Below are 461,373 nucleotides of genomic sequence, written 5' to 3'. Positions count from 1 at the left end.
TTGAAGTCCGGCGGCCCGCTGAGCCCCAGCGGATGCCCGGGCACCGGCAGCGCCACCCGGAAACCGGTCGCCCCGAGCCCCCTCAGTCTGCCGAGCGCAAGCGTGAGCCCGACCGGCCCCGCCTCACCCGGCAGCCCCTCGACGCGGTGCACCGCGTCCTCACCGACAATCGCGAGCGCTGCGTCGTCCGGTGACACAAGTCCGGCCAAAAGCGCGTTTCCCCATGCGGCGAGCCGCCCTGAGCGTGGTTCCGAAAGCATGGGAACAGCCTAGGGAACGGACCTCGGAGTCGGAGCACTCCTGGGGTGGCGTAGGTTTTCCCTGGGAGCTGTGCCCACAGGCACGCGACGATCTCGACACTGCATGGGGAGACAACGCGCCATGAGCGATGTACTGGAGCTGGTGGACGTATCCGTGGTCCGCGACGGACGTGCTCTGGTGGACGACGTCTCCTGGTCGGTCAAGGAGGGGGAGCGCTGGGTCATCCTCGGCCCCAACGGCGCCGGCAAGACCACCCTGCTCAACATCGCGTCGAGCTACCTGTTCCCGAGCGCCGGCACGGCCAAGATCCTCGGCGAGCGGCTCGGCGGGGTCGGCACCGACGTCTTCGAGCTCCGCCCCCGGATCGGCATCGCCGGTGTGGCGATGGCCGACAAGCTGCCCAAGCGCCAGACCGTGCTCCAGACGGTGCTCACCGCCGCGTACGGCATGACCGCCACCTGGCACGAGGACTACGAGGCCGTCGACGAGGAGCGCGCCCGCGCCTTCCTCGACCGGCTCGGCATGACCGAGTTCCTCGACCGTAAATTCGGCACCCTCTCCGAGGGCGAGCGCAAGCGCACCCTGATCGCCCGCGCCATGATGACCGACCCCGAGCTCCTCCTCCTCGACGAGCCCGCCGCCGGCCTCGACCTCGGCGGCCGCGAGGACCTGGTGCGTCGGCTGGGCCGCCTGGCCCGCGACCCGTACGCCCCCTCCATGATCATGGTCACCCACCACGTCGAGGAGATCGCGCCCGGCTTCACCCACGTCCTGATGATCCGCCAGGGCAAGGTGCTCGCCGCAGGTCCCATGGAGACCGAACTCAGCTCCCGCAACCTCTCGCTCTGCTTCGGCCTCCCGCTCGTCGTCGAGCACACCGGCGACCGCTACACGGCCCACGGACTGCCGCTCTCCCAGTAGTTGACGCCACAGTCACCTCCACGGCGCCCTGTCGGTGAGGGTGCCCACGGTCCTACGATGAACCCGTGGACATCGAAGCGTGGGTGTGGTGGCTGATCGGCGCGGTGGGACTGGGTATTCCCCTCGTCCTGACCGCGATGCCCGAATTCGGCATGTTCGCCGTCGGAGCGGTGGCCGCGGCGGTCGTCGCGGCCCTCGGCGGTGGCATCGTCGCCCAGGTGCTGGTCTTCGTCCTGGTGTCGGTGGCGCTCATCGCGGTCGTACGCCCCATCGCCGCCAGACACCGCGCCGGCCAGACCGGGCACGCCAGCGGGATCGACGCGCTGAAAGGCCGTCAGGCCGTCGTCCTGGAACGGGTGGACGGCAGCGGCGGGCGCATCAAGCTCGCGGGCGAGGTCTGGTCCGCGCGCACGCTCGACAGTGATCAGAGTTTCGAACCCGGCCAGCAGGTCGATGTCGTGGACATCGACGGGGCGACGGCCGTCGTCATGTGAGAAGCGGTCACACGGCAGTCCGGAGTCTGCCAAACTCGAAGTCGATCATCATGAGACCGGAACCGTCATAAAAGATGCACCGTTCATGACCGTTCGACCTCGATCATCGCGATCCGTCGGCAACCGAAGGGCACGAGGCACACGATGCAACCGATCATCATCGTCCTGATCATTCTGGTGGTGCTCGTCTTCATCGCCCTGATCAAGACGATCCAGGTCATCCCGCAGGCCAGTGCCGCCATCGTGGAGCGCTTCGGCCGCTACACCCGCACCCTCAACGCCGGGCTGAACATCGTCGTCCCGTTCATCGACTCGATCCGCAACAGGATCGACCTCCGCGAACAGGTCGTCCCCTTCCCGCCCCAGCCGGTGATCACCCAGGACAACCTCGTAGTCAACATCGACACCGTCATCTACTACCAGGTGACCGACGCCCGGGCCGCGACCTACGAAGTCGCCAGCTACATCCAGGCGATCGAACAGCTCACCGTCACCACCCTCCGCAACATCATCGGCGGCATGGACCTCGAACGGACGCTGACCTCCCGCGAGGAGATCAACGCGGCGCTCCGCGGCGTCCTCGACGAGGCCACCGGCAAGTGGGGCATCCGCGTCAACCGTGTCGAGCTCAAGGCCATCGAACCGCCCACCTCCATCCAGGACTCGATGGAGAAGCAGATGCGCGCCGACCGTGACAAGCGCGCCGCGATCCTCACCGCCGAAGGCATCAGGCAGTCCGCGATCCTCACCGCGGAGGGCGAGAAGCAGTCCGCGATCCTGCGCGCCGAGGGCGAGGCCAAGGCATCCGCCCTGCGCGCCGAGGGCGAGTCCCAGGCCATCCGTACGGTCTTCGAGGCCATCCACGCCGGAGACCCGGACCAGAAGCTCCTCTCGTACCAGTACCTCCAGATGCTCCCGAAGATCGCCGAGGGCGACGCCAACAAGCTCTGGATCGTGCCCAGCGAGATCGGTGACGCGCTCAAGGGCCTCAGCGGCGCCTTCGGCAACCTCGGCGGCGGGGCACCCGGCTTCGACACCGGAAACAAGGAACGCCGGGAGCAGCCCCCGGTCAGCTGACCGGGACACACCTTCGTGCATGATCAGTGAGGCCCCTCGACCTTCATGGCGGGGAGGCATCACTGACCACCGAAGGAGATGGCCTTGTCCATCTGGGAAATTCTCGCGGTCTTCGCGGCCGGAGTCGGCGCAGGAACGATCAACACCATCGTCGGCTCCGGCACGTTGATCACCTTCCCCGTCCTGCTCGCCACCGGCCTGCCACCGGTCACCGCCACCGTCTCCAACGCCCTCGGTCTGATCCCGGGTTCGATCAGCGGAGCCATCGGATACCGCAAGGAACTGGCCGGCCAGCGCCGCCGCATCCTCAAGCTGAGTGCCGGCGCACTCATCGGCGGTCTCACCGGCGCCACACTCCTGCTGGCCCTGCCCTCCACGGCGTTCGAGACGATCGTCCCCGTCCTGGTTGCCCTCGCCCTCGTCCTGGTCATCCTGCAGCCCCGCATCAGCAAGGCAGTCCAGCGCCGCCGCGACCGCACCGGAGTCCCCGCCCGCCCCGACGGCGGGCCGCTGCTGTTCACCGGACTGATGCTCGCCAGCGTCTACGGCGGCTACTTCACGGCGGCCCAGGGCATCATCTACCTCTCCCTGATGGGCATGCTGCTCGACGACACGATGCAGCGCCTCAACGCCGTCAAGAACGTCCTCGCCGCCGTCGTCAACAGCGTCGCCGCGCTCTTCTTCCTCTTCGTGGCGGACTTCGACTGGACGGCCGTACTGCTCATCGCCGTGGGTTCCGCGATCGGCGGACAGATAGGCGCCAAGGTGGGACGGCGCCTCAGCACGGGCTTCCTGCGTGCCCTCATCGTGGTCGTCGGCACGGCGGCCATCGTCCAACTGGTGCTGCGCTGAGCACGGCAGGCCCGCCCCGGAGGGGGACGGGCCTCCCGTGCCGCACGGAGGCTACGCGGCGGACCGCGCCAGCCACTCCGGCAGCGCGGACCGGTCACCGGCGCCCAGGGCGAGCAGCATCGCGTCCGCGGGCGTTGGCACGAACGGCTGGCGCAGCAGCGGCATTTCCGCCTGCTCCGGAGTCCGGGCCGCCTTGCGGTGGTTGTCCTCGGCGCAGGAGGCCACGGTGTTCAGCCAGGTGTCCTGACCGCCCTGGGCGCGCGGCACCACGTGGTCGACGGTGCTCGCCCGCCGCCCGCAGTACGCGCACCGGTGCTGGTCCCGTATGAGGACGCCCTTCCTGGACCACGGGGCGTGTCTTCGGAACGGCACCCGTACGTAACGGCAGAGCCTGATGACCCGGGGCACCGGGATGTCGACGGCGGCACCACGCATACGGAGACCGGGGTGCGACTGCTCGACGACAGCCTTGTCCTGCAGGATCAGCACCACCGCACGGTTGAGCGTCACCGTCGACAGCGGCTCGAAGCTCGCGTTGAGTACCAGTGTGTCCCGCATCCTGCCCACCTCCCGTGTGCCGCCCGCCCGGTAGCGGGCCCGGATCAACTCTGGCCGGGCGAGCCGTGATGGACAACGCAATAAAAAAATGCCCTGCCCTGATCTCTCCAAGACCAGGGCAGGGCAAACAGCAGGCGAACTATCAGCTTTCGGGAGCCGCGTACTCACCGATCAGCCGGGCGCGGCCCAGGGTGTGGAACCGGAGATTGAAACCGACCGCCGCGGGTGACGTGTCACTGTCCGGCCCGAGCTTCTCGGCGTCCACCGCGTACACGGTGAACACATAGCGGTGGTTCTCACCGGCCGGCGGCGCGGCACCGCCGAAGTCCTTCGACCCGTAGTCGTTCCGGGCCTGGACGGCGCCCCGGGGCAGCCCCTCGAACGTGCCGCTCCCCGCACCGGCCGGGAGTTCCGTGACCGACGCCGGGATGTCGAACACCACCCAGTGCCAGAACCCGCTGCCCGTGGGGGCGTCCGGGTCGAAGCACGTCACGGCGAAGCTCTTCGTCTCCGCGGGGAAGCCCTCCCACCGCAGCTGCGGCGAGGTGTTCCCCGCGGAGAACACCTGCGCGTCCGCGAGAACGCCTCCCGGCGCGAGGTCCTCGCTCACCACGGTGAACGAGGGGACTTCGGGATGGAAGTCGTGCGGCAGCGGCGCCCTCTTCGGCTCAGTCACGTAGCACCTCTCCTGATCGGCTGTGAAGCGTCCTCCCACCGACCCTAGGCCGTGTCAGAGCCAGTTGCGCTGTCCGCCGACCTGGGAGAGCCACTGGTTGAGGTACGCGGCCCAGTCCGTGCCCTGGAAGTCGTTGTGGCCGACCTTGAACGCGCGGTAGGAGTCGCTGCCCTCGCTGAAGAGGCCCGGCTTCTTGTCCATCTCCAGCACGACGTCCATCTCGCGGTCGTCCGCGACGAACGTCAGCTCGACCTGGTTCAGCCCGCGGTACTGCTGCGGCGGGAAGAACTCGATCTCCTGGTAGAACGGCAGCCGCTGGCGTGTGCCGCGGATGTGGCCGCGCTCCATGTCCGCCGCGCGGAAGCCGAAGCCCAGCTGCCCGAAAGCGTCCAGGATGGCCTGCTGGGCGGGCAGCGGGTGCACGTTGATCGGGTCCAGGTCGCCCGAGTCCAGGGCGCGGGCGATCTCCAGCTCGGTGGTGACGCCGATGTTCATGCCGCGCAGCTGCTGCCCGGCGAACATCGTGACCGGGGTCTCCCACGGAATCTCGAGCCCGAACGGCACGACGTGCACGGCGCCGGCCTTCACCTCGAAGGCACCGCCCAGGCGCAGCTTGGTGAACTCGATGTCCTGCCTGGTCTCCTGGTCCCCACCCTCGACCTCGACCCGCGCCTGCAGTCCGACCGAGAGTCCCTCGATCTGCTGGTCGACGGAACCGCCCTGGATCCGCACCTCGCCCTGGACGACCCCGCCGGGGACGACGTTGAGTTCGGTCAGCTCGGTCTCGACCGAAGCCCCGCCGGCACCCATGCTCGCGAGCAGTCGCTTGAAGCCCATGATTTTCCTCCTTGGTCCTGCCCCTAGATACGCGCCATGACCGTAGCCGGTTCCCGTTCCGCCGGTCCCAGTACCCTCGGTCGCCATGAACAAGGGCACGGACCGTACGCCGCTCACGCGGGACTTCTTCGACCGCCCCGTCCTGGACGTGGCACCCGACCTGCTGGGCCGCGTCCTTGTCCGCACCACCGACGGCGGGCCCATCGAGCTGAGGCTGACGGAGGTGGAGGCCTACGCGGGCGAGATCGACCCGGGCTCCCACGCGTTCCGTGGCCGGACCCCCCGCAACAGCGTGATGTTCGGCCCGCCGGGCCACTCGTACGTCTACTTCACGTACGGGATGTGGCACTGCCTCAACCTGGTGTGCGGTCCGGAGGGCATGGCGAGCGGCGTCCTGCTGCGGGCCGGTGAGATCAGCATCGGGGCGGAGATGGCCCGCAAACGTCGGTTCTCGGCCCGACATGACAGAGAACTGGCCAAAGGGCCGGCCCGTCTGGCCACCGCCCTGGACGTGGACCGCGCACTGAACGGATGCGATGTGATCGCCGGCCCGTCTGCGCCCCTGTCCGTACTCCGAGGCACCCCACCACTCCGCGAACAGGTACGGAGCGGACCCCGCACCGGCGTCGGGGGTGACGGCTCCCACCAGCCGTGGCGCTTCTGGATCGACGGCGACCCCACGGTCAGCCCGTACCGCGCCCATGCGCCACGCCGCCGCTCAACTTGACTCGCCCCTGCCGTTTCCCTAATGTAGTCCGAGCCGCTTGAACGGATGCAGTTGTTGTTGGTACGGCCCATCGGACCGGACCAGAGCATCGTGAGAGGGCCAACCACTACCTACGATTCGCCCTTACGGGTGGAGTTTCGGCATGCCGAAATTGTCTTGACGACTCGATTATGAGTCACCGAGAGAATCGGTTAACGTAGTGAACACGCCGAAAGGCAAAGGCCGCTCCGCAGGCCGCTGGATTCAAATTCGGACCGGAAACGGAACGGAAAAGAGTCTGGTAAAGTCGGACTCGCCGGAAAGGGAAACGCGAAAGCGAAGAACTGGAAAGCGAAACCCGCTTCGACCGGGAATCGGACACGAAAGAGTCTGATAGAGTCGGAAACGCAAGAACGAAGGGAAGCGCCCGGAGGGCCCCGGTGAAACGGGACCGAAGGAAGCGTCCGTTCCTTGAGAACTCAACAGCGTGCCAAAAGTCAACGCCAGATATGTTGATACCCCGGCCTGCTTCGGCAGGTTGGTGGTTCCTTTGAAAAGTCCTGCCGGTCCTTCGGGTCTGGTAGGCAACAACAGCGAGGACGCTGTGAACGACCGGTCTTATTCCGACCTGGTCGTTCCGCTCTCGTGTTGTGATCCCGATTACGGGAAAACATTCACGGAGAGTTTGATCCTGGCTCAGGACGAACGCTGGCGGCGTGCTTAACACATGCAAGTCGAACGATGAAGCCTTTCGGGGTGGATTAGTGGCGAACGGGTGAGTAACACGTGGGCAATCTGCCCTTCACTCTGGGACAAGCCCTGGAAACGGGGTCTAATACCGGATAACACTCTGTCCCTCATGGGGCGGAGTTAAAAGCTCCGGCGGTGAAGGATGAGCCCGCGGCCTATCAGCTTGTTGGTGGGGTAATGGCCTACCAAGGCGACGACGGGTAGCCGGCCTGAGAGGGCGACCGGCCACACTGGGACTGAGACACGGCCCAGACTCCTACGGGAGGCAGCAGTGGGGAATATTGCACAATGGGCGAAAGCCTGATGCAGCGACGCCGCGTGAGGGATGACGGCCTTCGGGTTGTAAACCTCTTTCAGCAGGGAAGAAGCGAAAGTGACGGTACCTGCAGAAGAAGCGCCGGCTAACTACGTGCCAGCAGCCGCGGTAATACGTAGGGCGCAAGCGTTGTCCGGAATTATTGGGCGTAAAGAGCTCGTAGGCGGCTTGTCACGTCGGATGTGAAAGCTCGGGGCTTAACCCCGAGTCTGCATTCGATACGGGCTAGCTAGAGTGTGGTAGGGGAGATCGGAATTCCTGGTGTAGCGGTGAAATGCGCAGATATCAGGAGGAACACCGGTGGCGAAGGCGGATCTCTGGGCCATTACTGACGCTGAGGAGCGAAAGCGTGGGGAGCGAACAGGATTAGATACCCTGGTAGTCCACGCCGTAAACGTTGGGAACTAGGTGTTGGCGACATTCCACGTCGTCGGTGCCGCAGCTAACGCATTAAGTTCCCCGCCTGGGGAGTACGGCCGCAAGGCTAAAACTCAAAGGAATTGACGGGGGCCCGCACAAGCAGCGGAGCATGTGGCTTAATTCGACGCAACGCGAAGAACCTTACCAAGGCTTGACATATACCGGAAAGCATCAGAGATGGTGCCCCCCTTGTGGTCGGTATACAGGTGGTGCATGGCTGTCGTCAGCTCGTGTCGTGAGATGTTGGGTTAAGTCCCGCAACGAGCGCAACCCTTGTTCTGTGTTGCCAGCATGCCCTTCGGGGTGATGGGGACTCACAGGAGACTGCCGGGGTCAACTCGGAGGAAGGTGGGGACGACGTCAAGTCATCATGCCCCTTATGTCTTGGGCTGCACACGTGCTACAATGGCCGGTACAATGAGCTGCGATGCCGCGAGGCGGAGCGAATCTCAAAAAGCCGGTCTCAGTTCGGATTGGGGTCTGCAACTCGACCCCATGAAGTCGGAGTTGCTAGTAATCGCAGATCAGCATTGCTGCGGTGAATACGTTCCCGGGCCTTGTACACACCGCCCGTCACGTCACGAAAGTCGGTAACACCCGAAGCCGGTGGCCCAACCCCTTGTGGGAGGGAGCTGTCGAAGGTGGGACTGGCGATTGGGACGAAGTCGTAACAAGGTAGCCGTACCGGAAGGTGCGGCTGGATCACCTCCTTTCTAAGGAGCATCTAGATTCCGCAAGGAGTCCAGAGACCATTACGTCGGCAAATGTTCGACGGTGGTTGCTCATGGGTGGAACGTTGACTATTCGGCACGACAGGTTGTTTTCATGAGTACTGCTTCGGCGTGGAAAGTGAAGGGGATCGGTCGGGTCGGGCACGCTGTTGGGTATCTGAAGGTGCGGGCTTTTTTAGTCTGGATCTTCGGTTGCCGGCCCCAGTGCACTCACCTGTAAGGGTGGGGTGATGGGTGGCTGGTCGTTGTTTGAGAACTGCACAGTGGACGCGAGCATCTGTGGCCAAGTTTTTAAGGGCGCACGGTGGATGCCTTGGCACCAGGAACCGATGAAGGACGTGGGAGGCCACGATAGTCCCCGGGGAGCTGTCAACCAAGCTTTGATCCGGGGGTTTCCGAATGGGGAAACCCGGCAGTCGTCATGGGCTGTCACCCGCTGCTGAACACATAGGCAGTGTGGAGGGAACGCGGGGAAGTGAAACATCTCAGTACCCGCAGGAAGAGAAAACAACCGTGATTCCGGGAGTAGTGGCGAGCGAAACTGGATGAGGCCAAACCGTATGTGTGTGATACCCGGCAGGGGTTGCGCATACGGGGTTGTGGGATCTCTCTTTCATAGTCTGCCGGCTGTGAGACGAGTCAGAAACCGTTGGTGTAGGCGAAGGACATGCGAAAGGTCCGGCGTAGAGGGTAAGACCCCCGTAGCTGAAACATCAACGGCTCGTTTGAGAGACACCCAAGTAGCACGGGGCCCGAGAAATCCCGTGTGAATCTGGCGGGACCACCCGCTAAGCCTAAATATTCCCTGGTGACCGATAGCGGATAGTACCGTGAGGGAATGGTGAAAAGTACCGCGGGAGCGGAGTGAAATAGTACCTGAAACCGTGTGCCTACAAGCCGTGGGAGCGTCGCTGTATGTGCTTGCACATGCAGTCGTGACTGCGTGCCTTTTGAAGAATGAGCCTGCGAGTTAGCGGTGTGTAGCGAGGTTAACCCGTGTGGGGAAGCCGTAGCGAAAGCGAGTCCGAATAGGGCGATTGAGTTGCACGCTCTAGACCCGAAGCGGAGTGATCTAGCCATGGGCAGGTTGAAGCGGAGGTAAGACTTCGTGGAGGACCGAACCCACCAGGGTTGAAAACCTGGGGGATGACCTGTGGTTAGGGGTGAAAGGCCAATCAAACTCCGTGATAGCTGGTTCTCCCCGAAATGCATTTAGGTGCAGCGTCGTGTGTTTCTTGCCGGAGGTAGAGCACTGGATAGGCGATGGGCCCTACCGGGTTACTGACCTTAGCCAAACTCCGAATGCCGGTAAGTGAGAGCACGGCAGTGAGACTGTGGGGGATAAGCTCCATGGTCGAGAGGGAAACAGCCCAGAGCATCGACTAAGGCCCCTAAGCGTACGCTAAGTGGGAAAGGATGTGGAGTCGCAGAGACAACCAGGAGGTTGGCTTAGAAGCAGCCACCCTTGAAAGAGTGCGTAATAGCTCACTGGTCAAGTGATTCCGCGCCGACAATGTAGCGGGGCTCAAGCGTACCGCCGAAGTCGTGTCATTCATACACATATCCCCAACGGGAGTATGGATGGGTAGGGGAGCGTCGTGTGCCGGGTGAAGCAGCCGCGGAAGCGAGTTGTGGACGGTTCACGAGTGAGAATGCAGGCATGAGTAGCGATACACACGTGAGAAACGTGTGCGCCGATTGACTAAGGGTTCCTGGGTCAAGCTGATCTGCCCAGGGTAAGTCGGGACCTAAGGCGAGGCCGACAGGCGTAGTCGATGGACAACCGGTTGATATTCCGGTACCCGCTTTGAAACGCCCAATACTGAATCAGGCGATGCTAAGTCCGTGAAGCCGGCCCGATCTCTTCGGAGTTGAGGGTAGTGGTGGAGCCGATGAACCAGACTTGTATTAGGTAAGCGATGGGGTGACGCAGGAAGGTAGTCCAGCCCGGGCGGTGGTAGTTCCCGGGGTAAGGGTGTAGGCCGTGTGGTAGGTAAATCCGTCACACGTTAAGGCTGAGACCTGATGCCGAGCCGATTGTGGTGAAGTGGATGATCCTATGCTGTCGAGAAAAGCCTCTAGCGAGTTTCATGGCGGCCCGTACCCTAAACCGACTCAGGTAGTCAGGTAGAGAATACCGAGGCGTTCGGGTGAACTATGGTTAAGGAACTCGGCAAAATGCCCCCGTAACTTCGGGAGAAGGGGGGCCATCACTGGTGATTGGATTTACTCCATGAGCTGGGGGTGGCCGCAGAGACCAGCGAGAAGCGACTGTTTACTAAAAACACAGGTCCGTGCGAAGCCGTAAGGCGATGTATACGGACTGACGCCTGCCCGGTGCTGGAACGTTAAGGGGACCGGTTAGTGCACTTTCGGGTGTGCGAAGCTGAGAACTTAAGCGCCAGTAAACGGCGGTGGTAACTATAACCATCCTAAGGTAGCGAAATTCCTTGTCGGGTAAGTTCCGACCTGCACGAATGGCGTAACGACTTCTCGACTGTCTCAACCATAGGCCCGGTGAAATTGCACTACGAGTAAAGATGCTCGTTTCGCGCAGCAGGACGGAAAGACCCCGGGACCTTTACTATAGTTTGATATTGGTGTTCGGTTCGGCTTGTGTAGGATAGGTGGGAGACTTTGAAGCGGCCACGCCAGTGGTTGTGGAGTCGTCGTTGAAATACCACTCTGGTCGTGCTGGATGTCTAACCTGGGTCCGTGATCCGGATCAGGGACAGTGTCTGATGGGTAGTTTAACTGGGGCGGTTGCCTCCTAAAGAGTAACGGAGGCGCCCAAAGGTTCCCTCAGCCTGGTTGGCAATCAGGTGTTGAGTGTAAGTGCACAAGGGAGCTTGACTGTGAGACCGACGGGTCGAGCAGGGACGAAAGTCGGGACTAGTGATCCGGCAGTGGCTTGTGGAAGCGCTGTCGCTCAACGGATAAAAGGTACCCCGGGGATAACAGGCTGATCTTCCCCAAGAGTCCATATCGACGGGATGGTTTGGCACCTCGATGTCGGCTCGTCGCATCCTGGGGCTGGAGTCGGTCCCAAGGGTTGGGCTGTTCGCCCATTAAAGCGGTACGCGAGCTGGGTTTAGAACGTCGTGAGACAGTTCGGTCCCTATCCGCTGTGCGCGTAGGAATATTGAGAAGGGCTGTCCCTAGTACGAGAGGACCGGGACGGACGAACCTCTGGTGTGCCAGTTGTCCTGCCAAGGGCATGGCTGGTTGGCTACGTTCGGAAAGGATAACCGCTGAAAGCATCTAAGCGGGAAGCCTGCTTCGAGATGAGTATTCCCACCACCTTGAGTGGTTAAGGCTCCCAGTAGACGACTGGGTTGATAGGCCAGATGTGGAAGCCCGGTAACGGGTGGAGCTGACTGGTACTAATAGGCCGAGGGCTTGTCCTCAGTTGCTCGCGTCCACTGTGTTGTTCCCAGGCCACGAACGGTCGTGCTGGTTGAACAACTACTTAAACTGAAAAGTGTGCTTGTTCGCTAAGTGCCGATACTCCGCATTGCGGAGTGGCCGATAGTGTTTCGGTGGTCATTGCGTTAGGGAAACGCCCGGTTACATTCCGAACCCGGAAGCTAAGCCTTTCAGCGCCGATGGTACTGCAGGGGGGACCCTGTGGGAGAGTAGGACGCCGCCGAACAATCTTTCAAGGACCCCTGGTCCCAGCGTTCATGCTGGGACCAGGGGTCCTTTTGTTTTTTCCGAAGCGCGTCGGATGGTCGGCTGCGCGAGAATGTCTGTGGTACCCGATGACAGGAGTCACCCCCATGTCCACCAACTCTTCCGACGACCGTCCGGAGCGCGAGCCGCGTCGCCGGGACGGCGGTGACAGGGGCGGCTTCCGAGGCGCTCGTGACGACCGGTCCTCCGCGCCCCGACGTGACAACGACCGCGGTGGCAGCACCGGCGGTGGCTTCCGCCGTGACGACCGGGCTCCGCGCCGTGATGACAACCGTGGTGGCAGCACCGGCGGTGGCTTCCGCCGCGACGACAGCCGGGGTGGTGGCAGCACCGGTGGTGGCTTCCGCCGTGACGACCGTGCCCCGCGCCGCGACGATGACCGTGGTGGATACCGTGGCGGTCAGCAGCGTGACGACCGTGGCGGCCGGCCCACCGGTGGTGGTTTCGACCGCCGAGACGACCGCGCCCCCCGGCGTGACGACAACCGTGGTGGCAGCACCGGCGGGGGCTTCCGCCGCGACGACAACCGTGGCAGCAGGCCCACCGGCGGTGGCTTCGACCGCCGAGACGACCGCGCCCCCCGGCGTGACGACAACCGTGGTGGGGGTTCCGGCGGTGGTTTCCGTCGTGACGACAGCCGGGGTGGTGGCAGCACCGGTGGTGGCTTCCGCCGTGACGACAACCGTGGCAGCAGGCCCACCGGCGGTGGCTTCGAGCGCCGAGACGACCGTGCCCCGCGCCGCGACGATGACCGTGGTGGATACCGTGGCGGTCAGCAGCGTGACGACCGTGGCGGCCGGCCCACCGGTGGTGGTTTCGACCGCCGAGACGACCGCGCTCCGCGCCGCGACGACAACCGTGGTGGCAGCACCGGTGGTGGCTTCCGCCGTGACGACAACCGTGGCAGCAGGCCCACCGGCGGTGGCTTCGAGCGCCGAGACGACCGCGCTCCGCGCCGTGATGACGACCGTGGTGGATACCGTGGCGGTCAGCAGCGTGACGACCGTGGCGGCCGGCCCACCGGTGGTGGCTTCGAGCGCCGCGACGATCGCCCCCGCGGCCCCCGCCGCGACGACGACCGCCCCAGCAGCGGCGGCTTCCGCCGTGACGACAACCGTGGCAGCAGGCCCGCCGGCGGTGGCTTCGAGCGCCGAGACGACAACCGTGGTGGCGGCACGAGTGGTGGGTTCCGCCGCGACGACCGGGCGCCACGCCGGGACGACGACCGGCCGAGCAACTTCCGCCGTGACGACCGTGCCCCGCGCCGTGATGACGACCGTGGTGGATACCGTGGCGGTCAGCAGCGCGACGACCGTGGCGGCCGGCCCACCGGTGGTGGCTTCGAACGCCGCGACGACCGCCCCCGCGGCCCCCGCCGCGACGACGACCGCCCCAGCAGCGGCGGCGGCTTCCGTCGCGACGACCGGGACCGTGCACCGCGTCGCGACAACGACCGGGGCAACGACCGTGGCGGATTCCGCGGACGCGACGACCGGGGCGGCTACCAGGGTCGCGACGACCGCGGTGGCTACCAGGGCCGGGACGACCGTGACCGCGAGCCGATCAAGCGGCTTCCGATTCCGGACGACGTCACCGGCCAGGAGATCGACAAGGACGTCCGCCAGGAGCTGATGAGCCTGCCGAAGACCCTTGCCGAGGACGTCGCGCGGAACCTCGTCATGGTGGCCCGTCTGATCGACGAGGACCCCGACCAGGCATACGCGTACTCCCGGATCGCCCTGCGACTCGCGTCGCGGGTCGCCGCGGTGCGTGAGGCCGCCGGCTTCGCCGCGTACGCCACACAGAAGTACGCGGAGGCGCTGGCCGAGTTCCGGGCGTCCCGTCGGATGACCGGTTCCGTGGACCTGTGGCCCGTCATGGCCGACTGCGAGCGCGGACTCGGGCGTCCCGAGCGGGCCATGGCCATGGCGGGCGAGCCCGAGGTGCAGAAGCTGGACAAGGCCGGTCAGGTCGAGATGCGACTGGTCGCCGCCGGTGCACGCAGGGACATGGGGCAGATCGATGCCGCCATCGTCACGCTGCAGAGCCCCGAGCTCGCCTCCAGCGCCGTGCACTCCTGGACCCCGCGCCTGCGGTACGCCTACGCGGACGCGCTCCTGGAAGCAGGGCGTGAGGACGAGGCCCGCGAGTGGTTCGGCAAGGCCCTGGAGGCAGACAAGGACGGCGCGACCGACGCGTCCGACCGGCTTGCCGAGCTCGACGGTGTCGAGTTCGTCGACGTCCTCGGTGACGACGAGCAGCCGGCCGGAGCGCCCGTGACCGAAGCGGCCGAGGAGGCTGCGGACGACGAGGACGACGAGGACGACACGGCGACCGACGCCACCGAGATCGACATCGACGACGAAGATGACGACGACGAAGATGACGACGACGAAGATGACGATGGCGACGATGCGGACGGATCCGCGAAGGCGTAAGTACTGACGCACCGACAGGAAGAGGGCGGCACCCGCAACGGGTGCCGCCCTCTTCCTGTTTACGGGCCGTCAGCCCCTCGGTCCGTCAGTCGGTGTGGAGGCTGCGCAGGACCAGGCCCGTAGCCGGCTTGGGTCCGAACGACGTCGACTTGCGGGGCATGGTGACACCCTGCCTCGCCAGGTCCCGGACGACGTCCTCGCGCACCGGATGCATCAGGACCGCCGTGGCATCGTGCCGCTCCGCCTGCTCGACCGCCGCAGCCGTGTCGTGGATGTAGGCGATGTGCTCCGGGGCGTCGGGAATCCGCCAGACGGAGTCCAGGAGCGTTGAGTGCAGAACGGTCGCGTCGAGTGCGCGCCAGGCCGCCGGCCGGTCCGCGCGGATCGTGCGGGCCAGCAGCCGCTCGTCCGGCCGGTCGACGAGATGGAAGCGGCCGTCGCCCGCGAGGACGAAGGCGTTGCCCTCCGTAGCGGCCTCCGCGAGCGCGTCGAGCGCCCGGGGGAGCGGCCCCTCGACGGTCCGGACCCGGAATCCCTCGCCGAGCGCGGCGAGCGCGTCCGCGACCGGGAGTCGGCGCAGCAGCCGGTGGATGCCCCGGACCTGCAAGGGGTAGCGGGTCGTGTCCACGAGGAGCACCAGCCCGAAGTCCCAGGGGCCTGGCGTGGATTGCTCCTGCTGGAGCCTGAGATAGGTGGCCCAGCGGTGGTGGCCGTCCGCGATGAGCGCCTGGCGGCGGGCGAGGTCGGACGCGATCTCCGCCTGCTCGGCAGGATCCGTGACGGCCCAGAGGCGATGGCCGAAACCGTCGTCGGTCGTCGTGGTGAGAAGCGGCAGACGCTTTACCACCCGCTCGATGACGGCCGTCGCACCGGTCGGCCCGCCGTCACCGGCGTAGCTGAGCAGCAGAGGCTCGAAGTGAGCGGCCGCGGTGCGCATCAGGTCGGCGCGGTCCTCCACGACATCGGCCATGACGTCCTCGTGCGGCAGCACGATGCCCTCGGATGCCGGGGAGAGGCCCAGTGCGCCGATCACTCCGCGCTGCAGGAGGTCGCCCGTCGACTGCTCGTAGACATAGAGCGCCGGCACGGGGTCCGGGGCGAGTACGCCCTCCGCGAGCCAGCGCTTCAGCGTCTCTGCGGCCTGCTGGTGCCGCTCGGCGGCGGTGCCGGCCTGCGGCAGGATCAGCCGCACGATGTTGTACGGATCGGCGGACTCCAGGTGGTGCAGTCCGTCGGGCCGTACGACGACGTCGTAAGGGGGCGATGTCACCGCGGCCAGGCTGCCGACCCGTTCGGGGACGTACCGAAGGCCGCGGAAGGGGATCAGCCGCAGCCCCTGATCGGCGGCGGACCCGGATGTGTTCATCTGGGCATCGTATGTGCGCACCGGGCGATGCGGGATGATCGGGGGAGAAGCTTGGAAAGAGGAGCGCAGGTATATGAGTCAGCGGTACAGGTCCCGGCCGCTCGGGAACAGCGCGGCACTGAGCGAGGCGTACGACACGGCTCTGCTCGATCTCGACGGGGTGGTGTACGCGGGCGGGCATGCGATCCGGTACGCCGTCGACTCGCTCGGCACCGCGCGGGACGGCGGGATGCGGCTGGCGTACGTGACGAACAACGCCCTGCGGACACCGGACGCCGTGGCGGAGCATCTGACGGAGCTGGGAATCCCGGCCGAACCCTCCGATGTGATCACCTCGGCGCAGGCGGTGGCGCGGCTGATGGCCGATCAGCTGCCGCCCGGGGCACGGGTACTCGTGGTCGGCGGAGAAGGGCTGCTCGTCGCGCTGCGCGAGCGCGGCCTGGTGCCGGTGGAGTCGGCGGACGACGACCCGGTCGCGGTCGTGCAGGGATTCGGTGGGCCCGACCTCGCGTGGGGGCGGCTCGCCGAGGCGGCGTACGCGGTCGCGCGCGGGGCGGCGTGGTTCGCCTCCAACACGGACCTGACGATTCCGAGCGCCCGCGGCATCGCGCCGGGCAACGGTGCGGCGGTGGAGGTCGTACGGATCGCCACGGGCGCCGAGCCGCAGGTCGCGGGCAAGCCGTTGCCGCCGATGCACCGCGAGACGGTGCTGCGTACCGGGGCCGAGCGGCCGCTGGTCGTCGGGGACCGGCTGGACACGGACATCGAGGGCGCGTTCAACGGAGGTGTCGACTCGCTGCTGGTGCTCACCGGGGTGACCGACGCCGCGCAGCTGCTCGCCGCCGAGCCGAAGTACCGGCCGGCCTATGTGGACCGGGACCTTCGCGGCCTGCTCACCGGCCAGCCCGAGGTGACGGAGGACGGCGACGGGATCCGGTGCGGCGGCTGGACGGCCGCAGTGCGCGGGGAAGCCCTCGTGCTGGACGGCGACGGGGATGCCCTGGACGGTCTGCGGGCCCTGTGCGGGGCGGCGTGGACACACGCCGGGGAAGGTTCGTGCGGACTCGACGCGGGGAAGGCGTTGGCCAGGCTCGGTCTGTAGTCGAGGCGGCGTACGGAACCGGACAGTTGAGAGCACTGGAGGATAGGCTAACCTAACCTGGTGTTGGTCGAGAATCCCCCCGAATCGAGTGCCGGCCCCGTAGCCGCGCCGGCGAAGGCCCTGCCCGCCGGGCGCCACGCGGTACGCACCGCAGGGCTCCTGGTCGCTGTGGGAGTTCTGGTGCTGGTGTGCCTCGCGAGTGTCGCGATCGGCGCCAAGGCGCTGCCCATGTCCGAGGTCTGGCACGGCCTGTTCCACTACTCCGGGGGCAGCGGCGACGTCCTCGTACGCGATGTGCGCGTCCCGCGCACCGTGCTCGGGCTGATCGTCGGGGCCGCGCTGGGCCTCGCCGGGGCGGTGATGCAGGCGCTGACCCGCAACCCCCTCGCCGAGCCCGGCCTGCTGGGCGTCAACGCGGGGGCGTCGGCGGCCGTCGTCTCCGCCATCAGCTTCTTCGGCGTGACCTCGCTGACCGGCTACGTCTGGTTCGCGTTCGGCGGTGCGGCGATCGTGTCCGTGGCGGTGTACATCCTCGGCGGCAGCCGGTCCGCGAACCCCGTACGCCTCGCGCTCGCGGGGACTGCGGTCACCGCGGCGCTGTTCGGCTACGTCAACGCCGTCCAGCTGCTCGACGCGGCGGCCCTGGACCGGCTGCGGTTCTGGACCGTCGGATCACTGGCCTCCGCGAACATGGAGACCGTCGGCAAGGTGTGGCCGTTCATCGCGCTCGGCGTACTGATCGCGCTGCTCATCGCCCGGCCGCTGAACGCGCTGGAGATGGGTGACGACACCGCCAGGGCACTCGGCGCCCATCTGACCCGCACCCGGATCCTCGCCATGGTGGCCGTCACCCTGCTCTGCGGGGCCGCGACCGCCGCCTGCGGGCCGATCGTCTTCATCGGGCTGATGATCCCGCACCTCGTCCGCACCATCACCGGCCCCGACATGCGATGGATCCTGCCGTACGCGGCCGTCCTCGCGCCCGTGCTGCTGCTCGGCGCGGATGTGGCCGGCCGGGTCGTCGCCCGCCCCTCCGAACTGCAGGTCGGTATCGTCACCGCGCTGCTCGGCGGGCCGGTCTTCATCCATCTCGTACGACGCAGGAGGATGGCCCAGCTGTGAAGGCCGCACAGGACACCGAGGCCGAGCGGACCACCGGGGCCCCGCGGGACACCGGAACCGGGCCCGCGCCGGACACCACGAGGACCGTGCACGCGGTCCGTACCCCCGGCGGGCTCTCCTTCCGGGTGGACGCACGGGCGTTCACCGTGATCGTGCTGCTCACCGTGGCCGCCGCCGCGGCCGCCGTGGTGCTCATAGGCAGCGGTGACTTCTCCATGACGCCGGGCGAGGTCCTCACCACCCTGTTCGGCAACGGCACGTTCCAGCAGGAATTCATCGTCACGGACCTGCGCCTGCCGAGGGTCCTGGTCGGGCTCCTGGTCGGTGCCGCGCTCGGCGTGGGCGGTGCCGTCTTCCAGAGCGTCTCCCGCAACCCGCTGGGCAGCCCCGACGTGCTCGGCTTCGGCCAGGGCTCCGCGGTCGGCGCCCTCATCGTGATCGTGCTCTTCCACGGCGGGCCGACCGAGGTCGCCGCGGGTGCGGTGGGCGGAGGCGTGCTCACCGGTGTGGCCGTCCACCTGCTGGCCTGGAGACGGGGCGTCCACGGCTACCGGCTCGTCCTCGTCGGCATCGGTGCCGCCGCGATGCTCACCGCCGCGACCCATTACCTGATCACCAAGGCCAACCTCGTCGACGCCACCCGCGCCGTCGTCTGGATGACCGGCTCGCTCGACGGCCGGGACTGGGCACAGGTCTGGCCGCTGCTCGCGGTCTGCGCCGTTCTCGTACCCCTGGTCCTGGGCCACGGACGGGCCCTGCGCATGCTGGAGATGGGCGACGACGCCGCCCACGCGCTCGGCGTACGGGTGGAACGCACCCGGCTCGTCCTGCTGGGCTGCGCCGTGGTCCTCGTCGCCGTCGCCACGGCCGCCGCAGGCCCCATCGTCTTCGTCTCGCTGAGCGCCCCGCAGGTCGCCCGCAGACTCACCCGCTCACCCGGACCCAACCTGGCCGCCGCGGCCTGCACGGGCGCGGCCCTGCTGCTCGTCGCCGACTGGACCGCCATGAACGCCTTCGGGGACCGCCAGCTCCCGGTGGGTGTGGTCACCGGGGTACTCGGCGGCTGCTATCTGCTGTGGCTCCTGGTGTCCGAGCGCACGGCGGGACGCATATGAGACCCGGCCCGCCGGCGAAGGCGCCGGACACCCCGCAACCACGGCCCATCAACTCCGGGAGCAGGACCATGCAGCGCCTCACCGCAGATTCGGTGACCCTCGGTTACGACCAGCGGACCATCGCCGAGAACCTCTCGGTCGAGATACCCGACCGGTCCTTCACCGTGATCGTCGGCCCCAACGCCTGCGGCAAATCGACCCTGCTGCGCGCGCTCTCCCGGATGCTCAGGCCGAGCCGCGGAGAGGTCCTGCTGGACGGGCAGTCCATCCACCGGCTGCCCGCGAAGAAGGTCGCACGGACCCTGGGCCTGCTGCCCCAGTCCTCCATAGCCCCCGACGGCATCACGGTCGCCGACCTCGTCTCGCGCGGCCGGTACCCGCACCAGGGGCTGCTCCGCCAGTGGTCGCCCGAGGACGAGCGGATCGTCGTGGAGTCCATGGCCTCGACCGGCGTCGGCGAGCTCGCCGACCGCTACGTCGACGAGCTGTCCGGCGGCCAGCGCCAGCGGGTCTGGATCGCCATGGCGCTCGCCCAGCAGACCCCGCTGCTGCTGCTCGACGAGCCGACGACGTACCTCGACATCCAGCACCAGATCGACGTGCTCGACCTCTGCGCGGAACTGCACGAGACCCAGGGCCGCACGCTGGTCGCCGTGCTGCACGACCTGAACCACGCCGCCCGGTACGCCACCCACCTCATCGCCATGCGCAAGGGCGAGATCGTCTCCGAGGGCGCGCCCGGCGACATCGTCACGGCGGAGCTCGTCGAGGACGTCTTCGGGATGCGGTGCCAGGTCATCGACGACCCCGAGACGGGAACGCCGCTCGTCGTCCCGGCCGCCCGCAAGAAGCGTGCGTCGGCCGCCTGACCCGCCGTATCGGCTACAGGAGCGACCTGAGCTTCAGCAGATCGCGGAAGCCCGCCTCAAGCCGGACCCGGCCGGACGCCCAGGCCTTCGCGAAATTCAGCTCGCCGTCCACCAGGGCCACCAGATCGTCCCCGGTCATGGCGAGCCGGATCTCGGCCTTCTCGCGGGGCGGACCGTCGGCGGTGTCGAGCACCCGGATCCGGCCGTTCGTCAGCCGGCCTGTGAACGTCGCGTCGAGATCCTTGATGTGGCAGCTCAGCGAACGGTTGAGCGCGGCAGCGCCGCGTACGTCGCCGTCCGCCGAGGCAAGGTTGTCGGAAAGTGTGTCGAGTGCGCTGCGGCACTCCGCCATGGTCGCCATCGGCACCGACGGTACCCCAGCGCTTCGCGGTAGCGTTTCGGCATGAGTGACTGGATGCCGGAACCGGAGACGCCGCCCGAGGCCGTACCCGCGCCCCCCGCGCCCCCCGCGCCCCCCGCGCCCTCCTACGACACCGCTCCGCCCGCCCCGCTCGGTGTCACACGTACCCCCACCGGGCATGCCGCAGTGGACGCGCGGCTGGAGCGCCTGGCCGACGCCGACCACCTCCCGGCGGACGGGCACACCGAGGTGTACGAGGATGTACACCGTGGGCTGCGCGACGAGCTGACCGCGCTGGACGCCCGGCCCGCACCCGCACCGACGCCCAGTGACAACAACAGGAGCTGAACCGAACGTGGCAGGAGTGGCACGTCGCCGCCTCGACGCCGAGCTGGTACGCCGCAAGCTGGCCCGCTCGCGTGAGCACGCGAGCCAGCTGATCGCAGCGGGGCGGGTGACCGTCGGCGGCAACACCGCGACCAAACCCGCCACCCAGGTCGAGACCAGCGCGGCCGTCGTCGTGACCAAGGACGACAGCGATCCCGAGTACGTCTCGCGCGGCGGGCACAAACTCGCGGGCGCGCTCGCCGCCTTCGTACCGCTCGGACTGACCGTGGAGGGACGGCGGGCGCTGGACGCCGGGGCGTCGACCGGGGGCTTCACCGATGTGCTGCTGCGGGCCGGAGCCGGACATGTCGTCGCCGTCGACGTCGGCTACGGACAGCTCGCCTGGTCGCTGCAGTCCGATGAACGCGTCACCGTCAAGGACCGTACCAACGTACGGGAACTGACGTTGGAGCAGCTCGACGGGAAGGCGGCGGACCTGGTGGTGGGCGATCTGTCGTTCATTCCGCTCGGCCTCGTGCTGCCGGCCCTCGCGCGCTGCGCCGCCCCCGACGCGGACCTGGTCCTCATGGTCAAGCCGCAGTTCGAGGTGGGCAAGGAGCGCCTCGGCAGCGGTGGTGTGGTCCGCAGCCCCGAGCTGCGGGCCGAAGCGGTACGCGAAGTGGCGCGCCGTGCCGGTCTGCTGGGCCTCGGAGTCCGGGGCGTCACGGCGAGCCCATTGCCCGGGCCGTCGGGAAATGTCGAGTACTTTCTGTGGCTGCGGGCCGGAGCACCTGAACTGGATCCCGCGGATGTCGACCGTGCAGTGGCGGAGGGGCCTCGTTGACGACACATGCGGCACAACCCGAGAACGCGGCGCGAACCGTGTTCCTGCTGGCGCACACCGGCCGCCCGGCCGCGATCCGCAGCGCCGAGCTCGTCGTCCAGGGCCTGCTCCGGCACGGACTCGGCGTCCGGGTGCTCGCCGTGGAGGCGGCGGACCTGCCGCTGCCGCCGTCCGTGGTGACGGTCACGGACGCCACGCCCGCGGCGGTGGACGGCTGTGAACTGCTGATCGTGCTCGGCGGGGACGGCACACTGCTGCGCGGGGCCGAGATCTCCCGGGCCTCCGGCGTACCGATGCTCGGTGTGAACCTCGGACGGGTCGGCTTCCTCGCCGAGGCCGAGCGCGACGACCTGGACAAGGTCGTCGACCGGGTCGTCACCCGCGCCTACCAGGTCGAGGAACGGATGACGCTCGACGTCGTCGTGCACAGCAACGGCGAGGTGGTGCACACCGACTGGGCACTCAACGAGGCGGCCGTGCAGAAGGTTTCGCCCGAGCGGATGCTGGAGGTCGTGCTGGAGATCGACGGCCGGCCGGTGACCGGGTTCGGGTGCGACGGGATCGTCTGCGCCACCCCGACCGGGTCGACCGCGTACGCCTTCTCGGCGGGCGGCCCCGTCGTCTGGCCCGAGGTCGAGGCCCTCCTGATGGTGCCGATCAGCGCCCACGCGCTGTTCGCCAAACCGTTGGTGACCTCGCCCACGTCCGTCCTGGCCGTGGAGGTCCAGCCGCACACCCCGCACGGGGTCCTGTGGTGCGACGGGCGCAGGACCGTCGAGCTGCCCGCGGGAGCCAGGGTCGAGGTCCGGCGCGGAGCGGTGCCCGTACGGCTGGCACGGCTGCACCAGGCCTCGTTCACGGACCGGCTGGTCGCCAAGTTCGCGCTCCCCGTGCAGGGCTGGCGGGGCGCGCCGCACTGACACTCCGGGCCGCTGCTCACACCCGCATGAGTGAATCCGGCACCGGGGCCCGTCGCACACCGGCCCCCGGACCTCGTAAGGTCATGTCCGTGTTGGAGGAGATGCGGATACGGTCGCTCGGAGTCATCGACGACGCGGTGGTGGAGCTGTCACCCGGTTTCACCGCGGTGACGGGCGAGACCGGCGCGGGCAAGACCATGGTCGTCACCAGCCTCGGGCTGCTGCTCGGCGGGCGCGCCGACCCCGCCCTCGTGCGGGTCGGTGCCAAGGCCGCGGTCGTCGAGGGGCGGATCACGGTGTCCGAGGGCGACGCGGCCGCGCTGCGCGCCGTGGAGGCCGGGGGCGAGATCGAGGACGGTGCGCTGCTCATCAGCCGTACCGTTTCGGCGGAAGGACGCTCCCGGGCCCATCTCGGGGGCAGATCCGTGCCCGTGGGGGTCCTCGCCGAGCTCGCCGACGACCTCGTCGCCGTACACGGCCAGACCGACCAGCAGGGGCTCCTCAAGCCCGCGCGGCAGCGGGGGGCCCTCGACCGGTACGCGGGCGACGGTGTCGCGGTGCCGCACGCCACGTACACGGCGGCCTACCGCCGGCTGCGCGCGGTCGTCGTGGAGCTCGACGAGCTGACCACGCGGGCCAGGGAGCGGGCCCAGGAGGCGGACCTGCTGCGCTTCGGCCTCGACGAGGTGGCCGCGGTCGAACCGCTGGCCGGGGAGGACACCGAGCTCGCCGCCGAGGCCGAACGCCTCGGCCACGCCGAGGCGCTCGCCTCCGCCGCCACGCTCGCCCACGCGGCGCTCGCCGGTGATCCGGAGGACCAGGAGGGGGTGGACGCCACCACGGTCGTCGCCGCCGCCGGCCGGTCCCTGGACGCCGTACGGGCCCACGACCCGGCACTGGCCGCGCTCGCCGACCGGATCGGCGAGATCTCGATCCTGCTCGCCGACGTGGCCGGTGAACTCGCCGGGTACGCCGACCAGCTGGACGCCGACCCGCTGCGGCTCGCCGCCGTCGAGGAGCGGCGCGCGGCCCTCACCGCGCTCACCCGCAAGTACGGCCAGGACATCACCGCGGTGCTCGCCTGGGCCGAGGAGGGCGCCGCCCGGCTGACCGAGCTGGAGGGCGACGACGACCGGATCGGTGAGCTGACGGCCGAGCGCGACGCGCTGCGCGCCGAGCTCTCCGTGCTCGGGCAGACGCTGACCGACGCGCGTACCGAGGCGGCGGCGCGCTTCGCCGGTGCGGTGACCGAGGAACTGGCGTCGCTCGCGATGCCGCACGCCCGGGTCTCCTTCGCCATCCGGCAGGCCGAGGCGGTGGACGAGGCGTCCGGCATCGACATCGGCGGGCGGAGCGTGGTCTACGGACCTTCCGGCGCCGACGAGGTCGAGCTCCTGCTGGCACCGCACCCCGGGGCCCAGCCCCGGCCGATCGCCAAGGGGGCGTCGGGCGGTGAGCTGTCCCGGGTGATGCTCGCCGTCGAGGTGGTCTTCGCCGGCTCGGACCCCGTACCGACGTACCTCTTCGACGAGGTCGACGCGGGCGTCGGCGGCAAGGCGGCCGTCGAGGTCGGCCGGCGGCTCGCCAAGCTCGCCAGGTCCGCGCAGGTCGTGGTGGTCACGCATCTGCCCCAGGTGGCGGCCTTCGCCGACCGGCAGCTGCTCGTGGAGAAGACGGTGGACGGCTCCGTGACCAGGAGCGGTGTCACCGTCCTGGAGGGCGAGGACCGGGTGCGCGAACTCTCCCGGATGCTGGCCGGCCAGGAGGACTCGGAGACGGCCCGGGCACACGCGGAGGAACTGCTCGCGACGGCACGGACGGACGGGTAGCGGCTCCGGTCCCCGGGGGGCCACGGCCGGGGAGGAGCCCTTCCGGGGGCGGACCGGGCCGCGGAGCCCGGTCCGAGCCGGACCCGAACCAGTCCCGGTTCCGGCCCCGCAGCGGGCATCGGACGGGCGCCGGGCCGCCCCCGGGATCCTGCTCCGAACGAACCGGACGGGCGCCGGGCATCCCGGTCCCGGTCCCGGTCCCGGTCCAGACGCGAACCGTCCCCGGAACCCTGCCTCGGAACGGGGTCCGAGGCGCCCTCGGCCCCGGACCGGGCACCGGGCTCGACCCGGCCGCCCGGAATCCGGCCCGGGCCAGGCACGAACCTCCCCCGGAAGCCGCCCGAACCGGATGCATGGCAGCCCGTCCTGAACCGGACGCCGGACCGCGTCCGGAACCCGGACCTGACCGCCCTCGGACCCGGGACCGGACCGCGCACCGGCCGCCCGGAATCCGACCCGGAACCACGTACGGACCGACCTCGCAAACCGCCTGAACCGGACATCGGAGGCCGTGGGTCCCCGCCCGGGTGGCGCCGGGAAGGCGCCCGGCAACGGCCCCCAGGGGCGGGTTCCGGGCACATTCGGTGTCAATTTTGCGCCATTGAACTCACTCGTACGGGTGAGGCGCCCTGTCGACCGTCGCCGCGTGGACGGGAACAACGTTTCGTCAGTCCCGGAACGTGCGTACGGACTGGCATCCTTGGCGCTGTACCTTCCGCCGACTCGGGAACCCCGGGAGCCATTCCACGTGTCACAGCTGCGTACGGTCCAAGTCCTGGGCGGCGGTGCCGGAAGCAGCGCTCATGTCACCTCTCTCACCGCGGGTCTGGTCGCCAGAGGGGTCCAGGTCACCGTCTGCGCCCCGGCCGGCGTCGACCGCACCCACGACTTCCCCGCGCTCGGCGCCCGCTTCACCCCCGTGCCCCGGCGCAGCGACCCCGCGGCCGTCGCCGCCCTGCGCGCCGCCTGCGCGGACGCGGACGTCGTCCACGCGCACGGGCTGCACGCCGCCGTACGCACCGGGATCGCGCTCAGCGGCCGTACCACCCCGCTGGTCGTGACCTGGCGCACCCGCGCCCACGCCGAGGGCGCCCGCGGCGGACTGCTGCGCCTGCTGGAGCGAAGGGCCGCCCGCGCGGCGGCCGTTGTGCTGGGCTCCTCCTCCGAGCTGGTCGACCGGGCCCGCCGCCGGGGTGCCAGGGACGCGCGGCTCGCGCCGCTCGCGATCCCGGCGAGCCGCTTCGCCGGAACCGACGACGACGGCAAGGTGCGCGTCGAACTGGGCGCGATGGAACGGCCGTTGATCGTCTCCGCGGGCAGCTTCCAGCCGCACCACGGGTACGACACACTGCTGGACGCCGCCCGTGAGTGGCGTGGCCTGGACCCCGCACCCCTGCTGGTCGTCGTGGGGGAGGGGCGCCGGACGGCGGCCCTGCAGCGGCGGATCACGGACGAGGGGTTGCCCGTCGTCCTCACCGGCTGCCGCGACGACCTCGCCGGCACCCTCGCCGTCGCCGACCTGGCCGTGCTGCCCGGCCGCGGCGAGGCCCGGCCGGTGCTCGCGCAGGAGGCGCTGCGGCTCGGCGTCCCCCTGGTCGCCGCCGAGTCCGGCGGACTGCTCGAACTCGTCGGCGACGCGGCCGAGCTCGTGCCGTACGGCGACGCGGAGGCACTGGCCGCCGCCGTCACCCGGCTCCTCGCCGCCCCGGAGCGGCGGGACCGGCTGGCCGGGGCGGGCCGGATACAGGCGGCGGGCTGGCCGACCGAGGACGACACCATCGCCCATGTGCTCGCCGTCTACGACGAGTTGGCGCAGCCGTAGGCGGGCTGCGCGCCCCGGGCCTCAGCGCGTGTGGCGACGGGCCCGCAGGGCCAGACTCAGGGCCAGCACCGTCTGCGGGTCGTCCAGGTCGGCGCCCAGCAGCTCCCCGATACGGGCCAGCCGGTTGTACAGCGTCTGCCGGTTCAGATGCAGTTCGCGAGCGGCCTCCGCCTTGCGGCCCGCATGGGCGATGTACGCCTCCAGCGTGGGCAGCAGCGCGGGACGCGAGGTCCGGTCGTGCTCGCGCAGCGGCCCGATCGCCCGGTCCACGAACGACGCCAGATCCGGGTGGTCCCGCAACCGCCACAGCAGCAGATCGATGTCGAGCCGCTGCGCGTCGTACCAGAGGCGCTCCCCGAGCCCCTGCGCGGCCGTCGCCGCCTCCGCCGCGTGCCGCAGCCCCGCGCCCGCCGCCGCCCAGCCGCCCGCGGCCCCGACCACGACGACCGGGGCGCGGTCCCCGGCCCGCGCCTGGCCGGCCCGCTCCACACCCGCCCGCAGTGCCGCGGCCACCCGGTCCGCGAGCACCGTGCGCCCCGTCTCCGGACGCAGCGCCAGCAGCAGCGGAATCCTGCCCTCCACGGGCCGTACGCCCAGCAGCACCGGCACGCCCATCGCCGACAGCTCCTCCATCACGGTCCGCGCCAGCAGCGCCCAGCTGCCCGACGGGGCCGACTCGGGGGCGAGCCGCATCACCACCGGCAGCAGCGGATCCTCGCCCGGCCTGAACCCCAGCACCCTGGCCTGCGCGGGCGCGTCCTCGGGCGCGATCCGCCCTTCGGAGAGATCGGTGAGGAAGTCACCGCGCCCCCGTGCCGCCAGCTCGTCCTCCTGGCGGGCCTGCATCAGGACGACGGCCAGAATGCCCGCCGCCCGCTCGGCCGCCATCCGGTGCACCGTCACCAGTGGCCCCGACACGGCGAGCAGCACCAGCCGCGCCCGCAGCGCACCCGCTCCCTGACCGCCGCCCGGCACCTCCACCAGGACCGTTCCGGCCGGCGGGGACTCCCGGACCCCACGGCCGCCGCGCAGCCCCTCCCAGACCTGCAGCGGATCGGCTCCCACCGGCCCGGTCCCGGTGCCCGCCGCATAGAGCAGCCGGCCGTCCGGGGTCTCCAGGAAGACCGGGTTGGCGGTGAAGTCCGCCAGGATCCCCAGGACCTGGGGCACCCCGCCGCCGCCGAGCACGGCCTGCGTACAGCGCCGGTGCACCTCCTCGGCGCGCTGGAGCAGCGCGTAGTGCCCGTTGACGATCTCGGTGTGGATCTCCTCGGTGACCGCGACGAACGGCACCTCACGGTGCAGCTGCACGAGTGGCAGCCCCGCCGCCCGCGCGGCGTCCACGATCGCCGCGGGCAGCCGGCTGAAGCGCGGCCCCAGCTCCACCACCAGGGCGGCGATGCCCCGGTCGGCCAGCCTGCGGACGAAGGCCCGCTGCTCGGCGGGCCGCGAACCGAGGCCCAGGCCCGTCGTCAGCAGCAGCTCACCGCCCTTGAGCAGCGAGGCGATGTTCGGCACCTCACCGGCATGCACCCAGCGCACCGTGCGGTCCAGCCGCTCCTCGCAGGCCACCACCTCCGGGAGTCCGCCGCGCAGCCCCGGCAGCTCCAGCGCCCGCCGCACGGTGATCCCGCCCTCTGTCTCCACCGGCTCAGGCCTCGTGCTTCCACTCGCTACGACGGGGCGGAATGCCCCGGTCAGGAAGCTACCGGGCCGGGCGGGGCGCGTCACACCACGGCGACGGACGGCTTCACGTTGTGATTCAGGTGGAACACGTTCTCGGGGTCGTACCGGGCCTTGACCGCGGCCAGCCGCTCGTAGTTCTCCTCACCGAACCCGGCGACGACCCGTTCCTGCCCCTCACGCCCGATGAAGTTCAGATACACGGCGCCGTTCGCCCAGGGCCGGACGGCGGCCCGCACCTCGCGCACCCACGCCTTGCCCGGCCCGTCCTCCGCCTCGGTCCCCCAGATCCCGAACGGGTGCACGCCCCAGGGTGCAGAGCGCCACGGCAGCGGGAAGCCGCTCGGCTCCCTGGCCGCCTGACCGCCCAGCGGGAACAGCACATGCTGCGAACCGGACGGGACGGGCATCGACGAGGCGGTCGAACAGAAGGCGGCGACCGCCTCGTCGGGGAAGGAGTCCAGATACTCGGCGGACCAGTAGTTCCGCTGCCCCGGCGGATCGTCGAGCATGCACTGAAGGTCCGCGTACGGGATCTCCGTGACGAGCTCCGACTCGCGGTGCAGCGCGAGCAGCGGCGCGGCCACGTCCCGGGCCTCCGCCTCCGGCCCCGCGTAGGTGACCAGGACCGCGCAGGCGAGCCGGCCCACCAGGTGCTCGGGCACGAACTCCTCGGGCGGGCCGGTCAGATAGATGCAGGCACCGCCCGCCCCGTCCGGTGCCGAGTCCAACAGGTCCCGGTACGTGCGCACCGCGAGGGGACCGTCCTCGGGCCGGAAGATCAGCAGCATCATGGTCATGACGGGCAGTTCGTGCAGGCGCAGGGTGAGGGACGTGGCGACACCGAAATTGCCGCCGCCGCCGTGCAGCGCCCAGAAGAGGTCGGGGTTCTCGTCCGCCGTGGCGTGGACGCGCCCGCCGTCCGCGGTGACCAGGTCGGCGGCCAGCAGATTGTCGCAGGCCAGCCCGAACTTCCGCTCCAGCCAGCCCGATCCGCCGCCCAGGGTGAAACCGCCCACCCCGGTGGTGGAGACCCTGCCCCCGGTGGTCGCCAGGGCGTACGGCTGCGTCGCCCGGTCCAGATCGCTCATGACGGCCCCGCCCCCGACCCGGGCCGTTCTGTTGTCCCGGTCGACGGTGACGGCGTGCATGCGGCGCAGGTCGACCACCAGGCCGCCCTCGCTCAGCGACATCCCGGACACACTGTGCCCGCCGCCGCGCACCGCGACCTCCAGGCCGTGCTCACGGGCGAAGCCGAGCGCCCGCACCACGTCGGACTCGGCGGCGCACTGCACCACCACCGCGGGTCTGCGGTCGATCATGCTGTTGAAGACCGTGCGGGCCTCGTCGTAGCCCGGGTCGCCGGGTACATGGGCCTCACCGGCGAGGGAGTCGCGGAGACCAGCCGTACCGGTGTCCGCCAAAGGTTCGCGGGGCTTCATCGTGCCCCCTTCGCAGGGCGTGACAGAACCATTCCATCGTAGGCCGGGCCGAGGACATCGGCCGTCCCACAGGTCCTGTCACGCCCCCGGATCAGCCGACGTACGCGCCGCTCGCCGTGAGCCGCAGCGCCGTGTCGATCAGCGGCACATGGCTGAACGCCTGCGGGAAGTTGCCCACCTGGCGCTGCAGCCGCGCGTCCCACTCCTCGGCCAGCAGCCCCAGGTCGTTGCGCAGGGACAGCAGCTTCTCGAAGAGCTGGCGGGCCTCGTCGACCCGGCCGATCATTGCGAGGTCGTCGGCCAGCCAGAACGAGCAGGCCAGGAACGCGCCCTCGTCGCCCTCCAGCCCGTCCACGCCCGCGTCCTCCCCGGCCGTCGGATAGCGCAGGACGAAGCCGTCCTCCGTCGACAACTCCCGCTGGATCGCCTCGATCGTGCCGATGACCCGCTTGTCGTCGGGCGGCAGGAAACCCATCTGCGGAATCAGCAGCAGGGAGGCGTCCAGCTCCTTCGACCCGTAGGACTGGGTGAAGGTGTTGCGCTCCTTGTCGTAGCCCCGCTCGCAGACATCGCGGTGGATGTCCTCGCGCAGCTGCAGCCAGCGCTCCAGCGGCCCGTCGGTGTCACCGGACTCGATCAGCTTGATGGTGCGGTCGACCGCGACCCATGCCATCACCTTGGAGTGCACGAAGTGCCTGCGCGGCCCCCGTACCTCCCAGATGCCCTCGTCCGGTTCCTCCCAGTGCTTCTCCAGATAACTGATCAGCTTGAGCTGGAGTCCCATCGCGTAGTCGTTGCGGGTCAGACCCGTCATGTGCGCTAGATGGAGCGCCTCGGTGACCTCGCCGTACACGTCGAGCTGCAGCTGGTTCGCCGCTCCGTTGCCCACCCGGACCGGGCCGGAGTTCTCGTAACCGGGCAGCCAGTCCAGCTCCGCCTCGCCGAGCTCCCGCTCGCCCGCGATGCCGTACATGATCTGCAGGTTCTCCGGGTCGCCCGCGACGGCCCGCAGCAGCCACTCACGCCAGGCGCGGGCCTCCTCGCGGTAACCGGTGCGCAGCAGGGAGGACAGGGTGATCGCCGCGTCCCGCAGCCAGGTGTAGCGGTAGTCCCAGTTCCGCGAGCCGCCGATGTCCTCCGGCAGGGAGGTGGTCGGGGCCGCCACGATGCCGCCCGTCGGCGCGTACGTGAGCGCCTTCAGCGTGATCAGCGAACGGACCACCGCCTCCCGGTAGGGCCCGTGGTACGTGCACTGTTCGACCCACTCGCGCCAGAAGTTCTCCGTAGCCTCCAGCGAACCCTCGGGGTCCGGCAGGGCGGGCGGCTCGTGGTGCGAGGGCTGCCAGCTGATCGTGAACGCGATCCGGTCGCCGGGAGCCAGGGTGAAGTCCGAGTACGTCGTCAGATTCTGGCCGTACGTCTCGGCCTGGGTGTCCAGCCACACCGAGTCGGGGCCCGCGACGGCGACCGTACGGCCGTCCACCTTGTGGACCCAGGGGGTTACCCGCCCGTAGCTGAAACGCATCCGCAGTTCCGAGCGCATCTGCACCCGGCCGCTGACGCCTTCCACGATCCGGATCAGCTGCGGGGCGCCGTCACGCGGCGGCATGAAATCGGTCACGCGGACCGTGCCTCGCGGGGTGTCCCATTCCGATTCCAGGACGAGCGAGTCGCCCCGGTAGCGGCGCCGGTCCGCGGCGGCGGGCTGGGCCCCCTCCGGGCGGGCTGGGCCCAGGCGCCAGAATCCGTGTTCCTCCGTGCCGAGAAGCCCGGCGAAAACGGCATGGGAATCGAAGCGGGGCAGGCACAGCCAGTCTGCTGTGCCGTCCCGGCAGACCAGGGCTGCGGTCTGCATGTCTCCGATGAGTGCGTAATCCTCGATGCGCCCGGCCACGTGCGTCTCCAGTCGAACGGCCATGTCGCCCCGAAGGGCGCTTACTGCTGGTCAAGGGGTCGTTGTAGTGAAACCGACGAGCTCTTGCACGGGTGAGCGGGCTGGGGTGGTGCCGCTGGGCCGGCCAACTCGGCAGCGAGTGTCCGAGCAGGATACGACGCACCCGGGGGTTCCGCGCGACTGTCCGCGAGTTGGCCGCCGCCTGCCAGGGGCGAATGGGTAGGACCCGGGACGACTGCGGTGATCTTGTGCGAAGCGTGTACGAGGAGTGGCCGGAAGCGGTCTCTCCTCGGCGCTGATACCCTGGTAGCCCGTGGACCGGTGGTCGTCCCGACAGTGGACGAGGCCCCCGAACCGCAGCGACGGCGCCTCCGGAATTCTCCGGACGGCACGCCGGTACGCACCTCATGATCGCGACCACGGGAGCCCCCTTTGGCTATGCAGCCCACATCCACGACGACCAAGCACATCTTCGTCACCGGGGGTGTCGCCTCCTCCCTCGGCAAGGGTCTGACTGCGTCAAGCCTGGGTGCCCTGCTCAAGGCACGTGGCCTGCGGGTCACGATGCAGAAGCTCGACCCCTACCTCAACGTCGACCCCGGCACGATGAACCCCTTCCAGCACGGTGAGGTGTTCGTCACGAACGACGGCGCCGAGACCGACCTGGACATCGGCCACTACGAGCGCTTCCTCGACGTCGACCTCGACGGCTCGGCCAACGTCACCACCGGCCAGGTCTACTCGCAGGTCATCGCGAAGGAGCGGCGCGGCGAGTACCTCGGCGACACCGTCCAGGTCATCCCGCACATCACCAACGAGATCAAGCACCGCATCCGGCGCATGGCGACCGACGACGTCGACGTCGTCATCACCGAGGTCGGCGGCACGGTCGGCGACATCGAGTCGCTGCCGTTCCTGGAGACCGTCCGTCAGGTCCGCCACGAGGTCGGCCGCGACAACGTCTTCGTCGTGCACATCTCGCTGCTGCCCTACATCGGCCCGTCCGGCGAGCTGAAGACGAAGCCGACCCAGCACTCCGTCGCGGCCCTGCGCAACATCGGTATCCAGCCGGACGCCATCGTGCTGCGCGCCGACCGGGACGTACCGCTCTCCATCAAGCGCAAGATCTCGCTGATGTGCGACGTGGACGAGGCGGCCGTGGTGGCCTGCCCGGATGCCAAGTCGATCTACGACATCCCGAAGGTGCTGCACTCCGAGGGCCTGGACGCCTACGTCGTCCGCAAGCTCGACCTGCCGTTCCGCGACGTCGACTGGACCACCTGGGGGGATCTGCTGGACCGCGTCCACAACCCCGACCACGAGGTCACCGTCGCCCTGGTCGGCAAGTACATCGACCTGCCCGACGCCTACCTCTCGGTCACCGAGGCCATCCGGGCCGGCGGCTTCGCGAACAAGGCCCGCGTCAAGGTCAAGTGGGTCGCCTCCGACGACTGCAAGACCCCGGCCGGCGCGCACAAGCAGCTGAGTGACGTCGACGCCGTCTGCATCCCCGGCGGCTTCGGCGAGCGCGGCGTCATCGGCAAGGTCGGCGCCATCCAGTACGCCCGCGAGAACAAGGTGCCGCTGCTCGGCCTGTGCCTCGGCCTGCAGTGCATCGTGATCGAGGCCGCGCGCAACCTCGCGGGGATCCCCGACGCCAACTCCACCGAGTTCGACGCCGCCACGGGCCACCCCGTCATCTCGACGATGGAGGAGCAGCTCGCGTACGTCGAGGGCGCGGGCGACCTGGGCGGCACCATGCGGCTCGGCCTGTACCCGGCGAAGCTCGCCGAGGGCTCCGTCGTCCGTGAGGCCTACGCCGACCAGCCGTACGTGGAGGAGCGCCACCGCCACCGCTACGAGGTCAACAACTCCTACCGCGCGGAGCTGGAGAAGAAGGCCGGACTGGTCTTCTCCGGCACCTCCCCGGACAACAAGCTCGTCGAGTACGTCGAGTACCCGCGCGAGACGCACCCCTACCTGGTCGCCACCCAGGCGCACCCGGAGCTGCGCTCCCGCCCGACCCGCCCGCACCCGCTCTTCGCGGGTCTGGTGAAGGCCGCCGTCGCGCGCCAGGTCGCGGCACGCGGCACGGACGCCCCCGCATAAGGCGATACGGTTGACCGGGGTACGGATCCCTCACGGGATGCGTGCCCCGGTTTCTGTTTTTCGTGGGAGGACGTACATGGGAATCCAGGACACGCCCGAGGAGTGGCAGGTCACCGCGACGGTGACGCCCTTCGCCGGCAACAAGACCAGCGTCCGCACCGACGACGTGGTGATGCCCGACGGCACCGTCGCGCGCCGCGACTACCAGGTCCACCCGGGATCCGTCGCCGTCCTCGCCCTCGACGAGGCCGGCCGTGTCCTCGTCCTGCGGCAGTACCGCCACCCGGTGCGCCAGAAGCTCTGGGAGATCCCCGCGGGACTCCTCGACATCCCGGGCGAGAACCCGCTGCACGCCGCCCAGCGCGAGCTGTACGAGGAGGCTCACGTCAAGGCCGAGGACTGGCGGGTGCTGACCGACGTCTACACCACGCCCGGCGGCTGCGACGAAGCCGTACGGATCTTCCTCGCCCGCGACCTCTCCGAGGCGGACGGCGAGCGCTTCGAGGTCTCCGAGGAGGAGGCCGACATGGAGCAGGCCCGGGTGCCGCTGCCGGAGCTCGTCCGGGGCGTGCTCGCCGGGGAGCTCCACAACAACTGCCTGGTGGTGGGCGTCCTGTCGCTCACCGCGGTGCTCGCGGGCGACGGGGTGGACTCGCTGCGCCCGGCCGAGGCGCCGTGGCCCGCCCGGCCGTTCGAGGCCTGAGGACGGACCGTCGGCCGGCGGACAGGCGACGCCGACAGGGATCGGAGTTCCGCCGGCCGGGGATCTTTCATAAGAAACGCTGATCCGATCGGGGGATGTGTCCGCCGCGCTCGACCGTGATCGTCCGCACCACTGAACTACGCTCGAATGGTCCCGACCGGAGTTCCGGCGGGCAACCGCGTGGAGTGAAGTGGAGCGTGGCCCGTGACCGATCAGGCGGTGGACACCAGCGGCCCGGTTGGAGCGGCGGGGGCGTCGGGAGCCGAGCGGTCATCCGGTGCCACCCCAACCCAGTTCTTCGGCCGCGAACGCGAGTTGAAGGACCTTCAGGCGGACATCGAGAGAGCCGGACTGGACACGCTGGCCGGCCGCAAGGCCGCCCGTGCCCGGGTCCTGCTGATCGCCGGACGGCCCGGATCCGGGCGCACCGCACTGGCCGCCGAACTGGCGTGCAGGCTCGCGGAACCGGGCGACTACCCCGACGGGGTGTTCCGGGTCGCGCTCACCGATCACAGCGGCGAACGCGTACCCGCCGAGCACACCGCGCGCGAACTCCTGGACCTGCTCTCCGTTTCCGCCCCGCCCGGCGCGGACGAGGACGAACTCTCCGAGATGGTCCGCGAGGCGTTCGCCGTACGCCGGGCGCTGATCCTGCTCGACGATGCCGTGGACGCCGAACAGGTCGACCCGCTGCTGCCGGACAACCCGGACTGTCTGGTCGTCGCCACCTCCACCGGCCCGCTCACCGGAATCCCCGGCGTCCGTCCGTGCACCATCGGCGGCATGGACGCCGGATCGGCCGTCCAGCTGCTCGCCCGCACCATCGGGCAGGTCAGGATCACCGTCGATCCACGGACCGCCGAGGCGCTGACCGAGGAGTGCGCCGGACAGCCCGCCGCCCTGGTGCTGGTCGCCGGGTGGCTCGCCGCCCGCCCCGGCGCCTCGGTGGCCGACGTCACCAAGCAGCTGCGCGAGCTGCCGGACGACGCCGAACAGCCCACCGGGGCCCGCCCGCTGGCGCGCGCCTTCCGGCTGGTCCACGAGTCCCTGCCGCAGTCCGCCGCCCGGATACTGCGCCTGCTCGCGCTCGCCCCCGCCGGACTGGCCGACGCCCACACCGCCTCCGCGCTCGCCGGGTGCTCCGTCTCGGCGGCCCAGACGACCCTGGACGACTTCGTCCGGTTCGGACTGCTGCGGTCGAACGGCGCGGAGCTGCCCCAGTACGAAGTGCCCGGCTGTCTCGCCCCCCTGCTGCGGGCCCTGCTGGAGGAACGGGACCGGCCGGCCGAGATCCAGCTGGCCCGGGCCAGGATGCTGGAGCGGACCGTACGCCAGCTCCAGTCCTGCCGGGCGGTCACCGACCCGGAGGGCACCCCCGCCCGCCGCAAGCTCGCCGGACTGCCCCGCTCGCTGCGCTTCCCCAGTCCGGAGGCCGCCGCCGAGTGGCTGCGGATCCGGCAGCCCGCCCTGCTGGCCTCGGCCCGGCTCGCGGTCCAGGACGGAGGGCTGGACACCCTGGCCCGCCGGCTGGTCGCCGCTCTCGTCCGTGCCCTCGCCGTGCACCGGGGCACCGAGGACGCCGCCCCCGAGCTGTACGGGCTGCACGGCCTGGTCCTGGACGTGGCCGAGCGCCGCGACCTGCCCCGTGAGAAGGCCGCGGCCCTGCTCAACCTCGCCGATCTGGACGCCAGGACCGGCCGCACCCAGGAGGCGCTGACCCGCTACCGGGCCGCGCTGGACGCCGGACGCGCGGCGCACGATCTCTACGCGACCGGCCGCGCGATGGAATCCGTAGGCGGCGCCTACGCGGAGCTGGGTGACTTCAACAGGGCCTCCGACTGGTACGGCCGGGCCCTCGCGCAACGGCTCACGCAGGGGGAGCGGGCCGACGAGGCGCGGCTCTACGGGCGGCTCGGGGCCGTCCACAGCTACGCGGGACGCTACGGCGAGGCCCTGCGCAACTGGCGGGCGGCCGCGGCCGGGCACCGCAGGCTCGGCGACCTGCCCGCCCAGGCGCGGGCGCTCAGCGAGGCCGCACGGGTCCAGGAGTACGCGGGCCGGCCGCAGGAGTCGCTGCACACCTGCCGCGAGGCGGTCGACCTGGCCCGCCGGGCGGGGGACGTACGCCTGCAGGCGGCCCTCCAGCTCCGGCTCGCGGACACGCTGGACCGGCTCGGGGACCCGGCGGCGGCCGGGCTGCACAGGGCGGCAGCCGACAGATTACTGAGAGACCACGGTGCGGCCTGCGAAATCCGTAGTACTTCGATGAAAACTTAATGCTTTGTAAGGCTGGACAGGGAGAAGCCCTTCATTAATGATGGCTCTGCCGCGTATCCCTGCGGTGTCCCCTTTATGCTGGGTTCATGTGGGTACCTCCCGCCATGCCCGAGCTGCCCCTGCGAGCCAAGGACCGTGATCGACGTGAAGGTCGGCATCCCCCGCGAAGTCAAGAACAACGAGTTCCGAGTGGCGATCACCCCCGCCGGAGTGCACGAACTCGTCCGCCACGGTCACCAGGTGCTCGTCGAGCGGCACGCAGGTGAGGGCTCCTCCATCCCGGACGAGGAATACCTCGCCGCCGGTGCGCGGATCCTGCCCACCGCCGACGAGGTCTGGGCCGCCGCCGACCTGCTGCTCAAGGTCAAGGAGCCGGTTGCCGAGGAGTACCACCGCCTGCGCAAGGGCCAGACGCTCTTCACGTACCTCCACCTCGCCGCCTCCCGTGAGTGCACCGACGCGCTGCTGGCGTCCGGCACCACCGCGATCGCGTACGAGACCGTCGAGACCGCGAACCGCGCGCTGCCGCTGCTCGCCCCGATGTCCGAGGTCGCCGGCCGCCTCGCCCCGCAGGTCGGCGCGTACCACCTGATGCGCTCGGTCGGCGGGCGCGGGGTGCTCCCCGGCGGCGTCCCCGGTACGGGATCGGCCAGGGCCGTCGTCATCGGCGGCGGGGTCTCCGGCTGGAACGCCACGCAGATCGCCGTCGGGCTCGGCTTCCACGTGACGCTGCTCGACCGGGACATCAACAAGCTGCGCGAGGCCGACCGGATCTTCGGCACCCGGGTGCGGACGGTCGTCTCCAACGCGCTCGAACTCGAGAAGGCCGTCGTCGAGGCCGACCTCGTCGTGGGCGCGGTGCTGATCCCCGGCGCGAAGGCGCCGAAACTGGTCACCAACGAGCTGGTCGCCCGGATGAAGCCCGGAAGTGTTCTTGTCGACATCGCGATCGACCAGGGCGGCTGCTTCGAGGACTCGCACCCGACCACGCACGCCGAGCCGACCTTCATGGTCCACAACTCGGTCTTCTACTGCGTCGCGAACATGCCGGGCGCGGTGCCGAACACCTCCACGTACGCCCTCACGAACGCCACGCTGCCCTACATCCTGGAGCTCGCGAACCGCGGCTGGGTCGACGCCCTGCGCCGTGACGCCGCGCTCGCCAGGGGCCTCAACACCCATGACGGCCAGGTGGTTTACCGCGAGGTGGCCGAGGCGCACGGCCTCGATCACGTCGATCCGGCGACGCTCCTCGGCTGAGCGGACGACGCCCGCTGTCAACCCGTTCCGTCAACCTCGCACCTCCGGCCGGACCTTGCTCAGCGGGGTCCGGCCGGACGCGTGCCGGGCTCCCGTAGGTGCCCCGCTCAACTCGCCGGAGACATAACCCCTTACCCTTTTTGCACCCCCGCGAAAGGTGCGTCCAGGGCCTCCCGCACCCTTGACAGAGGGGTGTTCGATTGCCGACACATCGGGCCGGGTCCGGCGGATTGTGTTGCTGCGAACCGGTGACACGCCATAGAGTCGCCAATCGTCGGCATGGTGCCACGCTGACCTATCGATAAGTTTCCTGGTCACATCCAAGGAGGTAAGACGACTTGTGAATGAGTCGACAATTACTCCTGGGGGTGGTCAACCAGGGATGCCCGCACGGGGTCTGAGCCCGATCGGGCTCGAAGCTGTCGGCTCCGTCGCTGTCCGCACCTTCGCCACCCACCAGCACATGACGACAGCCCCCCAGATGATGGACGGCCAACACGTGAACGCCATGGCCGGCAACGAAAGTGGCCGAGACACAGCCCACTTCGCCGACTTCGCCGAGGTGCCCGAGGGGCACTTCTACGACCCCGACGCCGAATACGAGCCCGATCCGGAGTACGCGGCCACGCTCGCGCCCGATGCCGCTCGCCAGCGCCGCGAGCGGATCGGCCCCACCGGACGGCCGCTGCCGTACTTCCCGATTCCCGGTCCGCTGACCGATCACGGCCCCGCGAAGATCATCGCGATGTGCAACCAGAAGGGCGGCGTCGGCAAGACCACGTCGACCATCAACCTGGGTGCCGCGCTCGCCGAGTACGGGCGACGCGTCCTGCTCGTCGACTTCGACCCGCAGGGAGCCCTGTCGGTCGGCCTCGGGGTCAACCCGATGGAGCTCGACCTCACCGTCTACAACCTGCTCATGGAGCGGGGCATGGTGGCCGACGAGGTCCTGCTCAAGACCGCCGTGCCCAACATGGACCTGCTCCCGAGCAACATCGACCTCTCGGCTGCCGAGGTGCAGCTGGTGAGCGAGGTGGCGCGGGAGTCCACGCTGCAGCGTGCCCTCAAGCCGCTGATGGCCGACTACGACTACATCGTGATCGACTGTCAGCCCTCGCTGGGCCTGCTCACCGTGAACGCCCTGACGGCGGCTCACAAGGTGATAGTCCCGCTCGAGTGCGAGTTCTTCGCGCTGCGCGGTGTGGCACTGCTCACCGAGACCATCGAGAAGGTCCAGGAGCGGCTCAACCCGGAACTGGAGCTCGACGGCATCCTCGCGACCATGTACGACTCCCGCACGGTGCACAGCCGAGAGGTGCTCGCGCGCGTCGTCGAAGCCTTCGACGACCACGTCTACCACACCGTCATCGGGCGCACGGTGCGCTTCCCGGAGACCACGGTCGCCGGTGAGCCCATCACCACGTACGCCTCCAACTCGGTCGGTGCCGCCGCCTATCGCCAGCTCGCCAGGGAGGTGCTCGCCCGGTGTCACGCCGAGTGAGTCTGCCGGGGGCCGACGAACTGTTCCGCACCACCGGGGGCATGGGTCTCCAGGGCTCGTCCTCCGCCGACCGGCGACGCAAGGCGAACGGTGAGGCGCGGGTACCCGCGCCCGCCGCGGGGAACGACCCGTCGGCGGACACCGGCGGCCAGGGCGAGAACCCCGGGGGGAGCGGCGGAACGACGGCTGATCGGTCGCGGGAGGAGCATTCGGCGGCGGACTCCGACGGCGGAGGCTCCCGCAGCCGCGCCGACGGACCCCGCGCGCCCCAGCCGCGCAGTGCGCCGCAGGACGCCGCTCCCACCGTCCAGCAGCAGCGCGGACGCGGCGGCGGGCGGGGTGCGAACCGCCGGCCGAGCGGCCGGGAACGCCACGACGAGAAGATCACGGTCTATGTGTCGGCCGAGGAACTGATGGACCTGGAGCACGCCCGGCTCGTGCTGCGCGGTGAGCACGGCCTCGCCGTCGACCGCGGGCGCATCGTCCGGGAGGCGGTCGCCGTGGTGCTCGCCGACCTGGAGTCGCGGGGCGACGCGAGCATCCTCGTACGGAGGCTGCGCGGCCGCTGACCGGCGCGGCGCCGGTAGCCTGCGGGAGGGCCGCCCGGCCCGTCCTGGCGGGCGGCAGCGCCCGTACGTCACTCCGCCGCACCCCTGGACCGCGATGCCGACTGCCGACCACCCCGCCCGCCCGCCCCGCCGTGCGCTCGGCCGCGGACCGGGTGCCCGGACCGGGGCGGGCCCGGGGGAGGCCGCTCCTGGTGGTCCACCCTCCGGGGACCGCCTGCCGGATCCCGTGGACGTGCCCACCGGCGCGGCAGACGCGCCCCAGAGGACCGAGAGGGCCCTGGAAGTCCCGGAGGGTGACCGGGCGGCCCCCGTGCCCGCCGAGGGCGGCACAGGGCCCTCGGCGGCCGTGGGCGAGGACGGTACCGGCCTGGCGGAGCCTGCCGAGGGGGACACCGGTTCGCAGGCGGCAGCCGAGGGTGACACAGGCCCTCCGGCCCCTGCTGGAAATACCGGCTCCCCGGAGGCTGCCGAGGACGGCACCGGCTCCCCGGAGGCCGTCGACGTCAAGCGGTTCACCGTGCGGCTGGTCAACTTCGAGGGGCCGTTCGACCTGCTGCTCCAGCTGATCTCCAAGCACAAGCTCGATGTGACCGAGGTCGCGCTCTCCCGGGTCACCGACGAGTTCATGGCCCACATCCGCGCCATGGGACCCGACTGGGACCTCGACCAGACCACCGAGTTCCTCGTCGTCGCCGCGACCCTGCTCGACCTGAAGGCCGCCCGGCTGCTGCCCACCGCCGAGGTGGAGGACGAGGCGGACCTCGCACTCCTGGAGGCGCGGGACCTGCTCTTCGCACGGCTGCTCCAGTACCGCGCGTACAAGCGGATCGCGGAGATCCTCAGCGACCGGCTGGAGTCCGAGTCGCGCCGCTACCCCCGGACCGTGGGGCTCGAACCCCAGCACGCGGAGCTGCTGCCCGAGGTCGTCATCAGCATCGGCCCGGACGGCTTCGCCCGGCTCGCGGTGAAGGCGATGCAGCCGAGGGCCGAGCCGCAGGTCTACGTCGACCACATCCACGCACCGCTGGTCAGTGTGCGGGAACAGGCCGGGATCGTCGTCGGGCGGCTTCGCGCCGAGGGCGAGCTCAGCTTCCGGGTACTCACCGAGGACGCGGGGGACACCCTCACCGTCGTCGCCCGGTTCCTGGCGCTTCTGGAGCTCTACCGGGAGAAGGCGGTCACTCTCGACCAGGAGGAGGCCCTCGGCGAGCTCCTGGTGCGCTGGGCCGGCGCCGAGGGTGCCGATCCGGTCGTGACGGACGAGTTCGACCAGGAGGAACAGGAGGACGTACGGGAATGACTGCAGACGACGGCGGACGCGACGGCGCGGTCGCCGCGCTCGACCTCAAGCCCGCGCTGGAGGCGGTCCTCATGGTCGTCGACGAGCCCGCCACCGAGGAGCACCTCGCCAAGGTGCTCCAGCGGCCCCGCAGGGCCGTCGCCGACGCCCTGCGGGAGCTCGCCGACGAGTACACCGTTCAGCGCCGGGGCTTCGACCTGCGACTCGTCGCCGGAGGCTGGCGCTTCTACACACGCCCGGAGTACGCGGAGGCCGTCGAGGGCTTCGTCCTGGACGGCCAGCACGCCCGGCTCACCCAGGCCGCGCTGGAGACGCTCGCGGTGGTCGCGTACCGCCAGCCCGTGAGCCGTTCCAGGGTCTCCGCGGTGCGCGGAGTGAACTGCGACGGCGTCATGCGGACCCTCCTGCAGAGGGGTCTCGTCGAGGAGGCGGGCGCGGAACCCGAAACAGGTGCGATCCTGTACAGGACGACGAACTACTTTCTGGAGCGCATGGGCCTGCGAGGCCTGGACGAGCTCCCGGAGCTCGCGCCCTTCCTCCCGGAGGCGGACGCGATCGAGGCTGAGACGCTAGAGGGTGTGCCGTCGTTCGATCCGGACGCACCGGACACCCCGGAAACTCACGCAGACGACAAGACGGAATTTTGATGCGAAGCAGTGGCAGCAACAACGGAAGCGGCAGCGGCAAGAGCGGCGGCAACCGGAACCCCCGGGGCGGCTCGGGCAACCCCCGGGGCGGTTCGGGCGGCTCCGGCGGTTCGGGCGGCCGGCCCAAGGCCACGGGAGGGCGCGACGACCAGCAGGAGCAGCGCCCCCGCCGGCCCCGCCCCGAGGAGCGCCGCTACGACGTGGGCTCCGACAAGCCGGGCGGCGACGGCGGCCCCCGCAAGGGCCGCGGCGCGGCGGCACGCGGTGGGGCCAAGGGCGGCCCCAAGCCCGCACAGAACGTGAGCAAGGGCGGACGCCGGGTGGGTGCCCCGTCCCGCCCCCGTGAGCTCGACGCCAAGATCGAGCAGCGCAACCGCGACCGGTACGCGGACAAGCCCGAGATCCGGACGCCCAAGACGCACCCGGGCGCCGAGCAGGAGGGCGAGCGGCTGCAGAAGATCCTCGCCCGCGCCGGCATGGGCTCGCGCCGCGCGTGCGAGGAGCTCATCGAGCAGGCCAGGGTCGAGGTCAACGGCGAGATCGTTCTCGAACAGGGCAGGCGTGTCGACCCGCAGAAGGACGAGATCAAGGTCGACGGCCTGACCGTCGCGACCCAGTCGCACCTGTTCTTCGCACTGAACAAGCCCGCCGGTGTCGTCTCCACGATGGGCGACCCGGACGGCCGCCAGAACCTCGGCGACTACGTCAACAACCGCGAGACGCGGCTGTTCCACGTCGGCCGGCTCGACACCGAGACCGAGGGCATCATCCTGCTCACCAACCACGGTGAGCTGGCCCACCGCCTGACGCACCCCGGATACGGGGTGAAGAAGATCTACCTGGCAGCCATCCAGGGCCCGCTGCCGCGTGACCTCGGCAAGCGGCTCAAGGACGGCATCCAGCTGGAGGACGGGTACGCCCGTGCCGACCACTTCCGGGTCGTCGAGAACACCGGCAAGAACTACCTGGTCGAGGTGACCCTCCACGAGGGCCGCAAGCACATCGTCCGCCGGATGCTGGCCGAGGCCGGCTTCCCGGTCGAGCGGCTCGTGCGCACGTCCTTCGGACCGATCCCGCTCGGCGACCAGAAGTCGGGCTGGCTGCGCCGGCTGACCAACACCGAGGTCGGCATGCTGATGCGCGAGGTCGGTCTGTAACCCGCACCCCGCACCGAACGGCCCGCGGCCGGTTCCTGGTTCGTCTTTCGAACAGGAAACCGGCCGCGGGCCTTTCGCTGCCACCGTTTCTTCTTTATAGTCAGAGTGACCATTAAAGAGAGAAGGAACGGCGTGACGCTCGCGGACATACTCGACCCCCTGCAACAGCCCCTGTTCACGTTCCTGGACACCCCGGTCAGCTGGACCGAGGTGCTCGGATTCGGCAGCGGGGCGCTGTGCGTCTGGCTCGTGGCCCGCCAGCACCTCGCCAACTGGCCGATCGGCATCGCCAACAACCTGTTCTTCATCCTGCTGTTCGCCCAGTCCGGTCTGTACGCCGACGCCGGCCTGCAGATCGTCTTCATCACCCTCGCCGCGTACGGCTGGTGGACCTGGACCCACGGGGGTGGACCAGGTGCGTCCGTCCTGCCGGTGCGCAGAACCACGCGTACCGAATGGACCTGGCTGCTCGCGGCGGGGGTGGCGGGGACCCTCGGGCTCACTCTGCTGCTGTCCCGGGCCACGGACTCGACCGTGCCGTTCTGGGACGCCCTGACGACCTCGCTGTCCCTCATGGCGACGTACGGGCAGTGCCGCAAGCGGGTCGAGTCCTGGTGGCTGTGGATCGCCGCCGACGTCGTCTACATCCCGCTGTACGCGTACAAGGAGCTCTACCTCACCTCCCTGCTCTACGCCGGCTTCCTCACGCTCTGCCTCATCGGGCTGCGCAACTGGAGCCGCGACCTGGCCGCCGCCCCGGGCCGGGAGCGGGTGCCCGCGTGAAGCGCTACGGACACGGCCTGGTCCTCGGCAAGTTCTACCCGCCGCACGCCGGCCACCACCACCTCGTCCGCACCGCCCAGGACCGCTGCGAGCGGCTCACCGTCCTGGTCTGTGCCGCCTCCGTCGAATCCGTGCCCCTCGCCGACCGGGTCGCCTGGATGCGGGAGGTGCACCCGGCCGTCCGCGTGGTGGGCGCCGTCGACGACATCCCCATGGACCTGAACGACCCGGCGGTCTGGGACGCGCACATGGCCGTGTTCACCGGGGCCGTCCCCGAACAGGTCGACGCCGTCTTCACCTCGGAACCGTACGGCGACGAACTGGCCCGCCGCTTCGGCGCCCGGTCCGTCCTCGTCGATCCCGGCCGCACCGTCTTCCCCGTCTCCGGCACCGCGGTCCGGGCCGACCCGGCCGCCTGCTGGGACTACCTCGAACCGCCCGTACGGGCCGCGCTCACCCGCCGGATCGTCGTCCTCGGTGCCGAGTCCACCGGCACCACGACCCTGGCCCGGGCGCTGGCCGAGCACTACCGGCGGCGCGGCGGCGTCTGGGCACAGACCCGGTACGTCGCCGAATACGGGCGGGAGTTCAGCGAACAGAAACTCGCGGACCTGCGCGGCCGATGGCCCGGCGCACAGTGGGAGGACGTCTCCTTCGGCACGGACGACTTCCCCCTCATCGCCGAGACCCAGAACGCCCGGGAGGAGGCCGCCGCCCGGATCGGCTCCCCGGTGCTCTTCTGCGACACGGACTCCTTCGCCACCACCGTCTGGCACGAGCGGTACATCGGCGGACGCAACCCGCTGGTGGAGCGGACCGCCGACCTGGCCACGCACCACCTCTGGCTGCTCACCGACCACGAGGGCGTCGCCTTCGAGGACGACGGGCTCCGCGACGGCGAGGAGCTGCGGCCCTGGATGACGGACCGATTCCGCGCCGAACTCACCCGTACAGGACGGGAGTTCATCGAGGTCACCGGGCCGCACCCGACACGCCTGGACACGGCGGTCGCCGCGGTCGACGCACTCCTCGCCGCCGGCCCGCGCCTCAGCGACCCCCTCCCGGAGAAGCGATGAGCACCGTCCCCGAGGGGTACGACCCGCACGCCTTCGCCCCCTTCGCCGTCACCGTCGACCTCGCGGTCTTCACCGTCCGGGAAGGCAGGCTCCACGTCCTGCTGGTCGAACGCGGAGAGGACCCCTACAAGGGCCACTGGGCGCTGCCCGGCGGCTTCGTGCTGCCCCGTGAATCCGCGGAGAAGGCGGCACGCCGCGAGCTCGCCGAGGAGACCGGACTCACTCGGAGCACCGTGTGCGCCTTCCACCTCGAACAGCTGCGCACCTACAGCGATCCGGACCGCGACCCCAGGATGCGGGTCGTCTCCGTCGCGTACGCCGCACTCGTCCCGGACCTGCCCGAACCGCGGGGCGGCGGGGACGCGGCGCGCGCGCAGTGGTGGGACGCGGGCGGCACCGGGCCGCTCGCCTTCGACCACGACCGCATCCTGGCCGACGCGCACGACCGGATCGGCGCCAGGCTCGAGTACTCCTGCCTGGCGACGGCCTTCTGCCCCGCCGAGTTCACGCTCGGGGAGCTCCAGCAGGTCTACGAGACCGTCTGGGGCGTCGAGCTCGACCGGCCCAACTTCCGGCGCAAGGTCCTGACCACGCCCGGCTTCGTCCAGGCTGTCGACGGGCCGCCGCGCCGCACCGGCGGACGGGGGAAACCCGCCGCCCTGTACCGGGCGGGCGCCGCCACCTCCCTGCACCCTCCACTCCTGCGCCCGGAAGGACGCCCCGAAGGACGGACATCATGATCCCGACACGAATACTCACCAAGCAGGCCGCCACAGGCGCGCTCACCGGGCTCGCCCTCGGCGACGCACTGGGCTTCCCGACCGAGTTCAACAACGTGCCGTCCATCCTCGCGAAGTGCGGGCCCTGGCGGCAGATGGCCCTCCCGAAGCCGGCGATCGTCACCGACGACACCCAGATGACGCTCGCCCTGGGACGCGGCATACGCACCGCCATGGACCGCGGACTGCTCACCCCGCCGCGGCTGGTGCGCCCCGTCCGCGAGGAGTTCGTCGACTGGTACCACTCGCCGGACAACAACCGCGCGCCCGGCCGCACCTGCATGACGGCCTGCCGCCTGCTGGACGGCGAACGGCCCTGGCAGGAGGCCAGCCAGACCGGCTCCAAGGGCTGCGGCGCCAACATGCGGGTGGCGCCGGTCGGGCTCGTACCCGGCCTCAGCGAGGAGCAGCGCTCCGGCGCCGCACAGCTCCAGGCCGCCCTCACCCACGGCCACCCCACCGCCCTGGCGGCCTCGGACCTGATGGCCCGCGCGGTGTTCCTGCTGGCCCAGGGGGCCGAACCCCTCGGGCTGGTCGGACAGTTGCGCAGCTACGCCTACGAGAACAGCGGCCGCTACCTGGAGCGCTGGCTCGGCGACCTCTGGCGGTACGCGGGCGACGCCTCGCCCGAGGCGTACATCCGGCGTGGCTGGGACGAGTGCCTGGCCGCACTGGGCAGGCTGCAGGACGCCCTGCGCGACCCGTCCCCGGAGACCGACCCCTGCGAGACCACCGGCGACGGCTGGATCGCCGAGGAGGCCCTCGCCACGGCCCTGCACTGCTTCCTCCTCTTCCCGGAGGAACCGGTCACCGCGCTGCGCCGGGCCGCCTGCACCCGGGGCGACTCCGACTCGATCGGCTGCCTGACGGGGGCACTGGCCGGGGCACATCTCGGGGCGGGCGCCTGGCCCAAGGAGTGGTCGGAACGCATCGAGTACCGGAGCGACCTGCTGTCGCTCGGCGCGCTCTGGGACGCGTGACCCATGCGCCTCGACACGACGCCCCTCCTGCGGGCCGGGCTGCCGGTCACCGACCTCGCCCCGGTCCTCGCACAGGAGCCGGGCCCGCTCCTGTTCGCCACGGTCTCCGGCGCGCATCTGTACGGCTTTCCCTCGCGTGACTCGGACGTGGACCTGCGGGGGGTCCATGTCCTTCCCGCGGAGGATCTCGTCGGACTGCGCCACCCGGAGGAGACACGCACGCGCATGTGGGACCGCGACGGGGTCGAGAGGGACCTCGTCACCCACGACCTCCGCAAGTTCGGCCGCCTCATGCTGAATCCAACGGCTATGTACTGGAGTAACTGCTGTCCCCGCTGGTCGTGCACACGACCCCGCTCCACGCGGAACTGACCGCACCGGCGCCGGCCGTCCCGACCCGCAACCACGCCCACCACTACCGGGGGTTCGCAGGTACCCGGTGGCGGCTGTTCGAGAGGACGGGCGAACTGAAACCGCTCCTCTACACCTTCCGGGCCCTGCTCACCGGCATCCACCTGATGCGCGGAGGCGAGCTGGTGGCGCACCTGCCGACGCTGCTCGGAGAGGTGACGGCGCCGGCGTACCTGCCGTCCCTGATCGAGGCCAGGACGGAGGCCGAGCACGGCGGCGCCCACACCGTGGACGGTGCGGTGGCGGCGAGGGACGTCGTGGCGCCGCACACCGTCCTCGACGAGGCCCAGGCCGGATCGTCGCTGCCGGACGCCGCGTCGGGCTTCGACGCGCTGCACGATCTGGTGGTCCGCGCCCGGCTCGGCCAGTCGGTCATCGCGGACGCCCTTTGGGTCCGGACCAGGAACGCCTCCACGCGTTCCCGGTCCGGCTCCGGCGGGAGCGGTGAACGGCCGGCCGCCTCGTCGTTCTCCCCGGCCAGGCGCGTCATCCGCCGCTCCGCCTCGGACCACGGGATCTCGCCCCGCTGCACCGCGAGGAGTTCGTCCCGCGCGTCACCGACCTCGATGACCAGCTCGCCCGTCCGCAACAGGTCCCGGCAGCCCGCCAGCAGCCGCAGCAGGTGCATGGCGTGCTTCCAGCGCGGGGCGCCGTACCGCCGGATGTCCGTCTCCAGCTTCCTGCGCCGGCCCAGCGCGTAGCGGACGAACGTCTCGTGGGCCCGGCGCGACAGGAACACCCCGCGCAGACCGAGGAGTTCCCGGCCGGTGTCGTCGATGCGCTCCACGAGCGGCGAGTGCAGGCACTCCAGCACGTGGGGGTTGGCCCGGAGGGCCAGCTCGCAGGAGCGCTCCAGCTCCCAGGAGAACTGCTCCTCGGCGGGTCCGTCGATAGGGGTGGGGGGCTTGGTGAAGCGCCAGAACAGCGAAGCCGGCGCGAGGAAGACCCCGCGCCGGTCCGTGTCGCTGCCGTCGGTGGCCAGCCCGAACGCGCGGGAACCCATCACGCACGAGTAGACCGTGTGATCGCGCACGAGGGCCCCGGCCTCAGGGGTGATCATGCGTGCGAGGCTACGCGGGCCCGCCATGGCCCGAAGGAGAGGCCCTACCCGAGCCGGATGCTGTCGCCCTCGACGGTGATCCGCTCCACGGGCAGCGGACGCGGTGCGGGGCCCGCCTCCACCGCGGCGTCCGTGATGCTGAATCTACTGCCGTGGCAGGCGCAGTTGATCGTGCCGTCGCCGACCGACGAGACGATGCAGCCCGCGTGGGTGCAGACCGCGGAGAAGGCCTTGAAGTCGTCCGCCTCCGGCTGGGTCACCACGACTTTGCGGTCCTTGAAGATCGTGCCGCCGCCGACCGGGACGTCGGCGGTCCGGGTCAGCTCGCCGGCCGAGGTTTCCGGGGTCTCGGGAGCGGTGGCCGGGGCCGTGCTCCCGTCGCTGTCCCCGCCTCCGTCGCCGGACGAGCCGCAGCCGGCCGCCAGTGCGGCGGCGCCCGCGGTGAGGACCGTCCTTCGCCGTGCGTTCATGGTTCTCCTCGCGTGGTGGTCGATGAGAGGCATCGTGGCGCCGCGGGCCGCGCGGACGAAGCAACCGGGCGGCGGATGCGCCCGGGAGAGTGGCGGTACGGGGACTTCCTGTACAGTCATCCAGGAAATCACTTCCTGGGCAGGTGTCCAGGAAATCTGCCGCAGGAGGCCGAACGCCATGCATACCGCCGCCCAGGTGCTGGTCGCGCTCGTCGCGCTGATCCACGTCTACTTCCTCGTCCTGGAGATGTTCCTCTGGGACACCCAGCGAGGCCGCGAGGCCTTCGGCACCACCGAGGAGTTCTCCAGGGAGAGCGCCACCCTCGCCGCCAACCAGGGGCTCTACAACGGATTCATGGCCGCCGGACTTGTCTGGAGCCTGATCGCGGGTGATCCCGTCGCCCACCAGGCGCAGATCTTCTTCCTGAGCTGCCTGATCGTCGCAGGGGTGTACGGCGCGGCCACCGTCAGCCGCAAGATCCTCTACGTCCAGGCGGCACCCGCCGCCGTCGCACTCGCCCTCGTCCTTCTCGCAGGCTGAGACGCATGGCCCCGGCGGTGACGGACGGCAGCAACGACCCGCGTACCGCACGCACCCGCGGCAGGCTCCGCGCCGCGCTGCTGGAAGCCTGCGCGGACCGGCCGCTGGACCGGATCGGCGTGGCGGACGTGGTGCGCGGGGCCGGTGTCGGGCGCGCCACCTTCTACCTGCACTACGACGATCTGCGCGCCCTGGCCGTGGACGCCTGCGCCGACGTCGTACGGGAGGCTGTCGAGGCCCTGCACGCCTGGGACCGGACACCGCCCGGCCCGGACGCGCCGCCTCAGGAGCTCGTCGCCCTGCTCCGGGAGATCCGAGGCCGGGCCGCCGTACACCGCGCCCTGCTCGGTCCGGGCGGCGGCGGCCCCCTCGGGGAACTGCTGCACCAGGAGCTCCGGCAGTACAGCCTCGACGAGCTGCGCCGGCGCAGGCCCGAAGGAAGCGGCCACGACCTCACCGCGAGCGCCGTCGCCGGTCTGTTCACCGGGATGCTCACCGACTGGGTCCACGACCGCACCGACGCCACCCCGGAACAGCTCGCCGGGCGGATCTGGCGCACCCTCCTCGCCGTGCACGCCGCCGCGGTGTCTCAAGGACAGAGCAGGGCGGCCACGGGCCCCGCCGCACCTCTAGGCTGAAACAGCACACAGAACGAGGGAACGAGGGGTACGACGTGGCGGTACGAGCGGTCCGTGGAGCCGTCCAGCTGGAGCGGGACGAAGCCGGACACATGGACGAGCGGGTGGGTGCGCTCATCACCGCCATCCTGGAGCGCAACCAGATCGTCGCCGAGGATCTGATCAGCGTCTGGTTCACCGCAACCCCCGACCTGCACAGCGACTTCCCGGCCGCCGCCGCGCGGGGGCTGGGCATCGTCGACGTACCGCTGATCTGCGCCCAGGAGCTCGACATCGCCGGGGCCATGCCCCGAGTGGTCCGCATCCTCGCCCACGTCGAGACATATCTCTCCAAGGCAGAGATCAGTCACGTCTACCTCGGCGCCACCGGCGCCCTCCGCAAGGACATCGCCCAGTGAGAACAGCCGTCGTCATCGGAACCGGCCTGGTCGGCACCTCCGCAGCTCTCGCCCTCTCCGGGCGCGGCATCCACGTCCACCTCGTCGACCGGAACGCCTCGTCGGCCGGTACGGCCGCGGCGCTCGGAGCGGGGACGGAGGACGCCCCGGCCGGGCCCGTCGACCTGGCGATCATCGCCGTACCGCCCGCGCACACCGCCTCCGTGCTGGCCGCCGCCATGCGCGACGGGATCGCCCGCGGCTATCTCGACGTCGCCAGCGTCAAGGGCGGCCCCCGCCGTGAGCTGGAGGCGCTCGGCATCGACCTCACGCCGTACATCGGTACGCACCCGATGGCCGGCAAGGAGCGCTCCGGGCCCCTCGCGGCCACCGCCGACCTCTTCGAGGGCCGCCCCTGGGTCCTCACCCCGACCCGGGACACCGACACCGAGGTCCTCAACCTCGCCCTGGAACTGGTCGCGCTCTGCCGCGCGGTCCCCGTCGTCATGGACGCCGACGCCCACGACCGTGCCGTCGCCCTGGTCTCCCACACCCCGCAGCTGATCTCGTCGATGGTCGCCGCCCGCCTGGAGGAGGCCGACGAGACCGCCGTACGCCTGTGCGGCCAGGGAATCCGGGACGTCACCCGGATCGCCGCCTCCGACCCCCGGATGTGGGTGGAGATCCTCTCCGCCAACCCCGGCCCGGTCGCCGACGTCCTGGCCGGCGTCGCCACCGACCTCGACGAGACCGTACGGGCGCTGCGCGGCCTCCAGTCCGCCGACGAGGACAAGCGCCGCGCGGGCACCGAAGGCATCGAGGACGTCCTGCGCCGCGGCAACGCCGGCCGGGTCAGGGTGCCGGGCAAGCACGGCGCCGCCCCGGCCTCGTACGAGATCGTGGCCGTGCTCATCGGTGACCGGCCCGGCGAACTGGCCAGGATCTTCGCCGACGCCGGGAAGGCCGGGGTCAACATCGAGGACGTACGCATCGAGCACGCCACCGGACAGCAGGCCGGCCTGGTCCAGCTGATGGTCGAGCCGAGCGCGGCGCCCGCACTGGGCGCGGAGCTCAGCGAGCGGGGCTGGTCGATCCGCCCGTAGCGGGCCGCCCCAAGGGGGACGGGGCCGAGAGGGGTACAAGGGCCCTCCCCGCACTCGGTAACCTTGTGGGGAGGGCACCCCGGTCTGCCCTGCCCCGCTCCGCTCCGCCCACCCCGTGTACCAGGAAGGTGTCCACCACCGTGGAAACCGTAAGCGCCGCCGCCCGGACCGCCCCGGCCGCAGTGATCGTCGCCATCGACGGGCCCTCCGGCACCGGCAAGTCGAGCACCTCCAAGGCCGTCGCCGCCCAGCTCGGCCTGAGCTACCTGGACACCGGCGCCCAGTACCGGGCGATCACGTGGTGGATGCTGAACAACGGCATCGACGTGCGCAACCCTGCCGAGATCGCCACCGCCGCCGCCAAGCCGGTCATCGTCTCCGGCACCGACCCGGCCGCCCCGACGATCACCGTCGACGGCGAGGACGCCTCCGGCCCGATCCGTACCCAGGAGGTCACCTCCGAGGTCAGCGCCGTCAGCGCCGTCCCCGAGGTACGCACTCTGATCACCGACCTGCAGCGCTCCATCGCCGCGGAAGCCGAGCGGGGCATCGTCGTCGAGGGCCGGGACATCGGTACGACGGTGCTGCCCGACGCCGACATCAAGATCTTCCTGACCGCCTCCCCGGAGGCGCGCGCCGCCCGGCGCAGCGGTGAGGTCAAGGGCTCCGACCTCGCCGCCACGAAGGAGGCGCTGATCAAGCGGGACGCCGCCGACTCCGGCCGGAAGACCTCGCCACTGGCCAAGGCCGGGGACGCGGTCGAGGTGGACACCACCGAGCTGACCCTCCAGCAGGTCATCGAGTGCGTCGTCACCCTCGTCGGGGAGAAGCAGGCCGCGAAGTGACCGAAGCCACCACCGCGCCCACGCTGCGTGGAGCGGCCGTCGGGCGCGGGATCGGCATCGGACTCATGTACGGGCTCTTCAGGCCCCGTGTGCTCGGTGCGTGGCGGGTACCCTCCGCCGGACCCGTCATACTCGCGGTGAACCACGCACACAACATCGACGGTCCGATGCTGATGGGCACCGCGCCCCGGCCCGTCCACTTCCTGATCAAGAAGGAGGCGTTCGTCGGTCCCCTCGACCCGTTCCTGCGCGGAATCGGTCAGCTCAAGGTGGACCGCGCGACCGTCGACCGCACCGCCATCACCCACGCCCTCGGCGTGCTGGAGGACGGCGGGGTCCTCGGGATCTTCCCCGAGGGCACCAGGGGCGAGGGCGACTTCGCCTCCCTGCGGGCAGGGCTCGCGTACTTCGCGGTACGCGGCGGGGCGCCGATCGTCCCCGTGGCGGTCCTGGGAAGCACCGAGCGTCGCGGACGGTTGATATCGGCACTGCCTCCGCTGCGCAGCCGGGTCGACGTCGTCTTCGGCGACGCCTTCCAGGCCGGGGACGGCAGCGGGCGGCGCACCAGGAAGGCACTGGACGAGGCGACGCTCCGAATCCAGGGAAAGCTGACCGCGCACCTGGAGGACGCCAGGCGCCTCACCGGGCGCTAGGTCCTGCGAGACTTGAGTAGTGGGCCGCGCGATCGTGGCCCATCGATGATGATGCAAAGAGGGAACGGACTTCATGAACGACCAGATTCACTCCGACGGCTCGGACCACGAGCACGGAGCACTTGGCGATGCCGAGTACGCGGAGTTCATGGAGCTCGCCGCGCAGGAAGGGTTCGACCTCGAGGACGTCGAGGGTGCGATCGGTGAGGCCGGTCACGGACCCCTTCCCGTCCTCGCCGTCGTCGGCCGCCCCAACGTCGGCAAGTCGACCCTGGTGAACCGCATCCTCGGCCGCCGTGAGGCCGTCGTGCAGGACAAGCCGGGCGTCACCCGTGACCGGGTGAACTACGAGGCCGAATGGGCGGGCCGCCGCTTCAGGCTCGTCGACACCGGCGGCTGGGAGCAGGACGTACTGGGTCTCGACGCCTCCGTCGCCGCCCAGGCCGAGTACGCGATCTCGACGGCCGACGCGGTCGTCTTCGTCGTCGACGCGACGGTCGGCGCCACCGACACCGACGAGGCCGTCGTCAGGCTGCTGCGCAAGGCCAAGAAGCCCGTCGTCCTGTGCGCCAACAAGGTCGACGGACAGAGCGGCGAGGCGGACGCGACCGCGCTCTGGTCGCTCGGTCTCGGCCAGCCCCACCCGGTCTCCTCGCTGCATGGCCGTGGCACCGGCGACATGCTCGACGCCGTGCTGGAGGCGCTGCCCGAGGCCCCGGCCCAGACGTTCGGCACCGCCCTCGGCGGCCCCCGCCGCATCGCGCTCATCGGCCGTCCGAACGTCGGCAAGTCCTCGCTCCTGAACAAGGTCGCCAACGAGGACCGCGTCGTCGTCAACGAACTCGCCGGCACCACGCGCGACCCGGTCGACGAGCTGATCCAGCTCGGCGGCGTCACCTGGAAGTTCATCGACACAGCCGGCATCCGCCGCAAGGTCCACCTCCAGGAGGGCGCGGACTACTACGCCTCGCTCCGTACGGCCGCCGCCGTGGAGAAGGCCGAGGTCGCCGTCATCCTGATCGACTCCAGCGAGTCCATCAGCGTCCAGGACCAGCGGATCGTCACGATGGCCGTGGAAGCGGGCCGTGCGATCGTGCTCGCCTTCAACAAGTGGGACACCCTCGACGAGGAGCGTCGCTACTACCTGGAGCGCGAGATCGAGACGGAGCTCGCGCAGGTCGCCTGGGCTCCCCGCGTCAACGTCTCGGCCGTCACCGGCCGGCACATGGAGAAGCTGGTCCCGGCGATCGAGACCGCGATCGAGGGCTGGGAGACCCGCATCCCGACCGGTCGGCTGAACGCCTTCCTCGGCGAGATCGTCGCCTCCCACCCGCACCCGGTGCGCGGCGGCAAGCAGCCCCGCATCCTCTTCGGCACCCAGGCCGGCGTCAAGCCGCCGCGGTTCGTGCTCTTCGCCTCCGGCTTCCTGGAGCACGGCTACCGCCGCTTCGTCGAGCGCCGCCTGCGCGAGGAGTTCGGCTTCGAGGGCACGCCGCTGCACATCTCCGTCCGGGTGCGCGAGAAGCGCGGCCGCAAGAAGTAGGCACACGGCACGGCGAAGCCCCGGACCCCCCGCGTCGAGCGGGGGATCCGGGGCTTCGCCGTGCCGTCAGCCGTGCCGTCAGCCGTGCCGTCAGCCGTGCCGTCAGCCGTGCCGTCAGCCGTGCCGTCAGGCGTCGGTGGACCCGGGCGGCAGGGCCGCGGGCCTGGCTCGCCCGGCATGCCGCCCCACCCGCTGCCAGGAGCCGAGGTTCCCCGCGTGCCCGCTCTGGCTTCCCTGGCCGTTCGCCGCCGTACGGCCGCTCAGCGGCGCACGGCTGCCGAACATCCCGGTACCGAACGCTCTGAAGCCGAGATTCTCCTCACCGCTCCGGTCCCCCGGAAGTGCCCTGAACGACCGCCGGTACTCGGAGTACAGCGCGTCGTAGATCGGGGTGGGGGACTTGCCGCCCGAGGGGTCCTGCGACGGACGCATGGCCGGGATCGGGTTCTGCTGCTGGCGAGAAGGGTCGTATGAGTGCACGTAGGTGCCAACGACCTCACCGCCCGTCGGATGCGGGCCCGGCGGAGAAATCGCTGTTCGGCGGGTGCGGGAAGGCAGAACGGACACGATCAGGTCCCGGCCAGCGGCATCGACGCGGCGACCAGGAGACCGTTGACCGCGGCCTTGTCCAGCGCGTCACGCAGCAGGTCCTCGCGCGGCTGCTGGCCGATCGAGCCCGCCGGGGAGGCGAAGACGAGCACGGTCTGCGACTTGTTCGCCGCCGCCCGCCAGCCCTCGGTGACCTGGAGCGGCTGATGGGCCTGCCACCAGGCGACCGCGTTGCCACCGCCGGTGCCCGGCTGCAGTACGGCGTGCAGCTGGCCCATGGCGAGCAGCACCGACCAGCCGGGAAGCACGCCAGGCAGCCGGTTCAGATCGGGCGTGGGCAGGAAGCCCTGCTCCAGCAACAGCTGGAGGAACTGGTCGCCGTCCCGGCCGTCGGTGCCGGGCCGGGCGATCGGTCCGGTCGGTTCGACGACCAGGGCCGGGCGGAGGTCGTCCTCGATCAGGACGAGACCGCTGGTGATGCCGAGAACGGCCTGTTCGGGCATGACGCCCTCCGGATCCTTCTGCTCGCTGCCGGTGATGGACCGCACGGCACCCTGGAGCTGGTCCTCGGCGACCTGGACGACCTGTGAGGGGATGCAGGTCGCATGGGCGAAGGCGAGCACGGCGGACTCGTCGCCGACGAACAGCACCGTGCTGGTGCGTTCCTGGTCGGAGTCGCCGGGGGTGCGGCAGGAGGTGCAGTCGTAACTGCCTGGGGCGCTGTCGCCGACGAGCAGCCGGTCGGCTTCGGCATCGCCGATCTCGGCGCGTACGTCCTCGCTGACGTCGAGCATGCGCGGCACGGGTGGCTCCTCGAACTCGGTGCGTGGGCCGGGTGGTTCCCGGCTCATGAAGAGACAACGGACGACCGGGGGCCCGGGTCACGCGCGAAACGGGAGGAGAAAGCGGGAGAGTCGGCAGGCCGATACGTCGACAGATCACGACAGTGATCCGGAGTCGGACATTCCGCGAATACGCCCGCCATGTACGGCCATTCGTTTGAATTGTCACGGCTCCGTACGACTCCTGTGCGAAGCCTGTGTGCTCTCCTGACGGCGCGTAGGGTCCGTAACTGACCAGTCGAACAGGGGAAACGACTACGCAATGCACATTTCATTTCTGCTTCACAACGCGTACGGCATCGGGGGAACGATCCGTACCACCTTCACGCTCGCCGGGACGCTGGCCGAGCAGCACGACGTCGAGATCGTCTCCGTCTTCCGGCACCGCGACGTACCCGCGCTGGGCGCCCCCGACGGCGTACGGATGAGCCACCTCGTCGACCTGCGCCGCTCGAGCCCGGACTTCGACGGCGACGCGGCCGAACACGCCCGGCCCGCCACGGTGTTCCCGCGCGGCGACACCAGGCACCGGCAGTACAGCAGGCTCACCGACAGCCGGATCGCGGCCCGTCTGGGCGCACTCGAAGCCGACGTCGTCGTCGGCACCCGGCCGGGCCTCAACGTCCACATCAGCCGGCAGGCCCGACGCGGCCCGGTGCGCATCGGCCAGGAACACCTCACCCTGGACAGTCACAGTTACCGGCTCCGCAGGGAGATAGGGCACAGGTACGGGCTCCTCGACGCGGTCACGACGGTCACCGAGGCCGACGCCCGCGACTACCGGGCCAGGCTGCGGCTTCCCGGCGTACGGGTGGAGGTCATCCCGAACAGCGTGCCGGAGCCCGCGGGTGAGCCCGCCGGGGGAGACGCCAAGTGGATCGTGGCCGCGGGCCGGCTGCACCGGGTCAAGCGGTACGACGTACTGGTCCGGGCCTTCGCCGAGGTCGCGGCGGCCCGGCCCGAGTGGCGGCTGCGGATCTACGGCGGCGGCGACGCCACCGGCGACGAGCGGCAGACTCTGCGCGGGCTCGTCGACACGCTCGGCCTGCAGGACCGGGTCCACCTCATGGGGTCGGTCCACCCGATGGAGACGGAGTGGCCCAAGGGCTCGATCGCTGCGGTCACCTCCGAGCGGGAGTCGTTCGGCATGACCATCGTGGAGGCGATGCGCTGTGGGGTGCCCGTCGTCGCCACCGACTGCCCGCACGGTCCGGCCGAGATCATCGACGACGGCACGGACGGGCGGCTCGTGCCGCTGGGGGACACCCGGGCCTTCGCCGGAGCCCTGCTCGGACTGATCGACGACGACGAGCTGCGGCGCCGGATGGGGCGGGCCGCCCGGGCCGCCTCGGAGAGATTCGACCCGGCGCCGATCGCGGAACGGCACGAGGCGCTCTTCTCCGAGCTGGCCGCGCGGGGCGGCGGTGGCCGCCGCTCCCAGAGCGTCCTGCGCACCGCGTGGCACCGCTCCCGGGGCACCGTGCTGGACGGGGCGTACGCCCTGCGCTACCGGGCCGCCGACGCGATCCGGGGGAGGAGGACAGGCTGACCGCGCCGGCCCGCCCGGCCGCTCGCCGGTGCCTCCGTGACTGTCGGACCCTCCGTGACCCGAAGGGTCCCGGATCGTTTCATTCCGGATAGTCCGACAGGCCGGGGGTTCGCGGGCAAGGTGCCGGTGAAGGCGTCGGCGCATGCGGCAGGGGTGGGCCGGGGCTGAAATATAAGGCCCGCATAAGGGGGAGTGAATTCCGGATGAAGTGACCGTCCGTGCACCCTCCCGGGCGCCACGGAATACATGCGTCGCGCAATGCTCCTTCCCTGGCAATTCACTCCGGACGGACATCTCGCGGTATTCGCCCGGCGGCCCGCAATTCTCTTTCCGTACATCAGGACCGCGCATCCGGGTGACGATGTCCGACGTAAACGCGTGTGGGGATGCTGTGACACAAGCGTGACCGCCGGGGTACATGAGGATGCACCGAGGGGTACCGCCGCCCCGGCTTCCTTCGCGGAGCGGGGGCACCTACGGTGAGGGGTATGGCACCTATACCGAGTCCTCCCGCCCAGCCGGACGACACCCCGGAGTCGTACGTCGGCCTCGACGCCCGGGCCGCCGAGAGGCAGGCCAGAGCGCGTGGCTGGAGCACGGTCCGGGCGCTCGCCCCGGGCACGGTCATCACCATGGAGTTCCGTGGCGGACGGATCAACTTCGAGGTGGACGCGTCCACCGTGACCCGCTGCTGGGTCGGCTGAACCGCCCCTCGACGAAACGAAGGCCCCGACATCCGTCGGGGCCTTCGCCGTGCGCTGAGCGGTCGTGCGTACCGTCCCCGCAGGTCAGGGGGCGATCGAGCCGCCTGTCACCGGGCGGGACGGGGCCGTGCTGCTCCGGGCGGCACGGTCCGTGTGCGGCGGACGGCGTGAGCCCGCCGGGGTGAGCGGCGTCCGCTCCGAACGCACCGCGTGCGGGGGATGCGCCCGCGTCCGGCCGCCCGCGCCCGTGTGGGCGACGGTTCCCGACGGCTCGGGTACGGGACTCCTGCTCCCGGTGTCCGTGGCTCCGGCGCCGCTCAGCGCCTGCGGCAGCACCACCACCGGGGCAGGGCCGTCAGGAGCGTCCGAGGCGGGCCGGCGGAGCCTGCGACGGGTCCGCAAGCGCGCCCGCACCGACAGGATCCAGATCTCGGCGCGCGTGATCAGCGGCTCGAACCAGGGCAGCGCCAGCATGATCAGCAGACCGGCCGCCCAGCCCAGCAGTACGTCGCTGAGCCAGTGCGTCCCGATGTAGACGGTCGTCAGCCCCACGCCCAGCGAGACGAAGGCGGAGAGGGCCGACAGATAGCGCCTGGCCCGCGGCGTGGTGGCCAGGTAGGCCAGGATTCCCCAGGTCACCACGGCGTTGGCGGTGTGGCCCGACGGAAATATATCGCCGCCGGCGTAGAGCTCCGCCGAGCCGATCTGGGTGGCGTAGTGCGGACCGAGGCGCCCCAGGCCGAGCTTGACCGCGCCGACCGTCACATTGAGCAGCAGCAGCGCGGTGCCCAGCGTGAGCAGGGGGCGAAGCGTGTGCTGGCGCCAGGAGCGCCAGCCGAGCCAGGCGGAGACCATCACGGCCGTGGGGCCGCGCTGGCCGAGCACGACGTAGTAGTCGAGGAAGGCATGGATCCCTGGCCACTGCTGATAGGGCCGGAACAACATGATCTTCCAGTCGAGGGCCACCAGCCAGGAGGAGACGAGCACGGCGACGACGATGGCGAGATAGAACGCCAAAGTCCCGCCGAAGAGAGCGATGCGGTGAGGACTCATCCGCGGGATCTCTATCTTCGGCGGTTCCGGCTCCCGGTCCAGACGGGCAAAGATGTCGGTACGCACGCAATGGACGTTACAGCGAGTGAGTGTGGGATCCGGCCGATCCCGCATGTTTGTGATGACGATGTGATGTGGACTTTGTCTCAGACCGGTATCCATTCGATGCGTCGCGGAGAATCGGATCGGGTGCCGATGGCATTCACGGGGACGGTAATTCGCAGAAATGTTTGATCATCGATGGAATGGCCCAGTGCGGTGCGGGAATGCATTCGCCCGGCCATTCGGGGGATCTGCGGGCCGCCTGCGGGGGCGGGCTCCCGGGGGTGCGGGAGGGGTGGTCGGCGCTCTGTTCCCGCCCGGTCACGGCGGGTCGGGAGGGGCCCCCGCCGACGGTGCGGGAGTGGCGTACGACACACTCCAGGGCGGGCGACGGTATGAGATGGACCACGTGTGACCACGTGGAACTCGCGTACGCTGACGGCTCACTCGCCCGTCGATGCCGGGCCTGAGGGGCCGGAACCGGTGCCCCCGTAGGTCCGCCGAGCGCGAGGGACTCATTGTGGGAGGTACGTATATGACCGGGATGTCCACGGCCGTGACCCGGCTGCGCGCAGCAGCCGACGGTGCCAACCGATGGGCCGTCCTGGTCGTCCTCTGCCTCAGTCTTCTGCTGGTCGCGCTCGACGCGACCGTGCTGCACGTGGCCGTCCCCGCCGTCACCGAGGACCTGCGGCCGAGCGCCGTCGGCCTGTTGTGGATCGTGGACGCCTACCCGCTCGTGTGCGCCTCCCTGCTGATCCTCTTCGGCACGCTCGGTGACCGGATCGGCAGACGCCGCGTCCTGCTGTTCGGCTACGCGTTCTTCGGGGTGGCCTCGGCGGTCGCGGCGACCGCCGACAGCCCCGGTGTGCTGATCGCGGCCCGGGCCCTGCTCGGCGTCGGCGGCGCGATGATCATGCCGGCGACCCTCTCGATACTCCGCCAGGTCTTCCCGGACCGCCGCGAGCGCGCCCTGGCCATCGGGATATGGACGGCGGTCGCCGCCGTGGGGGCCGCCACCGGACCGGTCATCGGCGGATTCCTCGTCGAGCACTACTGGTGGGGTTCGGTCTTCCTGATCAACATCCCGCTCATGGCCTTGATCCTGCCGGTCGCGCGCTGGCTGCTGCCCGAGTCCCGCGGCTCGGACGACGGCCCCTGGGACGTGGTCGGCGCGCTGACGGCCGCGGCCGGTGTGCTCGGCGTCGTCCTGGGGATCAAGCGCGCGGGCGGCGGCGAGGGCGTGCTGGACCTCGCCACCCTCGGCCCGCTGCTGACCGGTGCCGCGCTGCTCGTCCTCTTCGCCCGCAGGCAGAGGCGCCGTAAGCATCCGCTGATCGACATCGCGATGTTCGCCCGGCCCGCCTTCACCACCGCGGTCGGCTGCATCGTCCTGGCCATGCTGGCCCTGGTCGGCCTGGAGCTGATCGCCGTCCAGTACCTCCAGCTGGTCCTGGACCTCAGTCCGCTGGAGACCGGCCTGCGCCTCCTGCCGCTGACCTTCGCGGCCATGGCCGCAGGCGCCACGGGCTCGTACACCCTGAGCCGCGTCGGGCCGCGCCGCATGGTCGGCTGGGGCTTCGTGCTCACGGCGGCCTCGGTGCTCCTGCTGACCCTCATGGGGCAGCACGACCGGCCCGCGCTGCTCACCGTCGGCTTCGTGCTGCTGGGCTTCGGGCTGCAGTCCACCCTCTTCGGCGCGTACGAGTCGATGCTGAGCGAGGCCCCCGCGGAACGGGCCGGCGGAGCGGCAGCCATAGGCGAGACCTCCTACCAGCTGGGTGCCGGCCTGGGCATCGCGCTGCTCGGCAGTGTCATGAACGCCGCCTACACCCCCGGCCTCTCCCGGCTCCACGAGGAGGGCGTGCCGGCCGCGGCGGGCACCGCCGCGTCGCATTCGCTCGGTGAGGCCTACCAGGTGGCGGGGCAGCTGGGCGGCCCCCTGGGCGACCTGCTGCGTAACACCGCGCGGCACGCCTTCGTCGACGGTCTGCACGTCACGCTGCTGGTGAGTGCGGGCCTGCTGCTGCTCGGCGCGCTCGCGGCGCTGCGGCTGCCCCGGGTCATGGACTGCTCCTCGGCCAGGGAGGTCTGCGGGGTGAAGACCGCAGAGACCGCAGAGGCGGCGGAGGCCGCGGAGGCCGTGGTTCCCGGGCCCGCGCTGCCGGAGCGGGCGGTCTCCGGACCGCGCCCCGAGCCCAGAGGGCTTCCCGCGCAGGACCGGCCGGGGCGGCGGTTCCCGCTGCCCGCGCGGCGCGAACCCGCCGAGGCCACCGGCTCTGGACGGGCGGCACACTGAGCCGTAACGTCAGCACGACGCCGTAACTACCACTGCTAGTTTTAGTCCGTGCGAGCCGCCGGAGGCATCCCCATGTCCGTGAAGCCGTCGAAACTCCCACCGTTCGACCCGGCCGATCCGCTCGGCATCGACGATCTCCTCGACCCGGAGGACCTCGCGATCCGCGACACCGTGCGGAGCTGGGCCAGTGACCGGATCCTGCCGCACATCGCCGAGTGGTACGAGAACGGCGAGCTCCCCGGCATCCGTGAGCTCGCCCGCGAACTGGGCTCCCTCGGCGCACTGGGCATGTCCCTGGAGGGATACGGCTGCGCGGGCGCGACCGCCGTGCAGTACGGCCTGGCCTGCCTGGAGCTGGAGGCCGCCGACTCCGGGATCCGCTCGCTGGTCTCGGTCCAGGGCTCCCTCGCCATGTACGCGATCCACCGCTTCGGCTCCGAGGAGCAGAAGCGGCGGTGGCTGCCGGGCATGGCGGCCGGCGAGACCATCGGCTGCTTCGGACTCACCGAGCCGGACCACGGCTCGGACCCGGCCGGGATGCGCACGTACGCCAAGCGGGACGGCGAGGACTGGATCCTCACCGGCCGCAAGATGTGGATCACCAACGGATCGGTCGCCGGGGTCGCCGTCGTCTGGGCGCAGACCGACGAGGGTGACGGCGGCTCCGGGATCCGCGGCTTCGTCGTGCCCACGGACAGCCCCGGTTTCTCCGCACCCGAGATCCGGCACAAGTGGTCCCTGCGCGCCTCGGTCACCAGCGAGCTGATCCTGGACGGCGTACGGCTGCCCGCCGACGCGGTCCTGCCGGACGTCACCGGGCTGCGCGGCCCGCTCAGCTGTCTGAGCCACGCCCGCTACGGAATCGTCTGGGGAGCCATGGGCGCGGCGCGCGCCAGCTTCGAGGCGGCCGTGGACTACGCGAAGAGCCGCGAACAGTTCGGCCGGCCGATCGGCGGCTTCCAGCTCACCCAGGCCAAGCTCGCGGACATGGCCCTGGAACTCCACAAGGGCATCCTGCTCGCCCACCATCTGGGCCGCCGGATGGACGCGGGCAGGCTCCGCCCGGAGCAGGTCAGTTTCGGAAAGCTCAACAACGTGCGGGAGGCGATCGAGATCTGCCGTACCTCGCGCACGATCCTCGGCGCCAACGGGATCTCGCTGGAGTACCCGGTGATGCGCCACGCGACGAATCTGGAGTCGGTGCTCACCTACGAGGGCACCGTGGAGATGCACCAGCTGGTGCTGGGCAAGGCGCTCACCGGTCTGGACGCCTTCCGGTAGACCGGAACCGCCGAAACCGGACCTGTCCGGCGAGCGCCTCGCTCAGCTCTGGTTGAAGAAGCCGTCGGCCTGCCGGCCGGCGGCTTCGCCCGTCACCACCTGGGTGTGGGCGGGGGTGAGCAGGAAGACTCTGGTGGCCACACGCTCGATCGAGCCGCGCAGGCCGAAGGTCAGGCCCGCGGCGAAGTCCACGACGCGCTTGGCGTCGGTGGGGTCCATGGCCGTGAGGTTGACGATCACCGGAACGCCGTCCCGGAAGAGCTCACCGATGCCGCGCGCGTCCCGGAAGCTGTCCGGGGTGACGGTGGCGATCCGGCGGCCCGTGTTCTCGGCCTTCTCGGAAACCACCTGTACGCGGGGATCCGTCACCCACGGCTGGTTCGTGCCGGTCTCAGCATCCTCGGAGTACTCGTCGTCGTAGTACCGCTCGTCGTTGTCCTCCACGAGGCCCAGCCAGGCACTTGCCTTGCGCACCGATCCCATGGACGCCTCCTCTCACCGCGGTTCGTTCGTGTCTTTCCTATCCCTATGGTCGTCCATGATGCGGATACTGCGCCAAGGGGATAGTCGGCGCGCAGGGGATTCGTGACGCTACTGGTGCAGAACATGTGGCGGTTCGTCAGGGTTCCTGCCGTACAGGGCGGCTTGCGGAAGGAAAATATGAGCTTCCATCCGTACGGGTGACACTGGGGACGTACGGGTGAACGGGTCACTCGATACGATGCACGCCGCGTATGTGCACGAGCGCGGCGCATCAGGTGAACGACTCCCGGGGGATCGTCGTGTTCGGAATCGTCAGGCCCTGTACCCATCGGCTGTCCGAAGGGCTCAAGGCCGAGTGGATGGCCCATCTCTGCGGGCTCTGTCTCGCTCTTCGCGCGGACCACGGGCAGTTCGCCCGGATCGTCACGAACTACGACGGCCTGATCGTCTCGGTCCTGACGGAGGCTCAGACGGAACGCGCCCCCGCGCAGCGGCGCACCGCGGGCCCCTGTCCGCTGCGCTCCATGCGGACCGCTCCGGTGGCCCGGGGCGAAGGTGCCAGGCTCGCCGCCGCCGTCTCCCTCGTGCTGGCGTCGGCCAAGGTGCGCGACCACGTGGCCGACCGGGACGGGCTGTTGAAACGCCGCCCGGTCGCCGCTGCGGCGCGCAGGGTCGCCGCGGGCTGGGACAGGGCCGGGGCACGGACCGGGGCGGAGCTCGGCTTCGACACGGCGGTCCTGGTCGACGCCGTCGACCGGCAGACCGGCATCGAGTCCCTCGCCGGGCCCGGCACCCCGCTGCTGGCGGTCACCGAACCCACCGAGACGGCGACGGCCGCGGCCTTCGCGCACACCGCCGTACTCGCGGGCCGGCCGGGGAACGCGGCGCCGCTCGCCGAGGCCGGACGCCTCTTCGGGCGGCTCGCGCATCTGCTGGATGCCGTGGAGGACAGGGAAGCTGACGCCGCATCGGGTGCCTGGAACCCGCTCACCGCGACCGGAACCCCGCTCGCCGAGGCCCGACGGCTCTGCGACGACGCGCTGCACGGGGTGCGCCTGGCGATGCGGGACGCGGAATTCACCGACGGGCGGCTGGCGCACGTGCTGCTCGTGCACGAGCTGCGGCGCTCGGTGGACCGGGCCTTCGGCTCCACCTCGTGCTCGCACCCGCAGGACGGGCAGCCCGCGGGCTCCTTCGGCCCGCCGCCCGGCAACCCGTACGCGCCGACGACACCCGGCGGCCCGCCCGGCCCGCCCCTCCCGCCCGAGCCGCCCCGCCGGCGCGGCCTCATAGCCGGCTGCCTGGTGTGGGCGGGCCTCGCCTGCACCTGCCAGATGTGCTGTGCCGGCACCTTCAACGACCCGTGGAGCGGTCAGGAGCGCGAAGGGCTCTGCCACAAGTGTGACTGCGGGGACTGCTGCGAAGCCTGCGACTGCTGCAGCAACTGCTGCGGCGGCGACGGCTGCTGCAACTGCGACTGCGGGTGCGACTGCTGATCCGGCGTCATGCATCCGCGCCCGGGGGGCTCACCTGATCCCGGGCGCGGGCGCCTCAGCTGATCTCCGGCGGTGAGATCTGCGACGTGGTGATCGCCGACTCGCCGGTGCCCCACTTCTTCAGGATGCGTTCGTAGGTCCCGTCCGCCTTGAGGCTGTTGACCGCCGCCTGGAAGGCGGGCGCCAGCGGGGTGCCCTTCCTGAAGGCGAAGCCGACGTCGAGCCGCTTGAACTCGTTGAGGAAGCGCAGCCCCTTCTGCTGGGTCACGGCGTAGCGCAGCCCGTTGATCGTCGACATGACGACATCGCTGCGCCCCTGCTGGAGGGAGATCCAGACGGCGGCCTGGTCGGCGTACGTCTTCACCTCGTACGCCTCCTCGCCCGCGTCGGCGCACAGGTGCTTGTTCTCCTCCAGCGTCGCCTCGAACGTGGTTCCGGCGCTGGTGCCCACGGTCAGGCCGCAGAGCTGGGTGAGGTCGGTGACGTCGTCGAGCTCGCTGTCGTCACGGACGGCGAAGCCCTGGCCGTCGTTGATGTACGTCACGAAGTCGATCGTCTTCCGGCGCTCGTCGGTCACCCCGAAGTTGCCGGTGCCCAGGTCGTACTTCCCGCTGCCGAGGGCCGGAAGGATCGCCTCGAAGGAGGCGACCTCACGCTTCAGCTTCAGCCCCAGCGCCCTGGCCACCGCGTCCGCGAAGTCGATGTCCGCGCCGGCCAGGGTCCTGCCGTCCTCCAGATAGAACGCCCCGGGCGGTGTGCCGACGCTGGAGGCGAGGGTGAGGGTGCCGGAATCGCGTACCTCCGCGGGCAGGAGCCCCGCCGCCGCCGGATCCTTCTTCACCGACGAGACCACATCGGCCGTGGGGATCCGCCCCTTGCCGGAGGTCCCCGCACCGGCCGGTGCGGCCGCCGGGTCACCCGACCCGCAGCCGGTGAGCGCGAGCGCGAGCGTGGTGATCAGGGCGAAGGCGGCGGTGTGCCTGGTTCGGGGCATGACGGAAACTCTCCGGATTCGTCGACGGCGCTCCGGTGCGTGGGCAGCACGGAGCGGCGGGCGGGAGATCAGCTGAACGAGGGGAGGGTGGAACGGTGTTGTGTACGTGAAGGCACGCGGGAAAGGTGCTCGGGCGCGGGAAGGGGCGCGAGCGGAAGGGCGCGGAGACGCAGCGGGGTCAGCTCAACAGGAACAGGACCACACGCGACCGAAGTCGATGTGGGAGCGGGTGACCAGCCACTGCTGCGCATACATGGCCTCAGTGGAACAGGCATCCGGGTGCACGTCAACCGCGTCCGGACCGGCGGCTCACAGTATGGACACGCTTGACAACATGCCCCTGACAGAGATTGTCTCGGAAGCGGATCGGCGCTGAGGGGCCCGGTCCACGTTGTGTTCGCGCTGAAGGCACGTCCCGTGTTCGATCTCTGCATCCACGGAGCCCCCTATGCCCGCGCAGACTGACACCCTTCACCAGGGACGGCTCACCTCCCCGCCCGCCAAGGGTGCCGGCGACACCGTCCCGCGCATCGTGCCCGTGCGCCGGACCGGCCGGTGGGCGGCGGCTGTCGCCGTCCTGGTGCTCCTCGCCGGTGCGCTGGTCTCGGTGATCCGGAACGATGCCTTCCAGTGGGGCGTCGTCGGCGACCACCTCACCACCGGTTCGGTGCTGCGCGGCCTCGGCCTCACCCTGTGGCTCACCGGTCTCGTGATGGTGCTCGGCTTCGCCCTCGGCACCCTGCTCGCCGTCATGAGGCTTTCCGGCAACCCGGTTCTCCAGGCCGTCAGTTGGGGCTACGTCTGGCTGTTCCGGTCCACGCCGATCCTGGTCCAGCTGCTCTTCTGGTTCAACATCGGCGCCCTCTACCCGCAGATCCTCGGCGTCGACACGGTCGACCTCCTCGGCCCGCTCGCCGTCGCCGTCATCGGCCTCACGCTCCACGAGGCCGCGTACGCCGCCGAGGTGGTGCGCGGCGGCATCCTCTCCGTCGAACCCGGACAGCTGGAGGCCGCCCAGTCGCTCGGGCTCGGACCCTGGCGCCGGCTGCGGCGGATCGTGCTGCCGCAGGCCATGCGCTCCATCGTCCCGCCCGCCGGGAACATGCTGATCGGCACCCTCAAGGGCACCTCGATCGTCAGCATCATCGCCGTGCAGGACCTGCTCCACTCGGTGCAGCTCGTCTACCACCGCACCTACCAGGTCATCCCGCTGCTGCTCGTCGCCACCCTCTGGTACGTCGTCGTCACCTCCCTGCTGTCCGTCGGGCAGCACTACGTCGAACGCCACTACGCACGCGGCACGGCAGGCGCACGATGAGCGGCGTACCGACGCTCGTCGTCATCGGCGGCGGCCCGCGCGGCACCGGCGTCATCGAGCGCATCGCCGCCAACTCCGCCGAGCTGTACGGGGACAGGCGCCTGGACATCCACCTCGTCGACCCGTACCCGCCGGGCGGCGGCCGCATCTGGCGGCAGGACCAGTCCCCGTTGCTCTGGATGAACTCCATGGCCGAGGACGTCACCATGTTCACCGATGACACGGTGAAGCAGGACGGTCCGATACGCCCCGGCCCGGCCGTGCACACCTGGGCCGCCGACGTCCGCGAAGGGCGGACCGTCCTCGACACCGACCCCGCGATCCTCGCGGAGATCCGGGAACTGGGCGCCCAGGACTTCCCCAGCCGGCGACTGCAGAGCGTCTATCTGCGCTGGGTGTACGAGCAGTCCCTCGCCGCCCTCCCGCCGGGCATCACCGTCCACGAGCACCAGGCGTACGCACACCGCGTATCGGGATCCCACGACGGCCGGCAGCAGGTCTGGCTCCAAGGGTGCGCCGAGCCGCTCCTCGCCGACCTCGTCGTTCTCACCGTCGGCCATCTCGACGCCGAACCCGAGCCCGAACAGCTGAAGTTGGCCGATTTCGCCGCACGGCACGGACTCGTCCACCTGCCGCCCGACTTCACCGCCGACAGCGACCTCTCCGCCCTGCCCGCGGGCGAGCCCGTCATCGTGCGCGGTTTCGGCCTCGCCTTCATCGACCTGATGGCGCTGCTCACCGAGGGGCGCGGCGGCCGGTACGAGGACGGGGTCTACCTCCCCTCCGGCCGGGAGCCCGTCCTGTACGTCGGATCGCGGCGCGGTGTGCCCTACCACGCCAAGATCGGCTACACCTGGCAGGGCGAACAGCCGCCCCTGCCGCGCTACCTGGGACCCGACCAGGTGGACGCGGTGCTCGACGGCACCGGCCCCGTGGACTTCCGGCGCGACCTGTGGCCGACGGTCGTCAAGGAGCTCGGACACGCGCACTACCACCGGCTCTTCACCGCCCACCCCGAGCGCACCGCGGTCGGCTGGGGCGACTTCGAGGAGAAGTACGCCGTCGCGGAGCCCGGCAGCCCCGAGCTGCGGGCCCTGGTCGCCTCGTCCGTACCCGACCCCGCCGACCACCTGGACCTGGACGCGCTCGACCGGCCGCTGGACGGGCTGCGCCACCCCTCGTACGACTCCCTGCAGGACGGGCTGCGCGCCTACATCGCCGCCGACCTCGAACGCCGCCACGACCCCCGGCACAGCCCCGACCTCGCCGTCTTCCTCGGCCTGCTGTCCGTCTACGGGCAGCTGGTCCGGGCCGGCGACATCGGCGACCGGTGGCACGGCTTCTTCAGCTACCTCGCCTCCGGCCCGCCCGGCCCCCGGCTCCGCCAGCTCCTCGCCCTCTCCCGGGCCGGAGTCGTCCGCTTCCTCGGCGCCGGGATCACCCTGGAGACGGACGAGGAGCAAGGGGTCTTCCGGGCCGGCAGCGCAACCGTGCCCGACGAGCACATAGAGGCCAGGGCACTGGTCGAGGCCAGACTGCCCGACCCCTCCCTGCGGCAGACCCGCAGCCCGCTGCTGCGCGGACTGCACGAGGACGGGGCCGCCGGCACCGACACGGGGCTACTCCGTGTCGACCCGGGCGACAGCCGGATCCTGGACCGTGACGGCAGCCCGCACCCGCGCCGCTTCGCCCTCGGCCCGTACACCACCGCGCGTTCGAGCGGTGCTTTCACCCGGCCGCGTACCGGCGGCCCGGCCTTCCGGCAGAACGACGCTGCCGCCCGCGCGGTGCTCGCGTTCCTCCGCGACCTCTCCTGTCGCGGCCGCCACACCGCGTGAGTGCGGCAACACCCCCCCTCTCTCTCGTCACCCCGCCGTTGAAGGAACACCACCATGTCGCTGACCAGCGATCCCCCCTTGGGCAAAGAGCCTCTCGATACAGCGCCGCCCGGTGAGGAAGCCCGGCGAACGGCCCCGTACGACGACGGGTCCGACTTCTCCGACCTGACCGTCGTCCCCGTGCGGCACCCCTGGCGCTGGGTCGCCGTCGCCGTCACCGCCGTGCTGCTCGCCCAGTTCCTGAACGGGCTGCTCACCAACCCCGGCTGGGAATGGGACGTCTTCGCCCGTTTCATCACCACCGAGACCATCCTGAAGGCCGTCTGGGTCACCCTGCAGCTGACCCTCTACGGAACGGTGCTCGGCTTCGCGCTCGGTATCGTCCTCGCCTTCATGCGGCTGTCCGCCAGCCCGTTCCTCAGGGCGGTCGCGTACGCGTACATCTGGGCGTTCCGCTCGATCCCGCTCATCGTCCAGCTGCTGTTCTGGTTCAACCTCGCCTACCTCTACCAGGAGCTGGAGTTCGGCATCCCGTTCGGGCCGGGCTTCTTCACCTTCGACACGATGAACCTCGTCGGAGCGATGAGCGCGGCCGTCCTCGGACTGGCACTGCACCAGGCGGCGTACGCCGCGGAGATCGTGCGCGGCGGCGTACTGGCCGTTGACAGCGGGCAGTTGGAGGCCGCCGCCGCGCTCGGGATACCCCGGCTGCGGCAGCTGCGGCGGATCGTACTGCCGCAGGCGATGCGCTCCATCCTGCCGAACGCCGCCAACGAGATCATCTCCCTCTTCAAGGGCACCTCGATCGTCTCCGTGATGGCGATCGGCGAACTCTTCTACCAGGTCCAGGTCGTCTACGGCCGCAACGGCCGGGTCGTGCCGCTGCTGATGGTCGCCACCGTCTGGTACATCCTCCTGACCACCGTGCTCTCCGTCCTCCAGCACTACGTCGAACGTCACTACGCCAAGGGGGCCGTGCGATGAGCGCACCCACCGATGTATCCAAGGACGCACCCGCGAACACCGCGGACGCCATGGTCGAGATCCGCGCCGTGCACAAGAGCTTCGGCTCCCTCGAAGTGCTCCGCGGCATCGACCTGTCCGTACGCGCCGGAGAGGTGACCGTCGTCCTCGGCCCGTCGGGCTCCGGGAAGTCCACCCTGCTGCGCACCATCAACCACCTGGAGAAGGTGGACCAGGGCTGGATCAGCGTCGACGGCACCCTGGTCGGCTACCGCCGGTCCGGGAACAAGCTGTACGAGCTCCGTGAACGCGAGGTCCTGCGCCAGCGCACCCGGATCGGCTTCGTCTTCCAGAACTTCAACCTCTTCCCGCACCTGACCGTCCTGGAGAACATCATCGAGGCCCCGGTCTCCGCCCTCGGCCGCCCCCGCAAGGAAGCCGTCGCCGCGGCCGAGGCACTCCTCGCCCGGGTCGGTCTCGCCGACAGGGCGGGGTCGTACCCCAAGCAGCTCTCCGGCGGCCAGCAGCAGCGCGTCGCCATCGCCCGGGCGCTCGCCCTCGAACCGAAGCTGCTGCTCTTCGACGAGCCGACCTCCGCGCTCGACCCCGAACTCGTCGGCGAGGTCCTCGACGTCATCAAGGACCTGGCGCACCAGGGCACCACCATGATCGTCGTCACGCACGAGATCGGCTTCGCCCGGGAGGTCGCCGACACCGTGGTCTTCATGGACCAGGGGCGGATCGTCGAGCAGGGCCCGCCCGCCGACGTACTCGACCGCCCGGTCCAGGAACGCACCCGCGCCTTCCTCTCCAAGGTCCTCTGAGCCGTGCCGTCGCCGCAGACCGCTCGTCATCGGCCCGACCTTCCGCCGTCCCCGCAAGCAAGGAGCAACCAGATGTCCGTCCGCCGCCGCACCCTCGTCGTCGCCCTCGCCACCCTCGCCGCCGCCGGGCTGCTCACCGCGTGCGGCAGCAGCGACGCCGCCACCGACGTGATCCGTCCCGAGGGACAGAAGGACACCGGGATCAACATCGGCCCCGACCAGAAACGGATCAGGGGCGAGAAGGTCGACGCCATCGCGGCCAAGGTGCCCGCCGCCATCCGTGAACGCGGCACGCTCCGGCTCGGCGCGAGCGCCGACGCCTCGCCCCCGCTCGGCTTCTACGCCACCGACGACAAGACCCGGATCGGCAGCGAGATCGACCTCGCGACCCTGATCGCCGACACGCTCGGGCTGAAGCCGGACTTCCAGGAGGTCTCCTGGGAGAACCTCTTCGTCGGCCTCGACAGCTCCAAGTTCGACGGTGTCCTGTCCAACGTCACGGTGACCGAGGAGCGCAAGGAGAAGTACGACTTCGCCACCTACCGGCTCGACAACATCGCGTTCGAGGCGAAGAAGGGCTCCGGCTGGAAGGTGAAGTCGCCCGAGGACGTCGCGGGGAGGACGATCGCCGTGGCCTCGGGCACCAACCAGGAGAAGATCCTCGTCGACTGGAGCGAGGAGAACGTCGAGGCCGGGCGGAAACCGGTGGAGATCAAGTACTTCCAGAAGGACACCGACTACTACCTGGCCCTCCAGTCGGGCCGGATCGACGCCTACCTCGGCCCGAGCCCCTCGGCCAACTACCACGTCGCGTCGGCCGGGCAGTCCGAGATCGTCGGCACGCTCTCCGGCGCCGGCGACGGTGTCCAGGGGAAGATCGCCGCCACCACGAAGAAGGACAGCGGCCTGGTCGAGGCGTACGGCGCCGCCATCGACCACATCATCCAGGACGGCTCCTACGCCCAGGTGCTCGACCGCTGGGGGCTGGCCAACGAGGCCGTCGAGAAGTCGGAGATCAACCCGCCCGGCCTCCCCAAGACCGAGAACTGACCCCGAGAGGTCCCGCATGTCTGCCACCAGGCCACTCCATCTGGCCGCCGAGATCGGCGGCCCGCCGCGCTACGACGCCGCCTCCCACATCGCCCTCGCCCGCCTCGCCGAACAGGGCGCGCTCGACTTCGTCACCCTCGGGGACTCCTTCGCCCGCCCCGGACCCGACGCGCTGGCCGTGCTCGCCCGTGTCGCCCCGGCCACCACCCGGATCGGCCTCGTGCCGACCGTCACCACCACCCACACCGAGCCCTTCCACATCTCGTCCGCCGTCGCCACCCTCGACTGGGTCAGCGGCGGCCGGGCCGGCTGGCACGCCGACGTGTCGACCACCGAGGCAGAGGCCCGGCTCTTCGGCCGGCGCGGTGCCGCGTCCGCCGCCGCCCTGTGGCAGGAGGCCGGCGAGGTGGCCGACGCCGGGGCCCGGCTGTGGGACAGCTGGGAGGACGACGCCGAGATCCGGGACGTCGCCACCGGCCGGTTCGTCGACCGCGACAAGCTGCACTACGTCGACTTCGAGGGCAGCACCTTCTCCGTGCGGGGCCCGGCCATCGTGCCCCGGCCGCCGCAGGGCAGGCCCGTCACCGTCATCGACGGCACGAGCGGCCCCGCCAGAGAACCCGCCGCGCGGTACGCCGACGTCGTGTACGTCCGGGCCACCTCGCCCGAGCAGGCGTCCGCGCTCCGTGACGACGTACGCCGCATCGCCGCCGCGCACGGCCGCGACCCCGACACCCTGCGGGTCCTGGTCGCGCTCACCGTCGACCTCGGGGACGCCGAGACGGCGACGGAACCGGGACTGGAGAGCGGCCCGCAGCTCGCGGGCCGGGGGACGTACTTCCGCGGCGGTCCGGTCGACCTCGCCGAGCTGATCACCCGGTGGCACCGGGGCGGCGCCGTCGACGGATTCCACCTCACACCCATCACCCCCGAACGCGACCTCGAAAGGATCGTCAACGGCACCGTGGCCCTGCTCCAGCACCGCAGCCTGTTCCGTACCTTCCACCCCGGCGGCACACTCCGCGAACACCTCGGCCTGATCCGCCCGGCCAACCGCTACGCGCTCGCCCCGACCTCGGGGGGCACGGCGTGAAGCAGATGCACCTCGCCGCGCACTTCCCGGGCGTCAACAGCACCACGGTGTGGGCCGATCCCCGCTCCGGGAGCCAGATCGACTTCGCCTCCTTCGAATACCTGGCGAGGACCGCCGAACGCGGGAAGTTCGACTTCTTCTTCCTCGCCGAAGGACTGCGGCTGCGCGAGCACAACGGCCGCATCCACGATCTGGACGTGGTCGGCCGGCCCGAGTCCCTCACCGTGCTGAACGCCCTGGCCGCCGTCACCGACCGCCTCGGGCTCGCCGCCACGGTCAACGCCACCTTCAACGAACCGTACGAACTCGCCCGGCGCCTCGCGACGCTCGACCACCTCAGCGCCGGGCGCGCCGCCTGGAACGTGGTGACCTCCTCCGACGCCTTCACCGGGGAGAACTTCCGCCGGGGCGGCTACCTCGAACGGGCCGACCGCTACACCCGTGCCTCCGAATTCGTCGCCACGGCACGCGAGTTGTGGGACTCCTGGGCACCGGACGGCACCTCGCGCCCGTTCGCGCACACCGGTCGGCACTTCGGGATCTCCGGGGAGTTCACCGTCCCCCGCTCGCCGCAGGGGCACCCCGTCGTCATCCAGGCGGGGGACTCCGCCGAGGGCAGGGAATTCGCCGCGTCCGCCGCCGATGTCATCTTCACCCGGCACGGCACCCTGGAGGCCGGCCGGATCTTCTACGCCGACGTCAAGGCGCGGCTCGCGAAGTACGGCAGACAGCCGGACGACCTGAAGATCATGCCCGGGGTGACCGTCGTCATCGGCGACACCGACGCGGAGGCCCAGCAGAACGCCGCCGAGATCCGTCGCCTCCAGGTCTCCCCGCAGAACGCCATCCTCGCCCTGGAACAGGTCTGGGGCCGCGACCTCTCCTCGTACGACCCCGACGGCCCCCTCCCCGCCATCGACCCGGACCCCGAATCGGGCCTGGTGCAGGGCAGGGTGAGGGTCGCGGACCCGCTCGCCGTCGCAGCCGAGTGGCGTGCCCTGTCGGCTGCCAAGGGGCTGTCCATCCGCCAGACGGTCATCGAGACCACGGCCCGGCAGTCCTTCATCGGCTCCCCGCGGACGGTCGCCGACGAACTGGAGACATTCGTCTCCACCGGCGCCGCCGACGGCTTCATCCTGATTCCGCACCTCACCCCGGGCGGCCTCGACCCCTTCGTGGACCGGGTCGTCCCGCTCCTCCAGGAACGTGGCGCCTTCCGATCCGAATACACCGGCTCCACCCTGCGGTCGCACCTCGGGCTGAAGGACCCGGTATGGAAGGGTTGATCGCATGAGCACGGACGCGCAGCAGGACAGCCAGGACAGCAGCGGCAGCGGAAGCGGGGAAATCGGCGGAGGCGGCGTGGGAAGCCAGGACTTCCAGGAGTGGCAGCGCTGGCACGAGGAGCGCATCGTCGCGGTGGCGGCCCCGCACGGCCCGCTCTCCCTCACCGGCACCCACTGGCTCTCCGACCACCCGGACGGTCGAATTCCGGCCGTGCCGGGACAGTGGCGTACGGACGGCGACGAGGTCGTGCTCACCGCCGCCTCCGACGACGGGCTCACCATCGACGGAGAACCGCTGGCCGGAGAGGTCCGGCTGAGCGCCGACCGCGGTCCGATCGACGCCTCCAGGGTGGCGCGGGGCGAGCGCCGGCTGGTCCTCCTGAGCCGCGAAGGACTGTGGGCGGTAAGGGACTTCGACCCCCTGTCACCCGCCCGGCACGACTTCCGCACCATCGACGCCACCCCGTACGACGCGCGCTGGTCGCTGGAGGGCACCTTCCGCCCGTACGGCACCGGCCGGACCGTCCGGGTGGAGAACGCCGACGGGCGTGAGCGCGGGCTGGGGCTCGGCGGCGAGATCACCTTCACGCTGGACGGCACCGAGCACACGCTCCAGGTCGCCGTCGAGCCCGACGGCTCGCTCTGGGCCGTCTTCGCCGACGCCACCAGCGGGAACGGCAGCTACCGCTTCCGCTTCCTGCGGCCCGGGGCACCCGACGAGGACGGCAGGGTGAAGGTCGACCTCAACCGAGCGCTGCTGCCGCCCTGCGCCTTCGCCGACCACTTCATCTGCCCCTTCCCGCCGCCCGGCAACACCCTCACGGTCCCGGTCGCGGCAGGGGAGCGGAACCGTATCGACGCCTGATCCGTCCCACCGCCGACGCAAGGCCCCGGCCCACCGGCCCCGGCAGCCCCAGAGCTGCCGGGGCGGTGCCGGTTGCCCGGCCTCCCATGGCCGAAAGGCGCCCTTGCGTGGCGAGTTGACGCCCCCGATACTCCCGAGCAGCGCTTGTCGGACGTACGGATCATCCGGAATTCGAACACCTCCGGAACACGTCCCGGAAGGCATTCCGGAACGTGCCCGTGCCCCGGCTGCGCCTCACGGGTCCGGCCACCCCACAGCGGACCCCCGATTCCCCTCGGGAGGAACAGAAGTGAGGATCAAGCGCACCACCCCACGCAGCGGCGCAGCGAGACGCAGCAGGATCGTCGCCGTCTCCGCCGGCCTCGTCGCCGTCGCTGCACTCGCCGTCCCCGCCGCCAACGCCCAACCGACCGGCACGTACAGCGCCGACCAGCTCCGTGCGGCGGGAGACGCCGTGCTCGGCGCCGACGTCGCCGGCACCGCCTGGAACACCGACCCCGCGACCGGGCGCCTCGTCGTCACGGTGGACAGCACCGTCTCGCAGGCGGAGATCAACAGGATCAAGGAATCCGCGGGAGCCGACGCGGGCGCCCTGCGCATCGAACGCACCCCCGGGAAGTTCAGCAAGCTGATCTCGGGCGGTGACGCGGTGTACGCCTCCAGCTGGCGCTGCTCCCTCGGCTTCAACGTCCGCAGCGGCAGCACCTACTACTTCCTGACGGCCGGCCACTGCACCGACGGCGCGGGCACCTGGTACTCGAACTCCGGGCGCACCACCGTCCTCGGCACCACGTCGGGTTCCAGCTTCCCGACCAACGACTACGGCATCGTCCGCTACACCAACACCTCCGTCACCAAGTCCGGCACCGTCGGCAGTCAGGACATCACCAGCGCGGCCAACGCCACGGTCGGCATGGCCGTCACCCGCCGCGGATCCACCACCGGCACCCACAGCGGCACCGTCACCGGTCTCAACGCCACGGTCAACTACGGCGGGGGCGACATCGTCTACGGCATGATCCGCACCAACGTGTGCGCCGAGCCCGGCGACTCCGGCGGCCCGCTCTACTCCGGCACCCGGGCGATCGGTCTCACCTCGGGCGGCAGCGGCGACTGCAGCTCCGGCGGGACGACCTTCTTCCAGCCGGTCACCGAAGCGCTGAGCGCGTACGGAGTCAGCGTGTTCTGACCCGGCCCGGACACCGCCGCACCTCTGTGAGCCCCCGCCGATTCCCGGCGGGGGCTCCCGTTCGACCCGCGGCTTTTGAGAGGATGTCAGGACGGTCGGTCGCAGAGGCACGGGGGCGGACGCCGCGTCTGTCCGGGGGGACCTCCCTCCTGGCCCCCCGCAGACACCCAGGGGGTTCCAGGTCCGTGAAACGCATCGGAGTGACCGGTCACCGATCCATCCCCCCGGAGGTCCACGCGCATGTGCTGGAAGGCATACGGGCGGCGCTGTGCGGCTTCGAAGGCTCGGTGGAGGCACTCTCCAGCCTGGCGGTCGGGGCCGACCAGCTCTTCGCCGACCTCGCCCTGGCCCACGGGGCGGAGCTGACCGCGGTGATCCCCAGCGGGGACTACGAGGCGGGCTTCGACGACGAGACCGACCTCGCGCGCTACCGGATGCTCAAGGCGAGGGCCGCCCGCGAGGTCCGGCTGGACTTCCCGCACTCCACCGACGAGGCCTACTACGCGGCGGGCGCCTACATCGCCGACCACTGCGACCGGCTGCTCGCCGTCTGGGACGGCCGGCCGGCCCGGGGCCTGGGCGGCACCGGCGACATCGTCACGTACGCCCGCACGCTGGGCCGGCCGGTCACGGTCATCTGGCGCGACGGCGTGGAGCGCGCCTGAGCGGGTGCGCGCCCGTGGCGCCTGGGCGGGACAGGTGCGCCCGTGACGCCTGAGCGGGTGCGGGCACGTCCGTCACGCCCGGTTCGTCCAGGATCCGCCCGGCGTCACATCCGGTGCCGGGCCAGCCAGTCGGTGTGCTCGGGGGAGACGATCCGCTCGGTCTCGAAGACGGCGGCCGGCCACTGCCGCTCGGTCAGGGTGGTCTCCATCGCGGCCTGCATGTTCTCCAGGTCCTCCTCCACCAGCGAGTGCGCGGAGACGAGCGGGTGATGGCGGCGCATCTCGTTCCAGGCGAGACAGGCGGCCGCGGCGGCGGAGAACGTCCCCGTCAGCGCGAAGGACCCCGCGGCGGAGAACATCTGCAGCACGGCGAGGACCAGGGCGGGCAGCGTCAGCGCGGCGATGGCACCGGCCCAGACGGACGCACCCCGCCGGGACACCTGCTGCCGCCTGCGGTACCAGCGCCGCTGCTCGATGAGACGGTCCCGGATGTACGTCTCCTTTCGCACGGTGAACGCCTTGTCCCGCAACTCCCGCATGGAGGCGGTGATGAGCCCCTCGCCCTCGCCGGTGGTCTCCTCACGAGGATCTTCCCAGCCCACCTTCCGTAACTCCTGGAGCCCGTCCTCGAGCCGGTTGGCGAACACGGCCTCCGGGTGATGGGTGCCGGTGTCGAAGGGCGCGCCGTGGACTGCGTAGCGCCAGCAGTTGGACTTGATGAACTCCGCTGCGGAGCGGTTGAGTTGCCAATGCGACTTTGCTTTGCGCCGGGACGCGAGGTACGTCGTGATCAGGACACCGAGATACGCCAACACCGCGACGACGTGCAGGAGTTGAACCTTCCCGCCGACCTCGACGTGCCAGGGCAGTGCGGCGGGGACGGTCCCCAGCACGAGCAGGGCCAACTGGCCACGGGTGGTGTTGACCGCCTCCCGCTGGCGTGCGACGGCGATGGCGTCCGTGTGGTGGAAGAGTGCGGGCAGGTCAGCGCTCCTGAAGACCATGCTCTGCAGTGGTCCTGGAATCGCTGTCATGATCACTCCTGTATTCGGTGTAGTGGTCACCCGTTCACTGGAATGGAAGGGTTCCCGTCCATTTGGAGCAGCCCTTGAAATCACTCGGGTTACAGCTGTACGCATTGAGTTGCACACCGGGTTCATGAGGGTAAAGTCGTGCCGCCGGACACTGCAATGGCGCAGGTGCCGGTGCTGTTTCCATGTCCGGAACGAGCCCATCAAGGACGGCCGTGAAGACCTACGAATCCACCTCCACCTTCGCTGTTGCGAAGAGTCGTGTGCCGCTCGCAAAGATCGAAATCTCCAGCAGCGCAGCCGCCGAGAAACTGGGGCGCGTTCTCTCGACGACAACCGGTCGCCCGAAGCAGGCGTCAACCTTCAACTCGGCACTCTGAAGAATCCGCGCCGTGTGCCGGCTCGACCGGCATAACCGCCTGACCTGTCCGGTCCACTGGCTAGACTGGTGGAATGACAGGGCCCGCGGTGCCATTCCGCGAAATCGTTCTGAAGGTACACAGCAGGTGCGATCTCGCTTGCGATCATTGCTATGTCTACGAACATGCTGATCAGAGCTGGCGAACCCGGCCCAAAACAGTCTCTGAGCATGTTATTTCCCGGACGGCTCGGCGCTTGGCCGAGCACGCCAAGACACATGCACTGCCCTCCGTGTCAGTGATCCTGCACGGAGGGGAGCCTCTGCTGGCAGGCCCTGCCCGTCTGCGGAAGGTCTGCGAAGAGTTCGGCTCCGCCTTGTCAGGAGTCGCCGAACTGGACCTGCGGATCCATACCAACGGGCTCCAGCTCAGCCCCCGTTATCTTGACCTCTTCGATGAGTTCGACGTCAAGGTGGGTATCTCCCTCGACGGCGACCGTGCGGCCAACGACCGGCACCGACGTTTCGCGGACGGACGCAGCAGCCACCCCCTCGTACTCAAGGCCGTCGAGCTGCTCCGGCAGGAGCGCTACCGCCATCTCGATCTCGGACTGCTGTGCACGATCGACATCGAGAACGACCCGCACGCGGTCCTGGACGCCCTGGTCGAGCTCGACCCACCCCTCGTCGACTTCCTCCTCCCGCATGCCACCTGGGACGACCCGCCGCCCCGTCCGAACGGGTCCGGGACGGCCTACGCCGAGTGGCTCCTCAAGATCTACGACCGCTGGGAGGAACGGGGCCGCCCGGTGCCGGTGCGCCTCTTCGCCTCGGTGCTCTCCACGCTGAGTGGCGGCCCCAGCCTCACCGAGTCGCTGGGTCTGGCCCCCACCGATCTGGTCGTGGTCGAGACGGACGGCACGCTGGAGCAGGTCGACTCCCTCAAGAGCGCCTACGACGGTGCGGCAGCCACCGGATTCGACGTGTTCTCGCACTCCTTCGACGACGTCGCCGCCCATCCGGGGGTCCGCGCGCGGCAGCTCGGGCTGGCCGGCGTCAGCGAGACCTGCCGCAGTTGCCCCGTCGTACGTTCGTGCGGTGGGGGGCTGTACACGCACCGGTACAGCTCGGCCGGGGAGTTCGACAACCCGTCCGTGTACTGCCGCGACCTGGAGGCGCTGGTGCGCGGCATCGAGGCGCGCACCGCGGCGCCACCGGAGGTGACGGACCGCGCCGAACTCGTCGAAGCCCAGCAGGACCTGACCCGCACCCTGCTCGCCAGGCTCCACGCGGACCTGGACGGCCGCGGCGGTGAGCGGTGGGACGAGGCCTGGCAGCTCGCCGGCGTACTCGAGTCGTCCGAGGAGGGTGCGGCAGGGCTCGACCACGTGCTGGCGCACCCGTACACGCGGACCTGGCTGCTGGAGTCGCTGGAAGGGCTGCGGGAGGGGCGGCCCGGCGCGGTGGACGAGGCGCTGCGCCTGCCGACTTACGTGGCCGCCGCAGCTGTGCGCTCGGGCCTCGGCCTGAGAGTGCGGGCCGACCACCGGGGCGGCCGACTGCACCTCCCCACGCTCGGCGAGCTCCGGGTCGGCGGGGAGGGCGAGCACGGCACGGTCCGGCTGAGTACGGCCGAGGACGGGTTCGTGGCCCGGCGTGACGACGGCGGTGGCGAATGGCGGATCCGGCACGGGGCCGACAGCCCCGCCTGGAGCCCCGTGCGTCACCTCGGACAGGCCGGCGCGCCCCGCTTCGCCCTCGACGACCTCGACCCGTACCGGAACTGTTTCGGCGCTCCGGCCGCGCCCCGGCTCGGGCGGGCGGAGGCTGACGAGTGGGAGGCCGGGCTCGCCGAGGCGTGGGAGCTGCTGGAGCGGGAGGCGCCGTCGCATGCCGCGGCGGCCGCGGGCAGCCTGACCACGCTGACCCCGCTCACCGCCGGGCGGCACGCCGAGCGGCCGCATGGATACGGGGCCGTCGGACTGAGGTCGACGGCAGACGCGAAACGGCTGGCGCTCGAACTTCTGGGCGGTTTCCGGCGGAGTACCTTGCGGGCACTGCTCGACGTCACGGATCTTTATGCTTCGGACGGCTCCTGGGAGTATCGACCGCTCTGGCAGGATGGATCCGTTCCGTTTTCCGGGCTGCTGGCCGAAACCTATGAACGAGTGGCGTTCGCCGCTCTTGATCCCTGTTTCATGGACGGCGTGAACGAGGCGCTCGACATGATGGGATCGGCAGCCGAGCCCACGGCCGGAGGAAGGCGGTTCATCGCAGCGCTCAAGGAAGAGGTGAAGCGAACTCAGGACAAGTGGGCCCATTAGCCTCAAGATTGCTACGGCTCGGGAACGTGCTGGTGAATCCTGGGTATGGATGACTGAAAAGCGGCGTTGTTTGACCGAACGCCATGGGGGTGGAGCAAGGTCCGCTCCGGAATGATGAATTCGCTCGCACCCCCTTCATAGTCCTGGGATGCGGGTGCTCACACAGGACGGGGGTCGTGTGCACGCATTTACGCAACAGCGAGCGGACCATCGGCCGTACTTCTTTCTGAGTTACGCTCACACACCGGGGTACGGCGGTGGATCGGACCCAGACATGTGGGTCGAACGGCTATTCCAAGATCTATGCGGCCATGTGATGGCCATGACCAACCTGCCTGCGGGTGCTCCGGCCGGCTTCATGGATCGGGAGATACGCTCCGGCGAGGGCTGGTCCGAACGTCTGGGCGGCGTGTTGGCCAACTGCCGGGTCTTCGTGCCGCTTTTCTCGCCGCGCTACTTCGCCAGCGAGATGTGCGGCAAGGAGTGGTACGCGTTCGAGCAGCGGGCCATCCACTACCGGGCGCGTTCGAATCAGCCCGCGGAGGCGATCGTCCCCGCACTCTGGGTACCCGTTCCTCCCAGCCAACTTCCCGGTCCGGCGGAGCGGTTACAGTTCAACCACCGTGACTTCGGAGATCGTTACGTCAGCGACGGGCTCTACGGACTGATCAAACTTCGATTGTTCGCCCAGGAATACGAACGGGCCGTCTACGAACTGGCCAAACGCATCGTCAGCGTCGCCGACACCGTGCAGCTCGAATCCGGCAGACCACTCGACTATCGCCTCGTCCCGAGCGCCTTCGGGCCACCGGACAGCGGTGTGGGCGTTCCCAGGCCCATGCGGATCACCATCGCCGCGCCCACACGCCACGACCTGCCCGAAGGGCGCAACCCGGCGTACTACGGCGACAATCCGCAGGAGTGGAATCCCTATCATCCTGCCGCCGCAAGGCCTCTGGCCTATGTTGCCGAAGAACTGGTGCGCTCGCTCAACTACCAGGCGGTCATCACTTCGTTCGACGAGGAATCCGGGCAGCCGGAAGGGAAACAGCCGCCCAGCACCCCGGAGATTCTCCTCGTCGACCGCTGGGCCCTGCAGGACGAGGACCGCAGGCGCAGGCTCGCCGCCTTCGACGCGGAGAACCGGCCCTGGGTGACCATGGTCGTCCCCTGGTGCCGTGAAGACCATCAGAGCAGGTCCGCCGAAGCCGAACTGACCGAGAAGCTCGAACGGACGATGCCGACGAAGATGCGGCAGGGACGGGCCTTCTGTCGCGCGGCGGCCAAGGGGGTACCCACCATGGAGGCGTTCGGGCAGGTCCTTCCCCAGGTGGTCGAGGTTGCCGCTCAGCAGTATCTGAGGCATGCGACGGTCTATCCACCGGCAGGTGGACGGCACAGTGAACGGACGCGACTGATGGGCCCCATGGGCAGCACGCAGTTCATACCCGACATGCACGACCCTGCGACGGATGCGGAGGACGTATGACAGCCGGTCGTGACGGGCGCATCGTCACTTTCTACTCGTACAAGGGCGGTACAGGCCGCACCATGGCCCTGGCGAACACCGCCTGGATCCTTGCCGCCAACGGCAAGCGGGTGCTGGCCGTCGACTGGGACCTGGAAGCCCCCGGGCTCCACCGGTTCTTCCACCCCTTCCTCGACCCGTCGACACTCGGCGCCACCACCGGGGTGATCGACCTGATCACCGAGTACGCCTGGGCCGCGACCAACCCGGCGCAGCGGTCCGACGACTGGCACCGCGACTACGCCCGTATCCAGCCGCACGCCGTATCGCTCAACCCGGAAGCACTCGGCTGGCAGTTCCCGCAGGGCGGCACCCTCGACTTCGTCTCCGCCGGACGCCAGAACCGGGAGTACTCCGCCACCGTCTCCACCTTCGACTGGGACAACTTCTACGACCGGCTCGGCGGCGGTCACTTCTTCGACGCCCTGCGCGACGACATGAAGGCCAACTACGACTACGTCCTCATCGACAGCCGTACAGGCCTCAGCGACATCGCCGACATCTGCACCGTCCACCTCCCGGACGTGCTCGTCGACTGCTTCACCCTCAGCGACCAGTCCATCGACGGCGCGGCCTCCGTCGCCCGGCAGATCGCCGAGCGCTACACGGGCCGCCCCATCTCCATCTTCCCCGTCCCGATGCGCATCGACGAGGGCGAGAAGGAGAAGGCCGACGCCGGCCGCGCCCTGGCCCGGCTGAAGTTCGACCGGCTGCCCCGCGACCTCTCCGGGGACGAACTCACCGCCTACTGGGGTGCGGTGGAGATTCCCTACCGCCCGTACTACGCGTACGAGGAGACCCTCGCCACCTTCGGCGACGAGGCAGGGCTCAGCAACTCGCTCCTGTCCGCCTTCGAACGCCTCACCGCGGTCGTCACACAGCGGGAGATCACTTCGATGCCACCGGTGGGTGAAGAGGTACGCCTGCGCATCCGGGACGCCTTCACCCGCCGCCGGCCGGCCCTGCCCGCCGATCTCTTCCTCAGCTATGTGGCGGAGAACCGCATGTGGGCCGACTGGATCGAATCGGTCCTCACCCGCGCCGGATTCCGCGTGGTCCCACGCGACGTCTCCGCCGAACCCGTCACCGTGGACGCCGCGCTCACCACGCCCGAGGCCGCGGCCCGTACCGTCGTGCTGCTCTCCAGCGCGTACCTCAAGTCCCAGCGGGCTGTGGACCTGTGGGACCGGGCGGTCGCGGACGACTCCGGCGGCGGACGGCGACAGCTGCTGCCACTCAGGGTCAGTGATGTGCGGCTCTCCGCCCCATACATCGACCGTAACCCGGTCGACCTGTTCCGGCTGGACGAAGTACATGCCACCGCCGCTCTGATGCGGGCGCTGGACAGGCCGGTGCAGCTCGGCGACGGGGTGTCGCCCGGGCCACGGTTCCCCGGCACCGTGCCGAGGATCTGGAACGCACCGCCCCGCAACCCTGGATTCACCGGCCGCTCCCTGGTCCTGGAGCGCATGCGCGACCAACTCGGTGGTGGCATGGCCGTCGTGCTGCCGCAGCCGCAGGCCCTCTACGGACTCGGGGGCGTCGGCAAGACCCAGGTGGCCCTGGAATATGTGCATCGCTTCATGGCGGACTACGACCTGGTGTGGTGGATATCGTCCGAGCAGACCGACGACGTGGTGGCCAGTCTCGCCGAACTCGCCGTGCGCCTCGGAGCACAGGGCGGGGACGACATGGCCAGCGCCTCGCAGGAAGCCGTGGACCTGCTGCGCCGGGGCGTGCCCTCGGACCGCTGGCTTCTGGTCTTCGACAACGCCGACGATCCCGAGCGGCTCAGGCGCTACTTCCCGCAGGGCGGCTCCGGCCACATCCTGGTCACGTCGAGGAACCAGGCGTGGTCCCAGCACGGAGACGCTCTTCCCGTCGACGTCTTCCTCCGGGAGGAGTCGATCGAGCACCTGCAGCGACGGGCCCCGGGGCTGAGCGACGAGGACGCCGCCCAGGTGGCCACCGCCGTCGGTGACCTGCCGCTGGCCGTCGAGCAGGCGGCGGCCTGGATCGCGGAGACCGCGACGCCCATCGACGCCTATCTTGAGCAGCTGGCTCGGCAGGCACCCCAGGTACTGGCCCTGAACCAGCCGGCCGGATACCCGCAACCGGTCGCGGCCACCTGGAACATCTCCATCGAACGCCTGAAGGAACGCTCGCCCGCCGCGGTGCGACTCCTCCAGCTCTGCGCGTTCTTCGCCCCGGAGCCGATCTCGGCGAATCTCCTCTACAGCAAGGAGATGATCGAGGCACTGAAGCCGTACGACTCCTCGCTTCAGGAGAAGCTGGTCCTGGGACGGGTCATCCGGGAGATCGGCAGGTTCGCCCTCGCCAAGGTTGACCAGGTCTCCAACTCGATCCAGGTCCACCGACTGGTGCAGGCGGTGATCAGAGCCCAGCTCAGCGAGGAGGAGCAGCGTGAGGCCCGGCATGTCGTCCACCGGGTTCTGGCGGGCGCGCGGCCCGACGACGACGAGCCGATCGACAACCCGACGACATGGCCGCGATTCGCCGCGATCTGGCCGCACCTCGGCCCGTCCGACGCGCGCAACTGCAAGGAACCGGAGACCCGCAGGCTTCTCATCGACCGGGTGCGTTACTTGTGGAAGCGTGGAGACGTCAGGACCGCGGCCAGGCTCGGGGACGAACTGCGAGAGACCTGGATGGTCATGCTGGGGGAGGAGGATCTTCAGTACCTGTACCTCTGCTTCCACATCTCCAACATCCTGCGCACGCGCGGTCGGTACGTGGAGGCGAAGGAGCTCGATGAGTTCACCCTCCGGCGGCAGCAGGAGGTCCTGGGTCCGGAGCACCCGCACACCTTCATGACCACCAGCAGCCTGGCCATCGACCTGGGCCTGCTCGGGGACTATGGCCAGGCGATCGAGCTGGCGACCAAGGCCCATGAGGGATTCGGCCAGATCTTCCACGAACGGCACCCCCGGACGCTTGCGGCGGCCAACAACCTGGCGCTAAACCTGCGGAGTGTGGGGCAGTACGCCAGGGCGCGGGAGATTGACCAGGACTGCTACGACCTGAGGTCCGAGGTCCTGGGGGCCGAGCACCCGTACAGTCTGTCCTCCGCGAACGCTCTGGCCCGTGACCTGCGGGAAGTCGGACGTTACGAGGACTCGGTCGGTCTGCTCAGCCGGACGTACGACAGCTACAAGGCCACCCTCGGCCGCACCTATCCCACCACCCTGAGCGCCGCCAAGAGCCTCGCGGTGTCCCTGCGCCGGGCGGGGCAGCTGGAGGACGCGCGCAGGCTGACGGTGGCCACGCGTGCCAGGTACCGGGCCAAATACACCTCGGCCAACCCGGAATCACTGGCCTGCGACCTCAACATGGCGGCCGACCTGTTCGCCGCGGGGGAGGCGGCCGAGGCCCGGGACTCCGCGCAGGAGGTCGTCGACCAGTACATGAAGGTGCCGGGGGAGCAGCACCCGTACACCCTGGCCGCGCAGAACAACCTCGGTGTCTACCTGTCCGGGAACGGTGCGGCGGGGGAGGCGGAGAGGCTGCTGACCAAGGTGGTCGCCTCGATGCGCGATGTGTTCGGGCGGGAACATCCGAACACGCTGTTCTCCGTCATGAACCTGGCCAATGCGACGGCTGAGGTGGGCGACCTCGACATGGTGCTGGAGACCGAGCGGCGGGTGTCCGGCCAGCTCAGGGAGGTTCTCGGGGCACACCACCCGGAGACCCTGGCCATGGCCTCCAACCTCGCGGTCACGCTCGACTCGATGGGGCGCAAGGACGAGGCGCTGCGGGTGCGGGCGGAGACGGGTGACGAGCTGGCGCGCCAGCTCGGGGACGATCATCCGCTGACCCGGATAGCGAGGGACGAGCGCAGGTTCTGGCGCGAGCTGGAACCGATGTCGGTGTGAGGTCGGGTGGGGGCTCCTGGCCGGAGCCCCCACCACCTGCCGCGCTACCCGCCCGCCGTCAGCAGACCGCGGCTTCCCGGTCGTCCAGCAGCCAGTCCAGAATGGACGGAAGCACCGACAGCGCGTCGAAGTGCGCCGCCGTCGGTTCCATCACGGCGGTGACGTCCGGGATCTGTCCGGCCAGCCAGCGGGAGTGGCCGACAGGCGAGAACACGTCCTTCTCGCCGTGCCACAGCATCACCGGGCCGGTGATGTCCGCCGGGTCGAACCCCCATGGCCGGCAGAACGCGATCGCGTCGTCGATCCAGCCGTACGCCGATGTGCGCAGCCCCTCACGGTAGTTGGCGAGCAGCATCGTGCGGATGCCGGCGTCGTTGACCACGATCCGGTCGGAGTCGGTCAGCTCCCGGCGGAGGTCGTCCAGGAGCCGGACCGGGTCCTGCCGGATCTCCGCCGAGCGGCTGATGAAGGACTCCGCGAGTCCGTCGGGGTCGGCCGCCGCGGTGGAGTACGCGAGTACGTTCGACGCGGCCATCCCGTCGAACCAGTCGAGACCCTCGGCGTCCCAGGGGGCCAGGCCGACGAGCGCGGCGGTACGGGTGACCCGGTCGGGCATCAGCGCGGCACAGGCCAGGGCGTGCGGCGCGCCGCCGGACCGGCCGACGACGGCGAAGCGTTCCAGGCCCAGCGAGTCGGCGATCGCCCGGACGTCCTCGACGACATCCACCACCCGGCGTCCCGGCAGGCGGTCGGAACCGCCGTACCCCGGACGGTCGTAGGCGATCAGCTGCATGTTGCGGTGGTAGAGGACCATGCCGCGTGGAGCGGGCCCGAGCCGGCTGCCGGGCATTCCGTGGAGGAGGAAGACCGGTCTGCCGTGCGGATCCCCCTGACGCTCGACCATCAGATGCCGTCCGTCCGCCACCCGCACCCGACTGCCCACCCCGACTCCTCCGTTCGGTGATTCCGCCCTTTCCGGGCATTACGTGCCCGGCGTGTGCTGTCAGTTCGATGATGGCGCATCAAAGGCATTACCGGCACTGCTTGTCGGAAGGAACCCGTGTTCGCCCAGAGAGCGCCCTGCACCGCATCCGGACCCGCAGCCCCAGCATCCGGACCCTGAAGGGCGAAATCAGGACAGGCGTAGACCTCACCCGCTGACCGTGTTCGATTGCACGCGGTGTTCGCGAACGGAATCGACGTGGCCGGGCGTCCTCTTGTGAACGGGAGGGGAGCGAAGCGTCGCCGTCGTGTGACCGTCCTGAAGTCGGCCTTGTGTGCTACCGGGCGCGTCGGAATAGTGGGCGGCTCCATCCTCCGTGTTCCGGGCACCCCACTTGTCCGAACGCGGCCCCACAGGAGGTCGAAGTTGAAGCACCGACGCATATCCAGGAAGCGTGCGGCCCTGGCCGGTTCGGCCGTCGTCGCCCTGGTTGCAGCAGGAGTCACCTTCCAGACTGCGAACGCCAGCGATGAAGTTCCGCAGTTCACGGCACGGACACTGACAGCGGACGCGGCCGGAAATCTCGCCACCACCCTGGACAAGACCCTGGGCGGCGACGCGGCCGGCGCGTACTACGACGCCGAGGCGAAGAACCTCGTCGTGAACGTCCTCGACGCGGCGGCCGCCGAGCGGGTGCGCCAGTCCGGCGGCAAGGCCAGGGTCGTGCAGAACTCGCTCGCCGAGCTGAAGTCGGCCCGGCAGACCCTCACCGACAAGGCGACCCTCCCCGGCACCTCCTGGGCGGTCGACCCGGTCAGCAACAAGGTGGTCGTCACGGCCGACCGTACGGTCGACGGCGCTGCCTGGGACAAGCTCAGCGCGGTGGTCGAGAGTCTCGGCTCCAAGGCCGAACTCAACAAGTCCGCAGGGGAGTTCAAGCCCCTCATCGCGGGCGGCGACGCGATCTGGGGCGGCGGCGGCCGGTGCTCGCTCGGCTTCAACGTGGTCAAGGACGGTGAACCGTACTTCCTGACCGCCGGACACTGCACCGAGTCCATCACCAGCTGGTCCGACTCGCAGGGCGGCGCGGAGATCGGCGCCAACGAGGGCTCCAGTTTCCCGGACAACGACTACGGCCTCGTCAAGTACACGGCCGACGTGGAACACCCCAGCGAGGTCGACCTCTACGACGGATCCACCCAGGCGATCACCCAGGCGGGCGACGCGACCGTCGGCATGTCGGTGACCCGCAGCGGCTCCACCACCCAGGTCCACGACGGTGAGGTCACCGCCCTGGACGCCACGGTCAACTACGGCAACGGCGACATCGTCAACGGCCTCATCCAGACCACCGTCTGCGCCGAGCCGGGCGACAGCGGCGGCTCGCTCTTCTCGGGCGACACCGCCCTCGGTCTGACCTCCGGCGGCAGCGGCGACTGCTCCTCGGGCGGCGAGACCTTCTTCCAGCCGGTGCCGGAGGCGCTGGCGGCGTACGGGGCCGAGATCGGCTGACCCCGGATCCACGCGTTCCGCGTACGGCGGGCTCGCTGCCTCACCCCCACGTGAGGCGGGCGGGCCCGCCGTTCGTCACCGGGCCCGGGCTTGAGCTCGGCCCGTCCCGCGTGACCCGGGCCAGGCGCGCCCCGCGTCACCGGCCGGGAGGTGTCAGCCCGCCCGCCGCGAGCCGGTCGCCGATGTCGCCCGCGAGCTGTCCGCCCAGGGCGTCGGCACGTGTCAGCAGCCGGGTGAAGGACGTCAGGTGCCGGAACGCCTCCGCGTAGGCCGCCTGCTCCTCCAGGGGCAGTTGCAGCACATGCAGGCGTCTGATGTCGACACGGGACGAGCTCGAAGCGTGCGTACCGGCCTGGCGGCCGTTGGACGGCGCGCGCAGACACCCGGCCAGGAAGTGCGTGTTCAGCTTCTCGGAGTCCACGCGCAGGACGTGGAGCTGGGGGCCCAGGGCGATCGGCGGCCCTTCGTGCACCCAGGCCCGGAAGGCGCGGACCACGCCGGCGACCACGACATCGCCCTCCTCGGCCACGGTCGGCGCCGTCTCGGGAACGACCTCGGTGCTCGGGGTCCCGTCCATCAGCAGGTCGGCGACGGTGAGAAGCGGCAGACCCGTGTCCCGGAGCGGCGGCTGCGCGGATTCCGCCGGCTGCTGCCCGGCGCGCAGGGTGAGAGCACCGGCCTTGACGAGGTCGCCCACCGTGGCCGTCGTACGGGACTCCCCGGCCGAGAGGCCGAGCTTCGACAGATGCCGCGCAAGCTCCGTCAGCCGGCCGAGAGAACCGGTCAGCTCCTCCCACGACGCCGCGAGTTCGACGCCCGACGGGTCGCCGCCCACGGAGGTGTAGCGCCCCGGGGTGAGGTCCACCTCGTCGTCCAGCAGATCGAGGAGAGGAATCCTCACGGCACCGTCCGGGAGCTCGCTCCCCGGCGTGTCGAGCTGCGACACGGCGGACAGCACGAAGTCCGTCAGCGGATCCCAGTCGGGGCCCTGCTCACGCGCACCCGGCTTCGCGAGCCTGGTCGCGTCGACCAGGAGTGCGTCCTGGGCGCCTGAGACGGGACCGTCGGGGGCGGTTCGCAGGACCCACAGCTGGAGCGAGACGCTGTGCGGCTGCGCGCAGCCCGGCGGCAGCGCCACGACCGCCCGCAGTATTCCCGTACGCAGCAGGGACCCCCGGATGCGGCGGCCCGCCCTGCGTGACGCGACAGCCGGGGGGAGGACCACCACGGCGGTGCCGCCGGGCCGCAGATGGGTCAGCAGGTGCTGGACCCACGCCAGCTCCGGTTCGGTGCGGGGCGGCAGCCCGTGGGTCCAGCGCTGGTCGGTGGCCAGTTCCTCGTAACCCCAGTCGCGTTCGTTGAACGGCGGGTTGCACAGCGCGACGTCGGCCCGCAGCCCCGGATACGGATCCGCGCGCAGGGCGTCTGCGGTGGCGATCTCCGCACGCACGTCGGCCCGGCCCTCGGTGGCGAAACCGAGCCGGGCCGCGGCGAGGGCGGCGAGCGCCGGATCGCGTTCGCACCCCAGCAGGGCCAGGCCCGGACCGGCGTACTCCTGCGCCGCCGCCTCCGCCAGATGCCCCGTGCCGCACGCGGGATCGAAGACCGTGAGGCCGCCGTTGCCCTCACCGAGCCGGGCGCCCAGCGCGATCCGGGCCATGAGCGAGGCCAGTCGGGTGGGCGTGGTGCTGAGCTGGCGGACGTGGGTGTCCAGCCACCGCTGCAACAGGAACTCGAACGTCTCGCGCGGCCCTTCGCTCCGCCCCAGCCGCGCCGCCTCACCCGCCAGGTCCCGAGCCTCCTCGGAGAGGTCCGAGGCATGGGAACGGGCCCGCGGGGAACGCATCCGGCGGGCGGCCTCGGCCACGGCAAGCCCGGATTCGTCCCTGCTGCCCAGCGCTTCGAACCGGGGCCACAGGAATTCGCGGCCGGCGACGTCGTGCAGTTTGCCGTTGTCACGCAGCCAGCGTTCGACTTCGGACAGCGAGAACTGGGGGCTCACATCCGTTCCGCCGATGCGGGACGGGAACGAGTCGTGGCGCCGGCGCCAGTTGCTGACCGCCGCACGCCCCACACCCGCGATCCGGGCGATCTCGGCGAGACTGACCGGCACGGCGTTGGCTGTACGCATTCGAGGGTCTCCGGGTCCTTGGCGGGCCGGGCGGGTCGGCGTCCCAGCGGCCTCAGTCAGGGCAGGCTACTACGAACGTTGACTTTGTTCACAGGGCGGATGGGTGGGTCCGGCGTGCGGAGAATGTGGATGCCGGGGAATATCGGCGCATTCGGTCCCGGGCTGGGCGCTGTCCACTGACGACGGGCCCTGCCACGATCACCTCACGTGATGCGGGCGAGTCCGTCGTCCCTGTTCGGGAAGTCCCGTTGTGCGCCCAGGTCACCCCACTGCGACCGGACACGGTTCAACAGCAGGGGCTGTCCCGCGTCACGGCCCCGGACCCCTACGGCACCTCCTCTGATCCCCGCCCGAGGTATCCGTCGGGCCACGGCGACGTCCCCACCGGCCGGTGATCAGGCGCCCGCCCTCCGTGCCGAGCCCCAGCACCAGCAGCACCACGAGCGGGGCCGCGAGCAGTGCCTGCGTCGCGCACGTCACCCGGAGTCCGGTGCGGAAGGCCAGGTAGCCGACCGATGCCAGAACGACGGGTGCGGCCGTCAGGACCAGGAGGACGCGCTTTGTCGAACCGGGGACGCGGCCCTCTCGGGCCGCCCAGGTCCTGAAGCTTTCGGCGTACCAGAACGCGGCGAGCGCGCCGCACTCCACCGCCGTGAGTGCGATTCCCAGAACGAGGTCTCCAGCGAGGAGGAACATGGATCCGATCCTCCACCCGTTCATCGGACCGGACCTGAGCACGGCTACTCATCCGGTCGCACCCGCCCACGCCTGTACAACGGCCGTACCGGGAACGGAGGTACGTCAGGACGACCTGGCCGGGGCGGCGGCGCGGTGGCCCGGGGGCGGGACCTGGGGCGGCGGAGTTCGTCATCCGCCTCAGCAGCACCCCGCGAGGAGCCCGCCTCGTGCGGCGGCTGGCCGAACAGCAGCTCTCCGCGTGGGGGATCGCGTACGGCTCCGGCACCGCCAGGAACGTCGCCCTGGTTGCGGCCGAACTGGCCGCCAACGCCATCACCCACGGCCGCCTGCCCGGCCGGGATTTCCGCCTGGCTCTGCGACTCCTGCCCCACGCCGTGCGCATCGAAGTGACGGACACCCGCCCCGAGCGCCTTCTGTCTGCCCTGTCACCCGCCCGCCCCGATGCCGTTGCAGGACGCGGGCTGCTCATCGTCGATGCGTACGTGGACCGTTGGGGCTGCACATTCCGGGACGCCTGCACCAAGACGGTTTGGGCGGAAGTGACCGTACGAACCATCTTGTGAACTCAGTCAACGACTGACATGCTGGTCGGGCCTTCTTGAGGGGAGGGGCACCTTGCTGGACTACCGGCTTGTTCAGACCGCCGTGATCGGTGACAGGAACTCCGATCTGCCGGTCATCCTGCCCATGGATCCGCACGAGCTGGACTTCTGGCGGAAGGCGCACCCCTCGTACAACTACTGGTGCGGGCTCCAGCTCGGCGGCTGCGGGGGTGAGCTGAGCGACCGTCGGTACACCACCAAGGTGTGCCACTTCGCCCACCATCCCGGCGCCCCCGTCTGTCGCCGCACCGCCAATGGCGAGTCCAGTGCCGACCACCTGTTCATCAAGCAGGGCGTGCGGCGCCTGCTGGGCGAGCGGAAGCTGCGCGGCACGGTGCAGACCCGCGATCTCGGGACCGGCCCCGGAGACGCGGTGGACGTACACCTCGCCGGCAGCCGCCGCAGGTTGCGCTTCCAGCTCAGCCCCTTCGAATACCGGGCCTGGCGCAGTGCCGCCGACGAACTCGCCGCCGACGGCTATGACGTCGACTGGATCCTCGCCTCCGACGGACCGGTCACCCAGCAGATCGTCAGCAGTCACGGCTACTGCCTGCGCGTCCGCTGCGAGACGGTCGGCGGTGAGCGGCGGGTCCACATCGGGGCCGAGGCGCGCGACCGCAGCCTCGCCTGGGCCCCGCTCGAAGACTGCGTGCTGACGCCGTCCGGGATCGTCACGCCGTACGTCGAGGAGATCCGGCTGAACCCGCCGCGGCCGAAACCGCTGGCCTTCCCCCTCCAGGGGGAATGGTGTTCGCGCCGGCCCCCGACGTCACCGCGCCGGCCGCACCGCTGTTCGCGGCGGGGGCCGGTATCTTCTGGTCGCGGACGTGAAGCCGATCGACGGCCCCATCGCCCGCACCTTGGTCTCGCTGCCGGGTGACACCGACGTACCGCCTCCGGAGTACGTCTACCGGGTGCTCGACGGTGCGCGCATCCTCCTGGACGCGGGAGGCGGGGGATGGGCCGTCGAAGCGGACCGCTATGTGCGGCTCAACGCGCACGAGGCCCGGCGCACGGGGTTGTGGACCCCTGATCCGGAAGTCCACGCCCTGCCGTCCGTCACCTCGGAGCCCAGCCGGGTGCCGAAGCGGCCGGCTCCGGCCGCCGCAGTCGTGCCGATGGACCGGACCCAGTTGGTGGCCGCTCTGCGTGATGCCCTGTCGGACTGTGCCGCCCGGTGTGCGACCGTGACGTGGGACCAGCTCGCCCGCACGGTCAACCCTGACATGGTCACGTACTCCCTTGCCGATCGGTGTTCCCTGCTGGTCGAGGTCGACCGGCCCCTCCGCGAGGACAGGCCGGTCCTGTCGGCTCTCATCCGGAGGGGAGGCGCGCCGCTGCCGTACCTGCCGCGCGTACTCACCCAGTTGGGGCTGCGAGGCTCGGAGACCTCGTCCGACCTCGCCCGCTGGGCCGCCGTCGAGACCGAACGGGCTTTCGCCGCTCACAGCACACCGCCGTCGGCCATGCCCGCCCGTCACCGGCCGGGGTCCGGTCACCGAGAGGGACCGCAGCACCTCGTACCTCATCACGCGGCGGCCGGGACCAGCGGCGGAAGTGCCACGCATGAGCACCCTCGCGTTCAGCGCCTCCGTGCGCTTGTGCGCGAACTGGAAGCTTCCGTACCGCGTCTGAGCAGGCCGGCGCGCACCCAGGTGGCCAAGTCGATCGAAGGGGCCCGGTCCTGGCTCGCCTATCACGACAGCGCGGTGACGCCTGAGCAGCGAAGGGTCCTGGCTACCCGCGTTCCCAAGCAACTCGTCCGGACCGTGGAGGCCACGCTGCAGGATGTCCGGCGCATCATCGAATCGCCGGGACGCGACAGGTGAGCCTGGCGGGGGGCGTTGCCCGGCTCGGACGCGGCGACCGGTCACGGAACCGGTGCGAAGACCATCCGCGCGATCGCCGTCAGGATCAGAACGGCGGGTATCGCGTACCACCAGCGACGAAGACCCACCAGCGAGACGAAGGCGGGTGTCAGCGCGGCGGCCGGCAGTTCGATCACCAGGGCGAGGAAGGCCATCGCCCGCGCCGTGTCGGTGACCGTGGAGTCCCACGGGCCCTCGGACTCGGTGAGAAGGGCGTTCAGTGTGAAGAAGCCGCCCAAAGTATGCAGCGCCAGGAGAACCACAGCGCACAGAGCGATGGCGACGACCCCCGCCCATGATCTTCGCGCGGCCCTCTTCGTCTCTGGACGAGTCATGAGGGCCTTGCACTCCGTGATTCGGTCATGGCCACAGGAGCCTAAGGGAGGGCGTCCTGCCGTCGCGCGAGCGGGCCGGTGGTGGGCTGCGGGTGTGTTGCTGCGAGCGGTATCGGCGCGCGTACGACAAGGCCTCCGGGCCCGGGGCGCCGTACGTGAACCACGGGCCCGGAGGGGATGGTGGCGGTCAGGCGGCCTGCGGCAGTCCGCCGGGGGCCGCCTTGGCCGGTGCCACGCCGAAGATGTCCACGGCGTGGTAGTACGTCCAGGCCGTGGCGTTGCACGACGTCAGTGTTCCGCCCGAATAGGCGGCGCACACGCGCTTGAGGTCCGAGTAGAAGGCGGAGTCGATGCGGGCCTTGTTGGCGGAGAACGTGCCGGCGGCCTTGTAGTTGCGGTAGCCGAAGTCGTGGCGGGCGCAGGCGGTCTGGAAGGGGAAGCCGAACGGATTGTCTGGTGAGGTGCTGCAGTAGTCCGTCGTCCAGTCGAATCCGTACGCGGCCCAGGCGCCCTGGTTGTTGCGGGCGGAGTTCCAGGCGTTGTAACTGGAGGCGCTTGTCTGGGTCCAGGAGCTGAGGACCTGGGGCTTGTCGGACGGGGCGGCCGAAGCGGATGCGGCGGGGATCAGCGTGAGCGGGAGTGACAGGCCTACTGCGGCGAGCAGTGTGGCGAGGCGACGGCGCATGAACAACCTCCGTGAGGTGTGGGGGAGCTGTGGTGCGTGCCGTGCTTCGCGGGGTCGCACGGAACCGTCCCAGGATGCCGCCATGCACCTGTCATGCCTAGGTGTTGCGTCAACTGGACGTCAGGAGTTGACGTGCGTGTCGGGTGACGGATATGAGGTCCGCCCGGTGGTGGAGGCGGGTGGCCTGAACCGTGCGAGTGGCGGCTGGATCTGACGCTCGCGAGCCATGTGCGGCTTGTGAACTGAGTCAATGACTGCAATGCTTGGGTGGCGTCGGTTCGTGAAGGGTTCTCCGCCCTGTCGGGCCGTGGCGGTGTCCTGGGCCGGTTCGGGTCGATGTCTGACATGCAGTCATGTGAGCTCCCCGGCCGCCCAACTGACGGTGCGGGTGCATGCCGTAGCGGCGTTCCGCTGGGCGTTGCCAGGGAGGACAGCAGATGAGGACCACCACACGCGACCAGGTCATCGCCGAAGAGCAGAAGGCCGTGGACCGCGCGTACGACTGCTACGCCGAGCGGCTCGCCGAGATGACCGGGACGTCGGCGGCCACGGCCGCCGCCAGCAACAAGGACGGCATCGCCAACCGCCTCGACACCGAGGCGAAGGCGGCGGCGTACGACGGACTCGGTGGCGAATCGCTCGTCACCGCCCGGGTCGACGCGCCGGACGACCCAGGAGGTGCGCCCCGGCCCTGGTACGTCGGGCGGCGGGCCGTCTCCGACATCCGTACCCGTGACACCGTCGTCGTGCTGTGGACCAGCAAGGTCGCGACAGCGTGGCTCGCGGCACAGCCGCACGCGCCCGGCGACATCGCCCTGCGGCGCCAACTGCGCTGTGTGCAGCACGTCGTCGAGGACTACTTCGACGACATCGCCCCGGCCGTCCCTGTCCTGGACCCCGTCCCGGACTCCGCCCTCCCCGTGCTCGGGGCCGTGCCGACGCCCCGGCCGGCCGGGGACGACGCCGATGCGCCGCCCGAGCCCGCCGGTACCGACGCCCCGGAGGCGGAGCCGTCGGACATCGCCGAGCACCCGGCGCGCACACCGGTCCGTACCCCCGCCGACGTCGCCCGGCTCCAGCGCCGCAAACCCCTCGAGCCGGACGACTTCCTGCTCCGCGAGCTCCAGCGCTCCCGCAGCGGCCGCATGCGGGACATCGTCGAGACCATCCGCCGCGACCAGATGGACCTGGTCACGGGCTCGCCCTCGGACATCCTCGTCGTGCAGGGCGGGCCGGGCACGGGCAAGTCCGCCGTCGGTCTGCACCGGGTGACCTGGCTCGTCAACAACGACCACTTCAAGGCCCAGGACATCCTCGTCATCGGCCCGCACCAGCGGTTCCTCGACTACGTCGGCCAGGTCCTGCCCACCCTCGGCACCCGTGACGTCAACGCCGTACAGCTCTCCCGGCTGTGGGACGGTGACGTACTCGGCGACGACACCCCGCAGGTGCGGCTGGTGAAGTCCGGCGAACGCATGTCGGCCGTCCTGCGCCGCCGCGTGGAACAGGAATGCCGTCCGGAAGCCGTCGACGGACTCCTCACCGCGCCTTCCTACGAGGGCGACGAGCCCGCCTTCACCGTCACCGCCGGCAGTACGACCCTGCGCATTCCGCGCACGGAGGTCCACGCGCTCTTCGACGAGGCGCGCGGCGGCGAGGGCGCCCACCGTGAACGCCGCGACCGCTTCCGCAGCCTGCTCGTCGACCGGCTCCTGCGGGAACTCGTCACCCTGGCCCCGCGCCGCGGGGCGGACGGGACGATCCGCCGCAGCCTGGAACGCAACCGCCAGGTGGAGCGCCTCCTCGACCGCGCCTGGCCCTCACCGGGTGAACGGGAGGCCCTGCGCAGCCTCTACGACTCACCCGAACTGCTGCGGTCCTGCGCCGACGGCATCCTCGACGAGGACGAGCAGGCCGCGCTGCACCGGCCTCGGGCCGACAGGGCCGAGGACGAGCCGTGGACCCTGGACGACCGGGTCTGCCTGGAGGAACTCCGCCACCTGGTCACGGGCGAGACGCCACGGCGGTACGGCCACATCGTCGTCGACGAGGCCCAGGACCTGACCCCCATGCAGGCCCGCGCCCTGCGCCGCCGCGTCGCCAGGGGCGGCTCGATGACCGTGCTGGGCGACCTCGCCCAGGCCACCGGCCCGTTTCCGTACCCCGGCTGGGACCGGCTGGGCACGCTCCTCTCCGACCACGGTGACTGGCGCGTCGAAGAACTGACCACCAGCTATCGCGTGCCCGCCGAGATCATGGAGTTCGTCGCCCCGCTGGCCCGCACGGTCGCGCCCTCGCTGCCCTACCCGCGTGCCGTGCGGGAAGCCGGTGCGGATGCCGTACGGACGATCGCGACCGAGCCGTGGAAGCTGCTCGGCGACACCGTCACCCAGGCGGTCCGCCTCGTCGGCAGCAGCGACGGACGCACGCTGCGTTCCGTGGCCGTCATCGTGCCCGACGACTCGGGCTGGCTCGACGAGATCGGCCGGCAGCTGGACGCCGCCGACGGCATCACGGAACAGGAACGGGACGCGGTGTCCGTCCTGTCCGCCGGCCAGGCCAAGGGCATGGAGTACGACCACGTCCTCGTCGTCGAGCCCGCCACCATCGCCGACCGCGGCCCGGCCGGGCTGCGCCAGCTCTACATCGCGCTGACCCGGAGCACCCAGAGCCTGACCGTCCTGCACACCGCGCCGCTCCCTGACGCTCTGACGGAAGCCGACGGTCCGGCCGAACAGCAGCACCGCGGCAGCGATGCCGATGCCGATCTTGCCGGTTCCGATGTCTCTGCCGTACCGGTGGCCGAAGGCAGCATCCCGGAGATCGGCACGGACATCAGGATCCGGGTGGTCGGACACACCACCGGCGGTAACTACAGGGTCGAGGCCATCTCGCCCCGCACGGACCGCTCCCTGCTCATGGCCGTGCGCCACGGCTCCACGCCTCCCGCCGCGGGTGCGGAACTGGACGCCTGGGTGCTCCGCCACGTCTCCGGCGTCAGCTTCGTCACCGTCGACGAGCGTGGCCGCAGGCCCATCTCGCCCTCCATGGCCCCGCGGTACGTGGCCGCGCTCGGCGTCGTCGGGGAACTGGCCGACGGGAGTGTCCCCGACGACTTCCGTGCCCGGCTCTCGGAGCTCAAGGGCATGGCCAACCGCTGCCTGCGCCTGGATCAGCACGACTGGCTGGACGTCTGGCGCGTACTCGGTGCCCCCGACCGGCCACGGCTGAACGCCCTGCGGGACCTCGCCACCGACGCCAACCGCGCCGTGGCCTCCGGCACGCCGGACCTGGACCGGTTCCGGGCCGAACTGGAGCGCAGCGGCTGGGCCGAGGACCTGGCCGAGGCCCGTCGGACCATCGAGGCCCGCATCCGCGCCACAGCCGTCCCCGCGACGGAGGACGAACAGGACCCCGCAGGCCCGGAGCATTGGTCCGCGGAGCCCGAGCTGTCCGAGCCGTCCGGAACACCCACGCCGTCCGAGCCCGAGGAAGCCGAACCCATGACCACCACGACAGCCGCCCCCGCAGCGGGGCTCCTCCAGAACCTGGAAGCCTCGGCGGCAGCGGACCGCGCCTCCAACACCCACGAGGCGCTGCGCTTCGAGCTGAAGGCGGCCCTCTTCCGGGCGGACCGGCAGCCGGAGCCCGAACACGCGGTCGTCGACGTCGCCTGCGTGACCGATGACGGGCACCTGCTCTACGAAGTGCTCGCCGCGGGCCTCACCACGTACGCCGACCTCCGGTCGGGAGCGGTCCGCCTCCGTGAGATCAACCATGCGCTGACCGTGGGGGCCGACCGGCTCTGCCTCGTCCTGGCCGGCCCTCCCGCGGAGGACTGGTCGGCCGCCACGGTCCACGAGGTCTTCGGCGTCCACGTCCTGTGGCGCACTCCGCAGCAGAGCTGGGCCGGCGAGGATGTCGGCGCCTTCCTGGGGGCCGGCCATCCGGGGTGACGGGGGGACCGCCGGCGGAGCCCCCGTCAGGAGGCGCCGTTCACTCGGCGTACGCGGATCGCACCTTCCATGTTCTCCGGGCCGGATCTGTGATCTGCGAGCGAACTGAACGTGGGCCCGCTCGCTCCACCGGGGGCGGGCGGGCTTCCTGCTGTCAAGCGGCGGGCGCGGGCGACGGCTTGACGACGGGTTTCTTCGCCAGTGGGTTGTTCTCGCAGTCGAGTGCCTCGGTGGCTCTGCGGGTCATGAGGTAGAGGAAGGTGACCTGCTGGTCGATCGTCTTCTGCTGGACGTCGGTCCCCATGAGCAGGGTGTTGGAAGCTTCTCCCTGGAGCAGGACCTTCTGCGACGCCGTCTCGAGGCCGCCCGGCATCCGGCACGGCACGGTGAGTTTCGAAATGATGTCGTTGGCTTGGACGGTCGCGTCGTTCATGGTGAAGTGGTGGACCTTCCCGGGAAGCGCTTCGGCTTTGGTTCCCGCCGCATCGCGAGGCAGCCACCCGAAATCAATGCTCACCGTACGTGCGCCGGTGATCTTCTCCGGGCGGTAGGAGCACATGCGTAGGGGGAGCGCCGACCTTTCCGGCCCGCCCGTTTTCAGCCAATCCTGCATCCTCTCGGTCATTGAACCTTTTCCATCTTGATCAGTTGGCGAGTTCGAGGGCGACGACGGCTCGGACGACGGCTGTGATGCGGGTGGTGCTACAGCGGAGCTTCCGCAGGAGCCGCCAGGACTTGAGGATCGCCATGGCGCGTTCACCGAGGCTGCGGATCTTCGTGTGGTCCCGGTTGTGACGTCGGCGCCAGCCGCGCAGGGGCTTGCCACGGATCGGGACACGGATCGCAGGGCCGGCGCCCTGGTAACCGCGGGTGACGAGCCGTCGCCTCAGGCGAGGTTCGAGCCGCCGTGGCCCTTCGCCGCTTCCGTGGCAGCGTCCGGCTTGCGCCGCATCGCGGACAGCAGGGTGACGGCGGTTCCGACGACCGCCCAGGCGGAGAGCACCAGCAGCGATCCGGTGACCGCGTTGCCCTTGAAGTACGCGATCGAGCGGGCCACCCAGGTACCCGCACCCGGTGGCAGGGCGGGGCCGATCGCCCGCCAGAAGTCCGGCAGCATCGGGGGGAAGGCGCCGCCGGCGCTCGGGTTGCCCGCGATCACGACGATCAGCACGGCCAGGCCGATACCGACGATGCCGGTGAGCGCCTCCAGGGCGAGCGTGATCATGCCGACCGCGAAGACGACCAGGGCGCCCAGTCCGGACAGTCCCCACACGCTGCCCGGCAGCGCGCCGAGGATCGGCCCGACGATGACCGAGCCACCGATCCCGCCCGCGATCGAGTACAGAGCCATGACACCGGTGCGGATCAGCGCGCGCTGCCGGTTGGCGGGCCTGGAACCCGCACTGATGGCCAGGATCGAGGCGCAGAGGTAGCCGCCGACGCACCAGCCCACGACCAGGTAGAACGACGAGAGGCCGTCGAAGTCCTGAGCCGACGCCGGGGCCACGTCCACGGTCCGTACCGTGCGCTGCTGGGACGCCTCCGTCTTCGTGATGATCTGGGACAGGGAGTTGACCAGCGCGGTGCCGCCGGAGGCGACGAGCAGGGTGCCGGCGGTTCCCTCGGGGCTGACGATCAGGGCGCCGTCGAGGTCACGGTTCAGGATCTGCTCGCGTGCCTCGGCCGCGCTGTCGACCGCGCGCGTGTCCAGCGGGCCGCCGGGAAGCTCTCCCAGCGGTCATCGCACCGACCGGAGGTAGATGCCGTGGTGCGCAGTGCGACAGGGAGGCCGCCGCGCCCGCCCGCCGATCGGTTGAACACCGGGCGAAAACGGGGGTGTCAGTCCCTTGTGGCAGGGTGTTCTGCGGGCGGGAGAGCCGCCCGTGACGGATCCCGCAGAGCCCAGGGAGCAGCACGTGAACAGCCTCGGCACCGCCCCGACCGGTCGCCGCGCGCAGCGGAGGGGTTCGGACCTCTCCGTGGTCACGCGATGGTGGCAGGGGCTCGGCGGGGACGGGTTCCTCGTGCTTCCGCCGCCGAACCGCAGCCGCTACACCCAGTCCGACGGCCACGAGGACGCCGCCGAGCTCATCGCGGCACGGGGGCTCACCGGCGCCGTCTCCTTCGCGTACTGGCACCGGCAGTCCCATCAGCGGTCCTTCGACCGCTCCGGTGCCCTGACGGGCGAGCTGCTGCTGCACTGGGGCGGCGACCATGCCGCCGTCGCCGCCGGGCTCGGCGAGGGGCCTGCCGGCTTCCGGATCGTCGACGGCGGACCGCAGGGCGCCTTCCGGCTGGACCGGATCACCCGTCGGGACGACGCGGGCCTGCCCGACCCCGCGGACCCCGACGGCGTACGCCAGTTCCTCGACGTGCTCGACGAACCGGTGGACCGCACGGGTCCGTTCCTCCGGTACCGGCCACTGTCCTCCGTAGAAGCCGCGTGGCTCCACGAGCGGCTGCAGGGCCCTCTGGGTCTCTCCGACGCGACCCGCTTCGCGCTCTCGTTGGAGCGGCGGGACGGGCTCACGTCCGACGAGACGGAGCGGTTGCTGCGCGCCTGGCGGGAGGAGTACGAAGGGCGGCTCGCGGAGTGGGGTGCCTGGCGGGAGCTGCTCCACGCGCTGCTGCGCCATGGCCTCGACGAGGCGTGGGAGATCGTCGCCGACCTCGGCCCCCCGACAGCAGCCGTCCTCTCCCGGGTGCCGTCCGAGCGGAGCCTGGCCGTCGTGCGGGACATCGCGCTCACCGGCGACCGCGGCACGGTCCACGCCTGGCTGACGCTCCACCGGTCGCTCCGCGAACCCGACGCGGTGCGGGCTGCTGCCGCCCTCGCGGCGGAAGTGGCCGCGCACGACCTGCCGGAGTCCTCACTGCGCGGGCTGTACCAGGCGCTGATCGGAGCCGTCACAGGCGATTGGCGCCGATGGACGGGGGCGGACCACCGTGCCGGTCAGTCCTACGCCGCCGTGGCGGCGGTCCGTCTCAGCACCGACGAACAGCTGCCGCGCTCCCTGCGCGTTCTCGCCGCGGACGCGGCCTGCGACCAGCTGGACCTCGTGCGGCAGGAGGCGCTCCGTCCCGGTCGCACCGTGCTCCCCGGTACCGGACCCGACGAGGTGCTGGCCGCCGTGGACCGTTACGAGGCGGCCCGGGGTGAACTCCTGGCCGGCACCGGACCCGATCTCACCGCCTACGAGGGCAGGCTGTGCGACGTGTGGCACCGGTACCGGACGCTCACCGACGCCGACGCGCACTGGCTGAGAGCCCGGGTGGCCGACCCGGAGACCGGTCTGCAAGGGCTCGGTTTCTGCCTCGAACTCCTCCTGGCCCACGGCCTGGCCACGGAGTCCGATGTCGATGCGCTGCTGCCGCGCAGGCTGAAGGACCTCACCAAGAAGTACCGGACCACGTACGCCGAATGGCGTCACCCGCTCGTCACCGTGACCTGCCTCGCCCTCGCCCTCGACCATCCGGCCGCGGGAAAGCTGACCTCCTGGTGGAACGGGGCCCGGCCCGTCTGGAAGAACGAGCTGCGGCTCCTCACCCACCTCGGCGCCCCCGACGAGGCCAAGGCCGCCGAGCTGTGGGACTTCGTCACCTCCCCGGCCCACGACGTGGGCCAGCTGATGACCTGGGTGCTGCTCCGGGCCCGCCTCGACGGGGAGCACCCGCTGCTCGTCGCCGACCGGCTGCTCGGAACCCCGGGCATCCGTGCCCATGTCCTGCACCGCGTGCTGATCGGCGTGGCCGACCCCGGACAGCCGCTGTGGCACTACTCCGTCGACCTCCGCAGCCGGAGCTGGTGGCAGCGCGCCCTGGAGGTCGCCGAGCACCCCGGCCTCTCCTGCGAAGCCCGCGCGATCGGCCTGCGGACCGCCCGCGAGCACTACCTCATACATCACCCGGACCAGCTGAAGCCCGCGCCGACCGACGCTGAACGCACGGCGGCCCTCGCCTGGATCGACCGGCACGCCGGCAGCTGAGACGTGTCCTCCGGGCCGGCGACGGATGAGCCGGACGGAGCCGGACGGAGCCGGACGGAGCCGGACGGGGTGACCCGCTGGTGCGCGTACGGCTTGCGCATCGGTGACGGTGCGGGACGCACGCCGTGGTCACGGAGACCTTCCCCGCGCGTGGCCGGGTCGCGGTGGTCACGGAGACCTTCCCCGCGCGTGGCCGGGCGCGGGAGCCCCGCCGAGCCCTGTCCTGTCCTGCCCTGTCAAGCCGGTCCTGCCCCGATCCGTCACGGTGAGTGCCGGATCTGCTGCAGACCGTTTCCGCTCCAGCCTCTCCAGCCGCTTCAGCCACTGCGATTCGCTGAACAACGGTGGCCGGGCGAGCGTCCTGATGGCGAATTCCCTCAACCGCCGTGCCCGCTTGGTGAGGTGACGGGAAGACACCTGTTCCGGCCACCGCTTCCTCCATCAAGGAATCGATTTCATGTTCGAATGCGGATCGCTGACCGGGGTGGATGGGGTTAGAGTAATCGAACGGACGTACGATGGACATATTGGGTGTATGGCCGAAAAAGGATGGGGCGATGGAGGTGTGGCATGGCGGGCTTCGCGCATCTGCATGTCGCGTCCGGCTACTCCGTCCGTTACGGCGCCGCCCATCCCGAGCAGCTCGTGCGGCGGGCGGCCGAGCGCGGCATGGCGTCGCTCGCGCTCACCGACCGGGACACGGTCACCGGTGCCGTGCGGTTCGCGCAGGCGTGTGCGGAATCCGGGGTGCAGCCGGTCTTCGGCGTGGACCTCGCGGTGGAAGCCCTCGCGCCCCCGCCGCCCGGCCGACGGCCCCGCACCCCGGCGCGCGGTGGCGCGCACGTTGTCGAGCCGCCGCTGCGGTTCGTGCTGCTGGCGCAGAGCCGGGCGGGATGGGCGCGACTGTGCCGCATCACGTCGGCCGCCCATGCCGGCGCCCTGTCCGGTACGTCGCCGGTGGTGCCGTGGGAGGCGTTGCGCGAGTACGGCGGCCCCGGCCTGACCGTACTGCTCGGACCGCTCTCGGAGCCGGTGCGGGCCCTGGCGGCGGGGCGCGAGGACGTCGCGATGAAGCTGTTGGCACCCTGGCTGGAGATCTTCGGGAGCGGAGTCCGGCTGGAAGCTGTTGCGCAGAAACGTTTCAGCATCGGGCCCGGGTCGCTACGGCTGGCCGCCCGGACGCTGGCGCTGGCCGACCGCACCCGTACCACCGCGGTGCTCTCCAACGCCGTCCGCTACGCCGACCCCGATCAGCACCGGCTCGCTGATGTCCTGGACGCCGCGAGACTGCTGCGGCCGATCGACCGGCGCCGCCTGGACACCGGAGAGCGCTGGCTCAAGGACCGGCGGGCGATGGAAGCCGTCGCGCGGATGATCTCCGACTGCGCCGGAACGGATGTCCGGCGGGCGCGCCGCCTGATGGCGGACACCGCCGCCACGGCGGCCGCGTGCGCCGTCGATCCACGGGCGGACCTCGGGCTGGGCACACCGCACTTCCCGGAACCCGCGCTCTTCGGCGCCGGCCCCGGGACCGGAGGAGCCGCGCACCTGCTGCGTGAGCAGTGCGAGGCCGGCATGGCCCGCAGGGGCCTCGAACGCGACCGCGCGGCGCTCGACCGGCTGGACGAAGAGCTCGCCGTGATCTCCGGGCTCGGCTACGACCCGTACTTCCTCGCGGTCGGACAGGTCGTGGCCGACATCCGGGCCAAGGGCATCCGTGTCGCGGCCCGGGGCTCGGGTGCCGGCTCGCTGGTCTGCCACGTCCTCGGCATCGCCATCGCCAACCCGCTCGACCACCACCTGCTGTTCGAACGCTTCCTCAGCGTGCGCCGCAGGTCGCTGCCCGACATCGACATCGACGTGGAGTCCGCCAGGCGGCTGGAGTGCTACGACACGATCTTCGAACGCTTCGGCAAGGAACGGGTAGCTGTCACCGCGATGCCCGAGACCTACCGGGCCCGCCGTGCCCTGCGCGACACCGGCCTCGCCCTCGGGATCGCGCCCGCCGACATCGACCGGATCGCCAAGAGCTTCCCGCACCTGCGGGCCTCGGACATCACCGGTGCACTCGGCGAGCTGCCGGAACTGCGGCAGCTGGCGGCGGAGGCACACCGGTACGGACCGTTGTGGGAGCTCGCCGAAGGCCTCGACTCGCTGGTCCACGGCATGGCCATGCACCCCTGCGGAGTGGTCATCAGTGACGCGACCCTTCTGGACCGGTTGCCGGTGCAGCCCACTCCGCAGGGCGACTACCCCATGGCGATGGCGGCGAAGGAGGAGATCGAGGCTCTGGGCAACATCAAGCTGGACGTCCTGGGTGTCCGGATGCTGTCCTCGATGGCTCATGCGGTCACCGAGATCGAACGGGCGACCGGCGACCGTATCGACCTGGACGACCCCCGGCAGGTGCCGCTCGACGACGTCTTCGCGTTCAAACTCATCCAGGAGAGTCAGACCCTGGGCCTGTTCCAGCTGGAGTCGCCCGGCCAGCAGGACCTCCTGTCCCGGCTGCAGCCGCGCGACCCGCAGGACGTCATCGCCGACATCAGCCTCTTCCGTCCCGGTCCGGTCGCCGGCGGCATGCCCGAGCGGTACATCGCCGCCCGCCACGGCGGCACACCGTCCTACGCCCACCCGGACCTGGAGCCGGTGCTCGCCGACACCTACGGGGTGACCATCTGGCACGAGCAGATCATCGAGACGCTGTCCGTACTGACCGGCTGCGACCGTGCACTGGCCGAGATCGCCCGGCGGGCGCTCGGCGACAGGAACCGGCTGCCGAGGATCAAGGACTGGTTCCACGAAAAGGCGCGCGCCAACGGCTACAGCGCACAGGTCCGGGACGAGGTGTGGACGACCGTCGAGGCCTTCGGCGCGTACGGATTCTGCCGGGCGCACGCGGTCGCCTTCGCCGTACCGGCCCTGCAGAGCGCCTGGCTCAAGGCGCATCACCCGGCGTTTCTGCTGGCAGGTCTGCTCGAACACGATCCCGGTATGTGGCCCAAGCGCGTCCTGGTCGCCGACGCCCGCCGCCGCGGTGTCCCCGTCCTGTCCGTCGACATCAACCGTTCGAAGGTGAAGCACACCGTGGAGAAGGCCGACGGGGAACAGTGGGGCGTGCGGCTCGCCCTGTCCGCGGTGCGCGGGATCAGCGAGGACGAGTGCGCCCGGATCGAGGCGGGCCAGCCCTACGGATCGCTGTCGGACTTCTGGCAGCGGGCGCACCCCAGCAGGCCGGTCGCCGAACGTCTGGCGGAGATCGGTGCCCTGGCCTCCCTCCACGACGGGCGTCTCACGCGACGCGACCTGCTCCTGCAGATCGCCGAACTCCACCGGGCCTCCCGCACCCGGTCCGCGGGCGTGGGTCAGCTGCCCCTCGACGCGGACGCCGTCGGCGGGGCGGAGCCGAGCGGTCTGCCGGAGATGACCGGACGTGAGGCCCTGAGTGCCGAGCTGGGCACCCTCGGCATCGACGTGTCCAAGCACCTGATGGAGCACCATCACCGGCTTCTGCGTGAGATCGGCGCGACCGACGCGGCCCACCTGGCCGGTGCGCGCGCCGGCCGGCAGGTCCTGGTCGCCGGAGTGCGGGCCTCCACCCAGACCCCGCCGATCGCCAGCGGCAGGCGCATCATCTTCGTCACCCTGGAGGACGGCTCGGGCCTGGTCGATCTGGCGTTCTTCGAGGACTCCCACCCCGCCTGCGCGCACACCGTCTTCCACAGCGGACTCCTACTGGTCCGCGGCACGGTGCAGGTGCGCGGCTCGCGCCGCACCGTCGTCGGCACCATGGCCTGGGACCTGGACGAGATCGCCGCCGCCCGCCGGGACGACGGCCCCGAGGCCGCACTCGCGCTTCTCGGTGCCGGCCGTCCGCACCCGACCCCCGCACAGCCGCGGCGGACCCTGGCCAACGGCACCACCGGCGCTCGACTGCACCCGTACGCGGACCTGCAGCCCGCCGGCACCCGTTCGGCCGACCTGAAGAAGTTCGGCCACACCAGCCCCGGGAGTGCGGGATGACCACGCGCCGGCGGCACACCTCCATCGCCCACCTCCATCTGCACGCCCTGCCGAGCGAGGCCCGGTACAACGACGTAATCGAACTGGTGTCCAGTGTGACGCCGTACGTCCAGGCCGTCCCGCCCGACGCGGTCCAGCTCGACCTGACCTCGGCGCTCCGGTACTTCGACCTGTCTCCCTACGACGTCGTCCAGTTGACGAAGCTCAGGCTGAAGGCCCTCTACGACATCGACAGCAGCGCCGGGCTCGCGAGCAACCGCATGCTGGCCGCCATGGCGGCCGACGCCTCCGCACCGGGTGACACCACCTGGGTCCGTGACGGGCAGGCCGCCACGTGGCTGTATCCGCGCCCGGTCACCGCGCTGCCGGGGGTCGGCCGCGCGACAGCGGAAACGCTCCACAGGTACGGACTGCACACCATCGGCCAGGTCGCCGACATACCCGCGGCAACCCTGCAGCGACTTCTCGGAGCCGGCTCGGCCCGGCTGCTGACCGAGCGCGCCCGCGGCCATGACCCCCGCCCGGTCACCCCGTCGGAGCCCGTCGCGCACATGACCGCCGACCTCGTCCTGGAGCGGGACTGCCTCGATCCGGAACGGCAGCACCGAGCGGTCCTGGGGCTCGCCGACCAGATCGGCCGGCGCCTGCGCGGTGAGAGCCGGACCGCCGGCAGGCTCACCCTCACCGTGCGGTACGCCGACCGCAGCTCCACGACACGTAACCGCGTGCTGCCGGAACCCACCGACCACTCACCCGTCCTCGTCGCGGCGGCTCTGGGGCTGCTGGCCTCGCTGGGGCTGCAGCGTGCGCGGGTCCGGGCCTTCACCGTCCGCGCCGACCAGCTGCTGCCGGCCGGGAGTGCCTACCGTCAGCTCTCCCTGGAACCCGGCGACGCCCGTGCCCGTGCGGCCGAAGCGGCCTCGGACCGTGCCCGCCGTCGCTTCGGGCCGAAGGCCGTGCGCCCGGCGGCCCTGGCGGACTGACGGCGGACCGGCGGCCCGTGTGAGGCCGTCCCAGTTTTTACCGACGCGTAACTTCCCGCGCTACCTTACTCGCGCGTAATTTGGCATGAGCGCACAGAAATTCAACTTGTGGTCCGGACCGCAGAGCGCACCGCCATCGCAACTCCCTTGAGCCGCAAGGAGATCACACGATGCTGCCCTGGACCCGTGCCTCGCGCACCCCACGCGCACGCCGAACACTCGCCGCACTGCTCCTCGCCGTCGCCGCACTCGTCGCCCCCACGGCGACGGCGACCGCAGCTACCCCCACCGTGGAAGCCACCGCGTCGTCCCGAGGCTGGAACGACTACTCCTGCAAGCCCTCCGCAGCCCACCCGCGCCCGGTCGTCCTGGTCCACGGAACCTTCGGGAACTCGATCGACAACTGGCTCGTCCTCGCGCCATACCTCGTCAACCAGGGTTACTGCGTCTTCTCCCTCGACTACGGCCAGCTCCCGGGCGTGCCCTTCTTCAACGGCCTGGGCCCGATCGACAAGTCGGCCGAACAGCTCGACGTGTTCGTCGACAAGGTGCTCGGCGCCACCGGAACCACGAAGGCAGACATCGTCGGCCACTCCCAGGGCGGCATGATGCCCCACTACTACCTGAAGTTCCTCGGCGGCGCCGACAAGGTGAACGCCCTGATCGGGATCGCCCCCGACAACCACGGCACGACGCTCCTGGGCCTCACCGAGCTGCTGCCGTACTTCCCCGGCATCGAGGACCTGCTCACGACGAACACCCCCGGCCTCGCCGACCAGATCGCCGGATCCCCTTTCATCACGAAGCTCAACGCGGGCGGCGACACCGTTCCCGGGGTCCGCTACACCGTCATCGCGACCAAGTACGACGAAGTCGTGACCCCGTACCGCACGCAGTACCTGGACGGGCCGAACGTACGCAACGTCCTGCTCCAGAACCTGTGCCCGCTCGACCTGTCCGAGCACGTCGCCATCGGGACCATCGACCGGATCGCCTTCCACGAGGTCGGGAACGCCCTCGACCCGGCGCACGCCACCCCGACCACCTGCGCCTCGGTGATCGGCTGAGACATGCCGGTACCCCTGCGCGGGCGCGCAGGGGTACCGGTGATCGTGTACGAACGACCGGCCGAGGTCAGCCGCGGCGGGAGCCGGTGACCGCCCGGCGGCGGACCGAGGCGAACAGCGCGCTCGCGCCGACGGCCAGCGCGGCGGCCCCGCCGACCGCGAGGTACGTGGTGCTTCCGTTGCCACCGGTCTCGGCGAGAGTCTCGTCCGCCGCTGCCGCCGGGGCCACGGCGGCACTGTTCGGCCCGGGGGCGTTCGCCGTGTCCTCACCGGCCGCGTCCCCGCCGGCCGGGGCCGCCTCGGTGACCTCCGCGCCGGTGGAGGCGTCGTCGTCACCATGGCCGCCGTGCTCGACCGACGACTTGTCGGAGCCCTTGCCGATGTCCTGCTCGGACGGGGCGGACGCGGACGGGGCGGGGACCGCGGCGACCGAACCACTGCCGCTTCCCTCACCCCCGAAGACCACGTCGGAGCAGGCGTAGAAGGCCTCGGGGGAGTCCGACCGCTGCCAGACGGTGTAGATCAACTGCCGCCCCGACGCCTGCGGGACGGTGCCGTCGAACACGTACGACCCGTCCACCAGCTTCGGGTCGGTGGCCTCGGCGAACGGCTTCTCCTGGAGGTCCGACCACTTCAGGGGCTGCGACGGGTCGTAACCGGCCTTGGTGAGGTACAGCTCGAACGAGCCCCTGTGCGGTGCGGTCGCCCGGAACCGGAAGGTGTGGCTGCCCGCCTCCATACGACTGGACGGCCAGTCGGCGCGCGGCAGGTCGAGCCCCTTGAACTTGTCGTTGCCCGCGCTGCACAGCTTCCCGTCCGGGATCAGCTCACGGTGCTTGCCGGCCGCGTTGGCGATGTTCACACCGTTCCAGTCGTACAGCGCCTGGGTGCCGCCCGCCGCCACCGCCGCCTGGCACGCGGCGGACTTCGGACTCTCCGGACCCTCGGCGAAACAGGCCGAGACCCGGCTCACCGGGTCGGTCAGCGAACCGTGCGCGGCGGCCGGGGCGGCGGACAGCCCGGTCAGGGCGAGCGGCGCGACGCCGAGCGCGACGATGCTGCCGGCGAGCCTGCGGCGAGCGGTCATGATGACGGCCATGGTGGCGGTTCTCCTTCGACGGACACGTCTGTGAGGGGGCACGGCACAGTGCCCGTACGGCGGTGCCGCCCCCCGTACGCCTGCGGCACCGGCGGATCGGACCCCGTCCCGGTGATCAGCAAACTAGCCGCCGGAGAGGGCCGGTTCGGCCGCGGAAGGCGCGGGTGGCGATCGTTATGGCGCGCTTAAGGGACGGTTAGGAGTGGGATCGGGAAACGCCGCCGGTGCGGCGGTCCGCGCGGGCCCACCAAGGTGGGTGCGGTGCGTGCGAGTGGTCCCGGAACGGACCGATGACGGAGGATGGCGGCGCGGATACAGCCGACCCGGGGAAGAAGTGACGATGCGCAAGGCCGTCGATGTGAGTGTGGACGCGATGATCGAGGACCTCAGGACACTCGTGGAGACCGAGTCCCCCTCACGCGATCCCGACGCCCTGGCGGCCTCGGCCGCGGCGGTCGCCGCTGTCGTCGAGCGCCGCCTGGGCGGGCGGGCCGTCCTCGTCGCGAGTGAGGCCGGGCCGCACGTCCACTGGTCCGGCGGCGGCGACCCCCGCGTACTGATCCTCGGTCACCACGACACCGTGTTCCCGCTCGGCACCCTTGAGCGCCGCCCGTTCAGGGTCCGGGACGGGCGGGCGACCGGACCCGGGGTGTTCGACATGCTCGGCGGTCTGGTCCAGGCCGTCCACGGCCTGGCGGCGCTCGACGACCTGTCGGGCGTCGAGATCCTGGTCACCGCCGACGAGGAGGTCGGCTCCCGCTCCTCCAGGGCCCTCATCGAGGAACGCGCCCTCGCGTGCGGCGCCGTCCTCGTGTTCGAGGGTGCCGCGGACGGTGGGGCGCTGAAGACCGGCCGCAAGGGCTGCGGCACCTTCCAGGTCTTCGTCACGGGCCGGGCCTCGCACGCGGGTCTCGAACCGGAGGCCGGGGTCAACGCCCTGATCGAGGCGTCGCACCAGGTGCTGGACATCGCGGCACTCGGCCGCCCCGGCATCGGCACGACCGTCACCCCGACCGTCGCGTCGGCGGGAACCCTGGACAACGTCGTTCCCGCGGAGGCGACCGTCGTCGTCGACGTCCGGGTCGAGTCGGCCGACGAGAAGGAACGCGTCGAAGCCGCCTTCGCCGCACTGGCTCCGCGTCTGGACGGTGCGGAGATCGAGGTCCGGGGATCCGTGGGCCGGCCCCCGATGCCCGGGTCTGCGTCCGCCGGTCTCTTCGCGCTGGCCGAGCGGCTGCTCCCCGGGATCGAGGGCCGGGCGGTCGGCGGCGGCAGCGACGGCAACTTCACGGCCGCCCTGGGGGTGCCGACACTCGACGGCCTCGGAGCGGTCGGGGGCGGCGCCCACGCCGACCACGAGTACCTGGTGATCGACGCCATGGAGGAGCGGGCGAACCTCGCGGCCGGACTGGTGAACGCGATCCGGAACGCCTGAGGGGGCGTTCCGTGAAAAGAGGTCGGGCCGTGCCCACGCCGGCGCGGGCCGCCTGTCGCTCCGCCCCGCCTCCGTCAGGACACCGCCCGGTAGCGGCGTTCGGGCCGGCCCGTCCCCCCGTACCGCAGTGAGACCTCGGCCCGTCCCGTCAGCAGTACGGGATCCAGCCGGGCCCGCTCCTGTTCGAGCGTGAACCCGAACTGGTCTGGGGCCTCATCGCCTCGCTCTTCGCCGGCATGGTCCTGCTGCTCGCGCTCAATCTGCCCCTGGCACCGCTGTGGGCGAAACTTCTGCGGATCCCGCGCCCCTACCTCTACGCGGGCATCCTGTTCTTCGCCGCGGTCGGCGCGTACGCGGTCGGCGGTGAGGCCGTCGACCTGGTGATCCTGCTGGTGATCGGCCTGATCGGCCTGATCGGCTACGGGATGCGGCGGTACGGCCTGCCCGTGCTCCCCGCGATCATCGCCGTCATCCTCGGCCCGGCCGCCGAACAGCAGCTGCGCCGCGCCCTGCAGATCAGCGACGGCAGCGTCACGGGCCTGGTCAACACCCCGTTCTCCGTGACGGTGTACGCGATCGTGCTGCTGATCCTGGCCTGGCCGCTCGTACGGAAGCTGGTGGTCCGGATCAGGTCCTGACGGATTGTCGGTGGCGGCTGAGAGGATCGTTCCCATGACCACGATCGACTGGGACGCCGCCGCCGACTCGTTCGACGAGGAGCCCGACCACGGGCTCCTCGACCCCGTCGTCCGCAGCGCCTGGGCCCGGCGGATGGAGACCTGGCTGCCCGTGGCGCGCTCGGAGGTCCTCGACCTCGGGTGCGGCACGGGCAGCCTCGCGCTGCTGGTCGCCGGTCAGGGGCACCGGGTCACCGCCGTCGACCGGTCGCCGCGCATGGCCGAGCAGGCACGGGCCAAGCTCGCCGGCACCGGCGCCGAGGTGCTGGTCGGCGACGCGGACCACCCGCCCGTCGGGACACAGCGGTTCGACGTGATCCTGGCCCGGCACGTGGTGTGGCTGCTCCCCGACCCGGTCGCCGCCCTGCGCCGATGGTTCGGCCTGCTGAGACCAGGCGGGCGGCTCGTGCTGATCGAAGGGGTGTGGGGCGGCGTCGGACTCTCCGCGGCCCGCCTCACCGGACTCCTCACCCCGCACACGGAGCGCATCCACCATGAGCTGCTCTCCGGCGACGCCCGGCTCTGGGGCAAGGAGGTCGACGACGAGCGGTACGCCCTGGTGGCCCGCGCCGAGCCCGCCCACCGGCACACGGAGGTGGTCGACGTCCACCTGCTGCTGCGCCGGGGCGCCGACGTGCTGCTCGGCCGACGGGCGGGCACGGGATACGCGGACGGCCTGCTCCACGCGCCCTCCGGCCACGTGGAGGACGGTGAGGACGTCCGGGAGGCGATGATCCGGGAGACCGCCGAGGAGACCGGCGTCGTGCTGGACCCGGACGAGCTCAGGGTGGCCCTGGTCATGCAGCACCGGGGCCCCGGCGGCAGCCCGCGGACGGGCTGGTTCTTCGAGGCGGCGTACGACCCGGAGCGGCCGCCCCGCAACGCCGAGCCGGACAAGTGTTCCGGGCTCGGCTGGTTCCCGCTGGACTCGCTGCCGGACGACATCGTGGCGTACTGCCGTGCGGGACTCGACGGCTACCGCGCTGGGGAGCGCTTCCTGCTCCACTGGCACGAGGACGGCGACCCGGTCGCGTACGCACCGGACGGGATCCGCCGTGCCGTCCCGCTGCCGGCGACGGCCGCCGCCACCGGCGGGGTGCACCACATCGAGCTGTGGGTGCCCGATCTCGCTGCGGCCGAGTCCGACTGGGGCTGGCTGCTGGGCGAGCTCGGCCATGTGCCGTACCAGCGCTGGTCACGGGGCCGCAGCTGGCGGCGCGGCGACAGCTATGTGGTGGTCGAGCGGTCACCCGACCTGACCGGTGACACGCACGACAGGCTGCGCCCCGGCCTCAACCACCTGGCGTTCCACGTCCGGGACCGCGACACGCTCGACGCGTTGGTGCGCCGCGCCCCCGAGCACGGCTGGCGGCTGCTCTTCCCCGGCCGTCACCCGCACGCCGGTGGCGGCGGGCACCACGCGGCATACCTGGAGAACGCGGCGGGATACGAGGTGGAGCTGGTGGCGCCCTAGCCGTCGGCCCTGAGCGCGGCCGGCGTGTCCCGGCGGAGGAGCTCCGCCAGCCCGTCGGTGCGGGCAAGGTGCTCCAGCTCGTCGAGCGCCCGTACGGCCGCCTCCGCCGCCGCCGGGTCCCGGCCGGCCAGACCGCTCTCCTCGAACTCGTCCTCGTCCAGCCGCAGCACGGAGACACCGTCCGCCGACACCCACAGGTCGAGATCCAGGTCCTCCACCAGGAGCTCGGCGTCCCGGAGGACCGCGGGCCTGGTGATGTCGCAGTACCAGCCCTTGAGCTCCCCGCCGCCGGTACGGACCTCCTTCACCGCGAACCACCGGTCGCGCCAGTAGTGCTCGGTGAAGACGTCGCCCGGCTCGAACCGTACGAAGCCGAAGTCCCGGGTGTGCGGCGCCGCCCAGGGGGCCCTGACCGTGACGTGGGTGCCGTCGTCATGGACGAGGTCCGCCGGATACCGGATCTTGGTGATGCCCGCCTTGACCAGGGTGACGGACAGGGCGTTCTCAGGTGAGACGGTGGACATGCCGTACCTCCGTGGCACAGACCTCGTAGCCGAACCAGGTGTTGATCGCCAGCATCGGGCCGTTCGCCGCGTCGTTGCCGGTGTAGGCGTCCGTGCAGCCGGCGGCCCGCGCCCGGTGCAGCGAGTCGTTCTTCGCGAGCTTCGCCAGACCCCTGCCCCGGAAGGCGCGCCGGGTGCCGGTCATGCCCGACCAGTAGCGGGTCAGGCCGTCGGTCTCCGCCACACTGAACGCCGCCACCTCCCCGTCCACCACCACGACGGAGGTGAGCCCGTGGTCGAATGCGGGCCTGGACCAGGTCGTCCTCAGCCAGTCCTCGTAGTCGGCCAGTTCGGTCGGGGTGTCGCTCGGCTCGTCCGAGGTCGTCTCGGCGTCCGCCTCGAACAGCGGGCGCGGGTCGCCCTCGAAGTCGGCGGCGCTGAGCAACTCAACGCCGGCCGGGACCTCCTGGAGCGGCGGCAGTGCGCTGTTCGCCAGATCGAGATGGAGGAAGTGTGCCGGCCGGCTCGCCACGTATCCCCGCTTCTCGGCGAACGCGCGATGGGACGGCCCGTCGAGCACCCAGGCGTGGACGGCGACCGCGCCGACACCGGCCAGATACTCCTCGGCGGTCCGCACGAGGAGCGAACCCGCCCCACGCCCCATCCTGTCCGGACGGATGTACGGATTGCAGAACGCCTGGCCCGGCTCCGGGGTCTCGTAGGCGATGCCGACCTGGGCGGTGCCGATCACCTCGCCGTCCTCCTCGGCGACCAGCAGCCGGAGGCGTTTGTCGGGATGCGCGTCGGCCACGTCGCGCCGGACCTGCTCCGGGGTCGTCACCATGAAGGGCAGCGCCGCGCGGCGCACCCCTACCCATGCCTCCGCGTCGGAGGGCCGGAAGTCTCGCACGATCACGGTCATGCGCCGGACGGTACGCGGGAGAGCCTCCCGGTCGCCTCCGAATTTCCGGCCGTGGGGGAGAATCGGGCCCGTGACCCTGAAGATCGCCATTGATCCGGACTCCGCCACCGCCCCGTACGAGCAGCTGCGCACCCAGCTCTCCGAACAGGCCCGCTCGGGTGCCCTGCCCGTCGGCCACCGGCTCCCGACCGTACGCGGCCTCGCCGAGGACCTGGGCCTCGCCGCCAACACCGTCGCCAAGGCCTACCGGGCGCTGGAGGCCGACGGGGTCGTCGAGACCCGCGGCCGCAACGGCACGTTCGTCGCCGCCGCGGGCGACGCGGCGGCACGCAAGGCGGCGACAGCCGCCCAGGACTACGCCGGGGAGGCCAGACGCCTCGGTCTGTCCAGGGCCGAGGCGCTCTCCCTGGCCGAGGACGCGGTGCGGGCGGCCTACGAGGAGTAGGCCCGGCCGAAGGGGACGGGTCCCCGGTGCCCGGCGAGGGCTCAGAGGTGGCGGGTCATCAGAGGTACAGCCCCGCGTCCGCCCCCGCGTCCTGCTTCGGTACGGACGCGGGACCACTGCCCCGCCGCAGCGCGTACAGCTCGGCGAGCGTCGCGCCTTCACGGCCGAGCCCTTCCTCCGTACCCAGCCAGGACACCGACTCCGAGCGGGTCAGCGAACCCACCTCGATCCGGGCCAGGCAACGCCCGGGTCGTACGACCGCGGGGTGCAGCCGCTCCAGGTCCTCGTTGGTCGTCACGCCCACCAGTACGTTGCGGCCCTGGCCGAGCAGACCGTCCGTCAGGTTCAGCAGCCGGGACAGTGCCTGGCCGGCCGTGTGCTTGGCCTCGCCGCGGATCAGCTCGTCGCAGTCCTCCAGGAGCAGCAGCCGCCACCGGCCCTTCGCCGACCCGTCGTCCTCACCGATGGCGATGTCCATCAGATAACCGACGTCGTTGAAGAGCCGCTCCGGGTCCAGCACGCAGTCGACCTGGCACCAGTCGCGCCACGACCGGGCGAGGGTGCGCAGCGCGGACGTCTTGCCCGTACCCGGAGGGCCGTGCAGCAGGAGCAGCCGGCCGGAGATGTCGTCCGGGGTGACCTTCATCAGCCGGTCCATGGCATCGGCCACCGGAGCCGTGTAGTTGGCGCGGACCTCGTCCCACGTACCCGCGGCGATCTGCCGGGTCGTGCGGTGCGGCCCCCGGCGCGGGGAGACGTACCAGAAACCCATCGTCACGTTGTCGGGCTGCGGCTCCGGTTCGTCCCGGGCGCCGTCCGTGGCCTCGGTCAGCACCTTCTCGGCCAGCTCGGATGTGGTGGCGGTGACCGTGACGTCGGCGCCCCTGTTCCACCGCGAGATCAGCAGCGTCCAGCCGTCGCCCTCGGCGAGCGTGGCACTGCGGTCGTCGTCACGGGCCGCCCGCAGCACCCTGGCCGCCGGTGGCAGCAGGGTCGCCCCCGAACGCACCCGGTCGAGGGAGGAACTGTGCGAGTACGGCTGCTCGCCCGTCGCGAAGCGGCCGAGGAACAGCGCGTCCACGACGTCGGACGGTGAATCGCTGTCGTCGACGTTGAGCCGGATCGGCAGAGCGGACTCGGGGGTGTCAGACATGGCGCCCATGATCCGGCACGGTGCCACCCCGCGCACCAGGTTTCATCAGCCCGCGCGTGCCGGTGGCGAGCGCGGGACCGGGCCGCACACCGGGACCGTGCCGAGGCCGGCCGGGCCCACCGGGCGGACGCCGCCGCCCGGCCGGTGGGTCCGGCCGACGGGCCGTCCTCGGGTCAGGCCGCACGCGGGGCCGGTGCGGTCCCGCCGATCGCCCGTCGCAACCGGCGTGCGCCGCGCACCACCGCGAACCCCTTGGTGAGCGCCCGGTCCGCGACGAACGCACGGGTGACCGCCCCCCTTCGACCAGCCGTGCGAACGCGGCGGTACCGGTGCCGCGCCGGACCGTCACCCGCTCCAGGGCGTACGGCCCCTGGCGGCGCCGCGCCATCGCGTTGCCCACGGCCGGCGACTGGGCGAAGCCCGCCGCGCGCACCACGCGCCGGACCCGGCGGCTGGCATAGCCGTACGGGTTGGCGAAGGACACCGGGACCTCGCCCAGTTCCGCCGTGACGGTCTCCCGGCAGCGCACGGTCTCGGCCCGCAGCGCCCTGTCGTCGAGCTGGTCCAGCCGGGGACGGGTGTGGCTGTGGCCGCCGATCCCGACACCCGTCGCCGCGAGTTCACGCACCTGGCCCCAGCCGAGCATGGTGTCCAGGGCGCCGCCCTCGTCGTACGCCCCGCGCAGCCAGCCGGTGGGGACGAAGACCGTGGCGGCGAAGCCGTGTTCGGCCGGCACCGGCAGAAGAATGATCAGGGCGGAAACGGAAATGATCAGCACCCATTCCGCGCAGAACTGCTGCCCAGGGCCGTAAGGGCCCGCGCCGTCCGGAGACTGACGGTGAGTGGCCCGGTGCCCGGCCGGGCGGCCGGCCCGGACACTCCATCCGCGGCTGCCGCACGGAGAGCGCGGCTACCGGAGTTGCGAAGAGGTGAAAGAGCGCGAAAGGCGGGCGCAGTGGTGAATCGGGACCGATGCGTGCAGGCGCCGCACCGTCCCCGGTCGTCGTCGAGCATCCGGGCCGGAAGCGGCAGCCCATCTGTCCGAACTGACCCTGTCTCATGGCTGATGATCCGCATGGGCGACTCCGCCCCCGGTGCACCGGATGCCGGATGCCGATGTGACGGATCGGCAGGGGTGCGGAGGAAGCCTTCGCGGCAGTCCTCGTGGAAGCTCATGGAATGTTCTTGGCATGGACACTTCCGGAATTGCCTTCTGGGCTGCTACCACGGAGTAGGCAGAGATCCTGCCCAAGGAGGTTCCATGAAAATGTCCAGACTCGTGGCGTTCTCGTCCTCTCTCCTGCTCGGCACCGTTCTCGCCCTGACGGGCGCGGGGGTCGCCAACGCCGAGGAATCCGTACAGGCGGTCGACTACGTGGCGCTCGGCGACTCGTACTCCTCCGGTGTCGGAGCCGGTAGTTACGACAGCGCGAGCGGCGACTGCAAGCGCAGCACCCGGGCCTACCCCCGCCTCTGGGCCGCGGCCAACGCGCCCGCCTCGTTCGCCTTCACCGCATGCTCGGGAGCCAGGACCGGTGATGTCACGGCCGGTCAGCTCGGCCCGCTCAACTCCTCGACCGACCTCGTCTCGATCTCCATCGGCGGCAACGACGCGGGCTTCGCCGATGTCATGACCACGTGTGTCCTGCAGTCCGAGGCCACCTGCCTGAGCCGGATCGCCACCGCCCGCGGCTACGTCGACTCGACCCTGCCGGGCAAGCTGGACTCGGTGTATTCGGCGATCAGCGCCAAGGCGCCCGCCGCCCGCGTCGTCGTCCTCGGATACCCCCGCTTCTACGAGCTCGGCGGCAGCTGCCTCGCCGGGCTGAGCGAGAAGGAACGCTCCGCCATCAACGGCGCGGCCGACTACCTCAACGCGGCCACCGCCAAGCGGGCCGCCGACCACGGCTTCACCTTCGGTGACGTCACCTCGACCTTCACCGGGCACGAGATCTGCTCGGGCAGCGCCTGGCTGCACAGCGTGAACTGGCTCAACATCGGCGAGTCCTACCACCCCACCGCCGCCGGACAGTCGGGCGGCTACCTGCCCGTCCTCAACGCGAAGGCCTGATTCCCCGACGCGAACCGCACGGCCGCACGTACCCGCTCCACAGCGCGTCCGTACCGCACGGCCCGGCGGATCAGGTGTCCGTGGGGGAGGAGGTCCCGTCCGCCGGGGTCTCCTCCCCGTGCGTTCCGGGGCGGCTCACGCCGTGCGGGGCCCCCGTGCTCCCGACGGTGGTGTCGCGGGGCGCGCCGGACGCGTCACCCGACAGTGCCCACACGACGGCTCCGACGGCGAGCAGCACCACCGCCACGACGGCCGCGACGAGCAACAGGGCCGCCCGCCCCGGTCGTTCCGGTGCTCCCGCGGGCCCGTCCGGTGCCCCCGCCGGTCCGCCGGGGAGGCCGGAGCCTTCCGGGCCGCCGGAGTCACCGGGGCCGGGATCGGGGGCGGGCGGAGGCGGCGGGCCCGCGGTCCCGCCACCGGCCGGGCCCGTCCCGCCCGCGGCCAGGATCCGCAGCCGGTGCTCGGCCTCCCCGGCGGTGAGCCGTCCGTCCGGGTCCTTGCGCAGCAGCCCCTCGATGACGAGGGCGAGCGCACCGGCCCGCCCGGCCACCGGCGTTTCCTCCTTGATCACCGCCCGGAGCGTGTCCGCCGGCGTGTCCCGGACGAACGGCGTACGTCCCTCGGTCGCGGCGAACAGAAGCACTCCGAGCGACCACAGATCGGATTCGGGCACCGGCGCGCGCCCCAGCGCGCGTTCGGGTGCGAGGAATTCGGGCGAGTCGACCGGTTCACCCGTCCCGGTGAGCGAGGACGGTTCCTCGGCGGCGGCGATCCCGAAGTCCGTCAGCATCACCCGCCCGTCGTTGGCCAGCAGCACGTTGCCCGGCCTCACGTCGCGGTGCAGCACCCCCGCCTCATGACCGGCCCGCAGCGCCGCGATGACCTCCGCGCCGATCCGGGCCGCACGCCGCGAGGGCAGTGGTCCGTCGGCGTCCAGCACGTCGGACAGGGCGAGTCCGCGGATCAGCTCCATCACGATCCAGGGCCGGGAATCGTGGAGGGCCACGTCGTGGACGGCGACGGCGTTGCGGTGCGAGACGCGGGCCGCCGCCCGTGCCTCCCGTTCCAGCCGGGTGTGGAGCCGCCGGACGTCGCCGGCCGGCATCCCGGCCGGCGCCCTGACCTCCCGTACGGCGACCTCGCGCCCCAGCACCTCGTCGCGGGCGCGCCACACGATGCCCGTACCGCCCTCCCCCAGCGGCCCGAGAAGGCGGTAGCGGTCCGCGACCACGCGGTCGTTGCCCGACACATCGCTCACGGTGATCCTCCATCAGCAGCGGGGTGCGGTACGGACGAATCCGCTCCAAGTCAGCTCAACCCGGCCCGGAATCGGTCGTGTTCGGTAACGGCCCGTCAACCTCCGTATACGTGTGGGCAATCCTGTGGGCGGGATACACGGGTGTCGTCGCGGGACGATAGGGTTAACCTGCCCGGGCCGGGTGCCCTCGTACGGGTGGGGAGTGACATGGAACAGATAACGGTGCGCAGCAGGCCGCGTGTGCCTGCCATCACGTGTGGGAGCAGTGCGACCAGTTCGCGCCTCGACCGCCATCTCGCGGTGCTGGGCGGTCCTGCCGTTCCGCAGCGTGAGTCCGCGGAAGCGACGCTGCTGATGCTTGAGCTGACCTCGCGCGACGTCGCGCACACCGGCAGGAGCAGGAGCGCGCGTGTCTCGCTCTTCGCGCCGCTGCGGCGACTGCGACGCTCGCTCTTCGGCAGCCGCCGCTGATCCCACGGCCCGTCACGACCGATCCGGCCCACCGCTCAGGGCCGTATCAGAGATCACTCCGTCCCGGCGCAGTGCTGCTGTTTCTCGTCCGTCATCCCCAGGGCCCGCAGTGTTGCGCCGGTGTGTTCACCCCGCGCCGGTACGGCACCCATCGGCGTCCCCGCCCCGCCCGGCAGCATGATCGGGGGCAGCGGCGCCCGCGGCGGGCCCACCGATGAGTCACCTCAGTCGTACCCCGCCGTCATGCCGGCCGTACGGCGCCCCGCCGTCACCGCCTGCCGTCGTGGGCGTACCGCCGCACCGTCAGCGGGACGAACACCGTGAGCAGAACCGCCGCCCACGCCAGCGTCCCGGCCACCGGGTGCGCGGACGGCCAGGCCGCGTCAGCCGTCGGCGCTGCGTTGCCGAAGAGGTCGCGGGTGGCCGCGGCCAGGGCGCTGATCGGATTCCACTCGGCCACCGTCCGCAGCCAGCCCGGCATGCCGGCCGTCGGGATGTACGCGCTGGACAGCAGCGGAAGGATGAACGTCGCGCTGCCGAGCTGGCCCGCAGCCTCCTCGTCGCGGATCAGCAGACCGAGCCAGTAGCCCGCCCAGGACGTGGCGAACCGGAAGAGCAGCAGCAGTCCGAACGCCCCCAGGGCATCGGCCACGCCGCCCTCGATCCGCCAGCCCACCGCGAGTCCGACGAGCATCAGGGGCACCAGGCCGACCGCGGTGGTCAGTACCTCGGCGGCGGTGGAGCCGAGCGGCACGGCGGCCCGGCTCATCGGCAGCGTACGGAAGCGGTCCATCACCCCGCGGTCGCAGTCCTGCGCCGCCTGGAACATGCCGGTCATCAGGCCGTTGGCGGCCGTCGCGGCGAGGAGTCCGGGCACCAGGAAGGCGCGGTACTCCTGCCCCGGCACCGCCAGCGCGCTGCCGAAGACGTAGCCGAAGAACAGCAGCATGGTGATCGGCATGGTCTGGGTCAGGATCAGGACCCCGGGCGCGGCCCTCAGCTTCTGCAGATGGCGGACGGTCATCGCCAGGCCGTCGGCGATCAGCGTGCCGCCCGTGGCGGGCGCCGGGTTCCGCTCGTGGACCAGGATCGTGGTGGTCATGCCGCGGGCTCCTTCACCGTGCTGATGTCTCCCCGGTCCGTCAGCCGGAGGAAGGCCTCGTCGAGGGTGGGCCGACGCAGGCTCGCGTCGATCAGGGGGACGCCCGCCGCGTCCAGTTCGCGGACGATGCGCGGCAGGGTCAGGGTGGGGTCGGCGACGACGACGCCGACGGTGCGGTGCTCGTGGTCGAGCACCGGCTCGGCCCCGGTCAGCTGGTCGAGCACCGCGGCCGCCGGCCCGAGCGCCGACGCGTCGGCGACGACGACCTCCGCGTGACTGCCGATGAGCGCCTTCAGTCCGGCCGGGGTGCCGCGGTGTGCGGCGCGGCCCCGGTCGATGAGCACGATGTCGTCGGCCAGCTGGTCGGCCTCCTCCAGGTACTGCGTGGTGAGCAGGACCGTGGTGCCCCGCCCCGCGAGTTCGCGCACGGCGGCCCAGATCTGGTTGCGGCTGTGCGGGTCGAGTCCGGTCGTCGGCTCGTCGAGGAAGAGCACCGACGGACGGGTGAGCAGGCCCGCGGCGAGGTCCAGGCGGCGGCGCATGCCGCCGGAGAAGGTGCGGGCGGGGCGGTCGGCGGCCTCGGTCAGCCCGAAGCGTTCCAGGAGTTCGTCGGCCCGTGCGTGGCCCGCCGCGCCCCGGAAGCGCAGCAGTCGCGCGAAGAGCCGCAGGTTCTGCCGTCCGGAGAGCTCCCCGTCGATCGAGGTGCTCTGCCCGGTGACACCGATCGCCGCGCGCACCGCCGCCGCCTCCCGCACCACGTCGTGTCCGGCGACCCGGGCGCTCCCGCCGTCGGGGGCCGTCAACGTGGTGAGCACCCGGACGGCGGTGCTCTTGCCCGCGCCGTTGGGCCCCAGCACTCCGCAGACGGTGCCCTCGGCGACGGCGAGATCGAGTCCGCGCAGGGCGTGGACGTCTCCGTACCGCTTCTCCAGGCCTTCACTAAGTACGGCGTACGTAGTTGTCATGGGTGCACCGTACCGCACTACGTACAGCGTACGTAACTACGATGGTGGGTGAGGTGATGACCGATGGTGGGGCGACCCGCTGTACCCGAAGTGATCTGGGCACGTCCCGAGCGTGCGGGGCGTGGGCCGAAGCCCGCGTTCAGCCGTGCCGACATCGCGGCGGCAGCCGTGCGCATCGCCGACGAGGAGGGCCTCGACGCGGTGTCGATGCGCAAGGTGGCCGCCGAACTGGGCTGCGGCACGATGTCGCTGTACAACTACGTTCCGCGCAAGGAGGATCTGTACGAGCTGATGTTCGACGCGGTCAGTGCCGGGTACGACCTGCCGGAGAAGCCCTCCGGGGACTGGCGGGCCGACATCCTGGCCCTCGCCCACCAGGCGCGCGCGATGATGCACCGCCACACCTGGGTGCCCCGGCTGATGTCACCGGTCTACGGATTCAGCCCGAACTCACTGGCCTACATCGAGTACGCGCTCAGCTGCCTCGACGGGTTCGACGCCCCGTTCGGCGAGAAGATGGAACTCGTCGCCATGGTCAACGGCGTGATCACCACCTATGTCTCCAACGAGATCGCCACGGCCGAACGCAGCCGCTCGCTCCCCTGGTCCGAGGAGCAGGAACAGCAGATCCGCACCCGCTATCTGATCAGCCAGATCGCGACCGGCAGGTATCCGCGCATGGCGGCCGGATTCGCCGAGGACCCCGGGCCGATCGACCTGGAAGGGGTCTTCGACCGGGCCCTGGGCAGGGTGCTGGACTCGTTCGACAGATAGCCGCACGACGGCCCCTGCCCAGGACGGCCCCTGTCCACGACGGCCCCTGCCCCGGACGGCCCCTGCCCCGGACGGACCCCCGCCCCGGACGGACCCTGGCCCCGAACGGCCCTCGCCCCCGGACGGACCCTCGCCCTCGGACGGTCACAGCAGGGCGAACTGCCCCTCGGGGCCCTCCTCGTGGTGATCCAGCACCGAGGCGGGCCGCCGCGCCGACGCGGGGACGGGCAGCACGCCGGCCCCGCGCAGCCCGTCCCGGGTCAGCCCCGGATCCTCGTCGAGCCGCTCCAGCAACGCCGCCTGCCGGGGCCCCAGTTCGTCGAGCAGGGCCAGGACCGTGATCAGTTCGAGCAGCTCCGAGGTCCACTCCTGCGGCCAGCCGCGCGGACGCAGCGCCGCCAGGCCCTCCGCCCCGGCCGGCGCGGTGCGGCGCTCGAACCACAGCTCCAGCATCCGTGCCCCGTTCACCCGGAACTCCCAGGCCCCGGCGGGAACGGGGGAGACGCGGCCGGTGCCGAGGGCCAGCGTCCCGGACGCCGGGTCGTAGTCCAGCCCCTCGGGCCGCGGAGGGATCGCCGCCCGCACATACGGGCGACGGCCGCCCGGCAGCCGGGGGCGCTCCCCGCCGTGTGCCCCGCGCAACTGCACCCGCAGCACCTCCCGGCCCAGCGCCACCCCCTCCGCCCACAGGGCACCGTCCGGAGGCAGCGGCACGACAGGCCCGGACGGGGAGGGACGGGCGGCGGCGAGGACCCAGGCCAGCACGGACTCCGCGCCGCCGGAATCCCCGTACCGGGAGCGCAGCAGCCCGAGCAGGCCCGGCGCGAGATTGGGTTCCCGCGCGCCAGGCCGCCGGTAGAGCGGCCGTATCCGGCCGGGGCGGCCCGCGGGTGAGTGCCCGTCGGGCAGCAGCGCCGTCACGGACAGGGCAGGCCCTGCGCCCTGCGGCGCGTACCCGTGCTCGACGGCGAACAGCTGGTGCGCGTCGGCGACCCGCCACAGCTCGGGGCGTGCCGCGTCGAGCAGCCGGTGGTCCGGGATCAGCCAGTGCTCGTCGAAGGGGCCGTGCAGGATCCGCACCGGATCCGGATACGGCCCGGGGTCCCGGGCGAAACCCCCCGTATTGGTGAACCGGCCCGGAAGCGCGGCGGCCGGGGTCAGCGGCGTACGGGCGCGGCTCGACCGGAACAGGCGCTCCTGCTCGGCCCCCTCCGCCCCCACCAGCATGTCCCAACGGGCCCGCAGGGAGGCCGTGTCCGGGGCGGTCACCCAGGTGCGGCCCGTTCTCAGCGGCCGTACCGACCACGGCATGAGGTCGTCCAGCAGCGGAGGCACCGCGCCCCCGCCGGCCCCGGCCGCCACCCGTGCTGCCACCGTGTCGTCCTCCCCGTCGCCACGTCCGCCCGCCCCCGGCATCGTAACGGCGGGCGGGCCGTCGTGGCGGGGGCGGTCAGTGCGCGTCCACCGTCACGGAGAAGGAGAAGCGGTCCCCGCGGTACCGGATCCGTGCCACGTCCACCACCCGGCCGTCCTCGTCGTACGCCACGCCCGTGCAGTACAGGATCGGGCTCAGCAGCGGGACCCGCAGCAGCTCGGCCGTGGCCGGGTCGGCGAGGCGGGCCTCGACGGTGTCCGTGATCCGGGAGATCCGTACGCCGACGGTGTCACGCAGTACCTTCGTCATCGGCCACCGCTCCAGATCGGCCACGTCGAGCCGGGCCGCGATCTCGGGATGCACCGCGTTCTCCGCCCAGTTGGTGGGCTCCCCGGTGTCGTCGTCGCGGCGCAGCCGCCGATAGCTGACCACCTCGGAACAGTCCGGGAAGTACTCGGCGAGGTCTCCGGGGACGGGTCCCGGACCGTGTCCGAGCAGAGTCGTCCGCTCGCCCGACTGCTGGGCCACGATCGCGTCGATCGACCCCAGCAGCCGGACCGGCGACACCCGCCGGGCGCGCGGCTCGATGAACGTGCCGCGCCGCCGGTGCCTGCTGATCAGGCCCTCCGTCTCCAGTTCCTTGAGGGCCTGGCGCATGGTGAGGACACTGACGCCGTAGTGCACGGCGAGCTGCTCCTCGGTCGGCAGCCGGGGCGAGGCGTCCTGGGGGCGGCCCAGTATGGACGCCCGCAGCGACTGCGAGACCTGGTACCACAGGGGCAGCTTCCGGTTCAGCACCAGGGAGTCCGGGGCGAAGGCGGGCGTGTGACGGACCTCGTTCACCTGATCCATCCGGTTCACCTGGACTTCCTCCGACGGCCGGCCGAGGGTCTCACGGCCGGAAGTTGCGGCTCAGACCCTGCCATACGTCGTCGTATCCACGCTGCAGATGGCCCGCACCCGCCGCCTGGGCGGTCGCCGTGACCGGCCAGCGGGTCTCGAACATGAATGCGAGTCCTTCGTCGATCTTCTGCGGCTTCAGCTCCGCCGCGCTCGCCCGGTCGAAGGTCTCACGGTCCGGGCCGTGCGCCGACATCATGTTGTGCAGCGAACCGCCGCCCGGGACGAACCCGCCCGCCTTGGCGTCGTACGCCCCCTCGATCAGGCCCATGTACTCGCTCATCACGTTGCGGTGGAAGTACGGCGGGCGGAAGGTGTCCTCACCGACCAGCCAGCGGGGGGCGAAGACGACGAAGTCGACGCCGGCCAGGCCCGGGGTGTCGGACGGCGAGGTCAGGACCGTGAAGATCGACGGGTCGGGATGGTCGTAGCTGATGCTGCCGAGGACGTTGAACCTGCGCAGGTCGTAGACGTACGGCGTGTGGTTCCCGTGCCAGGCGACGACGTCGAGCGGCGAGTGGTCGTACGTCGCCGACCAGAGGTTCCCGCAGAACTTGTCGACCACCTCGACGGGGCCCTCACGGTCCTCGAACGCCGCCACGGGCGCCAGGAAGTCCCGCGCGTTGGCCAGGCCGTTGGCGCCGATCGGACCCAGGTCGGGGAGGACGAACGGCTGCCCGTAGTTCTCGCAGACGTAGCCGCGGGCGGTGGTGTCCAGGAGCTCGACACGGAAGCGGACACCGCGCGGGATCAGCGCCACCTGGCCCGGTTCGGCGCGCAGCAGGCCCAGCTCGGTGCGGAGCAGGAGCCCTCCGTGCTCGGGGACGATCAGGAGTTCGCCGTCGGAGTCGCCGAACACCCGGTCCGTCATGGAGGAGTTCGCGCTGTAGAGGTGCACCGCCATGCCGGTGCGCTGCGTGGCGTCGCCGTTGCCGCCCAGCGTCCACAGGCCGGCCAGGAAGTCCGTGCCGGGTGCGGCATCGGGGAGCGGGTCCCAGCGCAGCCGGTTGGGGTCGGGGACCGTCTCGGTGAACGGGGCGGTGCGCAGCGTGCCGTTGTCGACGCGGACGAGGGCGGGGTGGGCCGCGGACGGGCGGATCCGGTAGAGCCAGGACCTGCGGTTGCCGGCCCTGGGTTCGGTGAAGGCCGAGCCGCTGAGCTGTTCCGCGTACAGCCCGAGGGGGGCGCGCTGCGGCGAGTTGCGGCCGTGCGGGAGGGCGCCGGGGACGGCCTCCGAGCTGTGCTCGTTGCCGAAACCGGCCCCGTAGCCGAGCCCTTCCGCGGTCTTCCTCGCCTGCTCGATGCCGCTCATCATGCGCTCCCGGTGAGAAAAGGAATCCTGTGGATCCCCTGACGAAGAATCCTATGGACAACCGTAGGAATCGAAACGCGGCCCGTCAACGGCATACATGGGGCACTCGGGTGTCATGGCCGGGTGCCGTGCGGGTGCGGCGGGGCTCCTGGGATTACGGAGGGTGCGGCAGAGGCTCCTGGCGGGAGTGCGCGAGGTGAACGGCCCATGGAGCATCGGACCCTTGTCGGAGCTCACGGCATCATGGTGCACGTGTCCCCTGTGAATGCGAACCTCCGGCGCGTCCCTGTACAGCAGCGAAGCGCCGACCGGCTGGCCCGGATCCTCGACGCCGGTGCCGATCTGCTCGACGAGACCGGCTACGAACTTCTCTCCACCCGGGCGGTGGCCGACCGCGCCGGGGTGCCCATCGGCTCCGTCTACCGCTTCTTCCCCAACAAACGGGCGCTGGTCGACGCCCTGGCCGAGCGGAATCTCGACCTCTACGCCGAGCGGATCGTCGGCCGTCTCGCGGCCGTCCCCGCGCAGGAGTGGAGCGCGGCCATCGACGCCGTACTCGACGAGTACCTGGCGATGAAACGCTCCGTCCCCGGCTTCGCCCTCGTCGACTTCGGCCCGCCCGCCCCGGTGGCCGATCCGCTCGGCGACGCGAACCAGCGGGTCGCGGACCGGCTGACCGCCCTGCTCTCCGGCCACCTCGGCCACCGGTCCGGCAGTGAGGAGGATCTGCTCCGGACCGTCCTGGTCTGTGTGGAGGCCGCCGACGCGCTGCTCCAGCTGGCCTTCCGGGCGGACCCCGCCGGCGACCCGGCGCTGATAGCCGAGACCCGGCTCCTGCTCCAGTCCTATCTGGCCAGGGTCCTGGGCTGAGCCGGGCCGACCTGGGCCGATCCCGCCCGGGGCGACCGCGCGGGGACGTGAGGCGTCCACGCGGGTGCGTCCACGCCCTCGCCAGCATCCGTACCGGTCGGTATGCTCGGTCACGCCGGGAGCCGAGCCCGCCGTGCGGGCCGCATCGGTCACCGCCGCACGCCCGCGCGCCACCGCTGTCGCCGCCCCGGGGAGGGCCCATGTCCCACGATTCCCGCACCGCTCTGCGTGTCTGCCCGCTCTGCGAGGCCACCTGCGGACTCACCCTCACCATCGAGGGGACCACGGTCACGGGAGCCCGGGGTGACCGCGACGACGTGTTCAGCCGGGGCTTCATCTGCCCCAAGGGCGCGTCCTTCGGCGGACTCGACGCCGACCCCGACCGGCTGCGCACCCCGCTCGTGCGCCAGGACGGTGTCCTGCGCGAAGCGACCTGGGACGAGGCCTTCGACGTGATCGCCGCGAAGATCCCGGCACTGGCCGAGGAGTACGGCAAGCAGTCGGTCGGCGTCTACCTGGGCAACCCCAACGTGCACACGATGGCCGGCGCCCTCTACCCGCCCCTGCTGCTCTCCGCGCTCGGCACCCGCAACGTCTTCAGCGCCGGCACCCTGGACCAGATGCCCAAGCACGTCTCCAGCGGACTGCTCTTCGGCGACGCCCACGCCATCCCCGTACCCGACCTGGACCGCACCGCCCACCTGCTGCTGATCGGTGCCAACCCGCTCGAGTCCAACGGAAGCCTCTGCACCGCCCCCGACTTCCCGGGCAAGCTCAAGTCGCTGCGCAGGCGCGGAGGCACCCTCACCGTCATCGACCCCCGCCGCACCCGCACCGCGCGCCTCGCCGACCGGCACGTCGCCATCCGGCCCGGCGCCGACGCCCTCCTGCTCGCCGCCCTCGCCCAGGTGCTCATCGACGAGAAGCTCGCCGACCCCGGCGCGCTCACCGACCACCTCGACGGCTACGACGAACTGGCCGACGCGATGGCCGACTTCACCCCCGAAGCCGTGGCCGCCGCCTGCGACATCGACGCCGACACCATCCGCGCGATCGCCCGCGAGCTCGCCGCCGCCCCCGCCGCGGCCGTGTACGGGCGCATCGGCAGCTGCACCGTCGAACACGGCACCCTCGCCAGCTGGCTCGTCGACGTACTCAACATCCTCACCGGCAACCTCGACCGCCCCGGCGGCGCCCTCTTCCCGCTCTCCGCCACCGCCCGCGCCCCCCGCGCCGCGGCCCCCGGCAAGGGCTTCGCCCTCGGCCGCTGGCGGAGCCGGGTCTCCGGCCACCCCGAGGCCAAGGGCGAACTGCCCACCGCCGCGCTCGCCGAGGAGATCGAGACCCCGGGGGAGGGGCGGATCCGCGCCCTGATCGTCGTCGCGGGCAACCCGGTGCTCTCGTCCCCCGACGGGGACCGCCTCGACCGGGCACTCGACGGCCTCGACTTCATGGTCAGCGTCGACCCGTACCTCAACGAGACCGCACGCCACGCGGACGTGGTGCTGCCCCCGCCGCCGCCCTCGCAGAGCGCCCACTTCGACTTCGCGTTCAACTCCTTCGCCGTCCACAACCAGGTCCGCTACAGCCGGCCCGCCGTGCCCCTGGAGGACGGCCGGATGGACGAGAGCGAGATACTCGCCCGCCTCGTCCTCGCCGTCGGCGGTACGCACGGCGCGCCGCCCGGGTCCGTCGACGACCTGGTCATCGCCGCCACGCTGGACAGGGCAGGGGCCCCCGGGACGCTCGCCGGCGAGCTGACCGGCCGCACCGGGGCCGAACGGCGCCTCGACCTGATGCTGCGCCTGGGCCCGTACGACCTCACCCTGGAGCGGCTCCTCGCCCATCCCCACGGGATCGACCTCGGCCCGCTGAAACCCCGGATCCCGCAGGTGCTCAAGACCCGCAGCGGCCGCATCGAGCTGTTCCCGGCCCCGATCGCCGCCGACCTGCCCCGGCTGCGGGCGGCGCTCGACGCGGAGCCCGCGGGGCTCGTCCTCGTCGGCCGCCGCCATCTGCGGTCCAACAACAGCTGGATGCACAACGTCGCCTCGCTCCGCGGCGGCTCGAACGTCTGCACGCTACAGATCCACCCCGACGACGCGGCCCGCCTCGGACTCGCCGACGGCGACATCGCCCGCATCACCGCGGCGGGCGGTCAGGTCGAGGCGCCGGCCGAGATCACCGACGCCGTCCGGGCCGGGGTCGTGAGTCTTCCGCACGGCTGGGGGCACAGCCGTCCCGGCACCCGTATGTCCGTCGCGGAGGCGGAGCCGGGAGTCAACGTGAACCAGCTGCTCGACGGCACCCTCATGGACCCGCTGTCCGGCACCTCGGTGCTCAACGCCGTGCCGGTCTCCGTAGCACCAGCTCGCTGACCTGGTGTTTTGCTCGTATTGCTCACGCGTCAACATCTTGTGAACGTTGCGAGGGGGCCCCTAACGTCATCCGAACCGCCGGCCTCGGTGCGAGTTCAAAGGTGAACGTTAGGTATCCCACATGTTGACAATCCTCGGATTTGCCATGATCGCGACCTTCCTGGTCCTGATCATGATGAAGAAGATGTCGCCGATCGCGGCGCTGGTCCTGATCCCCGCACTCTTCTGCGTCGCCGTCGGGCAGGGTGCGCAGCTCGGCGACTACGTCATCGAAGGTGTCGGCACCCTCGCGCCGACCGCGGCGATGCTGATGTTCGCCATCGTCTACTTCGGCGTGATGATCGACGTCGGTCTCTTCGACCCGATCGTCCGGGGCATCCTGCGCTTCTGCAAGGCCGACCCGATGCGGATCGTCATCGGTACGGCGCTGCTCGCCGCGATCGTCTCGCTCGACGGCGACGGCTCCACCACGTTCATGATCACCGTCTCGGCGATGTATCCGCTCTACAAGCGGCTGAAGATGAGCCTCGTCGTGATGACCGGTGTCGCCGCCACGGCCAACGGCGTCATGAACACCCTGCCCTGGGGCGGCCCCACCGCCCGCGCCGCCACCGCGCTCAAGCTGGACGCGGGCGACATCTTCGTCCCGATGATCCCGGCGCTGGCCGTCGGACTGCTCGCCGTCGTCCTGCTGGCGTGCGTCCTGGGCCGTCGCGAGCGCAAGCGGCTCGGCATGCTCACCCTCGACGAGGCGCTCGTGCCGGAGCCCGAGACCGTCCTGGTGGGCACGGGCGGCGGCGGGGCACCCGCGAAGGGTGTGTCGGCCGGTACGGGCGGCGGGACCCTGGTGAAGGGGACACAGCCGGGCGTGGACGGTCCGGACGGGCCGGAGACGTCCGACGAGCCGGACGAGGAGTTCAAGGGACTCGACCCCGACAGGTCCACGCTGCGGCCCAAGCTCTACTGGTTCAACGCCGGCCTCACCGTCGCCCTGCTGGCCGCGATGATCCTCGAACTCATGCCGATCCCGGTGCTCTTCCTGCTCGGCGCGGCCCTCGCCCTCACGGTCAACTTCCCCCACATGCCCGACCAGCGGGCCCGTATCGCCGCCCACGCCGACAACGTCCTCAACGTCTCCGGCATGGTCTTCGCCGCCGCCGTCTTCACCGGCGTCCTCACCGGCACCGGTATGGTCGAGCACATGGCCGACTGGCTCGTCGGCGCCATCCCCGACGCGATGGGCCCGCACATGGCCCTCGTCACCGGCCTCCTGAGCCTGCCCCTCACCTACTTCATGTCCAACGACGGCTTCTACTTCGGAGTCCTGCCCGTGCTCGCCGAAGCCGGCGCCGCCCACGGCGTCTCCCCGCTGGAGATCGCCCGCGCCTCCCTGGTGGGCCAGCCGCTGCACATGTCGTCCCCGCTGGTGCCCGCCGTCTACGTCCTGGTCGGTATGGCCAAGGTCGAATTCGGCGACCACACCCGCTTCACCGTCAAGTGGGCCGCGCTCACCTCCCTCGTGGTCCTCGGCGCCGGAATCCTCTTCGGCATCATCTGATGCCCACCCCGTCACGGCCCGGCCGGGGCTGGCTGCTGCGCCTCGTCATCGCCTTCTCCTTCGCGCAGGGGGCGGTGTCGATGGCGCGGCCCGCCGTCTCCTACCGGGCCCTCTCGCTGGGCGCCGACGAGCGGGCGATCGGCGTCATCGCCGGGGCGTACGCGCTCCTCCCGCTCTTCGCCGCCGTGCCGCTGGGCCGCAGGACCGACCACGGCCGCTGCGCACCCCTGCTGCCCCTCGGCGTCGTCCTGATCGCCGGAGGCTGCGCGCTCAGCGGACGCGCGCACTCCCTCGCGGCCCTGGCGGCCTGGAGCGGGGTCATGGGCCTGGGCCACCTCTGCTTCGTGATCGGCGCCCAGTCACTCGTCGCCCGGCAGTCGGCCCCCGCCGAACAGGACCGCAATTTCGGCCACTTCACCATCGGCGCCTCCCTGGGCCAGCTCGCCGGACCGATCGCCGCCGGCTACCTCGTCTCGGAGCGGGACGGCGCCATGGCCCGTACGAGCGCCCTCGCGCTGCTCGTCTCGGCGGCCGTCGCCGCCGTCTCCTTCACCGCCCTGTGGCGCGTCGAGCACCGGGCGTCCGCCGGCTCGGCGCGGCGGGCGTCCGGGCGGAAGGTCCGGGTCGGCCGGATCCTGCGGACGCGCGGCGTCCCGGCCGGCATCCTCATCAGCCTCGCCGTGCTCTCCGCCACCGACATCCTCACCGCCTACCTGCCGGTCGTGGGCGAACAGCGCGGCATCGCACCCGCCACGGTCGGACTGCTGCTCAGCCTGCGGGCGGCGGCCACCATCGCCTGCCGGCTCGTCATGACACCGATGCTGCGTCTCCTCGGCCGGACGGCCCTGCTCACCACGACCTGCCTGCTCGGCGGTCTGCTGTGCGCGGGCATCGCCCTGCCGGTGCCGGTCTGGGGGCTCGCCCTGATGCTCGCGGTGATGGGCTTCTGCCTGGGGGTCGGCCAGCCGCTCTCCATGACCACGGTCGTCCGGGCCGCCCCCGCGGCGGCCCGTTCCACCGCGCTCGCCCTCAGGCTCACCGGCAACCGCCTCGGCCAGGTCGCGACCCCCGCCTCGGCCGGGCTGGTCGCCGGTGTCGCGGGAAGCGCGGCGCCGTTCGTGATGCTGGGAGCCCTGCTGGTCGGGGCGGCCGGACTCGGCGTACGCAGCGGCCGGACCACCCCCGAGGACCCCGCCGCACCCGCTCCCGTACCCCGCGCAGGGGAGCCCAGGGCCGGGGAACCCCGAGCCGGGGCCGAGCAGCCCCACGCGAACCGGAACCCCGCCTGACACATCCCGGTACCGATGGTCCTGCACGAATCATTCCCACACCCCGCCCCGTGGGTTAACTTCAGGCCACGCAGCCGCTCCCCACGCGCAGCCCTCTTCCTTCCCGGGCGGAATCATGACTCGTGCCATCTCCCTGCGCAGTGTCAGCAAGACGTACGGACGGTCCCCGCGTGCCGTCGACCGGTTCTCGCTCTCCGTCGACCCCGGCGAATTCGTGGTGCTGCTGGGCCCCTCGGGCTGCGGCAAGTCGACCGTGCTGCGCATGATCGCGGGCCTGGAGGAGATCTCCGAGGGGGAGCTGCTGCTCGACGGCGAGCCCGCGAACGACCTGTCGCCGCGCGAACGCGGCATGGCCATGGTCTTCCAGAACTTCGCGCTCTACCCGAACATGACCAATCGGGCCAACATCGGCTTCCCGCTGAAGCTGGAGAACCCCCGCCGCGACAACACCGAGCGCGTCGAGTCCACCGCCAGGATGCTCGGCATCGAGAGCGTGCTGGACCGCTACCCCCGCCAGCTCTCCGGCGGCGAACGCCAGCGGGTCGCGATGGGCCGGGCCATCTCGCGGCGGCCCTCCGCCTTCCTGATGGACGAACCGCTCTCCAACCTCGACGCCAAGCTGCGCAACCACCTGCGGGCCGAGATCGCCCAGCTCACCGCCGAACTGGGCGTCACCACCGTGTACGTCACGCACGACCAGGCCGAGGCGATGTCGCTCGGCGACCGCGTGGCCGTGATGCGCGGCGGGGTGCTCCAGCAGGTCAGCTCGCCGCGCGAGGTCTACGCGCTGCCGGAGAACGTGTTCGTCGCCGCGTTCATCGGCACCCCGAGGATCAATCTGCTCCAGGCCGTCGTGCACGCCCCGCTGGAGGGGCGGATGTCGATCGAGCTCGGCCGGCAGCGCCTCCCGCTGCCCGAACCGCTCAGCCCCGACCACCAGTTGCTCCGCATCCAGCAGGGCCGCCCGATCATCGTCGGCCTGCGCTCGGAGGCCGTCCGGATCGCCCCGCCCAGCCACGCCCGCCCCGGCGAGGTGGCACTCGGCGGCATCGTCGAGCACGTCGAGTACCAGGGGCACGAGGCGCTGGTCCACCTCAACACCGGCTCGCGGCCCGCCGTGGTGCCCGACCTGGAGTCGGCCCGCCCGCAGGCGCCCCGGCGCCGTCGCGCGGCAGGTGGCGGAACCGGTGTGCTGGAACGCCTCAAGCAGCGCGCCACCGGCTCCGTCGCCGTACTCGACACGCCGGACCCGGAACCGTACGCCGTGCGCAGCCCCGACCGGCCGACCGCCACGGCGAGCGACCTCGTGGTCCGTACCGGCCCCGACATGCGGCTGCGCACCGGCGGCCAGGTACCGCTCCTCGTCGACCTCGCGCACCTGTACGTCTTCGACCACTCCGGGCGCCGGATCTGCCCCCTGCCGAAGGACATTCCCGGGCTCGACGTGTAACCGTTGCCCCGGCCGTGCGTGACCTGTGTCTCCAGCCGTTCCCTGGCGCCGAAAAACTAACAGCGCTAGTTTGGGGCCGGGACGGCATCCGTCCGTACGCACGGCTTCGGCGGCAGGCACAGCGAGCCCGGGAGGAACAGCCATGAAGGCGCATGACGGGATGTACATCGGCGGGGAGTGGCGGCCCGCCTCGGGCCAGGACACGATCGCGGTCGTGAACCCGGCGGACGAACAGGTCATCGGCCATGTCCCGGCGGGCACCGCCGAGGACGTCGACGCCGCGGTACGCGCCGCCCGCGCCGCGTTCCCCGGCTGGGCAGCCACCCCGCCCGCCGGGCGTGCCGCCCGGATCGGCGCCCTGCGCGACGTGCTGGCCGCCCGCCAGGACGAGATCGCCGAGACCGTCACGGCGGAGCTCGGCTCCCCGCTGCCGCTGTCCCGGGCGGTGCACGCGGGCGTACCGGTGCTGGTCGCGGGCTCGTACGCCGAACTGGCCGCCACGTACGCCTTCGAGGAGAAGCTGGGCAACTCCACCGTCCTGCTGGAGCCCGTCGGGGTCGTCGGCGCGATCACCCCCTGGAACTACCCGCTCCACCAGATCGTCGCCAAGGTGGCCCCCGCGCTCGCCGCGGGCTGCACCGTGGTCCTCAAGCCCGCCGAGGACACCCCGCTCACCGCCCAGCTCTTCGCCGAGGCCACCCAGGAGGCGGGCCTGCCGGCCGGCGTCTTCAACCTGGTCACCGGACTCGGCCCGGTCGCCGGACAGGCGCTCGCCGAGCACGAGGGCGTCGACCTGGTCTCCTTCACCGGGTCCACCGCGGTCGGCCGGCGGATCGGCGCCACGGCGGGCGCCGCGGTCAAACGGGTCGCGCTGGAGCTCGGCGGCAAGTCCGCCAACGTCATCCTGCCCGGCGCCGACCTCGCCAAGGCCGTCAACGTGGGCGTCGCCAACGTGATGTCCAACTCCGGCCAGACGTGCAGCGCCTGGACCCGCATGCTGGTCGACGCCGAGCGGTACGAGGAGGCCGTGACCCTCGCCGCGGCGGCCGTCGCCAGATACGTCCCGGGGGAGCGCGTCGGCCCCGTGGTCAACGCCGCGCAGCAGGCCCGGGTACGCGGCTACATCGAGAAGGGCATGGAGGAGGGCGCCCGTCTCGTCGCCGGAGGCCCCGAGGCTCCCAAGGAGCGGGGCTACTACGTCAGCCCCACCGTGTTCGCCGACGTCACCCCCGGCATGACCATCGCGCGGGAGGAGATCTTCGGCCCGGTGCTCTCCATCCTGCGGTACGAGGACGTGGACGACGCCCTGCGGATCGCCAACGACACCGTGTACGGGCTCGCCGGCGCCGTCTGGGGCGCCGACGACGCCGAGGCGGTCGCCTTCGCCCGCCGCATGGACACCGGACAGGTCGACATCAACGGCGGCCGTTTCAACCCGCTGGCCCCCTTCGGCGGTTACAAGCAGTCGGGCGTGGGGCGCGAGCTCGGCCCGCACGGCCTCTCCGAGTACCTCCAGACCAAGTCCCTCCAGTTCTGAACCCCCCTCCGACCCACCGAGGAGTCTGTTCGTGGTCCGCGCCGCTGTACTGCCCGCCGTCGGAGCTCCCCTGGAGATCACCGACATCGAACTCCCCGAGCCCGGCCCCGGCCAGGTGAGGATCAGCCTCGCCGCCGCAGGGGTCTGCCACTCCGACCTGTCCCTGTCCAACGGCACCATGCGGCTGCCCGTCCCCGCCGTCCTCGGCCACGAGGGGGCGGGCACCGTGCTCGCCGTCGGCGAGGGCGTCACCCGGGTCGGCCCCGGCGACCAGGTCGTCCTCAACTGGGCGCCGTCCTGCGGGGAGTGCTTCCACTGCGGGATCGGCGAGATCTGGCTCTGCGCCGACGCGCTCAAGGGCGCGGCGAACATCCACGCGCGTACGGCCGACGGCACCGAGCTCCACCCGGGCCTGAACGTCGCGGCCTTCGCGCAGGAGACCGTCGTCGCGGCGAACTGCGTCCTGCCCGCCCCGGCCGGCATCCCCCTCACCGACGCCGCCCTGCTCGGCTGCGCGGTCCTGACCGGATACGGGGCGGTGCACCACTCCGCCCGGGTCCGCGAGGGCGAGAGCGTCGTCGTGTTCGGGATCGGCGGGGTCGGTCTCGCGGTCCTCCAGGCCGCCCGCATCGCGGGAGCGTCGAAGATCATCGCCGTCGACGTGTCGCCGGAGAAGGAGGAGCTCGCCCGCCGGGCCGGGGCCACCGACTACGTCGTCGCCTCGGACACCACCCCGCGCGCGATCCGCAAGCTCACCGGCGGCCAGGGCGCCGACGCCGCCGTCGAGTGCGTGGGACGGGCCGCCACGATCCGCGCGGCCTGGGAGTCCACCCGGCGCGGCGGACGCACCACGGTCGTCGGCATCGGAGGCAAGGACCAGCCGGTGACCTTCAACGCCCTGGAGATCTTCCACTGGGGCCGTTCGCTCACCGGCTGCGTGTACGGCAACAGCGACCCGGCACGGGACCTGCCCGTGCTCGCCGAACACATCCGGGCCGGCCGCTTCGACCTCTCCATGATGGTGACGGAACGCATCGCGCTGGACGGCATTCCGGCGGCGTTCGAGAACATGATCGCGGGCAGGGGCGGCCGCGCACTGGTCGTCTTCTAGGCACCGGAGGCAGGACGCCGGCGGCGGCTCAGGAGGCCCGGGCCTCCGCCGGCTCCTCGCCGACCGCGTCCGTACGCGAGGCCGCCCGCGCCCGGGTGCGGGAGATCGCCACCCCGGCCAGGCACAGCAGCCCGCCCGCGACGGTGAGCAGCGCGGGCACCTCGCCGAGCAGCAGCCACGACATCAGCACCACCAGGGCGGGCACCGCGTACGTCGTCGCGCCCAGCCGGCCCGCTGTGGTCCGGGCCAGGGCGTAGGCCCAGGTGGTGAACGCCAGTGCCGTCGGGAAGACGCCGAGGTAGACCATGTTCAGCGTCGCGGAGAGCGGTGCGTCGGAGGCCTCGGAGACCAGTACCCCGGTGAACGGCAGGCAGGCGGCCGTACCGGCCAGGCAGCCGAACGTGGTGATCTGCAGCGGCGATCCGTGCCGCAGCGCGGGCTTCTGGATGACCACCCCGCCGGCGTACGACACCGCGGCCAGCAGGCACAGGAGCACACCGAGCACCGAGGAGCTCCCGTGTCCGGACATGGAGAGACCCACCACGACGGCACCGGCGAACGAGACCCCCATGCCCGTCAGGAGCCGGCGCGGCAGTCCCTCCCCGAGCAGGCGGGCCCCGAGCAGCGCCATCAGGATCGGCCCGATGTTCACGATCATGGCCGCCGTACCCGCGTCGACCTGCTGCTCGCCCCAGTTGAGCACCACCATGTACAGCCCGAACCACAGCAGTCCGGAGGCGATGACGCCCGGCCAGGCGGCCCTCGGCGGCAGCCCCTCCCGGCGTACGAGCAGGATCGCGCCGAGCGTCAGCGAACCGGCGAGCAGCCGGCCCAGGGCCAGTGCGCCCGGCGAGTACGCCTCGCCCGCGCTGCGGATCGAGACGAAGGCGGAGGCCCACAGGATCACCGTGGTGCACACGGCGGCCGGGGCACGCCAGTCCCGGATCGGTGAGGAAGCCGCAGATGGCGCAGGTGTCGTCGTCATGGCGACGACCGTAGGGCCGAAACGCTTCGGCCCCCAACGAATTGTCAGGACCCGTCAATCGTCGCGGGGTCGAGACCCAGGAGCTCCGACAGTGCCCGCAGCCCGCCGGGTGTCGCCCGGACCGCGCGGCCCGATCCGAAGCGTTCGCACCATCCGGCCTCCAGCGCGTGCCCGCACAGGGCGGCACCCGCGACACCCGCCAGGTGCGGCCTGCGCTCGGTCCAGTCAAGGCAGCCGCGCGCCAGGGGCCGCCGTGACGCGGTGTCCAGCGGTACACCGAGTGCGCCGAACCAGTCCAGCCCGTCCTCGGTGAGCGCGAATCCGTCGTCCTGCCGCAGCAGCCCCCGGGCGGTCATCGCGTCCGTGATCGCGATGCCGAGCCGCCCGGCGAGGTGGTCGTAGCAGGTGCGCCCCCTGGCAAGCGCGCTGCTCAGCCCCGCCGCGCCCAGGGTCCGCGGACCTGCCTCGTCCGGGCCTGGGGCGGTCTGCGCGGCGAGCTCCTCGACGAGCCGGGCGGCACGCGCGCCCGCGAGCCGCAGATAGCGGTGGCGGCCCTGGCGCTCCTCGGCCAGCAGCCCGCCGGCGACCAGCTTCCCCAGGTGCTCGCTCGCGGTCGACGGGGCCACCCCGGCGGACCGTGCCAGCTCGCCCGCCGTCCAGGCGCGGCCGTCGAGCAGGGCGAGACAGAAGGAGGCGCGGGTCTCGTCGGCGAGCAGCGAGGCCAGGGCTGCGAGACGGTGTGCGACCGGGTCGTGCGATGACGTACGTGCCATACGGTCCAGGATGCGTCAGGAACCGTTCGACGGGTGCCGAACGGTTCCTGACGCCGCCTTGCCGCTCGTCACCGTCCGGTCGTACTGGAGAACGAGACCGTCCAGCAGGGCCCGCAGTCCCGTCTCGAAGGCGCCCTCGTCGACCTGCTGGCGGCGGTCGGCCAGCAGGTGGGCCTGCCCGAGGTGGGGGTAGTCGGCGGGGTCGTAGGCGGTCTCGTCGTCGACGAAGCCGCGGGCGAAGGAGCCGAGCGCGGATCCGGTGATGAAGTAGCGCATCAGCGCGCCGATGTACGTCGCCTGGGCGGGCGGCCAGCCGGCCCGGACCATGGCGCCGAACACCGCGTCGGCCACCCGCAGACCGGCCGGGCGGCGCCCCGGCCCCTGGGCCAGCACCGGGACGATGTGCGGGTGCGCGGCGAGCGCCGCACGGTAGGAGACGGCCCAGTCGTGCAGGGCCGCGGGCCAGTCGCGGAGGTCGGACTCCTCGAACATCGACAGGTCGACCTGGGCGGACACGGTGTCCGCGACCGCGTCGAGGATCTCGTCCTTGTTCCGGAAGTGGTTGTAGAGCGAGGGCCCGCTGACTCCCAGCTCGGCCGCGAGCCGACGGGTCGAGACGGCGTCGAGTCCCTCGGCGTCCACGAGGGCGCCCGCCGCCTCGACGATGCGGTCTCTGCTGAGGAGGGGCTTGCGCGGTCGGGCCATGCGGCACATAGTAGGGCCTGCAAGCAGAAAACTAGCAGTGCTAATTAAAGTGCTGGACAAAAGTGGGGTGTCGCAGGATGAATCTGGAGCTGAGCGAGGAGCAGGAAGCCGTACGGCAGCTCGCCGAGGACTTCGTCGCACGGGAGATCACCCCGCATGTCGTCGAGTGGGACCGGGCCGAGAGTGTCGACAAGTCGATCGTCAAGAAGCTGGGAGCCCTCGGCTTCCTCGGCCTGACGATCCCCGAGGAGTACGGCGGCTCGGGCGGCGACCACCTCGCCTACTGCCTGGTCACCGAGGAGCTCGGGCGCGGCGACTCCTCGGTGCGCGGCATCGTGTCCGTCTCGCTCGGCCTGGTCGCCAAGACCATCGCCGCCTGGGGGACCGAGGAGCAGAAGCGGCAGTGGCTGCCCGGGCTCACGGCGGGCGAAGCGGTCGGCTGCTTCGGCCTCACCGAGCCGGGCACCGGCTCCGACGCGGGGAACCTGACCACGAAGGCCGTGCCCGACGGCGACAGCTATGTGATCAACGGCTCCAAGATGTTCATCACCAACGGCACCTGGGCCGATGTCGTCCTGCTCCTCGCGCGCACGAACGACACCCCCGGCCACCGGGGCGTCTCCGCCTTCCTGGTGCCCGCCGACAGCCCCGGCCTGACCCGGCGCACCGTCCACGGCAAGCTCGGCCTGCGCGGCCAGGCGACGGCCGAGATCGTGCTGGAGGACGTCCGCGTTCCCGCCACCACCCTCCTGGGGCCGGAGGGCAAGGGTTTCTCCATAGCCATGTCCGCCCTGGCGAAGGGCCGGATGTCGGTCGCTGCCGGCTGTGTCGGCATCGCCCAGGCCGCCCTCGACGCCGCCGTACGGTACGCGGGCGAGCGCGAGCAGTTCGGCAAGTCCATCGCGAGCTACCAGCTCGTCCAGGAGCTGATCAGCGACATCTCCGTGGACGTCGACGCGGCCCGCATGCTGACCTGGCGCGTCGCCGACCTCGTCGACCGCGGCCAGGACTTCGCGACCGCGGCCTCCACGGCGAAGCTCTTCGCCTCCGAGGCGGCCGTCCGCGCCGCCAACAACGCCCTCCAGGTGTTCGGCGGCTACGGCTACATCGACGAGTACCCGGTGGGCAAGCTGGTGAGGGACGCCCGCGTGATGACCCTCTACGAGGGCACCAGCCAGATCCAGAAGCTGATCATCGGCCGTGCGCTGACGGGCGTCTCCGCCTTCTGATCGCTGCCCGGCCGGCCCCGGGCCGCCGCGCGGCCTGAGTACCGACTGAGTACGCCGACGGATGTGGTGTACGCCACCGCGCCCGATGCTGTGCAGCATGAGTGAGACAACATCGGTCAAGCAGCAGAGCACCGCCGCCTTCTACGGCCAGGCCGTTCTCTCCTTCGGAGTGGCCATGGGCGCGGTGGCCCTCGGTATCTTCTTCCTCGACGCGGACGCCTGGGTGCGGGCCTTCCTCGCCATCGGCGTTCTCTACCTCGTCACTTCGTGCTTCACTCTGGCCAAGGTCATCAGGGACCGCCAGGAGGCCGGGCAGATCACCAGCCGTGTCGACCAGGCCCGGCTGGAGAAGATCCTCGCCGAGCACGACCCCTTCCAGAAGCTCTGACGATCCCAGCCACCGGCGTCCCCTAAGCGCTTGCTCAGGTTCGCGGTATGGTGTTCGTCCTGCGAGGGGAAAGGGGCACGTGACGATGAGCACGGCGGAGGAGACCGACGGCGAGAACACGCCGTGGAGCGAGGTCACGCCCGAGGCGGCCCGGCGACTGCTCGTCGCCGCCGTCGAGGCCTTCGCCGAGCGCGGCTATCACGCGACCACCACACGGGACATCGCCGGGCGGGCCGGGATGAGCCCGGCCGCGCTCTACATCCACTACAAGACGAAGGAAGAGCTGCTCCACCGGATCAGCAGGATCGGTCACGACCGCGCCCTGCTCCTCCTGGAGACGGCCGCCGACCGGGACGGCACGGCGGCCGAGCGGCTCGCCGGCGCCGTACAGGCCTTCGTCCGCTGGCACGCCGAGCGCCATACCACGGCCCGGGTCGTCCAGTACGAGCTCGAAGCCCTCGGCGACGAGCACCGTGCCGAGATCGTCGAACTGCGCAGGAAGAGCGATGCCGCGGTGCGCCGGATCATCAGCGAGGGCGTCCGGGCGGGCGAGTTCGACGTCCCCGACATCCCGGGCACCACGCTGGCCGTGCTCTCCCTCTGCATCGACGTGGCGCGCTGGTTCAACGCGCAGGGCAGCCGGACGCCCGACGAGGTCGGCGCGCTCTACGCCGACCTCGTCCTGCGCATGGTCGGCCCCCGGAAGTAGCACCGGCGCGGCCCCGGGGGCGCCTGTACGGCCCGACGCCCCGGGGGTGCCTGTGCGGCTCGGCGGCCCCAAGGTGTGCGCGGCTCAGAAGTAGTAGCGCGACACCGACTCCGCGACGCAGGCGGGCTTTTCGCCGCCCTCGCGCTCGACGGTGACGAGGGCGGTCACCTGCACCCCGCCGCCCGCCTCCTCGACGCTCTTGAGCACGGCGGTGGCGCGAAGCCGCGACCCCACCGGAACCGTCGAGGGGAAGCGGACCTTGTTGGTCCCGTAGTTGATGCCCATCTTCGCGCCCTCGACCTGAAGGATCTGCGGGACGAACACGGGCAGCAGCGACAACGTCAGGTAACCGTGGGCGATCGTCGCCCCGAAGGGGCCGGCCGCGGCGCGCTCGGGGTCCACGTGGATCCACTGGTGGTCGCCGGTGGCCTCGGCGAACTGGTCGATCCTCTTCTGCTCGATCTCCAGCCACTCGCTGTGACCGAGTTCCTGGCCCACCCCGTCACGCAGCTCCTGCGCGGACGTGAAGATCTTCGGCTCTGCCATGTTCCTGGTCCCTGCCTTCCGGCTGTCAGCCCTGAGGTGCGCGCCCCGAGCAGTGTCTAAGCGCTTGCTCAGCATGGTTGGGCAGTGCGTCCCTGTCAACGAGTGACCACCCGGGATTTCGAAGTGGGAGGCGGCGGCCGAGGCGCGACCAGTAGGGTTCGGGGAGTGCCACAGATGCCGCAGACACTTCATGAACTCACGGTCGGCCAGCTCTCCGTGCGCAGCGGCGCCGCCGTGTCGGCCCTGCACTTCTACGAGTCCAAGGGCCTGATCAGCAGCCGCCGCACCAGCGGCAACCAGCGCCGCTACACCAGGGACGCCCTGCGCAGGGTCGCGTTCGTGCGTGCCGCCCAGCGGGTGGGGATCCCGCTCGCCACCATCAGGGACGCGCTCGCCGAGCTGCCGGAGGAGCGCACGCCGAACCGCGAGGACTGGGCGCGGCTCTCGCGCGCCTGGCGCTCGGAGCTGGACGAGCGCATCAAGCAGCTGGGGCGGCTGCGCGACCACCTCACCGACTGCATCGGCTGCGGGTGCCTGTCGCTGGAGAACTGCGTGCTGTCCAACCCCGACGACATCTCCGGCGAGCGGATCACCGGGTCGCGTCTGATGCCCGAGCGCAAGGCGGCGGACCGCCCGTAGGCGCGTGCGGGCCGGGGTCCGGATCCCGCCGGTGCCCGTGTCGCCGGCTCACGTGGGGCGCACCCGTGTCCGGCGCCCCCGCCCGCACCCCTCAGGCGGCCGACGCCAGGTCCCTCGTCCGTACCCCCCGGGCCTTCGCCAGTGCTCCAGCGGTCAGTACGGGCCGGGGGACCACGATGCCGCATCCCGTGCAGACCGGCCCGGACCACGGTTCGCGGTCGAGGTCCTGCCGCCAGGCGATGCCCTTCCCCGCGCAGACCGGGCAGGCGGCGCCCGGCTCCGAGCCCAGGGCGGCGATCAGCCGGCCGAGCACCTCGGCGAGCGGCGCGGTCGGGTGGACCTCCGGGTCGTCGCAGGGGGCCACACCGTTGCCGCCCCAGGTCCGCCGGTGCCAGTCGTCGAACGTGCCCGGCCGGCGCAGCCCGTCGTGCTTCTCGCGGCGCCGCCGCTCGGCGAAGCCCGTCTCGTACGCGAGCCAGACGGCCCGCGCCTCCTCCAGCTCCTCCAGTGCGCGGATCAGACGCACCGGGTCGGGAGCCCGGTCCTCGGGCCCGATCCCGTGCCGGGCACACAGGTGATCCCAGGTCGCCCGATGACCGTAAGGGGCGAATCGTTCCAGGCATTTGCGCAGCGAGTAGCGCCGCAAAGCCAGATCGCCCCGCGGATCGCGGACCTGTCTCGCAAGACTCCGGAAACCGGCCATGGCACTGCCACCTCCGTCGCTCGTACTTCGGCGTCAAGGGATGGACGTACGACTGCCCGATTCGGCTCCATCGAAAGGTGAAAAGTGTCCACGGGTTGAGACGGTCCCCCGTGTGGCGCCGTGTCGCCGTGTGGTGATTCGGAAAAAGTGACTGATGTTCATCTTACCGGCGTGTCCTACCGACGGTAACCTCCGGCGCATCGGCCACCCGGAGGAGCACGCATGCCCCCTCGCACCCGCACGCTCAGAGCCGCAACAGTCGCGGCCGTTCTCGCCCTCGGTACGTCCCTTCTCGCCTCGGCGCCCCAGGCCGGGGCGGCGCAGCCGGAACCCGTCGCCGTCACCGACCACTGCCAGGGTCGGTGCGCGGACATCCTGCCGCCCGGCGAGAACGGCAACGCCACCCTCGTCGAGATCCTCGGCAACAAGGCGTTCGGCACGCACCCCGCGCACAGCGACGACCAGCTCGACCGCTACGACGGCCTGGTGGCCGGTCACACGGGCCTCACCGACCAGAAGCTGACCGACTTCTTCAACGACGCCTCCTTCGGGGTCGCCGCAGACCAGGTCGAGTCCGTCACCACGCCGCGCTCCGACGTCACCATCACCCGCGACAAGAAGAGCGGCGTCCCCCACATCAAGGGCACCACCCGCTACGGCACCGAGTTCGGCGCCGGGTACGCGGCCGGGCAGGACCGGCTCTGGCTGATGGACCTCTTCCGGCACATCGGACGCGGCCAGCTGACCTCGTTCGCCGGGGGCGCGCTCGCCAACCAGGGGCTGGAGCAGCAGTTCTGGCCGCAGGCCCCGTACACCGAGGCGGACCTCGAAGCCCAGGTCGAATGGATCAGAACGACCGAGGGCGCGCGCGGCGAGCAGGCGATGACCGACGCGCAGGCCTACGTCGACGGCATCAACGCCTACCGCGAGAAATCCAAGAACGGCCGCTACTTCCCCGGGGAGTACGTCCTCACCGGGAAGATCGACTCCATCACCAACGTCGGTGAGATCCAGCCGTTCGAGCTGACCGACCTGATCTCGATCGCCTCGGTCGTCGGCGGACAGTTCGGCGGCGGAGGCGGCGGCGAGGTGCAGGCCGCGCTCTCCCTGCTCGCCGCCCAGCAGAAGTACGGCGTCGAGGAGGGCACCAGGGTCTGGGAGTCCTTCCGCCAGCGCAACGACCCGGAAGCCGTCCTCACCGTCCACGACGGCACCTCGTTCCCCTACGCGGGCAAGCCCGACCAGGCCCGCGGCACGGCCCTTCCCGACGCGGGGTCCGTCACCCCGGAACCGCTGATACACGACCGCACCGGCTCGGCGGGCACCAATGCGAAGGCCCCGGTCGAGGCACCGGCCGCGCTCAAGCCGCTGCAGGGCATGTACGACGACGGCGTCATCCCGGAGGGATCGCTGCCCGGATCCGGTGACGGCGCCCGGAAGCGGGGCATGTCCAACGCCCTCCTGGTGTCGGGCGAGCACACGGCGAGCGGGAACCCCATCGCCGTCATGGGCCCCCAGACCGGCTACTTCGCCCCGCAGCTGATGATGCTCCAGGAGCTGCAGGGCCCCGGCATCAGCGCCCGCGGCGTCTCCTTCGCGGGCGTCGGCATGTACATCCAGATGGGCCGCGGCCAGGACTACGCCTGGAGCGCCACCTCGGCCGGCCAGGACATCACCGACACGTACGCCGTCGAACTCTGCGAACCGGACGGCTCCGCGCCCTCCAAGAACTCCACGCACTACCGCGACGACGGCGCCTGCACGGCCATGGAGAAGATGGAGCGCGCCAACTCCTGGAAGCCCACGGTCGCGGACTCCACCGCCAAGGGCTCCTACCGGATGCAGGTCTGGCGCACCGACTACGGCATCGTCACCCACCGCGCCACGGTCGCCGGCAAGCCCGTCGCGTACACCTCGCTGCGCACCACCTACCGGCACGAGGCCGACTCGATCATCGGCTTCCAGATGCTCAACGACCCGGCGTACGTCACCGGCGCGGCGTCCTTCCAGCAGGCGGCCAGTCACATCGACTACGCCTTCAACTGGTTCTACGCCGACTCTCGGACCGCGGCCTTCTACAACAGCGGCATGAACCCGGTGCGCGCCGCCGGAGTCGACCCTGCGCTGCCGGTGAAGGCCGAGAAGGCGTACGAGTGGCGGGACTACGACCCGGCCGCCAACACCGCCACGTACACGCCGTTCGCCGAGCATCCGCGATCCAGCGGCCAGGACTACTACATCTCCTGGAACAACCGGCAGGCCGAGGACTACGCCACCGCCGCCTTCGGCTTCGGCTCCGTCCACCGCGGCGACCTCCTCGACGACCGGGTGGCCGACCTCGTCGCCGACGGCGGTGTGACCCGCGCCTCCCTCACCCGTGCCATGGCGGAGGCGGCCGTGACCGACCTGCGCGGCGAGCAGCTGCTGCCCGAGCTCCTGAAGGTCCTGCGCTCCCAGCCGGTCACCGACCCGGCACTCAACACGGTGGTGCAGCAGCTGGACTCGTGGCGCGCGGCCGGGGCGCAGCGCAAGGAGACCAGCTCCGGATCGCACACGTACACGCATGCGGACGCGGTACGGATCATGGACGCGTGGTGGCCGAAACTCATCGATGCGGAGTTCCGTCCGGGACTGGGCGACGGTCTCTACACCGCCCTTACCGCGAACCTGGCCACCGACGAGTCCCCGGCCGCGAGCCACGGGCCGAGCGGGGCGCACAGCGGCTCCGCGTTCCAGTACGGCTGGTGGGGCTTCGCCGACAAGGACCTGCGCCAGGTCCTCGGACAGCCCGTCAAGGGGCCGCTGGCGAAGACGTACTGCGGCAACGGCGACCTGAGCGCGTGCCGCGAGGCGCTGCTCAGCACGCTGAAGCAGGCGGCGGCGACACCCGCCACGACGGTCTACCCGGGTGACGCCAGCTGCAAGGCGGGGGAGCAGTGGTGCGGCGACGCCATCATCCACCGCGCCCTGGGCGGGATCACGCACAGGACGATCCACTGGCAGAACCGTCCGACGTACCAGCAGGTAGTCGAATTCCCCTCCCACCGCTGACCCACCCCGGGTGCCGGCCGAACCCGCCCGGCACCCGGGCCCACATCTCCGGCACGCCCGGCGTCCGAGCACAAGGGCGACGCGCCGGGCAGCCCTCACCCACACCGTCCGGACGCGCCGGAGGGCCAGATCAGCCCGTCCGGCGCTCGAGGACGAACCGGGGCGCGCCCGCCCGGCGGCAGGCCCCACCCGTCCGGCAGGGACGAAGAACCGGCCGCCGGACGCCCCCGGCCCTCACCGGTACAGCAGATGCCCCTTCCGTACCGCCCGGAACGCCGCCAGATCCGCCCCCCAGGCCCCCACCACCTCATCCGTGTCCGCGCCCGCGTCGATCATCGTGCGGACCCGCGTGTTGCCCGTGAGCTTGTCGATCCAGTTGTCCGAACGCCAGGCGAACCCGCTCCAGGTCCGCTTCGCCGTCACCAGCAGCGCGATACCGGTGCGCACCGGGTCGAAGACCTCCCGGTCCTGGACGTGCACCTGCACCCCGCCCACCGTCTTCCCCTGGAACTTGGAGAACGTCGGCGCGAAGTACGCCTCCCGGAAGGCCACCCCCGGCAGCTCCAGCGCGTTCGCCGCAGCCGCCCACCGGTGGTCGATCCCCTCCGCTCCGAGCAGCTCGAACGGCCGCGTCGTGCCCCTGCCCTCCGAGAGGTTCGTGCCCTCGAACAGGCACGTCCCCGAGTAGACGAGCGCCGTCTCCGGCGTCGGCATGTTGGGGCTCGGCGGCACCCACGGCAGGCCCGTCGTGTCGAAGAAGTCCGAGCGCCGCCAGCCGGACATCTTCACGACGTCCAGCTCCACCGGCCGCGCCGCCAGGAACTCCGCGTTGAAGAGCAGCGCCAGCTCCGCGACCGTCATGCCGTGCGCCTGCGCGATCTCCCGGCGCCCCACGAACGTGGCGAAGGCCGGATCGAGCACCGGACCCAGCGCCGCACGCCCCGTCACCGGGTTCGGCCGGTCGAGGACCACGAGCCGCTTGCCCGCGAGTGCCGCCGCCTCCATACAGTCGTACAGCGTCCAGATGTACGTGTAGAAGCGGGCGCCCGCGTCCTGGATGTCGAAGACGACCGTGTCCACGCCGGACGTGGTGAAGATGTCGGCGAGCGGCTGCCCGCTCTTCAGATACGTGTCGTAGACGGGCAGCCCCGTCGCCGGGTCGTCGTAGCGCCCCTCCGAGCCGCCCGCCTGCGCGGTCCCGCGGAAGCCGTGCTCGGGGCCGAAGACGGCGGTGAGGTCCACCCGGTCGTCGGGGTGCATCACGTCGACGATGTGCCGCACATCGGCGGTGATCCCGGTGGGATTGGTGACGACACCGACCTTCTGACCCGCCAGCAGCCGGTACCCGTCGGCCGCCAGCCGTTCGAAGCCGGTACGTACGCCCGGGCGCCCGGAACCGTGGCCCCGGCCGGTCGCAGCGGCCGTCCCGGCGCCCGCAGCGGTGGCCGCGAAGGCCCCCACCGCTCCGCCGGCCGCCAGCAAACCACGTCTGGACAGGGTCATTCCGGTACCTCCATGATCGCGCCGACTGTCATGGTCACGCACGCTAGCGCGGGTGCGCGCCGCACGGAACGGCCTTGACTGGGCAGAATCCCAGTCCTGCCCGGGACCTCTTCCCGGATCACATACCGACTGGTTAGTCTGCCGGGGAAGACGGCTGAGAGAGGCGGGACCGATGAGTACGGTGCAAGGCGCTGGCGTAGTGGTAACCGGAGCCGGAGGGGGCATCGGCGCCGCCCTGGCGCGCCGATTCGCCGCGGAGGGCGCGAGGGTCGTCGTCAACGACCTCGACGGCGCCCGGGTCGAGGCACTCGCCGAGGAGATCGGCGGCTCGGTGGTCGCCGGCGACGCCTCGAAGATCGTGGAAGCCGCGCGCGACGCGCTCGGCGGCACCGTCGACGTGTACTGCGCCAACGCGGGCCTCGCCTCGGGCGGCGACGCCTTCGCCGACGAGGAGGTCTGGGCCAGGGCCTGGGACGTCAACGTGATGGCCCAGGTCCGCGCCGCCCGGGACCTGCTGCCCGACTGGCTGGAGCGCGGCAGCGGCCGTTTCGTCTCCACCGCGTCGGCGGCCGGCCTGCTCACGATGATCGGCGCCGCTCCGTACAGCGTGACCAAGCACGGCGCGGTCGCCTTCGCCGAGTGGCTCGCGCTGACCTACCGGCACCGTGGCATCAAGGTCCACTCGATCTGTCCCCAGGGCGTCCGTACGGACATGCTCACCGCCGCCGGTTCCGCGGGCGAACTCGTGCTCGCCCCCACCGCGATCGAGCCGGAGGCCGTCGCCGACGCCCTGTTCGACGCCATGGAGCAGGACCGCTTCCTGGTCCTGCCGCATCCCGAGGTGGCCGGCTACTACCGGGCCCGCGCCAAGGACCCCGACCACTGGATCGGCAGCATGAACCACCTGCAGCAGAAGTGGGAGGAGGCCGGCGCATGAACGGGTCGATCTACGCGTCGAAGCCCTGGACCGCCCTGCTCAGCGAGGCACAGCGGGCTCCCGTCCACCCGGCCGAGACCGTGGTGCACGCATTCCGGGCCGCCGTCGACCGGGCCCCCGGGCACCCGGCGCTCGCCTACTTCGACGGGCGCCTCACCTACCGCGAGACCGACGAGCTCTCCGACTCCGTGGCCGGGCACCTCGCCGCCGAGGGGCTGCGCCGCGGGGACCGGGTGGCGATCATGCTGCAGAACTCCCCGCACTTCGTCCTCGCGCTGCTCGGCGCCTGGAAGGCCGGCGCGACCGTCGTCCCGCTCAACCCGATGTACAAGTCCGGCGAGGTCGGCCACGTACTGAAGGACGCGGGCGTGACCGCGCTGATCTGCTCCGACCGGGCCTGGGAGTCCTATCTGCGGGACACCGCCGAGGCCGCGCCGGGCGTGCGCATCGCCGTCACCGCCTGCGAGCTCGACCTGCAGACGACGAACGACCCTCGGGTGCTCGGCTTCGAGCGGCTCCCCGCACCCGGCCCCGACGACCGGCAGGCCGACCTGGTGACCGTCGCCCGGCGCGGCCTCGCCGCCCCGGAGGACCGGGAGCTCACCGCGTCCGACGTGGCGCTGATCAGCTACACCTCCGGGACGAGCGGAACCCCCAAGGGCGCCCTGAACTCGCAGGGCAACATCATGGTCAACGCGGAGCGGCAGCGCACCGGCCACCCCATCGCCGAGGGATCGGCCTACTTCGCGCTCGCCCCGCTCTTCCACATCACCGGCATGGTGTGCCAGCTCGCCACCTGTATCGCCAACGCGGGCACCCTGGTCCTCGCGTACCGCTTCGAGGCGAGCGTGGTCCTGGAGGCCTTCGCCGAGCACCGCCCCGCCTACACCGTCGGCCCGTCGACCGCCTTCATGGCGCTCGCGGCCCACCCGGAGGTCACCCGCGAGCACTTCGCCTCCTTCCGGGTGATCTCCTCGGGAGGCGCACCGCTGCCGCCCGCCCTGGTCGAGAAGTTCCGCGAGGGCTTCGGCCCGTACATCCGCAACGGGTACGGCCTCACCGAGTGCACCGCGCCGTGCGCCGCCGTACCGCCGGAGCACGAGGCCCCCGTCGACCCGGTGTCCGGGACGCTCTCCGTCGGCCTCCCCGGCCCGGACTCGGTCGTCCGCATCATCGACGAGACGGGCGCCGACGTGCCCTTCGGTGAACAGGGCGAGATCGCCGTGCGCGGACCACAGGTCGTCTCCGGCTACTGGAACCTCCCGGAGGCCACCGAGGCCGCCTTCCCGGACGGGGAGCTGCGCACCGGCGACATCGGCTTCATGGACGCGGCGGGCTGGCTCTACGTCGTCGACCGCAAGAAGGACATGATCAACGCCTCCGGCTTCAAGGTCTGGCCCCGGGAGGTGGAGGACGTCCTCTACACCCACCCGGCGGTTCGCGAGGCGGCCGTCGTGGGCGTCCCCGACTCCTACCGCGGGGAGACCGTCCGGGCCTACGTCAGCCTGCGCCCCGGGGCGGACGCGGACCCCGGCGAGCTGAGCGCGTACTGCAAGGAACGGCTCGCCGCGTACAAGTACCCGCGCGAAGTGGAGATCCTGACGGAACTCCCGAAGACGGCAAGTGGGAAGATCCTCAGGCGGGAACTGCGTTCCCCCCGGTAGGACACTCAGGCACAGACGAAAGGGCAGGTGGCGGCAATGGCCAAGGCGACGGACGGGAACGGTACGCCCGTCCCTCAACGGCTGCTGGCCGCCGCCACCCGGCTCTTCGCCGAGCGCGGGTACGACCGCACCTCGGTCCAGGAGATCGTCGAGGCGGCGGGCGTCACCAAGGGGGCGCTCTACCACTACTTCGGCTCCAAGGAGGACCTCCTCCAGGAGGTCTACTCCCGGGTGCTGCGGCTCCAGCAGGAGCGGCTCGACGCGTACGCGAACGCCGACGCCCCGATCGAGGAGCGGCTGCGGGAAGCGGCGGCGGACGTCGTCGTCACGACCATCGAGAACCTCGACGACGCCTCGATCTTCTTCCGCTCCATGCACCACCTGAGCCCGGAGAAGAACAAGCAGGTGCGGGTGGAGCGGCGCCGCTACCACGAGCGCTTCCGGGCCCTGGTCGAGGAGGGGCAGCGCACCGGGGTGTTCTCCTCGGCGACCCCCGCCGACCTGGTCGTCGACTACCACTTCGGCTCGGTCCACCACCTGTCCACCTGGTACCGCCCGGACGGCCCGCTCAGCCAGCAGGAAGTCGCGGACCACCTGGCGGACCTGCTGCTGCGGGCGTTGCGCCCCTGAAGCGTCTTCCGGCAGTGCCGTCTCGCGCTGCGGGCCGGGACTGCCGTGACCAATGATGTCCGGTTATCGGACTACCCTGTCCGGATTCAGCTCTTGACGGTACGCGGTCACCTCGTTGAGCATCGGTCACGCACTCAGCACCGCCAGCTCCAGGCCCCGGCCGTGCACGACCGGGGATCCCCCGCACGTTCCGTCAGTCCCCGAACGGAATCCGGAGCCCTCCATGAGCCCCTCCCGCTACAGACCCCTGTCCGCGGCCGCAGTCCTCGCCGTCGCGGCCCTGCTCGCCACCGCCGCCCCCGCGGCGCAGGCGGAACCCGTCGCCCGTACGGCCGCTGCCGCCGCGCCCGACATACCTCTCGCCAACGTCAAGGCGCACCTCACCCAGCTCCAGTCGATCGCCACCGCGAACGGCGGCAACCGGGCCCACGGCCGGACCGGCTACAAGGCCTCCATCGACTACGTGAAGGCCAAGCTGGACGCGGCCGGATACACCACCGCACTCCAGCAGTTCACCTCCGGCGGGGCCACCGGGTACAACCTGGTCGCCGACTGGCCGGGCGGCGACCCGAACCAGGTCCTCATGGCCGGGTCCCACCTCGACTCGGTGACCTCCGGTGCCGGCATCAACGACAACGGCTCCGGATCCGCCGCCGTACTCGAGACGGCCCTCGCGGTCTCCCGGGCGCAGCTCACCCCGGACAAGCACCTGCGCTTCGCCTGGTGGGGCGCCGAGGAGCTGGGGCTCGTCGGCTCGAAGTACTACGTCAACAACCTCGCCTCCACCGAGCGCGCCAAGCTCGCCGGATACCTCAACTTCGACATGATCGGCTCGCCCAACGCCGGCTACTTCGTCTACGACGACGACCCGGTCATCGAGCAGACCTTCAAGGACTACTTCGCGGGCCTGTCGGTGCCCACCGAGATAGAGACCGAGGGTGACGGCCGGTCCGACCACGCCCCGTTCAAGAGCGCGGGCGTGCCGGTCGGCGGACTGTTCACCGGGGCGAGCAACACGAAGTCGAGTGCGCAGGCCCAGAAGTGGGGCGGCACCGCGGGGCAGTCCTTCGACCGCTGCTACCACTCGTCCTGCGACACGACCGCGAACATCGACGACACGGCCCTTAACCGCAACAGCGACGCCGTCGCCCACGCGATCTGGACCCTGTCCGCCGGCACGGTGACCCCGCCGACCGGCACGGTGTTCAGCAACGCCACCGACGTCGCCGTCCCGGACAACGGCGCCGCGGTGACCTCGCCCGTCGCCGTCACCGGCCGGACGGGCAACGCCCCGTCCACGCTCAAGGTGGCAGTCGACATCAAACACACCTACCGCGGTGACCTCGTCGTCGACCTGCTCGCCCCCGACGGCACCGCGTACCGGCTGAAGAACTCGAGCGGCAGCGACTCGGCCGACAACGTGACCGAGACCTACACGGTCAACGCGTCCGCCGAGACGGCCGACGGCACCTGGAAGCTCCAGGTGCGGGACGTCGCCGCGCAGGACACCGGCTACATCGACAGCTGGCAGCTCACCTTCTGACCCGCGCCGGGGAGGCGCCACCTGCGCGCCTCCCCGCACCGGGCTCAGAGATACTTCTTGATCTCGCGCCGTGCCAGCGAGCGCTGGTGCACCTCGTCCGGCCCGTCCGCCAGCCGCAGCGTCCGTGCCGAAGACCAGAGTTCGGCCAGCGGGGTGTCCTGGCTGACCCCGCCGGCGCCGTGCAGCTGCACCGCCCGGTCGAGGATGTCGCAGACCGCGCGCGGGGTGGCGATCTTGATCGCCTGGATCTCGGTGTGTGCCCCGCGGTTGCCCACGGTGTCCATCAGCCAGGCCGTCTTCAGGACCAGCAGCCGTAGCTGCTCCACCGTCACCCGGGCGTCCGCGATCCAGTTCTGGACGACGCCCTGCTGGGCGAGCGGCTTGCCGAAGGCGGTACGGGACACGGCCCGCCTGCACATCAGCTCGATCGCGCGCTCGGCCATCCCGATCAGCCGCATGCAGTGGTGGATACGGCCCGGGCCGAGCCGCGCCTGGGCGATGGCGAAGCCGCCGCCCTCCTCGCCGATCAGATGCGAGGCGGGCACCCGTACGTCGGTGAAGACCACCTCCGCGTGGCCGCCGTGGGAGTGGTCCTCGTAGCCGTACACCCGCATCGCGCGCCGGACCTCGAGACCCGGGGTGTCGCGCGGGACCAGGATCATGGACTGCTGGCGCCGGATGTCCTCGCCGTCCGGATCCGTCTTCCCCATCACGATGAAGACCGCACAGTCCGGGTTCATCGCCCCGGAGATGTACCACTTCCGCCCGTTGATGACGTAGTCCTCGCCGTCCCGCACGATCCGGGTCTCGATGTTCGTCGCGTCCGACGAGGCCACCTCGGGCTCCGTCATCGCGAACGCCGAGCGGATCTCGCCGGCCAGCAGCGGTTCCAGCCACTGCTTCTTCTGCTCCTCGGAGCCGAACTGGGAGAGCACCTCCATGTTCCCGGTGTCCGGGGCCGCGCAGTTCAGCGCGGTCGGCGCCAGATGCGGGCTGCGGCCGGTGATCTCGGCCAGCGGGGCGTACTGGAGGTTCGTCAGCCCGGCGCCGTACTCCGCGTCCGGGAGGAAGAGGTTCCACAGGCCCTGCCTGCGTGCTTCCGCCTTGAGGTCCTCGATGATCCGCGGGGTGTCCCACGGTGAGGCCAGCAGGGCGCGCTGCTCCTCGGCGACCTCCTCGGCCGGGTACACGTGCTCGTCCATGAACGTGAGCAGCCTGGTGCGCAGCTCCTCGGTACGGGCGTCGAATGCGAAGTCCATGGGTGATCAGCCTTCCTGGAGGGTGGTGAGGCCGTGCGCGATGAAGACCGGGACGAGGTCGCCGATGCGGTCGAAGCCGGCGCCGACGGTCTGGCCCAGGGTGTAGCGGTAGTGGATGCCCTCCAGGATCACGGCGAGCTTGAACCACGCGAAGGCCGTGTACCAGGCGATGGCGGAGGTGTCCCGCCCCGAACGGGCGGCGTAGCGCTCGATCAGCTCGGCGGGGGAGGGGTGGCCGGCCGCGCCGCTCGTGGTGGACACCGGGGACGTGGGCAGGTCCAGGTCGGAGCTGTACATCACGAGCAGCCCGAGGTCGGTCAGCGGGTCGCCGAGCGTGGACATCTCCCAGTCCAGGACGGCCTTGATGCGGTCGTCCGGGCCGATCAGCACGTTGTCCAGGCGGTAGTCGCCGTGTACGACGGTGGGCGCGGGGGAGACGGGGAGCTCCCGGCCCAGCGCGGCGTGCAACTCGTCGATGCCGGGCAGTTCACGGTTGCGGGAGGCGTCCAGCTGCTTGCCCCAGCGCCGCAGCTGCCGGTCCAGGAAGCCCTCCGGGCGCCCGAAGTCGCCGAGCCCGACGGCCGCGGGGTCCACCGCGTGCAGGTCGACCAGGGTGTCGACGAGCCCCAGCACGACGGCCCTGGTGCGCTCGGCGCCGAGCGGGGCGAGCTGCTCCGCCGTACGGTACGGGGTGCCCTCGACGTACTCCATGACGTAGAACGACGCGCCGACGACCGAGCCGTCCTCGCAGAGCAGGACGGGCTCGGGCACCGGCACCGCCGTCGGGTGCAGCGCGCTGATCACCCGGTGCTCGCGCTTCATGTCGTGCGCGGTGGCCAGCACATGACCCAGCGGCGGTCTGCGGACGACCCACTGCCCGCTGCCGTCGGTGACGACATAGGTGAGGTTCGAGCGTCCGCCCTCGATCAGCCGGGCTTCGAGCGGTCCGTTCACCAGCCCCGGCCGCTCGCGGTCGAGATGGCCGCGCAGCAGGTCGAGGTCGAGACCTGGCGGGTGGACTGGGCTCATGGTGCGCACCTCCGGGGCGGTTGGACGATCGGGACCATGATGCCGACCAGTCGGTATGTCGTCCAGTGCCGTTCCCGGAATCCGGCGGGTGATCTCGGTACGGAGTCTGGCGCTCAGTCGTGTCTCTGAATAGAGTTCACGTATGGATACAGCATTGTTGATCGGCGCCGTCCGGCTGATCCCGATCCTCATCGCCGATCCGCCGCTGCTGAACACCCAGGGCGTCCACCAGCCGTACACCCCGCGGCTCATCGTGGAAGTCGTCACCCGCGGCGGCGTGACCGGAATCGGGGAAACCTACGGCGACGGCACCTACCTCGAACTGGCCGAACCCCTGGCCCGCGCCCTGCCCGGCCGTCCGGTCAGCGATCTGAACGGCCTCTTCGCCCTCGCCGAAGAGGTGTGCGGCGACCCACGCGCCGCCGACGAGCGGGTCGACGCGGGCGGACTGCGCGGCGTGCGGACCGCCGACAAGCTGCGGCTCTCCGTCGTCTCCGGCTTCGAGGTCGCCTGTCTGGACGCGCTCGGCAAGACCCTCGGCCTGCCCGTGCACGCGCTGCTCGGCGGCAAGGTCCGCGACCGCGTCGAGTACAGCGCGTACCTCTTCTACCGCTGGGCGGCCCACCCCCACGGCGGCGAACGGGACGACTGGGGCGCGGCCCTCGACCCCGCCGGAGTCGTCGCCCAGGCGCGGCGCTTCGCCCGCGAGCACGGCTTCAGCTCCTTCAAGCTGAAGGGCGGCGTCTTCCCACCCGACGAGGAGATCGCCGCCGTCCGCGCCCTGGCCGAGGCCTTCCCGGGGCAGCCGCTGCGGCTGGACCCCAACGGCGCCTGGTCCGTGGAGACCTCGCTGTACGTCGCCGACCAGCTCAAGGGCGTACTCGAATACCTGGAGGACCCGACGAGCGGTACGGCCGCGATGGCGGAGGTCGCCGCCGGGACGGACCTCCCGCTCGCCACGAACATGTGCGTCACCACCCTCGCGGAACTCCCCGAGGCCTTCGCCCGCGACGCCGTCCAGGTGCTCCTCTCCGACCACCACTACTGGGGCGGGCTGCACCGCACCCGCGAACTGGCCGGGATCTGCCGCACCTTCGGCGTCGGACTCTCCATGCACTCCAACACCCACCTCGGCATCAGCCTCGCCGCGATGACCCACGTCGCCGCCACCGTGCCCAACCTCGACCACGCCTGCGACAGCCACTACCCGTGGCAGACCGAGGACGTCGTCACCACCCGCCACACCTTCACCGACGGACACCTGACCGTCTCCGACACTCCCGGACTCGGCGTCGAACTGGACCGCGTCCGGCTGGCCGCACTCCACCGGCGCTGGCTCGACGACGACGGCACGATGCGCTCTCGCGACGACGCGGCGGCGATGCGCGAGGCCGACCCGGAGTGGGTGACCCCGCCGATCCCGCGCTGGTGAGCCCCGCACACCCCGCTGCCGCCCTTCCACCTGGCCACGGCCTGAGTTGCGGGGACCCTGACCTGCGCCGATCGTCGGAGGATGAAGGCGATCAGCTACAGCAGGTACGGCTCGGCCGATGTCCTGGAATACGGTGAGCGGCCCGACCCCAAGGTCGGCCCCGACTCGGTCCTGGTGAAGGTACGGGCCGCGGCGGTGAACCCCGTCGACTGGAAGGCCCGCGAGGGATACCTCCAGACGGCGCTCGAAACCGTCTTCCCGGTCATCCCCGGCTGGGACGTCTCCGGGGTCGTCGTGCAACCCGGCGCCGCCGTCGACGAATTCGAGGTCGGCGACGAGGTCATCGGCTACGTGCGGGAGGACTTCCTCTCCCGCGGCACGTTCGCCGAATACGTCGCCGCACCCGTGCGCACCCTCGCCCGCAAGCCCTTGAGCCTGAGCTTCGAGGAGGCCGCAGGCCTGCCGCTGTGCGGCCTCACCGCCCACCAGGTGCTGCACCGCACCCTGAAGGTCCAGGAGGGCGAGACCGTCCTCGTCCACGCGGCCGCCGGCGGGGTCGGCTCGCTCGCCGTCCAGCTCGCCCGGCACGCCGGCTGCCGGGTCGTCGGCACGGCCGGCCCCCACAACCACGAATACGTGCGACAGCTCGGCGCCGAACCGGTGGAGTACGGCGACGGGCTCGCCGACCGGCTGCGTGCCCTGGCCCCCGAGGGCTTCGACGCCGCCTTCGACACCGTCGGCGGGGAAGCCCTGCGGGTCTCCGCGGAGACCCTCGCCCCCGACGGCCGGCTCGCCTCCATCGCCGACGCCGAGGTCTTCTCCTACGGCGGCCGCTACGCCTTCGTGCGCCCCGACGCCCAGGACCTCGCCCACCTCGCGGAACTGGCCGAGCAGGGCATCGTCTCCGTCCACGTCGACCGGGTCCTCCCGCTGGAACAGGCCGCGGACGCCTACCGGCTCAACGAGGAAGGGCGCACCCGCGGCAAGATCGTCGTCACCGTGGACTGGGAGAGCTGAGCGCCGTACGCGGGGCCCGCGGGACGGGAGAGCTGAGCGCCGTACGCGGGGCCCGCGGGACGGGAGAGCTGAGCGCCGTACGCGGGGCCCGCGGGACGGGAGAGCTGAGCGCCGTACGCGGGGCCCGCGTTCAGAACAGCATCGCGGCGGCGAACACCGCGAGCGCCACCGTGCACGCCGTCGCCGTCAGCGCGTGGCGCGGCGACAGCGGCGCGGGCTCCGCGGTGCTGACGCCCGTCATCCGCCGGTGCGCCACGCCGAGAAGCCCCAGCCAGGCCAGCAGGCTCAGCGCCCCGGCGATCACCCCGGCCGCACTCGCCCCGCCGTGCAGGGCCTGCCGGACCGCGAGCAGGGCCACCACCGTGCAGGACAGCGTGGTGCGCCGCCAGGCCAACCGCGTCCGCTCCGGCTGCAGCCCCGGATCGCGCCCGCCCGTCACCGGCCCTCCCAGCCGAACAGGACCACCACCACCATGGCCACCGCGACCACGGCGACGGCCAGGCTCAGCAGCGCCGGGAAGCGCGACACCGGCAGGTCCTCACCGCGCCGCATCGCCCGCTCGCAGCGCACCCAGTGGTTGACGGCCCGCAGCGCGCACAGCACACCGGCCCCCAGCAGCCCGAGAGCCAGACCGGCCCGGACCCCCCAGGGCAGGCCGGGCAGGAACTGGTCGACGGCGAAACCACCGCCGATCAGCGCGAGAGCCGTACGGATCCAGGCCAGGAAGGTGCGCTCGTTGGCCAGCGAGAAGCGGTAGTCCGGGGTGTCGCCCTCTTCGCGGATCCCCTGCGGCGAGACCCACAGCCGCAGGCCCCGCGCGAAGTCGCCGCGCCGGCTCATCCGGCGGACCCGGCCCGCATCGCCCGCAGCCGGTGGTACGTCTCCAGCCCGTCCGGCACCCACGTCCAGTCGCCGAGCCTGCGCTCCAGTTCCGCGTCCGTCAGGAAGGTGTGCCAGGCGACCTCCTCGGCCTGCGGACGCACCGGCAGCTCGCACCGCACCCGGTACACGTACGACCACCAGGTGTGCTCGGCGCTCGTGTAGAGGAACTTGAACAGGGGTTCGGGGCGGGGGAGCCCCGACACCCCGAGCTCCTCCTCGGCCTCCCGCAGCGCCGCGTCGTCGTAGGACTCGCCCGCGCCGACGACCCCGCCCACGAACATGTCGTAGTGCGAGGGGAAGACCAGCTTGGTGGCGGTCCTGCGGTGGACGAAGATCCTGCCCTCCGCGTCCCTGGCCTCGATGAAGGTGCAGCGGTGGCGCAGCCCGCGCGCGGTCGCCTCGCCGCGCGTCGCCTGCCCGACGACCTCGTCGTTCTCGTCGACGATGTCCAGGATCTCATCTGCGGGAGTCATGCCCCTCATCCAATCCCATGCCGCCGACAGCCGTGGATCCGTGCCGTTCCTTGCCCTCCGGCATCGCCGGGTGCAGCCCGAGCAGCACGATCCCGGCCACGATCGCCGCGAGCCCGGCCGCCTCCCAGGCCAGGGCGCCCGTGTCGGTGCGCACCTGGTCGCCGAGGAAGCCGATCCCGCAGACGATCCCGGCCAGCGGCTGCGCGGCGGTCAGCGCGGGCAGGGAGGCCCGCAGCGGCCCTGCCTCGAAGGCGCTCTGCACCAGGATCAGCCCGGCCACCCCCAGCACGAGCACCGCGTACGGCTGCCACGCCGTCAGCAGGGCCGCCCAGCCGCTCTCCGTCAGCTTCTCACCGCTGACCCTGGTCAGGGCGTCCTGCAGTCCGTACAGCAGCCCGGCCGCGAGTCCCAGCAGCACGGGGGTCCCCCGGGTCCGGGGATGCCGGGCGCAGGCGGTCAGGAGCAGCGCGAGCCCGGCCACCGTGCCGACCACCAGCCAGTGCCGCAGCGGGTCCGTGCCGGCCTGCCCGCCGTGCGGCTCGCCCGCCAGCAGGAACGCGGTGACACCGCCCGCCAGCAGCCACAGGCCGCCCCAGCCCTGCCGGCCCAGCCGCTGTCCGGTGAGATGGCGCGACAGGGCCAGCGCGAAGACCAGATTGGTCGCCAGCAGCGGCTCGACGACCGACAGTTCGCCGTTGCCGAGCGCGAGCGCCCCGAGCACCATGCCGCAGACCATCAGGCCGATTCCGGCCAGCCAGCTCGGCACCCGCATCAGGTCCAGCAGCAGCCGGGGCGAGAGGAAGTCACGCAGGGGCGCGCGGCGGGCCGCGTCCTGCTGGAGGACGAAGCCGAGGCCCAGACAGCACGCGGCACTCACGGCGAGCAGGACAACCAGCACCGACACCGTCCGACCATAGCCCCGCATCGGTACGGGGACCGTGAGGGCGCCACCGGCCGGGCGGTTGACGTGGGAGCGGCCCGTACCGAAGATCTGACGCACAAGTAACTTCGCAGCACCGCGCATGCCCCGCACCCGCCCCGCACCGCCCCGAAGGATGGAACCCATGGCGTACGACGCTGACGTGATCGTGATCGGGGCGGGGCTCGCGGGGCTGGTGGCCACCGCCGAGCTCGTCGACGCGGGCCGGACGGTGATCCTGCTCGACCAGGAACCCGAGCAGTCCATCGGCGGCCAGGCGCACTGGTCCTTCGGCGGCCTCTTCCTCGTCGACTCGCCCGAGCAGCGCCGGCTGCGGATCAAGGACAGCCACGAGCTGGCCCTCCAGGACTGGTACGGCACGGCCGGCTTCGACCGCAAGGAGGACCACTGGCCGCGGAAGTGGGCCGAGGCGTACGTCGACTTCGCGGCCGGAGAGAAGCGGTCCTGGCTGCACGCCCAGGGGCTGCGGCTCTTCCCCGTCGTCGGCTGGGCCGAGCGCGGCGGCTACGACGCCAACGGCCACGGCAACTCCGTACCCCGCTTCCACATCACCTGGGGCACCGGACCCGGGGTCGTCGCCCCCTTCGAACGCCGGGTGCGTGAGGGAGTCGCGAAGGGCCTCGTCCAGCTGCGCTTCCGCCACCGGGTGACCGGTCTCGGCCGCTCGGCCGGGACCGTCGACACGGTCACCGGCGAGGTCCTCGAAGCGAGCGGCACCGAGCGGGGCACCGCGAGCAGCCGCGAGGTCACCGGGGCCTTCGAGCTCAGGGCCCAGGCCGTGATCGTGACCTCCGGCGGCATCGGCGGCAACCACGACCTCGTACGGGCCCAGTGGCCACAACGGCTCGGTACCCCGCCGGAGAAGATGCTCTCCGGCGTACCGGCCCATGTCGACGGGCTGATGCTCGGCATCACCGAGGAGGCGGGCGCCCACCACATCAACCGCGACCGGATGTGGCACTACACCGAGGGCATCGAGAACTGGAACCCGATCTGGGCGAAGCACGGCATCCGGATCCTCCCCGGCCCGTCCTCCCTCTGGCTGGACGCGCGCGGCAAGCGGCTCCCGGTGCCGCTCTTCCCCGGCTTCGACACGCTCGGCACCCTCGAACACATCATGAGGTCCGGATACGGCTACACCTGGTTCGTGCTGGACCGGAAGATCATCGGCAAGGAGTTCGCGCTCTCCGGCTCCGAGCAGAACCCGGACCTCACCGGGAAGTCGGTGCGGGACGTGATCGGCAGGGCGCGCGCCGACGTGCCCGGCCCCGTGCGGGCGTTCATGGACAAGGGCGTGGACTTCGTCGTCGAGAAGGACCTGGGCGCGCTCGTCCGGGGGATGAACGCGCTGACCGACGAGCCGCTGATCGACGAGGACGACCTGCGCCGCGAGATCACCGCCCGAGACCGGGAGGTCGCCAACCCCTTCACCAAGGACCTCCAGATCACGGCGATCAACGGAGCCCGCGCCTACCTCGGCGACCGGCTGATCCGCACGGCCAAACCGCACCGCATCCTCGACCCGGAGGCGGGCCCGCTCATCGCCGTACGGCTCAGCATCCTCACCCGCAAGTCCCTCGGCGGACTGGAGACCGACCTGTCCTCCCGCGTCCTGACCGCGGACGGCACCCCGCTGACCGGGGTGTACGCGGCGGGGGAGGCGGCCGGTTTCGGCGGCGGCGGGGTCCACGGCTACCGCTCGCTGGAGGGCACGTTCCTGGGCGGCTGCATCTTCTCCGGTCGCGCGGCGGGCCGCGCGGCGGCGGAGGCCACGGGCTGACGGGACCCTGCCCCGCGACCGCGGACAGCCCGTGACGGGAGCTTCACGAGCCTGTCCCGATTGTGTGCCGTTCGGCGGTAGGCCGAAATTCGGCGGCTAGCCTGACGGCGCTCAGGGCGTCCCGGGGGGCGTCGGACCAGTTGGACGGAAGCGGGAACAGACGTGGGCAGCAGTCGTGACGGGAACGCGGTGTCGCGCAGGCAGATACTCAGGCTTGCCGGTACGGGGCTGGGGCTGGCCGTGCTCGGGGCCGGGGCCGTGGGGTGCGGGCCCGAGGAGGACCCGGCCGCACCGGCCGGCAGCGCCACACCCGGCGGGGGCAAGAACGGCGACGCCTTCACCACCCCGCCGCCCGGCACCGCGCCCGAGCCCCTGTGGCAGGCGGACACCGCGAACACCAGCCTCTCCGGCAGCGACGCGCTCGCCGTGATCGGCGGCCTGGCCCTGGTCTCGGGCGACCCCCTGGTGGGACGGGACACCGTCACCGGCAAGGAGAAGTGGAAGCGCGCCGGCGTCGCCACACCGGGCGCCAAGCTCATCGTCGGCGGCGGGACGCTCTACCTCGCCAGCGGTGAGTACGACGGCAACGTGGTGGGTCTGGATCCGGCCACCGGCAAGGAGACCTGGCGCAGCCGTCTCGGCGACGAGTACCAGCAGCCGCGCCCCATGGCGGCGGACGACGGCCATGTCTACGTCCTGGCCGGGATCCTGGAGAAGGACTTCACCACGCCGAACAACGTGGTCGCCGCGATCGACACGGCCTCCGGCAAGGTCACCTGGAGCGAGCAGCGCGACGCGGGCACGGAGGAGTACGGCATCAACGCCGCGGTCGTCGGAAAGCGCCTCGTCTACACGGACTACCGGGAGAACGTGACCGTCCGCGACACGGCGACGGGCCGGCAGATCTGGACGAAGAAGATCAGCCGGTCCAACTACCGCCACTTCGCCGTGCACGAGGAGCTCGTGATCGTGGCGGACGGGCAGCGGCTGCGGGCGTTCGAACTCGCCGGGGGCAAGGAGCGCTGGTCCCTCAAGACGGAGGAGTTCAGCCGGTTCAACGACCCGAACCTCCTGGACGGCGTGCTCTACGCCTCCGACAGCGCGCGCGGCCTGTGGGCCGTGGACCCCGCCACGGGCAAGGAGGTCTGGCACAACGAGGACCTGCGGGAGACGGCGACGCAGGCATGGCAGTTCGTCAAGGTGAACGGCACCCTCTACGGAGCCACCGAGTTCGACAAGGACGGCGGCGTGCACGCCTTCGACGCGGCGACCGGGAAGCTGCGCTGGACGTACAACGACAAGACCGGCGACATCCAGCAGTGGTACGTGGCCGCGGCGGGCGACCGGCTGGCCGTGATGCACGGGAAGCGGCTCTACGCGCTCCCCGCGGTCTGACCACCCCGCCCCCGGCCCGGCCCCCGCTGCGCGACGCACGGGGGCCGGGCGTTGTCGTTCCGGGGGCCTGTGACGGGCGGGGGCGATGCCGCTGGTTCGTACCGGGTGTGTCCGGACAGGCCGCTCCCGCGCGTCGTTGTTACGGAGGTCCGGACCGGGTAGCGCCGCTCCCGCCGGTCCGCCCGGGCAGGGCCGGGTAGCTCCCGCAGATACGCACCGGGCGGGCGGCGGGCCAGTCCGCCCCGCACCCGCCGGTCCGCCTCGCTCGGGCGTCCGCCCCCGCCCAGGTGTCCGCCCCCGCTCCGCGTCAGGGCGGCCGCCGTCAGAGCAGCCGCTCCACCACCCGGAACCTCTCCGCCACCACCATCGTGTCGTCGTCCACCGTGAACGACGGATCGCCCAGCGCGTCGCGCATCTCCTCGCTGTGCCAGAACGCCTCGTGCCCGGCCCGCCACTCCGCCACCGATGTGCAGCCCTCGCCCTCGTCGAGCGCGTGCTGCAGATCGATCGACCCCAGCGGCATTACGCGCACCTCCGTCACCTCGACCACCGCGGTCTCCCGCCCCTGCGAGTCGATGAGCGCGGACCGCTCGCCCACCGGCGGCAGTTCCTCCTTCTCGATCTCGTACTCCAGGAGCAGACCGGACGTCGACACCTTCTCGCCGGAGAGCACGGCCGCCACCAACTGATCGCGCAGCGGCCCGGGGAAGGCGAGGAGGAACGGTTTGAGCGGTTCGGGTGTGTCCATCCCGGCAGTGTGGCACGCGTCACCCCGGCCCCACCGGCCCCTTCCGTACCCCCGCGACGAGCTGCGCGAAAGGTGTGGACCAACCTCCCCCGGCGGTCAACTGCGTGAACGGAGCATGCAGTTACGGGCGGTTCGCCCTTCACCGGGGCCCCTTACCTGCCGCTTTGCTGTGTGCGATCGTCTGCTCGCACACGGCATCGAACTGCGCGCGCACCGCGTCGAAAAGGAAGCCCGCGGATGTCTCCGCCTCCGCCTCCGCCTCCGCCGGGCCGCGCCCAGGCACCCCGGCTCGTGGCCTCCGGCCTCGCCGGAATCGCGCTGCCGGCCATCGCCGTGTTCACCGTCCGGGACTTCGGCGTACTCGTCGGCTCGGGCCCCGGCTCGGGGCTCAACTGGCTGCTGCCCGGAGTCATCGGCGCCGCGCTCGTCGTCGGCCTCGTGTACGGCGCGGTGCTGCGCTCCACCAAGCCGGAGGTCCACGCCAGGATCCAGCTGGGCAACGAGGCCTTCCAGCTGGCGAGGGCCGCAGAGGACGCCCGGCCCCCGGTAGTCCTTACGGTGGTGTGACGTACACCCGCGGCCCCTGGTGACAGGACGGCCGCGGGTGTTCGATGGGCAGGTGAACAGTCGCCCTCCCGGTCACCGGGAACCACCCGGCCACGAAGGCCCACCCGGCCACGAGGACCCGGCCGGCAGCCGCGGCACCCCCGTGGGCCGCCGCCTGGTCCTGGCCATGCTGGGCCTCGGCGCCGCCGGAGTCGTGGCGGCCCCCGCACTCCAGCGGGCACTGGAGTCCGGGCTCGGCGCCGTCGCCGACAAGGACCCCACCGGCCTGACCGGGCTCCTGCCCAACGGCGGCGGCTTCCGCTACTACTCCGTCGCCACCTCCGTGCCGAAGAAGACCGCCGCCGACTACCGCCTCACCGTGGACGGCCTGGTCGACCGCCCGGCCACGTACACACTGGACACCCTGAAGGCGCTCCCGCAGACCCGCCTGGTCCGGGACGTCCAGTGCGTCACCGGCTGGCGGGTCCCCGAGACCCCGTTCGAGGGGGTCAGGCTCTCCGCGCTGCTGGACGCGGCAGGCGTACGGGCGGGCGCGAAGGCTATCCGCTTCACCTGCTTCGACGGCGCCTACAGCGAGAGCCTCACCCTGGAACAGGCGCGCCGCGCAGACGTCCTGGTCGCCCTGCGCATGCAGGACAAGCCGCTGGCCCACTCGCACGGCGGCCCGGTCCGGCTCTACGTGGCCCCGATGTACTTCTACAAGTCGGCGAAATGGCTCTCCGGGATCACCGTCACCGACTCCGTCCGCCCCGGCTACTGGGAGGAGCTCGGCTATGACGTCGATGCCTGGGTCGGCCGGTCCAACGGCCGCGACGACGCCCCCACCGTCTGAACTCCCGGTGAGGATCCGCCGCTTCACCCGCGCAGAGCGCTGGGTGCACCGCACCACCGCCTGGCTGACGCTGCTCTGCGTGGCCACGGCCGCCTGCCTGTACGTCCCCCAGCTCGCCGAACTCGTCGGCCGTCGCCACCTCGTGGTCACCGTCCACGAATGGTCCGGGCTGCTCGTTCCCGTACCGCTGCTCGCCGGGCTGGTCTCCCGGGCCCTGCGCGCCGACCTCTCCCGGCTCAACCGGTTCGGACCGCACGACCGGCAGTGGCTCAAGGCCGCTCTGCGCCGCGACCGCACGCCCGGAGCCCGGCCGGCCGGGAAGTTCAACGCGGGCCAGAAGCTCTACGCTGCCTGGATCGCGGGCGCCGTGCTCGTCATGCTCGGCACGGGCCTGCTCATGTGGTTCACGGACCTCGCACCACTGGTGTGGCGCACCGGCGCGACGTTCGTGCACGACTGGCTGGCGCTCGCCGTCGGCATCGTCCTTGCCGGACACATGGCGAAGGCGCTCGCCGACCCGGAGGCACGCCGTGGCATGCGCACCGGGTCGGTCGAGCGCCCTTGGGCCCGCTCCGAGCACCCGCTGTGGCGGGATCCCGAGGAGAAGTAGCTACAGAACCAGCGACAGCAGCAGGATGAAGCCCAGCGAGACGACGGAGATGATGGTCTCCATCACCGACCAGGTCTTGATCGTCTGACCGACGTCCATGCCGAAGTACTCCTTCACCAGCCAGAACCCCGCGTCGTTGACGTGGCTGAAGAAGAGCGAGCCCGCACCGACGGCGAGGACGAGCAGGGCCGCCTCCGGGGTGGACATGCCGGCCGCCAGCGGAGCGACCAGACCGGCCGCCGAGATGGTGGCCACGGTCGCCGAACCCGTTGCCAGGCGGATCGCGACGGCGATCAGCCAGCCGAGCAGCAGGGCGGGTATCGACCAGTTCTCGGAGAACTCGAGGATCATCCGGCCCACACCGGCGTCGATGAGGGTCGTCTTGAAGCCACCGCCGGCACCGACGATCATCAGCACGCCGGCGATCGGGGCGAGCGACTTCTCGACGGTCGTGGAGAGCCGCGCCCTGGTGAATCCGGCGGCCCGGCCCAGCGTGAACATACCGACGATCACCGCGGCGAGCAGGGCGATCAGCGGCGAACCGATCACATCGGTGACCCGCTGGACGTGGTTCTCCGGGTTGTCCACCACGATCTCGACGAGGGCCTTGGCCAGCATCAGGACGACGGGCAGCAGCACGGTGGCCAGGGTGGCACCGAAGCCGGGGCGGCGGTCCAGGTCCTCCGAGGGGCGCTCGGGGATCATCTTCTCCGGCGCCTGGATGTCCACCCAGCGGGCGGCGTACCGGGAGAAGACCGGGCCCGCGATGATCACCGTCGGGACGGCGACGAGGACACCCAGCGCCAGCGTGACGCCCAGGTTGGCGTCGAGTGCGTCGATGGCGACCAGCGGGCCGGGGTGCGGCGGGATCAGACCGTGCATCACCGAAAGTCCGGCGAGGGCGGGGATACCGATCCGCATCAGGGAGTAGTTGCCGCGCTTGGCGACCAGCAGCACCACCGGGATCAGCAGCACGATGCCGACCTCGAAGAACAGCGGCAGACCGATGATCGAGGCGATCAGCACCATCGCCCAGGGCATGGCGCGCCCGCTCGCCTTCGCGAGAATCGTGTCGACGATCTGGTCGGCGCCGCCCGAGTCGGCGAGCAGCTTGCCCAGGATCGCGCCGAGCGCGATCAGCACACCGACACTGGCGACGGTGGCGCCGAGGCCCGTGGAGAAGCTGGTGATCGTCTTGTCCGGCGGGGCACCCGCGAAGACGCCGAGCGCCAGCGAGCCGATGGTCAGCGCCAGGAAGGCGTGCACCTTGAACTTCGTGATGAGTACGACGATGACGGCGATGCCCGCCAGGACGGCGATGCCCAACTGCGCGTTGCCGGCCGAGGTGATCGGCTCGACGGCATCCGCTGCCAGCATCTCGACGCTGAGACTGCTCACGGTGATCCTCAGGAATCGAGCCGGCGCAACGCGGCGACGGCCCGGTCGGTTATTTCTTCGGGGGTTCCGGACACGTCCACTGCCACGCCCGCCTCGTCCTCCTGCAGTTCCTGCAGGGTCGCGAACTGGGAGTCGAGCAGTGCGGCCGGCATGAAGTGCCCCTTGCGGTCCGCCATCCGGCGCTCGATGAGAGCCCGGTCGCCGGTCAGATGCAGGAAGACGGCACCAGGGGCTTCGGCGCGCAGCCGGTCACGGTAGACCCGCTTGAGCGCCGAGCTGCTGACGACTCCGCCGAGCCCCGCCCGGCCGTGGGCCCACCGGCCGATCGCGTCCAGCCAGGGCCGGCGGTCGCTGTCGTCCAGCGGGGTACCCGCCGACATCTTGGCGATGTTGGCCGGCGGGTGGAAGTCGTCGCCCTCGGCGTAGGGAACGCCGAGTGCGGCGGCGAGCAGGGGGCCGATCGTGGTCTTTCCGGTCCCTGCTACGCCCATCACCACGACGACGTGGGGGGTGCTCATTGGTGCCTCGCTGTCTTCTTCGACATCGGTCCGTCGCGCTACTGAAACTCATTACGTACGACTTATTCAAGTAGCTGTGACATAAACGTCGTACTTTTTGTTCCTGCAGGCCGCCCCGTAGGCTTGTGGGCATGACCACACAGGGCCAGGGGCTGCATACACATGTGCTGGACACCCTGGGTCTGGAGATCGCCGCGGGCGGCTGCCCGCCGGGCCGGGTCCTGCGCACCGATGAACTCGCCCAGCGCTTCGACGTGTCCCGCACCGTCGTGCGCGAGGTCGTCCGCGTACTGGAATCCATGCACCTGGTCGAGTCCCGGCGCCGGGTCGGCGTGACCGTGCGGCCCACCGAGGAGTGGAACGTCTACGACCCCCAGGTCATCCGCTGGAGGCTGGCCGGAGCGGACCGCCCCCGGCAGCTGCGGTCGCTCACCGTGCTGAGGTCCGCCGTCGAACCCGTCGCCGCCGGACTCGCCGCCCGCCACGCCACCGCCGAGCAGTGCGCCGCCCTCACCGAATGCGCCCTCGGCATGGTCGCCACCTCGCGCGGCCAGCAGCTGGAGGGCTATCTGCGGCACGACATCGCCTTCCACCGGATCGTGCTCAACGCCTCCGGCAACGAGATGTTCGCGCGGCTCGGCGACGTCGTCGCCGAGGTCCTCGCGGGCCGCACCCACCACCAGGTGATGTTCGAGGACCCGGACCCGGCCGCCGTCACCCTGCACGTACGCCTGGCCGAGGCGGTCCGCGAGGGGGACGCGGCAGCCGCGGAACGCCTGACGAAGGAGATCGCGGTGGGCGCCCTCCACGAACTGGACGTACTCGCGCCCTGAGCTTCGCCCTCGGTCGCCGGGCGAGCACGGTCCTTCACGCACGTGCGCCAACCGCCCCACAGAGGCCGCGAACACCATCTCCGGCGCCGCCGGGAGGGCCGCCCTCCAGTACCCGTTCGGAGCCCTCCTGCGATCCGGCGCCACCGTCCGACGAGATCGGCCGGACACGTGTGCTGCCGACCTGCGACGGCGGCCGGAGGTCCACGACCCCGAGGTCTGACACCCAACCCTCCTCCGTGGAACGCAACGCCCCGGAGGGTGCCGGCGCGGCACCCTCCGGGGCGTACGGTTGTCCGTGATCAACCTTCGCAGGAGCCCCACTCGGAAACAGGGAGACCACGGTATGGCGCAGCAGGTGCAAGGGGTCATCGCACCGGGGAAGAACGAGCCGGTGCGGGTCGAGACCATCGTGATCCCGGACCCCGGGCCCGGCGAGGCAGTCGTGAAGATCCAGGCGTGCGGCGTCTGCCACACCGACCTGCACTACAGGCAGGGCGGCATCAACGACGACTTCCCGTTCCTGCTCGGCCACGAGGCCGCGGGCATCGTGGAGTCCGTGGGCGAGGGCGTCAGCGACGTCGCGCCCGGCGACTTCGTCGTCCTCAACTGGCGTGCGGTGTGCGGACAGTGCCGCGCCTGTCTGCGCGGCCGTCCCTGGTACTGCTTCAACACCCACAACGCCGCGCAGAAGATGACCCTGCTGGACGGCACCGAACTCTCCCCGGCCCTCGGGATCGGTGCCTTCGCCGAGAAGACCCTCGTCGCGGCCGGCCAGTGCACCAAGGTCGACCCCGAGGTCTCCCCGGCCGTCGCCGGACTGCTCGGCTGCGGTGTCATGGCGGGCATCGGCGCGGCCATCAACACCGGCCAGGTCGGCCGGGGCGACTCCGTCGCCGTCATCGGCTGCGGCGGCGTCGGCGACGCGGCCGTCGTAGGCGCCCGGCTCGCGGGCGCGGCGAAGATCATCGCGGTCGACATCGACGACCGCAAGCTGGAGACGGCGAAGAGGATGGGCGCCACCCACACCGTCAACTCACGCTCCGGCGACCCCGTCGAGGCGATCCGCGCGCTGACCGGCGGCAACGGCGCGGACGTCGTCATCGAGGCTGTCGGCCGCCCCGAGACGTACAAGCAGGCCTTCTACGCCCGTGACCTCGCCGGCACCGTCGTCCTCGTCGGCGTCCCCACCCCGGAGATGCAGCTCGAACTCCCGCTGCTCGACGTGTTCGGACGCGGCGGCTCGCTCAAGTCCTCCTGGTACGGCGACTGCCTGCCCTCGCGCGACTTCCCGATGCTCATCGACCTGCACCAGCAGGGCCGCATCGACCTCGGCGCGTTCGTCACCGAGACGATCGGACTCGGCGACATCGAACAGGCCTTCGCCCGCATGCACGACGGTGACGTCCTGCGTTCGGTGGTGGTGTTCTGATGACCGCCCGTATCGACCACCTGGTCACCTCCGGCACCTTCGCCCTCGACGGCGGTGAGTGGGACGTCGACAACAACGTCTGGATCATCGGCGACGAGACCGAGGCGGTCGTCATCGACTCCGCCCACGACGCCCTCGCGATCGAGGCCGCACTCGGCGGCCGTACGCTGCGCGCCATCATCTGCACCCACGCGCACAACGACCACATCGACGCGGCCCCCGCCCTCGCCGACGCGACCGGCGCACCGATCCTCCTGCACCCCGACGACCTGCCGCTGTGGAAGCAGACCCACCCGCACCGCACCCCCGACGCCGAACTGGCCGACGGGCAGGAGCTGGAGATCGCCGGAACACGCCTGTCGGTCCTGCACACCCCGGGCCACGCACCGGGCGCTGTCTGCCTCTACGCCCCGGACCTGGCCACCGTCTTTACCGGTGACACCCTGTTCCACGGCGGGCCCGGGGCCACCGGACGGTCCTTCTCCCACTTCCCGACGATCGTCGACTCGATCAGGGACCGGCTGCTCGGACTCCCGCCCGAGACGGTCGTGCGTACCGGACACGGGGACTCCACCACGATCGGCGACGAGGCCCCGCACCTGGACGAATGGATCGCCCGCGGCCACTGACCCGGCCCGCGTTCACCGGTCCGGCCACGCGGACAGCCGCAGGCCGCTCTCGAAGCGGTGCGGCACACCCGTGACCGGGTCGGTGAACTCCAGCACCCTGGCCAGCAGTTGCATGGGCCGCGTGTAGTCGTCGCGGTCCTGCTCCGGCTCCACCACCGGATAGACGGGATCGTGGACGAGCGGCAGACCCAGCGCGTTCATATGGACCCGGAGCTGATGGGTACGCCCGGTTGCGGGCAGCAGCCGGTAGCGGCCGAGCCCGCCCCGGTGCTCCAGCAGCTCGATCCGGCTCTCGCTGTTCACCTCGCCGGGCTCCTCGCGCGCGGCGATGACCCCGCGCTCCTTGACGATCCGGCTGCGCACGGTGCGGGGGAGCGCCACCCCCGGGTCGTACGAAGCCACCGCCTCGTACTCCTTGCGCACCAGCCGGTCCCGGAACAGCGTCTGGTAGGCACCCCGCTCCCCGGGCCGTACGACGAGGAGCACCAGCCCCGCCGTCAGCCGGTCGAGCCGGTGCGCGGGCTGCAGGTCCGGGAGATCCAGCTCCCTGCGCAGCCGGGCCACCACCGTCTCGGTGATGTGCCGGCCGCGCGGGGTGGTGGCCAGGAAGTGCGGCTTGTCCGCGATGACGAGGTGCGTGTCGCGGTACACCACGCCGACCGGGAACGGCACCGGTTCCTCCGGTGCGAAGTCGCGGTGGAACCAGAGGTACCGCCCCGCTGTGTACGGCTCGTCGCCCCCCACCGCAGCGCCGTCGGCCCCGACGAACCGCCCCCCGGCCAGCATGGCCTCCACCCGTTCCGCGCCGATCGCCCCCGCGAACCGGTCCAGCAGATGGTCCCGGACGCACCCCCAGACCCCGTCGGGGTCCTCCGGCAGCCGCACCCGCACCGGATCGACTCCCGCGTGCTGCGGCAACGGTGCGGCGGGGGGTTTCGCCCGTCCTCTCATCGCGTCGGTCCTTGTCATGGGTGGGGGCCTGGAGGAACTGCCCATCATGGCACCGCCCGGCGACCGGTTTCCCACACAGCTGCTTCCTGTTCTGGACGCCACCGCTCGGCCGGGTGTCGGCCGAGCGTTCTGTGCGGGCGGCGGTCATTTCTTGTCGCGCAGGTGGGCGATCTGTTGCCGGGAGAGTTCAACGGTGCGCTGCATGTGCCGGTACAGCAGGGCGCGCTCGTCCTCGGTGTAGTCGGCGAACATCGCCTGCCATCCCTGGCTGAGCTCGGACCACAGCTCCATGAGATCCCGCATGGCCTCCGGGACAGGCTCCACCCGGACCCGGCGGCGGTCGGTCTTGTCGCGGTGCCGGACAACGTAACCGGCCTTCTCGAGACGGTCGACCAGCCGGGTGGCCGATCCGCTGGTCAGGCCGGTGAGTTCGGCGATCCGGCCGGTGGTGAACGGGCCGGGCTCGGCGGTCAGCAGGTTGAGGCACTGGACGTCGGTGGGGTGCAGCTTGAGGTGATCCGCGACCGCCTGGTTGAACATGACGTAGGAGGCCAGGTAGCGGCGGGACTCCTGCTGGAGATCGTCAATCAGCATGCATACCCTCGCTAAATATCTGCGTAACGCAGTAACTGTGTCGTACGGTAACCGCATGACGAAGGAATTCTACCGGCCCGTGGTGGCCGTCGCCGGAGCGACCGGCGCCCAAGGCGGTGCGGCCGCCCGCTCGCTACTCGATCAGGGCTTCCAGGTCCGTGCCCTCACCCGCACTTCCGACTCGGCCGCCGCCCACGCGCTGAGGGGTCTCGGCGCCGACGTGTACGCGGCGGACTTCGACGACAGCAAGTCGCTGGCGGCGGCCCTGAAGGGCGCCGACGGACTGTTCGCGATGTCCACGCCGTTCGGCTCGGACCCGGAGACCGAGGTCAGGCAGGGCATCGACCTGCTGGAGGCCGCCCGTGGTGTCGGGCACATCGTGTTCACCTCGGCAGCGCACGCCGACCGCGGCACGGGCATTCCGCACTTCGAGAGCAAGTACCGCATCGAACGGCACCTGCGAGGGCTGGGTGTGCCGTGGACGATCCTCGGTCCGGCCGCGTTCATGGACAACTACACGGTCGAGTGGTCGCTCGAGGGCCTGCGCGAAGGCCGGTTCGTGCTGCCGATGCCGGCCGACCGGCCGCTGACGCTGATTCCCGCACGGGACATCGGGGCCTTCGCAGCCCATGTTCTTACGCGGCCGCAGGAGTTCGCGGGCCGGCGCATCGACATCGCTTCCGACAAGCTGACCTGCCTGGAGATCGCGGAAGCCCTGACCGGGGTATGCGGCCGGCCGATCGTCTTCGAGCGACTGCCGATCACCCACGTCGAGGCGTTCTCGGCCGATCTCGCCGCGATGTTCCGCTACTTCACAGACGTCGGCCTCGATGTGGACGTGGACGCACTGCGGCGCGACTTTCCGGAGATCGGCTGGCAGCGCTTCGATACGTGGGCAGCCGGGCGCACCTGGCCGGTCAGCTGATTCCACGCGTCAGCACGTGGCCGGACTCAGGCCGCGAGCAGTTCATACAGGCGCTCGGCCGGGGTTCGCCGGCCGGGCGTTCTGCGTGGGCGGCGGTTGAATGGCACCGCCCGGCCGTCAGGAGCCGAGCAGCCGCTCGTACTCCTCCTGCGTGACCGGAAGCACCGTGCCGTGCCGGGCGCCCGCCGGGAGTGCGTAGTCCGCGGACATCGTCCACCTGCCCGAGTCGAGGTCGTCCGTCTCGAACGGTACGTAGCCGCGCCCGCCGAACTCGTCGATGAGGAGGTACCACTTCTCCTCGGTGTTGGACCTGAAGACCGCGGGGCCCTCGCCCCGGTCGACCGAGCCCTTGCCGATGCAGTCGGCCACGAAGCCGTACGAACGGGACGTGAGGTCCTGAGACTTCTCCGCCGTGATGAACTTGGAGCACGGGGTGTCCGACGACGGGTTCCGCTCGTCCTTGGTGAAGCGGTAATAGCTGCCGTCGTGGCGGATGACCGTCGAGTCGATCACCGAGTACCCGGGGTCGTGCCACACCTCCGGCTCGGTGAAGGTGCGGAAGTCACGCGTGGTCGCGTACAGCATCTTGTTGTAGGTGCTGCCGGTGTGCTCCGGGTCGTCCGCCGCGTAGATCTTGGAGGCCCAGAAGACGACGTACGAGCCGAGCCTCTCGTCGTAGTACGCCTCCGGGGCCCAGGTGTTGCCGGCGGTGCCGGGCGCGACCTCCACCAGGCGCCGGTCGGTCCAGTTCACCAGGTCCGTGGACTCCCAGACCATGACCGACCTGCTGCCGGTGCGCTGGACCTGGTCCCAGCTGCCGCCCGCGCCGCCGTACATCCGCAGGTCGGTGGCGATCTGGTAGAACTTGTCGCCCTCCGGTGAGCGGATGACGAACGGGTCGCGGAGCCCCTCGGTGCCGAGGTCCGAAGTGAGCACCGGCTCACCGCCGTTCAGTTCCTGCCAGTGCAGCGGGTCGTCGCCACGGCTGAGCGACATCCGTATCTGCTCGCCGTCCTCGGTGCTCTCGCCCGTGAAGTAGCTCATGGCGTAGCCGGTGTACGTCCGCTCCTGCGGCAGTTCGGGCACGGCGGCGGTGAAGGTACGGCGCGTGGCCGCCCTGCCCCGGGTGACCACGGCGGTGAGCTCCACGCTCGTCGGTCCCGCACCGGGCTCCGGGCGGTGCACGATGCCTGTCGCGTCGATGACCCGGGGCCGTTGGGACCTCCACGTGACGGTGGTGCCGTGGGCCCCGGTGGCGGGCAGCGTCAGATGGCCGCGTACGTCGTCGAGGCCGTGGACCATGAGCCCGGCGGCGGCCCGTGCGGTGGCCGCCCTGTCGCCGACCGGGGCCGGCCCGGCGTGGGCGGAGCCTCCGCCGGGCAGCGTGAGCAGGCCGACGACCAGCGACAACAGGGGCAGCAGCGGGGTGAAGGCTCTTCTCGCGGAGTGTCCCGCAGGGTGCGGAGGCATGAGTCTCCCGACATCACGTTCGGTGTACCGGTCGCCGTTCGTCAAATCGGACCGACGTTAGGGCTGGTCCTGAGCCCTAGTCAAGGGGAACGGACGAAACTGCGCGCACCGTAGAAAGCGCTTGCCGATCCGCGTAGGGTCCTGCCCGCTGAATCCATTCAACCGGAATCCGTCCACCCCGGAATCCGATCCATCCCAACCGGAGGAGCCCCGCCATGCGCCGAGCCGGATCCGCACTGCTGGCCGCCTGCACCGCCGTCGCCGCCCTGACCGCCCTCGCGTCCACCCCCGCCAGGGCCCAGGACCGCCCCGCCGCCGGGCCGGACGCCCTGGACCACTGCACCGGCACCGCCCCCGTCCTCTGCCACTTCGATGTCGCTCCCGGCACCTACCGCGTCCGGGTCCTCCTCGGTGGAGGCGCCGGGGCCGGCTCGACCTCCGTCACCGCCGAGACCCGCAGAACCGTGCTCGCCGAGACCCCGAACGCCGCCGGGAAGACCGTCCGCCGCAGCTTCACCGTGGACGTCCGCGAACCGGAGGGCGAGCCCACCGGACCCACCGGCAGCCCCGGACTGGACCTCGCCTTCGGCGGTACGGCACCGCGGCTCGCTGCGCTCCGGGTCGAACGCGTCCGCACGCCCCAGATCCTCCTCGCCGGCGACTCCACCGTCTGCGACCAGCCCGGCGACCCCTACTCGGGCTGGGGGCAGCAGCTCCCGCAGTACCTCACCGACCGGATCGCCGTCGCCAACTACGCCGACTCCGGGGAGGGCTCGCAGTCCTTCCGGGACAACCCGGCACTCTTCCCCGCGCTCCGGGCCCGTATCCACCGCGGTGACCTCGTCCTCGTCCAGCTCGCCCACAACGACAAGCAGACCGACCGCGCCACCTACCGCACCAACCTCACCGCGATGATCGAGGACGTACGGGCCGAGGGCGGACGGCCCGTGCTCGTCACCCCGATCGTCCGCCGCTGGTTCAACACCGACGGCACCCTCGACAACGGCACCGCCCTCCTCGTCAACGGCCTGGGCGTCGACCTGCCCGCCGAGGTGCGCACCCTCGCCGCCGAGCAGGGCACCCCGCTCGTCGACCTCACCGCCCTTACCAAGGCGCGTGTCGAGGAGCTCGGCCCCGAGGCGTCCAAGGCCCTCTACCTCTACGACGAGAAGCGCGACAACACCCACACCTCCACGCGCGGCGCCACCGAGTATGCCGCGCTCGTCCTCGGCGAGCTGCGCGACCGGAAGCTCGTCCCGCCCCACGCGGTCCGATGACCCCCGCCCTCTTGAGCGCCCGTCCCCCACGAAGGACCGTCCCCCACGAAAGGCGATCCCCGTGAGCCGAGCCGAAGTGCCCGGCCGCAGGAGCATGCAGAGGGAAGCCCTGGTCGCAGGGGCCCTCACCGCCGTACCCGGCGTCGCCCACGCGGCGACGCCGCACGCCGCGTACCGCAATCCGCTCGTCGAGCGGCGCGCCGACCCGCACATCACCCGGCACACCGACGGCCGTTACTACCTCACCGCCAGCGTCCCCGAGTACGACCGGATCGTCCTGCGTTCGTCCCGCACGCTGGGCGGCCTGGGTACCGCCGAGGAATCGGTCGTCTGGACCCGGCACACCACCGGGGACATGGCCGCCCACATCTGGGCGCCGGAGCTCCACCGCATCGGCACCACCTGGTACATCTACTTCGCGGCCGCCCCCGCGGACGACATCTGGAAGATCCGCATCTGGGTGCTGGAGAACGCGAGCGCCAACCCCTTCCGGGGCACCTGGACCGAGAGGGGGCAACTCGCCACCGCCTGGGACACCTTCTCCCTCGACGCCCACACCTTCACCCACCGCGGCGACCGCTACCTCGCCTGGGCCCAGCACGAACCCGGAGCGGGCAGCAACACCGGGCTCTTCCTCTCGCGGATGGCCGGCCCCTGGACACTGACGGGGCCCCAGATCCGCCTCAGCACGCCCGAGTACGACTGGGAACGCGTCGGCTTCGCGGTCAACGAGGGGCCGGCGGTGATCAAGCGGAACGGCCGCGTCTTCATGACGTACTCCGCGAGCGCCACCGACGCCAGCTACTGCATGGGCCTCCTCACCGCCGACGCCCGCAGCGACCTGATGGACCCGGCCTCCTGGGCCAAGTCCCCGGAGCCCGTCTTCACCGGCAGCGAGGAGACGGGGCAGTACGGCCCCGGCCACAACTCCTTCACCGTCGCCGAGGACGGCCGCACCGACGTGCTCGTCTACCACGCACGCCCGTACCCGGAGATCACCGGCGACCCGCTGCACGATCCCAACCGGCACACCCGCATCCAGCGGCTGGCCTGGAAGACCGACGGCACACCGGACTTCGGCATCCCCGTCGCCGACACCGTCTGACAGTGGACCCGCGCCCCGGCCGGAACCGGCCCGGGGCGCGGGACACGGGCCGACCTCACCCACACGTTCCCGGCGCACCCCGAGCCCCCTCGCCCATGTCAAGGGGGCCAAAAAGCAAAAAACCCCAGGTTACCTGGGGTTTGTGCTGGTGTCCGAGGGGGGACTTGAACCCCCACGCCCGATAAAGGGCACTAGCACCTCAAGCTAGCGCGTCTGCCATTCCGCCACCCGGACCGGGTGTCTGTCGTCCGGGCCGTGCCCGTTCCGACGTGGAAAACCATAGCAAACATTCGGGGGTGCTCGATCACGCCCCCGGCATGTGAAAGGCACGTGACGAGGAGTGGGCGGTCTTGGGTGTGCGGGGCAGGCGCGCGAGGATGAGGGGAGCAGCACCGCGACAGTGGAAGGAAGCAGCGTGAGCGAGACCAACACGGCCACGGCCGGCATCGGCGGGTCCGCCGAGAATGAGGTCGTGGACCTCTGTCGTGACCTGATCCGGATCGACACCAGCAACTACGGCGACCACTCCGGCCCCGGGGAGCGGCTCGCCGCCGAGTACATCGCCGAGAAGCTCGCCGAGGTCGGGCTGGAGCCGCAGATCATCGAGTCCCACAAGGGCCGCGCCTCCACCGTGGCGCGGATCGAGGGCGAGGACCCGTCCCGGCCCGCACTGCTGATCCACGGGCACACCGACGTGGTGCCGGCCAACGCGGCGGACTGGACGCACGACCCGTTCTCCGGCGAGATCGCGGACGGATGCGTCTGGGGCCGGGGTGCGGTCGACATGAAGGACATGGACGCGATGACCCTCGCGGTCGTCCGCGACCGCATGCGCAGCGGCCGCAAGCCCCCGCGCGACATCGTGCTGGCCTTCCTCGCCGACGAGGAGGCGGGCGGCACCTACGGGGCCCGCCACCTCGTCGACAATCACCGCGACCTCTTCGACGGCGTCACCGAGGCGATCGGTGAGGTCGGCGGCTTCTCGTTCACCGTGAACGAGAACCTGCGGCTCTACCTGGTGGAGACCGCGCAGAAGGGCATGCACTGGATGCGTCTCACCGTGGACGGCACCGCCGGCCACGGCTCGATGACCAACAACGACAACGCCATCACCGAGCTCTGCGAGGCCGTCGGCCGGCTGGGGCGGCACAAGTGGCCGGTCAGGGTGACCAAGACCGTACGGTCCTTCCTCGACGAGCTGTCCGACGCACTGGGCACCCCGCTCGACCCGGAGGACATGGAGGCGACGCTCGCCAAGCTCGGCGGGATCGCCAAGATGGTCGGCGCCACCCTGCGTAATTCCGCCGCACCCACCATGCTCGGCGCCGGCTACAAGGTGAACGTGATCCCCGGACAGGCCACCGCGCACGTGGACGGGCGCTTCCTGCCCGGATACGAGGAGGAGTTCCTGGCCGACCTCGACCGGATCCTCGGGCCGCGGGTGAAGCGCGAGGACGTGCACGGCGACAAGGCGCTGGAGACCAGCTTCGACGGTTCCCTGGTGGACGCGATCCAGCTCGCGCTCAAGGCCGAGGACCCGATCGCCCGTGCGGTGCCCTACATGCTGTCCGGCGGCACCGACGCGAAGTCCTTCGACGACCTCGGCATCCGCTGCTTCGGCTTCGCCCCGCTGAAGCTGCCGCCGGAGCTGGACTTCGCCGGCATGTTCCACGGTGTGGACGAGCGGGTTCCGGTGGACGGCCTCAAGTTCGGCGCCCGGGTGCTCGACCGGTTCATCGACCATTCCTGAACGCATCGCGGCTGAATTCGCCAGCGTGTGCGTACATAACCAGAAAGGGTGAAAGGGGCCGTGCACTCGTAGCCCTCTCACCCCCTCCTCGTTACAGGTGATGCGGTCCGCGGCTGGGGCCGCACTTGTCAACCAGGAGGAATAATGATCAAGAAGGTCGTCGCAATCGCGGCTGCTACCGGTGGTCTCGTGCTCGCGGGTGCGGGTATGGCTTCCGCCGACGCCGGTGCCCAGGGTGCCGCCATCGGCAGCCCCGGCGTGCTCTCGGGCAACGTCGTCCAGGTGCCGGTCCACGTTCCGGTGAACGTGTGCGGCAACACGATCTCCGTGATCGGGCTGCTGAACCCCGCCTTCGGCAACACCTGCGTCAACGCCTGACGTTGAACACCAACCCGTAAGGGTGTGGTCCGGCGGCCCCGGAGTGCGCGCCATGCACTCCGGGGCCGCCGGGCATCGGGCCCCCGGACAGGCTGTGTCCAGGGGCGTTTCGGAAGGCAGAAGGCAGGAAAGCAACCTATGCGACAGGTCACACGTAAAGGCCTGATCACCATGGCAGCGGCGGGCGGAGTGCTCGCGCTCGGTGGCGGTTACGCACATGCCGATGCGGGAGCGTCCGGCGGTGCGTCGAACTCACCGGGAGTGCTGTCGGGGAATTCGATCCAGGTCCCGATCGACATTCCCGTCAACGTGTGCGGAAATTCCGTGAACGTCGGCGGTCTGCTCAATCCCACGAGCGGTAACGACTGCGGAAACGGATCGGCGGGTGCCGGGCACGGCCACGCGTCGGACCACGACGCCTCGTCCGGGCACGGCTCCGGCCCCTCCGGGTCGGGCTCCGGCCCCTCCGGGTCCGACGGACCGGGCTCCGGCAGCCACGCGTCCGGGCACGAGGCCCGGGACGGCGGGGCGGGGACCGGCAGGCATCGCGCTCCCGGCGCCACGGCACAGGGCGAGGCCAAGGGTTCGCCCGGCATCGGCTCCGGCAACCAGGTGCAGGTGCCGGTCGCGATCCCGGTGAACCTCTGCGGCAACAGCATCACCATCGGCGGACTGCTCAACCCGGTCTTCGGCAACAGCTGCGAGAACGACGCGGAGGTCACCCCGCCCGTCGTCCCGCCGACGCCGCACACCCCGGGGAAGCCGGTCCTGCCGCCCGAGCACGTCTCCGTGCCGCCGGCTCCAGAGACCCAGTTCGTGACCGAGCAGCTCGCCCACACCGGTGCGGGCGGCCTCGACCTGCTGATTCCGGCGAGCGCGGGTCTGCTGCTCGCGGGTGCGGGCACGGTCCTCTACCGGCGCTCCCGCAGCGCCGCGTAACAGCACCACGACAGCGCGTACAGCACGATCAGAGGAGCGGGTTCCGCGTGTGCGGAACCCGCTCCGTGCTACCAGGTGGCGCGGAGCTGGCGGATGATCCGGCGGCGCAACCGCACGCGGCGGCTGCCGTCAAGGCGCAGCGTCAGCCGGTCCAACTCCCAGTGCCCGTACTCGGCATGGTCGGTCAGCAGGCGGGCCGCTTCATTGCGGGACACCCCGCGCGGCACGTACACGTCGACAAATTCGTATTCCGGCATCGCATCTATTGTGCGGGCAGAGCCCCGGTACGGATAGCGTCTGCACTATGTCTGATGCTGCGCAGCCCACCGCTGCCGAGGTACGCGCCGCCGCCGATGCAGTCAAAACCGCGCTCGACCGCCACCTCGAGGCCGTCGAACGCCGTACCGGGGACGACGACCCCGCTGTCTACGACGCGTTCAACGCACTGGCCGCTGCGGCCGAGGTCTACGACGAACTGCTCTACGACCGCTACGACGAGGTCACCCCCTTCGAGATCCCGGGCGCGGACGACTCCCTGCCGCCGTACGCCGGACCGGAGGAGCCGCATGCCGTCAGCGTGCTGATCAGGCGCGACTACGCGGTGGTCGAACCCCCGCGGCTGCTCGCCCAGGCGCAGCGGATCGCCGACCTGGACCCGGAGGGGCACGACAGCGCCGCCGTGCCCGTCGTCGGTGCCAGCGTGCACGCCGCGCTGGGGGTGCTGTTCGGGGAGTACGAGGCGGACGAGATCGCCTCCCGGCACAAGGAGTTCGGCCTGGAGGAGGGGGACTCCACCCTCTGGGTCTCCGCGGTGGAGGAGCTTCCCGAACCGGGGGAGTGGCTCGGTGCGCCGTTCGACGAAGCGGATCCGTCCCTGGTGGTGTGCCGCTTCGACGCCAGCACGGTGTTCGACGAGGACGAGGACGACGCGGACAGGGATCCCGAGGCCTTTGTGGCGGAACGCGCCTGATCCGGACGGCCACGACGGCACGACCGCACGACGGCCCCGGTGCGCAGCGCACCGGGGCCGTCGGACGTGTCCGGTCCTTCCCGGCCTCCTACGGGGCCTGGGCGGCGTCCGGGGTCGGCAGCGCCTCCAGGAGGGTGCGCAGCCGGGTCGTCCGCTCCTGCGCGGGGATCTCGGCCACCGCGCGAGGCAGGGCCTGGTCCACGCCGTGCACCACGGACAGGTGCCGCTCGCCGCGGCTGAACGCGGTGTACACCCACGGCCGGCTCAGGCCCTGGGCCGCGTCACCCGGCAGGACGACCACCACGGCGGGCCAGCGCATCCCGGCCGCCTGATGGGCACTGAGCGCCCAGCCGTGCCGCACCGACGACCCCACCGCGTCCTGGGGTACGACGACGGGTGTACCCGCGCAGTCCAGGTGCAGTCCTTCGTCGTCGGCCGAGACGACCGCCCCGGGAACGGCCCTGCCGGGTGCGGGCACATGGACGACGCGGTCGCCGGGATCGAACCCGCCGAACCGGCCGGGTCCCGGGTTGAGCCGCTGCTTGAGCGCCGCGTTCAGCGCCGAGGTGCCCGCCGAACCACCGTGCCCGACCGTGATCACCTGGGTGTCGGAGGACGGTACGCCGATGGCACGCGGCACCGAGTCGGCGACCAGCTGCACCGTGCGGTGGACGGCCTCACCGGCATCCCGGACAGGGACGATCACGACCTCCTTGCCGGGGGCGTCGACCGGGCCGATCTCACCGATGCCGATGCCCGAGACCAGCTCGCCGATCGGCCCGGGGTCCGGGGTGCGTGACACCACCTGGGGGCAGGCACGCGCCGCGAGCACATCCGCGAACACCCGGCCCGCACCGGCGGATCCGAGCACACCCGGATCGCCGCTCAGGACGAGCCGCGTGCCGTCGGCCAGGCATTCCACCAGTATCGCGGCCGTCTCCACGTCGAGCTGCGGGGCATCCAGCACCACCAGAAGATCGAGGGCGAACGCACCGTCCGCGTCCCGGCCAGGACCGGCGGTGCCGGACAGCAGGCCGGACAACGTCACGACAGCCTGCGGGTCACCCACCGAGGCGGCCAGCCTGCGCACGCCGTCCACGCTGTGGGTGGTCGCGAGGGCCCGCAGCCCCAGGCCGCGCGCGGCGGCGATCAGGGCGGCGGGCTCGGCCCTGGCACTTTCGCCGCCGCTGTGGGCGACCAGGCCGGCGGTCGCGACGGTCCGGATCAGCTCGCCCGCCGAGGGGGACGGGGCGGCAGAGGCTGCGTCCGCCCAGTCGGTGCCCTTCTCGCAGGAGTTGACCAGGCGCCCCAGGCCGTCGGCGAGGCTCTCCTCGGCCAGTGCGTACCGGTCGAGGCCCAGCAGGACCGGCGCCGGTTCCTGGGCGTCGCCCGCCTCGTCCGTGGCCTCCTCGCCGTCCGTCTCCTCCGGCTCCGCGCCGTCCGGCGCCTCCGACAGGTCGGCGCCGTCCTGGAAGACGAGCACGACACCCTCGGCGATTGCGTGCCGCACGGCCGCCTCGGGGTCGGTCACCGAGTGCCCGGCGAGCGCCGCGCGCACCTCGGACGCGTCCAGCGCGGTGTGGCCCCGCAGCGCGGCCTGCTCCAGCTGCCGGCCCACGAGCGCCGCCGTGCGCCGCTCGTCGTCCGGCCCGCACTCCGCGCCCAGCAGGGCACGGGCGAAGCCGTCGGCCTGTTCAGGGCGTACACCGGGCACGGACAGCAGCTGCCACGGATCCTCGCGCAGGAGGCCGGCCGCCTGCTCGCCGAGCGTCGTCGCCGTCGGGCGGGCCAGGGCCTCGGGCGCTCCGCCCTCCGCGAGTACGGCCGCGACCGAGGCCACGGCCTCCGGGGACGCCCCGCGTACGGCGGTCCGCGCGGGGGCCGGGGACGGCCGGACGGGCGCCGGGCCCTCAGGGGCGGCCCGGCGGGCTGCGGGCGCCGTCGCGGGGGCGTCGAAGAAGGCCGTGCCCGGCTTCTCGCCGCTCTCCACGGCGCGTACGGCCGCGAGCAGGTCGGCGGCCGGGCCGCTCAGCTTCGTGCCCGCCGGGATGGGCCCTTCCTTCTTGGCCTTGCGCTTCTCGATCCGCTCACGCAGCTCGCGCTGGGCGGCCAGCTCCGCCTCGGCCTCGGAGAGCGCGGCAGGCCCGTCGGCCGCGGCGGCATCGGTCGCGTCGGTCGAGGGAGCCTCCCCGGCAGTCCCTTCCGCGCTCCCGGGAGCCCCCTCCGTACCCTCCGTACCCTCCGTACCCTCCGCACCTTCCTCGCCGGGCGCACGGTCCTCGCCGGGCGTGCCGGCGGCAACGGCGTCGGTGCCGCGGTCCTCGTCGTTCTCGGCCGCGGGGTCCGGGGTTTCCCCCCGGGGAAGCGCAGTCACAGCGTGCTCCAGTCCTGGTCCGGATATCGGTGCACGGGCGCCGACACATCGTCGAGCGCCTGGCAGATCTCGTCAGGAAGACTAAGCGCCTCCACCGACAACGCCTCGGTCAGCTGCCGCGCGTTGCGCGCGCCGACGACCGGGGCCACCACGCCGGGGCGGTCCCGCACCCAGGCGAGCGCCACATGGAGGGCCGTCGTAGCCAGGCCGTCCGCGGCCGTGGCCACCGCGTCCACGATCCGGCGCGCGGGGTCGTCCAGATACGGCTCGACGAACGGTGCCAGCTGCTCCGACGCACCCCGGGAGTCGGACGGCGTACCGGTGCGGTACTTGCCGGTGAGCACCCCGCGGCCGAGCGGGGACGAGGGCAGCAGCCCCACCCCGAGGTCCAGCGCGGCCGGAAGCACCTCACGCTCGACGCCCCGCTGCAGCAGCGAGTACTCCATCTGCGTACTGGCCAGCCGGGTGCGCAGCCCGGGCGAGGCGAGCTGCCAGGTGGCCGCCTTGGCCAGCTGCCAGCCGCTGAAGTTCGACACGCCCGCGTACCGCACGCGCCCCGACGAGACGGCCAGATCCAGTGCCTGAAGGGTCTCGTCCAGCGGAGTCACGGGGTCGAAGGCGTGGATCTGCCACAGGTCGACGTAGTCCGTACCGAGCCGTTCCAGGGACGCGTCGAGCGCGGCCAGCAGATGCCCGCGCGAACCGTCGAAGCGGCGGTACGGGTCGGGAACACTGCCCGCCTTCGTCGCGATGACCAGATCCTGCCGCGGCACCAGCGTGTCGATCAGCCGCCCGAGCAGGTACTCGGCCTCCCCACCGCCGTACACATCGGCCGTGTCGACGAGGGTGCCGCCCACGTCCCAGAAGGCCTTCAGCTGATCCGCGGCGTCGTGCTCGTCGGTGTCCCGGCCCCAGGTGAGGGTGCCGAGCCCGATCCGTGACACGCGAAGGCCGGTACGGCCGAGATGCCTCTGCTCCATGGGCGCTGAGATTACTGGCCACGGCACCGGGGGGCGGAAGCCTGTGGACAACCTGACAGTCGGCCGCCGGGCCTGCCGGATCCCGGGACCCCGCGCTAGAGTCCGGGACACAGGGACGTTACTGATCGGTAGAGGGAGCGTGGCCATGCGGCTCGGCATCAATCTCGGTTACTGGGGTGCGGGTATGGACGGCGACAACCTCGCCGTCGCCCAGGAGGCCGACCGGCTCGGCTACGACGTCTGCTGGGCCGCCGAGGCCTACGGATCCGACGTGCCGACGGTGCTCGCCTGGGTGGCGGCGCAGACCGAGTCCATCGACGTCGGCTCCGCCATCATGCAGATCCCGGCCCGCCAGCCCGCCATGACGGCGATGACCGCCGCCACCCTCGACTCGCTCTCCGGCGGCCGCTTCCGCCTCGGCCTCGGCGTGTCCGGACCCCAGGTCTCCGAAGGCTGGTACGGCGTCAGGTTCGACAAGCCGCTGGCCCGCACCCGGGAGTACGTCGAGATCGTGCGCAAGGCGATGTCCCGGGAGCGCCTGTCCTACGACGGCGACCACTGGACGCTGCCGCTCCCGGACGGTCCCGGCAAGCCCATCAAGCTGACCGTCCACCCGCAGCGCGAGCACATCCCGCTCTACATCGCCGCGATCGGCCCGAAGAACCTGGAGCAGACCGGCGAGATCGCCGACGGGGCCCTGCTGATCTTCCCGTCCGCCGAGCACCTGGAGGACACCGCGGTGAAGCACCTGCGGGCCGGGCGCGAGAAGGCCGGGAAGACGATGGAGGGCTTCGACGTCTGCCCGACCCTGCCGCTCGCGATCGGCGACGACGTCAACGGCCTCGCCGACATGTTCCGCCCCTACACCGCGCTGTACGTCGGTGGCATGGGCAGCCGCAAGCAGAACTTCTACAACCAGCTCGCCCAGCGCATGGGCTACGAGAAGGAAGCGGCCGAGATCCAGGACAAGTACCTGTCCGGGGACAAGAGCGGCGCCGCCGCCGCCGTACCGCACCGGCTCATCGACCAGACCACGCTGCTCGGTTCGGTGGAGCGGATCGCCGAGCGGATGCAGGCGTACGCGGCCGCCGGTGTCACCACCCTGACCCTCGCCCCGGCGGGCTTCACGCTCGACGAGCGGCTCGCCGCCCTGCGCGCCGGTACGGACGCCCTGGAGCGCTCCGGCCTGGCCGCGTAACAAGCACTACGGCCGTGGTGGGGGCTCGGGGGTCCACCCCGCCACGGCCGTCACACGGAACAACGCGCCGCGCGCCCGCCGGTTACGCCCGGTACCCCGCCCGGCCCCGTTCGTGTTGCCTACCGCCCCGTACCGAATTTGACTGTGCCTCTGCGGACACCGGTGCGAAAGGTGGCAGTGATGCTGTCGGCAAAGAGTTTGTTCCAGGAGATCCTCGACAACGACGAGTCCTTCCGGCTGTTCTGCTCCATCGCCGCGGGCGGGGAGTCCCAGGGCGGCTGGGAGAACGGCCGTATCGCCGCCCTCGTCCCCGCCGGCCTGCGCGACCTGGCCCCCAAGGCCGCCCGCCATGGAGCCGACGAGGACAAGCACGGGCGGATCTTCAACGCCCTGCTGAAGCAGCGCGGGCTGCGGCCGGTCGCGGTGCCCTACGAGACGGACTACACGCTGCTCCTGGAGCGCTACGGCATCGGCCTCGCCCACGACCGCCTCAACCGCGAGGAACCGCTCACCGAGCGGGACATCATCGTGTACCTGGCCCACAGCCGCGTCACCGAACAGCGGGCTTCCGAGCAGATGCGGCTCCTGCTCAGGTACTTCGCCGACGACCCCACCCTCGGCCGCGCGGTGAAGATGATCTCGCGCGACGAGGACAACCACCTCGCGTACTGCCACGAGGAACTGCTCCGCTTCGCCCGGGCCGGGCACGGCAGGACGATCCAGTCCGTCCTGCGCGAGTGCGCCCGTGCCGAGATCCGGGTCTACCGCGACGTCAGCCTCGCCGTGATGAGCCACATGGGCCGGGTGCTGGGCTGGCCCCGCCCCAAGGCGGCCGTGCTTGCGGCGGGCATCCACGCGATGTACGCCTACGAGCGGCTGGCCGGATGGCGGCGCATGGTGAGCCTCGCACCGCCCGCGCGGCGCAACGCCCTCGGCACCCCCGCCGAGGCCGAGGCGGAGTTCGCCTGACGCTCCTGGACCCCGGGCTCCTGGACCCCGGGCTCCCGGGGTCCGGGGCCGCCGGGGTCGGGTCACATCCAGCCGCGGCGTTTGAACAGGCGGTACAGGCCGAAGACCGCGCAGCCCATCAGCGCGACCACCACCGGATACGTCCACACCCAGTGCAGCTCGGGCATGTGCTCGAAGTTCATGCCGTAGACGCCGGCCACCATGGTCGGTACGGCGGCCATCGCGGCCCACGCCGAGATCTTCCGCATGTCGTCGTTCTGCCGCACCCCCATCTGCGCCAGATGTGCCGCCAGGATGTCCGAGAGGAGCCGGTCCAGGCCCTCCACATGCTCGTTGGCGCGGATCAGGTGATCGTTCACGTCCCGGAAGAACGGTTGCGAGTGCTTGTCGACGAACGGGACGCCCGCGCTCGCTAGCCGGGCCATCGGCGCGCTCAGCGGACCCGTCGCCCGGCGGAACTCCAGCACCTGCCGCTTGAACGTGTAGATGCGCGCGGCGGTGTTCTTGGAGTCGCCGGATCCACTGGGCGCGAACACCTGGGCCTCCAGCTCCTCCAGGTCGGCCTGGAGCTCGGCCGCGACCTCGATGTAGTGGTCCACCGCCGCGTCGCTGACCGCGTACAGCACCGACGTGGGGCCGTGCCTGAGCACCTCGGGCTCGGCCTCCAGACGGCGGCGTACCGCCGCGAGGGGCGCGCCCTCGCCGTGCCGGACCGTCACCACGAAGGAGTCGCCTATGAAGATCATCAGCTCGTCGGTGCTGACCCTGTCGCTCTCCTGCTCGTAGACCACCGGCTTGACGACCACGAACAGCGAGTCGTCGTAGATCTCCAGCTTCGGCCGCTGGTGCGCGCGCAGCGCGTCCTCGACGGCCAGCGGATGGAGCCCGAACTCGCTGCTGACCAGGTCGAATTCCTTCTCCGTGGGCTCGTGCAGACCGATCCAGACGAATCCGTCGCCGGCGGCCCGCGCCTCGTCGAGGGCGTCGGAGAAGTCGGCGGGGCCGTCCGTCCGGCGCCCGTCCCGGTAAATGCCACAGTCCACGATCACGCGCGCATTCTTCCCTGCCCCGGCCCTGCGTGCACCTGCGCCGTGCCCTCTACGCTGGCGGGTATGCCCACGCTCATCCTCGTACGCCACGGACGCTCGACCGCCAACACCTCCGGAGTGCTCGCGGGGCGGACCCCCGGGGTCGCCCTCGACGAGCGCGGCGCCGGACAGGCCGCCGCGCTGCCCGGACGGCTGGCCGCCCTCACCCTCGTCGCAGCCGTCAGCAGCCCTCTGCAACGCTGCCGCGAGACGCTCCGGCCGCTGCTCGACGCCCGGCCCGGCCTCCCGCTGCACACCGAGGAACGCATCAGCGAATGCGACTACGGGGACTGGTCGGGGCGCAAGCTCGCGGAACTCTCCGACGAACCGCTGATGTCCGTCGTGCAGCAGCACCCCTCGGCCGCGGCCTTCCCCGGCGGTGAGTCCATGCGGGCCATGCAGGCCCGGGCCGTCGACGCCGTACGGGACTGGAACGCCCGGATCGAGGAGGACCACGGGGACGACGCCACCTATCTGATGTGCTCGCACGGCGACATCATCAAGGCGCTCGTCGCCGACGCCCTCGGCATGCACCTCGACCTCTTCCAGCGCGTCCACGTGGACCCCTGCTCGGTCACCGCGATCCGTTACACGCGGCTGCGCCCGTTCCTCCTCCGCCTCGGCGACACCGGCGACTTCGCGTCGCTGGCCCCGCGTGAACAGGCCGTCGGGGCCGACGCGACAGGGGACGCGGCAACGGATGCGGCCGTCGGGGGCGGCGCTGGGGCACCGTGATCGCTCCGCGCAGTAGGGTGGACGCGCCGTAGAGGCCCTGCGGGGACATCCCCCGGGGCCCCGGCAGCCCTCCATCCGCCCCCACATTCTCAAGGGAGACAGGACGTGTCCCGTCAGGTGTTCCTCTACGACCCCCCGGACCGTTTCGTGGCCGGTACGGTCGGGCTGCCTGGCCGCCGTACGTTTTTCCTGCAGGCATCCTCGCGGGGACGGGTCACGAGCGTGGCCCTGGAGAAGACCCAGGTGGCCGCGTTGGCCGAACGGATCGACGAACTCCTCGACGAGGTCGTCCGGCGGACCGGCGGCAACTCACCGGTGCCCGCCGTCGCACCCATGGACGTCACCGACACCGCCCCGCTCGACGCCCCCGTCGAGGAGGAGTTCAGGGTCGGCACGATGGCTCTCGCCTGGGACGGCGAGGAGCAGCGCATGATCGTCGAGGCGCAGGCCCTCGTCGAGCTGGACGCCGACTCCGACGACGATCTCGCGGAGGCCGAGGAACGGCTCCTGCAGGACGAGGAGAACGGCCCGCCGATGCTGCGCGTCCGGCTGAGCGGCGCCCAGGCCAGGGCGTTCGCCAAGCGCGCCCTGGACGTCGTGAACGCCGGCCGGCCGCCGTGCCCGCTGTGCAGCCTGCCCCTCGACCCGGAAGGACACGTATGCCCGCGCCAGAACGGATACCGTCGCGGGGCCTGACGGAGGCCGGACTGCGCACCCTGCTCGCCGAGGGGGAGCTCACGGTCCTCGGACAGGTACGGGGCGCGTCGAACGCGGTGCTCTACTGCACGGTCGCGTACGAGGGCGAGGAACGCCCCTGCGTCTACAAGCCGGTCGCCGGGGAGCAGCCGCTCTGGGACTTCCCGGACGGCACACTCGCCCAGCGCGAGGTGGCGGCGTACGAGATCTCCGAGGCCACCGGGTGGGGGCTCGTGCCGCCCACGGTGCTGCGGGAGGGCCCCTACGGCCGGGGGATGTGCCAGCTGTGGATCGAGGCCGAGCCCGATGCCGAGGACACCGAGGCGCCCGCGCACGGGCTGCCGCCGCTGCTCGCGCTCGTCGAGGACGAGCAGCCGGGGGACGGCTGGAAGGCCGTCGGGTTCGCCGAGGTGGGGGAGGGGAAGACCGCCCTGCTGGTGCACGCCGACGACTCGCGTCTGCGCAGGCTCGCGGTCCTGGACGCGGTGATCAACAACGGCGACCGCAAGGGCGGGCACCTGCTGCCCGCACCGGGCGGCCGGCTCTACGGCATCGATCACGGGGTGACCTTCAACGCGGACGACAAGCTGCGGACCCTGCTGTGGGGCTGGGCGGGCGAACCGCTGACCCCGGAGGCCGTGGAGGTGCTCGGCCGGCTGTCCGCCGGTCTGGAGCCGGGTACGGCGCTCGCCACCCGGCTGGCGGAACTGATCACGACGGCGGAGCTCGACGCGCTGCGGGGACGGGTCGCCGGGCTGCGGGAGGCCGGGCGGCATCCGCAGCCGAGCGGGGAGTGGCCGGCCATTCCGTGGCCCCCGGTGTGAATCACACCTCTTGACCCCGGGGTCAAGAGGTGTGATTCACACCGGGGGCCACGGGGACGGGCGGGCCGTAGAGGAAGGGCGGCGACCACGCAAGACCGCCTCTTCGGCCATGATCTCCGGTCCGGTTCGTATCCGGAAGCATCATCCGGTTACGCTCATGACATGCATGCCTGGCCCGCTTCTGAGGTCCCCGCCCTGCCTGGCAAGGGCCGCGACCTTCGGATCCACGACACCGCGACCGGCGGACGGATCACCCTTGACCCCGGTCCCGTCGCCCGCATCTACGTCTGCGGCATCACGCCGTACGACGCGACCCATATGGGTCATGCGGCGACCTACAACGCGTTCGACCTCGTTCAGCGCGTGTGGCTCGACACCAAGCGGCAGGTTCACTACGTCCAGAACGTGACCGACGTGGATGATCCGCTGCTGGAGCGGGCCGTGCGCGACGGTGAGGACTGGACCGAGCTCGCGGAACGCGAGACGGCACTCTTCCGGGAGGACATGACCGCCCTGCGCATGCTCCCGCCCCGGCACTACATCGGGGCGGTGGAGGCGATACCCGGCATCGTCCCGCTCGTCGAACGACTCCGGGACGCGGGCGCGGCCTACGAGCTCGACGGGGACGTGTACTTCTCCGTCGAGTCCGACCCGCACTTCGGCGAGGTCTCCGGCCTCGACGCCGATGCCATGCGGCTGCTCTCCGCCGAACGCGGCGGCGACCCGGAGCGCCCCGGCAAGAAGAACCCGCTCGACCCGATGCTCTGGATGGCAGCCCGTGAGGGCGAGCCGAGCTGGGACGGCGCCACCCTCGGTCCCGGCCGCCCCGGCTGGCACATCGAGTGCGTGGCCATCGCACTCGACCACCTCGGTATGGGCTTCGACGTCCAGGGAGGCGGCTCCGACCTCGCCTTCCCGCACCACGAGATGGGCGCCTCGCACGCCCACGCGCTGACCGGCGAGCACCCGTTCGCCCGTGCCTACGTGCACGCCGGCATGGTCGGCCTCAACGGCGAGAAGATGTCCAAGTCGAAGGGCAACCTCGTCTTCGTCTCGGCACTGCGCCGGGACGACGTGGACCCCGCGGCGATCAGGCTCGCGCTGCTCTCGCACCACTACCGGTCCGACTGGGAGTGGACCGACCAGGTGCTCGCCGACGCGGTCGAGCGCCTCGCACGGTGGCGTGCCGCCGTCTCCCGGCCCGACGGACTCCCCGCGGACGCCCTGGTCGAGGAGGTGCGGGAGGCCCTGGCCGACGACCTGGACACCCCGGCCGCCCTCGCCGCCGTGGACCGCTGGGCCGCGGCGCAGACCGCCGACGGCGGTACGGACGAGGGCGCGCCCGGCCTCGTCTCACGCACCGTCGACGCCCTGCTCGGTGTCGCCCTCTAGCCCGTATCCACCCCGTACGCGCGAACCGGCCCCGGACTTCACCATGGAGTCCGGGGCCGGTCCGTGTGTCCGTTGCCGACGTGGGCGTCAGTCCTCGGACGGGTTCTCGTCCGGCCCGGCGGGCGGTTCCTCGGGCGGTTCCCCGTCCTTCGGCCGGGGCGTCCCGGGCCGTTCCGCCTCCGGCCGCTGCGGCTTCGGCGGTCTCGTACGGCCGCTCGACGTGTCCCGCAGATAGGGCACCTCGCCGCTCTCCGTGGCGTGGCCGCCGGGCGGCTGGCCCGGACCTCCGACGTCACGGCGCCTGAGATACCGCTCGAACTCCCGGGCGATGGCCTCGCCGGACGCCTCGGGCAGTTCGGCGGTGTCCCGCGCCTCCTCCAGCGTCTGCACGTACTCCGCGACCTCGCTGTCCTCGGCCGCCAGCTGATCCACGCCGAGCTGCCACGCGCGGGCGTCCTCGGGCAGCTCGCCCAGCGGGATCCGCAGCCCGAGCAGATCCTCGAGACGGTTCAGCAGGGCCAGCGTCGCCTTCGGATTCGGCGGCTGCGACACGTAGTGCGGCACCGCCGCCCACAGGCTCACCGCGGGAACCCCCGCATGCGTACAGGCCTCCTGGAGGATGCCGACGATGCCCGTCGGGCCCTCGTACCTGGTCTCCTCCAGATCCATCGTTCTGGCCAGATCGGGATCCGAGGTCACTCCGCTCACCGGCACCGGCCGGGTGTGCGGGGTGTCGCCCAGCAGCGCCCCCAGGATGACGACCATCTCGACGCCCAGCTCATGGGCGAAGCCCAGGATCTCGTTGCAGAACGAGCGCCAGCGCATGGAGGGTTCGATGCCCCGGACCAGCACCAGGTCACGGGGCTTCTCCCCGCCGATACGGACCACGGAGAGTCGCGTGGTGGGCCACGTGATCTTGCGTACCCCACCGTCCAGCCACACCGTGGGACGATTGACCTGGAAGTCGTAGTAGTCCTCGGCGTCGAGCGCCGCGAACACCTCGCCCTTCCATTCCCGGTCCAGATGTCCGACCGCTGTGGAGGCGGCGTCACCGGCGTCGTTCCAGCCTTCGAACGCGGCCACCATGACCGGGTCGATCAGCTCGGGTACCCCCTCGAGCTCGATCACCCAGGCCTCCTTCCGAAGTTCCCTTGTGTACGGACCAACCTTACGGCTTCCGTCCTACCCGGCCGCAGCCCGTTTGCATGCATGGGCGAAGCATGCCGATCCTTGATTCATCCGAGCTGTACCGGTCCGGAAGTGATCGAATTTCCGCCAGACCCTGGACGGCCGGCAGTGTCCGGGGCTATACATCGGATGACCAAGCAGAGGTCCGATGTTATTCCCCTGGGGGCGCACATGAGTCAGACCGTCACGGAGTTCGAGGTTCACGACATCCGCTTTCCCACCTCGGAACAGCTCGACGGCTCGGACGCCATGAACACCGACCCCGACTACTCGGCCGCCTACGTCGTCCTGCGTACGGACGGTGCCGGTGGCGAAGGGCACGGTTTCTGCTTCACCATCGGCCGGGGCAACGACGTCATGGCCGCCGCCATCGAGACGCTCCGCACCCATGTGGTCGGGCGCCCCGCACCGCGTGACGCCGCCGGTCTCGGCGCCCTGTACCGCGAACTCACGCACGACTCCCAACTGCGCTGGCTGGGGCCCGAGAAGGGCGTGATGCACATGGCGGCCGGCGCGGTCGTCAACGCCGCCTGGGACCTCGCGGCCAAGCTGGCGGGGCAGCCCGTCTGGCAGTTCCTCGCCGGGATGACGCCACGGGAGCTCGTCTCCCTCGTCGACTTCCGCTACCTCACGGACGCGCTCACCCCCCAGGAGGCCCTCGCCCTGCTCCAGGCCGCCGAGCCGGGCCGCGCGGAGCGCACCGAACGGCTGCTCGCCGAGGGCTACCCCGCCTACACGACCTCCCCCGGCTGGCTCGGTTACGACGACGGCAAACTCGTACGTCTGGCCAAGGAGGCGGTCGCGGACGGCTTCACGCAGATCAAGCTCAAGGTCGGCGCCGACCTGGACGACGACATCCGCAGACTCGCACTCGCCCGCACCGCTGTCGGCCCCGGCATCCGCATCGCCGTCGACGCCAACCAGCGCTGGGACGTGGCCGGCGCGGTGGAGTGGATGCGCGCCCTCGCGCCCTACGACCCGTACTGGATCGAGGAACCGACCAGCCCCGACGACGTGCTCGGGCACGCCGCCGTGCGGGCGGGGCAGCCCGTCAAGGTCGCCACCGGCGAGCACGTCGCCAACCGGGTCGTGTTCAAGCAACTGCTCCAGGCCGGTGCGGTCGACTTCGTCCAGATCGACGCCGCCCGGGTCGCGGGCGTCAACGAGAACCTGGCGATCCTGCTGCTGGCTGCCAAGTACGGCGTCCCCGTCTGCCCGCACGCCGGAGGCGTCGGACTGTGCGAACTGGTGCAGCACCTCTCGATGTTCGACTACGTCGCGGTCTCCGGCAGCCGGGAGGACCGGGTCATCGAGTACGTCGACCACCTCCACGAGCACTTCGCCGACCCGGCCGTCATCGAGGACGGCCACTACGTCACACCCCGCACACCCGGCTTCTCCGCCCGCATGCTCCCGGACTCGATCGCCGCCCACATCTATCCGCAGGGCCCCGTATGGCAGGCCCGCCTCCACGCCGAGGAGACCGCCCGATGACCGGTACACAGGACTTCGACGGGCTGTCCGCCCTGGTGACGGGCGGCGCGTCCGGCATCGGGGCCGCCGTGGCGGCACTGCTGCTCGGCCGCGGGGCACGCGTCGCCGTGCTCGACCGCGAGACGCAGGGAGCCCCCGCCGGGGTGCTCGCGATCGAGGCCGACGTGACGGACGACGCCGCCGTACGGAACGCCGTCGACCTGGCCGCCGTCGAACTGGGCGGCCTGCACACCCTCGTGTCCAACGCCGGGACCGGTTCCGTCGGCACCGTCGAGGACAACGCCGACGAGGAGTGGACCCGCGTCCTGGACGTCAACGTCCTCGGCATGGTCCGCGCCGCCCGCCACGCCCTGCCCCATCTGCGCCGTGCCGCGCCCGGGCGCCCCGGCGCCGTGTCGATCACCCAGACCTGCTCCATCGCCGCCACCGCGGGACTGCCGCAGCGCGCCCTCTACAGCGCGAGCAAGGGCGCGGTGCTCTCGCTGACCCTCGCCATGGCCGCCGACCACGTCCGCGAGGGCATCCGCGTCAACTGCGTCAACCCCGGCACCGCCGACACCCCGTGGATCGGCCGGCTGCTCGGACAGGCCGAGGACCCGGCCGCGGAACGCGCCGCCCTCGACGCCCGCCAGCCGCTGGGACGGCTGGTCTCCGCCGACGAGGTCGCCGCCGCCGTCGTCTATCTGGCGAGCCCGGCGGCCGCGTCCGTCACCGGCACCGCGCTCGCGGTCGACGGCGGGATGCAGGGCCTGCGGCTGCGCCCCGCCCGCTGACCCGCGGCGGCGGACATCCCGCTGCCGGCCCGTGCCTGCCGACCCGACCCGCGGCGGCGGACACCCCGCCGCCGGCCCGTGCCCGCTGACCCGCGGCGGCGGACATCCCGCTGCCGGCCCGTGCCCGCTGACCCGCGGCGGCGGACATCCCGCCGCCGGCCCGTGCCCGCTGACCCGCGGCGGCGGACATCCCGCCGCCGGCCCGTGCCTGCCGGCCCGTGTGCGTCGGCCTGTGCGCTCGGCCCGTGCCCGTCACAGGGTCGAGCGCAGCCACTGCTCCACGCTCGCCACATGCACCGTCGCCCAGGACCGGGCCGCCTCCGCGTCCCGGTCCCGCAGGGCGGCGAGGATCGCCCGGTGTTCGCGCAGCGTCCGGCTCACCGCGTCCTCCTGGGTCAGCCCGCGCCAGACCCTGGCCCGGGTGGTCGGCCCGGACAGGCCGTCCAGCAGCGAGCACAGGACCGAATTGCCGGAGGACCGGACGATCCCGCGGTGGAACTCCAGATCGCAGGCGACCAGTTCCTCCACCGACGGGGCGTCGCCCAGCGCGTCCAGCTGCGCGTCCAGCACGTCCAGCTGCGCCTCCTCGATGCGGAGCGCGGCCATCGCCGTGGCGGCGGGCTCCAGGATCCGGCGCACCGCGAGGAACTCCAGCACCGTGTCGTCGCGGTGGAAGTCCACCACGAAGCTCAGCGCCTCCAGCAGGAGCTGAGGGGCGAGGCTGGTGACATAGGTGCCGTCGCCCTGGCGTACGTCGAGGATCCGGATCAGCGACAGCGCGCGCACCGCCTCGCGCAGGGAGTTGCGGGAAAGACCCAGGTCGGAGGCGAGTTCGCTCTCCTTGGGAAGTCGGTCGCCGGGCCCCAGGGCTCCCGAGACGATCATTCCCTTGATCTTCTCGATCGCTTCGTCGGTGACGGCCATGTGGGGCCTCCTCGCGCACAAGACATCCGATGTATGGGCCTCATTATGCGGCCCCGGCTCGGTGCTTCGGCCCCCAGGCCGGTCACAGGCTCCGCGCACGCTCCACGAGGAGCCGGTGCAGGTCACGCGCCGCGCGCGGGACCGAGCCCGACCTGCGGCGCTGGAGGACCAGGAGAACGGCGGCGCCCGCGTCCTGGAGCGGCCGGCACACGATCGTGCCGCAGCGCTCCAGAGGGTCGCCGCGGACACTGAAGTCGGGCAGCACGGTCGCCCCGAGCCCCTCCGCCACCATGAGCTTGCCCATCTCCGCGCCGTCCGTGGAGTACGAGAAGGCGGGGGCACGGCCGGCGAGCAGCCGGTGCACGAACCGGTGCATGACATAACCGGAGCGCATCACGATCAGCGGCTCCGCGAGGAGATCGCTCACCCGGACCGCCTCCCGGGCCGCCAGCGGACTGTCCGGGCGCATGCAGACCACGGCCCGCCCGCGCAGCAGCTCCGTCGACTGGAAGTCGGGCGGCAGATCGTCGCCCTGGAGGTAGTTGACGAGCCCGAGGTCGAAGCCGCCCTCCAGGAGCGAGCGGTGGATCTCGGCCTGCTGCGCCCCGACGACCTCGACCTGGGTCATGGGATGGCTCACCCGGAATTCGCGTACCGCCGGCACGAGCAGGGGGACCGTCGCCGCGTTGACCGTCCCGAGCCGGATCATCCGGCTGATGTGGTGCTGGTGATCGGCCGCCCGCCGCAGCCGGTCGACCGCGTCGATCACACCGATGATGTGCGGCAGCAGCTCCCGGCCCTCGTCGCTGATCTTGGCCCCGGAGCGCCGCCGGTCCAGGAGATCCACCCCGAGTTCGCGTTCGAGGTTGCGCACGGTCTCGCTCAGCGCGGGCTGGGAGAGATGGAGCTCCTCGGCGGCCCGGCGCAGCGAACCCAGCCGCGTCACGGCCTCGATGTACTCGAGCTGTTCCACGCGCACGACCACGCACCCCCGGACCGGGACAGGAATCACCGGCACGGCCGGTTGAAGGGAAACCCTATCAACGCCTCGTGATTGCCTACTCGACTGCCGGCGCCGGAGATGGCTAGTCTGACCGGCATGAAGGACCGACGGAATCTCACGCGGCGACGTCACATCGACCTCGCACGTGTGGCCAGTGCGTTCTGTTGTCGCGAAGTCTGAGGAACCCCTCCTTCGCGCGACGTCCTACGCCGTCCTGACCAGGACGGCCCCGCCCGGTTCCGGGACCCCTCCCCGCCGGTGACCCGGCATTCCTCGCCGACGCCCGTTCCGCCTCGCGCCGCCCCGGCGCCCGGTGCCGCTCCGCGCTGCTCCGTGCCGTCCGTGCGCGGTCCGTGCGCCGTTCCACGCAGTCCCGCGCCGTGGTGCGCCGTCCCGTGCCGAGGACCGCCGGCGCTCTCCGCCCCTGCCCGTCTTCCCCGACTCCGGGAGCCCTCATGTCCGTTCCACAGCCCGCCGACCCCGTGCGCTTCGCGTACTGGGTGCCCAACGTCAGCGGCGGCCTGTTCACCAGCCGGATCGAACAGCGCACCGACTGGGGCTACGACTACAACCGTGAACTGGCCGTCCTCGCCGAGAACAACGGCTTCGACCACGCGCTCAGCCAGGTCCGCTACATGGCCAGTTACGGCGCCGAGTACCAGCACGAGTCGACCTCCTTCAGCCTGGCCCTCCTGCTGGCCACCGAGCGGCTCAAGGTCATCGCAGCCGTCCACCCGGGCCTGTGGCACCCGTGCGTGCTCGCGAAACTCGGCGCGACCGCCGACCACCTGTCCAAGGGACGGTTCGCCGTCAACGTCGACAGCGGCTGGTTCAAGGACGAGTTCACCGCACTCGGCGAACCCTGGCTGGAACACGACGAACGCTACCGGCGGTCCGAGGAGTTCATCCGGGGAGACCCGGCCCGCCATGGCGCGGGCGGCCGTGGAGTTGCCGCCCTGGAAGATCTCCGGGTGCGGGCGCTCGGCGGTGTTGACTACGCGCTCCGGCCCGTCCTCAGCTCGATGGGCGCCGCTCACATCACCCAGGGCTGGTTCGTCCTGGACCGGAACATCACGGTGTCCGCCGACGGGACCCTCACCGTCCAGGGCGCCGACGCCGAGGCGCTCGGCACGACCGCGGCCGCGCCGGAGAGCCACGCACCGGTGGCCGTCCATGGCTGAGATCATCCGCGACGACGCCCAGGCACTGGAGAAGGCCGCCGAACTGGCCGCGGAATTCCGTACGGGAGCCCTCCGGCGCGACGCCGAACGCCTGCTGCCCCGCGCCGAACTGGACAGGCTCTCCGCGTCCGGCCTGCTGGCCGTGACCGTCCCCGCGGACCACGGCGGCGCGGACGTCGGCGCGGTCACCCTCGCCCGGATCTTCCGGCTGCTCGGCTCGGCCGACGCGAGCCTCGCACAGATCCCGCAGAGCCACTTCGCGTATGTCAACGTGATCCGCAGACAGGGCACACCCGAGCAACAGGCCTTCTTCTACGCCGAACTGCTGGCCGGCAAGCGCCTCGGCAACGCCCAGTCGGAGGCCGGGACCAAGCACATCCAGGACATCCGCACCCGGCTGGAACCCGCACCCGACGGCTCGTACCTGCTGACCGGGGTGAAGAACTACGCGACCGGCGCCCTCTTCGCCGACTGGATCCCCGTGCTCGCCGTCGGCCCCGGCGGGAAGCTCCACGTCGCCTACGTCCCGGCCGGCGCGCCCGGTGTCACCGTCATCGACGACTGGGACGGCATGGGCCAGCGCACCACCGCCAGCGGCACGGTGCGGCTGGAGGGCGTGCGGGTGCCCGCCGACCGGGTGTTCGCCCACCACCTGACCTTCGAAGGCCCCCAGCTGCACGGCGCGGTCGCGCAACTGCTCCACGCCGCGATCGACGCCGGCATCGCGGCCGGGGCGCTCGCCGAGGCGGCTGACTTCGTACGGACGAAGAGCCGCCCCTGGTTCGAGAGCGGGTACGACACCGCGGCCGAGGACCCGCTGATCGTCCAGCGGTTCGGCGAACTCGACCTCCGGGTACGGGCCGCCGACGCGCTCCTGGACACCGCGGCGCGTGCCGTGGACACCGCGCGGGCCACCCTGACCGACGAGACCGCCGCCGAGGCGTCCCTCGCCGTCGCCGCAGCCAAGGCGTACGCGGCGGGAGCCGCCGTCGAGGTCGCGGGAGCCCTCTTCGAGGTGGCCGGCACCCGCGCCGCCCTCGACTCGCTCAATCTGCACCGGCACTGGCGCGACGCCCGTACGCACACGCTCCACGACCCGGCCCGCTGGAAGATCCAGCACCTCGGCCGCCACGCCCTCAACGGCACCCGCCCGCCCCGCAACGGCCTGCTGTGACACCCCCGATCGGAGATCACAGGTGACCCTCACCTTCCACTGGTTCCTGCCCACCAACGGCGACAGCCGCCACGTAGTCGGAGGCGGCCACGGAACCCCCGTCACCGCGGCGGGCGGCGACCGTCCGCCCACCGTCCGCTACCTCGCCCAGATCGCCCGTGCCGCCGAACACCTCGGCTTCGAAGGGGTCCTGACCCCCACCGGCGCCTGGTGCGAGGACGCCTGGCTGACCACGGCCATGGTCAGCCAGCACACCGAACGGCTGAAGTTCCTCGTCGCCTTCCGGCCCGGCTTCGTCTCACCCACGCTCGCCGCGCAGATGGCCGCCACCTACCAGCGCCAGACCGGGGGGCGGCTGCTCCTCAACGTGGTGACGGGCGGGGAGAGCCACGAGCAGCGCGCCTACGGCGACTTCCTCGACAAGGACGCACGCTACGCCCGCACCGGCGAGTTCCTGGAGATCGTCCGGGACCTGTGGGACGGCAGGACGGTCGATCTGAAGGGCGAGCACCTCACCGTCGAGGACGCCCGGCTCACCCGGGTCCCCGACCCGGTGCCCGAGGTGTACTTCGGCGGCTCCTCGCCCGCCGCCGGCGTGGTCGCGGCCCGGCACGCGGACGTCTACCTCACCTGGGGCGAACCGCCCGCCCAGGTCGCCGGGAAGATCGCCTGGATACGGGGGCTCGCCGAGCGCGAGGGCCGCACCGTGCGCTTCGGCATCCGGCTCCACGTCATCGCCCGGGACACCTCCGCGCAGGCCTGGGCCGAGGCGAACCGCCTCCTGGCGGGCTTCGACCCCGCCACCGTGCGCTCCGTCCAGGAGGGCCTGGCCCGCAGCGAGTCCGACGGACAGAAGCGGATGCTCGCCCTGCACGGCGGTGGCCGCGACCGCCTGGAGATCCACCCCAACCTGTGGGCGGGTATCGGCCTCGTCCGCGGCGGCGCGGGCACCGCGCTCGTCGGCAGCCACCAGGAGGTCGCCGAGCGGATCGAGGAGTACCACCGGCTCGGCATCGACGAGTTCATCCTCTCCGGCTACCCGCACCTGGAGGAGGCGTACTGGTTCGGTGAGGGCGTCCTGCCCCGGCTCGCGGCCCGCGGCCTCTGGGCCCACCCGGACGGCCCGGCCGACCCCGGGCCCGCCCAGGTCCCCTTCGCCGAGGCCCGGTCCGGGGCCTGAAGCCCGGACAGCCGGACCCGGCACCCCGCACGGACGGCCCGGCACTCCGGACCTCCGCGCGGGGAGCGGGACGTCGGTCAGTCCAGGCCGAGGTGGCCGCGCAGGGTCCGCGCGGTGTACTCCGTGCGGAAGAGCCCGCGCCGCTGCAGGACGGGCACCAGATCGGCGGCGATCGCGTCCAGGTCGTCGGGGAGCACGGCCGGCCGCAGCCGGAACCCGTCGGCACCCCCCTCGCGGAACCACTCCTCCAGGAGGTCCGCCAGTCCCTCCGGCGTGCCGGTGAAGACCGCCGCGTCCGAGGTGAAGGCGGTGCCCGCGGCCTCGTCGAGCCGGGCCTTGCGCTCGTCGGCGGCCTCCTGACCGGCGCCCAGCACGACGTTGACGTCGGCGAACACGCGGAGCGTCCCCGCCGGCCGTCCCGCCTCCTCCCGCAGCGCCTCGACCTCCTTCCGGATGGCGACGAGCCCGGACGTGTCCCGGGGCGTCACGAAGACGACGTCCGCATGGGCGGCGGCCAGCCGGTAGGGCACCGTGGCGTGCGCGAGCACCGTGACGGGAGGACTGCTCTGCACGGGGTGGACCGCCGTCTCCCAGGCCGCCGTCGCGGCCGTCAGGAACTCGTCGGCCTGCGCGAACAGTTCACGTATCCGCCGGTCGCCCTCGGGGGTCCCGAGCAGAGCCACCAGCCGGGCGTGTTCGGGGTTGCTCGTCGTCGCCCGCGGCCGTACCCCCGCCCGTCCCGCGCTCACGTGGTCGAGCGTCGCGATCCGCGTCGCCCACGTCTCGGGGTCGCCCGTCGTCGGGCCCAGGGGAACGAGCCCGATCAGATCGGTGGCGGTGGCCGCGAGCGCGAGCAGCAGGGCGGAGTCGAGCCGTCCGGGGCCGTCCTCCACGGTGACGAAGTCCAGCAGCCCCGCCTCGGCGCTCCGCACCAGTGACGTGTACTGCTCCGGCGTGAACGGCCGTGCGGGAGCGGCGGGATGGGACCCGGCGCCGTTGAGAGCCGCCGACAGATGAAATCCCTCTTGTAAGGTCATCCGTCCACTGTCCTCTTATCGCATTGCGCGCGTGTGGCTTCGGTGTGGCACGGCGCGGGCGCACGCGTGGGGGCGGCTCCTCCCGGAGCCGCCCCCACTTTCCGTACGGAGTGTCAGTGCCGGTCCGCCAGCACGTCCTCGACCCTGGCCCGGATCTCGTCCGTCGCCAGGCCACGGACCGTCAGCGTCGTGCGGCGGCGCAGCACGTCGTCCGCCGTCTCGGCCCACTCGCGGTCGCGGGCGTACGCCACCTGAGCCCAGATCTCCGGGGCGTCCGGGTGGATCCGGCCCGCCAGCGCCGGGTTCTCGTTCGCCAGCCGCGCGATGTCGAAGGAGAGCGAGCCGTAGTGGGTGGCGAGGTGCCGTGCCGTGTCGGCGGCCATCCGCGGACCCGGAGTGCCGCCGTCGACCATCAGCCGGTGCGCGACCGCGTTCGGGTTCGCGATACCGGGCAGTGGCAGCTTCCGCGGCAGCCGTGACATCGGCTCCATGTCCTCGGCGAGCGGGTGCCCGGGAAGCGCCGCCAGCTTGTTCATCACCGTGCGGCCGATGTGGCGGAACGTCGTCCACTTGCCGCCCGCGACCGACAGCATGCCACCGCGGCCCTCGGTCACGACCGTCTCGCGCTTGGCCTTCGAGGTGCCCCCCGGACCGCCCGGCAGCACCCGCAGCCCCGCGAAGGAGTACGTGATCAGGTCCCGGGACAGCTGCTGGTCCCGGACGGAGAACGCCGCCTCGTCCAGGATCTGCGCCGTGTCCTTCTCGGTGACCGCGACATCGGCCGGGTCGCCCTCGTACTCCTCGTCGGTCGTACCGAGCAGCAGCATGTCCTCCCACGGCAGGGCGAACGTGATGCGGTACTTGTCGATCGGCGTCGCCAGCGCCGCCTTCCACGGGCGGGTGCGCCTGAGGACCAGGTGCGCGCCCTTGGACAGCCGGATGGACGGAGCCGCGTCCGGGTTCTCCATCTTCCGCAGGTGATCGACCCACGGGCCGGTGGCGTTCAGCACGAGGCGGGCGTTCACGCCGAACTCCGTACCGTCCTGACGGTCCTCCAGCTCGGCGCCGGTGACCCGGCCCCGGGTGAAGCGCAGCCCGGTGACGGCGGCGTGGTTGAGGACGACGGCGCCGGCGTCGACGGCCGCACGGACCGTCATCAGCGCCATCCGGGCGTCGTTCATCTGGTCGTCGCCGTAGACCGCGACGGCCTTGAGGTTGTCCGTGCGCAGTTCGGGCACGTCGCGCTGCGCACGGGCCGGGCTGATCACATGGCCGACACCGTCACCGAACGCGGACAGCGCCGAGTACGCGAAGACGCCCGCACCGAGCTTGGCCGCACCGTGCGGTCCGCCCTTGTAGACCGGCAGGTAGAAGGTGAGCGGGTTGGCCAGGTGCGGTGCGACCTGACGGGACACCGCGCGCCGCTCGAAGTGGTTCTCCGCGACCAGCTTCACCGCGCCGGTCTGCAGGTAACGCAGACCGCCGTGGAGGAGCTTGGAGGAGGCGGAGGAGGTGGCGCCGGCGAAGTCGCCGGCATCCACCAGGGCCACCCGCAGGCCGGACTGCGCGGCGTGCCAGGCGGTGGAGATGCCCAGGATGCCGCCGCCGATCACCAGGAGGTCGTACGTCGCCTTGGAAAGCTGTTCCCGGGTTTCGGCGCGGCTCGGGAGGGAGCCGGAGGCCGGATGCGTCCCGAGGGCGGGGACGCTCTGCAGGGTGGTCATGTCGATCTACTCCTCGGCGGTGTCATCGTCGAGCCAGCCCATGGAACGCTCCACGGCCTTGAGCCAGCTCCGGTACTCGCGGTCGCGGGTGTCCGCGTCCATGCGGGGTGTCCACTCGGCGGCCCGGCGCCAGTTGGCGCGCAGCGCGTCGGTGTCCGGCCAGAAGCCGACGGCGAGACCGGCGGCGTAGGCGGCGCCGAGGCAGGTGGTCTCGGCGACCATGGGGCGCACCACGGGCGCGTCCAGGAAGTCGGAGAGCGTCTGCATCAGCAGGTTGTTGGAGGTCATGCCGCCGTCGACCTTGAGCGCGGTCAGCTCGACGCCGGAGTCCTTCGTCATGGCGTCACTGATCTCACGGGTCTGCCAGGCGGTGGCCTCGAGCACGGCGCGGGCGATGTGCGCCTTGGTCACGTACCGGGTGAGACCGGCGATGACACCGCGCGCGTCGGGGCGCCAGTAGGGGGCGAACAGGCCGGAGAACGCGGGCACGAAGTACGCGCCGCCGTTGTCCTCGACCGACGAGGCCAGTGTCTCGATCTCGGCCGCGGACTTGATCAGGCCCATCTGGTCGCGCATCCACTGCACCAGCGAACCGGTGACGGCGATGGACCCCTCGAGGGCGTAGACCGGCTTCTGGTCGCCGATCCGGTACCCGACCGTCGTCAGCAGCCCGTTGTACGAGTTCACCGGGGTGTGGCCGGTGTTCATCAGCATGAAGGTGCCGGTGCCGTACGTGGACTTGGCCTCGCCCTGGGCGAAACAGGTCTGGCCGAACAGCGCGGCCTGCTGGTCGCCGAGCGCGGACGCCACCGGGATCCCGTCCAGGACGCCGCCCTTGGCGGTGCCGTACACCTCGGCGGAGGACCGGATCTCGGGCAGAACGGCCGGCGGGATCTCCATCGACTGGACGATCTTGTCGTCCCACTGCATCGAGTGGAGGTTCATCAGGAGGGTGCGCGAGGCGTTGGTGACGTCTGTGACGTGGACGCCGCCCTCGGTGCCGCCGGTCAGGTTCCAGATGACCCAGGAGTCCATGGTCCCGAAGAGGATGTCGCCCCGCTCGGCTCGCTCGCGCAGCCCCTCGACGTTGTCGAGCAGCCAGCGGACCTTCGGACCGGCGAAGTACGACGCGAGCGGCAGGCCCGTCTCACGGCGGAAGCGGTCCTGGCCTACGTTGCGGCCGAGCTCCTTGCAGAGCGCGTCGGTGCGGGTGTCCTGCCAGACGAGGGCGTTGTGGACGGGCTCACCGGTGTTCTTGTCCCAGAGCAGCGTGGTCTCGCGCTGGTTGGTGATGCCGATCGCCCTGACGTCGGCGGAGGTGATGCCGGCCTTGACGATCGCCCCCGCGACGACTTCCTGGACGTTCTCCCAGATCTCGGTCGCGTTGTGCTCGACCCAGCCGGGCTTGGGGAAGATCTGCTCGTGTTCCTTCTGGTCGACGGAGACGATCCGGCCGTCCTTGTCGAAGACGATGCAGCGGCTGGACGTGGTGCCCTGGTCGATGGCCGCGATGAACGGGCCGGTGGTGTGTGCGTCGGTCACGGTGTGGCTCCCGGGAGTCTGTGCGGTCTGGAGGGTCACGGCTCAGGCGAAGGCGAGGTTGTAGAGCCCGCCGGCCAGAGCGCCGCCTATGAGGGGTCCCACTACCGGTACCCAGGCGTAGCTCCAGTCGGAACCACCCTTGTTCGGCAGGGGCAGCAGCGCGTGCACGATGCGCGGACCGAGGTCACGTACGGGGTTGATCGCGTAGCCGGTCGGGCCGCCGAGCGACAGACCGATGCCGACGACGACCAGGGCCGTGACCAGCGCGCCGAGCGTGCCGAGTCCGTTGCCGTCGTTGTTGAGACCCTGGGTGAGGATCGCCAGGATCAGCACGGCGGTGGCTATGACCTCCGTGACCACGTTCTGCACCGCGTTCCGGATCTCCGGACCGGTGGAGAAGATGCCGAGCACGGGGCCGGCCCCGGGGGCGGCCGACTGGTCGGCCAGACCCTCCTCGGCGGGCTGTGCCTTCAGGATCTCGGGATCGGTGAGGTGCGCGTGGAACTGTCCGTAGTACACGGCCCAGACGAGCACGGCACCGATCATCGCGCCGAGCAGCTGCGAGGCGAGGTACAGGGGTACGTCGCTCCACTCGGTGCCGCCCTGGATCGCGAGGCCGAGGGTGACCGCCGGGTTCAGGTGGGCACCGGACACGCCGGAGGCGAGGTAGGCGCCGGTCAGTACGGCGAAACCCCACCCGAAGGTGATGGCCAGCCAGCCGGTGTTCTGCGCCTTCGAGCGCTTGAGCGTGACGGCGGCACAGACACCGCCGCCGAGCAGGATGAGTACGGCGGTACCGATGGTCTCGCCGATGAAGATGTCGGAGCTGGACACCACGACTCCTTTGTCCTTCGTCCAGGGGAAGGCGAAACACCGGGTCCCTCCGGTGGATCGCGCCCCAGGTGGGTACCCGTCACATACGGGCACGGCACCTGCAAGGGCTTGACCGGCCCTCGGCACTGTCACACCCTAACGCGTATTGCCGTTAGGCGTTCGACAATGTCGACCGGTGAACGGCAATGTTTCTCCCGAATGAAGGAAGCGTCAAGAGTTCTGTGACGTGGGACTCGCGCGAGGGCTCGATCGTTACCGAGGGCACGGCGTGCGTCCGGAAGCGCCCGGTCCCGGTAGGTGGACGTGCGGCCGGAAGCGCCCGGCGCGCAGGTCCCGGGAGGCGGGCGTGCGCTCAGAAGCGTCCGGCGCCCAGGTCCCGGGAGACGGCGCGGGCGCAGTCCCGCACGGCGGCGATCAGCTCGGGGCGCAGTCTCCCGTCAGGGCAGACGCGTTCCACGGCGCCCGTCACGGCCACCGCGCCGACCGGCATGCGGCGCCGGTCGTGGACCGGGGCGGCCACCGCCGCCACGCCCTCCCAGGTCTCCTCCACGTCCGAGGCCCAGCCCTGTGCCCGGATCAGGTCGAGCAGGGACTCGAACTCCTGCTCGTCGGTGACGGTGCGCGGGGTGAAGGGCCGGCGCTCCACCTCGACGACCTCGCTGTGCGCGACCGGGTCGTAGGCGGAGAGGACCTTGCCCAGGGCGGTGGAGTGCAGCGGCTGCATCGCCCCCACCTCCAGCACCTGGCGGCTGTCGTCGGGCCGGAAGACGTGATGGACGATCAGGACGCCGTGCTGGTGCAGTACGCCGAGGTGGACGCTCTCGCCGCTGGAGCGGGCCAGGTCGTCGGTCCACACCAGGGCGCGGGCCCGGAGCTCGTGCACGTCGAGGTAGCTGTTGCCCAGACGCAGCAGCTCGGCGCCGAGCTGGTAGCGGCCGGACGCGGCGTCCTGCTCGACGAAGCCCTCGTGCTGGAGCGTGCGCAGGATGCCGTGTGCGGTGCCCTTGGCCAGCCCCAGCGAGGACGAGATGTCGGAGAGCCCGAGCCGACGCTCGCCGCCCGCCAGCAGACGCAGCATCGCCGCTGCCCGCTCGAGCGACTGGATGTTCTTGGCCATCGCGCCGTACTCCTCCACCTCGGTTCGACAATGCTGAACACTATCGGTCGATGCCGACCTCTGTCCGGTGGCGCGACGATTCCGCCCCACCGTGCGACCGGGCCCCGGTCCTCGCACAGCATGCAGTCCGCCCCGTGGGACGCGACGACCGCCCCGCGCCCCGCCCCGCTACGCTGGCCGCGTGCCCTCCTCTGCAGAAGGGCGCAAAGCCGACAGCCGTCGCATTCCAGGGAGAACATCCATGGCCTCGTTGCCGACCCCTTCCGCTGACAGCCGGACCCGAGCCGCAGCCCTCCGAGAGGCTCTCGCCACCCGAGTGGTCGTGGCCGACGGTGCCATGGGCACGATGCTCCAGGCCCAGGACCCCACGCTCGACGACTTCGAGAACCTCGAAGGCTGCAACGAGATCCTGAACGTGACCCGGCCCGACATCGTCCGCTCGGTGCACGAGGAGTACTTCGCCGTCGGCGTGGACTGCGTCGAGACCAACACCTTCGGGGCCAACGCCTCCGCCCTCGGTGAGTACGACATCCCCGGCAGGATCCACGAGCTCTCCGAGACCGGCGCGAGCATCGCCCGCGAGGTCGCCGACCGGTTCACCGAATCCACCGGCCGGCAGCGCTGGGTGCTCGGCTCCATCGGCCCCGGCACCAAGCTGCCGACGCTGGGCCACGCCCCCTACACGGTCCTGCGCGACGGATTCCAGCAGAACGCCGAAGGGCTGATCGCCGGCGGCGCCGACGCGCTCATCATCGAGACCACGCAGGACCTCCTGCAGACCAAGGCCGCCGTGCTGGGTGCGCGGCGCGCCCTGGAGGCGATGGGCAGCGACCTCCTGGTGCTGTGCTCGCTGGCCTTCGAGACCACCGGCACCATGCTGCTCGGATCCGAGATCGGTGCCGCGCTGACCGCGCTCGAACCGCTCGGCGTCGACATGATCGGCCTGAACTGCTCGACCGGCCCCGCCGAGATGAGCGAACACCTGCGCTACCTCACCCGGCACTCCCGCATCCCGCTGCTCTGCATGCCGAACGCCGGACTGCCGGTGCTCACCAAGGACGGGGCGCACTTCCCGCTCGACGCCGAGGGCCTGGCCGACGCCCAGGAGACCTTCGTCCAGGAGTACGGGCTCTCGCTCGTCGGCGGCTGCTGCGGCACGACGCCCGAGCACCTGCGGCAGCTCGTCGAACGGGTCCGGGGCGCCGAGCTCACCCCCCGTACCCCGAGCCCCGAGCCGGGCGCGGCCTCGCTCTACCAGACCGTGCCGTTCCGCCAGGACACCTCGTACCTCGCGATCGGCGAGCGTACGAACGCCAACGGATCCAAGAAGTTCCGCGACGCCATGCTCGACGCACGCTGGGACGACTGCGTCGAGATGGCCCGTGACCAGATCCGCGAGGGCGCGCACATGCTCGACCTCTGCGTCGACTACGTGGGGCGCGACGGCGTCGCCGACATGGACGAACTGGCCGGCCGCTTCGCCACCGCCTCCACCCTGCCGATCGTGCTCGACTCCACCGAGGTGCCCGTCCTGCGCGCCGGTCTGGAGAAGCTGGGCGGCCGGGCCGTACTGAACTCCGTCAACTACGAGGACGGCGACGGCCCCGAGTCCCGCTTCGCCAAGGTCAGCGGGCTGGCCGCCGAGCACGGCGCCGCGCTGATCGCGCTGACCATCGACGAGGAGGGCCAGGCCCGCACCGTCGAGCACAAGGTCGCCATCGCCGAGCGGCTCATCGAGGACCTCACCACCAACTGGGGCATCCACGAGTCGGACATCCTCATCGACTGTCTGACCTTCACCATCTGCACGGGCCAGGAGGAGTCCCGCAAGGACGGGATCGCCACCATCGGTGCCATCCGCGAGCTCAAGCGGCGTCACCCCGACGTGCAGACCACGCTGGGCCTGTCCAACATCTCCTTCGGCCTGAACCCGGCCGCCCGCGTCGTCCTGAACTCCGTCTTCCTGGACGAGTGCGTGAAGGCGGGTCTGGACTCCGCGATCGTGCACGCCTCCAAGATCCTGCCGATCGCCCGGCTGGAGGAGGAGCAGGTCAAGGTCGCCCTCGACCTCATCCACGACCGCCGGGAGGAGGGCTACGACCCCCTGCAGCGGCTCATGGAGCTCTTCGAGGGCGTCAACATGAAGTCGATGAAGCAGGGCAAGGCCGAGGAACTGCTCGCCCTGCCGCTGGACGAGCGGCTCCAGCGACGCATCATCGACGGCGAGAAGAACGGACTGGAGGCCGACCTCGACGAGGCGCTGCGGACCCGGCCCGCGCTGGAGATCGTCAACGACACCCTGCTCGCAGGCATGAAGGTGGTCGGCGAGCTCTTCGGCTCCGGTCAGATGCAGCTGCCGTTCGTGCTGCAGTCCGCCGAGGTCATGAAGACCGCGGTGGCCCACCTCGAACCGCACATGGAGAAGTCGGACGCCGACGGCAAGGGCACCATCGTGCTCGCCACCGTCCGCGGCGACGTCCACGACATCGGCAAGAACCTCGTCGACATCATCCTGTCCAACAACGGCTTCAACGTGGTCAACCTGGGCATCAAGCAGCCCGTCTCCGCGATCCTGGACGCCGCCGAGGAGCACCGCGCCGACGTCATCGGCATGTCCGGCCTCCTGGTGAAGTCCACCGTGATCATGAAGGAGAACCTGGAGGAGCTGAACCAGCGCAAGATGGCGGCCGACTACCCGGTCATCCTCGGTGGGGCCGCCCTGACCAGGGCCTACGTCGAACAGGACCTGCACGAGATCTACGAGGGCGAGGTCCGCTACGCCCGCGACGCGTTCGAGGGGCTGCGCCTCATGGACGCCCTCGTCGCGGTCAAGCGGGGTGTCCCCGGGGCCACCCTCCCCGAGCTGAAGCAGCGCAGGGTGCCCAGGCGGGACGTCGCCGTGCCGGAGGTCCAGGAGCCGGAGGAGGGCGTGCGCTCCGACGTGTCCGTCACCAACCCGGTCCCCGAGCCGCCGTTCTGGGGCACCCGGGTCGTCAAGGGCATCCAGCTCAAGGAGTACGCCTCCTGGCTGGACGAGGGCGCCCTCTTCAAGGGCCAGTGGGGCCTCAAGCAGGGCCGTGCGGGCGACGGACCGACGTACGAGGAGCTGGTGGAGACTGAGGGCCGCCCGCACCTGCGCGGCTGGCTCGACAAGCTCCACACCGAGAACCTGCTGGAGGCGGCCGTCGTCTACGGCTACTTCCGTTGTGTGTCCAAGGGCGACGACCTGATCCTGCTGCACGAGGACGGCTCGGAGCGCACCCGCTTCACCTTCCCGCGCCAGCGCCGCGGCCGCCGCCTCTGCCTCGCGGACTTCTTCCGTCCCGAGGAGTCGGGCGAGACGGACGTGATCGGCCTCCAGGTCGTCACGGTCGGCTCGAAGATCGGCGGGGCCACCGCCGAACTCTTCGAGGCGAACTCCTACCGCGACTACCTGGAGCTGCACGGACTGTCCGTGCAACTGGCCGAGGCGCTCGCCGAGTACTGGCACGCACGCGTCCGCAGCGAGCTGGGATTCGCCGGGGAGGACCCGTCCGACGTCGAGGACATGTTCGCGCTGAAGTACCGCGGGGCGCGCTTCTCGCTGGGCTACGGGGCCTGCCCCGACCTGGAGGACCGGGCGAAGATCGCCGCGCTCCTGGAGCCCGAGCGCATCGGGGTGAAGCTCTCCGAGGAGTTCCAGCTGCACCCTGAGCAGTCCACGGACGCGATCGTCATCCACCACCCCGAGGCGAAGTACTTCAACGCACGGTAGTACGCCGTTCAACGCGCGGTAGGGCGCCGCTCCACGCGCCGTATCCGGACGAGTCGTACACTGGTCGGTCCAGTGCAGGCCGGTCGCCGTTCCCACCGGGAACGCGGCCGGCCTTCTCGTCCCTCATGGAGGTGTGCCGGATGACCAGTACGGTCCCCGCGTCCCTGACCCGCACGGCCGAGGGCTCCGCCCTGCAGGCCGTCCTTCTCGACATGGACGGCACCCTGGTCGACACCGAGGGCTTCTGGTGGGACGTGGAGGTCGAGGTCTTCGCCGACCTCGGACACCGCCTCGACGAGGCCTGGCGCGACGTGGTCGTCGGCGGGCCGATGACCCGAAGCGCCGGCTACCTCATCGACGTCACGGGCGCCGACATCGCCATCGAGGAGATCACGGTCCTGCTCAACGACCGCTTCGAGAAGCGCATCGGCCGCGGAGTGCCGCTGATGCCGGGTGCCGCACGGCTGCTCGCCGAGCTGGCGGCGCACGAGGTGCCCACCGCCCTGGTCTCCGCCTCGCACCGGCGGATCATCGACCGGGTGCTGGAGTCCGTGGGCCGCCACCACTTCGCTCTCACCGTCGCCGGTGACGAGGTGACCCGCACCAAGCCCCACCCGGATCCCTACCTCGCCGCCGCCGCCGGTTTCGGGGCGGACCCGTGGCGCTGCGCGGTCGTCGAGGACACCGCGACGGGCGTCGCCGCGGCCGAGGCCGCGGGCTGCCGGGTGGTCGCCGTGCCGTCCGTGGCGCCGATCGCCCCCGCGCCGGGACGGGCGGTCGTACCTTCACTCGAACAGGTGAATCTGACGTTCCTGCGTGCCCTGGTCACGGAGAGGTGAAGGGCCGGCCGCGCACCGGGCGTCACCTTGTGAACGAACGGCGAGGTTCCGGCGTGCGCGGCGTGTGGAACCCTCTCGGGCTCAGCGCATAAGCCAGGTTGATGTCAGTGGCGAGGACCCGGCGGGGGAGTGACCTCAACCACCTGGTGTGACCTCCGCCGGGGTCCGTGCCGAGCCCGGCGGCCCGTTTCCGGAACCCAAAAGTCCAGATTCATGGACCGCTGTACGAATCATTCCCGGGTGCGGCACGGACACGCCGTCATGGGCGGTCACCGAGTGGATACGGGTCGCGGAAGCGCCGGTCAAGGGCCTCCGGCCGAGACCTGCGGCTTCACCTGCACGGAGAACGAGAGCTACCGCTGCACGCTCCGCGAGGCCTCACCTTCGCCGATGGCACGCCCGTCACTCCGGACGACGTGAAGTACTCCATCCAGCGCGTGCTCGACATCAAGGCCGAACCGCTCTGCTCGCTCATCCCGACCGGCATCACCAACCACACCAACTCCTTCTTCAACAAGTACGGCGAGCCCGACGTCGACGCGGCCGGGAAGATCCTGGAGAAGGCCGGCGTCTCCACCCCGGTGAAGTTCACGCTGAACTACACGACGGACCACTACGGCCCCACCACCGCCGCCGAGTACAAGGCGCTGGGCAAGCAGCTCAACGACTCGAAGCTCTTCGAGGTCGACGTCAAGGGCACCCCGTGGGCCAAGTACCGCCCCGCGCAGAGCAAAAGGTGACTACGCGGTCTACGGCATGGGCTGGTTCCCCGACTTCCCGGACCCGGACACGTACACGGCGCCGTTCCTCGACAAGGACAACTTCCTCAACTCGCCCTACGGGTCCACCCTCGTCCAGGACACCCTCATCCCGGAGTCGCGGCGGGTGGCGGACCGCGGCGCCGCGGCCGAGACCTTCACGAAGATCCAGGACATCGTGGCCACCGGCGTCCCCGTCCTCCCGGTCTGGCAGGGCAAGCAGTACGTCGCCTCCCGCGAGGGCCTGACCGGTGTGGAGTGGGCCGTCACCTCCTCGGCCGACCTCCAGCTCTGGGAGCTCAAGAACACCGTCTGACCGGTACGCCGACGCGGTCCGGACCCACCGGCTCCGGACCGCGTCATCGTTTCCGCGCACCGTGCCCGGTCACTGCGCGCCGGGACGCACCAGCCCGCTCTCGTACGCGTAGACCGCCGCCTGCACCCGGTCACGCAGGCCCAGCTTCGTCAGCACATGGCCCACATGCGTCTTGACCGTCGTCTCGCTCACGAAGAGGTCGGCGGCGATCTCCGCGTTCGACAGACCGCGCGCCACCAGCTTCAGCACCTCGACCTCGCGGTCGGTGAGCGTGTGCAGCGCGTCCGGGACGGGATCCTCGCCCGAGGGCAGATGGTCCGCGTACTTGTCGAGCAGCCGGCGCGTGATGCTCGGCGCCAGCATCGCCTCACCGGCCGCCACCACCCTGATGGCCTGCACCAGTTCGTTGGCCGGAGCGTCCTTCAGCAGGAAGCCGCTGGCACCCGCGCGCAGCGCCTCCACCACGTACTCGTCGAGATCGAAGGTCGTCAGCACCAGGACCTTCGCCGGGCCGTTCCGCTCCGGACCCGTGATCTGACGGGTGGCCTCGACGCCGTCCATCCGCGGCATCCGGATGTCCATCAGCACGACATCGGGCTGCAGGGCCCGCACCTGGTCGATGGCCTGCAGGCCGTCACCGGCCTCACCGACCACCGCGAGATCGCCCTCGGCCTCCAGGATCATCCGGAAGCCGGTGCGCAGCAGCGGTTGGTCATCGACGAGCAGGACGCGGATTGCCACGGAATCTCCTTAAGGGCTTTCGAGGGCCGCCGGCCGGCCGCCCTCGGCCCGGACCGGCTCCATTCTGCCCTGCACACCCTCCACCGACTCGGCCGGGCGGACCGACAGCGGATATACCGGGGGAGTCCCGCCGAACTCCGGGCAGACCGCCCGGTGGTCGCACCAGCCGCACAGCTTCGTCGGCCGGGGCCGCCACTCACCCGTCTCCGTCGCCAGCCGGATCGCGTCCCACAGGGCGAGCAGCTTGCGCTCCACCCGCTCCAGATCGGCAGGCACCGGGTCGTACGTCAGCACGTCACCGCTGCCCAGATAGACCAGCTGAAGCCGCCGGGGCACCACGTTCTTCAGGCGCCAGATCACCAGCGCGTAGAACTTCATCTGGAACAGGGCGCCCTCGGAGTACTCCGGCCGCGGCGCCTTGCCCGTCTTGTAGTCGACGATCCGGACGTCGCCCGTGGGGGTCACGTCGATCCGGTCGATCACCCCGCGCAGCCGCAGCCCCGAATCCAGCTCCGTCTCGACGAACAGCTCCCGCTCGGCGGGCTCCAGACGCGTCGGGTCCTCCAGCGAGAACCACCGCTCCACCAGCCGCTCCGCCTCACCCAGCCACCCGGCGAGCCGGTCGCCCCCCGCGTCCCCGGAGAACAGCTCGGCCAGCTCCGGCTTCGACTCCAGCAACCGGTCCCACTGACCGGGCACGAGCGACCTCGCCCGCGGCGCCGTGCGCTCCGCGGCGGGGGCGTCGAACAGCCGCTCCAGCACGGCATGCACCAGCGTGCCCCGGGTAGCCGCTTCACTGGGCTTCTCGGGCAGCTTGTCGATGACCCGGAAGCGGTACAGCAGAGGGCATTGCATGAAATCGCTCGCGCGCGACGGCGACAGGGACGAAGGTGGCCGGTGCGGGCGCGGTACGGAGGTCATGCCGAAGACCCTACGGCCCGCCACCGACACCCAGCGGCATACCATCGACCACAGAGCTCGCACACTGCATGATCGTGGCAGACGCCATCGACCGAAGGGACCACGTGGACGAGAGCGGCGACAGCGGGCGCCCGCTGCCCGGCGCAGGGGGATCGGACCCCGGCACCGGACCGGACAAGGGCAAACCGCGACGGCCGGCGGACCCCGGCGGCGGCCTCCTGATGGGCCGCCCCTTCGGTGTGCCCGTGTACGTGGCACCCAGCTGGTTCGTCGTCGCCGCGCTGATCACCTGGGTCTTCGGCGGCCAGCTCGACCGCGTCCTGCCCGGACTCGGCGGAGCCCGCTACCTCGTCGCGCTCTTCTTCGCGATCGCCTTCTACGCCTCCGTGCTCGTCCACGAGCTCGCCCACACCGTCGCCGCCCTGCACTACAAGCTGCCGGTCCGCCGCATCCAGCTCCAGTTCTTCGGCGGCGTCTCCGAGATCGAGAAGGAATCCGAGACCCCGGGCCGCGAATTCGTCCTCGCCTTCGTGGGCCCCCTGCTCTCCCTCGTCCTCGGCGGCCTCTTCTACATCCCCCTCCAGTTCGTCGAGGCGGGCACCATCCCCGGCGTGCTCCTCGCCGGACTGATGATCTCCAACCTCATCGTCGCCGCCTTCAACCTGCTGCCCGGCCTCCCGCTCGACGGCGGACGCATGCTCCGTGCCGTGGTCTGGAAGATCACGGGCAAGCCCATGAGCGGCACCGTCGCCGCCGCGTGGGTCGGCCGCGGCCTGGCCGTCACCGTCCTCGTCGGCCTCCCGCTGCTCACCCACACCGGCGCCCTCGGCAACGCCACCAGTGAGATCAGCGGCTTCGAGACCGTGACCGACGCCCTGCTCGCCGCGATCCTCGCCGGGATCATCTGGACCGGCGCGGGCAACAGCCTGCGCATGGCGCGGCTGCGCGAACACCTCCCCGACCTCCGCGCCCGCACCCTCACCCGCCGCGCCGTCCCCGTCGAGTCCGCCACTCCGCTCTCCGAGGCGCTCCGCCGCGCCAACGAGGCGGGCGCCCGCGCCCTCGTCGTCGTCGACGGACAGGGCAACCCCAAGGGCGTCGTCCGCGAGGCGGCCATCGTCGGAGTCCCCGAACACCGCCGGCCCTGGGTGGCCGTCAGCGGCCTCGCCCAGGACATCACCGACGGGATGAAGGTCCCCGCCGAGCTCGCGGGTGAAGCACTCCTGGACCGCCTCAAGGCCACCCCGGCCACCGAGTACCTGGTGGTCGAGGACACCGGGGAGATCTACGGCGTCCTGTCCACCGTCGACGTCGAACGCGCCTTCGTCGCGGCCATGGCCCGGCCCTCGGCCTGACAGCGGCCCCACACCACCCGGCGGCCGGGGGACCCCGCAAGGGGGGCCGCCGAAATACCGGTAGGCTGCTCACATGTCCGAACCGACCGGTGCCGCCCGCCGTCGCGGCCCATTCAAAGTCGGGGACCAGGTCCAGCTCACCGACCCCAAGGGACGCCACTACACCTTCACGCTCGAAGCCGGAAAGAATTTCCACACCCACAAGGGTTCTTTCCCGCACGACGAGCTGATCGGTGCTCCCGAGGGCAGTGTTGTCCGTACCACGGGAAACGTCGCCTACCTCGCGCTGCGCCCCCTGCTCCCCGACTACGTCCTGTCCATGCCCCGCGGCGCCGCCGTGGTCTACCCCAAGGACGCGGGCCAGATCCTGGCCTTCGGCGACATCTTCCCCGGCGCCCGCGTCGTGGAGGCCGGTGTCGGCTCCGGAGCGCTCAGCACCTTCCTGCTGCGCGCCATCGGCGAGCAGGGCATGCTGCACTCGTACGAGCGCCGCGAGGACTTCGCCGAAATCGCCCAGCAGAACGTCGAGCGCTACTTCGGCTCCCCGCACCCCGCCTGGCAGCTCACCGTCGGCGACCTCCAGGACAACCTGTCGGACACCGACGTCGACCGTGTCGTCCTGGACATGCTCGCCCCGTGGGAGTGCCTGGAAGCCGTCTCCAAGACACTCGTGCCCGGTGGCATCCTCTGCGCGTACGTCGCGACCACCACCCAGCTCTCGCGGACCGTCGAATCCATCCGCGAGATCGGCTGCTTCGCCGAACCGCAGCCGTGGGAGTCGATGATCCGCAACTGGCACGTCGAAGGCCTGGCCGTCCGTCCCGACCACCGGATGATCGGCCACACGGGATTCCTCGTCACCGCCCGCCGGCTCGCGGACGGCGTCGAGCCGCCGCTGCGCCGCCGCCGCCCCTCCAAGGGTGCGTACGGCGAGGACTACAAGGGTCCCGGCAGCCGGAGCGGATCCGCCGCCCCCGCCGCCACCGAGGACTGACCCGGCCGGAGCCGTGGCACCGGCCGCCGGACCACGGTCACCCACCACAACGCACAGGCGCCGCCGCCGAGTTCCCCGGACCGACCCGGGGAACCCGACGGCGGCGCCTTTCCGTGGCCGACGGCCCGGCGGCAGCGACCCCGCGGTTCCCCTGCGGTGTGAGGTGTGGCACGATGCTGGCCACCCCCGCCCGTCGGCATCCGCCCGGCACCGCCTGTCCAGGCACCCATGAACCACAGGAGACATACCGCGTGCAGACCTCCGCGCTCCCGGACCTCGCGCACACCGACACCAAGCCGGTGCACTGGCTCGCCACGGCCGCGGCCATGGCCGCCGTCGTCGCGGCCGCGGGACTGCTCCAGCCCGACGGGGCCACCGCGACGGCCTCGGCGTCCGAGCACCGCACCGGCGCCCGGCACGGCGCCCCACCGGCCGCCGCGCCCGATCCCGCCGGTGTCGTCTTCCCGTTCGACTGCAGCGGCGCCGGGCAGACCGTCGCCGACAGCGCCCCCGGGGACCTCGACGGCGACGGCAGGCCCGAGACCGTCGCGGTCGTCCGCTGCGCCGCCGGTTCCGGCACACCGCCCAGCGGCGTCTACGTCCTGACACAGAAGAGCGGGGCCGCACCCCGGGTGGTCGCCACCCTGGTGGACCCCGCTCAGAAGCTGACGGTCACCGACTTCACCGTCCGTGACGGCCGGATCTCGGCGACCCTGCTGGGCTATTCCTCGGCCGACGTGCCGCGCTGCTGCCCCGACGAGGAGGAGAGCGCACTCTGGCAGTGGAAGGGCAACGCCTTCGTCAGGTCGTCCTCGGCCGGGGACACCGCGCTGAGCGTCTGAGCTGGTTACGCCGCGTCGGGTCCAAAGACTTCCACATTGTCCGAAACGCGACGTACGTGAATGCAGTCGCCGGGGCATTCCTTGGCCGAATCCACCACGTCCTGGAGGAGCGGCAGCGGCACCGGGGTGGTGGCGCCCTTGTCCTGGAGGAGCTCGTCCTCGGAGCTCTTCACGTACGCCAGGCCGTCGATGTCCAGCTCGAACACCTCCGGTGCGTACTGCACGCAGATGCCGTCGCCCGTACAGAGGTCCTGGTCGATCCAGACCTCGAGGTCCTGCGTGGCGCTGTCGCCCGGGGCGTCCTGCTGCACGGTCATGTGTCCTGCCGTTTCCTGCGTATCTGAACCAATTGAAGCCAGCCCTGACGGGTGTTGGACGCTTCGACGATACAACCGGCGGCATTCCGATGCCGAAGGGTGGGTATTCCCCTGGCGTGAGGGAGAGCGCAAGGGTGAAGATCGGACACACCCCCGAGTCTTTGTGATCTAGGGGTTTCAATCATCACCCACGCAGGTAGGGTCAGGAAGCGTCCAGCTCCCCTTGGAGGAGGTGAGGACCGTGGCAGCCCACGACGACGACATCAACCGCGGCATCCGGCCCGTGCGGGGGTCAGAAGACCCAGCCGGCCAGGTTGCCTATCTCGAGCAGGAAATCGCCGTCCTGCGACGAAAGCTCGCCGACTCTCCGCGTCATTCGAGGATTCTCGAAGAGCGGATCGTCGAGCTGCAGACCAACTTGGCAGGCGTGTCCGCGCAGAACGAGCGGCTCGCCAGTACGCTCCGTGAGGCCCGCGACCAGATCGTGGCCCTCAAGGAGGAGGTCGACCGGCTGGCCCAGCCACCGGCCGGCTTCGGTGTCTTCCTGCAGGTCAACGAGGACGGCACCTGCGACATCTTCACCGGGGGCCGCAAGCTCCGGGTGAACGTCAGCCCAAGCGTCGAGCTCGAGGGCCTCCGGCGAGGCCAGGAAGTGATGCTCAACGAAGCGCTCAACGTGGTCGAGGCCATGGCATTCGAGCGGGCCGGGGACATCGTCACCCTCAAGGAGATCCTCGAGGACGGCGAACGCGCCCTGGTGGTCGGGCACACCGACGAGGAACGGGTGGTGCGGCTCGCCGAGCCTCTGCTGGACATCACCATCCGTCCCGGCGACGCCCTCCTGCTCGAACCCAGGTCCGGCTACGTCTACGAAGTGGTGCCGAAGAGCGAGGTCGAGGAGCTCGTCCTCGAAGAGGTTCCGGACATCGACTACAACAAGATCGGCGGTCTGGGCGACCAGATCGAGCTGATCCGCGACGCGGTCGAGCTCCCCTACCTCCACCCGGACCTCTTCAAGGAGCACGAACTGCGCCCGCCGAAGGGCATCCTGCTCTACGGTCCACCCGGTTGCGGCAAGACGCTCATCGCCAAGGCCGTGGCCAACTCGCTGGCCAAGAAGGTCGCAGAGGTCACCGGACAGCCCACGGGGAAGAGCTACTTCCTCAATATCAAGGGCCCCGAGCTCCTCAACAAGTACGTCGGCGAGACCGAGCGGCACATCCGCCTCGTCTTCCAGCGTGCCCGGGAGAAGGCGAGCGAGGGCACCCCCGTCATCGTCTTCTTCGACGAGATGGAATCCCTCTTCCGCACCCGTGGTTCCGGTGTCAGCTCGGACGTGGAGAACACCATCGTCCCCCAGCTGCTCGCCGAGATCGACGGTGTGGAGGGTCTGGAGAACGTCATCGTCATCGGCGCCTCCAACCGCGAGGACATGATCGACCCCGCGATCCTGCGGCCCGGCCGTCTTGATGTGAAGATCAAGATCGAGCGTCCGGACGCGGAGGCCGCGAAGGACATCTTCGCGAAGTACCTCACGCCTTCGCTGCCGCTGCACGCGGACGACCTGGCCGAGCACAGCGGCTCGAAGGAGGCCGCCGCCCACGCCATGATCCAGTCCGTCGTGGAGCGGATGTACACGGAATCCGAGGAGAACCGCTTCCTCGAGGTCACCTACGCCAACGGCGACAAGGAAGTCCTGTACTTCAAGGACTTCAACTCCGGAGCGATGATTCAGAACATCGTGGACCGGGCGAAGAAAATGGCCATCAAGGCATTCCTCGAGCAGCGCCAGAAGGGCCTGCGCGTCTCCCATCTCCTCCAGGCATGTGTGGACGAGTTCAAGGAGAACGAGGACCTGCCGAACACCACCAACCCGGACGACTGGGCCAGGATTTCCGGAAAGAAGGGCGAGCGGATCGTGTTCATCCGCACACTCGTCACCGGAAAGCAGGGTGCGGACACCGGTCGTTCCATCGACACGGTGGCAAATACCGGACAGTACCTGTAAAACGCAGACCGGCTGCGGATGCCCGGCAGGGTATCCGCAGCCGGCCGTTTTCCCGGCAGGTCCGGCCACACCCGAACAATGACGCAATTGATCTCCCCACCGGCGCAGAGGCGCTCTAGGCTCTGCCGTACCGCCGAGTCGCGCAGCGCGGGGACGGGCACCGCACGCGTACCGGACCAGCAGCGGTACTTGAGCGGCGCTCCCGGACGGGAGCACCGCCGGGCAAGGAGGGCCGCATGACCGTACGGCGAGTGATGGGCATCGAGACGGAGTACGGGATCTCCGTCCCCGGTCAACCCAACGCCAATGCCATGCTCACCTCGTCCCAGATCGTCAACGCCTACGCGGCGGCGATGCACCGGGCGCGCCGCGCCCGCTGGGACTTCGAGGAGGAGAATCCGCTGCGCGACGCGCGAGGCTTCGACCTCGCCCGCGAGACCGCCGACTCCAGCCAGCTCACCGACGAGGACATCGGCCTCGCCAATGTCATCCTCACCAACGGTGCCCGGCTGTACGTCGACCACGCGCACCCCGAGTACAGCTCACCCGAGATCACGAACCCGCTCGACGCGGTGCTCTGGGACAAGGCCGGCGAACGGGTCATGGCGGAGGCCGCCGAGCGGGCCGCCGCCATCCCGGGCGCCCAGCCGATCCACCTCTACAAGAACAACACCGACAACAAGGGCGCGTCCTACGGCACGCACGAGAACTACCTGATGAAGCGGGAAACCCCCTTCTCCGACATCGTGCGCCATCTGACCCCGTTCTTCGTCTCCCGCCAGGTCGTCACCGGCGCCGGCCGGGTCGGCATCGGCCAGGACGGCCGTGAGCACGGCTTCCAGCTCAGTCAGCGCGCGGACTACTTCGAGGTCGAGGTGGGTCTGGAGACCACGCTCAAGCGCCCCATCATCAACACCCGCGACGAACCGCACTCCGACGCCGAGAAGTACCGCAGGCTGCACGTGATCATCGGCGACGCGAACCTCTCCGAGATCTCGACCTATCTCAAGCTCGGCACGACCTCGCTGGTCCTCGCCATGATCGAGGACGGCTTCATCAACGTCGACCTCGCGGTCGACCAGCCGGTGCGCACCCTGCACCAGGTCTCGCACGACCCGACGCTGCGGCAGCTCGTCACGCTCCGCAGCGGCCGGACACTCACCGCCGTACAACTGCAGATGGAGTACTTCGAGCTGGGCCGCAAGTACGTCGAGGAGCGGTACGGGGCGGACGCCGACGAGCAGACCAGGGACGTCCTGGCCCGCTGGGAGGACACCCTGAACCGCCTGGAGAACGATCCGATGAGCCTCGCGGGCGAGCTGGACTGGGTCGCCAAGAAGGAGCTCATGGAGGGCTACCGGCGCAGGGACGGCCTGGACTGGGACGCGCCGCGTCTGCACCTGGTCGACCTCCAGTACGCCGACGTGAGGGCCGACAAGGGCCTCTACAACCGCCTGGCGGCCCGCGGGAGGATCAAGCGCCTGCTGGACGAGAGTGACGTCGAGCGGGCCCGTACGAAGCCGCCCGAGGACACCAGGGCCTATTTCCGGGGACGCTGCCTGGAGCAGTACGCGGACGACGTCGCCGCGGCCTCCTGGGACTCGGTCATCTTCGACCTGCCCGACCGTGACTCACTGCAACGGGTTCCCACGATGGAGCCGCTGCGCGGGACCCGTGAACACGTCAAGGACCTCCTGGACCGCTGCCGTACCGCGGAAGAGCTGGTCCGGACGCTGTCCGGCGGCTGAAAAGGCCGTCGGCTGGGAATCAATCAAGAGACCTCCGGACGTTGAGACAAGTACCGGGCCAATGTCGGACCCCGTAGGTAGGGTCTGATCACGTGCTTCGAACCGAGCGGGGTGAGCTACATGGCGACCAAGGACACCGGCGGCGGACAGCAGAAGGCAACACGCTCCACCGAGGGAACCGAGGAGCAGGCGCAGGACGCGCAGGTCTCCGAGGACCTGCAGGAGCGACAGGAGAAGCTGAGCGACGACGTCGACGACGTCCTCGACGAGATCGACGACGTCCTCGAGGCCAACGCTGAGGATTTCGTGAGGTCATTTGTTCAGAAGGGTGGGGAATAGGGCTTAATGTCCGATATTCCTGCCGGAAGAAGATGCTCGCGCTGTCGAATGACTCTGCCGACGGAGTCCTTCGCCAGTAACAGGGCGATGCGGGACGGCCTCCAGGCGTATTGCCGGGAGTGCTCTGCTGAGTACTACCGGCAGCGCCAGGAGGCCAAGGGCAGGTCCGTTCGGGTCAAGGTACCGGTGCCTCGGGGGCGCAAGCGTTGCCCGCAGTGCGGCGAGGTGAAGCCGCACGATCAATGGGAGCGCAACAGATCATCGTCCGACGGCTGGTCGAGCTACCGTCGCCCATGCAGGGCCGAGCGAAATCGAATGAGCTACTTCCAGCGCAAGTATGGCCTCGGTCCAGCGGAGTTGGACACGCTGATCGCCGCTCAGCAGGGCGTTTGCTGTATCTGCCTAACTGCTCAGGCGGAGCATGTGGATCACTGTCATATGACGGGTAGGGTCCGTGGCGTACTGTGCTTCAGCTGCAACGCAGCCCTGGGGCAGCTCAAGGATCGGCCGGATGCCATAAGGCGTGCAGCCGCATACGTGGAGGGAAACGCGTGGAAGCCAACACTCGTAGCACCGGGCGTCTACCAGCTGCCTTCCTGACGCCGGGATCGTCCTCGTTCATGGACTTCCTGTCCGACCAGTCGCCCTCGATGCTCCCCGGCAACCGCAGTCTGCCGCCGCTGCAGGGAGCCATCGAGGCGCCGCACGGGACGACCATCGTCGCGGCCTCGTTCCCCGGTGGGGTGGTGCTCGCCGGTGACCGGCGGGCGACCATGGGGAACATGATCGCGCAGCGCGACATCGAGAAGGTGTTCCCGGCCGACGAGTACTCGGCGGTGGGGATCGCCGGTACGGCGGGCCTCGCCGTGGAGATGGTCAAGCTGTTCCAGCTGGAGCTGGAGCACTTCGAGAAGGTCGAGGGCGCCACGCTCTCCCTGGAGGGCAAGGCCAACCGCCTCTCCACGATGATCCGCAGCAATCTGGCGATGGCCATGCAGGGCCTGGCGGTCGTCCCGCTGTTCGCCGGGTACGACGTCGACCGCGGGACGGGCCGGATCTTCTCGTACGACGTCACCGGCGGGCGTTCCGAGGAGCGCGGCTACGCCTCCACCGGATCCGGTTCCGTCTTCGCGCGCGGGTCGATGAAGAAGCTGTACCGCGAGGACCTGACGGAGGAGCAGACACTCACCCTGGTCGTGCAGGCCCTGTACGACGCGGCCGACGACGACTCGGCGACCGGTGGCCCGGACGTGGCCCGCCGGATCTACCCGATCGTCACCGTCATCACGGACGAGGGCTTCCGGAAGCTGGACGACACGGAATCCTCGGAGATCGCACGCGCGATCCTGGAGCGCCGGCTCGAGCAGCCCGACGGCCCCCGCGCCGCACTGCTCTGACCCGGTCCGACGCTTCCCCGATGCACTCGTCACTGACAGAAAGGGACGGATAGCCGGTGTCGACTCCGTTCTATGTCTCACCCCAGCAGGCCATGGCCGACCGGGCGGAATACGCCCGGAAGGGCATCGCCCGTGGTCGCAGCCTGGTAGTGCTGCAGTTCGCCGACGGCATTGTGTTCGTCGGCGAGAACCCGTCCCGTGCGCTGCACAAGTTCAGCGAGATCTACGACCGGATCGGCTTCGCCGCCGCCGGCAAGTACAACGAGTACGAGAACCTCCGCATCGGCGGGGTTCGCTACGCCGACCTGCGCGGATACACCTACGACCGCGACGACGTGACGGCCCGTGGGCTCGCCAACGTCTACGCGCAGACGCTCGGCACCATCTTCTCCAGCGCGGCCGAGAAGCCGTACGAGGTGGAGCTGGTGGTCGCCGAGGTCGGCGCGGGGCCGGAAGGCGACCAGATCTACCGGCTGCCGCACGACGGCTCGATCGTGGACGAGCACGGCTCCGTCGCGGTCGGCGGGAACGCGGAACAGATCAGCAGCTTCCTGGACCAGCGTCACCGCGACGGGATGTCGCTCGCGGAGGCCCTGAAGCTGGCCGTGCAGGCACTCTCCAGGGAGGCCAACGGCAACGAGCGGGAGATTCCCGCCGAGCGCCTCGAGGTCGCGGTCCTGGACCGTACGAGGCCGCAGCAGCGCAAGTTCAAGCGGATCGTCGGGCGGCAGCTGACCCGGCTGCTGGACGCGGACGGTGCGGGGGCGACCCCGACGGACGCCCCGTCCGACACCGAGGAGGCCGACACCCCGGGGACCGACAGTCCGGCGACCGGGACCCCGGGCACCGACACCCCGGCCTCGCCCACCGACGGGACCACGAAGGACTAGTCCGGCCCCCGGATGTCTCCGGTCCGCCGCCCCCGGCCGCCGTGCGCGGCCGGGGGCGCCGTCACGAGACGGGCGGTGGAGCGGTGGAGCCCCGTACCACCAGGTGGACGGGGAGAGCTGCCTGCTCGGTCCGGCGGCCGTCCAGGACCGCCAGCAGGGCCGTCATGCCCCGCTCGCCGACCTGCTCGGCCGGCAGCCGCACCGTGGTGAGCTCGGGTTCGACCGCCGTGGCCAGGGCCAGGTCGTCGAAGCCGGTCACGGAGATGTCGTCGGGCACCCGCAGCCCACGTCTGCGGACGGCCTTGCAGGCCCCGGCGGCCAGGATGTCGTCGTCGCACACGATCGCCGTCGGCGGCGGCCCCGGGGAGGCCAGGACCGCTTCGGCGGCCTCGCGCCCGGCCCGTACGTCGAGCGGGGCCACAACCCGGTGGACGGTCGCGCCGGGGACGCCCCGCACGGCGTCGGCGAGGGCCCGGGCGCGCACCCCGAAGGTCCAGGTGTCCACGGCGGAGGCCAGGTGGACGAAGCGGCGGTGGCCCAGGTCCAGCAGGTGCTCCGCCACCTGCCGCATACCGTCCGCGATCTCCAGGTTCACCCGGGCCGCCGTGCCGTGGTCCCGCGGATCGCTGTCCAGCATCACCAGCGGCAGGTCCGCGCTCCGCAGCGCCCCCAGCGCGTCCGCCGCCATGGACGAGGCGATCACCCCGTCGAGCGCCGCGCGGGCGGAGGCGAACGGGTCCCTGGCCGGTCCCGTCCCGTCGGGCGACGGGTAGAGCACCACACCGAAGTCGTGCTCCGCGGCGACGGCGGCGGCGCCCGCGTAGACCCGGGCGAAGAACTCGTTGGTGAGCGCGGGCACGACCAGCAGTGCCGTGCGGGTGCGGCCCAGCCGCAGGCTGCGGGCGGCCAGATTCGGCCGGTAGCCGAGCTCCCGGGCGCAGTCACGCACCCGTTCCGCGGTCGCCCCGGAGACCCTTCCGCGCCATTTACCGCCGAGCACGAGCGAGACGGTCGCCTGCGAGACGCCTGCGGCCCGGGCCACGTCGCGGCTGGTCGGCCGGGGTGGGGCGGGCTGCCGCGCGCTGCTCACTCGTGCCTCCGTGCTGTGCGGGCCGGATGCCGTGGGATGGACCGGCGGACTGCGCACATGGTACGTATGAACGCTGAAGTTATACGTAAAACTCCGGGGTGTGACGCCACCGGGCGAGAGGGGCGGACATGGCCGCGGGATATCTGGACATCCTCCGGACGCGGCATGCCGCCCGGCTGCTGGCGGGAACACTGGTGGGGCGCCTGCCGAACGGCACGGCCCACATCGCGATCGTCCTGTTCACCCGGGCCGAGGGCGGCAGCTACACGCTGGCCGGCGCCCTCGCCGCCGCGTACGGCCTGGCGACGGCCGTGGGGCAGCCACTGCTCGGCAGGGCCGTGGACCTGTACGGACAGCCGCGGATCCAGCTCCCCGCCGCCGTGCTCTCCGCGCTCGGCATGGCTGCACTGGCCCTGGTGGGTCTCGACCGGCTCCTGCCCGCCTACGCGGCGGTGATCGTGGCAGGCGTCTTCACGCCACCCCTGGAAGGGGGCCTGCGGGCCCTGTGGCCCACGGTCCTCGGCCGGGAGGACCGGGTGCACCGGGCCTACGCCATGGACGCCGTGGCGCAGGAGATCATGTTCACGGTGGGGCCGCTGCTCGTGACGGTCCTGGTCTCCCTCCGGTCGCCGGCCGCCGCGCTCCTGGTCATCAATGCCGTAGGCGTCCTCGGTGCCCTCTGGGTGGTGCTCTCCGAGCCCTCCCGCACCTGGCGTTCGGCCCCCCGCGAGGCGCACTGGCTGGGCGCGCTGCGCTCGCCGGGACTGCTGGCCCTGCTGGGGGCGTTCTTCTTCGTCGGGCTCGCGCTCGGCTCGATCACGGTCGCCGGAGTCGCGTACGCCGACGACCACGGCCGCGAGTCCGTGTACGGCTGGCTGATGGCCGCGCTCGGGCTCGGCGCGCTGATCGGCGGCGCGGCCTACGGGGCGCGGCAGTGGGCCGGACCGCCCGAGAAGCGGCTGAGGGTCATCGTCGCGCTGCTGGCCCTGGGCTACCTGCCGTTGACACTGACCCCCGGTGTGCCCGCCATGACCGCACTGGCCGCACTGGCCGGGGTGTTCCTGGCCCCGGCGATCGCCTGCTCCTTCATCGTCGTCGACCGGCACGCCCCGCGGGGCACGGTGACCGAGGCGTTCTCCTGGCTCGTGACGACGTTCGGGGTGGGCGCGGCGGCCGGCACGGCGGTGGCCGGCCCGGCCGTCGAGCTCGGCGGGACGGCGTGGAGCTTCGCCGTCGCGGGGGCCGGTGGAGTGGCCGCGCTGCTGGTTCTGCTGGCCACCGGAAGGGTCCTCGCAGTTCCCGTGCGTGGGCCCGAGGTCGTGGCCGGATCGGAAAATGATCGAAACGGTGCGGCCGAACCCGGTTTCAGCTCAGGCCATAAGGCGTAATGTTCAGTCATGGACCGCCGCATTTTCGGGCTGGAGAACGAGTACGGCGTCACGTGCACGTTCAGGGGACAGCGCCGACTGTCACCTGATGAAGTGGCGCGCTACCTCTTCCGCCGTGTTGTGTCATGGGGCCGCAGCAGCAATGTCTTCCTGCGGAACGGCGCCCGTCTGTACCTCGATGTGGGATCGCATCCGGAATACGCGACACCCGAATGCGACAACGTGACCGAACTGGTCACGCACGACAAAGCAGGCGAACGCATTCTCGAAGGTCTGCTCGTCGACGCCGAACGCCGCCTGCACGAGGAGGGAATCGCGGGCGACGTCTATCTCTTCAAGAACAACACCGATTCGGCGGGAAACTCCTACGGTTGTCACGAGAACTACCTCGTGGCCCGGCACGGAGAATTCTCCCGGCTCGCGGACATCCTCATTCCGTTCCTCGTCACCCGGCAGCTGATCTGTGGTGCCGGCAAGGTGCTGCAGACCCCGCGCGGAGCCGTCTACTGCGTGAGCCAGCGTGCCGAGCACATCTGGGAGGGCGTCAGTTCCGCGACGACGCGTTCCCGTCCCATCATCAACACCAGGGACGAGCCGCACGCCGACGCGGAGCGGTACCGCCGCCTCCACGTCATCGTCGGCGACTCCAACATGTCCGAGACGACCATGCTGCTCAAGGTCGGCGCGACCGACCTGGTGCTGCGCATGATCGAGGCGGGCACGGTGATGCGCGACCTGACCCTGGAGAACCCGATCAGGGCCATCCGCGAGGTCAGCCACGACATCACCGGGCAGCGCAAGGTGCGACTCGCCAGCGGACGTGAGGCCTCGGCCGTCGAGGTCCAGCGCGAGTACTACGAGAAGGCCGTCGACTTCGTCGAGCGCCGGGGCATCCGCACCGGCACGGTCGACCAGGTCCTCGAACTGTGGGGCCGCACCCTGGACGCCATCGAGGCCGAGGACCTCGACCGGATCGGCACCGAGATCGACTGGGTCATGAAGTACAAGCTCATCGAGCGGTACCGGGCCAAGCACAACATGACCATGTCGAACCCGAGGGTCGCCCAGATAGACCTCGCCTACCACGACATCCACCGCCGGCGCGGGCTCTACTACCTGCTGGAGCGCAAGGGGCAGGCCGCCCGCATCTGCAACGACATGAAGATCTTCGAGGGCAAGTCCGTGCCCCCGCAGACCACCAGGGCGCGGCTGCGCGGCGACTTCATCCGCCGGGCCCAGGAGCAGCGCCGGGACTTCACCGTCGACTGGGTCCACCTCAAGCTCAACGACCAGGCGCAGCGCACCGTGCTGTGCAAGGACCCGTTCCGTTCCGTCGACGAGCGGGTGGAGAAGCTCATCGCGGGCATGTGACGGAGCAGGACCCGTCCTGCCGCGGATGCGACCGGGCCCCGTACGTTCCTCGTACGGGGCCCTTCGCTCGGCCTAGAGTGTCGGGGACCCATTCACGTGCCGTCTGAGATCTGAGGAACCAGTGCGCCGACTTGCCGGCCTTCTCGTCGTCCCCCTCCTGCTGCTGTCCACCGCGGCATGCGGCGACGACAAGGCCTCCGACTCCGCCTCGTCCGAGAACGGCGTTCCCGCGATCACCGCGGGGGCGAAGTTCGGCGAGAAGCCCACCCTGGCGAAGGGTGAGGGTGATCCACCCAAGGAGCTGAAGACCGTAGTCATCAGTGAGGGTGACGGCGCGAAGCTCAAGAACGGCGACGCGATCCAGGTCAACTACCTCGGCCAGGCGTGGGACTCCACCAAGCCGTTCGACAACAGCTTCGACCGTAAGCAGCCCTTCGATCTGACGCTCGGCGCGGGCATGGTCATCCAGGGCTGGGACAAGGGCCTCGTCGGCCAGAAGGTCGGCAGCCGCGTCCAGTTGGTCATCCCGCCGGACCTCGGTTACGGCGAGGCGGGCCAGGGCGACATCAAGCCCAACGCCACCCTCGTCTTCGTCGTCGACGTGGTGAAGGCGACGCAGGTCCCGAAGTCCGCGGAGGGCGCCGTGGTCGCCCAGGACAACATCGACCTGCCGAAGGTCGGGACGAACACCGACGGCAAGGCGCCGAAGGTCACGTTCCCCAAGTCCGACCCGCCCAAGAAGCTCGTCTCCAGCTACGTCCTGGAGTCCGACGGGGACGTCATCAAGGAGACCGACAGCGTCGTCGTGAACTACGAGGCCTTCCTGTGGAAGGGCGGCAAGAAGTTCGACAGCACCTACGACACGGGCAAGACCGCGACCTTCCCGCTGGCCCAGATCACGGTCAAGGGCCTGAAGAACGGCCTCGTCGGCAAGAAGGTCGGCAGCCGGGTGCTGCTCGTCATCCCGCCGGACCAGGCTTTCGGCGACGAGGCGCAGCAGACCATCCCCGCCAAGTCGACGCTCGTGTGGGCCGTGGACATCCTGACAAAGATGTAAGACTGTCCCGGTTGACCCGTTCATCATTTAGAGGAGCAGTTCAGTGAGCATCGAGAAGCCCGAGATCGACTTCCCGGGTGGCGAGCCGCCGGTCGACCTGGAGATCAAGGACGTCTGGGAAGGCGACGGAGCGGTCGCCGAGAAGGGCATGACCGTGTCCGTCCACTACGTCGGTGTGGCGTTCTCCACCGGCGAGGAGTTCGACGCCTCGTGGAACCGCGGCACCCCGCTGCAGTTCCAGCTCGGTGCCGGTCAGGTCATCGCGGGCTGGGACCAGGGTGTCCAGGGCATGAAGGTCGGCGGACGCCGTCAGCTGACCATCCCCGCGCGCCTCGCCTACGGCGACCGCGGCGCGGGCGGCGGCTCCATCGCCCCGGGCGAGACGCTGATCTTCGTCTGCGACCTGGTCGCCGTCTGATCCGCCAGGTGACAGCAGCGAGGGCCCGTGCCGTCAGGCACGGGCCCTCGCTTTGGTCAGGCCACCCCGGACCGGTACGGTCGACGGTCGTAGAGCACGTAGAGAAAGGGCGTCGATGGCGATTGCCAAGGCCGAACGGCTGATGAACCTGGCACTGTGTCTGCTGGGGACCCGGCGCCCGCTCAGCAAACGTGAGCTCCGCGGGTCCATCGAGGCCTATCTCGAAGCGGGCACCGACGAATCCTTCAACCGGATGTTCGAGCGCGACAAGGACGATCTGCGCGAACTCGGCCTGGTCATCGAGACCGTGGAGAACCTCGACGGGGAGACCGGCTACCTCGCGCGCCGCGACAGCAACCGGCTGCCCCCCATCACGCTGGACGCCGAGGAGGCCGCGGCCCTCGGGCTCGCCGCGAAGGTCTGGCAGCAGGCCCGGCTGGCCGGGGCCGCCAGCGGTGCCCTGCAGAAGCTGCGGGCGGCCGGGATGCCGGAGGCCGAGGACGCGTACGAGGTGCACAGCGCCCTCGAACCCCGCATCCCCGTCCACGAGGCCGCTTTCGAACCGCTGATGCTCGCCTGCCGGGACCGCCGCCCCGTCACCTTCGACTACCGCAAGGCCAACGCCGCCCGCCCCGAGCAGCGCCAGGTGGAACCCTGGACACTCGAATGCTGGCGCGGCCACTGGTACCTGGCCGGCTGGGACCGTGACCGGGGTGCCGAGCGGGTCTTCCGACTGTCCCGGATCTCCGGGCGCGTCCGTTCCCGCGCCGGCGCGTTCACCGTTCCGGTGCCCGACGTGGTCACCGTCCGCGAGACGGTGGAGAGCTGGGCGGGGGAGACCGCGACCAGGACCGCCCGCATCAGGCTGCGCGCCGGGTCCGGCTACCCGCTGCGCTCCCGCGCGATATCGGTACGGGAACTCGGGGACGGCTGGGAAGAGTTGGAGATTCCGTACGGACACGGACTGGACGCCTGGCTCGTCGAGTTCGGACCGGACGTCGTCGTGACGGAACCCGCCGATCTGCGGGCCGATGTGATGGACCGGCTGCGCGCCGTGGCCAAGGACTGAGGGGAACCGCTACTCGTGGCCACGAACGCGATCGACCAGACCCGGCGGATGCTCTCCCTGGTGACGTATCTCCGTGAGCGCCCCGGCGCGCACGTCCAGGACGTCGCCCGGGCCTTCGGCATCACCGAGGACGAGCTGATCTCCGACCTCGACGTGCTCCCCATGTGCGGGACCAGCTTCCGCGGCGGTGACCTGCTCGACATCGACACCGACGGCGACCGGATCTGGTGGCACAACCCGGACGACGTAGCGGAGCCGCTGCGGCTGGCCGCGGACGAGGCCACGGCTCTTCTCGTCGCGGCCCGTGCGGTGGCCACGCTGCCCGGACTGCGCGAGAGCGACCGGCAGGCGCTGGTGCGTGCCACCGCGAAGCTGGAGACGGCCGCCGGTGAGGTGGGGGCCGCGAGCTCCCGGCTCTCGGTCACCTTCGAGTCCGAGGGAGGGGTCTTCGCCGACGTCGACCGGGCGATCTCCGAGCGGCGCAGGCTCTGGCTGCGCTACTACTCGCCCGCGCGCGACGAGCTCACCGAGCGTGAGGTGGACCCGATCCGGCTGTTCGCCGTCGGCCACACGTACATGGAGGGCTGGTGCCGGCTCACCGAGGCGCGGCGCACCTTCCGGCTCGACCGGGTCGCCGAGATCCGGCTGCTCGACGCCCCGTCCGAACCGCCGGAGATCGAGCTGCGCGACCTGTCCGAAGGGCTGGTCCAGCCGGCGGCCGAGGACCCGGAGGTCGTGGTCGAGGTGGGGCCCGGAGGCAGATGGGTCGCCGAGTACTACCCGCACGACAGCGCCGAGGAGCTGCCTGACGGGGGCATGCGGATCACCCTGCGCACCCCCGACCCGGCCTCGCTGCGCAGGCTCGCGCTGCGACTGGGCGGCGAAGGGCGCATCACGGCCCCGCAGGACCTGGCGCACAGCGCCCGCCTGGCGGCGCGTGAGGCACTGGCCGCCTACGACGATGCGCTCTGAGGGGCGGCCGGCGGTGCGCCGGGGAGACAGAAGTCGTATGACGGCGATATCGGGCGGACACGGCAGGCAGGGTGGACCCGTACCCGTACCCGTGCCGGTGCCTGCGGTCGTGCGGTTCCGGGCCGCGTGCCCGGACTGCCGGGGGCGCTTCGAGCTCGCGGCGGGAGCCCTGCGCCTCGCCATAGGTGCCAGTCGGCGCACGACCTTCTACACCTTCACCTGCCCCGAGTGCGGCTCAGCGGTCCGCAAGCCGGCCGGGGAGCGCATCGTCGAACTCCTCTCCGGCGGCGGAGTGCGGACACTGCGCCTCCACACCGCCCTGCGGTAGCGCCCGCAGGCCGTCCCGCAGCAACGAGAAGACATCGAGGCACCGTCCATGTTCTGGCCCATGCTCGCCATCGCCCTGGGATTCCTCGGCCTGGCCGTGCTCGGCGTCCTGGCCGTCAAGGTCTTCGTCGAGGCGCAACGGCTCGGCAGGCAGGTCGCCGCGACCACACAGCGGATCAATCGAGCGGCGGAGGATCTCGAACGAGCGGCCACCGGTCTCGCGGAGACCGGGGAGGCCCTGCGATAGACAGGTAGCGCCCTCCAGATTCACGGGTTCGGGGGGTACGCTGCTGAGGTCGGCCCAGGCAGGGAGGTGCGGGCCGCAAGCGGGAGTACGCACGGGCATTGCCTCGCGTTTACCCCTGCGGGTTACGATCGCTGCCAGCGCGAAGGTCGGACGTATGTCCGGCCGAACGGGTAGCGAGCCCACCCTCCAGTCGCCTCAGTGAGAAGGAAGTCGCACATGATCGGCAATCTGAAGCCCCTCGAGATCGTTCTGATCATCGCTGTCATCCTGCTGCTCTTCGGTGCCAAGAAGCTTCCCGACATGGCGCGTTCGCTCGGCAAGTCGGCCCGCATCCTCAAGAGCGAGGCCAAGGCCATGAAGAAGGACGACGCGGAGCCCGCGGCGCCCACCACGGAGACCGTCGCGGACACCGCTCCGCCGGCCGCTCCCGCCCGTACCATCCAGGCCGCGCCCGGGGACGTCTCCAGCTCCCGCCCGGTCAGCGAGGCCAAGCCCACCACCCAGAGCTGACAGCTGAATCGCTCCACCGACAGCTGCCGCACGAGACGAGGGAAGTGGGTTGCTCAAGTCTGCCCGCAAGCAGGAGAAGGACGACGAGGGGCGGATGCCCCTCCTCGATCACCTGCGTGAGCTGCGCAACCGACTGCTGAAGTCGGTCCTGGCCATCGTGGTCGCCGTGATCGCGGCAGCGTTCTTCCAGAAGGAAATCTTCGAGTTCCTGATGAAGCCGATCCTGGACTCGGTCGGCTGCAAGAACGGCGCCGTGACCATGATCAACGGCCGGCCGTGCGCGGAGATGACCACCAACGGTCTGCTGTCGCCCTTCACCATCGCGCTGAAGGTGTCCCTGATGGCGGGTGTGCTGGTCGCCACCCCTGTCTGGCTCTTCCAGCTGTGGGCGTTCGTCGCCCCCGGCCTGCACAAGCAGGAGAAGCGCTACTCGATGGCCTTCGTGGCCGCTGGGGTTCCGCTCTTCATGGCCGGTGCCTACCTGGCCTACACGATCCTGCCGCAGACCGCCGAGATCATGCTCGGCTTCACGCCCGACAACGTGAAGAACCTGCTGCCGCTCGACGACTTCCTCGACCTGATCACCCGCATGGTGCTCGTCTTCGGGCTGGCCTTCGAGCTGCCGCTGCTGCTCATCCTGCTCAACATGACCGGCGTCCTGTCCGGTGCCCGCATGCTGCGCTGGTGGCGCGGGATGCTGGTCGGCCTCACCGCGTTCGCGGCGATCGCGACGCCGGGCGGCGAGCCCATCTCGATGCTCCTGCTGGCGGGTCCGCTCGCGGTGCTGTACTTCGTCGCGGTCGGTTTCTCCCTGCTCAACGACAAGCGCAGGCAGCGCCGCAACCCCGACGCCGAGCTCGACGACGACGAGGCCTCGAAGCTGGACCTCACACCCGAGGACGTCGGAGCGGTCGAGGGTGTCACCCCTTCCCGGGCAGCCCTGCCCGAGCAGGCGAGCGGCGAGTCCGACGGCGGCCGGACCCACCGGCTCAACGGTTACGACGACATCACCTGACCTTGTAGGGTCTCCCCAGACTTCGTCCAGGGGGACCCCCAGTGACCAGCGAGATCACACTTTTCGTCAATCCCACCGCAGGAAGCGGCCGGGGCGCGCGAGCCGCGCAGCCGGCCGCTTCGGCGTTGCGGGACGCGGGGTTCTCCGTGCGTACGGTGCTCGGCGAGGATGCCGACGACGCCCTTCGCCGGGCCCGTGAGGCCGTGGCCGGCGGGACCGGCGCCCTGATAGCCGTGGGCGGTGACGGCATGATGTCCCTCGCCCTGCAGGCCGTCGCCGGAACGGACACCCCGCTGGGTGCCGTGGCCGTCGGCACCGGCAACGACTTCGCCCGCGCGCTCGGGCTGCCGATCCGCGATCCGGCCGCCGCGGGACGGCTGGCCGCCGAGGCGCTCAAGGCGGGAACCGTGCGCGGCATCGACCTCGGCCGCGTCGGCGGGCGCTGGTTCGGCTCCGTGCTCGCCTCCGGCTTCGACTCACGGGTCAACGACCGGGGGAACCGCATGCGCCTGGTCGGCGGACGGTTCAAGTACGACCTGGCCGTCCTCGCCGAACTGGCGGCCTTCCGGCCGATCCCGTACCGCGTCCGGCTGGACGGCGGTCCGGTGCGCGAGATCGAGGCGACGCTGATCGCCGTGGGCAACGGCTCCACGTACGGCGGCGGCATGCGGATCTGCGCGAACGCCGTCATGGACGACGGGCTCTTCGACGTGACCGTCGTCGGCGACTGCAGTCGCACCACCCTGCTCAAGGTCTTCCCCCAGGTCTACAAGGGGACGCATCTCGGCCATCCCGCGGTCAGCGTCCACCGGGTCTCGTCCATCGAGCTGGCAGCGGCGGGCACCACCGCGTACGCGGACGGCGAACCGCTGGGTCCGCTGCCGCTCACGGCGACCTGTGTACCCGGCGCCGTGCGGGTCCTTGCACCGTGAAATAAAGATCGGGCTGACTGTCATACCTGGCGGGTAGGCTCGTATCAAGATGACAGAGGACCTCTCACCAGCTGAGCGATACCAGGCTTCTCGGGTCCGTGCGGCCGAGCAGGCCACGGCCCTCGGGCCCTTCCGCGAGATGTACGAGTTCGGACTGGACCCGTTCCAGATCGAGGCCTGCCAGGCCCTGGAGGCGGGCAAGGGGGTGCTGGTCGCGGCCCCCACGGGGTCGGGCAAGACGATCGTCGGCGAATTCGCCGTACACCTGGCCCTGGAGCAGGGCCGCAAGTGCTTCTACACGACGCCGATCAAGGCGCTGTCCAACCAGAAGTTCACCGACCTGGTCAGGCGCCACGGCGCGGACAAGGTCGGACTCCTGACGGGGGACAACAGCGTCAACGCGGACGCACCCGTGGTCGTCATGACCACCGAGGTGCTGCGCAACATGCTGTACGCGGGCTCCCGGGCGCTCACCGGCCTCGGCTACGTGGTGATGGACGAGGTGCACTACCTCTCCGACCGCTTCCGCGGCGCCGTGTGGGAGGAAGTGATCATCCACCTGCCGGAGTCGGTGACCCTGGTGTCGCTGTCGGCGACCGTGTCCAACGCCGAGGAGTTCGGCGACTGGCTGGACACCGTCCGGGGCGACACCCAGGTGATCGTCTCCGAGCACCGGCCCGTGCCGCTGTGGCAGCACGTCATGGCCGGGCGCCGGATGTACGACCTCTTCGAGGAGGAGACGGACCACGGCGGCCGGGGCACCGGCAGGCGCGAGGTCAACCCCGACCTCGTCAGGCTCGCCCGGATGGAGAACCAGCGGGGGTACAACCCGCGCGAGCGCCGACGCGGCAAGATGGTGCGCGAGGCCGACCGCGAGCGCGAGCGCCGTCAGCGCAGCCGCATCTGGACCCCGTCGCGGCCCGAGGTCATCGACCGGCTCGACGCCGAAGGGCTGCTGCCCGCGATCACGTTCATCTTCAGCCGGGCCGGCTGCCAGGCGGCCGTGCAGCAGTGCCTGCAGGCGGGGCTGCGGCTCAACGACGAGGACAAGCGCCAGTTGGTGCGGGAGATCGTCGAGGAGCGGACCGCGTCCATCCCCGGCGAGGACCTGCACGTCCTCGGCTACTACGAGTGGCTCGAAGGCCTGGAGCGGGGCATCGCCGCACACCACGCCGGAATGCTGCCGACCTTCAAGGAGGTCGTCGAGGAGCTGTTCGTACGGGGCCTCGTCAAGGCGGTCTTCGCCACGGAGACGCTGGCACTCGGCATCAACATGCCCGCGCGTTCCGTCGTGCTGGAGAAGCTCGTCAAGTGGAACGGCGAACAGCACGCCGACATCACGCCCGGCGAGTACACCCAGCTGACCGGCCGGGCCGGGCGCCGGGGCATCGACGTCGAGGGCCACGCGGTGGTCCTGTGGCAGCGGGGCATGGATCCCGGGGCGCTCGCCGGACTCGCGGGCACCCGTACGTACCCGCTGCGCTCCAGCTTCCGGCCCTCGTACAACATGGCCGTGAATCTCGTGCAGCAGTTCGGGCGGCACCGGTCGCGTGAGCTGCTGGAGACCTCCTTCGCGCAGTTCCAGGCGGACCGCTCGGTCGTCGGCATCTCCCGGCAGGTCCAGCGCAACGAGGAGGGCCTGGAGGGGTACCGCGAGGGCATGACCTGCCATCTCGGGGACTTCGAGGAGTACGCGCGGATGCGCCGCGACCTGAAGGACCGCGAGACGGACCTGGCCAAGCAGGGTGCCGCCCAGCGGCGGGCCGCCGCTGCGTCGTCCCTGGAGAAGCTCAAGCCCGGTGACGTCATCCATGTGCCGACCGGGAAGTTCGCCGGACTCGCGCTGGTCCTCGACCCGGGGCTGCCGGCGGGACGTACGAACGGGCACCGCGGGCTGGAGTACCACGACGGGCCGCGCCCGCTGGTGCTGACCGCCGAACGGCAGGTCAAGCGGCTGGCCCAGATCGACTTCCCGGTGCCCGTCGAGGCGCTGGAGCGGATGCGGGTGCCGAAGTCGTTCAACCCGCGCTCACCGCAGTCGCGCCGCGACCTGGCCTCCGCGCTGCGGAGCAAGGCCGGGCACATCGATCCGGGGCGGCACCGCAAGCAGCGGGCCGCGGCGGCCGACGACCGGGAGATCGCCCGGCTGCGCACGGAGCTCCGTGCGCACCCCTGCCACGGGTGCGACGAGCGCGAGGACCATGCCCGGTGGGCGGAGCGCTACCACCGGCTCCAGCGGGACACCCGGCAGCTGGAGCAGCGGATCGAGGGCCGGACCAACACCATCGCCCGGACCTTCGACCGGATCGTCGCGCTCCTGACCGAGCTCGACTACCTGCGCGGCAGCGAGGTCACGGACAACGGGCGACGGCTGGCACGGCTGTACGGGGAGCTTGACCTGCTGGCCAGCGAGTGCCTGCGGGAGAGCGTCTGGGAAGGGCTGAACCCGGCCGAACTGGCCGCGTGCGTCTCCGCGCTGGTCTACGAGGCGCGACAGGCGGACGACGCGGTGGCCCCCAAACTGCCGTCGGGTCCGGCGAAGGCGGCGATGGGCGAGATGGTCCGCATCTGGGGCAGGCTCGATGCCCTGGAGGAGGACTTCAAGATCAGCCAGACGGAAGGGGTCGGCCAGCGCGAACCCGACCTCGGCTTCGCCTGGGCGGTCTACATGTGGGCCTCGGGGCGGACGCTGGACGAGGTGCTCCGCGAGGCGGAGATGCCGGCGGGCGACTTCGTACGGTGGTGCAAGCAGGTCATCGACGTGCTCGGCCAGATCGCGGCCGCCGCGCCCCGGGACGGGAGTTCGGTGGCGAAGAACGCGCACAAGGCCGTCGACGCGGTGCTGCGGGGTGTGGTGGCGTACAGCTCGGTGGGGTGATCCCCGGCGGGTTCGCACGGGGGCCTCGGCGGGTCCGACGGGCCCCCGGCAGGGTCGGTCCGCAGGGTGATCCCCGGTGGTTCCCGGCGAGGGAACAGCAAGTGGCCGCAGGCTCGGTGTCGGTGCCTGTGGCCACTTCTGTGTGGGAATCCGCTACGCCTTCTTGTTCATCACCGCGACTCCCGCGCAAACTGCCCCCAGTACGACCGCCAGGCCTCCGACGATCACGTTGTTGAGGATGACGCCCATGTCGGGGCTGCTGCCCACGATCCAGGCCGACACGATCAGCCAGGCCCCCAGGGCGCAGATGGCCAGGCTCATGCCGGTCATGCGCTCCGGCATGGCGGTGAAGCACAGCGCCAGCACCGCTATCGCGATACCGATGACGAGGTTGTGCGTCACCAGGTCGGGCTGGCTCGCGGTGAAGTGGAGCACCCAGGGCGAGACGGCGCAGTACAGACCCAGCAGGAACACCGGCGCGTCCGCGAGGGCCGTGCTGCGGCCTCCGCCACTGAGCACGCGGTCGTGGCGCGCCCGCATCTCGGAAGCATCGGGGTGACCGCTGATGTCACCTCTGGTGTGCGAGACGTTACTCATGAGATTCGTCCCTTCGTACCTTGCGAGAGTGGCCGCAGCTGCAGGCGGTCACTACCTCTCCCGACCCAGTTTGCTCTTATGTATCCCTTATATGTAGGTCTTCAGGGGGGTGGATTCTGCGATTCCGTCGAGCCGTTCGGCGAGTGACACCAGGTCGGCGGTCCGCAGTACCCGGTCCCCGTATCCCGGCAGCGGTACGTGCAGGCTCCGCGTCCAGCGCTCCGGGACGGCGCCGAGCCCGTACACCGCTCCTGCCAGTCCGCCGGTGACCGCCGCCACCGTGTCGGTGTCGCCGCCCACGTCGACCGCCGCGGCGAGCGCGCTCTCGAAGCCGGAGGTGGTGCGCAGCGCCCACAGCGCGGTGCCGAGGCACGGCCACACCGCGCCGTTGAACTCGGTGGCGTCGTCGGGATGCCAGTCAGGGGCGAGCACGGTCGCCCAGCGGGACCGGTGGTCGGCATGCACCTCGGCGAGGACGCCGGGGACGGCGGCGAGGGGATCGTCACCGTCCAGGGCGACGCGAACCAGCTCATGGAAGACCGCGGTGCCCTCCCATGCCGCCCGGTCGCCGTGGGTCAGGGCCGCGATGCGGCGGGCGGCGTCCATGGTCGCCGCCCGCCCCCGGCGCGCGAAGTACACGGCTGAGGTGGTCGCCCGCATCAGCGAACCGTTGCCCGCCGCACGCGCGTTGACCTGGAAGTGCAGGGCGGCGGCCAGGTCCCAGGGATCCCCGCTCGTCAGGACGTCCTCGGTCTGCAGCCCGATGTCCTTGGGCTCGGCCGCCGCCCAGCGCCTGAACCGGTCGAAGACGTCGGGGAGTTCGAGACCGCCGTTGTCCAGCAGCGACTCCCCGACGAGAACGGCCATCTGCGTGTCGTCCGTCGCCTCGCCCGGATCCCAGCCGCCGCCCCCGCACAGCGTCCCCACGCCGTCCGGGAAGCGGGCGGTGAACACACCGGGCGCCCCGAACTCGAAGGGGGCACCCAGTGCGTCGCCGGTGGCGGAGCCGACCACGGCCCCGGCCGTCCGGTCCCTCCGGGCCGCGTCCGGACGTTCGCCCGCTCCAGGGGTGCGACCCTCAGGGCCCGTTCCGCTCATACGGTCATCGTACGAGCGGAACAGCGTGTCAGGCGGCCGGCATCAGGACGGTGTCGATGATGTAGACCGTGGCGTTGGCCGTCGGGACGTTGCCGCAGACGACCTTGGAGGAGTCGTTCACGGTGTACGACAGGTCCGAACCGGAGGTGGTGAGACCGGTCTTGGCCAGGGTGTCGAAGGAGCCCTTGTCCAGCTGCGAAGGCGCCAGCTTCTCGCCCACGACGTGCGAGGTGAGCACCTTGGTCAGCGCGGCCTCGTCGGCGAGCAGCTTGTCCAGGTCGGCCTTCGGGATCTTGGCGAAGGCGTCGTTGGTCGGGGCGAACACCGTGATGTTCTCGGCGCTGTTCAGGGTGTCGACCAGCCCGGCCTGCTTGACGGCCGCGACCAGCGTGGACAGCGCCGGGTTGTTCGACGCCGCCGTGGCGACCGGGTCCTGCGCCATGCCGTCGAACGAGCCCGCGCCCTCCTTCGGGACCGTCGCACAGCCCGGGCCGAACGGCCCGTCCACCGGCTCGGTCTCCTTGACCGGAGCGCTCGACGCCGCCTTGTCCGCACCGGAGCCGGAGCCGGAGCCGGACGCGGAGGTGCCGGAGTCGCTGGAGCAGGCGGTCAGGGCCAGCGGCAGCAGGGCCGCGGCGGACACGGTGACGGCGACGCGGCGGAGGTGACGAGTGTTCATGGTGTTCTCCTGAAGGGATCGTTGATTCGGCAGAGGGAAAGGAACGAGAGGTTCGGCGGGCGGGGAGCGCGGTCAGGTCACGTCGACCACCACCGAGTGCCACCCGGTCGCACCGTCGGGCACGGTGCCGACCCGCCTGTCGGTCTGTGTGGCGCCGGTACGGTCCGTCGCGCGGACCTCGAGGGTGTGGTGGCCGGTCGTGGCGGGCCACTGCCACACCCACTGGCGCCAGGTGTCGCGGCCGGCCTCGGCGGCCAGCCGCGCGGTGTGCCACTCACCGCCGTCGACCCGGACCTCGACCCGGGCGATGCCCCGGTGCTGGGCCCAGGCGACGCCGGCGACGGGCACGGTCCCCGCGCGCGGGGAGGCGAAGGGGCGGGGCGTGTCGATGCGTGACTGGGTCTTGACCGGAGCCTCGCGGGACCAGTCACGTTCGACCCAGTACGCGTCGTACGCGTCGAACGTCGTCAGCTCGATGTCCTGGATCCACTTGCACGCCGAGACGTAGCCGTAGAGACCGGGGACGACCATCCGGACGGGGAAGCCGTGGTCGAGCGGCAGCGGTTCGCCGTTCATGCCGACCGCGAGCAGTGCGTCGCGGCCGTCCATGACCTCCTCCACCGGGGTGCCGATCGTCATCCCGTCCACGGACCGCGCCACGATCTGGTCCGCGGGCCCGCCCTTCGACGGCGGCCTCACCCCGGCCTCGGCCAGCAGATCGGCCAGACGCACGCCGATCCACCGGGCGGTGCCCACATACGGACCGCCCACCTGGTTGGACACGCAGGTCAGCGTGATGTCGCGCTCGATCAGCCCACGCCGCAGGAGGTCCTGGAAGCCGAAGGTGACGGGTCGCGTCACGCCCTTGCCACGGATCCGCAGCCGCCACCGGTCGGCGTCGACGCGCGGCACCACCAGTGCGGTGTCCACCCGGTAGAAGTCCTTGGTCGGGGTGACGAACGAGCTCAGGCCCCGGATGCCCAGACCCGCGCCGTCCGGTATCGCGGCGGCCGGAGAGGCCGGCGCCGGGAGCACGACGTCACCGCGTGAGGCCGAGACCCCGGCCAGTTCGGACGCCTGGAGCCGTCGGCCCAGGAGTCCCGCACCGCCCGAGGCCGCCGCCGCGGCGGTCGCCGCGATCACGAATCCGCGGCGGTCGAAGGTGCCCCGCACCCCGCCGTCCGTCCCGTCGGCCGAGGGAGGCGGAACGGTTGCCGGGGCCAGCCGTCCGGCCAGGAGATACAGCACTGCCGCGGCCACCAGCGCGCCCGCGACCGAAGGCAGTGCGTCCGTGGGGCGGCCCTCCGGCCGCCCGGCCGCGCACACCGCCCCGACCACGCCGAAGACCGGTACGGCCGCAACACCGCTCCACCGGTGCCGCAGCGCGAGGACTCCCACCGCCATGGCGAAGACCGCCAGGACGACGAGGATCCCGAGCTGCAGCACCAGCTTGTCGTCGGTGCCGAAATTCCGTACGGCGAAGTCCTTGACGGCCGCGGGAGTGCGGTCGATGACCGCCCCGCCCACCGCTGCGACCGGACCCGCCTCGGGACGTACGGCAGCCGCGACGAGTTCGGCCACGCACAGGGCTGTGAACCCGGCGATCAGACCGCTGAGCGCGGCGAGCGCGGCACGCGCCCAGCGGGACCGCCGGGACCCGGAGGCCCCGTGCTTCTGCGAAACGTATCGGTCCGTCGTCACACCCGGAGTTCGGTGCCGGGCGGCCGGCGGATTGGTCGTTCACCCGGTCGAAGGAACTTCACCGAGGGGGCAATCCGCGGGCCGACCCGCACCGAATGACCCCTGAGCGGCTCTCCGGCAGAGCCCGGCCAGCGTGGAACACCGGAAGGAACCCCGAATGACAACGCAGCGGCGGCGCACAGCCGTGGTGGGCAGCGGAGTGGCGGGGCTGACCGCCGCGTACGTCCTGGGCAGGGCGCGGGACGTGACCCTGTACGAGGCCGACGAACGAGTCGGCGGCCACGCACACACCCACGACCTGACCTCGTCGGACGGCCGTACGCACCGCGTCGACTCGGGGTTCATCGTGCACAACCGGCGTACGTACCCCCGTCTCCTCCGGCTCTTCGACGAACTGGGTGTGGCCGCCCAGGAGTCGGAGATGAGCATGTCCGTGCGCTGAGAGGGCTGCGGCCTGTAGTACGCCGGCGCCCGGGGCGCCGCAGGGCTGTTCGCCCGGCCGGGCGCCCTGCTGCGGGGCCCGTACCCGCGGATGCTCGCCGAGGTGCCCCGATCCCACCGGGCGGCCCGGACGTTGCTCGCCAGGAACGACGGCGCGTCCGCCCTGACCCTCGGACAGTTCGCGGCCCCCGGCCGCTTCCCCCCGTACTGCACGGCCCACTTCCTGACGCCGATGGTCTCCGCCGTCTGGTCCTGCGACCCGGTGACCGCGACGCGCTACCCGGCCCACCACCTCTTCCGGTTCATGGACCACACAGCCATGCGGGATCAGGCGTCCGGGAAGGCCATCAGGGCCAGCGGCTGCGTGGTCGGCTGCTTGGAACCGCCCGCGGGCTCGACCGTGATGCCCATGCCGGAGGCGCCGTCCACGGGCCCGTCCAGCAGCACGGTGCCGTCCGGCGCCGACGGGTCCATCAGCCCTGCCGAGCGCATGCTCCCGCTGTCGTCGAACCACAGCTGGTAGACCTTGCCGTCGGGCGGCCGGGCCATGCCGGAGGCCAGGAACACCGCCTGGTCCACACTCCGCGAGACGACGACCGTGCCCCGGGCGCCGCCTTCCAGCACCCCCGAACCGGTCCTCGCGTCCGGAGCCGCCAGCACCCGGGCCAGCTCCTCGTTCTGCTGCCGGGCCTCGGACGCATCCTGCCTGGCGTCCCGCGCGACCTGGTTCTGCCACACGGCGACCCCGCCGAAGGCGGCAGCGGCGGCGACGCACGCGGCGAGGGCGTATGACGACCAGCGGCCCACCCGCCGTGCGGCGCCGGAGCGCGCGCTCCTGCCGTGCGAGGGCGCCTCCTGCCGTACGGTCGTGATCTCCCGCAGCACCCGGCCGCGCAGCGCGGCCGGTGCCACTACGGACACCGCGAGCCCGAGCCGGGCGGCGGTCGCGGACAGTTCCCGTACCTCCTGGGTGCAGGCCTCGCAGGCTCCCAGGTGACGCTCGAACGCGACGCGTTCGTCCTCCGGCAGAGCGTGCAGGGCGTAGGCCCCGGTCAGCGTGTGCAGCTCGGCGGTGTTCATGCGTTCACCCCCAGGCAGTCGCGCAGCCGGATCAGTCCGTCGCGCAGCCGTGTCTTGATGGTTCCCAGTGGTACGGACAGCAGTTCGCCGACCTCGCGATAGGTCAGCCCGCGGTAGTACGCCAGGGTCACCGACTGCCGCTGGAGCTCGGAGAGCGTCCGCAGACAGCGTCTGACCTGTTCCCTCTCCAGCCGGGTCTCGACCTGCTCCGACACCTCGTCGAAGTCCGGCGTGCGGTCCAGCAGCGCGGCCCTGTGCTCCCGCGCCGACGTGGCCTCGGCCGACCGGACCCGGTCCACCGCCCGGCGGTGGGCCAGAGTCAGCACCCAGTTCATGGCACTGCCACGGGACGGCTGGAAGCGGGGAGCGGTGCGCCACACCTCCACGAGCACCTCCTGCGCCACCTCCTCGGACTGGGCCGGATCGCGCAGGACGCTCCGCACCAGGCCGAGGACAGGTCCGCTGACCTGGTCGTACACCTGGGTGAAGGCGTCCTGGTCACCACGGGCGACCAGGACGAGCAGCTCCTGCAGATCGGGCTTTGTCGAGGGGATCCCACTGATGTGGACGGCTTCTTTCACGCGGACGATCCTCCCGGGGCACACATCGGCTTCCATGGATGATTCGGAACCGGTGGCGCCGCGGATTGGTCGGAGGGCCGAAATACTCGCACGGGCTCCGCACACCCCGGCCCACCCGGAACGCATGTCAGCCGGGCACCGCCGCGCCGTCCTCCGCGTCCCGCCGCACCAAGCGGGCACCGGGCTTCCTGGTGGCGCGGATCGCGAGGAAGACCACCAGGCCGACCGGCGAGAGCAGGACGGTCAGCACCAGCGGGGGCCCCATCAGATACGGGGACACCCCGAGCCGCCGTGCCTCCAGGAACATCCACTGCCCGAGCAGCAGGTCCCAGGCGATGATCTGCGCCCAGACGGCGCCTGCGCCGTTCGCCAGGACGGTGAGGTCGCGGAACGTGTCGATGTCCGGGCTGCTCACCGCGGTCCAGAGTTCGGGGAACACCGGAACGGCCATCACCGCGTAGAGCACCAGCACGGGCAGCACCGTCAGCGGCGACGCGGCGACGCGGGCGGTGACGCGCCGGCCCGGCGCGAAGATCATGAGCAGCCAGAACGGGGCTGCCAGCAGGAACGTGATCTCGAAGAGGGCACCGGTCATGACACAGACTCCTTGTGTGACGCGTCGGTTGTCGTACGGGTACCGGCCGGGCGCAGCGCCGCGAGGGCACCGGCCACGGCAGCGGCGACGATCAGGGCGGCGGTGGTGAGCGTCGCCCCGTCGGGGTGGACGAGCGGCTGGCCGCGCAGCGCCTGCCAGGTGACCAGGGCGACGACCGCGGCGTACGCGCCGGAGGTGACGAGCACCAGCCGCAGCCGCACGCGCGGGTCACGCAGCCGGGCGATCCGGGGCGCGAGGGCGATCAGTGCGAGCAGGAACAGCGGGAGGGCCTGGAGCGCGTGCATCCCGATGAAGTGCGGGATGCGGAGGTCGCCGCCGGTCGTCGACCAGCCCGTGAGCGGCATCGAAGGTCCGCCGTCCGGTACGCCGACGGAGTGCGCGCCGATCACGTCGGCGGTGTCCAGATCGCCGGCCTCCCGCTGCAGGGCGGAGGGCTGCGTCATCAGGAACCCCAGGCCGGCGCCCGCCAGGGCGATGAGCACCCCGGACCGCACCGCCCAGGCCGAGGCACGGTCGGCGATCCGCGCACGGAGCAGCAGGATCGCGATGGCGAGGGTGCCGGCCCAGAGGATCACGACGGTGACGGCCATCGCGCTGTAGAGCGTCGCGTCGAACGGGGTCTCGTTGTTGAAGTGGCTGCGCCTGCCCCGGACCACCTGTCCGGTGATGATCACCATCTCTCCCAGGCAGGCCAGCGCGACGACGGTGCCGGCCCACCAGCCGGTGCGCCGGCCGCGGGTGAGGAGCGTCAGCATCCACGCCAGGGTCAGTGTGTACGGCACGAACGAGATGGCGAACTTGAACGGCTTGGCCCAGATCGGCGAGCCCGCGACGACCCGGTCGTCGACCAGGAGTCCCACCGCCGCGACGACGGCCATCACCACCATCGAGGTGGAGAAGAGTACTAACGGCCGATGCCACGTGCGCCATGAAGACATGGAAACCCCCCAGAACAATTATGGATAGTAGCGCTGTCCGCTATCCGATAGGCGTACTATCTATGATGGGGGGTCGGCTTGGCAAGGTCCGGAGGGATGAACACACAGTGCGCATCGGTGAATTGAGTCGCAGGTCCGGGGTTCCGGTGCCGACGATCAAGTACTACGTACGCGAGGGGCTGCTGCCCCCCGGCCGGCTGACCAGCCCGAACCAGGCGCTCTACGACGACGGGCACGAGCGCAGGCTGCGGCTGATCCGGGCCCTGCTCGACGTCGGCGGGCTTCCGCTCTCGGCCATCGCGGACGTGCTGGCCGCGGTCGACGATCCGGCGCAGCCGGTGCACAAGGTGCTCGGGGTCGCGGCGAAGCGGATCGGTCCGGCGGAGGGCGACGAGGAGGGGGCCGAGCTGTTGGACGCCCGGGAGGACGTGGCCGCACTGGTGGAGCGCCGCGGCTGGCGGGTCGAACCGGACTGCGCGGCGGGCCGGTCGCTGGCGGGGGTGCTGGCCGCGCTGCGCAGGGCGGGGCACGGCGGCTTCGTCGAACTGCTCGACCTCTACGCGGACGCCGCCGAGCCGGTCGCCCGGGCGGACCTCGACTACGTGGGGCGGCGGGTGGCCCGCGAGGACCTGGTGGAGAGCGTGGTCGTCGGCACGGTGCTCGGGGAGGCCATGTTCGCCGCGCTGCGCCGCCTCGCGCATGTGGACGCGTCGGCCCGTACGTACCCGGACGAGGGCGCGCGGGGGTGAGAACGGCGAGGAGCCCGGTCACCGTCCAGGACGGTGACCGGGCTCCGGCGGGTGCTGTGCGCGAGGGCTACGCGGCGCTCTCCTGCTCGCGCTCCACCTGCTCGTTCCACTCGCGCTTGACCGCGCGCCATGCGTCGTCGTTCTGACCGAGGCGCCAGTAACCGGAGATCGACAGCTGCGGGAGCGGGATCCCGCGCTCCAGGCGCAGGTGGCGGCGGATGTCCTTCACGAAGCCCGCCTCGCCGTGGACGAACGCCTGCACCTCGCCCTCCGGGAAGTCCAGGCCCTTCACCGCGGCCGTGAGGGCCTCGCCGACCGGGCGGTCGCCACGGTGCAGCCACGTCACGGCCACCCCGTCCGGCGTCACGATCTTCTGCTCCTCGGAGGCGTCCGGCACCTCGACGAACGCGTGCACCACGGCACCCGCCGGCATCTGCTCCAGCGACGCGGCGATCGCCGGCAGCGCGCTCTCGTCGCCCACCAGCAGATGCCAGTCGGCCGAGGCCTGCGGCCCGTAACCCCCGCCGGGGCCCAGGAAGGTCACCTGGTCACCGGCGCGCGCCCGGCTCGCCCACGGCCCCGCGAGTCCCTCGTCCCCGTGCACCACGAAGTCGATCGCCATCTCACGGGTGACGGGGTCCCAGGAACGCACCGTGTAGGTGCGGGTGGTGGGCCACAGCTCACGCGGGTACTCCCCGCGGATCGCGGCCATGTCGAAGGGGTGTGCGTAGTCCGCGCCCTCGGGGGCGAAGCACAGCTTGACGTAGTGGTCGGTGAATCCGGCGAGGGAAAAATCCGCCAGGCCGTCGCCGCCGAGGACCACGCGCACCATGTGCGGGGTGATCTGCTCGGTGCGTACAACCTGCGCTCCCTGCGCCGTAGGTGCCTGGCGTGCCGGCCGCTCTGCCACGAGGTTCTCCCTGCTCCGGACCTCTACGAGGCTCCATGTACTTAGGTTTACCTAAGCTAGCACCTTCATGTCTGGAGTGTGAGGAGCAGGCGTTGCAGTGAGCCACCCAGGCCCCACCGGGCGGCCAGGGCCTCCAGGGCCGCGGGGTCCCTGGGCTCCCGGGGGAGCGCGGGGCCGAAGGCGGGCAGCGGTACGTCACCGGCGACGCGGACCACCTTCGGCGCGACCGCCACGTAGTCCCGCGCCTCGTCCAGCCGCTTGCGCTGCGACGGGGTCAGCCGGGCGGCGGGATCGTCCACCGCGGCCATGATCCCGGCCAGGTCGCCGAAGGCGTCGAGCAGCTTCGCCGCCGTCTTCTCGCCGATGCCGGGCACACCCGGCAGGCCGTCGCTCGGGTCCCCGCGCAGCAGGGCCAGGTCGACGTAACCCGCGCCGTCGACGCCGTACTTCTCCCGCAGCCAGGCCTCGTCGGTCACCTGCAGCGTGCCCACGCCCTTCAGCGGGTAGAGCACCCGGACGCCGCGGGCGTCGTCGACCAGCTGGTAGAGATCGCGGTCGCCGGTGACGATGTCCACCGGCCCGGTGGCCTGCCCCGCCAGCGTGCCGATCACGTCGTCCGCCTCGTACGGCGAGACGCCCACGCGGGCGATGCCCAGGGCGTCCAGCACCTCCTCGATGACCGGGACCTGCGGGGAGAGCGTGTCCGGGACCTCCTCCTCGTCGGGCACGCCGTCGGGCGTCACCGCCGACACCCGGTGCGCCTTGTACGTCGGGATCAGATCGACCCGCCACTGCGGGCGCCAGTCCGCGTCCATGCAGGCGACCAGGTCGTCCGGACGGTGGTCCTGGACGAGCCGGGCGATGAAGTCGAGCAGCCCGCGCACGGCGTTGACCGGGGTGCCGTCCGGTGCGCGCACCGAGTCCGGTACACCGAAATAGGCGCGGAAGTAGAGGGAGGCGGTGTCGAGGAGCATCAGGCGTCGCGTCACACCCCGATGATGCCGCACGGCACCGACACGGCCCGCCCCGGACGCCCGCGGTTCCCGGGAAGGCGGATCGCGCAAGGTGTGCTGGATCACACATGCGTTTGGGTCGCGTAAGCGGGGGCAGGCGCGCCACCGGAGCGGACCACGTCCATTTTCAACTGATGCGCGTGCCCTGCGGACCGAATCCGCACCGCTCCACGGTCTGCCGGCGGGGGTGGCAGACCATTTTCGGTTCAACGCGTGAGGTGTATGTGTCAAGGCTGCAAGCGGAGCACCTGTACAAGGTGTTCGGCAGACGACCCGATCAAGCCGTGCAGAAGCTCGAAGGCGGTACCCACCGCGACGAACTGCGCGCCGACGGAACGACCGCAGCGGTGATCGACGCCTCGTTCACTGTGGAACCGGGCCAGATCTTCGTCGTCATGGGGCTCTCCGGATCCGGGAAGTCCACCCTGCTGCGGATGCTCAACGGGCTCCTGGAGCCCACCGCGGGACGCGTGCTGTTCGACGGGCAGGACCTGACCGCCCTGAGCGCCCGCGACCTGCGCACCGTCCGCTCCAGGAAGATCAGCATGGTCTTCCAGCACTTCGCGCTCTTCCCCCATCGCAGCGTGCTCGAGAACGCCGCGTACGGCCTGGAGGTCCAGGGCGTACCGCGCGCCGAACGCGAGAAGCGCGCCGCCGACTCCCTGGAGCTGACCGGCCTCGCCGGCTGGGAGAAGTCCTGGCCCGACGAGCTGTCCGGCGGCATGCAGCAGCGTGTCGGCCTGGCCCGCGCACTCGCCACCGACGCCGACCTGCTGCTGATGGACGAGTCCTTCAGCGCGCTCGACCCGCTGATCCGCCGCGACATGCAGGACCAGCTCCTCGAACTGCAGAAGCGCCTGAAGAAGACCATCGTCTTCATCACCCACGACCTCAACGAGGCCATGCGCCTCGGGGACCGTATCGCCGTGATGCGGGACGGCGAGATCGTCCAGCAGGGCACCGCCGAGGACATCCTGGTCCGTCCGGCCAACGACTACGTGGCCTCCTTCATCCAGGACGTCGACCGCTCCCGGGTGCTCACCGCCGGTTCGATCATGGAGGAGCCCGAGGCGGGCCGCTCCGACGCGGACCTGATGGCCGAGGCCCCCGCGACGGTGTCCGCGGAGACGCCCATCGCCGAGCTCTTCACTCCCTGCTCCACCAGCGGCGTCGCCGTGGCCGTCACCGACGCGGACGGCGGCGTCATCGGAGTCGTGCCGCGCAACCGGCTCCTTGCCGCGCTCGGCGAGGAACCGCAGGTCGAGGCCGCGGTCCCGGCCCAGCGCGACATCAAGAAGGTGAACGCCGGTGCCTAGGTTCTCGTTCGGCGAATGGGTGGAAAGCGCCGTCGACTGGCTGCAGTCGAACCTCGCCTGGCTCTTCGACGCCCTCAATACCGTCCTCGGCGGTGCCTACGACGGTGTCAACACGGTCCTCGGCGGCGGTGAACCGCTGCTGATGGCCGGGATCTTCGCCGTCATCGCCTTCTGGCTGCGCGGTGTGCTCCCCGCGGTCCTCACCTTCGCGGGCTTCGCGCTCATCGACGCCCTCTCCCTGTGGGACGAGTCGATGGCAACCCTCTCGCTGGTTGTCGTGGCTGCCGTCATCACGGTCGTGATCGCGGTGCCCATGGGTATCTGGGCCGCGCGCAACAGCAAGGTCAGCGCCACGCTCCGGCCGGTGCTCGACGTCATGCAGACGATGCCCGCCTTCGTCTACCTGATCCCCGGCGTCATGTTCTTCGGTGTCGGTGTCACCCCCGGTGTCATCGCCACCATCGTGTTCGCGATGCCCCCGGGCGTCCGCATGACCGAGCTCGGCATCCGGCAGGTCGACAGCGAACTGGTCGAGGCCGCCGAAGCGTTCGGCACCACGCCCAGGGACACCCTGACCCGGGTACAGCTGCCGCTCGCGCTGCCGACGATCATGGCCGGTATCAACCAGGTCATCATGCTGGCCCTGTCGATGGTCGTCATCGGCGGCATGGCCGGCGCCGGCGGCCTCGGCGAGAAGGTGTACGCCGGAATCACCCAGCTCCAGATCGGCCTCGCCGCCGAGAGCGGCATTGCCGTCGTCATCCTGGCCATGTACCTGGACCGGATGACCGGCGCGCTCAACGAGCGGGTCTCCCCGCTCGGACGCAGGGCCGCCGCCAAGGTCGCGGCCGGTGCGCGGCGGCTGAGGTTGACGCACTACAAGCCCGGAACCGCCGTCGCGATGACCGGTGTCGTCGTGCTCGCCCTCGTCGCGGGCGGCCTCAACATCGCGGGTTCCGCCTCGGACGAGGACCGGACCGGCCAGGCCGCCGACGGCAACGTAGGACAGGGCCAGAAGATCAACCTGGGCTACATCCCGTGGGACGAGGGCATCGCCTCCACCTTCCTCTGGAAGGAGATCCTGGAGCAGCGCGGCTACACCACCGGCGTCACCCAGCTCGACGCCGGCCCGCTCTACTCCGGCGTCGCCCGCGGTGACATCGACTTCCAGACGGACTCCTGGCTGCCGACGACGCACAAGGACTACTGGGACAAGTACAGCGACCAGCTGGACGACCTCGGCTCCTGGTACGGGCCGACGTCGCTGGAGCTGACGGTCCCGTCGTACGTCGAGGGCATCGACTCGCTGGCGGACCTCAAGGGTCAGGGCAAGAAGTTCAACGGCAAGATCATCGGCATCGAGGCCAGTGCCGGGATGATGGGCACCCTGAACGAGAAGGTGCTCAAGGAGTACGGCCTGGAGGGCGAGTACGAGGTCGTCTCCTCCAGCACCTCCTCGATGCTCGCCGAGCTGAACCGGTCGATCAAGAAGAAGGAGCCCGTCGTGGTGACCCTGTGGTCGCCGCACTGGGCCTACGGCAAGCACGACCTCAAGAAGCTGAAGGACCCGAAGGGTGCCTGGGGCAAGGGCGAAGAGGTCCACACCGTCGCCCACAAGGGCTTCGCGAAGAAGGCCCCCGCCGTCTCCGACTGGCTCAGGAAGTTCGAGCTCACCGAGAAGCAGCTCACGAGCCTGGAGAACGAGATCCAGGAAGCCGGACAGGGCAAGGAGCAGGACGGCGTACGCGCCTGGCTGAAGATGAACCCCGGCACGGTCGACGAGCTGGCCCCGCTGCCCGGCGGTGCGGGCGGCGCCCGGCAGGGCAAGGACGCGGGCAGGACCGTCAACATGGGGTACTTCCCGTGGGACGAGGCCATCGCCTCCACCTACCTCTGGCAGAACATGCTGGAGGACCGGGGCTACAGGACCACCGTCAAGCAGCTCGACCCGGGCCCGCTCTACACCGCTCTCGCGCAGGGACAGCTGGACGTCCAGTTCGACTCCTGGCTGCCGACGACGCACAAGGACTACTGGGACCGCTACAAGAACGACCTCACCGATCTCGGCTCCTGGTACGGGCCGACGTCGCTGGAGCTGACGGTCCCGTCGTACGTCGAGGGCATCGACTCGCTGGCGGACCTCAAGGGTCAGGGCAAGAAGTTCAACGGCAAGATCATCGGCATCGAGGCCAGTGCCGGGATGATGGGCACCCTGAACGAGAAGGTGCTCAAGGAGTACGGCCTGGAGGGCGAGTACGAGGTCGTCTCCTCCAGCACCTCCTCGATGCTCGCCGAGCTGAACCGGTCGATCAAGAAGAAGGAGCCCGTCGTGGTGACCCTGTGGTCGCCGCACTGGGCCTACGGTGACCACGACCTGAAGAAGCTGAAGGACCCGAAGGGTGCCTGGGGCAAGGGCGAGGAGATCCACACCGTCGCCAAGAAGGACTTCGCCGAGGACTTCCCGGAGCTCACCGGCTGGCTGAAGGACTTCAAGATGAGCGAGGAGCAGCTGGCCTCGCTCGAGGTGGAGATCCAGAAGGGCGGTGCGGGCAAGGAGAAGGAGTCCGCCCGCACCTGGATGGAAGCCAACCCTGACGTGGTGGACCAGCTGGCCCCCGTCGGCAGCTGATCCACCCGCAGGCACCCCGAGGGGGACGGCCCGGTAGCGAACCGGCGCCGTCCCCCTCAGGCTTGTCCCAAGGAGTCCTCGGAAGGTTTCCCGTCCGCTCACTTCCGCTCCATCCCGTGAACGACATGCGTAGGGTGCTGGCAACCGGGAGGATGGCGATCCGGGGAGGGAGCCGGGACATGGACGACAAGGAAGCCCTTCGGGTGGGTGCCGCGGTTCGCCGACGGCGCAGGACCCTCGGGCTCACACTGGCCGCGGTGGCCGGGCGCAGCGGCCTGTCCGTACCGTTTCTCAGCCAGATCGAGAACGAGCGGGCCAGACCCAGCCCCCGGTCCCTGGACCGGGTGGCCGAAGCGCTGGAGACCACGACCGAGCGGCTGCGGGCCGCGGCGGACTCGGCGCGCGCCGTGGACGTCGTGCGGGCGGGCGACGAGGACGGCGTACGCCGCCTGGTGCGCGGCCGTCATCAGCTCAGCGCCCTGGAGTTCGTCGGCGAGCCGGACCTCGGGTGTGAGTTCCAGCACCGCAACGACGAGGTGATGTACGTCGTGGAGGGCGCCGTCGAGGTCGAGGCCGAGGGACAGGCCCACCGGTTGGGCCGGGGCGACACCCTCTTCCTGTCCGGCGGCGTGCGGCACCGGTGGCGGGCGACCGTCCCGGACACCCGGCTGCTGGTCGTCGCGGTCGCGGAGCACATCGACGCGACGTACGACTCGCGGCGCTGAGGGGCCCGCGGTGCGCGTCGTCTCCCTGGTCCCCAGCCTCACCGAGGCTGTCGCCGTCACCAGCCCCGGACTGCTCGTCGGAGTCACCGACTGGTGCACCCACCCGGCGGAGCTCACCGCCGCCCGGATCGGCGGCACGAAGAACCCCGACGTCGCGGCCGTCGTGGCCCTGCGCCCCGACCTCGTCGTCGCGAACGAGGAGGAGAACCGGGAATCCGACCTGGCGGCCCTGCGGGAGGCCGGACAGGACGTCCTGGTCACCGAGGTCCGCACCCTCGGCCAGGCCTTCACCGAGCTGGAACGGGTCCTGGGCGCGTGCGGCCTGAAACGGCCGCGCTGGCTGGACGAGGCCGAGGCCGCCTGGTCGGCGGCGCCGCCGCCCGGCACCCCGCGTACCGCGATCGTGCCCGTCTGGCGCAGGCCCTGGATGGTGCTGGGCCGCGACACGTTCGCCGGTGACCTGCTGGCCCGCCTCGGGGTGCGCAACGTGTACGCGGACCATCCGGAGCGCTATCCCCGTATCCCGCTCGCCGAGCTGAACGGGGCGGGCGCCGACCTGGTGGTGCTGCCCGACGAGCCGTACCGCTTCACCGCCGACGACGGCCCCGAGGCCTTCCCCTCGATGCCCGCCGCGCTCGTCGACGGCCGCCACCTCACGTGGTACGGGCCGTCTCTGGCCGAAGCGGCAGGGGAGCTGCGAGCAGCGCTCCGCCGGCCAGCCCGCGGAGCGTCCGTACACCCGCCACCGCCCAGGCCGTGACCAGCAGCGCGTAGAGAGCCACGGACAGCCAGGTGAACGCGTGCAGCCCGGTGTGCCGGGCCAGTCCGGCGGCGCCCGTGACGCACGTACCGACGGGGAAGGTGAAGCCCCACCACGTCATCGTGAACCCCATGCCGCGGCGGGCCGCGCGCACCACCATCGCGGTGGACAGGGCCAGCCACAGCAGGGCGAAGCCCATCACCGGCACGCCGTACAGCACGGCGAACGCGCCGGACGCCGACGCGTACGGCGCGGAGACCGCGCCCGGTGCCACATCGGCCAGCTGGTTGACGGCGGTCGTGGACTGGCCCAGTGGGCCGAGCACCAGGAACAGCGTCGGGGTCAGGGCGAGCGGCAGTGGGCCCCGGTGCAGGAGTGTGCCGAGGACCAGGGGTACGACCACGAGCGTGGCCAGCAGGGACAGCCCGAACATGGCGTAGCAGCCCAGCAGCAGCGCCTCGCGCCACTGGCCGGGCGGCAGCTCGGGCACCAGGAGCGGACCCACCGCCGCGGAGACCATCGGGGCCACCAGGGGCAGCAGCCAGACCGGTGAGGCGGTGCCGGGCGCCGGGCGGTGGCGTACGACCATCAGGTACGGGATCGCCACCGCGGCGGCGAGACCCGTGACCGTGCCCAGGACGAACAGCACCGCGTCCACGGCGACGGCCGCCGGATGCCCGACGACGTCCCGCCCGACCACCAGGGTGCCCGCACCCACCGCGAGCAGGGCCATGGACAGGCAGCCGTAGAACGGGGCGACGGCGGGATCCAGGAGGTGGGCCCTGGCCTGGTCGGGGTGCAGGATCCAGTGCCCGGCCCGGGCCAGGAGCAGGACGGCGAGCAGCACCGCGGACAGGGCCCACACCACGACACAGGCCGCCCGCAGGCCGGGCACCTGGACGGGGAGCGAGGCACCCGCCGTCGCGACGATCGCGGTGCCCATGACCGTCGCGTACCAGTTGGGGCCGAGGTATCGCAGGGAGGGGAGCCGGGGGAGAGTGGGCGGGAGGGCGGGTGCCCGGGTCCTGGTCTGCGGAAAGATGGCCATGCCACGATTCTCGGCGGGCGGGGGTGTGGTCCACCAGGGAGTCCCGGCCTATGAGGTCATAAGCTAGCTTTATGTCCAGCTCCGTTTCCGACTCCGCGTCCGATCCCGCGTCCGTCCCGGGCCCCGACTCCGCGTCCGCGTCCGTCCCGGGCCTCGACTCCGCGTCCGCGTCCGTCCCGGGCCTCGACTCCGCGTCCGCGTCCGTCCCGGGCCCCGCGTCCGTCCCGGGCCCCGACTCCGATCCCGCGTCCGATCCCGCGTCCGTCCCGGTCTCCGCCTCCTCCGCGCCCGTATCCCGTTCCGTGCCGGAGCAGGCTTCGTCGCTGTCCCACCGGGTCCCCGACCTGGGCGCGATGGTGCTGCTGCTGGCCGTGGCGCGGCACGGGAGCCTGGGCCGGGCGGCGCGGGACGTCGGCATCACCCAGCCCGCGGCCTCCAGCCGTATCAGGTCGATGGAACGGCAACTGGGCGTCGCCCTCCTGGACCGTTCGCCGCGCGGCTCCCGGCTCACCGACGCGGGAGCCCTCGTCACCGACTGGGCGCGCCGGGTCGTCGAGGCCGCCGAGGCGTTCGACGCGGGGGCGCAGGCGCTGCGGGACCGGCGCGACTCCCGGCTGCGGGTCGCCGCGAGCATGACCATCGCGGAGTACCTGCTGCCCGGCTGGCTCATCGCGCTGCGCGCCGAACGGCCCGGCACCGCCGTGTCGCTGCTCGTGGGCAACTCGGCCGTGGTCGCCCAGCGGCTGCTCGCCGGTGAGGCCGACCTGGGCTTCGTCGAGGGCCTGTCCGTGCCGGAGGGGCTCGACGGCACGGTCATCGCGCACGACCGGCTCGTCGTCGTGGTCGCCCCGTCCCACCCGTGGGCCCGCCGGCGCAGCCGGCTGACGCCGCAGGAACTCGCCGCCACACCCCTGATCCTGCGCGAGCACGGTTCGGGCACCCGTCAGGTCCTGGACGCCGCGCTCGCCATGCACGGCGGACTCGCCCGGCCCATGCTCGAACTCTCCTCGACCACCGCGGCGAAAGGGGCGGCGGAGAGCGGGGCCGGCCCCTGCGTACTGAGCGAGCTGGCACTGGGCGAGGAGCTGTCGGCCCGGCGCCTGGTCACCGTCCCGGTCCCGGGCGTGCACCTGCGACGCCAGCTGCGCGCGGTCTGGCCCTCCGGGCACCGCCCGTCCGGTCCGGCCCGCGATCTGCTGTCGTTGACCGCGCATCCCACGGGCCCGGCACGCGGCTGACGCTTCGTCATCGGTACCGGGCGTGCAGCGGTACCGGGCGTACGCATGCGTGATGCGGCGCGGACGGGAGAGCCGCACGTTCGCCGCCCCGGCGGGCCGTCGTCCGCGGGGTGGTTCATGGGCCGAACACCCTGGGTTTGCTTCCCGTACGGATCCCGGTTCCCGGCCGGATCCCGGTGAGACGGAGATCACTTCTCGAGTTGTGGGTGACGTGTGGATGTCGGGTGAATGTACCCATCTGCGCATGTGGACTCGTTGATCGTCCGTCCCTACGGTCACTTCACAGTCGCATCGTGTGATGGATTTGTGGGCTCTGGGGAGGGCTGGGGGATGTTTCGTCGTGCCCGTGCGCATAAGGGGTCCGGTAGACCGGGGGTGTTGACGGTCGCCGTCGCACTGGTGGCCGGCATGGTTTCGGTGGCAGGCATCGGGCAGGCGGGGGCCGAGGCGCCGGACGCGGTGTCCCGCTCGGCCGTCGAGGCCGGTGACGACGCCGGTCCGGGCCTGACCGAGGACGAGGCGCTGGCGGAGGCCGGACGCATCGGCAGGAAGGTCGAGGTCACCTCCGCGCGAGGTGAGAGCCGTGATGTGTTCGCCACGCCTGAAGGAAGGCTGGAGGCGCGGGAGTACCTGCGTCCGGTCCGCACGCGTGAAGGCGGCGCCTGGGTGCCGATCGACACGACCCTGGCCGTCACGGCCGACGGTACGGTCGAGCCCAAGGCCACCTCCGAGGGGCTGTCCTTCTCCGGTGGTGGCGAGGGACCGCTGGTGCGTCTGGAACGTGCCGGTCGCGCACTGGAGTTCAGCTGGCCGGGACAGGTACCGGAACCGACGCTGGACGGCGACACGGCGACGTACGCAGACATCCTCCCGGACGTGGACCTGCGGCTCGGTGCCCAGGAGGACGGTTTCACGCAGCTGCTGGTCGTCGGATCCGCCGAGGCCGCGGAAAGCCGTGAACTGGCCGAGTTGCGGATGGGGCTGGCGGCCGACGGTGTGACGGTGCGGGAGACGGCCGAGGGCGGGATCGCCGCACTCGACGAGGGCACGGGCACCCCCGTGTTCGAAGCCGCGGAGCCGGCGATGTGGGACTCCAGTCCGGGTGACGGGGCGGCGGCACGGTCCAGGCAGGCCGACGGCCAGGAGCCCGGGGCCGGGGCGCGGGACGAGCCGGGCGCGGGGGAGTCCGGGCAACTGGCCCCGGTCGGCGTGGAGGTGGCGGCCGGGGGTGAGGAGCTCGTCCTCACGCCGGACAGGGACGTACTGGCGGGTGAGGACACGGTCTACCCGGTGTTCATCGACCCGCAGTGGTACTCGCCGAAGACGTCGGCGTGGACGATGGCCTCGAAGTACTGGGCGAGTTCGCCGCAGTGGAAGTTCAACGGGGACCCGGACGCGGGCCTCGGATACTGCGGGTGGGCCTATTGCAAGCCTTACGACACCAAGCGGCTCTTCTACCAGATCCCGACGTCGAGGTTCGCGGGCAAGTCGATCCTCTCGGCGGAGTTCGTGGTGCGCGAGACGCACGCCGCCTCGTGCGAGAAGCGTGAGGTCCAGCTGTGGCGGACGAAGGGCATCAACTCCTCGACCACCTGGGACTCACAGAACGCGTCCGGCTTCTGGGTGGACCACATCGAGAGCCGTAGCTTCGCCTACGGATACGACGGATGCTCCGCCGCCGACGCGGAGTTCGACGTCAGGAGCGTGGTGGCGCAGGCGGCGGCCGGGAAGTGGTCGACCCTCACGTTCGGCATGCGCGCCACCAGCGAATCCGACATGTACACCTGGAAGCGGTTCTCCGACGACGCGTTCCTGCGGGTGAACTACAACCGCCCGCCCGCGCAGATCAAGACGTCCCAGCTGACCCAGGACCCGGGCGGCGCGTGCGGCAAGCCGGGTGCGGCCAAGCGGGTGCGGATCCTGCCGGTGCTGCGCGCCAACGATGTGACCGACCCGGACAAGGACAGGGTGCGGGTGCAGTTCGAGGCCTCGTGGGACGCCGGGGACGGCAAGGGCTTCATCAGCCGCTGGACCTCGGCCGCCTCCACCTACAAGGCCTCGGGCTCGGACTTCTCCCTTTCCCTGCCGAGCAGCATCCCGAAGAACAGGACCATCGGCTGGTCGGCACGCTCCAACGACAGTGCCCAGTGGTCCCCGTGGTCCTGGGTGGGATCCGCGACGGCCTGCAACACGGTCTACGACACCTCCGTACCGGCCGGGCCGTCCGTCACGTCCGGCCAGTACCCGCCCTCCGACCCCGAGAACCCGCAGGATCCCTGGCTGGACGGCGTGGGACGGTACGGCACCTTCACCGTCGACTCGTCCTCCACGGACGTGACGAAGTACTGGTTCGGGGTCAACGGTGATCCGAGCAGCAAGCACACACTGACCACCTCCGGCGGCGGCTCGGAGACCATGAAATTCATGCCGACCCGGCCCGGTGTCAACTTCATCACCGCGCAGGCTTTCGACGCGGCCGGCAACGGCAGCGAGATCCGCACCTACCAGTTCCGGGTCCGGGCCGGCCAGCCGGACCGGCTGAGCTGGAATCTCGACGAGACCGAAGGAGCCACCGCCGTCCGGGGACAGGGCGGCGACTGGACTGCCGAACTGTCCGGCGGCGCCCAGCCGGGAGCGGCCGGAGTCACCGGCAACGGCCTGCACCTGGACGGGGTGGACGACCACGCGGCGACCGTCTCGCCCGTGCTGAACACCGGCAAGAGCTTCTCGGTGTCCCTGTGGGCCAGGCTCCCCGCCGACAAGGCGGACGCCGCTACCGTCGCCGTGTCCCAGGCGGGGCACAACACCAGCGGCTTCGAGATCTACCACTCCTCGGCCCTGGGCGGCTGGGTGTTCCTGCGGCACACCACGGACGCACCCGGCACCACGACGGTGCGCGCGGTGCAGCCCGCCTGCCCGGACGGCGACACACAGTGCGTGAGCGGCAGGCTCGGGGTCTGGACCCACCTGGTCGGGGTGTTCGACAACACGAGCAAGCAGCTGAAGCTGTACGTCGACGGGACGCAGGCCGGCACGGCACCCTTCACCGGACCGTGGGACGCCCGCGGGAAGACGATCCTGGGCGCGGCCTCCCACTTCGGCACGACGGAGAACTTCTTCCCCGGCGACCTCGACGAGGTGCAGCTGTTCGACTACCAGCTCACCGACGACCAGGTGACCCGGCTGCACACCAAGCAGCCGGTGGACACCAACCGGCCCGCCAAAGCGGTGTGGCCCCTGGACGAGGACGCCGCCGCCACGGCGGTGGCCGGCCGCGCCCAGCAGATCGACGCCACGCTGAAGGGCGGCGCGAAGACCGGCGTGCCGGGTGTGGCGGGCAACGGCCTGGAACTGGACGGCACCGACGACCACGCCACCACCGGCCGTCCCGTCATCGACACGTACCAGAGCTTCGCCGTCTCCGCCTGGGCCCGCCTGCCCAAGGACAAACCCAACCGGGCCATGGTGGCCGCCCATCAGAACGGCACCGCCAACAGGGGCTTCGAGCTGTACCACTCCACGACGGGCTGGGTGTTCCAGCGGGCCACCGCCGACACCGCCGACGCACCCCTCGTACGGGCGGTGGAGACCGCGACCAGCGACCCGAAGTGCCCCCTGGCCGCCACGGGCGAATGGGCACACGCGGTGGGCGTCCACGACATCGACGCCCAGCAGATCCGCCTCTACGTCAACGGCTGCCTCAAGGCCACCCAGCCCTTCACCACCCCCTGGCTCGCCACCGGATCCGTCACCCTGGGCGCCTCCGGCTACACCAGCGGGTTCAGCAACTTCTTCCAGGGCGACCTCGACGACGTACAGCTGTACGACCGCACCGTCACGGACGACGAAGTACGCCAGCTCTTCAAGCAGCGCCCCCTGGTCAAGTCCCGCTGGCTGCTCGATTCCGCCACCGGGACGCCCGTCACTTCTCCGAACGCCGTGAGCGGCGCCCCCGCCCTGACACTGGGCGGCCAGGCGGCCGTCGGCTCCGGCTGGGTCGACGACGCGGCGCTGATCCTCGACGGCGTGGACGACTACGCGGCCACCACGGCCGTACCGGTGGACACCGGTGCCAGCTACACCGTCACCGCCTGGGCGCAGGCTGCCGCCGCACCCGGCCGGCCGGCCACCGTGATCGGTGCGGAAGGCGCAGCCCGGAGCGCCTTCGCGGTCAGCTTCGTGCCGGACGCCGACCCTGCGGCCGGCCAAGGGAGCTGGCAGATCCAGATACCCGGCGCGGACTCCACGACGGCGACCACGGTGACGGTGGAGAACCGTCAGTTCTACGACGCCACCGAGTGGAACCATGTGGCCCTGGTCTACGACGGCTTCGCCGACCAGGCACTCCTCTACGTCAACGGCCAGCTCGAACAGGTCGCCTGTGCCGACAGCGACGGGGACGGCAGCCCCGACGACGCCACGTGCGGCGATCAGGTGTCCTGGGCCGCCAACACGGCCGCCTTCACCGCGACCAAGTCCCTGCAACTGGGGCGGAGCAAGACCGGATCGACCGTCGGTGACCACTGGCCGGGCGGGATCGACGACGTGTGGACGTTTCAGGGCGCCCTGAGCGAATCGCAGATAGCCCATCTGTCGCTGGGCATGCCGGGAGTAGCCACCGAGGTGCCCGGCACCGACTGACCGGGAACGGTGCCGGCCCGTCGCCATCGGCCACGGGCCGGCACCCTGTCGCGGCCGACGCCGCGCCGATTTTGCACCAGGCCAACCGCCCAGAGCCGCCGGGTCCTGTCCCGTGCGGCCGGGCGCGAGCGGATCCGAGGGGAACAATGAGGCATTCGTCATCAAAGGGATGGGCGGGTCGGTGGAGACGCCGGGCCGCGCTGGCCTTCGCCGTCGTCATGACCGCGACACTGCTCCAGGGCGTCGTCGCCCCCGACGGCTCCGGAGCGGTGGCTGACGACGGGCGGGGCCGGCCGGCTCTGCCGGAGGCGGAGCGGCCCGTGGCCGGTTCCGCCGTCACGAAGTCGAAGGCCCGCACGGTGGAGCGCGGGCCGCGGACGCCGCGTAGCGCGCCCAAGGAGGCGTGGCCGAAGGCGGGTTCGGCCGAGGTGACGCTTCGGCGGACACAGGCCGGGGCGAAGGCGGCGGCGCCCTCCCGGGCCGGCGGACTTCCGGTGCGTGTCGGCCCGGTCGGGGCCCCGTCGGCCCGCGTGGCCAAGGCTGCCGAGCCGGCCGCCGGCCGTGTCCGCGTCCGGGTGTCAGGGCGCGACGAGACCCGGCGTGCCTCGGTCGACGGGCTGCTCCTCGCACTCACCCCCGAGCACGAGGACTTCACGGACGGCGCCGCGCAGGTCCGGGTCGACTACCGCGACATCGCGCAGGCCTACGGCGGCGCCTACGGTGCCCGGCTGACCCTGGTCCGGCTCCCGGCCTGTGCCCTGACAACACCGGAGACCTCGGGCTGCCGCACCCGGACGCCGGTCGAGACCGTGAACGACACGGAGCGCGGAACGCTCACAGCCCCGTCGGTGCGGGTCGCCGCCGCCGGACCGACCGTGCTGGCCGCCGTGGCCGACGACACGGCGGCCACCGGCGACTACAAGGCGACCCCGCTCTCCCCGTCCGCGACCTGGCAGACCGACCTCAACACCGGTGATTTCGCATGGTCCTACGACCTGGCGGTGCCCGACGTACCGGGCGGCCTGAAGCCGAGCATCGGCCTCGGCTATTCCTCCGGTTCGGTCGACGGCCGGACCGGGGAGACCAACAACCAGTCCTCCTGGGCCGGCAGCGGCTTCGACCTGTGGCCGGGCTACATCGAGCGCCGTTACAAGCCGTGCGCCGACGACGGTGCCGAGAACAGCGACGGCATGAAGCCCGGCGACCTGTGCTGGGGTTACGACAACGCGTTCATCAGCTTCAACGGCAAGGGCGGCGAGCTGGTCCCCGTCGGCTCCGACCAGTTCAGACTCCGCCAGGACGACGGCACCCGGATCGCACGGCTCACCTCCGTGGACCGCGGCAACGGTGACGACGACGGCGAGTACTGGCGTCTGACCGACCCCGACGGAGTGCAGTACTACTTCGGCTACCACCGCCTCCCCGGCTGGAGCGACGGCAGGAAGACCACCGAATCGGCGTGGACCGTGCCCGTGTTCGGCGACGACGCGGGGGAACCCTGCCACGCGGCGGCCTTCGCGGACTCGTGGTGCCAGCAGGCGTGGCGCTGGAACCTCGATTACGTGGTCGACCCGCGCGCCGACGCCATCGCCTACACCTACGTCCAGGAGAAGAACTCCTACGGGCGCAACCTCGAGGCGGCCGACGACACCCGGTACACCCGTGGCGGATACCTCGACGAGATCCAGTACGGCCTGAAGGCGTCGTCGATGTACACCACCCCCGCCCTCGCGAAGGTGACCTTCAGCAACGCCGAGCGCTGTCTGCCGGATGCCCTGACCACCTGCTCGTCCGTCACCACCGACCACGCGTACTGGTACGACACGCCCTACGACCTCAACTGCGAGCAGGGCAAGGACTGCGACCAGGGCCGTCTCTCCCCCTCGTTCTGGACGCGCAAGCGCCTTACCGAGGTGACCACGCAGGTCCGTGACGCCGCAGGCGTGTATCAGAAGGTCGACTCCTGGGAGCTCCAGCACCGCTGGGGCATGGCGGACATCGACTACCAGCTGCTGCTCGACTCGATCCAGCACACGGGCCACACCGCCACCCCCGCGATCACCCTGCCGAAGACGACGTTCGCCTACACACAGCTGGAGAACCGCCTCGACCGGACCGGCGACGGCTACGCGCCGTTCATCAAGGACCGGCTCTCCACGATCGCCGACGAGCACGGCGGCCAGACCGACGTCGGCTACTCCGCCCCCGCCTGTGACCCGGCCTCGCTGCCCACCCCGCACACCAACACCACCCGCTGCTTCCCGCAGTACATCGGTGGCAGCTCCACGGTCGACCCCGAGATCCACTGGTTCAACAAGTACGTCGTGTCGTCCGTCACGGCGACCGACCGCACCGGCGGCGCACCCGACCAGGTCACCGCGTACCAGTACATGGGCCCGGCCGCCTGGCACTACGACGACGACGACGGCCTGACCAAGGAGAAGTCCAAGACGTGGTCCCAGTGGCGGGGCTACGGACAGGTGCGTGTCAAGACCGGCGGCCAGGGCGGGGACGCGGCCATGAAGTCGCAGGCCGACTCCTACTTCCTGCGCGGTATGGACGGCGACCGGGGATCCCCGGCCGGCGGTACCAAGGACGTGAGTGTCACCCTCGGTGAAGACGAGGGTGACCCGATCACCGACCACGAGGCCTTCGCGGGCTTCGCCTACAAGACCGTCACCTACTCCGGCAACGGCGGCAAGGCCCTCACCAGGAGCGTCAACCGCCCCTGGCGCCACGAGACCGGGAGGAAGACACGGGACTGGGGGACCGTCACCTCCAACTTCACCGGGGCCGGGCGCAGCACCTCCTGGACGTCCCTGGACAACGGGGCGGGAGCGTCCTGGCGGACCACCACCAGCTCCACCACGTACGACACCGTGGCCGGCCGCGTCATCCGGATCGACGACTCGGGTGACACCTCCACGGCGGCGGACAACCGGTGCACCCGCACCACCTATACCGCCGACGGCACCGCCGGCATCCTCAACCTGCCCGCGCAGGTCGAAACGGTCGCGAAGGCATGCGCCGACCCCGTCGACCGTGCGAAGGACGTCATCGCCGACGTCCGTTCCGCGTACGACGGCGGAGCCTACGGAGCGGCGCCCACCAAGGGTGACGCCACCGCCACGGCTCTGCTGAAGAAGCACGACGGCTCCACGGCCACCTACCTGGAGTCCGGCGCGGCCTTCGACTCCTACGGCAGAGTCCTGTCCAGTACCGACCTGACGGCGGACGTCACGGTGACGGGCACCGCAGCACCGGTGCGTACCGCGCGCACGGACGGGCGGACCACGACCACGGTCCGCACGCCGGCCACCGGCTTCGTGACGAAGACGGACACGACCACACCCCCGGCCGTGTCCGGTGACGCGACCACGGCGCTGACCAGCTCGGCCGCCCACGATCCTCTGCGCGGGCTGCCGCTGACCCAGACCGACGCCAACGGGAGGATCACGACCTTCACCTACGACGCGCTGGGCCGGTCCGCCAAGGTCTGGCTCGCCGACCGGCAGACCACACTGTCGCCCAGTTACGAGTTCGTCTACCTGATCACGGAGGGGAAGCCGGTCGCCGTCGTCACGAAGGCACTGGGCACCAACGGCAGCCAGGTCGCCGCGTACAGCCTGTACGACGGATTCCTGCGGCAGCGCCAGACACAGAAGCCGGGCCCCGGCGGGGGCAAGCTGATCTCCGATGTCCTCTACGACGAACGCGGCCTCGTAGCGAGGAGTTTCGACACCTACTACGCCACGGGAGCGCCGTCGGGAGCCCTGTTCGAGCCCGCCGACGCACTCGCGGTCGAGACCCAGACCCGCACCTCGTACGACGGCACGGGCCGGCCGACCGTGACGGAGCAGATCGCGGGCAACGGCGACGGCGGCGCGGTGCTGGGAACCACCCGTACCCTCTACGGCGGCGACCGCACCACGGTCGTCCCCCCGGAGGGCGGAACGGCGACCACCACCCTGACCGGCGTCCGCGGGCAGATCACCGAACTGCGCCAGCACCACACCCGGTCCGCGGAGGCCGCGTACGACACCACCCGCTACGCGTACACCCCGCGCGGTGAGCTGGCGAAGCTCACCGACCCGGCCGGGAACAGCTGGACGTACACCTACGACGTGCTCGGCCGCCTCACCGCGACGACCGACCCGGACAAGGGCGCCGGCGCCACCGCGTACGACGACCGCGGCCAGGCCGTCTCCGTCTCCGACGACCGGGACACCGATCTGCACTACTCCTACGACGGACTCGGGCGGCAGACCGAACTGAGGGACAACAGCTCCACCGGAACACTCCGGGCCCGGTGGACCTACGACACCGTCAAGGATGCCAAGGGGCACCTCGCGGAATCGACACGCTACGTCGGCGGTCACGCGTACACCAGCCAGGTCGTCGCCTACGACCGGCTGTACCGGGTGCTGCGTTCGACCGTCACGGTTCCCGAGAACGAGGGCGCGCTCGCCGGCACCTACCTGTCGGCCTCGGCCTACAACGTCGACGGATCCGTGCGCACGACCGGCTCCCCGGCAGCGGGCTCCCTGCCCGCCACGACTGTGGCGTTCACCTACGAGGACCAGACCCAGCGGCTCATCGCCCTCAGCGGCAGCCAGGGGCTCGACGCCGTCACCGCCCACGGCCTCACCGGCAAGCCGTTGCAGCACGAAATCTCCGACGGCGGCGGCAAGAAGGTCTGGGCGACCAACACCTACGAGTGGGGCACACAGCGCCTGGCCACCGCGAGAGTGGACCGGGAGGACGTACCGGGGGTCGACCGCCACAACACCTACCGCTACGACCAGGCCGGCAACGTCCTGTCGGTCGCGGACGTCTCCCGGTCCGGAACCGACACCCAGTGCTTCGGTTACGACCACCTGCGCCGCATGACGACGGCCTGGACCCAGGGCACGAGCACCTGTGCCGCGGCCCCCGGCGGGGACACGGTCGGAGGCCCCACGCCCTACTGGCACTCGTACACCTACGACAAGGTGGGCAACCGGAGCACCGAGACGCTGCACGACATCACCGGTGACGCGGCGAAGGACACGGTGCGCACCTACGCCTACCCCGAGCCCGGTTCGCCGCGCCCCCACGGCGTGCTCTCCGTGACCCAGAGCGGGCCGGGCGGCACCGCGCGGGACTCCTACGACTACGACGCCGTCGGCAACACCACCGTGCGCACCCTGGCCGGCACGGACCAGCGGCTCGACTGGGACGCCGAAGGCCGTCTCGCCAAGGTGACCGAGCCGGTGGAAGGCGGTTCTGACGACGTCACCGAGTACCTGTACGACGCCGACGGAAACCGGCTCATCGCCCGCACCGCCCAGGAGAGCACGCTCTACCTCGGCGCGACCCGGATCACCGTCGCCAAGGGCAGTACCGTCCCGGAAGCGACGCGCACGCTCGATCTCGGCGGCGGCCACCAGGCGGTGATCGAGGACGACGGATCCGTCTCCTTCACCTTCGCCGACCATCAGGGATCGGGGCAACTGGCTGTCGGTGCCGGGGACCAGGAGCTGACCCAGCGGCGCACGCTCCCCTTCGGAGGCGTACGGGGCACGCGCCCGAGCGCCTGGCCGGGTGTGCAGGGGTTCGTCGGCGGTGTGGACGACTCCGAGGTCACCGGGCTGCAGCACCTGGGTGCCCGTGAGTACGACCCGGCGACCGGCCGGTTCGTCTCCGTGGACCCCCTGCTCACACCGGACGATCCACAGGCGCTGAACGGCTACGCCTACAGCAACAACAGCCCGGTCACCTTCAGCGATCCCGATGGACTGGGCTGCATCCACGGAGCACCCGGCGGCGGCGCGGACGGCATCTGCGCGGGTGTGGACGGTGACACCGACGGCGTCATCGGCTTCGGCTCCAACAACTGCCAGCGGACGTCGGCCTGCTACGACACCGCGGTCGAGATGTCCAAGAAGGCCAGGAAGAACGGCACCTACGGCAAGAAGCCGATCGTGATCCGGCCCAAGGGTGACTCGATCACCATCCAGGGGGTCTACGTCCCGACCCAGGCCGAACTGGCCGAGTACTTCCCGTACTACCACGAGCGACTCGACTACCAGCACAACGTGCAGAACTGGGCCCGGGCCCGGTGCGGCAACCTGCAGGCCTCAGGATCGGAATTCTGCAGTGCGGTCGGCAAGCTCGGCTGGTTCGGCGACCAGAACGGTCCGGGCATTCTGGAGGTCCTGGGCGTCGACGACTACGTCGGCTGCGTCCAGGGCTCCGGCAGCGCCTGCAAGGCGGCGGCGATCGACGCGGCCATAGCAGCCGGTACCGGCCTGCTCGGCAAGGGCGCCAAGGTGGTCTTCAAGGGCTTCAAGGCAGCCTTGAGGAAGACCGACTCGATTCCGATCCAGTGTCTCGTCGGGGGTGGCCGGCACAGCTTCACTCCAGGAACGCCCGTCCTGATGTCCGACGGGTCCACGCGGCCCATCGAGGACGTCAGGATCGGCGACGACATCGTGGTGACCGACCCGGAGAGCGGGCTCACCACGACGCGGACGGTGGTCGCCACCATCGTCACCGAGGACGACAAGGACTTCGTCGACCTCACGGTCTCCCGCAAGGGAGACCACAGCACCCAGGCGCTGACCTCGACGACGACGCACCCCTTCTGGTCCCCCTCCGAGGACGCCTGGGTGGACGCCGGACACCTCAGGGCCGGTATGACGCTGCGCACGGTGGACGGTGGCACGGCCGAGGTCGAGAGGACCGTGGAGTTCCGTGACCACCAGCGCACGCACGACCTCACCATCGACGACATCCACACCTACTACGTCGTCGCCGGCACCACCCCGCTCCTCGTCCACAACGACGACGGCGGGTTCGACTGGGAGAAGGGCCTGGAGGATCTCAAGAGCGACTGGGACACAGGTGACCTCGACGACGACGGCTACCACGCGCCGCGCGGCAACCAGGCCGAGAACAAGGAGTTCAAGGACGCGCTGAAGGAGATCGAGCGCGGCCTCGGACGCGATGTCACCCCGGCCGAGCGCCGCATACTGCACGAGCGGATCACCGGCCAGGGCTACGGTTACCACCGCATCATCGAGGAAGGAAGAGGGTTGTTCGGTGGCTGCTGAGACATCGTCCGACGTGATCACCGGGCTCCTGCAGGGAGCTGTCGTCCGCTCGGTCGGCAGGGCCGTGGACATGGGCGTGATCGAGTTCGCCGGCACCTCGGGCGAAACGGTCATGGTGCACGCGCAGTGCCCTTTCCGGATCGTGCACGAGGGCAGGACCGTCCTCGGGTCCGCCGACATGAGGTACGCGCAGAAGGGGGCCGGGGCCCGGGCCTTCGACGAGTTCCGCACGGTGTACGACGCCCGTGCGGCCACACTCAACGGGGTCCTCGGGCAGCTCCGCCCCACCGTCGGCGGGGTGACCGTCGGGGAGGCGGGTGAATTCGGTGTGAGCTGGGCGCCCGCTTTCCGCCTCACGGTGTTCCCCGACTGCTCCGGGACGATGGAGGCCTGGCGGGTCTTCGTCCCCGGTGGCGCCCATCACGGATACCCGGCGGACACCGTCTGACGAGCGCCGCCGTACGACCGGCCGTACGACCCGGCCCCCTGCTCCGCGGTGACGCGGAGCAGGGGGCCGGGTCCTGTCGTGCGTCCGGAGGTGCCGTCAGGCCCGGTGCGCGACCGGACGGGCCGCTTCCGCCCCGGCCCGTGCGGCCTCCACCAGCGCCCGCATGATGCGGAGGTCGTCGCCCATCTCCGGATGCCACTGCACGCCCAGCGCCCACTGCGCCCCCGGCAGCTCGACCGCCTCCACCGTGCCGTCCACCGCGTGCGCGGACACCACGAGACCGGGCGCGAGCCGCTCCACGGCCTGGTGGTGGTACGTGGGTACGGACGCCACCTCGGGCACGAGTGAGGCGTACAGCGTCCCGGGCACCGGGGCCACCGGATGCTCGCCGAGGACTCCCGCCTTGCCGAACGGACCGGTGTGGCCGTCCAGGTGCTGGGTCAGAGTGCCGCCCCGTGCCACGTTGAGCAGCTGCATGCCGCGGCAGATGCCGAGCACCGGGGTGCCCGCCTCCATCGCGGCGGCGAGCAGCGCCAGCTCCCAGGCGTCGCGCTCGTGCGCCGGCGGCCCGGTCCTGAAGTCGCGCTCCGCGCCGTACAGCCCGGGATCGACATCGGCGCCGCCCGCGATCACGAGGCCGTCCAGCCGGGCCACCACGGCCGCGGCCCGCGCGGGCGCGTCCGGGGGCAGCAGGGCCGCGAGACCGCCGGACCGCTGCACCAGCCGCGGATACGCAGAGGGGAGCACCGCCGCGGGGAGCTCCCAGACACCCCAGCGAGCCGCCGGCTCCAGATAGGTGGTGACGCCGATGAGCGGTTCGTGCATGGTGCGGTCCTTCCGGCGGGCGGTCTGCGGACCGGCCCAGTGCAATGGTGTTGTGTCATACCTTTGTTCGTACCGGGCCGCCGCGCAAGAGAGATGATCCGGAAGGGCTGGATCAAGCCAGGAATCCCCGGAGGAGTGCCGCCGTCCCGGCGCAGTGCTCGCGCATCACCGCGCGCGCCGCCTCCTCGTCGCCGTCGAGCACCGCATCGACGAGCGCCGTGTGCTGGTGCTGCGAATGCTCCAGGTTCCGCACGAGCAGGGGTATGCAGTCCAGCAGGTCGTTCACGGTCGCCCGGACCGCGGCGTACTGCGCGGTGAGCGACGGGGAACCGGAGAGCTCGGCCAGCGTCAGGTGGAACAGGGTGTCGAGCCTGCGGTAGTCGGGCAGAGGTGCTTCGTGTGTCGCCGTCAGAGCCGTACGCAGCCGGTCCGCGCCCTCCTCGTCGAGGCCGTGCGCCGCGCACAGTCCCGCCGCGCCCGCCTCCAGCACCTCGCGGAAACGCAGGACGTCCTCAATGTCGACCGCCGCCACCCGGCGGCGCAGCTCGTCGCCGTCGGCCGAACCGGTGCGGGGGAGCACGAACGTACCGCCGTACCGGCCGCGTCTGGCCTCGATCAGGCCCTGGTCCTGAAGCACTCTGAGCACCTCCCGCAGGGTGACGCGGCTGATGCCGAGGAGCTCGGCCAGGTCTCGCTCGGCGGGCAGCCGGCCACCCGCCGGCACCAGTCCGAGCCGGACCACCTGGAGGACCTGCTCCAGGGCCTCCTCGAAGCCGTTGCCCGCACGTACCGGCCGCAGCACGGGCAGCAGCCGGTCGAAGGCTCCGGAGTCCTCGGTCTCTTCCGCCACGTCCCGATTCCCTTCCCCCCAATGGTTTTCTCCCATACCTTAGACCGACCGGCCGCGCCTTCCCGCCGGCCGAGCGAGGAGTATCCCCGTGGCAGACCGAACACCCCCGCTCGGGACCGAGGAGCTGCGCGTGCTCGTCGCGAGCGGCGAGATCGACACCGTGGTCCTCGCCTTCCCCGACATGCAGGGCCGGTTGCAGGGGAAGCGCTTCGCGGCGTCCTTCTTCCTCGACGAGGTCCTGGAGCACGGCACGGAGGGCTGTAACTACCTGCTCGCGGTCGATACGGACATGAACACCGTCGACGGCTTCGCGATGTCCTCCTGGTCCAACGGCTACGGCGACTTCGCCATGCGCCCCGACCTCGCCACCCTGCGCCGGATCCCGTGGCACGAGGGCACCGCCATGGTCCTGGCCGATCTCGCCTGGGAGGACGGCTCGCCCGTCGCCGCCGCACCCCGCCAGATCCTCCGGCGGCAACTGGAGCGGCTCGCCGGGCACGGCCTCACCGCGCATGTGGGGACCGAGCTCGAATTCATCGTCTTCAAGGACACCTACGAGCAGGCCTGGGACCGCAACTACCGCGACCTCACCCCGGTCAACCAGTACAACATCGACTACTCCGTCCTGGGCACCGGCCGCGTCGAGCCCCTGCTGCGCCGCATCCGCAACGAGATGGCGGGCGCGGGCCTCGCCGTCGAGTCCGCCAAGGGCGAGTGCAACCCCGGCCAGCACGAGATCGTCTTCCGCTACGACGAGGCCCTCGTCACCTGCGACCAGCACGCCGTCTACAAGACCGGCTCCAAGGAGATCGCCGCCCAGGAGGGCGTCGCGCTCACCTTCATGGCCAAGTTCAACGAGCGCGAGGGCAACTCCTGCCACATCCACCTCTCGCTCCAGGACACCGACGGACACAGCGTCATGGCGGGCGGGGACGGCACCATGTCCCCCGTTATGCGGCAGTTCCTCGCCGGGCAGCTCGCCGCCCTGCGCGACTTCTCCCTGCTCTACGCGCCGAACATCAACTCCTACAAGCGCTTCCAGCCCGGGTCCTTCGCCCCGACCGCCGTCGCCTGGGGCCACGACAACCGCACGTGCGCCCTGCGGGTCGTCGGACACGGCCGCTCGATGCGCTTCGAGAACCGGCTTCCCGGCGGGGACGTCAACCCCTACCTCGCCGTCGCCGGACTCGTCGCCGCCGGACTCCACGGCATCGAGCACGGGCTGGAACTCCCCGAGGCGTGCGAGGGCAACGCCTACACCGCCGGCTACGAACAGGTCCCCACCTCCCTCCGTGACGCCGCCGCCCTCTGGGAGGACAGCGACGTGGCCCGGGAGGCCTTCGGCGACGACGTCGTCGCGCACTACCGCAACATGGCCCGCGTCGAGCTGGAGGCCTTCGACGCCGCGGTGACCGACTGGGAGCTCCGCCGCTCCTTCGAACGCCTGTGAGGAACCCCGTGACCCCCGAGCCCGTGACCCCCGAGCCCGTGACCCCCGAGCCCGTGACCTCCGACGCCGTGCTTCCCGGCCCGGCGACCTTCGAACCCGTGGCCCCCGGCCCCGGGACCCCGGAATCCGTGGTCGCCGAGCACCGCGTGCTGAACCCGGCGACCGAGGAGCTCGTCGCGACCGTCCCCGCCACCACCGTCGCCGAGGTCCACACCGCAGTCACCCGGGCCGCGGCCGCCCAGCGCACCTGGGCCGCCCTGGCGCCCGCCGACCGCGCCCGGCTGCTGCGCCGCTTCGCCGTCCTCGTCGACGGACACGCCGAGCGGCTGGCCCGGCTGGAGGTCACGGAAGCGGGCCACACCCTGGGCAACGCACGCTGGGAGGCCGGCAACGTCCGGGACCTGCTCGACTACGCCGCCGGGGGAGTGGAGCGGCTCACCGGCCGTCAGATCCCCGTACCCGGAGGGATCGACGTCACCTTCCTCGAACCCCTCGGTGTCGTCGCGGTGATCGCCCCCTGGAACTTCCCCATGCCCGTCGCCGCCTGGGGCACCGCGCCCGCCCTGGCCGCCGGGAACGCCGTACTCCTCAAACCCGCCGAGACCACCCCGCTCACCGCCCTGCACCTGGCCCGGCTCGCCCTGGACGCCGGGCTGCCCGAGCACCTCTTCCAGGTGCTGCCCGGCGCGGGCGAGGTGACCGGCAACGCGCTCGTCGAACACCCCGGAGTCGCCAAGATCGTCTTCACCGGGTCCACCCGGGTCGGCAAGCGCATCATGGCCAGGTGCGCCGACCGTGTGAAGCGCCTCACTCTCGAACTCGGCGGCAAGAGCCCCACGCTCGTCTTCGCCGACGCCGACATCGAGGCCGCCGCCGCGGCCGCACCCATGTCCTTCCTCGACAACGCGGGCCAGGACTGCTGCGCCCGTACCCGGATCCTCGTCCAGCGGTCCGTGTACGACCGCTTCCTCGGCCTCCTCGCCCCCGCCGTCGCCTCGGTCGTCGTGGGCGACCCCGGCGACGAGAAGACGCAGATGGGGCCGCTGATCTCCCGGGCGCAGCTCGACCGGGTCCGCGCGTATGTCCCCGACGGGGCGGCCGGCATCCGGGGCACCGTCCCGGACGGCCCGGGCTTCTGGTTCCCGCCCACCGTCCTCACCGACGTACGTCCGGACGCGCCCGTCGCCACCGAGGAGGTCTTCGGGCCCGTCGCGGTGGTGCTGCCCTTCGAGGACGAGGAGGACGCGGTCCGGCTGGCCAACGCCACCGAGTACGGCCTGGCCGGCTCCGTCTGGACCCGCGACGTGGGCCGCGCCCTGCGGGTCTCCCGAGCGGTCCGGGCGGGCAACCTGTCCGTCAACTCCCACTCCGCCGTGCGCTACTGGACCCCCTTCGGCGGTGTCAAGCAGTCCGGACTCGGCCGTGAACTGGGGCCCGACGCCCTCGCGGCTTTCACCGAAACCAAGAACGTCTTCATCGGCACGGAGGCCTGAACACGCATGACCACCGACCCCGGGAACATCTGCCGCCGCCTGACCGGCCGCACCGCCGTCATCACCGGAGCGGGCAGCGGCATCGGCCTCGCCACCGCGCGCAGGCTGGCGTCCGAAGGCGCCCACGTCGTCTGCGGCGACATCGACGAGACCGCGGGCCGGGCGGCCGCGGAGGAGGTGGGCGGCACCTTCGTACGCGTCGACGTCACCGACCCCGAACAGGTGGAGGCGCTGTTCAAGGCGGCGTACGACACCTACGGCTCGGTCGACGTCGCGTTCAACAACGCCGGGATCTCGCCGCCCGACGACGACTCCATCCTCACCACCGGGCTGGAGGCGTGGAAGCGCGTCCAGGACGTCAACCTCACCTCCGTCTACCTCTGCTGCAAGGCCGCCCTGCCCTACATGCGGCGCCAGGGACGCGGGTCCATCATCAACACCGCCTCCTTCGTGGCCCGGATGGGGGCGGCGACCTCCCAGATCTCGTACACCGCGTCCAAGGGCGGGGTGCTCGCCATGTCCCGTGAGCTCGGGGTGCAGTTCGCCCGTGAGGGCATCCGGGTCAACGCCCTGTGCCCGGGGCCGGTCGACACCCCACTGCTGCGGGAGCTCTTCGCCAAGGACCCGGAGCGCGCCGCCCGCCGGCTCGTGCACATTCCCGTCGGCCGGTTCGCCGACGCGACGGAGATCGCCGCCGCCGTCGCGTTCCTCGCGAGCGACGACTCCTCGTTCGTCAACGCCACGGACTTCCTCGTCGACGGCGGGATCTCGGGGGCTTACGTGACCCCGCTGTAGGACCTCTCCCTACAGTGGAGGGCATGAGCAACGCGACACCGCCCGGCTGGTACCCGGACGTGAACATGCCCGGCGCCGAGCGCTGGTGGGACGGCACGGCATGGACCGGACACACCCGGCCGGCCGCCGTCACGCACCCCATGGCGCTCCCGCTGCCGGCCGCGTCCCGGGTGTCCGCCCCCGGGGGCGGCCGCACCACCAGGACGGTCGCGGTCGCCGGGGCGGCCCTGGCGGTCGTCGCCGCGGTCGTCACCGGTTTCGTGGTGCTGGGCACGGACGGCGGGGGTGGTGCCACGGGGCAGAGGCCAGCGCCCGGGACCACCGCACCGAGGCCCGCCCCCACGGGGACCGGGAGATCGGCCGCCCCGTCCCCCGACGACGGCCCGCGGGTGCTCGTGGACCAGCTCAACGGAGTCACCCTGCGGGTGCCCGAAGGCTGGGAGAAGCCGGAGAACACCCTCGACGACGCCTCCACGATGCGTACGGTCGGCTCCTACACCTGCCCCGGCGACTCGGGGAGCAACTGCTACCACGGCACGGTCACCGTACGCACGGCGAGCGGCGGCCTCACCTCCATGGAGGCGCTGGCCGACGAGGACATCCGCAGGGCGGCCGACGCGGCCTACGAGGAGAACTCCGCCGGCGACCCGGTCCACGGCGGGATCAGGTCCCACGAGGTGCTGGCGTCCGAGTCCGTGAGCGTGGCCGGGCGCACCGGCCATCTGGTGCGGTGGCGGGTCACCACGGGTAAAGGCCCCGGCGGTTACGTGCAGTCGCTGGTCTTCCCCTCGGCGGTGGGCAGCGAGACGCCGGTCGTCGTGCGCTTCGCCTTCGACGCGGGGAGGGACGAACTGCCGCTCTCCCTCATGGACACGATCACCGAGGGGATCCGCCCGCTCGGTGACAGCGCCACGAGCGGCGGCGTCGGCAGCACCGTGGGTCCCAGCTGACGTCAGGCGCTCTCGGGCGGAAGGGCGTACAGGCGGGGGAGGTTGACCACGATCGCCTCCTGCGTGCTGCGGGCGATGACGACCACGGCCTCCTCGGCGGGGTCGGGATTCTCCTCCCGGTGCGGCACGAACGGCGGGACGAAGACGTAGTCACCGGGAGAGGTGCGCAGCCGGACCTCCTCCGGCTCCTCGCCGGAGTCGTCCAGGAAGACGAACTCGGGGTGTCCGCTGATCACATGGATGGCGGTCTCGGACTCGCCGTGGTGGTGGTCGGAGGAAGAGGTCGAGGGGGCCACATGCGTCTGGCCCATCCACAGCTTCTCGGAACCGACGGTCTTCCCGCTGACGGCGGCGAACCTGCGCATGCCGCCGGTCTGCGCGGTGTCCCCGTCCAGGGAGTCCGCGCGAATGTGGTGCAGACGGGTGTGCAGTGGTGCCGCGGTGCGGCCCGGGGCGTCATGGAGATGAGGGTGGAACCCTTCACCGGGGGTCGTCAACGGCTCGCTCATGGCAGGGACGCTAGGGCCGCGCCGGAAAGGATGTCAAGAGGTGTCCTTTCCCCTTCACCTGCGGCAATGTTGCCGAAATGTATGAGCGGAACCGGTGGAAGCCCTCACCCCGGACGGGTCGTCCGGGCATGATGTCGCCATGCATATCTCCGCGAAGGCGGACTACGCCACGCGCGCTCTCCTGGAGCTCGCCTGTGAGCCTGGCCGTCCGCTCACCTGCGAGGCCATCGCCTCCTCGCAGGACATCCCGTTCCGATTCCTGAAGTCAGTGGTGGGCGAGTTGCGCAAGGCGGGCCTGGTGCGCAGCCAGCGCGGCTGCGAAGGCGGCTACTGGCTCGGCAGGCCTGCCGAGGAGATCACCCTCCTGGACATCGTGCGCGCCGTCGACGGCGAGGTGATCACCCTGCGCGGCGAGTCGCTGGGCGGACTCGACTACCCCGGCCCCGCAGGGGGACTGCCCGGTCTGTGGCGGCAGGTCGAGGCGAGCGCGGTGGCGCTCCTGGGCGGACAGTCCCTGACCTCGCTGCTGCCCGCCGGCGCGCACCGGCAGTCCAGGGCCGACGCCGCGTGACCTCCCCGGAGCCCCTGCTGGAGGTGGTCGAGTACACCGACCCGATGTGCCCCTGGGCCTGGGGATCGGAGCCCGTCTTCCGCCGGCTGCGGGCGGCCCTGGCCGACCGGGTCCACTGGCGCAGGGCGTACGCCATCCTCTTCGACCACGACGACGACCCACCGCCCGACCCGGCGGCCGAGACGGCCTGGTACGCACACCACCTGGCCGGGATCGGCGGCCACACCCTGGCCCCCCGTGCGGCGCGGCTCAGCCGTGTCGCGGCCAGCTCCTGGCCCTCCTCGCTCGTCGCCAAGGCCGCGGAACTCCAGGGCCCCGACGTGGCCGGGCCGGTGCTGCGACGGCTGCGGGAGACCGTCTTCGTGGTCGGCGAACCGGCCGACACCACCGCGTCGGCCCTGTCCGCGGCGCACGGGGTGCGGGGCCTGGACCCGGTGCGGCTGCGGGCCGACGCCGCGTCCGCCGAGACGCTGGAACAGGTCCGCGCCGATCGCGCGGAGGCGCGCCGCCCCGTGCCCGAAGTGCTGTCCGGCCAGGGCGGTTCACCGCATCCCGGCACGGCCAAGGAGACCGGCGACGGCGGGTACCGCTACGCACTGCCGACACTCCTGTTCCGCACCCCGGCGGGACACCGTGCCGTGCCCGGCTGGCGCCCCTTCGAGGCGTACGCGACGGCCGTCGAGGAGCTCCGCCCCGGGCTGCTCGCGGCGTCCGGGACGATCGCCCCCGAGGAGGCGCTGGAGCGCTACCGGAGCCTGACGGAGCCGGAGCGCCTGCTGCTCACCGAGGGGCCCTGGCCGCCGCCCGGCGCGGTCCGGGTGGAAACCGCGAACGGCCCTCTGTGGCTGCACCCGGAGGAGGCCGCGACGCATCCCGCGACCACCCCGCAGGCCCCCGCAGGGCCCTGAGCTGCGGTCAGAGGCCGTTTCGCGGAATGAGACACCAATTGGTGTCCATTGACAGCCGCTGATCGCTGCCCCCAGGATGTGCACCATGCTCACGACGCACCCCGGCGTGGTGTGCCGCTACGTGGACCTGCGGCGCACCTCCAGCGCTCTCTGTCGCTGACCGCCCGGCGACCCCGGCCCACAGGCGCCGCCTGACCCTGCCGGCAGCACCGACTGCCCGCCGTACCTCCGGCCGCGCCTGTCCCCCTCCCGCGCTTGCGCCTCCGCGTTCCTCCGCGCGTCTTCTCCGTATCCCGACGGGCCACCCCGCGGGACCGCCGGTCCCGGCCGTCCCGACCTGCCCCGGGATGTGCCGAAGTCTCCGCCGGTCTGCCCCTTCCGGTCAGGGCCGACGGTCCCGCGTGGTCCCGTTCAGCTGGATATGTGCGGGTTCCTGTCGAACCGTCCCCCCCCCTTCTCCTGATCCCTCATGCCCTGGCCCGGGTCGGGACCCACCACAGAGAGAGCGATATGTCCGTACGACGCACGATCCGCCGCCCCGACACGACCTTCCGGCCCGTCCGGCGGGCCGCCGTCCTCGGAACCGCCTTCGTCGCCCTGCTCGTCCCGGCCCTGTGTGCCTGCGGAGGTGACGCCTCCTCGGCGACCGGCAACTCCACGCTGAAGTGGGCCTCTTCGTACTTCCCCGCCCACTGGGACCCGGTGGTCTCCGGCAGTGGCGCACAGTTCCGTGAACTCGCCCTGGTGTACGCCTCGTTGACACGTACGGACGAGGACGGCAAGGCGGTTCCCGACCTCGCCGAGAGCTGGGAGTACAACGACAGGGGCGACCGGATCACCTTCCACCTGCGCTCCGGCCTGAAGTTCAGCGACGGCGAGCCGGTCGACGCCACCGCGGTCAAGGCCGCGATCGAGCGGGCGCAGAAGCAGAAGAACTCCGCACTCTTCGGTGATCTGACCTCGATCAAGTCGGTGGAGGCGGACGGGCTGGACGCCGTTCTCCAACTCTCCCAGGTGGACTACCAGATACCGCAGCTGCTCGGTCAGCGCGTCCTGCAGATCGCCAGCCCGAAGGCGGCCGATGCCCCGGAGAAGCTGGACCAGAACCCGGTCGGCGCCGGCCCGTTCGTCGTCGAGCAGCTGGTCCCCGGCACCAAGGCCGTCCTGAAGAAGAACCCGGACTACTGGGACGCGGAGAACATCCACATCGACAACGTCGAGCTGGTGTCCGCCCCCGACGCCTCCACCGTCGTATCCGGACTGCAGACCGGTGTCTACAACTTCGCCGACCTCGACCCCAGCCAGGCGGACGCCGCCGAGAAGGCCGGCCTGGACGTCTTCGTCCAGCCCGGGTTCAACGCCTCAAACATCAGCCTCAACATCAACAAGGCGCCGTTCGACGACGACAAGGTCGTGGAGGCCTTCCGCCACGCGATCAACCGCAAGGAGTTCGTCGACAAACTGACCTTCGGCTACGGCGAGACGACCGACCAGCCGTTCCCGAAGGGCTACGAGGCGTACGACCCGAAGTCGGAGAACGCCTACCCCTACGACCCGGCGAAGGCGAAGAGGCTCCTCGCCGAAGCGGGCCACAAGGCCGGCGATCTCAAGCTCGACCTGGTCATCCCCACGGAGGACCCGCAGGCGGAGATCGTCCAGTCGCAGCTGGCCGCGGTCGGCGTCACCGTCACGATCAAGATCGACAAGAACTGGGCGACTCCGTTCTTCGCCAAGGACCTGGCCTTCTCGCTGTACTCGACCACGGGCCGTGACTCGGCGGTACAGACCCTCACCGCGCACTTCGGCCCCAACGGCCCGCTCAACCTCAGCACGCCGTACGAGCCCGAGGGCTTCGCGGCAGCCACCGCGAAGGTCCGTCAGACCCCGCTGGACGCACCGGGCTACACCGAGGCCCTGCGGGCGGCCACCCGGGCGGGCCTCGCGAGCAAGGCGCTGATCTTCACGTACTCCTCGCCGAACCTGCTGGCCAAGAGCAGGACGGTATCCGGCCTGCCGAAGAACCCGGCCCACATCGACTGGACCGGCGTGACCATCTCCGGCAGCTGACCCCTCCCTCCCCGACCACACCCTCCCCGACCACACCCGACCACCCCGACAGACCCGACCACCCCGACAGAAAGGAGGCAGACCGATGACGACGACCGCGCTCCAGGTCGTGCCCGCCCGGCGCCGAGGGGTCGCCGCAGCCAGGACGCGGCACGCCCTCGGCCGGATCCTGGGCGTGATCGCCCGCTCGATCGCGATCTTCGTGCCCGTGTTCCTGGTGGCCACCTTCGTGACGTTCGCGCTGCGGTCGCTGAGCGGGCTCAGCCCGGCGCGGATCCAGCTGGGCGAGAACGCGACCCCCGAGGCGATCCAGCGGGTAGAGGCCCAATGGGGTCTCGACAAGCCCTTCCTGGCCCAGTACTGGGACTGGTTCACCGGCGTCCTGCACGGAGAGCTCGGCGTCAGCTGGGTCAACGGCGCGGACATCTCCACCCTCATCGGACTGGGCCTGGGGGTGAGCCTCTCGGTCGCGACGTTCGCGCTGGTCATCGGGGTCGTCGCCGGCTTCGCCCTCGGCACGCTGGCCGCCCTCCGGCGCAGCACGTGGATCGACCGGGCGATCACCGGATTCGTCACCGTGATCTCCGTGATGCCGCCCTTCGTCGTCGGCATCGTGCTGGTCGCCGTCCTCGCGGTCGGGCTCGATCTGTTCCCCTCGGCCGGCTACATACCGGCCGAGCAGGGGATCGGTCCGTGGCTCGCCCACATCACCCTCCCCGCGCTCGCGCTGAGCTGCGACGTCATCGCCGATGTCGCCCGCCAGCTGCGCACCGGTCTCGTCGCCGCCCACAGCGAGAACTACGTGACGGGCGCGGTGGTGCGGGGACTGAGCCCGCGACGGATCTTCTTCGGCCACATCCTGCGCAACGGCCTCGGCCCGACGCTCGCCACCCTCGGCCTGAAGTTCCCCGCCCTCGTGGGCGCCTCCGTCGTCACGGAGTGGATATTCGGCCTGCAGGGCTTCGGCAGGTTCGCCAACGACTCCGCCCAGGCCGGTGACGTGCCCGCGGTGCAGGGCGTCCTCGTGGTGTCGATCGTCCTGGTCGTCTCCTTCAACCTGATCGTCAACCTGGTGCTGGCACGCGTGACGCCGGCCTCTCAACGGGGGGTGTGACCATGGTGCGCCGCGTTCTCGCACTCACGTCCGGACGGATCGCCGTCGTCATCCTCGCCCTGATCGCGCTGCTCGCGATCCTCGGCCCGTGGCTCGCCCCGCAGGACCCCCTGGCCACCAGCGACAACACCCTCGCGACGGCCTCCGGAGCCCACTGGCTGGGCACGGACTACCTCGGCCGTGACGTGTTCAGCCGCCTCCTGGACGGCTCCCGCGTCAGCGTCCTCGGCTCGCTCGAAGTCGCGCTGACGGCACTCGTCGTCGGCGCGGTCCCCGGCATCCTGTCGGTCTACCTCGGCCGGGTCTTCGAGTGGTTCACACTCCGCCTGGCGGACACCTTGGTCGCCCTGCCGTTCCTGCTGTTCGCCGTCGCCGTGATCGCCCTGCTCGGCAACGGCCTCACCCAGGCGATGCTGGTCACCGGGGCGCTGGTCTCCCCGCTCTTCTACCGGGTCTCCCGCGCCGCCACCCTCGCCGTGGCCCGCTCCCCGTACGTCGAGGCGGCGATCGTCGCCGGGGCCTCCACCGGCTGGGTCGTGCGCCGCCACGTCTGGGTCAAGGTGCTGCCGCCCATCGCGGTCGCCCTCGCCCAGACCGTCGGCGTCGGCTTCGTCATCGTGTCGAGCCTGACGTTCCTCGGCATCGGCGTCCAGCCGCCCGCGCCCACGTGGGGCGGACTGCTCGCCTCGGACCTCGGCTACCTCAGCCACCGGCCGTGGGCCCCGGTGGCCCCCGCACTGCTGATCATGGTCACCGTCTGGGCCGGCAACCTCCTGGCCGACGCGATCCGCGACGTCTCGGGAGAGGCGGGCCGGACCCTGGCCGACAACCGCAAGGTCCGCGCCAACCGCCTGGGCAAGGACCGCCCCGTACCCGCAGGAGGTGCCCGATGACTCCGACGGCCCAGAACACCGCCGCCGAGCGGACCCGGCCCGCCACGACCGCCGGTACGGGCGGCCCGACGGCCCCGCCGGTGCTCGCCGTCCGCGACGTACGCATCACCGACCGGGGCACCGGCCGGGAGATCGTCCACGGGGTCAGCTTCGAACTCACCCCCGGAAAGACGGTCGGCATCGTCGGCGAGTCCGGCAGCGGCAAGACCCTCACCTGCCGTGCCGCGCTCGGCATCCTGCCCCCGGACTTCGAGATCAGCGGCGGCTCCGTCGAGATCGACGGCACCGACATCGCGGCCCTGACCCCCCGCCAGTGGACGGCCCTGCGCGGATCCACGATCGGCGCGGTCTTCCAGGACCCGGCGTCCTACCTCAACCCCTCGATCCGCGTGGGCGCCCAGATAGCCGAGGTCGTCCGGATCAAGAAGGGACTGAAGAGGCGCGAGGCACGGCACCGCGCCGTCGAACTCCTGCGGGCGGTCCGCCTCGCCGACCCGGAACTGGTCTACGACCGGTACACCTACGAACTCTCCGGAGGCATGCTCCAGCGCGTCCTCATCGCCGCGGCGATCGCCGCCGGCCCACGGGCCCTCATCGCCGACGAGGCCACGACCGCTCTCGACGTCACCGTCCAGGCCGAGATCCTCGACCTCCTCGCCGAACTGCGCGAGGAGACCGGCCTCGCGCTCGTGGTCGTCGCCCACGACCTGGCCGTCGTCGCCCAGTTGTGCGACGAGGTCCTCGTCATGCGGGAGGGCGAGGTCGTGGAGCACGGCCGGACACGGTCGGTGCTGTACGACCCGCGGCACGAGTACACCCGACTGCTCATAGCCGAACACGACCAGTACGGCCTGGAGAAGTTCCTCGCGCCGAAGGAGGCGTCATGACCACCGAAACCCCGGGAACGGACCCGGCAGGCCGCGCGGCGGCCCCGCAGCCGGCCCTGGAGGTCACCGGCCTCGACGTGCACTACGGCCGGGGCCGCCGACGCCACCACGCCCTGCGCGGCGTCTCCCTGAGCGTCGCCCCCGGCGAGACGGTCGGCGTCATCGGCGAGACCGGCTCGGGCAAGTCCACCCTCGCCCGCGCCGCTCTCGGCCTGGTGCGGGCCTCGGCCGGCTCGGTCAGCGTGGCCGGCGAGGACGTCACCGCGTACGGCAACCGCCGGTGGCGCGCACTGCGCCGCCGCGGAGTGATCCAGTACGTCTTCCAGGACCCGCTGCGCAGCCTCGACCCGGACCTCACCATCGAGGACTCCCTGATCGAACCCCTGCTCATCCAGGGCACCGGGCGCAAGGAGGCGGTCCTGCGCGCCCGTTCCTTCCTCGACCGTGTCCGCCTCTCCGAGGACCTGCTCGACCGGCTGCCCGGCGAGCTCTCCGGAGGGCAGCGGCAGCGGGTCGCCGTCGCCCGCGCGCTGGTCACCGAACCCCGGCTGGTCATCCTCGACGAGCCGGTCAGCGCCCTGGACTCCGCCAACCGCGTCCAGGTCCTGGAGATCCTCAAGGAACTCGGTGCCGGCGGGGTGGCCCTCGTCCTCATCTCCCACGACCTCGGATCCGTCGCCGGGACCGCGGACCGCATCGCCGTGCTCTACCGCGGCGAACTCGTCGAGACCGGAAGGGCCCGCGACGTCATCAACGCCCCGCGGCACGCCTACACCCGGCTGCTCGTCGGATCCGCACCCACCCTGCGCACCGCCCCCGCCGACCGGGCCGGACGCGAAGCCCTGCGCGCCCTGCTCAACGCCTGAGCCACCACCGGAAGGAACCAGCCATGTCCCGCACGATCCACCTCGCACTGCACCCCTACGGCGTCGGAGGCCCCGGCCAGCACGGCCTCTGGAAGGACCCGCGCGTCGCGAAGAACTCCAGCATCGACATCAACCACTACATCCGGCAGGCACAGGCGGCCGAACACGCGCTCTTCGACGCACTCTTCATCGTCGACAGCCAGTTCATCAACGCCACCTACCCGGCGCACTACCTCAACCGCCTGGAGCCCCTCACCCTGCTGTCCGCCGTCGCCACCCACACCAGGCACATCGGCCTGGTCGGCACCGCGAGCTCGACGTACAACTCCCCGTTCAACCTCGCCCGCCGGTTCGCCTCCCTCGACCACATCAGCGGCGGCCGCGCCGGCTGGAACGTCGTGACCAGCTTCGACACCGGCACGTCCAAGAACTTCGGGCTCGACGAACACCTCGACTACACCACCCGCTACGGCCGCGCCCTGGAGTTCGTCCAGGTGGCCCGCGGACTGTGGGACTCCTACGAGGACGACGCCTTCCCGGCCGACGTGGAGCGCAACCTCTTCCTCGACCCCGACAAGCTCCACACGCTGGACCACGACGGAGAGCACTTCAAGGTCGCCGGACCGCTCAACCTCTCCCGCTCGCCCCAGGGCCAGCCGGTCATCTTCCAGGCCGGGGTCTCCCCGGAGGGCCGCGACCTCGCCGCCCAGGTCGCCGAAGGGATCTACGCACCGGGCGGATCGCTGGAGCAGGCGAAGGAGTACTACGCCGACGTCAAGCGGCGCACCGCGGCCTACGGCCGGGACCCCGAGCACATCAAGATCTTCATCCACGGCGGCCCCGTCGTCGCCGCGACCGACGAGGCCGCGAGGCGGCGCGAGCGGGAGATCTTCGAGGAGGACAACGACTTCGACCGCAACCTGGCGCTCCTCGGCCGCTCGTTCGGTGCCTACGACTTCAGCACGCACGACCTGGACGCGCCGTTCCCGGACGTGGCCCACCTCGCCGAGAAGGGCGGCCGGACAGGCGCCGGCAAGCTCATCGAGCGCGCCCGCACGGAGAAGCTGACGCTCCGGCAGGTCGCGGACTCGATCAACTCGTTCCGCGAGTCGCCGTTCGTCGGAGCCCCGGAGACGGTCGCCGACACCATCGAGCAGTGGTTCGACGAGGGCACCTTCGACGGGATCAACCTCGCCTTCCGCACCTCCGAGGACCTCGACCTCTTCGTCGACGGAGTCGTCCCGATCCTCCAGAAGCGCGGGCTGTACCGCACCGAGTACGCGGCAGACACCCTCCGCGGCAACCTCGGCCTGCCCGTCCCCGGCAACCGCCACGCCCGCGAGCCCCGGCTCGTGAACGGCTGACCGGCCGCCCGGCGCCATGAGCGAACCACCCGCGACGGCACCCGGCTTCCCCACCCACGTCCGGTACCGCGACGGCGACCCGGACCGGACCCGCCGCCAGGCCCGGCAACGGCCGGAACCCCACGACCCAGCCCGAACCCCCCGGAGTGCGACATGACCCAGTACACCGACCACCACACCCCCGAGGGCCTCCGCACCCGCGCCACGATCGTCGTGGTGCCCGGCCGGGGGGAGACCCGGGCCACCTACACCCGGCTGGGCAGGCGGCTCGCCGCCGACGCCTACCGGGTCCGCGTCGTCGACGCCCCGTACCTCGACACCGACGACCTCACCGGCTCGCTGACCCGCTTCGGCGCCCGGCTCACGACAGCCGTCGAGGGCACCGCCGCCGAGGACGGCACCGCCCGCCCCGTCGTCCTGGTGGGGGCCGACACCGGTGCCGTCGCCCTCGCCGCGCTCCTCGGCCGCGACGACGCCCCCGCGGCCGGACTGCCGGACGCCGTCGTCCTCGCAGGGCTTCCCGGCCACGCCGCCACCGCCGCCGGACCGTGGGACCGGGAACTCGACGTACGTACGTCCTGCCCCGTCCACCGGGGCACGCTCACCGACGACTCCCAGGTACGGCGTGGCTCGCTCGGCGACGCGGTGCCGGACGCGCTGCTCACGGCGGCCTACACGGGCGAAACCGCAGTCCCCGCGCTCCTCCTCGTCGGCGACGCCGATCCGCTCGCGGACCACGACACCCTGGCCGGCTTCGCGAAGTCACTGCCCCGGGCCCGACTCTCGGTGGTCCGCGGCGGCCACCACGACGTCCTCAACGACATACAGCACCGCTCCGTGGCCGCCGAGATCGTCACGTTCCTGGAGACGCTGCGCAACGAACTCGTGCCGGTGGTCGCGGTGGAGACGAGTACCTGGTGACCGCGTGCCGTGCGTGCCCGGTGTGAGTGCTCGGCCCCGGACACGACCGATCCGCTCCGGGGCCACCCCGTCGTCCGTCATCCCTGAACCCTGAAACCCCGAACCCGGAAGGTCTCCCCATGGCCGCCATTCTGTCCGTCTCCGGAAGCCCCTCCGCGACGTCCCGCACCGCACGTCTCCTGCGTCATCTCGACGACCGGCTCAGGCTCCAGGGCCACGAGGTCACCTCGCTGGAGGTCCGCACCCTGCCTCCCGGCGCGCTGCTCGGCGCGGACTTCCGGCACCCGGCCGTCGTCGAGGCCGCCGCGCTGTTCGAGCGGGCCGACGGCGTGGTGATAGGCACTCCCGTCTACAAGGCCGCGTACTCCGGTCTGCTGAAGTCGCTCCTGGATCTGCTCCCGCAGTACGCCCTGACCGGGAAGACGGTGCTGCCGCTGGCCACCGGGGGCAGCACCGCCCATGTCCTGGCCATCGACTACGCGCTGCGGCCCGTCCTCAGCTCGATGGGCGCCGCCCACATCACCCAGGGCTGGTTCACGCTCGACAAGGACATCACCGTGGGCGACGACGGCACGCTCACCGTCGCGCCGGGCTCCGCCGAGGCCCTGGACCAGGTGACGGACCGGTTCTCCGCGCTGCTGGGCGGCCGGGCCGCGGTGCTGGCCACCGCGGAACGATGACGGGCGGCCGGGCGGCCGGGCGGCCGGGCGGGGGCGACGGCAACCCCGCCCGACCGGCGCGAGGCCTAGAGGAACGTACGGCCCTCGCCGCGGTACGTCGGTACGGTCGCCGTGATCCGGTCGCCCTCGATCAGCCGCAGCTCGTCGAAGCGCTCACACAGCTCGCCCGCCTTGGCGTGCCGGAACCACACCTTGTCCCCGATCAGCAGATCGTCCGCGGGCGGGCCGAGCAGTGGCGTCTGCACCTCTCCCGGACCCTCCTGCGGGTCGTAGCGCAGCCCTTCGGGCAGGTACGGGACCGGCAGCCGGTCCGGACCCGCCGCGCCGGACGCCGGATAGCCGCCGCCCAGCACCGTCACCACACCCACGCCCGGCCGCCGGACCACCGGCTGCGCGAACAGGGCGGCCGGACGGCCGGTGAACGAGGTGTAGTTGTCGAACAGCCGCGGGACGTACAGCCCCGACCCGGCCGCGATCTCGGTCACCGCGGCCTCCGCCGCCGTGTGCTGCACACTGCCGGTGCCGCCCCCGTTCACGAACTCCAGATCCGGCGTCACGGCCCGGACCGCCCGTACGACCTCCGCCCGCCGGACCACCAGCTCCCTGCGGGCCGTCGCCTGCATCAGCCGGACCGCCCGTGACCTCAGCGGCCGGCCGGCCACCGAGTCGCCCACACCGGCGACATGGCCCTCGTACGCCATCAGCCCCACCAGCCGGAAGCCCGGCCTGCGGGCCACCGAGCGGGCCAGATCGGCCAGTTGGGCGGGGGAGCGCAACGGGGAACGCAGCGCGCCGATCCGGACCCGGCCGCCGAGCATCCGCAGCGAGGTGTCCAGCTCCAGACAGACCCGGACCTCCTCCGTCCCGCCGGACCGCGCCGCGTCGATCAGCTCCAGCTGCGCGTGGTCGTCGACCATCACGGTCACGGACGCCGCCAGCTTCGGATCGGCCGCCAGCTCGGCGTACGCGGCCCGGTCGGCCGACGGATAGGCCAGCAGGACGTCGTCGAAACCGGCCCGGGCCAGCCACAGCGACTCCGCCAGGGTGAACGACATGATCCCGGCGAACCCGGGGCGTGCCAGGACCCGATCCAGCAGGGCACGGCAGCGCACCGACTTGCTCGCGACCCGGACCGGCTTCCCGCCCGCCCGGCGCACGAGGTCGTCGGCGTTGGCGTCGAAGGCCTCCAGATCTACCACGGCCACAGGGGCGTCGAGATGGGCGGTGGCCCGGTCGTACCGGGTCCGGTCAGCGGCGCGGGCAGTCATGGCCGCAGCTTGCCAGACGGCCGTACCGCTGGGTAGGGGGACGTTCGGTGCAGATCCCCCGTGCCCTCCGTCCCGTTCCCACCGGGCGCCCGCCACCCCGTAGAGTGACCGTCACGCGGATGACCGGCGGCCTTGTCCGGGACGGTGATCCGCAGGCGGTACGGGGACGTGGACCAGGGGGCCGGATGAGTACCGAAGCGCAACGCGCTCCTGTGCCGCCCCGCCCGGACACCCCGCCGCCCGTGCCCACCGGGCCCCCGTCGCACAGCGACCGGACCACCCCGCCGGACGGCCGGCCCGTGCCACCACCCCCGGCAGACCCCCCACCCACGGAGACGACCGCCCGGCTGCGCGTCGTTCCACCCGCCCGCCCCGCCGCACCCCCGCCGCCCGCCACCCGGCGCAGGCCCGTAGGCGCGGTCGACCTCACACCGCGCCCGGGTGCGACCCCCGCCCCGCCGGGCGCGTACTACGCGTACACACAGGCGCCCGCCGAGACGCCCGTCGAAACCACCACCCGCCTGCGCCCCGTGAAGACCCGGCACCCGGCCAGGACCGCTGCCGCCGCGGCCTGCGTCGTCCTCGGCCTCGGACTGATCGGCGGCGCCGTCACCGGCAGCTGGCTCACCGGGAACTCCGCAGCCGAGCCGGGCGCCGACGACGCGTACACGGTGGGCCGGTCCGCCTGGCACAGCGTTCCGGTCGACACCCTTTTCCCGCGCACCCTCAAGGGCGAGGGAGCGGGACCCGGAGCCACCGACCGGGCCTGGACCCGGGTCGCCGTCGCCTCCGACAGCGACTGCGCGGCCGGCCTGGACCCGCTGCTCCTCAAGGCGCTCCGGCCCGTCGGCTGCGCACGCATGGTGCGGGCCACCTACACCGACGCCACACACAGCAGCGTCACCACGGTCGGCATGGTCTTCACCGAGGCGGACGCCGCGAAGATGAGCGCGCTGAGCACCCGGTTCACCGAACAGCGCCTCGGTGCGCGGGCCGACCTCATGCCCCGTACCTACCCGGCCGAGGGCACCGTCGCCGCAGGCTTCGGCGACGGGCAGCGCGCCAGCTGGACGGTCCACGTACTGACCGAGGTGCCCGTCGTCGTGTTCGCCGTCTCCGGCTTCGCCGACGGACGCGGCGTCGCCGAGCCGCAGCCCGCCGCCGCTGCCATGGCGTCGGGCGCCACGACGACCCCGGCCCAGGCCGGACTCGGCCACGAGGCCGAGGGGATCGCCGACCGGGTGGAACGCACCCTGCGAAGGACGGTCACCGACCTCACGGAGAAGCCGGAATGACCCGCCCGCACCGGTACCGCGCCGTCGTCGCGGTGGCCACGGCCACCGCGTTCACCCTGCTGCCCGCCGTCCCCGCCCACGCGGACGCCATCCGCGACCAGCAGTGGGGCCTGGAGGCCCTCCACACCGACCGGGCCTGGCAGACCACGAAGGGCGAGGGCATCACCGTCGCCGTCCTGGACACCGGAGTCGACGGAAGCCACCCCGACCTCGAAGGTCAGGTGCTGCCCGGCAAGGACCTCATCGGCTTCGGAGCCGGACGCGGCGACGGGTCCTGGGCCCTGCACGGCACCGCGATGGCCGGCATCATCGCGGGCCACGGCAGCGGCCCCGGACGGGGCGACGGCGTGCTCGGCGTGGCGCCGGGAGCGAAGATCCTGCCCGGCCGGGTGATCCTCGAATCCAACGACCCGTCCCGCACCAAGGCCCGCGAGTCACGCGGCACCGCACTCGCCGAGGGCATCCGCTGGGCCACCGACCAGGGCGCCGACGTCATCAACCTCTCCCTCGGCGACGACAGCAAGTCCGCCCACCCCGAGCCGAGCGAGGACGCCGCCGTCCAGTACGCCCTGGGCAAGGGCGTGTCCGTCGTCGCCTCGGCGGGCAACAGCGGGGAGAAGGGCGACCGCGTCTCGTACCCGGCCGCCTACCCCGGTGTGATCGCGGTCGCCGCCGTCGACAAGTACGGCACACACGCCGCGTTCTCCACCCGCCGCTGGTACGCCACGGTCAGCGCGCCCGGCGTCGACATCGTCGTCGCCAACCCCGACCGGCACTACTACATCGAGTGGGGCACGTCCGCCGCCTCGGCGTTCGTCTCCGGAGCCGTCGCCCTCATCCGCGCCGCCCACCCGGACCTGTCGCCCGCGCAGATCAAGACCCTGCTCGCGGACACCGCACGCAACTCCCCCGAGAACGGCCGGGACGACGCCCGGGGCTACGGCCTGGCCGACCCCGCCGCCGCGATCGAGGCCGGGGCGAAGCTGACCCCCGAGGGCCTGGGCGCCAAGTCCGCCCCGGCCGGCCACCGCAAGCAGTACTTCGGATCCGGCCCCGCCCCGAAGCCGCAGGACGAGGACCCGGCCGGCTGGCTGGCCCCCGCTGCCGGCGGACTCGGCGCGGTCCTGCTGGCCCTGGCCGTGGTCCTCTGGCGCGGCACCGGACGTCGCTGAGAGCCGAAGGACCGCCAGAAGTGCCGACACGCCGTCGGCCGCGTCCGCCGGCTACCACCGACCTGGCCAGGCCTGGGGGGTGAGGGCGGCCAGTGCTGCTTTTGCCAGGGATTCGACCAGGGTTACGCCTGCTTCCTTCGTCGCGTGGCCGCGGGACAGTACCGCCAGCAGGTAGGTGTGTCCGCCGCTCTCCACCCGGCCGATGCTGTTGATGTCCCACAGACCGGTCGTCGTCCGGGGCATCCAGCCGTTCTTCAGCGCCCAGTCGGTGCCCGCCGCGGACACCCCCCACTGCTGGTCCGCCCCCACCTCGCCCATCAGGTCCGTCAGATACGTACGGGAGGCCTCGGACAGCTCCGAATCCGTGCCGAACACCGCCTCCAGCAGGCGCACCTGGTCCGCGGCCGTGGTCTGCGTCAGCCCCCACGCGTGCGCGGCCGTCGTCGCGGTCAGCCCCAGCCGTTCGTTCGCCGCGTCCAGTCCCTCCTCGCCGCCGACCACCTTCAGGAGCTCGGTGGCCGAGGTGTTGTCGCTGCGCCGGATCATGGCGTCCGCCCGGGCGAGCTCGGCGCCGCTCAGCTCCCGCCCCTCGTCCTGTGCCAGGAGGAGCAGCGCCGCCAGGATGTCGACCTTGACGATGCTGGCGGTGTCGTACGCCCCGTCCCCGTACGCCGCGCTCTCCCCGCTCTCCGTGTCCAGCACCGCAACCGACACGTCCACCGACGCATCGGCGTCGCCGGCCAGGGGCGCCAGCGCCTCGGCCAGCTCCGCGTCGAGATCCACCTCGGGCTCCTCGCTCGTGCCCGCCGCGGCCGACGGGCTCGATGCGGAGGATACGGATGCCACGGCGGCGGGCGCGGGATCCGGTGAACGACCCACCAGACAGGCGCCGCCCGCGGCGGAACCCGCCAGCAGGACGACGGCCGTCACGGAGGCGGACAGCGCGGACCTGCGCGTTCTGTGTCGGGGCATGGTCCGGACGCTAGGAACCGCAGCTGGCAGCAGCCTGTGCCCGACCTGTCGCCCGGGTGAGAGAACCGGTCCACTACGCTCGTCGTGTGGCGCTCAAGAACATTCCGGACCCCGGCTTCTCCGACGACGACGGCACGGCCGCCCCCGAACTGACGGCGGCGCTCGCCGCGTGGTCCGGGGACCGTACGGCCGTCGGCCCCGTCCTGGCGGCGCTCCGCGGCGCCAGGCTCCTCGTCCCGGTCGTCGCCGTCCTCGGCGAGGTCGAGGAGGACGAGAAGGGATTGCGCCGCGAGAAGACCAGCGACATGGCCGTGCCGACCCTGCAGGCCGGGGACCGGCGGGCGCTGCCCGCCTTCACCTCCACCGCCGCGCTGGCCCGGTGGGACCCGCAGGCCCGCCCCGTCGCCGTACCCCTGCACCAGGCCCTGCAGGCCGCCGCGCACGAGAAGGCCGACACCGTGGTGCTCGACCTCGCGGGGCCGGTGGCCTTCGAGCTCACCGGTCCGGCGCTGCTGGCCCTGGCCGAGAACCGCACCAGTGCCGACCCGCTCGACGACCCGGCCGTCGTCGCCGCCGTCCGGGAGGCCGTCGCCGCGGAACCAGCGGTGCTCCGCGCCCACCTCGGCCCCGGCCGGGCCGACGGCACCCTCGCGCTGGTCCTCAGCCCGGACGCCGTGGTGGCCGAGGCCGCCCGCCGGGTGGCCGACGCGCTGTCGGCCAGCGAGGTGCTCCGCGCCAGGCTGGTCCGCGGCCTCGACCTGGCGCTCCTGCCCGCCGACGCCGAAGCCCCTGGCGAACCCCTCTTCACCCGCTGACACACGCGAGAGCCCGCCGCCTGTCACGGGCAGCGGGCTCGGAAGGCCTCGGGGGCCTGGGACGGACTAGCCGTAGACGGGGCCCGTGTACTTCTCGCCGGGGCCCTGACCGGGCTCGTCCGGTACGAGGGACGCCTCGCGGAAGGCCAGCTGGAGCGACTTCAGGCCGTCGCGCAGCGGCGAGGCGTGGAAGGTGCTGATCTCGGTGGTGCTCGCGTCGAGCAGGCCGGCCAGGGCCTGGACCAGCTTGCGGGCCTCGTCCAGGTCCTTGTGCTGCTCGCCCTCCTCGGTCAGGCCGAGCTTCACGGCGGCGGCGCTCATCAGATTGACGGCGACGGTCACGATCACCTCGACCGCGGGGACCTCCGCGATGTCGCGGGCCATGTCGTCGAAGCCGGGGGTCTCGGTGCTGGGGGTGGTCGCGTCACTCATGCCCCACACGATAAGGCCACGTCCGGACGCCTCCGTCTGCGGGAGCGGGTAGTGACCGGCGGCGGGCACGGGCGGGAACCGCGGCGGAACAGCGCGTTGGCTGCCGGTCCCCGGAGCTGCTAACCTTGTGTAACGACCGGCCGGACACCTATGTGCTCGGCCCACAAGTGGAGGCTCCGATCTCCCACCCGACTGTCCTCACGGACGGCGGGTCACCGGTCAAGTGGCGACCATCGTTCCGTACGGACGATGGAGCTGCTCGATGCGCCCCGCGGTTGACCGCGGCGGTGTTCCGGTATTTCCAGGAGCCCCGCCTGTGTCCCGTCCGGGGCATTTTTCCGTTCCCGGCTCGGTTGGTCTTACGAAACAGACGTTACGCGGCTTCTCCCCAGGCAGTCGCGTGGTGCTACCGAGGAGGATCCATCAGCGCCGAGCCCCGCATCAACGACCGGATTCGCGTTCCCGAGGTGCGACTTGTCGGTCCCAGCGGCGAGCAGGTCGGGATTGTTCCGCTTGCCAAGGCCCTGGAGCTCGCACAGGAGTACGACCTCGACCTGGTCGAGGTGGCGGCGACAGCCCGTCCCCCCGTGTGCAAGCTCATGGACTACGGGAAGTTCAAGTACGAGTCGGCCATGAAGGCCCGTGAGGCGCGCAAGAACCAGGCGCACACGGTCATCAAGGAAATGAAGCTCCGGCCGAAGATCGACCCGCACGACTACGACACCAAGAAGGGTCACGTCGTCCGGTTCCTCAAGCAGGGGGACAAGGTCAAGATCACGATCATGTTCCGTGGTCGTGAGCAGTCCCGCCCCGAGCTGGGCTTCCGCCTGCTGCAGCGTCTCGCTTCGGACGTCGAGGACCTCGGCTTCATCGAGTCGAACCCGAAGCAGGACGGCCGGAACATGATCATGGTTCTGGGCCCGCACAAGAAGAAGACCGAAGCCATGGCCGAAGCCCGCGAGGCCCAGGCCGCCCGCAAGGCGGAGCGTCAGGGGTTCACCCCGGACGCCGAGTCCGAGGGTGAGACCGCTGAGGCCCCGGCCGAGGCTGCCGAGGCTCCGGCCGAGACACCTTCCGAGGCGTGACCTCTGGGGGCCGCCATCCAGGCGCCCCCGGGTCCCTCGGGAACCACCCAAAGATCTGACGCCCCTGCAGTCCGGTGCCCGCACCGAGAGGGGCGCCACTGACGAGGAGAGAACGGCGCGATGCCGAAGAACAAGACGCACAGCGGTGCCAGCAAGCGCTTCAAGATCACCGGCTCCGGCAAGGTGCTCCGTGAGAAGGCCGGCAAGCGCCACCTGCTCGAGCACAAGTCGTCCAAGAAGACCCGCTCGCTGACCGGCACGGTCGTCGTGGCTCCGGCCGACGTCAAGAAGGTCAAGAAGCTTCTCGGCAAGTGAGGTAGCGGCCTCCGGTGAATCCGGAGGCACGCCCTCGATCCGACCGGGACCAATTCGTTTCCGGGCCGGGTGAGTTCCACTGCGACCACCCGTCCCCGCTGCAAGGAGTTAAAAGTGGCACGCGTCAAGCGGGCAGTAAACGCCCACAAGAAGCGCCGGGCGATCCTCGAGGCCGCCAAGGGCTACCGCGGTCAGCGTTCGCGCCTGTACCGCAAGGCCAAGGAGCAGGTCACCCACTCCCTGGTCTACAACTACAACGACCGCAAGAAGCGCAAGGGCGACTTCCGTCAGCTCTGGATCCAGCGCATCAACGCGGCTGCCCGCCAGAACGGCATGACGTACAACCGCCTCATCCAGGGTCTGAAGGCCGCCAACATCGAGGTGGACCGCAAGATCCTGGCCGAGCTCGCGGTCAACGACGCCAACGCGTTCGCCGCTCTCGTCGAGGTCGCTCAGAAGGCCCTCCCGAGCGACGTCAACGCCCCGAAGGCCGCCTGATCCAGGCAGCTCTTCCAGAGGTAGTCAGCCGGACCCGCAGGCGCAAGCCGTCTGCGGGTCCGCCGCGTTGTAAGGACGCTTCGCGTGCGTGGACATCCGTACGCGGAGAAACGCGTACGCGGAGAAACGTACGCAGAGAAGCAGAGTTACGCAGAGAGGCTCGCCGCCGACCATGGGCACCCCCGAAGTGATCTCCGCGCGCTCGCCGCGCGTCGCCGCCGCACGACGGCTGGCCAGGCGCAACTTCCGCGGCAAGGAGCGCAGGTTCCTCGCCGAGGGGCCGCAGGCCGTGCGGGAGGCCGCAGGACACCGGGGGAGCGACGGCGAACCCACGCTGATCGAGCTGTTCGCCACCGCCGAGGCCGCCGACCGGTACGCCGACATCGTCGACGCCGCCCAGGCCGCGGGCGCCCGGGTGCACCTCGCGGACGGCGACGTGCTCGCCGACGTCTCGCAGACCGTCACCCCACAGGGCCTGATCGGCGTCTGCCGCTTCCTGGACGCGCCGTTCGAGGAGATCCTCGCGGTGAAGCCGAAGCTGGTCGCCGTGCTCGCCCACGTACGCGACCCGGGGAACGCCGGTACGGTGCTGCGCTGCGCCGACGCCGCGGGCGCCGACGCGGTCGTGCTCACCGACGCGTCCGTGGACCTCTACAACCCCAAGTCGGTCCGCGCCTCGGTCGGTTCCCTGTTCCACCTGCCGGTGGCCGTCGGCGTACCCGTCGAGCAGGCCGTGCGGGGGCTGCGGGACGCCGGTGTGCGGATCCTCGCGGCGGACGGTGCGGGCACCGACGACCTCGACGACGAGCTCGACGCGGGCACCATGGGCGGACCCACCGCCTGGGTGTTCGGCAACGAGGCGTGGGGCCTGCCCGAGGAGACGCGGGCACTGGCCGACGCCGTCGTCCGGGTCCCGATCCACGGCAAGGCGGAGAGCCTCAATCTCGCCACCGCGGCCGCAGTCTGCCTCTACGCCTCCGCACGGGCCCAGCGCCCCCGGCGCACAGGCTGAGGCGGTCCTCCCGGGCCACCCGCCGATCGATACCGGCCACACGGGCCGGTGCGCTCCCGCAGGGTGTCGCTCGCCGTCCGACGCCTAGTAGGGTGACGAACTCGGGGGCCCACTGCACCGGTTCGAGAGGTGGGGTACGGGATTATGGCTGTCGGCATGAGCAGGCCCAGCAGGACACACACGGCCGCTGTGCGCGCCTTCGACGAGACGGCCTCCGCGAGCCCGGTCATCGGTACGGACCCGGCCACCGGCCTCGACCCGGACGACCTCCCCGACGGACTCGTCGTCGCCGACGAGGCCGGCCACGTCATCTGCTTCAACAGGGCCGCGGCCAGGATCACCGCCACCCCCCGGGCCGCCGCACTCGGCCGCTCCCTGGAACACGCGCTGCCGCTCGAGGACCTCAAGGGCCGGCGCTGGTGGGACCTGACCGACCCGTACGGCGGGCTCGCCACCCGTGTCGGCCAGCCCGAGCGCAATCTGCTGCTCCCAGGCGGCCGCGAGGTCCTCGTCTCCGCACGCTACGTACGCGACACCCCGACCGGCCCGGTCCGCCGGCTCGTCGTCTCGCTGCGCGGCACCGAGGCACGCCGCCGCACCGAGCGCAGCCACGCCGAGCTGATCGCCATCGTCGCTCACGAGCTGCGCTCCCCGCTGACCTCCGTCAAGGGGTTCACCGCGACGCTGCTGGCCAAGTGGGAGCGGTTCACGGACGACCAGAAGCGGCTCATGCTGGAGACCGTCGACGCGGACGCCAACCGCGTCAACCGGCTCATCGCCGAGCTGCTCGACATCTCCCGCATCGACTCCGGCCGGCTGGAGCTGCGCCGCCAGCCCGTGGACGTCTCCGCCGCCGTCGAACGCCACGTCCAGGCCCTCACCGCGAACGGCCAGCCGCCCGACCGCTTCCTCGTACGCACCCGGCAGCCGCTGCCCGACCTCTGGGCCGACCCGGACAAGGTCGACCAGGTCCTCGGCAACCTCCTGGAAAACGCGGTGCGCCACGGCGAGGGAACCGTCACCATCGAGGTCGCCCCCGCGCCGGGCAAGAGCGACGAGATCGGAACGGCAGTCACCGTGAGCGACGAAGGTCCCGGCATCCCCGAGGAGTCGATGGGCCGTGTCTTCACCCGCTTCTGGCGGGGGAGCAAGCGTGGCGGGACCGGCCTGGGCCTCTACATCGTCAAGGGCATCGTCGAGGCGCACGGCGGCACGATCACGGTGGACCGGGGACCCGGCGGCGGCGCCGAGTTCCGATTTATCCTGCCCGTGAGCGCCCCGGCCTACCTGGTCTGAGCCGCCCACGGGCTTCTTCGCCTCCCGGCGGCCCGTAGACTCGACTTTTGGCACCTTTGCGTCCTCAGTCGTCGAGCCAGGTCGCCACCAGCCAATCGGAAGCACGGGAAGAGATGTCGGCACCGAACAAGTCGTACGACCCAGTCGAGGTCGAGGCACTGAAACCGGAAGAGATCGAGCGCATGCGGGACGAGGCGTTCGCCGCCTTCGCCGCCGCCGGCGACCTCGACGCGCTCGCCCAGGCGAAGACCGCGCACACCGGTGGTACCTCACCCCTGTCGCTCGCCAACCGCGAGATCGGCGCCCTGCCGCCGCAGGCCAAGGCCGAGGCGGGAAAGCGCGTGGGCCAGGCCCGCGGCGCCGTCTCCAAGGCGCTCGCCGCCCGCCAGACGGAGCTGGAGGCCGAGCGTGACGCCCGTGTGCTGGTCGAGGAGGCGGTGGACGTCACACTGCCCCACGACCGTGTCCCGGCAGGCGCCCGCCACCCCCTGACGACCATCATGGAGCGCGTCGCCGACGTCTTCGTGGCCATGGGCTACGAGATCGCGGAGGGCCCCGAGGCCGAGGCGGAGTGGTTCAACTTCGACGCCCTGAACTTCGTGCCCGACCACCCGGCCCGGCAGATGCAGGACACCTTCTTCGTCCAGGGCACCACGCCCGACGGGAAGCCCACCACGGGCGACGAGTCCGGCATCGTGCTGCGTACGCACACCTCTCCGGTCCAGGCCCGCTCCCTGCTCAGCCGCAAGCCCCCCGTCTACGTGGTGTGCCCCGGCCGGGTCTACCGCACCGACGAGCTCGACGCCACGCACACCCCGGTCTTCCACCAGATCGAGCTGCTCGCCGTCGACGAGGGCCTCACCATGGCCGACCTCAAGGGCACCCTCGACCACATGGTCCAGGCGCTCTTCGGTCCGGACATGAAGACCCGGCTGCGGCCGAACTTCTTCCCGTTCACCGAGCCGTCCGCCGAGATGGACATGGTCTGCTACGTCTGCCGCGGCGAGTCCGTCGGCAACCCCGACCGCCCCTGCCGCACCTGCGGCAGCGAGGGCTGGATCGAGCTCGGCGGCTGCGGCATGGTCAACCCCAAGGTGCTCGTCGCCTGCGGTGTCGACCCCGAGAGGTACAGCGGATTCGCCTTCGGGTTCGGCATCGAGCGGATGCTGATGTTCCGCCACAACGTCGAAGACATGCGAGACATGGTCGAGGGTGACGTCCGGTTCACCCGGCCGTTCGGGATGGAGATCTGATGCGCGTCCCGCTTTCCTGGCTGCGGGAATACGTCGACCTGCCGGCGACCGAGACCGGCCGCGACGTGCAGGCCGAGCTCGTCGCCGTGGGCCTCGAGGTCGAGACCGTCGAGCAGACCGGCGCGGGCCTCAAGGGCCCCTTGGTCGTCGGACAGGTCCTGACGATCGAGGAGTTGGAGGGCTTCAAGAAGCCCATCCGCTTCTGCACCGTCGACGTCGGTTCCGCCAACGGCACCGGCGCACCGCAGGAGATCGTCTGCGGCGCCCGTAACTTCTCCGTCGGCGACAAGGTCGTCGTGGTCCTCCCGGGCGCCGTCCTGCCCGGTGACTTCGCGATCGCCGCGCGCAAGACGTACGGCAGGACGTCGCACGGCATGATCTGCTCCACCGACGAGCTCGGCATGGGCGATGACGGCACGCACGGCATCATCGTGCTGCCACCCGAGTACGAGCCCGGCACCGACGCGATCGAGCTCCTGGAGCTCGTCGACGAGGTCCTCGACATCGCCGTCACCCCGGACCGCGGCTACTGCCTGTCGATGCGCGGTGTCGCCCGTGAGACCGCCATCGCGTACGGGCTGCCGCTGCGCGACCCCGCGCTCCTGGACGTGCCCGCGCCGAACGCGTACGGCCACCCGGTGGAGGTGTCCGACCCGATCGGATGCGGCAACTTCACCGCCCGTGCTGTCACCGGTCTGCGGCCCGAGGCCCGCTCCCCGATCTGGATGCAGCGCAGGCTGCAGAAGGCCGGGATGCGCCCGATCTCGCTCGCCGTCGACATCACCAACTACGTGATGCTCGAGCTCGGCCAGCCGCTGCACGCCTACGACCGCAACCGGATCGACGGGCCGATCGGGGTGCGCCGCGCCGAGCAGGGCGAGAAGCTCACCACGCTCGACGGCACCGCGCGCGTCCTGGACGCCGAGGACCTGGTCATCACCGACAACCGCGGGCCGATCGGCCTCGCGGGTGTCATGGGTGGCGCCCACACGGAGATCGCCGACGTGCGGGCCGAGAACTCCGGCACCACCGAGGTCGTCATCGAGGCCGCGCACTTCGACGCGATCACGATCGCCCGCACGGCACGCCGCCACAAGCTGTCCTCCGAGGCGTCCAAGCGCTTCGAGCGTGGCGTCGACCCGAAGGCCGCCGCCGCTGCCGCGCAGCGCACCGTCGACCTGCTGGTCCTCCTCGCGGGCGGCACGGCGGAGGCGGGCGTCACCGAGTTCCGCGCCCCGTCCGCGCCCCGCACCATCGCGATGCCCGCCGACCACCCGGACAGGGTGGCCGGTGTCTCCTACGGCCGCGAGACCGTCGTACGCCGCCTCCAGCAGGTCGGCTGCGACGTCTACGGGCAGGACGACCTGATCGTCACCGCGCCGTCCTGGCGCCCCGACCTCACCGCCCCGAACGACCTGGCCGAAGAGGTCATCCGGCTGGAGGGGTACGAGAACCTCCCCTCCACCCTGCCGACCCCGCCGTCCGGCCGCGGGCTCACCGACCGCCAGCGGCTGCACCGCCGCGCAGGCCGGGCGCTCGCCGGTGCCGGATACGTCGAGGCGCTCAGCTACCCGTTCATCGGCGACGCCGTCCTGGACCAGCTCGGCCTGGACGAGGACGACGCCCGCCGACGCACGGTGAAGCTCGTCAACCCGCTCTCCGACGAGGAGCCCGCGCTGCGCACCACGCTGCTGCCGGGCCTGCTCGGCGCACTGCGGCGCAACGACGGCCGCGGCAGCCACGACCTCGCGCTCTTCGAGACGGGCCTGGTCTTCCTTCCCCAGGCTCCCGGCTTCGTTCGAGCAGGGGAGACCCCACTGACCGGCGAGGAGGCGAGGGCCGTACGGCTGCCCGTCGACCGCCGTCCCACCGACGAGGAGATCGCCGGACTGGACGCGGCGCTCCCGCGCCAGCCGCGCCGCGCTGCAGTCGTCCTCGCGGGCGCCCGCGAGCAGGCCGGCTGGTGGGGCAAGGGCCGTCCCGCCGACTGGGCGGACTCCGTCGAGGCGGCCCGCACGATCGCCCGTGAGGCGGGCGTCGAGCTGACCGTCCGTGCCGACCGGCACGCACCGTGGCACCCCGGCCGCTGCGCCGCGCTGTACGTCACGGTCAACGGCGAGGAGACCCTCTTCGGACACGCGGGCGAGCTCCACCCGCGCGTCGTCAAGGACCTCCACCTGCCCGAGCGGAGCTGCGCCATGGAGGTCGAGCTCGACGTCCTGGAGCAGGCCGTCGACGGTGTGCTCCAGGCACCCCGGATCTCCACCTTCCCGGTGGCGACCCAGGACGTCGCGCTCGTCGTCGCCGCGGACGTTCCCGCCGACGCGGTGGAGAACGCCCTGCGCGACGGCGCCGGAGAACTCCTCGAATCGCTGCGGCTTTTCGACGTCTTCACCGGCGACCAGATCGGCGAGGGCAAGAAGTCCCTGGCGTACGCGCTGCGGTTCCGTGCCGCGGACCGGACGCTGACCGTCGAGGAGGCCTCCGCCGCCCGCGACACCGCGGTCGCCCTGGCCACCGAGCGCACCGGCGCGGTGCTGCGCGGCGCGTAACACCCCGCGCACACCGAGGGACAGCAGTCCCACGGGCATCGAGAAGGGGCGTGTCCGGCCACCGGACACGCCCCTTCTTCCTGTCTCGCCGGACGGCCCGGGACCGCACACGGGCCCACGGAGCGGCACCGGGGGAACCCGGTCCCGGCCCGGACCCGCAGCCACCCTCCTGTCATCGGGGCAGTAGGTCGTGCGATCCGGCGCCGTCCGTCCTGCCACGGAGTGTCGGGCAGGTCGGCAGAACGGACGGCGCGGGTGAGGGTCGTCGACTGTACGAGGGGGAGCCGACGACCCGGCCGCCTCTTGCGAGGCACCCATTCAAGCGACCGGTGCCCCGGCGCGGCAGAGCGCACAGCCGGACGGTTCGGGCATTCCGTTCACACCCCGTGTGAATCGTGCTCCACTAGGGTCATTGCGACGCGCACATGGGGGGGGCAATGGAGCCCAACGTCCTGCTCGAATCCCTGATCGACGAGGCGGGTGTGTCCCGTGCGGGGCTCGCCGGCCACGTCAACCAGGCCGGCCGCACACGCGGCCTGTGCCTGCGCTACGAACACACGGCGGTCGCCCGCTGGCTCAAGGGCCAACGCCCGCGCGGCCAGGTGCCCGACCTGATCTGCGAGGTCCTCGGGAGCCGGCTGCACCGGGCCGTCACGCTCGACGACATCGGCATGGGGACCTCCGGCGCGCACACCACGACGTACGGCGCCGGCCTCTCCGGCTTCGTCGAGCACGCCACGGCACTCTGGCGCTCCGACGAACAGCAGCGCCCGCACCTTGTCACGATTCCCGCCGTCACCGGCACGACGGCGGTGATGCCGGTCTGGGAGTGGGAGAACCCGCCCGAGGACGCCGACGTCTCCCGCCCGGGGCCGTCCCGGGTGACCCCGGCCGACATCGCGATGCTCCGCGAGGCCCGCACCCACTACGAACTGATGTACCGGAAGACGGGCGGCGTCGCGACCAGGGCCCGCATCGTCGGCTTCCTCGACGCCGAGACCGCACCGCTGCTGCGCGGCGGGTACAGCGACGCCATGGGCCGCCGACTGCACCGGGCGGCGGGCGGACTGGTGGCCGTCGCGGGCATCTGCGCCTACGACTCCGACGCGCACGGGCTCGCCCAGCGCTACTTCCATCAGGCGCTGCGCCTCGCCAAGGCCAGCGGGGACCGCGGGCTCGGCGGCTATGTGATCGCCCTGCTGGTCAACCAGTCGCTGCACCTGGCCGACTACCGCCGGTCCGTCGCCTTCGCCGAGGCGGCCCTGCGTGCCGCGGGCCCGCACATCTCCCCGGCCCTGGCCGCCGATCTGTACGCGATGCAGGCCAAGGCCTACGCCCGGCTCGACGACCCCCGCAGCGCCCTGCGGTGCATCCGCAGCGCCGAGACCGAGGCCGGCCGCATCCACCCCGGCCGTGAGCCCGACGAGACGGGATACGTCCAGCCGGGCCTCGTCAACGTCCAGGTGGCGGAGGCGCTGCTCAGCCTCGGGGATCTCACCGGCGCCCGGGAGCACGCCGCGGCGGCCGTACGTTCCCCGGCGCACGACCGCGGCCGGGTGCACCGGCTGGCCATGCTCACCCATCTCGAACTGCTCCAGGGAGAGGCGGACAAGGCGGCCGGAACAGCCTCGGAAATGGCCGAACGCGCCCGCGGCATGGAGTCCCGGCGGCTGCGGGAGCGGCTGCGCTCCGTGCGTGAGCACCTGGCCGCGAGCGGCTCCGCCGACGCCGAAGCGGCGGCCTGCCGCATCGACGGGGCGCTGCGCGTGCCCCTGTGAGCCTCACCCGAACCGCCTTCGCACGTTCCGCTACGGGGCCGGCCCTGCTCCGATGTTGCCATCGACCAGTCGGAAGGTGGCAGAACTGTGCAATGGGTGAACTTAAACGAACAGACCGTGTACGAGAATCGCTGGTTCCGGGTCAATCTGGCGGATGTCGTCCTCCCCGACGGCAGGCACCTCGACCACTTCGTCATCCGGCTCCGCCCCGTCGCCGCGGCGACGGTCGTCAACGAGGCCAACGAGGTGCTGCTGCTGTGGCGGCACCGGTTCATCACGGACAGCTGGGGCTGGGAGCTCGCCGCGGGTGTCGTCGAGGACGGTGAGGACGTCGCCGCCGCGGCTGCCCGGGAGATGGAGGAGGAGACCGGCTGGCGCCCCGGCGAGCTGAGTCCGCTGATGACCGTCGAGCCGGCCAACGGCCTCATCGACGCCCGGCACCATCTCTTCTGGGCGCGGGAGGCGACGTACACCGGGCCTCCGGAGGACGGATTCGAGTCCTCGCGCCGTGAGTGGATACCGCTCAAGCTCGTGCCCGACATGATCGCGCGCGGCGAGATCCCGGCGGCCAACATGGCGGCCGGACTGCTGATGCTCCGTCACATGCTGTTGGGCTGACCGCATATGGAGGGCCGGCCGGGATGTCCCCGGTCGGCCCTCCGCGTACGACGGTCCGGTGCGCCGGGTGCCGCCCGGCCAGGCCTGCGGAAGGAGCGATTCGAGCCATGCAATCGATCGATAGTTGCAGGTCGGAGGTGGTCTGGTGGCATTCGGCCGACCTGGCTGGACAGCCGTGTGTGACAGGACGCGGTCTTCTGCGACCCACCCGAAGACCATCCGGAGCGGCCGGCCCTGGCACGGCACTGCACCGAACTCCGCGGCGCCGGCCTGGCGAAGGAGGAGGCCCTGACGAAGCCGGGGGTCACCAGGGCGCAGGGGCTCAGGGCCTTCCGGGACGCTACCTTCCTCGGAACCGGCGTGCGCGAGGCGCGGGACGAGGCGGTTCTGTTCGACGCCTGACCTCTGGGAGCGAGGGGAAAAACCGTGGTCCCCGAGCCGGACTCCCGGCTCGGGGACCGCAGTTGAGAGGTCAGCCGTACGGGTAGAACCCCGACCCCGTCTTGCGGCCGAGCCGGCCCGCGTCGACCATGCGCTGAAGCAGCGGGGGAGCGGCGTACAGCGGCTCCTTGTACTCGGCGTACAACTTGGCGGCGTTGCGCGTAGCCCTGTGACCTGCGGTTTCGTCGGTTGTGTGGCGGCTTTGACGGCGCAGGGACTTCTCGGGGACTTTCGAGCCTGCATCACACGAGCCACGTATCCATCGCGGCTAGTCCGCGCTTGCCCGCACCCGGCATGAAGTGAGCGTAGTAGTCCAGCGTGACCTTCGGGGAGGAGTGCCCCAACCAGGTAGCCACGCTCACGATGGACTCGCCGGCCTCCAACTGCACACTCGCGAACGTGTGGCGCAGGACATGGAACATGTCCGGCCGTGAGCGTTCGTAGACGGGGTGGAGGCGGACGCGGTTACCGTAACTCTCCGCCTTCTCGCCGACCTGGCGCAGAACCCCTGCGGCTACGAGAGCGGGTTTCCAGCTGCGCTCGTTCCAAGTCCCGGGATTGATCCGAAGCCCGTGGGAGGTGCTCAGCACGAGTCGCAGGGTGATCGGCTTGCGCTGACGCTCTTCCAACTCGGTCGTCGGCGTCTCAGGATTACGCCACGGCAGGGTGCACTCGACCGGCGGGAAGAGCTGGAAGTGGAGCCGAACGCGGCGGGCGAGGTTCGGCGGCAGGGGAACATCACGGGTCTTTCGGCCCTTGGGGAGGCAGAAGTACGGCCGCCCTTTCCCGTCCCAGCGGAGCTGGCGCCGTATGCGGACCACCTCCGCCCTGAAGTCGAAGTCCTCTTCCGCGAGGCCGAGCGCCTCGCCCTGGCGGACTCCGAGTGCGAGCCCGAGGTCCACGGCGATCCGGTACCGCTCCTGTAGGCCCTCCCGCACCGCATCGACTGTGGTTCGAGACCACGCCTTCGCCTTCTTGTCGACCGGCTTGGGCCGTTTGATCGATCGGTGGGCAGCGATGGGGCTCTTCAGTAGGCGCTTGTCATCAACCGCGGCATTCAGGATGGTGGTGAGGTGTATCCATATGATCTCGGCGGAAGACTCCTCGACTCGAGAGAGCAAGTCGGCCCTGAACCGGCGAAGGGCCGAGGCGTCGATCTCACGCAGAGGATACGAGCCGAGCAGGGGAATCAGGTGGTTCCAGATCCGGCTCCGCATGGGACCCGCAGTTGACGGCTCATCCGTTCGGCTGGGCCACCAGTGGTCGGCGATGTAATCGGCGAGCAAGATGGCACCATTCCGTGGGTCGACGAAGTCGCCCCTGCTGGAGTCCGTCTGAGCCTCAGCGAGCCAGCGCTTGGCGTCTTCGCTTGTGTCGAAGGACCTGTCCTGGATACCAGGAATGCCCTTGACCCGGTACCGCTTCCCCTTCCCCCAAATGGAAGTACGCTCTCGCTTGCCGGTCGCCTTGTCCGGCCTCTTCTTGAGCCAACGATCCTCGATGTAGCCCGCCATGAGGGCCTCCTACCTGTGCGAATGATGCGTTCCGGGTGCTTGACGGTGTTGGGAACGCTTCTTCGCGACAGGTCATATCCCGCTGTGGCAGTCGGAATTGATGTCGGTTTGGAGTCGATGCTCTGTGCTGCCGTGGACGTCACGATGTGCGACGCAGCGGCTTGCGGTTCAGTGGATTCAAGGCAGGATTCGATCGAGAGTCCGCCCTTTCCTGCCGGTGCACCCACTCGTCAAGCGCGGAAATCCTGTACATCACGCGTCGGCCCATCTGGAAGCTGGGCGGCCCTTGTCGGCGATGGCGCCAAACGTAAAGGGTGTTGGGAGAGATGCCGAGATAGACCGCCGCCTTGTGCAACGTGAGGAATGCCATTTCGGGCATGCAGTTCTTGCTCTCGTCCATGGTGCGCACCCGTCTGTCGAATCGACCGACTGCAAGAGTCCCTGACGAGTCGCGGTTTGGGTGTACCGTGCTTTTGTGGTAAGCGGGGGTCTCATATTTCTAGTTCGATGCGGTTCACATGCTTCGCCCAGGCGTCGAGCAAAGTCCTGCCCAGCATCGTTACGCCTGGGCCCTGGCGAACTCAGCCGTTTTCCGCGCCTTGGATCGCCGCCGGCCGCTCGGCCACGGAGGAGACCGGCGGGTCGTTCCACCCGGGCACCGACGATGTACTCGCTATATCGACGCGCACGGTCTGGTTCCCGGCGATGCCCAGCCACAGCCCGTCCGCGCGCAGGGCGGCGAGGCTGTCGCGGACGTCGGGGTACTCGGGTTGCCCTGCCGCGGCGCGCGTCTCGCGCTCGTCGTTGAGATCGAAGCCGGGCCGGAACTCCTGGAACACCTTCCGGTAGTCCAGCCCGCGCGTGATCACCGCTGTGAACGTGTGTGCCGAGGCATCCCCGGGCGTTCCTATTTGTCGGCTGAAACCTGGCTCGACGCGCGGGCCGCCCCCGTGGGAGACGGCCGCCGGAACGAACTGGCGCTCAGGACGACATGCAGCATCGGGCCGTCCTGGAGCCAAGTCCGTTCCCGTGCCTGAGAGGGGAACACCCCGGCCCCGGCCTACCGATGCCGCCAGATCTGTCGGAGTTTCAGGACCTCCCGCGCCCAGTGGGCCGCCAGCTCCTCTTCGGGGATCCGCGGACGGTGGAGGCTGAACCGGACGTGCGGATACAGCCAGTGCTGCGAGATGTCCGCACTCGCCATCAGCGTGGTCAGCAACGGCTCATCCTGTGGCGTGTCCCGGTCGACCGCGACAAGGAGTTCACCCTGGTCATCGGGGTGCAGATGGGGCAGCGGCTCCTTCAGCCGCGCTCGCAGGTCTCCCCAGGTCAGAACCGCACCTCCTGCGCGAGCGGCGTCCATCAGGACCTCGCGGGCCGGAGCGGCCAGCCGCTCGACCGCCGCGAGAGACAACCGTTCTGGCCGCGATGAGGCCTGGCCAGCGGCGGTTTCAGCGGCGGCGCCGGGACGCCGCCTGGCCGTACGGTCCGGCGCGGCTTCACGACGGGCCGTAGTTTGCTCTCTGAGCGATCGCTGCCGCAGGCGCGCTTCCCAACCCACGAGGCGCTTTTCATCCGCTGAGGGTAGGGGCGCGTCCATCTTGTGCCGCAGTTCTCGCACCGTGTCGAGTACGAGCCCGATCTCCGACACCGTCGCCGTGCTACGGGTCATGTCCAATTTCGTGAACAACTGCCTGATCGACTTCAGCACGGGCACGGTTTCGGGGCGTGCCCGGTGTGCGCCGCACCAAGCTTTGACTTCTCGCATGAACGGGGTGAATCGCTCCCGGTCCTCCGGAGCGAGGTGGCGTGCGTACAGCGGGCCAGCGAGTTTGCGCGCGGCTTCGACCGATTCGAGGTCGTCTGCCTCCCGCGCTGCCTCGATCTCGCTGACCAGCCAGATGAAATCGGCGAGTGCCGCAGTCTGATCGCTGCCGTTGTTCTTCAACCTCTCTGCTTTTTCCCTCGCAGGGGCAGGTCGGGCCGATTGCTCCGCAGCCGTCTGCGCAGCGTGCAAACGATGTTCGAGATCGCTGAAGCTGTCTGAGAGGTCCTGTGTCAGCGCTTCGGAAGACAGCCGGCGAAGGGCGTTGACATGCTCCAGGGCGCTCCGGAGCCGCTCCGCTTCTCTGGGATCGCCGGGGGAGGGCAAAGTCCCGAAGACTGTGCGCATGGATTCGAGCGCTTCCTCGGACTCCCGTGCCTTGATCCAGGTACGCATCTCGTCCCTCAGGACTCGTGCCCGCAGTTTCGTCTGCGCGGACGCCTTGCTGCCGGCGAGAGCAATCGCCTCCCGCTCGAAGCGGCGTACAGAGGTGACGTCCCCGGACGCCTTGGCTGCGATGAAGGCTTCACTCATTCGCGGCAGGAGTGATGCTGACTGATCCGTGCTGTGCGCTGCCTCGAGATGTTCGGTCGGAGGAGACTCGGGCCGCTCCGGTGGGTGAGGGGCAGCTGGCGGTGCGAGAGTAGGAGGATGAACGGCTGAAGCCTGAAGCTCAGGGACTTGGCCGACCAAGTCTTCAAGATTGCGCAGCAACTGCCTGCTGGTCTCGCGCCATCGGCGGAGTGCGTGGGCGTCCTTGCAGGCGTCGGTGTAGTGATGGAGATGGGTTGCCCCCGCTTTGAGGGAAGTGGTGAGGCGTGCGGCCCGATCTCCTTCCCCACGAGCTGCGATTTGGCGCACCTCTTCGATTTTCTCGCGCAGGAGCCGCATCTTCTGGCTCGCGTCTTCCCGATTGGCTTCATTCGGCGGACGCGTGTTCATGGCAGAGATGGGGGGAGATTGCGCGTTCAGGGGCGAGGTGTTGCGTTGCTCGTAGAAGGTGTGGAGTCGGCGGATCGCTTCCGTACTCCATCGCTGAAGCTCGGCTTCAGACACAGGGGCATCAATACCGAGGGCCCGTAGAACCGCACTCAGGTAGGGCAACTTCTTCTGCCCCCCGGGTGCCAGGACCAGCACGCTCAAGGGCACCGCGTTCTCGCTCACCGGGTGATCTGCTTCCACGAGCAGATTGCGCAGTGAGTCGTCTGAGAGATGACGCAGCCCAGGGTCGATCCGTTTGGCGAGTTGTTGCCACGTGGTCGTACCGCCCCTGCGTGCGACCATGACTAACCCCTTACGGAGAGCCGTCGCCTGCCGACTACGTACACCTCTTACTTGTGGTGCGGAGACGGCAGGGGACCTCCTCTCGCTGGCTTGCCGCTGCGCGGTGGCGGGCGCAGAGACGGGCGCGTCCAGCGCGACGCTAGGGCGCCACAATCCGGTGCGCTCCGCGTCCAGGCCGTTCAGCTGCGTTACCACGTCGGCCCGGACCGCCCAGTAGGCCTGCGCGGTTCCGATGGGGTCGGTAAGCAGGAGGCGCACGGCACTCGAGAGCTGGTAGACGAAATCGTCGGAGGGCGGCGGCGTGTCGGCGGGGAGTGAGAGCAGCCCCCGGATGATCCGTTTGGCGGTGGGCTTCAAGTAACCGACGTAGAGACGGCGGCCCTTCTCCTCGAACGGTGAATCCGTCGGTGCCGCTGCCTCGCAGTCGACAGCAAAAACGATTTGAGCTCCGGTCATGGGGAGACTCGTGGGGAGCGGGGCGTTGCGCATACCTCCGACGCGTATCTTTCCGGCGGAACGCAGATTCTCCAGGGCCGGGGTCACAATGCCGTCCCTGGTCATCCGGCACGTGGCGAGAGGGTCCCACACGACCGGCCGGTCCGCGGTGATGGTTCCGATGAGAACCCGCCGGTCGGTGCCCTCTGTCTCACACCGAACCCGCAGTGCGTATCCCTGGCGCGCGACCATGTCGCGGGTGATCGTGTTCTCCGGTCCGAAGACCCACTCCACATGCCCTTCTCGGGCACCCAGGCTCTCAGCGGCCTTGCGCCAACTCCGGTAGTCCTCGGGCCGGAGTTCGAAGCGCAGGTGTTGCTCCGTGGCCCGCAGCCAGAAATCGACGGCGTCACCAGGGCCCGTGCCGAGGGTGCGGAGAGATGCTTCGGCGGCGTGGCCCTGTCCGGTGAGCCAGTCCTTCACGTGCTGCTTGATGAACAGGTGGTCGGCGCCGTCGGCACCTTCGGAGGTCCTGTGGCACTCGGCGCTGGTGCCGTAGCGGTCCGGGTGGTGGGCGAAGTGGCAGACCTTGGTCTCGTACCTCTTGGTCATCAGCTTCTCGCCGCAGCCGCCCAGGAGCGTTCCGCACCAGAAGTTCGTCTGGCCGTACTGACGGCGGAACTCGTCGAGGTTATGTGCCTCCTCAGGGAGGATTACGGGGCGATCGCCGTCCTTGCCGCCCATAACCGCGCTCTGTATGAGTCGGGTGTCGATCTGGGGCATCTGCGTTCCTCCGGCGGCAGCTCGTGGAGATCGGGGCGGTCGTCGCGAGAGCACGGGTGGTACGGCGTCGGGAAGCCCGTACCACCGGTCCCGTCGGCGGCCTCGAAGGGGGACGGGCGCTTCGGCCAGGACGTCAGGCGCCGGCGTTTCCGTCGGCGGCACACTCGTTGGCGAAGTGCTCCATCTGCTTCAGGACGAGGTCGATAGCCGCGGGGGCCTGGGCCGGCGGGTAGCCGTGCCTGGCCAGGAGGCGCTTGATGGTGCTGCGGAGCTTGGCGCGGACCGGCTCGCGGGCGATCCAGTCGGGCTTGAGGTTCTTGCGAATCTGCACGACGAGATCGCGGGCAATGCCGGAGAGGACCTCGTCGCCCATCAGCTCACGCGCGGAGCCGAGGTCAGCAACAGCGTCGTAGAAAGCGAGTTCGTCGTTGCTCAGGCGGGGGTCGAACTGGTCGCCGCGCTTTGCGTCGTTCGCGATCTCCTTGGCCATCTCGACCAGCTTGGCGATGATTTCCGCGCTGGTGAGCTGCTGCCGCATGTACTTGACCATGAGGTCTTGGAGGCGGTCGGAGAACGCGGTCTGCCGGACGACGTTGTGCCGGGTGACCTCGCGCATCTTCTGCTCGACGAGGCGACGCAGCGCTTCGGCGGCCAGGTGAGGCGTGTCGCTCTTCTGGAGCTGAGCGACGAGGGCGTCGTTGAGGTGGGTCAGGTCGGCCGTCTCCAGGCCGGCCTCGGCGAAGAGGTCGGTCACTCCGCCGGTCTCGACGACGGCCGAGGTCAGTTGGGCGAGGTACAGGGCTACGTCGCGGGCCACCGGCAGGCCGCGCGCCTCGCGGTCCATGGCGTCGAGCTTGGCCATGTAGGCGCGGACCTCGACGAGGAACTGGATGTCGCGCTTCCACTGCGGCTGGTCCGGGAACCGAGAGCCGATGTCGGCGGAGGAGCCGGCGAGCGCGAAGAAGCGCTCCAAGCGGTGGGCGTGCTCTCGGAAGCGGCGGCTCAGGGTCTCGTTGGGGTTGTCGAGTGTCTCCGGGTTGTTGCCGGGTGTGCGCGGGTCGCGGAGGTGGTTCGCGGTGCTGAGGGCCGCTTCGATGAACGCCCGTTGGGAGGGCTTGGCGAGACGGCCGCGCCAGTCCCAGCCGTGCAGGATGCCGTCCAGAATCTCGTACTCGTTGCGAAGCTCGTCCAGCGCCCGGTCGATGTCCTGACCGAGTGTCCGGTCTTCCTGGTCGGGTTCGGAGTACTCGGCGATCGCCCGCTGGAGGTTCTCGGTGAGCGGGGCGTAGCCGACGAGGAGGCCGTCCTGCTTCGAGCGGAAGCGCCGGTTGACCCGGGCCAGGGCCTGCATCAGGTTGGCGCCCTTGAGCGGACGGTCCAGATACATGGTGTGGATCGGCGGGGCGTCGAAGCCGGTCAGGAGCATGTTGTTGACGATGAGGAGTTCCAGCGCGTCGTCGGGGTCCTTGGCCCGGTTGATGACGGCCTTGCGCTGGGATCCGCGTAGGGCGTGGGTGCGCAGGCGTTCGGGGTCCTTGCGGGAGTCCGAGGAGAAGACGATCTTCATGGAGCCCTTGTCGACCTCGTCGCTGTGCCACTCGGGACGCAGCTCGCGCAGGGCGTCATACACGCTGACGCAGATGTCACGGGTGGCACAGACGATCATCGCCTTGCCGGCCGCGCCGCCGGGCTCCTCGGACACCCCGACGAACGCCTCCATGCGCTCGCGGCGTGCCTCCCAGTGCTCGACCAGGTCGGCGGTCAGATCGCGGATACGGGCCGGCGCGCCGTACATCGCGTTCATCATCACCGGCTGGGACCGCACGGTCGTCATCGCCCTGGGCGGCGCGGGTTGCGCCCTGTCGTACGACGCCCTCCAGCAGATGGCCGTCGCCATCCACATCCGCGGATTCCTCACCTACCTCTTCCCTCTGGTGATCGACGGGTTCATCGCCTACGGCGTACGGGCCCTGCTCGTCCTGCGCGACGCGCCTCTGCGCGCCCGGCTTTATGTCTGGACGCTCTTCGGTACGGCGACGGCGGCCAGTATCTGGGCCAACGCGCTGCACGCGGTCAGGCTCAACGAGGAGGCGGGTCGGGTGACCGGGCTGCGACTCGGGGACACGGTGGTCGCGGTGCTGTCCACCATCGCCCCGCTCGCCCTGGCCGGAGCTGTCCACCTTTACATCCTCATCGCCCGGGGGCCGGGCAAGGAGGGTGACCGCGAGGACCCCGGTCACCCCGGTCAGGTCGGTCTCTCCGGTCACCGCCGTCCGGCTGACCGGCCCGAGGACGTCGAGGTCACTCGGGCCGACTGGACTGACCGGGTCGGTCAGCCGCAGTCGAAGGCCGGTCAGGTCAGCGCCGGACAGTCGGTCACTGCCCTGACCGACCGGCCGTACCCGTCCCCGGACAAGCCGACCCCGATCCCTCGGTCACTGACCGGGGACAGCGCCCCGGCGGACAGCGGTGCCCCGGTCGCCGGTCAGCCGGACGAGGCCGCTGACCTGCCCGGACAGCCGACCACCGCCCCGGCGGTCACTGACCGACCGGCCCGCACCGAGCCGGACACCGGCCACCGGGGCAGCCCCGAGCCGGTCACCGGTCAGCCAGTCACTTCGCCGCCGGTCGCTGACCGGGGCGCCCGGACGGCCGGTGACCGGCGGTCCGACCCGGACACCGAGGAGTTGCTGAAGATCGCCCGGTCAGCGGTCAGGGCCGAGGACAAGCTGACCCGCAAGGTGGTCGCCCAGGCGATCCGCGGTCAGCAGATCCCACTCTCCAGCGACACGCTGACCGTCCTGATGGCCCAGCTCCGCGCGCAGCACGGACAGCCGGTCACCTCCACCCGGAACTGACCGGACAGCCCGAAGTGGGTGACCGAGCCGGACACCCCGGCAGGTCACCCGCCCCCGGACACGTACCCCCACACCCTCCCCAAGCGAAGCGGAGAGCACCTCATGCGCACCCGACCGGCCACCCCCGCCGAAGTCGACTCCTGGCTGACGTCCTGCACCAGCACGGCCACCTCCACCGCGCCAAGTCCACCCCCGACAACACCTGGACCGTGCAACGAACCCCGCACACCCGCCCCTGGACCCTGCACCACCCGGTTCTCGCGATGGACTGGATCGAGGAACTCGTCCTCGAAATCCGGCAGCAGAACCCGGAGACGACCCGGTGAGCGCCCACGACCCGGCAGTCCCCACGTCCGGACAGCAGCGTGACCCCACCACGGCTCCTGGCGGAGCAAGCTATCGCGTACGACGGTCCTACGGCCCGTCGTACGCACTTGCCCCCTCCCAGGAGGGCGGGGGAAGCCCGGCTGGTCCCCGAGCGAGGGCGCACGGGGACCAGCCGGGCAACCGGCACCAGGGGGCGCCGGTCACCGGGGCAGAAGCAGATGACCCTGCCGACCCCGAGCAGTCGAGCCCGAGCACGCCCGCCTTCCCCGACCGCACCCCGCGCCGCCGCAGCCGTAACCCGAGTGAGCGCGCCTGCAAGACGACCACCCGCCTCTCCGACACCGAGAAATCCGAGATCACCGATGCCGCCACCCAGCGCGGCGTCACCGTCGCCCGCTTCCTCGCCAACGCCGGCCTGAGCGCCGCCCGCGGACACGCCGCCGTGCACAGCAACGACCAGCTCGACACCGCCATCGACGAACTCGCCGCACTGCGCACCGCGCTGGCCCGGATCGGCAACAACATCAACCAGATCGCCTTCGTCCTCAACAGCGGTGGCCACCCGCGCGCCGGTGAACTCGAACACGCGCTGGGCGCGCTGACCGGACTTCTCGCCCGCGTCGATGACGAGGCGAACGACCTAGTGACCCGGCGGCTGTGATGGTTCCCGACATCGGGTGCGGCTCCCGCACCCACGGCCTCCTCGTCTACCTGTACGGCCCCGGACGGCGCGAGGAGCACACCGACGCGCACCTCGTCAGCTCCTGGGACGGCTTCGCCCCCGACCCCGGCCGCGACACCGGCCTCGACCCCGACCCGAAGGTCACCCTCGCCCGGCTCACCGCCGCCCTGGACCTCCGGGTCAAGCAGGCCGGCGACCGCGCTCCCGCCAAGCACGTGTGGCACTGCTCGGTCCGGACCGCCCCCGGCGACCGGCGACTCTCCGACGAGGAGTGGAACACCGTCGCCCAACGCATCGTCCACGCCACCGGCATCGCCCCGGCCGGAGACCCAGACGGCTGCCGGTGGATCGCCGTCCGCCACGCGGAGGACCACATCCACATCGTCGCCACCCTCGTACGCGGCGACCTGCGCAACCCACGCCTGAACTACGACTTCAATAAGGCCCAGGCCGAATGCCGCCGCATCGAGTGGGAGATGGGCCTGCGGCGCCTGAACGCCGGCGACGGAACCGCAGCGAAGAATCCCAGCAGCGCCGAGAAGTTCAAGGCCGAGCGCACCGGCCGCCCGGAGACCTCGCGCGAGACGCTCCGGGAGGCCGTCCGTCGAGCCGTGGCGGGAGCGGATTCGGAGGAGAAGTTCTTCACGCGGCTCCGCGAGGCGGGGGTGCGGGTGAAACTGCGTCATGCTCCGTCCGGTGATGCGCTCGGCTACAACGTGGCCCTACCCGGCGACCGCAACCGCGACGGAGACCCGGTCTGGTACCCCGGCTCCAAACTGGCCCCCGACCTCTCCCTTCCGAAGATCCGCCTACGCCTGACCGACGGGTCCGCAGAGCCGAGCGCGCCCTCCGTCACCACTGACCGGACCAACTGGTCACCGCCCGCCCGTCAACGACGCAACGCCACCGTCATTGCCGAGCGCTCGGCCGCGCTCTTGGAACGCGACGAGGACGGCGAGGCCGCCGCTCAGCTCGTCGGCGTCGGAGAACTCCTCGACGCGGTGGCCCAGACCTCACCGGCCACCACCCGCGCCGAGCTGGCCGCCGCAGCTCGCGCCTTCGAGCGGGCGACTCGCAGCCACGTCCGCGCCGAACACGCCGACACCCGGGCCCTCCGCTCAGCCGCCCGGGGCATCATCCAGGCAGGCGGCGCGCTCGGCCGAGGCGAGGACGGCGGCACCACCGCCATGCTCGTCTCCACCCTCGTCCTGGTCACCCTCGCCGCCGCCCGCTGGCACTCCGCCCGCGGACACGCCCAGCAGGCCCACGCCTCCCAACAAGCCGCCGCGCACCTGCGCACCGCCTACCGGCAAGCTGCCGCCACCTCGATGCGAGTGCTGCACGACCAAGGCCGGACCCTTCCAGAAGCCCAGCGCCGCACGCACGAAGCCACCCTTCGCGCCGTCCTACCGGAGAAGGTCGTACGGGCAGAGGGCATGGAAGCGAGGACCGACGCCTTGATCGCCACCCTCGCCCAGGCCGAGCAGGCGGGCCACGACTCCGAAGCCCTCCTGCGCCAGGCCATCGACATGCGCGAACTCGACAGCGCCGATGACGCGAGCGACGTCCTGGTCTGGCGCCTGCGGCGCATCGCCCAGCTCCCGGCACACCCGGGCGCAGGGGCTCGTCGTCCGCAGGCCGCCACCCGCCAGGCCACCACGCCGTGCAGCCGCATCAGTGAACGGAACGCGACGGCAGCCGCACCGCTCGGGACTGTTCAAGACCCCAACCGCCGCTCCCCACGTCGCTGAACAGGTCGAACCGGTAGTCAGCCACCGACCGAGCGGACGCCGCGAAATGTATGAACAGCCGGTTCCACCGGCTGTTACGGATGAAGACAGGACCGACAACCGGGAGATGACGCTCGTGCTCAGAACCACCACCCGCACCACGGAGCCGGCACCCGCGCTGCCCGTCCTCCCCACTGGTACCGACCCCCTGCTGCAGCTCCAGGCCGAGACGCGGCCAGCCGACGGAACCGGGGCGATTCGCTGCGTCGGCCACTCACGCGAACTCGCTCTCGGGGGCATCCCCGTGATGTGCTCCGCCTGCCGTGCCCGACGCGACTGGCTGCTCATCAACCACGGGCGCAACGTCTGGGTCCGCTGCCGGTGCGGCAACCAGTGGCTCGAGCCCGAGATCAGCCGCGCCGACTTTGACGCCCTGGTCGGCGGCCCGCACGGGACGACCTACCCGAGTGTCGAGGCGGGCTTGGCCGCGCTCGGGTTCGACGGCGTATTCGCCGGCATCTACCTGGAGTAGCGAGCGCTGCTGCAGCGCATACAACGGCAGCATCTGCTGGCCGCCCGCGCTGTTGAGGCGAGGTACGGCTCCATCTTTCTGGGGCGCCCCCGCATCCACGAAGCCTAATAGGAAAACCTCGGATTCCTCTGCCGCTCCGGGACGTTGCGTAGGGAGAGGTGGGTGACGCTACGTGACTCCCGGTGGCGCAGGCGGCCAGCCGAAGACGTGTGACAAAGGCGTGCAAGGCGCTGATCCAGTTGACCTCCGCCAGCCTGCGGCCCGGCGTCTGCGCGCCAGGGTACGCACAGATTCAGCCGACGCACAGTGATGTCAGGTGCTCGACGCCGGTCTACGCCAACGACTTGAATGCCGAGCGGTCCCTGGTTGCTGTCACGGCGAAACCAACGGGCCGAAAGCGGATCAGGGCCCGCCTCAGTGGCTGTCCCCGCCGGCCGTCACGCTCTGCTCGTACGCGGCTGAGTGAGTCGCCACGAAGTTGCGCTGCTGGCTGACCGTGGACCAGCCAGAGGCGGAGGCACTGACTACTCGAGCCGAGGCCTGCGGCGACCACCGCTCTCCTATGAAGCCGCGGCCGACGTGGTGGTGAGTCGCCGAAAGATGCTCTGACGCTGAAGCGTGTGAGCGTTTGACCCCCTCCCTGTCTGTGATGATCGTGTGACTCTGGGGTGGGGATTGTGCGGTTGGGGTTCAAGTTTCGGCATGCCCGAAGACAGCTCGTCGTTGCAACGGTGATCGTTGGGCTGTCGGCGTTTCCGCTGCCAGGGCTTCAGGCCCAGGCCCGTGAAACCGTTGTGGAGGGCGCCCTTGAACCGGACGAAGGGCAGCGGGCGCTGGCGCAGGCTGCCCAATCGGGCAGCCGTGTCGAGGTGCAGGGGGAACGGGACGAGCGCACGACCGTCTACGCCAACCCCGACGGTCACACCTTCACCCTGGAGCACGCCGCGGTGCCGGTCCGGGTGGTGAAGGACGGCGGCAGCTGGCAGTCGCCGGACCCGACGCTCGAGCTTCGCGCGGACGGTTCCGTGGGCCCCAAGGCGGCTTCCGTGCACATGGCGTTCGCCGGTGGACCCGGGGACCCCCTGGTCACCATCGCCGACCGGGGGCGGTCGCTTCAGCTGGACTGGCCCGACGCGCTGCCGAAACCGCACCTCGACGGGGCGAGCGCGGTGTACGAGAACGTCCTCCCTGACGTGGACCTCAAGGTGACGGCCACGGTGGAGAGTTTCCAGCAAGTGCTGGTCGTAAAGACGCCGGAAGCCGCCGCGGATCCTCGGCTGAGGAAGCTCAGCTTCGCAATGGACGTGAAGGCGCTGAAGGTCCAGCAGGGCCCAGCGGGCAATCTGACCGCCGTCGACGCCGAGGGCCGGACGGTATTCCGCGCACCGCCGGCACGCATGTGGGACTCCGCCGGTGCCACGAACACCGATGCACCGGCACCTGCCGCCGCCCGGCCGACGGTTCTCGGCGAACTTACTCCCGCCGATCCCTCGGAGGTGGCACCGTCCGGTTCCGGTCTCGGGCCGGGCCAGGGGGACAACGTTGCCCCGATCGGTGTCGAGCTGACCGAGAAGTCGCTGTCGGTCGTTCCTGACCGCGACATGCTGGCGGAGACGGACGACTCCGCCTATCCCGTGTTCATCGACCCGACCGTCACCTGGGGTGAATCCGAGCGGACCCTGCTCCGCTCGGATGGCTACGAGTCCTACGGCTGGGGCAACGGGGACGACGGACGCGGCCAGGGTGTCGGTAAGTGTGGCACCTGGGGTGCGTACTACTGCGGACCCGGATACGTCCAGCGGCTCTACTACGAGTTCTCTCCCGCCAGCCTCGCGGGGAAGGACATTCTCGGCGCGACCTTCCGGGTGACCGAGCCCTGGGCGTTCCAGTGCGAGCCGCGCTGGGTGGACCTCGTCCGCACGAACAACATCTCCTCCTCCACCACATGGTCCTCCAGGCCCAAGGACCTCGACCTCATGGTGGACCGGCATGTGTCCGCCGGGCGAGGCTCTCTGTGCGACCCGGACTCACCGGACGCCCCGGTGGACTTCAAGGACAACGCCGAAGAAACGAACGAGAACCTCACCCCGACGGTACGGAGCTTTGCCGCGGGGAAGTTCTCCCGGCTCACGCTGATGCTCAAGGCACACGACGAAGGTGACACCGCGGCCTGGAAGCGCTTCAAGAACGACGCGGTGCTCGTTGTCACGTATGTCGGGATGCCCGCGCTGCCCAAGGACGTCGGGCTGGTTGCAGGCACCGGCATCCTGTGTTCACCGAGTTCGATGGCACCGTTGACGGTGAGCGACCCGACTCCACTGGTCACGGGCAGACCCATGACCGTCTCGGGAGGATCCTCCGGAGCGAGCCTGCGGATCCGATGGCGCACGGACAAGCTGACGGGACGACGTGGTCGACGGCCCACACGGACGTGGACTCGCCCACCTCGGGCTACGTGGGCAACCAGGTGGCGCAGAATCGGAGCCTCCCGACTCTGTCCGAGGGGACCCTTTACCGGCTCAAGGCCCTCACTCTGTCCTACGACGAGAAGGGGCAGAACAGGCTGAACACCGGCTACACCACGCCGTGCTACTTCAAGGTCGACCCCACCGCACCCAAGGCGCCGGTCGTCACTGCGGTGAGCACGTACACCCTGTGTGGCACGACCTGCCTCCCCCAAGGCGGCCCGAACATGAAGGGTGTCTTCAGCTTCGCCCCGGCATCGGGCGATACGAACATCGTCGCCTACCAGTACAAGCGATCCGGAACGGCCGCGTGGTCCGGTGAGGTCGCCGGGTCCACGGTGCAGAGAGACATCGTGCCGCCCGAGTCCGGTACGTATCAACTTGAGGTGCGTGCCAAGGACACTGCGGGGCGCTGGGGTGCCTCACAGGTCGTCAGTTTCCTGGTCAAGGAGGGTGAGGGCCCGGTCGGCCGCTGGCACTTCGACGAGTCCTCCGGCCAGGCCGTCGACTCGTCCGCCACCGTGGCTGCCAACCAGGACAACGCGACGCTCTCCACCGGCGCCGCCCGCGACGGCCGCGGCCGTCGCGGCGAAGTCTGGTACGACGACGCCGGGCTGCCGCTCGCCACACCGAAGACGGACCTCGGCCTCAGCCTGAACGGCACGTCGGGATATGCGGCGACCGTCGGGCCGGTTCTGGAGACGCGCTCGGCGTACAGCTTCTCCAGTTGGACCCGGCTGGACGCCAAGGCGGCTGACACGGTTGTCCTGTCGCAGGACGGAGCTCACTACGCGGCGTTCGCGACCTGGTACGACGTCGAAAGCGACAGTTGGTGCTTCGGGGGAAAGGACAAGGACGAGGCGACGGGGAACGGATACCTGGGGGTCTGCGGTACGCAGAAGGCGAAGCTGAATGTGTGGACCCATCTCGCGGGGAGCTACGACCCGGCCAGTGGGTCGCTGTCCCTGTACGTCAACGGCCGGCTCCAGAACACGCGGACGGTGGCAGGGGGGTGGAGCGCGAATGGCCCCCTCCAGATCGGCCGGTTCAAGTGGGCCGACGCGTACCGAGGCTACTTCTCCGGATCGATCGACGAGGTAGCCGTGTGGCAGCGGGTGCTCTCCGCCGAGGAGATCGCCAAGGAGGCCCGTACCCTTTCCGCGCATTCAGGGCTGGCGGACGTCGAACTCGTCGCCCGGTGGTCTGCCGACGGCGCGACCGGGACCACGCTGGCTGACACGGTGTCGGGTTACGGCCGCGTGCTCGCACTCGCGGGAGGTGCCGCGCTGGACAGTGGTTCGGTCCTCCTGGACGGTGTCGACGACGCGGCGACGACGGCGGGTCCGGTGCTTGACGAGGACGGGTCCTTCACGGTGACCTCCGCCGTCGAGCTCGACCAGGCTGCCCTGCTGGCCAAGGACATCGGGTACGTGGGACAGGTGGTGGGGCAGCGCACCGCCGACGGTTCCTCCTGGGGTCTCTGGTTCGAGTTGGCCGGCAAGGAGACGAAGCTCGACGACGAGGACAACGAGTACTCCGTCCCGGTGGGCTTCTGGCACTTCGGTCGGATCGACGCTGCCGGCAAGGGCCACTGGGTGAGCTCCGACGAGGCCGCTGATCTGGGCAGCCCGGTCCGGCTGACGGGTGTCTTCGACGCGCTGGGCGAGGCGGGCGAGGGAGTAGCCCGGCTCTATGTGGGGCTGGCGCAGAACGACACGGACATGGCGTACACCTCCCTGACCGGTTCCGGGGAGTTCGCGGTCGGCAAGGGGTACGGCGCCGCTTCCTGGAAGCACTACCTGCCTGCCCGGGTCCAGGAAGTCCGTCTGTGGGCGGGTGCCATGACCGGTAGCGACCAGATCGACGCCGTCATCGGCGACTAGCCGGACACCTGGGTCCCCTTCCGGGAAGCGGACCCAGCTGTCCGGCTCCGAGGTGTTCCGCGGCCCTGGGTCCCAGGGCTGATCGGCATGGCCGCCCGCGTGGGCGGCCCAGGGGTGATAGCCGGTGCCGGGCCTTCCCGCAGGACCAAGGGCCCGCGGAGGCACCGGCGCTCCGGCCGACGCTCGTACACGACATGGTGGGGGTTCCAGGACATGGGCAAGGGTTGGAGAACGTGGTACGGCTTGAGGAGCCGTCCGGTCCCGCTGCCAGGAAGGCCCGGTAGAAGCCGTGCGCTCCTGCTCGTGGCGCTCGCCGCCGTCCTCACCGTGCCGGTCGGGCTGTCGCCCGTGGCGCAGGCGGCCGAGGGCCCGGGCCGGCCCGGTGTACCGGAACAGCGGTCCAGCAAGGTCCAGGCCATGACCCGGGCCGGTGCGGCCAAGGCGCGCAAGGGCGCATCCGAGGCGGCGGAGCGCAACGGCCAGGAGGAGGCCAGCGCCGGTGCCGAGCGCGCCGTCCACTGGCCGTCACCCGGGTCGAAGTCGGTCGCGGTCGCCAGGCCGAAGGCAGGGAAGGCAGCGACCGCCATCGGCGGACTGCCTGTGACCGTGGAGGCCGTGCCGGATGCCGCGGCTCCCGGCATGGCGACCGTCTCGGTGCTGGACCGGAAGGCGACCGGAGCTGCCGGAGTCACCGGCGTACTCCTGACCGCGCGGACGGATGAGCCCGGAGTCGGCAGGGTCGGCGTCGACTACAGTTCGTTCGCCTCCGCGATCGGTGGCGGCTGGTCCGGGCGGCTCAGACTGGTCCAGCTTCCCGACTGCGCTCTGACCACTCCCGGGACCGCTGGCTGCCGGACGGCGACGCCCCTCGACTCGCGCAACGACGTGCTCGAAGGGACCGTCTCCGCAAAAGTCACCTTCCCCGAGACCACCGGTGCGGAGGGCACGTCCGCACCGGTGGTGCTGGCCGTGATGTCCGACGGATCGGGGCAGTCGGCGTCCGGCGCCGGTGACTATTCGGCGACTCCCCTCTCCTCGTCGTCCTCGTGGGAGGCGGGTTCCTCCTCCGGGTCCTTCACCTGGAGCTATCCGATGGCCGCTCCGGCTCCGGCCGCGGGCCCCACGCCGTCGCTCGGGCTGGCTTATGACTCCGGTTCCGTCGACGGCCGCAACGCCTCGACGAACAATCAGGGGACGGACGTGGGCGAGGGCTTCGGCCTCTCGGCCGTGTCCTTCATCGAGCGGGGCTATTCGTCCTGCGCCAAGGACGGGCACTCCAAGCAGTACGACCTGTGCTGGAAGTTCGAGAACGCCTCCTTGGTACTCAACGGCAAGGCGTCCGAGCTGGTCAAGGACGATGCCAGCGGCAAGTGGCGGCTCGCCGCCGACGACGCCTCCACGGTCACTCACGAGACAGGTGCCACCAACGGGGACGACGACGGCGAGTATTGGATCGTCACCACCGGTGACGGAACCCGCTACCACTTCGGGCTCGACAAGCTGCCCGGCGCGGGAACGGAACGCACCCGCTCGGTCTGGACGGCGCCTGTTTACGGTGACGACGAGAACGAGCCCGGCTACGAAAACGGCGACGCCTTCGCCGATCGCTCACTCACACAGGCATGGCGCTGGAATCTCGACCTCGTCGAGGACACCCATGGGAACGCCATGACCTACTGGTACACCACCGAGCAGAACCACTACCGCAAGAACAAGGCGTCCACCGCCGACACCGCATACGTGCGGGGCGGGTATCTCAGTAAGGTCCTCTATGGACAGCGCGCCGACGGCCTGTTCGGCACCACGGCGCCGTACCGCATCAGCCTGACGCACGCCGAGCGCTGCACCGTCACCGACTGCGGGACGCTGACCGAAAGCACCGCCAAGAACTGGCCGGACGTACCGTTCGACTCCATCTGTGCCTCTGGCGCCGACAAGGAGGACTGCCTGGCCGAAGGGCCGACGTTCTTCTCGCGTAAACGCCTCACCGAAGTGCGGACCGAAGTGCTCGCCGGCACCGCGTACACGCCGGTCGACTCCTGGGACTTCACCCAGAGCTATCTCGACGGCGGTGACATCGGCGACTCGTCAGACCAGACGCTGTCGCTGAGCCGCATCGTCCGTACCGGACACACCGGCACGGACATCGAGCTGGATCCGGTCGACATCACTTACCACATGCGACCTAACCGGGTCGCCGGTGGTACACAGAGCGGCGGCGGGAACATCCTGCCGCTGACCCGCCCGCGGATGAACACCGTGACCTCGGAGACCGGTGCGATCACCACGGTGACCTTCAGCGCGCCCGAGTGCGTTCGGGGATCCCGGATGCCGGCAGCCGAGGACGACAACGCCGAGCCCTGCTACCCGCTGTACTGGAACGTCAACGGTGCGACTGACGCGACCCTCGACTGGTTCCACAAGTACCGGGTCACGGCCGTGAATCTGGCCGACCCCTCCGGTCACGGGGAGAACGTCGAGTACTCCTACGCCTACGAGGGCCCGGCCTGGAGCTACAACAACAGCCCGTTCGTGCCCTCCGACGAGCGCACCTGGTCGAACTGGCGCGGCTACGGAAAGGTGACCACCACGACCGGCGCTACCACAGGGACCCGCACGAAAACGGTCTCCACGTTCTTCCAGGGCATGCATGGGGACCGGCTCAAGGCAGGGGGCACGCGCACGGTCTCGGTACCAGGCCTGGACGTTGCCGGTCTGGATGTGCCGGATGCGACGGACACGGAGCAGTACGCGGGCTTCACCCGCCAGTCCGTAACGTATGACGGGAGCACCCCTGTCTCGGTGGCCGTCAACGACCCCTGGTCGCAGCGGACCGCCACGCAGCACAAGTCCTATGCCGACATCGAGGCCTACTTCGTGCGGACCGGCAAGGTCTCCACCCACACCTACCTCATGGTTCCGAAGAAGTGGCGTACGACCAGCACCAAGACGGAGTACGACTCGTACGGGATGGCGGTGGCGATCGACAGCGCGGGCGACACCGCCAAGTCCGGTGACGAGACGTGTACCAGGACCTGGTACGCGCGCAACGACGACGTCGGGATCAACGACCTGACGTCCCGTATCCGGGTGGTGGGCCGCAGCTGTGCGACCGCTGAGTCCTCTCTCTCGTTGCCCACGTCCAGCGGCTCCCGCGGCGATGTCCTCGGTGACACCGCCACCGTGTACGACGCCCCAGCGGCCACTACTTGGACCCCGGCGCAGCTTCCCACCGTCGGCGAGGAGAGCTGGACCGGCCGGGCGACCGGATACGCGGCGGCGGTCACCGATGGCGACCGGCGCCCGTCGGGATGGCAGCGGACAGCGAAGAAGACCTTCGACGCACTCGGCCGACCCCTCTCGGTGACGGGTCTGTCGGGCGCGCAGTCCACCACTGTGTACACCCCGACGGGGGCGGGCGTGCCGACCAAGTCGGTGGTCACCAACGTCAAGGGACACAAGACCACCACCTTCCTCGACGGCGTCCGAGGGGTACCCGTGAGGACGTACGACGCCAATAGCAAGAAGACGGAGCAGGTGTACGACTCACTGGGGCGTCTGGTCGGCGTCTGGTTGCCGGACCGGAACAAGGACGGAGGGCAGACCGCGAGTACCACGTACGCCTACACCGTCGAGCGGGGAAAGGCGCCGTCGATCGCGACGTCGGTGATCAAGTCCTCCACGACGGTTGCGACCTCGTACGAGATCTTCGACTCGTTGATGCGGCCGTTGCAGAAGCAGGTGCCGACCCCCGTCGGGGGGCGACTGCTCACTGACACGCGGTACGACTCGCGAGGGCTCGCTCACGAGACGTTCGCAGACATCTTCGATTCCACGTCGTCCCCGACCGGGACGTACACCCGGGCCGAGCACGGTGGGGCCCCCAAGCAGACCGCCATCGTTCACGACGGTGCCGAGCGCGAGGTCAGCACCACCTTCTCCGTCTTCGGTGTGGAGAAGTGGACGACGACCACCACCCACACCGGGGACTCGACGGCGGCAAGTGCCGTCGACGGCGGCAAGGCCACGCGTGTGATCACCGATGCCCTGGGCCGTACAGTCCAGCGCCGGGAATACGCGGGTCCGCAGCCGGCAGACACGGAGTACGGGGGCACGCTCGGAGCTCTCTACACCACCACAGCCTTCGGCTACACGCGGGACGGCAAGGAGGCCGAGATCACGGGGCCGGACAGCGCCAAGTGGTCGTACACCTATGACCTGTACGGCCGTCAGGTCAGTTCCACCGATCCCGACAAGGGCACCTCGACCACCGGGTTCACCACCGAGGACAGGACCGACTGGACAAAGGACGCGTCAGGTAAGCACCTGCTCTACGGGTACGACGAGCTGGGCCGCACCACCGGGCTGTGGCAGTCGTCACGCACCGACGCGAACAAGCTGGCCGAGTGGGAGTTCGACACGGTGGCCAAGGGACAGCTCACCGGCTCCACCCGCTACGAGGGCGGTGCGACCGCCGAGGGCAAGGCCTACACCCGATCGGTCATTTCCTACGACAGCCGTTACCGGGCGACCGAGACCCGGATATCCCTGGACGCCGAGGAGCCATTGGTCGTCTCGGGCGCAGCGGCGGCGACGTACTCCTTCGCGACGGCCTACAACCTCGACGGAACGGTGAAGTCCACCACCGAGCCGGCGGCCGGAGGACTGTCCGGGGAGACCGTCGAGACGGACTACACGGCCACCGGTCAGCCGACGGCCGTCTTCTCCGGCACGTCCGGATACCTCCAGGGGGCGACGTACAATGCCCAGGGGCAGCCGCGTCAGTTCATGCTCGGTGTCTCGGCTGCCACGGACGCAAAGAAGACGTACCTCGACCACGAGTACGAGCAGGGCACCGACCGGCTGAGCCGTTCCTACGTGACCACTCCGCAGTCAGCGTCCTACAAGCCGCAAGACCTCTCGTACAGCTACGACCCATCCGGCAACGTTACCAAGATCACCGACTCGCCGAACGCCGACGCCACACTCAAGGGCGAGACCCAGTGCTTCGACTACGACGGCCAGCGGCGGCTGACCGAGGCATGGACGCCGGGGACTGGTGACTGCGTCAGCAAGACGCTCGGCGGCCCCGCCTCGTACCGTACGACCTACAGCTACGATTCCGCGGGGCTGCGTACGGCCGAGACGCAATACAGCGCAAGCGGGCAGGGCACCACAACGGCGTACTGCTACAACAGCACCACGCAACGGCACGCACTGACCGCGACCACCACAGCGGGGGCTGATTCCTGCAACGGCGTGGCAGCCGCCTACGCGTACGACAAGGCCGGCAACACCATCGAACGGCCCGGCGCCTCATCCGCTCAGACCTTGACCTGGAACGCCGAGGGCAAGCTCGCTGAGCTCACAGAGGGCAACCGGAAGACCAGCTACCTGTATGACGCCGACGGAAACCTGCTCATCCGGAGGGCGGCCGGTGACGGTGAGAGCGTGCTCTACCTCGGCGCCACGGAGGTCCATCGCAGTGTTACGGGCGGCACCACGAAGAAGTGGGGCACCCGTTCCTACTCCGCCGGAGGCGCGGTGATCGCTGTCCGGACCAACGAGTCGGGCAACCAACGGCTCACCTTCCTGGCAGGTGACCATCACGGAACCTCCGGACTCGCCATCGACGCCACGACCCAGGCCGTTGTGAAGCGCTACTTCACCCCCTTCGGCGCGGCCCGCGGTACGGCGGCCGGGAACTGGCCGGACGACAAGGAATTCCTGGGCAAGCCCGCCGACCCCGGTACGGGCCTGACGCACATCGGAGCCCGTGAGTTCGATCCGACGATCGGACGTTTCCTCAGCGTCGATCCTCTTCTGGAATCGGACAAACACCAGTCCCTGAACGGGTACGCCTACGCCGAGAACAATCCCGTGTCGCTCTCCGACCCCACCGGCCTCGGCGCGATCTCATGCTCCGGCAGCAGCTGTTCACCCGAGATGATCGCGGCGGACGAGGTGATGTCTCCGCCGATCGTCCAGAGCACCGGCGGCGGTGGCAATGGCAGTGGGGGTACGTCCTCGGCAAGTTCCGGGAACGTGTGCGGTCCCAAGTGCCAGGCCGCCATCATGTGGCAGCAGTGGGAGCGGCAGCGGATCCTGGCCCTGCGGCAGCAACGAGCCGACCAGATCCGGATGCTGATGTACGGAACCCCTGCGCCCGTCCGGATCCTGGCCCCGATGGACATGCGTGGCTGCAACGAGGAATGCCGAACCGAGTTCATGCGTCTGCAGATCAGTGATCTGCCTGCGGTGAGCAGCTCGGACCGTGGCTTCAGTCTGTTCGACCCCGTCAACGAATGGGGGATCGGCAAGGGGCAGGCCATGAGGCGCGGTTACGAGTTGCTCAAGAAGCCGGAGACGCAGTCCGAGCTCCTCGGCGAGATGTACGAGGATGTGGCCGAGCTGTCCGGGGGGACGTGCAAGGACAAGGGCAAGGACCTCACTCTCTGCACGACCGGGGTACCGCTGTACGGCCGGGGCGGAACGACCATCGGTGACACCTACGTCACGGAGCCGGGTGATCCCGTGCTGGTGGACGGTTTCAGGCTCAAGCACGAGCGCAAGCATGTGAAGCAGTGGGAGAAGCGGGGCGTTAAATTCGCTCTCGACTACTTCCGGGAGGGGGTCGACCCGTGCGGGAACAAGTACGAGGAGCAGGCCGGCTACGCGGACGGAGGCTACGACCAGTGCGTGCCGTGATCCGTAGGTTGACCGCGGTGCCGATTACAGCCGGGGCGCTGGTTGTCCTGTCTTCCTGCCAGCAGGGGCCGCAACCATCGAGCTGGGGGTTCCGGCTGGAGGGCGGCGCTGTGACTGTCGCCGCCCCGCTGTGCCCTTCGGAGACGGTGGTCGGCGCGGAAACTTACATCAGCGTGGATGGAGAGGGGGACGGCGACGGTTTCACGAGGCTGTGGCGCGCCAGCGATCCGCGGTCTTCCGAGGCCGTGGCCGGGGTGTTCTTCGTCAACACCGGCAAGAGCTTCGGCACGATCGAGAAGCCCTTGTCCGTCACTCAGCCGAAGAAGTTCTACGTTGCCGTGCGCTACGCGGGCGATGCGGAATTTAGTCGCAGCGGCTACGTGGACCTGGCTCGAGTGAAGTCCGCCGAGCTCACCGACGACGAGTTCCTCACCTACGAGGGCAAGGTCATGACACGCGAGGAGATCAACGCTCAGCGCACGTGCCCGAAGACCTGACCTCCTGACAGTGAACGGAGAGGGGCGCCCCGCGGCGCCCCTCTGCCGCACGTTGGCTGCCAGAGAGGCCAAATGCCGGATCCGTCCGCTGTAGAGGCTATAGATCGTGTTAGATGGCCTTTGCTGCGGTGATCCACCGCTTCGGACCGACTCGATGGCGTTGCTGACCAAAACTCGAGCGTCGCGTTGTCGGCCGAACGGAACGGCAGGGAGAGGATCTGCCAATCGGGCGTCGTACCCGCAGCCTACGGCGACTACGAGGCCGGTCGGTTGGCCGATGTGTCCCCCGGCCGGGCGGAGCCGTGCAGGTCGCTGCGAAACCCCCGGCCGATCGGCCTCCAGTTCTGGAAGGTGGACGGCTTCCAGCGGGGACGGTCCGGCACGCTGTCGTCGTCGGGCGAGGGCAGGCTGCCCCGGCTCTTGCAGCTGCGGGACGCGCCGACGCTGATACCCAGGTGGGCGGCGACCTCCGGGTATCCCCAGAGCCTCTGGTCGTCGGCCATGGTGTCCTCCTCTGTCGGGTCGAGCGTACGCAACGAACGGGTGGACGCACGACGAGGCCGCCCCCTGCCTGAGCGGCGTGGGGCGGCCTCCGGCGGTCCTCGGTCAGACCCCGGCGAGCCGGTTGGAGAGGTCGAGGGCGTTGGTCGCGAAAGAGAGGGCGGCGCACAGGCCGGTCACCTCGTACAGGGTCGGACGGACCAGGCGCGGCCAGTCGTCCGGGGCGGCGGGCCAAGACCCGAGGTGAGGCTGACCCTCTGGAGTGGACACCCTGACAATGGATCTTGCTGGTCCAGGGAGGGATGTCCAGGTGGGACGCAGGTCTCCGTATTCGGAGGAGTTCAGGAGGGAAGCGGTCGCGCTCTTTCGGGCCGCGGCCGGGAAGCGGACGTACGCTTCGGTGGCTACGGATCTCGGGATCACCGCGGAGTCGCTGCGGACGTGGGTCCGCAAGGATGAGGCCCCGGACCCGTCCGGCGGCCGTGATGCGGGCGTCAGCGCGGCGGAGGAACTTGCCCGGCTGCGAGCTGAGAACGCCACTCCTGCTCAAGGCTGAGCAGGAGTGGCGCCTGGAGCGCGAGATCCTGCGCCGGGCGGCCGCCTATTTCGCGCGGGAGGTGAAGTGAGATCCCGCCGCTGGGACTTCATCTCCGAGAATCTCGCCGATTTCGGCGTCAAGCGGATCTGCCGGGTGCTCGGGGTGTCCCGCGCCGGCTACTACCGGCACCTGGCCACCGCACAGGTCCGCGCCGAGCGCCAGGCCGACGAGGCACGGACCGTGAACGAGATCCGCGCCATTCACGCCGAACATCACGGCGCCTACGGGGCCCCGCGCGTCCATGCCGAGCTGCGGGCGAGGGGTCGGAGGGTCAACCGCAAGCGGGTGACCAGGCTGATGCGGGTCAACGACATCGTCGGCCGGCACCTGCGTAGGAAGAAGCGGACGACGATCGCGGACAGGACCGCGGCGCCCGTGCCGGACCTGGTGATGCGCGACTTCACCGCGGACACCTTGAACACCAGGTGGTGCGGCGACATCACCTATATAGCCGTCGGTTCGACGTGGCTCTACCTCGCCACGGTGATCGACATCTGCTCGAGGAAGGTCGTGGGCTGGTCGATCGCGGACCACATGCGCACCTCGCTGGTCACCGACGCGCTCGAGATGGCCGTGGCGGCCCGCGGAGGCCGGGTCCGCGGTGTCGTGTTCCACACCGACAGAGGAGCCCAATACAGCGCGGCCGCTTTCGCCGACGTCTGCCAGCGGCACGGCATCCGCCGCAGCATGGGCAGGGTCGGCTCGAGTTACGACAACGCCCTCGCCGAGTCGTTCTTCCAGGGCCTCAAGCGCGAGTTGCTCCACGGACGCCACTGGACCTCGAAGGCACAGACCCGCATCGAGCTGTTCCGCTGGCTGTCGTACTACAACCGGCGCCGTCGGCACTCCGCGCTCGGCTACCTCACACCAGCCGAGTTCGAACAACAGTTGATCACGACACGTACGCTGTCACTCATCGCATGAAAACCGGTGTCCACTCCCCGGGATCAACCTCAAAGTACGTCTGGCCCAGCGTCCGCGACCACCTTACTCAATGCGGCATCCTCATCGGCCCCTCTGGCATCGAGATCCGTCCCTACCACCCGCCCACTGCCCTCAACACTCAGTACGGCCGGGCCAAGCAGCGCATCTACCTGTCGGCCACCCTCGGCTCGATGGATGACCTCCAGCGGCGAGTCGGCGGCGAGCCGGTCACTCGCCTGACTACCGCCACGCCGCTGCCGTCTGGGGCGACGGGTGAGCGACTGCTGGTACTTAACCCAAGCGCCGAGCACCCGTTCGACCCGAAGGTCCTCGGCTGGGCTCTCGCCCAAACCCAGGCGGCCGGCGGCCGAGCCGCCTGGTTGTGCGCCAGCCACGCGGAGGCCGACACCCTTCAGGAGACCCTCACCGCCTATGGGCAGCAGGTCTACCGTCTTCGTCCCGGCGACGACTCGATGGTCGAGACCTGGAGCGGAGTCGCCAGCGGACACCTGATCACTGCCGGCCGCTACGACGGGCTCGACCTCGCGGGCGACCTTTGCAAGTTGGTCATTGTCACCACGGTCCCGCAGGCCAGCAGCGAGTTCGAGCGGTTCGTCGTTGCCTACCTTGGCGATGCCAGCTTCATGCGCCACCGCGTCGGTCAACGAGTCACCCAGGCACTGGGCCGCGCCAACCGCGAACCGACTGACCGCTCCCTCTACCTCGGACTGGACCCGAGCTTCGCCCAGATGCTTGCCGACCCTGCAGTCCGCAAGTCGATCCCCGCAGGCACCGAACCCACCATCCGCGCTGCACTGGAGATCTACGATCAAGGCTGGGAGGGCTCGTTGCGGGCCTGCGCTACCTTCTGGCAACCAGCCGCGCAGTCCGCCGCAGCTGCCGAAACCGCTGCCCCAACGGTTCCTCGTCGCAAGTCTCGGCCCGGCCGTAGCGCCAGTGGGAACAGCGACGTCTCCAGCGCCGACGCCGAGGTCTCCGCAGCGACCGACCTCTGGCTCGGCGACCACGCGGGAGCGGCCCAGAAGGCGGGCGAAGCAGCCGCCCAACTCGCCATGGCCGGAGAAACCGAGCATGCAGCGTTCTGGCGCTACGTGGAGGCCCACGCCCACTTCGATCGCGGACGCCCTCAAGACCGGGTCGCCGCGCGCAGAGCGCTGGAGGGTGCCATCGATGGCGGGCCCCGGACCACATGGTTCCGCCGCCTCGCTCGCACCGTCGCCGACCTCGAAGGCTATGAACACACCGCTGACGACACCGACCGATTCTTCCTTGTCTGGGACGAGTGGCGGCGTGAAACCGGCGTCCGGCTCGACCGTGTCCTGGCTGAAGGGCGTGCGCTGCTCACTGGTAGCCACGATCAGCAATGCGAAGGATTGACCAGGCTTGCCCGCCTCGTGGGTGCCATCGGCGAACGCCCTCCGAGGAAGGAACAGAGTGCTACGGACTGCCGCTGGACATGGTCCACGGTCAAGCGGGCCGAACGCCGCGTCTGGGAGGTCAAGACCGTCCCAGAGGGAGAGCCTCATCCACTCAACCGCGGCGACGTAAACCAGTTGCTCGGGCAGATCGAGGTCGAGTCCAGGCGCTCCGCGAAGACCCGCGTCCTCGGCTGTCTGCTCACCCCAGCGACCACCACCCAGAACGATGCGGCCGAAGCGGCTCACGACAAGATCGTGTTGGTCAACCACGGCGCGGCTGTGAGGCTCTACGACGTGCTGGCCGACCGGCTCCGCCAGTACGACGCGCTGTGCGGTGGCAACAACGCCGAAGCTCGCGGTGCAGCCCGCACGAAGATCGAGTCGCTCCTGCCACAAGAAGACCGCTGGCTGGGCAAGCTGCTCGCTCCCTCGCGTGGGCGACTCATCACGGTAGATGACGTAGGCGCCATCTTCCCGTCGGTGTGACGCCGAACTGCGCTGCTCAGGTGGTGTCGCGGTCCGCGGCACCACCTCCAGTGCGGCCATCACATTGGCGGGTAGTGCACTGGCCACGCCCTAACGGATAGATGACCAGGTATGTCGTGCGCAGGGTGGCCAACTGGATCGCTCAATGGCCAACTAGGTTGCTCAGTCACAAATGTGGCTGGAGTGGCGCGCGGCCCAGGTCACCCGTGGCCCATCCCGCCCGATGGGCGCTAATCCGGCTCCGTACGAGGTCACCGTCCACGTAGGGGTCCGCGTGCCGCACCACCCGCACCGGCTGGGTCGCGTCATCGGGCGAGGCGGTCACGCTCCAAGGTGGGCGCGCCCTCGCTCGACCAGACTACCCGCCCGCGCCATCAGTGATCGTCTAGAGCGCGTGCAGCAGTTGTGAGACGCTGACGAGCGCGTCGGACGGAGGGGCGATGTCGGTTTGGGGCGTCCCACGCGCGCGACTGAATGGTCTCCGGAAGCCGCCCGGAGCGGCGCTCCGGTGGACAGCCGGTGGACAGACGCCTTTGGATGAGCCAGTACGAGGCCGCACGGGGGAGACTGCCGCAGGTGGTCTGATCTGGGAAAACGTCATCAGGAAGCATGGTGCTGCACCACCCGGAACGATCGCTCTCGGTCTCGTAATGCGTAGGTCCCGGGTCCGAGTCGCCAGGGACTTTTCAGGGACTTTCAGCTCTGTCGGAGGGACATCCGAGGGAGTTTTCGCAGTACAAGCACGGAAGGCTGCGACAGCGCTGAAAGGCCCAAAGCTTCGGGCCCGCGCATCCGCGCAGTCGCTCCATAGCGCTCCGGCACGGAGCCGGGTCGGCAGTAGAAGGCGAGGCTCTTTCGGGGCCGCGCACGGTCCTGACCTCGGGGAACGTGCCCGGCGGGCCCGGCGGTGTGAGCGCCGGGCCCGCGGACGGGCGGTCAGCCGTACGGGTAGAACCCCGACCCCGTCTTGCGCCCGAGCCGGCCCGCGTCGACCATCCGCTGGAGCAGCGGGGGAGCCGCGTACAGCGGTTCCTTGTACTCGGCGTACATGGAGTCGGCGACCGAGGCCACGGTGTCCAGGCCGATCAGGTCGGCGAGCTTCAGCGGGCCCATCGGGTGGGCGCAGCCCATCTCCATGCCGTTGTCGATGTCCTCGCGGCTGGCGATGCCCGACTCGAACATCCGGATCGCCGACAGCAGGTACGGGATCAGAAGGGCGTTGACCACGAACCCGGACCGGTCCTGGGCCCGGATCGGGTGCTTGCCGAGCACGTCCTGCACCACTGCCTCGGCACGCTTTATCGTCTCGTCGGACGTCGTCAGCGCGGGGATCAGCTCGACGAGCTTCTGCACCGGGGCCGGGTTGAAGAAGTGGATGCCGATGACCTGGTCCGGCCGGGAGGTCGCCACGGCCAGCTTCACCAGCGGGATGGAGGAGGTGTTCGAGGCGAGGATCGCGTCCGGCCGGGTCACCACCTGATCGAGCACCTGGAAGATCTCGGTCTTGACCTGCTCGTTCTCCACGACGGCCTCGATGACGAGATCGCGGTCGGCGAACTCACCGAGGTCGGTGGTGAAGCTGAGGCGGCCGAGTGTCTCGTCGCGCTCCTCCTCGGTGATCTTGCCGCGTTCGGCGGCCTTCGAGAGGGAGTTGTGGAGCCGGGTGCGCCCTATCTCCAGCGCCTCGCCGGTGGTCTCGGCCACCTTGACCTCGAGGCCGCTGCGGGCGCACACCTCCGCGATGCCTGCGCCCATTTGGCCACAGCCCACCACTCCGACGCGTGCAATGTCGGCCATAGAGTCCGTCACCTCGTGCCTTTCGCTGATCTCCGTGCGGCAGTCCCGTTTGATTCCGGTGCCCGCCTCGACCCCACGACGTTACTCCGCGATCCGGCCCCGGTGACCTGCGGGTCGTGCGGTCCCGGGGTGGGCGTGATCCGTGTCACGCACCGCAGCCGGAGTGGCACACAAGGGCAGAGAGTCGAAAGGTTATGGAAAATGCGGCAATTCGGTCGAAGGTCGTTCGTGCTGAGCGCAGCCGCCACGGTGGCCGCGCTGATGACGGCGGGCGATGCCGTCGCGGCACCCCGGCGACACGTCCCGGGGCGGCGCCGCAGAGCAGGGGCGGGCGAGCTGCGCGGCGTATGGATCTCCACGGTGGCCAACGTGGACTGGCCCTCGGCACCGGGCCTGACCGCGGCCGCCCAGCAGGCGGAGCTGCTGGATCACCTGGACCGGGCCGTCGAGCTCCGGCTGAACGCCGTGATCCTCCAGGTCCGGCCGACCGCGGACGCCCTGTGGCCCTCCCCGTACGAGCCCTGGGCGCAGTACCTCACCGGGGTTCAGGGCAAGGACCCCGGCTGGGACCCGCTGGGGACAGCGGTGCGCGAGGCGCACGCCCGCGGTCTGGAGCTGCACGCCTGGTTCAACCCGTACCGGGTGGCGAACCACACCGACCCCTCGCGGCTCGTCGCCACCCACCCCGCCAGGATCCACCCGGAATGGGTACTGCCGTACGGCGGGAAGCTCTACTACAACCCGGGGCTGCCGGAGGTCAGGGAATTCGTCCAGGACGCGATGCTCGACGCGGTCACCCGCTACGACATCGACGCGGTCCACTGGGACGACTACTTCTACCCCTACCCGGTGACGGGCCAGGTCTTCGCCGACGACGACGCGTACGCGCGGTACGGCGCGGACTTCCCGGACCGGGCCGCCTGGCGGCGCGACAACACCGACCGGCTGGTGCGGGAGACGGCCGAACGGATCAAGGAGATCAAGCCGGGGGTCCGGTTCGGGATCAGCCCCTTCGGGGTGTGGCGCAACGCCGGGACCGATCCGCTCGGCTCGGACACCCGGGCCGGTGTGCAGACGTACGACGACCTGCACGCCGACACCCGGAAGTGGGTGAAGGAGGGCTGGATCGACTACATCTGCCCGCAGCTCTACTGGAACATCGGCCTCGCCGCCGCCGACTACGCGAAGCTGGTGCCATGGTGGGCCGAGACCGTCCGTGGCACGGGCGTCGGCCTGTACCTCGGGGAGGCGCTCCACAAGGCCGGCGACCCGGCCCAGCCCGCCGCCTGGCAGGACCCGGCCGAACTCTCCCGGCACCTCGACCTCGCGGCCGGTCACCCGGAGGCGGGCGGTCACGTCTTCTTCTCCGCGAAGCACGTGAAGGCCGACCGGATCGGGGCCATGGCCCGTGTGGTGGCCGACCACTACCAGGTGCGGGCCCGCACCCCGCGCTGACCGCACACACCCGCGCCGGAGACCCGTGGGTCTCCGGCGCGGGTGTGTGCGCTACCGGTTCCTGTCCTCGGGGGCGGTGTGCCGGACGACGCTGTCGGGGCCTGGGGACATGATCGATTCGTGCCCGTCCTCGAAGCGCAGACGGTACGGGGGGCTGCCCCCCTCGCCGAGCACTTCGACGATCTCTGCGACGCGGTCGTGCTGACCCACGGTCCTGCCGTGTGTCAGCAGATGGTCGCCCGCGTGTGCCTCCATCGGGAGTGACCTCCTCACGGGTAGCGGTCCATGTCGACAATTCTATGACTCGATGCCCGTTCCGCCTCCCGTGCGGCCTGTCGCACGGGTTCCGCCGGCCCGCTTCCCCCGGCCCGCGCGCTGCGTGACGGCGATGCACACCAGCACGGCCACCGCCGCCGCGGGAGCGGCCGCGGACACCTGCTCGCCCAGCGCCAGGAACGACCAGACCAGGGTGAGCAGCGGCTGTGCCAGCTGGAGCTGACTGGCCCGCGCGACCCCGATCTCCGCCATGCCGCGGTACCAGACGTACAGGCCGAGGAAGGTCGACCCCGCCGCGACCCAGACCAGGCCCACGATCCCGTGCGCGGTGAGGTGCACCGGCTCGAAGGGCAGCGCCAGGGCCGTGCCCGCCACGGCGAGGGGCAGGCAGAGGACCAGGGCCCAGCCGACCACCTGCCAGCCCGGCATCACCGAGGCCAGCCTGCCGCCCTCGGTGTACCCCGCCGCGCATACCAGCAGCGCGCCGAACAGATACAGATCCCCGCCGGACAGGGCGCCGCCGCTCTGCTGCACCGTGAAGAGGATCACCACCGCTGCTCCGGCCAGTGCCGCGGCCCAGAAGGCGCGCGGCGGGCGGGAGCCGGTCCGCAGCGCCGCGAAGAGCGCCGTCGTCAGCGGCAGCAGCCCCACCACCACGGCCGCGTGCGAGCTCGTGGAGGTCTGCAGGGCGAGCGTCGTCAGCAGCGGGAACCCGATCACGACCCCGCCCGCGACGACCGCGAGAGGGCCCCAGTGGCGGCGGTCCGGCACCGTGACCCGGCCCGCGAGGAGGAAGCCGCCCGCCAGCAGCGCGGCCAGCAGGCTGCGCAGCGCCACCAGGGACCACGGGCCGAAGCTCTCCAGTCCCCAGACGGTGGACGGGAAGGTCAGCGAGAAGGCGACGACGCCGAGCCCGGCGAGCGGGACGCCGCCGCGGTCCGAACGCCCGCCGACCGCTATCGGGCTGGCCTGAATAGCGCTATCCTGTGCTGTCATGCATGAGCGTAACAGTGTCGCGGAGCTGGCCAGTTCCCTTCGGAGTGAACTGAACCGCTACTCTCCAGGTGGAAAGCTGCCATCCAGTCGCGCCCTCGTCGAACGCTTCCGCGCGAGCCCCGTGACCGTCTCCCGGGCCATCGCGCAGCTCGCCGCCGAGGGCCTGGTCGTCACCCGGCCCGGCGCCGGAGCCTTCCGGGCCGAGCCCCGCACCGGAGTCCCCGTACCCGGCGACACGTCCTGGCAGGAGGTCTCCCTCAGCGGCGACAGCGGGCCCGAGGTCGTGCCGCGCACCGTCGACGCCTCCGGAGTCCTGGTCACGCTCGCCGCACCGCCGCCCGGAGTCGTCGAGTTCAACGGCGGCTACCTCCACCCCTCGCTCCAGCCCGAGCGGGCCATGGCCGCAGCGCTGGCCCGGGCCGGCCGCCGTCCGGGCGCGTGGGGGAGGCCGCCCACCGACGGGCTGGGCGAGCTCCGCGACTGGTTCGCCCGCGAGATCGGCGGCACGGTCACCGGCGACGACGTCCTCATCACCGCGGGTGGCCAGAGCGCCCTGGCCACCGCGCTGCGGGCCCTCGCCCCGCCCGGCGCCCCCGTACTCGTCGAATCCCCCACCTACCCGGGCATGCTCGCCGCGGCCCGCGCCACCGGACTGCGCCCGGTCCCCGTGCCGGTGGACACCGAAGGCGTACGCCCCGACCTGCTCGCCGCCGCCTTCCGTACCACCGGGGCAAGGGTGTTCGTCTGCCAGCCGCTCTTCCAGAACCCGACCGGCGCGGTCCTCGCACCGGACCGGCGCGCCCAGGTCGTCCGAACGGCCCGGGAGGCGGGCGCCTTCGTCGTCGAGGACGACTTCGCCCGGCGGCTCGTCCACGCGGACGCCGGACCGCTGCCCGCGCCCCTGGTGGCGCACGACCCGGACGGCGTCGTCGTCCACGTCTGCTCCCTCACCAAGGTCACCTCACCGAGCCTCCGCGTCGGCGCACTGGCCGCCCGAGGCCCCGTCCTGGAACGCCTGCGCGCCATCCAGGTCGTCGACAGCTTCTTCGTGCCCCGCCCGCTCCAGGAAGCCGCGCTCGAACTCGTCGGATCGCCCGCCTGGGGACGCCATCTGCGCGCCGTGGCCGCCGAGCTCGGCAGCCGCCGCACCGCGATCACCGCCGCCGTCCGCAGCCGGCTGCCCGAACTCGCCCTGCCCCACGTGCCGTCGGGCGGCGGCAGCCTCTGGCTCCGGCTCCCGGGACCCGCCGCCGACGAGCCTGCCCTGGTCTCCGCCGCCCTGCGGGCAGGCGTCGCAGTCGCCCCCGGCCGCCCGTACCACTGCGCCGAACCCCCCGCCGGCCACCTCCGGCTGAGCTTCGCCGCGGTCGCCGGACCCGCCGGGATCACCGAAGGCGTCCACCGGCTGCGCACCGCCTGCGACGAGCTCGCCGGCCGCCCGGCCAGGGCCGATAGCCTGCGCCCATGACCGATACCGACGCCTCCGAGCAGCGATACGAGATCTCCGGCGACCCGTCCCGGCTGGACCACGCCCGCATCCACCACTGGCTCTCCACCGACGCCTACTGGGCCCTCGGCCGTACCCGCGAGCACCAGGACCGGGCGATATCCGGCTCCCTCAACTTCGGCGCCTACGACCGCGAGACCGGCGACCAGCTCGCCTACGCCCGGGTGGTGACCGACCACGCTTCCTTCGCCTGGCTCTGCGACGTGTACGTCGACCGTCCGGCCCGGGGCCTCGGCCTCGGCACCCGGCTCGTCACCACGATCCGCGACCTGCTCGCCCCGGCGGGCGTGCGCAGGTTCCTGCTGGCCACGGACGACGCCCACGGGGTGTACGCGAAGGCCGGTTTCCAGCCGCTCGGAACCCCCGAGAAATGGATGATCCTCCAGACCGGCTGACCCGGAAGCGCTTGCAGCCGCCGCGTCGCCCTCTTGACCGGCGCGGCGGTTCGGCTCCACGATCACGCCCATGAGTGTTCGCGTCTCACTGGTCGCCGCAGCACGCACCTCCGCCCTGCTCGCCGAGCGCTTCGACGACGACCGGCCGCTCGACCACACGGGCTGGCACGAGGTGCAGCTCGCCGCGCACGCCCTGGTGCCGCTCGCCGCGGCCGAGCTGCGCTACTGCTCGCCCACGCCCCGCAGCCGCGCCACCGGGGACGCCCTCGGCTTCGCCCCCATGGCGCAGCCCGCCCTGCGCGACTGCGACATGGGCCGCTGGCGCGGCCTGACCCTCGCCGACGTCGCCGCCCGCGAACCGGCCTCCGTCGACGCCTGGCTCGCCGACCCACGCTCCGCCCCGCACGGCGGCGAGCCGCTGCTCGCCTTCATCTCACGGATAGGCGGCTGGCTCGACACCCGCCCCGCCTGCGACGGCTTCATCGTCGCCGTCGCCGAACCCGCCGTCGTCCGCGCCGCCCTCGTCTATGCCCTGAAGGCCCCGCCGTCGGCCTACTGGAACGTGGACGTCCGCCCGCTGTCCACCATCACGCTCACCGGCCTGCGGGGCCGCTGGAGCCTGAACCTCGAAGCGCTTCCCCGCTGACCGGCGCCCCCGGTCGAAGGAACCGCGCGTACGGCACCTTCCCGCCGGTCCGACCAGTCGGTACGGTGCGTACTCCCGAGACGAGGAGCGAGAACCGTGCCGCACATCCATGGCCACTGCGACGACCGGTTCGTGGCGGTGCGCGACGCGTTCGCGGCGAACTTCGCGGAGCGCGACGAACTGGGCGCGGCCGTCACCGTCCTCCTCGACGGTTCCCCCGTGGTGGACCTCTGGGGCGGCTGGGCCGACAAGGACCGGACCCGCCCGTGGGAGCGGGACACCGTGGTCAACGTCTGGTCCACGACCAAGGGCCCGACCGCGCTCTGCGCCCACCTCCTCGCCGACCGCGGCCTCCTCGACCTGGACGCCCCCGTCGCCGCGTACTGGCCCGAATTCGCCGCCGCCGGCAAGGGATCCGTACGCGTACGCCACCTGCTCTCGCACCGCTCGGGCCTCGCCGGCCTGCGCGATCCGCACACCCTGGCCGAGCTGTACGACTGGGAGCTGACCACCGCCCGGCTGGCCACGACCGCACCGTGGTGGGAACCGGGCACCCGCTCCGGATACCACGCGATCACGTACGGCTTCCTCGTCGGCGAGGTCGTCCGCCGCATCACCGGCCTGCTGCCCGGGGAGTTCCTGCGCCAGGAGATCACCGGGCCCCTGGACATCGACTTCACCGTCGGCCTCCCGGAGAAGGACGCCGGCCGGGTCGCCGAGCTCGTCCAGCCCAGGACCGGCGCCCGCGAACAGGCCGCCCTCTTCGCGCGGATGGAACCGGTGGCCATCGCCTCGATCCTCAACCCGGTCACGGGTACGGCCGCCGCCAACACCCCCGAGTGGCGGGCCGCCGAGATCCCCGCGGCCAACGGCCACGGCACCGCCCGCGCCGTCGCCGCGCTCTACGGCATCGTCGCCGGACGCGGCAGCCTGCACGGCCACCGCGTCCTGTCCGAGGAGGCCGCCGAACGGATCCGCGAAGGGCAGGGCAGCTGCCGGGACCTGGTGCTCGGCGCGGGCTTCACCCACGACACCGAGCTGGGCCTGGGCCTCTGGCTGAGCGGCCCCAACGGCTCGTACGGCCCCAACCCGCGCGCGGTGGGCCACGACGGGGCGGGCGGCTCCTGCGGCCTGGCCGACCCCGAGGCCGGGGTGTCGCTCGGCTACGTCATGAACCGCATGGGCCCTTACATCGCCGACGACCCGCGCAAGATGGCACTGGTCGACGCCCTGTACGAAGCCCTCCCGCCCGTTCAGTAACCGGCCGGGCGCACCAGCCCCGACTCGTACGCGAACACGGCGGCCTGGGTCCGGTCGCGCAGGCCCAACTTGACGAGAATCCGGCTCACATGGGTCTTCACGGTCTGCTCAGCCACGACCAGCCGGCCCGCGATCTCCGCGTTGGACAGCCCCTGCGCGATGAGGGACAGCACCTCCGTCTCGCGTTCCGTGAGAGCGCCGACCCGGTCCCTGCTCGGGGCGCGCGGGGCGGTGCTCACCCGGGAGAACTCGGCGATCAGCCGCTTGGTGATGTTCGGGGCCAGCAGCGCGTCACCCGCCGCCACCACCCGTACCGCCTGGGCGAGTTCGGCGGCCGAGGCGTCCTTCAGCAGGAATCCGGAGGCACCCGCGCGCAGCGCCTCGTACACGTACTCGTCGAGGTCGAACGTCGTCAGGACGAGGACCCTGACGGTGGAACCGGGCGCCCCGGTGATGCTGCGGGTGGCGTCGATCCCGCCCAGCCGGGGCATCCGTATGTCCATCAGGACGACGTCGGGGGCCAGTTCGGCGACCTTCTCGACCGCGTCCAGGCCGTCGACGGCCTGGCCGACGACCTCGATGCCCGGCTCCGCGTCCAGCAGCACCGTGAAGCCCTGGCGGACCATCATCTGGTCGTCGGCGATCAGCACACGGATGGTCATACGGATTCCTCCAGGGGAAGTGTCGCCATGACCTCGTAACCCCCGCCGGGCGTCGGGCCGTGCACGAGATCACCGCCCAGCATGGCGGTCCGCTCGTGCATCCCGAGCAGCCCGTGCCCCACACCGGCGGACCGCGCGGGCGGGTCTTCCGGGGCGGTGTTGGTGACCCGGACGGTGACGGCGGCCGAGTGGTAGCCGATCTCGACCCGCGCCCGGGCCCCGGGGGCGTGCCGCATCACGTTGCTGAGGGCCTCCTGCACGATGCGGAACGCCGACAGCTCCACCCCCGGCGGCAACGGCTGCCGGGTGCCCGTCGTCTTTGTGGTCACGGCCACCCCGGCACCCCGGACCTTGCCGGTCAGCTCGTCCAGCCGGTCGAGGGTCGGCTGCGGGGCGTGCCGCACCCCGTCCGCGACGGCGTCCTCGGAGCGCAGCACACCGAGGACCCGGCGCAGCTCGGCGAGCGCCTCCACGGCGTTCTCCCGGATGCCCGCCAGATTCTCCCTGAGCTCGTCCGACGGGTTCTCGACCAGGTGCGGGGCGACCTGCGCCTGGATGGAGATCACCGACATGTGGTGGGCGACCACGTCGTGCAGCTCACGGGCGATCCGGTTGCGCTCCTCCAGGAGGGTGCGCCGCGCCCGCTCCTCCGCCGTGAGCTCCGACTGCTCGACCAGCTCCGTGCGGGCGACCCGCAGCGCCCGCAGCGCCGCGCCGATCACCACCGCGGTGACGGCGGCGAGGGAGGCGCGGTCCAGGGCGTGGTCGTGGGCCTGGGTCGTGAACGACACGGAGAACGCCACCGCGAACAGGCTGATTACGAGCGCGGTGACCGCCCGGCGCGGATGCACCCGGAGCGCCAGCAGGAACAACGCCCCCGCCTGCAGGGCGATCTCGGGCACGGTCGGGAACAGCTCGTGGTGGGCCAGTGCCGGTTCCGCGAGCCGCACGCTGACGAGCATGAGGGCCAGCGACACCCACCAGGCGTACAGCGGCAGGGACATCCCGGCGATCAGCGCCGCGGACTGGGCCACGGCGAGCAGCACGGCGTAGGCGGGGATGCCCACGCCGTGCGGTATCAGGTCGTAGACGTGGAACAGGGCGACGGCCCCCGCGCCGAGGGCCAGCAGCATCCCGAACACCGGCCGCCAGACCGGCGCTCCGGGCCGGCCCACGGCCGGCACCGGGTCGACGGGCAGCGCCCACAGGTCGTCGTAGAGTCCGCGCGGCAGCCCGCGCAGCCACGCCACCAGCCGCCGCCCGGCCACCGCCGCCCCCGTCATGGTCCTCAGCCTATGCATGACGCGACTCCGGGACCGGGGCGGGGGAGACCTTCCGTACGACCGTCGAACGGCTGCCGCCCCGCGTCTCGTACGCACCGAACGCGGCCCGGCACACCAGCAGGACCAGGGCGAACACCGGCAGCCAGGCCAGCCGGGCGAGGACCCAGCCCGGCCCGTCGGGCACGTCGTGCAGCCCGGGGAGCGGGCCCGCCAGGAAGAGCGCGGTCGAGGTGACCACGATCATCGCCGTCTGGTGCCACAGGAATATCGTCATCGCGGACAGACTCACCAGCGCCGCCACCGCCCACACCCCGGGTCGTGCCAGCACCCGGCGCAGCGGCCCCGACAGCAGCAGGGCACCGCCGCACTGGGCAAGACCGAAGGCGACGGCGGCGAGCGTCGGCGGGTCGAGGTTGGATAGCTCACCGCCCGGCACCCCGACCATGGAGGCGGGATAGCCGGCGAACAGCACGAGCCCCACGGCGGCACCCGCGCCCCCGAGCAGCAACGCCCACCGGGTCCGGCGGCTGCTCAGCCCGCCCCGCGCCCGGGCGGCCCCCAGGCAGTACGGCACCAGCCAGCCCGCCGCCACGTTGATCCAGCCGAGCGAGGCCGGGCCGTCCAGCCCCAGCCGTAACAGGTCCACGTGCAGGACCACCGCGAGCGGCCACAGCGGATGCAGCCGTGCCACCAGCGGCGTCGCCGCCGTCAGCGCCGCGAAGACCAGCAGGAACCACAGCGGCGACCACACCAGCTTGCCCAGCGCACGCACCGTCCCCGGGTCCACCCCGGAGAGCAGCATCAGGCCCGCCGCCGCGGCCCACACGGTCAGGACCACGGCGACCGGCCGGAACAGCCGCACCGTCCGGGCCCGCAGCCACCGGCCGTACGACTCGCCCCTCGCACGGGCGGCGGCGTACCCCTTCGCGCCCACCTGCCCGCCCACCAGGAAGAAGACCGCGAGCGTCTGGAACACCCAGGACACCGGGGTGAACTCCGGCATGTGCCCGAGCGGACTCGCCCCGTGCACCGTGCCGCTGTCGGCGACCAGCGCGGTCACCAGCCAGTGGCCCAACACCACACCCAGGATGGCCAGGGCCCGCAGGGCGTCGACCGCGCGGTCGCGGTCCGGGGGAGTCGCGGACTCGATACGGCGCACGAGGTCACGCATGACGCCCCGCCTCTCCCGCCACGATCGCCGCGATGCTGCGCAGCGGGACGGAGCCCGGTTCCAGGTAGTCGCTGTGCCCGCCGTCGCCCGCGTCGAAGACCTCGGCCCCGAACTCCGGCACGACCGGATCGGTCCCGAACCCGACGGTGACGAAGGGCAGTTCCAGCTCCAGGTGCGGGACGCCGGCGATCCAGTCGTCGGCGCCCCGGCCGGCCCGGACGGTGGCCCCGGTGCGGAGGGCCGCGGCACTGTCGGCCCCGGTGCCGGGGCTGCCGTACAGCACGAGGTCCGCGACGTCGAGCCCGGACGCGGCCCCGGCGCAGACGACGGAACCGTAGGAGTGGCAGAGGACGGAGACCCTCGCGGCGGGCCGCGACACCCCCAACTCCCGTACGAAGGACCTCAGTCGCGGCGCCGCCTCGTCGGCCCGCCCCGCCGTCAGCGCCGCGGGGCTCACCGTGGCCGGTGTCCGGTAGCCGAGCCAGGCGACGACCGCCGACCCGCCGCCCAGCTCCCCGAGGAGCGCCTCGGCACCACGGCGCAGGCGCCCGTAGTGGTCGAGGTCCACGCCCGCGCCCGGCACCAGCACCGCGATCCGGCGGGCCCGGGACAGATCCCCGAAGACCTCGGCGGTACGGCCGCCGTCACGCCCGTCGAACGCGAGGAAGTGCCGCCCGGGCGCGGCCATGGCCCGCAGAGAAGCGGCGCGCTGCCGGTCGCCGTGCCGCAGTGCCATGCGCTCGGCCGCCCGGATGCCGTCGCGGCCCGCCGTGTACCGCTCCCGGAGCGCCGCGGGGGTCGCGGCTCCCAGCGGGCCGAGGACGGCCGGGGCGGGAGCCGGAACGGCGGCGGGGCGGGCCGCCCCCGACACCGGCAGGGCCACGGACGCGGTGACGAGCGCGGTGAGCAGGGCGCGTCGCAAGCGGCTGCCGCGTGGGCGCATGAGGAGGTCCTTCCGTACCGGATGTTCGTGGTGAATCCGGTACCGAAGTTATGGAGCGCCCCGTGTGGTCGGCGTCCCGCTGTGGAGTGCACCTGTCACGTAGCTCTGGAGTACTACGCGTAGGGGGTGTGCCGCCCGGCCCTCCGCTACGGGCGGCGGCGGGGCTTGCCGCGCTTGCCGCCACCGGTCGCGCCACGGGGGTTCTTGCCGCCCGCCGCCCTGCCGCCGGTCGTCTTGCCGCCCGCGGGCTTGCGCGGTGCGCCGCCCCCCTTCCGGGCAGAGCGCTCGGCCTTTGGCTGCGGGGGTGTCGGGGGCCGCCCGCGGGTGCTGTTGACGGTCCGCCCGCGCACGATCCCGATGAACTCCTCCACCAGATCGGTGGTCCTCTCCTCCGGCCACGACAGCGCGATGCGCGACTCGGGTACGTCCGAGAGGGGCCGGTAGGTGAGGTCCTTGCGGTGGTACAGACGGGCCAGCGACTGGGGGACGACGAGAAGCCCCACGCCCGCCGCCACCAGCTCGACGGCGTCCTCCGTCGTCGCGGGGCGCTCCAGTGCGGGCAGGCCCGGCGGGCGGTCCCACTCCAGGGTGTCGTCGAGGGGGTGCAGCACGATCTCGTCGGCGAGATCCGCGGCTGCCACCTCGTCGACGGCCGCCACGAGGTGGTCCTTGGGGACCACGACGACCGTCGTCTCGGTGTAGAGGGGGATGGCGCTGAGATCCGTACGGTCGACCGGGAGGCGCACGAAGCCGGCGTCGGCGTCGCCGCCGCGCAGCAGGCCGGCCGCCCCGGCGGCGGATACGCCCACGAGGGTCAGCGGGATTCCGGGCAGCCGTTCGTTCCAGATCCGCACCCACTTGGTCGGGGTCACGCCCGGGACGTAGGCGAGCCGGAACGAAGAGGGTGTTTCCGAGCCTGTCACCCCGCCAGGTTACCGGGCGTGGTCGTAGGGGGCGCACATGCTCGTTACCCTTGACACCATGACGTCGCACCAGACCACCCAGACCATGAAGCCCGCCACCGCGGCGAAGAAGCTGGGTGTGTACCTCGAAGCCACCCCCGCCGAGTTCCAGGAGGGCGTCGTCTCGCGCGGCGAGCTGAACGCGCTGCAGGCCGACCCGCCCGCGTGGCTGCAGGAGCTGCGGAGCAACGGCCCGCACCCCCGGCCGGTCGTCGCGGCCAAGCTGGGCATCTCCATCGCCGGCCTCGCCCGCGGCGGGGTCACCGAGCCGCTGACCACCGCGCAGATCGACGAGCTCAAGAAGGACAGTCCCGAGTGGCTGCAGAAGGAGCGCGCCACCCAGGCCGAGGTCCGCAAGGAAACCGTGCGCATCAAGGAGAAGAACGCCGCCCGCGCCGAGCAGTCCGACGACGCGCGTTCCTGACCCGCTCCCGGCGGACGGCCTCCTCGTCGCGGCCGTACGGGCGGGGGACGCGCTGAAGCGCGGCGCCGGTCCGGACACACCCTGCGCGAGGACGGCGCCCCGCCGCACTGCCCCGCCTTCGCCGCGTACGGCGTACCGGTCGTCGAGGCACCCATGGCATCGGGCCCGGATCCGCACCACAGCCTGCCTGCCGCACGGTGAGCGGCGCCCGCTCGAAGGCCACCGCGAGGTCCGCCTCGATGCGGGCGGCGGTGTCGCGCAGCGAGGGCAGGCCCCCGGTCGCGGGTCTCCTGCGGCGTGGAAAGCGCTGCCGTGAGGACGGGGTTTGTGACGGTTCTCGTGAGCCCTCGCCGTATTTCGGAGGGATACCCGCGGTGATCTGCCAGCGGCAGAACACCAGCCGGACCGGGCTCGACGATCACTACAGTCCAGTCTCATGACGACGATTACGACGCGTACGGTCGAGTATCCGGCCGACGGTTTGACGATGATCGGGCACCTCGCGCTCCCGGCCGGTGTCGACCGCCGGCCCGCGGTGCTGCTCGGACCAGAGGGCATGGGGCTCAGCGACGTCGAGCGCCGCCGGGCCGATGCTCTCGCCGAGCTGGGATATATAGCGCTGGCCTTCGACCTTCACGGCGGGCGCTATCTGGGCGACCCCGAGGAGATGCTGGCCCGTTGCCTGCCGCTGCTCGCTGATCCCGACCGGATGCGGAGCATCGGCCATGCGGCGCTCGACGTGTTGCGCACCGAACCGCGGACCGACCCCGACCGGATCGCCGCCGTCGGCTACGGCACCGGGGGCGCTGTCGGGCTGGAACTCGGGCGCGGCGGCGTCAGCCTGCGCGCGATCGGGACAGTCAACGCGCTGACCACGGGCCGACCGGGCGAGGCAGCGCGAATTCGCTGCCCGGTGTGGGCCGGGGTCGGGTCGGAAGACCCGATCATGCCGCCCGCGCAACGGGACGCGTTCACCGCTGAGATGCAGGCTGCGGGCGTCGACTGGCGCCTCGCGGTCTACGGCGGCGCCTTGCACGCCTTCCACCATCCGCCGGTCGGCCACCCTGTGGTCCCCGGCGTCGGCTACCACCCGCAGCACGCGCAGCGAGCCTGGCGCGACGTCGTCGACCTGCTCGCCGAGTGCCTGCCCATGACGGAGGATCTGGGGCATGACCCAGGTAAGCGTGCTGGCGCCGGGCACTGACAGTCCCCTCCCCTCAAGTCCGCACAGCAGAACCGCATTCGGGCGGATGCTCGATCGCGGAAACGCGTTCGCAACTGCCGCAGTAGATGCCGGATTTACCGCGACAGAGCCCCTGCGGTGATCACCGCGACCTGCGGCGGGCCATTCCGGCCGCCGGGGCGAGGCGTACGCATCTACTGCGACACTGCCGGAAGGGCGGGGCGGCGTGACGATCGAACCGGTAACCGGACTCGGGAGCGCGCTCCGCTTGCCGCGCGCCCGGGTCGTACCGCTGTCCGCCCCGCCCTCGTCGTACACCTCAGCGGTCGAGCGCTACCTCACCGGTGCGGGCATCGCGAAGTCCTCCGCGCGGATCTACCGGATCTCGCTGACGACATGGGGGGTGGATGCTCGTCGGCGAACCGGCGCCGACCGGACCCGCCCGCCGGGGCGCGAAGCTGCCGTCTTCTCCCTCGCCGCGATCGACGACCCGGCGCTGCCGGAGGTGCTGGCCGAACTGGCGGCGGCGCGGGCGGACGAGATGGACGCCGACACCGTCAACCGCGAACTGCCGATCGCACGCAAGGCGATCGGCTGGTGGCAGCGCCAGGGCTGGATCGACGGCGACCCGACCGCCGGGCCGAGGAGATCTTCGAGGGGAACACCCGGCTCCTGGCCAACCCGCTCACCTCACCCGAGGACATCGAGGACATCGAGGACCTGGACGGCCTCACACTCCACCGGCTCCGCCACAGAGCCCTGACACACGACGCCGAGGGCGGCACCTCCACCCCGATGCTACTGGCCCGCTCCCGCCACGCCTCCGTCCGCTCCCTGGAGCGGTACGCCCGCCCGGGCGTCGACGCGGTCGCCCGGCACGTCGCGGAGCGTGACCCCGCCGCACGTCGCCGGAACCGGTAGCGGACGTGGCGCTGCCTTGCACCGTGGGTCAGAGACAGGAGACCGGGGCCAACGAGCCAACCAGCCTCAGGTTCCACGAAGCAGGATCACGAGACACTAAGGGTTGTCCCGTAAGCGATCTTCGACCCGGTTGCGGTCAGCTCCGCACACGGGCGACCGATCCCTGATGGCAGGATGATTACCCCGACGATCCTGAGGGGCCCTGCCCGTGCACACCCCTGCCGACTACCTCGAACTGGCGCACGCTGAGAACGACACCGCCGTCCTGCATCGACTTTCGCGTTGTCCATACCCCTTCGTCTGGCAGGCGCTGGCCGCCAATCCCTCAACGGCGTCCGGCACGCTGCTGGAACTGAGCACGGCCCATGACAGTGCATGGAACGACAACAGGCTCCTTCGCCTGCTGGCGGAGCATCCGAGCGCGGACCACGCAGCGCTGCGGGCAGTCCTTGACGCCGTGGCGGCGAAGCTCGTCGAAGGCGAACGCCCCTACGCCGCTGTCCTAGCACTGGCAGGACGGACCGAACTTCAGGCGGCGGAAGTGAGAGAACTCGGGACTCTGCGTGGGGCTTCTGCGCGTCTGCGCAGGCAGCTAGACCGGCACCTCGGGCTCCGTATTTGATTCCCGTACATCCCGGTCGGCCTCAGATGGAACCATCCTGGCGTGACTGCAGTGATCACGGCGTCGGTGCCGTCCTGGATAGGCCCTTTCACCGGGCTGAGCCCGCGCTGCTTCGGCAGGCTGGTGACCGCCGTGCGGCGCGAGACCGCTGCCGGGCTTCAGCGTGGGCGGCCCTGGGGCCTCCCACTTGAGGATCGCATTCTGCTTGTCACGGCGTACTGGCGCACGAACTTGACCATGCGCCAGATCGCCCTGCTGTTCGGCATCTCGAAGTCCGCGGCGGACCGGATCATCGGCCACCTCGGGCCGTTGCTCGCGCTGCAGCCTCGCCAGCGGTTCCGTAAAGACAGTGTGCTGATCGTGGATGGCACCCTGGTGCCCACCCGCGACCACGCCGTGGCCGAGCAATCGAAGAACTACCGCTACTCCACAGCCCATCAGGTGGTCATCGACGCCGACACGCGCCTGGTCGTCGTGGTCGGCCGGCCTCTGCCCGGCAACCGGCACGACTCTCGCGGCTGGGAAGAATCCGGAGCCAAGGCCGCCGTCGGCAAAACGATGACCATCGCCGACGGCGGCTACCAAGGCACCGGACTGGTCATCCCGCACCGCCGGCGCAAAGGCGAGGAACTTCCGGCCTGGAAGGAGGCACACAACCACTCCCACAAGCAGGTCCGAGCTCGCGTCGAGCACACCTTCGCCCGCATGAAGGGCTGGAAGATCCTGCGCGACTGCCGACTCAAAGGCGATGGAGTCCACCACGCGATGCTCGGCATCGCTCGACTGCACAACCTCGCCCTCGCCGGATAAGCACAGGGGCGGCGAGGCAACCGACTCCGCCTCCAACAACTCCAAGATCGTTACGGGACAACCCTTAGACGGCATCCCGCTGGTCCAGCCACTGGAGAATGGCCTGGTTCGTTTCTTCCGGCTTCTCCTGCTGGATCCAATGACCGCAATCCAGACTGACTACTTCCACATTCGGCACGAATTCTGTCAGTCTTTCAGACCTCGCGACCACATCGCGGTCGCCGTAGATCATGAGGGTGGGCTGTTGGATGATCGGGTCCACGTCCGCCAACAGGCACCAGTTGCGGTCCAAGTTTCTGTACCAATTCACACTGGCCGTGAACCCTGATGATTCGAAAGCGGAGACGAGAACAGTCAGTTCACTGTCGCTCATTACGGGATCGCCGAGTGGCGTTTCCGCTCTGGCGAGATCGATCAGCGCCATACCCGGCCGAGGCGCCCTGGGGGGCTCGTTCTTCCGGTACAGGTTGCGAAGGAACTGGAAGGTGTTGTCTTCGAACACGGCGTCCGCGACGCCTGGCTGCCGATTGAAGTGGACGAAATAGAAGTCGCCACCAAGCATATCTTCCATGAACTCGATCCAGGGCTTCTCTCCGCGCTCCTGGTAAGGCAGACTCAGATTGATCACCTTGTTTACACGGTTCGGATGCAACAGGGTCAGTCCCCAGACGACGAACGCGCCCCAGTCATGGCCGACGAAGGTGGCATCTTCGTATCCGTAGTGGTCGAGGAGCGCGACGAGGTCACCCGACAGGTGCCCGATGTCATAGTCCGTGACTTCGGCCGGGCGGGAAGAATTGCCGTAACCTCGCTGGTTCGGTGCGATGACGTGGTAGCCGGCTGCGGCGAGGGTGGGCATCTGGTGGCGCCAGGAGAAGGCGTGCTCCGGCCAGCCGTGGCAGAGCACGATGGGCTTTCCCGCGTTCTCTCGGCCTGCTTCGAAGACTTCGAGTTCCACACCGTTGACCGGAATGAGGGTGGGCTTGGGAAAATCGGCTGGGTTGAACATTTGCATTTCCTCTCTGGGGGCGTTCGCTAGCGGTCGACCTCCTCGGTGAGGTCATGTCGCCATCCTGCTGCCCGAAACCGGTCACCCCATGACCGGTTTATGTGAGAGTTTTGTCGGCGTGCGAACCGAACGGCTGGTGGCCATCCTCCTCATGCTGCAACGGCGCGAGCAGGTGACAGCAGCAGAGGTCTCCCGAGAGCTGGAGGTCTCCGAGCGCACCGCCCGCCGCGACCTCGACGCCCTGGCCATGGCCGGGGTGCCCGTGTACTCCGTGCAGGGCCGAGGCGGCGGCTGGCGCCTCGTGGGCGGCGCCCGTACCGACCTGTCCGGGTTGACCGCCAGTGAAGCCCGCGCCCTGTTCCTGGCTGTCGGCCCGGCCTCGGCTGCGACGCCGGCCGTGAAAGCAGCTCTGCGCAAGCTCGTCCATGCTCTGCCGGAGCCCTTCCGGGTGCAGGCCGAGGCAGCAGCGTCGTCGCTGGTCATAGACCCGCAACGATGGGGGGCGAGCCGGGTCGAGCACAGGCCGCCTCGCTTCCTCGACGAACTCCAGGACGCGGTGATCCGCGGCGTCCAGGTGCGGCTCGGCTACGTCGACAGCAAAGGCGTCGACACCCAGAGAACCGTCCACCCGCTGGGCATCGTCGCCAAAGGTCTGGCGTGGTACCTCGTCTCCAACACCGAGACCGGCCGACGGGCCTTCCGGATCGACCGCGTGTCGTCCGCCGACCCGACCGACGATCCCGTGCACCGACCCGAGGACTTCGACCTTGCCGAGAGCTGGTGCGAGATCGCCGACGAGGTCGACCGCAAACGAACGCCGCTGGAGATCCAGGCGGTATGCACACCCCACGGGATAGGCATACTCCGGATGGCGCTCGGCGGCCGGCTCGACGTGGGAGGTTCCACGACCGACGGCCGCATCGAGGTCGTGATCCGCGGCCACAACGAGTTCATGCTCGCCGGTGAGCTCGCCGGGCTGGTCGAATGGCTCGAGGTGACCGGCCCTCCGGGTGTCCGAGACCACCTGGCCTCGATCGGCAACGCGCTCGTCGAACGATACGGCTGACCGCGCACCAGCGGAGACCTTCACGCTTCTGAGACCTTCACGCTTCTTGAAGCGGACGAGACAGAGTTTCGAGAACAGTTCCGCTCAATAGCGTGGTTTTGTCCGTTCCGGTAGACGCCCGGTCACGACGTCGGCGGGTCCGCCGGCTTGGCTCGCTGCGGGTGCACCGTCTCGTGCCGGACCAGCATCGCCACGCACTCGGCGATCTTCCGGGTGCGCGTCTCGGCCCGCTTGACGGCATTGACCCGGCTGATGAGGGCGAAGCGGTTGGTCTTGGTGAGCACCTCGAACATCGCCTGCGCCGCTGGGTCGGCGGCGATCGCGGCTCGCAGGTCGGCCGGCACCTCCGCTTCCGACGACGGCGCATAGGCGGCCGTCCACCGCCCGTCGGCCTTTGCGGCGTCCACCGCGGCGCAGCCGGCGGGCAGCATCAGGCCGGCCGCCTCCAACCGGGCCACGTTGGCGACGTTGCGCTGGGACCAGACACTGCGGGGCCGGCGCGGGGTGAACCGCCTCCAGGAACTCCCCTCGTCGCGCTTGCGGGCCTGCCCGTCGATCCAGCCGAAGCACAGCGCCTCGTCGACCGCCTGCTGCCAGGTCAGCGTGGTAACGGAGCCGCCCTTCCTGGTCAGGGCGAGCCACACGCCAGGAGAGGCGGTGTGGTTGTCCTGAAGCCACGCGCGCAGCGCCGCGGCGTCAGCAACGATCAACTCATCCAGCTCGGTTCCGGTCATCACCGCAGGTTAGTGCCGCAACCCGGTGTTGCGACCTGTCGGGGTGACTCGTTGAGCCCGCAGCGTCGGTATGGCGTGAGGATGAGGGACCCCACAACGGCTCACTGAGCAGCATTTCCGCCTTCTACACGGCCCTCGCTCGGGGCAGACTCGTCGTGCTCGGCGACGCAGGTGCCGGCAAGACCGTGCTGGCCATGCAGTTGCTCATCGACACCATCGACCTGCAAGCCGGATCGTCTCCCGACCGCGGCCGCCTCATCCCTGTACGGCTCAGCCTGTCCAGTTTCGATGACACACGGCTCAGTTCGCCGAGCACCGCCCCGGCCGCGGCAGCCGCACTGCTCGACGAATGGATCGTCCGAGAACTTTCCAGCGGCGCGCACCCCCTCAAGCGCCGGCAGGCCAAAGTCCTGATGCAGGCAGGCTGGGTGCTGCCGGTTCTCGATGGTCTGGACGAAATGGACGCCGAAGACGCCTTCCCCACCCGCGCCCTGGCGGTGATGCGCGCCCTGAATTCCGCCGGCGGGCACGGCAGTCAGCCTGTCGTTGTCACTTGCCGCACGAGCCTCTACGACCGCCTGCAACAGACCCCGCAGATACACCCCGGCGACCTTCCCGTCCTTCAAGACGCCGCCGTCGTCACCCTGCAGCCACTCGACACCGGCCGCATCAAACGACACCTGGCCTACCGCTTCCCCCACCGCTCACGCCAGCACAACACCGGAAGCAACGACGAAGTTGAGGACCGGTGGCGTCCGATCGTCGACCACATCGCCCACCACTCTGACAGCCCGCTCGCCAGCCTGCTGCGCTCACCTCTGTGGCTGTTCATCGCCGTCGCCGGCTACTACCAGCCGCACACGCGACCCGAAGAACTTGAACACCTCCCCACGGCACAGCTACGCGACTTCCTCCTCGCGCGCCTCCTGCCCGAAACCGTCGCCCAGCACCGACGGAAAGACCCCAGCTACTCCGAGCCCGAAGTCCGAAAATTTCTGGGAACCCTCTCCCGCCACCTGATCACCGACCGCAAGCACGGCCACTCCGGCACGGACCTGCAACCACATCATCTGTGGCGCGCAGCAGGCCACTACATGCCGCGTATCTTCACCGCCACGACCCACACCGCGCTGACCGCGCTGTTCCTGCTGCTCACCCTCAGTCACTATCACAGCAAGACCTCCTACTGGATCCCGCCCTACGCCCCCGGGCGCGTACTCCTCTTCGCTGGCATACTCACCGTCATCGCGGTAGCCGTCCGCACAGCAGGCCGCCCAGTCCGCCTCCAGCGCCTGGACACCGCCATGCTGAACACCGCTTCCGGCCGGCGCCGGGTGCTCGCCGCCCTGGCATGCCTCACCGCTAGTGGAGCAGCCGGATACCTCTTCGGCCTCTGGTACAGCCAGGGATACGGGTCGAGGGTCGGCCAGGCGTACGGTCTCTCTTTTCTCTCCGTCGGCCTCGTCCTCGCCGCTGAGATCACGCTGGCTCGACGTCCCCCAGCAGTCAGCCGACCGAGCCTGCCGATGAACCGGGCTCTCGCCTTCCAGACCACCATCCTCGTCTTGTACGGGCTCGCGCTCAGCACCGTATTCGGCGCGATGAACCTCGCGGCCTATCCATGGCTGGCGTGGAGAGCCTTCACTGACGGAGCGGTTCTCGGACTCTTCCTCGGCGTCGCTATCGGGCTCGCCAGAACATGCAGTGAACCGCCCCGGGTTCGGTAGAGATCTCAGATTGTGGTTGTGACCTGGGGTTTCGCGGATTTCATGTAGTGGTTGGTCTCGTACTCGACGGGCGGGACGTGGCCTATCTCACCGTGGAGTCGGCGGTGGCAGTACCAGTCGACCCACTCGGCGGTGGCGAGTTCGACCTGGGAGAGCGTTTTCCAAAGCGGCCGTCTCGTTCGGGTAGTCGTCGCGCACCTCGGCGACCATGCGCACCGCACGACGGCGGAGCTCAAGCGGGTAACGGGAAGGTCGTGCCATGACTCGATCCTTTCATGAAATCGAGTCTCCATTCGAGCCGGGGCGATTCACAGCTCTCCCTGGCTCCGGTACACCGTCGCAGTCGGGATCTTGATGGCCCAACAACGCCTCCCCCTCCGCAGGCTGGGACCGATCCTGGACTGGATGTACGAGGCCGGCCTGCTTCGGCTCTCCGCAACGGCCATCCAATTTCGCCACAGCGCACTGCAAACCTGGATAGGGAAAAACACCTAAGCCACCGGTGACCAGCGGCAACGCCCGATGATCACCGCTCCGGTCAGGACGTCACACAGACGGCCAACACTCCCGGCACTGTCATGTCTCCACGCCGTCGCCGTCATCGTCGAGGCCGGGCACGTCCGGGTCGCGCAGCGGCCGCAGGATACCGCCGGCCGGGGCGGAGGCGGTGAAGCTGTAGCGGCCGAGCACATTGAGGTTCTTGTGCTTCAGCGGCGATAGCCGGGCGACCTCCTCGTCGCGGATCTCGTGACCCTCAGCGCGGAGCTGGGTGGCGGCGTCGTCGATGTACTTCGTGGTCCACAGCACGACGGCGTTGAGGACCAGGCCGAGCGAGCCGAGCTGGTCCTCCATCCCGTCCCGGTACGCCTGGTGGATGGTGCCGCGCTTGCCGTGGCACACGTCCCGGGCGAGCTTGTGGCGGGATTCCTGGACGGTGAGCTGCCGGTTCATCTGGCGGCGGTAGGTGTCGTCGACCGGACCGACCCAGCAGCGTGGCCACGACCCGGTCCACGGGGGAACGGGGCAGACCGGTGGCCGTCGTCAGGCCGCTGCGCCGCATACGCGGACCGGTGTGCGCCGCCATGGCGTGCAGGACGGCCAGACCACGTTCCAGTGGGCCGACGGCCTCTCCAGCCATGTCCGGCCCCTTCCCCCGCGTCTGATCAGTACGTATGCGAAAGGTACCCGGCTGCCCATTGACGCCCTCGACCGCAGCTGCACACGCTCAGCCCAAGTTTCAGCGAAAGAAATTTCGCTGGGCGAACATCAGGGGTGGCGGGGTGGCGGGTGCCGGGCAGGGGCGGCCCGCCGCCCCGCTCGCCGGTCCGGCCCTGGTCGCCCTGGCCCTGCGGCTCACGGCAGGCGTACCGAACCGGCCTCCGCGTAACATTTCAGACATCCCCGTCAGGAGTTCCCCCATGACCCTCACCCGTGGACTGATCATCAACGGCCAGGAGGTCCCGGCCTCCTCCGGCCGTACCACCCCCGACACCGGCCCCTGGACCGGAACCCCGTACGCGTACGTCGCCGCCGGCACCCCGCAGGACGTCACCCGGGCGGTCGACGCCGCCGAGGCGGCCTTCGGCGACTGGGCGGCCCTGGCCCCCTCCCGGCGCCGCGCGATCTTCCTGCGCGCCGCCGACCTGCTCGAATCCCGTACGACCGAGGCCGTGGCCCTGATGGCCGGCGAGGTCGGCGGAGCGGCACTCTGGGCGGGATTCAACGCCGCGCTCGCCGCCGGGATCCTGCGCGACGCCGCCGCCGCGATCACCCAGCCCACCGGGCAGATCCTCGCGACCGACGCCCCCGGCGCGTACTCGATGCAGATCCGGGTCCCGGTCGGCGTCGTCGCCGCGATCGCGCCCTGGAACGCTCCGCTGATTCTCGGCATCCGCGCCGTGGCCATGCCGCTGGCGATGGGCAACGCCGTCGTCCTCAAGCCCAGCGAGGACGCCCCGCTGGCCTGCGGCCTCTTCCTTGCCGACATCCTGCACGAGGCGGGGCTGCCGGCCGGTGTGCTCAATGTCGTCACCAACGCCCTCGCCGACGCCCCCGCCATCGTCGCCGCCCTCATCGGAGACCCCCGCGTCCGGCTGGTCAACTTCACCGGCTCCACCGCGGTCGGCCGCCGCATCGGCGTTCTGGCCGCCGAGAACCTCAAGCCCGCCGTACTCGAACTCGGCGGCAAGAACGCCCTGTTGGCGCTCGCGGATGCCGACGTGGACTACGCGGTGAACGCCGGGGCCTTCGGCTCCTTCATGAACTCGGGCCAGATCTGCATGTCGGCCGACCGTGTCATCGTCCACCGGGACATCGCCGAGGAGTTCCTCGGCAAGTTCGCCCAGAAGATCGACGCCCTTCCGTACGGCGATCCGTCCGACCCGGCGAACGTCGTCGGCCCGGTCATCAGCGCCCGCGCCGCCCGGCGCGTCGCCACCCTGATCCAGGACGCCACCGCCAAGGGCGCCCGGCTCCTCGCCGGCACCGGCCGGGTCGAGGGGGAGGCCGGGGCGCTGCTGGGGCCGGTCGTCCTCACCGGCGTCACCAAGGACATGGACATCTACCACGGGGAGATCTTCGGCCCCGCCACCGTCGTCCATGTCGTCGACAGCGCGGACGAGGCCGTGGCCCTGGCCAACGACACCCCCTACGGCCTGACCGCCGGTGTGATCACCGAGGACGTCGCCGCCGGTATCGCGGTGGCCCGCCGGCTGCGCACCGGCATCGTCCACGTCAACGGCCAGACCGTCGCGGACGAGCCGCAGGCCCCCTTCGGCGGAGTCAAGGATTCGGGCTACGGCCGCTTCGGGGGCCAGGCGGGCATGGACGCCTTCACCGACACCCGCTGGATCACCGTCCAGGCCCACGGGCACGCCCACTACCCCTTCTGATGCCCCGGCGGCCGCATCCGGTCCCACCGGCTGCGGCCGTACGGAGCCGCGCAGGCACCGGCATGGCCCGGCGTGCGCTGTGCCAGGATCACGGGGTGGGTGAGTGCTTCATCTGGCGGGTGAGCACGTCAGCTGGCGGGCCACAGTGGCTCAGCCGGTGGGCACCGATCCGTCTCCGGTGACCTCGCGCCGGCCAATCGGTGCTGACATCGGGGCGGGGCTCACGGCTTCCGGCAGGTGTGATCCCGAGGCGGAGGAGGCACCGGACGTGCAACCGTTCGAGATCGGCAAGGGTCTAGCGATCGAAGGACTGTTTTCGCCGAAGACACCGTCCGTTTACCCGCGTCCCAACAGAGGATCTCTCCATGCCGATACCCCCACACAACCGTCGCGCCTCCGGTGCCGCTGCCGCCCTCGGCGCTGCCGGCCTGATCGTGCTGGCCGCGGCTCCCGCAGCCTTCGGCGATGGAACCGCACCCGAACTGGTCGTCGGAGGCATCGAGCCGATCCACGGGTTGAAACCGGGGAGCACCTTCGACCTGCCGGTCACCGTGGCGAACAAGAGCAGCGGGACCGCCGAGAAGGTGTGGGTCTCCTACTCCGTCACTCGGGGGCTCGACTTCGCGGACGTTCCCTCCAACTGCCGTGTACAGCACATTGGGTCCTACGACGAGATGCTTGAGAACTGGACCGCGATGTGCGCGTTCGACCAGGCGGTGGAGCCGGGCGTCGTCTACACGCCCGAGAAGCCTCTCCGGGTCAAGGCACTGGACCGCGCGTACAACGACAGGCTGCGCGTGGATGTCGGGCGCGGCATCGCCCCGATGGAGGACGAGAACGGAGATCCGCCGGTGGCGGGGACCGCGCCGGCGGTGAAACTGGTCGAGGAACAGGCCGGGGGCGAGGGTTCCGCGGAACGTGTCGATGTGTCAGTCACCTCCGTCAGCACGGCCGACTACCAGGTGATGGGTGCCGCGTTGAGGGGAAGGGTCGGTGACACGGTGACGATGAAGGTGAAGTTCGCCAACGCCGGGCCCGCCTGGGTTCTGGAAGAGGAAGGGGAGCGGGTCGTCCAAGTCATGATTACGCCTCCCGCCGGAACCTCGGTCGTCAAGCGCGGCCAGTTCTGCCAGGCCAAGGGCAAGACTTATCGCTGCGGCGCGCACGTCGGTCTGAACATGACTGAGGACGCCCGAACGGTCTACATCTTCAAGCTGAAGATCGACAAGCGGATCGCGGGCGCCAAGGGCTCGATCGCGCTGAGCACCGAACCGCGGCCGTTCGACCACAACAAGGCCAACGACAAGGCCGACATCACGCTGGACGTGACGGATGGTGGCGCGACTACCGGTTCGACGGGCGGCTCGACCAGCGGCTCCAATGGTTCGACGGGCGGCTCGACCAGCGGCTCCAACGGTTCGACGGGCGGCTCGACCGATGGCTCGGCCGGCTCGACAGGCGGGTCGTCGTCGACCGGTGACGACGGAACGACGACGAACGGCGGCAACCTGGCAGAGACCGGCTCCTCGACACTGCCGATCACGGGCGCGGCTGCCGCAGCAGTGGTCACGGGGGCGGGCACCCTCGTCATCGTGCGCCGCCGCCGGGCCCGGAACCTGAGCTGACAACCGTCCGACGCGAGCGGCGGTACCCGCCCCGGACCTCTGTTCCGGGGCTTCCGCGCTGCCCTGATCGGTGGCGCCTCAGGTGGTTCCCGGGTTCCGGGCCGACTTGTTCGGGTCCGGACGCATCCCCGCCACGTCGTGCTGCTCGACGAGCCCGGACTGATCGAGGTATTCGGCGACCGTCGATGACCAGGCCTGCGAGAGACTCCTCCTCGATCGCCATCGTTGGTTCGGGTGCAAGCCGGGGAGACTTCGCGGTGAAGCATGGCCGGGCCGTGGATCTGTCGGACGGCTAAACCCTTCGCCGGCCGGGCGGGCCGGCCGATCCCGGAGATCGATCTGCCCTTCATCGACGGGCTCGGCCTCAGTACCTTCGCGCAGGTTCGTCGGGCAGTGCGACTCGCTGGGTCATACACGCGGGTCCAGGGCTCGTGTCCTCGCGGATTGCTGCGCGGCGCCATCTGGACTGCTCAGTCTCGCCAACCGCACCGCTCATCCGCCAACTGAGCCGCTCAGTCACAACGGCTGTGACTGAGCGGCTCAGTTGGCACGTTTCGCCAAGCGGAACGCTCAATCGCTGAGAAGGTCGGAAGCGCCGTTTCGGAGCCTCCCCTATCTGGGCACGACGATGATCAATGGTCATGTCCCGTGTGGTGGTGTAGCCGGGTCGAGTTGGTCGATGTCCTGGGGGCAGATCTTGTCCATGCTGCCTTCGGGGAGGTAGCGGCGGGGGCAGCCGCGGGTGGGCGAAACCGTCCGGCACCTCCGTCCGAACGGCTGCCCGGCCCCGCTCAGCTCTTCCGCTCACCCAGGACACAGAATTCGTTGCCCTCCGGGTCGAGGAGGGTCACCCAGTGCTGCTCGTCCTGCACGGTGTCGGCGCGCCGGGCACCGAGGGAGAGCAGCCGGGCGACCTCGGCCTTCTGGTCGTCGGGGCGAAAGTCGGGGTGGAGCCGGTTCTTCGACGTCTTGTCCTCGGGGACAGGCACGAAGAGCAGCCCCGGCATCTGGTCCGGCTCAGACCGGATCTCGATGATCTCCTCGGATTCGTCGACCACTACCCAGCCGAGAGCCTCGGCCCACCAGCGCCCGAGGGCGATGGGGTCGGAGGAGTCGACGATGATCTGTTCCCATTCGAGTGCCATGGGCGTGAGCATAAACAGGGTCGGCTGGCTGCCAGGGCTGGGGGTGACCGCCGTCGACCGCCGGTCCGGTGTGCGGATCGTGGCCCGCAGAGCGGTGTAGTAGCGCGATGTGGTAGCAGCAAATCGCGAGAAGTGATCGCTGCTGCACCACTCCAGGGGACACCACCTCATCAATCAGTGGCGCCCGTGATGCCCTCACGGGCTGATGCCCAAATAGGTTCGAACTCGGTCGCCGTGATCTCGGCCGCAGAGTCGGTGTCCTGCCAGCCGTCCAGGCTGCCCTCGGCGAGGATGCCGTACTTGTGTTGATAGACAGCCATAGCGGTGCGATCGCCGCGGTCACGGATGTCGAGGACCTCGCTCAAGGCCGCTGCGGTGACCGGCCTCGGAGTGGGACCTTGAAGGTCGACGTGGCGGAGTGCCCAGCCCTCGGCGTCGAGCTCGAAGTAGGACCAGGTGCCGAGGTCGTCGTAGTAGGAGCGGATCCATCGAGTGCCGCTGATCTTGAGGTTCCTTATCGGTTGTGCCGGTGGGGCAGGGGACGATTGCCGAAGGAGCCATAGACGCTCCTGTGCGCGGGGAAGCGGTGCTCCCGCGTCGATCTGCTGAGCCAGCGAGTTTGCGTGCTCGACGAGGAGCCGTCGCAGCTCAGCGTAGTGGGGCAGGGCATCGGGCCGGGTGAGTTGGAACCACGTGGTGTTGCGCCGGTTCGCCCAGGCGCGTTGAACGTGCTCCGTCTTTCCGGCCTCGATGGGACGAGGAGCGAAGAGATGCTCGCCTCGCGTGACTTGGCTCCAGTTGAAGATGGAGGCGTCCTGCCGCTTACAGTCGCCGAGCACCGGTCGGGCGGACCCCGGGGCCGGGGACAGGCGGTTGACCAGCGCCTGGCATTCACCGCGGCTGAGGTGCCAGTCCTCAGGGACGGAACGGCGGTAGTGATAGTCGACTGGGTCCGTCTGGGCGGCCAGCTTGCCGGCGAGATTGTGAAGCGCGATCTCGAAGGATGCTGGGCCTTGTCGTGCGCGCCCAACGGTACGCATCGTTGGCCGGAGTGAACTGCATCCGTCCGGGAGGGATCCCTAGGAACTCGGCTGCTTCGCCCATCGAGCCGCCGGAGACCCGATGGACGAGGCGGACGGCAGCGGTCCGCCGGAGGATCTTGGGGGTGATGCCCTCGATACGGCTGAAGTGATCCTCGAACCACCGGGGTTCCACGAAGGCTGGGACGTGCTCGGGCCGGTAGTCGCTGCGGAACATGCCAGGCAGACCATGGGGCCCGCTTGCGCGCCGGAATGTTCGGGTCAGTGGCTCTGCCGCGTGTCGTACTCCCATCGAACAGGAGCCCTCCAGGCGGTTGAACATGCGAGCCCAGGTGTCTCTGGCCATGCGGAGATCACCTGCCGGGTGAGGGGGTCGTGGCGTCCTCTCGTAACAGGCCCGAGCCGGGGATGCCGACGCCCACCAGGATGAGGGTGACATGCATGCGACAGCACTTCCATCACGTCGCCGGCGAAGTCCAGGGCGATCAACAAATTCCGTTCGGTCAAGCTTTCAAAGCCATGCATCCGCCCCGTGGCCAGCAGGTGCTGCAACCCGGGACGGTGTCGCTGCCCCGCCCGCCAGGTGAACCCGCGAACCGGCACCGATGCGATGGCCGGGACACTGGCCAGCTCCTGGACCGGACAGATCACATCCGCTTGTGCGGCCTTCCATTTCGCCGTCCACCGCCGTGCCCACCGCGGATTCGTGTCCAGCCTCCCCGCCGCGGCCGGATCGATGGCGTACGGCGCGATGAGGTCATCCGGGGCGCAGCTGTGCGACCACACCTGCCCGGGATTTAATCTGCGGAGCACGGACCGTAACCTTCATGCCCCCAGAACAGCCCGCTCGCCCCGCCTCCCGTGCGACTTCCCCGAAGACTCAGCAGGTCAACGGGGCAGCCGCTACCCTGCGGGCCAACACTGGCGCTCAGACGGGCCAACTCAAGCGCCAAAGGGCCAACTCGGACGCTCAGTGTCAGGCCCAAGGTGTCGTACAGTGAAAATCTTTGCATAAAACTGCATCACTGCGTATAGTCATGCCATCGACTAGGAGGATATCGATGGTGGTACGTGCGGCAGTGGCAGGGGCGAGCGGATATGCCGGCGGGGAACTGCTCCGCCTGCTCCTCACCCACCCCGGGGTCGAGATCGGTGCCCTCACCGGCCACTCCAACGCGGGACAGAAGCTCGGCGCGCTCCAACCGCACCTGAGGCCGCTCGCGGACCGAGTGCTCCTGCCGACCACGGCGGACGTCCTCGCCGGGCACGACGTCGTCTTCCTGGCCCTGCCCCACGGGCAGTCCGCCGCCGTGGCGGAGCAGCTCGGCGACGACGTGCTCGTCGTCGACATGGGCGCCGACTTCCGGCTGAAGGACGCCGCCGACTGGGAGAAGTTCTACGGATCGCCGCACGCCGGCACCTGGCCCTACGGCCTTCCTGAGCTGCCAGGGGCCCGCGCCGCACTGGCGGGGACCAAGCGCATCGCCGTCCCCGGCTGCTACCCGACGGCCGTCTCCCTCGCGCTCTTCCCGGCCTACGAGGCCGGTCTCGCCGAGCCCGAGGCCGTCGTCGTCGCCGCGTCCGGCACCTCCGGCGCGGGCAAGGCGGCCAAGCCGCACCTGCTCGGCTCCGAGGTCATGGGCAACATGTCCCCGTACGGCGTCGGCGGTGGACACCGGCACACGCCCGAGATGATCCAGAACCTCGGCGCAGTCGCCGGCGAACCCGTCACCGTGTCCTTCACACCGACCCTCGCGCCCATGCCCCGCGGCATCCTCGCCACGTGCAGCGCGAAGGCGAAGCCGGGGGTGAACGCCGAGTCGCTCCGCGCCGTCTACGAGAAGGCCTTCGCGGACGAGCCGTTCGTCGACCTGCTGCCCGAGGGCCAGTGGCCCGCGACGGCGGCCGTGTACGGATCCAACGCTGTCCAGATCCAGGTCGCCCACGACGAGGCGGCCGGCCGGATCATCGTGATCAGCGCCATCGACAACCTCGCCAAGGGCACCGCTTCCGGCGCCCTGCAGAGCATGAACATCGCCCTCGGACTTCCCGAGGACACGGGCCTCTCCACGATCGGGACCGCACCGTGAGGGACACCCGCGCGGCCGCCGGGCCGTGGGGGACGAAGAACACCGCGCCGCCGTGCCGGGCGGGCGGAGAGACGAACGAGGAGATGCAGTGAGCGTCACGGCAGCCAAGGGATTCACGGCGGCGGGTATCGCCGCCGGGATCAAGGAGAGCGGCGGACCGGACCTGGCCCTCGTGGTCAACAACGGGCCCCGCCGCGCCGCCGCGGGCGTCTTCACCTCCAACCGCGTCAAGGCCGCACCCGTCCTCTGGTCGGAACAGGTCCTCAAGGGTGGTGAGGTGACCGCCGTCGTCCTCAACTCCGGTGGTGCCAACGCCTGTACGGGCCCCCGGGGCTTCCAGGACACCCACGCCACCGCCGAGAAGGCCGCCGAGGTCCTCACCGGCCACAGCGCGGGCGAGATCGCGGTCGCGTCGACCGGACTCATCGGCCTGCCCCTCCCGATGGACAAACTGCTGCCCGGCATCGAGAAGGCCGCCGCCGCACTCGGCGAGCACGGCGGCGAGCGGGCGGCCATCGCCATCAAGACCACCGACACCGTGCACAAGACGGCCGTCGCGGGCGGCGAGGGATGGACCGTCGGCGGGATGGCCAAGGGCGCGGGCATGCTCGCCCCCGGCCTCGCCACCATGCTGGTCGTCCTCACCACCGACGCCGACGTCGACGCCCCCGCGCTCGACGCCGCGCTGCGCGACGCCACCCGCACCACCTTCGACCGGGTCGACTCCGACGGCTGCATGTCGACCAACGACACCGTGCTGCTGCTCGCCTCGGGCGCCGCCGGGGTCACCCCGCCGCAGGAGGAGTTCGCCGAAGCCGTACGGACCGTCTGCGCGGACCTCGCCCGACAGCTGATCGGTGACGCCGAGGGCTCCTCCAAGGACATCCGCATCGAGGTCGTGGGCGCGGCCACCGAGGACGACGCCGTCGAGGTGGGCCGCAGCATCGCCCGCAACAACCTCCTCAAGTGCGCCATCCACGGCGAGGACCCCAACTGGGGCCGGGTCCTCTCCGCGATCGGCACCACGAAGGCCGCCTTCGACCCGGACCGGCTCAACGTCGCCATCAACGACGTCTGGGTGTGCAGGAACGGCAGCGTCGGTGAGGACCGCGAGCTCGTCGACATGCGCTACCGGGAGGTCCGGATCACCGCGGACCTCGCCGAGGGCGACGGGACGGCCGTCATCTGGGCCAACGACCTCACCGCCGAGTACGTCCACGAGAACAGCGCGTACAGCTCATGAGCGCCGCGAGGAAGCACACCGCGCTGCCCAAGGCGCAGATCCTCATCGAGGCGCTGCCCTGGCTGACCCGCCACAACGGCAAGACCGTCGTCATCAAGTTCGGCGGCAACGCCATGATCGACGAGGAGCTGAAGGCCGCCTTCGCCCAGGACGTCGTCTTCCTGCGGCACGCCGGTCTCCAGCCCGTCGTCGTGCACGGCGGCGGCCCGCAGATCAGCGCCCAGCTCGACAAGCAGGGCCTGGTCAGCGAATTCAAGGCCGGTCTCCGCGTCACGACGCCCGAGGCGATGGACGTCGTCCGCATGGTGCTGGCCGGACAGGTCCAGCGGGAGCTCGTCGGCCTGCTCAACCAGCACGGACCGCTGGCCGTCGGCATGACGGGCGAGGACGCCCACACGATCACCGCCACCCAGCACCGCCCGGTGATCGACGGCGAAGCCGTGGACATCGGCCGGGTCGGCGAGATCACCGCCATCGACACCGGGGCCATCCAGGCACTGCTGGACGACGGCCGGATCCCGGTCATCTCCTCCATCGCGCGGTCGGCCGAGGACAACCACGTCTACAACGTCAACGCCGACACCGCCGCCGCCGCACTCGCCGCAGCGCTGAACGCCGAGACGCTGATGGTCCTCACCGACGTCGAGGGCCTGTACGAGGACTGGCCGAACAGCGACGACGTGATCAGCCGCCTCACCGCCACCGAGCTGGAGAAGCTGCTGCCCGATCTGTCCAGCGGCATGGTCCCCAAGATGCAGGGCTGCCTGCACGCCGTACGCAACGGGGTCGAGACGGCCCGCGTCATCGACGGCCGGGTCCAGCACTCGATCCTGCTGGAGATCTTCACCGACGAGGGAATCGGGACGATGGTCGTGCCCGACGCACGGACCGTACAGGGGGAGTCATGAGCAACCAGGAGTTCACACAGCGCTGGCAGGGCGCACTCATGGACAACTACGGCACGCCGCAGCTGTCCCTGGTGCGCGGTGCCGGAGCCCGGGTGTGGGACGCCGACGGCACCGAATACCTCGACTTCGTCGGCGGGATCGCGGTCAACGCCCTCGGTCACGCCCACCCGGCCGTCGTCGGGGCCGTCTCCCGCCAGATCGGCTCGCTCGGCCACGTCTCCAACCTCTTCATCGCCGAACCGCCCGTCGAGCTCGCCGAGCGGCTGCTCCAGCTCTTCGGCCGCGCGGGCCGGGTCTACTTCTCCAACTCCGGTGCCGAGGCCAACGAGGCCGCCTTCAAGATCGGCCGGCTCACCGGGCGCGGCCACATGGTCGCCACCGACGGCGGCTTCCACGGCCGGACCATGGGCGCCCTCGCCCTCACCGGCCAGCCCAAGAAGCGCGAGGGCTTCCTCCCGCTGCCCGGCGACGTCACCCATGTGCCGTACGGGGACGTCGAGGCGCTCCGGGCCGCGGTGACCACCGGCACGGCACTGCTGATCATCGAGCCCATGCAGGGCGAGAACGGTGTGGTCGTCCCGCCCAGGGGCTATCTGGAGGCCGCCCGTGAGATCACCCGGGCCACCGGCACGCTGCTGGTCCTGGACGAGGTGCAGACCGGGATCGGCCGCTGCGGCCACTGGTTCGAGCACCAGGCCCACCAGGGCGTCGAGCCCGACCTCGTCACGCTCGCCAAGGGCCTCGGCGGCGGACTGCCGATCGGCGCCACCGTGGCGTTCGGCGCGGCGGCCGACCTGCTGAAGCCCGGTCAGCACGGCACGACGTTCGGCGGCAACCCCGTCGCCTGCGCCGCCGGCCTCGCCGTCCTGGACACCCTCGCCGCCGACGGCGCCCTGGACGAGGTGAAGCGGCTCGGCGAGAAGATCAGGGACGGCGTCGAGGGCCTGGGGCACCCGCTGGTCTCCCACGTCCGCGGCTCCGGCCTGCTGCTGGGTATCGTGCTCACCGGGCCCCTCGCGGCGAAGGTGCAGCAGGCGGCTCAGGAAGCCGGACTCCTGGTGAACGCGCCCGCCCCCGATGTCGTACGGCTCATGCCGCCGCTGATCATCGGCGACGCCGAGGCCGACGCGTTCCTGCGGATCCTGCCGGGAGCTCTCGACGCGGCCTACGGGGACGGACGGTCCGCAGAGTGACGATCCGCAGAATGAGGCGACGACGATGACCGAGGCGCAGGAATCCGAGCACGGCGGGCCGTCGGTGCCACAGACCCGCACGGCACGCCACCGCAGGATCGTGGACATCCTGAACCGTCAGCCGGTGCGCTCGCAGAGCCAGCTGGCCAAGCTGCTCGCCGACGACGGGCTGAGCGTCACCCAGGCGACGCTCTCCCGCGACCTGGACGAGCTCGGCGCGGTGAAGATCCGCAACACCGGCGGCGAACTGATCTACGCGGTGCCCAGCGAGGGCGGCTTCCGCACCCCGCAGGCACCGCTCGGCGGGTCCGCGAAGGAGGAGCGGATGCGCAGGCTCTCCGCCGAACTGCTCATCTCCGCGGAGGCCTCGGCGAACCTGGTGGTGCTGCGTACGCCGCCGGGCGCCGCGCAGTTCCTCGCCTCGGCCATCGACCAGGCCGAACTCCGGGCGATCCTGGGCACGATCGCGGGGGACGACACGCTGATGCTGATCAGCCGTGACCCCAACGGCGGCCAGGCACTGGCCGACCACCTGCTGCGGCTCGCCCAGAACGACCGCTGACGGGCCGTCCGTCAGTAACGCGTGATCGCGGTCGGGCCGGACTCGGTCCCGACCGCGATGTGCGGCCGCCGGGCCGGGTCCGCCCAGGCCAGGATCCGGTCCATGACGGCCGCCGGCACGGAGACGCAGCCGGCGGTCGCCCCCTTGCCGTCGACGTGCAGGAAGATCCCGGCACCCCGGCCCCGGACCGGCCGGTCGTAGTTGAAGCCGATCACGAGCGCGCGGGCGTACTGCGTGCGGTACGCGACCAGGTGCTCGGCCTCGCCCGCCCGGCAGTGGGCCGGGAGCGGCTCCACCCAGCGGTTGTACGCACGGGACGCGTTGTCCTGGCACCACCACGAGCGGTCGTTGACCCGGCGGTACGGATAGCGGGTCCCGGCCGGGGCGGCCCCGGTGCCGAAGGCGTACGGCAGGTCGTAGAGGCCGGTGGGCGTGGTGTTCGTGCCCTGGGTACGGGTGGCGCCCTCGGCCAGGCCGTTCGCGCCGAAGCGGGCCGGCGCCGAACCTGCCGCCACCCACCTGCCCCACCGCCGGTCCCACCAGGTGACCGTGCCCGTGGTGGAGTCCGCGGCGGGGGCCTCGGCGGTGATCAGCTGGCTGCCGCCGCCCGTGTCGGCCAGCCGTTCCGGAAGGGGCGGCGGCTCCGCGGGGCGCGCCCCGAGTGACACCAGCACGAGCAGAACCGACAGGGCCGGCGAAGATCCACGCATGCTCCGGACCGTACTGCCCGTGCCGGAACCGCCCCACCGCACCTGCTCCGTACGGCCCAGCGCCGCACGCCGTGCCGTACGGCCTGGCGCCTACCCCGCGGACGTGGGCGCGGGCAGGCCGGGCAGCGGCAGGGGGAGACCGGGCAGCCCGTCGATGCTGGTGGCGATGTGGTCCTTCTTCCCGAAGTACGCGCTCAGGCTCGCGTCGTCCTCACGCCGGAAACGGTCGGCGTGCAGGGTCCGGTCCTCGTCGTACGCCATGAAGGGCACCCCGTATCCGCAGGTGTCCCGGATCAGTTCGGCCGTCACCACGATGATGGCGCGCAGCCCGTGCGGGGCCGGGTCGACCGTGGGGAAGTGGCCGAGGAGACCGGGGAACCGGGGGTCGTCGCGGAAGACCGGCTCACCGCGGCCGTGCACCCGGACGATGTTCGGAGGCCCCTGGAAGGCGCACCACATCAGGGTGATGCGGCCGTTCTCACGGAGATGGGCGATGGTCTCCGCGTTGCTCCCGGCGAAGTCCAGGTAGGCCACGGTCCGTTCGTCGATGACGGCGAAGGAACCGTTGACGCCCTTGGGGGAGAGATTGACCGTGCCGTCGGAGTCCAGGGGCGAGGTGGCGGTGAAGAAGATGTGCTGCTCCTCGATGAAGGTGCGCAGCCGTCCGTCGATACGCTCATGCGTTTTTCCCATGGGGCGAAGTCTCCGTCGACGACGCCGTCGCCGGTAGTGGGTTTCATCCACCGGGACCGGCGGGCGGCAGGGGCTCGTAGCGGGCGCGCTGCGCCTCATGGGCGACCTCGGGGTCCTCGTCCTCCTCCAGCGGGGCCAGCACGCGTTTGCGCAGGGCGAGGCTGTGGGCGCAGAGCAGGCGCAGGCCGGACCGCCGTACGTGCCGGGGGCGGTCCGGGGCAACCAGGCCTGCCAGCCACTCCTCCGGCACGAGCAGGACGTACGGCACCAGGGCCTTGCGGGCGGTGCGCACCACCGGCGGATGCGGGTCCTCCATGGCGGCCATCAGCTCGTCGGGGGAGACCGCGTCCAGCATGCGCAGTGCGGCGAGCGCCGCGGCCCGCACCCGGCCCTCCGGATGGGCCGTCAACGGCCGGAGCAGGGCCGCCGCGTCCGGCGCCCCGGACTCGGCCAGACCGAACAGCGCCCCGGGTGCGAGGCCGGGCGCGACCGGGTCGGCGCACAGCGCGCGGTAGAGATCCTGCGCGTCGCGGTCTTCGAGCCGCAGGACCAGGCGGGCGGCGGAACGCACCCCGGCCGACGGGTCCGCCAGGTGGAGCGCGGCCTCCGGACCCCGGCCCGCCCGGTGCAGCGCCGTCACGGCCGAGGACCGGGCCACGGCGGAGGAGGCGGTGAGCAGGGGGTCCAGGATCCGCTCCGGGTCACCGGCACGGACCCTGGCCAGCAGCGCGTCGGTGCACACGTGGCGGACGGCCCGGTCCCGGGCGGTGAGGGCGAGTTCGGTGAGATCGGCGGGTGTGAGGAGCCCTCGCTCCAGGGACAGCCGCGCCCCGAGGATCCGGACCCGGGCCAGCGGGCTGGCGCGGAGCCGGGCCGGGAGCGAGGCCGGCAGGGGCTGGGCGGCGGCCAGCACCCGCTCCAGGGCCCAGCCACCGTGCGGACGCAGGCTCAGACGCAGGGCCAGGGGTACCAGCTGCGAGGCCGCCGCCTCCGGTCCGTCCAGGGCCGCCCCCAGCACCCGGCGGGCCCGCTCCCGTACCCGCGGCCGGGAATCGGCGCAGCGCACCAGCAGCAGGGGCAGGAGGGCCGGCCGTCCCTGAGCGAAGGCCAGCGCCGCCTCCCGCGCCTGCCACCGGTCGTGGCAGAGGACGAGCGCGATCTCTGCCTCGGAGGGCGGGAACCGCGACCAGGTGACGTCGTGGGCCTCCTCGTCCCAGCGGGGAGCGGCGGCCCAGTCGACCGACCCGCGGCCGTCGGCGTGCCGCTCCCGGAGCAGGGACCGCAGCGGCCGGACCCCGCTCCGCCACGCGGTCGCCGACCGTATCCGCCGGTCGAGGTCCACCCACGCCTCAGGGTCGGCCGTGTCCAGCGCCGCGGCCAGGGGTTTACCGAGCAGGAGACGGTCCTGGGGCGGGAGGTACAGCGTGGGGGACAGGGGGACGAGGTTCCGCATGGGTCCAGCCTAGGGATCACGCACCCCTCCCACCAGCACCTTTGACAAACCATACAGAGGGCCGCATAGTTATACCTCGTCCTCGAAGATCGCGGCCCGGCACGGCCTCGCCCGATCCACGGCGTCACCGCCGCCTCCCCCTCCGTGCGCGCGGGGAGGCGGTCGCACACCCACCCCTTGCACTCCCGAGGAGCACGCAGTGAGCAACGGCACCGGCAACAGCGACGTACGCCTCTGGGGCGGCCGTTTCGCCGACGGCCCCGCCGAGGCGCTGGCCAAGCTGTCCGCCTCCGTCCACTTCGACTGGCGGCTCGCCCCGTACGACATCGCCGGCTCCCGCGCCCACGCGCGTGTCCTCAACAAGGCGGGCCTGCTCACCGAGGACGAGCTGACCCGCATGATCGCCGGACTCGACGCGCTCGAAGCGGCCGTCGCCGACGGTTCGTTCACCGGAACGATCGCGGACGAGGACGTCCACACCGCGCTGGAGCGCGGCCTCCTGGAGCGCCTCGGCCCGGACCTCGGTGGCAAGCTGCGGGCCGGCCGGTCCCGCAACGACCAGGTCGCCACGCTCTTCCGGATGTACCTGCGCGACCACGCCCGGATCATCGGCGGGCTGATCGCCGAGCTCCAGGACGCCCTCGTCGGGCTCGCCGAGGCGCACCCGGACGTGGCCATGCCGGGCCGCACGCACCTCCAGCACGCCCAGCCCGTCCTGTTCGCCCACCACGTCCTGGCCCATGCGCAGCCCCTGATCCGGGACGCCGAGCGGCTGCGCCAGTGGGACGAGCGGACCGCCGTGTCCCCGTACGGCTCCGGCGCGCTGGCCGGGTCGTCCCTCGGGCTCGACCCGGAGGCCGTCGCGGCTGACCTCGGCTTCGAGCACGGCTCCGTCGCCAACTCCATCGACGGCACCGCGTCCCGCGACTTCGTCGCCGAGTTCGCGTTCATCACCGCGATGATCGGCATCAACCTCTCCCGGATCGCGGAGGAGGTCATCATCTGGAACACGAAGGAGTTCTCCTTCGTCACCCTGCACGACGCCTTCTCCACCGGGTCGTCGATCATGCCGCAGAAGAAGAACCCGGACATCGCCGAGCTGGCCCGAGGCAAGTCCGGCCGTCTCATCGGCAACCTCACCGGCCTGATGGCGACGCTCAAGGCACTCCCGCTCGCGTACAACCGCGACCTGCAGGAGGACAAGGAGCCCGTCTTCGACTCCTGCGACCAGCTGGAGGTCCTGCTCCCCGCCTTCACCGGCATGATGGCCACGCTCACCGTCCACCGGGAGCGCATGGAGGAGCTGGCCCCGGCCGGCTTCTCGCTCGCCACGGACATCGCCGAGTGGCTGGTCAGGCAGGGCGTCCCCTTCCGGGTCGCGCACGAGGTCGCGGGCGAGTGCGTCAAGGTCTGCGAGCAGCAGGGCATCGAGCTCGAGGAACTGACGGACGAGCAGTTCGCCAAGATCTCCGAGCACCTCACCCCCGAGGTGCGCACGGTGCTGAACGTGCCCGGCGCCCTGGCCTCCCGGGACGGTCGCGGCGGCACGGCCCCGTCGGCCGTCGCCGTACAGCTCGCCGAGGTGAAGGCCGACCTGGTGACGCAGCACGCCTGGGCGACCGCGCGCCGCTGATTCACAGGCATCGCGGGCTACGTTGACGGGAAGGCGTTCGGAACCGACCCAGAGGAGCCCGCGATGCCCTTCGCCCGCCTGAACCGAGCGACCACCCCGACCGCGCACATCGGACTGGGCCTGGCCGCCGTAGGCAGGCCCGGCTACATCAACCTGCACCGCGACCGGGACCTCCCGGCCGACCGCAGCGTGGACGCGTTGCGCGCCCGCACCCACGAGCTCCTGGACGCGGCCTACGCGCAGGGCGTCCGCTACTTCGACGCGGCCCGCTCCTACGGCCGCTCCGAGGAGTTCCTCGCCGACTGGCTGACCGCCCGCCCCGACGCGGCGGACGTGGTCGTCGGCAGCAAGTGGGGCTACACCTACACCGCCGACTGGCGGGTCGACGCCGAGGCGCACGAGGTGAAGGACCACGGCCTCGCCACGTTCGAACGGCAGCGCGCCGAGAGCGCCGGACTGCTCGGCGACCGGCTCGACCTCTACCAGATCCACTCGGTGACCGCCGACAGCCCGGCGCTGAGTGACAAGGACCTGCACGCCCGCCTGGCAGCCCTGGCCGCCGAGGGCACCACCGTCGGGATCTCCACCAGCGGCCCCGCCCAGGGCGACGCCATCCTGGCCGCCCTGGCCGTGACGGTGGACGGCGAGCCCCTCTTCCGCACGGTCCAGGCCACCTACAACGCTCTGGAGACCTCCGCGGGCCCGGCACTCGCCGAGGCGCACGACGCCGGGCTCACCGTCATCGTCAAGGAAGCCATGGCCAACGGCAGGCTGGCCGGGTCCGAAGCCCCCGCCGTCGTCCAGGAGATCGCCGCCGAGGCGGAACTGGGCGCGGACGCCGTCGCCCTGGCCTTCGTGCTCCACCGGCCGTGGGCGGGCGTCGTCCTGTCCGGTGCGGCCACCGTCACCCAGCTCGCCGGCAACCTGCACGCCCCGCTCCTCGACCTGGACACCGAACGCCTCGACCGGCTGGACGCCCTGGTGGAGGAGCCGGAGGCGTACTGGCGGCACCGCTCCACGCTGCCCTGGAGCTGAGCCCGGGTCACGCCCAGCCGGCGAGCGCGTCGAAGTCGGCCCGCACCAGCCCCACCCGGGGGTCGACCGGACGCAGCAGCGCCCGCCCCGGGTGGTGCCCCGCCACCCAGCCCGTGTCGAGGTCCGTGATCTCGTCGTCGACCCAGGCGAACGGCCGCCCGGCCGCGTACTCCACGACGTACCGCGTCTTCCAGTACGTCCCGTCCCCGGTGGCGCCGTGCATCGCCGGCCAGTCGATGTAGGGCAGGGGCGGCAGCCCCAGGTGCGGGCCGATCCACTCGTTGGCCTCGTTCTTCCAGGTGGTCGCCCAGACGAGTTCGTACCGGCCGGTGAGGGCGAGCAGCTCCTCGCCGTGCCCCGGGTTGAGCAGGACCGGGAGCGCGGGGCCCGCCGTCCACCCCGTCGGCCGCATGCGGTGCCGCCGGTAGCCCTGCGGCGGCTCGCGGCGGGAGAGCGCCTCGTACGGGTTCAGCGGACCGTCGATGTCGATCAGCAGCAGCGGCTTCATCGCCTCATGGTGCCCGCCCCGTCCCCGCCCGGGGCGTCCACGGCGAGTGGACAGGGCGAATGAGACATGCACGTCTCATGTGGGATAGTGTCGTCTCATGACTCTCGACCGTGAGCAGGTTCTGCGCAGCGCCGCGGCCCTGCTGACCCACAGATCCACGGCGACCATGGACGAGGTCGCCAAGGCGGCGGGCATCGGCCGCGCCACCCTGCACCGCCACTTCGCCGGGCGCGACGCCCTGGTCAGGGCGCTGGAGGACCTCGGCATCCGCGAATTCGAGGCCGCCCTGGACGCCGCCGCGCTCGACGAGGGAACCGCCGAGGAAGGTCTGCGGCGGCTCGTCGCCGCCGTCGAACCGGGTGCCGGGCTGCTGTCCTTCCTCGTCACCGAGAACCAGCTCTTCGAGGGCGACCAGGTGAACGACGGCTGGAACCGGCTCGACGCGCGGGTCTCCGCCTTCTTCCGGCGCGGACAGGAGCGCGGCGAATTCCGGATCGACCTCACCCCGGCCTGGCTGACCGAGGCCCTGTACGGGCTGATCGGCACCGGGGCGTGGGCCGTGCAGGTCGGACGGGTCGCCGGACAGGACTTCCAGTACATGATCGTCGAGTTGCTGCTCGGCGGAGCACGCCGGAGCGTGGAGAAATGAGCAGCACCTACGAGCAGGCCGACACCTCCGACGACCTGTACCACCCGGGCCGGTGGATCGCCCTCACCGTCCTCGTCCTGGCCGTGCTGCTGGTGGCCGTCGACGCCACCGTCCTCGGCCTGGCGACCCCGTTCCTCAGCGAGGACCTCGAACCGACCGGCACCCAGCTGCTCTGGATCGGTGACGTCTACTCCTTCGTCATCGCCGGGCTCCTGGTATCCATGGGCAGCCTCGGCGACCGCATCGGCCGCAAGAAGCTGCTGCTCTGCGGAGCCGTCGCGTTCGGCGCCGTCTCGGTCCTCAACGCCTACGCGACCACGCCCGAGATGATGATCGTGGCCCGGGCCCTGCTGGGTGTCGCGGGCGCCACCCTCATGCCGTCCACCCTCGCGCTGATCCGCAACCTCTTCCACGACCCGCGCGAGCGCAGCCTCGCCATCGGCATCTGGGGCGCCATGGCCTCCGCCGGTGCCGCGGTCGGCCCCGTCGTCGGCGGAGTCCTCCTGGAGCACTTCTGGTGGGGTTCCGTCTTCCTGATCAACCTGCCCGTCATGGCGGTGCTCGTCGTCGTCGGCATCAAGATGATCCCCGAGTCCAAGGACCCCGCCCCCGGCCCCTGGGACCTGCCCAGCGTGGGCCTCTCCCTCATCGGCATGATCGGCGTCGTGTACGCCATCAAGGACCTGGCGGCGCACGGGGTCAGCTGGCCCGTCGCCCTCTCAGCCGTCGGCGGCGTGCTCGCGCTCGTCTGGTTCGTACGGCGGCAGTTCCGGCTCCCCGCACCCCTGCTGGACATGCGGCTCTTCCACCACCGGGGCTTCTCGGGAGCGGTGCTCGCCGACCTGCTGACCATCCTCGGCCTGTCCGGCCTGGTCTTCTTCCTGTCCCAGTTCCTGCAACTGGTCCAGGGACGGGGACCACTGGAGGCCGGGCTCGCCGAGCTGCCCGCGGCGATCGGAGCGGTGACCGCCGGCCTGATGGCGGGCGCCGCCGCCCGCCGCTTCTCGGTGCGCTCCGTGGTGACCGGTGGGCTCGGGGCGATCGGCCTGGCGCTGGCCACGGTCACCGTCATCCACAAGGAGACCGGCTATCCGCTGATCGGCGCCCTGCTCCTGGTCGTGGGCGTCGGCGCGGGCTTCTCCTTCACCGTCACCGCCGACGTGATCCTCTCCAGCGTCCCCAAGCAGCACGCGGGCTCCGCGTCCGCGGTCTCCGAGACGGCGTACGAGCTCGGCGCGGCCCTCGGCATCGCGCTGCTCGGCTCCATCGTCACCGGCATCTACCAGGACTTCGCCACCCCGGACGGCGTATCGCCGGCCACCGCCGCGGCGGCCCACGAATCACTCGGCGGCGCCGTCGAAGTGGCCGAAGGGCTTCCGGCCCAGCAGGCGGACGCACTGGTCTGGGCGGCGCAGGAGTCGTTCGTCAACGGGCTGAGGGTCGCCGCGGGCGTCGGCGCCGCGGTGCTGCTCGCGACCGCCGTCGCCGCGTGGTTCCTGCTGCGCGGCCAGAAGCTGGAGGACGGCGTGGTGCCCTAGCGGTATTGCCCTGTGAGGTCGGGGACGCGAGGTCCACCTGCTCCCGTCCGGACAGGACGCGAGGTCCACCTGCTCCCGTCCGGACAGGACGCACGGTCCACCCGTACGGCGGGCGGACGAAAGGGCCCGTACCCCGCCATTCCGGGGTACGGGCCCTTTCACGCCGGGTTCGGCCCGATGATCAGGCGGCCTTGGCCTTCGTCGCGTACATGTCGACGTACTCCTGGCCGGACAGCCGCATCACCTCGGCCATCACCGAGTCCGTCACCGCCCGCAGGACGTAACGGTCGCGGTCCATGCCCTCGTAGCGGGAGAACTCCATCGGCTCACCGAAGCGGACCGTGACCTTGCCCGGACGGGGCAGACCGGCGCCGCCCGGCTGCAGCTTGTCCGTGCCGATCATCGCGAACGGCACCACCGGCGCACCCGTCATCAGCGTCAGCCGCGCGATGCCCGTACGGCCCCGGTAGAGGCGGCCGTCGGGGGAGCGGGTGCCCTCGGGGTAGATGGCGAAGGCGTTGCCCTCCTCCAGTACCCGGCGGCCCGTCATGAGCGCCGCGACGCCGCCGCGGCCCCCGTCCCGGTCCACCGGGATCATCCCGCAGCCGGTGAAGAACCAGGCCATCAGCCGGCCCTTGAGGCCCTTGCCGGTCACGTACTCGTCCTTGCCGATGTAGAACACCGGCCGGTCGCAGCAGATCGGCATGATCATCGAGTCGATGAACGTCAGGTGGTTGCCCGCGAGAATCACCGGCCCGGTTCCCGGGATGTTCTTGGCGCCTTCCACCTGGGGGCGGAACAGCAGGCGCAGGATCGGTCCGAGCACTGCCTTGATGACGGTGAGTCGGGACAACGCATCCTCCGGTGTAGTGGCCGGGCCGGCCGGGTCGGGTTCTCGTAAGGGTCTGTGCAGGTGAGGACGATACTCGCGGGTCCCGCCCGATCGCACATCGGGTTCACGAAGCGGATACGCAGTGTTGACGTGTGTTTCCGCCATGTTCGTCCACGAGCCGCCCCTCCGATGGCGTAGCTGCCTACGATCACGCCCCGGGGCCTCCCACCGGGCCTGTTGCCACACCCCGCCGTGCCGCCGCCGGCCGGCACGGCTCCGCCGCGCCGCACCGTTCGGCGGTCCACGACACCGGACCGCTCCCCGATCCTGCCCGGTCCGGACGGAAGACCCCAGCTCGACACGTGCCAGACATCACATGCGAGGAGCATTCATGACAGAGCGTGCGCAGACGAGCCCCGGCCGCCGGACCCTCCTGGGCGCGGCCGTGCTCGGCACGGCGGCCCTCGGACTGACCGGGACGGCGAACGCGGCCGAGCGGAACCGCGGCGGCAGCGGCCACGGCTCCTACCGGGACCTGCCCGTGCCGACCGTCATCGGCCACCGCGGCGCCAGCGGCTACCGGCCCGAGCACACCCTCGGCGCCTACCAGCTGGCCCTGGACATGGGCGCGCACATCGTCGAGCAGGACCTGGTGCCGACCAAGGACGGGCACCTGGTCTGCCGCCACGAGAACGACATCACCGGCACCACGGACGTCGCCGAGCACCCCGAGTTCGCCGGCCGCAGGACCACCAAGAAGGTCGACGGCGTCGCCCTCACCGGCTGGTTCACCGAGGACTTCACCCTCGCCGAGCTGAAGACGCTCCGCGCCAAGGAGCGCATCCCCGGCAACCGCCAGGAGAACACCCTCTACGACGGCCGCTGGGAGATCCCCACCTTCGAGGAGGTCCTGCGCTGGGCCGACCAGGAGGGACGCCGGCGCGGCAAGCCCGTCTGGCTCTACGTCGAGACCAAGCACCCCACCTACTTCCGGGGCCTCGGCCTGGGCCTGGAGGAGCCGCTCGCCCGGCTGCTGCGCCGCTACAACCGCCACCGCGCGAACTCCCCGCTGATCCTGCAGTCCTTCGAGCCGGGCTCCATGCTGCGGCTGTCGAAGCTCGTCGCCACCCCGCGGGTCGTCCTGCTGTCCGGGCCCACCTCCCGGCCGTGGGACTTCGTGGAGTCCGGCGACCCGCGCACCGTCGCCGACCTGGTGAAGCCCGCCGGGCTGAAGTGGATCGCCTCCTTCGCGCAGGGCCTCGGCCCCACCCTCGACCTGGTCATCCCGAAGGACGGCGCGGGCCGGCTGACGACGCCCACCACCCTGGTCGCGGACGCGCACGCGCGGGGCCTCGTCCTGCACCCGTACACGATGCGCAACGAGAACACCTTCCTGCCCGCCGATTTCCGGCGCGGCACCGACCCGAACGCCTACGGCGACGTGTTCGGCGCCCTGCGCGCGTACTTCGACGCGGGCATCGACGGGATCTTCTCCGACAACCCGGACACCGCCCTGCTCGCGGCGGCGGACTTCGCGAAGGACTGACCCACCGTCGTCAGCCGCCCGGCCGGGATGCCCCGGTCGGGTGGAGCTCCCCGCGCGGGGCAACCGGCCGGGCGCGGGGAGCGTTGACGGGGCATGACGCTTCCCGATCCTGCTCTCCGGGCCTCGGACACCGCCCGGCGAGCCACCGTCCGCGCCCTGGGCCCGCTGGTACGCGCGGAGGCGACGGCCGAGGCCCCCGCCGCCGGGATCGACGCCGCGGACCTGGAACAGGCAGTGTGGCTGCGGCTGCTGGAGCGCCCGGCCGGCCAGGGGCCGCCCGCGGACCCCGCCCGCTGGGTCCGCACCGCCGTCCGGGCCGAGGCCCGCCACGCCCGCCGCAGGGCCCGGCGCGAATACGCGTACGCGCCCGGCGGGCCCGCGGACGACGTGACCGGCTGCCCCGAGCGGATCGCCGTGGGCGCCGACGAACGCCGGGCGCTGCGCGCCGCGGTGGGCCGGCTGCCCGGGAGATGTCCCCGGCTGCTGGCGGCGATGCTGGCTCCCCACGATCCGACGTACCGGGAAATCGCAGGGGAGTTGGGTATGTCACAGGGCAGTTTGGGACCGATGCGTTCCCGATGCCTTGGATGTCTGCGCAGAATGCTCGCGGCGGAGGTTGTAGCTCCTGAACTGCGGGGAAAGGAGCGGTAGACAACCGGCGGACCAGGTGAGCGGGAGGCGTGCGCACATGGGCACGAGTGTGACCATCTCGGCGGCGACGGCACAGGACGTCGAGCAGATCTTCAGGCTCCAGTACCTCTGTTTCCAGAGCGAGGCGGAGCTGTACGGCAACTACCGGATCGACCCACTGATCCAGACCCTCGAATCGGTTCGCGGCGAAGTCGCCATGGACCTGGTGTTCGTGGCGCGGCTCGGCGAGGAAGTCGTCGGCTCGGTGCGCGGCTTCACCGACACGGACGGCACCGGCCGGATCGGCAAGCTCTGCGTCCATCCCCGTCTCCGCGGGCACGGCCTCGGCACCCGCCTCCTGAGCGCCGCCGAATCGGGCCTGGCGGACGGGCGTTCGGCCACCCGGTTCCGACTGCACACCGGGGAGCGCAGCGAGGGCAATCTGCGCCTCTACCGGAAGGCGGGCTACGCCAGGGTCGGCGACGCCACCGGCGAGGACGGCGTCCGCCTGATCCTGCTGGAGAAGGACGCCGCGGCACCGGCCTACGTCACCAGTGCCTGAAGGACGCCCGTAGCGTCACACGCTCCGCGCGCGGCGCAGCCAGATCATCCCGGTGACCGGCAGGATCACCGGGATGAACAGGTAGCCCATGCCGAAGTCCGACCACACCGTGGCATCGGGGAAGGCGGACGGCTCCGCCAGCGTCCAGGCCCCGACGACCAGTACGCCCGCGAGCTCGGCGGCACAGCACACCAGTGCCGCCCTGCGCGCCTTCTCTCCGCCCCGCACCAGCGAGTACGTGATGAAGCCGTATACGAGGGCGGCGGCGGCGGACAGCACGTACGCCAGCGGTGCCTTCCCGAAGTCCATGATCATCTCGACGGTCGAGCGGGACGCGGCGGCCACGGTGAACACCCCGTAGAACCAGACCAGCACCCGTCCGGGCCCGGAGCCCAGCTCGAACTGCTGCTTCGGCCGGGCGGCGGGGGCGGGCGCCCGGGTGCGGTCGGTGTCGGTCACGGTCAGCTTCCCCAGATGTCGTAGAGCCGCACTTCGAGCACGGCCAGCACGACCGCGCCCGCCGCCACCGTCACCGAACCCCAGCGGGTCCGCTCCGACAGCGACAGGAATCCCGCAGCCGGCACGGCCGTGAAGGATCCGATCAGATAGGCGATGAAGATCGTCATGCCCTGTTCCGGCCGCTCGCCCCGGGCCAGCTGCACGATCCCCACCAGCAGCTGGGCCAGCGCCAGGACGGAGACGACCGCCATGCCGATGAAGTGCCAGTCCTTCGTGGGCTGGTCCCGGTAGGCGGCGAGTCCGCACCAGGCGGCGAGGGCGAGCGCGGTCACGGCGACCGCGACCGTCAGGGCGTCAAGCATGTAGTGAGGGTATTACGGGCCCGGGGACGCGCCGCGTGCGGGCCCGTAGGGGGAGGACCCCCGCGGGGACGGGTGACGGGACAGGTGCGGGGCCTGTGCGGGAATCGTGGCCTTGGCCACAGCGACCGCACAGCCAGGGTCTGCCGCCCGCCGGGCCTGTGAGGCGATCGTACTCGTGTCGTCGCAGGTCACGGCGGTGTGGAGGGCTGCGCCCAGGGAGTGGTGAGGCGGGCGGAACCCCCATCCACGACTGTCCGCTATACGGACAGCCCGGATCGCCGGAACGTTACGTCTGTTTTACTTGGGCCCATGACCACGACGAGCTACCGCAGCCCTGCGACCGAGGCGATCACCACGCCCGGTGCTCGTTGTACGTGTCGAATGCGCGCCTTCTGAGGGTCCCCGCCCGAGCCTCGCGCCCCGAAGCGAGACCGAGCCCGTGCCGTCCGCACCCAGCGGATCGAGCCTGCCCGGGCATGTGCCGATCCCTGTGCCCACCGCCAGGACTCCCACCGGTCGGCCACCGAGACCGCTGATACCGCTGATACCGCTGAGAACCAGCCACTTCAGACGAATGCCCCGTGCCCGGCGGACACCGCGCCGCGCACTCGACAGTGACGGAAACCCCCTGTGATCACCACTTCGGGCCTCACGAAGGTCTACCAGTCACGCGGCCGTGAGGTCACCGCCCTCGACGGCGTCGACCTGCACGTCCGTGAGGGCGAGGTCTACGGCGTCATCGGACAGAGCGGTGCCGGCAAGTCCTCCCTCATCCGCTGCGTCAACCTGCTCGAACGCCCCACCGCGGGCACCGTGACGGTCGCCGGCCAGGACCTCACCGCCCTCGCGGGCCGGGGCAGGCGCGCCGGCAAGGAACTCCGCGAGGCGCGCAGCCGCATCGGCATGGTCTTCCAGCACTTCAACCTGCTGGCCTCGCGCACCGTCCAGGGCAACGTCGAACTGCCCCTGGAGATCCTCGGCGTCTCCGGACAGGCCCGCACCCGCAAGGCGCTCGAACTCCTCGGCCTGGTCGGCCTCGCCGACAAGGCCAAGGCCTACCCCGGACAGCTCTCCGGCGGCCAGAAGCAGCGCGTCGGCATCGCCCGCGCCCTGGCCGGCGACCCGAAGGTGCTGCTCTCCGACGAGGCGACCTCCGCACTCGACCCCGAGACCACCCGCTCCATCCTCCAGCTGCTGCGCGACCTCAACCAGGAGCTCGGCCTCACCGTCCTGCTCATCACGCACGAGATGGACGTCGTCAAGACGATCTGCGACTCGGCCGCGCTGATGAAGAAGGGCCGCGTCGTCGAGTCCGGCACGGTCGGCACCCTGCTGGCCACCCCCGGCTCCGAACTTGCCCACGAGCTGTTCCCCGTCGGCGGCACGGCCTCCGGCCCCGACCGTACGGTCGTCGACGTCACCTTCCACGGCGAGGCAGCCGCCCGCCCGGTGATCTCGCAGCTCTCCCGCACGTACAACATCGACATCTCGATCCTGGGCGCCGCGATGGACACCGTCGGCGGCAACCAGATCGGCCGGATGCGCATCGAGCTGCCCGGCCGCTTCGAGGAGAACGTCGTACCGATCGGCTTCCTGCGCGAGCAGGGCCTGCAGGCCGAGGTCGTGGACGGCGAACCCGCCGGCACCACCGGCATCCCCGCCCAGTCTCCCGCCCCGCTCAGCAAGGAGGTGGCGAAGTGACCTGGTCCGAAATGCAGCCACTGCTCACCCAGGGAACCATCGACACCCTGTACATGGTGCTCTGGTCCGCCGTCGTCACCGTCGCCGGCGGACTGCCCCTCGGCATCCTGCTGGTCCTCACCGACAAGGGCGGACTGCTCCGGAACGTCCTGGTGAACAAGGTCATCGGCGTGATCGTGAACATCGGCCGCTCACTGCCGTTCATCATCCTGCTGATCGCCCTGATCCCCTTCACCACCTGGATCGTCGGCACCTTCATCGGCCCGTCCGCGATGATCGTCCCGCTGGCCGTCGGCGCCATCCCGTTCTTCGCGCGGCTCGTCGAGACGGCCGTCCGCGAGGTCGACCACGGACTCGTCGAGGCCGTCCAGTCGATGGGCGGATCCATCCCCACGATCGTCCGCAAGGTCCTGCTGCCGCAGGCGCTGCCCTCGATCGTCTCCGGCGTCACCACCACCGTCATCGTGCTCATCGGCTACTCCGCGATGGCCGGCGCGGTCGGCGGCGAAGGACTGGGCTCCAAGGCCGTCACGTACGGATTCCAGCGCTTCGACAACCAGTTCATGCTCATCACGGTCGTGCTGCTGATCGTCATCGTGACCGTGATCCAGCTGATCGGCGACGGAGCCGTACGCCTGCTGGCCCGCCGGGGCCGCACCACCACCTGAGACCACTCTCCCCACGAGCCCGAACTCCTTGTCCGGGCGCACCACCATCACCATCGGAAAGAGGCACTCTTCGTGCGCAAGAACATCAAGATCACCGCTGCCGCAGCCGCCACCGCCGCCCTCGCCTTCGGCCTCACCGCCTGCGGCACGGACTCCGACCCGGCAGCCAAGAGCGAGACCGGCGCCGGTGCCGACACCTCCAAGGCCCTCGTCGTCGCCGCGTCCCCGACGCCGCACGCCGACATCCTGAACTACGTCAAGAAGAACCTGGCGGACAAGGCGGGCCTCAAGCTGGAGGTCAAGGAGTTCACGGACTACGTCCTGCCGAACACCGCCACCGAGAGCGGCCAGGTCGACGCCAACTTCTTCCAGCACAAGCCGTACCTGGACGACTTCAACAAGAAGAACAACACCCACATCGTCCCGGTCGTCAACGTGCACCTGGAGCCCCTCGGCCTCTACTCCAAGACGGTCAAGGACCTCAAGGACATCAAGGCCGGCCAGACCGTCGCGGTGCCCAACGACACCACCAACGAGGGCCGCGCGCTCCAGCTCCTCGCCGAGAACGGGCTGATCACCCTCAAGGACGGCGTCGGCACCAGCGCCAAGCTCAGCGACATCACGGACAAGAAGGGCCTGGAGTTCAAGGAGCTGGAGGCCGCGACCGTGCCCCGCGCCCTGGACGACGTCGACGCCGCGGTCATCAACGGCAACTACGCCATCGAGGCCGACCTGAAGCCGGGCAAGGACTCCCTGGTCCTGGAGAGCGCCGACGACAACCCGTACGCCAACTTCCTCGCCGTCAAGGAAGGCAACGAGAAGGACGCCCGCGTCCAGAAGCTTGTGAAGCTCCTCAACTCCGACGAGGTCAAGAAGTACATCGAGGACACCTACCAGGGCTCCATCACCCCCGCCTTCGGCGAGCCCGCCAAGTCCTGACCCCCACACGGCACTTGCCGGACGAGCCCCGTACACCCGCAGCGCGGTGTGCGGGGCTCCGCCGTGCCGGACCCGGCCATGCGCAACCCCGGTCCCATGCTGCATGCTGTGTGTTTACACGGTCTTCGGCATGGAGCTGCGCATGACTCACACCTTCCCGTCCATCTCCATCAGCACGGACAGGTTGGTGCTGCGCCCCTTCGACATGGCGGACGTCCCGGCGTACATCGAGATGATGAACGACGAACTCGTCACCGCTTGGGTCGACGGACCGCACCCCTACACCCAGGTCGACGCCGAACGGTGGGTCCGCAGGATCGCACCCGCCGAACGCACCCAGGGCCACGGCATCGTCTTCGCCGTCACCGAATTCCTTACCCAGCGCCTCGTCGGCTCCGTCCGGCTCCTCAACACCGACTGGCGCACCCTGTCCACCGAGGCCGGCTACATCACCGCACCCTGGGCGCGCGGCGAGGGATACGCCACCGAGTCCGTGCTCGCCGTCGCCGAGTGGCTCTTCCGCGACCAGAAGTTCGAGCGCATCGAGCTGCGCACCCCCGCGGACAACACCTCCTCCCAGCAGGTCGCCCAGAAGCTGGGCTGCATCAGCGAAGGCGTCCTGCGCAACGCCCGGATAGCCCGGACCCGGACCGACAACGGCACGGACGGCGGCTGGACCGACATCAGGACCGACCTCATCGTCTGGGGGCTCCTCCCCGAGGACCTGGAAGGCGTCGCGGAACAGCTGGCCGACGCGGGCGGCTACGGCACCTACGACGACTGGAACTGACGCCCTCCTCCCGCTCCGGGAAGCCCCCGGCCGGGCCGCGGGACGGACCGGATACGCTCACCCTGCTCCGCCCCTGCTCCGCCACCCGCGGAGCGCCCCCGCCTGCGAAACCCCCAGGAGACTGACGACGATGGCCGACCGGGTCACGGTGATCGGCTGGGACGGCTCGCCACTGACCAGAGCGGCCACGGCCGCGCTCTCGGCCGCCACGCTCGTCGCCGGTGCCGCCCACCACCTCGCGCTGCCCGAGATCCCGGGAAGCGCCGAGCGCATCCGCCTCGGCAGTGTCGACCTGGCCGCCCGCAGGATCGCCGGCCACCGCGGCAGCCCCGTGGTCCTCGCCGACGGCGACCCCGGCTTCTTCGGCGTCGTACGCGCCCTGCGCGCACCCGAGCACGGCCTGGAGGTCGAGGTCGTCCCCGCCGTCTCCTCGGTGGCCGCCGCCTTCGCCCGCGCCGGAATGCCCTGGGACGACGCCCAGGTCGTGGTCGCCCACCCGCGTACCCTGCGCCGCGCCGTCAACGTCTGCCGCGCCCACCACAAGGTCGCCGTCCTCACCTCCCCGGGCGCCGGCCCCGCCGAACTGGCCCTGCTCCTCGACGGCGTCCACCGCACCTTCGTGATCTGCGAGGAGCTCGGCACCACGCGCGAGCGGGTCACGGTCCTCACCTCCGACAAGACGGCCGACCACACCTGGCGCGACCCGAACGTCGTCATCGTCATCGGCGGCGGACCCGAGACCACCGCCACCGCCACCGGCGCCTGGATCGCCGGCCGCACCCCGGCCGCCCCCGGAGGCGTCCGGGGCTGGGCCCTGCCCACCGCGGCGTACGGGGCGGACCGGGCGGAAGGCGGCGAGGGCGAGGCGCCCGGCCTGCGTGCCGCCCAACTGGCCCGCCTCGGACCGCGCACCGGCGACCTGGTCTGGGACATCGGCCCCGGCAGCGGCGCCTTCGCGGTGGAGGCTGCCCGCTTCGGCGCGGCCGTGCTGGCCGTGGACAGCGATCCGGACGCCTGCGCGCGCACGACGGCCGCCGCCCGCACCTTCCAGGTGGCGGTCCAGGTGGTCCGGGGCACGGCACCGCACGTACTGGAGCGCCTGCCCGAACCCGATGTCGTACGGATCGGCGGCGGAGGCGTCCGCGTCGTGACGGCGGTCGCCGACCGGCGGCCGGAACGCATCGTCACCCACGCCTCGAACCGGGACGAGGCCGAGGCCCTGGGCGCGGCGCTCGCGGAGAACGGTTACACCGTCGAATGCGCCCTGCTCCAGTCGGTCGAACTGGACACCTCCGCCTGGGCGGAGCGCGAACGCTCCGTCGTGTTCCTGCTCTCCGGGGTACGTTCCGACCTCGCCCCCTGAGCCCTTCGCGGCCGAGCGCGAGGTAGGCTGACCGATTGTTGTACCGCACCTGGCCGTTCGACGGTTCGTTCGTCAATGTCCTGAAAAGTGGACCGTTTTGGTCCGCGATGTGGTACGGCGCAACCGGGGGACGCGCAACGTGGCGCAGTCCACAGCGAGCCGTGGCAGAACTGTCTGTCGCGGCGGCGAACGACCGCGAGAGTGTATAGCTCCGCGCGCGTTTCGTGCCGCGCGGCGAGCCCGCTCGTTCTTGTTGACGAGCACCGGCGTGCCGTGGTTCGGGCATCCCGGGCGAAGGGCCGAAGGAGCACTGACGATGGGCGAGGGGTACGCATGACTGACACCGGCCAGATCCCGGGCGAGGGACTGCCGGAGAACGCAGGCATGGTGGAGCAGCCGGGCATCCCCGCCCCGGACGCCTACACCTTCCTCGAACCCTCCGAGCAGGCCCCCGAGGACGACGACCTCCTGCTGATGCCCGCACCCCAGGGCGCCTGGAGCGACGCGCCGTCCGCCCCCGAGCAGCAACCGCAGCCCTCCGCGCAGGTTCCCGCGCAGGGCCCGGCCACGGCGTACGAGTCCGGGTCCGTCGACCTCGGCGGCGTACGGATTCCGGCGCCCGCCCCCGTCCAGGTCCCGGTGGCCGCCCAGGCCGCCGCCCCGGCACGCCGCCCGCTGCACCGCGGCCCGGCGTCCCCCGAGGCTCCCTCCTACGGGGGGACGCCGAGCGGCGGAGTGGTCCGCTCGCTCGCGGACCGGGGTCCGGCCGGCGCACCGCACAGCCCGGCGCCCGTCCGGCACGCGGGGCCGCCGACCATCGGGCCCGAGTACTTCGACATCCCGGCGGAGGACGCGGCCCGGCTGCCCGGCCCGCAGCTGGGGGAGATCCCGCCGCAGGGCGCGACCCCGTGGGGCGCTCCCGCACCCGAGCCGGTGGCCCAGGCGGATCCCGTCGTTCAGGCGGAGCCGGTGGCCGAGGCGGAGTCAGCGGTCGGGATGGAGCCGGTGGTTCAGCCCGAGGCCGTCGTTCAGGAGGAGCCGGTCGCCCAGGCGGAGCCCGCGGTTCAGGTCGAGCCGACGGTTCAGCCCGAGCCGGTCGTCGCGCCCGAGCCCGTCGTCCAGGCGGAGCCCGTGGGCCTGCCCGAAGCGGTGGTCCAGGCCGAGCCCGTGGCTGTCCCCGTCCCCGCAGCCCAGGTCCCCGGACCCGCGCCCGAGCCGGAGGTCCTCGCGGACGCGGAAACGGTCGTCCCGGAGCCGGTCGCCGCAGTGGCACCGGTGGCGCCCGCCGAGCCCGCAGCACCTGTGGAGCCCGTGACGGAGCCGCTCGCGGAGGCCGCGGCCGTGCAGGCCGTGGTCGTCGAGGCCGAGGCCTCGGTCGCGCAGGAGATCCCGGCGGACGCTCCCGCCGAGCCCGCCGTCGAGCAGCCCTTCGTGCCGCCCGTCGCCGAGACGCCCCAGGACCCGGACGTGGCCGCCCGCACGGCCGCTCCCGCCCTGCCCGCGCAAGTGCCCGTGCCCGTGCCCGCCGAGGGCACCGTACAGACCGCTTCGCACCTTGCCCCCGAGCCCGAGGCGCCGACGGCTCCCGTCGAGGTGGCCCAGCAGGAGACGGCCGAGGCGGCGGCACAGCCCGAGCCGCCCGTAGTGGCCCCGGCCGCACCGGTCGTCGTCGAGCCCGAGGCGGCTTTGACCGTGCCGGAGCCGGTGGCGGCCGAGGCCCCGGAGGCCCCGGATTCCCTGGAGGCCCCCGCTCCCGTGACGATCCAGGCCGAGACCCCGGCACCCGAGCCCGTCGCCGTACCCAGGGCCGAGGCCCCCGCCGAGCCCGGCACCGGCACCGGCCCCGAGATCATCGAGACCCCGGAGGCCGGCGCCCCGGAGGCCGAGGCTCCGGTCCCGTCCTCCGACGAGGTGCCCGCCTCCGCACCCGCCCCCGGTTACGGCGACGTCGAGCGGGAGGCGGTCCTCCGGGTCATGCGGGAGCGGCGCGACATCCGCAACGGCTTCCGCAGCGACCCCATCCCGCACGAGATCCTCCTGAGGGTCCTCGAAGCCGCGCACACCGCGCCGAGCGTCGGCCACTCGCAGCCCTGGGACTTCGTCGTCATCCGCTCCGCGGAGACCCGCCGTTCCATGCACGAACTGGCACAGCGCCAGCGTGAGGCGTACGCCAAGTCGCTCCCCAAGGCCCGGGCCAAGCAGTTCAAGGAACTGAAGATCGAGGCCATCCTCGACACGCCGGTGAACATCGTCGTCACCGCCGACCCCACCCGCGGCGGCCGCCACACCCTCGGCCGGCACACCCAGCCGCAGATGGCCCCGTACTCCTCCGCGCTCGCCGTCGAGAACCTGTGGCTCGCCGCCCGGGCCGAGGGCCTCGGCGTCGGCTGGGTCAGCTTCTTCGACGAGCGCGAGATGGTCCGGGCGCTGGGCCTGCCCGAGCACCTGGAGGTCGTCGCGTACCTCTGCGTCGGCTACGTCGACGAGTTCCCCGACGAGCCCGAGCTGATGCAGGCCGGCTGGTCCAAGCGGCGCCCGCTCTCCTGGGTCGTCCACGAGGAGACGTACGGCCGACGCGCCCTGCCCGGCGAGGCGCCGCACGACCTGCTCCAGGAGACCATCGCCAACATCCGGCCGCTGGACGCCAAGGCGCTCGGCGAGGCATGGGAGCGCCAGAAGCGGATGACGAAGCCGGCCGGCGCGCTCGGCATGCTGGAGATCATCTCCGCCCAGCTGTCCGGCCTCTCCCGGATGTGCCCGCCGCCGATCCCGGAGCCCGCGGCCGTCGCGGTGTTCGCCGGTGACCACGGGGTGCACGCCCAGGGCGTGACCGCGTGGCCGCAGGAGGTCACCGGCCAGATGGTCGCCAACTTCCTCGGCGGCGGAGCCGTCTGCAACGCCTTCGCCGCCCAGGTCGGCGCCGAGGTCTGCGTCGTCGACGTCGGAGTCGCGTCCGAGCTGCCCGCGACGCCCGGACTCCTTCCCCGGAAGGTCCGCGCCGGAACGGCCGACTTCACGACCGGCCCCGCCCTCACCCGCGAGGAGGTGCTCGCGGCGATCGAGGTCGGCATCGAGACCGCCCGCGACCTCGTCGCGGCCGGCAACAAGGGGCTGCTCACCGGCGAGATGGGCATCGCCAACACCACGGCTTCGGCCGCGCTGATCTGCGTGTACACGGGCATGGACCCGGCCGAGGTGACCGGGCGCGGCACCGGGATCAACGACGAGATGCACGCCCGCAAGGTCGACGTGGTCCGCCGTGGCCTGGAGCTCCACCGTCCCGACCCCGCGGACCCGATCGGGGTCCTGGCGGCGGTCGGCGGACTGGAGCACGCCGCGATGGCGGGCTTCCTGCTGGGCGGTGCCTCACTCCGCACCCCCGTGATCCTGGACGGGGTGAGCGCGGGTGCCGCGGCCCTCGTCGCCCGGGCGATCGCCCCCGAGGCCCTCGCCGCCTGCATCGCCGGACACCGCAGCGCGGAACCCGGCCACGTCGCCGCCCTCAACAAGCTGGGCCTTCGCCCCCTGGTCGACCTGGACCTCAGGCTCGGCGAGGGCACCGGCGCACTGCTCGCGCTCCCCATCGTGCAGAGCGCTGCCCGTGCGATGCACGACGTGGCGACCTTCGACTCGGCGGGAGTCACGGAGAAGTAGCGGCACCCGGCCGGAGCCGGGTGCGGGGGCACGAGACCGGCCCCGTCCCCAAGGGCGGGTCCGGTCAAGGGAGGGCGCGGGCAGGGGATCAGGCCCGCGCCGCCACCCACCCCCGCCCCCTCACCCCGTATCGTGGTCCCACACCTGGCACAGCCGCACGTCACAGCCGCTCCACCGGCGCAGCGGCCCGCAGCACACCGCACCCTGCACGAGGAGCCCGCACGACCATGGCCGAGCACGACGATCACCCTGCCTATCCCGTCGGACTGCGCCTGAACGGGCGCCGCGTCGTCGTCGTCGGCGGCGGCCAGGTCGCACAGCGCCGGCTGCCCGCGCTCATCGCGGCCGGTGCCGACATCACCCTGGTCTCACCGTCCGCGACCGCCTCCGTCGAGGCGATGGCCGACACCGGCGAGATCCGCTGGGAGCGCCGCAGGTACCAGGACGGCGACCTCGCCGACACCTGGTACGCCCTCGTCGCGTCCTCCGACGCCGAGGCCAACGACGCCGCCTCGGCCGAGGCGGAGCGCACCCGGACCTGGTGCGTCCGCAGCGACGACGCGGAGGCGGCCACCGCCTGGACGCCGGCCACCGGCCGCAGCGAGGGCATCACCGTCGCCGTCCTCACCACCACCTCGCAGGGCCGCGACCCGCGCCACTCCGCCGCCGTCCGCGACGCCATCGTCGAGGGCCTGCGCGACGGAACCCTCGCCGCCCCGCACCACCGCACCCGTGCCCCCGGCGTCGCCCTGGTGGGCGGCGGCCCCGGCGACCCCGACCTGATCACGGTCCGGGGCCGCCGCCTCCTCGCGGAGGCCGACGTGGTCATCGCGGACCGGCTCGGCCCCCGCGACCTGCTCGACGAGCTCCCCCCGCACGTCGAGGTGATCGACGCCGCGAAGATCCCGTACGGCCGGTACATGGCGCAGGAGGCGATCAACCAGGCGCTGATCGACCACGCCAAGGCGGGCAAGGCAGTCGTCCGGCTCAAGGGCGGCGACCCCTTCGTCTTCGGGCGGGGCATGGAGGAGGCCCAGGCACTGGCCGCCGAGGGCATAGCCTGCACCGTCGTCCCCGGGATCTCCAGCTCGATCTCCGTGCCGGGAGCGGCCGGAATCCCCGTCACCCACCGCGGTGTCGCCCATGAGTTCACCGTCGTCAGCGGCCATGTCGCCCCCGACGACCCGCGCTCCCTGGTCGACTGGGCAGCCCTCGCACAGTTGCGCGGCACCCTGGTCCTCCTGATGGCCGTCGACAAGATCAGTTCCATCGCCCGTGCCCTCATCGCGCACGGCAAGTCCCCGGACACCCCCGTGGCCCTGGTCCAGGAGGGCACCACGGCCGCGCAGCGCCGGGTCGACGCGACCCTGGCGACCGTCGGGGAACGCGCCGCCGCCGAGGACGTACGCCCGCCGGCCGTGATCGTCATCGGAGAGGTCGTCGCCGTCGGCACGAAGTCCTCCGAACCCCCCGCCGAGTAGCCGGACCGACGGCCGACATCCCGCACACCGGCAACCGCACCCCCGACGAGGCAGCATCCCCGTGGCTGAACCCATCACCGTCGACGACCCCGACGACCCGCGTCTGGGCGACTACACCGGCCTGACCGACGTCGCGCTCCGGCGCAGGCGCGAACCAGCCGAGGGCCTCTTCATCGCCGAGGGCGAGAAGGTGATCCGGCGCGCGGCGAACGCCGGCTACGCGATGCGGTCCATGCTGCTCTCCGCGAAGTGGACCGAGGTGATGCGCGACGTGATCGACGAGGCCACGGCCCCGGTGTACCTGGTCGCACCGGAGCTCGCCGAGCGCGTCACCGGCTACCACGTGCACCGCGGAGCCCTCGCCTCCATGCAGCGCAGGCCGCTCCCGGACGTCCGTACGCTGCTGGCCCCGGAGTCCGGGACAGTCCGCAGGGTCGCCGTGTTCGAGGACATCGTCGACCACGCCAACCTCGGTGCCGCCTTCCGTAACGCGGCGGCGCTCGGCATCGACGCCGTCCTGCTCACCCCGCGCTGCGCCGACCCGCTGTACCGGCGGGCGGTGAAGGTGTCGATGGGTTCCGTCTTCCATGTCCCGTGGACCCGGTTCGGCGCCTGGCCCACGGACCTCGGGCTGCTCCGTGAGGAAGGCTTCACCACCGCGGCACTCTGCCTCGGCGACCGGTCGATCACCCTGGACGAACTCGTCGCGCGCCGCCACGAGAAGCTGGCGCTCGTCTTCGGTACGGAGGGCGACGGACTCACCCCCGAGGTACTCGCCGCGGCCGACGAGCACGTCCGCATCCCGATGGACGCCGGGGTCGACTCGCTCAACGTCGCCGCCGCCTCCGCCGTCGCCTTCTACGCGACGCGCGTCACGACCGGCTGACGCCCTACAGCCCCTGCCCGTACGGGTGGCGCGCGGATCCGTCGTACGTCGACGGGCTGTCGCCCAGCCCCTGCGCCGGTCCCTGGCAACCCTGTGCCGCGGCGATCCCCAGCGCCACCAGCAGCGTCACCACGACGAAGACCACGAGCCGCTGACGCAGGAGCCGCGGATTCGCCGGCCGGCGCTTCCCGCCCCTGCCCGCCGACGTCGTCCGTACCCCTGGTCGGGTCCCCGGCCGGCCGTTCGTCATGTTCGCGCCGTTCGTCCCGTGCGGGCGCTTCCCGGACCTGGCGGCCTGGGGGCGCGAACCACCGGTGCGGGGCGCGGCCGAGCGCGACGGCGCGGGACGCCGCGCAGCGGGACGCGGCGCCGGAGTCGGCCCGCCGGCCCGCCGGGTGAGCTGCTCCGTGTACGACGGGCCTTCCAGCCGCCCGGTCGGCCGGTCCAGCTCCTGCTCGCTCCGCTGCGCGGGAGGCCGGCGCTCCTGCAGTCCCTGCGCCTCGCGTGCCGCGATCTCCTTGAGCCGCATGGACAGCTGCAGGGTGCTCGGCCGGTCCTCGGGGTCCTTCGCCAGGCAGGCCCGGACCAGGGGGGCGAGCGCGTCGTGCACATCGAACAGATGCGGCTCCTCGTGCACCACGCGGTAGAGCATCACCTCGGAACTGCCGTGCCCGAAGGGCGAATCGGCCATCGCCGCGTAAGCCAGGGTCGCGCCCAGCGAGAACACGTCCGTGGCCGGGGTCACGGCCGCACCCCGCACCTGCTCCGGCGCCAGGAACCCGGGCGACCCGACCGCCGTACCGACGTGGGTGAGCGTGCTGGCCCCGGTCGCCCAGGCGATACCGAAGTCGATGATCCGGGGGCCCTTGGGCGACAGGAGGATGTTCGACGGCTTCAGGTCACGGTGGACGACACCGGCCTCGTGCACCGCCACCAGCCCCTCGGACAGCGCCGCGCCGATGGAGGCCACCTCGGCCGCCGACAGCGGACCCTCCTCGACGACCTTGTCGTGCAGCGACGGACCGGGCACGTACTGCGTCGCGAACCACGGGCGGTCCGCCTCCAGATCGGCGGCCACCAGTCGGGCCGTACAGCCGCCACGGATGCGCCGTGCCGCGGACACCTCGCGCGCGAAACGCGAACGGAACTCCTGGTCCTCCGCCAGATCCGGCCGGATCACCTTGAGCGCGACCCGCTGGCCCCGGCGGTCGGAGCCCAGATAGACGACACCCATGCCGCCCGCACCGAGCCGGCGGTGCAGCCGGAACGAGCCGACGACACGCGGGTCCTCGCGCCGGAGCCGCATCATCGCCATCGTCTGCCCATCCCCGCTGCCTGGTCCGCCTGACGAGGCACAGCTTACGTACCCGTGGCGCGGCGCGCTCTCAGGCCGCGCCCTCGCCGGCCCATCGATTGTCAGTGCCCGGTGGGAGAATTGAGGAGTGGTCAGAGAGCCGGGGATCCAGGCCCTGTGGCCCGTGCGAGATCTCAAAGGACCGTCGCAGAAGGGGGATTGGATCAGTGAAGGGCGATCGCGTGGAGATAGTGGTGGACGCGGGAGACACGACGCGGACGTACGAGGTGGTGGCCTCCAGAGCAGGCCGCCGGGTGGAGACCGCAGTCCGCCGGGGGGTGGTGGAAGTGAGTGAAGTCACCCGAAGTGGATCAGTTGTCCGCACCGCCCGCTTCATGGCGACCAGGGTGCTCGCCCTGGTCGAACAGCCGGTCCCCCGGGAGGACGCCTCCGAGCGTCCCCTACGGGACGCCGCGGGGGCGTAGGGGCCTCACGTCCGGAGCGTGCCGGGCCGGCGCAGCCCGGCACGCCTCGGGGCGCCGATCCCCGCCGGAGCAGGGGAGACCCGCCCTCCACCGCCCTGTCGCACCGGCCCGGCACCTCCGTCACGGGCCGGGCACCGCACCTCACGACCGTGCACACGGGGCGACGCACCCCGACCGGACCGACGCGTTCGGCGTGCTCCCCGCACGGCGTCTCCACCCAGGGGAGTACGCCGGAGGCGGTCGGCTCATCCTCCGGGAGGCCCGGCAATCGGTACGCGGGCATGACGCCGGATGCTTCCCGTCTCCCTAATGTTGAAGTCAAGCGGCGGGCGCAGAGCTCGTCCCCCGAGGTCAGACGCCCGCCGCTCCGGAACAGGTCAGGAGAGGAACCATGGCGGACACGGCTACGCGGACCATGATCCGTACGCGGGGGCGCAGGGCATACGCCTCGTTCGGTACCCGCCCGTCGCGTCGCCACCCGCTGGTGGCGACAGCCATGGTCCTTCCTCTGGCGGCCCTGCTCGTAGTCGTCTTCGGCGGCTGGGACGCAGTGGTCACACAGGCGTCGTCCGTGGGCGTGATGCTGGGGCGCTGAGCGGCGCCCCGGGTCCGGAAGAGCGGTCCGGACCGGGACATCCGGCCAACAGCCCCGTGGGGACGGGGGTGCGGCGGACGGCAGCGTTTGTCCGGCCAGCTGGGGAGCTGGCCGGACATCGCGCTGTCCGGGGCCGTTCCCGGCGGGTGGCGTCCTCACGCCGGGCCCGCGTAAGCCGACCGCCGTGGTCGTCGTACCTGCGCACCTGTACGGCGGGGCGCCTTTCGCACGGGGACGCGTCCGTGTGCCGGGCAGAGCCGTCACGTGGACACCCCGCACCTACATGGACGACGGTCGTCGCGCCCTTGTGCCAGGTGTGGCTGCCGTGCCGCATGTGCCCGTGTGTGGTTGCCGTGCCGTGCGTGTCCGTGCGTCGCGCGTGGTTGCCGTGCCGTATGTGTCTGTGTGCCCGTGTGTGGTTGCCGTGCCGTGCGTGTCCGTGCGTCGCGCGTGGCTGCCGCGCCGCGCGCATCCGTGCGCCGGGCGATGCCCCGCGGCCCGTACCGCCTGCCGGGGGCTCCTGCCGCGGTGCCGCGTACGCTCGTCGCCGGGGCCGACCGGGGAGTCGGCCGGACACCGCCGGGGGAGCAGAGCCCATGACCACCACCCCTGTCGTACGCGTGCTGGGCGAGCTCGCGCACGACAGAGCCCACGACCGTACGGCCCGGTGCGCCTGCGCCCCGCCCCTGGTCCTCGCGGACCGCCCCGACGGCACGGTGGTCCGCAGCGGCCCGGTGGTGGCCAAGGCCCACGCCCCGGACGCCGACGTCCCGGCCCTGGCGGCCCGCCGGGCCATGGCCGCCGCGCCCGCGCTCGCGGGCATCCTGCTCGCCCCGCTCGGCACCGCCCCGCCGGCCTGCCAGGAACGGCCCACCGACGTGACCGGCACCCGGGAGCACACGGCGGCCCACGACGAACGGCCCGCCGACACGAGGGCCCCCGGGGAGCACACCCCCACCGCCGACGGCCGCGCCGTGAGCCTCTGGCCGTACGGCGAACCCGTCGACCCCGCGGACCCCGATGCCGCCCCCTGGGAAGAGGCCGCCGCCCTCCTGGCCCGGCTGCACCGCACCCCGCCGCCCCATCCGCTCCCGCCGATGCGCGGGCCGGCCAAGGCGGCCCGCGCCGTCGCGCGGATGTGCGAGGCGCGACCGGCGGACCCGGACACCGCCGGCGTGCTCGCCGCCTGGCGCGGCCTGCCCGCCTGGGCGCGCGGCGGGACCGGAGCACCCCCGCACCGGGCCGGCTTCCTCTGCCACGGCGACCTGCACCTCGGCCAGCTCGTCCGGCACCCGGCCCCGCACGGTCCCTGGGTGCTGATCGACATCGACGACGCGGGCCTCGGCGACCCCGCCTGGGACCTCGCACGGCCCGCCGCCTGGTACGCCGCCGGACTCCTGGACCCCCAGGTCTGGCAGCGCTTCCTGGACACCTACCGGCGAGCGGGCGGGCCCGCCGTGCCCGCCACGGGTGACCCCTGGCCCGACCTGGACGTCCCGGCACGCGCCCTCACGGTGCAGACCGCCGCACTCGCTCTCGCCAAGTCCGCGGCGGAGGGCCGCAGTCCGGATGAGGTGGAACGGTTGATGATCGACGCCTGTGTCCGAATTGCGTCCCTCCCGCCCGAGTTGACGTCCGAACGCGCGTCGTAGGGTGAACCGACGGCCGCCGGGCATGCATTCCGGCGACGCGCAACGACGGCGAGGAGCCGACCCGATGATCCAGTGTCCCAAGTGCCACGCGCAGATGAACACGTACAACCGCAACGGCGTCCAGATCGAGCAGTGCAGCGGATGCCGGGGCATATTCCTCGACTACGGCGAGCTGGAGTCGCTGACCCGTCTGGAGTCGCAGTGGTCGCAGCAGGCCCCGCCCGCGCCGCCCGCCCCGCAGGCGTACCCCGGCCAGGCCCCGCAGGCCTACCCCGCCGCCCAGGCCCCGGCCTGGGGCGCGCCGCAGCACCAGGGCGGGCACTACGGCGGCCACCACCGTCAGAAGAGCTTCGGCCGGATGCTCTTCTCCTCCTGAGCCGGGCAGGGCCGCCCCCCACTGCCGTGGGGGGCGGCCCGCAGTGCGTACGGGCGGCCCGGAGGGCGGAATTCCATCCCGTCGCCGCCCCGGGCGCGGCCACCGGCCGGTTCGGCTACGGACTGTACGATGCCCGCCCGCAGGGCCACCCAGCTCTTCACGGGCCGAAAGAACCGGCTGACTGAACCGCCGACCCGCACCACCCACGACGAAACCCCCGGTCGTCGAGACGACCGGGGGTTTCGGCTGGTGCGCGATACTGGGATTGAACCAGTGACCTCTTCCGTGTCAGGGAAGCGCTCTCCCGCTGAGCTAATCGCGCAGGGTGACCCTGCGTGTACTGCGTGCGCGATACTGGGATTGAACCAGTGACCTCTTCCGTGTCAGGGAAGCGCTCTCCCGCTGAGCTAATCGCGCGGGGATCCTTGCGGACCTGTGGACGATACTGGGATTGAACCAGTGACCCCTTCCGTGTCAGGGAAGTGCTCTCCCGCTGAGCTAATCGTCCTTGGAGGTGGAGACGGGATTTGAACCCGTGTAGACGGCTTTGCAGGCCGTTGCCTCGCCTCTCGGCCACTCCACCAGGGATGGGGGTTCGGGAAGATCCCCCACCTTCTGCGAGCGGACGACCAGGTTCGAACTGGCGACCTCAACCTTGGCAAGGTTGCGCTCTACCAACTGAGCTACGTCCGCTTGTCATTCCCGGTTCGCTTGCGCGTCCCGGCGACGTGTTGAACTCTAGCGGATTCCCGGGCCAGTACAAAAACGCGTTTGCGCAGCGTGCTGCGCTGCCCCCGCCCCGCCGCAGGTCACCGTGCGCCGTCCTAGACTCGTCAGCGTGCACGACTTCGCCCCCATGGCCCGCTTCGGCGGCCTCGTCGCCTCCGGTCTGCAGGATGTGACCAGCGATCCTGCAGCCCTCGAATCATCCGGTTTCTGGGCAGTATCAGCCGATTTCGAAGGCCGCTTCATCTGTGCCCGCTTCGCCACAGTGCGGAGTGAGCAGGTGCCACTCCCCGTGCCCGGCGCCTGGCGGGGGCCGGGCACGGGGGACTGGACGTCCTCCCTCGACGAGGCCGCGTACGTGGCCGGAGTGCGACGGATCCGTGAACACATCGCGGCCGGTGAGGTCTATCAGGCCAACCTCTGCCGGGTGCTGTCCGCGCCGCTGTCCGACCCCGCCGCCGACGTGGACGCCCTCACCGCCCTGCTCGCCCGCGGCAACCCCGCCCCGTACGCCGGGACGATCCGGCTGCCCGCGCACGGGGTGGAGATCGCGACCGCGTCCCCCGAGCTCTTCCTGGAGCGCGACGGCCGGACCGTCACGTCCGGGCCGATCAAGGGCACCGGACGCACCGAGGCGGACCTGCTGGAGAAGGACCACGCGGAGAACGTAATGATCGTGGACCTGGTCCGCAACGACCTGGGCCGCGTCTGCGCGACCGGCAGCGTGAGCGTCCCGGACCTCTGCGTGGTGGAGAAGCACCCCGGGCTCGTCCACCTCGTCTCCACCGTGCGTGGCCGGCTCGCCGACGGTGCCGGGTGGCCGGAACTGCTCGGCGCCGCGTTCCCGCCCGGATCCGTCACCGGTGCCCCCAAGTCCAGCGCGCTGCGGATCATCGAAGCCCTGGAGACGTCCGACCGCGGGCCCTACTGCGGAGGAATCGGCTGGGTCGACGCCGACCGGGCCACCGCCCGACTGGCCGTCGGAATAAGGACGTTCTGGATCGACCGTACCGGCACCACGCTCCTGTTGCGCTTCGGCACCGGGGCCGGGATCACCTGGGGCTCCGACCCCGAGCGCGAGTGGGCGGAGACCGAGCTCAAGGCGTCCCGGCTCCTCGCGGTAGCGTCGGGCGCCTACGAGGACACCTACGGGGTGACAGGAAGGACCGAGGCATGAGGATTTGGGTCAACGGCGAACTGCGGGGTGCCGATGACGCGCGGGTGTCCGTGCTCGACCACGGACTGACCGTGGGCGACGGCATCTTCGAGACGGTCAGGGTGTCCGACGGCCGCCCCTTCGCACTCACCCGGCATCTCGACCGGCTGACCCGCTCGGCCCGGGGCCTGGGACTGCCCGACCCCGACCTCGACGAGGTCCGCCGCGCCTCGGCCGCCGTCATCGAGGCCAACCCCATGCCCCTCGGCCGACTGCGGATCACGTACACCGGCGGTCTCTCCCCGCTCGGCTCCGACCGCGGCGACGCCGGGCCCAGCCTGGTCGTCGCGCTGGGCGAGGCCGCCCGCCGCCCGGACAGCACCGCGGTGATCACCGTCCCCTGGACGCGTAACGAACGCAGCGCGGTGGCCGGGTTGAAGACCACCTCGTACGCCGAGAACGTCGTCGCCCTCGCGCGCGCCCACGAGCACGGCGCGTCCGAGGCCCTCTTCGCGAACACGGTCGGGCAGCTCTGCGAGGGCACCGGATCCAACGTCTTCGTCGTGCTGGACGGCCGGATCCACACCCCGCCCGTCACCTCCGGCTGCCTCGCCGGGATCACCCGCGCCCTGGCCGTGGAGTGGACCGGGGCGCAGGAGACCGATCTCCCGCTGGACGTCCTGGACCGGGCCGAGGAGATCTTCCTGACGTCTACGCTCCGCGACATCCAGGCCGTGCACCGGGTCGACGGACGGGAACTGCCGGGTGCCCCCGGGCCGGTGACGGCGAAGGCCATACGGATGTTCGACGAGCGCGCCGGTGACGACCTCGATCCGTGAGCCGTCGAACCGTCGAACCGTGAACCTCCGATGCGTGAACCTCCGATCCGTGGACCCGATCCGCAAAAGCGGGTGACGGACCGCCGTCCAGCGGATAGAACACCCGTGATGACCACGACCCTCCGGCCGACCGGGCCGATCCAGCAAGGCGCCGACGGCGCACGGGCACGCACCTACGACGTGTGCGACAACGGGCGTCCCGTCGGCGCCGTCGGCATCAACACCGACCCGGTGTTCGGCCCGACGGCGGGCATCCTCCACTCGCTGCGGATCGAGGAGCCGGACCGGAGGCGGGGCCGCGGCACCATCGCCGCCCTCGCCGCGGAGGAGGTGCTGCGGGGCTGGGGCTGCACACAGGTACGCCTGGTGGCGCCCGCGGACAACGAGGCCGCCCAGGCCCTCGCGGGCGTGCTCGGCTACACCGAGCGCAGCCGGAACATGCTCAAGACCCTCCGCCGGACCGCCCCCGCGCTGCCCGACGGGGTCACCGGACGCCCGATGACCGAGCGGGAATTCACCGCGTGGGCGGCCACCAGCGTCGAGACGTACGCGCAGAACTGGATGGAGCGGGGTGTCCCGGAGGAACAGGCCCGGCGCAAGTCCGAGACGGACCACGCCACGAACCTGCCGGACGGCCTGGCCACCGAGGGGATGCGTTTCCACGTCCTCGTCCGCGGCGGCGACGCGGTCGGCCATGTCTGGGTGGCCCGGCACGAGACCCCCGCGGGCGAGCCGATCGGCTACGTCTTCGACGTGGAGGTGCGCGAGGAGCACCGGGGGCGTGGTTACGGCCGCGCGCTGATGCACCACGCGGAGGACATCACGCTCGACACGGGCCTCGGCCGGCTCGGCCTGCACGTCTTCGCGTCCAACACACCCGCGCTCCGGCTGTACGAGTCGCTGGGCTACGGGACGACCCAGTACAACCTGGCGAAGGCCCTCTAGGGACCTCCGCCCGCGCGGAGAGGCCACGGAGGTGAGGTCCCGGAGGCCCGGAGGTCAGTCCCGGGCGGCGAGCAGCCGGTCGGCGATCTCCTCGATCCGCTCGCGCAGCCCCTCCTGGCTCTTCCCGCCGTCCAGCCGCTCGTCGCCGATCACATACGTCGGAGTGCCGGTGACGCCGATCGCCTTGCCCTCGGCCTGGTCCGCGTCGACGATCAGCAGGTGCCGGCCGTCGATCAGAGCCGTGTCGAACTCCTCGGCGTCCAGACCCAGTTCGCGTGCGACGTCGATCAGGAGCGGCTCACCGGTGCGGGCGAGGTCGGCGGTACGGGCCAGCACGGCCTCGATGTACGGCCAGCCCTTGCCCTGCTCGACGGCCTCCTCGGCGGCCTGCGCAGCGGCGTACGCGTGCTTGTGCTTGTCCAGCGGGAAGTGGCGCAGCCGGACCTCCAGCCGGTCGCCGTAGCGGGCGCGCAGGGCGTGGACGTCGGAGAGGGCCTGATGGCAGTCGGGGCATTCGAGCTCGCACCAGATGTCGAGGACGACCGGCGCTGCGGAGGTGGAATCGCTCATGGAATCAGTCTTCCAGGCCGGACCTGCGCGTCCCAATCGGCACCTGGGGAGGACCGCGGCCCTGAAATGTCCCTGATGCGGCCCCGGGCCGTGGCCCCTGCGGCGGCGGCCGGTGCAGGATGGAAGGGACACGTCCCGACTGCAGGAGGCCCCGATGCTTGCCGAGACCATCTGTGCCGCGGTGTCGGTCGCCGGCCTGGGCATTGCCGCGATCACCGCGTACCGCAAGCGTTTCCTCGCCGCGACCAGGATCGCCGCGTATTCGCTCGTGCCGGTCGGACTCGTGATGACCGGAGTCGTCGAATGGGTGTCCGACATCGCCTTCGAGCCGAGCGTCTGGATCGGGTTCGGCCTGCTGGGGGTGGCCTGGCTGCTCTTCATGACCACACGCGCCGTGGAGCGACGCGGTGGTGGCACCCGCAAGGAACGGCGGGCCGCACGGGCCGCGTCGCGGGGTGCCGCCGTCGCCCCCGCCGCATCGGCGCCCCCACTGACATCCGGTGCCGCCGCACCTGCCCCGCAGACGCAGGGCAGGCCCGCGAAGAAGCGGCAGGCTCCGGCCGGCGAGGACTTCAGTGACATCGAGGCCATCCTGAAGAAGCACGGCATCTGACGCCGCCCCCGCACCGGGCGGCGTGGTGACGCTCCCAATATGAATCGATTCATGCCGATTCCTGCCCTGCCCCGCGCACCCGGCTCCGTGGCTGGGCGTCGCGCGTCGGTATATTCGGGTCGCGCCTCCTCGATCTTGACGGTGTCCCGGGGGTGGGGCTAGCGTCCCGAACGAATTGAAACATTTCAATTCGAGGGCGTGGAGCCTGGACGGCGGCGCGTGACGGACCTCGCCGGACGTCCGCACGACTCCGTCCGTACGACTTAGGGACACGCCGCGCCGACGCGTGGCGGCCGAGTGCATCAGTGGGGCAGGGCAAGTGGCGCGTGTGGCAGGGATCAAGGACGTGGCCCGGCAGGCCGGAGTCTCGGTGGGCACGGTCTCCAACGTGATCAACCGCCCCGAGGCGGTGCTGCCTGACACCCGCGCCCGGGTGCTGGCGGCGATCGAGGAGCTCGGCTACGTACGCAGCGAGTCGGCCCGGCAGCTCCGGGCCGGCCGCAGCCGCATCATGGCCCTGCTCGTCCTCGACATGGGCAACCCCTTCTTCGTCGACGTCGCCCGTGGCGCCGAGCGTGCGGCCCGGGAGGCCGGCCTCGGCGTCATGGTCTGCAACAGCGGCCAGAGCCCGGAGGAGGAGGCCGAGTACCTCGGGCTCTTCGCCGAACAGCGGGTCTGCGGCGTGCTGGTCACCCCCGCCGACGCCACCGGGGGCAACCTCGAAGCCTTCGCCCGCCACCGCATCCCCTACGTGCTGATGGACCGGGTCGCGTCGGGCACCGAGACCTGCGCCGTCTCCGTGGACGACGTGCGCGGCGGGATGCTCGCGGTCGGGCACCTCGTGTCGGCGGGCCACCGCACGGTCGCCTACGTGAGCGGTCCCGGGGACCTGCACCAGATCAGGGACCGCAGACAGGGGGCACTCGCCGCGCTCGCCGATGCGGGACTCGGCCCCGAGGCCCTCGTCGAGATCCCCTCGGACCGCCTGGACGTAGCGGCGGGCAGGGACGCCGGCGCCCGCCTCCTCGGCCTCGTGCCACGGCCGACCGCCGTCTTCTGCGCCAACGACCTGCTGGCGCTGGGTGTGCTGCAGTCGCTGTACGCCGCGGGGGTGCGCGTGCCGCAGGACGTCGCGATCGTCGGCTACGACGACATCGAATTCGCCGCAGCGGCGGCCGTGCCGCTCACCTCCGTGCGGCAGCCCGCCATGGTGATGGGCAGGATGGCCGCGGAACTCCTCCTGGAGGAGGCGGACGACGAGGACGGAAGCCACCGGCACCGCAGCGTGGTGCTCCAGCCGGAGCTCGTCGTGCGCGCGTCCAGCGCCGCCCCGCGCTGACCTGCAGGGCCGGGCGATGGGGCCCGAGGCGAAAATATGGGGGAAGGCCGGACGCCGGAGCGAATCCGCGCAGCCCGTAGGGGGTGAACTCGCCGCGCGGAAAGGAGTGTTGATCGCCAACAGGGGTGCCACTGCGTCATGATCACTACGAGATGGTGGACGTATCCCGGGGCGAAGCCCCCGTATCCCCTGCCGAAGAGCCGCGTGGCTGCCTCTTCGCGCTGTCCCAGCCACCCCTGATGATCTTTCTGACGGTGATCGGCGGTCTGCTGCTGATGGCCGCGCTGCATGATCTGTTCCTGCTGTGAGCGGGCGCCCGGCCCGGTGGATCGCGGCCCGCGTTCCGCACGGGCCCACGGCCGGTCCGCCGCCTCCCGCGTCGCCGTGTACGGGGGCCGTCAGTCGGCCGCCGCCTCCTTGCGCCTGGCCCGGTACGCGGCGACGTGCAGCCGGTTCCCGCAGGTGCGGCTGGAGCAGTAGCGGCGGGAGCGGTTCCGCGACAGGTCGACGAAGGCGCGCCGGCAGTCCGGCGCCTCGCACCGCCGCAGCCGTTCCTGCTCACCCGCGACGACGATGAAGGCCAGGGCCATGCCGCAGTCGGCGGCGAGGTGGTCCGCGATCGAGGCGTCCGGCGCGAAGTAGTGGACGTGCCAGTCGTAGCCGTCGTGGTCGGTCAGCTGCGGCGTGGTGCCCGCGGCGGCCACCAGCCCGTTGACGAGGTCGGCGGCGGTACGGGCGTCGGGCGCCGCGAATATGTCCGCGAACCGGCCGCGTACGTCCTGCACGGCGCGCAGGTCCTTCTCGCCGAGCACGCCGACGCCGCTGATGAGATGGCGTTCCGCGAAGGCGTAGAGCGCGCCGGTGTCGGCGAGCCCGTCGCCCGGCTCGCTCTCCGGTGCGGTGTTCACCAGATCGACCACCGTGTCGAGGGCGATCCGGGTGTCGTGTGGGATCAGCACGTTTCGCTCCCTGGCCTCCGGCGGACGGGCGCCCGCCGATGCCGGCTGACTCTACTGCTTCGGCGAAGGCACCCAAGGCCCGGAGCGGGCTTGTAGGGGAGACGGCGGCACTCTGGTCGGCCGAGCGTACGGCGGGAGCCAGAGGCGGCCGCCTGGCGGCTCCAGCGACTGTCCTGAGGGCCGCGCCCCGGTGCCAGTGGTGCGGATGAGGCCTGTGTGACGACAGGTGCAGCGGTGCCGCGGCGGCCGGTGCGGTGCCGAGGAGGGGGGGGGCCGTCATGGCGTCCGACCTCCGTGGAGACACCGGCCGCCGGGCCGCGACGGCGCCCGACCGCGAAGCCGCACCGGGTCCGGGCTGCGGGGCCCGGTCGGTCACCGTCGCCGCCTGCCCGCCCGCACTGCCGCACCCGCCCGCCCCGGGCGCGCCGACGCCGTCGCCGCGGTGGGTTCCGCGGCGACGGCGTCGGCGTCTGCCGTATGAGGTTGTCCGCGTGACGCCGTCTCCCCGAGTCGGACGGCGGCCCGCAGCTCTCGGCCTGGCTCAGCTCTCGGCCAGGATGTGTGAGAGCTCCGTATCGAGGTCGAAGTGACGATGCTCGGTGCCGGGCGGGACCGCGGCGTCGGTCCTCTTCAGGAACGACTCCAGGGCCCTGGCCGGGGCTTCCAGCAGGGCTTCGCCCTCCGGGGAGCTCAGTGCGATACAGACGACGCCCTGGCCGTGACTTCGAGATGGCCAGACGCGGACGTCTCCGGTGCCGGTGGGCCGGTGCAGCCCCTCGGCAAGGAGGTCACGGGCGAAAACCCACTCGACCGTCTCCTCCGCTCCGGTGTGGAAGGTGGCGTGCACGGCATAGGGATCGGCCGTGTCATACCGCAGGCCCGCGGGTACAGGCAGTGAGGACTCGCTCGACACAACGAGGCGCAGGTGCAGCTCGCAGCTGACCGTGGTGTTCATAAGCGCCAGGGCCTTTCGCTCAGTGTGCGCTCGGGGATTCGCACGTCGGCGAAATCGACATGCCACCTACGGTGGCGTTGTAAACCCCTCTGACCTATTTGTGATGCTTCGGGTCGCTCGTGCGGCGGTGTGTAACTTTGGGTCATGCGTCCATTCCGGTGACGATCGCCGGTCGGGTAGGTTGGGCTTCATGAACGCGGAGAGTGACGAGCGGAAAGAGGTCGCCGCTTCGGTGGCCCGTGGATCCGCTACGGGGGACGGGCAGAAGGCGGAGCGTGAGCTGGGGTCGCGGGCGCCCGGGTTCATCCGGGCATCCAGGCTTCTTCACCTGAGCTGGCAGGTCGGCATCTTCGTCGTCGGCCTCGCCGTGGTCGGGGCGGGCATCGTGATGCTGCCGCTGCCCGGCCCCGGGTGGCTGGTGATCTTCGGCGGCATGGCGATCTGGGCGACGGAGTTCGTCTGGGCGCAGCTCGTCCTGCGCTGGACCAGGCGCAAGGTCACCGAGGCCGCCCAGCGGGCCCTCGATCCCAAGGTCCGGCGGCGCAACATCATCCTCACCACGGTGGGGCTCGTGATCATCGCGGTGCTGGTCGGGATATACGTCTGGAAGTTCGGGATCACGATGCCGTGGAAGATCCACGAGTGACCCGGCGGTGGTCCGGACGCACCGCTGACATGGGGTAATGTTTGCGGTGCGCCGGGGCGATTAGCTCAGTGGGAGAGCGCTTCGTTCACACCGAAGAGGTCACTGGTTCGAACCCAGTATCGCCCACCCCGGACCGATGGCCCGGAAGCTTCACTGAAGCTTCCGGGCCATCGGCGTTTCCGCATGCTCCCGTCGCGGCCGCCGGTCAACCCCCGTGACGCCGCCCCGCCACCTCCTGGGGCGCGCCCCGCCGCGAAATTTCGTCCGAACCGTTGACGTGCCCGGTGCGGCTCCTTACTTTTGCCCAGCAAGCGCTTTCTAAAACGATTCAATCGCGAATGATGGGGGCGAGCTATGTCTCGGAACAGCGGCATCGACCGGCGGCAGATGCTGAAGCTGGCAGGATTCTCGGCGGCCGGCCTCGGACTGACCGCAGCCGGCTGCGGCACCGGCGGCAGCGGTTCCGGAGGGCCGGTCACGATCCGGCACTCCTGGTGGGGTGCCGACGACCGGGCGAAGAAGATCCAGCAGTGCGTCACCCTCTTCGAGAAGAAGCACCCGAAGATCAAGGTGAAGACGGACTTCCAGCAGTACCCGGACTTCTGGAAGAAGTTCAACACCCAGGCGGCCGGCGGCAACCCGCCCGACGTCATCCAGAACGCCGTGACCTTCCTGCGCAAGTACGAGGCGAAGAACGTCCTTCTCGACCTCAGCCCCCAGGTGGAGAAGGGCAACCTCAGCCTCGACGGCTTCCGTGCCGGGCTGGAGAAGTTCGCGGACATCGACGGCAAGCTGCTCGGTGTGCCGGTCGGCAGCAACTCGATGGCCCTGGTCATCGACCAGGCGGTCTACGAGAAGGCGGGCATCGCCCCGGAGATCGGCTGGACCTGGGACGACTGGTACGCCGGCCTGGAGAAGATCCGGGACGGCCAGAAGATCGCGGGCGACGTCGGCCCGCACGGTGTGATGTACCTCTACGACCTGATCCTCCGCCAGAACGGCAAGGCCTTCTTCACCGAGGACGGCATGGGCTTCGGCGAGGCCGAACTGCTGCCGTACTGGACCGAGGCCCTCGCCCGGGTGAAGTCCGGCATCTACGCCGACCCCAAGAAGGTCGAGCAGATCAAGCCGGCCTCCGCACTCGCCCGGGGCATGGCCTCAGGAGAGTTCACCTGGGACAACTTCTCCATCCGCTACAGCGCCGAGGGCAAGAGCCGCTACGGGCTCGCCCCCATCCCCAGCACCGACGGCAAGCGCACCGGCCAGTACCTCGGCTCGCTGATGCTGAGCGGTTCCGCCCGCACCAAGCACCCCGCCGAGGTGGCGACCTTCATCGGCTTCATGACGCACGAGCCCGAGGTCGCCCGGATCATGGGCTACGACCGCGGAGTCCCCGCCACCACCGCCCAGTTCGAGGCGTACCGGCCCACCGACGCGCCGAGCAAGGCCATCGAGGCGTACGAGACCGAGATCGCCGACGCGGGCGTACTGGAGCCCATCACCCCGCACCCCGCCGGCGCCGACGTGATCGAGGCGGCCTTCCTGCGCATCGCCGGTGACCTGTCCCTGGGCAAGGCCTCGCCGAAGGACTCCGTGAAGCAGTTCTTCTCCGAGGCGAAGACCGCCCTCGCCTCGAACTGAGAGGAACGCGGTGACTCACATCCAGACCTCCCCGGGCGCCCTCGCCCCTGGGAGCGACCGTCCCGCCGAGCGGCGGAACGGTCCCGGAGAAGGCGCGCCACCCGTCGGCCCGAAGCGGCCCGGCCGCGGCGACAACCTGGCCGGCTACCTGTTCATGTCGCCCTGGATCGCGGGCTTCCTGTTCCTGGTCGCCGGGCCCATGGTGTTCTCGCTGTACCTCTCGTTCACCGAGTACAACCTGTTCGACGCACCACGCTGGATCGGCCTGCAGAACTTCACCGACATGTTCGCCGACCCCCGGTGGCGCCAGTCGGTCAAGGTCACCTCCTGGTACGTACTGATCGGCACCCCGGTCAAACTGGCCGCGGCACTCGCCGTCGCCATGCTGCTCGCGCAGAAGCGGTGGGGCCAGTCCTTCTACCGGGCGGCCTTCTACGCCCCGTCGCTGATCGGCGCGAGCGTCTCGGCCGCCATCGTCTGGCGCGCACTGTTCTCGGACGACGCCGTCGTCGACCGTACGCAGAAGCTGTTCGGCGTCGAGACCGGTGGCTGGATCGGCGACCCCGAGATGATCATCTATGCGCTGGTCGCCCTCACCGTCTGGCAGTTCGGCGCTCCGATGGTCATCTTCCTGGCCGGTCTCAAACAGGTCCCCCGGGAGCTGTACGAGGCGGCCGAGGTGGACGGAGCCGGCCGCTGGCGCAGGTTCTTCCACATCACCCTGCCGATGATCTCGCCGGTGCTGTTCTTCAACGTCCTGCTGGAGACCATCCACTCGTTCCAGATCTTCGGCTCGGCCTACATCGTCAGCAACGGCTCCTGCGGACCGGCCGACGCGACGCTCGTCTACACCTGTTACCTGTACGACCAGGGCTTCGTGAACAGCCGCATGGGCTTCGCCTCCGCCATGGGATGGCTGCTGCTCGTCGCGGTGGGCCTGGTCACCGCCGTGCTGTTCTGGTCCCAGAAGCGCTGGGTGCACTACGAGGAGGGCGGCCGATGAGTCTCCTGGCAGCTGCTGTACGACGCCGGGGTGCCGGCGCACTGGCCTGGCACCTCGGGGCCCTGGTCCTCCTCGTGGTGGTCCTCTACCCGGTCGTGTGGACGTTCGGGGCCTCGTTCAAGCCGAGCTCGGACATCATCGGCGCCCTGGACCTGTTCCCGGCCGACCCGGTGACCGACAACTACACCCGGCTCACCGAGGGCATCGCCGACATCCCGATATCGACGTTCTTCCTGAACTCGACGTACATCGCCGTCGGTTCGGTGATCGGGGTGGTGCTGTCGTGCTCGCTGACGGCCTACGCCTTCGCGAAGGTCCGCTTCGCCGGCCGCAACGCCATGTTCGCCATCATGATCGGCACCCTGCTCCTGCCGTACCACGTGCTGATCATCCCGCAGTACGTGCTGTTCCAGAAGCTGGAGCTGATCAACACCTTCACCCCGCTGCTGATCGGCAAGTACCTCGCCACCGACGCGTTCTTCGTCTTCCTGATGGTGCAGTTCATGCGCGGCCTGCCCAAGGAGCTCGACGAGGCGGCACGGCTCGACGGCTGCGGACACCTGAGGATCTACTGGTCGATCGTCATGCCGCTCTGCCGGCCGGCGCTCATCACCAGCGCGATCTTCACCTTCATCAACGCGTGGAACGACTTCATGGGCCCGCTGCTCTATCTGAACGAGCCCGACAAGTACACCGTCTCCATGGGCCTGAAGATGTTCATCGACCAGGACGCCGTCGCCGACTACGGCGGCATGATCGCCATGTCGCTGGTGGCCCTCCTGCCCGTGCTGGCCTTCTTCCTGGCCTTCCAGCGCTACCTGATCGACGGCATGGCCACCTCCGGCCTGAAGGGCTGAGGCGCGCCGTGACGACGAAGACCCGCACCGCGACCCGGCGTTCGCACGTCATGGACCGTTTCGGCCTGTTCTCCGAATGCCTGCTCACCGGCGTATGGATCGCCGTCGCGGCCCTGCCGCTCCTCACGTTCCCCGCCGCGTTCGCCGCGGGGGCACGACACCTGCGCCGCCATCTGGCCGGTGAGCGCGGCGGCCTGCGCGAGTTCGCCGCCGACGTCCTCGCCGCGGCCCGCGGAGGCTGGCTCGTCGGCCTGTCCGTATGGGCCGCCGGAGCCCTGCTGCTGCTGGACCTGGCAGCCGTACGGGCCGGGCTGCCCGGCGGTCCGCTCGTGGGTGCCGTCGGCATCCTCGCCCTGATCGGCTTCCTGGTCGCCGTGGTACGCGCCGCCGCGTGCTGGGAACCCGGCACCACCTGGCGCCCGCTGCTGGCCGACGCCGGCCGCCGCACGGTCCGCGACCCGGCCGGCTCGCTCCTGCTGGTCTGCGGGATGGCCGTCGTCGTGCTCTCCGGAGCCCTGGTGCTGCCGCTGGCCGTGCCCGTCATCGGGGCCGTCGCGGCCGCCGCCACCGCCGTGGAGGCGCGGCTCGCCCGCTGAGCCCCCTCGCACCACCTTCTCGCTGTCCCCGATCCGCACGGAGAGAGGCACAACCATGTCCAGGATGCCCCGCAGAACACTCCTGAAGGCCGCAGCGGCTGCCGGCGCGGCCGCACAGCTCAGCTGGTCCCTCGGCTCCGGCACCGCCACCGCGGCCCAGAGCGCCGACGGCGGCGCCGCCGACCCCGTCGCCCTCACCTGGCTGGAGTCCGGCGGCCTCGGCGCCGCCCCCGGATCCACCCTCGGCGTGCCCTGGCCCAAGGGGCGTTACGCCAAGGACCAGACCTTCGCGCTGGCCACCGAGGACGGCAAGGACGTCCCGGTGCAGACCTGGCCGATCGGCTACTGGCCGGACGGCTCGCTCAAGTGGACCGCGCACGCCGTCGGCCCCGAGGTCACCGCCAAGAAGTTCGCCCTCACCACCGGAACCCCCGCCGCCCCGAAGAACAAGGTCACCGCCACCCGCTCGGGCGGCACCATCACCGTCTCCACCGGCGTGATCACCGCGCAGCTCGGCACGAACGGCTCCGCCCTCGTCAAGACCGTCACCCGGGGCTCCACCGAGATCGCCGGCAACGGCCGGCTCGTCCTGCTCCGCCAGAACGAGATCGAGGACGGCGACCAGGGCAACGAGAAGTACGAGCGCTTCGAGAGCGTCATCGAGGAGGCCGCGATCGAACAGGACGGCCCCGTCCGCGCCGTCGTCCGCATCGACGGCAAGCACCGCAAGGGCTCCCGCTCCTGGATGCCCTTCTCCGTACGCTTCTACTTCTACGCCGGCGCCGACTCCTTCCGGATGATGCACACCATCACCTACGACGGCACCCAGGAACCCGGCAAGGCGAGCGGCGACTTCATCCGCGGCCTCGGCGTCCGCTTCAGCGTCCCGATGCGCGACGCCGCCCACGACCGCCACATCCGCATCGGCGGCGACGGCACCGGACTCCTGCGCGAAGCCGTGAAGGGCATCACCGGACTGCGCCGCGACCCCGGCGCCGCCGTCCGCGAGGCCCAGTTCGCCGGACAGAAGCTCCCCGACCCCGCCACCTGGGACCAGCGGGTCACCAGCCGCCTGCAGTACATCCCCGAGTGGGGCGACTACACCCTCTCCCAGCTCTCCGCCGACGGCTTCGGACTGCGCAAGCGCACCAAGAAGGGCCACGGCTGGATCCCGGCGGGAGGCGGCAGGCGGGCCTCCGGCTTCGGATACGTCGGAGGACCCACCGGCGGATTCTCCTTCGGACTCCGAGACTTCTGGGAGAAGCACCCCGCGCAGCTCGACATCCGCGACGCCCACACCGACACGGCCGAGGTCACCCTCTGGCTCTGGTCACCCGAAGCACAGCCCATGGACCTGCGCTTCTACCACGACGGCATGGACCAGGACACCTACGCCGAACAGCTCGAAGGCCTCAACATCACCTACGAGGACTACGAACCCGGCTTCGGAACCCCGTACGGCATCGCCCGGACCAGCGAACTCCTCTTCTGGGCCAACGAGTCCACCCCCGCCGCCGAGACCCTCGCCCAGCAGGTCGACGCCGTCCGCACCCCGCCCCAGCTCGCCGCCCCGCCCAAGCAGCTCGTCCAGGCCAAGGTCTTCGGCGGACTCTTCGCCGAACCCGACCGGTCCACCGCCGCCAAGTCGAAGATCGAGGACCACCTGGACTTCCTCTTCACGTACTACAAGGACCAGGTGGAGATGCGCCGCTGGTACGGCTTCTGGGACTACGGCGACATCATGCACACCTACGACCCCAGCCGGCACCAGTGGTGCTACGACGTCGGCGGCTACGCCTGGGACAACTCCGAACTCTCGCCCGACCTCTGGCTCTGGTACGCGTACATGCGCTCCGGCCGCGCAGACATCTACCGTTTCGCCGAAGCCATGACCCGGCACACCGGCGAGGTCGACGTCTACCACCTCGGCAAATGGGCCGGACTCGGCACCCGCCACGGTGTCCAGCACTACGCCGACAGCGCCAAGCAGCAGCGCATCGCCAACACCACCTACCGCCGGATGTTCTACTTCCTCACCGCCGACGAGCGCGTCGGCGACCTCATGCACGCCAACGTCGACTCCGACGAGACCTTCCTGGCCCTCGACCCCATCCGCAAGATCCGGACCGAGCCGTACACCCCCGACCGCCACGCCCTGTCCATCGGCTTCGGCACGGACTGGAGCGGCCTCGTCTCCGCCTGGCTCACCGAGTGGGAACGGCGCGGACCCAAGTGGGAGAAGGCCAGGGACCGGGTGCTCTCCACCATGGAGACCATCGCCGCGCAGCCCAACGGATTCGTCCAGGGCGTCGGCCTCTACGACCTCGACACGGGCAGGTTCGCCGTCGCGGACAAGCCCGCGGTCGGAGTCTCGCACCTGTCGGCCATGTTCGGCCTCGTCGAACTCAACGCCGAACTCATCGACATGATCGACATGCCGGCCTTCAAGGCCGCCTGGATCGACTACTGCCGCTACTTCAACGCCACCAAGGCCGAACAGGCCGCACGCTACGGAAGTAACTTCGGCACCCTGCTGCTGTTCCAGGGCCACTCACGACAGGACGCCTACGCCGCCGCCCAGACCGGCGACGTCACCCTCGCCACCCGGGCGTGGAAGCAGTTCTACAGCAGCAACGACGCCTGGGACTACAAGGAGAGCACCGACTGGAGCACCAAGAAGATCGAGGGCCCGACCGGACTCGTCGAGGGCGGTGAAGCGGCCTGGGTGAGCACCAACTCCACCGCCCTGTACGGACTCGCCGCGATCCAGAACCTCGCGCTCGTCGGCGACAGGATGCCCTAACGCATCCGCCCCAGGCTCTCCCGCACCCGGCGCGCGTCGCGCAGCCGCTGCTCGTACGTCGCACCGACCGCGAGCAGCAGCAGCCCGGCGAGCGCCGGGAACGCCCACCGGGGGAGCGTGTCGAACACCTGGACCACATGCGGCGCCAGCTCGTGCAGCCCGTCCAGCGCCAGGACCGAACCGCCCAGCACCAACGGGGCCTGCAGCCTGAGCCGGGCGCCCACCAGCGTCACCACCAGCGCCGCCACACCCAGCAGCAACGGGCGCAGCCAGCCGGGATCGGACCACGCCACCACGAGGCTCGGCACCATCGTCATCGACAGGGCCGGGCCGTACGCCACCCAGGAGGACGCGGCCGGGTCCCTGCGACGGCGCAGACACCCCACCGCGAACGCGGCCACCGACACCGGCAGGGTGTACGCCTCCGGGTCCGACACCCCCGAAGCCACCAGCCGCACCCACGTGGCCAGCACGAACAGCACCGCAGCCACGTACCCCGCAGCCGGCCGGCGCTCGGGCCGCAACGCGGTCCCGGCGGCCAGCACCCCGCACAAGGCCAGCACCAGTGCGAGGAACGGCGCGTCCGTCACTGCGAGCCCCACGGCCACCAGCGCGCCGAACGCCCCGGCGGCCTCCAGCGACAGCGCCACCGCCGCCACCCGCAGCCGCGCCCCGAGCAGCACCGCCACCGCGGGGACGACCAGCACCACCGGAGCCACCTGCGGCGCAGTCCACCCCAGCGACGCCCCCGCCGCGGAAGCCACCACGATCGCGCAGAGCACCGAGCCGACGGCGAGCACCGACCGGACCACGACAGCCTTCGACCGGGCCGCCGTACCCGCGAACAGCACCAGCAGGCCCCCGAACACGGCGTACGTGGCCGGCTCGGCGGCCAGTGCCAGCAGTCCCGCACTCACCGCACCTACCAGGCCGCACACCAGAGCGGTCAGCGACAGGGCACCCGACCCCCGCCGCACGGCGAGCTCCAGCAGCCCCGCGACCAGCAGCAGTTCCACGCCCACCGCCACCGCGTACGGCACATCCGCCACCGCGAGCAGCGCGAGCACCGCACCCCACCCCAGGACCGTCGCTCCGGCCCCCGCGGCCACCGGCCACCCCGGACGGGGCACCGCGAACATCCCCCGCGCCCACCCGAGACGCAGCGCGCCCAGCACACCCGCCACCAGGACCAGCGCCACCGGGGACGCGGCCGACGCCGGCCACGACATCGACGGCCCCAACGCACCCCGGAAGCCCTCCGGCGCACCGGACCACACATCCGCCAGCACCGAAACCGGCCCCAGCAGCACCGCCGCCACCACCGGCGACGCCCACACCAGCGCACCCGCCGTGACAGCGGCGGACGCACCCAGCACACCCCGGCCCACCGGCCGCGGGACACGAACCCGCAGGACCGGCAACAACGCGATGCCGCACAGCAGATACACCACGACCGACCAGTTCCACGGCAGTCCCGTACGCAGCACACCGCCCACCGCGGCCACCGAGGCCAGACCCGCCACCGCACCCGCGGCCACGGCCCACTCCTTCGGCGCGCGCCACGCCCCGGCCAGGGCCACCCCCGCACCCGCCAGCAGCAGCGCTCCCGGGCCCACGGCCGACAGCGGACCGCCGGCCGACACGGACAGGGCCAGACCGATCAGCAGCGCGACCGCCCCGGTCATCGACGCCCCGACGGCCGCAGTGACCCGCACCGCGAGCCCCCGGCCCCGCAGCGCCACCGGCACACCCGCCGCAGCCGTCACCAGCAGCGCCCACCCGAAGACCACCGCGGGCGCACCCGCGGCCCACGCCCACAGCAGCAGCGGCAACTGGCCCGCCACCACGGCCGCAGGCAGCGGCAGCCGCAGCCGCCCGAGCCACAGGCCGTACGCCGCCCACACCGAAGCGAGCACGGCGGACGCGACGGCCGCGAACGCCGGCCCGTCCGTGTCCGGCGCCGCCACCGCGTGCAGCGCGTAGGCGTCCAGCACCGTCAGCACCAGCGCGAGCGCGGCCAGCGCCTCGGCCGTCGACGTCAGGCCCCGGCGCAGCAGTGGCGCGGGCGCCACGAGCGCGCCGACCGTCACCGCCGCGAGGACCGCCGAACGGCCCGCGATGCCCATCTCGCCCCAGCTGAACAGGGTGAAGGCGATCGCCGCGATCGTCAGCAGGAGACCACCGAGGACCAGCAGCACGTTCTGCACGGAGGACGAAGCGGCCACCGGACCAGCCGGCACCGCACCGCCCGGCGGCCCCCAGACGGACGGCCGGGCGAGGGGCCGGGCGGGGGGCGCCGTGAACGGCGGCGGAGCGACCGGCGGCCGCAGCACACTCAGCAGCCAGGCACGACGGTTCAGCAGCTGGATCCTGCGGGCGTCCAGCTGGACCAGTTCTCGGTCGAGGAGCGCCAATTCCTCGGCGGGTGGCGGCACATGTTCCATGTACCGGAGTGTGGCGGCGGCCACGCGCTCGTACATGCGCTCGGATACTCAGTTCCGGCACTGAGTAGGCCCCGCACGCGCAGACTGGACCCATGGACCGCAACCACTACCGTTTCACCAGCGTCTGGGATCTGCCCGCCGCGCCCGACGCCGTGTACGCGGCGCTCGAACGCGCCGAGGACTACCCCCGGTGGTGGCCGCAGGTCCGCGCGGTCACCCCCGTCGACGACACCACCGCCACGGCACGCTTCCGCTCGCTGCTCCCGTACGACCTCGTCATGACCCTCCGGCAGAGCCGCCACGACCCCCGCGCCCGCGTCCTCGAAGCCGCCATGAACGGCGATCTCGACGGCTGGGCCCGCTGGACCGTCACCCCGCACGACGGCGGCAGCCGCGTCCTGTACGAGCAGGAGGCCGACGTCCGCAAACCGCTCCTGCGCCGCCTCGCCGTGCCCGGACGCCTCTTCTTCCGCGCCAATCACACGCTGATGATGCGCTCCGGACGCCGTGGACTGACGGCATGGCTCCAAGCGGTTTGAACGTACCCCGCCGGGCCCTGTATGGTTCAACCCGTTCCCGGGCGATTAGCTCAGTGGGAGAGCGCTTCGTTCACACCGAAGAGGTCACTGGTTCGAACCCAGTATCGCCCACCCGGGAAAAGCCGGTCCGTCAGCACACCGACGGACCGGCTTTCGCGTACCCGGTCCCGGATCAGGCCGCCGCGGGCAGCTCGGGACGCAGCGGCCACGACGGATCCACCGCCTCCGGAGTGCCGCTCTTCTCGAACCACGCCTGCAGACCGCGCGCCTGCGCCGCGTGCCACACCGCCTGCCGTGTGTGCAGCTCCGCCGGACTCAGCCGCTCCAGCCGGGTGGAGAACCGCCGCCCCACCGCGCGCACCAGCTCCAGCGAGGCCGCCGCGTCGGCCGCCGCGTCGTGCGCCCCGTCCAGCACCACCTCGTACAGCTCGCACAGGTCCGTCAGCGTGCGGCGGCCCTTGCGGTAACGGTCCAGATGCTTGTCCAGGACCCGCGGATCCAGCACGCACAGCGGCGCGTTCCCCAGATACCCGGCCAGTGACGAGGCCCGGTGGCGCCTCAGCTCCCGGTCCAGCAGCGTCAGATCGAACGGCGCGTTCATCACGACGAGCGGCCGCCCCGTCGCGCACTGCTCGGCCAGCGCCCGGGCTATCTCCTCGACGACCGGCGCGGGCCACCGGCCGTTGCGCTGCAGATGGTCGTCGGTCAGACCGTGGATCTCGGTGGCCCCGACGGGCACCGGAATCCCCGGATTGACCAGCCAGCGGGTGACGCGGAGCCGTCCGCCCGCCGTGTCCTGGACGACGAGGGCGGCCGAAACGATCCGGTCCTCCTCGACATCCACGCCTGTTGTCTCGGTGTCAAAAGCGGCCAGCGGCCCTTCGAACCAGTGCATCATCCCTGAACTCCTCGCACCTGCACGGCAGATGGCGGGATTCCTCTGCCCGATTCGGTGATACCCGCGCCCTTTGCCTGATACGCCGTTTGGAGCGCCTCTCCTGCGGTGACAACACAGGTGACGGGAAAGGAAGTTGGCCGTCCCGTCAGCGGAGACCGGGCAGCCGGTCGGCACAGCCCGGAAGGCACACGGAGCCATGGCGCTCGCGCAGCCGAACCCAGGGGGCCCTGCCCGAGCCGGGAACCACGGGGGAGGACCGCCACCGCAGCGGACCGCACCACCGCTGCGCGGCACCCTCGCCACCACCGCCTGCATGGAGACCCTCCAGGTGGGCTACCTGCACGCCGTGGCGGCCGCGGCGGGATGCTCCCTCTCGCAGCCCTTCCCCGACAACGGCATCGACTGGCACGTCAGCCACGGCGCCCCCGCCCACACCGTCGACGACGAAGTGACCATCAAGGTGCAGCTCAAGTGCACCTACCAGATCCCCCCGCACCCACCGGGCGCCTCGTTCGCCTTCACCCTCGACAACGCCCACCTGGTGAAGCTCGCGCGGACCCCCGTGTCGGTGCACAAGATCCTTGTCGTGATGCTCGTGCCCCGCAGCCAGGACGACTGGCTGCGGGCCGGACACGAACGGCTCGACCTGCGGCACTGCTGCTACTGGACCAACCTCGCCGGCCACGCGGTGACGGGCCGGCACAGGACCACTGTGCGGATCCCGACCTCGCGGATCTTCGACGACCGGGCACTCTGCGAGATCATGGCCCGGGTCGGGGCGGGAGGGAGACCCTGATGCACCGGTCGATGGACGAGCCCGCCGGCCGAGCGACACCGGCGGGCCCACGCGCACACCCGTACGCCGAGGACCCGGATCCGCACCAGGGGCCCGGCCCCACCCTCGTCGACCCCGCCGTACTCGGCGTCCTCCTGGGCCGGCACGGCTGGCGCCGGCGCGGAGGAGCCGCCGGGCACTACAGCCGCTGGACCCCGCCCGGCCCCGCCGCGTCGGGCACCAGCCTGCTCGTGCCCGACACCACCGCCTACCCCGACAGCGAGGACCTGCTCGCCGAAGCCCTCACCGCGCTCGCCCGCAGCGCCGCCCCGTCCGCGCGCGACGTCCTCGTCTCCCTCGCCGTCCCCAGCGACGAGATCCGCTGGTGGCGCGACGTCCCCGAGGAGACGTCCGGGGCCGCCGGCTGGACCGAGGCCGAACAACTGCGCACCGCGGCCCGGCAGATCCTCCTCGCCGGGGCACTCGCCGTACGCGGCACTGCCGGCTACCACGGCGCACGCAACCGCGGGAAGGCCCGCGCGGCCCTGGACGGCACCCTCGTCGGACCCGCGCCGGGCGGCCGCCGACTCACCGTGTTCGTCCCCGTCGCCGCCGGCCGGGCCGTCGCCGTACAGCTCTACCAGGCCCTGCACGCCACCCGGGAGGCCGTCGACTACCAGCGGGCCACCGGTGGCATGGAGGCGTTCGGCAGCGCCGTCGCGGCCGGGGTCAGCCGCGAGCTGACCGAAGCGGTCGTCGCTCTGGTCCGGGGATCGGAGGGCGCCAGGATCACGCTGGACTGGGCACCCGCCGCCGGAACCCCCGAAGGCTGCCCCGCACGGCCCGAACCCGTCGAGTTCTCCCCGGGCGATCTGCCCGCCCTGCGCCTGGCCGGGGTGCGCTACCTCCAGGACGAACCCGCCGTCCCGGTACGGATCACCGGAGCCGTCGTACGGCTGCGCCGCTCCGGACCCCGCGGCCCCGGCGTCGTACGGCTTCGGGTGCTGGCGGGCGCGGAGGTCGCGCACGTACGGATCGAGCTCGACGAGGAGGCCTACCGGATCGCGGGCCACGCCCACCTCGTCGGACTCCCGCTCCGGGTGGAGGGCCGGCTGGAGAACAGGGGCGGCTTCCGGCGGCTCACCGGCGCCTCCCAGGTGGCGCCCGTCCAGGTCGACGAGGCGGAGCGGGACCGGCTGATGAAGTCGCTCCAGGAGAACGTCGACTTCTTCGAGGAGGCCTGCACGGGGGATGAGGGATAGCCCCGGGGGCACCCCCGCAGTATCCATTTCGCGTCCGGGGCCTCCGGCTCGGTACGATTCCTCTTGCGCGCAGAGGAATGCGACGCACCCCCTCAGTCAGGAGAGACCGGTGTCAGACGTCCGTGTGATCATCCAACGCGATTCCGAGCGGGAAGAGCACGTGGTGACGACGGGGACGACGGCCGCCGAGCTCTTCCCCGGGCAGCGCACCGTCGTCGCCGCCCGGGTCGAGGGCGAGCTGCGCGACCTCGCGTACGAGCTCAAGGACGGCGAGGTCGTCGAGCCCGTGGAGATCTCCTCCGAGGACGGCCTGAACATCCTGCGGCACTCCACCGCGCACGTGATGGCCCAGGCCGTGCAGGAGCTGCACCCCGAGGCCAAGCTGGGCATCGGCCCGCCGGTCAAGGACGGCTTCTACTACGACTTCGACGTCGAGAAGCCGTTCACGCCCGAGGACCTCAAGGCCATCGAGAAGAAGATGCAGGAGATCCAGAAGCGCGGGCAGAAGTTCTCCCGCCGGGTCGTCACCGACGAGGCGGCCCGCGAGGAGCTCGCCGACGAGCCGTACAAGCTGGAGCTCATCGGCATCAAGGGCTCCGACTCCCTCGAGAACGCCGGCGACGGCGCGGACGTCGAGGTGGGCGGCGGCGAGCTGACCATCTACGACAACCTGGACGCCAAGACCGGTGAGCTGTGCTGGAAGGACCTCTGCCGGGGCCCGCACCTGCCCACCACCCGCTTCATCCCCGCGTTCAAGCTGATGCGGAACGCGGCGGCGTACTGGCGGGGCAGCGAGAAGAACCCCATGCTGCAGCGCATCTACGGCACCGCGTGGCCCACCAAGGACGAGCTCAAGGCGCACCTGGAGTTCCTGGAGGAGGCCGCCAAGCGCGACCACCGCAAGCTCGGCAACGAGCTGGACCTCTTCTCCTTCCCCGACGAGATCGGCCCCGGCCTCGCCGTCTTCCACCCCAAGGGCGGCGTCATCCGCCGGGCCATGGAGGACTACTCGCGGCGCCGCCACGAGGAGGAGGGCTACGAGTTCGTCTACAGCCCGCACGCCACCAAGGGCAAGCTCTTCGAGAAGTCCGGCCACCTGGACTGGTACGCCGACGGCATGTACCCGCCGATGCAGCTCGACGACGGGGTGGACTACTACCTCAAGCCGATGAACTGCCCGATGCACAACCTGATCTTCGACGCGCGCGGCCGCTCCTACCGCGAACTGCCGCTGCGCCTCTTCGAGTTCGGCACGGTGTACCGCTACGAGAAGTCGGGCGTCGTCCACGGGCTGACCCGCTCCCGCGGCTTCACGCAGGACGACGCGCACATCTACTGCACCAAGGAGCAGATGGCCGAGGAGCTCGACAGGACGCTCACCTTCGTCCTGAACCTGCTCCGCGACTACGGCCTGACCGACTTCTACCTGGAGCTCTCCACCAAGGACCCGGAGAAGTTCGTCGGCTCCGACGAGGTCTGGGAAGAGGCCACCGAGACGCTGCGCCAGGTCGCCGAGAAGCAGGGCCTCCCGCTGGTCCCCGACCCGGGCGGCGCCGCTTTCTACGGCCCGAAGATCTCGGTGCAGTGCAAGGACGCCATCGGCCGTACCTGGCAGATGTCGACCGTGCAGCTCGACTTCAACCTCCCGGAGCGCTTCGACCTGGAGTACACCGGCCCGGACGGCACCAAGCAGCGCCCGGTCATGATCCACCGCGCGCTGTTCGGCTCCATCGAGCGTTTCTTCGCGGTGCTGCTGGAGCACTACGCGGGCGCGTTCCCGGTGTGGCTGGCGCCGGTCCAGGCGGTCGGCATCCCGATCGGCGACACCCACATCCCGTACCTCCAGGAGTTCGCCTCCGAGGCGCGCAAGAAGGGGCTGCGGGTCGATGTGGACGCCTCCTCGGACCGGATGCAGAAGAAGATCCGTAACCACCAGCGCGCCAAGGTCCCGTTCATGATCATCGTCGGTGACGACGACATGAACGCGGGCACGGTGTCCTTCCGCTACCGCGACGGCTCGCAGGAGAACGGCATCGCCCGTGACGAAGCGATCGCCAAGCTCGTCGATGTGGTGGAGCGCCGCGTACAGGTGTGATCCCTGCGTGAGGAGGCCCCCGGGGAGCTACGCGCTCCCCGGGGGCCTCTTCTCGTCCTCCCGGGTGAACACCTGCAGCAGCCACGACGAGAACGATCCCGTCACCGCCCCCAGCAGAGCCAGCCCGCAGGCCATCAGTCCCGTCGCGATGACCCGGCCGGGAAACGTGACCGGCACGGCGTCCCCGTACCCCACCGTCGTGAGCGTCGCGCACGCCCACCACACCGCGTCGCCGAACGTACGGATGCTGGCATCCGGGGCCGTGTGCTCCAGGTGGTACACGGCGAGCGACGCCGAGAAGCCGAGCAGTACGGTCGTGAGCCCCGCGTAGGCGATCACGCGGGCATACAGGCTCAGCCGTGGCTCGTCCCGGCGCTTCTGGACCGCCGTGTAGATCTGGACCACACGCAGAGGGCGCAGCAGGGGCAGCGCGAGTACCACGGTGTCCAGCAAGTGGGTGCGTACGAAGTGCCCGCCCAGGCCGCTGAGGCGGAGCCGCACACCGTAGTCCACCGCGAAGAGCAGCCAGGTGGCGGCGACCAGGGCGAGGGCGATGTCGGGCCACGGTTCGCTGTCGTGGGGGGCGAGGACGCGTACCGCGTAGCCGGTGAGGAAGATCAGCGCCGCGACGAAGAGCGGGACCTCCGTACGCCGCTCCCATTCCGTGAGCCGGAAGGGTGCGGGAGAGGCTGGGCGGTCGCTCATGGCCCCAGCATCGCGGTGCGCTGCCCGGTCGGGCCCCGGCGACACGCTCGGCAGGGGTGAAGCAATATGCTGACCGGCATGACGAGTGAGCCGGAGCAGCAGATCGGAGTGGGGACGCCCGACGCGTTCCAGCGCCTGTGGACGCCCCACCGGATGGCCTACATCCAGGGTGAGAACAAGCCGAGCGGCCCGGGGTCCGGGGACGGCTGTCCGTTCTGCGTGATTCCCGCGAAGTCGGACGAGGACGGGCTCGTCGTCGCGCGTGGCGAGAAGGTCTACGCGGTCCTGAATCTGTACCCGTACAACGGCGGGCACCTGATGGTGGTGCCGTACCGGCACGTCGCCGACTACACGGAGCTGGACGGTCCGGAGACGGCCGAGCTCGCCGACTTCACGAAGCGGGCCATGGTCGCGCTGCGGGCGGCGTCCGGGGCGCACGGTTTCAACATCGGGATGAACCAGGGCGCCGACGCGGGCGCGGGTATCGCCGCCCACCTGCACCAGCACGTGGTGCCGCGCTGGGGCGGGGACACGAACTTCATGCCGGTGGTCGGGCACACGAAGGTGCTGCCGCAACTGCTGGGAGACACCCGGACGATGCTGGCCGACGCGTGGCCGTCGGATCTGCCGGCCGTCTGAGACCCGGCCGACGGAGCCTTTGGCCGTCCGAGCTTCTGCCGGTCCGAGCGGATCACTCCAGCGGGTGGGGCGCCCAGCACGGGGCGGCCCACCCGCTGTGTCATGCGTCGTAGACGTCGGCCTTCTTCGGCGCGGCGTCCTGGACCATGCCGCTGAGTGCCATGGAGCGGTTGTTGAAGCGTTCGGTGTCGACGCCGTGCTCCTCCAGGACCCGCATGGCCGCGGAGTGCACGACGCGCAGGACGGGGGTGGCCGCCCGCATGGCGTCGTCGGCCATGAAGCGGTGGCCCCAGGGCTGGGCCGCCCAGGCATGACGCAGCCCGAAGGGCTCCGGCAGGACGATCTTGCCGCCGAAGTAGTCGAGCAGCGGCGGATACCAGGTGAGGGGCGCCCGCAGCGCGAGCCGCACGACCTCGTTGGCCTTGACGAGGGGGAGCGTGATGGTGCGGGTCTCCCAGAACCGGACGGACTTCTTGACGGTCTTCGTCTCGGCGGCGGGCTTGGACAGGAAGAGCGAGTGGACAGGGCCGAGCGCGTGTCCGGTCACCTCGATGCGCAGGGTCTCGTGCAGCACGGTGACGGTGATCAGCATGGTGATGACCAACTGGCCGTCCCAGAGGGTGAACTGGACGCCGAGGTAGTGCCGGTCACCGCTGCTGAACTGCTGGTGATTGCAGATGCGCTGTATCTCGTGGGGCTTGATCTGGAAGGTGGCCACGTCCTCGCCCTCGGGGCGGGAGACGGAGTCCGCGTTCTCCCCGACGGGTGAGACGATCCAGTGCTTGACGGACGGGGTGGGGAATCCGCCGGTGTTCAGAGGGCCGCGTTCCAGCATCTTCAACTTGTCGTGGATGGCCCGCACCACATCCCAGCTGCGGAACTGGTGGATCTCCTTGGCCGGGTCCTTGGGCACCAGCTCCTCGGCGAGCTGCCAGCTGCCCCAGCGGGTGCCCATGCCGAGGACGCCCTTGGCACCGGCGTAGAAGACCGAGTTCGACTGCTGTTCGGCGGAGAGCTTCTCCAGGCCCTGGCGCAGGGCCTCGCGGGCGGTCTCGTTGGGGTTCTTCGGGACGGCCTCGGGGATCTTCGCGCTGACACCGGTGCCGGAGAGGAGCCCGGACCAGCGGGCCCGCATGTCCTTGGCGGAGGATTCCGCGATCCGTTTGGCGAGCACCCATCCGATCAGCGGGGCGACGACCATGGCGCGCAGGTAGAGGGCCAGGAGCCCGGTGAGCGGCATGGTGATCAGGAAGAACGCGGCGACACCGCCGACCGCCACGAGCAGGACGCCGCCCAGGGACCGGAACACCGTGTCCTTGGACTTGTTGAGCGAGTCGCGCAGCCGGAAGGCCAGGACCCAGAGGACGAGTCCGGGCAGGAAGGCGATGCCGAAGACGGCCGTGATCATGGTGAGTCTGGTGTCGCGCGCCTTGCGGAGCCGGGTCGCGGAGAGGCAGTGCTCGACGACGGTCTGCGGGTCGCTGCCGAAGGACTGGATGAGGGCGCCGCGGCCGCCGCCGAGCATGCGTTCCTGGACGGCGCGGGAAAAGGCCTCACCGAGATTCGGCTTGAAATAGTCGGACTTGAAGAGCTTGGAGTTGCCCGGTTTCACTTCCGACTTGTGCCACTCGCTGTTGGCCTTGAGGATCTCCGCCACATCGCTGTCACGGTACGCGGCGGAGGCGAGGGCGTTGGTCGCCACCGCCTGTCCGCCGGAACCCTGGAGCGGGATCTGCGCTCCGGGAGAGAAATCGAATCCGTCGTTGGCCACTGTCGCCCCCACTCGCCCGCACGGTCTGCTCCTGCGGCTGTTCCCAACTACCGTACGTCGCACACCTTCTGAGCTGGGACCACAGCGTATCGTCCGGAACGCGGCGCCGCCCGCCGTTGGGCTCCTGGGCGGGCGGCGGGCGTCAAATCCGGACAACTAGGTCCCGTTCGTGTGGTTTTCCTCCGTTTCGCGCAGGCGGTCGGCGAGCTGGGGCGGCATGGGTTCGTGCCGGGCGTACGCCCGGTCGAACCGCCCGGTGCCGTGCGTCAGGGAGCGCAGATCGACGGCGTACCTGCCGATCTCGATCTCGGGCGCCTCGGCGCGTATGCGGGTGCGCTCCCCGGATTCCTGTTCGGTGCCGACCACCCGTCCCCGGCGCCCCGCGAGGTCGCTCATCACGGCGCCCACGTAGTCGTCGGGGACCAGCACCCGGATCTCGGCCACCGGTTCGAGCAGCTGGACGCGGGTGTCGGCGGCGGCCTCGCGCAGGGCGAGAGCGCCAGCGGTCTGGAACGCGGCGTCGGAGGAGTCCACCGAGTGGGACTTCCCGTCGAGCAGGGTGACGCGCACGTCGACGAGCGGGTGCCCGGCCGCGACGCCACGGGCCGCCTGGGCGCGTACGCCCTTCTCGACCGAGGGGACGAACTGCCGGGGCACGGAACCGCCGACGACCTTGTCGACGAATTCGATGCCCGTGCCGGGCGGCAGCGGCTCCACCTCGATCTCGCAGATGGCGTACTGCCCGTGGCCGCCCGACTGCTTGACGTGCCGGCCGCGCCCGACGGTCCGGGAGGCGAACGTCTCGCGGAGGGGGACGAGGTGGGGGACGGTGTCGACCTGGACGCCGTACCGGCTGCGCAGCCGCTCCAGGGCGACATCGGCGTGGGCCTCGCCCATGCACCACAGGACGACCTGGTGGGTGTCCGGGTTCTGCTCCAGCCGCATGGTCGGGTCCTCGGCGACCATGCGGGCCAGACCGTGCGAGAGCTTGTCCTCGTCGGCCTTGCCGTGGGCGCGTACCGCCAGGGGCAGCAGCGGGTCGGGCATGGTCCAGGGCTCCATCAGCAGCGGATCGCCGGCGGCGGAGAGCGTGTCCCCGGTCTCGGCCCCGCCCAGCCTGGACACACAGGCCAGGTCCCCGGCGACACACGCGTCCAGGGGGCGCTGCTGCCCACCGAAGGGGGAGGAGAGCGCCCCGACGCGTACGTCGGCGTCGTGGAAGGGGCGGGTGGGGTGACCGGGGTCGTCGAGGCCGTGGCCGCGGACGTGCACGGCGTCCTCCGCGCGCAGGGTGCCCGAGAAGACGCGGACCAGGCAGACCCGTCCGACGTAGGGGTCCGACGACGTCTTCACGACCTCGGCGACCAGTGGCGCCCGCGGGTCGCAGACCAGGGCGGGGCGCGGGGTGCCGTCAGGGGCGGTGACGGCGGGGAGGGCGCGTTCGAGCGGGGAGGGGAAGCCGCGGGTGACGAGGTCCAGGAGTTCGACGGTCCCGATGCCCTGACGGGCACCGTCGGGGGCCGGTGCGGCCGTGAGCACGGGATGGAAGGAGCCGCGCGCGACGGCACGCTCCAGGTCCTCCACGAGCGTCCCGACGGCGATGTCGCCGCCGCCGAGGTAGTGGTCCATCAGGGTCTCGTCCTCGCTCTCGGCGATGATCCCCTCGATGAGCCGGTTGCGGGCTTCGAGGAGCGGGGCCCGCTGGTCACCGGCCGGCGGGTGCTCGGTCCGTTCCCCGGAGGAGTAGTCGAAGATCCGCTGGGTGAGGAGCCCGGTGAGACCGGTGAGCCGGGCGTGCCCGTCAGGGCCCTCGGGCCCCTGCACCGGCAGGTAGAGGGGGAGCACGGCGTCCGGGTCGTCGCCCCCGAAGATCCGGCCGCAGACCCGGGTCATCTCGTCGAAGGAGGTGCGCGCGGTGTCCAGGTGGGTGACGACGATCGCGCGCGGCATCCCGACGGCCGCGCACTCCTCCCACACGGCGCGGGTGGTGCCCGCCACCGCGTCGGCCTCCTGGGCCGCCGAGACGACGAAGAGGGCCGCGTCCGCCGCCCGCAGACCGGCCCTGAGTTCCCCGACGAAGTCGGCGTAGCCGGGGGTGTCCAGCAGATTGACCTTGTAGCCGTCCCATTCGACGGGGACCAGCGAGAGCTGTACGGAGCGCTGCCGGCGCCGCTCGATCCCGTCGTGGTCGGAGACGGTCCCGCCGTCCTCGACCCGGCCGGCCCGGTTGATCGCCCCGGCCGTCAGCGCGAGGGCCTCGACCAGGGTGGTCTTGCCGGAGCCGCTGTGGCCGACCAGCACCACGTTCCTTACGGAAGCGGGCCCGTCGGCCGTCGTCGCCCTGCCGGCGGCTCCGGTGTGCGCATGTGTCCTGTCGCCCATGATGCGTGCCTCCCGATGGGTGGCGCGGTGCCCGGGTGGACACCGGCGCGGTGGGGGAGAAAGGTGCACGGGCGACGGGGGGCCGCCACGGCGGCTTCGGCGACGCCCGCGGTCATTCGAGCTTTCCACTCCCGTCCGGTGCCGTCCATACGTCGTGCACGGCCGGGCAGGACTTCCGGGACATCGGCCGGGACGGGGTGCCCCGCCATGGAGCACCCCGCTGGTGACTACGATGGGCCAGCCGGTGACCGACGGGGTCGCGCGGCCCGCCGAACCTCGGGAAGGCCATGCTGAACAAGTACGCGCGTGCATTCTTTACGCGTGTCCTCACACCGTTCGCCGCTCTGCTGCTCCGGCTCGGGGTCAGCCCCGACGCGGTCACACTCGTCGGCACGGCCGGAGTGATGGCAGGTGCGCTGGTCTTCTTCCCCATGGGGGAGTTCTTCTGGGGCACGATCGTGATCACGGTCTTCGTCTTCTCCGACCTGGTCGACGGGAACATGGCCCGGCAGGCGGGGATCTCCAGCCGGTGGGGCGCGTTCCTGGACTCCACGCTCGACCGGGTCGCGGACGGGGCGATCTTCGCCGGGTTCGCGCTCTGGTACGCGGGCAGCGGCGACGACAACACGCTGTGCGCGGTGGCGATCTTCTGTCTGGCCAGCGGCCAGGTGGTCTCGTACACGAAGGCGCGCGGCGAGTCGATCGGCCTGCCGGTCGCGGTGAACGGACTCGTGGAACGCGCCGAGCGACTGGTGATCTCGCTGGTCGCCGCAGGGCTGGCCGGGCTGCACGGCTTCGGCGTGCCCGGGATCCAGGTCCTGCTGCCGATCGCGCTGTGGATCGTGGCCGCGGGCAGCCTCGTCACGCTGATCCAGCGGGTGGTGACCGTACGCCGGGAGTCCGCCGAGGCCGACGCGGCCGCCGCCGAGCAGGCGAGCGAGGCCGCGCAGTGAGCGGCACCGGACCCGATCTGAAGGAGCGGCTGACCGACGGGCTCTACGGGCTCGGCTGGGGCGCGGTCAAGAAGCTGCCCGAGCCGGCGGCCCGCGCGCTGTTCCGCACCCTGGCCGACCAGGTGTGGAAGCGGCGCGGCAAGGCCGTGCTGCGGCTGGAGTCCAATCTGGCCCGGGTGGTGCCCGACGCGAGCCCGGCCCGCCTCGCCGAGCTGTCGAAGGCCGGCATGCGCTCCTACATGCGCTACTGGATGGAGTCCTTCCGGCTGCCGACCTGGACCCCGCAACGGATCAAGGCCGGCATCGACGTCCAGGACACCCACCGGCTCACGGAGGGCATGGACGCCGGGCGCGGCGTCATCATCGCGCTGCCGCACCTGGCGAACTGGGACCTGGCAGGCGCCTGGGTCACCACCGACCTGAAGGTGCCGTTCACCACCGTCGCCGAGCGGCTCAAGCCGGAGAGCCTGTACGACCGGTTCGTGGCCTACCGCCGGAGTCTGGGCATGGAGGTCCTGCCGCACAGCGGCGGGGCCGCCTTCGGGACCCTCGCACGGCGGCTGCGCGCGGGCGGCCTGATCTGCCTGGTCGCCGACCGGGACCTGTCGGCCTCCGGCGTCGAGGTGACCTTCTTCGGCGACACCGCCCGGATGCCCGCGGGACCGGCGCTGCTGGCCCAGCAGACCGGTGCGCTGCTGCTGCCCGTCACCCTCGGCTACGACGACACCCCGGTGATGCGGGCCCGGATCCACCCGCCGGTCCCCGTCCCGGAGACAGGTACCCGCGCCGAGATCACGTCCTCCATGACACAGGCGCTGGCCGATGCCTTCGCCACCGGGATCGTCGAGCATCCGGAGGACTGGCACATGCTGCAGCGGCTCTGGATCTCCGATCTGGAACCCCAGGGGGAAGCTCCGTGAAGATCGGCATCGTGTGTCCCTACTCCTGGGACGTCCCGGGCGGCGTGCAGTTCCACATCCGGGACCTGGCCGAGCACCTGATCCGGCTCGGGCACCACGTCTCCGTCCTGGCGCCCGCCGACGACGAGACACCCCTGCCGCCGTACGTGGTGTCCGCGGGCCGGGCCGTACCCGTCCCGTACAACGGCTCGGTGGCCCGGCTGAACTTCGGTTTCCTGTCCGCCGCACGGGTACGCCGCTGGCTCCACGACGGCACCTTCGACGTCATCCACATCCACGAGCCCACCTCGCCCTCGCTCGGCCTGCTCACCTGCTGGGCCGCGCAGGGGCCGATCGTCGCCACGTTCCACACGTCCAACCCGCGCTCCCGCGCCATGATCGCCGCGTACCCGATCCTCCAGCCGGCGCTGGAGAAGATCAGCGCGCGCATCGCGGTGAGCGAGTACGCGCGGCGGACGCTGGTCGAACACCTTGGCGGGGACGCCGTGGTCATCCCCAACGGCGTGGACGTGGGCTTCTTCGCCGGCGCGCAGCCGAAGGCGGAATGGCAGGGCGGCACGCTCGGCTTCATAGGGCGCATCGACGAGCCGCGCAAAGGACTGCCCGTCCTGATGAAGGCGCTCCCCGCGATCCTCGCCGCCCGCCCGGACACCCGGCTGCTGGTCGCGGGCCGCGGTGACGAGGAGGAAGCCGTCGCCTCGCTGCCGAAGGAGCTCCGCGAGCGCGTCGAATTCCTCGGCATGGTGAGCGACGAGGACAAGGCACGGCTGCTGTGCAGCGTCGACGTGTACGTCGCGCCGAACACCGGCGGCGAGAGCTTCGGCATCATCCTGGTCGAGGCCCTGTCGGCGGGCGCCCCCGTGCTGGCCAGCGACCTCGACGCGTTCGCACAGGTGCTGGACCAGGGCGCGGCGGGCGACCTCTTCGCCAACGAGGACGCGGACGCGCTGGCCGCTGCGGCGATCCGGCTGCTCGGCGACCCGGAGCGGCGCGCGGGTCTGAGCGAGCGGGGCAGCGCCCACGTACGGCGCTTCGACTGGGCGACGGTCGGCGCGGACATCCTCGGGGTGTACGAGACGGTGACGGAGGGGGCCGCGTCCGTGGACACGGACGAACGCACGGGCCTGCGCGCCCGCTTCGGCCTCGCCAAGGACTGAGCCGGCCTCCCCGGGCCGCCGACGGCGGCCCGGGGACCGGCGGTGCCCCCGCCGAAGGTAGCGTTGCCGCCCGTGATCGAAACCCTCATCTGGATCGCCGTCGCGCTCCTCGCGATCGGCCTGTACCTCAGCTGGACCGCCGGGCGGCTCGACCGGCTCCACGCCCGTATCGACGCGTCCCGCGCGGCCTTGGACGCGCAGCTGCTGCGCCGCGCCTCGGTCACCCAGGAACTCGCCACGTCCGGGGTCCTGGACCCCGCCGCCTCCATCGTGCTGTACGAGGCGGCGCACGCCGCCCGGCAGGCCGAGGAGGAGCAGCGCGAGGTCTCCGAGAGCGAGCTGAGCACCGCGCTGCGGGCCGTGTTCGGCGAGACGGCGCAGGTCGAGGCGGTGAAGCAGTTCCCCGGCGGTGAGGACGCGGCCGGGGAACTCGCCGCCGCCGTACGGCGCGTGCCGATGGCGCGCCGCTTCCACAACGACTCGGTGCGGGCCGCCCGGGCGCTGCGCAGGCACCGCACGGTGCGGCTGTTCCGGCTCGCCGGGCACGCGCCGTTCCCGCTCGCGTTCGAGATGGACGACGAGGCGCCGGTGGCCCTGGCGGACCGGCCCGGTACCTGAGGGGGGCGTCCGGCGGGGGAGGGGCGGGCGCCCCGGCGGAGGCGGGCGCGGGACATGGCGTGGTGGGCGCGGGACGTGGCGTGGTGGGCGCGGGACGTGGCAGGGCAAAACGATCCACGGGGTGCTTATTGGCCCTTGCTGTGGACTGGTTCCGGAGCGTTTGCTCAGGGCTGCAGAGTTCCAGCGCCTTTTCACCCCAGTGAGGTCGATCCGTGTCCACGCTTCCCAGCACCCAGTCCACCGAGTCCCCGGCCACCGGCACCGCCCGAGTGAAGCGCGGCATGGCCGAGCAGCTCAAGGGCGGCGTGATCATGGACGTCGTCGACGCCGAGCAGGCGAAGATCGCCGAGGACGCGGGCGCCGTGGCCGTCATGGCCCTGGAGCGGGTCCCGGCCGACATCCGCAAGGACGGCGGCGTGGCCCGGATGTCCGACCCCAACATGATCGAAGAGATCATCGAGGCCGTCTCCATCCCCGTCATGGCCAAGTCCCGCATCGGCCACTTCGTCGAGGCCCAGGTCCTGCAGTCCCTCGGCGTCGACTACATCGACGAGTCCGAGGTCCTGACCCCGGCCGACGAGGTCAACCACAGCGACAAGTTCGCCTTCACCACCCCCTTCGTCTGCGGTGCCACCAACCTGGGCGAGGCCCTGCGCCGCATCGCCGAGGGCGCCGCGATGATCCGCTCGAAGGGCGAGGCCGGCACCGGCAACGTCGTCGAGGCGGTCCGGCACCTGCGCCAGATCAAGAACGAGATCGCCCGCCTGCGCGGCTACGACAACAACGAGCTGTACGCCGCCGCCAAGGACCTCCGCGCCCCGTACGAGCTGGTCAAGGAGGTCGCCGAGCTCGGCAAGCTGCCCGTCGTCCTGTTCTCCGCCGGTGGCGTCGCCACCCCCGCGGACGCGGCCCTGATGCGTCAGCTCGGCGCCGAAGGCGTCTTCGTGGGCTCCGGCATCTTCAAGTCCGGCGACCCGGCCAAGCGTGCCGCCGCCATCGTGAAGGCCACCACCTTCTACGACGACCCGAAGATCATCGCGGACGCCTCCCGCAACCTGGGCGAGGCCATGGTCGGCATCAACTGCGACACGCTGCCCGAGGCCGAGCGCTACGCCAACCGCGGCTGGTAACCCACTGATGACCGACACCCCTGTCATCGGAGTCCTGGCTCTCCAGGGCGACGTACGGGAACACCTGATCGCCCTGGCCTCGGCGGACGCCGTGGCCAGGCCGGTCCGGCGGCCCGAGGAGCTCGCCGAGGTCGACGGGCTCGTCATACCCGGTGGTGAGTCCACCACCATGTCCAAACTGGCCGTGCTGTTCGGCATGCTGGAGCCGCTGCGCGAGCGGGTCGCCGCCGGGATGCCGGTCTACGGCACCTGCGCCGGCATGATCCTGCTCGCCGACAAGATCCTGGACCCGCGCTCGGGCCAGGAGACCGTCGGAGGCATCGACATGATCGTGCGCCGCAACGCTTTCGGGCGGCAGAACGAGTCCTTCGAAGCCGCCGTCGAGGTCGACGGAGTGCCCGGCGGACCCGTCGAGGGCGTCTTCATCCGGGCTCCCTGGGTGGAGTCGGTGGGCGCCGGGGCGGATGTCGTCGCGGTGCACGGTGGGCACATCGTGGCCGTACGCCAGGGAAACGCCCTCGCCACCTCGTTCCACCCCGAACTGACCGGGGACCACCGGGTGCACGCACTCTTCGTCGACATGGTGCGCGCCGTGGGCTGACTCGATCCCGGTAGGATCTCTCGGGTTCGGATCGATTTTGGTGACGCGAAGGAGAAGGCAGATGTCCGGCCACTCTAAATGGGCTACGACGAAGCACAAGAAGGCCGTGATTGACGCCAAGCGCGGCAAGCTCTTCGCGAAGCTGATCAAGAACATCGAGGTCGCGGCCCGCACCGGAGGTGTGGACCCCGAGGGGAACCCGACCCTCGTCGATGCCATTCAGAAGGCGAAGAAGAGCTCCGTCCCGAACAAGAACATCGACTCCGCGGTCAAGCGCGGTGGCGGTCTCGAAGCGGGCGGCGTCGACTACCAGACGATCATGTACGAGGGTTACGGCCCGAACGGTGTCGCGGTGCTCATCGAGTGCCTCACCGACAACCGCAACCGTGCCGCGTCCGACGTGCGTGTCGCGATGACCCGCAACGGCGGTTCGATGGCCGACCCGGGTTCGGTCTCGTACCTCTTCAACCGCAAGGGCGTCGTCATCGTCCCCAAGGGCGAGCTGTCCGAGGACGACGTCCTCGACGCGGTGCTCGACGCGGGTGCCGAGGAGGTCAACGACCTCGGTGAGACCTATGAGGTCGTCAGCGAGGCCACCGACATGGTCGCGGTCCGTACCGCGCTCCAGCAGGCCGGCATCGACTACGACTCGGCCGAGGCCGACTTCCTGCCCACCATGCAGGTGGACCTCGACGAAGAGGGCGCGCGCAAGATCTTCAAGCTGATCGACGCGCTGGAGGACAGCGACGACGTGCAGAACGTCTTCGCCAACTTCGACGTCTCCGACGAGGTCATGGAGAAGGTCGACGCCTGAGGCGAACAGCACGGCCGCGGCGGGCCGACGGGGACACACCCCGTCGGCCCGCCGCATTGTCAGCGGTAGCCGATAGCCTGCGGGAACAGATGACCGAGCGGCGGAGGGGGCCCATTCATGCGGGTGTTGGGCGTGGACCCGGGGCTGACCCGGTGCGGTGTCGGAGTCGTCGAGGGAGTCGCGGGCCGGCCGCTGACCATGATCGGCGTCGGCGTCGTGCGCACCCCGTCCGACGCGGAGCTCGGCCACCGGCTCGTCGCCATCGAGCGGGGCATCGAGGAATGGCTCGACGAGCACCGTCCCGAGTTCGTCGCCGTGGAGCGGGTGTTCGCCCAGCACAACGTCCGTACGGTGATGGGCACCGCCCAGGCCAGTGCGGTCGCCATGCTCTGCGCGTCCCGCCGGGGCATCCCGGTCGCCCTGCACACCCCCAGCGAGGTCAAGGCCGCAGTCACCGGCTCGGGCCGCGCCGACAAGGCACAGGTCGGCGCCATGGTGACCCGGCTCCTGCGGCTCGACGCGCCGCCCAGACCGGCCGACGCCGCCGACGCCCTCGCCCTCGCCATCTGCCACATCTGGCGCGCACCCGCGCAGAACCGACTGCAGCAGGCCGTCGCCGCCCACCGCACGCTGAAAGGCCGTACCGCATGATCGCCTTCGTCTCCGGCCCGGTGGCCGCCCTCGCTCCGACCACGGCAGTGATCGAGGTCGGCGGCATCGGGATGGCCGTCCAGTGCGCCCCCGGCACACTGGCGGGCCTGCGGATCGGCCAGGAGGCCAAGCTGGCCACCTCCCTCGTCGTCCGGGAGGACTCGCTCACCCTCTACGGCTTCGCCGACGACGACGAGCGGCAGGTCTTCGAGCTCCTCCAGACCGCAAGCGGCGTCGGGCCCCGGCTCGCCCAGGCGATGCTCGCCACCCACAGCCCGGACGCCCTGCGCATCGCCGTCGCCACCGGCGACGAGAAAGCACTCATGGCGGTCTCCGGCATCGGCAAGAAGGGCGCCCAGAAGCTCCTCCTGGAGCTCAAGGACCGGCTCGGGGAGCCGGTCGGGGCGCACATCGGGCAGCAGGGCATCGGCACCGCCGTCAGCTCCTCCTGGCGCGACCAGCTGCAGGCCGCCCTGATCGGCCTCGGCTACGCGACACGCGAGGCCGACGAAGCGGTGACCGCCGTGGCACCGCAGGCCGAGGCCGCGATCGCCGGCGGCGCACAGCCGCCCGTGCCGCAGCTGCTGCGCGCCGCCCTGCAGACCCTCAACCGCGCACGCTGACCGCAGGGGCACGACGCCCCGTACGCCGGCCGGAGCACCGCACGGCCCGGCACCGAAACACCCGAGGCGGGACTGACGAGATGAACTGGGACGACACCGGAGCCGACACGGGCGACCTCGCGGACGAGCCGCTGGAGGACCGGCTGGTCGCCGCCGGCGCCGACGGCGAGGACACGGCCGTCGAGGCCGCCCTGCGCCCGAAGGACCTCCACGAGTTCGTCGGCCAGGAGAAGGTGCGCGAACAGCTCGACCTGGTGCTCAAGGCGGCGCGGGCCCGCGGCGCCACGGCCGACCACGTCCTGCTCTCCGGCGCCCCCGGCCTCGGCAAGACCACCCTCTCCATGATCATCGCGGCCGAGATGAACGCACCGATCAGGATCACCTCCGGACCCGCCATCCAGCATGCCGGGGACCTCGCCGCGATCCTCTCCTCCCTCCAGGAGGGCGAGGTCCTCTTCCTCGACGAGATCCACCGCATGTCACGGCCCGCCGAGGAAATGCTCTACATGGCCATGGAGGACTTCCGCGTCGACGTGATCGTCGGCAAGGGCCCCGGCGCCACGGCCATCCCGCTGGAACTGCCGCCGTTCACCCTGGTCGGCGCCACCACCAGGGCCGGGCTCCTGCCGCCCCCGCTGCGCGACCGCTTCGGCTTCACCGGCCACATGGAGTTCTACGCCCCCACCGAGCTGGAGCGTGTCATCCACCGCTCCGCCGGCCTCCTCGACGTCGTCATAGACACGGAGGGTGCCGCCGAGATCGCGGGGCGTTCCCGCGGCACGCCCCGTATCGCCAACCGGCTGCTGCGCCGTGTCCGGGACTACGCCCAGGTCAAGGCCGAGGGACGGATCGACCGGGACATCGCCGCCGCCGCCCTGCGGGTGTACGAGGTCGACGCCCGCGGCCTGGACCGCCTGGACCGCGCGGTGCTCGGCGCCCTGCTGAAGCTCTTCGGCGGGGGTCCCGTCGGCCTGTCCACCCTCGCGGTGGCGGTGGGGGAGGAGCGCGAGACGGTCGAGGAGGTCGCCGAACCCTTCCTCGTACGGGAAGGACTGCTCGCCAGGACACCGCGTGGCCGGGTCGCCACACCCGCGGCCTGGGCGCACCTCGGCCTCGTACCGCCGCAGCACGGCGCAAAGGGACAACAGGGCCTGTTCGGGGCGTGACGCGTCACAGGTTGGCGTCGAGGGGAACCACGGTGCCATGCTGGGCGTTGTTCCAATGATGCGGACTCGCCTAGACTCCGCCGATGCCGCCCGTACAGGTCGGTGTACCCACCCCCGTAGACCAGGCCGCATGTCAGCGCGGTCGTGCGAAGGAAGTTCCGTCCCGTGAGTCTCGTGACCCTCCTCCCCTTCATCGTGCTCATCGGGGCCATGTTCCTGATGACCCGGTCCGCCAAGAAGAAGCAGCAGGCGGCTGCGCAGATGCGCAACGACATGCAGCCGGGTACCGGCGTCCGCACGATCGGGGGCATGTACGCCACCGTCAAGGAGATTCAGGAAGACACGGTTCTCCTTGAGGTCGCGCCCGGCGTCCACGCCGTCTACGCCAAGAACTCCATCGGCGCAGTCCTGGACGACGCGGAGTACAACCGCATCGTCCACGGTGACGACGGCGACCTGAAGGCCGACGGCGCGGTCGTGCCCGACGACGCCTCCTCGCTCACTGCCGACGAGGCCGCGGACAAGGACGACGAAGTGGCCGACGACACGGCCGACGCGAAGATCGACCTGGGCAAGAAGGCCGAGGGCGACGCCGAGCCGAAGGCCGCCGAGGCCAAGGCCGACGGCGAGAGCGACGCCAAGTAGTTCCACGATCCATGAGACGCCGGACACCCGTAGGGGTCCGGCGTCTCATGGGCCGTGAGGTCTTCTGCGGGGGCGGGTCCCCACTACACTTCATGGCCGCTCGGGCGTGCACCCGGCGCGGAGCGGTTGGACAGGGAGAAGCAAAAGGTGGCAGCACCGAAGAAGGGCCGGGGATCTTCCGGTGGACAGAGCAAGCCGGGCCGTGCCCTGGCTCTGATCCTCATTGCCATGGTCGCGCTCACCGGCGGGATGTTCCTGTCCGGTCACACCACGCCCCGGCTTGGTATCGACCTGGCAGGCGGCACGTCGATCACCCTCAAGGCGAAGAGCCAGCCCGGCAAGCCTGAGGCGATCAACGAGACCAACATGAACACCGCGGTCAGCATCATCGAACGCCGTGTCAATGGTCTGGGTGTCTCCGAGGCCGAGGTTCAGACCCAGGGCACGTCCAACATCATCGTCAACATTCCCAAGGGGACGAACTCGAAGCAGGCGCGGGAACAGGTCGGTACGACCGCCCAGCTCTACTTCCGGCCCGTCCTCACCGTCACCGGCGGCACGCCCACGCCCACCGGTTCCGCGAGTCCCTCCGCCGAGGGTTCCGGGAAGCCGAGCGCCACGCCCAGTGCGAAGGCGAGCAGCCCGGACACCGCGTCCGACGGGGACAGCACGCCTTCGGCGAGCGCCACCACCCAGGGCCGCGCGGTCACCGGCGCCCTGAAGAAGGACGCGACGCCCACCCCCAGCGGTTCCGGAGCGGCGGAGACCCCCGCGGCCACCGAGACCCCCGACGCGGCCACCGCCGCGCTGGAGAAGAAGTTCACCGCGCTGGACTGCACCGACCCGGCCGCCCGTGCCAAGGCCGGCGACGGCGTCAAGCCCGAGGACCCCACGGTCGCGTGCAGCTCCGAAGGTGACGCCAAGTACCTCCTCGGCCCGGCCGAGGTCTCCGGTACGGACGTCGACGACGCCAAGGCGCAGTTCGACCAGCAGCGCGGCATCTGGCTCGTCTCGATGGAGTTCACCGACAAGGGCTCCAAGAAGTTCCAGACGATCACCAAGAAGCTGTCCGCGCAGCAGTCCCCGCAGAACCAGTTCGCGATCTCCCTCGACGGCGAGGTCGTCTCGGCGCCCCAGGTGAACGAGACCCTCAGCGGCAGCGCCGAGATCTCCGGCAGCTTCACCCAGCAGTCCGCCGAGGACCTGGCCAACGTCCTCTCCTACGGTGCGCTCCCGCTGTCCTTCAGCGAGGACACGGTCACCACCGTCACCGCCGCCCTCGGTGGCGAGCAGCTGGAGGCCGGCCTCATCGCCGGTGCCATCGGACTGGCCCTGGTCGTCATCTACCTGGTGGCCTACTACCGCGGCCTGGCGTTCATCGCGCTCCTGAGCCTCCTGGCCTCCGGCATCCTGACCTACACGATCATGGCCCTCCTCGGCCCGGCCATCGGCTTCGCGCTGAACCTGCCGGCCGTCTGCGGTGCCATCGTGGCGATCGGAATCACGGCGGACTCGTTCATCGTGTACTTCGAACGCATCCGGGACGAGATCCGCGAAGGCCGTACGCTCCGTCCGGCCGTCGAGCGCGCCTGGCCCAGGGCCCGGCGCACCATCCTCGTCTCCGACTTCGTGTCGTTCCTCGCCGCCGCCGTGCTCTTCCTCGTCACGGTCGGCAAGGTCCAGGGCTTCGCCTTCACGCTGGGTCTCACGACCCTGCTCGACGTGGTCGTGGTGTTCCTCTTCACCAAGCCCGTCATGACGCTGATGGCCCGCACGAAGTTCTTCGCCAGCGGCCACCCGTGGTCCGGTCTGGACCCGAAGCGGCTCGGCGCCAAGCCGCCGCTGCGCCGCACGCGCCGTGTCAACGCCCCCACCGACCACCCGAAGGAGGCGTGAGATGTCGCGACTCGGCAATCTCGGCGCCCGGCTCTACCGAGGCGAGGTCGGCTACGACTTCATCGGCAAGCGCAAGATCTGGTACGGCGTCTCGATCCTGATCACGATCACGGCCATCCTCGGTGTGGTGGTCAGCGGCCTGAACATGGGCATCGAGTTCAAGGGCGGCGCGGTCTTCACGACCGACACCAAGGCCAAGATCTCGGTCTCGCAGGCCCACGAAGTGGCGGTCGAGGCCTCCGGCCACGAGGCGATCGTCCAGGAGCTCGGCAACGGCGGGCTCCGGATCCAGATCACCGAGGTCGACACGGCCAAGGCGGACCAGATCAAGACCGAGCTCTCCGACGAGCTCGGCATCCCCGAGGCGAAGATCAACGCGGACCTGGTCGGCCCCAGCTGGGGTGAGCAGATCGCCAACAAGGCCTGGACGGGCCTCGGCATCTTCATGGTCCTCGTGGTGATCTACCTGGCCATCGCCTTCGAATGGCGCATGGCCATCGCGGCCCTCGTCGCGCTGATCCACGACATCACCATCACGGTCGGTATCTACGCGCTCGTCGGCTTCGAGGTCACCCCGGGCACCGTGATCGGTCTGCTGACCATCCTCGGATACTCCCTTTATGACACGGTCGTCGTCTTCGACAGCCTCAAGGAGGGCACGAAGGGGATCACCAAGCAGACCCGGTGGACGTACAGCGAGATCGCCAACCGCTCCATCAACGGCACGCTGGTGCGCTCCATCAACACCACCGTCGTGGCGCTGCTGCCGGTCGCCGGCCTGCTCTTCATCGGTGGCGGTGTCCTTGGTGCGGGCATGCTCAACGACATCTCGCTGTCGCTCTTCGTCGGCCTCGCGGCAGGCGCGTACTCCTCGATCTTCATCGCTACGCCGCTGGTCGCCGACCTCAAGGAACGCGAGCCGCAGATGAAGGCACTGAAGAAGCGGATCCTCGCCAAGCGGGCCGCCGCGGCCGCCAAGGGCGAGTCCGTCGAGGACGAGCGCGACGACCGTGCTCAGGACTTCGCCGAGGACGCCGAGACCGCCGGGGCCGTCATCGGTCAGCCCCGGCAGCCCAGGGGCCACGGCCGGACTCCGGGGAACCGCCGATGACCACCACCACCGAATCCACCCGGGAGCTCCTGCTCAGCCGCATCCGCGACGTGCAGGACTACCCGAAGCCCGGGGTGCTGTTCAAGGACATCACCCCGCTCCTCGCGGACCCGGTGGCCTTCACCGCGCTCACGGACTCCCTCGCGGAGCTGTGTGTGCGGCACGGAGCCACCAAGATCGTCGGTCTCGAGGCGCGCGGCTTCATCCTGGCGGCGCCCGTCGCCGTCCGGGCCGGGCTCGGCTTCGTACCCGTCCGCAAGGCCGGGAAGCTGCCCGGGGCGACACTCGGTCAGGCGTACGAGCTGGAGTACGGCACGGCGGAGATCGAGATCCACGCCGAGGACCTGTCCGCCGACGACCGGATCATGGTCATCGACGACGTCCTGGCCACCGGCGGGACCGCGGGGGCCTCGCTGGAGCTGATCCGGCGGGCCGGTGCCCAGGTCGCGGGGGTCTCGGTCCTCATGGAGCTCGGCTTCCTCGCGGGCCGCGCCAGGCTCGAGGCAGCTCTGCGGGGCGCCCCGCTGGAGGCTCTGATCACCCTCTGACCTGCGCCATCGCCGCATCAGTGGCAGGGTAAGGACACACAGGACGGGCACCCGGGAACATCCGGGTGCCCGTCCCGTGTTGTCGGGGGTTCACCGTCCCCGGGCGAGGACCGGCCGGGGGATCGATACCATGGGCTTTCCGGGTAGCCCGGATCCGCACGAGGAGCGCACTTGCCAGACGAGGCCCAGCCAGTCGCCGCCCCGCAGCCCGACAAGCCCGCTGCGGCACCCGCCACGCCCGAGAAGGCGCAGCCCGCGGGCGGCTCAGCGGCCCACGAGCCCGTGGACGGCCCGGCCCAGGCTCCGGCCTCCGCCTCCGAGTCACCGGCCGCGTCCGGGTCCGCGAAGCCCACGCCTCCTCCCGGGTCCGCGCCCGCTCCTGGTCCGGCTCCCGCCGAGCCGACGCCGACGCCGCCGCCCGGGACGAAGCCGGCCTCCGACACCTCGGTGAGCCCCGCGACGCCCGCGGTTTCGAAGCCCCCGGTGCCCGCCGTGAAGCCCCCGGCCAGGCCCGCCGCCACTCCGCCGGCCCCGCCCACCCGTAGCGGCGGCTCCTCCAACCGCGTCCGGGCCCGCCTCGCCCGGCTCGGCGTGCAGCGCTCCAGCCCGTACAACCCGGTCCTCGAACCCCTCCTGCGTACGGTCCGCGGCAACGACCCCAAGATCGAGACCGCGACACTGCGGCAGATCGAGAAGGCCTACCAGGTCGCGGAGCGCTGGCACCGCGGGCAGAAGCGCAAGAGCGGCGACCCCTACATCACGCATCCGCTCGCCGTCACGACGATCCTCGCCGAGCTCGGCATGGACCCCGCGACGCTGATGGCCGGACTGCTGCACGACACGGTCGAGGACACCGAGTACGGCCTGGACACGCTCCGTAAGGACTTCGGCGACCAGGTGGCGCTGCTGGTGGACGGGGTCACCAAGCTCGACAAGGTCAAGTTCGGCGAGGCCGCCCAGGCCGAGACCGTGCGCAAGATGGTCGTCGCCATGGCCAAGGACCCCCGGGTCCTCGTCATCAAGCTCGCCGACCGGCTGCACAACATGCGCACCATGCGCTATCTCAAGCGGGAGAAGCAGGAGAAGAAGGCCCGCGAGACCCTTGAGATCTACGCACCCCTGGCCCACCGCCTGGGCATGAACACCATCAAGTGGGAGCTGGAGGACCTCGCCTTCGCGATCCTCTACCCCAAGATGTACGACGAGATCGTCCGCCTCGTCGCCGAGCGTGCGCCCAAGCGCGACGAATACCTCGCCATAGTGACCGACGAGGTCCAGTCCGACCTGCGCGCCGCCCGGATCAAGGCCACCGTCACCGGCCGGCCGAAGCACTACTACAGCGTGTACCAGAAGATGATCGTGCGGGGCCGGGACTTCGCCGAGATCTACGACCTGGTGGGCATCCGGGTCCTCGTCGACACCGTCCGCGACTGCTACGCGGCGCTCGGGACCGTGCACGCCCGGTGGAATCCGGTGCCGGGGCGGTTCAAGGACTACATCGCGATGCCCAAGTTCAACATGTACCAGTCCCTGCACACCACGGTGATCGGCCCCAGCGGCAAGCCCGTCGAGCTCCAGATCCGTACGTTCGACATGCACCGCCGCGCCGAGTACGGCATCGCCGCGCACTGGAAGTACAAGCAGGATCCCTCTGCCGGTGCCTCCAAGGTGCGCACCGACGTACCCAAGAACACCGGCCGCGGCCAGGACACCGTCAACGACATGGCGTGGCTGCGCCAGCTCCTGGACTGGCAGAAGGAGACCGAGGACCCCAGCGAGTTCCTGGAGTCCCTGCGCTTCGACCTGTCGCGCAACGAGGTCTTCGTCTTCACACCGAAGGGCGACGTGATAGCGCTGCCCGCCGGTGCGACACCGGTCGACTTCGCGTACGCCGTCCACACGGAGGTCGGCCACCGGACGATAGGAGCACGGGTCAACGGGCGGCTCGTACCACTGGAGTCGACACTCGACAACGGTGACCTGGTGGAGGTCTTCACCTCCAAGGCGGCCGGTGCCGGGCCCTCCCGGGACTGGCTCCAGTTCGTCAAGTCGCCCCGGGCGCGCAACAAGATCCGTGCCTGGTTCTCCAAGGAGCGCCGCGACGAGGCGATCGAGCAGGGCAAGGACGCCATCGCGCGTGCCATGCGCAAGCAGAACCTGCCGATCCAGCGGATCCTCACCGGCGACTCCCTGGTCACCCTCGCCCACGAGATGCGCTACCCCGACATCTCGTCGCTGTACGCGGCGATCGGCGAGGGGCACGTCGCCGCGGCGGGAGTCGTCCAGAAGCTCGTCCAGGCACTCGGCGGCGAGGACGCCGCCAACGAGGACCTGGCGGAGAGCTCGCCGCCCTCGCACGGACGCAACAAGCGCCGGGCCAAGGCGGATCCGGGTGTGGTCGTCAAGGGCGTCGAGGACGTGTGGGTCAAACTGGCCCGCTGCTGCACGCCCGTTCCCGGCGACCCGATCATCGGATTCGTCACTCGGGGCAGCGGTGTGTCCGTCCACCGTGCGGACTGCGTCAACGTCGACTCGCTCTCGCAGCAGCCGGAGCGGATCCTCGAGGTCGAGTGGGCGCCCACCCAGTCGTCGGTCTTCCTCGTCGCCATCCAGGTCGAGGCACTCGACCGGTCGCGGCTGCTCTCCGACGTCACCCGGGTCCTGTCCGACCAGCACGTGAACATCCTGTCGGCGGCCGTGCAGACGTCCCGTGACCGGGTGGCCACCTCGCGCTTCACCTTCGAGATGGGGGACCCCAAGCACCTGGGGCACGTCCTGAAGGCCGTACGCGGCGTGGAGGGCGTCTACGACGTCTACCGGGTCACCTCGGCCCGCCGGCCGTAGGACGGTCCGGCAGCCGCCGACAGGGCCCCCGTCGGCTACGAGATTCCTGCCGGCGGCGAGGCCGTTCCCGCCCCGTCGCCGGCGGACGGCTTCCGGCTACGCGTCGACCTCGTACCGGCCGTACTCCAGGAAGTACCGCATCTCCTCAGGCGTGCCGCCGATCGCCTCGTTGACCGCCGCGCGCAGCGCCGGGCTGATGTCCGGACGGGCGAGGATGCGGACGAGGGCGACGCGGTCGTCCTCGGCCTGGGCGAGGCGGTGGCCCGTCTCCAGCCACTGCCGTATCTCCTGCGGTGTGCCGCTGTCGAGGAGTTGGTTGACCTCCTTGGTGACGCGCCTGCCGGAGTCGGGGTCGCCGAGGATGCGGAAGAGTGCGACATGGTCGTCCTCGGCCCGGGCCGACGCGTAGCCGGTCTCCAGGAAGTACCGCATGGCCTCCCTGGTCCCGTTGTCCAGGGCCTCGTTGGCCTCCCGGACGACCCTCCTGCCGCTGTCCTCGTCCGCCAGGATGCGCAGGATCGCGACCCGGAGGTCGTCGTCGGACATCTCTCCCACCGGTGTGCCGGGGCTGTCGGCCGTCGGCGCCGCCTGCGCGGCGGTGGGCGAGGAAGCCGCGGCGGACGGGGAAGCCGCGGCGGACGGGGAAGCCGCGGCGGACGGGGAAGCCGCGGCGGACGGGGAAGCCGGCCCGGTGGCGAAGGCCGGTCCCGTCAGAAGGAGGGCCGGGGTCAGGGCGGTGGCCGCTACGGTCAGGGCGGCACGGGTCAGTCTCATGTGTGGACCTGCCTCGAGGACGTGGTGATCACGGCGGATCCGGCAGCCGGAGGACGCCTGCCGGTGCGGAGATCATCGCGCCTGTCCCGCCCCGGGAGCACTGCCCGGATCCGGCAGTCCTCACGACTCTTCGTTGCCGTCCGCACACAGCAACGGCGCGGCGCGGACACGGGAAAGGGGCTTCCCCGCGCGGTACGCGGGGAAGCCCCTCAGGGGAAGTCAGGAGGCCATGGTCAGCCGCCGAACTCCTCCAGGCCCTTCAGCGCCTGGTCCAGCAGCGCCTGGCGGCCCTCCAGCTCACGGGACAGCTTGTCGGCCCTGGAGTTGTTGCCCGACGCGCGTGCCGTGTCGATCTGCGTACGCAGCTTGTCCACGGCCGCCTGGAGCTGGCCGGTCAGACCCTCGGCGCGGGCCCGCGCCTCCGGGTTCGTCCGGCGCCACTCGGACTCCTCGGCCTCCTGGAGCGCCCGCTCCACCGCCTGCATCCGGCCCTCGACCTTCGGGCGGGCGTCACGCGGCACGTGGCCGATGGCCTCCCAGCGCTCGTTGACGGCGCGGAACGCGGCCCGGGCCGCCTTCAGATCCGTCACCGGAACCAGCTTCTCGGCCTCGACCGCGAGATCCTCCTTCAGCTTGAGGTTCTCGCCCTGCTCCGCGTCCCGCTCGGCGAAGACACCGCTGCGGGCCGCGAAGAACACGTCCTGGGCGCCGCGGAAGCGGTTCCACAGGTCGTCCTCGGACTCGCGCTGGGCCCGGCCCGCCGCCTTCCACTCCGTCATCAGGTCGCGGTAACGGGCAGCGGTCGTACCCCAGTCCGTCGACCCGGAGAGGGACTCGGCCTCGGCGACCAGCTTCTCCTTGACCTTGCGGGCGTCCTCGCGCTGGGCGTCCAGCGAGGCGAAGTGGGCCTTGCGGCGCTTGGAGAAGGCGGAACGGGCGTGCGAGAAGCGGTGCCACAGCTCGTCGTCCGACTTACGGTCGAGGCGCGGCAGCCCCTTCCACGTGTCGACGAGCGCCCGCAGACGCTCACCCGCGGAACGCCACTGCTCGCTCTGCGCCAGCTCCTCCGCCTCGACGACGAGCGCCTCCTTGGCCAGCCGGGCCTCGTCGGTCTGCTTCGCCTTCTGGACCTTGCGCTCCTCGCGACGGGAGTCGACCGTCGCGACGAGCGCGTCCAGCCGCTTGCCGAGCGCCGCGAGGTCGCCGACGGCGTGGTGCTCGTCGACCTGCTGACGGAGGTGCTCGATCGCCGCCGTCGCGTCCTTGGCGGACAGATCGGTGGTCTTCACCCGCCGTTCGAGGAGGCCGATCTCGACCACCAGGCCCTCGTACTTGCGCTCGAAATAGGCCAGAGCCTCTTCGGGGGAACCGGCCTGCCACGATCCGACGACCTGCTCGCCCTCGGCCGTACGCACGTACACGGTGCCCGTCTCATCGACACGGCCCCACGGGTCGCTGCTCACAGCGCCTCCTCCACCTGATGCCGGAGGGGTTCACCCCCCGTGCATCGTCCACAGTTTCCTGGGGTGGGCAGCGCCCACCCTGCACAACGCCAATCTAGGCGACCGGCCACCCGGCTGTCCGCACTCCGCGCGGCCGAAATTCTCCGGTCCGCGCCGGGTGCCCGGGCGCACCGGCCGCCCGGCAGGTCAGGCCTTGTCGACCGTCGCCTTCTCGACCGTGACGGCCTTCTTCGGAGCGCCGTCGGCCGCCCCACCGGTGACGCCCGCCGCGGCGATCTTCTCGACGGCCTTCAGACCGGCGCCGTCCATGGTGCCGAACGGCGTGTAGCTGGGCGGCAGTTTGGTGTCCTTGTAGACCAGGAAGAACTGGCTGCCGCCCGTTCCCGGCTGGCCGGTGTTCGCCATCGCGACCGTGCCCGCCTTGTACGTCACCGCACCGTCGTCGCCTGCCTTGCCCAGCGAGGTCAGGTTCTCGTCCGGGATCGTGTAGCCCGGACCGCCCGTGCCGTCACCCTTGGGGTCACCGCACTGCAGGACGAAGATCCCCTCCGTGGTCAGACGGTGACACTTCGTACCGTCGAAGTACCCCTTGTCCGCGAGGGCCTTGAACGAATTCGTGGTGTGCGGGGTCTTCGCCGCATCCATCGCGATCGCTATGTCGCCCTGATCGGTCTTCATCGACAGCGAGTACTTCGCCTTCTCGTCGATCTTCATCGCGGGCTCGGGCACCGCGCTCTCGCTGGCGGACGGTGAGGCCGACGGGCTCGCCGCGGCGTCCGCCTTGTCCTTCGTGCCGTCGTCGTCGAGGGAGACGTACGCGCCCGCGCCGATGACCGCCACCACGGCCACCGAGGACGCGATGATCACCGTGAGGCGCCTGGTCTTCCGGCGCCCCTCCTCCCGACGCTGCTGCTGCCGCTCGAACTTCTCCCGGGCGAGCTGCCGCCGCCGCTGATCGCTGCTGACCACCGGTTGGTCTCCTTGTACGTCGTGTGATCGGGCCTGGGTTGCCCCGTACGGTATATGGGTTAGCTGTGGAATGAGGAGCGCCGGTAGTCTCTGATCTGCCGCAACCGTCTCCGCGGCCCTCCCTCTTCGGACGAACACTAAGGACGATCGTGCTCATTGCCGGGTTCCCCGCCGGGGCCTGGGGGACCAATTGCTACCTGGTCGCCCCCGCCGCAGGCGAGGAGTGCGTGATCATCGACCCGGGCCACCAGGCCGCCCAGGGCGTCGAGGAAACGCTGAAGAAGCATCGGCTCAAGCCCGTCGCCGTCGTGCTCACCCACGGCCACATCGACCATGTCGCCTCGGTCGTCCCCGTGTGCGGCGCCCATGACGTCCCCGCCTGGATCCACCCCCGGGACCGGTACATGATGAGCGACCCGGAGAAGGCCATCGGCCGCTCCATCGGGATGCCGCTCATGGGGGAACTCACCGTGGGCGAGCCGGCCGACGTCGAGGAGCTGACCGACGGCGCCCTGCTGAGGCTGGCGGGCCTGGAGTTCGGCGTCTCGCACGCGCCCGGCCATACCAAGGGGTCGGTGACGTTCAGGATGCCCGAGGCAGCGGATGTTCCGCAGGTTCTCTTCTCGGGCGATCTGCTCTTCGCCGGCTCCGTCGGACGCACCGACCTGCCCGGCGGCGACCACGCCGAGCTGCTCGAGTCGCTGGCCCGCGTGTGCCTGCCGCTCGACGACTCGACCGTGGTGCTGTCCGGCCACGGCCCCCAGACGACCATCGGCCGCGAGCGCGCCTCCAACCCGTATCTGCACGGCATGGACGCGCCCCGCCGAGGAATGTGACGAGAGAAACTCCTGTGAGTACCTTCCAGGCCCCCAAGGGCACGTACGACCTGATCCCGCCGCGCTCCGCGAAGTTCCTCGCGGTCCGCGCTGCGATCTCCGAACCCCTGAAGAACTCCGGCTACGGCTACATCGAGACGCCCGGCTTCGAGGATGTCGCCCTGTTCGCACGCGGCGTCGGTGAGTCCACCGACATCGTGTCCAAGGAGATGTACGCCTTCGAGACCAAGGGCGGCGACAAGCTCGCGCTGCGCCCGGAGGGCACCGCCTCCGTGCTGCGCGCGGCGCTGGAGGCCAACCTGCACAAGGCCGGCAACCTCCCGGTCAAGCTCTGGTACTCCGGCTCCTACTACCGCTACGAGCGTCCGCAGGCGGGCCGTTACCGCCACTTCTCACAGGTCGGCGCCGAGGCCATCGGCACCGAGGACCCGGCGCTGGACGCCGAGCTGATCATCCTGGCCGACCAGGCGTACCGCTCGCTCGGCCTCACGCAGTTCCGCATCCTGCTGAACTCGCTGGGCGACAAGGAGTGCCGCCCCATCTACCGGGAGGCGCTCCAGGCCTTCCTGCGCGACCTCGACCTGGACGAGGAGACCCGCCGTCGCATCGAGATCAACCCGCTCCGGGTGCTCGACGACAAGCGGGCCGACGTCCAGAAGCAGCTCGTCGGGGCGCCCATGCTGCGCGACTACCTCTGCGACGCCTGCAAGGCGTACCACGAGGAGGTCCGCAACCTGCTGACGGCGGCGGGTGTGGTGTACGAGGACGACGAGAAGCTGGTCCGCGGCCTCGACTACTACACGCGCACGACCTTCGAGTTCGTGCACGACGGCCTGGGCTCCCAGTCCGCGGTGGGCGGCGGCGGCCGTTACGACGGACTGTCCGAGATGATCGGCGGCCCCGCGCTGCCGTCCGTCGGCTGGGCACTCGGCGTGGACCGCACGGTGCTCGCGCTGGAGGCGGAGGGCGTCGAGCTCGACATCCCCGCCACCACCAGCGTGTACGCGGTCCCGCTCGGCGACGAGGCGCGACGGGTGCTCTTCGGCCTGGTCACCGAGCTGCGCAGGGCCGGTGTCGCCACCGACTTCGCGTTCGGCGGCCGTGGCCTCAAGGGTGCGATGAAGAGCGCGAACCGCTCCGGTGCCCGGTTCACGATCGTGGCAGGCGAGCGTGACCTCACCGAGGGCACGGTCCAGCTCAAGGACATGGAGTCCGGTGAGCAGGAGGCGGTCGCACTCGACGAGCTCGTGGCCGTGGTGCGGGCCAGGACGGCCTGACCCCGCGCCTGTTCCGCGCGGTGCCCGCCCGGTCCACCCCGGCGGGCACCGCGCGTTCCGCGCCCGGCGACCGGCCGCGGGACCCCGCCGGTCGTGACCTGCTGCCGGGGCCCGTTCCTGCGGGCGCGCGTGCGGCTCCTGGCCGACGCGTGCGGCTCCTGGTCAACATGGCGGCAGTTCCCGGTCAACGTGACGGCAGCCGATTCATCCTGCCGGACGACCCTGATACGGGAACGCCACCGGCGGCCCGCGCCGGCGGGGCCTGCCCCGGGCGCATGACCCCGTCGCGGCCGGAGCGGCCCCGCCGACTTCCGCGGCGGCACTCCACCAGGGTCGGCCCCGACCAGGTGCCGCGAGCACTTCCACGGGCCGGAACCGCAGGTCGAGGCCGTCCGGCGCGGGCAGTGTCGCCGCGACGCGCACACGGAGGCCGGCCCTCACCGCACCTTCCGTACCGGCTGCACACCTCCCGCGCACCCCCGCGCAACGGGCCTTCCCCCTGCACACCTTTATGTTCATCGAACGGCAGACCGGGCTGGCCGTGCGGCACAATGACCCTGCCCGGCTGGCCACTCAGTGATGGAACGGCGATATGACGACTGCAGCGGTAGATCACCCCTCCTCCGACCAGGACGAGGACGGCGGGAAGAGGACCATCGGCGGCAGTCGCGCGTTCGCACTGCTGCTGGTGATCACCGGAGCGGCCGGACTGCTCGCCGCCTGGGTGATCACGATCGACAAGTTCAAGCTGCTCGAGGACCCGAGCTTCACCCCGGGCTGCAGCCTGAACCCGGTGGTCGCGTGCGGCAACATCATGAAGAGCGAGCAGGCGTCCGCCTTCGGCTTCCCCAACCCGATGCTCGGCATCGCCACCTACTCGGTGGTCATCGGCATCGGCATGGCGCTCCTCGCGGGCGCACGCTTCCGCAACTGGTACTGGCTCGGCCTCAACGCGGGCACCCTGTTCGGAGTCGGCTTCTGCACCTGGCTCCAGTACCAGTCGCTGTACAGCATCAACTCGCTCTGCCTGTGGTGCTGCCTGGCCTGGGTCGCCACGATCTTCATGTTCTGCTACGTCACCACGCACAACATCAAGCACCGCATCCTGCCCGCGCCCGCCTGGCTGCGGAACGGGCTCACCGAATTCCACTGGGTGCCGCCCGTCCTCTGGATCGGCATCATCGGCATGCTGATCCTGACCCGCTGGTGGGACTTCTGGACCAGCTGACCGGTCCGTGGTCCCCGGCGCTCCCGGCGGCGTTGTCGGTGGGGTGGCATAGGCTTCCAGCGTGGAGCCCGACCTCTTTACCGCAGCAGCCGAAGACCGCCAGGAGAAGGATCCGTCCAGCAGCCCCCTCGCTGTCCGGATGCGCCCCCGTACGCTGGACGAGGTCGTCGGCCAGCAGCATCTGCTGAAGCCGGGCTCGCCCCTGCGGCGACTCGTCGGCGAGGGGAGCGGCGGCCCCGCGGGCCCCTCCTCGGTGATCCTCTGGGGGCCGCCTGGCACCGGGAAGACGACCCTGGCGTACGTGGTCAGCAAGGCCACCAACAAGCGCTTCGTCGAGCTCTCCGCGATCACCGCCGGCGTCAAGGAGGTCCGGGCCGTCATCGAGGGCGCGCGCCGTGCCACCGGCGGCTTCGGCAAGGAGACCGTCCTCTTCCTCGACGAGATCCACCGCTTCTCCAAGGCCCAGCAGGACTCCCTGCTCCCCGCCGTCGAGAACCGCTGGGTGACGCTGATCGCGGCCACCACGGAGAATCCGTACTTCTCGATCATCTCCCCGCTGCTGTCCCGCTCCCTGCTCCTCACCCTGGAACCGCTCACCGACGAGGACCTGCGCGCACTGCTGCGCCGGGCACTGACCGACGAGCGGGGACTGGGCGGCGCCGTGACCCTGTCCGAGGACGCCGAGGCGCATCTGCTGCGGATCGCGGGCGGCGACGCCCGGCGCGCGCTGACCGCGCTGGAGGCGGCGGCCGGAGCGGCCCTCGCCAAGCACGACGCGGAGATCACGCTCACGACACTTGAGGAGACCGTCGACCGCGCGGCGGTGAAGTACGACCGTGACGGCGACCAGCACTACGACGTGGCGAGTGCCCTGATCAAATCCATCCGCGGGTCCGACGTGGACGCGGCCCTGCACTACCTGGCCCGGATGATCGAGGCGGGGGAGGACCCGCGCTTCATCGCCCGGCGGCTGATGATCTCCGCCAGCGAGGACATCGGACTCGCCGATCCGACGGCGCTGCCCATCGCGGTGGCAGCCGCCCAGGCCGTGGCGATGATCGGCTTCCCGGAGGCGGCCCTCACGCTCAGCCACGCCACGATCGCGCTGGCCCTCGCCCCCAAGTCCAACGCGGCGACACTGGCGATCTCCGCCGCGCAGGACGACGTGCGCAGGGGTCTCGCGGGCCCGGTCCCGGCCCATCTGCGCGACGGCCACTACAAGGGCGCCGCCAAGCTGGGCCACGCCCAGGGCTACATCTACCCGCACGACGTGCCCGGCGGGATCGCCGCCCAGGAGTACGCCCCGGACGCCGTCCGCGGCAGGCGCTACTACGAACCCACGCGGTACGGCGCGGAGGCGCGGTACGCGGACGTGGCGGACCGGGTCCGCGAGCGCCTCGGCCGTGACGAACCGGGCGGTACGGCACCGTCGTGACCGGCGGTGCTCAGCAGGACGCCGCTTCGAAGAGCGTGTGCATGGCGCGCCGCAGCCCGCCGATGTCGCGTACGGGATCGGGGAACTCGAAGCGGGCGTCGAAGCAGTCCCCGTCGCTCCCCACGAACCGCACCCGCAGTCCGAAGCGGTCGAGCGCGACCGGGACGGCGGCGGGCCGGTGCGCGCCACAGGTGCACCCGTCCTCCTCGGACCGGTCCCCGAGCAGGGCGCACAGCGTCGCCATCTCCTCGCTGTGGGCGGCGTGCAGATGCTGGAGCAGTTCCGCCTCATGGCTGACGAGGGGATCGGCGGCGGCGTCCCGGAAGGCCTCCGGCCCGACCTCCTCCGACCCCCACAGGTCGTCGACCGAAGCCTCCCCGATCTCCAGCCTGAGCACCATCCGGCCCGGCTCCGCCCGACCGGGGACGGAGGTCAGCCGGCCGGCGATCCGCGCACGCCCCCGGATCCGGTGCGGGACGGAGACCGGTGCCACATCGGTGAGGTCCAGCACAGCGGTCAGTTCGTCGCCCTGGGCGTGCGTCGCGGCCCGCACGACCGGGGAATCGGCGGGGAATCCGAGGAGGAGATCCCCCTCAGGGGTGACGCTCCGGCTGTCGGGCATCAGCTGGTCCGGATGGATCACGACCAGCCCCGGTACGAGCAGCACGGCGGAGCAGGTACTCTGTACGAGAGTTCGTGTGCGCTCCGCTGCTGACGGCAACCGAGTGTTTTCAAGCCCGCTGGGACGCGGCTGACCACGATCAGATCGGCCTTCCGTCGTAGCAGCACCTTCAAGTGTGCTGCCGCTGTCTGTGCTGTCCGTGACGTGAGTGGTGTTCCCAGGGCGAGACATACGATCTCCTTGAGTAAGGTAAGCCTAACCTAACCTACAACGGAGGTCTGGAGAACGTGCCTAACCAGTCGCGTCCCAAGGTCAAGAAGTCGCGTGCCCTCGGCATCGCCCTGACGCCGAAGGCTGTCAAGTACTTCGAAGCCCGTCCGTACCCGCCGGGCGAGCACGGCCGTGGCCGCAAGCAGAACTCGGACTACAAGGTCCGTCTGCTGGAGAAGCAGCGTCTGCGTGCGCAGTACGACATCAGCGAGCGCCAGATGGCGCGCGCCTACGACCGCGCCAAGAAGGCCGAAGGCAAGACGGGTGAGGCGCTCGTCGTCGAGCTCGAGCGCCGTCTCGACGCCCTGGTCCTGCGGTCGGGCATCGCCCGCACCATCTACCAGGCCCGTCAGATGGTCGTTCACGGCCACATCGAGGTCAACGGTGGCAAGGTCGACAAGCCGTCCTTCCGCGTGCGCCCCGACGACGTCGTGCAGGTCCGCGAGCGCAGCCGCACCAAGGTCCCCTTCCAGGTGGCCCGCGAGGGTGGTTACGACACCGACGGTGAGACCCCGCGCTACCTCCAGGTGAACCTGAAGGCCCTGGCCTTCCGCCTGGACCGTGACCCGAACCGCAAGGAAATTCCGGTCATCTGCGACGAGCAGCTCGTCGTCGAGTACTACGCCCGCTGATCCAGGCGTAGCTACTGTCCGAGCTCGGGCCCGCCCCTCTCTGTTGTCCGGGAGGCGGCGGGCCTTCGCATGTCCCCGGGAGCGTCCCCCCGGGGCGCCGCCCCCGGCGTGCGCAGGGCCCGTGCCACCGCGCCCTTCATGTCCAGCCGGCCGCCGGAGCGCCGCTCCGCCTCGTACCGTACGTCGCCGAGTTCCGCCCGGGCCCGCTCCTCGCACCGGGCCCGCGGTCTGCCGAGATGGGCCGAACCGAACAGCGGCAGTCCCACCGACGGCCAGATCCGTTCCGCGGCCCCCTGCAGCACCGCGGCCTCCGCCGCGTCGCCGTCGGCCACGGTGACCAGGGCCAGCAGTTCCAGCGAGAGCACCGTGCCGAGCAGATCGTGGAAGGTGTGCGCGATCGACAGGCTCTCCCCGAGCATCTGCCGCGCCCGCCCGCCCTCCCCGCGCTCCAGTGCCGCGTAGGCCAGGACGTACAACGCGTAGGCGAGGGCCCACCGTTCACCGTGGTTCCCGCAGATCTCACGGACCTCGTCGCAGATCTCCGCCGCCCCGTCCACGTCCCCGCGGAACGCCACGGCCATCGCCAGCTCGACCTGGGCCATCAGCACGTTGCTGTTCAGCTCGCCGATCTCGCGGTAGCGCCCCAGCGCCTCGCGCAGCAACTCCTCGGCACGGGCCGGATCGTCCGTGACGATGGCGAGACAGCCCCTGCGGTGCACCGCGTACGCCACGGCCGCCGCGTCCCCCGAACGCTCGCCCTCCTCCCGGCACTCCTGAAGGGCGGACACCGCGGCGACCGGATCCCCCTGCAGGACGGCCACGTAGCCGAGCACCCACAGGGCCTTCAGCCGCGACGGATCGTAGGGGGACTCCTCCTCCAGGACGAGGTCGAGCCAGTGGCGGCCTTCCGCGAGCCGGCCGCAGCCCGCCCAGTAGAACCAGAGCGTGCCCGCCAGGTACTGCGCGAGATGCACCTCGTCGGGACTCTCCAACGAGCACTCCATCGCCCGGCGCAGATTGGGCAGCTCGCAGTCGATACGGGCCGCCGCCTCGGCCTGCCTCGGGCTGAACCAGTCCAGCTCGCACCAGGTCGCCAGCCCCAGGAACCAGTCGCGGTGCCTGCGGCGCAGCCGTTCGGTGTCCCCGGTAGCGCCCAGCCACTCGGCGCCGTACTCCCGCACGGTGTCCAGCAGGCGGTAGCGGCTGCCGACGGGGGAGTCCTCCCGCAGCACGACGGACTGCGCGAGCAGTTCGTCGAGCACGTCGAGCACCGAGTCGGCGGGAAGACCGGCGCCGCCGCAGACGTACTCCACGGCCTCCAGGTCGAACTGGCCGGCGAACACCGAGAGCCGCGCCCAGAGCAGCCGTTGCTCGGGGGCGCACAGCTCGTGGCTCCATCCGATGGCCGTACGCAGGGTCTGGTGGCGGGGCAGTGCACTGCGGCTGCCCCCGGTCAGCAGCCGGAACCGGTCGTCGAGACGGTGCAGCACCTGATCCATGGACAGGGCCCGCAGCCGCCCGGCGGCCAGTTCCAGGGCGAGCGGGATGCCGTCGAGGCGCCGGCACAGCTCCCGGGCGGTCTCCCTGTTGGCCTCCGTCAGCCGGAACCCGGGCTGCACGGCGCGCGCCCGCAGGGCGAAGAGCTCCATGGCGTCGCCGTCCGCCATCGGCCTCAGCGGAAAAGTGAGCTCCCCGTCGACCTTCAGCGGACGACGCCCGGCGGTGAGCACGCGCACCTGCGGGGCCCGGCGCAGCAGCTCCCGTACGAGCTCCGCGCACGCGTCGGTCAGATGCTCGAATCCGTCGATCACGAGCAGGAGCCGGCGGGGGGCGCAGTGCTCCAGCAGTGTGGCGCGGGGCGGCCTGTTGGTGTGGTCGGTGAGCCCCAGCGCGTCGACCAACGCGTGTTCGAGGAGGCCGGGATCGTGGAGGGACGACAGCTCGGCGAGCCAGACCCCGTCGCAGTACCGTTTCTCCATGAGTGCCGCGATCCTGGTGGCGAAACGGGTCTTGCCGACGCCCGCCACCCCGGCCACCGTGATCAGCCTGGACTCGCCCAGAAGCCGCTCGACCTCGGCGAGTTCGTCCTCGCGCCCCACGAAGGTGTTCAGTTCGGCCGGGAGGTTCCCATGGGCCGGGGAGGGCGCGTCCTCCACCACGGCCGGCACGGCCTTCGCGTCGCCGGGCGCGGGCTCCGCGTCCCCCGCCGCAGGTTCCGCGCCGTCGGCCGCGGGCTCCACGGTGTCGCGCGGGGGCTCCGCGTCGTCGGGTGCGGGGGAGGGGCGCTGAGGGCGTCGCATGAAACACGCAGAGTACTGGCACATAAGCTCTCCGTACAATCTCCCCGCTTCCGGGGGTGCTCCGCCCGCCCGTAATGCGGTACGGGGCCTGACGCCCGGCGCGATAGGGTCGAGGGACGACGATCGGCTGTGGTGGCAGCGCGCACCGGCCGGTCCGAGACAGGCAGAGACCGAGCCCCGGCAGGGGCGAGCGACGAGCAGAGAGCGGTGCACTGTGTCCGGTGGAGAGGTGGCCGGAATCCTGGTGGCCGTCTTCTGGGCGATCCTGGTTTCCTTCCTCGCCGTGGTGCTGGTGAGGCTGGCCCAGACGCTCAGGGCGACCACCGCGCTGGTGGCGGACGTGACCGAGCAGGCCGTACCGCTGCTCGCCGACGCCTCCGCGACCCTGCGCTCCGCGCAGGCACAGCTCGACAAGGTCGACGCCATCGCGAGCGACGTCCAGGAGGTCACCTCCAACGCCTCCGCGCTCTCCACCACCGTCGCGTCGACGTTCGGCGGGCCGCTGGTGAAGGTCGCCGCGTTCGGCTACGGCGTACGCCAGGCGCTCGGCCGCCGGACCGCTCCCGAACCGGAGCCGGCCTCCCGGACCTCCCGCCGTACCGTGATCGTCGGCCGTACCGTGCCGTCCGCCCGCAGGAAGCGGAACGGCCGAAGTTCCCGCGGACAGAAGGACTGACGCAGCGATGTTCCGCCGTACGTTCTGGTTCACCGCCGGCGCAGCCGCCGGTGTCTGGGCCACCACCAAGGTCAACCGCAAGATCAAGCAGCTGACCCCCGAGAGCCTCGCGGCCCAGGCCGCGGACAAGGCGATCGAGACGGGTCACCGGCTGAAGGACTTCGCCCTCGACGTGCGTGAGGGCATGGTCCGGCGCGAGGCCGAACTGGGCGGGGCGCTGGGCCTCCAGGCGCCCGTCGACCCCGAACTCCCGGTCACCGGCCACATCGCCGTCGAACCGGCCAGGACCGCCCCCACGTATCGAACGCTCCCCTGCAACTCGAACAACCGGAATGAGGACCACTAATGGAGTCGGCTGAAATTCGCCGCCGCTGGCTGAGCTTCTTCGAGGAGCGCGGTCACACCGTCGTCCCTTCGGCGTCGCTCATCGCGGACGACCCGACTCTGCTGCTGGTCAACGCGGGCATGGTCCCCTTCAAGCCGTACTTCCTCGGCGAGGTCAAGCCGCCCGGCCCGCGCGTCACCAGTGTGCAGAAGTGCGTCCGCACGCCGGACATCGAAGAGGTCGGCAAGACCACCCGGCACGGCACGTTCTTCCAGATGTGCGGCAACTTCTCCTTCGGCGACTACTTCAAGGAAGGGGCCATCCAGTACGCCTGGGAGGCCCTGACCAACTCCGTCGAGGACGGCGGCTACGGCCTCGACCCCGAGCGTCTGTGGATCACTGTCTACCTCGACGACGACGAGGCCGAGCAGATCTGGCGCGAGAAGATCGGTGTTCCGGCCGAGCGCATCCAGCGCCTGGGCAAGAAGGACAACTTCTGGTCCATGGGTGTCCCCGGTCCCTGCGGTCCGTGCTCCGAGATCAACTACGACCGCGGCCCGGAGTTCGGCGTCGAGGGCGGCCCCGCCGTCAACGACGAGCGCTACGTGGAGATCTGGAACCTGGTCTTCATGCAGTACGAGCGGGGCGCCGGTGACGGCAAGGAGGACTTCCCGATCCTCGGCGATCTGCCGTCGCAGAACATCGACACCGGTCTCGGCCTCGAACGCCTCGCCATGATCCTGCAGGGCGTGCAGAACATGTACGAGACCGACACCCTGCGCGTCGTCATGGACAAGGCCACCGAACTCACCGGCGTGCGCTACGGCGCCGAACAGGCCTCGGACGTCTCCATGCGCGTCGTCGCCGACCACATCCGTACGTCGGTGATGCTCATCGGCGACGGCGTCACCCCCGGCAACGAGGGCCGCGGCTACGTCCTGCGCCGCATCATGCGCCGTGCCATCCGCAACATGCGGCTCATGGGCGCCACCGGACCGGTGGCCCGCGAGCTGGTCGACGTCGTGATCAACACGATGGGCGAGCAGTACCCGGAGCTCATCACCGACCGCAAGCGCATCGAGACCGTCGCCCTCGCCGAGGAGGCCGCCTTCCTCAAGGCCCTCAAGGGCGGCACGAACATCCTCGAGAGCGCCGTCACCGAGACCAAGCAGGCCGGCGGCAAGGTCCTGGCCGGCGACAAGGCGTTCCTGCTCCACGACACCTGGGGCTTCCCGATCGACCTCACCCTGGAGATGGCCGCCGAACAGGGCCTCTCGGTCGACGAAGAGGGCTTCCGCCGGCTGATGCAGGAGCAGCGGGACAAGGCCAAGGCCGACGCCAAGGCCAAGAAGACCGGTCACGCGGACCTGTCCGCCTACCGTGAGGTCGCCGACAACTCCGGCACCACCGAGTTCACCGGCTACGCCTCCACCGAGGGTGAGTCGACGATCGTCGGCCTCCTCGTCGACGGCGTCCCCTCACCGGCCGCCACCGAGGGCGACGAGGTCGAGGTCGTCCTGGACCGCACCCCGTTCTACGCGGAGGGCGGCGGCCAGCTCGCCGACCAGGGGCGCATCCGGCTCGACACCGGCGCGGTCATCCAGATCCGCGACGTACAGCAGCCCGTCCCGGGCGTCTCGGTCCACAAGGGCTCCGTCCAGGTCGGCGAGGTGACGGTCGGCGCCTCCGCCTACGCCGCCATCGACAACACGCGACGCCGCGCCATCGCCCGTGCCCACAGCGCCACGCACCTCACCCACCAGGCGCTGCGCGACGCGCTCGGCCCGACGGCCGCCCAGGCCGGTTCGGAGAACTCACCCGGCCGCTTCCGCTTCGACTTCGGCTCGCCCGCCGCCGTACCCGGCACGGTCCTCACCGACGTCGAGCAGAAGATCAACGAGGTCCTCTCGCGGGAGCTCGACGTCCAGGCCGAGGTCATGTCGATCGACGAGGCCAAGAAGCAGGGCGCCATCGCCGAGTTCGGCGAGAAGTACGGCGAGCGGGTCCGGGTCGTCACCATCGGCGACTTCTCCAAGGAGCTGTGCGGCGGTACGCACGTCCACAACACGTCCCAGCTGGGCCTGGTGAAGCTGCTCGGCGAGTCGTCCATCGGTTCCGGTGTGCGCCGCATCGAGGCCCTGGTCGGCGTGGACGCGTACAACTTCCTCGCCAAGGAGCACACGGTCGTCGCCCAGCTCCAGGAACTGGTCAAGGGCCGCGCCGAGGAGCTCCCGGAGAAGATCGCCGGAATGCTCGGCAAGCTGAAGGACGCCGAGAAGGAGATCGAGAAGTTCCGCGCGGAGAAGGTCCTGGCCGCCGCCGCCGGGCTGGTCGACTCCGCCAAGGACGTACGGGGCGTCGCTCTGGTCACCGGACAGGTGCCGGACGGCACCTCCACCGACGACCTGCGCAGGCTCGTCCTGGACGTGCGTGGACGCATCCAGGGCGGCCGGCCGGCCGTCGTGGCCCTGTTCACAACGGCCAACGGCCGCCCGCTGACCGTCATCGCCACCAACGAGGCGGCCCGCGAGCGCGGCCTCAAGGCCGGTGACCTGGTCCGTACCGCCGCCAAGACCCTCGGTGGCGGTGGCGGCGGCAAGCCGGACGTCGCCCAGGGCGGCGGCCAGAACCCGGACGCCGTCGGCGACGCCGTCGCCGCTGTCGAACGCCTCGTCACCGAGACGGCGTGACGTCGGACATGACGCAGATGCGCCGTGGACGTCGACTCGCCGTCGACGTCGGTGACGCCCGTATCGGGGTCGCCTCGTGCGACCCCGACGGGATCCTCGCCACGCCGGTGGAGACCGTGCCGGGACGCGACGTCCCGGCCGCCCACCGGCGGCTCGGCCAGATCGTCGAGGAGTACGAACCGATCGAGATCATCGTCGGTCTGCCCCGCTCGCTGGGCGGCGGCGAAGGCCCCGCGGCGGCGAAGGTCCGGGCCTTCGCCCAGGTGTTCGCCCGCTCGGTCGCACCCGTTCCGGTGCGGCTGGTGGACGAGAGGATGACCACAGTGACGGCCACTCAGGGACTCCGAGCTTCGGGCGTGAAGTCCAAGAAGGGCCGGTCTGTCATCGACCAGGCTGCCGCTGTGGTGATCCTTCAGAACGCTCTGGAGTCCGAACGGGCATCGGGGCAAGCTCCCGGCGAGGGCGTCGAAGTGGTTGTCTGATCGCAATACGGTAACGTTCCGCGCGATGCGTCGGTGTTCGAACAAACACCGCACAGCGAAGCGAAGAGACGGAACGCGTCTCGCGGCTCTAGGGGATCGATGACTGAGTATGGCCGGGGCCCTGGCTCCGAACCGTGGCACCCCGAGGACCCCTTGTACGGGGACCAGGGGTGGGAAGGCGGCCGGCAGGCTGCCCACGGCCAGGGCCAGTACGACAGCCAGCAGCAGCCCTATGCGCAGGACCCGTACGCCCAGCAGCAGCCCCAGCAGGGCTACCCGCAGGACCCGTATACCCAGCAGCAGGCCCCGTACGCGCAACAGCAGCAACAGCATCAGCACGACCCGTACGCCCAGCAGCATCAGCAGGATCCGTACGCGCAGCAGCATCAGCAGGATCCGTACGCGCAGCAGCCTCAGTACGGCGCGCCGCAGGACCCGTACGCCCAGCAGCCGCAGCAGCAGTACAACGGCGGCTGGGACACCGGCCAGCAGGCCGCGATGCCGTACGAGCCGCAGCCCCAGCCCCCGTACGGCAACGCCCAGGGCGGCTACGGCGAGCAGGCCGACTACTACGGCACGCCCGAGGCCTACCCTCCGCCGCAGCCCCCCGGCCACCGCGAGCAGGCGCCGGAGCCGCAGCAGCACGCCCAGCCCCAGCAGCCCCAGCGGCAGAACCCGGACTGGGACCCGGACGTGCCGCAGGAGGAGACGCATCCTTTCTTCACCGGCGCGGACGACCCGGCCGACGACCGGGACTCCCGCGACGGCCGGGACCTCCGGGACGACGAATACGACGACGACCCGCGTGAGTCCCGCCGGGGCGGCGGCGAGCGCCGTGGCAAAGGAAAGAAGAAGAGCCGCAACGGCTGCGCCTGCCTCGGCGTCGCGGCGGTCCTCGTCGGCGGCCTCGGCGGAGTGGTCTACTTCGGCTACTCGTACTACCAGAGCCAGTTCGGCGAAGCGCCCGACTACGCGGGCGGCGGCAGCGGTTCGGTCGAGGTGGAGATCCCGAAGGGCGCCTTCGGGAACGAGATCGCGAGCATTCTGAAGAAGGCCGGCGTCGTGAAATCGGCCGACGCCTTCATCTCGGCCCAGAACGGAAACCCCAAGGGGAAGTCCATTCAGGCCGGTGTGTATCTCCTGAAGCAGGAGATGTCGGCGGACAACGCGCTGAAGATGATGCTCGACCCGAAGAGCCAGAACGCGCTGGTCATTCCTGAGGGAACGAGCACCGGCGGCATCTATGAGCTCATCGACAAGCGGCTCGAGTTGAAGGAAGGTACTACCGCCGAGGTCGCGAAGACGAAGGCGGAGAGTCTCGGTCTGCCGGAATGGGCCGATGACGATCCGAAGATCAAGGATCCGCTGGAAGGTTTCCTTTTTCCTGCCGCATATCCTGTCTCCAAGGGTGGGAAGCCCGAGGACACCCTGAAGAGGATGGTGTCCAGGGCGAATGAGGAATACGGCAAGCTCGATCTTGAGAAGAATGCCGAGCGGCTCAAGCTCAAGTCCCCTCTTGAGCTGATCACCGTGGCAAGCCTTGTCCAGAAAGAGGGCAAGTACAAGCACGACTTCGACAAGGTCGCAAGGGTTGTGTACAACCGGCTCGAGCCGGACAACCTGGAGACGGTGGGCAGGCTCGAATTCGATTCGACGATCAATTATATTCGGGCGGAGAGCACGTTGGACCTCGGTCCCGTGGACGGGCTGCGAAAGATCGACGATCCGTACAACACGTACAAAATCAAGGGGCTGCCGCTCGGCCCGATCTCCAATCCCGGTACGGACGCACTGAATTCGGCGATCAATCCGGCGTCCGGTCCCTGGTACTACTTCGTCTCCGTGACCGAGGACAAGACGGTGTTCGCGGTGACGAACGAGGAGCACGAGCGCAACCGGCGAGAGTACGAAGAACAGCAGGCGGGCCAGTGAGCACCATTCGTCGCGCAGCCGTCCTCGGCTCGCCCATCGCCCACTCCCTGTCCCCGGTCCTCCACCGGGCCGCCTACGCGGAGCTCGGCCTCGACCACTGGTCGTACGACCGGTTCGACGTGGACGAGGCGGCGCTCCCCGGCTTCGTCGAGGGCCTGGACGCCTCGTGGGCCGGGTTGTCCCTGACCATGCCGCTCAAGCGGGCGATCATTCCGCTGCTCGACGGGATCAGCGATACCGCCGCATCGGTCGAGGCCGTCAACACCGTCGTCTTCACCGAGGACGGCCGCAGGGTCGGGGACAACACCGACATCCCCGGAATGATCGCGGCACTGCGCGAGCGCGGCGTGGAGAAGGTGGAGTCCGCCGCGATCCTCGGCGCCGGCGCCACGGCCTCCTCCGCGCTGGCGGCCCTCGCGGAGATCTGCACCGGGCCGGTGACGGCCTATGTACGCGGCTCCGCACGGGCCGGCGAGATGCGGGCGTGGGGCGAACGCCTCGGCGTCGACGTCCGCATCGCGGACTGGGCGGACGCGGCAGAGGCCCTGCACGCACCGCTGGTCATCGCCACGACCCCGGCCGGCACGACGGACGCCCTGGCGGCGGCCGTACCGGACCGGCCGGGCACGCTGTTCGACGTGCTGTACGAGCCCTGGCCCACCGTCCTCGCCTCCCGCTGGTCGGCCGCCGGCGCCGCCCTGGTGGGCGGCCTCGACCTCCTGGTCCACCAGGCCGTTCTGCAGGTCGAACAGATGACCGGGTGTGCCGCCGCGCCGCTCGCCGTCATGCGGGCAGCGGGCGAACACGCCCTGGCAGGACCGGGGCACTAGGGCCTCTCGTCCGGATCATGCCGGGCTCGCGGGGGCCGTCACGCGCTCCGCCGAGCTCTCGGCTTCGCTCGAGCAGGGAGGGACTTCTCCGGCGTTGTCGTCAGTCTTCCCCGGGCTCTCGGCTTCGCTCGGTCAGGGGAGGCCCCAGCCGCTCCGCGTGGGCTCCTTCCTCCGCCTTGCGGCTGCACGCGCCGGGCCCCGCTTTTTTGCCCCGGCCCGATCCGAACGAAAGACCCCCAGCCCCGCGGTTCCCCGCCAGGAACCCGCCCGCGGACAGCGGCCGGCCGTGTCCGCCGTGACCCCGCCCACCCCGGCGGACAGGCCAGTCGCAGGTGGTCCGCCGTCCGTCTGCTGGACCTGCGGCGGACCGGCGCCCCGGGCGTGGGAGGATCGGGGGCGGCGGGCCAGGGCCGCGCACCCGGTCGCGCCGTTGGATTTTCAGGCGCGAGCATGAGGAGCACCGTTGAGCAGGTTGCGCTGGCTGACCGCGGGGGAGTCGCACGGCCCCGCACTGGTGGCGACGCTGGAGGGTCTTCCCGCCGGCATCCCGGTCACCACGGAGGTGGTGGCGGACGCGCTCGCGCGGCGACGGCTCGGTTACGGGCGCGGCGCGCGGATGAAGTTCGAGAAGGACGAGGTCACCTTCCTCGGCGGCGTCCGGCACGGGCTCACCATGGGTTCGCCCGTCGCCGTGATGGTGGGCAACACCGAGTGGCCCAAGTGGGAGCAGGTCATGTCGGCCGACCCGGTCGACCCCGACGTCCTGGCCGCCCAGGCCCGTAACGCCCCGCTGACCCGCCCCCGGCCCGGTCACGCCGACCTCGCCGGGATGCAGAAGTACGGCTTCGACGAGGCCCGGCCGATCCTGGAGCGCGCCAGTGCCCGGGAGACCGCGGCCCGGGTCGCCCTCGGCGCGGTCGCCCGCTCCTACCTCAAGGAGACCGCGGGCATCGAGATCGTCTCCCACGTCGTCGAGCTGGCCGCGGCCAAGGCGCCCTACGGCGTCTACCCCAAGCCCTCCGACGTCGAGCGGCTCGACGCCGACCCCGTGCGCTGTCTGGACGCCGACGCGTCGAAGGCGATGGTCGCGGAGATCGACCAGGCCCACAAGGACGGTGACACCCTCGGCGGCGTCGTCGAGGTGCTCGCGTACGGCGTGCCCGTCGGTCTCGGGTCGCACGTGCACTGGGACCGCAGGCTCGACGCCCGGCTCGCTGCCGCGCTGATGGGCATCCAGGCCATCAAGGGCGTCGAGGTCGGCGACGGCTTCGACCTCGCCCGGGTGCCAGGCTCCAAGGCGCACGACGAGATCGTGGCCACCGCGGACGGGATCAGGCGCACCTCCGGCCGCTCCGGCGGCACCGAGGGCGGCCTGACCACCGGTGAGCTGCTGCGCGTCCGCGCCGCGATGAAGCCCATCGCCACGGTGCCCCGCGCGCTCGCCACCGTCGACGTCGTCACCGGCGAGGCGACCAAGGCACACCACCAGCGCTCCGACGTCTGCGCCGTCCCGGCCGCAGGGATCGTCGCCGAGGCGATGGTCGCCCTGGTGCTGGCCGACGCGGTCGCGGAGAAGTTCGGCGGCGACAGTGTCGCCGAGACCCACCGCAACGTGCAGTCGTACCTCGCCCACCTGCAGATCCGGTGAGCGGCCCGCTGATCGTCCTCGTCGGCCCCATGGGGGTCGGCAAGTCCACGGTGGGCGCACTGCTCGCCGAGAGCCTCGGCACCACCCACCGGGACACCGACGCGGACGTCGTGGCCACCGCGGGCAAGGAGATCTCCGAGATCTTCTTCGACGAGGGCGAGGAGCACTTCCGTGCCCTGGAGCGGCAGGCCGTACGCGACAGCCTCGCCAGGCACACCGGCGTCCTCTCGCTCGGCGGCGGAGCCGTGCTCGACGAGGAGACCCGCACCCTGCTCGCCGGCCACCCGGTCGTCTACCTCTCGATGGACGTCGACGAGGCCGTCAGACGGGTCGGGCTGAACACTGCCCGCCCGCTGCTCGCCGTCAACCCGCGACGGCAGTGGCGCGAGCTCATGGACGCCCGGCGCCACTTCTACGAAGAGGTGGCCCGCACGACCGTCGCCACCGACGAACGCACCCCCGAAGAGGTCGCCCGGGCGATCCTCGACGCACTGGAACTGCCGGAGCACACGGGCGAATCCGTGCTGTCCGGCCGGGAGACCACACGCATGACCGAGCAGAGCACCACCCGCATCCGGATCGCCGGTACGGCAGGCACCGACCCGTACGAGGTGCTCGTCGGCCGCCAGCTCCTCGGCGAGCTGCCGCAGCTCATCGGCGACCGCGCCAAGCGGGTCGCCGTCCTGCACCCCGAGGCGCTCGCCGAGACCGGTGAGGCGGTCCGCGAGGACCTGGCGGCCCAGGGCTACGAGGCCATCGCGATCCAGCTGCCGAACGCCGAGGAGGCCAAGACCATCGAGGTCGCCGCCTACTGCTGGAAGGCGCTCGGCCAGACCGGTTTCACCCGCACCGACGTCATCGTCGGCGTCGGCGGCGGGGCCACCACCGACGTGGCGGGCTTCGTCGCAGCCTCCTGGCTGCGCGGGGTGCGCTGGATCGCCGTACCGACGACCGTGCTCGCCATGGTCGACGCGGCCGTCGGCGGCAAGACCGGCATCAACACCGCCGAGGGCAAGAACCTCGTCGGCGCGTTCCACCCGCCCGCCGGAGTGCTCTGCGACCTGGCCGCGCTCGACTCGCTGCCGGTCAACGACTACGTCTCGGGCATGGCGGAGATCATCAAGGCCGGGTTCATCGCCGACCCCGTCATCCTCGACCTCGTCGAGGCCGACCCGCAGGGCGCCCGTACGCCCACGGGACCGCACACCGCGGAGCTGATCGAGCGCTCCATCCGGGTCAAGGCCGAGGTCGTCTCCAGCGACCTCAAGGAGTCCGGCGTCCGGGAGATCCTCAACTACGGGCACACCCTCGCCCACGCCATCGAGAAGAACGAGCGCTACAAGTGGCGCCACGGCGCCGCCGTCTCGATCGGCATGGTCTTCGCCGCCGAACTGGGCCGCCTGGCCGGACGCCTGGACGACGCCACCGCCGACCGGCACCGTGCCGTCCTGGAGTCGGTCGGACTGCCGCTCACCTACCGTGGCGACCAGTGGCCCAAGCTCCTGGAGAACATGAAGGTCGACAAGAAGTCCCGCGGCGACCTCCTGCGCTTCATCGTCCTGGACGGCATCGGCAAGCCCACCGTGCTGGAGGGCCCCGACCCGGCCGTGCTGCTCGCCGCCTACGGGGAGGTCTCCGCGTGACGACCCGCAGGGTCCTCGTCCTCAACGGCCCGAACCTCGGACGGCTCGGCTCCCGTGAGCCTGACGTGTACGGGGCGACGTCCTACGCCGGACTCGTCGACACCTGCCGGACCCTCGGCAAGGAGCTCGGCTTCGACGTCGACGTCCGCGAGACCAACGACGAGGGCGAGCTGATCCGCTGGCTCCACGAGGCGGCCGACGGATCGATTCCGGTCGTTCTCAACCCGGGTGCCTTCACCCACTACTCGTACGGCATGCGCGACGCGGCGGCCCAGCGCACCGCCCCGCTGATCGAGGTGCACATCTCGAATCCGTACGCACGGGAGGAATTCCGCCACACCTCCGTGGTCGCCCCGGTGGCCACCGGCACCGTGGCCGGATTCGGCATCGGCTCCTACCGCCTCGCGCTGCGGGCCCTCGCCGACGAGCTGGAGAGCTGACGGACCGACAGCGGGCACTTCGTACCTTCCCCGGACGTTCACCGCAGGGCGGCCGGGGAAGGTACGGTTGCCGTCGACCAGCGCCAGTTGCCTGTACGAGACGGAGTGGCACCGGATGCAGCACGCAGTGGGGGCCCCGCTGCCGCCGCCCCAGGGTTCCGGAAACGGACCGTGGGCGCACCAGGCCCAGCACCCAGGCCACCCCGGTCCGCCGGGACCGCCGCCACCGATACCTCCCCTGCCCCAGGGGCAGGGCTGGGCCGGCCCCGCGCCCCAGCACGCCCCCGCCCCGCCCTCACGGGAGACCACCGGGCACGTCCAGCTCCCGCCGGGCGGTCCCGTCCCGCTGCCCGCGCCACCGGCCGAGCCCGGCACCGGCACCGCGACCCTCGCCGTGCTCCTGATCGGTCCCGCGGGGGCCGGCAAGACCACGGTCGCCAAACTCTGGGCGGGCCGCCGCCGCGTCCCGACCGCGCACGTCTCGCTCGACGACGTCCGCGAGTGGGTCTGCGCCGGCTTCGCCGACCCGCAGGCCGGATGGAACGACCACTCCGAGGCCCAGTACCGCCTGGCCCGCCGCACCTGCGGTTTCGCCGCCCGCAATTTCCTGGCCAACGGCATCTCCTGCATCCTCGACGACGCGGTCTTCCCGGACCGGCCCGTCGTCGGCCTCGGGGGCTGGAAGCGCCACGTCGGCCCCGGACTGCTGCCCGTCGTCCTCCTGCCCGGCCTGGAGGTCGTCCTGGAGCGCAACGCGGCCCGCAGCGGCAACCGCCGCCTCTCCGACGAGGAAGTCGCCCGGATCCACGGGCGGATGGCCGGCTGGTACGGCTCCGGCCTGCCGATCATCGACAACTCCACGTACGACGTCGAGACGACCGCCCGGGTCCTCGACGACGTCCTGGCCCGCTCCATAGCCAGCCCCCCGGCCTGGTAGCACCCGCAGCGCCGTGTCCCCGGTCGGCTGCGCTGACCGGGCGGTCCGCCGCGGGCGCTCGTAGGCTCGGAACATGTCAGAGGTGTACGCCGTCCGACGCGGGCTGCTGCGAGACCGGTACGCCGCCGCCGGTTCCGCGGCCGCCCTGGTCTCCCGCCCCGCCAACGTCCGCTATCTCGCGGGCGCGGCCCCGCCCGGCGCCGTGCTGCTGCTCGGACCGGGCGAGGACGTCCTGTTCTGCCCCCGGTCCCCGGCCGGCGATCCCGCCCCCGAACGCCCCGACGAACAGCTGCGGCTGACCGTGCTGCCCGCGCCCGACGGCGATCCGGTCGTCGCCGCCGCAGGCCTGGTCCGCTCCCTGGACGTGGACTCCCTCGCCGTCGAGGAGCACTACCTGACCGTCGCCCGCCACCGCGCCATGACCTCCGTCGCCCCGCACCTGCGCCTGGCCGACCTCGGCCACACGGTGGAGCAGCTGCGCCTGGTCAAGGACGAGGAGGAGCTCGCCTGCCTGCGGATCGCCGCCGAGATCACCGACCAGGCCCTCGGAGAGCTCCTGGAATCGATTCTGGTGGGCCGCACCGAACGCCATCTCGCGCTGGAGCTGGAGCGCCGACTGGTGGACCACGGCGCGGACGGCCCGGCCTTCGCCACCTCCGTGGGGACGGGACCCAATTCGGGACAGGGCCGCCACCGGCCCTCGGACCGGAGGGTGGAGGAAGGTGATTTCCTCTCCGTCTGCCTCGGCGCGAACTATCGCGGCTACCGGTGCGAGATCGGGCGGACCTTCGTCATCGGGACCGCTCCGGCGGACTGGCAGATCGAGCTCTACGACCTTGTTTTCGCCGCTCAGCGGGCCGGCCGGGAGGCTCTCGTGCCCGGGGCCGCCTGCCGTGACGTGGACCGCGCGGCCCGTCATCTGCTGGACTCGGCGGGGCACACGGACGGCCTCCAGGTCTGTACCGGGCACGGGGTCGGGCTCGAAATCGACGAGGACCCGCAGCTGGCACCGACAGCCATGGGTAAACTGGACGCTTGCGTGCCGGTCACCGTCGAACCGGGGGTCCACCTCCCGGGCCGGGGCGGTGTCCGGATCGATGACACGCTCGTCGTGCGCCCCGAGGCGGACGGCGGACCCGAGCTACTCACCATTACGACCAAGGAGCTGCTCGCGCTCTAGCGCGCATCCTCGGTCGTCCACCAGCTTCAGTCCAGGAGATTCCGCAACCGTGGCTTCCACGAACGACCTCAAGAACGGCCTGGTGCTCAAGCTCGACGGAGGCCAGCTCTGGTCCGTCGTCGAGTTCCAGCACGTCAAGCCCGGCAAGGGCCCCGCCTTCGTGCGCACCAAGCTCAAGAACGTGCTCTCCGGCAAGGTCGTCGACAAGACGTTCAACGCCGGTGTGAAGGTCGAAACGGCCACCATCGACCGCCGGGACATGCAGTTCTCGTACATGGACGGCGAGTACTTCGTCTTCATGGACATGAACACGTACGACCAGCTGATGGTCGACCGCAAGGCTGTCGGTGACGCGGCCAACTTCCTGATCGAGGGCTTCACCGCCTCCGTGGCGCAGCACGAGGGCGAGGTGCTCTACGTCGAGCTGCCCGCCGCGGTCGAGCTGACCATCCAGCACACCGACCCCGGTGTCCAGGGTGACCGCTCCACCGG

390 protein-coding genes, 8 tRNA genes, 3 rRNA genes and 16 pseudogenes (2 of these 417 cut by a window edge) are annotated in these 461,373 nt (G+C 71.0%); 280 read left to right on the top strand and 137 right to left on the bottom strand.

Translation table 11 applies throughout. The features are described from left to right. Positions 1-260, bottom strand: partial view of a hypothetical protein gene (locus OG524_RS08065; protein WP_405391635.1) — the beginning only. It extends 523 nt beyond the left edge of the window; only the first 260 of its 783 coding nucleotides appear in the window; the start codon lies at positions 258-260; its stop codon lies beyond the left edge, outside the window. A 121-nt stretch (positions 261-381) separates the two neighbouring features. Here OG524_RS08065 and OG524_RS08060 point away from each other — a divergent pair, with 121 nt between their 5' ends. The 4 genes from OG524_RS08060 (at position 382) to OG524_RS08045 (ending at position 3,605) form a co-directional block, all read left to right on the top strand. After that, the gene (locus OG524_RS08060) at positions 382-1,182 is read left to right on the top strand and encodes an ABC transporter ATP-binding protein (protein ID WP_405391636.1); all 801 of its coding nucleotides are present in this window, start codon (positions 382-384) and stop codon (positions 1,180-1,182) included. A gap of 65 nt (positions 1,183-1,247) precedes the next feature. Then, positions 1,248-1,676: an NfeD family protein gene (locus OG524_RS08055; RefSeq protein WP_405391637.1), complete on the top strand. Its 429-nt coding sequence runs from the start codon at positions 1,248-1,250 to the stop codon at positions 1,674-1,676. Between the two features lie 144 nt (positions 1,677-1,820). Continuing rightward, positions 1,821-2,753: an SPFH domain-containing protein gene (locus OG524_RS08050; RefSeq protein ID WP_405391638.1), complete on the top strand. Its 933-nt coding sequence runs from the start codon at positions 1,821-1,823 to the stop codon at positions 2,751-2,753. A 78-nt stretch (positions 2,754-2,831) separates the two neighbouring features. Further along, complete coding sequence (locus OG524_RS08045; protein ID WP_405809621.1) at positions 2,832-3,605, top strand: sulfite exporter TauE/SafE family protein; 774 nt, start codon at positions 2,832-2,834, stop codon at positions 3,603-3,605. A gap of 51 nt (positions 3,606-3,656) precedes the next feature. Here OG524_RS08045 and OG524_RS08040 read toward each other — a convergent pair whose 3' ends face one another. The 3 genes from OG524_RS08040 to OG524_RS08030 all read right to left on the bottom strand — a co-directional run bounded on the left by OG524_RS08040 (position 3,657) and on the right by OG524_RS08030 (position 5,676). Further along, positions 3,657-4,163 carry an HNH endonuclease gene (locus OG524_RS08040; RefSeq protein ID WP_405391640.1) on the bottom strand — a complete coding sequence of 169 codons (507 nt, stop codon included), beginning with the start codon at positions 4,161-4,163 and terminating at the stop codon, positions 3,657-3,659. Positions 4,164-4,305: 142 nt separating this feature from the next. Next, positions 4,306-4,839, bottom strand: a complete 534-nt coding sequence (locus OG524_RS08035) for a YbhB/YbcL family Raf kinase inhibitor-like protein (RefSeq protein ID WP_405809619.1) — start codon at positions 4,837-4,839, stop codon at positions 4,306-4,308. A gap of 54 nt (positions 4,840-4,893) precedes the next feature. Next, positions 4,894-5,676 carry a sporulation protein gene (locus OG524_RS08030; protein WP_405391642.1) on the bottom strand — a complete coding sequence of 261 codons (783 nt, stop codon included), beginning with the start codon at positions 5,674-5,676 and terminating at the stop codon, positions 4,894-4,896. A gap of 85 nt (positions 5,677-5,761) precedes the next feature. Here OG524_RS08030 and OG524_RS08025 point away from each other — a divergent pair, with 85 nt between their 5' ends. From OG524_RS08025 to OG524_RS08000, 6 genes and pseudogenes are all read left to right on the top strand, one after another. Continuing rightward, positions 5,762-6,403 (top strand): DNA-3-methyladenine glycosylase, encoded by a 642-nt coding sequence (locus tag OG524_RS08025; RefSeq protein ID WP_405391643.1) that lies wholly within the window; start codon positions 5,762-5,764, stop codon positions 6,401-6,403. 652 nt (positions 6,404-7,055) lie between these two features. Further along, positions 7,056-8,581 (top strand): 16S ribosomal RNA (locus OG524_RS08020). Between the two features lie 299 nt (positions 8,582-8,880). Next, positions 8,881-12,006 (top strand): 23S ribosomal RNA (locus OG524_RS08015). A gap of 128 nt (positions 12,007-12,134) precedes the next feature. After that, positions 12,135-12,251, top strand: a 5S ribosomal RNA gene (rrf, locus tag OG524_RS08010). Together the 16S, 23S and 5S rRNA genes form the textbook arrangement of a ribosomal RNA operon. A 127-nt stretch (positions 12,252-12,378) precedes the next feature. Continuing rightward, positions 12,379-13,848 (top strand): annotated as a pseudogene (locus OG524_RS08005) (hypothetical protein); the annotation flags it as partial. A gap of 75 nt (positions 13,849-13,923) precedes the next feature. Further along, on the top strand, positions 13,924-14,730 hold the full coding sequence (locus OG524_RS08000) for a hypothetical protein (protein ID WP_405812442.1): 807 nt from the start codon (positions 13,924-13,926) through the stop codon (positions 14,728-14,730). Between the two features lie 85 nt (positions 14,731-14,815). Here the strand turns inward: OG524_RS08000 and OG524_RS07995 are convergent, their stop codons facing one another. Then, positions 14,816-16,096, bottom strand: a complete 1,281-nt coding sequence (locus OG524_RS07995; protein ID WP_405809617.1) for a DUF1015 domain-containing protein — start codon at positions 16,094-16,096, stop codon at positions 14,816-14,818. A 73-nt stretch (positions 16,097-16,169) separates the two neighbouring features. Here OG524_RS07995 and OG524_RS07990 point away from each other — a divergent pair, with 73 nt between their 5' ends. The 4 genes from OG524_RS07990 (at position 16,170) to OG524_RS07975 (ending at position 20,304) form a co-directional block, all read left to right on the top strand. Then, the gene (locus OG524_RS07990; RefSeq protein ID WP_405391645.1) at positions 16,170-17,198 is read left to right on the top strand and encodes an HAD hydrolase-like protein; all 1,029 of its coding nucleotides are present in this window, start codon (positions 16,170-16,172) and stop codon (positions 17,196-17,198) included. Positions 17,199-17,318: 120 nt separating this feature from the next. Continuing rightward, complete coding sequence (locus OG524_RS07985) at positions 17,319-18,320, top strand: FecCD family ABC transporter permease (RefSeq protein ID WP_405393273.1); 1,002 nt, start codon at positions 17,319-17,321, stop codon at positions 18,318-18,320. A gap of 86 nt (positions 18,321-18,406) precedes the next feature. Next, positions 18,407-19,435: a FecCD family ABC transporter permease gene (locus OG524_RS07980; RefSeq protein WP_405393275.1), complete on the top strand. Its 1,029-nt coding sequence runs from the start codon at positions 18,407-18,409 to the stop codon at positions 19,433-19,435. A gap of 68 nt (positions 19,436-19,503) precedes the next feature. Next, positions 19,504-20,304 (top strand): ABC transporter ATP-binding protein, encoded by an 801-nt coding sequence (locus OG524_RS07975; RefSeq protein WP_405391646.1) that lies wholly within the window; start codon positions 19,504-19,506, stop codon positions 20,302-20,304. A 13-nt stretch (positions 20,305-20,317) separates the two neighbouring features. On the opposite strand, the gene OG524_RS07970 is transcribed toward OG524_RS07975, so the two are convergent. Then, the gene (locus tag OG524_RS07970) at positions 20,318-20,665 is read right to left on the bottom strand and encodes an SCP2 sterol-binding domain-containing protein (RefSeq protein WP_405809615.1); all 348 of its coding nucleotides are present in this window, start codon (positions 20,663-20,665) and stop codon (positions 20,318-20,320) included. A 42-nt stretch (positions 20,666-20,707) separates the two neighbouring features. Here OG524_RS07970 and OG524_RS07965 point away from each other — a divergent pair, with 42 nt between their 5' ends. From OG524_RS07965 to OG524_RS07945, 5 genes are all read left to right on the top strand, one after another. Continuing rightward, positions 20,708-21,013: a hypothetical protein gene (locus tag OG524_RS07965; protein ID WP_405809613.1), complete on the top strand. Its 306-nt coding sequence runs from the start codon at positions 20,708-20,710 to the stop codon at positions 21,011-21,013. A 7-nt stretch (positions 21,014-21,020) separates the two neighbouring features. Further along, positions 21,021-21,836, top strand: coding sequence for a TlyA family RNA methyltransferase (locus tag OG524_RS07960; RefSeq protein ID WP_405391649.1), 816 nt, complete (start codon positions 21,021-21,023; stop codon positions 21,834-21,836). Continuing rightward, positions 21,833-22,756 (top strand): NAD kinase, encoded by a 924-nt coding sequence (locus OG524_RS07955; RefSeq protein ID WP_405391650.1) that lies wholly within the window; start codon positions 21,833-21,835, stop codon positions 22,754-22,756. The genes OG524_RS07960 and OG524_RS07955 overlap by 4 nt, the downstream gene beginning before the upstream one ends. A gap of 83 nt (positions 22,757-22,839) precedes the next feature. After that, complete coding sequence (gene recN, locus OG524_RS07950; RefSeq protein ID WP_405391651.1) at positions 22,840-24,585, top strand: DNA repair protein RecN; 1,746 nt, start codon at positions 22,840-22,842, stop codon at positions 24,583-24,585. A gap of 748 nt (positions 24,586-25,333) precedes the next feature. Beyond that, complete coding sequence (locus OG524_RS07945) at positions 25,334-26,407, top strand: glycosyltransferase family 4 protein (RefSeq protein WP_405391652.1); 1,074 nt, start codon at positions 25,334-25,336, stop codon at positions 26,405-26,407. Between the two features lie 21 nt (positions 26,408-26,428). On the opposite strand, the gene OG524_RS07940 is transcribed toward OG524_RS07945, so the two are convergent. From OG524_RS07940 to OG524_RS07930, 3 genes are all read right to left on the bottom strand, one after another. Then, entirely contained in the window at positions 26,429-28,054 is a 1,626-nt protein-coding gene (locus tag OG524_RS07940; protein WP_405391653.1) for a PucR family transcriptional regulator, read from the bottom strand. 80 nt (positions 28,055-28,134) lie between these two features. Then, on the bottom strand, positions 28,135-29,532 hold the full coding sequence (locus tag OG524_RS07935) for an FAD-binding oxidoreductase (RefSeq protein ID WP_405809611.1): 1,398 nt from the start codon (positions 29,530-29,532) through the stop codon (positions 28,135-28,137). Between the two features lie 91 nt (positions 29,533-29,623). Beyond that, positions 29,624-31,426, bottom strand: coding sequence for a glycoside hydrolase family 15 protein (locus tag OG524_RS07930; RefSeq protein ID WP_405393276.1), 1,803 nt, complete (start codon positions 31,424-31,426; stop codon positions 29,624-29,626). 438 nt (positions 31,427-31,864) lie between these two features. Here OG524_RS07930 and OG524_RS07925 point away from each other — a divergent pair, with 438 nt between their 5' ends. The 14 genes and pseudogenes from OG524_RS07925 to OG524_RS07860 all read left to right on the top strand — a co-directional run. After that, on the top strand, positions 31,865-33,535 hold the full coding sequence (locus OG524_RS07925) for a CTP synthase (protein ID WP_405809609.1): 1,671 nt from the start codon (positions 31,865-31,867) through the stop codon (positions 33,533-33,535). Positions 33,536-33,611: 76 nt separating this feature from the next. Then, positions 33,612-34,238, top strand: a complete 627-nt coding sequence (locus tag OG524_RS07920; protein WP_405391656.1) for an NUDIX domain-containing protein — start codon at positions 33,612-33,614, stop codon at positions 34,236-34,238. 204 nt (positions 34,239-34,442) lie between these two features. Then, positions 34,443-36,515: a tetratricopeptide repeat protein gene (locus OG524_RS07915; protein WP_405809607.1), complete on the top strand. Its 2,073-nt coding sequence runs from the start codon at positions 34,443-34,445 to the stop codon at positions 36,513-36,515. A 144-nt stretch (positions 36,516-36,659) separates the two neighbouring features. Further along, a complete protein-coding gene (ald, locus tag OG524_RS07910) occupies positions 36,660-37,775 on the top strand; it encodes an alanine dehydrogenase (protein ID WP_405393277.1) in 1,116 nt (371 codons plus the stop codon). 382 nt (positions 37,776-38,157) lie between these two features. Next, positions 38,158-39,276 carry a ParA family protein gene (locus OG524_RS07905; RefSeq protein ID WP_405391658.1) on the top strand — a complete coding sequence of 373 codons (1,119 nt, stop codon included), beginning with the start codon at positions 38,158-38,160 and terminating at the stop codon, positions 39,274-39,276. After that, the gene (locus OG524_RS07900) at positions 39,273-39,845 is read left to right on the top strand and encodes a hypothetical protein (protein WP_405812441.1); all 573 of its coding nucleotides are present in this window, start codon (positions 39,273-39,275) and stop codon (positions 39,843-39,845) included. Before OG524_RS07905 ends, OG524_RS07900 begins: the two co-directional genes overlap by 4 nt. A gap of 94 nt (positions 39,846-39,939) precedes the next feature. After that, positions 39,940-41,145 (top strand): segregation/condensation protein A, encoded by a 1,206-nt coding sequence (locus tag OG524_RS07895; RefSeq protein WP_405809605.1) that lies wholly within the window; start codon positions 39,940-39,942, stop codon positions 41,143-41,145. Continuing rightward, positions 41,142-41,792, top strand: a complete 651-nt coding sequence (gene scpB / locus OG524_RS07890) for an SMC-Scp complex subunit ScpB (RefSeq protein WP_405391660.1) — start codon at positions 41,142-41,144, stop codon at positions 41,790-41,792. Before OG524_RS07895 ends, scpB begins: the two co-directional genes overlap by 4 nt. Beyond that, positions 41,792-42,949, top strand: coding sequence for a pseudouridine synthase (locus tag OG524_RS07885; RefSeq protein WP_405391661.1), 1,158 nt, complete (start codon positions 41,792-41,794; stop codon positions 42,947-42,949). Before scpB ends, OG524_RS07885 begins: the two co-directional genes overlap by 1 nt. A gap of 132 nt (positions 42,950-43,081) precedes the next feature. Next, complete coding sequence (pnuC, locus tag OG524_RS07880; protein ID WP_405391662.1) at positions 43,082-43,732, top strand: nicotinamide riboside transporter PnuC; 651 nt, start codon at positions 43,082-43,084, stop codon at positions 43,730-43,732. After that, positions 43,729-44,808: an AAA family ATPase gene (locus OG524_RS07875; protein WP_405391663.1), complete on the top strand. Its 1,080-nt coding sequence runs from the start codon at positions 43,729-43,731 to the stop codon at positions 44,806-44,808. Before pnuC ends, OG524_RS07875 begins: the two co-directional genes overlap by 4 nt. Further along, positions 44,805-45,548 carry an NUDIX hydrolase gene (locus OG524_RS07870; protein WP_405809602.1) on the top strand — a complete coding sequence of 248 codons (744 nt, stop codon included), beginning with the start codon at positions 44,805-44,807 and terminating at the stop codon, positions 45,546-45,548. The genes OG524_RS07875 and OG524_RS07870 overlap by 4 nt, the downstream gene beginning before the upstream one ends. Next, positions 45,545-46,567, top strand: a complete 1,023-nt coding sequence (locus tag OG524_RS07865; protein ID WP_405391665.1) for an ADP-ribosylglycohydrolase family protein — start codon at positions 45,545-45,547, stop codon at positions 46,565-46,567. Before OG524_RS07870 ends, OG524_RS07865 begins: the two co-directional genes overlap by 4 nt. Positions 46,568-46,570: 3 nt before the next feature. Continuing rightward, positions 46,571-47,340, top strand: a pseudogene (locus tag OG524_RS07860) (DNA polymerase beta superfamily protein); the annotation flags it as partial. Between the two features lie 14 nt (positions 47,341-47,354). On the opposite strand, the pseudogene OG524_RS07855 reads toward OG524_RS07860, so the two are convergent. Both OG524_RS07855 and OG524_RS07850 read right to left on the bottom strand, forming a co-directional pair. Beyond that, positions 47,355-48,038, bottom strand: a pseudogene (locus tag OG524_RS07855) (DNA polymerase beta superfamily protein); the annotation flags it as partial. Positions 48,039-48,082: 44 nt separating this feature from the next. After that, on the bottom strand, positions 48,083-48,508 hold the full coding sequence (locus OG524_RS07850) for a Rieske (2Fe-2S) protein (RefSeq protein ID WP_405391666.1): 426 nt from the start codon (positions 48,506-48,508) through the stop codon (positions 48,083-48,085). 178 nt (positions 48,509-48,686) lie between these two features. Here OG524_RS07850 and OG524_RS07845 point away from each other — a divergent pair, with 178 nt between their 5' ends. From OG524_RS07845 to der, 7 genes are all read left to right on the top strand, one after another. After that, entirely contained in the window at positions 48,687-49,049 is a 363-nt protein-coding gene (locus OG524_RS07845; RefSeq protein WP_405391667.1) for a DUF1304 domain-containing protein, read from the top strand. A 5-nt stretch (positions 49,050-49,054) separates the two neighbouring features. Further along, a complete protein-coding gene (locus OG524_RS07840) occupies positions 49,055-49,687 on the top strand; it encodes a TetR/AcrR family transcriptional regulator (RefSeq protein ID WP_405809599.1) in 633 nt (210 codons plus the stop codon). A 35-nt stretch (positions 49,688-49,722) separates the two neighbouring features. Continuing rightward, positions 49,723-50,085: a chorismate mutase gene (gene aroH, locus OG524_RS07835; RefSeq protein ID WP_405391669.1), complete on the top strand. Its 363-nt coding sequence runs from the start codon at positions 49,723-49,725 to the stop codon at positions 50,083-50,085. Next, positions 50,082-51,167 carry a prephenate dehydrogenase gene (locus OG524_RS07830; RefSeq protein ID WP_405391670.1) on the top strand — a complete coding sequence of 362 codons (1,086 nt, stop codon included), beginning with the start codon at positions 50,082-50,084 and terminating at the stop codon, positions 51,165-51,167. Before aroH ends, OG524_RS07830 begins: the two co-directional genes overlap by 4 nt. A 128-nt stretch (positions 51,168-51,295) precedes the next feature. Next, positions 51,296-52,012 (top strand): (d)CMP kinase, encoded by a 717-nt coding sequence (gene cmk, locus OG524_RS07825; RefSeq protein ID WP_384495443.1) that lies wholly within the window; start codon positions 51,296-51,298, stop codon positions 52,010-52,012. Next, entirely contained in the window at positions 52,009-52,665 is a 657-nt protein-coding gene (locus tag OG524_RS07820) for a lysophospholipid acyltransferase family protein (RefSeq protein WP_405809597.1), read from the top strand. Before cmk ends, OG524_RS07820 begins: the two co-directional genes overlap by 4 nt. Positions 52,666-52,738: 73 nt before the next feature. Further along, positions 52,739-54,208 (top strand): ribosome biogenesis GTPase Der, encoded by a 1,470-nt coding sequence (der, locus tag OG524_RS07815; protein ID WP_384495440.1) that lies wholly within the window; start codon positions 52,739-52,741, stop codon positions 54,206-54,208. A 126-nt stretch (positions 54,209-54,334) separates the two neighbouring features. Here der and OG524_RS07810 read toward each other — a convergent pair whose 3' ends face one another. Next, positions 54,335-54,640, bottom strand: coding sequence for a hypothetical protein (locus OG524_RS07810; RefSeq protein WP_405391672.1), 306 nt, complete (start codon positions 54,638-54,640; stop codon positions 54,335-54,337). Between the two features lie 137 nt (positions 54,641-54,777). Continuing rightward, complete coding sequence (locus OG524_RS07805; RefSeq protein WP_405809595.1) at positions 54,778-55,560, bottom strand: hypothetical protein; 783 nt, start codon at positions 55,558-55,560, stop codon at positions 54,778-54,780. A gap of 301 nt (positions 55,561-55,861) precedes the next feature. On the opposite strand from OG524_RS07805, the gene OG524_RS07800 reads away from it, so the two are divergent. Beyond that, positions 55,862-57,148 carry a glycosyltransferase gene (locus tag OG524_RS07800; RefSeq protein WP_405391674.1) on the top strand — a complete coding sequence of 429 codons (1,287 nt, stop codon included), beginning with the start codon at positions 55,862-55,864 and terminating at the stop codon, positions 57,146-57,148. A gap of 488 nt (positions 57,149-57,636) precedes the next feature. After that, complete coding sequence (locus tag OG524_RS07795; RefSeq protein WP_405391675.1) at positions 57,637-57,852, top strand: I78 family peptidase inhibitor; 216 nt, start codon at positions 57,637-57,639, stop codon at positions 57,850-57,852. Positions 57,853-57,936: 84 nt separating this feature from the next. Here OG524_RS07795 and OG524_RS07790 read toward each other — a convergent pair whose 3' ends face one another. Continuing rightward, entirely contained in the window at positions 57,937-58,971 is a 1,035-nt protein-coding gene (locus tag OG524_RS07790; RefSeq protein WP_405391676.1) for a phosphatase PAP2 family protein, read from the bottom strand. 511 nt (positions 58,972-59,482) lie between these two features. Between OG524_RS07790 and OG524_RS07785 the strand changes: the two genes are divergently transcribed. Next, on the top strand, positions 59,483-61,246 hold the full coding sequence (locus tag OG524_RS07785) for an MFS transporter (protein WP_405809593.1): 1,764 nt from the start codon (positions 59,483-59,485) through the stop codon (positions 61,244-61,246). Between the two features lie 72 nt (positions 61,247-61,318). Then, positions 61,319-62,527, top strand: coding sequence for an acyl-CoA dehydrogenase family protein (locus OG524_RS07780; RefSeq protein WP_405391678.1), 1,209 nt, complete (start codon positions 61,319-61,321; stop codon positions 62,525-62,527). A 42-nt stretch (positions 62,528-62,569) separates the two neighbouring features. Here the strand turns inward: OG524_RS07780 and OG524_RS07775 are convergent, their stop codons facing one another. After that, the gene (locus OG524_RS07775) at positions 62,570-63,010 is read right to left on the bottom strand and encodes a cell division protein SepF (protein WP_384495428.1); all 441 of its coding nucleotides are present in this window, start codon (positions 63,008-63,010) and stop codon (positions 62,570-62,572) included. A gap of 299 nt (positions 63,011-63,309) precedes the next feature. On the opposite strand from OG524_RS07775, the gene OG524_RS07770 reads away from it, so the two are divergent. Next, positions 63,310-64,506, top strand: coding sequence for a DUF5685 family protein (locus OG524_RS07770; RefSeq protein ID WP_405393279.1), 1,197 nt, complete (start codon positions 63,310-63,312; stop codon positions 64,504-64,506). A gap of 55 nt (positions 64,507-64,561) precedes the next feature. On the opposite strand, the gene OG524_RS07765 is transcribed toward OG524_RS07770, so the two are convergent. Continuing rightward, entirely contained in the window at positions 64,562-65,500 is a 939-nt protein-coding gene (locus tag OG524_RS07765; RefSeq protein ID WP_405809590.1) for an ABC transporter substrate-binding protein, read from the bottom strand. Positions 65,501-65,948: 448 nt separating this feature from the next. Between OG524_RS07765 and OG524_RS07760 the strand changes: the two genes are divergently transcribed. From OG524_RS07760 to OG524_RS07715, 10 genes are all read left to right on the top strand, one after another. Continuing rightward, positions 65,949-66,818, top strand: coding sequence for an amino acid ABC transporter permease (locus OG524_RS07760; RefSeq protein ID WP_405391680.1), 870 nt, complete (start codon positions 65,949-65,951; stop codon positions 66,816-66,818). Beyond that, a complete protein-coding gene (locus OG524_RS07755; RefSeq protein ID WP_405391681.1) occupies positions 66,815-68,656 on the top strand; it encodes an FAD/NAD(P)-binding protein in 1,842 nt (613 codons plus the stop codon). Before OG524_RS07760 ends, OG524_RS07755 begins: the two co-directional genes overlap by 4 nt. Positions 68,657-68,710: 54 nt before the next feature. Continuing rightward, on the top strand, positions 68,711-69,640 hold the full coding sequence (locus tag OG524_RS07750) for an amino acid ABC transporter permease (protein WP_405391682.1): 930 nt from the start codon (positions 68,711-68,713) through the stop codon (positions 69,638-69,640). A gap of 50 nt (positions 69,641-69,690) precedes the next feature. Beyond that, a complete protein-coding gene (locus OG524_RS07745; protein WP_405393280.1) occupies positions 69,691-70,443 on the top strand; it encodes an amino acid ABC transporter ATP-binding protein in 753 nt (250 codons plus the stop codon). 72 nt (positions 70,444-70,515) lie between these two features. Further along, positions 70,516-71,493, top strand: a complete 978-nt coding sequence (locus OG524_RS07740) for an ABC transporter substrate-binding protein (protein ID WP_405391683.1) — start codon at positions 70,516-70,518, stop codon at positions 71,491-71,493. Between the two features lie 16 nt (positions 71,494-71,509). Further along, on the top strand, positions 71,510-72,586 hold the full coding sequence (locus OG524_RS07735) for an LLM class flavin-dependent oxidoreductase (RefSeq protein ID WP_405809587.1): 1,077 nt from the start codon (positions 71,510-71,512) through the stop codon (positions 72,584-72,586). 5 nt (positions 72,587-72,591) lie between these two features. Further along, complete coding sequence (locus OG524_RS07730) at positions 72,592-73,872, top strand: NtaA/DmoA family FMN-dependent monooxygenase (protein WP_405812440.1); 1,281 nt, start codon at positions 72,592-72,594, stop codon at positions 73,870-73,872. A gap of 4 nt (positions 73,873-73,876) precedes the next feature. Continuing rightward, positions 73,877-74,737, top strand: coding sequence for a DUF1684 domain-containing protein (locus OG524_RS07725; protein WP_405391685.1), 861 nt, complete (start codon positions 73,877-73,879; stop codon positions 74,735-74,737). Positions 74,738-75,026: 289 nt separating this feature from the next. Further along, on the top strand, positions 75,027-75,926 hold the full coding sequence (locus OG524_RS07720) for a S1 family peptidase (protein WP_405391686.1): 900 nt from the start codon (positions 75,027-75,029) through the stop codon (positions 75,924-75,926). 185 nt (positions 75,927-76,111) lie between these two features. Next, positions 76,112-76,591 (top strand): hypothetical protein, encoded by a 480-nt coding sequence (locus OG524_RS07715; RefSeq protein ID WP_405391687.1) that lies wholly within the window; start codon positions 76,112-76,114, stop codon positions 76,589-76,591. 104 nt (positions 76,592-76,695) lie between these two features. On the opposite strand, the gene OG524_RS07710 is transcribed toward OG524_RS07715, so the two are convergent. Continuing rightward, complete coding sequence (locus tag OG524_RS07710; protein WP_405391688.1) at positions 76,696-77,625, bottom strand: DUF4231 domain-containing protein; 930 nt, start codon at positions 77,623-77,625, stop codon at positions 76,696-76,698. A gap of 212 nt (positions 77,626-77,837) precedes the next feature. On the opposite strand from OG524_RS07710, the gene fxsA reads away from it, so the two are divergent. The 4 genes from fxsA to fxsT all read left to right on the top strand — a co-directional run bounded on the left by fxsA (position 77,838) and on the right by fxsT (position 85,725). Continuing rightward, positions 77,838-78,002 carry an FxSxx-COOH cyclophane-containing RiPP peptide gene (gene fxsA, locus OG524_RS07705; protein WP_405391689.1) on the top strand — a complete coding sequence of 55 codons (165 nt, stop codon included), beginning with the start codon at positions 77,838-77,840 and terminating at the stop codon, positions 78,000-78,002. A 73-nt stretch (positions 78,003-78,075) separates the two neighbouring features. After that, positions 78,076-80,304, top strand: a complete 2,229-nt coding sequence (gene fxsBH / locus OG524_RS07700) for a radical SAM/SPASM protein FxsBH, inactivated beta-hydroxylase extension form (protein ID WP_405809584.1) — start codon at positions 78,076-78,078, stop codon at positions 80,302-80,304. 148 nt (positions 80,305-80,452) lie between these two features. Then, a complete protein-coding gene (gene fsxC / locus OG524_RS07695; protein ID WP_405391691.1) occupies positions 80,453-81,793 on the top strand; it encodes an FxsC protein in 1,341 nt (446 codons plus the stop codon). After that, a complete protein-coding gene (fxsT, locus tag OG524_RS07690) occupies positions 81,790-85,725 on the top strand; it encodes an FxSxx-COOH system tetratricopeptide repeat protein (protein ID WP_405391692.1) in 3,936 nt (1,311 codons plus the stop codon). Before fsxC ends, fxsT begins: the two co-directional genes overlap by 4 nt. A 58-nt stretch (positions 85,726-85,783) precedes the next feature. Here fxsT and OG524_RS07685 read toward each other — a convergent pair whose 3' ends face one another. Then, positions 85,784-86,629: an alpha/beta fold hydrolase gene (locus OG524_RS07685; protein ID WP_405393283.1), complete on the bottom strand. Its 846-nt coding sequence runs from the start codon at positions 86,627-86,629 to the stop codon at positions 85,784-85,786. A gap of 465 nt (positions 86,630-87,094) precedes the next feature. Here OG524_RS07685 and OG524_RS07680 point away from each other — a divergent pair, with 465 nt between their 5' ends. Continuing rightward, entirely contained in the window at positions 87,095-88,180 is a 1,086-nt protein-coding gene (locus tag OG524_RS07680; RefSeq protein WP_405391693.1) for a S1 family peptidase, read from the top strand. Between the two features lie 136 nt (positions 88,181-88,316). Here OG524_RS07680 and OG524_RS07675 read toward each other — a convergent pair whose 3' ends face one another. Both OG524_RS07675 and OG524_RS07670 read right to left on the bottom strand, forming a co-directional pair. Beyond that, the gene (locus OG524_RS07675; protein WP_405809582.1) at positions 88,317-90,311 is read right to left on the bottom strand and encodes an N-6 DNA methylase; all 1,995 of its coding nucleotides are present in this window, start codon (positions 90,309-90,311) and stop codon (positions 88,317-88,319) included. A 309-nt stretch (positions 90,312-90,620) separates the two neighbouring features. After that, positions 90,621-91,007: a DUF6234 family protein gene (locus tag OG524_RS07670; protein WP_405809580.1), complete on the bottom strand. Its 387-nt coding sequence runs from the start codon at positions 91,005-91,007 to the stop codon at positions 90,621-90,623. A gap of 173 nt (positions 91,008-91,180) precedes the next feature. Here OG524_RS07670 and OG524_RS07665 point away from each other — a divergent pair, with 173 nt between their 5' ends. From OG524_RS07665 to OG524_RS07655, 3 genes are read left to right on the top strand one after another with little or no spacing between them, the layout of a single operon-like run. Next, positions 91,181-91,573: an ATP-binding protein gene (locus OG524_RS07665; protein ID WP_405393284.1), complete on the top strand. Its 393-nt coding sequence runs from the start codon at positions 91,181-91,183 to the stop codon at positions 91,571-91,573. A gap of 52 nt (positions 91,574-91,625) precedes the next feature. Then, positions 91,626-92,492, top strand: a complete 867-nt coding sequence (locus OG524_RS07660) for a hypothetical protein (protein WP_405809578.1) — start codon at positions 91,626-91,628, stop codon at positions 92,490-92,492. After that, entirely contained in the window at positions 92,440-93,441 is a 1,002-nt protein-coding gene (locus OG524_RS07655; RefSeq protein WP_405809577.1) for a hypothetical protein, read from the top strand. The genes OG524_RS07660 and OG524_RS07655 overlap by 53 nt, the downstream gene beginning before the upstream one ends. Before the next feature lie 41 nt (positions 93,442-93,482). On the opposite strand, the gene OG524_RS07650 is transcribed toward OG524_RS07655, so the two are convergent. Both OG524_RS07650 and OG524_RS07645 read right to left on the bottom strand, forming a co-directional pair. Then, positions 93,483-93,815 carry a hypothetical protein gene (locus OG524_RS07650; RefSeq protein WP_405809575.1) on the bottom strand — a complete coding sequence of 111 codons (333 nt, stop codon included), beginning with the start codon at positions 93,813-93,815 and terminating at the stop codon, positions 93,483-93,485. 187 nt (positions 93,816-94,002) lie between these two features. Further along, a complete protein-coding gene (locus OG524_RS07645; protein WP_405391699.1) occupies positions 94,003-94,500 on the bottom strand; it encodes a phospholipase in 498 nt (165 codons plus the stop codon). Positions 94,501-94,937: 437 nt separating this feature from the next. On the opposite strand from OG524_RS07645, the gene OG524_RS07640 reads away from it, so the two are divergent. Further along, positions 94,938-98,456: a HelD family protein gene (locus OG524_RS07640; RefSeq protein ID WP_405809573.1), complete on the top strand. Its 3,519-nt coding sequence runs from the start codon at positions 94,938-94,940 to the stop codon at positions 98,454-98,456. Positions 98,457-98,610: 154 nt separating this feature from the next. On the opposite strand, the gene OG524_RS07635 is transcribed toward OG524_RS07640, so the two are convergent. Together OG524_RS07635 and OG524_RS07630 are read right to left on the bottom strand one after the other, a co-directional pair. Then, the gene (locus OG524_RS07635; protein WP_405391701.1) at positions 98,611-99,081 is read right to left on the bottom strand and encodes a hypothetical protein; all 471 of its coding nucleotides are present in this window, start codon (positions 99,079-99,081) and stop codon (positions 98,611-98,613) included. Between the two features lie 261 nt (positions 99,082-99,342). Next, a pseudogene (locus OG524_RS07630) lies at positions 99,343-100,191 on the bottom strand (DUF3533 domain-containing protein); the annotation flags it as partial. Positions 100,192-100,339: 148 nt separating this feature from the next. On the opposite strand from OG524_RS07630, the gene OG524_RS07625 reads away from it, so the two are divergent. The 4 genes from OG524_RS07625 to OG524_RS07610 all read left to right on the top strand — a co-directional run bounded on the left by OG524_RS07625 (position 100,340) and on the right by OG524_RS07610 (position 108,515). Further along, positions 100,340-102,442 (top strand): hypothetical protein, encoded by a 2,103-nt coding sequence (locus tag OG524_RS07625; protein ID WP_405809571.1) that lies wholly within the window; start codon positions 100,340-100,342, stop codon positions 102,440-102,442. Positions 102,443-103,012: 570 nt separating this feature from the next. Beyond that, a complete protein-coding gene (locus OG524_RS07620) occupies positions 103,013-106,465 on the top strand; it encodes a DNA polymerase III subunit alpha (RefSeq protein ID WP_405809570.1) in 3,453 nt (1,150 codons plus the stop codon). Continuing rightward, on the top strand, positions 106,462-107,448 hold the full coding sequence (locus OG524_RS07615) for a DNA polymerase thumb domain-containing protein (RefSeq protein WP_405809568.1): 987 nt from the start codon (positions 106,462-106,464) through the stop codon (positions 107,446-107,448). The genes OG524_RS07620 and OG524_RS07615 overlap by 4 nt, the downstream gene beginning before the upstream one ends. Positions 107,449-107,618: 170 nt before the next feature. Further along, positions 107,619-108,515: an esterase/lipase family protein gene (locus OG524_RS07610; RefSeq protein WP_405391705.1), complete on the top strand. Its 897-nt coding sequence runs from the start codon at positions 107,619-107,621 to the stop codon at positions 108,513-108,515. A 67-nt stretch (positions 108,516-108,582) separates the two neighbouring features. Here the strand turns inward: OG524_RS07610 and OG524_RS07605 are convergent, their stop codons facing one another. Beyond that, positions 108,583-109,614 carry a lytic polysaccharide monooxygenase gene (locus tag OG524_RS07605; protein WP_405391706.1) on the bottom strand — a complete coding sequence of 344 codons (1,032 nt, stop codon included), beginning with the start codon at positions 109,612-109,614 and terminating at the stop codon, positions 108,583-108,585. 340 nt (positions 109,615-109,954) lie between these two features. Between OG524_RS07605 and OG524_RS07600 the strand changes: the two genes are divergently transcribed. From OG524_RS07600 to OG524_RS07590, 3 genes and pseudogenes are all read left to right on the top strand, one after another. Then, positions 109,955-111,049 carry a M20 family metallopeptidase gene (locus OG524_RS07600; RefSeq protein WP_405391707.1) on the top strand — a complete coding sequence of 365 codons (1,095 nt, stop codon included), beginning with the start codon at positions 109,955-109,957 and terminating at the stop codon, positions 111,047-111,049. A 149-nt stretch (positions 111,050-111,198) separates the two neighbouring features. Beyond that, positions 111,199-111,687, top strand: a pseudogene (locus OG524_RS07595) (tripartite tricarboxylate transporter permease); the annotation flags it as partial. 34 nt (positions 111,688-111,721) lie between these two features. Then, a complete protein-coding gene (locus OG524_RS07590; protein ID WP_405391708.1) occupies positions 111,722-113,200 on the top strand; it encodes a trifunctional class I SAM-dependent methyltransferase/NUDIX hydrolase/VOC family protein in 1,479 nt (492 codons plus the stop codon). Here the strand turns inward: OG524_RS07590 and OG524_RS07585 are convergent. After that, on the bottom strand, positions 113,197-113,724 hold the full coding sequence (locus OG524_RS07585; protein ID WP_405809565.1) for a DUF402 domain-containing protein: 528 nt from the start codon (positions 113,722-113,724) through the stop codon (positions 113,197-113,199). The two genes, OG524_RS07590 and OG524_RS07585, sit on opposite strands and share 4 nt — an antisense overlap. Next, positions 113,705-114,625, bottom strand: a complete 921-nt coding sequence (locus OG524_RS07580; protein WP_405391710.1) for a GNAT family N-acetyltransferase — start codon at positions 114,623-114,625, stop codon at positions 113,705-113,707. The genes OG524_RS07585 and OG524_RS07580 overlap by 20 nt, the downstream gene beginning before the upstream one ends. A 70-nt stretch (positions 114,626-114,695) precedes the next feature. Here OG524_RS07580 and OG524_RS07575 point away from each other — a divergent pair, with 70 nt between their 5' ends. Further along, on the top strand, positions 114,696-115,070 hold the full coding sequence (locus OG524_RS07575; protein ID WP_405391711.1) for a GntR family transcriptional regulator: 375 nt from the start codon (positions 114,696-114,698) through the stop codon (positions 115,068-115,070). 58 nt (positions 115,071-115,128) lie between these two features. Here the strand turns inward: OG524_RS07575 and OG524_RS07570 are convergent, their stop codons facing one another. Both OG524_RS07570 and OG524_RS07565 read right to left on the bottom strand, forming a co-directional pair. Then, on the bottom strand, positions 115,129-116,223 hold the full coding sequence (locus OG524_RS07570) for a DUF5925 domain-containing protein (RefSeq protein ID WP_405391712.1): 1,095 nt from the start codon (positions 116,221-116,223) through the stop codon (positions 115,129-115,131). Between the two features lie 173 nt (positions 116,224-116,396). Further along, positions 116,397-116,965 (bottom strand): annotated as a pseudogene (locus OG524_RS07565) (polysaccharide deacetylase family protein); the annotation flags it as partial. A gap of 519 nt (positions 116,966-117,484) precedes the next feature. Here OG524_RS07565 and OG524_RS07560 point away from each other — a divergent pair. Next, positions 117,485-118,294, top strand: a complete 810-nt coding sequence (locus tag OG524_RS07560) for an SGNH/GDSL hydrolase family protein (protein ID WP_405391713.1) — start codon at positions 117,485-117,487, stop codon at positions 118,292-118,294. 70 nt (positions 118,295-118,364) lie between these two features. Here the strand turns inward: OG524_RS07560 and OG524_RS07555 are convergent, their stop codons facing one another. Next, a complete protein-coding gene (locus OG524_RS07555; protein ID WP_405391714.1) occupies positions 118,365-119,552 on the bottom strand; it encodes a serine/threonine-protein kinase in 1,188 nt (395 codons plus the stop codon). A 207-nt stretch (positions 119,553-119,759) separates the two neighbouring features. On the opposite strand from OG524_RS07555, the gene OG524_RS07550 reads away from it, so the two are divergent. Then, positions 119,760-120,023 (top strand): hypothetical protein, encoded by a 264-nt coding sequence (locus OG524_RS07550; protein ID WP_405391715.1) that lies wholly within the window; start codon positions 119,760-119,762, stop codon positions 120,021-120,023. A 12-nt stretch (positions 120,024-120,035) separates the two neighbouring features. Here OG524_RS07550 and OG524_RS07545 read toward each other — a convergent pair. From OG524_RS07545 to OG524_RS07535, 3 genes and pseudogenes are all read right to left on the bottom strand, one after another. Next, positions 120,036-120,241, bottom strand: a pseudogene (locus tag OG524_RS07545) (hypothetical protein); the annotation flags it as partial. 50 nt (positions 120,242-120,291) lie between these two features. Beyond that, positions 120,292-121,125: an ABC transporter permease gene (locus tag OG524_RS07540; protein ID WP_405809561.1), complete on the bottom strand. Its 834-nt coding sequence runs from the start codon at positions 121,123-121,125 to the stop codon at positions 120,292-120,294. Continuing rightward, on the bottom strand, positions 121,122-122,090 hold the full coding sequence (locus tag OG524_RS07535; protein ID WP_405391717.1) for an ATP-binding cassette domain-containing protein: 969 nt from the start codon (positions 122,088-122,090) through the stop codon (positions 121,122-121,124). The genes OG524_RS07540 and OG524_RS07535 overlap by 4 nt, the downstream gene beginning before the upstream one ends. Before the next feature lie 63 nt (positions 122,091-122,153). On the opposite strand from OG524_RS07535, the gene OG524_RS07530 reads away from it, so the two are divergent. Continuing rightward, positions 122,154-122,864 carry a TetR/AcrR family transcriptional regulator gene (locus OG524_RS07530; protein WP_405391718.1) on the top strand — a complete coding sequence of 237 codons (711 nt, stop codon included), beginning with the start codon at positions 122,154-122,156 and terminating at the stop codon, positions 122,862-122,864. Positions 122,865-123,008: 144 nt separating this feature from the next. Here the strand turns inward: OG524_RS07530 and OG524_RS07525 are convergent, their stop codons facing one another. The 3 genes from OG524_RS07525 to hmgA form a co-directional block, all read right to left on the bottom strand. Beyond that, the gene (locus OG524_RS07525) at positions 123,009-124,238 is read right to left on the bottom strand and encodes a type ISP restriction/modification enzyme (protein ID WP_405391719.1); all 1,230 of its coding nucleotides are present in this window, start codon (positions 124,236-124,238) and stop codon (positions 123,009-123,011) included. Between the two features lie 76 nt (positions 124,239-124,314). Further along, positions 124,315-125,091 (bottom strand): GntR family transcriptional regulator, encoded by a 777-nt coding sequence (locus OG524_RS07520; RefSeq protein WP_405809559.1) that lies wholly within the window; start codon positions 125,089-125,091, stop codon positions 124,315-124,317. 40 nt (positions 125,092-125,131) lie between these two features. After that, entirely contained in the window at positions 125,132-126,451 is a 1,320-nt protein-coding gene (gene hmgA, locus OG524_RS07515) for a homogentisate 1,2-dioxygenase (protein ID WP_405391721.1), read from the bottom strand. A gap of 243 nt (positions 126,452-126,694) precedes the next feature. Between hmgA and OG524_RS07510 the strand changes: the two genes are divergently transcribed. From OG524_RS07510 to OG524_RS07480, 7 genes are all read left to right on the top strand, one after another. Then, positions 126,695-127,321 (top strand): TetR/AcrR family transcriptional regulator, encoded by a 627-nt coding sequence (locus OG524_RS07510; protein ID WP_405393285.1) that lies wholly within the window; start codon positions 126,695-126,697, stop codon positions 127,319-127,321. Positions 127,322-127,521: 200 nt separating this feature from the next. Continuing rightward, positions 127,522-129,699, top strand: coding sequence for a molybdopterin oxidoreductase family protein (locus OG524_RS07505; RefSeq protein ID WP_405391723.1), 2,178 nt, complete (start codon positions 127,522-127,524; stop codon positions 129,697-129,699). A 121-nt stretch (positions 129,700-129,820) separates the two neighbouring features. Continuing rightward, positions 129,821-131,257, top strand: a complete 1,437-nt coding sequence (locus tag OG524_RS07500) for a CitMHS family transporter (protein ID WP_405391724.1) — start codon at positions 129,821-129,823, stop codon at positions 131,255-131,257. After that, entirely contained in the window at positions 131,257-132,546 is a 1,290-nt protein-coding gene (locus OG524_RS07495) for an MFS transporter (RefSeq protein WP_405391725.1), read from the top strand. The genes OG524_RS07500 and OG524_RS07495 overlap by 1 nt, the downstream gene beginning before the upstream one ends. A gap of 115 nt (positions 132,547-132,661) precedes the next feature. Then, positions 132,662-133,996 carry an ABC transporter ATP-binding protein gene (locus OG524_RS07490; RefSeq protein ID WP_405809556.1) on the top strand — a complete coding sequence of 445 codons (1,335 nt, stop codon included), beginning with the start codon at positions 132,662-132,664 and terminating at the stop codon, positions 133,994-133,996. A 142-nt stretch (positions 133,997-134,138) separates the two neighbouring features. Beyond that, a complete protein-coding gene (locus OG524_RS07485; RefSeq protein ID WP_405391727.1) occupies positions 134,139-135,533 on the top strand; it encodes an aldehyde dehydrogenase family protein in 1,395 nt (464 codons plus the stop codon). Between the two features lie 31 nt (positions 135,534-135,564). After that, positions 135,565-136,644 carry a Zn-dependent alcohol dehydrogenase gene (locus tag OG524_RS07480; protein ID WP_405391728.1) on the top strand — a complete coding sequence of 360 codons (1,080 nt, stop codon included), beginning with the start codon at positions 135,565-135,567 and terminating at the stop codon, positions 136,642-136,644. Positions 136,645-136,672: 28 nt separating this feature from the next. On the opposite strand, the gene OG524_RS07475 is transcribed toward OG524_RS07480, so the two are convergent. Genes OG524_RS07475 through OG524_RS07465 form a run of 3 tightly spaced genes read right to left on the bottom strand, consistent with a single transcriptional unit; the run spans position 136,673 to position 139,107 of the window. Continuing rightward, the gene (locus OG524_RS07475) at positions 136,673-137,629 is read right to left on the bottom strand and encodes a DMT family transporter (protein WP_405809554.1); all 957 of its coding nucleotides are present in this window, start codon (positions 137,627-137,629) and stop codon (positions 136,673-136,675) included. Between the two features lie 44 nt (positions 137,630-137,673). Continuing rightward, positions 137,674-138,402, bottom strand: a complete 729-nt coding sequence (locus OG524_RS07470; RefSeq protein WP_405391730.1) for an ArsR/SmtB family transcription factor — start codon at positions 138,400-138,402, stop codon at positions 137,674-137,676. A 15-nt stretch (positions 138,403-138,417) separates the two neighbouring features. Next, positions 138,418-139,107: a TetR/AcrR family transcriptional regulator gene (locus OG524_RS07465; protein WP_405391731.1), complete on the bottom strand. Its 690-nt coding sequence runs from the start codon at positions 139,105-139,107 to the stop codon at positions 138,418-138,420. A gap of 77 nt (positions 139,108-139,184) precedes the next feature. Between OG524_RS07465 and OG524_RS07460 the strand changes: the two genes are divergently transcribed. The 3 genes from OG524_RS07460 (at position 139,185) to OG524_RS07450 (ending at position 141,433) form a co-directional block, all read left to right on the top strand. Continuing rightward, complete coding sequence (locus OG524_RS07460; RefSeq protein WP_405391732.1) at positions 139,185-140,336, top strand: acyl-CoA dehydrogenase family protein; 1,152 nt, start codon at positions 139,185-139,187, stop codon at positions 140,334-140,336. Between the two features lie 97 nt (positions 140,337-140,433). After that, on the top strand, positions 140,434-140,724 hold the full coding sequence (locus OG524_RS07455) for a YiaA/YiaB family inner membrane protein (protein WP_405391733.1): 291 nt from the start codon (positions 140,434-140,436) through the stop codon (positions 140,722-140,724). Positions 140,725-140,809: 85 nt separating this feature from the next. Beyond that, positions 140,810-141,433: a TetR/AcrR family transcriptional regulator gene (locus OG524_RS07450; protein WP_405391734.1), complete on the top strand. Its 624-nt coding sequence runs from the start codon at positions 140,810-140,812 to the stop codon at positions 141,431-141,433. Between the two features lie 84 nt (positions 141,434-141,517). Here OG524_RS07450 and OG524_RS07445 read toward each other — a convergent pair whose 3' ends face one another. After that, positions 141,518-141,979 carry a MaoC family dehydratase gene (locus OG524_RS07445; RefSeq protein ID WP_405391735.1) on the bottom strand — a complete coding sequence of 154 codons (462 nt, stop codon included), beginning with the start codon at positions 141,977-141,979 and terminating at the stop codon, positions 141,518-141,520. Positions 141,980-142,144: 165 nt separating this feature from the next. Here OG524_RS07445 and soxR point away from each other — a divergent pair, with 165 nt between their 5' ends. Further along, positions 142,145-142,618 (top strand): redox-sensitive transcriptional activator SoxR, encoded by a 474-nt coding sequence (gene soxR, locus OG524_RS07440; RefSeq protein ID WP_405391736.1) that lies wholly within the window; start codon positions 142,145-142,147, stop codon positions 142,616-142,618. Between the two features lie 91 nt (positions 142,619-142,709). On the opposite strand, the gene OG524_RS07435 is transcribed toward soxR, so the two are convergent. Next, positions 142,710-143,321, bottom strand: a complete 612-nt coding sequence (locus OG524_RS07435) for a hypothetical protein (protein WP_405809551.1) — start codon at positions 143,319-143,321, stop codon at positions 142,710-142,712. A 222-nt stretch (positions 143,322-143,543) separates the two neighbouring features. On the opposite strand from OG524_RS07435, the gene OG524_RS07430 reads away from it, so the two are divergent. After that, a complete protein-coding gene (locus OG524_RS07430) occupies positions 143,544-146,372 on the top strand; it encodes a penicillin acylase family protein (RefSeq protein WP_405391738.1) in 2,829 nt (942 codons plus the stop codon). A 234-nt stretch (positions 146,373-146,606) separates the two neighbouring features. Here the strand turns inward: OG524_RS07430 and OG524_RS07425 are convergent, their stop codons facing one another. Next, on the bottom strand, positions 146,607-147,875 hold the full coding sequence (locus tag OG524_RS07425; RefSeq protein ID WP_405391739.1) for an exo-beta-N-acetylmuramidase NamZ domain-containing protein: 1,269 nt from the start codon (positions 147,873-147,875) through the stop codon (positions 146,607-146,609). A 172-nt stretch (positions 147,876-148,047) separates the two neighbouring features. Between OG524_RS07425 and OG524_RS07420 the strand changes: the two genes are divergently transcribed. The 4 genes from OG524_RS07420 (at position 148,048) to OG524_RS07405 (ending at position 152,649) form a co-directional block, all read left to right on the top strand. Beyond that, a complete protein-coding gene (locus OG524_RS07420; RefSeq protein WP_405391740.1) occupies positions 148,048-148,812 on the top strand; it encodes an SDR family oxidoreductase in 765 nt (254 codons plus the stop codon). Next, positions 148,809-150,476 carry a class I adenylate-forming enzyme family protein gene (locus tag OG524_RS07415; RefSeq protein WP_405391742.1) on the top strand — a complete coding sequence of 556 codons (1,668 nt, stop codon included), beginning with the start codon at positions 148,809-148,811 and terminating at the stop codon, positions 150,474-150,476. The genes OG524_RS07420 and OG524_RS07415 overlap by 4 nt, the downstream gene beginning before the upstream one ends. Before the next feature lie 36 nt (positions 150,477-150,512). After that, entirely contained in the window at positions 150,513-151,106 is a 594-nt protein-coding gene (locus OG524_RS07410; RefSeq protein WP_405391743.1) for a TetR/AcrR family transcriptional regulator, read from the top strand. Positions 151,107-151,329: 223 nt separating this feature from the next. Then, a complete protein-coding gene (locus OG524_RS07405) occupies positions 151,330-152,649 on the top strand; it encodes a M28 family metallopeptidase (RefSeq protein WP_405391744.1) in 1,320 nt (439 codons plus the stop codon). A 44-nt stretch (positions 152,650-152,693) separates the two neighbouring features. On the opposite strand, the gene OG524_RS07400 is transcribed toward OG524_RS07405, so the two are convergent. After that, positions 152,694-153,908 carry an acyl-CoA dehydrogenase family protein gene (locus tag OG524_RS07400; protein WP_405391745.1) on the bottom strand — a complete coding sequence of 405 codons (1,215 nt, stop codon included), beginning with the start codon at positions 153,906-153,908 and terminating at the stop codon, positions 152,694-152,696. A gap of 6 nt (positions 153,909-153,914) precedes the next feature. Continuing rightward, a complete protein-coding gene (locus OG524_RS07395; protein ID WP_405809548.1) occupies positions 153,915-154,937 on the bottom strand; it encodes a phosphotransferase family protein in 1,023 nt (340 codons plus the stop codon). A 142-nt stretch (positions 154,938-155,079) separates the two neighbouring features. Between OG524_RS07395 and OG524_RS07390 the strand changes: the two genes are divergently transcribed. Next, positions 155,080-156,369 carry a glucarate dehydratase family protein gene (locus OG524_RS07390; protein ID WP_405391747.1) on the top strand — a complete coding sequence of 430 codons (1,290 nt, stop codon included), beginning with the start codon at positions 155,080-155,082 and terminating at the stop codon, positions 156,367-156,369. An 81-nt stretch (positions 156,370-156,450) separates the two neighbouring features. Beyond that, complete coding sequence (locus tag OG524_RS07385) at positions 156,451-157,386, top strand: NADP-dependent oxidoreductase (RefSeq protein WP_405391748.1); 936 nt, start codon at positions 156,451-156,453, stop codon at positions 157,384-157,386. 130 nt (positions 157,387-157,516) lie between these two features. On the opposite strand, the gene OG524_RS07380 is transcribed toward OG524_RS07385, so the two are convergent. Genes OG524_RS07380 through OG524_RS07365 form a run of 4 tightly spaced genes read right to left on the bottom strand, consistent with a single transcriptional unit; the run spans position 157,517 to position 159,645 of the window. Continuing rightward, positions 157,517-157,825: a DUF202 domain-containing protein gene (locus OG524_RS07380; RefSeq protein WP_405391749.1), complete on the bottom strand. Its 309-nt coding sequence runs from the start codon at positions 157,823-157,825 to the stop codon at positions 157,517-157,519. After that, the gene (locus tag OG524_RS07375) at positions 157,822-158,226 is read right to left on the bottom strand and encodes a YidH family protein (protein ID WP_405391750.1); all 405 of its coding nucleotides are present in this window, start codon (positions 158,224-158,226) and stop codon (positions 157,822-157,824) included. The genes OG524_RS07380 and OG524_RS07375 overlap by 4 nt, the downstream gene beginning before the upstream one ends. After that, entirely contained in the window at positions 158,223-158,741 is a 519-nt protein-coding gene (locus tag OG524_RS07370) for an NUDIX hydrolase (RefSeq protein ID WP_405391751.1), read from the bottom strand. Before OG524_RS07370 ends, OG524_RS07375 begins: the two co-directional genes overlap by 4 nt. Then, positions 158,725-159,645, bottom strand: coding sequence for a DMT family transporter (locus tag OG524_RS07365; RefSeq protein WP_405393287.1), 921 nt, complete (start codon positions 159,643-159,645; stop codon positions 158,725-158,727). Before OG524_RS07365 ends, OG524_RS07370 begins: the two co-directional genes overlap by 17 nt. Positions 159,646-159,805: 160 nt before the next feature. Here OG524_RS07365 and OG524_RS07360 point away from each other — a divergent pair, with 160 nt between their 5' ends. After that, the gene (locus tag OG524_RS07360) at positions 159,806-161,461 is read left to right on the top strand and encodes an FAD-binding dehydrogenase (RefSeq protein ID WP_405391752.1); all 1,656 of its coding nucleotides are present in this window, start codon (positions 159,806-159,808) and stop codon (positions 161,459-161,461) included. A 162-nt stretch (positions 161,462-161,623) separates the two neighbouring features. Then, entirely contained in the window at positions 161,624-162,856 is a 1,233-nt protein-coding gene (locus OG524_RS07355; RefSeq protein WP_405391753.1) for a PQQ-binding-like beta-propeller repeat protein, read from the top strand. Positions 162,857-163,178: 322 nt separating this feature from the next. On the opposite strand, the gene OG524_RS07350 is transcribed toward OG524_RS07355, so the two are convergent. After that, positions 163,179-163,604: an ASCH domain-containing protein gene (locus OG524_RS07350; protein ID WP_405391754.1), complete on the bottom strand. Its 426-nt coding sequence runs from the start codon at positions 163,602-163,604 to the stop codon at positions 163,179-163,181. A 267-nt stretch (positions 163,605-163,871) separates the two neighbouring features. Here OG524_RS07350 and OG524_RS07345 point away from each other — a divergent pair. The 3 genes and pseudogenes from OG524_RS07345 to OG524_RS07335 form a co-directional block, all read left to right on the top strand. Next, a pseudogene (locus OG524_RS07345) lies at positions 163,872-164,171 on the top strand (amino acid permease); the annotation flags it as partial. A 52-nt stretch (positions 164,172-164,223) separates the two neighbouring features. Continuing rightward, the gene (locus OG524_RS07340) at positions 164,224-165,003 is read left to right on the top strand and encodes a molybdopterin-dependent oxidoreductase (RefSeq protein WP_405391755.1); all 780 of its coding nucleotides are present in this window, start codon (positions 164,224-164,226) and stop codon (positions 165,001-165,003) included. Next, positions 164,945-165,613: a cytochrome b/b6 domain-containing protein gene (locus OG524_RS07335; protein WP_405809544.1), complete on the top strand. Its 669-nt coding sequence runs from the start codon at positions 164,945-164,947 to the stop codon at positions 165,611-165,613. The genes OG524_RS07340 and OG524_RS07335 overlap by 59 nt, the downstream gene beginning before the upstream one ends. On the opposite strand, the gene OG524_RS07330 is transcribed toward OG524_RS07335, so the two are convergent. Then, entirely contained in the window at positions 165,614-167,011 is a 1,398-nt protein-coding gene (locus OG524_RS07330; RefSeq protein WP_405391757.1) for a GntP family permease, read from the bottom strand. A gap of 8 nt (positions 167,012-167,019) precedes the next feature. Continuing rightward, entirely contained in the window at positions 167,020-167,529 is a 510-nt protein-coding gene (locus OG524_RS07325) for a gluconokinase (protein ID WP_405809542.1), read from the bottom strand. A 131-nt stretch (positions 167,530-167,660) separates the two neighbouring features. Here OG524_RS07325 and OG524_RS07320 point away from each other — a divergent pair, with 131 nt between their 5' ends. The 3 genes from OG524_RS07320 to OG524_RS07310 all read left to right on the top strand — a co-directional run bounded on the left by OG524_RS07320 (position 167,661) and on the right by OG524_RS07310 (position 170,420). Then, positions 167,661-168,362, top strand: a complete 702-nt coding sequence (locus OG524_RS07320; protein WP_405391759.1) for a FadR/GntR family transcriptional regulator — start codon at positions 167,661-167,663, stop codon at positions 168,360-168,362. 343 nt (positions 168,363-168,705) lie between these two features. Continuing rightward, complete coding sequence (locus tag OG524_RS07315; protein WP_405391760.1) at positions 168,706-169,791, top strand: S-(hydroxymethyl)mycothiol dehydrogenase; 1,086 nt, start codon at positions 168,706-168,708, stop codon at positions 169,789-169,791. Then, positions 169,791-170,420 (top strand): MBL fold metallo-hydrolase, encoded by a 630-nt coding sequence (locus tag OG524_RS07310; RefSeq protein WP_405809540.1) that lies wholly within the window; start codon positions 169,791-169,793, stop codon positions 170,418-170,420. Before OG524_RS07315 ends, OG524_RS07310 begins: the two co-directional genes overlap by 1 nt. A gap of 12 nt (positions 170,421-170,432) precedes the next feature. On the opposite strand, the gene OG524_RS07305 is transcribed toward OG524_RS07310, so the two are convergent. Then, positions 170,433-171,371: an RluA family pseudouridine synthase gene (locus tag OG524_RS07305; RefSeq protein ID WP_405809538.1), complete on the bottom strand. Its 939-nt coding sequence runs from the start codon at positions 171,369-171,371 to the stop codon at positions 170,433-170,435. Positions 171,372-171,515: 144 nt separating this feature from the next. Further along, positions 171,516-171,965, bottom strand: coding sequence for a MarR family winged helix-turn-helix transcriptional regulator (locus OG524_RS07300; protein ID WP_405391762.1), 450 nt, complete (start codon positions 171,963-171,965; stop codon positions 171,516-171,518). Positions 171,966-172,020: 55 nt separating this feature from the next. On the opposite strand from OG524_RS07300, the gene OG524_RS07295 reads away from it, so the two are divergent. Then, positions 172,021-172,890, top strand: a complete 870-nt coding sequence (locus OG524_RS07295; protein ID WP_405809535.1) for an NmrA/HSCARG family protein — start codon at positions 172,021-172,023, stop codon at positions 172,888-172,890. A 126-nt stretch (positions 172,891-173,016) separates the two neighbouring features. Here OG524_RS07295 and OG524_RS07290 read toward each other — a convergent pair. After that, a pseudogene (locus OG524_RS07290) lies at positions 173,017-174,228 on the bottom strand (immunoglobulin-like domain-containing protein); the annotation flags it as partial. Positions 174,229-174,575: 347 nt separating this feature from the next. Between OG524_RS07290 and OG524_RS07285 the strand changes: the two are divergent. Beyond that, positions 174,576-175,637, top strand: coding sequence for a rhamnogalacturonan acetylesterase (locus OG524_RS07285; protein WP_405391764.1), 1,062 nt, complete (start codon positions 174,576-174,578; stop codon positions 175,635-175,637). 94 nt (positions 175,638-175,731) lie between these two features. After that, positions 175,732-176,742, top strand: a complete 1,011-nt coding sequence (locus OG524_RS07280) for a family 43 glycosylhydrolase (RefSeq protein WP_405812439.1) — start codon at positions 175,732-175,734, stop codon at positions 176,740-176,742. Between the two features lie 146 nt (positions 176,743-176,888). Here OG524_RS07280 and OG524_RS07275 read toward each other — a convergent pair. Further along, positions 176,889-176,976, bottom strand: a tRNA-Leu gene (locus OG524_RS07275). 181 nt (positions 176,977-177,157) lie between these two features. Between OG524_RS07275 and OG524_RS07270 the strand changes: the two genes are divergently transcribed. The 3 genes from OG524_RS07270 (at position 177,158) to OG524_RS07260 (ending at position 179,809) form a co-directional block, all read left to right on the top strand. Further along, on the top strand, positions 177,158-178,492 hold the full coding sequence (locus OG524_RS07270; RefSeq protein WP_405391765.1) for a M20/M25/M40 family metallo-hydrolase: 1,335 nt from the start codon (positions 177,158-177,160) through the stop codon (positions 178,490-178,492). Between the two features lie 144 nt (positions 178,493-178,636). Then, on the top strand, positions 178,637-178,870 hold the full coding sequence (gene chpH, locus OG524_RS07265; protein ID WP_014157166.1) for a chaplin ChpH: 234 nt from the start codon (positions 178,637-178,639) through the stop codon (positions 178,868-178,870). A 138-nt stretch (positions 178,871-179,008) separates the two neighbouring features. Beyond that, on the top strand, positions 179,009-179,809 hold the full coding sequence (locus OG524_RS07260; protein WP_405391766.1) for a chaplin: 801 nt from the start codon (positions 179,009-179,011) through the stop codon (positions 179,807-179,809). 68 nt (positions 179,810-179,877) lie between these two features. Here the strand turns inward: OG524_RS07260 and OG524_RS07255 are convergent, their stop codons facing one another. Next, positions 179,878-180,066 (bottom strand): DUF5703 family protein, encoded by a 189-nt coding sequence (locus OG524_RS07255; protein WP_405809533.1) that lies wholly within the window; start codon positions 180,064-180,066, stop codon positions 179,878-179,880. Between the two features lie 47 nt (positions 180,067-180,113). On the opposite strand from OG524_RS07255, the gene OG524_RS07250 reads away from it, so the two are divergent. Beyond that, a complete protein-coding gene (locus tag OG524_RS07250) occupies positions 180,114-180,779 on the top strand; it encodes a hypothetical protein (protein ID WP_405391768.1) in 666 nt (221 codons plus the stop codon). Between the two features lie 88 nt (positions 180,780-180,867). On the opposite strand, the gene OG524_RS07245 is transcribed toward OG524_RS07250, so the two are convergent. Together OG524_RS07245 and OG524_RS07240 are read right to left on the bottom strand one after the other, a co-directional pair. Beyond that, positions 180,868-183,153, bottom strand: coding sequence for a helix-hairpin-helix domain-containing protein (locus OG524_RS07245; RefSeq protein ID WP_405809531.1), 2,286 nt, complete (start codon positions 183,151-183,153; stop codon positions 180,868-180,870). Continuing rightward, a complete protein-coding gene (locus tag OG524_RS07240) occupies positions 183,150-184,133 on the bottom strand; it encodes an aldo/keto reductase (protein ID WP_405391769.1) in 984 nt (327 codons plus the stop codon). The genes OG524_RS07245 and OG524_RS07240 overlap by 4 nt, the downstream gene beginning before the upstream one ends. 145 nt (positions 184,134-184,278) lie before the next feature. Here OG524_RS07240 and OG524_RS07235 point away from each other — a divergent pair, with 145 nt between their 5' ends. Continuing rightward, positions 184,279-185,331, top strand: coding sequence for an LLM class F420-dependent oxidoreductase (locus OG524_RS07235; RefSeq protein WP_405391770.1), 1,053 nt, complete (start codon positions 184,279-184,281; stop codon positions 185,329-185,331). 180 nt (positions 185,332-185,511) lie between these two features. Continuing rightward, positions 185,512-186,300, top strand: a complete 789-nt coding sequence (locus OG524_RS07230; protein ID WP_405391771.1) for a ferritin-like domain-containing protein — start codon at positions 185,512-185,514, stop codon at positions 186,298-186,300. Between the two features lie 62 nt (positions 186,301-186,362). Here the strand turns inward: OG524_RS07230 and corA are convergent, their stop codons facing one another. Then, positions 186,363-187,349: a magnesium/cobalt transporter CorA gene (corA, locus tag OG524_RS07225; protein ID WP_405391772.1), complete on the bottom strand. Its 987-nt coding sequence runs from the start codon at positions 187,347-187,349 to the stop codon at positions 186,363-186,365. A 63-nt stretch (positions 187,350-187,412) separates the two neighbouring features. Between corA and OG524_RS07220 the strand changes: the two genes are divergently transcribed. From OG524_RS07220 to mshC, 4 genes are all read left to right on the top strand, one after another. Beyond that, the gene (locus OG524_RS07220) at positions 187,413-188,123 is read left to right on the top strand and encodes a histidine phosphatase family protein (protein WP_405391773.1); all 711 of its coding nucleotides are present in this window, start codon (positions 187,413-187,415) and stop codon (positions 188,121-188,123) included. A 105-nt stretch (positions 188,124-188,228) separates the two neighbouring features. Further along, positions 188,229-188,819: a DUF3090 domain-containing protein gene (locus OG524_RS07215; RefSeq protein ID WP_056786440.1), complete on the top strand. Its 591-nt coding sequence runs from the start codon at positions 188,229-188,231 to the stop codon at positions 188,817-188,819. After that, complete coding sequence (locus tag OG524_RS07210; RefSeq protein ID WP_405809529.1) at positions 188,783-189,643, top strand: SCO1664 family protein; 861 nt, start codon at positions 188,783-188,785, stop codon at positions 189,641-189,643. Before OG524_RS07215 ends, OG524_RS07210 begins: the two co-directional genes overlap by 37 nt. A 162-nt stretch (positions 189,644-189,805) precedes the next feature. Further along, positions 189,806-191,035 (top strand): cysteine--1-D-myo-inosityl 2-amino-2-deoxy-alpha-D-glucopyranoside ligase, encoded by a 1,230-nt coding sequence (mshC, locus tag OG524_RS07205; RefSeq protein ID WP_405809527.1) that lies wholly within the window; start codon positions 189,806-189,808, stop codon positions 191,033-191,035. Between the two features lie 87 nt (positions 191,036-191,122). Here the strand turns inward: mshC and OG524_RS07200 are convergent, their stop codons facing one another. Further along, on the bottom strand, positions 191,123-192,163 hold the full coding sequence (locus OG524_RS07200; protein WP_405391776.1) for a PAC2 family protein: 1,041 nt from the start codon (positions 192,161-192,163) through the stop codon (positions 191,123-191,125). A gap of 231 nt (positions 192,164-192,394) precedes the next feature. Between OG524_RS07200 and OG524_RS07195 the strand changes: the two genes are divergently transcribed. Together OG524_RS07195 and OG524_RS07190 are read left to right on the top strand one after the other, a co-directional pair. Beyond that, positions 192,395-193,717, top strand: a complete 1,323-nt coding sequence (locus OG524_RS07195; protein ID WP_405391777.1) for an L-fuconate dehydratase — start codon at positions 192,395-192,397, stop codon at positions 193,715-193,717. After that, positions 193,714-194,490: an SDR family NAD(P)-dependent oxidoreductase gene (locus OG524_RS07190; protein WP_405391778.1), complete on the top strand. Its 777-nt coding sequence runs from the start codon at positions 193,714-193,716 to the stop codon at positions 194,488-194,490. Before OG524_RS07195 ends, OG524_RS07190 begins: the two co-directional genes overlap by 4 nt. 252 nt (positions 194,491-194,742) lie before the next feature. On the opposite strand, the gene OG524_RS07185 is transcribed toward OG524_RS07190, so the two are convergent. Together OG524_RS07185 and OG524_RS07180 are read right to left on the bottom strand one after the other, a co-directional pair. After that, positions 194,743-195,414, bottom strand: a complete 672-nt coding sequence (locus tag OG524_RS07185) for a FadR/GntR family transcriptional regulator (RefSeq protein ID WP_405391779.1) — start codon at positions 195,412-195,414, stop codon at positions 194,743-194,745. A gap of 82 nt (positions 195,415-195,496) precedes the next feature. Beyond that, positions 195,497-196,393: a LysR family transcriptional regulator gene (locus OG524_RS07180; RefSeq protein ID WP_405391781.1), complete on the bottom strand. Its 897-nt coding sequence runs from the start codon at positions 196,391-196,393 to the stop codon at positions 195,497-195,499. Positions 196,394-196,495: 102 nt separating this feature from the next. Between OG524_RS07180 and OG524_RS07175 the strand changes: the two genes are divergently transcribed. The 4 genes from OG524_RS07175 (at position 196,496) to OG524_RS07160 (ending at position 199,952) form a co-directional block, all read left to right on the top strand. After that, the gene (locus OG524_RS07175; RefSeq protein ID WP_405809525.1) at positions 196,496-196,597 is read left to right on the top strand and encodes a putative leader peptide; all 102 of its coding nucleotides are present in this window, start codon (positions 196,496-196,498) and stop codon (positions 196,595-196,597) included. A 275-nt stretch (positions 196,598-196,872) separates the two neighbouring features. Next, entirely contained in the window at positions 196,873-197,598 is a 726-nt protein-coding gene (locus OG524_RS07170; RefSeq protein WP_405809523.1) for an LLM class flavin-dependent oxidoreductase, read from the top strand. Then, positions 197,591-198,772, top strand: coding sequence for an SfnB family sulfur acquisition oxidoreductase (locus OG524_RS07165; protein WP_405809521.1), 1,182 nt, complete (start codon positions 197,591-197,593; stop codon positions 198,770-198,772). Before OG524_RS07170 ends, OG524_RS07165 begins: the two co-directional genes overlap by 8 nt. A gap of 22 nt (positions 198,773-198,794) precedes the next feature. Then, positions 198,795-199,952, top strand: coding sequence for an LLM class flavin-dependent oxidoreductase (locus tag OG524_RS07160; protein WP_405391784.1), 1,158 nt, complete (start codon positions 198,795-198,797; stop codon positions 199,950-199,952). 77 nt (positions 199,953-200,029) lie between these two features. On the opposite strand, the gene OG524_RS07155 is transcribed toward OG524_RS07160, so the two are convergent. The 5 genes from OG524_RS07155 to OG524_RS07135 all read right to left on the bottom strand — a co-directional run bounded on the left by OG524_RS07155 (position 200,030) and on the right by OG524_RS07135 (position 206,206). Next, positions 200,030-200,989: an LLM class flavin-dependent oxidoreductase gene (locus tag OG524_RS07155; protein WP_405391785.1), complete on the bottom strand. Its 960-nt coding sequence runs from the start codon at positions 200,987-200,989 to the stop codon at positions 200,030-200,032. 113 nt (positions 200,990-201,102) lie between these two features. Next, positions 201,103-202,713, bottom strand: coding sequence for an FAD-dependent oxidoreductase (locus tag OG524_RS07150; RefSeq protein ID WP_405391786.1), 1,611 nt, complete (start codon positions 202,711-202,713; stop codon positions 201,103-201,105). Positions 202,714-202,719: 6 nt separating this feature from the next. Beyond that, positions 202,720-204,255 carry a glycerol kinase GlpK gene (gene glpK / locus OG524_RS07145; RefSeq protein ID WP_405391787.1) on the bottom strand — a complete coding sequence of 512 codons (1,536 nt, stop codon included), beginning with the start codon at positions 204,253-204,255 and terminating at the stop codon, positions 202,720-202,722. A gap of 42 nt (positions 204,256-204,297) precedes the next feature. After that, positions 204,298-205,089 (bottom strand): MIP/aquaporin family protein, encoded by a 792-nt coding sequence (locus OG524_RS07140; RefSeq protein WP_405809518.1) that lies wholly within the window; start codon positions 205,087-205,089, stop codon positions 204,298-204,300. 352 nt (positions 205,090-205,441) lie between these two features. Continuing rightward, a complete protein-coding gene (locus OG524_RS07135) occupies positions 205,442-206,206 on the bottom strand; it encodes an IclR family transcriptional regulator (RefSeq protein ID WP_405391789.1) in 765 nt (254 codons plus the stop codon). Between the two features lie 241 nt (positions 206,207-206,447). Here OG524_RS07135 and metH point away from each other — a divergent pair, with 241 nt between their 5' ends. The 3 genes and pseudogenes from metH to OG524_RS07120 form a co-directional block, all read left to right on the top strand. Continuing rightward, positions 206,448-209,960 carry a methionine synthase gene (metH, locus tag OG524_RS07130; RefSeq protein ID WP_405809516.1) on the top strand — a complete coding sequence of 1,171 codons (3,513 nt, stop codon included), beginning with the start codon at positions 206,448-206,450 and terminating at the stop codon, positions 209,958-209,960. A gap of 140 nt (positions 209,961-210,100) precedes the next feature. Then, positions 210,101-210,799 carry an HAD family hydrolase gene (locus tag OG524_RS07125; protein ID WP_405809514.1) on the top strand — a complete coding sequence of 233 codons (699 nt, stop codon included), beginning with the start codon at positions 210,101-210,103 and terminating at the stop codon, positions 210,797-210,799. Positions 210,800-211,149: 350 nt separating this feature from the next. Further along, positions 211,150-211,873: pseudogene (locus tag OG524_RS07120) on the top strand (ABC transporter substrate-binding protein); the annotation flags it as partial. A gap of 69 nt (positions 211,874-211,942) precedes the next feature. On the opposite strand, the gene OG524_RS07115 reads toward OG524_RS07120, so the two are convergent. Both OG524_RS07115 and OG524_RS07110 read right to left on the bottom strand, forming a co-directional pair. Next, positions 211,943-212,614 (bottom strand): response regulator, encoded by a 672-nt coding sequence (locus OG524_RS07115; protein WP_405391792.1) that lies wholly within the window; start codon positions 212,612-212,614, stop codon positions 211,943-211,945. 9 nt (positions 212,615-212,623) lie between these two features. Further along, complete coding sequence (locus OG524_RS07110) at positions 212,624-213,469, bottom strand: RecB family exonuclease (RefSeq protein WP_405812438.1); 846 nt, start codon at positions 213,467-213,469, stop codon at positions 212,624-212,626. Between the two features lie 170 nt (positions 213,470-213,639). Between OG524_RS07110 and OG524_RS07105 the strand changes: the two genes are divergently transcribed. The 3 genes from OG524_RS07105 (at position 213,640) to OG524_RS07095 (ending at position 216,726) form a co-directional block, all read left to right on the top strand. After that, positions 213,640-214,890, top strand: a complete 1,251-nt coding sequence (locus OG524_RS07105) for a site-2 protease family protein (protein ID WP_405812437.1) — start codon at positions 213,640-213,642, stop codon at positions 214,888-214,890. 73 nt (positions 214,891-214,963) lie between these two features. Next, positions 214,964-215,884 carry a tRNA (adenine-N1)-methyltransferase gene (locus tag OG524_RS07100; protein WP_405809512.1) on the top strand — a complete coding sequence of 307 codons (921 nt, stop codon included), beginning with the start codon at positions 214,964-214,966 and terminating at the stop codon, positions 215,882-215,884. A gap of 251 nt (positions 215,885-216,135) precedes the next feature. Next, the gene (locus tag OG524_RS07095; protein WP_405809510.1) at positions 216,136-216,726 is read left to right on the top strand and encodes a hypothetical protein; all 591 of its coding nucleotides are present in this window, start codon (positions 216,136-216,138) and stop codon (positions 216,724-216,726) included. A 5-nt stretch (positions 216,727-216,731) separates the two neighbouring features. Here OG524_RS07095 and OG524_RS07090 read toward each other — a convergent pair whose 3' ends face one another. Further along, the gene (locus OG524_RS07090; protein ID WP_405391795.1) at positions 216,732-217,043 is read right to left on the bottom strand and encodes a ferredoxin; all 312 of its coding nucleotides are present in this window, start codon (positions 217,041-217,043) and stop codon (positions 216,732-216,734) included. 241 nt (positions 217,044-217,284) lie between these two features. Here OG524_RS07090 and arc point away from each other — a divergent pair, with 241 nt between their 5' ends. From arc to prcA, 6 genes are all read left to right on the top strand, one after another. Continuing rightward, positions 217,285-219,051, top strand: a complete 1,767-nt coding sequence (gene arc / locus OG524_RS07085; protein WP_405391796.1) for a proteasome ATPase — start codon at positions 217,285-217,287, stop codon at positions 219,049-219,051. A 236-nt stretch (positions 219,052-219,287) separates the two neighbouring features. Further along, the gene (gene dop, locus OG524_RS07080) at positions 219,288-220,799 is read left to right on the top strand and encodes a depupylase/deamidase Dop (RefSeq protein ID WP_384495232.1); all 1,512 of its coding nucleotides are present in this window, start codon (positions 219,288-219,290) and stop codon (positions 220,797-220,799) included. A 120-nt stretch (positions 220,800-220,919) separates the two neighbouring features. Further along, complete coding sequence (locus OG524_RS07075; protein WP_405391797.1) at positions 220,920-221,138, top strand: ubiquitin-like protein Pup; 219 nt, start codon at positions 220,920-220,922, stop codon at positions 221,136-221,138. 6 nt (positions 221,139-221,144) lie between these two features. Next, positions 221,145-221,738, top strand: a complete 594-nt coding sequence (locus tag OG524_RS07070) for an endonuclease VII domain-containing protein (protein ID WP_405809507.1) — start codon at positions 221,145-221,147, stop codon at positions 221,736-221,738. Then, positions 221,690-222,535, top strand: coding sequence for a proteasome subunit beta (prcB, locus tag OG524_RS07065; RefSeq protein WP_405391799.1), 846 nt, complete (start codon positions 221,690-221,692; stop codon positions 222,533-222,535). Before OG524_RS07070 ends, prcB begins: the two co-directional genes overlap by 49 nt. Before the next feature lie 56 nt (positions 222,536-222,591). Further along, positions 222,592-223,425, top strand: a complete 834-nt coding sequence (gene prcA / locus OG524_RS07060; RefSeq protein WP_405391800.1) for a proteasome subunit alpha — start codon at positions 222,592-222,594, stop codon at positions 223,423-223,425. Positions 223,426-223,486: 61 nt separating this feature from the next. Here the strand turns inward: prcA and OG524_RS07055 are convergent, their stop codons facing one another. Further along, positions 223,487-224,515, bottom strand: a complete 1,029-nt coding sequence (locus tag OG524_RS07055) for a LacI family DNA-binding transcriptional regulator (protein WP_405391801.1) — start codon at positions 224,513-224,515, stop codon at positions 223,487-223,489. A 128-nt stretch (positions 224,516-224,643) separates the two neighbouring features. On the opposite strand from OG524_RS07055, the gene OG524_RS07050 reads away from it, so the two are divergent. From OG524_RS07050 to OG524_RS06995, 12 genes are all read left to right on the top strand, one after another. After that, positions 224,644-225,903: an MFS transporter gene (locus OG524_RS07050; RefSeq protein WP_405391802.1), complete on the top strand. Its 1,260-nt coding sequence runs from the start codon at positions 224,644-224,646 to the stop codon at positions 225,901-225,903. 9 nt (positions 225,904-225,912) lie between these two features. Then, positions 225,913-227,274 carry a Pup--protein ligase gene (pafA, locus tag OG524_RS07045; RefSeq protein ID WP_405391803.1) on the top strand — a complete coding sequence of 454 codons (1,362 nt, stop codon included), beginning with the start codon at positions 225,913-225,915 and terminating at the stop codon, positions 227,272-227,274. A gap of 121 nt (positions 227,275-227,395) precedes the next feature. Next, positions 227,396-228,331, top strand: coding sequence for an FKBP-type peptidyl-prolyl cis-trans isomerase (locus tag OG524_RS07040; RefSeq protein WP_405809504.1), 936 nt, complete (start codon positions 227,396-227,398; stop codon positions 228,329-228,331). Positions 228,332-228,374: 43 nt separating this feature from the next. Then, positions 228,375-228,749: an FKBP-type peptidyl-prolyl cis-trans isomerase gene (locus OG524_RS07035; protein ID WP_405391805.1), complete on the top strand. Its 375-nt coding sequence runs from the start codon at positions 228,375-228,377 to the stop codon at positions 228,747-228,749. Positions 228,750-228,864: 115 nt separating this feature from the next. After that, the gene (locus OG524_RS07030) at positions 228,865-229,818 is read left to right on the top strand and encodes a helix-turn-helix transcriptional regulator (RefSeq protein ID WP_405391806.1); all 954 of its coding nucleotides are present in this window, start codon (positions 228,865-228,867) and stop codon (positions 229,816-229,818) included. Positions 229,819-229,833: 15 nt separating this feature from the next. After that, entirely contained in the window at positions 229,834-230,790 is a 957-nt protein-coding gene (locus tag OG524_RS07025) for a helix-turn-helix transcriptional regulator (protein ID WP_405391807.1), read from the top strand. 37 nt (positions 230,791-230,827) lie between these two features. Then, positions 230,828-231,118, top strand: coding sequence for a hypothetical protein (locus OG524_RS07020; protein WP_405809501.1), 291 nt, complete (start codon positions 230,828-230,830; stop codon positions 231,116-231,118). A gap of 48 nt (positions 231,119-231,166) precedes the next feature. Continuing rightward, positions 231,167-231,364, top strand: coding sequence for a hypothetical protein (locus tag OG524_RS07015; RefSeq protein ID WP_056786540.1), 198 nt, complete (start codon positions 231,167-231,169; stop codon positions 231,362-231,364). A 216-nt stretch (positions 231,365-231,580) separates the two neighbouring features. Next, positions 231,581-231,874 (top strand): Sec-independent protein translocase subunit TatA, encoded by a 294-nt coding sequence (tatA, locus tag OG524_RS07010; protein ID WP_384495210.1) that lies wholly within the window; start codon positions 231,581-231,583, stop codon positions 231,872-231,874. Between the two features lie 49 nt (positions 231,875-231,923). Continuing rightward, positions 231,924-232,889 (top strand): twin-arginine translocase subunit TatC, encoded by a 966-nt coding sequence (gene tatC / locus OG524_RS07005; RefSeq protein WP_405391809.1) that lies wholly within the window; start codon positions 231,924-231,926, stop codon positions 232,887-232,889. 41 nt (positions 232,890-232,930) lie between these two features. Then, positions 232,931-233,821 (top strand): diacylglycerol kinase, encoded by an 891-nt coding sequence (locus OG524_RS07000; protein ID WP_405391810.1) that lies wholly within the window; start codon positions 232,931-232,933, stop codon positions 233,819-233,821. A gap of 49 nt (positions 233,822-233,870) precedes the next feature. Further along, the gene (locus OG524_RS06995; protein WP_405809498.1) at positions 233,871-236,699 is read left to right on the top strand and encodes a DEAD/DEAH box helicase; all 2,829 of its coding nucleotides are present in this window, start codon (positions 233,871-233,873) and stop codon (positions 236,697-236,699) included. 153 nt (positions 236,700-236,852) lie between these two features. On the opposite strand, the gene OG524_RS06990 is transcribed toward OG524_RS06995, so the two are convergent. From OG524_RS06990 to OG524_RS06975, 4 genes are all read right to left on the bottom strand, one after another. Further along, positions 236,853-237,296 carry an SPW repeat protein gene (locus tag OG524_RS06990; protein WP_405391812.1) on the bottom strand — a complete coding sequence of 148 codons (444 nt, stop codon included), beginning with the start codon at positions 237,294-237,296 and terminating at the stop codon, positions 236,853-236,855. An 87-nt stretch (positions 237,297-237,383) separates the two neighbouring features. After that, positions 237,384-238,394, bottom strand: a complete 1,011-nt coding sequence (locus tag OG524_RS06985; protein ID WP_405809496.1) for an ADP-ribosylglycohydrolase family protein — start codon at positions 238,392-238,394, stop codon at positions 237,384-237,386. A gap of 28 nt (positions 238,395-238,422) precedes the next feature. Continuing rightward, on the bottom strand, positions 238,423-239,073 hold the full coding sequence (locus OG524_RS06980; protein ID WP_405391814.1) for a fasciclin domain-containing protein: 651 nt from the start codon (positions 239,071-239,073) through the stop codon (positions 238,423-238,425). 72 nt (positions 239,074-239,145) lie between these two features. Further along, positions 239,146-240,774: a molybdopterin-dependent oxidoreductase gene (locus OG524_RS06975; protein ID WP_405809494.1), complete on the bottom strand. Its 1,629-nt coding sequence runs from the start codon at positions 240,772-240,774 to the stop codon at positions 239,146-239,148. Positions 240,775-240,931: 157 nt separating this feature from the next. On the opposite strand from OG524_RS06975, the pseudogene OG524_RS06970 reads away from it, so the two are divergent. Next, positions 240,932-241,537 (top strand): annotated as a pseudogene (locus OG524_RS06970) (FAD-dependent oxidoreductase); the annotation flags it as partial. Between the two features lie 5 nt (positions 241,538-241,542). On the opposite strand, the gene OG524_RS06965 reads toward OG524_RS06970, so the two are convergent. The 4 genes from OG524_RS06965 to OG524_RS06950 all read right to left on the bottom strand — a co-directional run bounded on the left by OG524_RS06965 (position 241,543) and on the right by OG524_RS06950 (position 244,379). Then, complete coding sequence (locus OG524_RS06965; protein WP_405391816.1) at positions 241,543-242,295, bottom strand: anti-sigma factor domain-containing protein; 753 nt, start codon at positions 242,293-242,295, stop codon at positions 241,543-241,545. Then, positions 242,292-242,876 (bottom strand): sigma-70 family RNA polymerase sigma factor, encoded by a 585-nt coding sequence (locus OG524_RS06960; protein WP_405391817.1) that lies wholly within the window; start codon positions 242,874-242,876, stop codon positions 242,292-242,294. Before OG524_RS06960 ends, OG524_RS06965 begins: the two co-directional genes overlap by 4 nt. Before the next feature lie 127 nt (positions 242,877-243,003). Next, a complete protein-coding gene (locus tag OG524_RS06955; RefSeq protein ID WP_405809492.1) occupies positions 243,004-243,471 on the bottom strand; it encodes an ABA4-like family protein in 468 nt (155 codons plus the stop codon). Then, a complete protein-coding gene (locus tag OG524_RS06950) occupies positions 243,468-244,379 on the bottom strand; it encodes a hypothetical protein (protein ID WP_405391819.1) in 912 nt (303 codons plus the stop codon). The genes OG524_RS06955 and OG524_RS06950 overlap by 4 nt, the downstream gene beginning before the upstream one ends. Positions 244,380-244,537: 158 nt before the next feature. On the opposite strand from OG524_RS06950, the gene OG524_RS06945 reads away from it, so the two are divergent. Further along, positions 244,538-245,179, top strand: a complete 642-nt coding sequence (locus OG524_RS06945; RefSeq protein WP_405391820.1) for a MerR family transcriptional regulator — start codon at positions 244,538-244,540, stop codon at positions 245,177-245,179. Positions 245,180-245,246: 67 nt separating this feature from the next. Here OG524_RS06945 and OG524_RS06940 read toward each other — a convergent pair whose 3' ends face one another. Together OG524_RS06940 and OG524_RS06935 are read right to left on the bottom strand one after the other, a co-directional pair. Then, a complete protein-coding gene (locus tag OG524_RS06940; RefSeq protein WP_405809490.1) occupies positions 245,247-246,089 on the bottom strand; it encodes a siderophore-interacting protein in 843 nt (280 codons plus the stop codon). 65 nt (positions 246,090-246,154) lie between these two features. Then, positions 246,155-247,063 carry a 5'-3' exonuclease H3TH domain-containing protein gene (locus tag OG524_RS06935; protein WP_405393297.1) on the bottom strand — a complete coding sequence of 303 codons (909 nt, stop codon included), beginning with the start codon at positions 247,061-247,063 and terminating at the stop codon, positions 246,155-246,157. A 263-nt stretch (positions 247,064-247,326) separates the two neighbouring features. Between OG524_RS06935 and OG524_RS06930 the strand changes: the two genes are divergently transcribed. The 4 genes from OG524_RS06930 to OG524_RS06915 all read left to right on the top strand — a co-directional run bounded on the left by OG524_RS06930 (position 247,327) and on the right by OG524_RS06915 (position 252,532). Then, entirely contained in the window at positions 247,327-248,418 is a 1,092-nt protein-coding gene (locus tag OG524_RS06930) for a glycine betaine/L-proline ABC transporter ATP-binding protein (RefSeq protein ID WP_405391822.1), read from the top strand. After that, on the top strand, positions 248,411-251,047 hold the full coding sequence (locus tag OG524_RS06925) for an ABC transporter permease/substrate binding protein (RefSeq protein ID WP_405391823.1): 2,637 nt from the start codon (positions 248,411-248,413) through the stop codon (positions 251,045-251,047). Before OG524_RS06930 ends, OG524_RS06925 begins: the two co-directional genes overlap by 8 nt. A gap of 179 nt (positions 251,048-251,226) precedes the next feature. Next, positions 251,227-251,772, top strand: a complete 546-nt coding sequence (locus tag OG524_RS06920) for a helix-turn-helix domain-containing protein (RefSeq protein ID WP_405391824.1) — start codon at positions 251,227-251,229, stop codon at positions 251,770-251,772. A gap of 10 nt (positions 251,773-251,782) precedes the next feature. Continuing rightward, positions 251,783-252,532 (top strand): helical backbone metal receptor, encoded by a 750-nt coding sequence (locus OG524_RS06915; protein WP_405809487.1) that lies wholly within the window; start codon positions 251,783-251,785, stop codon positions 252,530-252,532. Here OG524_RS06915 and OG524_RS06910 read toward each other — a convergent pair. Beyond that, entirely contained in the window at positions 252,426-253,580 is a 1,155-nt protein-coding gene (locus OG524_RS06910; RefSeq protein WP_405809485.1) for a TDT family transporter, read from the bottom strand. The genes OG524_RS06915 and OG524_RS06910 overlap by 107 nt on opposite strands. Positions 253,581-253,933: 353 nt before the next feature. On the opposite strand from OG524_RS06910, the gene OG524_RS06905 reads away from it, so the two are divergent. The 4 genes from OG524_RS06905 to OG524_RS06890 all read left to right on the top strand — a co-directional run bounded on the left by OG524_RS06905 (position 253,934) and on the right by OG524_RS06890 (position 267,001). Further along, the gene (locus OG524_RS06905; RefSeq protein ID WP_405812436.1) at positions 253,934-254,818 is read left to right on the top strand and encodes a LysR family transcriptional regulator; all 885 of its coding nucleotides are present in this window, start codon (positions 253,934-253,936) and stop codon (positions 254,816-254,818) included. Positions 254,819-255,193: 375 nt separating this feature from the next. Beyond that, positions 255,194-259,459, top strand: coding sequence for a LamG-like jellyroll fold domain-containing protein (locus OG524_RS06900; protein ID WP_405809483.1), 4,266 nt, complete (start codon positions 255,194-255,196; stop codon positions 259,457-259,459). Between the two features lie 218 nt (positions 259,460-259,677). Beyond that, positions 259,678-266,553: a polymorphic toxin-type HINT domain-containing protein gene (locus OG524_RS06895; protein ID WP_405809481.1), complete on the top strand. Its 6,876-nt coding sequence runs from the start codon at positions 259,678-259,680 to the stop codon at positions 266,551-266,553. Beyond that, positions 266,543-267,001 carry a hypothetical protein gene (locus OG524_RS06890; RefSeq protein WP_405391829.1) on the top strand — a complete coding sequence of 153 codons (459 nt, stop codon included), beginning with the start codon at positions 266,543-266,545 and terminating at the stop codon, positions 266,999-267,001. Before OG524_RS06895 ends, OG524_RS06890 begins: the two co-directional genes overlap by 11 nt. Before the next feature lie 96 nt (positions 267,002-267,097). Here OG524_RS06890 and OG524_RS06885 read toward each other — a convergent pair whose 3' ends face one another. Together OG524_RS06885 and OG524_RS06880 are read right to left on the bottom strand one after the other, a co-directional pair. Then, positions 267,098-267,826 (bottom strand): gamma-glutamyl-gamma-aminobutyrate hydrolase family protein, encoded by a 729-nt coding sequence (locus OG524_RS06885; RefSeq protein WP_405391830.1) that lies wholly within the window; start codon positions 267,824-267,826, stop codon positions 267,098-267,100. 112 nt (positions 267,827-267,938) lie between these two features. Next, positions 267,939-268,712, bottom strand: a complete 774-nt coding sequence (locus tag OG524_RS06880) for a FadR/GntR family transcriptional regulator (protein WP_405391831.1) — start codon at positions 268,710-268,712, stop codon at positions 267,939-267,941. A 52-nt stretch (positions 268,713-268,764) separates the two neighbouring features. Between OG524_RS06880 and OG524_RS06875 the strand changes: the two genes are divergently transcribed. The 4 genes from OG524_RS06875 (at position 268,765) to OG524_RS06860 (ending at position 273,364) form a co-directional block, all read left to right on the top strand. Beyond that, entirely contained in the window at positions 268,765-270,126 is a 1,362-nt protein-coding gene (locus OG524_RS06875) for a glutamine synthetase family protein (protein WP_405809478.1), read from the top strand. A 128-nt stretch (positions 270,127-270,254) separates the two neighbouring features. Beyond that, positions 270,255-271,619 (top strand): aldehyde dehydrogenase family protein, encoded by a 1,365-nt coding sequence (locus tag OG524_RS06870; RefSeq protein ID WP_405812435.1) that lies wholly within the window; start codon positions 270,255-270,257, stop codon positions 271,617-271,619. 6 nt (positions 271,620-271,625) lie between these two features. Next, positions 271,626-272,414 (top strand): 3-oxoacyl-ACP reductase, encoded by a 789-nt coding sequence (locus OG524_RS06865; RefSeq protein ID WP_405809476.1) that lies wholly within the window; start codon positions 271,626-271,628, stop codon positions 272,412-272,414. A gap of 23 nt (positions 272,415-272,437) precedes the next feature. Continuing rightward, the gene (locus OG524_RS06860) at positions 272,438-273,364 is read left to right on the top strand and encodes a DUF2510 domain-containing protein (protein ID WP_405809474.1); all 927 of its coding nucleotides are present in this window, start codon (positions 272,438-272,440) and stop codon (positions 273,362-273,364) included. A gap of 2 nt (positions 273,365-273,366) precedes the next feature. Here the strand turns inward: OG524_RS06860 and OG524_RS06855 are convergent, their stop codons facing one another. Next, positions 273,367-273,873 carry a cupin domain-containing protein gene (locus tag OG524_RS06855; RefSeq protein ID WP_405391835.1) on the bottom strand — a complete coding sequence of 169 codons (507 nt, stop codon included), beginning with the start codon at positions 273,871-273,873 and terminating at the stop codon, positions 273,367-273,369. Between the two features lie 139 nt (positions 273,874-274,012). On the opposite strand from OG524_RS06855, the gene OG524_RS06850 reads away from it, so the two are divergent. The 10 genes from OG524_RS06850 (at position 274,013) to ssuE (ending at position 284,144) form a co-directional block, all read left to right on the top strand. Beyond that, positions 274,013-274,444: an RrF2 family transcriptional regulator gene (locus tag OG524_RS06850; RefSeq protein ID WP_405391836.1), complete on the top strand. Its 432-nt coding sequence runs from the start codon at positions 274,013-274,015 to the stop codon at positions 274,442-274,444. Positions 274,445-274,488: 44 nt separating this feature from the next. After that, entirely contained in the window at positions 274,489-275,352 is an 864-nt protein-coding gene (locus OG524_RS06845; protein WP_405812434.1) for a DsbA family protein, read from the top strand. A 510-nt stretch (positions 275,353-275,862) separates the two neighbouring features. After that, positions 275,863-277,419 (top strand): ABC transporter substrate-binding protein, encoded by a 1,557-nt coding sequence (locus OG524_RS06840; protein ID WP_405809472.1) that lies wholly within the window; start codon positions 275,863-275,865, stop codon positions 277,417-277,419. An 85-nt stretch (positions 277,420-277,504) separates the two neighbouring features. Next, the gene (locus OG524_RS06835; protein WP_405391838.1) at positions 277,505-278,533 is read left to right on the top strand and encodes an ABC transporter permease; all 1,029 of its coding nucleotides are present in this window, start codon (positions 277,505-277,507) and stop codon (positions 278,531-278,533) included. A 2-nt stretch (positions 278,534-278,535) separates the two neighbouring features. Then, positions 278,536-279,426, top strand: a complete 891-nt coding sequence (locus tag OG524_RS06830) for an ABC transporter permease (protein WP_405391839.1) — start codon at positions 278,536-278,538, stop codon at positions 279,424-279,426. Then, positions 279,423-280,313: an ABC transporter ATP-binding protein gene (locus tag OG524_RS06825; protein ID WP_405391840.1), complete on the top strand. Its 891-nt coding sequence runs from the start codon at positions 279,423-279,425 to the stop codon at positions 280,311-280,313. The genes OG524_RS06830 and OG524_RS06825 overlap by 4 nt, the downstream gene beginning before the upstream one ends. Continuing rightward, positions 280,310-281,179, top strand: coding sequence for an ABC transporter ATP-binding protein (locus tag OG524_RS06820; protein WP_405391841.1), 870 nt, complete (start codon positions 280,310-280,312; stop codon positions 281,177-281,179). Before OG524_RS06825 ends, OG524_RS06820 begins: the two co-directional genes overlap by 4 nt. Positions 281,180-281,202: 23 nt before the next feature. Next, positions 281,203-282,543 carry an LLM class flavin-dependent oxidoreductase gene (locus tag OG524_RS06815; RefSeq protein WP_405809469.1) on the top strand — a complete coding sequence of 447 codons (1,341 nt, stop codon included), beginning with the start codon at positions 281,203-281,205 and terminating at the stop codon, positions 282,541-282,543. Between the two features lie 153 nt (positions 282,544-282,696). Beyond that, positions 282,697-283,464, top strand: coding sequence for an alpha/beta hydrolase (locus OG524_RS06810; protein ID WP_405391843.1), 768 nt, complete (start codon positions 282,697-282,699; stop codon positions 283,462-283,464). A 119-nt stretch (positions 283,465-283,583) separates the two neighbouring features. After that, positions 283,584-284,144: an NADPH-dependent FMN reductase gene (ssuE, locus tag OG524_RS06805; protein WP_405391844.1), complete on the top strand. Its 561-nt coding sequence runs from the start codon at positions 283,584-283,586 to the stop codon at positions 284,142-284,144. Positions 284,145-284,209: 65 nt separating this feature from the next. Here ssuE and OG524_RS06800 read toward each other — a convergent pair whose 3' ends face one another. Continuing rightward, the gene (locus OG524_RS06800) at positions 284,210-285,412 is read right to left on the bottom strand and encodes an amino acid deaminase/aldolase (RefSeq protein WP_405809467.1); all 1,203 of its coding nucleotides are present in this window, start codon (positions 285,410-285,412) and stop codon (positions 284,210-284,212) included. 185 nt (positions 285,413-285,597) lie between these two features. On the opposite strand from OG524_RS06800, the gene OG524_RS06795 reads away from it, so the two are divergent. Further along, a complete protein-coding gene (locus OG524_RS06795) occupies positions 285,598-286,707 on the top strand; it encodes a hypothetical protein (RefSeq protein ID WP_405809465.1) in 1,110 nt (369 codons plus the stop codon). Further along, entirely contained in the window at positions 286,704-287,879 is a 1,176-nt protein-coding gene (gene mycP, locus OG524_RS06790; protein WP_405391846.1) for a type VII secretion-associated serine protease mycosin, read from the top strand. The genes OG524_RS06795 and mycP overlap by 4 nt, the downstream gene beginning before the upstream one ends. 51 nt (positions 287,880-287,930) lie before the next feature. Here mycP and OG524_RS06785 read toward each other — a convergent pair whose 3' ends face one another. Beyond that, complete coding sequence (locus tag OG524_RS06785) at positions 287,931-288,851, bottom strand: serine hydrolase (RefSeq protein WP_405391847.1); 921 nt, start codon at positions 288,849-288,851, stop codon at positions 287,931-287,933. An 86-nt stretch (positions 288,852-288,937) separates the two neighbouring features. On the opposite strand from OG524_RS06785, the gene OG524_RS06780 reads away from it, so the two are divergent. After that, a complete protein-coding gene (locus tag OG524_RS06780) occupies positions 288,938-289,666 on the top strand; it encodes an SseB family protein (RefSeq protein WP_405391848.1) in 729 nt (242 codons plus the stop codon). 66 nt (positions 289,667-289,732) lie between these two features. On the opposite strand, the gene OG524_RS06775 is transcribed toward OG524_RS06780, so the two are convergent. Then, entirely contained in the window at positions 289,733-290,098 is a 366-nt protein-coding gene (locus tag OG524_RS06775; RefSeq protein ID WP_384500735.1) for a DUF1844 domain-containing protein, read from the bottom strand. A gap of 353 nt (positions 290,099-290,451) precedes the next feature. Between OG524_RS06775 and infC the strand changes: the two genes are divergently transcribed. From infC to OG524_RS06730, 9 genes are all read left to right on the top strand, one after another. Next, positions 290,452-291,183: a translation initiation factor IF-3 gene (gene infC / locus OG524_RS06770; RefSeq protein ID WP_405391849.1), complete on the top strand. Its 732-nt coding sequence runs from the start codon at positions 290,452-290,454 to the stop codon at positions 291,181-291,183. A 120-nt stretch (positions 291,184-291,303) separates the two neighbouring features. After that, a complete protein-coding gene (gene rpmI / locus OG524_RS06765) occupies positions 291,304-291,498 on the top strand; it encodes a 50S ribosomal protein L35 (RefSeq protein WP_031097481.1) in 195 nt (64 codons plus the stop codon). A gap of 114 nt (positions 291,499-291,612) precedes the next feature. Then, positions 291,613-291,996: a 50S ribosomal protein L20 gene (gene rplT, locus OG524_RS06760; RefSeq protein ID WP_007457565.1), complete on the top strand. Its 384-nt coding sequence runs from the start codon at positions 291,613-291,615 to the stop codon at positions 291,994-291,996. A gap of 172 nt (positions 291,997-292,168) precedes the next feature. Next, positions 292,169-293,008 carry a TrmH family RNA methyltransferase gene (locus tag OG524_RS06755; RefSeq protein ID WP_405391850.1) on the top strand — a complete coding sequence of 280 codons (840 nt, stop codon included), beginning with the start codon at positions 292,169-292,171 and terminating at the stop codon, positions 293,006-293,008. 144 nt (positions 293,009-293,152) lie between these two features. After that, positions 293,153-294,304 (top strand): ATP-binding protein, encoded by a 1,152-nt coding sequence (locus tag OG524_RS06750; RefSeq protein ID WP_405391851.1) that lies wholly within the window; start codon positions 293,153-293,155, stop codon positions 294,302-294,304. 113 nt (positions 294,305-294,417) lie between these two features. Further along, the gene (gene pheS / locus OG524_RS06745) at positions 294,418-295,557 is read left to right on the top strand and encodes a phenylalanine--tRNA ligase subunit alpha (RefSeq protein WP_405809460.1); all 1,140 of its coding nucleotides are present in this window, start codon (positions 294,418-294,420) and stop codon (positions 295,555-295,557) included. Continuing rightward, the gene (gene pheT, locus OG524_RS06740; protein ID WP_405809458.1) at positions 295,557-298,109 is read left to right on the top strand and encodes a phenylalanine--tRNA ligase subunit beta; all 2,553 of its coding nucleotides are present in this window, start codon (positions 295,557-295,559) and stop codon (positions 298,107-298,109) included. The genes pheS and pheT overlap by 1 nt, the downstream gene beginning before the upstream one ends. Before the next feature lie 437 nt (positions 298,110-298,546). After that, a complete protein-coding gene (locus tag OG524_RS06735; protein ID WP_405391854.1) occupies positions 298,547-299,887 on the top strand; it encodes a transcriptional regulator in 1,341 nt (446 codons plus the stop codon). A gap of 87 nt (positions 299,888-299,974) precedes the next feature. After that, a complete protein-coding gene (locus OG524_RS06730; RefSeq protein WP_405391855.1) occupies positions 299,975-300,505 on the top strand; it encodes an NUDIX domain-containing protein in 531 nt (176 codons plus the stop codon). 472 nt (positions 300,506-300,977) lie between these two features. Here OG524_RS06730 and OG524_RS06725 read toward each other — a convergent pair. The 6 genes and pseudogenes from OG524_RS06725 to OG524_RS06700 form a co-directional block, all read right to left on the bottom strand. Beyond that, positions 300,978-301,100 (bottom strand): annotated as a pseudogene (locus OG524_RS06725) (3-hydroxyacyl-CoA dehydrogenase family protein); the annotation flags it as partial. 88 nt (positions 301,101-301,188) lie between these two features. After that, positions 301,189-302,460, bottom strand: coding sequence for a tyrosine-type recombinase/integrase (locus OG524_RS06720; protein ID WP_405391856.1), 1,272 nt, complete (start codon positions 302,458-302,460; stop codon positions 301,189-301,191). Positions 302,461-302,599: 139 nt separating this feature from the next. Further along, on the bottom strand, positions 302,600-302,860 hold the full coding sequence (locus OG524_RS06715; RefSeq protein WP_351283670.1) for a helix-turn-helix domain-containing protein: 261 nt from the start codon (positions 302,858-302,860) through the stop codon (positions 302,600-302,602). A gap of 283 nt (positions 302,861-303,143) precedes the next feature. Continuing rightward, positions 303,144-303,371, bottom strand: a pseudogene (locus OG524_RS06710) (haloacid dehalogenase); the annotation flags it as partial. A gap of 149 nt (positions 303,372-303,520) precedes the next feature. Next, positions 303,521-306,787, bottom strand: a complete 3,267-nt coding sequence (locus OG524_RS06705) for a hypothetical protein (RefSeq protein ID WP_405809455.1) — start codon at positions 306,785-306,787, stop codon at positions 303,521-303,523. 133 nt (positions 306,788-306,920) lie between these two features. Then, complete coding sequence (locus OG524_RS06700) at positions 306,921-308,582, bottom strand: type I restriction enzyme endonuclease domain-containing protein (RefSeq protein WP_405809453.1); 1,662 nt, start codon at positions 308,580-308,582, stop codon at positions 306,921-306,923. Between OG524_RS06700 and OG524_RS06695 the strand changes: the two genes are divergently transcribed. The 8 genes from OG524_RS06695 (at position 308,506) to OG524_RS06660 (ending at position 324,469) form a co-directional block, all read left to right on the top strand. Beyond that, positions 308,506-309,645 (top strand): DUF2637 domain-containing protein, encoded by a 1,140-nt coding sequence (locus OG524_RS06695; protein WP_405809451.1) that lies wholly within the window; start codon positions 308,506-308,508, stop codon positions 309,643-309,645. The genes OG524_RS06700 and OG524_RS06695 overlap by 77 nt on opposite strands. 322 nt (positions 309,646-309,967) lie before the next feature. Further along, positions 309,968-310,633, top strand: coding sequence for a plasmid mobilization protein (locus OG524_RS06690; protein WP_405809449.1), 666 nt, complete (start codon positions 309,968-309,970; stop codon positions 310,631-310,633). Then, complete coding sequence (locus OG524_RS06685; protein WP_405812433.1) at positions 310,633-312,405, top strand: relaxase/mobilization nuclease domain-containing protein; 1,773 nt, start codon at positions 310,633-310,635, stop codon at positions 312,403-312,405. The genes OG524_RS06690 and OG524_RS06685 overlap by 1 nt, the downstream gene beginning before the upstream one ends. Before the next feature lie 106 nt (positions 312,406-312,511). Then, positions 312,512-312,916, top strand: coding sequence for a hypothetical protein (locus OG524_RS06680; RefSeq protein WP_405809447.1), 405 nt, complete (start codon positions 312,512-312,514; stop codon positions 312,914-312,916). A gap of 794 nt (positions 312,917-313,710) precedes the next feature. Beyond that, on the top strand, positions 313,711-315,483 hold the full coding sequence (locus OG524_RS06675) for a hypothetical protein (protein WP_405809445.1): 1,773 nt from the start codon (positions 313,711-313,713) through the stop codon (positions 315,481-315,483). A 125-nt stretch (positions 315,484-315,608) separates the two neighbouring features. Further along, positions 315,609-317,264 (top strand): LamG domain-containing protein, encoded by a 1,656-nt coding sequence (locus OG524_RS06670; protein ID WP_405812432.1) that lies wholly within the window; start codon positions 315,609-315,611, stop codon positions 317,262-317,264. Between the two features lie 303 nt (positions 317,265-317,567). Next, positions 317,568-323,972 carry an RHS repeat-associated core domain-containing protein gene (locus OG524_RS06665; protein WP_405809444.1) on the top strand — a complete coding sequence of 2,135 codons (6,405 nt, stop codon included), beginning with the start codon at positions 317,568-317,570 and terminating at the stop codon, positions 323,970-323,972. A gap of 17 nt (positions 323,973-323,989) precedes the next feature. After that, entirely contained in the window at positions 323,990-324,469 is a 480-nt protein-coding gene (locus tag OG524_RS06660; protein ID WP_405809442.1) for a hypothetical protein, read from the top strand. A gap of 254 nt (positions 324,470-324,723) precedes the next feature. Here the strand turns inward: OG524_RS06660 and OG524_RS06655 are convergent, their stop codons facing one another. Both OG524_RS06655 and OG524_RS06650 read right to left on the bottom strand, forming a co-directional pair. Then, positions 324,724-324,972: a MarR family transcriptional regulator gene (locus OG524_RS06655; protein ID WP_405809440.1), complete on the bottom strand. Its 249-nt coding sequence runs from the start codon at positions 324,970-324,972 to the stop codon at positions 324,724-324,726. 103 nt (positions 324,973-325,075) lie between these two features. Continuing rightward, positions 325,076-325,240 (bottom strand): hypothetical protein, encoded by a 165-nt coding sequence (locus OG524_RS06650; RefSeq protein WP_405391869.1) that lies wholly within the window; start codon positions 325,238-325,240, stop codon positions 325,076-325,078. A 40-nt stretch (positions 325,241-325,280) separates the two neighbouring features. Here OG524_RS06650 and OG524_RS06645 point away from each other — a divergent pair. Continuing rightward, a pseudogene (locus tag OG524_RS06645) lies at positions 325,281-326,492 on the top strand (IS3 family transposase). Continuing rightward, positions 326,489-328,417, top strand: a complete 1,929-nt coding sequence (locus OG524_RS06640) for a helicase C-terminal domain-containing protein (protein ID WP_405391870.1) — start codon at positions 326,489-326,491, stop codon at positions 328,415-328,417. The pseudogene OG524_RS06645 and the gene OG524_RS06640 overlap by 4 nt, the downstream one beginning before the upstream one ends. Positions 328,418-329,353: 936 nt before the next feature. Here OG524_RS06640 and OG524_RS06635 read toward each other — a convergent pair. Next, on the bottom strand, positions 329,354-330,214 hold the full coding sequence (locus OG524_RS06635) for a 3-hydroxybutyryl-CoA dehydrogenase (protein WP_384500719.1): 861 nt from the start codon (positions 330,212-330,214) through the stop codon (positions 329,354-329,356). Between the two features lie 201 nt (positions 330,215-330,415). Between OG524_RS06635 and OG524_RS06630 the strand changes: the two genes are divergently transcribed. After that, positions 330,416-331,669, top strand: coding sequence for a glycoside hydrolase family 10 protein (locus tag OG524_RS06630; protein WP_405391871.1), 1,254 nt, complete (start codon positions 330,416-330,418; stop codon positions 331,667-331,669). Positions 331,670-331,720: 51 nt separating this feature from the next. Here the strand turns inward: OG524_RS06630 and OG524_RS06625 are convergent, their stop codons facing one another. After that, positions 331,721-331,924: a DUF1918 domain-containing protein gene (locus OG524_RS06625; protein ID WP_405809437.1), complete on the bottom strand. Its 204-nt coding sequence runs from the start codon at positions 331,922-331,924 to the stop codon at positions 331,721-331,723. Positions 331,925-331,966: 42 nt separating this feature from the next. Then, positions 331,967-332,941 carry a DMT family transporter gene (locus OG524_RS06620; protein WP_405809435.1) on the bottom strand — a complete coding sequence of 325 codons (975 nt, stop codon included), beginning with the start codon at positions 332,939-332,941 and terminating at the stop codon, positions 331,967-331,969. Here OG524_RS06620 and OG524_RS06615 point away from each other — a divergent pair. From OG524_RS06615 to OG524_RS06600, 4 genes are all read left to right on the top strand, one after another. After that, on the top strand, positions 332,940-334,409 hold the full coding sequence (locus OG524_RS06615; protein WP_405391874.1) for a PLP-dependent aminotransferase family protein: 1,470 nt from the start codon (positions 332,940-332,942) through the stop codon (positions 334,407-334,409). The genes OG524_RS06620 and OG524_RS06615 overlap by 2 nt on opposite strands. Continuing rightward, on the top strand, positions 334,406-334,843 hold the full coding sequence (locus OG524_RS06610; RefSeq protein WP_405391875.1) for a GNAT family N-acetyltransferase: 438 nt from the start codon (positions 334,406-334,408) through the stop codon (positions 334,841-334,843). The genes OG524_RS06615 and OG524_RS06610 overlap by 4 nt, the downstream gene beginning before the upstream one ends. A 70-nt stretch (positions 334,844-334,913) precedes the next feature. Beyond that, a complete protein-coding gene (locus OG524_RS06605; RefSeq protein ID WP_405391876.1) occupies positions 334,914-335,489 on the top strand; it encodes a histidine phosphatase family protein in 576 nt (191 codons plus the stop codon). Between the two features lie 96 nt (positions 335,490-335,585). After that, positions 335,586-336,749, top strand: a complete 1,164-nt coding sequence (locus OG524_RS06600) for a serine hydrolase domain-containing protein (RefSeq protein ID WP_405391877.1) — start codon at positions 335,586-335,588, stop codon at positions 336,747-336,749. Here OG524_RS06600 and OG524_RS06595 read toward each other — a convergent pair. The 5 genes from OG524_RS06595 to OG524_RS06575 all read right to left on the bottom strand — a co-directional run bounded on the left by OG524_RS06595 (position 336,743) and on the right by OG524_RS06575 (position 341,731). Continuing rightward, a complete protein-coding gene (locus OG524_RS06595) occupies positions 336,743-337,411 on the bottom strand; it encodes a response regulator (RefSeq protein ID WP_405391878.1) in 669 nt (222 codons plus the stop codon). The two genes, OG524_RS06600 and OG524_RS06595, sit on opposite strands and share 7 nt — an antisense overlap. Next, a complete protein-coding gene (locus OG524_RS06590) occupies positions 337,408-338,694 on the bottom strand; it encodes a sensor histidine kinase (RefSeq protein ID WP_405391879.1) in 1,287 nt (428 codons plus the stop codon). The genes OG524_RS06595 and OG524_RS06590 overlap by 4 nt, the downstream gene beginning before the upstream one ends. Positions 338,695-338,704: 10 nt before the next feature. Then, on the bottom strand, positions 338,705-339,865 hold the full coding sequence (locus OG524_RS06585; RefSeq protein WP_405809431.1) for an acyltransferase: 1,161 nt from the start codon (positions 339,863-339,865) through the stop codon (positions 338,705-338,707). Continuing rightward, positions 339,858-340,808: an alpha/beta hydrolase gene (locus tag OG524_RS06580; protein WP_405809430.1), complete on the bottom strand. Its 951-nt coding sequence runs from the start codon at positions 340,806-340,808 to the stop codon at positions 339,858-339,860. The genes OG524_RS06585 and OG524_RS06580 overlap by 8 nt, the downstream gene beginning before the upstream one ends. A 146-nt stretch (positions 340,809-340,954) precedes the next feature. Next, complete coding sequence (locus tag OG524_RS06575) at positions 340,955-341,731, bottom strand: LysR family transcriptional regulator substrate-binding protein (RefSeq protein WP_405391882.1); 777 nt, start codon at positions 341,729-341,731, stop codon at positions 340,955-340,957. A gap of 58 nt (positions 341,732-341,789) precedes the next feature. Between OG524_RS06575 and OG524_RS06570 the strand changes: the two genes are divergently transcribed. The 6 genes from OG524_RS06570 to OG524_RS06545 all read left to right on the top strand — a co-directional run bounded on the left by OG524_RS06570 (position 341,790) and on the right by OG524_RS06545 (position 345,730). After that, complete coding sequence (locus OG524_RS06570; RefSeq protein ID WP_405391883.1) at positions 341,790-342,194, top strand: DUF5997 family protein; 405 nt, start codon at positions 341,790-341,792, stop codon at positions 342,192-342,194. Between the two features lie 436 nt (positions 342,195-342,630). After that, complete coding sequence (locus tag OG524_RS06565; protein ID WP_405391884.1) at positions 342,631-343,398, top strand: dienelactone hydrolase family protein; 768 nt, start codon at positions 342,631-342,633, stop codon at positions 343,396-343,398. Between the two features lie 205 nt (positions 343,399-343,603). Beyond that, complete coding sequence (locus OG524_RS06560) at positions 343,604-344,140, top strand: hypothetical protein (RefSeq protein WP_405391885.1); 537 nt, start codon at positions 343,604-343,606, stop codon at positions 344,138-344,140. Positions 344,141-344,172: 32 nt separating this feature from the next. Then, entirely contained in the window at positions 344,173-344,298 is a 126-nt protein-coding gene (locus OG524_RS06555; RefSeq protein ID WP_200264318.1) for a PmrA, read from the top strand. A 208-nt stretch (positions 344,299-344,506) separates the two neighbouring features. Next, entirely contained in the window at positions 344,507-344,920 is a 414-nt protein-coding gene (locus OG524_RS06550) for a hypothetical protein (RefSeq protein WP_405809427.1), read from the top strand. A 42-nt stretch (positions 344,921-344,962) separates the two neighbouring features. Continuing rightward, positions 344,963-345,730, top strand: coding sequence for a transposase (locus OG524_RS06545; protein WP_405809425.1), 768 nt, complete (start codon positions 344,963-344,965; stop codon positions 345,728-345,730). Positions 345,731-345,794: 64 nt separating this feature from the next. Here OG524_RS06545 and OG524_RS06540 read toward each other — a convergent pair whose 3' ends face one another. Then, a complete protein-coding gene (locus tag OG524_RS06540) occupies positions 345,795-346,739 on the bottom strand; it encodes an alpha/beta fold hydrolase (protein ID WP_405809423.1) in 945 nt (314 codons plus the stop codon). Between the two features lie 118 nt (positions 346,740-346,857). On the opposite strand from OG524_RS06540, the gene OG524_RS06535 reads away from it, so the two are divergent. Continuing rightward, a complete protein-coding gene (locus OG524_RS06535) occupies positions 346,858-347,805 on the top strand; it encodes a helix-turn-helix transcriptional regulator (protein WP_405391888.1) in 948 nt (315 codons plus the stop codon). A 122-nt stretch (positions 347,806-347,927) separates the two neighbouring features. Here OG524_RS06535 and OG524_RS06530 read toward each other — a convergent pair whose 3' ends face one another. Beyond that, the gene (locus OG524_RS06530; protein ID WP_405391889.1) at positions 347,928-348,542 is read right to left on the bottom strand and encodes a YdeI family protein; all 615 of its coding nucleotides are present in this window, start codon (positions 348,540-348,542) and stop codon (positions 347,928-347,930) included. 152 nt (positions 348,543-348,694) lie between these two features. On the opposite strand from OG524_RS06530, the gene OG524_RS06525 reads away from it, so the two are divergent. Further along, positions 348,695-350,266, top strand: a complete 1,572-nt coding sequence (locus OG524_RS06525) for a hypothetical protein (RefSeq protein ID WP_405809420.1) — start codon at positions 348,695-348,697, stop codon at positions 350,264-350,266. Positions 350,267-350,271: 5 nt separating this feature from the next. On the opposite strand, the gene OG524_RS06520 is transcribed toward OG524_RS06525, so the two are convergent. The 3 genes and pseudogenes from OG524_RS06520 to OG524_RS06510 form a co-directional block, all read right to left on the bottom strand. Beyond that, positions 350,272-350,559, bottom strand: coding sequence for an IS3 family transposase (locus OG524_RS06520; protein WP_405809418.1), 288 nt, complete (start codon positions 350,557-350,559; stop codon positions 350,272-350,274). A gap of 283 nt (positions 350,560-350,842) precedes the next feature. After that, positions 350,843-351,250: pseudogene (locus OG524_RS06515) on the bottom strand (Tn3 family transposase); the annotation flags it as partial. Between the two features lie 13 nt (positions 351,251-351,263). Further along, positions 351,264-351,404 (bottom strand): annotated as a pseudogene (locus tag OG524_RS06510) (hypothetical protein); the annotation flags it as partial. 280 nt (positions 351,405-351,684) lie between these two features. On the opposite strand from OG524_RS06510, the gene OG524_RS06505 reads away from it, so the two are divergent. Together OG524_RS06505 and OG524_RS06500 are read left to right on the top strand one after the other, a co-directional pair. Next, entirely contained in the window at positions 351,685-353,157 is a 1,473-nt protein-coding gene (locus OG524_RS06505; RefSeq protein WP_405391891.1) for an aldehyde dehydrogenase, read from the top strand. Between the two features lie 365 nt (positions 353,158-353,522). Continuing rightward, complete coding sequence (locus tag OG524_RS06500; protein ID WP_405809416.1) at positions 353,523-354,782, top strand: hypothetical protein; 1,260 nt, start codon at positions 353,523-353,525, stop codon at positions 354,780-354,782. A gap of 791 nt (positions 354,783-355,573) precedes the next feature. Here the strand turns inward: OG524_RS06500 and OG524_RS06495 are convergent. Together OG524_RS06495 and OG524_RS06490 are read right to left on the bottom strand one after the other, a co-directional pair. Then, positions 355,574-355,927: a VOC family protein gene (locus OG524_RS06495; RefSeq protein WP_405809414.1), complete on the bottom strand. Its 354-nt coding sequence runs from the start codon at positions 355,925-355,927 to the stop codon at positions 355,574-355,576. A 170-nt stretch (positions 355,928-356,097) separates the two neighbouring features. Further along, positions 356,098-356,967 (bottom strand): hypothetical protein, encoded by an 870-nt coding sequence (locus OG524_RS06490; protein WP_405391895.1) that lies wholly within the window; start codon positions 356,965-356,967, stop codon positions 356,098-356,100. 1,061 nt (positions 356,968-358,028) lie between these two features. Here OG524_RS06490 and argC point away from each other — a divergent pair. The 5 genes from argC to OG524_RS06465 all read left to right on the top strand — a co-directional run bounded on the left by argC (position 358,029) and on the right by OG524_RS06465 (position 362,963). After that, positions 358,029-359,057: an N-acetyl-gamma-glutamyl-phosphate reductase gene (gene argC, locus OG524_RS06485; protein ID WP_405391896.1), complete on the top strand. Its 1,029-nt coding sequence runs from the start codon at positions 358,029-358,031 to the stop codon at positions 359,055-359,057. Between the two features lie 88 nt (positions 359,058-359,145). Further along, entirely contained in the window at positions 359,146-360,300 is a 1,155-nt protein-coding gene (argJ, locus tag OG524_RS06480) for a bifunctional glutamate N-acetyltransferase/amino-acid acetyltransferase ArgJ (RefSeq protein WP_405809412.1), read from the top strand. Beyond that, positions 360,297-361,208, top strand: a complete 912-nt coding sequence (gene argB, locus OG524_RS06475) for an acetylglutamate kinase (RefSeq protein ID WP_405809410.1) — start codon at positions 360,297-360,299, stop codon at positions 361,206-361,208. The genes argJ and argB overlap by 4 nt, the downstream gene beginning before the upstream one ends. Beyond that, complete coding sequence (locus OG524_RS06470) at positions 361,205-362,401, top strand: acetylornithine transaminase (RefSeq protein ID WP_405809408.1); 1,197 nt, start codon at positions 361,205-361,207, stop codon at positions 362,399-362,401. Before argB ends, OG524_RS06470 begins: the two co-directional genes overlap by 4 nt. Positions 362,402-362,426: 25 nt before the next feature. Continuing rightward, positions 362,427-362,963 carry an arginine repressor gene (locus OG524_RS06465; protein WP_056786755.1) on the top strand — a complete coding sequence of 179 codons (537 nt, stop codon included), beginning with the start codon at positions 362,427-362,429 and terminating at the stop codon, positions 362,961-362,963. Positions 362,964-362,974: 11 nt separating this feature from the next. On the opposite strand, the gene OG524_RS06460 is transcribed toward OG524_RS06465, so the two are convergent. From OG524_RS06460 to OG524_RS06450, 3 genes are all read right to left on the bottom strand, one after another. Then, complete coding sequence (locus tag OG524_RS06460; protein WP_405391901.1) at positions 362,975-363,673, bottom strand: L,D-transpeptidase; 699 nt, start codon at positions 363,671-363,673, stop codon at positions 362,975-362,977. Between the two features lie 90 nt (positions 363,674-363,763). Next, on the bottom strand, positions 363,764-364,366 hold the full coding sequence (locus tag OG524_RS06455; RefSeq protein ID WP_405391902.1) for a pyridoxamine 5'-phosphate oxidase family protein: 603 nt from the start codon (positions 364,364-364,366) through the stop codon (positions 363,764-363,766). Positions 364,367-364,409: 43 nt separating this feature from the next. Beyond that, complete coding sequence (locus tag OG524_RS06450) at positions 364,410-365,819, bottom strand: HEAT repeat domain-containing protein (RefSeq protein WP_405391903.1); 1,410 nt, start codon at positions 365,817-365,819, stop codon at positions 364,410-364,412. A 199-nt stretch (positions 365,820-366,018) separates the two neighbouring features. On the opposite strand from OG524_RS06450, the gene argH reads away from it, so the two are divergent. Together argH and OG524_RS06440 are read left to right on the top strand one after the other, a co-directional pair. Beyond that, positions 366,019-367,452: an argininosuccinate lyase gene (argH, locus tag OG524_RS06445; RefSeq protein ID WP_405391904.1), complete on the top strand. Its 1,434-nt coding sequence runs from the start codon at positions 366,019-366,021 to the stop codon at positions 367,450-367,452. A gap of 63 nt (positions 367,453-367,515) precedes the next feature. Beyond that, positions 367,516-368,487, top strand: a complete 972-nt coding sequence (locus OG524_RS06440) for an aldo/keto reductase (protein WP_405809405.1) — start codon at positions 367,516-367,518, stop codon at positions 368,485-368,487. Between the two features lie 7 nt (positions 368,488-368,494). Here OG524_RS06440 and OG524_RS06435 read toward each other — a convergent pair whose 3' ends face one another. Beyond that, positions 368,495-368,995, bottom strand: a complete 501-nt coding sequence (locus OG524_RS06435; protein WP_405391906.1) for a hypothetical protein — start codon at positions 368,993-368,995, stop codon at positions 368,495-368,497. Between the two features lie 97 nt (positions 368,996-369,092). Here OG524_RS06435 and OG524_RS06430 point away from each other — a divergent pair, with 97 nt between their 5' ends. Then, positions 369,093-369,644, top strand: coding sequence for a TetR/AcrR family transcriptional regulator (locus tag OG524_RS06430; RefSeq protein WP_405391907.1), 552 nt, complete (start codon positions 369,093-369,095; stop codon positions 369,642-369,644). After that, positions 369,641-371,182: an MFS transporter gene (locus tag OG524_RS06425; protein ID WP_405809403.1), complete on the top strand. Its 1,542-nt coding sequence runs from the start codon at positions 369,641-369,643 to the stop codon at positions 371,180-371,182. The genes OG524_RS06430 and OG524_RS06425 overlap by 4 nt, the downstream gene beginning before the upstream one ends. A gap of 181 nt (positions 371,183-371,363) precedes the next feature. Here OG524_RS06425 and OG524_RS06420 read toward each other — a convergent pair whose 3' ends face one another. Further along, positions 371,364-372,035 carry a lysophospholipid acyltransferase family protein gene (locus OG524_RS06420; protein WP_405391909.1) on the bottom strand — a complete coding sequence of 224 codons (672 nt, stop codon included), beginning with the start codon at positions 372,033-372,035 and terminating at the stop codon, positions 371,364-371,366. Positions 372,036-372,405: 370 nt separating this feature from the next. Between OG524_RS06420 and OG524_RS06415 the strand changes: the two genes are divergently transcribed. The 3 genes from OG524_RS06415 (at position 372,406) to OG524_RS06405 (ending at position 374,752) form a co-directional block, all read left to right on the top strand. Then, on the top strand, positions 372,406-373,560 hold the full coding sequence (locus OG524_RS06415; protein WP_405391910.1) for a glycerophosphodiester phosphodiesterase: 1,155 nt from the start codon (positions 372,406-372,408) through the stop codon (positions 373,558-373,560). 93 nt (positions 373,561-373,653) lie between these two features. Further along, a complete protein-coding gene (locus OG524_RS06410) occupies positions 373,654-374,211 on the top strand; it encodes a sigma-70 family RNA polymerase sigma factor (RefSeq protein WP_405809400.1) in 558 nt (185 codons plus the stop codon). A gap of 37 nt (positions 374,212-374,248) precedes the next feature. After that, positions 374,249-374,752, top strand: a complete 504-nt coding sequence (locus tag OG524_RS06405; protein ID WP_405809398.1) for a GNAT family N-acetyltransferase — start codon at positions 374,249-374,251, stop codon at positions 374,750-374,752. A 15-nt stretch (positions 374,753-374,767) separates the two neighbouring features. Here the strand turns inward: OG524_RS06405 and OG524_RS06400 are convergent, their stop codons facing one another. Together OG524_RS06400 and OG524_RS06395 are read right to left on the bottom strand one after the other, a co-directional pair. Beyond that, positions 374,768-375,211, bottom strand: coding sequence for a hypothetical protein (locus tag OG524_RS06400; RefSeq protein WP_405391913.1), 444 nt, complete (start codon positions 375,209-375,211; stop codon positions 374,768-374,770). 2 nt (positions 375,212-375,213) lie between these two features. Next, positions 375,214-375,573: a hypothetical protein gene (locus tag OG524_RS06395; protein WP_405391914.1), complete on the bottom strand. Its 360-nt coding sequence runs from the start codon at positions 375,571-375,573 to the stop codon at positions 375,214-375,216. Positions 375,574-376,203: 630 nt separating this feature from the next. On the opposite strand from OG524_RS06395, the gene OG524_RS06390 reads away from it, so the two are divergent. The 8 genes from OG524_RS06390 to OG524_RS06355 all read left to right on the top strand — a co-directional run bounded on the left by OG524_RS06390 (position 376,204) and on the right by OG524_RS06355 (position 387,055). Continuing rightward, positions 376,204-377,274 (top strand): methionine ABC transporter ATP-binding protein, encoded by a 1,071-nt coding sequence (locus OG524_RS06390; protein WP_405391915.1) that lies wholly within the window; start codon positions 376,204-376,206, stop codon positions 377,272-377,274. After that, positions 377,271-377,942 carry a methionine ABC transporter permease gene (locus OG524_RS06385; RefSeq protein WP_405391916.1) on the top strand — a complete coding sequence of 224 codons (672 nt, stop codon included), beginning with the start codon at positions 377,271-377,273 and terminating at the stop codon, positions 377,940-377,942. Before OG524_RS06390 ends, OG524_RS06385 begins: the two co-directional genes overlap by 4 nt. 72 nt (positions 377,943-378,014) lie before the next feature. Next, positions 378,015-378,881 (top strand): MetQ/NlpA family ABC transporter substrate-binding protein, encoded by an 867-nt coding sequence (locus OG524_RS06380; RefSeq protein ID WP_405809395.1) that lies wholly within the window; start codon positions 378,015-378,017, stop codon positions 378,879-378,881. 103 nt (positions 378,882-378,984) lie between these two features. After that, complete coding sequence (locus OG524_RS06375) at positions 378,985-379,671, top strand: GNAT family N-acetyltransferase (protein WP_405391918.1); 687 nt, start codon at positions 378,985-378,987, stop codon at positions 379,669-379,671. Between the two features lie 130 nt (positions 379,672-379,801). After that, positions 379,802-381,034: a precorrin-6y C5,15-methyltransferase (decarboxylating) subunit CbiE gene (gene cbiE, locus OG524_RS06370; RefSeq protein WP_405809393.1), complete on the top strand. Its 1,233-nt coding sequence runs from the start codon at positions 379,802-379,804 to the stop codon at positions 381,032-381,034. Between the two features lie 333 nt (positions 381,035-381,367). Continuing rightward, positions 381,368-384,688: a nicotinate-nucleotide--dimethylbenzimidazole phosphoribosyltransferase gene (gene cobT / locus OG524_RS06365; protein WP_405809391.1), complete on the top strand. Its 3,321-nt coding sequence runs from the start codon at positions 381,368-381,370 to the stop codon at positions 384,686-384,688. A gap of 227 nt (positions 384,689-384,915) precedes the next feature. Next, positions 384,916-386,169 (top strand): uroporphyrinogen-III C-methyltransferase, encoded by a 1,254-nt coding sequence (gene cobA / locus OG524_RS06360; protein ID WP_405391921.1) that lies wholly within the window; start codon positions 384,916-384,918, stop codon positions 386,167-386,169. 61 nt (positions 386,170-386,230) lie between these two features. Continuing rightward, positions 386,231-387,055, top strand: a complete 825-nt coding sequence (locus OG524_RS06355; RefSeq protein WP_405391922.1) for a TrmH family RNA methyltransferase — start codon at positions 386,231-386,233, stop codon at positions 387,053-387,055. 4 nt (positions 387,056-387,059) lie between these two features. Here OG524_RS06355 and OG524_RS06350 read toward each other — a convergent pair whose 3' ends face one another. Then, positions 387,060-388,370 carry a serine/threonine-protein kinase gene (locus OG524_RS06350; protein ID WP_405391923.1) on the bottom strand — a complete coding sequence of 437 codons (1,311 nt, stop codon included), beginning with the start codon at positions 388,368-388,370 and terminating at the stop codon, positions 387,060-387,062. A 206-nt stretch (positions 388,371-388,576) separates the two neighbouring features. On the opposite strand from OG524_RS06350, the gene OG524_RS06345 reads away from it, so the two are divergent. From OG524_RS06345 to OG524_RS06330, 4 genes are all read left to right on the top strand, one after another. Beyond that, entirely contained in the window at positions 388,577-388,834 is a 258-nt protein-coding gene (locus OG524_RS06345; protein ID WP_384500660.1) for a hypothetical protein, read from the top strand. A gap of 391 nt (positions 388,835-389,225) precedes the next feature. Continuing rightward, positions 389,226-389,429, top strand: coding sequence for a hypothetical protein (locus OG524_RS06340; RefSeq protein ID WP_405391924.1), 204 nt, complete (start codon positions 389,226-389,228; stop codon positions 389,427-389,429). Positions 389,430-390,025: 596 nt separating this feature from the next. Next, positions 390,026-391,081: a phosphotransferase gene (locus tag OG524_RS06335; protein WP_405391925.1), complete on the top strand. Its 1,056-nt coding sequence runs from the start codon at positions 390,026-390,028 to the stop codon at positions 391,079-391,081. Positions 391,082-391,145: 64 nt separating this feature from the next. Further along, the gene (locus OG524_RS06330; protein ID WP_405391926.1) at positions 391,146-391,457 is read left to right on the top strand and encodes a zf-TFIIB domain-containing protein; all 312 of its coding nucleotides are present in this window, start codon (positions 391,146-391,148) and stop codon (positions 391,455-391,457) included. A 247-nt stretch (positions 391,458-391,704) separates the two neighbouring features. On the opposite strand, the gene OG524_RS06325 is transcribed toward OG524_RS06330, so the two are convergent. The 5 genes from OG524_RS06325 to OG524_RS06305 all read right to left on the bottom strand — a co-directional run bounded on the left by OG524_RS06325 (position 391,705) and on the right by OG524_RS06305 (position 392,150). Continuing rightward, positions 391,705-391,779, bottom strand: a tRNA-Val gene (locus OG524_RS06325). A 23-nt stretch (positions 391,780-391,802) separates the two neighbouring features. Continuing rightward, a tRNA-Val gene (locus tag OG524_RS06320) sits at positions 391,803-391,874 on the bottom strand. Positions 391,875-391,893: 19 nt separating this feature from the next. After that, positions 391,894-391,965, bottom strand: a tRNA-Val gene (locus OG524_RS06315). 1 nt (position 391,966) lies between these two features. Next, positions 391,967-392,040 (bottom strand) — tRNA-Cys (locus OG524_RS06310). Between the two features lie 37 nt (positions 392,041-392,077). Beyond that, a tRNA-Gly gene (locus OG524_RS06305) sits at positions 392,078-392,150 on the bottom strand. A gap of 163 nt (positions 392,151-392,313) precedes the next feature. Here OG524_RS06305 and OG524_RS06300 point away from each other — a divergent pair. From OG524_RS06300 to OG524_RS06290, 3 genes are all read left to right on the top strand, one after another. Further along, the gene (locus OG524_RS06300; RefSeq protein ID WP_405812431.1) at positions 392,314-393,360 is read left to right on the top strand and encodes a chorismate-binding protein; all 1,047 of its coding nucleotides are present in this window, start codon (positions 392,314-392,316) and stop codon (positions 393,358-393,360) included. Beyond that, positions 393,357-394,178 carry an aminotransferase class IV gene (locus OG524_RS06295; RefSeq protein WP_405391927.1) on the top strand — a complete coding sequence of 274 codons (822 nt, stop codon included), beginning with the start codon at positions 393,357-393,359 and terminating at the stop codon, positions 394,176-394,178. The genes OG524_RS06300 and OG524_RS06295 overlap by 4 nt, the downstream gene beginning before the upstream one ends. 108 nt (positions 394,179-394,286) lie before the next feature. After that, positions 394,287-395,123: a GNAT family N-acetyltransferase gene (locus OG524_RS06290; protein WP_405391928.1), complete on the top strand. Its 837-nt coding sequence runs from the start codon at positions 394,287-394,289 to the stop codon at positions 395,121-395,123. A 54-nt stretch (positions 395,124-395,177) separates the two neighbouring features. Here the strand turns inward: OG524_RS06290 and OG524_RS06285 are convergent, their stop codons facing one another. After that, a complete protein-coding gene (locus OG524_RS06285) occupies positions 395,178-395,693 on the bottom strand; it encodes a DsbA family protein (protein ID WP_405391930.1) in 516 nt (171 codons plus the stop codon). A gap of 154 nt (positions 395,694-395,847) precedes the next feature. Between OG524_RS06285 and OG524_RS06280 the strand changes: the two genes are divergently transcribed. The 3 genes from OG524_RS06280 (at position 395,848) to OG524_RS06270 (ending at position 397,953) form a co-directional block, all read left to right on the top strand. Further along, positions 395,848-396,306, top strand: coding sequence for a hypothetical protein (locus OG524_RS06280; RefSeq protein WP_405391931.1), 459 nt, complete (start codon positions 395,848-395,850; stop codon positions 396,304-396,306). A gap of 319 nt (positions 396,307-396,625) precedes the next feature. Next, on the top strand, positions 396,626-397,645 hold the full coding sequence (locus tag OG524_RS06275) for a LacI family DNA-binding transcriptional regulator (protein WP_405391932.1): 1,020 nt from the start codon (positions 396,626-396,628) through the stop codon (positions 397,643-397,645). A gap of 152 nt (positions 397,646-397,797) precedes the next feature. Next, positions 397,798-397,953, top strand: coding sequence for a hypothetical protein (locus OG524_RS06270; protein ID WP_384500643.1), 156 nt, complete (start codon positions 397,798-397,800; stop codon positions 397,951-397,953). Positions 397,954-398,043: 90 nt separating this feature from the next. Here the strand turns inward: OG524_RS06270 and OG524_RS06265 are convergent, their stop codons facing one another. After that, entirely contained in the window at positions 398,044-398,604 is a 561-nt protein-coding gene (locus OG524_RS06265) for a CGNR zinc finger domain-containing protein (RefSeq protein WP_405391933.1), read from the bottom strand. 541 nt (positions 398,605-399,145) lie between these two features. Continuing rightward, the gene (locus tag OG524_RS06260) at positions 399,146-399,559 is read right to left on the bottom strand and encodes an SsgA family sporulation/cell division regulator (protein ID WP_003959770.1); all 414 of its coding nucleotides are present in this window, start codon (positions 399,557-399,559) and stop codon (positions 399,146-399,148) included. A 190-nt stretch (positions 399,560-399,749) separates the two neighbouring features. On the opposite strand from OG524_RS06260, the gene OG524_RS06255 reads away from it, so the two are divergent. From OG524_RS06255 to OG524_RS06225, 7 genes are all read left to right on the top strand, one after another. Beyond that, positions 399,750-400,205, top strand: a complete 456-nt coding sequence (locus OG524_RS06255) for a TIGR02611 family protein (protein WP_405391934.1) — start codon at positions 399,750-399,752, stop codon at positions 400,203-400,205. Positions 400,206-400,259: 54 nt separating this feature from the next. Continuing rightward, positions 400,260-400,331 (top strand) — tRNA-Val (locus tag OG524_RS06250). A gap of 228 nt (positions 400,332-400,559) precedes the next feature. Further along, a complete protein-coding gene (locus tag OG524_RS06245) occupies positions 400,560-401,846 on the top strand; it encodes an ABC transporter substrate-binding protein (RefSeq protein ID WP_405391935.1) in 1,287 nt (428 codons plus the stop codon). A gap of 10 nt (positions 401,847-401,856) precedes the next feature. Then, on the top strand, positions 401,857-402,849 hold the full coding sequence (locus tag OG524_RS06240) for a carbohydrate ABC transporter permease (protein ID WP_405391936.1): 993 nt from the start codon (positions 401,857-401,859) through the stop codon (positions 402,847-402,849). Beyond that, a complete protein-coding gene (locus OG524_RS06235) occupies positions 402,846-403,706 on the top strand; it encodes a carbohydrate ABC transporter permease (RefSeq protein ID WP_405391937.1) in 861 nt (286 codons plus the stop codon). The genes OG524_RS06240 and OG524_RS06235 overlap by 4 nt, the downstream gene beginning before the upstream one ends. 50 nt (positions 403,707-403,756) lie before the next feature. Further along, positions 403,757-404,302: a hypothetical protein gene (locus tag OG524_RS06230; protein ID WP_405393304.1), complete on the top strand. Its 546-nt coding sequence runs from the start codon at positions 403,757-403,759 to the stop codon at positions 404,300-404,302. A 55-nt stretch (positions 404,303-404,357) separates the two neighbouring features. Next, on the top strand, positions 404,358-407,105 hold the full coding sequence (locus OG524_RS06225; protein WP_405391938.1) for a Tat pathway signal sequence domain protein: 2,748 nt from the start codon (positions 404,358-404,360) through the stop codon (positions 407,103-407,105). On the opposite strand, the gene OG524_RS06220 is transcribed toward OG524_RS06225, so the two are convergent. After that, on the bottom strand, positions 407,102-409,549 hold the full coding sequence (locus tag OG524_RS06220) for an SCO7613 C-terminal domain-containing membrane protein (protein WP_405809383.1): 2,448 nt from the start codon (positions 409,547-409,549) through the stop codon (positions 407,102-407,104). The two genes, OG524_RS06225 and OG524_RS06220, sit on opposite strands and share 4 nt — an antisense overlap. Positions 409,550-409,641: 92 nt before the next feature. On the opposite strand from OG524_RS06220, the gene OG524_RS06215 reads away from it, so the two are divergent. Beyond that, positions 409,642-410,088, top strand: a complete 447-nt coding sequence (locus OG524_RS06215) for an SRPBCC family protein (RefSeq protein WP_405809381.1) — start codon at positions 409,642-409,644, stop codon at positions 410,086-410,088. 39 nt (positions 410,089-410,127) lie between these two features. After that, positions 410,128-410,199 (top strand) — tRNA-Val (locus OG524_RS06210). A gap of 61 nt (positions 410,200-410,260) precedes the next feature. Here the strand turns inward: OG524_RS06210 and OG524_RS06205 are convergent. Next, positions 410,261-410,986: a 3'-5' exonuclease gene (locus OG524_RS06205; RefSeq protein ID WP_405391941.1), complete on the bottom strand. Its 726-nt coding sequence runs from the start codon at positions 410,984-410,986 to the stop codon at positions 410,261-410,263. 196 nt (positions 410,987-411,182) lie between these two features. Between OG524_RS06205 and OG524_RS06200 the strand changes: the two genes are divergently transcribed. From OG524_RS06200 to thrS, 3 genes are all read left to right on the top strand, one after another. After that, complete coding sequence (locus OG524_RS06200) at positions 411,183-411,782, top strand: DUF4365 domain-containing protein (RefSeq protein ID WP_405391942.1); 600 nt, start codon at positions 411,183-411,185, stop codon at positions 411,780-411,782. Then, the gene (locus OG524_RS06195; protein ID WP_405391943.1) at positions 411,782-413,023 is read left to right on the top strand and encodes a hypothetical protein; all 1,242 of its coding nucleotides are present in this window, start codon (positions 411,782-411,784) and stop codon (positions 413,021-413,023) included. The genes OG524_RS06200 and OG524_RS06195 overlap by 1 nt, the downstream gene beginning before the upstream one ends. 109 nt (positions 413,024-413,132) lie before the next feature. Then, positions 413,133-415,118 carry a threonine--tRNA ligase gene (thrS, locus tag OG524_RS06190; RefSeq protein WP_405391944.1) on the top strand — a complete coding sequence of 662 codons (1,986 nt, stop codon included), beginning with the start codon at positions 413,133-413,135 and terminating at the stop codon, positions 415,116-415,118. A 27-nt stretch (positions 415,119-415,145) separates the two neighbouring features. Here the strand turns inward: thrS and OG524_RS06185 are convergent, their stop codons facing one another. Continuing rightward, positions 415,146-415,823: a potassium channel family protein gene (locus OG524_RS06185; protein WP_405391945.1), complete on the bottom strand. Its 678-nt coding sequence runs from the start codon at positions 415,821-415,823 to the stop codon at positions 415,146-415,148. Positions 415,824-415,889: 66 nt separating this feature from the next. On the opposite strand from OG524_RS06185, the gene OG524_RS06180 reads away from it, so the two are divergent. Then, entirely contained in the window at positions 415,890-416,462 is a 573-nt protein-coding gene (locus OG524_RS06180) for an HIT family protein (RefSeq protein ID WP_405391946.1), read from the top strand. A 100-nt stretch (positions 416,463-416,562) separates the two neighbouring features. Here OG524_RS06180 and OG524_RS06175 read toward each other — a convergent pair whose 3' ends face one another. Beyond that, on the bottom strand, positions 416,563-418,233 hold the full coding sequence (locus tag OG524_RS06175) for a hypothetical protein (protein ID WP_405391947.1): 1,671 nt from the start codon (positions 418,231-418,233) through the stop codon (positions 416,563-416,565). Positions 418,234-418,389: 156 nt separating this feature from the next. Next, the gene (locus OG524_RS06170; protein ID WP_405391948.1) at positions 418,390-420,615 is read right to left on the bottom strand and encodes an elongation factor G-like protein EF-G2; all 2,226 of its coding nucleotides are present in this window, start codon (positions 420,613-420,615) and stop codon (positions 418,390-418,392) included. A gap of 287 nt (positions 420,616-420,902) precedes the next feature. On the opposite strand from OG524_RS06170, the gene pgsA reads away from it, so the two are divergent. The 15 genes from pgsA (at position 420,903) to OG524_RS06095 (ending at position 436,292) form a co-directional block, all read left to right on the top strand. Beyond that, positions 420,903-421,568: a phosphatidylinositol phosphate synthase gene (gene pgsA / locus OG524_RS06165; RefSeq protein ID WP_405391949.1), complete on the top strand. Its 666-nt coding sequence runs from the start codon at positions 420,903-420,905 to the stop codon at positions 421,566-421,568. Beyond that, positions 421,565-422,488 carry a phosphatidylinositol mannoside acyltransferase gene (locus OG524_RS06160; RefSeq protein ID WP_405391950.1) on the top strand — a complete coding sequence of 308 codons (924 nt, stop codon included), beginning with the start codon at positions 421,565-421,567 and terminating at the stop codon, positions 422,486-422,488. Before pgsA ends, OG524_RS06160 begins: the two co-directional genes overlap by 4 nt. Next, the gene (locus OG524_RS06155) at positions 422,485-423,645 is read left to right on the top strand and encodes a glycosyltransferase family 4 protein (RefSeq protein ID WP_405391951.1); all 1,161 of its coding nucleotides are present in this window, start codon (positions 422,485-422,487) and stop codon (positions 423,643-423,645) included. Before OG524_RS06160 ends, OG524_RS06155 begins: the two co-directional genes overlap by 4 nt. A gap of 72 nt (positions 423,646-423,717) precedes the next feature. Beyond that, positions 423,718-424,263 (top strand): hypothetical protein, encoded by a 546-nt coding sequence (locus OG524_RS06150; RefSeq protein WP_405391952.1) that lies wholly within the window; start codon positions 423,718-423,720, stop codon positions 424,261-424,263. Between the two features lie 212 nt (positions 424,264-424,475). Further along, positions 424,476-425,393, top strand: coding sequence for a pyridoxal 5'-phosphate synthase lyase subunit PdxS (gene pdxS, locus OG524_RS06145; RefSeq protein ID WP_405391953.1), 918 nt, complete (start codon positions 424,476-424,478; stop codon positions 425,391-425,393). A 7-nt stretch (positions 425,394-425,400) separates the two neighbouring features. Then, entirely contained in the window at positions 425,401-425,994 is a 594-nt protein-coding gene (gene pdxT / locus OG524_RS06140; RefSeq protein WP_405391954.1) for a pyridoxal 5'-phosphate synthase glutaminase subunit PdxT, read from the top strand. Positions 425,995-426,055: 61 nt separating this feature from the next. Further along, complete coding sequence (locus OG524_RS06135) at positions 426,056-426,808, top strand: YebC/PmpR family DNA-binding transcriptional regulator (RefSeq protein WP_405391955.1); 753 nt, start codon at positions 426,056-426,058, stop codon at positions 426,806-426,808. Positions 426,809-426,925: 117 nt separating this feature from the next. Next, a complete protein-coding gene (ruvC, locus tag OG524_RS06130; protein WP_405391956.1) occupies positions 426,926-427,459 on the top strand; it encodes a crossover junction endodeoxyribonuclease RuvC in 534 nt (177 codons plus the stop codon). Next, positions 427,456-428,082, top strand: a complete 627-nt coding sequence (ruvA, locus tag OG524_RS06125; protein WP_405391957.1) for a Holliday junction branch migration protein RuvA — start codon at positions 427,456-427,458, stop codon at positions 428,080-428,082. The genes ruvC and ruvA overlap by 4 nt, the downstream gene beginning before the upstream one ends. 80 nt (positions 428,083-428,162) lie before the next feature. Then, entirely contained in the window at positions 428,163-429,248 is a 1,086-nt protein-coding gene (ruvB, locus tag OG524_RS06120) for a Holliday junction branch migration DNA helicase RuvB (RefSeq protein ID WP_405391958.1), read from the top strand. A 165-nt stretch (positions 429,249-429,413) separates the two neighbouring features. Further along, positions 429,414-429,893 carry a preprotein translocase subunit YajC gene (gene yajC / locus OG524_RS06115; RefSeq protein WP_405391959.1) on the top strand — a complete coding sequence of 160 codons (480 nt, stop codon included), beginning with the start codon at positions 429,414-429,416 and terminating at the stop codon, positions 429,891-429,893. A gap of 147 nt (positions 429,894-430,040) precedes the next feature. Continuing rightward, positions 430,041-431,789, top strand: a complete 1,749-nt coding sequence (gene secD / locus OG524_RS06110) for a protein translocase subunit SecD (RefSeq protein WP_405391960.1) — start codon at positions 430,041-430,043, stop codon at positions 431,787-431,789. A 1-nt stretch (position 431,790) separates the two neighbouring features. Continuing rightward, complete coding sequence (secF, locus tag OG524_RS06105; protein WP_405391961.1) at positions 431,791-432,900, top strand: protein translocase subunit SecF; 1,110 nt, start codon at positions 431,791-431,793, stop codon at positions 432,898-432,900. After that, complete coding sequence (locus tag OG524_RS06100; RefSeq protein WP_405391962.1) at positions 432,897-433,448, top strand: adenine phosphoribosyltransferase; 552 nt, start codon at positions 432,897-432,899, stop codon at positions 433,446-433,448. Before secF ends, OG524_RS06100 begins: the two co-directional genes overlap by 4 nt. Positions 433,449-433,619: 171 nt before the next feature. Then, positions 433,620-436,292 (top strand): RelA/SpoT family protein, encoded by a 2,673-nt coding sequence (locus OG524_RS06095; RefSeq protein WP_405391963.1) that lies wholly within the window; start codon positions 433,620-433,622, stop codon positions 436,290-436,292. 96 nt (positions 436,293-436,388) lie between these two features. On the opposite strand, the gene OG524_RS06090 is transcribed toward OG524_RS06095, so the two are convergent. From OG524_RS06090 to OG524_RS06080, 3 genes are all read right to left on the bottom strand, one after another. Continuing rightward, a complete protein-coding gene (locus OG524_RS06090) occupies positions 436,389-437,066 on the bottom strand; it encodes an ALF repeat-containing protein (protein WP_405809376.1) in 678 nt (225 codons plus the stop codon). 233 nt (positions 437,067-437,299) lie between these two features. After that, positions 437,300-438,529 (bottom strand): DUF349 domain-containing protein, encoded by a 1,230-nt coding sequence (locus OG524_RS06085; protein ID WP_405391965.1) that lies wholly within the window; start codon positions 438,527-438,529, stop codon positions 437,300-437,302. Between the two features lie 186 nt (positions 438,530-438,715). After that, complete coding sequence (locus OG524_RS06080; protein WP_405391966.1) at positions 438,716-439,498, bottom strand: peptidylprolyl isomerase; 783 nt, start codon at positions 439,496-439,498, stop codon at positions 438,716-438,718. Between the two features lie 149 nt (positions 439,499-439,647). On the opposite strand from OG524_RS06080, the gene OG524_RS06075 reads away from it, so the two are divergent. From OG524_RS06075 to OG524_RS06060, 4 genes are all read left to right on the top strand, one after another. Next, positions 439,648-440,334: an MBL fold metallo-hydrolase gene (locus OG524_RS06075; protein ID WP_405391967.1), complete on the top strand. Its 687-nt coding sequence runs from the start codon at positions 439,648-439,650 to the stop codon at positions 440,332-440,334. A 14-nt stretch (positions 440,335-440,348) separates the two neighbouring features. Then, positions 440,349-441,611, top strand: coding sequence for a histidine--tRNA ligase (gene hisS, locus OG524_RS06070; protein ID WP_405809374.1), 1,263 nt, complete (start codon positions 440,349-440,351; stop codon positions 441,609-441,611). Between the two features lie 592 nt (positions 441,612-442,203). Further along, complete coding sequence (locus OG524_RS06065) at positions 442,204-442,839, top strand: vitamin K epoxide reductase family protein (protein WP_405391969.1); 636 nt, start codon at positions 442,204-442,206, stop codon at positions 442,837-442,839. A gap of 61 nt (positions 442,840-442,900) precedes the next feature. After that, the gene (locus OG524_RS06060; protein WP_405391970.1) at positions 442,901-444,274 is read left to right on the top strand and encodes a replication-associated recombination protein A; all 1,374 of its coding nucleotides are present in this window, start codon (positions 442,901-442,903) and stop codon (positions 444,272-444,274) included. A 10-nt stretch (positions 444,275-444,284) separates the two neighbouring features. On the opposite strand, the gene OG524_RS06055 is transcribed toward OG524_RS06060, so the two are convergent. After that, positions 444,285-444,995 carry a DUF2470 domain-containing protein gene (locus OG524_RS06055; protein WP_405391971.1) on the bottom strand — a complete coding sequence of 237 codons (711 nt, stop codon included), beginning with the start codon at positions 444,993-444,995 and terminating at the stop codon, positions 444,285-444,287. Positions 444,996-445,183: 188 nt separating this feature from the next. On the opposite strand from OG524_RS06055, the gene rpsD reads away from it, so the two are divergent. After that, a complete protein-coding gene (gene rpsD / locus OG524_RS06050) occupies positions 445,184-445,798 on the top strand; it encodes a 30S ribosomal protein S4 (RefSeq protein ID WP_015607373.1) in 615 nt (204 codons plus the stop codon). Positions 445,799-445,809: 11 nt separating this feature from the next. Here the strand turns inward: rpsD and OG524_RS06045 are convergent, their stop codons facing one another. Then, positions 445,810-448,098: an ATP-binding protein gene (locus OG524_RS06045; protein ID WP_405391972.1), complete on the bottom strand. Its 2,289-nt coding sequence runs from the start codon at positions 448,096-448,098 to the stop codon at positions 445,810-445,812. A gap of 229 nt (positions 448,099-448,327) precedes the next feature. Between OG524_RS06045 and OG524_RS06040 the strand changes: the two genes are divergently transcribed. The 12 genes from OG524_RS06040 to efp form a co-directional block, all read left to right on the top strand. Beyond that, a complete protein-coding gene (locus OG524_RS06040; RefSeq protein ID WP_405393306.1) occupies positions 448,328-448,774 on the top strand; it encodes a DUF948 domain-containing protein in 447 nt (148 codons plus the stop codon). A gap of 7 nt (positions 448,775-448,781) precedes the next feature. Next, positions 448,782-449,120, top strand: a complete 339-nt coding sequence (locus tag OG524_RS06035) for a DUF6167 family protein (protein ID WP_405391973.1) — start codon at positions 448,782-448,784, stop codon at positions 449,118-449,120. Further along, a complete protein-coding gene (gene alaS / locus OG524_RS06030; protein ID WP_405391974.1) occupies positions 449,120-451,789 on the top strand; it encodes an alanine--tRNA ligase in 2,670 nt (889 codons plus the stop codon). The genes OG524_RS06035 and alaS overlap by 1 nt, the downstream gene beginning before the upstream one ends. A gap of 8 nt (positions 451,790-451,797) precedes the next feature. Continuing rightward, the gene (gene ruvX / locus OG524_RS06025) at positions 451,798-452,271 is read left to right on the top strand and encodes a Holliday junction resolvase RuvX (protein ID WP_405393307.1); all 474 of its coding nucleotides are present in this window, start codon (positions 451,798-451,800) and stop codon (positions 452,269-452,271) included. A gap of 99 nt (positions 452,272-452,370) precedes the next feature. Beyond that, on the top strand, positions 452,371-454,203 hold the full coding sequence (mltG, locus tag OG524_RS06020) for an endolytic transglycosylase MltG (protein WP_405391975.1): 1,833 nt from the start codon (positions 452,371-452,373) through the stop codon (positions 454,201-454,203). Continuing rightward, positions 454,200-455,033 carry a shikimate dehydrogenase gene (locus tag OG524_RS06015; RefSeq protein WP_405391976.1) on the top strand — a complete coding sequence of 278 codons (834 nt, stop codon included), beginning with the start codon at positions 454,200-454,202 and terminating at the stop codon, positions 455,031-455,033. Before mltG ends, OG524_RS06015 begins: the two co-directional genes overlap by 4 nt. Positions 455,034-455,496: 463 nt before the next feature. Beyond that, entirely contained in the window at positions 455,497-456,681 is a 1,185-nt protein-coding gene (gene aroC, locus OG524_RS06010; RefSeq protein ID WP_405391977.1) for a chorismate synthase, read from the top strand. Continuing rightward, complete coding sequence (aroB, locus tag OG524_RS06005; protein ID WP_405809370.1) at positions 456,678-458,324, top strand: 3-dehydroquinate synthase; 1,647 nt, start codon at positions 456,678-456,680, stop codon at positions 458,322-458,324. Before aroC ends, aroB begins: the two co-directional genes overlap by 4 nt. Beyond that, positions 458,321-458,764: a type II 3-dehydroquinate dehydratase gene (aroQ, locus tag OG524_RS06000; protein WP_056787011.1), complete on the top strand. Its 444-nt coding sequence runs from the start codon at positions 458,321-458,323 to the stop codon at positions 458,762-458,764. The genes aroB and aroQ overlap by 4 nt, the downstream gene beginning before the upstream one ends. 115 nt (positions 458,765-458,879) lie before the next feature. Continuing rightward, entirely contained in the window at positions 458,880-459,701 is an 822-nt protein-coding gene (locus OG524_RS05995) for a Pro-rich N-terminal domain-containing protein (RefSeq protein WP_405391979.1), read from the top strand. 73 nt (positions 459,702-459,774) lie between these two features. After that, a complete protein-coding gene (locus tag OG524_RS05990; protein WP_405391980.1) occupies positions 459,775-460,881 on the top strand; it encodes an aminopeptidase P family protein in 1,107 nt (368 codons plus the stop codon). Positions 460,882-460,930: 49 nt separating this feature from the next. Then, positions 460,931-461,373, top strand: the 5' portion of a protein-coding gene (gene efp, locus OG524_RS05985) for an elongation factor P (RefSeq protein WP_031097761.1). 124 nt of this gene lie beyond the right edge of the window; 443 of the gene's 567 nt are visible here — the first part of the coding sequence; the start codon lies at positions 460,931-460,933; its stop codon lies off the right edge, out of view.

This window comes from Streptomyces sp. NBC_01520 (assembly GCF_045040375.1).
GTDB lineage: Bacteria > Actinomycetota > Actinomycetes > Streptomycetales > Streptomycetaceae > Streptomyces.
Note: the sequence above shows the minus strand (reverse complement) of the source record. Positions and strands in the feature narration are given on the sequence as shown.

Excerpts from the sequence above, each read along its gene's own strand:
- OG524_RS08060 (WP_405391636.1), top strand. The coding sequence starts at position 382 with ATGAGCGATGTACTGGAGCTGGTGGACGTATCCGTGGTCCGCGACGGA.
- OG524_RS08050 (WP_405391638.1), top strand. The coding sequence starts at position 1,821 with ATGCAACCGATCATCATCGTCCTGATCATTCTGGTGGTGCTCGTCTTC.
- OG524_RS08045 (WP_405809621.1), top strand. The coding sequence starts at position 2,832 with ATGGCCTTGTCCATCTGGGAAATTCTCGCGGTCTTCGCGGCCGGAGTC.
- OG524_RS08040 (WP_405391640.1), bottom strand. The coding sequence starts at position 4,163 with ATGCGGGACACACTGGTACTCAACGCGAGCTTCGAGCCGCTGTCGACG.
- OG524_RS08030 (WP_405391642.1), bottom strand. The coding sequence starts at position 5,676 with ATGGGCTTCAAGCGACTGCTCGCGAGCATGGGTGCCGGCGGGGCTTCG.
- OG524_RS08025 (WP_405391643.1), top strand. The coding sequence starts at position 5,762 with ATGAACAAGGGCACGGACCGTACGCCGCTCACGCGGGACTTCTTCGAC.
- OG524_RS08000 (WP_405812442.1), top strand. The coding sequence starts at position 13,924 with ATGAGCCTGCCGAAGACCCTTGCCGAGGACGTCGCGCGGAACCTCGTC.
- OG524_RS07995 (WP_405809617.1), bottom strand. The coding sequence starts at position 16,096 with ATGAACACATCCGGGTCCGCCGCCGATCAGGGGCTGCGGCTGATCCCC.
- OG524_RS07990 (WP_405391645.1), top strand. The coding sequence starts at position 16,170 with ATGAGTCAGCGGTACAGGTCCCGGCCGCTCGGGAACAGCGCGGCACTG.
- OG524_RS07975 (WP_405391646.1), top strand. The coding sequence starts at position 19,504 with ATGCAGCGCCTCACCGCAGATTCGGTGACCCTCGGTTACGACCAGCGG.
- OG524_RS07970 (WP_405809615.1), bottom strand. The coding sequence starts at position 20,665 with ATGGCGACCATGGCGGAGTGCCGCAGCGCACTCGACACACTTTCCGAC.
- OG524_RS07965 (WP_405809613.1), top strand. The coding sequence starts at position 20,708 with ATGAGTGACTGGATGCCGGAACCGGAGACGCCGCCCGAGGCCGTACCC.
- recN (WP_405391651.1), top strand. The coding sequence starts at position 22,840 with ATGTCCGTGTTGGAGGAGATGCGGATACGGTCGCTCGGAGTCATCGAC.
- OG524_RS07935 (WP_405809611.1), bottom strand. The coding sequence starts at position 29,532 with ATGAAGCCCCGCGAACCTTTGGCGGACACCGGTACGGCTGGTCTCCGC.
- OG524_RS07925 (WP_405809609.1), top strand. The coding sequence starts at position 31,865 with ATGCAGCCCACATCCACGACGACCAAGCACATCTTCGTCACCGGGGGT.
- OG524_RS07920 (WP_405391656.1), top strand. The coding sequence starts at position 33,612 with ATGGGAATCCAGGACACGCCCGAGGAGTGGCAGGTCACCGCGACGGTG.
- OG524_RS07905 (WP_405391658.1), top strand. The coding sequence starts at position 38,158 with ATGCCCGCACGGGGTCTGAGCCCGATCGGGCTCGAAGCTGTCGGCTCC.
- OG524_RS07895 (WP_405809605.1), top strand. The coding sequence starts at position 39,940 with ATGCCGACTGCCGACCACCCCGCCCGCCCGCCCCGCCGTGCGCTCGGC.
- scpB (WP_405391660.1), top strand. The coding sequence starts at position 41,142 with ATGACTGCAGACGACGGCGGACGCGACGGCGCGGTCGCCGCGCTCGAC.
- OG524_RS07885 (WP_405391661.1), top strand. The coding sequence starts at position 41,792 with ATGCGAAGCAGTGGCAGCAACAACGGAAGCGGCAGCGGCAAGAGCGGC.
- OG524_RS07870 (WP_405809602.1), top strand. The coding sequence starts at position 44,805 with ATGAGCACCGTCCCCGAGGGGTACGACCCGCACGCCTTCGCCCCCTTC.
- OG524_RS07865 (WP_405391665.1), top strand. The coding sequence starts at position 45,545 with ATGATCCCGACACGAATACTCACCAAGCAGGCCGCCACAGGCGCGCTC.
- OG524_RS07850 (WP_405391666.1), bottom strand. The coding sequence starts at position 48,508 with ATGAACGCACGGCGAAGGACGGTCCTCACCGCGGGCGCCGCCGCACTG.
- OG524_RS07845 (WP_405391667.1), top strand. The coding sequence starts at position 48,687 with ATGCATACCGCCGCCCAGGTGCTGGTCGCGCTCGTCGCGCTGATCCAC.
- OG524_RS07840 (WP_405809599.1), top strand. The coding sequence starts at position 49,055 with ATGGCCCCGGCGGTGACGGACGGCAGCAACGACCCGCGTACCGCACGC.
- der (WP_384495440.1), top strand. The coding sequence starts at position 52,739 with ATGAACGACCAGATTCACTCCGACGGCTCGGACCACGAGCACGGAGCA.
- OG524_RS07810 (WP_405391672.1), bottom strand. The coding sequence starts at position 54,640 with ATGCGTCCGTCGCAGGACCCCTCGGGCGGCAAGTCCCCCACCCCGATC.
- OG524_RS07800 (WP_405391674.1), top strand. The coding sequence starts at position 55,862 with ATGCACATTTCATTTCTGCTTCACAACGCGTACGGCATCGGGGGAACG.
- OG524_RS07795 (WP_405391675.1), top strand. The coding sequence starts at position 57,637 with ATGGCACCTATACCGAGTCCTCCCGCCCAGCCGGACGACACCCCGGAG.
- OG524_RS07785 (WP_405809593.1), top strand. The coding sequence starts at position 59,483 with ATGACCGGGATGTCCACGGCCGTGACCCGGCTGCGCGCAGCAGCCGAC.
- OG524_RS07780 (WP_405391678.1), top strand. The coding sequence starts at position 61,319 with ATGTCCGTGAAGCCGTCGAAACTCCCACCGTTCGACCCGGCCGATCCG.
- OG524_RS07775 (WP_384495428.1), bottom strand. The coding sequence starts at position 63,010 with ATGGGATCGGTGCGCAAGGCAAGTGCCTGGCTGGGCCTCGTGGAGGAC.
- OG524_RS07765 (WP_405809590.1), bottom strand. The coding sequence starts at position 65,500 with ATGCCCCGAACCAGGCACACCGCCGCCTTCGCCCTGATCACCACGCTC.
- OG524_RS07760 (WP_405391680.1), top strand. The coding sequence starts at position 65,949 with ATGCCCGCGCAGACTGACACCCTTCACCAGGGACGGCTCACCTCCCCG.
- OG524_RS07755 (WP_405391681.1), top strand. The coding sequence starts at position 66,815 with ATGAGCGGCGTACCGACGCTCGTCGTCATCGGCGGCGGCCCGCGCGGC.
- OG524_RS07750 (WP_405391682.1), top strand. The coding sequence starts at position 68,711 with ATGTCGCTGACCAGCGATCCCCCCTTGGGCAAAGAGCCTCTCGATACA.
- OG524_RS07745 (WP_405393280.1), top strand. The coding sequence starts at position 69,691 with ATGGTCGAGATCCGCGCCGTGCACAAGAGCTTCGGCTCCCTCGAAGTG.
- OG524_RS07740 (WP_405391683.1), top strand. The coding sequence starts at position 70,516 with ATGTCCGTCCGCCGCCGCACCCTCGTCGTCGCCCTCGCCACCCTCGCC.
- OG524_RS07735 (WP_405809587.1), top strand. The coding sequence starts at position 71,510 with ATGTCTGCCACCAGGCCACTCCATCTGGCCGCCGAGATCGGCGGCCCG.
- OG524_RS07730 (WP_405812440.1), top strand. The coding sequence starts at position 72,592 with ATGCACCTCGCCGCGCACTTCCCGGGCGTCAACAGCACCACGGTGTGG.
- OG524_RS07725 (WP_405391685.1), top strand. The coding sequence starts at position 73,877 with ATGAGCACGGACGCGCAGCAGGACAGCCAGGACAGCAGCGGCAGCGGA.
- OG524_RS07710 (WP_405391688.1), bottom strand. The coding sequence starts at position 77,625 with ATGACAGCGATTCCAGGACCACTGCAGAGCATGGTCTTCAGGAGCGCT.
- fxsBH (WP_405809584.1), top strand. The coding sequence starts at position 78,076 with ATGACAGGGCCCGCGGTGCCATTCCGCGAAATCGTTCTGAAGGTACAC.
- fsxC (WP_405391691.1), top strand. The coding sequence starts at position 80,453 with ATGCGGGTGCTCACACAGGACGGGGGTCGTGTGCACGCATTTACGCAA.
- fxsT (WP_405391692.1), top strand. The coding sequence starts at position 81,790 with ATGACAGCCGGTCGTGACGGGCGCATCGTCACTTTCTACTCGTACAAG.
- OG524_RS07685 (WP_405393283.1), bottom strand. The coding sequence starts at position 86,629 with ATGGTCGAGCGTCAGGGGGATCCGCACGGCAGACCGGTCTTCCTCCTC.
- OG524_RS07675 (WP_405809582.1), bottom strand. The coding sequence starts at position 90,311 with ATGCGTACAGCCAACGCCGTGCCGGTCAGTCTCGCCGAGATCGCCCGG.
- OG524_RS07670 (WP_405809580.1), bottom strand. The coding sequence starts at position 91,007 with ATGTTCCTCCTCGCTGGAGACCTCGTTCTGGGAATCGCACTCACGGCG.
- OG524_RS07650 (WP_405809575.1), bottom strand. The coding sequence starts at position 93,815 with ATGACTCGTCCAGAGACGAAGAGGGCCGCGCGAAGATCATGGGCGGGG.
- OG524_RS07645 (WP_405391699.1), bottom strand. The coding sequence starts at position 94,500 with ATGCGCCGTCGCCTCGCCACACTGCTCGCCGCAGTAGGCCTGTCACTC.
- OG524_RS07640 (WP_405809573.1), top strand. The coding sequence starts at position 94,938 with ATGAGGACCACCACACGCGACCAGGTCATCGCCGAAGAGCAGAAGGCC.
- OG524_RS07635 (WP_405391701.1), bottom strand. The coding sequence starts at position 99,081 with ATGACCGAGAGGATGCAGGATTGGCTGAAAACGGGCGGGCCGGAAAGG.
- OG524_RS07620 (WP_405809570.1), top strand. The coding sequence starts at position 103,013 with ATGGCGGGCTTCGCGCATCTGCATGTCGCGTCCGGCTACTCCGTCCGT.
- OG524_RS07615 (WP_405809568.1), top strand. The coding sequence starts at position 106,462 with ATGACCACGCGCCGGCGGCACACCTCCATCGCCCACCTCCATCTGCAC.
- OG524_RS07610 (WP_405391705.1), top strand. The coding sequence starts at position 107,619 with ATGCTGCCCTGGACCCGTGCCTCGCGCACCCCACGCGCACGCCGAACA.
- OG524_RS07605 (WP_405391706.1), bottom strand. The coding sequence starts at position 109,614 with ATGGCCGTCATCATGACCGCTCGCCGCAGGCTCGCCGGCAGCATCGTC.
- OG524_RS07600 (WP_405391707.1), top strand. The coding sequence starts at position 109,955 with ATGCGCAAGGCCGTCGATGTGAGTGTGGACGCGATGATCGAGGACCTC.
- OG524_RS07590 (WP_405391708.1), top strand. The coding sequence starts at position 111,722 with ATGACCACGATCGACTGGGACGCCGCCGCCGACTCGTTCGACGAGGAG.
- OG524_RS07585 (WP_405809565.1), bottom strand. The coding sequence starts at position 113,724 with ATGTCCACCGTCTCACCTGAGAACGCCCTGTCCGTCACCCTGGTCAAG.
- OG524_RS07580 (WP_405391710.1), bottom strand. The coding sequence starts at position 114,625 with ATGACCGTGATCGTGCGAGACTTCCGGCCCTCCGACGCGGAGGCATGG.
- OG524_RS07570 (WP_405391712.1), bottom strand. The coding sequence starts at position 116,223 with ATGTCTGACACCCCCGAGTCCGCTCTGCCGATCCGGCTCAACGTCGAC.
- OG524_RS07560 (WP_405391713.1), top strand. The coding sequence starts at position 117,485 with ATGAAAATGTCCAGACTCGTGGCGTTCTCGTCCTCTCTCCTGCTCGGC.
- OG524_RS07550 (WP_405391715.1), top strand. The coding sequence starts at position 119,760 with ATGGAACAGATAACGGTGCGCAGCAGGCCGCGTGTGCCTGCCATCACG.
- OG524_RS07540 (WP_405809561.1), bottom strand. The coding sequence starts at position 121,125 with ATGACCACCACGATCCTGGTCCACGAGCGGAACCCGGCGCCCGCCACG.
- OG524_RS07535 (WP_405391717.1), bottom strand. The coding sequence starts at position 122,090 with ATGACAACTACGTACGCCGTACTTAGTGAAGGCCTGGAGAAGCGGTAC.
- OG524_RS07530 (WP_405391718.1), top strand. The coding sequence starts at position 122,154 with ATGGTGGGGCGACCCGCTGTACCCGAAGTGATCTGGGCACGTCCCGAG.
- OG524_RS07520 (WP_405809559.1), bottom strand. The coding sequence starts at position 125,091 with ATGGATCAGGTGAACGAGGTCCGTCACACGCCCGCCTTCGCCCCGGAC.
- hmgA (WP_405391721.1), bottom strand. The coding sequence starts at position 126,451 with ATGAGCGGCATCGAGCAGGCGAGGAAGACCGCGGAAGGGCTCGGCTAC.
- OG524_RS07510 (WP_405393285.1), top strand. The coding sequence starts at position 126,695 with ATGGTGCACGTGTCCCCTGTGAATGCGAACCTCCGGCGCGTCCCTGTA.
- OG524_RS07505 (WP_405391723.1), top strand. The coding sequence starts at position 127,522 with ATGTCCCACGATTCCCGCACCGCTCTGCGTGTCTGCCCGCTCTGCGAG.
- OG524_RS07500 (WP_405391724.1), top strand. The coding sequence starts at position 129,821 with ATGTTGACAATCCTCGGATTTGCCATGATCGCGACCTTCCTGGTCCTG.
- OG524_RS07495 (WP_405391725.1), top strand. The coding sequence starts at position 131,257 with ATGCCCACCCCGTCACGGCCCGGCCGGGGCTGGCTGCTGCGCCTCGTC.
- OG524_RS07490 (WP_405809556.1), top strand. The coding sequence starts at position 132,662 with ATGACTCGTGCCATCTCCCTGCGCAGTGTCAGCAAGACGTACGGACGG.
- OG524_RS07485 (WP_405391727.1), top strand. The coding sequence starts at position 134,139 with ATGAAGGCGCATGACGGGATGTACATCGGCGGGGAGTGGCGGCCCGCC.
- OG524_RS07475 (WP_405809554.1), bottom strand. The coding sequence starts at position 137,629 with ATGACGACGACACCTGCGCCATCTGCGGCTTCCTCACCGATCCGGGAC.
- OG524_RS07470 (WP_405391730.1), bottom strand. The coding sequence starts at position 138,402 with ATGGCACGTACGTCATCGCACGACCCGGTCGCACACCGTCTCGCAGCC.
- OG524_RS07465 (WP_405391731.1), bottom strand. The coding sequence starts at position 139,107 with ATGGCCCGACCGCGCAAGCCCCTCCTCAGCAGAGACCGCATCGTCGAG.
- OG524_RS07460 (WP_405391732.1), top strand. The coding sequence starts at position 139,185 with ATGAATCTGGAGCTGAGCGAGGAGCAGGAAGCCGTACGGCAGCTCGCC.
- OG524_RS07455 (WP_405391733.1), top strand. The coding sequence starts at position 140,434 with ATGAGTGAGACAACATCGGTCAAGCAGCAGAGCACCGCCGCCTTCTAC.
- OG524_RS07450 (WP_405391734.1), top strand. The coding sequence starts at position 140,810 with ATGAGCACGGCGGAGGAGACCGACGGCGAGAACACGCCGTGGAGCGAG.
- OG524_RS07445 (WP_405391735.1), bottom strand. The coding sequence starts at position 141,979 with ATGGCAGAGCCGAAGATCTTCACGTCCGCGCAGGAGCTGCGTGACGGG.
- OG524_RS07435 (WP_405809551.1), bottom strand. The coding sequence starts at position 143,321 with ATGGCCGGTTTCCGGAGTCTTGCGAGACAGGTCCGCGATCCGCGGGGC.
- OG524_RS07430 (WP_405391738.1), top strand. The coding sequence starts at position 143,544 with ATGCCCCCTCGCACCCGCACGCTCAGAGCCGCAACAGTCGCGGCCGTT.
- OG524_RS07425 (WP_405391739.1), bottom strand. The coding sequence starts at position 147,875 with ATGACCCTGTCCAGACGTGGTTTGCTGGCGGCCGGCGGAGCGGTGGGG.
- OG524_RS07420 (WP_405391740.1), top strand. The coding sequence starts at position 148,048 with ATGAGTACGGTGCAAGGCGCTGGCGTAGTGGTAACCGGAGCCGGAGGG.
- OG524_RS07415 (WP_405391742.1), top strand. The coding sequence starts at position 148,809 with ATGAACGGGTCGATCTACGCGTCGAAGCCCTGGACCGCCCTGCTCAGC.
- OG524_RS07410 (WP_405391743.1), top strand. The coding sequence starts at position 150,513 with ATGGCCAAGGCGACGGACGGGAACGGTACGCCCGTCCCTCAACGGCTG.
- OG524_RS07405 (WP_405391744.1), top strand. The coding sequence starts at position 151,330 with ATGAGCCCCTCCCGCTACAGACCCCTGTCCGCGGCCGCAGTCCTCGCC.
- OG524_RS07400 (WP_405391745.1), bottom strand. The coding sequence starts at position 153,908 with ATGGACTTCGCATTCGACGCCCGTACCGAGGAGCTGCGCACCAGGCTG.
- OG524_RS07395 (WP_405809548.1), bottom strand. The coding sequence starts at position 154,937 with ATGAGCCCAGTCCACCCGCCAGGTCTCGACCTCGACCTGCTGCGCGGC.
- OG524_RS07390 (WP_405391747.1), top strand. The coding sequence starts at position 155,080 with ATGGATACAGCATTGTTGATCGGCGCCGTCCGGCTGATCCCGATCCTC.
- OG524_RS07385 (WP_405391748.1), top strand. The coding sequence starts at position 156,451 with ATGAAGGCGATCAGCTACAGCAGGTACGGCTCGGCCGATGTCCTGGAA.
- OG524_RS07375 (WP_405391750.1), bottom strand. The coding sequence starts at position 158,226 with ATGAGCCGGCGCGGCGACTTCGCGCGGGGCCTGCGGCTGTGGGTCTCG.
- OG524_RS07370 (WP_405391751.1), bottom strand. The coding sequence starts at position 158,741 with ATGACTCCCGCAGATGAGATCCTGGACATCGTCGACGAGAACGACGAG.
- OG524_RS07360 (WP_405391752.1), top strand. The coding sequence starts at position 159,806 with ATGGCGTACGACGCTGACGTGATCGTGATCGGGGCGGGGCTCGCGGGG.
- OG524_RS07350 (WP_405391754.1), bottom strand. The coding sequence starts at position 163,604 with ATGGACACACCCGAACCGCTCAAACCGTTCCTCCTCGCCTTCCCCGGG.
- OG524_RS07335 (WP_405809544.1), top strand. The coding sequence starts at position 164,945 with ATGACGTCGATGCCTGGGTCGGCCGGTCCAACGGCCGCGACGACGCCC.
- OG524_RS07325 (WP_405809542.1), bottom strand. The coding sequence starts at position 167,529 with ATGAGCACCCCCCACGTCGTCGTGGTGATGGGCGTAGCAGGGACCGGA.
- OG524_RS07320 (WP_405391759.1), top strand. The coding sequence starts at position 167,661 with ATGACCACACAGGGCCAGGGGCTGCATACACATGTGCTGGACACCCTG.
- OG524_RS07315 (WP_405391760.1), top strand. The coding sequence starts at position 168,706 with ATGGCGCAGCAGGTGCAAGGGGTCATCGCACCGGGGAAGAACGAGCCG.
- OG524_RS07310 (WP_405809540.1), top strand. The coding sequence starts at position 169,791 with ATGACCGCCCGTATCGACCACCTGGTCACCTCCGGCACCTTCGCCCTC.
- OG524_RS07305 (WP_405809538.1), bottom strand. The coding sequence starts at position 171,371 with ATGAGAGGACGGGCGAAACCCCCCGCCGCACCGTTGCCGCAGCACGCG.
- OG524_RS07300 (WP_405391762.1), bottom strand. The coding sequence starts at position 171,965 with ATGCTGATTGACGATCTCCAGCAGGAGTCCCGCCGCTACCTGGCCTCC.
- OG524_RS07295 (WP_405809535.1), top strand. The coding sequence starts at position 172,021 with ATGACGAAGGAATTCTACCGGCCCGTGGTGGCCGTCGCCGGAGCGACC.
- OG524_RS07285 (WP_405391764.1), top strand. The coding sequence starts at position 174,576 with ATGCGCCGAGCCGGATCCGCACTGCTGGCCGCCTGCACCGCCGTCGCC.
- OG524_RS07280 (WP_405812439.1), top strand. The coding sequence starts at position 175,732 with ATGCAGAGGGAAGCCCTGGTCGCAGGGGCCCTCACCGCCGTACCCGGC.
- chpH (WP_014157166.1), top strand. The coding sequence starts at position 178,637 with ATGATCAAGAAGGTCGTCGCAATCGCGGCTGCTACCGGTGGTCTCGTG.
- OG524_RS07260 (WP_405391766.1), top strand. The coding sequence starts at position 179,009 with ATGCGACAGGTCACACGTAAAGGCCTGATCACCATGGCAGCGGCGGGC.
- OG524_RS07255 (WP_405809533.1), bottom strand. The coding sequence starts at position 180,066 with ATGCCGGAATACGAATTTGTCGACGTGTACGTGCCGCGCGGGGTGTCC.
- OG524_RS07250 (WP_405391768.1), top strand. The coding sequence starts at position 180,114 with ATGTCTGATGCTGCGCAGCCCACCGCTGCCGAGGTACGCGCCGCCGCC.
- OG524_RS07240 (WP_405391769.1), bottom strand. The coding sequence starts at position 184,133 with ATGGAGCAGAGGCATCTCGGCCGTACCGGCCTTCGCGTGTCACGGATC.
- OG524_RS07235 (WP_405391770.1), top strand. The coding sequence starts at position 184,279 with ATGCGGCTCGGCATCAATCTCGGTTACTGGGGTGCGGGTATGGACGGC.
- OG524_RS07230 (WP_405391771.1), top strand. The coding sequence starts at position 185,512 with ATGCTGTCGGCAAAGAGTTTGTTCCAGGAGATCCTCGACAACGACGAG.
- OG524_RS07220 (WP_405391773.1), top strand. The coding sequence starts at position 187,413 with ATGCCCACGCTCATCCTCGTACGCCACGGACGCTCGACCGCCAACACC.
- OG524_RS07210 (WP_405809529.1), top strand. The coding sequence starts at position 188,783 with ATGCCCGCGCCAGAACGGATACCGTCGCGGGGCCTGACGGAGGCCGGA.
- mshC (WP_405809527.1), top strand. The coding sequence starts at position 189,806 with ATGCATGCCTGGCCCGCTTCTGAGGTCCCCGCCCTGCCTGGCAAGGGC.
- OG524_RS07195 (WP_405391777.1), top strand. The coding sequence starts at position 192,395 with ATGAGTCAGACCGTCACGGAGTTCGAGGTTCACGACATCCGCTTTCCC.
- OG524_RS07190 (WP_405391778.1), top strand. The coding sequence starts at position 193,714 with ATGACCGGTACACAGGACTTCGACGGGCTGTCCGCCCTGGTGACGGGC.
- OG524_RS07185 (WP_405391779.1), bottom strand. The coding sequence starts at position 195,414 with ATGGCCGTCACCGACGAAGCGATCGAGAAGATCAAGGGAATGATCGTC.
- OG524_RS07175 (WP_405809525.1), top strand. The coding sequence starts at position 196,496 with ATGGCTAGTCTGACCGGCATGAAGGACCGACGGAATCTCACGCGGCGA.
- OG524_RS07170 (WP_405809523.1), top strand. The coding sequence starts at position 196,873 with ATGTCCGTTCCACAGCCCGCCGACCCCGTGCGCTTCGCGTACTGGGTG.
- OG524_RS07165 (WP_405809521.1), top strand. The coding sequence starts at position 197,591 with ATGGCTGAGATCATCCGCGACGACGCCCAGGCACTGGAGAAGGCCGCC.
- OG524_RS07155 (WP_405391785.1), bottom strand. The coding sequence starts at position 200,989 with ATGACCTTACAAGAGGGATTTCATCTGTCGGCGGCTCTCAACGGCGCC.
- OG524_RS07150 (WP_405391786.1), bottom strand. The coding sequence starts at position 202,713 with ATGACCACCCTGCAGAGCGTCCCCGCCCTCGGGACGCATCCGGCCTCC.
- OG524_RS07135 (WP_405391789.1), bottom strand. The coding sequence starts at position 206,206 with ATGGCCAAGAACATCCAGTCGCTCGAGCGGGCAGCGGCGATGCTGCGT.
- metH (WP_405809516.1), top strand. The coding sequence starts at position 206,448 with ATGGCCTCGTTGCCGACCCCTTCCGCTGACAGCCGGACCCGAGCCGCA.
- OG524_RS07125 (WP_405809514.1), top strand. The coding sequence starts at position 210,101 with ATGACCAGTACGGTCCCCGCGTCCCTGACCCGCACGGCCGAGGGCTCC.
- OG524_RS07110 (WP_405812438.1), bottom strand. The coding sequence starts at position 213,469 with ATGCAATGCCCTCTGCTGTACCGCTTCCGGGTCATCGACAAGCTGCCC.
- OG524_RS07100 (WP_405809512.1), top strand. The coding sequence starts at position 214,964 with ATGTCCGAACCGACCGGTGCCGCCCGCCGTCGCGGCCCATTCAAAGTC.
- OG524_RS07090 (WP_405391795.1), bottom strand. The coding sequence starts at position 217,043 with ATGACCGTGCAGCAGGACGCCCCGGGCGACAGCGCCACGCAGGACCTC.
- dop (WP_384495232.1), top strand. The coding sequence starts at position 219,288 with ATGACCGTACGGCGAGTGATGGGCATCGAGACGGAGTACGGGATCTCC.
- OG524_RS07075 (WP_405391797.1), top strand. The coding sequence starts at position 220,920 with ATGGCGACCAAGGACACCGGCGGCGGACAGCAGAAGGCAACACGCTCC.
- OG524_RS07070 (WP_405809507.1), top strand. The coding sequence starts at position 221,145 with ATGTCCGATATTCCTGCCGGAAGAAGATGCTCGCGCTGTCGAATGACT.
- OG524_RS07050 (WP_405391802.1), top strand. The coding sequence starts at position 224,644 with ATGGCCGCGGGATATCTGGACATCCTCCGGACGCGGCATGCCGCCCGG.
- pafA (WP_405391803.1), top strand. The coding sequence starts at position 225,913 with ATGGACCGCCGCATTTTCGGGCTGGAGAACGAGTACGGCGTCACGTGC.
- OG524_RS07030 (WP_405391806.1), top strand. The coding sequence starts at position 228,865 with ATGGCGATTGCCAAGGCCGAACGGCTGATGAACCTGGCACTGTGTCTG.
- OG524_RS07020 (WP_405809501.1), top strand. The coding sequence starts at position 230,828 with ATGACGGCGATATCGGGCGGACACGGCAGGCAGGGTGGACCCGTACCC.
- OG524_RS07015 (WP_056786540.1), top strand. The coding sequence starts at position 231,167 with ATGTTCTGGCCCATGCTCGCCATCGCCCTGGGATTCCTCGGCCTGGCC.
- tatA (WP_384495210.1), top strand. The coding sequence starts at position 231,581 with ATGATCGGCAATCTGAAGCCCCTCGAGATCGTTCTGATCATCGCTGTC.
- OG524_RS06995 (WP_405809498.1), top strand. The coding sequence starts at position 233,871 with ATGACAGAGGACCTCTCACCAGCTGAGCGATACCAGGCTTCTCGGGTC.
- OG524_RS06990 (WP_405391812.1), bottom strand. The coding sequence starts at position 237,296 with ATGAGTAACGTCTCGCACACCAGAGGTGACATCAGCGGTCACCCCGAT.
- OG524_RS06985 (WP_405809496.1), bottom strand. The coding sequence starts at position 238,394 with ATGAGCGGAACGGGCCCTGAGGGTCGCACCCCTGGAGCGGGCGAACGT.
- OG524_RS06980 (WP_405391814.1), bottom strand. The coding sequence starts at position 239,073 with ATGAACACTCGTCACCTCCGCCGCGTCGCCGTCACCGTGTCCGCCGCG.
- OG524_RS06965 (WP_405391816.1), bottom strand. The coding sequence starts at position 242,295 with ATGAACACCGCCGAGCTGCACACGCTGACCGGGGCCTACGCCCTGCAC.
- OG524_RS06955 (WP_405809492.1), bottom strand. The coding sequence starts at position 243,471 with ATGACCGGTGCCCTCTTCGAGATCACGTTCCTGCTGGCAGCCCCGTTC.
- OG524_RS06950 (WP_405391819.1), bottom strand. The coding sequence starts at position 244,379 with ATGGTGGTGATGGCCGTCGTCGCGGCGGTGGGACTCCTGGTCGACGAC.
- OG524_RS06935 (WP_405393297.1), bottom strand. The coding sequence starts at position 247,063 with ATGCTCCTCGACACCGCCTCCCTCTACTTCCGCGCCTATTTCGGTGTA.
- OG524_RS06920 (WP_405391824.1), top strand. The coding sequence starts at position 251,227 with ATGGACGACAAGGAAGCCCTTCGGGTGGGTGCCGCGGTTCGCCGACGG.
- OG524_RS06910 (WP_405809485.1), bottom strand. The coding sequence starts at position 253,580 with ATGGCCATCTTTCCGCAGACCAGGACCCGGGCACCCGCCCTCCCGCCC.
- OG524_RS06905 (WP_405812436.1), top strand. The coding sequence starts at position 253,934 with ATGGTGCTGCTGCTGGCCGTGGCGCGGCACGGGAGCCTGGGCCGGGCG.
- OG524_RS06895 (WP_405809481.1), top strand. The coding sequence starts at position 259,678 with ATGACCGCGACACTGCTCCAGGGCGTCGTCGCCCCCGACGGCTCCGGA.
- OG524_RS06885 (WP_405391830.1), bottom strand. The coding sequence starts at position 267,826 with ATGCACGAACCGCTCATCGGCGTCACCACCTATCTGGAGCCGGCGGCT.
- OG524_RS06880 (WP_405391831.1), bottom strand. The coding sequence starts at position 268,712 with ATGGGAGAAAACCATTGGGGGGAAGGGAATCGGGACGTGGCGGAAGAG.
- OG524_RS06865 (WP_405809476.1), top strand. The coding sequence starts at position 271,626 with ATGACCACCGACCCCGGGAACATCTGCCGCCGCCTGACCGGCCGCACC.
- OG524_RS06860 (WP_405809474.1), top strand. The coding sequence starts at position 272,438 with ATGAGCAACGCGACACCGCCCGGCTGGTACCCGGACGTGAACATGCCC.
- OG524_RS06855 (WP_405391835.1), bottom strand. The coding sequence starts at position 273,873 with ATGAGCGAGCCGTTGACGACCCCCGGTGAAGGGTTCCACCCTCATCTC.
- OG524_RS06850 (WP_405391836.1), top strand. The coding sequence starts at position 274,013 with ATGCATATCTCCGCGAAGGCGGACTACGCCACGCGCGCTCTCCTGGAG.
- OG524_RS06845 (WP_405812434.1), top strand. The coding sequence starts at position 274,489 with ATGTGCCCCTGGGCCTGGGGATCGGAGCCCGTCTTCCGCCGGCTGCGG.
- OG524_RS06840 (WP_405809472.1), top strand. The coding sequence starts at position 275,863 with ATGTCCGTACGACGCACGATCCGCCGCCCCGACACGACCTTCCGGCCC.
- OG524_RS06835 (WP_405391838.1), top strand. The coding sequence starts at position 277,505 with ATGACGACGACCGCGCTCCAGGTCGTGCCCGCCCGGCGCCGAGGGGTC.
- OG524_RS06830 (WP_405391839.1), top strand. The coding sequence starts at position 278,536 with ATGGTGCGCCGCGTTCTCGCACTCACGTCCGGACGGATCGCCGTCGTC.
- OG524_RS06825 (WP_405391840.1), top strand. The coding sequence starts at position 279,423 with ATGACTCCGACGGCCCAGAACACCGCCGCCGAGCGGACCCGGCCCGCC.
- OG524_RS06820 (WP_405391841.1), top strand. The coding sequence starts at position 280,310 with ATGACCACCGAAACCCCGGGAACGGACCCGGCAGGCCGCGCGGCGGCC.
- OG524_RS06815 (WP_405809469.1), top strand. The coding sequence starts at position 281,203 with ATGTCCCGCACGATCCACCTCGCACTGCACCCCTACGGCGTCGGAGGC.
- OG524_RS06810 (WP_405391843.1), top strand. The coding sequence starts at position 282,697 with ATGACCCAGTACACCGACCACCACACCCCCGAGGGCCTCCGCACCCGC.
- ssuE (WP_405391844.1), top strand. The coding sequence starts at position 283,584 with ATGGCCGCCATTCTGTCCGTCTCCGGAAGCCCCTCCGCGACGTCCCGC.
- OG524_RS06800 (WP_405809467.1), bottom strand. The coding sequence starts at position 285,412 with ATGACTGCCCGCGCCGCTGACCGGACCCGGTACGACCGGGCCACCGCC.
- OG524_RS06795 (WP_405809465.1), top strand. The coding sequence starts at position 285,598 with ATGAGTACCGAAGCGCAACGCGCTCCTGTGCCGCCCCGCCCGGACACC.
- mycP (WP_405391846.1), top strand. The coding sequence starts at position 286,704 with ATGACCCGCCCGCACCGGTACCGCGCCGTCGTCGCGGTGGCCACGGCC.
- OG524_RS06785 (WP_405391847.1), bottom strand. The coding sequence starts at position 288,851 with ATGCCCCGACACAGAACGCGCAGGTCCGCGCTGTCCGCCTCCGTGACG.
- OG524_RS06775 (WP_384500735.1), bottom strand. The coding sequence starts at position 290,098 with ATGAGTGACGCGACCACCCCCAGCACCGAGACCCCCGGCTTCGACGAC.
- rpmI (WP_031097481.1), top strand. The coding sequence starts at position 291,304 with ATGCCGAAGAACAAGACGCACAGCGGTGCCAGCAAGCGCTTCAAGATC.
- OG524_RS06755 (WP_405391850.1), top strand. The coding sequence starts at position 292,169 with ATGGGCACCCCCGAAGTGATCTCCGCGCGCTCGCCGCGCGTCGCCGCC.
- OG524_RS06750 (WP_405391851.1), top strand. The coding sequence starts at position 293,153 with ATGGCTGTCGGCATGAGCAGGCCCAGCAGGACACACACGGCCGCTGTG.
- pheS (WP_405809460.1), top strand. The coding sequence starts at position 294,418 with ATGTCGGCACCGAACAAGTCGTACGACCCAGTCGAGGTCGAGGCACTG.
- pheT (WP_405809458.1), top strand. The coding sequence starts at position 295,557 with ATGCGCGTCCCGCTTTCCTGGCTGCGGGAATACGTCGACCTGCCGGCG.
- OG524_RS06735 (WP_405391854.1), top strand. The coding sequence starts at position 298,547 with ATGGAGCCCAACGTCCTGCTCGAATCCCTGATCGACGAGGCGGGTGTG.
- OG524_RS06720 (WP_405391856.1), bottom strand. The coding sequence starts at position 302,460 with ATGGCGGGCTACATCGAGGATCGTTGGCTCAAGAAGAGGCCGGACAAG.
- OG524_RS06715 (WP_351283670.1), bottom strand. The coding sequence starts at position 302,860 with ATGGACGAGAGCAAGAACTGCATGCCCGAAATGGCATTCCTCACGTTG.
- OG524_RS06705 (WP_405809455.1), bottom strand. The coding sequence starts at position 306,787 with ATGCCCCAGATCGACACCCGACTCATACAGAGCGCGGTTATGGGCGGC.
- OG524_RS06695 (WP_405809451.1), top strand. The coding sequence starts at position 308,506 with ATGCGCTCGCGGCGTGCCTCCCAGTGCTCGACCAGGTCGGCGGTCAGA.
- OG524_RS06700 (WP_405809453.1), bottom strand. The coding sequence starts at position 308,582 with ATGTACGGCGCGCCGGCCCGTATCCGCGATCTGACCGCCGACCTGGTC.
- OG524_RS06685 (WP_405812433.1), top strand. The coding sequence starts at position 310,633 with ATGGTTCCCGACATCGGGTGCGGCTCCCGCACCCACGGCCTCCTCGTC.
- OG524_RS06680 (WP_405809447.1), top strand. The coding sequence starts at position 312,512 with ATGACGCTCGTGCTCAGAACCACCACCCGCACCACGGAGCCGGCACCC.
- OG524_RS06670 (WP_405812432.1), top strand. The coding sequence starts at position 315,609 with ATGAAGGGTGTCTTCAGCTTCGCCCCGGCATCGGGCGATACGAACATC.
- OG524_RS06655 (WP_405809440.1), bottom strand. The coding sequence starts at position 324,972 with ATGGCCGACGACCAGAGGCTCTGGGGATACCCGGAGGTCGCCGCCCAC.
- OG524_RS06640 (WP_405391870.1), top strand. The coding sequence starts at position 326,489 with ATGAAAACCGGTGTCCACTCCCCGGGATCAACCTCAAAGTACGTCTGG.
- OG524_RS06635 (WP_384500719.1), bottom strand. The coding sequence starts at position 330,214 with ATGGCCGACATTGCACGCGTCGGAGTGGTGGGCTGTGGCCAAATGGGC.
- OG524_RS06630 (WP_405391871.1), top strand. The coding sequence starts at position 330,416 with ATGCGGCAATTCGGTCGAAGGTCGTTCGTGCTGAGCGCAGCCGCCACG.
- OG524_RS06625 (WP_405809437.1), bottom strand. The coding sequence starts at position 331,924 with ATGGAGGCACACGCGGGCGACCATCTGCTGACACACGGCAGGACCGTG.
- OG524_RS06615 (WP_405391874.1), top strand. The coding sequence starts at position 332,940 with ATGCATGAGCGTAACAGTGTCGCGGAGCTGGCCAGTTCCCTTCGGAGT.
- OG524_RS06620 (WP_405809435.1), bottom strand. The coding sequence starts at position 332,941 with ATGACAGCACAGGATAGCGCTATTCAGGCCAGCCCGATAGCGGTCGGC.
- OG524_RS06610 (WP_405391875.1), top strand. The coding sequence starts at position 334,406 with ATGACCGATACCGACGCCTCCGAGCAGCGATACGAGATCTCCGGCGAC.
- OG524_RS06605 (WP_405391876.1), top strand. The coding sequence starts at position 334,914 with ATGAGTGTTCGCGTCTCACTGGTCGCCGCAGCACGCACCTCCGCCCTG.
- OG524_RS06595 (WP_405391878.1), bottom strand. The coding sequence starts at position 337,411 with ATGACCATCCGTGTGCTGATCGCCGACGACCAGATGATGGTCCGCCAG.
- OG524_RS06590 (WP_405391879.1), bottom strand. The coding sequence starts at position 338,694 with ATGACGGGGGCGGCGGTGGCCGGGCGGCGGCTGGTGGCGTGGCTGCGC.
- OG524_RS06585 (WP_405809431.1), bottom strand. The coding sequence starts at position 339,865 with ATGCGTGACCTCGTGCGCCGTATCGAGTCCGCGACTCCCCCGGACCGC.
- OG524_RS06580 (WP_405809430.1), bottom strand. The coding sequence starts at position 340,808 with ATGCGCCCACGCGGCAGCCGCTTGCGACGCGCCCTGCTCACCGCGCTC.
- OG524_RS06570 (WP_405391883.1), top strand. The coding sequence starts at position 341,790 with ATGACGTCGCACCAGACCACCCAGACCATGAAGCCCGCCACCGCGGCG.
- OG524_RS06565 (WP_405391884.1), top strand. The coding sequence starts at position 342,631 with ATGACGACGATTACGACGCGTACGGTCGAGTATCCGGCCGACGGTTTG.
- OG524_RS06555 (WP_200264318.1), top strand. The coding sequence starts at position 344,173 with ATGCTACTGGCCCGCTCCCGCCACGCCTCCGTCCGCTCCCTGGAGCGG.
- OG524_RS06540 (WP_405809423.1), bottom strand. The coding sequence starts at position 346,739 with ATGTTCAACCCAGCCGATTTTCCCAAGCCCACCCTCATTCCGGTCAAC.
- OG524_RS06520 (WP_405809418.1), bottom strand. The coding sequence starts at position 350,559 with ATGGAGACTCGATTTCATGAAAGGATCGAGTCATGGCACGACCTTCCC.
- OG524_RS06505 (WP_405391891.1), top strand. The coding sequence starts at position 351,685 with ATGACCCTCACCCGTGGACTGATCATCAACGGCCAGGAGGTCCCGGCC.
- OG524_RS06500 (WP_405809416.1), top strand. The coding sequence starts at position 353,523 with ATGCCGATACCCCCACACAACCGTCGCGCCTCCGGTGCCGCTGCCGCC.
- OG524_RS06495 (WP_405809414.1), bottom strand. The coding sequence starts at position 355,927 with ATGGCACTCGAATGGGAACAGATCATCGTCGACTCCTCCGACCCCATC.
- OG524_RS06490 (WP_405391895.1), bottom strand. The coding sequence starts at position 356,967 with ATGCGTACCGTTGGGCGCGCACGACAAGGCCCAGCATCCTTCGAGATC.
- argC (WP_405391896.1), top strand. The coding sequence starts at position 358,029 with ATGGTGGTACGTGCGGCAGTGGCAGGGGCGAGCGGATATGCCGGCGGG.
- argB (WP_405809410.1), top strand. The coding sequence starts at position 360,297 with ATGAGCGCCGCGAGGAAGCACACCGCGCTGCCCAAGGCGCAGATCCTC.
- OG524_RS06470 (WP_405809408.1), top strand. The coding sequence starts at position 361,205 with ATGAGCAACCAGGAGTTCACACAGCGCTGGCAGGGCGCACTCATGGAC.
- OG524_RS06465 (WP_056786755.1), top strand. The coding sequence starts at position 362,427 with ATGACCGAGGCGCAGGAATCCGAGCACGGCGGGCCGTCGGTGCCACAG.
- OG524_RS06460 (WP_405391901.1), bottom strand. The coding sequence starts at position 363,673 with ATGCGTGGATCTTCGCCGGCCCTGTCGGTTCTGCTCGTGCTGGTGTCA.
- OG524_RS06455 (WP_405391902.1), bottom strand. The coding sequence starts at position 364,366 with ATGGGAAAAACGCATGAGCGTATCGACGGACGGCTGCGCACCTTCATC.
- OG524_RS06450 (WP_405391903.1), bottom strand. The coding sequence starts at position 365,819 with ATGCGGAACCTCGTCCCCCTGTCCCCCACGCTGTACCTCCCGCCCCAG.
- OG524_RS06440 (WP_405809405.1), top strand. The coding sequence starts at position 367,516 with ATGCCCTTCGCCCGCCTGAACCGAGCGACCACCCCGACCGCGCACATC.
- OG524_RS06435 (WP_405391906.1), bottom strand. The coding sequence starts at position 368,995 with ATGAAGCCGCTGCTGCTGATCGACATCGACGGTCCGCTGAACCCGTAC.
- OG524_RS06430 (WP_405391907.1), top strand. The coding sequence starts at position 369,093 with ATGACTCTCGACCGTGAGCAGGTTCTGCGCAGCGCCGCGGCCCTGCTG.
- OG524_RS06425 (WP_405809403.1), top strand. The coding sequence starts at position 369,641 with ATGAGCAGCACCTACGAGCAGGCCGACACCTCCGACGACCTGTACCAC.
- OG524_RS06415 (WP_405391910.1), top strand. The coding sequence starts at position 372,406 with ATGACAGAGCGTGCGCAGACGAGCCCCGGCCGCCGGACCCTCCTGGGC.
- OG524_RS06410 (WP_405809400.1), top strand. The coding sequence starts at position 373,654 with ATGACGCTTCCCGATCCTGCTCTCCGGGCCTCGGACACCGCCCGGCGA.
- OG524_RS06405 (WP_405809398.1), top strand. The coding sequence starts at position 374,249 with ATGGGCACGAGTGTGACCATCTCGGCGGCGACGGCACAGGACGTCGAG.
- OG524_RS06395 (WP_405391914.1), bottom strand. The coding sequence starts at position 375,573 with ATGCTTGACGCCCTGACGGTCGCGGTCGCCGTGACCGCGCTCGCCCTC.
- OG524_RS06375 (WP_405391918.1), top strand. The coding sequence starts at position 378,985 with ATGCTGTGTGTTTACACGGTCTTCGGCATGGAGCTGCGCATGACTCAC.
- cbiE (WP_405809393.1), top strand. The coding sequence starts at position 379,802 with ATGGCCGACCGGGTCACGGTGATCGGCTGGGACGGCTCGCCACTGACC.
- cobT (WP_405809391.1), top strand. The coding sequence starts at position 381,368 with ATGACTGACACCGGCCAGATCCCGGGCGAGGGACTGCCGGAGAACGCA.
- cobA (WP_405391921.1), top strand. The coding sequence starts at position 384,916 with ATGGCCGAGCACGACGATCACCCTGCCTATCCCGTCGGACTGCGCCTG.
- OG524_RS06350 (WP_405391923.1), bottom strand. The coding sequence starts at position 388,370 with ATGGCGATGATGCGGCTCCGGCGCGAGGACCCGCGTGTCGTCGGCTCG.
- OG524_RS06340 (WP_405391924.1), top strand. The coding sequence starts at position 389,226 with ATGGCGGACACGGCTACGCGGACCATGATCCGTACGCGGGGGCGCAGG.
- OG524_RS06335 (WP_405391925.1), top strand. The coding sequence starts at position 390,026 with ATGACCACCACCCCTGTCGTACGCGTGCTGGGCGAGCTCGCGCACGAC.
- OG524_RS06330 (WP_405391926.1), top strand. The coding sequence starts at position 391,146 with ATGATCCAGTGTCCCAAGTGCCACGCGCAGATGAACACGTACAACCGC.
- OG524_RS06300 (WP_405812431.1), top strand. The coding sequence starts at position 392,314 with ATGGCCCGCTTCGGCGGCCTCGTCGCCTCCGGTCTGCAGGATGTGACC.
- OG524_RS06295 (WP_405391927.1), top strand. The coding sequence starts at position 393,357 with ATGAGGATTTGGGTCAACGGCGAACTGCGGGGTGCCGATGACGCGCGG.
- OG524_RS06290 (WP_405391928.1), top strand. The coding sequence starts at position 394,287 with ATGACCACGACCCTCCGGCCGACCGGGCCGATCCAGCAAGGCGCCGAC.
- OG524_RS06285 (WP_405391930.1), bottom strand. The coding sequence starts at position 395,693 with ATGAGCGATTCCACCTCCGCAGCGCCGGTCGTCCTCGACATCTGGTGC.
- OG524_RS06280 (WP_405391931.1), top strand. The coding sequence starts at position 395,848 with ATGCTTGCCGAGACCATCTGTGCCGCGGTGTCGGTCGCCGGCCTGGGC.
- OG524_RS06270 (WP_384500643.1), top strand. The coding sequence starts at position 397,798 with ATGGTGGACGTATCCCGGGGCGAAGCCCCCGTATCCCCTGCCGAAGAG.
- OG524_RS06260 (WP_003959770.1), bottom strand. The coding sequence starts at position 399,559 with ATGAACACCACGGTCAGCTGCGAGCTGCACCTGCGCCTCGTTGTGTCG.
- OG524_RS06255 (WP_405391934.1), top strand. The coding sequence starts at position 399,750 with ATGAACGCGGAGAGTGACGAGCGGAAAGAGGTCGCCGCTTCGGTGGCC.
- OG524_RS06245 (WP_405391935.1), top strand. The coding sequence starts at position 400,560 with ATGTCTCGGAACAGCGGCATCGACCGGCGGCAGATGCTGAAGCTGGCA.
- OG524_RS06235 (WP_405391937.1), top strand. The coding sequence starts at position 402,846 with ATGAGTCTCCTGGCAGCTGCTGTACGACGCCGGGGTGCCGGCGCACTG.
- OG524_RS06230 (WP_405393304.1), top strand. The coding sequence starts at position 403,757 with ATGGACCGTTTCGGCCTGTTCTCCGAATGCCTGCTCACCGGCGTATGG.
- OG524_RS06225 (WP_405391938.1), top strand. The coding sequence starts at position 404,358 with ATGTCCAGGATGCCCCGCAGAACACTCCTGAAGGCCGCAGCGGCTGCC.
- OG524_RS06220 (WP_405809383.1), bottom strand. The coding sequence starts at position 409,549 with ATGGAACATGTGCCGCCACCCGCCGAGGAATTGGCGCTCCTCGACCGA.
- OG524_RS06215 (WP_405809381.1), top strand. The coding sequence starts at position 409,642 with ATGGACCGCAACCACTACCGTTTCACCAGCGTCTGGGATCTGCCCGCC.
- OG524_RS06205 (WP_405391941.1), bottom strand. The coding sequence starts at position 410,986 with ATGATGCACTGGTTCGAAGGGCCGCTGGCCGCTTTTGACACCGAGACA.
- OG524_RS06200 (WP_405391942.1), top strand. The coding sequence starts at position 411,183 with ATGGCGCTCGCGCAGCCGAACCCAGGGGGCCCTGCCCGAGCCGGGAAC.
- OG524_RS06195 (WP_405391943.1), top strand. The coding sequence starts at position 411,782 with ATGCACCGGTCGATGGACGAGCCCGCCGGCCGAGCGACACCGGCGGGC.
- OG524_RS06185 (WP_405391945.1), bottom strand. The coding sequence starts at position 415,823 with ATGAGCGACCGCCCAGCCTCTCCCGCACCCTTCCGGCTCACGGAATGG.
- OG524_RS06180 (WP_405391946.1), top strand. The coding sequence starts at position 415,890 with ATGCTGACCGGCATGACGAGTGAGCCGGAGCAGCAGATCGGAGTGGGG.
- OG524_RS06170 (WP_405391948.1), bottom strand. The coding sequence starts at position 420,615 with ATGGGCGACAGGACACATGCGCACACCGGAGCCGCCGGCAGGGCGACG.
- pgsA (WP_405391949.1), top strand. The coding sequence starts at position 420,903 with ATGCTGAACAAGTACGCGCGTGCATTCTTTACGCGTGTCCTCACACCG.
- pdxT (WP_405391954.1), top strand. The coding sequence starts at position 425,401 with ATGACCGACACCCCTGTCATCGGAGTCCTGGCTCTCCAGGGCGACGTA.
- OG524_RS06135 (WP_405391955.1), top strand. The coding sequence starts at position 426,056 with ATGTCCGGCCACTCTAAATGGGCTACGACGAAGCACAAGAAGGCCGTG.
- ruvC (WP_405391956.1), top strand. The coding sequence starts at position 426,926 with ATGCGGGTGTTGGGCGTGGACCCGGGGCTGACCCGGTGCGGTGTCGGA.
- ruvA (WP_405391957.1), top strand. The coding sequence starts at position 427,456 with ATGATCGCCTTCGTCTCCGGCCCGGTGGCCGCCCTCGCTCCGACCACG.
- ruvB (WP_405391958.1), top strand. The coding sequence starts at position 428,163 with ATGAACTGGGACGACACCGGAGCCGACACGGGCGACCTCGCGGACGAG.
- secF (WP_405391961.1), top strand. The coding sequence starts at position 431,791 with ATGTCGCGACTCGGCAATCTCGGCGCCCGGCTCTACCGAGGCGAGGTC.
- OG524_RS06100 (WP_405391962.1), top strand. The coding sequence starts at position 432,897 with ATGACCACCACCACCGAATCCACCCGGGAGCTCCTGCTCAGCCGCATC.
- OG524_RS06090 (WP_405809376.1), bottom strand. The coding sequence starts at position 437,066 with ATGAGACTGACCCGTGCCGCCCTGACCGTAGCGGCCACCGCCCTGACC.
- OG524_RS06065 (WP_405391969.1), top strand. The coding sequence starts at position 442,204 with ATGACGACTGCAGCGGTAGATCACCCCTCCTCCGACCAGGACGAGGAC.
- OG524_RS06045 (WP_405391972.1), bottom strand. The coding sequence starts at position 448,098 with ATGCGACGCCCTCAGCGCCCCTCCCCCGCACCCGACGACGCGGAGCCC.
- OG524_RS06035 (WP_405391973.1), top strand. The coding sequence starts at position 448,782 with ATGTTCCGCCGTACGTTCTGGTTCACCGCCGGCGCAGCCGCCGGTGTC.
- alaS (WP_405391974.1), top strand. The coding sequence starts at position 449,120 with ATGGAGTCGGCTGAAATTCGCCGCCGCTGGCTGAGCTTCTTCGAGGAG.
- ruvX (WP_405393307.1), top strand. The coding sequence starts at position 451,798 with ATGACGCAGATGCGCCGTGGACGTCGACTCGCCGTCGACGTCGGTGAC.
- mltG (WP_405391975.1), top strand. The coding sequence starts at position 452,371 with ATGACTGAGTATGGCCGGGGCCCTGGCTCCGAACCGTGGCACCCCGAG.
- OG524_RS05995 (WP_405391979.1), top strand. The coding sequence starts at position 458,880 with ATGCAGCACGCAGTGGGGGCCCCGCTGCCGCCGCCCCAGGGTTCCGGA.
- OG524_RS05990 (WP_405391980.1), top strand. The coding sequence starts at position 459,775 with ATGTCAGAGGTGTACGCCGTCCGACGCGGGCTGCTGCGAGACCGGTAC.